The organism is Enteroscipio rubneri (assembly GCF_002899715.1).
Lineage (GTDB): Bacteria > Actinomycetota > Coriobacteriia > Coriobacteriales > Eggerthellaceae > Enteroscipio > Enteroscipio rubneri.
This window is the reverse complement of the sequence record NZ_PPEK01000001.1, coordinates 1-461373: the sequence shown is the minus strand read 5'-3', so window position 1 is coordinate 461373 and position 461373 is coordinate 1. Positions and strand designations below refer to the sequence as shown.

Here is a 461373-nt window from a genome sequence, read left to right as displayed (position 1 = left end):
CGTAGGCGTTCATGGCGTCGTCGAAGTCGATGAACGCGCGGCCCTCCCCCTCGAAACCGTCGCGAGCGGCCGTGAGGTAGTACAGGCCGATAATCATGTCCTGGGTGGGCACGGTCAGCGGACGGCCGTGTGCCGGCGACTTGATGTTGTTGGCGGACAGCATGAGTACGCGGGCCTCGGCCTGCGCCTCGGCGCCCAGCGGCACGTGCACGGCCATCTGGTCGCCGTCGAAGTCTGCGTTGAAGGCGGTGCACACGAGCGGGTGCAGCTTGATGGCCTTGCCCTCGACGAGCACCGGCTCGAAGGCCTGGATGCCCAGACGGTGCAGCGTGGGGGCGCGGTTCAGCAGCACAGGGTGCTCGGTGATGACCTCTTCCAGCACGTCCCACACGTAGCTGGCGCCGCGGTCGACGGCGCGCTTGGCGGCTTTGATGTTGGCGGCGTACTCAAGCTCCACCAGGCGCTTCATGACGAAGGGCTTGAACAGCTCGAGCGCCATCTGCGACGGCAGGCCGCACTGGTGCAGCTTGAGCTGCGGGCCGACGACGATGACCGATCGGCCGGAGTAGTCGACGCGCTTGCCCAGCAGGTTCTGGCGGAAGCGGCCCTGCTTGCCCTTGAGCATGTCGGAGAGCGACTTCAGCGGACGGTTGCCCGGACCCGTGACGGGACGGCCGCGGCGGCCGTTGTCGAACAGGCTGTCGACAGCCTCCTGCAGCATGCGCTTCTCGTTGTTGACGATGATCTCGGGCGCGCCCAGGTCCAGCAGGCGCTTGAGGCGGTTGTTGCGGTTGATGACGCGACGGTACAGGTCATTGAGGTCCGACGTTGCGAAGCGGCCGCCGTCGAGCTGCACCATGGGGCGCAGGTCGGGCGGGATCACCGGGATGACGTCGAGGATCATATCCGTGGGCTTGTTCGTGGACTTCAGGAACGCGTCGACCACCTTGAGGCGCTTGATGGCCTTGGCGCGCTTCTGGCCTTTGCCGTTGGCGATGACGTCGCGCAGCTCGTCGGCCGTCGCGGCCAGGTCCATGGCGTCCAGCAGATCGCGCACGGACTCGGCGCCCATGCCGCCCGTGAAGTAGTCGCGGTAGTTCAGGCGCATCTCGCGGTACAGGGCCTCGTCGGGCACGAGCTGCTTCGGCTCGATCTTCATAAAGGCGTCGAACGCGTCCTGGCGCAGGGCCTTGCGCTCGTTGAACTCCTCGTAGATGTCGGCGATCTCTTCGTCGACCTCCTCGGGGCTCATGCGCTCGTCCTCGTCCACGTCGTCGACGAAGTCGTCGTCCTCGGGCACGTAGTCCGCGGACAGCTTACGCGTGGCCTCGATGAGGCGGTCACGCTCGGCGTCCAGCTCCTCAAGGTCGGCGGCCAGCTCGTCGCGCAGCTCATCGGCATCCTCCTCGCGGGCCTCCTTGTCCACCGACGTGATGATGGAACTCGCGAAGTACAGGACTTTCTCCAGCTCCTTCGGCGGGATGTCCAGCAGGTAGCCCAGGCGCGAAGGCGAGCCCTTGAAGTACCAGATGTGGCTGACCGGCGCGGCCAGTTCGATGTGGCCCATGCGCTCGCGGCGCACCTTGCTGCGCGTGACCTCCACGCCGCAGCGCTCGCACACGATGCCCTTGAAGCGCACGCGCTTGTACTTGCCGCAGGCGCACTCCCAGTCCTTCGTCGGGCCGAAGATTTTTTCGCAGAACAGGCCGTCCTTCTCGGGCTTGAGCGTGCGGTAGTTGATGGTCTCGGGCTTCTTCACCTCGCCGCGCGACCAGCCGCGCACGTCCTCGGCGTTGGCGAGGGAGATGCGCAGGGCGTCGAAATTAGTGACGTCGAATTCCGTCGTCATTTACAGCTCCTCCCCTTCTCCGATGAGGTCGTTCGTTTCGTTCGTGGTATCGCCCATCAATTCTCCCAGCTCGGCGGCGATGTTGTCGAGCGCGTTCGCCGCGTCGTCTTCTTCGGTCTTGCGCGCGTCGGCGGCGATGGCCTCGAAGAGCGCCCGGTCGGCGTCCTCCTGCCCGTCGATCTCGCGCGTCACGTCGATCGCCTGATGATCGTGGCCCTCGAGCTCCACATTCAGGCAGAGCGACTTCATTTCCTTCACCAGCACCTTGAAGGACTCGGGCACCTCGGCGGCCGGGATGTTCTCGCCCTTGACGATGGACTCGTAGGACTTGACGCGGCCGGCGGTGTCGTCGGACTTCACGGTGAGTATCTCCTGCAGCACGTTGGAGGCGCCGTAGGCGTAGAGCGCCCACACCTCCATCTCGCCGAAGCGCTGGCCGCCGAACTGCGCCTTGCCGCCCAGCGGCTGCTGGGTGATCAGGCTGTAAGGACCGGTCGAGCGCGCGTGGATCTTGTCGTCCACCATGTGGCCGAGCTTCAGGATGTAGCTCTGGCCGACCGTGATGGGCTCGCGGAACTTCTCGCCCGTGCGGCCGTCGTAGAGCCACGTTTTGCCGGTGCGGGACAGCTGCGGCACGAACTCGTCGCGCGCCTTCTCGCCATACTTGTAGTGGTTGTAATTGATAAGATTACGGTTCGCCTTCTCGATGGCGTCGGAGATCTCCTTTTCCGTGGCGCCGTCGAACACGGGCGTGGCCACATGCATGGGGCCTTCGACAACCTCTTCCGTCTCCTCCTCGTCGGACCATCCCCACTTCGCGGCCCAGCCCAGGTGGTTCTCCAAAAGCTGTCCCACGTTCATACGGGACGGAACGCCGAGCGGGTTCAGGATGACGTCGATAGGGGTGCCGTCGGCGAGGTAGGGCATGTCCTCCACCGGCAGCACGCGGGAGATGACGCCCTTGTTACCGTGGCGTCCGGACAGCTTGTCGCCCTGCTGCACCTTGCGCTTCTGAGCCACGTAGATGCGCACGAGCTCGTTAACGCCCGGGGCCAACTCGTCGCCGGCATCGCGGCTGAAGCGGCTCATGCCGATGACGCGGCCGCCGGAGCCGTGGGGCACCTTGAGCGACGTGTCGCGCACCTCGCGGGCCTTCTCGCCGAAGATGGCGCGCAGCAGGCGCTCCTCGGCCGTGAGCTCCGTCTCGCCCTTCGGCGTGACCTTGCCCACCAGCACGTCGCCCGGGAACACCTCGGCGCCCACGCGGATGATGCCGTCGGCGTCGAGGTCGGAGATCATGTCGTCGGAGATGTTGGGGATCTCGCGGGTGATCTCTTCGGGCCCCAGCTTCGTGTCGCGCGCATCCACCTCGTACTCGGAGATGTGGATGGACGTGAGCAGGTCCTCGGCAACCACGCGCTCGGACACGATGATGGCGTCCTCGTAGTTGAAGCCCTCCCACGGCATGTAGGCGACCATGAGGTTCTGGCCCAGCGCAAGCTCGCCGCCGTCGCAGCTGGGGCCGTCGGCAAGCACGTCTCCGGCCTGCACTTCGTCGCCTTTGCGAACGATAGGACGATGGTTGATGCAGCCCGACTGGTTCGAACGCTGGAACTTCGGGATAAGATACTCGTCGTATTCGCCGTCGTCGTTCAAGATGATGATGGTCTGGCCGTCCACGTAGTCCACGATGCCCGAGTTCTGGGCGACGAGGATCTCGCCGGAGTCGACCGCGATGCGATGCTCGATGCCGGTGCCCACAAGCGGCGCGTTCGGCCGCAGCAGCGGCACGGCCTGACGCTGCATGTTCGAGCCCATGAGGGCGCGGTTCGCATCGTCGTGCTCGAGGAACGGGATGAGCGAAGTCGCGACCGACGTCATCTGGCGCGGGGAGACGTCCATGTAGTCCACCTGCACGGGCGGCACCTCGTCGGGTTCTCCGAATGTGCCGGATGCGTCCTTCGTGCGGCACAGCACGCGCGCCGCCTTGTGGAACTCGCCGTTCTCGTCGAACGTGCCGAACTCGCGCGTTTCGAGGTTGAACAGGTCGTTGGCCTGCGCGATCGTGTAGTTCTCCTCCTCGTCAGCGGTGAGGTAGTCGATCTCGTCGGTCACCTTGCCGTCCACGACGCGGCGGTACGGCGTCTCGATGAAGCCGTAGGGGTTGATGCGGGCGTAGGTTGCCAGCGAGCCGATGAGGCCGATGTTCGGACCTTCAGGCGTCTCAATGGGGCACATGCGGCCGTAGTGGGACGTGTGGACGTCTCGCACCTCGAAGCCGGCGCGCTCGCGGGACAGGCCGCCGGGGCCCAGAGCTGACAGGCGGCGCTTGTGCGTGATGCCAGCGGCGGGGTTCGTCTGGTCCATGAACTGGGACAGCTGCGAGGAGCCGAAGAACTCCTTGATGGCCGCCACGATGGGGCGGATGTTCACGAGGCTCTGCGGCGTGATCTCGTCGGGCTCCTGCATACTCATGCGCTCGCGCACGACGCGCTCCATGCGGGACAGGCCGATGCGGAACTGGTTCTGGATGAGCTCGCCCACCGTGCGGATGCGACGGTTGCCGAAGTGGTCGATGTCGTCGGTCTGGACGCCCTCGTCGCCTTCGTGAAGCGCAACGATGTACTGCATCGTGCGCACGATGTCCTCGTCGGTGAGCGTGGACGCCTCGTAATCCGGGTCGAAGCCGAGCTTCTTGTTGATCTTGTAGCGGCCAACCTTCGCCAGGTCGTAGCGCTGCGGGTTGAAGAACAGGCCCTCGAGCAGCGTCCGGGCGGAGTCGATGGTGGGCGGCTCGCCGGGACGGAAGCGCTTGTACAGCTCGATGAGCGACTCTTCCTTCGTGGTGGCCGGATCGCGGTCGAGCGTGCGCAGCACCATCTCGGAGTTGCCAAGGAGCTCGATGATCTCCTCACGCGTCTCGGCCAGGCCGAGGGCGCGCACGAGCAGCGTTGCCGGCTGCTTGCGCTTGCGGTCGATGCGCACCGACAGGATGTCGCGCTTGTCGGTTTCGAACTCGAGCCATGCGCCACGGCTGGGGATGACCTTGGCGTTGTACAGGGTCTTGTCGGACGCCTTGTCACGCTCGGAGGCGAAGTAGACGCCCGGCGAGCGCACGAGCTGGGAGACGACGACACGCTCCGTGCCGTTGATGATGAACGTGCCGCGCGGAGTCATGAGCGGGAAGTCGCCCATGAAGACGTCCTGCTCCTTGATCTCGCCCGTCTCGCGGTTGATGAAGCGTATCTCGACGAAAAGCGGCGCCTGGTAGGAGACGTCCTTCTCCTTGCATTCGTCCACCGTGTACTTCGGCTCGCCGAACTCGTGCTTGCCGAACTCCACGCACATGTCCTTGGTGTTGTTCTCGATGGGGCTGATGTCTTGGAACGCTTGCGCTAAACCTTCGCCCTTGAAGAACTCGAAGCTGTCCGTCTGGATGGCGATCAGGTTGGGGACGTCCATGACGTCCGGAATCTTCGCGAACGAGCGTCGATCCCTGTAAAGCCTGGTCTGATCAGTCGTTTTTCCTTGAGCCACGAGGCTTTTCCTCCTTCATGTGCACCCGCAAAATTGCGAAAAAGTCGCAAGTTCCGAAAATACACGCGGAGCGGAGCCAAGTCAAGAAAAATTTTTACGAACTGTGGGGATTTGCTGTTGATTCTTGTGTTTAGCTGGGACGATGAGGCGGAAAATTTTTGGTTGCGGAGGGGGTTTCGGACCTGCGGGACGGCCGTCGCACGCGCCGAAGGGTCCGGCGCTCTGCAGTCCTGCTCGCACGGAACGCCCGCTGGGCGTTCCGGCTCGTGCGGAACTCGCGCCGGACCCTTCGGCGCGTGCGACGGCCTCATGCTTGATGGAAAACCCGCGAATCGCATGCGGGGCCGATGCGCCGCCTTCGGCGGCGGGGCTTCGCCCGTCCGTCCCGGGGGGGGGCGGCATCGCTGCGCTCGCCTTTTGCGGAGCCGTGCTAACAGATGCAGAACGCCGCGTACAGCGGCACGCTCTTGATGCCCCCTTCGCAACCGAAGTGCCGCCCTCGCGAGTGAGGGAGTAGTTTTCGCTCGGATGCGTATCCATGGTGTAGAACACGTAGTCGCCATTATCCTGATACTGCTTGATGCGATCGCAGATGGCGTCTTGAAGTCCGATGGCGCGTTCGTTTCTACCCAGCGAACCGTCGACGAAGTCAACCTGGTAGTCCACAACCACCAGCACGTTCTTCACTTGCACCTGCGCATCTTCGATGGCAATCATGCGCGGTTCGACGTACGGCGTCAGCTGGGGTTGCCCCACATAGCCGCCGGAAGCACCGTCGGTCGCATCGCCCTCGGCAGCACCCGCCGACTGGCAGCCTGCAAGCCCGGCGACGCCCACCGCCGCCGCAGCCAGCGCCGCGCCCCGCATGAACCCCCGCCGCGTCAAGCTCTCCTCAAGTTTCGGCATCTCGTACATCGCATCTCCTTCGTTTGAAAGCTTCCGGTTCGAAATCATCGTAGCCGGCCGGCTTTTCGCCGTGCTTTCCGGAACGTTAAAGATGCGCGTCGATTCGTTTACCGAAGCGTTTCGCGCATGACGACATGCGCGTCGGCCAAGCTAGATGGCAAGCCCTCACGTTTCAGGCCAGTCGATCGTTTCGTATTCGAGATCGTGGGGCCGGTAGATATCCGCGAACTCCTGCGGGGCGAGCGCGGGAACGGGAGATTTCGCGAAATCCCGTTTGTTGCGCGTCACAATGAAGTCGACGCCGTGGCGATAGGCGGCCCAGGCGATGAGGTCGTCCTCGAAATCTCCCTTGCCCTTTTCATGCGCCAGCCGACAGTCCGTCGCAGTCACGTCGAGCAGCTCGAACATGTCCATGATCTTGCCGAACGCCGCATGGGCCTCCCGCTTCGACATGATCTTGCGCGCCGAGAGCAAATATACAATGGAAGGGGCCATGGGCGTGGTGATGCATGCCCCGAATCCGCGATGAAGCGCGATGTCAACCGCCTGAAACGAGCTTTCGAAATCCTCGGACGAATCCCACAGGTCGATGATGACGTTCGTATCGAAGAGGACGTTCATACGCGCACTCCTGGGCGATGTTTCCGAAGCAGGTGCTCGCGATAGGCGTTCCGCGTGTCATCGAACGCATCGTTACCCTCGAAGCTGCGGCCGAGGCAAACGAACTCGCGCAGGGCGGCGCGCTTGGCCTCAGCCTCACCTCGATCACACGCGCGCACGCGCGCGAAGTCGGGAAGCTGTTGGGTTTCCCCCAGCTCGCGAAACAGGTCGCGAATGAGCTCGGAGGCGCTCACGCCCTCCCGCTCGAGAACCTGCATGCCCCGCTCCTTGAGATCTTCGGGCAAGCGCACGTTCAATGTTGCCACCGCCGCCATGGCGCACCTCCTTGGCTCCACTGCTTCCTATTCGACACTGTACCAGGTTGCATTACGTAATGCAACCTGGTAATAAGAGCCGCTGAAAAGGGAAGCGCGCCGCCCGCAACCGCAGGATGCGAGCTTTCAGCACATCGCCCCCAGGTAGGCGGCGGCGTCGCGGTAGAGGGGCTCGCGGGCCTCCTTGGCCACGCGCTTCGCGAAGCGGGGCAGCCAGACGCGGGCGTGCTCCTGGAGGAACTCGTCGTAGGCCGCCTCGGGCGAGCCGCCGGGCAGATCGGCGTCGGCGGGCGCGCCCTCGGGAGGCTCGGCGCCAGCGACGCGCAGGGCCAGGTGCTCAAGCAGCTCGCACTCGGCATCCACGCGGTCGAGCGGGTCGTTCGTGCCTTCCGGCCGACCGAGCCCGCATGCGCGCATGAAGCGCTCGACGTCCATGGAATGCGGGTTCACGAACAAAAGCGGCTGAACCCCGTCGTCGACCGCGCGCCACACGCCCTCATAGGGCGATACCGCAGGCTCGGGCGCGCCCACGAACAGGCGCGTAGCCTCGACGCGCAGGTCGTGCAGAAGCGCCTCGGCCGAGGAGCGGGACGCGTCCCCGCGCCCGGCGCATCCGCCGGGCCCCTCTCCCCAGCCCTCCGGCAGGCGGAGGCTCAGAGCAGCGGCCACCTCCTCCGCGGCCTCGGCCCATTCGCCGGACGAGACGGCCTGGGCCAGGACCTCGTCCGGATAGCGGAACGTAAGCGCGAGCAGCTCCCAGGCCGTCGCGCGTGCGCCCCAGATTGCTTCGTTTCCCATGTCAAGGCCCCTTTCAGCCACTTCGAGCTTCAATTCGCGGACGGCGCACCCGTCGGCGGTGCGCTCAATCACGTTGTACGACAACGCCGGCAGCACGGGAAGATCGCCGATCGCCCCCAAGCCGTCAGGATGGAAGAGGAGGCTTCCGTCCTGCTCGTCCCGTTCGTAGGGCACCCCCAAGGCGACGAAGCGCTCGCCGACGCGTGCCGCGTCCCCATCGAACACCTTCGCGGCCTTGTAGAAGAAGTCCTCGCCATCCAGCTCGAACAGCCTCTCGTCGAGCCGCACGACGGCATTCTGCCGATACACCTGCCCGCGGTTCTTGTTCTCCAGCGAACAGTAATGCACCCCGAGCGACAGCCCCTCGTCGAGCGCGAACTCCAGCAGCTCGAGGCACAGAAGCTCGCTTCCCGCGATGGGCAGGCCGCCGGGATAGCTGTAGTCGTAGGCCACGGGGAACGGCGGATTGCGCACCTCGAACCCGCGGGAGCCGAATGCCTCCCAATCGTGCATCGGGTAGCCGAACTCGAGCAGGTTGATGCCGAACGCGCCGATCTCGTCGAGCCGTGCGAGCAGCCGCCGCATCGCGTCGTCGGTGCCGGGAATGGCAGGCATCTCAACCATCACGTCGGGGACGAAGCGCTTCGCCAGCGCGAGCTTTCCCACGGCGCCGTCGATGATCTCGACGGCGGATTCGAGATCGCGCACGTCCAGCTTCACGCTCATGCGAAGCTCCCGCAAGCCGGCATCGCGCAGCTCGGAGAGCACCTCCTCGTCCAGGAAATCGCCCGCCGTGTAGAGGCGCACATGCGCGCCCGGATGCCGCGTGTGGACGTAGCGCACGAACTTCACGGCTTCCCGGCGATGCAGCAAAGGCTCGCCGCCCGTCAGCCCGACGTGGGTGACGCCGCCGCACTCCTCGGCGAAGGCGTCCACCTCGTCGCGCCAGCCTCCCGTCGACGAACACGCCTGGTCGTCGGACCGCTGGTTCTTGTTGAAGCAGAAGTAGCAGTCGCGGTTGCACTGCAAGGACAGCGCGAACGTCTTGCTGCCGAGGTCGTTCGAGCACGCTTCGCACGCCGATGAGAGCCTGCCGGCCACGATGCTCGCGCCGCCGTTGCGAAACGTCGCGCCCTTGTCGCGCAGGCGGCGCCGCGCCGCCCGGACGCTCTCCTCGTCGGCGTAGGCCGGGGGGAAGTCGACGCCCGTCGCCCGCAACCCGTCGAGGTACTCGCGCTCGATCGCGCCGTACTCCTCGAGCCATGCCCGAAGCGTCGGGCGCTCCTCCAGCAACCTAGCCGCGTTCATCGGCCTCCCCCGCCTCTCGCGCTGCGCGAACCGCGCTCGCCTTGCCCCCTCGAAGGAAATTGTACAGCCATTTCCAGTGCGCCACCACGTGGACCAGCAGCAGCGCGAGAAGCACCTTCGCGGAGATCGCATGGAGAGGATCCCAGAAGTAGTATCCGTCGGCATACAGCCCCAGAGCCGGCAGCACCGCTCCCGACACGAGGATCCCCGAAACCGCCGTCGTCATCAAAGCGGCCAGCGTCAGCGCATCGAGAACGAGATTGCCCGTCCGCGCGGGCGACGGGCGCCGAACGAGGCCTGCGAAGGTCTCGACGACCCAATCGACGTGCATCGCGCAATGGACTATGAATACGACGAACAGCCCGAGGCTCGCCCATTCGTGCAGGCCGATCCCCGTCCAGGCGGGGTTCGCCACCAGGGCATACACGGCGAGGGCGACCACGTCGACGACAAGGCGCTTCCCGTCCATCTACTTCACCTTCTTCACAAGCAGCACGAGGCCGACCACCAGCGCCACGGGCAAAAGCAGCCACACGTTCATGCTGGCTTCTGAGGGCTGATAGTAGCGCGTGGTCAGCGTGTCCCAGGCATGGCATTCCACGCTCGCGCACGCTGCCTCGGGACACGTCATCTCATGGACGCCGTCCGGCTCGGGCACGTCGTCGAACCCGTGGCACGACCCCGAAGCGCAGCCTGCCGCCGGACAGGGGGAGCCGGCCTCGATGGGCTTCGGCAGGCCCGCCGACGGATCGGCAACGACGCCCGCGAGGAGCACGCACGCGCCCACGACCAGGAACGCGAGGACCGTCACAAGGGTTTTCTTCATCATGGCCTTCCTTCGCCGAGTCTTCGGAAAGGACGCCGGAGGGAGGGATCGGCGCCCTTTCGAAGAGGAAGCGCGCTAGTTGGCGCCCTGAACCGACGAGAGCGGCAGGAACTTCAGGCCCACGAGCACGAGGAGCACGCCGAGCGACAGCACGCCGAGAGCGAGCCCGACCTCGGGAAGCGTGGGCGCGTAGACCATGCCCTCGTAGGCGCCGGCCAGACCGACGCCCCAATCGCTCGTCACGGTGAAGGGGGTGACGAACGTGGCATAGTCGAGCGAGGGAACCTGGAAGCCGCCCACGACCAGCTGCATGCGCTTGCAGAACACGCCCGCGACCGTCAGCAGGCCGGCTGCAACGAGCAGCGGGCTCGTGCGCAGCTTCGGCACGAAGCACACCACGGCGGCCAGCGCGCAGCCGACGATCTGGATCCAGAAGAACGGCGCCAGCTGTCCCGCGACCAGCATGCCGACGATGCCCGCGCCGGAACCCCCCGGGAACCCTTCGGTGACAAGGTCGCACGCGAAGAAGAACAGGTCCACGCACACGAACGCCCCCAGAAGCTTCGCCAGCCTCGCGACATGCTCCTCGCGGACATCCACGTAGCCCGTGCGGCGCAGCGCGATGGCCAGCACCAGCACGAGGGCCGCGCCGCTCGCCAATGCCGAGGACACGAACCACGGCGCCAGCAGCGCCGTGTTCCACAGGGCGCGGCTCGGCATGAGGCCGAAGATCCAGCCGTCGACCGCGCACACGACGAGCGCCCACAAAAGCACGACCGCCGACACGATGCGCAGCGCCTTCGCGCTGGCCTGCCGCTTCTCGGCACGCAGCAGCGTCCACAGGTACACGACGGACAGGATCAGGTACACCGAGAGCACGATGATGTCCCACATGAGCGGCGAGCTGAGGTTGGAATAAGCGAACAGCTCCCACAGGCGCAGGGGCTGGCCGAGGTCCACCACGACGAAGCCGATGGCGAGCACCGTGCTGCAGATGGGAACCCATGCGGCCATCTTCGCGATGCCGCCGAAGCTCTCGAAGCCGAACGCGCGAGGCGAAGCGGCCACCACCATGCTGCCTACCGAGAGCCCCACGAAGAACATGAACAGGGCGATGTTGATGCCCCAGGGGGCGAAGTCCCGCATGGCGGTGTCCATGAAGCCGCCCGCCAGCTGCATGCCCCACAGCACGAGGCCGACAATGGTGACCGCTGCAGCCGCCGCGATGCCTATCGTGAGCCCTCTGCCCCCGAATGTGGCAGCAGGAGCCTTGGCGGCCTTCGCCGCCGTAACGTTTTCAGACATGATGTTCTCCTTCTTCGCCTAGACGAGGTAGTACACGCAGGGGCCGGTGCCCTCGTCGGCCAGCAGCTGCTTGTACGGGCGGTCGCGGATGAGCTTGGACACCTCGGAATCGGGGTCGTCGAAGTCGCCCCAATGCCGCGCCAGCGTCCGGCACACGTCGGCGCAGGCAGGCCGCTCGCCCTTGGCGATGCGGTGCCAGCACATGGTGCACTTCTCCACCACGCCCTTCTGGTGCTTCGGCGCATCGGCGCTGCCCACCGGGAAGTCGAGGAAGTACTTCGGCTCCTCCCAGTTGAACGTGCGCACGCCCGAGTAGGGGCAGGCCGCCATGCACATGCGGCACCCGATGCACTTGTCGAAGTCCTGGCGCACGATGCCCGTGTCGGCGTCTTTGTACGTGGCTCCCACCGGGCACGCCTTCACACAGGCCGGGTTGTCGCAGTGCTGACAGCCCACGGTCATGAACGCCATATGCAGATTGTCGGGCCATTCGCCCGAGGGCGTCTGCTCCACCTCGCCGCCGTCGGTGTAGGCACGGCTCCACCAAACATCCTCGGGAAGATTGTTCTCCACCTTGCATGCCATCGAGCAGAAGTTGCATCCCACGCAGCGCGTCGTGTCGATGACGAATCCATACCGCGTCATTATTCAGCACCTCCGTCGTACAACTCGACTTCGCAAAGGATCTCGTTGTAACAGCTGTTCCCCGAAAACCCGTCCATGTCGATGCGCGTGAGATCCGTTAGATGCCCGGCTACGAAGTCGTCAGTCTGCCAACCGTGCGGAAGAAGAATGCAGTCGGGTCGTATGCCCTTGGTGACGACCGCCTTGCACACCACGAAGCCGCGATCGTTATACGCCTTGATCAAATCGCCTTGCTTGATGCCACGTGCAGCTGCTGCATCTTCGTGAATCTCGATCTTGGGCTCAGGCCGCAGCTCATCAAGCCAGGGAACCTCGAGAAGGATGGATTGTGCGTGGTATATCTCGTGGATGCTAAAGGCAAATAGCGGATATTTCTGAAATGCCGGATTGTTTACGCTCGTCTCGAGCGGCTCCTCCCAGTATGGCCGGCTTTCGATCTCGCGATCGACCTCAGGCTCGTTCAAGTCGACCGACCGCGGGTTCTCGATATAGAACGAGTTGCGGATCTTCGGGGTCGCAGCCGCCGCGGCATTCGATGCCGCCGCTTCCATCTGGTCGGCGAACTTGACGATAAAGCCCTTTTCCTTGTAGTCGTCGTAGGTGAAGCCGTTTGCCTTGTTGAAGGGGGTATCGAGCGCTTCGCGCAGGTACTCCTCATCGGTCTTGTCGTATAGGTCGGGAAAGCCCATCTTGTCGGCGAGCATACGGAACACGTCCATGTCGGCCTTGCATTCTCCCGGCGGTTCGACGCCTTTCTCGAGCAGGGTGAAACCACCGGTAGCGTCTTCCTTCTCCCACATCATAGCGATGGGCAGCACGATATCGGCCCAACGCGCCGTGTCCGACATATAAGGATCGGCCACGACGAAGAGATCGAGCTTATCGATGGCCGCCTTGAGCTCGCGCGGCCCACAGTCGGCAGCCAGTGGATTCGCCTGGAAGCAATACACCACTTTGAGAAGAAGCTCCGTCGAACCCAGTTTTCCCTTTTCCATCACCTCATGAAGATACATGCCTGTCATATGCAGGGACTTCTTAGCACCATCAACTTGGATGAGCTTGCTTGTGTCGGTTGTTCCGCCTATGGCATCTCCGCCATCCTCGCCTTCGAGGAGATGCTGGCACACGATGAACGAACCAGGCTTATCGTAGTTTCCGGTCAGGCAGGCAAGGAGCATAAGGTCTTTGTAGTTGTGGCGCGAGTTATGCCGGTGGTCGAGGCCTTCCCACATATCGATGGTTGCGGGTTTTTCGGTTGCATACAGGCGCGCGACCTCCTCGATCTTCCACGCCGGGACGTCGCACACCTCGGCGGCCTTCTCGACTGTGTACTCCTTGATATTCTCGAGCACGTAATCGAGCACCGTGCGCACTTTGAGGCCGTTCGCTTCATAGGAGCCAAGCACGGCAGGGTGCGCAACCTTGTTGATGGAGCCAAACGTCATATTCTCCTCGTCGTACACCACCTCGGTGTCAAGGGTCGTCGACTTGCCCGTCTTAGGATCGACAGGGCCCTCTTCGGGGGCCATGCCCAGATCCGATAGCCGCAAGTACGTCCCGTCCTCTTTGCGCAGAATCGGGGCGACGGTGCTATCCCGAAGAAATTCCCAGTCCACCAGCTCGTGGTCGACAATCCAGTTGCACATGGCCAACGCCAAGAAGCCGTCAGTCGCCGGACGCACCGGCAGGTAGAGATCCGATTGCACCGCATTCAACCTGACCAAAGGATCGATAGTTACGATCTTGGATCCGTTCTCCTTCGCCTTGCGAAGAAAATTCTGATGGGAGCGAGATGCACCGGTAGGATTGGAACCCCAAATCATGATCGTCTGCGCTTTCACAAGTTCGCTCTGTGGCGCGAATTTGGCCAGCCCGGGAATGGAAGCCAACGCCCATTGCAACGTCTTATCAGCTGCGGGGGTCATTACCGTTGCTCCCGTTTTCTGGATGAACCGCTCGAGCGAGACGGACGAACCGGTGCGCGTACCCTCGGGAGTGCAGCTCGAGGTTGCAAAATTCAGGACGCTGCTCCCGCCGACATAACTGTGCCAAAACGCAACCGAAGAATCCCCATATTGCTCCTGGGATGATTTCATGGCATCGGCGATGGTGGTTATGGCTTCGTCCCACGAGATACGTTCCCACTGGCCTGCGCCGCGCTCTCCAACACGCTTCAAAGGGTAGAGATTGCGCTTCGGGCTGTAGAGGCGCTGCGGATTCGTCTGGCCCTTGACGCAGCCGGTTCTGAACGTTGGATGTTCAGGGTCGATGTCCGCAGGCTTGACCTGTACGAGCTTTCCCTCGCGCACGATGCCTTTCATGCGGCAGGTTGGACCGCCGCAGTTGCCTCCGCACGTGCTGTAGAACACCTGCTCCTCGGCTGCGTCGGCATCGGGCGTTTCAGCCAGCGCAGTGAGCGTTGGCGTCGTGCCCGCAACCGCCGCTGCGCCCGCGAGCGCGCCGGTCGTTTTCAGGAAGCCTCTGCGCGTGAGCCCCGTGCGCGGGCTCTTGGTTTCCGACATGTCTCCTCCTTCATTCCCGATACAAGAATGCCTTGGGCAATCCGAGCGAAGGCGACGGTTCCGCAAGCGGCCTTTCCCGTCGACAGCGCGGCGCAGAGCGCCGCTTGGTCGGGATTCCCCCTTATGTCAGAAATCGGCCGATTCCCTTCTCTGTCATAGTCTGCCATACGTCACTATGATTATCAAGTAAGAACTATGACAGAGTATGACAAGAGATTATTCTATTTTGGAGATAATATTGGTTAAACTGGGGATTCTATTTCTTTATCGCAAGCATTCACGTAAGACAGAAGCGATTATCGCCGGAGACAGAACGCCGCATACAGCGGCACGCTCTTGATTCCTCCTTCGAATCCGAAGTTCCTCGTGAACAAGCCCCCGTACGTGCCGAAAAATACAATGGACTACAATTTTTGGTTTCGAGCTCCACGTCGGGAAGGGCATCGCGACCTTTGCCGCCTCGACGGATCGGTGCGTCTTCGCGTCCTGAAGGCGTTGGACAAGATCGCAGCCAACCCGCGCCCGTCAAGCGGAAGCGAACCCGGCTACGGCAAGCCCCTCGGCAACAGCGGAGGAACCAATCTCACCGGCCTGTTCAAGGTGAAGCTCAAGCGCGACGGCGTGCGCATCGTCTACAAGCTCGAAGAGCGCGACGGCGTGATGCTGGTTATCGTCATCGGGATGCGAACCGACGATGAAGTGTACCGCGAAGCGGCGCGTCGCAAACGAGCGCACGGGATGTGATCAGTTACAATAATAGCAGGCAGGGCAGCGCTACTTCGCGCCGTGCGCGCTTGCTTGTTCCCCCGCTCCCGTCTCGGGCACGAAGCCCTCGCTGAAGGCGCTCGGCACCACGAGCGTGCCGCCCGACTGTTCCACGCTCTCGTAGGCCAAGTGCATGGTGCGCAGCTTCATGGCGTCCGCATCGCCGGCGTACACCTGCGCGGCATCCATGAGCATCTCGGAGATGTCCTTCTCGGCCTCGGCCAGCACCATGCGGGCGTTCTTCTTCCGCTCGGCAACGGCCTCTTGCGCCATGGCCTCCTGCAGCTCCTTCGGGATGACGATGTCGCGGATCTCAACATCGATAATCGTGATGCCCCAAGGGTTCAGCTTCTCCTCGATGGCCGCCTCCAGCTCCTCGTCGAGCTGATCGCGGCGCGTGGCCACCTCCACCGCCGTCGCTCGGCCGATGGCCTTGCGCATGGTCGTCTGTGCGATCCACGCCACGGCCGACGCGTAGTCCTCCACCTCCACGGCGGCGTTCTTCGCGTTCCATACCATCCAGAATAACACGGCGTCCACATTGATGGGCACGAGGTCGCTCGTGAGTGTCTCTTCGGCCCCAAAGTACGTGGTTGCCACGCGCTGGTCGATGCGTAGCGTGTAGAACTCGACGATCGGCCAAGTGAACACGATGCCCGGCCCTGCCACACGATTGAACTTGCCGAAGCGCAGCACAACGGCCTTCTCCCATTCGAGCACCACGTGCACCGAGGACGACGCCAGCCACCCCACGAGGGCCGCCGCGAGGAGCGCCGCCAGCCCGATGCCGCCGAAGGCCAGCTGCACCGCCGCCAGCACGAGGGCGAACGCGATCGCGAACACCACGACAGCGAACACCACGGCCCCGTTGCGCGATGCCCGGCGCCGGCCGGTGTCAAACCGGGCGTTGGCCGGAAACGACGCCGTCCGTCCTTCGCCGAAGGGCGCCGCCGCGCCCGCTGCCGCGTATCCCGCCTCCGACGCCCCGGCGCTTCCGTTCTTCTGGCGCTTCATCGCTCCTCCTCCGTCCTCGAAGCGGCGTCTCGGCCGCCCCCGTCCCGCTTGCGCCGCTCGGCTTGTATGCTGGCGGCGAACTGCTCTTCGATATTCTCAAGCGACATGCCTAGTTCGAAGCAGCGCTTGAGGTACTCCTGCGTCACGATCTCGGCCGTGGTCGCTATGCTCACGCCGGGCTTGCCGCTCACGTCCAGCACGAACGCGCCCTGGCGCCGCTTCGATTGGACGTAGCCGTCCTGCTCCAGGCTCATGTACACCTTGCTCACCGTGTTGTAGTTCACCTCGACGTCGGCGGCCAGGCCGCGCACCGTGGGCAGCTGATCGCCCGGCTTGTAGTACCCCGAGGTGATGAGGTAGATGAACCGGTTCTTCAGCTGCAGCCAGATGGGGATGCTGCTCTTCTCGTTGATCTCGAATAAGGCCACGTGTCCGCTCTCTCTAGTCCAATCGGAACGCCTGCGCGTTCGGCTCTTCAAGCGCAAGGTCGCGGTGCATGCCCGTCTCCACGACGGCGCTGCGCATGCTGAACCCGCCTACCAGCACGAGCGCCGCCGCCACGGCGAGCGCGGCCCGCACAACCTGCGCGTCGCGACGGCGCAGGAAGAGGGCCGCCTCCACCGCAAGCGGAATGACCAGCCCGCACAGCACGAACCCGCCCCACCACCAAGCCGCCAGATCGCCGCACGCCAGGCGCATGGCCGAAGCCGACTCGGCAGGATGCGCGCTCGCAAGCGCCAGGCCCGCGAAGAGCGCTGCGGCGGCGACCTCCAGCACGATGACGGCCGCGTCGATCCGCGCGAGCATGCGCGCCATGCGATCCACCCGCTCGTCCGGCTCCGCGAAGAATGCGGTGATCAGCAGGACGGCCGCACCGCACGAGAGCGACGACAGCGCGAACAGCACCGGGACGAGGGGCGAATGCCAGAACGCCACCCCGGCCGCATCCTGCAGCAGCAGGCCCGTGTACAGCATGACCACGATGCCCGCCAGCACCGTCAACGCTTCGACGGCGCGCACAACAGAGCGCGCGATGCTCGGCAGATACGCGAAACGCACCGCCGCCAAGAACGCCCCGAGAAGCGCCAAAGCCGCCAGTGCATAGGAACCGACCGTCAGATACGTTGCCGACGGACGCAGGAACAGCGCCTCCACCCGGTCGATGCGCCCCAGGTCGAACAGCAGGAACAGCGCGCCCAGCACGAGCGCGGCCAGACCTGCCAGCAGGCCGAACGAGATCGTGCGCTCCGCCGGCAAGGCTTCGTCCACCGAGGCGCGCGCCGACGCGCCGAAGGGCGTGCGCACCCAGGCGAGATCGAACAGCGAGGACATCGCCAAGGCGCCGGCTCCTACGCCGCCGAGGAACAGATATCCCACCACCAGCTCGCCGAACATGCCCTCTCCCCCTCGCCGCGCAGCCGTTACGCCCCAGACGCCGTGCACCGTTCCCGTCAGTATCCCACAAAACGCGGCCATTGCATATGACAACGTGTCATATGCAATAGAAGATCGGGGAAACCAGCTCCAACCTGAACGGGTCACGCTCAAGGCGCGCGAAGATGCGCGCCGGGAACCCGAGTGCAGGAAGGGCGAAGCGCCTCTGACGCGCATGGCGAGACGACTCATGCAGCGGCACGTTCGCGTCACCAGCCGCTAACAGCTGCGCAACGGAGGGCCGAGGAGCAGCTTGCGAGCCCCGGGCCCTATGCGAGACTCGATCGCACCTGCCTTCGCATCGGCTTCGGGCAACGGCGGGAACCGGATACGAGAGGAGCGCCGCGCCATGGCGAAGTGGCTGGATTTGAAGCACACGTACAACCTGAAGGGCAAGCTCCTGTTCTCGTGCCTGGGCATCGTGTGCATCGCGCTGGGCACGTCCATCTGCCGCGTGGGAGGGGTCGGCGTCGATCCGTTCACGGCCATGAACCTGGGGCTGAGCGCGCGCATCGGGATGGATTTCGGTACGTTCCAGCTCATCGTGAACCTGATCATCCTCGTAGCCGTGTTCAGGTTCGACAAATACCAGCTTGGATTGGGCACCATCATCAACATGGTGGCCGTCGGCTATCTGATCGAGTTCTTCACCTGGGCCTACCACCTGCTTCCCTGGCAACCCTCGGGGTTCGTGAGCGCAGGCGTATACCTCGTAGTCGGAACGCTTTTCTTCACGTTGGGCGTATCGTTGTACCTCAAGACGCGCATGGGCGTGGCGCCCATCGACGCCATCGCACCCGTCATCGTGGCGCGCACGCGCTTCATCTACACGCCCGTGCGCATGACGCAGGACATCACGGTGGCCGTCATCGCCATCATAGCCGGCGGGCCCATCGGCGTGTTCACCATCATCGCCGCGTTCTTCACGGGGCCGCTCATCACGATGTGGAACAAGGTGGCAACGCTGCGCCTATACCGGCGATTCAAGGTACTCGACAAGCAGGAGCTCGCGCAGGAGGCGTCATGACGGCGCAGAGGTCTGAGCAAGCGCTGTTCGCGGGAACGTACACGGACGGCAGGGCCGGCGGCATCTTCGAGCTCGCCTTCAACGAGGAGGCGGGCTCGCTGCGCATCGTGCGCGAGGCGGGGAAGGCGCCGAACCCCTCGTTCGTCGCACAGCGTGGACGGCATCTCTACGCCGCACACGAACTGGACGATCGGAGCTACCTTGCCGCCTATGCGATCGAAGGCGACGGATCGCTCGTCTGCCGCGGCGCGTGCTCTTCGCCGGCGGATGCCGGGACGTGCTTCGTCGCCGTCCACCCGGACGGGCGCTGCCTGTACGGTGCGAACTACCAGAGCGGATCGGTAGGCCTGTGCCTGCTCGCATCCGACGGGAATCCACGCGGAGGGCTGCCGTCCGTGCGCCATGCGGGCGGCGGGCCGAATCGCGAGCGGCAGAGCGCGCCGCACGTGCATTCCGCGAGCTTCGTCCCGGGAACGGACCTGCTCGCCGTCGTCGATCTGGGCTGCGACACCGTCACGCTCTACCGAGCGGGGACCGCGGGCGCGCTCGACATGCCCCCGGCCGAGGTCGTGAGGGTGCCCGGCGGTTCGGGGCCGCGCATGCTCGCGTTCCATCCGCGCCTTCCGGTGGCCGCCCTCGCGGACGAACTCGCGAACGACGTACTGCTGTTCCGGTTCGATCGGACTGGGCTGAACTGGGAGCGGATCGGTCGTCTGGAGCTGCCGACGGCGCGCGGCGACGCGTCGCGAAGCGGCCGCGCGGTTCTGGCGGCCCATCCTGCGTTCTCGCCAGACGGGAGCCGCCTGTACGTATCGGTGCGGGGCAGCGACCGGATCGCGCTGTTCGACATCGACGGGAGCGGGAGCGCATCGGCGCGGGCCGACTACCCATCGGGCGGGCGCGGGCCGCGCCACATCTCGCTTTCCCCCGCCGGCGATCGCTTGGCCGTGGCGAACCAGGACAGCGACGAGGTGGTCCTGTTCGCGCTCACTGCGAACGGCCGGCCGATCGAGGAGACGCGCATCGCCGTCCCTCGGCCCTCGTGCGTCGCATGGGAACGGTGATCCCCTGCACGTGCTCCCCGCGCGAGACGGGCGCGCAGCCGGAAACCGCGCGGATGCGGCATGCGCGCGGTCTGCGCCGTCGGGCGCCCCGGTGCGCACGTGCCGCGCCCGCCCGCACGCCGGGCCGCGCTGAGCCCCTAGCTCTTCTCGATCGTGAAATCGCCGCTCGCGATGAAGATGTCGAACGAGGCGGAACCGTCGCCTACGACGCCCCTGCCCGCGCCTTGCGACGATGGGAAATCGCTTCTGAATGACCCCGACGCCTTGTCGACGCGCGCCGTGAACCCGCTGTCTTCGGGCAGGGCCACGACGACCGATCCGCTGGCCACCTCGGTCACGAGATCCTGTGGGCACGCCCCCTCGCACGATACGCGTGCCTCCCCCGAAGCCGTCTTCAAGCGGACGCTTCGGCCGAACTCACCTGCTACGTTCATCCTTCCGCTCGCCACATCAACCGCAAGATCCTCGGCCCGCATGCCGCGCACATCCATCTCGCCCGAAGCCAGTTCCACGTCAAGCGTGCGGCAGCCGATGCCCTCCACCGAGAACGACCCCGACGCGCCCGAGAGCCGGACGGCGTCGAACCGCTCCGCCGCGCTCTTCGGTATGCGCACCTCGAGGTCCCGCCGCCCGAACAGCGCGCTGCACGAGAATCCCGAGCCCTGCTCCACATGCAGTGTGCCGCCCGAGACACCCCAGCGCATCTGCTGCCCGCGCGGTGCGCTGCCCACCAGCGTCTCCACCAGCTCGATGCGGCCGTTCGCATCGGCGTCGTCGACCACGACCACGCGCGCGTCGCCCGCCCCCCACCCGATGTCGAGGCTTTCCACCTCCTGAGCGTCGATGCTCGCACTCCCCTGCGCGGTCGCCGTTCCGAACCGTGCCCCGAACGCCGAGCAGCCGCTCCAGCCGCCAAGCCCCACAAGCCCGATCGCCAGCGCTCCGAGCACGATGATCAGCGCTATCTTCGTCGTCGATTCCCTTGTCAGCCTTGTCATGTCCGCCCCCGCCTTCCGTTAGCGCCGATCGGCCCGATAGTTCGGGTCGTTCTCGATGATGTGGGCGATCCAGTAGTACAGCGGAATGGTGAGGAACACGAGCCACGCTGGATGCCACACGCCGCACAGGAAGCCGAGCGCAAGGAATATGATGACGCACAGCACCGGATAGGGGAAGGTCGTCCACGGCCCGCGCTTTCGATGGCCGCCCGCGTCGTGCTCGGCGCCGGGCTGCTGCGCACGATACGGCTGCTGAGGCTGCGGTTGGACGGGCTGACCGGATGGCGGAGGTGGGCAGGCGGTCGCCGACATCTGCCCGGAGGACGTCGCCTGCTCGAGGGACTTCGTCTGCGCTTGCTCTGCCGTCGCACGCGCCTGGGCAGCAGCCACGGCAGCCTGGGCAGCCCGCACCGCCGCCTCGTTGGCGCGCACGGCCGCCTCTTGCGCCTGAATCTGCGCACCCCTCGTCGCTCCCGCTTCGACGGCATCTCGGTCGCGCTCCTCGAAGCGCACGTCGTCCTCGATGTCCTCCTCCACGCGCAGAAGCTCGTCCACGGTCACGCCGTAGAGCTTGGCAAGCGCCACAAGATTGCCCGTGTCGGGAGACGACTCGGCTCGCTCCCATTTCGAAATCGCCTGCCGCGACAGTCCCAACTGCGCTGCAAGCTCTTCTTGGCTATACCCCTTCTCGCGCCGCATCGTTGCGAGGCGCTGGGCGATCTCGACGTTCATGAACGATCCCTTTCTCGGTTTCTCTGTCATGCGTTCCTCTCTCCCCCAGGCTACGGTTGCATCGCCCGTTGCACCAGCATGTCCGGTATTCATTTTACGCAACCGACGGTTGCATCCACTTGCGAAGCATCGGATATCGTGTCGAATCGAAAACAGATGGGCCCGAAACCGGCGCATGCGGGCCCCTTCGAGAGCGATCGTGCGATACAATGGGCAAACCGCTCAAATAGAAGGGGGGGGGTATCGTGTATCGCAAAACGCTGCGTATCTGCCTGTTCGGCTGCGACGACCAAACCGCAGAAGCGATAGCGCGCATCAAGCCCCTCGACCGATTCGAGCACGAGGTGTTCCGTCGCGACGCGCTGGATGCCGCCGCATTCTGCTCCTGCTCCATCGCCGTTGTCGATGCACGCTCGCTTGCGCCCCATGAGGCGGAAAATGCCCCGCAGGCCTTCCGCCCAGCCGCAGATCTCAGCGCACTTCAAGAGCGGCGACGTGCCGAGCGTATGGATCGGTTCGGGACCGTCGCCGTCATCGCAGACGCCTCTGATGCGGCCGCGTGGACGTCCGAAGACTTCACCTTCATCGACGCACTATGGACAACCCCCCTCGACGAGGCCCGCTTGGCCTTTGAATTCGGACGCTTGCAGCAAGCCGCCGAAACCGCCGCGGATCTGAACCTCGCGCGCACCTACCTTGATACCGCCATCGACTCCATCCCCGATCTCGTGTGGTTCAAAGACGCCGCAGGATCGCATCTCAAGGTGAACGACGCCTTCTGCTCCGTCGTCGACAAGACGAAGCAGCAGGTCGAAGGTCGTGGCCACTACTACATTTGGGATATCAGCCCAGAAGAATACGCTACCGGAGAGTACGTGTGCCTGGAGTCGGAGGAAGAGACGATGCGCGCCGGGCGCACGTGCTTGTTCGACGAGCAGGTGAAAACGCCCCGGGGCATGCGCCAGTTCAAAACGTACAAGACCCCCCTTTTCGACGAGGATGGCACCGTCATGGGCACCGTGGGCATAGCCCACGACGTCACAGCTTTGGGCAACATCGCCAACGAGCTAGACATCGTGCTGAACGCCATCCCCTTTGCCGTGACCATCGAGGATGCCGACGGCATCGTCCTCAATGTGAACCGCGCCACCGAGGAGCAGTTCGGCATCCGCCCCGAACTCGTCGTGGGAAAACGCGTGGAATCCTGGCCGGTCGAACTGGTCGCGCGCGAGGATCCTTCCAACATCGCACGACCCGGCACGAGCGAATTCGCCGCGCGCATCGGCGGCAAGGTGCGCACATTCGTTTCTGCCGAATCGCCCATTGTGGACGTGTTCGGCAACAAGACCGGAAAGATGCGCATCGCGCGCGAGACCACCCTCGAGCGGAAACTGGAACGACGCGTGCTCGAAGCCGCTCGAACCGACTACATGACAGGCCTGTTCAATCGGCGCTTCTTCCATGAACAGTTCGCAGGGCGCGACATGGCGGGCATGCAGCGCACGCCGCTGGCGGTCGCGACGATCGACCTCGACGGGTTCAAAGAGGTTAACGACCGTTACGGTCACGACGCGGGAGATCGCACCCTGATGTTCGCAGCCGACTTGCTGAAAGATGCATTCGACGACGGCCAGGTCATTCGCTGGGGCGGCGACGAGTTCGCCGTGGTGCTGGCCGGGCCGGCAGCCGAGCATGCCCGCGAGCGGGTTGAGGAAGCGCTCGAACGGCTGCAGCTGGAATCCGCGCACAGCGAGATCACCGTCGCGCTTTCCGGCAGCGCGGGCATCGCGACGACGGATGACCCCCGCCTTCCCATTGACGAACTGGTCAAACGCAGCGACCGTGCGCTCTATCGCGCCAAACACAGCGGCAAAGCGCGCTGCTGCATGTACGGCGAGGACGATTAGGAGGTGTGTTGTGGCCGCAGAGAAGGTCGATCGTCGCGTGCGGTACACAAAGCGCGCACTCACCCAAGCGCTCGTTCGGCTCGTGCAGGAGCGTCCCGTCTCCAAGATCTCCGTCAAGGAGCTCTGCGAGCGAGCCGACGTGAACCGAAGCACCTTCTACGCCCACTTCCGCAACCCTCATGACCTGCTTCAGAGTATCGAGAACGATGCGCTTGCCGATCTGAAAGCGCATCTTCTGGCCGACGACAAGCCGCGTACGGCGAGCGTGGTCAAAGTGCTCGAGTACGCGCAAGACAACGCCGAGGTGTTCCTCATGCTCCTCGAGGAGAGCGACGGCGGATTCCAGCGGCAGATCATGGAGCTGGCGCACCTCGTCGACCTTCAGCCTTCGGATAGGCAGGGCGTGAGCACTCCCGACAGCTTGGAGTATATGTACCTGTTTGCCGTGTCGGGAGCGCTCGGCATGCTGTCGCACTGGCTGGAGAAAGGCACGCCGCAGTCGCCCGACGAGATGTCGGATCTGCTGCTGCGCATCATCCAGCACGGCATCGAAGAACGCGCCTAATACAATCCCGGCCGCCACGAACAATTCATGTCGATGAGGAAGCCTGCCGTCATACCAAGATTGGCATGGCGTAGAACAGCGCGTCACGACATCCTGCGTCAAATCAATGGTGGCTTACCAGCGGATGGAGAAGAACGCGGCACAAATATGGGCTTATGCAAAACTCATCTAACGTTAACTTCAGTTTTTCACAACTCCTGAAATTCTGACCTAGTGTTTTGCCGCCCACCCTCCTTTTCCTCTTGTCAATGAGCTTAGAAGAATTTGCATACCTTCGAATCTGTGCCACGAAATGACGCATCCGTTTTCGTGCCGCTCTGCATTGTCCAGCCAACCTCAGCTGGAAAGTAGATGCCGGAGCCTAAAGGGGCCCCAAATCGCCGCCGAACCAAGAAGACTATGCAAGCACACCCGACAGCGTCACTACACATCCAGCCTTACGGGTGCGGCTCAAGAAAATAGCGATATAGTGACCATATGAGTATACTTATAGGATATGAATCGGCACTCGACTACTGGCGCACCGTCGGACCAGAATTATTGCGCGACCACAAAGCATGACAAGAAGCGACGAGGCGAGCACAGCGCGTACTCGCAGCTCAAGAAAAGCCGCGCCTTCTCGGAGGGAACCGGCGCCCGGCTGGATGCTCGCTCCCCGTGCGAGCATTAGTGAAAGATAAAACGATTCTTACCATGCTCTTGTGCTTACCGTATAGCATAGGCGGCTACGGTTTACCGCATCCCATGTTCAACTACCGTGTCGACATACCGAACCGCTCACGAAGACTTGCCGACCGAACATACTGCTCATGCGATCTCTGCTGGCCATATGAGAATTTGGTCCTCGAATACGATAGCGCGCTGTATCACTCGGATCCGCAAACGACGTGAAAGCGATGCACGACGACGCAACACGCTCATCACGCTTGGGTTCACGGTCATGACCGTTTCCTCAGACCAACTTATGAACAGCGGCGCTTTCAACCGGCTTGCGCATCAGGTAGCGAAACGCCTGGGCAAACGATTGCGCTACAAAGACCCGCACTTCACGCATACGCATTGCGATCTGCGCGACGAGCTTTTCTCCGCCATCGGCATCCCTCGCGGAATGGAGGTAGAAGAAACGAGTGGAGCTGAATATGTCGCCAGATAAACGAGACGGATCGTGGAACCGATTCCCCCTCTTGATTATCCTTGAAAAAGCGCAATAAAGCGATCCCAGATCGAAAGCTCAGCCTCCGGCTCCTCTTCCGGCTCCGCCTCCGGCGCCTCGATGGGAGGCGTGGCCATGACGAATTGGACGGCGCTCACGTTCGGGTTCTCGCTCGATGCGAACGACACCGGATCGAATTCCGGGAAATCGTAGTCGGCCATCGCCTCCTCGATCTGCCGGCGCATGGTCTCAGGAAGGTCGATTGTGGCCTCGTTCAGCTCCGCCATGCCGCCGGCCACCTCGGAGGCTCCCCCCACAAGCCGGTCGGAGCCTCCGGCCAGCGATGAAGCACCCGACTGGAACTGCGCATACGCGCTCGAGAGTGTCGAAAGACCCGCTGCGTATCGGGCGAGGCCGTCGTGGAACGCGCCGTACTCGCCCGACAGCCGTTCGAGGCCGTCCGCCAGCTGAGCGAGCTGTTCGAACTGGGCCGGATCGAAGGAGCCTTCCATTTGGGAAGCGAGCGCGCGGAGGCGCGCGGCCTGCTGGGCCAGGGATCCCTCGACCGAAGCGTCGGCAGCCAGGGCACCCACCAGCTGCCCGGCGCCTGCGAACGCCGCACCATCGCCATAGGAAGCCTTGACAGCCTGCGCCGCGGCGTATGCCTCCGCGAGCTTGTCCACGGTGGCGACATCGGAGGCCGTCCCGCCAGACGAGGCGGCGCTTCGCAGGCTCGCAAGCTCGGCCTCGGTCACATCACCGGGGATGGCCGACACGGCCGAATCTAGCGCCGCGAGCGCCGCATCGTAGCCGCCCTTCAGACTGCTCGCGCTCACTTGCAGCGCGTCCAAGCCGTCGGCCAGCCCGCGTAGCACATCCGGCAGCATGCCCAGCTGGTCGAGCTGCGAGAAATCCGCATTGGAAAGACCGTTCGCAGCATCGGCCAGAGCATCCCCGATCGCACCCGAAGCCGTCACGATATCGGCCGACGACCCGTCGAGCGCCGTCAGCGCTGCGCCGATCTCGCCCGCGCCCGACGACAGGCCGCGAACGCCGCCCGAAAGCTCCTCGACGCCTGCCGCAAGCGATTCCGTGCCCTCCGACAGCCTGCTCACCGCATCCGAAAGGCCCTCCATATCCGACGCCATCCCCTCCGCGTCGGGCAGCTCCATTACCGAGGAGTACGGCAACGCGACGATCTGCACCCCGTCCATGGAGAAGCCGTCGACGTGCGCCGTCAATTCGAAGTCCCCGTCGTGGCCGGGAAGGACTGTGAACGCCACCGTCGTACTCTGGCCGGCGCGCGCGATCGTCGCGCCTTCAGCGGCCACGTCAAAGCACGACTCGTCCGGAAGCGTGAACGTGATCTGCAGCATGAAGCTGTCGTAGAATGCGGGGTCTGCCTCGTCGGCGCGCGCCGTGGACGCATGGATAGAAAGCTCGCCCGACGCACCGGCCAACTCTGCGGCCGGAACGGAGCGTCCGTCAAGCTCGTAGCTCAGCGAAACATTCCACGGAAGCGTCGTCTGGGCAGCGTTGCCCTGGTAGGCGAATGCGCCCTCCTCGGCTTCGAACGCCGTCCGTTCGCCCGTGCGCTCTAATTCGGCCTCAGCCGTCAGGTTCTGGACCGAGGAATAGTCCCCGTAGTCGACGATCATGCCGGGCGAGGATACGTCGAAGCGGTTGACGATATAGACCGCCTGCGGCGCGCCGTCCGTTGCCAGATTCGCGTACACCACCTCGGACTTCTCGAACGATGCAGCATATTCCGAGGCGTCACTCGCTTCCGAGACAGCATTCGCGTCGGAGGCGGCGTTCGCTCCCTCGGCGACGCCGTCGCGCGCGAGCGCGAACGCGCCAGGAATGCACGTGATCGAAAGAGCGGCGGTCAAACACGCGACGAGGGCGGTGCACGCAAAGCGACGATTCTTCATGAGGCATCTCCTTCACTCGAAGGCAGGGTAGGCGCCGCATCCGGCTTAAAGAAGCTCGCATGCCAGGTGGTGCGGCGGATGACGGGATCGAGGTAGATAAGCAACCCGGGCAGAAGGCACGTGACCAGAGCGAGCGACAATAAAGCCCCGCGTCCGAGCAGCAGCCCCAAGCTGGACACGGCCGAGATCGACGAAGAGAAGGCGAGCGCGAATCCCGCGGTGGCCAATATGCCGGCCGACACAAGCAGCGATGGGAACGTCTCGCCAAGCGCGCGCTTCACCGCCTCGCGTGCGGGCGCAACGCGGCGGTGGGAGAGATAATGCGTGGTCAGCAGAATACCGTAATCGATCGTGGCGCCCAGCTGCACCGTATTGATGACGAGGTATCCGATGAAGTTCACCTCGGTTCCCGTGAAATACGGGATAGCCAGATTGATCCAGATGCCGGCCTCGATGGCAAGCAGCAGCACGAAGGGCAGCGCAAGGGATTTGAATGTGATCATCACGACGAAGAAGATGGCCACGATGGCCACGAGGCTCACCACCACGTTGTCCACGGCCACGATGTTCTTCATATCGTAGAGGTTCGCGGATTGCCCTGCCGTGTAGAACTCGTCGTAGTGTTGGGCGGCAGCATGCTGGACAGCCTCGACGGTGCTGAAGGCCGTATCTCCCTCCACCTCGGTATCCACATAGGCGATGATGCGCGCGAAGTCCGTCGAATAGAACTGCTCGGTCACACTCGGATCGAGGAACCCTTCAGGCACGGCAGCGCCCACAACCGACACGTACGAGAGGACCGAGGTCACATGATCGAGTTGCGCAAGGTTGTCCGACAGAGCCGCTTCAGCCGCGACATCACCGCGTGGCACGAGCACGGCGATCGCGTTCTGCTTCCCGAAGACCTCGTTCACCGCCTGTACGTCGGCACCGGCGCGCAGGCTCGGATCGGGAACGCTGTTCTGATAGCTGAACACTGTGTGCGATTGTCCAAGGAACGCGGGTACGAGCAGTACGAGCACGACGAGCAAAGCCGGAATGCGCACTTTGCGCAGTCCGCGATCCACATTGCGAAACGACGGCAGCAAGGGCCGATGGGCCGTCTTGTCGATAATCCTGTAGAGCAGAAGCGTGAGCGCCGGCAGCAGGGCCATGACCGTGACGAAGCTGAGCACGATGCCCTTGACCAAGTTGATGCCCAGATCGGCGCCGATCTGGAACTGCATGAACGCGAGCGCTGCGAAGCCGAACAGCGTAGTGGTAGCGCTCGCCGCGATGGTGGGCATGGAAGCGCGCATGGCGCGCGCCATCGCCTCCGCGACATCGGAGGTGCGGCCCCTCTCGGCTGCGAACGCGTGCAGGAGGAAAATGGCGTAATCGAGCGACACTGCAAGCTGGAGGATGGGGCTCACCGAGAACGTGACGAAGGACACCTCGCCGAACGCGATATTCGTTCCCATGTTGATGAGGATGGATACGCCGATGGCTGCGATGAACAGGACCGGCTCGATCCACGACAACGTGGATAGCACCAGGAGCAGCACGATGACGGGCACGAGGATGGCCACGGCAACGAGCACCTGCTCGATCATGCTCGCGCGCATCTGCGCGGTATCGGCTGCATCGCCCGAAACGGCGTTGCCAGCGCCCTCCTCGTCGACGAGCGCGCGCAGTGCGGGAACGGCGTCGCTCTCGGCCCCCTCGGCAACCGTGACCTGGAATAGCGCATTGCCGTTCCGGTAGTAGGTTTCCACCGTGCTCGTATCGAGCATGGGGAGCGGCACGGCGACATCGGCCGCGTCATCGAGCCACAGGACGGATTCAACGCCCTCCATTGCGGCAATCTTGTCTTTCAGCGCGAGCGCGCGAGGCACGTCCACATCCCGCACGAGCACGTTCGCATTCGGCATGTCCTGCGCGAACTGCTCCTCCATGATGGCGACCGCTTTGGTAGACTGCGCGCTGGGAGGAAGGTAGTCCGCCATGTCGTAGTTGACCTTAACGAAGGGGATGAGAGCGGCGCAGCCTACCGCGGTGAGAAGAAAGAAGGCGACCACCGCTTTGCGCTTGGCTATGATGAAGTGGATGAATCGATCCATCGCCCGTTCGCACGCTCCGTCCAGCTCGGCCATGTCACACTGTGCGACTCTCACCTTCCGCATGATAACCAACACGGTGTTGTGGAACAACCGACAGTTCGGGACAAGCTGACCGTAACCCGACAGTTATTGCAGATGTGTCTGGAATTCACGAAACCGGCACGGGACCGCAACCCGCTCGTGGCCCGACCGGCTACGCCTCGTCGCGCAGCGCCTTCAGCTTGGCGAGCGTGTCCGCGTCGATGCGAGCGGCTACGGTGTTCTTCTCGGCCACCTTGGGCGTCTCGTCGAGACGCGCCTCCTCGTAGAGCATGGACACCTCGTGCGAGAACCCGTCCGCGCTCATGCGATCGACGCCGCCGCCGAACACGGTGTCCTGGACGGTGGCGTCGCTCGTGACGACGAGCGTCTCCACCTGGCGCTCACGTGCGTCGTGGGCGAGCTTCTCGATCACCTTGTCGGCCGACTGGCCGGACGGGCTGAACATGATGCGCACGCCGCCCACGCTCTCGGCCTCGCCGGTAGAGAATTCGTTGCGGCCGCCGTCGAACACAATGATGGCGCGCCAGTCGCGCCCCGCGTATCCGATCACGTCGTTGACGAGCGCCTCGCGGGCGGTATTGAACGAGTCGTCGGTGTAATCGGGTCCTGCTATGTCGCGATAGCGGCTGCCCGAGCGCAGCACGTTGTACCCGTCTACGATCAACAGCTTTTTTCGTTGCTTCGCCACGAGTTCAACCTACGAATTTTGCCGCAGCCACTCGTACATGCACGCCGTGGAGGCCTGGGCGACGTTGAGCGAGGCCACCTCGCCCTCCTGGGGCAGCTTCACCAGAAAGTCGCAGCTCTCCTTCACCACGCGGGACAGGCCTTCGGCCTCGTTGCCCATAACGAGCGCGATTTTACCTTTGAGGTTCGCCTGCCAGATGATGTCGTCGGCCTGCTCGCTCGCCCCGGCTATCCAAAAGCCGCGCTCCTTGAGGCGCGCCATGACCTGGATGAGGTTCGGCACGCGCGCGACCGGCATGTGCGCGATGGCGCCGGCAGAACTCTTGTACGTCGAAGCCTCCACGCGCGCGCTGCGCTTATTGGGAATGACCAGGCCGCAGGCGCCCACGGACTCGGCGCTGCGCGCGATGGCCCCCAGGTTGCCGGCGTCGGTGAGGTGATCGAGGATGACGACGAGCGCCCGACCGCCGTGCTCGTCGGCGTAGGATGCGGCCGCGCGCTCGATTTCGGTAATGTCCACATAGACGTAGGGCTTCGTCTCCGCCATAACGCCTTGGTGGCTACCGCGATCCGACACCTCGTCGAGCAGCTTGCGGGGCACGGTTTTTACCGGCACGTCGAAGCGCTTCGCCTTGCGCAGGATGTCCTCCACCAGGCTATCGCGCTTTGCATTGTCCGCCAGCAATACGCACTTGATGGGCACCTGCGTGCGCAGCGCTTCAATGATGGGGCGCTTGCCCTCTATGTAGTCTGCCATGTTGTCCTCGTGATTCGGCGGCCGCCGCACCGTGAGGGGGGGCGAGCCGGCAATGGTTTCGTCGTCGGGGTCATTATGGCAGATGCCGCGCTCGTCGGATGACGACGGCGCCCATCTTCAGCGATTCGCCATGCACGATGCGTGCGGTCAGGCCGGACGGCGAACGAGAACCGGACGAGAGCAATACTCGCACGATGTTCGCGATGTGCATGGGCCGCCCATGCGCATCGCGAACATCGCCGCAGTTGTGGAGTTTCGCGCACAAGCTGCGCCCTTTCGAGCGTTCTAGGCGACGCGGCCTCCGCCAACCTTCATACTGGATAACCGCTTCACGCGAAATTCTTTCTCGTTTCTCTTATGCGCGCCTATGACGCTTACGGATGGCAGAAAGCGGCTCGAGTCAAGCGCAAGCACGCCGCAGGAGCGGGTGCAACCACGAGGCATGCCGCAGAGGGCGGATGCCCGTCGAAGAGAAACGGAAACGAATATGACCGCATTCGCCGACCTCGGCTTGTCCAAAGACGCGCTTCTTGCCGTCGAGAAGCTGGGATACGACCAGCCCACCCCCGTGCAGGAGCAGTCCATCCCCCTGGTCTTGGAGGGCCGCGACCTCATCGCCGCCGCCAGCACCGGCACCGGCAAGACCGCTGCGTTCTTGCTGCCCACGCTGAGCACGCTGCCTCGCGTGCGCGGCCGCAACCGCGCTCCGCGCGTATTGGTGGTCAGCCCCACCCGCGAGCTTGCCCAGCAGATCGCCCGTACGGCCATGCAGATCTCCCGCAAGACCGGCCACTTTGTGACCACCGTGTTCGGCGGTACGCCCTACGGTCCGCAGATCAAGGAGATCCGCGGCGGCACCGATGTGCTCATCGCCACGCCCGGACGCTTGAACGACCTCATGGATCGCGGCGTTATCGATCTGGGCAGCGTGGAAACGCTCGTGCTGGACGAGGCCGACCGCATGCTTGACATGGGCTTTCTTCCCGATGTCACCACCATCGTAAACGCCACGCCGGAATGCCGCCAGACGCTGCTGTTCTCCGCCACCATCGACCGCTCCATCGAGAAGAACCTCGGTTCGCTGCTGCGCGACCCCGCCGTGGTGGAGATTGCGCACAAGGGCGAAACGGCCAAGACGGTCGAACAGTTCGTGATGCCCGTCTTGAACCACAAGAAGCCCGAGCTTCTGCAAGCCGTACTTGAAGAGAAGGGCTCGGAGCGTATCATTGTTTTCGCCCGCACCAAGTTCCGCACCGAGGAATGCGCAGAGACCTTGTGCCGTGCCGGCTACAAGGCCGAGTCCATCCACTCCGACAAGTCGCAGGGACAGCGCCGTCGTGCGCTCGAGAACTTCCGTCGCGGCAAGACGTCGGTGCTCGTGGCCACCGACGTGCTGGCGCGCGGCATCGACGTGCCGGAAGTCGACCACGTGATCAACTTCGATCTGCCCGACATGCCCGAGGACTACGTGCACCGCATCGGCCGTACGGGCCGTGCGGGCGAGCAGGGCTATGCCATTTCGTTCGTCACGCGCGAGTCGACGCGCACGCTCAAGGACATCGAGCGGCTCATCGGCAAGGACATACCATTCATGGATCTGGAGAACTACAAGCTGGACGCGTCGGTGCTGCAGAAGCCCAAAAAGGGTGGCAAGGGCGGCTACAAGGGCTCGAAGCCGAAGTACGGGAAGGGGCCGCGGAGCGACTCTGCGCGCGCCGGGCATACGGCTTCCGCCGGCAAGAGCACGGACAAGCGCTCGCAGGACAACCGACCCGGCCGCGGCAGCCGCGCCGAGGGACGTCGCTTCGAGAACGACAAGCGCGAGGGCGGTCGCAGCCGCAACGCTGAAAGCGCTAAGCTGCGCCTCGAGAGAAAGGGCGCCCAGCGCTCCAGCGCCCCCCGCAGCAAGAGCAACGGCGCGCAGCAGAAGAGCGTCGACGCCGGCAAGAAGACCGTTCGCCAAGGTGAGGGCTACGACTACAGCCGCTTTACCAAGTAAGCACAGGGCCGGCCGGTCCAACATGATCGAACAAACGACCCCGCACTTCACGAGGAGTGCGGGGTCGTTTACACTCCGCCGCATCGGAACTGCGACCGGGCTCGCTTTGCCGGGCCGGGCAGCTGCGAGGATCGCTCGAAGCCTACCCCGCTCAGAAAGCGATGCGCTCGGAATGGGAGTATACGTTGAACGAGCCGTTTTTGCCGAACCCGATGAGCGTAAGTCCGCCGCGCTCAGCGAGGGCTATGGAGAGGTCGGTCGGCGCGCCCGGTGACACGACGACCGGGCAGCCGAGCCGCACCGCTTTGACCACGATCTCCCGAGGAATGCGCCCGGAGAACAGCAGCACCTTATCCACCACATCCATCCGGTTAAGCAGGCACCATCCTGCCAATTTGTCAAAGGCGCTATGCCGCCCGATGTCCTCGAACCAGGCGATGATGCCGCGCTCGTCGGTGAGCACGGCGCTGTGGACGCCGCCCGTGCGCCGGAACAGCAGTGAGCGATCCTCCAACAGCTCGATGCGCCGGTTGACCTCAACAGGCGTTACCGTCATCGCCAATGCACGCCCTTGCCGTTCTGCAGGCTTCTCCGCTATGGCCCGATCGGGCGCGCCGAGCGAGCCTTGCGAGAGACGCACCGAAGCGACGCCAGCATCAATGTCAACCGCAACGCCGAGCACCTCTTCGGCGCCGTCGATCGTGCCGTCCGCGAACAGACCTCCCACCACCAGTTCCTTTATATCCCAAGGCGAGCACGTCGTCTCATGATGAAAAACGCCGTCCACCTGCACAGACAGGTAAGCTTCCTGAATAACGGCGTCGGAGCGGTCAATGAAACGACCGGTGCCTCCGTCGAACCTGCGAACCTGCATCTGCACGCATGCAGCCGCCTTCGAACCCGGCTCCACAACAGATGTGCACAGCATGGCGCGCCTCCTTCAACGAACGGGTTCGCTTCCCCACCGCAGAACGAGCAGCGAAGCACAATCTAGATGACGGCGGCCCGGGAGGCGGGCCGCCGTCGGGAGGGGGAAGTCTACTCGTTCACCTTGGCCGGCAGGTACCACACCGACGGGTTCGTACCCTCGTCAGGAAGCAGCTGAAAGCCATCTTCCGCTTCGGCCTGCTTGCGTAGCTCGTCCAAATCGCCGAACACGCGAGCCCCCGCCGGACAAGCAGCCACGCACGCTTGCGGCTCACCGTTGCCGGCATCAATACGCTCGACACAGAATGTGCACTTGTCGACAGTGCCCTGGGGCATCGAGGGGTACACCACCTGCTCGTACTCGTTGAGGTCGGATCCGAAGTAACCGTCCGCACTCTCGATGTAGTAGCGCGAGCCGTAGGGGCAGGCCGCGACGCAAGCCTTGCAGCCGATGCACTTCTCCTTATCGATGACCACAATGCCATCGTCGCGCTTGTACGTAGCGCCTTCCACCGCACACGCCTCGATGCACGGCGTGGTTTCGCAATGGTTGCAAAGCATGGGAACCGCCGTTTTGCGCACGTTGGGATACGTCCCCTCGAACTCGCGCTTCACATGCGAGCGCGTCACCGCAGGAGGAGTGCCGTGCGCCTCCTTGCACGCCACGGCGCATGCATGGCAGCCGATGCACTTCTTCAAGTTAATGAGCATTCCATAAGCCATAATTCACTCCCTCCTTACGCGATCTTCTCGATTTTGGCACGGATGAGCTGATCGAACGCAGAACAAACATGGTCAAGCCGCTCCGCCGTCGTTCCTGGAATCAAGCTCACGAGATTGACTCCCTTCCCTTGGGCGATAGTCATGGACTTGGACTTGCAATCCCAGGTGCCCACAACAGACGAGACGCACTCGGGGTGGATACCCTCGGTCACCACAAGCTTGCCCTCCACCTGATAGCCAGCTGTACTGGTGAGCCTCACCTCGTCGCCGCTCGCAAGGCCCTTGGCCGCAGCGGTGGCGGTATTCATCTCGATGCAGTAGGTGGCACCGTCGCCCTCGTTCACCTCATTGAGCCACGCGTTTTCGACGCTCCAGCTGTCGGTGTTCGAGGCGTTGGTGTAGTACACGGGAAAAACGTCGTAAGCTGGGTCGTCGGCATAGAAATCCACACCTGGCCTCCATTCAGGAAGCGGGATGTAGTCCTCCGTCTCCCAGGGAATGCCGAGTTCGGCAACCTTCGCCTCGACTTTATCCTTGGCCTCCAACATGAAGTCCCAGTAAAACGGTATACGGCCCGGAGTCTCCGAATCCCAAATATAGACCTCGTCAACAGCGCGGTCGCGGGTGTACACGCCGTGCTCGCGGAACCAATCGATGCCGTGTTCCTCATCAATGTAGGACTTGAAGATGCTGTCGATGAGCTTCTCGGGGTCGAGTTTCTGGTCCAAGGGCAGCGCATACTCCTCTTTCAGTCGATACATCCCGTTGAGCGTGCCGATGAACGCAGCATTGGACTCAGCACCGGCGCGATAGCACATCTCGCCGAAAATATCCATGTAACCAGGAGCGTCGTCTTTGGCTGGAACCACGGGCTGCCAGAATTCGATACCCCATGGCACATCAAGGCCGCCCGGCTGACGGTGGTTGAGCCACCATTGAGGCAGCACGTCATAACGCTCGAGATAGCACGCCTCCGGCAGCATGATGTCCGTGAACAGAGACATATCGTTGAGGTAGATATCGCAGCCAACGACGAAGTCCATCTTTTTGAAGACCTCGGCCTGTTCATCGGCGTTGCCCCACCATTTGATGGGGTTGCATGCGTACCAGAAGAGGTTCTTGATGGGCGTCGTGTGATAGCGATCGGGATCGCTCTGACAGACATGGACGAAATGGCCATCCTCGGACAAGGGCTGGAGCTCCATCAAGCCCATGGTCGTCGGCGTGTAATCGTTGTTGCGAATATGATCATAGAACGAAGACCGCGTTGCCGGATAGAAGCTCGTGCCCTCGATGAACCCATCTTCAGCCCAGATGCTCGGCGCGAACCCCGCCGTGGGGTTGCCCTCTTTCCAACCATGGTTGGCCGGCGCGTAGCCGAGGTGGCCGCCGACGGAGTTAGAGGATCCAACCAATACGTTAAGCATCAAGCAACTCCAGGTGCTTAAAATGGCATGTTTGTGACGGGAGATGCCGGAGAAGATATCGACGGCGGCGGGGCGGTGACGGAACGTCTTGCCATCGAGCTCGATCGTGTCGCCGCTTCTCGCAGCGTTGCCGAACTCCTCCGCTATCTGGCGCAGCGTTGCGGCGGGAACGGTGGTGATCTCCTCGGCCCATTCGGGCGTCATATCCTTGATATGCTCTTCGTACACGCTGAAGGCTGTGCGGCACGACACGCCGTCCACTTCGAAGTCCCCTTCGAGAACAGGCTTTTCACACTCGTCGTAAGGCTTTGCGGCGTTGGCCGCCTCATCCCAGAATAGCGCCTTGTTAGTATCCTTGGCGCGCAGGATGCGCTGAGTGGCAGGGTCGACCAATGCGGGAGCATTGGTGCGCTCGATTAGATAGTCGCGATCGATGAGGCCCTTTTCCACCAAGACGTTTGCCATGGCCAAGGCTGCAGCGGCATCCGAGCCGGGACGCACGGGAACCCATAGATCCGCCTTTTCGGCGCCGGCGCTCATGTGCGGATCGAAGCTTACCAAGCGCAGGCCCTCTTCCGAGCGCAGCTTGGCGAAGCGCTCTGCCGTCATATTGAAGCCGTGACGCGTCGCCGTCCCCGCCTGGGTGCCGAACTGGATCAGATAGCGGCAATACTGGTAGTCGGGCATGGCGTTTCCAGTCGCGGTAAACATGTTCTCGACCACATGGATGCCCGCCCCGCAAATATCCGAGAGGAACCCTTCGGAGGCCCCATAAGAGCATCCCATAGCCATGCCTCGCCAGGTGCTGCCGTTGAGGCTGGCGACCATTGAACTGCCGCCTATCGACTTCGGATCCGCTGCCGCAGCCTCTTTAAACTTTCCATCGATTTCGGTCCAGGCATCGTCCCAGCTGATCTCTTCCCAGCCCGGATCCTCGTCGAAGCCCTTCTTAGGATTGGTGCGCTTCATGGGCTTCGTGATTCGGTTGGGATCGTAGAGCGTCATGATGCCCGCAGCACCTTTGGCGCAGATATGCCCTCGACCGATGGGGCTATCGGGATTGCCCTTCAACTCCACCACCACGCCGTCGATCACATGAGCCAAGATGCTGCATGCATTGAAGCACATGTTGCAGACTGTGGGAATCCAGTCGCCCGCTTCTGGGTCGTAGGCGATCTGGCCTATGCCCGAAGCCTGCTCTTCCTCCTTCGATCCGCTGGGCGCGCATCCTGCAATGCTTCCAGCCAGGCCTGCGCCTATCGCGGCAGCTCCCGCCCCTGCCACGAAGCCTCTGCGTGTGATCGTTGTGCCGTCTGCGCTCATAGTGCTACCCCCTTTGCACTCGTCCGGCATCCGACGATATGCGGATGCCCCTCCGACACCGCACTAGTGTCTACTGTCAAGGTACACTATGGTAGTATAACAGTCAATCACTTCGATTGTTCTAACTTGAGCATGAAGAATGAGCACGCGATTCGCGCAAACCCTTGTTGCGTGGGAGGGAAACGATGTGCTCGGCCATTCGTCAGCCGGCGTGCGAAGCGCCACAGCCCGCGTGCTTGAACCGCGGCAATACATTACTTCAAAAAGCCCTCGATATTGTTAAACGCCTCGCCGAATGCACTCGGAGCTATCACAAGGCCGCCCTTCTCCTTCACGCTCTCGTAGATGAGATTCATCGTACGCAACTGCAGCGCCTTGTCGTTTCGATCATATACGGCCGCCGCATCCACGAACATCTCCGATATGTCCTTCTCTATTTCGGCCAACAGCAGACGAGCGTTGCGCTCGCGCTCAGCTTGAGCTTCTTTGGACAAGGCATCCTGCAAATCCTTCGGGATGGCAATATCGCGAATCTCCACGGACACCACGGTGATGCCCCATGATCGCGTCTTTTCGTCGAGTATCTCCTTGATCTCGTTGTCCAGCTGCTCGCGCCGTGTGGCTACCTCGGCCAGGTTGATGCGCCCAACGGCGTCGCGCAGCGCCGTTTGCGCGGCCCACCATACGGCGGATGCGTAATCCTCCACTTCCACGCAGGCGTCCTTGGGATTCCACACCAGCCAGAACAACACGGAGTCGATATCGAGCGGCACGAGGTCTGCCGTCAGCGCCTCCTCAGCCGAAAACGGCGTGGTGACCATGCGCTGATCCACATGCGAAGCCGCATGTTCGATAACCGGAATAACGAAGTAAGGCCCCGGGCCTGCGACACGGTGAAACCTGCCCAAGCGAAGGATGACGACGCGTTCCCACTGGGGCGCGATGCGGACGCTGAAGGCAACCAGGGCGCCGATAGCCAATGCGGCTATCACCAACCCCGAGGAGAGCACACTCCATCCTATCGCCAGCATGGTCCCAGCAACGATAAGAAACAGGGCCGCAGCGAACACGTACACGCTGTTGCGCGATGTCCTGCGCCCGGCCGACGCGGCTACGCTCTTGGGCGCGACCGCCTGATCGACCTGCTTCTGGCCCTCCCGCTTCGTTTTGCTGCGCACGGCAGCTCCCCTCGTCCTTCGACTGTCCTACGTCCGAGCATCGGCTCCCAGCAGCAGTATCTGCTCGCTCACCAGATCGTGAATGTCCTCCGACGTCATACCCCGAGCAAGCGCCTGCTGCACGAAGTCCGCCGCCAATGCCTCGACGTCCCCATCGACCGCTGAGAGCTCCACGCTCTTGAGATCCGACACGTATGTGCCACGTCCACGCTTCGTAAGTATGTACCCGTCACGCTCGAGGTCCTGATACACTTTGTTGATAGTGTTGTAATTCACGCCCAGGCGCACGGACAGTTCGCGTACCGAGGGCAGCCGCTCGCCACGCTCGTACTTCCCGGAGGCGATGAGGAACACGAGCCGCTTGCGGATCTGAATCCACAGGGGCACGCCGCTCTTCTCGTCCACCTGGAACGCTCCCATAGCGTCGGCCGCAACTTCTCTTTTTTCCAGTGATTGCTTTATCATAGTGATTGTCATAGTATCACATATCGCAATGACAGAAGTGCCTGAACACTACATCCAGTAGACGAGGGCGCTCATGTCTACGAGGCAGAGTCTCTGCGCGGCGAAAAGAAGGGCGAACCGAAGGCAGAGTCCGCCCACAAGAGTGCATGCCGCCCCCATCGCAAGCATCGGAGTCGAGGACGTACCTGCGACGATAATGTCCACCGAAAGCGGAACGACGAGTCCAGCGAGCACCACACCGAACCAGAAGAACAGCGAACATGAACCCGAAACGAGCTCGAAGACCGATCGGATCTGTGCGTCGCCCGCTTCCCAGGCGCATCCGATAAAAAGCGCGAGAACGATCGCTTCCACAGCCACCAGCGCGGCGTCGAGTTTGACCAAACTGCCTAGCCCGTCAGACACGTCATCGCGCGCCGAGCGGACGAATCCGATCGTGATAAGAACGGCGGCTCCCGTAGCCAGCGCCGAAGCGACGAAAAGCACGGGGATGAGCGGCGTGTTCAAAAACGGCACTGTCGGGTACAGAGACAGAAATATGCCAGCGTACACTATGACGAACGCCGAAAGCAGGGCGGAGATCACGCTGAGTGCAGCCTCGGCGGTTCTGATCACCTTGCCTCCGTCCACCGCACCAGCAAAAAGCGCCGCCACCGCCGTCAGGCAGAACAGCGCGATAGACCACGCACCAGCCGATAGCAGGCTGCCTGTGGGTGCAAGAAACACCTGGAAGGCCAACTGCGGCGACCCCAGATCGAGCATCAGGAACACCGCACTGATCGCCACGAGCACGGGACCGGCAAGCAGACCCGCATCGGTGATGGCGCTTGCCCGGCTCAGCCATGAGCCACTACGGAACCGAAGCAGAAGATCAACCGTCGCCCCGATAGCATAGGCGCCGCCGCCCGCCCCGGCCAGGAACAGGTACCAGGCAATGTAGGAACTCACCATACCGCGCACCCCCCAGTCGCACGCCCGATGCAGGCCATTGTACGCCATTCGAGCACCGCGCGCCCAACCTGCTATCCGGTAGGCCCTCGACCGCTTCCTTTATGCTCGGGTACAAAGGACCTCTGCTGCAAGCAAGTCCGCGAAATCGGGTCAGCGAAGCAGGGCCGCATGCTTTAGCCGACTAAAGCGCGATCGGACCCACTGCCAAAAAACAGGCCGGTTTGGCACAAATCGCCTGCGACAGTCCGAGACAGCAGCTGCCATCGAGAGAACTGACAGCTGTTTCCCCAGGTCACGAAAAAACTTAGCATCCAAAGCCCGCCGACGCTGGTGGAAACCGTGCCAAACCGGCCTGTTTTTTGGCAACGCACCCACAGAAAGGGAACTGGTGAGAGTTGTCTCGCATTGCACCAGGCACGCCATGGAGCGGAACGCAGTCGACCGCTACTTCGCCTCGACGTCGATGGGAGCGTCTTTCTCGGCCGCCTTCTCGCGCTTGCGGTCGCGCCACCAGCGCGAAAGGCTGTGCACGAGCCATTCAACCAGCGGAATGGTGAGGAACGCCACCCAAGCCGGGTGCGGGGCGTTCTCCACGAACGCCATCCAGCAGAACCAGGCCACCACCAGGATGGGATACGCTCCCGATACGAGCGGCGCAATGCGCTTGCGACCGATCGCATGGCCCACCATGTAGTACAACGGTATGGTGAGGAACAGGAAGAGCCCCATCGCCCATGCGCCGTTCAGGATGCCCAGCAAGAGATACACGACAATCACCACGAGCGGATACGGGAACTTCACCCATTCCTTCTCGAACGCACGCAGGTAATGCTTGCGCACGGGAATGGATGCGCCCACCTCGGGGCCGAACTTCGCTCTCGCCTCTTCGAGCGTGTCGAAACGCTCGCCGTTCACCGTGTAGCCGCACGGCTCGTTCCAGCGCTCCTCGTGGATATGGCCGTGACCGTAGCGCTCGTGCGCGTCGCGCCAGCTGTCGAAGCGCTCGCCGTTGACCACCACGCCGTCGCCGTCGATGACCACCTGGCTGCCCTCGTCGTCCTCGAGTGTGCACCGGCTGCCGGGCTTGCCATCCGCGTCGCCCTCGGCACCGTCCTCCTCGCGAGCGCCGTCTGCGCTCGCGCCGGCACCCTCCTTCACATGGATACCGTTCCACCCGACGTGGACCTCGTCGCCCTTCTTCGAATCCTTCACGTGCACGCCGTCGCGCCATGACACGTGCACGTAGTCGTCGCCATCGAGCACGTGGATGCCGCCCAAGCCGATGCGCACCTTCTGCGCTTTGCCGTCCATCGTGGCTGCATCCTCCGCACCGTCGGAAGCTTCCGGCACGGCGGCCGACGACGCGGGAGGGGACGTCGCGTTGCCCGAAGCGGGAGCTCCCGCTTCGGTCTCCCGGCCGGCAGCGCGGTCCGCGGCCTCGAACGCCATGTCGTCGCGCATCTCGTCGTCCACATACAACAGGTCGTCAAGCGACACTCCATACAGCTGCGCGAGCGCGATAAGATTGTCTGTGTCGGGAGACGATTCGGAGCGCTCCCACTTTGACACGGCTTGCCGCGACACTCCCAACCGTTCGGCCAGCGCCTCCTGGGATAGCCCTGCTTGCTTGCGGCGCGCCGATAGGCGCTGTGCGATCTCGACGTTCATGGTGCGAGCCCTTTCTCGTTCCGTTCATCATAGCCTACCCCAAAGACTACGGTTGCGAGAAACGAGCCGCGACCGCTTTCAGTTGGAATTTTCGGCAACTTTTGGTTGCGACGGATCGATCACAAGCATTTTCATATATCTGACCTGCTGTTATACCGAACTAAGCAGAACCGAGCTCGGATGCTATTTCCGTCGGTAGATATCCACAACCACCCATATGGACAGCACGGCGGCACCCAGATAGCCGAAGAACGCAAGGATAGGCACGCCAAGCAGGCGCGGCTCCATGGTCGACAACGAGAGCATGCTCGAGCCAATGAACAGACCGGCGATGATGATGCCCATTGTCAAACGGTTCATGATCATCCCGAGGCGCGACAACGGAGCGTCGGAACCGATCACTTCCATGTTCATTTTCAACTGACCGCGGGAGAGCATCTTGAGCGACTCGCCCGAATATTGGGCTGCCTCGAACGCGCCTTTCGATGACGAGCGCAGTGCAAGCGCAAGCTCCTCCATCGCCTCAACCAGCTTGTCCTGGGAGCTTTTCGAGTGACGGATATGCGCGTTGATGATGGACACGACATTTTCGTTGGGGATGAAGGGCGCGATGGTGCCCTCGAGGGTAACAATGCCGCGCGACACGCTCGTGATGGATGAAGGAAGCGTGACTTTGCTCGCACGCGTAAGCGTGAGCACATCGCTCAGAAACTGGCCGACATCAATGTCGGCGACGTCGCACGACCCGTAGTCTTTGAGCAGTAGATCCAGATCGGCTAAGAACCGCGGGTGGTCGATCGCACCGTTGTCGCGCGCGATAGCGAAAGACATAAGCGCGTCTTTGAGCTCTTTGGCGTTCTCCATGCCAACGGCCTGGATGATGTTTCCGAACCCCGCTCGGTCGCGAGGGGAGAGCCTGCCCATGATGCCGAGATCGATGTAGACGATCTTGCCGTTTCGGATCAGGAGATTCCCCGGGTGCGGGTCGGCATGGAAGAACCCGTGGTCGAGAATCTGGGTGGCGTAGTTGTCGAGGATCTTCGTGCCGATTTCCTCCAGATCGTAGCCGGCGGCGCGCAGACGATCGGCGGCGACGATAGGAATGCCATCGATGTACTCCATGACAAGCACGTACTCGCTGCACAGCTCCGGATAGACCTTGGGGCAGTCGATAAAGGCAACCTGTCCGTTGTTCTGGGCGAACTCCTGCAGGTTGGCCGCCTCGCGCGCGAAATCGGTCTCCTCGAGAAACGTCGCCCACAGCTCCTCCACCACATCGCGCATGTCGAGCATCTGCTCGTCCTTCATGTAGCGCGACGCGAGGCGCGCCACCATGCGCATGATGTCGATATCCTGCGCCATGGTCGCCTTGACGCCAGGGCGCTGTATCTTCACAGCCACTGTCTCGCCACTCGCGAGGCGCGCCTTGTGCACTTGCGCAAGCGAAGCGCTGCCAAGCGGCGTCGGATCGATGTACGAAAACAGCTCGTTGCGCGCATCGCCGTAAATGTCGTCGATGGCGGCCAGTATCTGGTCGAACGGAAGCGGATCGCATTCCATCTGAAGCTTCGCCAGCTCGTCGCAGTACGCCTTCGGCAGTATCTCGGAGCGCGTCGAAAGCGTCTGCCCGATCTTGACGAAGCTCGGGCCCAAGTCCTCCAGCATGGCGCGGAACTCCTCGGGCGTGAAGCCTTTGAGAAAGCGATGTTTCTGAAGGATGGAGTATATCTCCTTCAGCCGGCGCGTCCTCGTTCTGCGATTGAGGTGGAACCGATCCTCGGGATCGATATCCGCGCCGGAGCTGAAGAAGTATTTGAGCAGCGTGTTCTCCCCCATGAATGCCTGCTCTGCGTACGGCGCTAAACGCTATGCGCCAGTCGTCTGGGAATCGGCTGCGCTCGTCGGCGCTGCGGAGGAGCCATCGCCTTCGCCTGTGACCACGGGAGACGCATCGCCCACCTCGGCCTGCTCAGCCTGTTCTACATCCGTCTTCTTGGCAAGCTCGGCCGCCTTCGCCGCGAATTCGGCACGCTGCTCGGGCGTGAGCGTCGCCATGAACGCCTCGAGCGCGTTTTCGCGTGCCGTACCGAAGGCGTCCTCCGCCTTGTGCTTGAGCTCGCTATTGATCTCTTTTCCCTGATCGACCGTCAGCTCGCCTTTCGCAACGAGCTGATCCACCAGTTCCTTGGTCTTCTCGCCGGTAATGGCCATCGCTCCAATGCCGGCCAAGAAGATATTCTTGAAACCATCTCCGAAATTCGCCATGAGAGCCTCCTTTTGCCGAAGATAGCCGTCCGCGCTGCAGCCGGCCCTGGAACCATGATGCACTAAATCGGCGCAAAGGGCAATGCGCGCGGCATGATGTGGGCGAAAGAGAGACGACCCATGACCGGCTCGTCACAAAGCGCGGCAGCTCTTCCGTTTCAGAGCATTCGCAACCTGCGCTTCACCTGGCGCTGAAGCAGGAACTCGCGACTGCACGCGAAATGATGCCGATACTGGCTCGCGGCATGCCGACCGCTCTCCGCTACACGTTGCGGGTGGGGTGTTTTCCGACATCGGAGCGATAGAGCTCCCTGAGCAAACGGGCAACTTCGGAATCGTTCGATGCGGCTCGCGGAGAAGGCTGGGGCTCTTTCCTTGCTTGTGCCTTTTCTGGTATGCCGAGCTGTTCGAACATGGCGCTCGCTTCCTCGTCTGAGAGTCGACTGGAATCCAACACGGCGATCAACCTTCCGTTCAAGTGCGCTGAAGCGTGCGGATGCCATCATCCGCAGCAGCTGCGCGATTCTTGCTGGTGCTGCGTACGTAGTCCCTTACCGACCCTACTTTAAAAGACGAGCAGGCTGTTTCTCCTGAAGACCATGCAGCCGAGGCGTCATTTCCCGACGAACGGACACGAGCGTCGAAGCCCATCGATCGAGCGGCAGGAGCAGAGCGGCGAACGGAAACCACTCACGAGCACTTGAAGCCGTGCAGTAGGCTAGTGCACCAGCGCGGGGATTTCGGCGATATCCGCGCACATGAAGACGGGACGCTCGGCGTGCAATGCCGCAGGCGAGAACATGCCCCAAAGCGCTGCAGCCGTCGGACATCCCGCTCCGTTGCCCGCCTGCATATCAAAGGGACTGTCGCCCACGTAGAGGCACTCTTGCGGCGCACGCCCAAGGAGCTCGCAGCCATGCAGCACGGGACCGGGAGCGGGCTTGTACTCAGGCCAATCGTCTGGACTCACGACAAATTCGAAATACCCAGCCAAATCGAAGCGCTCAAGCGCCTGCATAGCGGCCTCGTGCCGCTTCGACGTGACCACCCCAAGCGGCACGCCCGCTTCTTTCAGGCGCCCGAGCGCAGGCGCGGTGCCGGGAAATATCTTGATGAGGTCATCGTGCACACGTGCGTTATGAGCGCGGTAGGACGCCATGAGCTCGTCATGCACAGCCTGGTCGGTGGTAAAATCCCACATCTGCACGACAAGGGGCTGACCTACCTTGCACATGAGCTCCTGATCGGGGATGACCTCATCCAGCACCGTCTTCGTCGCATGTCGGAACGAAGCCAAGATCAGATCGTAGGTGTCAACGAGCGTCCCATCCAAATCGAACAGGACAGCGTTGATGTCGCGCTGCACGAGGTTCTCTCCCCTTTCACCAGGTACCGGCTTGATGTCTTCCTATTCGAACAGCTGGCCGAACAGGCTCAGCTCGTTGCCCCAGGTTTTCGCGTTGCGCAGCGTGAAAGCGAGGCCGTCCCGCAGCGCGACGAGATCGATGTCGCGTCGAGCGCCGGTGCTGCGGCGCTTGATTTCCACCTTGCCCTCGGACAAGCTGCGCTTGCCGACGATCACCTGCAACGGCCAGCCGATCAGATCGGCGTCGGCGAACTTCACGCCCGCGCGCTCTTTGCGATCGTCGATGACCACTTCCAGACCCAGTTTCGACAGCTCCGCCGCCAGCTTCTCCGCAGCCGGATGCACGAAGTCGTCCCCTACGACGAGCGGCACGACGCACACGTGCGCCGGCGCGACGGGCAGCGGCCAGGAAATGCCGTTCTCGTCGTTGTGCTGTTCGACGATGGCAGCCATCGAACGCGAGATGCCCACACCGTAGCAGCCCATAAGGAACGGTCGCTCCTCGCCGTCCTCATCCATGAACGTGGCACCCATCGCGCGCGAGTACTTGTCGCCAAGTTGGAACACCTGCGAGACCTCGATACCACGAGCGCCTTCGAGCGGCAGCCCGCACTCCGGACAGCTGTCGCCCGGCTGGACGGTGCAGAGATCCGCCCACTCATCCACATCGAAATCCTCGCCCAGACGGGCGCCTACATAGTGGAATCCCTCCTCGTTGGCTCCGACCACCCACTTGGGAACCGCCTGCAAGCTGCGCGCAGCGATCACGCGAGCCTCCTGCGGCAGGCCCACGGGTCCCATCGAGCCCTTATGCAGCCCGAAGGCCTCCATGTCCTCATCCGTGAGCAGCTCGAAACCACCGGCTGCGCGAGCGGCTTTCAGCTCGTTGAGGTCGTGGTCGCCAGGAACGAACATGACGACGAGCTGGCCTTCGGCGTTCTTTCCGGACAGCGCTTTGACGGTGGACGACTCGGGAATGTCGAGGAATGCAGCCAGCTCGGCTATGGTGTGCACGTCAGGCGTGGCGATCTTCTCCATCTTCGACACATCGTAGACGGTCGGGCGCGCTAGGCAGTCGCCAGCCTCGGCATTGGCCGCATAGCCGCACGCGCAGTGCACAAGCTCCGCCTCGCCCGCTTCGGCGAGCGCCATGTACTCGCAGGTCACGCTGCCGCCAATCTGGCCCGAATCGGCTTCGACCGGACGGAAGTCAAGGCCCATGCGCTTGCAGATACGCTCGTAGGCGGCGCTCATGTCGTCGTAGGTCTTCTGGAGCGACTCCTGGTCGGCATGGAAGCTGTAGGCGTCCTTCATGATGAACTCGCGGCTGCGCAGAAGACCGAAGCGCGGGCGAATCTCGTCTCGGAACTTCACCTGAATCTGGTAGAGCGCAAGCGGCAGCTCCTTGTAAGAGCGCAGCTCGTTGCGCATCGTAGCGGTGAGCAGCTCCTCATGGGTGGGCCCGAGGCAGAATTCGTGGCCATGGCGATCGGCAAGGCGCATAAGCTCGGGCCCGTAGTCGTTCCAGCGACCCGACTCGTACCAAAGCTCCGCCGGCTGAAGCGCCGGCATCATGATCTCCTGCGCGCCGATGGCGTCCATCTCCTCGCGAACGATATTTTCCACCTTGGCGAGGACCCGTTTGCCGAGCGGCAGAAAGGTGTACACCCCCGACGCCGTCTTGCGGATCATGCCAGCGCGCAAAAGCAGACGGTGACTGGCAATCTCGGCATCGGCAGGATCCTCCTTGAGCGTGGGCACGTACAGCTCGCTCATGCGCATGATATTGGTCGCGTTCGTCATAGCCTTCCTATCTCCTCCATCAAAGCGTCCGCAATGGCGGTCTCCCCCACCTTGCGAACGACGGTTCCCTGCACAAACACCACGCCCGAACCCGCACCGCAAGCCACGCCTATATCGGCGTCGGCAGCCTCACCCGGGCCGTTAACCACACACCCCATCACCGCCACTTTGAGCGGCTTGTCGAGATGCGCGATGCGATCTTCCACCTCCCGGGCCAACCCGATGAGATCCACCTGGCAACGCCCGCACGTCGGACAGCTAACCAGTTCGGGGGCTCGTCGACGCAGGTCGAGCGACGCAAGCAGCGTCCAGCACGCGCGAATCTCCTGCACGGGATCGTCCGTGAGCGAGATGCGCAGCGTGTCGCCGATACCCTCCTCAAGCAGAATCCCAAGGCCGCAGGCGCTCTTGATGGCCCCCTGGAAGGCCGTGCCCGCCTCCGTGACGCCGATGTGCAAAGGCACGTGCGGCAGCTCCTCGGCGAGTAGGCGGTAGGTGCGCACCGTGGTCATGACGTCGTGCGCCTTCGCGCTCACGACAAGATCGCGGAAGCCTTCGTCCTCGCAGAAGCGCACGTAGTCGGCGGCCGACCGCGCCAGCTTCTGCGGTAGCGTCAGATCGTCGCGCGCGGCAAGCGCCCCATCGAGCGATCCGGCGTTCACGCCAATACGGATCGGAATGCCCGCCTCGCCCGCCGCATCGAGCACGGCGCGCGTCTTGTCGAGGCCTCCGATATTGCCGGGGTTAATACGCAGTTTCGCGGCCCCGCGGCGAGCAGCCTCCACGGCGATGTGCGCGTCGAAGTGGATATCGGCCACCACGGGCAAGGGCGACGCGGAACAGACCTGGGCGAAGACGTCGATATCACGCCGGTGCGGAATGGCCATGCGCACGATCTCGCAGCCTGCAGCGGCAAGCTCCTCAATCTGCGCGAGATTGGCAGCCGCATCGTCAGCGGGCGCATTGAGCATGGACTGCACGACAACAGGCGCGCCGCCTCCCAGCGGCACATCGCCCACCATGACCCGGCGAGTATGTTCGTTTGGCTTGCCCATTGCGGCTCCCCGTTCGGTTCGTCTGACATGCACTCGAAGCGCATGCCGGACTATTGTACCGCCGAAACGGCCCGCACCGAACTCTGTTCACGAAGTCTGCCCCAAAAACGTCCGAACGCGAGCTCGGGCAGAAGCGCGTCCGAACGGCGGCGCGGCGGAACGGCCCGCAGCGAACCTGCCGTCAGCTCGCCTAGAATGCAGCGGCTGCGGAATGCCGAAGCTTTACCAGTTGCCGAACACGAACCTTTGGATGTCCTGGTTGACCATGACGAGAAAGAAGCCGAGGAACAGCACCATGCCCGCCGCCGACAGATAGTTCAGCGCCCTCATGGACACCATCTTGCGCGACAGCTTCTGGAACACCTCGATGACGAAGCGCCCGCCGTCAAGCGGCGGGATGGGCAACAGATTCATGATGCCGAGCGACACCGAGATCATTGCTGTGAACAGTAGAAAGCTCTCGAAACCGAGCATGGCCGCATCCTTCGACATCACGGCGATGCCCACGATGGACGCTGAATTCGACACCGTCTCGGCCGCCGTGGCAGGATTGAACAGCCCCGCCACCGCCTGCACGACCATGCCAATGTACATGAAGCCCATCTCGACGGAACGCACAGGATCCAAAGCCATATGGGCAATCTCGCCCGTCTCCGGGTTCTGCACGTCGAAGCCAAGCACCGAGTACAGCACCACGAACACTAGGATGGCGAACAGAAGGTTCACGCCCACGCCCGCCACGAGAATGACCGAGCGCTTCCAGAACGGCAAGCTGCGGTACTGCTGCTTGTACTCGCTCTCGAACAGGGCATGCGGATCCGCTACGGAACGCGCCTGACCGAGCGCGTATGGTTCGGGCAAGGGCTCGCCCGCATCCTGCGCGGCCTTGATCTGCCTTCTGCTTGGCTGGAATGCTGGAGCCCGATACGTGTTGAACTGATCTTTCTTCGTGGGTCCTGTCGCGCTTCCCCACTCGACCAGCTCTTCGAGAGCCTCGTACGCCTCATCATCGGTGATGCCGCAGTCACGCGCTACGTCCTCCATATTCGCGGTGCCGCGTCGGTGCAGGGATGCGAGCGCCGCCTCGAGGTGCGGACTCATCTCGCCGGGCTCCATGCCGCACACCTTCGCATACCCGCCCAACAGAATGGGCGTCACGCCGAATTTGGTTCCCCACTTTGTGAAGCCGATGGACGGGCCGGGCAAACCGAGCATGAACTCGGTCACGCGCACGCCGAACGCACGCGACGCCAGGTAGTGGCCGCCCTCGTGGATGAACACGAGGAAGCCGAGCACCGCCGTAGCGCAGAGAATCATCAAAACGATATCCATATACTCGTATCCTTTCGAATGCGAGGAAAACATGTCCCGCACGCGTTCGCAGCGCGCATGGCGCCATTATACGGAAGGCCGTCAGGCGCGAACCGGCGTTCGGGAAAAACCTACAAGTGGGAGACGAAACCGCCACACTGAATCGTTGCGCCAAGGCCCCGCAGCCAAAGGGCGCGCTCCACAACGAAGGGCAGACGCGCCGACATACGCCCGGAGCCAACGCGCCTCAATGATCGGCAATCCAAGCGCGGGCGCATGAACGGGCCCAACCGTCGATCTGTTCAAGCTGGTCGAGGCTCTCCACGCGCTGAACGCCCTCGCGCTCATGCGCCTCCATGACGGCCTCCACGCATGCCGCGATACCCAGATAGCTGCCCTCTTCGGCAAGAAACGCCGCAACGGCAACCTCGTTTGCGGCGTTCATGACGCACGGCAGCGTCCCGCCTTCCGCACCCGCATGGCGTGCAAGCGCCAGACAGCGGAACGTATCCTCGTCCGGTGCAGCGAACTCGAGCGAACCGAGCGCACGGAAATCGAGGGGCGCAACCGGCGCGTCCCAACGCTCGGGGTAGCTGAGCGCATACTGGATGGGAATGCGCATATCGGTTGTGCCCAGGTGCGCTTTCACGCTGCCATCGGCGAACTCCACCATGGAGTGGATAGCGCTCTGCGGCTGCACGACCACAGTGATCTTGTCATAGGGCATGGCGAACAGATGGTGTGCCTCGATGACCTCGAGTCCCTTGTTCATCAACGTCGAGGAATCAATGGATATCTTCGCCCCCATGTTCCATGTCGGGTGTGCAAGCGCTTGGGCCGGCGTGATGTCCCGAAGATCGTCGCGTGTGCGCCCGCGGAACGGACCGCCGGAAGCGGTCACCCACAGGCGGCTCGCCTCCCGCGCATCTTCGCCGATCAGGCACTGGTAGATGGCCCCGTGCTCCGAATCAATAGGCATGAGGGCGCCGGCCGGGCCGGCATCGGGAGCAAAGCCAACCGCACGGCGCTGCGCATCGACCTGGGCGGCCAACGGCATGATGAGGTCGCCGCCCACCACGAGCGACTCCTTGTTCGCCAGCGCGAGCACCTTGCCCGCCGCGAGCGTCTCGTAGCTGGCACGGAGGCCGGCGGCGCCCACGAGCGCGTTCACCACGATGTCGGCCTCGGGGAGGCGCACGAGTCCGACCACCGCGTCGGCACCGAACCCGAGCGACCCCTCCCCGCCCGCGTTGCGACGCGCCACAGCCTGGGCCAGCGACGACGGCGCATCCGCAACCGGTGCCGCGCCGCTGCGCGCCTGCGCCAACAGGTCGTCGGCAATCGGCTCGCCCGCCAGGCGCGTATCGCCCACCGCGAGGTGGCGCACACCGAACGCCCGCGCCTGCGCCAACAGGTCGTCGGCCCGCGCGTTCACGGCGAGTCCCACCACCTTCAGCTTGTCGGAATGGCGGCGCGCCACGTCGAGCGTCTGCGTGCCGATGGAACCCGTGGAGCCCAACACAACGATGCGCCTCATGCGCGCCTCCTACATATACACACGTTCAACAAGTCGTCCTTACGTCGACGAGGACAGCCGCAGCAGCATCACATTCCGTCAGACCAGCGGAACCGGATACGGTATGCAGCCGAAGCCGAGCAGCAAGATGGCCGAGGTGACGGCCACCAAAAACAGCGAGTCGCAACGATCGAGCAGCCCGCCGTGACCCGGCATGATGGTGCCGGAGTCCTTGAAGCCCGAGTTGCGCTTGATGCGGCTTTCGGCCAAATCGCCGAGCACGCCCATAAGCCCGCTGATCAAACCGAACAGCAGCGCCTGCGGAATGGACATCGTCACGCCCGGGATGAGGGTCATCAGGCACCAGAACGCCGCCGACCCGACGAGCCCGGCGATGAAGCCCTCCCAGCTCTTCTTCGGACTCGTGCGCGGCGCCAGCTTATGCTTGCCGAACTTGCTGCCCACGAGATACGCGAACGAATCGTTCGCCCATACGCTGAAGAAGATGCCGAGCGCCAGCACCCCGCCCCACGGCTGGGGCAGCGCCGTGCGAACAACGACAAGGCCCGACAGCAGCATGCCGCAGTACGCGGCGCCGAAGAAGCTCACGCCCACGTCGGGGACGCGTGCCCGCATCCAGAACACGTACCACATGATGAGCGCCAGCAGCAGCGCGAGGCTCACGTACAGTGCGCCGTCCAGCCCTAAGAGGAACACGCTGAGCGGATACAGCATGGCCGCGATGATGCCGAGCATCTCGTTGGGCAGCTTCGCGTCGGACCGCAGCATGTAGTAGAACTCACCGGCCGTGATGCCGGCCGTAACCACGAGGAACGCCACCGTAGTCCAATCGCTGACAAGAATGCACAGCACCGACAGGGCAACGTACACGAAGCCCGTGCGAAAGCGCACCTGCAAGTCGGTGGCGTTCTTCAGCTTCTTAGGCGTTTTCTCGTAGGCGAAATCCTTGATGCGCCCCGTGCGCTTGGGATCATCGCCCGCAGCGGGATCCTCGACCGGCGCAGAGCGGGACCCTTCACCGCCGACCTGCGGCCTTCGCTTGGGATGACGTGAGGGCCGCTGAGCCACTTACTTCACCGCCCCGAACCGGCGGTCGCGCCCCTGGAACTCCAAGAGCGCTCGCAGGAGCTCGTAGCGGTCGAAGTCGGGCCACAGCACGTCGGTGCACACGAACTCGGAATAGGCGATCTGCCACAGCAGGAAGTTCGACACGCGCATCTCACCGCTCGTGCGGATGAGCAGGTCGGGGTCGGGAATGTCCGCGGTGTACAGGTGGCGGGCGAACGACTCCTCGGTCAGCTCCTCGGGCGCGCGGCCGGCACGCACCGCGGCATGGGCCTCGTCCATGAGCGAGCGCATGGCGTCCAGCATCTCCACGCGGCCGCCGTAGTTCACGGCCACCACGAGCGTCATGCCGTCGTTGTCCTTCGTCTTCTCCCATGCCTTCGCGAACGCGTCGCGCGTCTTCTTCGGCAGCTCGTCGGTGCGCCCGATGGTCATCACGCGCACGTGCTCCTCGTGCAGGCCGTCCACCTCGGCGAGCATCGTGGTGGCAAACAGGTTCATGAGGCCGATGACCTCGTCTTGGGGCCGCTTCCAGTTCTCGGACGAGAACGAGTAGATGGTCAGGTAGCGCACGCCCACGTCGGACGCGCACCGGATGGTCTCGCGCACCGCTTCAATGCCGGCCTTGTGGCCGAACAGGCGGTTCTTGCCGCGCTCTTTGGCCCAGCGACCGTTGCCATCCATGATGACGGCTACGTGCTCGGGCACCGCCGCAGGGTCGAGCCGCGTCGGATCAAGGCCGGCGGGAGGGTTCGGGAATATGTAGTCGAGCGGCTTGTTCAAGGAAGCACTGCTTTCAGGTCGCACGTCGAGCACCCAGGTTGATCTTGCAGTTGCAGGTCGGCGCAGTAAGTCAGCGAGAAGCGCCGCGGTGCCCCAGATCGCGGCGAAGGCGATGGCGAAGCGTACTTCGGTACGCGAGCTATCGCCTTCGCCGCGAGATGGGAAGCCCCGACGCTTCGCAGCGTCGAGCAATTCCGCGGGCCGGAGGCCCGCAGAACCCCTAGATCTCCATGACTTCGGCTTCCTTCTTCTTGAAAGCCTCGTCTATTTCGGCCACGTACTTGTCCGTGAGCTTCTGCACCTCGGACTGGGCACGACGCTCATCGTCCTCGGGAAGGCTGTCCTCTTTGACTGCGCGCTCGATGGCAGCATTAGCCTCCTGGCGCGCCTTGCGAACGGCGACGCGCGCCTCCTCGGCGTAGCCCTTGCACTGCTTTACTAGATCACGACGGCGTTCCTCGGTGAGCGTAGGGAACGGGAGACGAATGACGGATCCGTCGTTGGACGGCGTCACGCCCAAGTCGCTCGCAAGGATGGCCTGCTCGATTGCGCCGAGCACGCCCTTGTCCCACGGCTCGATGACCAGCATGTGCGCATCCGGCGTCTTGATGCCTGCCATCTGGTTCACTGGCGTGGGCACGCCGTAGTAATCCACTCTGATGCGATCGAGCACCATGGCGTTCGCACGTCCCGTGCGCACGGAAGAAAAGTTGTTGCCCAGCGAGTGGAGCGCGCCCTGCATGCGTTCTTCGGCCTGCAGCATAATATCGTCGATCATTCCGATTCCTTTCGCCCTAGACCCTGCCTTGCGCCCGCCCCGGGGACGCGAGCCGACGACCCTATTCTACCGTGGTTCCGACGTTTTCGCCCTTCAAAGCGCGTGAAATGTTGCCCTTCACGGTCAGATCGAACACGATCATAGGAACATTGTTGTCCATGCACAGCGATGTCGCAGTAGAGTCCATGACGTTAAGGCTCTTCGAAAGCACGTCCATGTAGCTGATGCGGTCGAACCGCTTGGCGTTCGGGTTCTTCTCGGGATCGCTGTCGTATACCCCGTCGACTTTCGTGGCCTTCATGAGCACGTCGACATCGAGTTCGCAGGCGCGCAGGGCGGCCGTCGTGTCGGTGGTGAAATAGGGGTTGCCGGTGCCGGCGGCCAGAATGACGACGCGCCCCTTCTCCATATGGCGGATAGCGCGACGCCGGATGTAGGGCTCGGACACTTCCTGCATGTTGATGGCACTCTGCACGCGGGAGAAGACGCCGTGGCGCTCGAAAGCGTCCTGAAGAGCCAGCGCATTCATAACAGTTGCCAGCATGCCGATGTAATCGGCCTGCGCACGATCCATGCCTTCGGCGCTTCCGGCCAGACCGCGGAAAATGTTGCCGCCGCCCACGACGACTGCCAGCTGCACGCCACCGCGCACGATCTCGGCAATCTGATCGGCCAGATCGTCGACCACCTTCGGATCGATGCCATAGCCCACATCACCCGCCAGCGCTTCTCCCGACAGCTTGAGCAGCACGCGCTTGTACCGGTAGTCTTCTGACATCCGACCAACCCCTTCGACGATCGCTTCGTTCTTGCGCCGATCATCTTACCCGAAAAATGGAAAAGGCGGCTCGCCCTCGGCCTCCCTTTTCGGTCATTCCACGCAATGACCAGACGCTGCGCTGCTCCATGCTCATGACGCCATCGATCGTGACGGATCCGAAGCGAACGAAGGCCCCGGACGCATGATCCAGGGCCTTCGCGTTGCGTGCTGAACCGATGCGGTCGCGCGCTTACGCCGCCTTATCGTTCGATGCTCCACCGCCGAACAGGCGCTCGAGCATCGACCCATTACCGCTGTTCTGCTGAGTGGAGGCGCTCTGCGCGCTCTCGTCGGAGCCGAGCGTGACCTCGACCTGCTTGGTCTCGCCGTTGCGGTTGACGTCGAGCGTCACCTTGTCGCCGGGGTTCTTGGAACGAACATCCAGCATGAGGTCGCTTGCGGATTCCACGTTCTGGCCGTCGAACTTCGTAATGATGTCGCCGACCTGGATGCCGGCCTGGGCTGCGCCGGAACCCTCGCTCACGGCTGCGACGTACGCGCCGCTGTCAGCGGCCAGGCCGTAGCGCTGGGCGTTCTGGGCGTTCACCGTGGACAGGGACACGCCGAGCTGCGCGTGGGTCGGTGTCTTGCCATCGATGATCTGCTGCGCGAGATTCACCGCGTAGTTCACCGGAATGGCGAAGCCGACGCCGGAGTAGTTGCCGGAGTAGGACGTGATCAGCGTGTTGATGCCGATGAGCTTGCCGTCTGCGTCGACGAGCGCACCGCCCGAGTTGCCGGGGTTGATGGCTGCGTCAGTCTGGATCATGTTCGGGTAGATAGTGGTCTCGCCGGAGCTCTGACCGTATTCGTCGGTGCCGGCATCCATGATCTGCGAGCGGCTCGTAGCCGACACGATGCCGGTGGCCACGGACTGCTCGAGGCCGAACGGGCTGCCGATGGTCATGACCCATTCTCCGATGACGAGGTCGTCGGAGTTGCCGATCTCGATGGCCTTGAGGCCGCTCGCATCCTTGGCCTTGATGACCGCGATGTCGGAGCTGGGATCGCTGCCTACAACCTCCGCGTCGTAGGTGTCGCCTTCGATAGTCACCTTGAAGGCGTCGCCGCCGGATATGACATGGTAGTTCGTGATGATGTAGCCGTCGTCGGTGAGCACGACGCCGCTGCCGAGCGACGATTGCGTAAGCGTGTCGGAGCCGGATCCGTTGCCTGCTCCGAAGCCGTACATGCCCGACATGCTGGACTGGTTCGCATACACGTCGATAGCGGCAACGGACGGCAGGGACTTGCTCGCCACCGCTTCGGCCAGCGTTTGATCGGCTTGAGCGTCTTTGGCGTCAATCGAACTCGACGTGGACGAGCCAAGCTGGGTGGATGATCCGCCCGAATCGTTGCCGCCGCCATTCGAGGCGCCTGACACAGACTGCCACACGGCGAAGCCGCCGAGACCGATCACGCACGCGAGCGCGGCGCCGCAGAACGCGAGCAGGAACGTGCGCAGCCCGTGCGATTTCTTCTGCACCGTGACGGCACCCGCCGGATGCGGCTGCTGATAGTACGGCTGCTGCCCGTACGTCTGTTGGTCCGGCTGCGTCGTATGCTGAGCATGCTCATCGCTCGGCGGGGGCACAGGACTGCCGCCGGGATTGGTTCCGTGCATATCGGTCATGTGGTTCACGCTCCTTGGAATCGTGGTGGTCTATGATCGGATCACTGCTCGAAATTGATGGCGCAACTGTATCACGGCGACTTTTGATCTGCTGGCCCTGTGCTCAATTGTCATCTTCGCGTCATGGAATTACACCGTTTGGTGTACGCGCATCCCTGCTCCGTACTCCCCGCGCACTCCGATCGCCTGCCGACCATGCCCGCACGTCGAAGCGCCGTCTGCTTTTACCGCGCGCTTTCACGTCGTCGGATCGTCGCAGCGCTATCATACTGCCGTTATCTCGTACGCAAGGAGCATGCCATGTCCGAACCTTCGACCCGCCCGCTCGGCGCAGCCCATCGCTTCCAAACGCTCTACGTGCGCGTACTCTTGCGCCTTCTTCCGCACTTGGTCAACCTGTTCAGACATGTGTCGCCGAGCATTCGGGCGGAGATCGGCTACGTAACCTCCGGCTGCACGTTCATGCTGGCCGTAAACGGCACGAATCTGGCGGCCTTCTGCGAACGAACCGCTCGCGGCACGTTCAGGCGCGTGCCGCCCGATATCGTAGCCTACGATGTGGAGCCGGGAGCGGGTTGACCACGTCGGGCGACGCCGTCACCATCGACTACGTCATCGCGTTCCGCTCCCTCGCGTATGCATTCGCGTGCTTCTCGGGCAACATGACGCTCAAAGATGCCCTCGCCCAGCGCGCGTTCTCCACGCGCGGCCCCAACGACATGGGCGTGGCCCTCACCTATCTGTTCACAGCGCTGCTGAAAATGTTCTTCGGCTGGCGCGCGGCGTACCGTCGCGGCGCCGTCGCCGCCCCGCGAAGCTGAGCCTTATCGAGAAAGGAACAACCCGGTGAACGCTTTCGAATTCTGCTGCCCCACCAAGATCGTCTGCGGAGCGCATGCGCTCGACAAGCTGCTCGACGAACTGGCGGACCGCGGCGTGGCACACCCGCTGGTCATGACGGACGCGGGCTTGGTGAAGCTGGACGTGGCCGCCAAGCTCACCGACGTGCTGGACGCGGCCGGCGTAGCCTACGAGGTGTTCGACCAGGTGCCGCCCGACTCGTCCATGGACGTGGTGAACGAGGTGGCGCGCCTCTACGCCGAGCGCGGCTGCGACGGGTTCGTGGCCATCGGCGGAGGCTCGGTCATCGACACCACGAAGGGCGCGGCCGCCTCGCTCGCCTGCGAGGGCGTGGACTTCGCCACGTTGCAGGGCTCGGAGATCCTGCACGCCGACCTGCCGCCGTTCATCGCCGTGCCAACTACCGCCGGCACCGGCAGCGAGGTAACGCTCGTGGCCGTGGTGGCCGACACGAAGAAGCATGCGAAGCTCTCGTTCACGTCCTACAAGCTGGTGCCGCACGCGGCCATCCTCGACCCGGCGCTCACGGCGTCGCTGCCGCCGAAGCTCACGGCCACCACCGGCATGGACGCGCTCACGCACGCCGTGGAGGCGTACACGTCCATCCAGAAGAACCCCGTGTCCGACGCGTTCGCGGTGAAGGCCATCGAGCTCATCGCGGCCAACCTGCCCACGGCCTGCCGCGACGGCGCGAACGTCGATGCGCGCACGAGCCTGGCACTCGGATCGCTCATGGCGGGGGCGGCGTTCAGCAACGCCATGGTGGGCATCGTGCACGCGCTCGGGCACTCGCTCGGCGGCCTCTGCCACATCCCGCACGGCCAGGCCATGATGATGCTCCTTCCCCACTGCGTGGCATTCAACGTGAAGCGCGGCATCCACAAAGGGCTCTACGGCGAGCTGCTGCCGCACCTCGCACCCGCCCGCGCGGCAGGCCTGAGTCCGGACGCATCTGACGAAGAGCGAGACCGCGCGTTCAGCGAGCACCTGTTCTCGCTGAACGACCTGTACCACGAGCGCTACGGCGTGCCGCTTACGCTGTCCGAGCTGGGCGTTGCGCGCGATCAGCTGCCCGCCGTGGCCAAGCAGGCCCGCTATGACGGCGCCGCGCTGTACAACGTAACCGAGATCACCCTGGAAGACGCCCTGGAAATACTGGATGCGGCGTTCGGCGCGTCTGCTCGGTAGCGCATGCGGACTGATAGAAAGGCGAGATCATGACCACCTCCTCCACCTTTGAAAGCGTCGCCGACGTCGAAGCCCAGGCGCAGCGCATGCGAGATTTCTTCGCGACGGGCGCCACGATGCAGATCGACTACCGCCGTCAGGCCCTCGTGAAGCTGAAGGCCTACCTCAAAGCGAACGAGCAGCGCGCGCTCGACGCACTCGCCGAAGATCTGGGAAAGTCGTCGTTCGAAGGCTACGCCACCGAACTCGGCCTCGTATACGAGGAGATCAATACGTGCCTGAAGCATCTCGGTCGATGGGCGCGCCCCCGTCGCGTACGCACGCCCATCGTGCATTTTTGCTCCACGTCGAAGGTCTACCCCAGCCCGCTCGGCGTGGCCCTCGTGCTCTCGCCGTGGAACTACCCCGTTCAGCTTGCGCTCGTGCCGATGGTGGATGCCATCGCCGCCGGCAACTGCGTCGCGCTCAAACCCTCGCGCACATCCGTTGCCACGAGCGGGTTCCTGCTGGAGATGGTAGCCAGCCTGTTTCCCCCCGAATACGTTTTCGGATTCCCCGGTTCGAGCGATATGAACGATTGGCTGCTCGACGTTCGCTGGGACAAGCTGTTCTTCACCGGCAGCCCGCGCGTCGGCCACGCCGTGATGCAGGCCGGCGCACGGTTCCTCACGCGCGTCACGCTGGAGTTGGGCGGGAAGAGCCCCTGCATCGTGGACGAGACCGCCAACGTGAAGCGCGCGGCGCAGCGCGTGGCCTGGGGCAAGGGCATCAACTCAGGGCAGACGTGCGTGGCTCCCGACTACTTCCTCGTGCATGAGAACGTCGTGGACGACTTCGTGTCGCAGCTCGACGCGTGCTTCCATCAGTACTACGGGCAGGACATCCTGGCGTGCGAGCAGTGGCCGCACATGATCTCGCAGCGCCACTTCGAGCGCGTTATGGGGCTCATCGAGAACCGTAACCCGGACGCGACAGTGGCGTTCGGCGGCCACGGCGACCCCGAGACGCTGCGCATCGAGCCCACGTGCCTGCGGGGCGTGACGCTCGACGATCCCGTCATGGGCGAGGAAATCTTCGGACCCGTGCTGCCCGTGCTCACGTACCGCTCGCTTGACCAGGCCTTCGACATCGTGCGCACCTTCGAGAAGCCGCTCGCCTGCTACGTGTTCTCCGACGACAAGCAGGTGCAGCACCGTGTGCTCACCCGTCTGCCCTTCGGCGGCGCCACGGTGAACGACGTGGTGATCCACCTGGCGAACAACCACATGGGCTTCGGCGGCGTGGGCAACTCCGGTATGGGCGCCTACCATGGCAAAGCGGGATTCGACTGCTTCACGCACTACAAATCGACGCTCAAGAAAGGCACCTGGCTGGAGCTGCCCATCCGCAACCCGCCCTTCGACGATACGAAGATGAGGCTGCTGAAGATGCTGATGAAATAGGAGGTAGGCACCCCGTCGGCACTACGGGTTCGGGATCCTCGAAGACTAGCTGATCGGGGGGCGACGCACCCCCCCCCGATCAGCCGCACGCTACCTCTTCTCCACCGGAACCTGGATCTCGGTGAGCCACTGGGACTCGTCGGCGCAGTTCCAGATGCCGTCGATGTAGCTCTCGCGGGCGAGGTCGGACGCACGGTAGCCGTTCTGCTCGATCCAGTTCATCGCGAACGCGTAGGCGCGCGGCAGATCGGCGTAGGGGCCGCGGTGCATCACGGACGCGACGGTGACGGCCGGCGCCTCCTCGAACACGATGCCGTCCGACTCCACGCCGTACTCCTCCACGGCCTCGCTGTACTTGATGGTGATGTCGCGCTCCTTGTACTCGCCGTCGAGGTAGGTGATGAAGCAGTATTCGGGCGTGGCGCATTTGAGGTTCGGGTTCGCCGCCTTCACGGCGCGGCCGAGGGCGGGGATCACCTCGAAGTACGCGGAGAAGTCGGGCACGGTCATGGTTTTGGAGAACACAATGCAGCTGGGCAGATCCTTGATGGTGGCTTGGTGGTTCATGGAAAACCCCTTTCCTTCGTCTGAGAGCATGAATGCGATGCGCGCGAGGCGTTCCTGGCGCGCGGTGAGTTCCCGTTCGACGAGCTCACGGCGCCGTGAGAGGATGGGACGCGGGTCGGCGCCGTCCTCGATGGCGGCTACCTCGTCCACCGATAGGCCCGCCTGCCGCAGCGCTTGGATGCGGTGCAGGTCGACGAGCTGGGACGTGGTGTACAGGCGGTAGCCCGTCGCGCCGTCCACGGCGGCGGGACGCAAAAGCCCGATGTGGTCGTAGTGGTGCAGCGTCTTGACGGTGGTCTTGCCCATCTTCGAGAACTCTCCTATGTAGAACATGGTTCTCACCTCCTTCTCATCGCATTCAACAGCCTCCTGCACGGGGAGGGTCAAGAGGGTTTCTCTGAAAAAATACGCGAACGTGAGTTTCGCTTGACAGCGCATGAGCGGGCACCGCCCGAACAGCAGCGGATCTCGCACGCGCATGCGACGATGCAAGCATTCGCCCGAGAAAGGTTTAAAACGCTTCCAAGCCTCTACCCCACATGCATCTCGCGCAGGGCGGCGATCTCCTCGGCAAAGCCGGACAGTTCGGGGTTGGGGGTTTCCAGGTAGAACGGCAAATCCCGCAACTTCGGGTGGTTCGTGACGGCGGCGAGCGCAGCCAGGCCTATCTCTCCCTCGCCGATGCGCGCGTGGCGGTCCTTATGCGAGCCGCGGGCGTTCTGGGAATCGTTGAGGTGGATGGCGCGCAGGCGTTCGAGGCCGATGACGCGGTCGAACTCCTCCACCACGCCGTCCAGGTCGCCTGCGATGTCGTAGCCCGCATCCCACACATGGCACGTGTCGAGGCACACGCCCACGTGGTCGGCCAGGTCAACCTGCGCGATGATGGCCACCAGCTCCTCGAACGTGCCTCCGATCTCGCTGCCCTTCCCCGCCATCGTCTCGAGCAGCAGCGTAGTGGTCTGGTGCGGCAGAAGCGACTGGTTGAGCGCGTCGGCGATCTTCGCGATGGCCGCTTCGTGCGTTTGGCCCGTGGCGCTGCCCGGATGCATGTTGTACAGCTGGTGCGGCGTCTCCTCCATGCGGCCGAGATCCTCGGCCAGCACCATGAGCGCGAAATCGCGCGTCTGCTGCTTGTCGGACGCGGGGTTCAGCGTGTAGGGCGCGTGCGCCAGGATGCGCGTGATGCCGTGCTCGGGCGCGTAGGCCGCATAGGCCGCCACGTCCTTCGGGTCGATGGCCTTCGCCCGCCCACCGCGCGGGTTGCGCGTGAAGAACTGGAACGTGTTGGCATCGATGGACACGGCCGTCTTCGCCATATGGAGGTAGCCCTTGGCGCTCGAAAGATGGCATCCGATGGTGAACATAGCCGCATCCTTTCCGGTGGTTTAATCGTGACACTTATAGTAGCATATGGAGCGGCGCGCTCAGGCCGAGGCGCGGGCCTTCTGGAACTTCTCTATGGCCTCGCCGTACTCCTTGAGCGTCGCGTCGGGCGCCTCCAGGTAGAACGGCACGTCGCGCAGTTTAGGATGGTTCGCGAGCGCCGCCAGGGCGTCGAAGCCGATCTCGCCCGCGCCGATAGGCGCATGGCGATCCTTGTGCGAACCGCGCGCGTCCACGCTGTCGTTGAGATGGACCGCCCCCAGCTTGTCGAGGCCGATCACGCGGTCGAACTCCTCCACCACGCCGTCGAGGTCGTCCACGATGTCGTAGCCAGCGCCCCACACCCGGCAGGCGTCGAAGAGCACGCCCGTGTGGTCGTCGAACTTAACCTGGTCGAGGATACGCGCCAGCTGCTCGAACGTGCTGCCCACCTGCGTGCCCTCGCCCGCCATGGTCTGCACGAGCACGGGCGTCTCCTGCGACGGCGTGATCACGTCGTTGAGCGCTGCGGCAACCCTTGCCAGTGCTTCGTCCACCGGCCTGCCGAGCGCGCTGCCAGGTTGCAGCGTGTACATCGCTTGCGGCGTCTCGGCCATGCGCGCGAGGTCTTCGGCCAGCACCATCATCGTGAAATCGTGCTCGCGCTGGTCGGCGCTGGCGGGGTTCGCCGTGTAGGGCGCATATCCCAGGATGACCTCGATGCCGTGTTCGGGCGCATAGTCCTCGAACGTGGCGATATCCTGCGGGTCGAGCGCCTTCTGCGCACCGCCGCGCGGGTTGCGCGTGAAGAACTGGAACGTGTTGGCCCCGATGGACACGGCGGCCTTGGCCATGCCAAGGTATCCGTCCTTGTCCGAGAGATGGCATCCGATGGTGAGCATGGCAGCGTCCTTTCCGATGGGGAGCATTGCCGTCCATGCTAGCCGTGCGCCCGCAGCCTGGGCGACGCGGAAGGCGCGCCGCCGCGCATCTGTCAGCAGCCCGTTGCGCCCCCGTGCAACCAGCCGGGCGACTGTAGCAGGCTATATGAGGAAAGGGGATTTCGGAGGCAGGCAGCGGCCAGGGCGGGCGCGCGTCTACGCCTCAGCGGCATCGTAGGCGTCGAGCGCGGCTCCAAGCGCCTCGATGGCGGTCATGCCGACGGCGGGCAGGCCCACGAGCACCGCGCTGCGCACCTCCTCGCGCGTGGCGCCCAGCTTCTTGAGCGAGGTCACGTGGAACCCGAGACCGCCCGTCATGCCGAGCGCGGAGAGCACGGCCAGGTAGGCCAGCTCCTGCGTCTTCTGGTCGAGCGCGCTCGACTTCGCCACCTGCATGACCATGCCGCCGTACGCCTTGCCGAGCTCCGGCTCCTCGTTCACGAACAGCTCGAATCCCTTCGCCATCGTAAGCCTCCTTCGCCGTTGGGCGCCGCGTGCGCCATGTGCCCGCTGGCTTGCCCTTGGAGCTTCCAGTATAGCCTCCAAGTCCGCGAGAAGAGGGCCGGCAATCCACCGGCCGACGAACCGTTACGATCCGGGCAGGGAAGGCAGCGCAATTGGAGGGCATCCGCCGACAAGCGACGATCCCGGCAAAAGGCTTCCACCGCGGACGCAGGCACACCCTTCTTGCAGCAGCATCGTCCCCACCACGGGGGCCGCAATGAGCGCGAGCGCGGCAGCGCGTCAGGCGTGGACGACTTCCGATATGGATCCAGCCTCCGCTTCCAGGACGCGCTTGAGTATCGGCGCAAGCGCATCGGGCAGCGCAGGGGCCAGGGCTTTCGCGATCTCCTCGACCGATACGCGCATACCCGTTTCGGCCCGATACGCCATGAGCCCGAGGATGCCGCTCGCCACGCATTCAAGCACGATGCGGGCGTCGCCTGCGAGCGCAGTTTCGGCGCCCACACCGAGTTCGGCCGCCCACAGCTCCATGACAGCCCCCTTCACCCGTCGGGCAACCAGCAAGGACGACGCATTCGTCAACAGCAGGCACAATCGGTTGATTATAGGCTGGAACGCGCGCAGAGCGAGGGTGACCTCATGGTCGTGGCCCGCCGGCGTCTGCCCGCCCGTGAAGTACCTCAGGAAAAACGATGGCAGCTGCTTGGGCAGGTTCCGGTCGATCACCGCGTCGGGCATCTTGTACATATCGTCGTATTAGTAGTAGAAGGTCCATCGACAACTACGACCATCCTATGTTCGAAGACGGCATCCAGCTCCGAGACATGGTGTACCTCCGCAAGGACGCCTGACCGCCGTTACAGCACGATCCCCAGCGTTACGGCGCAGGCGACCAGCGCGATCGCGACCGCCATCACGGCCACGTCGTAACCCGCAAACGGGTACTCCTTGTAGCCGCTCGCCACTCCGCGCAAGTTGAAGCCGCGCACCTCCGCGGCGATGGCGGCGCTGTTGGTCTTGCGGACCGACGACACGAGCAGCGGCACGCACAGCGGCACCATCAGGCGCACCTTCCGCACGATGCCGCCCGCGTCGAACTCCACGCCGCGCGCGGTCTGCGCCTCCATGATGCCCTTCATGTCGTTCATGAACAGGGGGATGAAATGGATCGTGGACGTGAACGTGAACGCGTACTTGTACGGCACGTGCAGCACCTTCACCACGGCGTTCGTGATGTCGTTCATCTTCGTGACGTAGAACACGAGGAACAGCGGGATGGCTGCGGCCACGAGGCGCACCACCGTGGTGAGAGCCGCCAACAGGCTGCCCGTGCCGATGTAGCCCCACGGCAGCTCCACCAGCACCGCCCCGCTCGACGTCGTGAGGATTTGGACGACGGCAAGGATCAGCGAGAACGCGAACACCGCCTTCGCGAGGCCGATGGCGGGCCTCATCATGCCGCATGTCGCGGCCAGCGCAAACCCAACCGCCAGCAGCACAGCCAAGAACACGAGGTTGCTCGAGCAGAAGCACGCGACGGCGAACAACGCGGCCGCCGCCAGCTTGGCCACGGGGTTCATGCGATGCAGCAGGCTGGTGCCGGGCACGTATTCGAGAAACGAGCTCATGCGCACACGCTCCTTTCGACATCCTGGGTTGTTCGAGCCTCTTCGGCGACGGCGGCCAGCATCTCGTCCACCGTGTTGGCGCGGGCGACGGCCGTCTCGGCGAGCTGTGGCATATCGCGCGCCAGCTCAAACGACAGGTCCACGATCTGCGGCGGAACGAGCGAGGCGCGCTCGAGCGTGTCGCGGTTGCGCAGCACGTCGAAGGTGGGGGCGTCGTCCACCACCGTGCCGTCGCTCATCACGATGCAGCGTGTCGCGTAGTCGGCCACCACCTCCATGTCGTGGCAGACCATGATCACCGTTGTGCCCCGCTCGTGGATACGCCGGACGATGTCCATCACCTTCGCGCATTCGCGGTAGTCGAGCCCGGTGGTGGGCTCGTCGAGCACCACCACCGGCGGCGCGAGCACCACGATGGAAGCCAGCGCCAGCAGCTGGCGCGCGCCGCGGTTCAGCAGGAACGGGTCGTCGTCGGCATCGAAGCCGAACTCCTCGATGATGGCGTCCACGCGCTCATCGGCCTCGGGACCCGCCTGTCCGAGCGCCTTGAACCCGAACAGCAGCTCCTCGCGCACCGTGTTGCAGCAGATCTGGCTGTCGGGATTCTGGAACAGGAAGCCCACGCGCCGCGCGAGCTCGCTCGTGCGCAGCTCGGTCGTGGGAACGCCGTCGATGAGCACCTGGCCGGCATCGGGCTTCAGCAAGCCGTTCACCAGGCGCATCGTAGTGGACTTTCCCGCGCCGTTCGTGCCCACGAACGCGACGAACTCGCCGTCGCGGATCGTGAAGCTGACGCCCTTCAAGATGGGCAGCGTTGCCTCGTAGGACGCGTGCACGTCGTCGAACTCGATCATGCGAGCACCTCTTTCAATGCCTCGCGCGCTTCGCGCACGTTGCGGACGGACGCGCCGCCGTACAGGCCCTCGGCGCGCAGACGGTTCATGAGCGTGGTCGAGCGCGGGCAGTTGACGCCGATCCGCTTGAGCTCGTCCGAATGCTCCAGCACCTTCGCGGGCTCGTCGGCGAAGCGGATGCGCCCCTCGTCGACGATGACCAACAGGTCGGCGTACTGGGACAAGAGCGCGATCTTCTGCTCCACCACCACGACGGTGGTGCCGTGCTCGCGCGCATAGCGCGCCAGCAGGTCGAACACCGCTTGCGAGCTGGCCGGATCGAGCTCGGCGGTGGGCTCGTCCAGCACGAGCACTCGCGGGTTGAGCGCCAGGATGGACGCGATGGCCACCTTCTGCTTCTGCCCGCCGGACAGCGACGAGATCACGCGATCGCGCAAATCGGAGATGCCCATGTCGGCCAGCGCCCGGCTCACGCGGCCCTCGATCTCATCGCGCGGCACGCCGAAGTTCTCGAGGCCGTAGAGCACCTCGTCCTCCACGATCGACGTGACGAACTGGCTGTCGACGTCTTGGCACACGCTGCCCACCACCTGCGACACGTCGGTGAGCACAACATCGCAGGTGTCGAGCCCGTCGATGACGACGGAGCCGTAGAAGTCGCCCGGATAGCAATGCGGGATGATGCCGTTCAGCGCGTAGGTCAGGGTCGATTTGCCCGAGCCGGCGGCCCCGGTGATGCCGACGAACGCGCCGTCCGGGATGGTGAGGTCGATGCCGCTCACCACCGGCTGATCGCTTTCGCGGTATTTGAATGAGAAGTTCGAGATTTCGATCATGTTGGGTCTTCCTCGTCGGTTCCTACCTGATGCTTTTCTTTCCTGTCGGCTCATCGCTTCTTCCCGTCGCCCACGTGCTCCCATTGTCACCGCAGCTCCCGTTGACCCGCTGCCCCCGTTGACCCGCGGCTCCCGCCCCCGCTCGCGCAGAGGGCTCTTTTGGCAGAGAATGCGGGGTATGTGACTTCGGGCGGGAGTCAACCAGCGCATTGCGGAATCGTCTTGTCATAATCCCAGGTCACTGGAATTGAAATGCCACGAGCGCCCTTCGTCCGCCGTCGGAATTTCACATACCTCCAATTCTCTGCCAAATACGAAGGGAAGCACGCTCGATTCCTGCACACACCCGCAGCGTCAGGCGGTTCCGGCGGCCTCCTTGCCGCCGGAGCACGATGCGCTAGCGCTTGAGAACCTTCTTCAGCGGCATGGCCAGAACCTGCACGAGGATGCAGTTGAATGTGGCCGTGCCGAAGACGATGGCCGCGTACGTCGCCAATGCCACCATGACGTCGCCGCCTGTGGACACGACGTTGATGTAGACGGACAGCAGCGCGAAGGTTCCGCCCGACACCACCGTGGAGATGAACGTGTTGACGAGCGGGTTGAGGTCGAACTTGCCGCCGATGCGCATCGGCACCTTGATGAGCAGGCCGCAGGCGAGCGCACCGAGAACCTCGGAGGGAATGTTCAAAAGCGGTGTGGCGTTGAGCAGGGGAATCTGGCAGATAAGCCCCGCCAACAGACCGATGATCAGCGCTTGGCCCAGCTTCGGCTTCGTCAGGATGATGGCCAGGCAGTACATGGCGATGATGAAGTTCGGCTTCATGCCCATCGACGAGAGCAGCGAGCCCACCGTCAGCTTGAGCACCGCCCCGGCCGCAAGCAGCACGGCGATGAGAATGAGATCCTGCGTGGAAAGCCCCGCCTTCTTGGGCGCCGCTGCCACGTCGCGTTTGCGCGGGGCGGCCGCCTCGCCCGTCGTCGCCGCTGCCGTTTGCGTTGCAACCTCGCGCTTGATCTGCTGTTCCATGTTCCTCAATCCTTTCTTGGCGGAGTTCCCGCCGGTCATTGCCCCTCCCGGGGCGTCTGGTTTGCCGGCACGAACTTCGCGGATGAGGAACCTTCTCGCTTCGCCTTCAAGGTATGCGCGGCTTTCGCCGCCGTTTTGCGCCGCAATAAAAAACACCTGTCCTTTGAGATAAAGGACAGGTGTTGTAACCTGCGGTGCCACCTTTATTGGCTCTGCGATGCAGAACCCTCTCACGAACATGCCAACACATGTTCTGCCCTTAACGCAGGCTCACGGTCCAGATACTCGGTCGGCTCGGCCCCGTGCGCGCCATGCCTTCCTTTCCCCTTTCCCTCGGCGAACCATTTACCATCCAGCTTACTGCGGGAATCCCAGCTGCGCCCGCTCTCTGTGAGTGCTCATGATGGCTTGACTTTCGCCTCATCGGTTTCAGCTATTAAGTTGTGGCGCATACTTTAGCATACCGGAGCGGGAAGCTGTCAAGAAGTTTTTTGCATTGGCCCTCCTACGACGCACCGGGACTTCTTGCTCGGCGCAGCGCTCGTTACAAGAAAGCCCGCTTCAAAGTCACAAAAATCGCCGCTGTGAAGCATCCGCATACTCGAAAGGCGGCATTCAGTAGCTCGGTGCAGGTAAAACCCCAGATCGCTCGTGACGCATGCTCGAATATTTGTACGCGATTGCTCCCTCAAGCACTCAAAACACTTCAAAGCGGCGATTTTCGTGACAATCGACGCCCAAATCGCGTATCGGGAGGCAACGTGCCGCTCAAGGCGGAGCGCAGAGCGCCAGCCAACGCGATGCCCGCTCTTCGCGTTTGTTAGTCACGCTTACGGTTATGAGTAGCGAAAACGCAGGCGAAGCCGAGCACGGCCATTGCCAGGAGAGCGCAGTCGCGATGCCCAAGGAGCCGCCGGAATCGGCTAGCGTCGCGGGACGCCTGCCGGCTGAGAATCCGAACCGGAACCGTCGTTTCGATACGCCGAGCGAGCATGGCGAAACGCAGGAGGTTTCCGCGCGAAGGGCGTCTTAGCCCGAAGCGGCATCCCCCGCAGAAAGGTACGTGACGATAAGACTGCGAGTTTCGGCCGCCGAGGGCTCTGCATCGCCGCACACGTGCAGCATGGAGCGCGTGCGCGCCAGACCGATGGCCGTGGATGACGCCACGAGCGCTTCCTCCTCGACCGGCTGGCCGACCAGCATGCGACGCTCGGGATGCGCGACGAGATACCTTTGCAGCGCGGCGGCGATGGAGTGCTGGACAGCCAGCAGGTCGCGCTGCCCTTGGAAGAACAGCTGGGGCATAGAACGAAGGGCCTCGCGGCGTAGATTGACGATGCTCTCGTCCACGCCCGACGCGAAGCTCGTGCCAACTACGCCTACGAGCACGTCGAGGTAGCACGCTTCGTCGTGCTCCTCGAGGATCTCGGCCAGGCGCCCGTCGTCAGGAAACGAATCCATGCGGCCCATGACGGCAGCCGCTTTTGACGAGAAGTAGTTGAAGAACGTCTTCTTGGAAATCTCAGCGCGGGCGCAGATGTCCTCCACCGTCACGCCGTCGAAGCCCCGTTCGATGACCAGTTCCAGCGCAGCCCGCTCCACTGCGAGCCGCGCCTTGAGCTTTTTGCGATACCGAAGACCTTCCGCCGAAGGCTGTGCCTGTTCCACGTTGCGCGCACCTTCCATCGCTGCCGATGTGCCGTTTCCGTGCAGGGTACCACAGCTTTTTCCTGCAGGACTTTTCATCTACCGAATATATATTTATACTGAGTGTAAATCGATTCATCCGCACGAAAACGGACGTCTTTGAAGTCGGGTTTGCGTCAAGCTCCCTTCGAAGGCGTTTTTGTTCGCAGCACTTTTGGAAGGAACCTGCATATGGGTTTATCGCGCAAGCAGATCGTCACGTTGGCAGTGCTCGTGTTCGGCACGTTCGTTACCGTCTTGAACCAGACCGTCGTCGCTCCTGTCATCCCTTCGGTCATGGCCGAGATGAACGTCGACGCCGCCACGGCTCAATGGCTGACCACGGGTTTCACCCTGGTGAACGCCATCATGATCCCCATCACGGCGTTCCTCACCGACCGGTTCACCACGCGACGGCTGTTCCTCGTGTCCATGGGCGTGTTCACTGTGGGCAGCGCGCTGGCAGGCTGGGGGCCCAATTTCGCCGTGCTGCTGATAGGCCGCCTCGTGCAGGCTGCGGGCGCGGGGATTCTCATGCCGCTCGTCATGACTGTGCTCATGTGGACGTTCCCGGTGGACAAGCGGGGAACGGCCATGGGGCTGTTCGGCATCGTCATCGCTTTCGGTCCCGCTATCGGTCCCACGGCGGCTGGTATCATCATCGATCGCGCCACCTGGCACGACATGTTCTACATCATCACCGCGCTCTCGATCATCGTTGTAGTCGTGGCCGTTTTCGTGCTCAAGCGCGGCGGCGAGACAAACAAGGACGTCACGCTCGACGTGCCCTCCGTCATTCTCTCCACCCTTGGCTTCGGCGGACTACTGTATGGCCTTTCGACCATCGGCTCGTACGGCCTGAGCATCGATGCGGCCGTCGGCACGGTTGTGGGCGTGGTTGCCCTCGTGCTGTTCTTCCGCCGTCAGCTGAAGATGGAGCATCCCATGCTCGAGGTGCGCGTGCTTGCGAACCGCAAATTCCTCGTTTCCACCATCATCGGCATGCTCGTGCAGGGAGCGCTCCTGGCGGCCGGTATCCTCGTGCCCATTTACCTGCAGTCGCTGTTGGGTTACACAGCCACCATATCGGGTCTCGTGCTACTGCCCGGCGCCATCATCATGGGCGTCATGGGTCCCATTGCCGGCCGTCTGTTCGACCGGCACGGGCCCCGTACCCTCAGCCTCATCGGCATGAGCGTGCTCACCATCACCACGTTCGCGTTCGCGTTTCTGGGTCCTGAAACCGGGCTCATCACCATCACGCTGCTCTATACGGTGCGCCTGTTCTCGCTTTCGCTGGTGAACATGCCCATCACCACCTGGGGCATGAACGCGCTCGACAACGAGCTGGTGAACCACGGCACGTCGGTGAACAACACGTTCCGCCAGGTAGCGGGCTCGCTTGGCACGGCTATCCTCGTGTCAGCCTCCACCATCGCCACGAACATGAGCACATCGGCGGGAACGGACGGCACGCTGGCAAGCATATTCGGCATCGATGTTGCGTTCGGACTCGCAGGCATGCTCTGCCTCATCGGCCTTATCATGGTGATTGCGCTCGTGAAGGATCGCCCCGGAGAGTCCGCGCTCAAGGACAAGGATAATTCGCGTCGAACGGTGCTCGAATCCATCATGAAGCGCGACGTGTACACCCTTCCGGCGCACGCAACCGTGGCCGAGGCTATGAAACTTCTGGTGGACAAGCACATCAGCGCCGCTCCGCTGGTGAACGCAGCTGGAGAAGCCGTGGGATTCGTCTCCGACGGCGACATCTTGCGCTACCTGTCGAAGCGCTCGCAGATGCTCATGGACCCCGTGGTCATGATCATGCAGACGGTGGACGCCGATGCGGATAACAAGGACTTCGCCCGCAAGCTGGACAACCTCATGCAGATGGACGTTCGTTCCATCGCCACGAAAGGCGTCATCGGCGTGGATGTGCACGCCGATCTGCCCGAAGTGTGTCGCGTACTGGGCGACAACCATCTGAAGAAAGTCGCCGTGCTGGACGAAGGGCATATCGTGGGCGTGATCAACCGCTCCGACATCACCCTCTACTCCATGGAGCAGTACCTGGCCGAGCGCGGCGAGGAGGCGCTTGCGCAGGATGGGGGCCCCGACGGACCCTCGAAGCTCGAGCGGGCCGAGCATGCGGCGGATCTTCCCGACGACGAAGCCGTGGCGTCTTCGATCTAGCTCCCGAGGGTCCGTACCTTTGGGAGTCTTCCGAGGGGGTTCCAGCCTCGCCTGCCCTCGGGTGTTTTTGCGCGCTCTCAAGCCTCTCACGTTCTTTCCCAGCTTAAGCCCATTCCGCCTTCATTTGAGAAGGCTGACGGAGGCGTTTTGCGAAAGCGGCAGCCGAATGACTGCCGCTTTCGCATTCTCTTCGTCCTATTTCGTAGACGGCGGAAGCGACTCCCTCCCCCATGCTAGCATTTCGGGATTGATTTCCCGAAAGGAGCCCCTATGAGGAAGCGCCTGCTCTCATCGGTTGCAGCACTGGTTCTTGCTTGCTCGCTCGTTCCGAGCGTCGCGCTCGCCGGCGAAGGAGACGAAACGACCATCCCGGTCACGATCGAAATCGGCGCCGGCGGCGCGCCGGCGGGCACATCGGGCGACGGGTGGACGTACGAGAACGACGTGCTCGTGCTCGAGGCGGGATACGCGTTCACGTTCGCAGGAGGCACATTCGACGCTTCCGGCGAGGATCGCGTCTGGAACAGCGGCATCATCGAAGACGGCACGTTCAACGACCGGGTGAAGAACGAGGGCAGCATCCAACGCGGCGAGTTCAACGGAACCGTGCAAAACGTGCCGAGCGACGTTGGCGCCGGCATCATTGCAGGCGGCACGTTCTCCTCCACCAGCACCGTTGCGAACAACGACGAGGACACCACCGACGACGACGGCACCATATCTGGTGGCACGTTCGCCGGCCCCGTGGCCAACGGCGACCCCGACCCCGACTGGAATGCGGCCGCCATCACCGGCGGCACGTTCGCAGGCGCCGTGACGAACTACGACGCCATCGGAGGCGGGGCGTTCTCCTCCATCGTGAGCAACAAAGAAGGCGGCACTGTCTCGAGCGGCATGCTCCTTGGCGACGTGACCAATCGGGGCGTCGTCGAGGGTGGCTTCTTCGCACGTCCCATCATCATCGGCGAAGGGGGGACGGTGAGCTCGTGCACCTTCCCGGTGAACGCGAGCCTGGCCGGGCTCTCCCTTGCGGGAACCGGTGCCGAGCAGCCGGTCGCAACGTACGAGAAGGACGGCGAGGAGAGCAACTGCCTCACGCTCACGGCCGACACCGGCTATACGCTGCCCAGCTCGGTGAGCGTGCGCCTGGGAAGCGCAGACGGCCGAGGGACTACACCTACAATGCGACCACCGGCGTCGTAGCCGTCAAGAAGGGCGCAGCCGCCAGTCCGCTATTCCTCGCTGCGAGCGGCGTTCCCGTAATCGCACCTGCATCCGAACCGACGCCCCCGACGCCCGACTCCCAGCCTTCTTCGTCAAGCGCCACGCTTCTCGCTGCAACAGGCGACAGCGTGCTGCCGACCGTCGTCGCCGACATCGTGCTCTTGGCTGCCGGGACACTCGCAGCAAGCGCAATAGCCTGTCGAAAGCGCCGCGCATCTCGACGGTGAGCGCTGCGCGGCAGCTCTTCGGCCACCGCGCAGAATCCTTCTGCATGATAGTGCTCGAGTACCATGCGCAGATAGGGTGCATATCGCCGCTTACGATGCCAGCGACCACCCGGCGGTTTCGGTTTGCAGCTCCACCATGCGACGGTACAAGCCGCCTTCGCGTGCCATGAGCTCGTCCGGCGAGCCTTCCTCCGCCACACGGCCCTCCTTCAGCACCACGACCTTGTCGGCGTTCGCTACGGTGCGCATGCGGTGCGCGATCACGAGCACGGTCTTGCCCGCCAGAAGCCGCGAGAGCGCCGTCTGCACCTGCGTCTCGTTCTCAACGTCGAGCGAGGCCGTGGCCTCATCCAACAGCACGATAGGCGCGTCCTTCAAGATGGCGCGGGCGATGGAGATGCGCTGGCGCTCGCCGCCCGAAAGACGGCTTCCGTTCTCGCCGATGGGGGTGTCGTAGCCCTGCGGCATGCGCAGCACGAACTCATCGCAGTTCGCGGCGCGAGCAGCGGCGAGAACCTCCTCGTCGGAAGCGCCGGCCCGGCCGAGCCGGATGTTGCCCATCACCGTATCGTCGAACAGCACCACGTCCTGGAACACCTCGGCGTAGTCTGCCAAGAGCGCCTCCGGCTCCACGCCAGCCACATCCACGCCTCCCACGCGCACCTGTCCCGCATCGGCATCCCAGAAGCGAGCAGCCAGCTTGGCCACGGTGGACTTACCTCCGCCGCTGGGTCCCACCAATGCCGTCACTTCGCCTTCGCGGGCGGTGAATGTCACGTCGCTCAGCACGCGCTCGCCCTCGCCGTAGGAGAACGACACGCCTTCGAAGGATAGGTCGTGACCCGCCGGCTTGAACTCGGTCGCACCTGCCTGCACAGGCTCGTCCTCGATAGCCTGCAGCCGAGCGATGTTCAGGCGCAAGTCCAGCAACTCGATGATGGTCTGCAGGATGACGTTCACCGGATCGTACACGCGCGTGACCGCCAGCAGGAAGCAGAAGAACACCATGAAGTCCACCTGCCCGTCCGCAATGAGCAGCGCGCCCGCCAACACCGTGGTGCCGATGCCGAGCCGCAGAAGCGCCTGGGCCGACGACGCGCTCACGCCGGCAGTCAGCTCCGCCCTGATCTTCGCATGCTCGAAGGCGTCTACCCGCTCTCCCACACGCCCGAGAAACGCCGGGACCTGGTTCGTGGCGCGGATCTCGCGGGCGCATTCCAGGTACTCCTGGATGCCGTCGGCAAGCTCGAGGTTCGCCTCGTTGCGGGCGCGTCCCGCCGCTTGCTGAAGACGCGTGGTGGACAGCAGCACCGCCACTGCCACCGGGATAGGCCACAGCGCCGCCAGCGCCAGACGCCAGTCGAATGCGAGCAGGCAAACGGCTACTACCGCCGTCGAAATGGCCGCACCGAACAGCTGCGGCATGACATGAGAGAACATGCGCTCGTGGTCGGCACAGTCCTTCATGACCGCGCTCGTGAGATCGGACAGATCACGCTGCCCGAAGAACGACAGCGGCAGCTGCCGCAGTTTCTCGGCCAGCCCGATGCGCTTGCGGGCGCTTTCGTTGTACACCACGTTGTAGGTGCTGTCGTACTCGAGATTCTGCGTGAGCAGCATGATGGCGAGCACCGCAACGATGGCCAGCAGGTACACTCCGAGCTCCGGCAACGGTTGCGACGGGTCGGTCAAGTGGGACACGAACGCGCCCGTAACCGTGAACAGCACGCCGATGGGCGCCATGAGCACGACGTTAGCCAACGCCGAGGCCCCCACGCCGCGCTTGAAATCGCGCGCGCCCTGTTCAGTCAGTGCGAACTTATCACGCAGCATGGGTACCGCTCCTTTCGATCCTCCACGTTACCGACGTGCGGTAATCGTTCCACATCTTCGCATACAGGCCGCCGGCCGCAACCAGCTCGTCGTGCCGGCCGCGCTCGACCACCCGGCCCCCGTCCAACACGCATATGACGTCTGCGCCCGTGACGGTGGATAGCCGGTGCGCGATCATGAGCACCGTCTTGCCCTCGCAGAGCCTCGCCAAGGCGCGTTGGATGAGCGCCTCGTTCTCCGGGTCGGCGAACGCCGTGGCCTCGTCGAGCACAACGATGGGGGCGTCCTTCAGGATGGCGCGGGCGAGCGCGATACGCTGGCACTCACCGCCCGAGAGGTACACGCCCTTCGCGCCTACCTGCGTGTCCAAACCGTCGGGGAACTTCGCCATGATGTCATCGCACTGCGCGGCGTGGGCTGCGGCCTCCACCTGTGCGCGCGTGGCGCCCGGACGCGCAGCGCGGATGTTCTCCAAAAGCGACGCCTTGAACAGGCGGTCGTTTTGGAACACGAAGGCCACCTGCGCCATGAGCTCGGAGGCGGGGATGTCGCGCACGTCCACCCCGCCTACGCTCACGCTGCCCGAATCCACGTCCCAGAAGCGGGGCACGAGGCTGGCGGCCGTCGTCTTGCCTCCACCCGAGGGTCCCACGAGCGCTACCGTGGAGCCGGCGGGCACCTCCAAGCTCATGTCCACCAGCGCGTCTCCCGAAGCGCCAGGGTACGCGAAGCCCACATGCTCGAAGGAGATCGAGCCATCGCGCGGATGCCCGGCCTGCACCGCCGACGGCTCCGCCAGCGGCCTTGTCGCGAGTATCTCGTCGATGCGGCGCACGGAGTCCTGCGCCATCATCACGGCCTCGCTCGCATACATCATCTTCGTCATCATGGTGGTAGTTATGGCCGAAAACACCGCATAGAACAGGAAGTCCGTCAGAAACGCTGCGAAATCGCCCGCGGCATGCGCCAGGAGGATGCCCGCAGGCACGAGCACGGCGAACGTGCCGTTGATGGCAACGAGCTGAACGACCTGAGGGCGCTGGCACGACTTCGAGTACTGGTAGGCCATGTCGCGGTAGCTCATGATAGCTTCGGAGAACGCGCGGAACGAATGTACTGTCTGCTGGAATACCTTCACCACGGGGATACCGCGCACGTATTCCACGGCCGCCTTGTTCATGCGGTTGAGCGCATCTTGGTAGAGCATCATGAACGGCATGCCATCGTTTTTCGTCCGACGCCCCATCATCCACCACATCATGAGCGCCGAGATGGCAATGGGAACGAGGCACACAAGTCCCATGATCCAGTCGAACGCGAACATGACCGCCACGAACGCCACCGGGGTGACGAGCGATCCCACGAAGTCGGGCAGCTTGTGCGCAAGCATGTCCTCGGTCTGGCCGGCGCAGCCGTCCACCACGCGCCGCAGATGCCCCGAGGCGTGGGAGTCGAAGTAGCCGAGCGGCACGCGTCCCAGGTGGCCGAGCGCCTGCTTGCGCATGTTCGCCGCCGTGCGGAACGCCGCCAGGTGGGTGCACATGAGCGCCGCGAAGTACACCAACAGGCCCGTTGCCGAGAACGCGAACGCAAGCCAGCCCCAAAAGGCGAGCCCCTCCGCAGCACTCCAGTTGGGAGCCACGGCCACGAGGTCGCGCAGCACGAACCACACGCACACCAGGGGCATGACCACGAAGACGCCGTTTACGCCCGCGAGCACGCACCCTAGGACCGCGAGCTTCTTGCGCGGGCCCGCGAATCCGAGCAGTCGTCCGACGGCCTCTTTGGGGTCAGGCGGCGCCACGGGCATCGCCCCGTCAGTCGCCGGCGCGCGTCCGCTCCCTGCCCCCGCCGCGGCGGGGGCTCCCGCCGGCGGAGTCGTCCCACCGGAGCTGGCGGTCCCATGTAGCGCGCCAGCTGCCGTTGCTGCTTCTGTCATGATGCTTCCTTCCTCTCTTCGAACGCAGCCTGCCGAGGCCGCGTCGGCTCACCTCGATGCGCCTAGGCACCCATCCGCGCGAAATGCTTCTTGAACACGCGCTCTCCTAAAAGACCGCCGACGATAGGACCCACCACGGCTGCTGCAAGCGCCACCAGGGCGAGCGGGCCGTACATGAAGTCGACGAGCTGCTGGCCGTACTCGGCCGTCATACCCGAGGCCACAACCATGTCCACGTACGCCTGGCCCGTGAGGTAGATAAGCGAGACATGCCCCGCCCAGAAGCACACGACGAAGGCGACGAACGCCGCCACACGGCGAAAGGCAGTGCGCTTGCCCGGCGCGCCCAACACGAGCTCGGCCACCACACCGCCGAGGGCGATGCCCAGAGGGCCTGTCCAGAACATGCCCATAACCAGGCCGAGAATCGCCACCAGCAGACACATGAGCGCCACCGCGCCGCGTTTTGGAACACGGGCCAGCACATACGTCCACACGATGCCGGCCGGAACAGCGCCCACCCCATGAGTGAACCAAGACGTGGTGGCACTGAGGGAACACACTATCGAGAAGGCCATGAACACCGCGAACAGAAGCACGCCGAATACGGCGAGCACCACGTAGTCGCGACCGGTAAGCCGGGTGACGCGGGCGAGCGTGCGCCCTTTCGTTGCTGTCGATTCCATACAAGAACTCCTTTCATCGGAAGTATTGCCGAAGTACGCGAGTTCATCACCCGTCGAAGCCGAGCATGCGGCGCACGGCGGGCAAGTTCGCTCGCGCAAGCGGCTCCTGGACGCTCACACGGCCATCCGCCACCACGGCCACCTCGTCACATGCGGCGACGATGAACTCGTAGTCGTGCGTGATCACCGTCACGCACGTGCCGCCGTCGCGCACGCGCGCAAGCTCTCTGGCGACGGCCTGCATGTTGGCGAAATCGAGCCCGCTCGTGGGTTCGTCTAGCACCAGAACGCGGGCCCCCTGCAGCACGCCAGCCGCAATGGCCAGTCGCTGGCGCTCGCCGCCCGAGAGCGACAGCGGATGCCGCTCGGCCAGATGCGCCAGGCCAAAACGGTCGAGTGCCTCACTGGCTGCCATCCGTGCCGCCTTGCCGCGGCCGAGGCGGCGAGCCGCGGCCGCTTCCAGCTCGCATGCGGCCGTATGGGCGAACAGCTGGTAGCCCGGTTCTTGCATCACCAGGAACGCCCGGCCGGCCCGTCTGCGATATGGCACCGATCGACCCCCGAACGCCACCTGTCCCGCGCGCTCGCGATGCAACCCGGCCAAGCAGCGCGCAAGCGTCGACTTCCCCGCGCCGTTGCCTCCCACCAAAGCCGCAATACGCCGAGGCGCGAACACGCCGGCGGCCCCGCGCAGCACATCGCCGCCGCGACGATAGCCCGCACGAAGGTCGCTGAACGAGAGCGCTGCAGCGGAGGCGGCGCCCGGAGCAGGCATGGGAGCGGAGGGATCCTGCTTGGCCGTCGGCACGTCTTCGGCGCAGGCATCCTCGATGCACCAGGCCCGCAGGCCCATCCGGTGAAGCTCGCGCATGGACAGGCGCTCGAATTCCGCAGCCACCCAGTCGTGGGCGATGCGCCCGTTCTCCATATGCACCACCCGATCGGCTATCCCCCGCAGCCACCACAGCCGGTGCTCGGAAACGATCACCGTACGCCCCAGCTCTTTCAGACGCCGAACGAGATGCGCAAGGGTGCGCATGGACGCCACATCAAGTGCGGCCGTGGGCTCGTCAAGAGCGAACACCTCCGGACCCAACGCATGCACCGACGCAAGGGCCACCATCTGGCGCTGTCCTCCAGAAAGCTTCCGGATGTCACGGTCGAGCAGATGGGAGATGTCCAGGTCGGCCGCGGCGCCACGAACGCGGAGGTGAATCTCATCGTGCGGCAGGCCCGCGTTCTCGCACCCGAAGGCGATCTCGGAGGTGGTGTCCAGGTTGAAGAACTGGCTGCGCGGATTCTGGAACACGGAGCCCACGCACAGCGAGAGCCCCTCGATGCCCAAGTCGGCCGCATCCTGCCCCAGCACGCGTACCGTACCGGAAAGCTCCCCGTCGTAGGCTTGGGGCGCCAGCCCGTTCACCAGGCGCATGAGCGTGGTCTTTCCGCAGCCAGAACAACCCGTCACCGCCACGCACTGCCCTCGCGCAACAGACAGGTTCACACCCTTCAACACCGGCTCGAACAGGTTTCCTTCCGCATCGGCATAGGAGAACGCCACTCCATGGAATTCCACGGCCACGCCATCGCGCAGCTTCTGCGACGCCGTCATGTCAGCACCCCCGCGCCCAGCGCCACAGACACGCCCGCAAGCGCGACGAAGTACGCAAGCAGCAGCGCATCGGCCGCACCGATATGCAGCTCGTAATAGCTCGTGCGCCGATTCGGCGCGTCGATGCCGCGCACGGCCGCCGCATTCGCCAGCTCATCGGCCACGATACCCACACGTCCCACCACTGGCACCAGCAGGTTCTCGACCACCTGCACAGGATGCCGCAAAACACGTGCCGGCGAGAGCGCGATACCGCGCACCTTCATGGCATCAAGTACCGCGCCGAACTCCTGGCCGAGCGTGGGAGCGAAGCGCAGCATCACGCACAGCGCCGCCGACACCCGCTTCGGCAGGCCGAGGCGCTGCAGGCTGTAGGCGAGCTCCCCGGTACGCGTGGTGCCCACCATGTTCGCAGCCATCATGAAGGCGCACAGCATGCGGCGCAGCATCGCCAACGAGGCGCCCACGGCCATGAGCACCACGCCCGAGTGCGCGCACAGCCAACAGAGGGCGAACAGCACCGCCCAGGCCGCAGTCCAGCGCAGGGCCGAGGAGGGCCGCCCGCTCCAGATTCCGGCGAGCACACACCCGCCCATCGCTGCCAACTCAACCGCCACCGATGCGGAAGCGAACGTGGACAGGCCGATCAACAGAATGCAAACCAATGAGACACGGGGATCAATCCGGTGCGCGGCCGGTACTGCCGCAGCCCTGCCGCAGGCCCGCTCCGGCGCTTTCGCGGCGTAGGCATCCCCGCCACCCGCATGCAACGACCTCGTTGCGCCCGCAGCTTTCAAAGTGGCGGCGCAGGCAAATGACGGTGCTGCGTTCGCGCCATGGGCAGACGGTTCCCCCGAGGCCCTGTTTGTAGTATTATTGTTATCCATGGTTAACTATGCTAGCGTCCATCGGGGAAGCGGGAAGGAGGAAGGCGCCTATGCGCAATCCCGCCGAAAACTTCAAGAATCGCGCCGAAACGGCCCGCGGGGCCGGCGGGGCCATCGACACGCTGTTCGAGCCGCAGGTACGGCAACTCGGCGGCGTGCTGGTCGACGCGGCCGCACACGAGCGGCAAGGACTCCTGTGGCTGATTGATCCGGCGATCGGCAAGGGCTTCTTCTGGTACTTTCCCATCGGCAACCGCCTAGCGGTGGGCGCGTTCGACTTTACGCTTCGCAAGGAGGGCGAATTCTTCTGCGACGCGGCCGATTGCTTCTACTTCGGCTCCTACAACCAGGGGATGCTCCCCTACTTGGGTATCGAGCCGACGCTGCCCGACCGCACCGTGGTAGGGCACGCCTGGAAGCATGCTCCCTACCATCAACGGGTGCAGGGTGGTGTGAGGTTGGGAGAGACGTTCGTCATGCTCTTGCCCGAGGCGCTGCGCGACGTCAGCCTGCGGCTGCACTGCGATCCCGTGGTGCTGAGCGCGGCTATCACCGCACTCGACGGCACGTCCTGCCCCGCCAGGCTGCCCTCCCTGCTCGACGACATGCGGCAAGCCCGACCGAGCGCCGTCGTGGCGGAGGCGTTTTACGAGAGCAAAGTAGTGGAAGCGTGCGCGCTCATCGTGGACTGGCGGCTTGCATGCGGCCGCGCGCCCATCGCGCTCTCGGCAGACGATGTCGCCGCAGTGGCGGTTGCCCAGCATCTCATCCAACAAGACCTCGCGCGCCCCGTCACCACCGAGGAGCTCTGCCGCGCGACTTGCGTGGGAACGAGCAAGCTCATCGAGTTGTTCAGGTTATCCTGCGGCATGACGCCGCAGGAGTATGCGCGCGATGTGCGCATACATCACGCCTGCGAGCTGCTCGAGACCACCGACCTGTCTCTGGCCGAAATCGCCGCTCGCGTGGGTTATTCCCGTCAGAGCAGCTTCTCCGAAGCGTTTCGTGCCCGATGTGGCCTCCCGCCCCGAGAGTGGCGTGCGAGCGCTCGAGCCCTCCGTCGGTGAGATTTCTGCAGGCTCTCTCCTTGCATTTTATACTATCAGTGATAGTATTTCCCTTGCCTACGAAAACCGAAGGGACCCAGAAAAATGGCCAGCCACTCGATCGAGATCATGATCCTGGGCGCGCTCATCGAACGGCCGATGAGCGCGTACGAGATGGACAAGACGTTGGAAGAACGCAACGTCCGCCGCTGGATACGCATCAGCTCGCCGTCGGTGTATCGCAACGTCATCCGCCTGTGCGAAGAAGGCTACGCCGACGGCACCGTCGTCAAGGAGGGCGAGATGCCCGAGAAGACGGTGTACACCATCACGGACAAGGGGCGCGAGCGCTTCGCCGAGCTCATGGACGAGGCCGCCGCGCTGCCCGCGCGCGTGGACTTCGGCTTCCTGCCCGTCTTGGCGAACATCAGCCTCGTAGACCAGAAGACCGGCCGCGCCCTCATCGACGAGCTCATCGAGACGCACCGAAGCACGGCAGAGCGCGTGGACGCGCTCATACCCGCATACGAACGCCTCGAGGCGCGAGCGACTATGGAGCTGTGTGCTGACACGTACCGCTTGGTCGCGAAGCACCTCGAGCAGTTCGAGAAGGATCTGTACGGCGAGGCTTGACATGCAAAACGCGAACGAATGTTTCACGTGAAACATATACGGCACACTCTTCTGCGACATATTTGACCGTTTGTTGCACCTGCGAATCCCTTATCGATCCAACAGTCTTTTTCGCAGGCGCAACAAGAGGGACGGAGGGCCTGTGAGAGCTGGGGGACGAGCGAGATTCGGACGAAAAAGGAGATCGAACCGAAGAGGTCGGATCGGAAAACCCAGTTGAGGGAAATCGAGCGACAGGGAGAAGGAGGAAGGGATGGCAAACGGAACGCAGGCAGAATGCCGATGATGCGCGGCGCAAGCAGGGCGCTGAATCTGCAATGAGCATAAAACCGGGTCGACCGGTTTCTTTTTTAAGCATTAACTATCATTGATAGTAGTATTGTAGATAGGAGAAATCATGGACGTGCAAGACCTGAGGGAACAGGCGCTCGGCGCGGGAGCGCGCGCATCGGCCGCAACCGCGCGCAAGAGGGCGCTCGAGGGCGCGGCGACCGGTGCAGCGCGACGCAACGGGCGGGCGCAGGCGGAGAGCAAGCCCTTCCCTACCGCCGCCGTGCTGGGAGGACTGGCGCTGAGCCTGTTCATGGCAGCGCTCGATGCCACCATCGTGAGCACTGCCATGCCGAAGATCGCCGCCGGCCTGGGCAGCTTCGACCACTATACTTGGCCGTTCACCTCGTACCTGCTCACCTGCACGCTGGCGACGCTCTTGTGCGGCGCATGCGCGACGCGCTTCGGCCACAAGTGGGTGTTCGCCTGCGGCATCAGCGTGTTCGCCGTCGCATCGGCCGGTTGCGCGCTTTCGAACAGCCTCGACGTGCTCACGGCATGGCGCGCCGTACAGGGCGTGGGAGGCGGGCTCGTGGAGGCCGGCATGTTCATCGCTATGGCCGAGCTGTTCGAGCCGCGCGTGCGCGGGAAGTACATGGGCATCCTCTCATCCATGTACGGCCTGGCCTCCATCGCAGGGCCGCTGGCAGGCGGGCTGATCGCCGACACGGTTGGCTGGCACTGGATATTCCTCGTCAACCTGCCATTGAGCATCGTGGCGCTCGTGCTGGTGGTGCGGTTCCTTCCCGGGAAGCAAGCCCATGCGGAGCGGTCGTTCGACCTGCCCGGCGCCGTGTGCGCAGCCGCCGCCATCGTGCCGCTCACGCTTGCGTTCAGCTTGACCGGCAGCGCCCTCTCCTGGTTCTCCGGACCGTTCTTCGGGCTCCTCGCGACGGCCGTCGTCATGATCGCGGTGCTCGTGCTGGTCGAACGACGCCGCGATCACGCCATCGTACCGGTTCGGCTCTTCCGCCGCACGCAAGTGAACGGGGCGGTGGCGATGGGGTTCTGCTCGCAGTTCGCCCTACTGGTCGGCGTGATGTTCGTGCCGCGGTTCGTGCAGGAAGGGCTCGGGCTCTCGTCGACCGCCTCGGCGCTGGCCACCATCCCCATGACGCTGGCGCTCGTGGTGGGCAGCACGTTGGCGGGGCGGGTGTTCGGCAGGAACGGGAGAATGCGCGCTATCAGCCGTATCGGGTTCCTCGTGCTGGGCATCGGAGCGCTGCTGCTGTGCCTCGTGGGCCCTGCAACCGGCATGGTGCAGCTCGCGTGCTCGTCGGCGGTGCTGGGATTCGGCATCGGCGTGAACATGCCCATGACCAACATCGCCGCCCAAACCGCCGTGGAGCCGCGCGACATGGGCAAGGTCACCTCCCTCGCGCTGTTCTTCCGCGGGCTGGGCGGCACCGTGGGATCGGCGGCATGCGGCGCGGTTGCCGGCGCATCGTATCCGAGCGCGGCGCTGCCCGTATTCGCGCTTTGCGTCGGCGCGGGCATCGCCGGGCTCGTGCTGTCGGGCACGCTTCCGCGGCTCATCGAGCGTCGCAGGTAGAGGGCGAGGCGACGGGCACGCGTTAGTCGGCGGCCCGCTCGAGCAGCTCGCGCGCATGGGCGAGCGACGTCTCCGTGGCGTCGCCCGACAGCATGCGCGCGATCTCGGCGGGTCGCTCGGCGCTGTCCAGCTGGCGCAGATCGGTCTCGGGCATGGCGCCCTCGTCCCCCGCCGCCTTCTGCACCACGTAGTGAGCCTGGCCGCGGACGGCCACCTGCGCGAGGTGCGTGACGACGATCACCTGGTGCGTGCGCGCAAGGTCGGCGAGCACGTCGGCCAAGGCCACGGCGGTCGAGCCGCCCACGCCGGCGTCCACCTCGTCGAACACGAGCGTGTCCACCTCGTCCGCCTCGCCGAGCACCACCTTCACCGCCAGCATGACGCGGCTGACCTCGCCTCCCGACGCGATGCGCGCGAGCGGGCGCGCCTGCATCCCGGCACCCGGGCGGAACAGGAACTCCACCGCTTGCGGCCCCACCTTCGTCCACTGGCCGCGCTCGAGCGGCGCGAGGTCGCACACGAGCTGCGCGCCGCCCATTTCCAGGCGGTCCATCTGCGCGCACACGGCCTCGGCGAACCGCGGCGCGGCCTCGGCGCGCGCCTCGGACAGCGCTGCCGCCGCCTGCGCAAGCGCCTCCTCGGCGCGATCGAGCCCCTGCTGCGCCGCGCGTTCGCGCTCGGCGGCGTCGTCCACGAGCGACACGAGGTCGGCTGCCTCGGCGCGACGCGCGAGCACGTCCTCCATGCGCGGGCCGTACATGCGCAAAAGCCCCTGCAGCGAGGCCATGCGCTCCTGCTGCTGAGCCAATACCTCGGGATCGAACTCCACGCCCTCGCGGTAGTCGCGCGTCTCGCGCGCCATGTCCTCCAAAACGTAGCCCGCCTCACGCAGCGCGTCGGCGAACTCGCCGAGCCTCGCATCGAAGCGAGCTGCACCGTCGAGCGCCGAGATGGCGCTGCCCAGCGCGTCGATGGCCCCTTGCTCGCCCGCAAGCGCCTCGTGCGCCGTATTCGCGGACACGGCCAGCGTCTCGGCGTGCTCGACGCGCGCGAGCTCCTCGAGCAGCTCGTCGTATTCGCCTTCGCGCGGATCCACCGCGTCGATGCGCTGCAGCACGAAGCGCGCCTCGTCGAGCTTGGCCGACGAGGCCTCGCCCGCCTCGCGCACGCGCGCCAGCTCGGCCGCAGCCGCGTTCGCCGTCGCGAACGCTTCCTCGTACGCAGCGTGCGCCTGCGCCACCGCTTCGCCCGCCCAAGCGTCGAGCATGCGCACATGCTGGGAGGTCTTCATGAGCTGCTGGTGCTCGTGCTGGCCGCACAGGTCGATGGTGGGAGCCACGGCGCGGGCAAGTTCGCCGACGCTGGCCATGCGGCCGTCGATGGATACGCGCGAGCGGCCGTCCGCCGTCACGCGGCGGGTGGCCACGAGTTCGCGGAGGTCATCGAAGTCGCCCGCAGCCAGGGCAGCATCGGCTTCGGTGCCGTCGGCGGAGGCGATGCCGTAGAACCGCCCCGACACGGCGAGGGACTCTTCGCCGTCGCGGACGGCGTCCTTGTCGGCGCGCGCGCCCATGAGCAGCTTCAACGCCGAGAGCAGCGCCGTCTTGCCGGCGCCCGTCTCGCCCGTGAGCACGGTCAGCCCGCGCGCCGGCACGAGCGTCGCCTCGCGGATCAACGCGAGGTTCTCAACCTGGATCTCATCGATCATCGCGCACCTCTTCACACCTTCGATCGTTCTGGAACCATCAAGTATACCAGCGCCGAAGAGTCGCTCTGAAGCAGAATCCCCCGGTCCGCAAACCCATCGCGATTCCCACGCCGCTTCCATGCAGCTCTCGCGTGGACCGCACGCAGCCCTCGCATTGATCTCACGCGGTTCACGCGCCGCCCTCGCACGGTGCTCAAGCGGTTCTCGCGCTGCTGTCGAAGGAGAGCGGCCACCCTACAGGGCGAAGCGATCCTTCACGCTCGCCGGCTTGGTCTGGGCGCGGTGCTGCTCCATGAGGTAGAGCACGCAGTCGGTGCGGTTGCAGGCGCGCAAAAGCTCGATCTGCCGGTCGAACGTGCGCTCGTCGACGAAACCGTCCCGCACAAGCGCCTCCACCATCGCCCGGTCGCCCTCCTGCGCCACGCGCTCCTGAGCCTCACGCTCGTGATCTCGCAGATACGCCACGAGCGCCGTGCGCGTCGCGTCCTCCAAGCGGTACGGCACGGTCAGCCGATGCAGCACCGCGCCCAGCTTGTCCGGCAGGTTCTTTCCCGAGCGCAACTGCTCGTCGTAGCGGCCGTAGTCGAACGGCACGCCGTCCGCCGCGTCCGTCAGAAAGCACGTGAGCAGCTGGTCGGCCGATACGTGCACGATCGTCCCCGTGTGCTCGAGGCGGCACACCGCGTACTCGAAGCTGCCCTCGCCGATGGAGCGCACGCTGGCCGGAACGGACACGGGCCCCTCGAGGATGCGCGAGCAGAAGCAGTGCGCGCCGATGACCTCGAGGCCCTCGGGAAGCGCGAGCCGCTTCGCGTTGCGGCATGCGTTGTCGCGCTCGACGACGCGCACGGTGTCGGCCACCACGAGCGATGCGGGAGCGTACGGCAGCGCGCGCACGCCCACGCGCACGAGCGGCCGGCCCTCCACCGCGCGCGGCAGCACGAGCACGTCTTCCGGCGCGACCGAATGCGCGGCCGAATGCGCCACCTGCCCCGGCGACGGCGCCTGCTCCACCGCGCTCTGCCCGCGCAGGGTCGCCGCGCGCACGGCTGCCGCCGCTGCGAACCGCTTCGACACCGAGGTGGGCGCGGGCGGCCCGGCCACCAGCACCGCCCCCGCGCCGTCGAAGTCGTACCAGCACCCGTCGAGCTCCACCGCCTGCAGACCCGCCAGCCGCACGCCGCGCGCCGCGAGCGGGCGGTGCGCCGGCGCCTCGGGCGGGCACAGCCACACGGCATCGTCCCAGCCCTTCGCGTCCACGCGCGCGAGCGTCGCCGGGCACGACACTACCGAAGGGGGCTCGCATCCGGCGGCGAACGCCGCCGCGCCGATGCACTCCACGCCCTTCGGCAATTCAATGCGCTCGTCGTACGGCGAGGCCAGGAACAAGAGCGTCGCCCCGCCATCGGCGAACAGGTTGCCGTCGCGCGAGCTGAACCGCTCGTTGCGCACGTCGACGGAATACTCGCGCCGCTTGAGGCGCGGCGACACGCCAGCGAGGTCGCACGGCTGCTCGCCCAGAATGCGCACGCCCGCGCCCACGTGTATATGCTGCACCGACAGCGCCAGAAACGCGTTCGCGCCGATGCGCTCCACCGTATCGGGAATCGCGAGCAAACGCACCCCCACACCCTGCACAAAACGACGAGCGAACGCCTCGGCCGCGATGCGCACCACCGGCACGCCGCCGAGGTACGCGGGAAGGTTCACCACGAGGCACTCGCTGCGCCCGACGGCCGACGCGAAACGCCGCAGGTCTACCGCGACGATGGCGTAACCGTCCTCGTCGCGACGCACGCGCAGCGCCCCGCGCAGGTCGACGGCCTCCAGCCGCGCGTCCTGCGCACGAGCCGCGTCCCCTCGCCGCTCCCGCTCGGTGGCCTGGGCGAGCAGCGCTTCGCGCTCCTCATCCGAAAGCCCCATGCCCAACGATCCCACCACCAGCAGGTCGCCGTCAGCACCCTTCTCACCGCCCTGCGCCGCCCACGCCCGGTACGGCGGCAGCTGCGGAGACCACACCTCGCCATCGATCGCGCGCGCTGCGTCCACCACGTCGACCTCGGAGGGCGCCAACGCCAGCTCATTTTCGTGCACTTGCACAATTAGTTCGTCGATAGGGGTTTCTATATCGTAGAACACCAGATCATCCGTAGGCATAGTTTCGTGCTACCTCCCAAAACTTATCGCTACGCTGCGTGTTTACCGCCCGCTTTTCCCATGCTACACTGCGCGTGGCAGCGATGGCAAGCGTTAAGCCGACGCGCGCCGCGCGCACATGCAACGAGCATGCCGCTCGCCGCAGCATGCAACGCCGTCGAAGGAGGCCCCATGGCGTCCGATGCCGCAGGTCCGCTTGCCCGCCAAGCCCTCGACCTCGCGAAAAACGCACTGCTCGTGAACCTGCGCTTCATGAACGCCGCGTTCGCGCGCCTGCATCCCTTCCCCGTCGCGGGCTCCACGCTCGCCACCGACGGCGCACACCTCCGCTACGATCCCGCCTCGCTCGCACGCCTTTACGCTGCCGAGCCGACCGAGCTCACCCGCGCCTACCTTCACATCGTGCTGCACAACGTGTTCCTCCACCTCTATCCCGGGCCGCATGTCGACGCGGCGCGCTGGGACGCGGCCTGCGACATCGTCGCGGAGCGCACCATCGCCGAGCTCGACCTGCCCGCCACCCGCACCGCGCGCGCCACGCGGCAGCAGGCCGCGCTCGCCCGCATCGACGCGGCATTGCCGTTGGCCACCGCCGAGACGGTGTACCGCTATTTGCAGGACGAGGGCCTGGACGCCTCCGAGCTGGCCGAGCTGCGCGCTCCCTTCTACGTGGACGACCACGATCCCTGGTACCGCCTGATGGCCGCCGAGGGCGAGGGCGACGTCTCCGAGGAGGGCCGGCGCGCCGAGGAGCAGGAGGACGGCTCGTCCACGGCGCCCGCGTCCGGGCCCGCCGAGAGCGGCACCGATGCCGAGCTGCCGCCGGACGCCGCCAGCGCCAAGCGCAGCCACGCCTCGCACCGCGGCATGGACCCGGACGACATAACGCAGAAGGAAGCGCCCGAGAACGCCAAGCCCTCCGTGGGCGAGCGGTTCGCCGACACCGTAAACCTCGACCGCTCGCGCGAACAATGGAAGAACGCCGCGCTCGAGATGGGCGTGCAGCTGGACGCCTACGCCAAGCTCTGGGGCGTCAAAGGCGCGAACCTCGCCATGAACCTGCGCGCCGTCACGCGCGAGAAGCAGGACTACCGCGAATTCCTGCGCAAGTTCGCCCGCATGGGCGAGCAGATCCGCGTGAACGACGACGAGTTCGACTACGTCTACTACTGTTACGGCTTGGAGCGCTACGGAAACCTGCCGCTCATCGAGCCGCTCGAGTACGTGGAGGAGAAGCGCATCCGCGACTTCGTCATCGCCATCGACACGTCGGCCTCAACGAAGGACGGCCTCGTGCGCCACTTCATCGAGAAGACGTATGCCATCCTCGAGCAGGAAACGAGCTTCTTCGCCGACATGAACGTGCTCATCATGCAGTGCGACGCCGCCATCACGGACGTCGCCCGCATCGCGAACCTGCGTGATCTGGACGACTACCTGGACGATCTCGAGATCAAGGGGCTGGGAGGCACCGACTTCCGCCCCGTGTTCGCCTACGTCGACGACGCCGTGGAGCGCGGCGACCTCACGAACCTGGGCGGCCTCATCTACTTCACCGACGGCCAGGGCACCTACCCGACCCGCAAGCCCGACTACGATACCGCGTTCGTCTTCGTCGACGACGCATCCGCCGCCGCCAGCCCGCACGTTCCCGCGTGGGCCATGAAGGTGGAGCTCGGCGAAACCGTCATCCTGAACGACTGAGGAACATGTCCCAAATGGGGACTGTCCCCATTTGGGACATTTTGGAAAGGAAGCACCGCATGGACATCCAGCAAGCCAAGCAGCAGATCAAAAACGCGATGGTCGCCTACTTCTCGAAGGACGAGTTCGGCACCTACCGCCTCCCCACCGAGCGACAGCGCCCCGTGTTCCTGCTGGGCGCGCCCGGCATCGGCAAGACGGCCATCATGGAGCAGATCGCGCAGGACCTCGACGTGGGGTTCGTGTCGTACTCGATGACGCACCACACGCGCCAAAGCGCGCTCGGCCTGCCCTTCATCGCGAAGAAGACCTACGACGGCGTGGAGTACGACGTGTCCGAGTACACGATGAGCGAGATCATCGCCGCCGTGTACGATTCCATGGAGGCCACCGGCAAGCGCGAGGGCATCCTGTTCCTCGACGAGATCAACTGCGTGTCGGAAACGCTGACGCCTGCGATGCTGCAGTTCTTGCAGTACAAGATCTTCGGACGCCATCGCGTGCCGGACGGCTGGATCGTGGTGACGGCCGGTAACCCGCCCGAGTACAACCGCACGGCGCACGATTTCGACATCGCCACATGGGACCGCCTCAAGCGCATCGACGTGGAGCCCGACTTCGCCGCCTGGCGCGACTTCGCCGTGGAGACGGGCGTGCATCCCGCCGTGCTCACCTACCTCGACATCGAGCGCGACCACTTCTACCGCGTGGAGACCACCGTGGACGGCAAGTCGTTCGTCACCGCGCGCGGCTGGGACGACCTGTCGGCCATGATGAAGCTGTACGAGGAACGGGGCATCCCCGTCGACGAGCTGCTGATCGGCCAATACGTGCAGAATGCTGAAATCGCGAAGCGCTTCAGCGTGTACTACGACCTGTTCACGAAGTACCGAGCGGACTACCAGATCGACCGCATCCTGGCCGGCGAAGCCGAGCCGGGCGTGCTCGACCGCGCCCGCGAGGCCGCCTTCGACGAGCGCGTCTCGCTCATGGGCCTCATCACCGACGCCCTCGGCAGCCGCCTGCGCGACACCGTGCTGGAGGAGCGCGCCGTAGAGTTCATGCATGGCAGGCTTGCCGCGCTGCGCGATGCGCTCGAAGGCGACGACGTGAACGTGCTGCCCCTGCTGCGCGAGGAAGCCGCCTCGCTGCAAGCGCGGCTGGCCACCGAGCGCAAGGCGGGGCTGCTGTCGGACGAGAAGTACGTGGCGTACGAGCGCACGCTCGCGCTGGTCGATCGCGCGCTGCGCTGCGACGCGGCGGGCGGCGGCGTGCCGTTCTCGCGCGTCAAGGAGCTGTTCGCCGAGCAGGTCGACGCGCTCGACGCGCGCATCGCAGACACCTCGAGCGCGCTCGACAGCGCTTTCCGGTTCGTCGAGGACGCGTTCGGCAGCGGCCAGGAGATGCTGCTGCTCGTCACCGACCTGTCCGTCAACCGCTACGGCATGTCCTTCATCAACGACCACGGCTGCGAGCGCTACTTCGCCCACAACGAGGACCTGCTGTTCTACGAGCGCGGCTCCGATCTGATCGACCGCATCAACCGTTTGGATTTGACGGAAGACGAGTAGCCTGCGTCCGCGCCCCGCCGCCGCGAACGGCGGAGGGACGCGGACCTTTTACGCGCAGTAGGCTCGGATGGCGTCGCGGAGGAATTCGGCGGCGCCGGGAGCGACAACTTCGTAGTAGGCCCTGAAGCGGTCGTCGGCCACGTACATTTCAGCGATACCCCGGTGCGCGGCCTTGGAGTACGTGCCGTCTTTCCAGAAGGCGCACAGCCACTGGCGGTGCAGGTCGGCCGCACGGAGCGCATCCTCGCCCGCCGGATCACCCGCCTCTATCGCCGCCTGCAGCGCATCCTTGACGCCCTGCTCCAGCTCCTGCGTTCGACGGTACTGCTCGACGCTCATGCCCATGAGCTTCGCGTTGCTCGCGTCGGCGGCGTCGTCGCCCCAACGCTCGCGCACCTCTTCGCCGTACCGGCGCTCGTTCTCGTCGACGAGGCCCTGCTTGAAAGCCTCGAATTTTTCCTGGTCTTCCATACTGGTGGAACCTTCCATACAGGCGAGCGTTTTCTCCACGCTCGCAATCAATCCGTCGAGGCGCTCCTTGCGCGCATGCAGCTCGCGCAGATGGCCGGCCAGCGCATCGCGCGCGTCGAACGCAGGGTCGTCCAGCAGTCGCCCGATGTCGGCCAGCGGCATATCGCATTCGCGATACAGCAGCACCTGCTGCAGCCGGTCAACCTCGGCGGGCCCGTAGCGACGGTATCCGTTCGCCGCGCGCTGCGCGCGCACCAGCCCCAGCTCGTCATAGTGGTGCAACGTGCGCACCGTGCACCCCGACAACGCGGCCAGTTCGTGCACCGTGTAGCCGTGTTCCGCCTGCTCGCGTTCCATGAGCTGCCTCCTTCCTTCGATCGCGATCATATTCGCACCTTACACCCTTCCGTTACGTGAGGGTCAAGCGCTCGGAAAAAGATTTTTGCGTGCGGGTGGAATTCGCTACAATGCTCGTACCGTTGAATGAAGGAGGGCGGAGTGCAAAGCGTAGGTACCGGCGCATCGAACGTGCTTGCCGAATTCGGCCCCGAGCTGGCGGCCGTCCTTCGCACTGCACAGAATAACGAAAAGTACGCCCAATCCGTTCGCAAAGCCTGGGCGGACAATCCCGAGGCGGCCGAATATCTGCTCGCCCATACGAACATCATGTTCTTCGAAAAAGACCAAGCACCCCGAAAAGGCCCTGGCAGCGACAAGGATCGATACAACCTGTGCGTGTACGTCGATGACTCACTCGCAAATTCCGAGTTGAACGCGCGCCGGGAGTTGCTGGTTTTGATGCTCGCCCAGGAAGGCATCCATTTTCAAAGTCTGGTCATCCGCTTCGCAACCAAGGATGCCAAAGAACGCCATCTCTTTCCAGAACTCGTTGAAAAGCTGCACTCGCATGCACGAAGCAACCGGAAGGAGATGCCTGCGCAGCGTGAGGCGACCAGTGACGAGGACATCGCTGCGCTTGCCAACAGGATCGACGATCCTCGCATCTCCGAGCGATTCAAAACCGCCATGACGGTGACCTCGGGCGATCCGTCGTCGCAGCCCGACCCTTCGAACAGCTGGATCGGGCGAGAGGGCACGGATTACCAGATCAAAGACGAGTCCAGACTGTTGGAAATTCTCAAGCGCGCGTTCTGCCAGGCGTTCGAGGATTACGAGCAGGCATGGGCCGTACTCGAACGAGTGGAAGGAGCCTCGCTCGACGAGATCTCGTTCAGCAAAACCGCCCGCAGCGGGACGGCCCGCTATCGCTGCCATCTCTATTCGAGCGATCCGAAAGAGCTACGCGAAATCGTAACGGCATACGGAGGAACCATCGCCTCCCGCGCCAGAACGCTTGGACTGACTTTGTCGGGAATCAGCGTCCACGAAAGCCTCGAACCGATCAGAGGCATGCATGCATTCCCGAAGAGCGGCCACCCGCTGCCGATGCGCGCCTACAAGCTTGCACAGATCGAACGCCTGCTCTAGCCGCAGGGAGAAGGCGCTCCGGCTCTCGTCGGCCATCGCCTTTCTCACAAAACGGACGCCAATCGGCGGAGCGGCAGAACGAGCGAACCGCGGCGCTGCGCGCGTCTTTTCGGACGCTACCTCCCCATCCGCAGCTTGAGCGCATCTTTCGGGCATGCATCAGCGCAGGCGGCGCACTGGATGCATTCGGCGTCGCCGATCGTCCCCGCTTGCAGCAGACACTCCACCGGCAAGCTCATCGGACAGGCAAGTTCGCACTTCCCGCAGCCGACACAACGATCCGGTTCGGTCTCGATTCTCAGCTGAGGCAGATGCAGCGCTGCACCCAGCTTCTCTCCCAAAACCATGAACGGCGCCATCCAGCAGATGCAATGACACATGGCTCGTCGTCCCAGAAACAAATTGGGCACGAAAAAGAGCGTCACGATGCCAAAATAGATAGGCAGACCGAGCGGGCTGTTCATCGACACGCCGCCCGGTATGCCGGCCAACGGGTCGACCATCGTGAACCCGCCCGCTATCCAGGCGCACGCGACGATAGAGCATACCCATGGGACCCAGATGACATACTTGATGCACGTACGCCACCCGAGGTTCGCCCGCTTGCTCACCGCATCGGCCTCAAATTCTTGCAGCGCGCCCGCCGCACACGCCCAGCCGCACCATGCCCGGCGCACGACCAAAGCCAGCAGAAATTGGATCGTGAACACGAGTGCGCTCGCCACCACGACGCCTTCGAGCGCCCCTTCGATGATGAGAACCGGCGAGAAATAGAAAATGGTTATCGGGAACAGCAGAAACGATACGAGCAACGCGAGGCGCCGCACGCGCTGACGTTTTCTGCCCCTCTCGCGACGCTCGCGCACCGTCTCCCGCGTCGTTGCTTCCTCGCGCCTCATGCGGAATACCCGTTCCGGACCATCAGATGGTTCGCCCTGGGCTTCTTTTTCGAAGCCGGCACTTGTTCTTCGGCCATCGTCCTCACCTCACCGACGCAAGCAGGCCATGAAACGCCTCGTCCATGCGCTCGCACAGCTCGTCATCGTCGAATTCGGCCCCTGTGGCCAGCATGGCAGCCATGCCATGCACATACACGATCATGTGCAGGTACAATTTCCGTGCCTCTTCGGGCGAAAGGCCGCCCAACTCTTCGACGCATCGTTGCACACCGTCGACAGCCACACTTTCGTATACGTCTTCGAAGCCCGCCGCCCCCATATGCGGCGACAGGTACAGGAAATGAAACAGCAACCGCTCCTCGCGCGCAAGTCGCAGATGCGAAAGGCCATGCGACTCGAAAGGGTTGCGCCCATCGCCCGCGTGCTCGCGATGAAACGTCTGTGCCCATGCGCGGGCGTGTTCGTAAAGCCGGCGCATGAGTTCGCCCATGTTGCCGAACAGGCTGTAGATGGGTTGTACCGAGCATCCCGCCCGCTGCGCCACCGCCCGCGCGCTCAGCGCTGCTTCGCCCTGCTCGCGTACGATGCCGAGCGCCGCGTCGAGCACCGCCTCCTTGGCAACCCGCTGCTCCCGCATACCGGCCCTCCCCTGTATAACACTCGTTATATTACAAGCGCACTATACAACGAGCAGATTGCCGAGACAAGCAGAGAGAGCCTTCGATGGGCGGAAGCGAACCTGCTTCTACGAAAGCGATAGGCACGCGCACGCGCCATCGCGACCGGCGCCTTATGTAAGTTTGTTCGCGTCCATGAACTCCTTGAGTTCGCGCTTGCGGGTGGAATCGAGCTCCTTCTTCGGAATACCTTGCACCGCTCCTTCGAGGCCATACAGCAGATGCAGGCATGCGCCAGGATCGATGGTCTGCACCTTCAGCCAGGCCCGTTCGGCACCGAGCGCCAGCAGATCCTCGGACGTTTCGATTCCCACCCGGACAAGCTGTTCGGCCGCGTAAGGGCCGATGTTAGGAAGATCGGTTAAGTTCGCCATGAAAGCCTCCTCAGGCCGTCTCCTCGACACGGGCCCGCAAGCAGGCGAGATCGTGGTCGTCGGGATGTTCGAGCGCTGCATCGAAATTCTCGATGAGCTGGCGCATACGCGGTTCCTGCGCGGGGTTGGTCTCTGCCTGCTGCTTGTAGCGTTCGCGAACGCTCGCCGGCATGCGGCCTTGGCACATGAACGTACCGATGATCCGCGCCGATTCGGGCACGTGCATGGCCACGCGGGCAACCACAGCTGCGAAGTACGTCGCATCGGCACCGAAGCCGCACGTGCCGAACAAGAAAACCTCCTTGCCGTCCAACGAGGACAACAGTTCGGCCGTGTCGTCGGTGCAGTCGCCGCGGTTCGTCCAGAAGCCGACATACACACGCTCGGCCGCAGCGACCGCTTCGACATCCGCTTCGCCGATGCGCCCGAACGCAAGCCTCCCTTTATCGGGCAACGCAGCGGCCACGGCGCGCGCAAGCGCTTCGGTATTGCCGGTTCTGCTGTCATACACGATGGCGTAGGTCATACATCGCTCCTCTCGGGTTGCTTCTGCTTCGTTATACGCCCCGCCCCGCTCGCTGTAAACCCCGGTATACTGGTGCACGATCGATCACACGGAGAAGGGAGTCTTCCATGCGGGCGGTGGTGCAGCGCGTAACGAGCGCGCAGGTGGACATCGACGGAGAGACCGTCGGCAGCATCGGGCGGGGAATCGTCATCCTCCTCGGCATCGGCCATGAGGATACTGAAGATCAGGCCGAACGCCTCTGGAGCAAAATCGGAAGACTGCGCATCTTCGAAGATGAAAGCGGCAAGACGAACCTATCGCTTGCAGACGTGGGAGGCGAGGTGCTCGTCGTCTCGCAGTTCACCCTATTCGCCAGCTGCAAGCGGGGAAACCGTCCTTCGTTCACCAACGCGGGCTCGCCCGACGACGCCAAGCTCCTTTACGAGTGGTTTGTCGAGCGCGCACGCCGCGATGCGCGCCACGTGGAAACAGGTCGCTTCGGCGCGTATATGGATGTGTCCCTGGTAAACGACGGCCCGTTCACACTGTGGCTCGACACCGTCGAACTGTAGGTTCGACAGTGTCGAGCGCTAGAGAAGCATCCGCTCCCACTCGACCTCTTTGAAGCCCACGAGCACGAAGTCCTCCCCCACCACAATCGGGCGCTTGACCAACATCCCGTTCTCCGCGAGCAACGCACAGGCCTCTTCGTCGCGCATCCCCGCATCGAGAAGTGCCTTTACGTTGCGTTCACGGTAGAGCACGCCGCTCGTATTGAAGAAACGGCGCACGGGAAGACCGCTCTTTTGGTGCCACGCCATCAGCTCCTCGGCAGTCGGGTTGTCCTCAACGATATGGCGACTCACGTACGCCACGTCGTGCGCATCGAGCCACATATTCGCCTTCTTGCACGTGGAGCACTTTGGATACTCCAAGAACAGCACGTCGTTCACGACAGCCTCCTTTCCCACGAACTCATACTAGCAAATCTCCAGAGCGGTCGTTTCTTTCGTAGAGCCGCGAATTGTAAAACCGCAGCACCGATATCGCCGCAAAAAAACATCCGGATTTCCCTTGACACAATGCTTATCGTGATTATAGTGTGCATATCGGGTATATACACCATGCACGGTAAAAGTGCATGGCCACCCGAATCAGAGGGGATGAGGAACGTGCTCGGCCCCTCTCGGTGCGAAGCGGGACGCCGCGACGTACCACCCGAGCACCGCGGGACGCCGCGATGCTCGCACACCGCGCCAACGCTGCAGGGACCGCACGGCGGGCACGTTCGACGCGAGCGGCGCCAGCAAGCAGCGATGGGTAGACCGAACAGGAGCACCGTTGGACATCATCATCTCGAACGCAAGCGATAAGCCCATCTACGAGCAGATAACCGCCCAGATGAAGAACCTCATCCTCAGCGGAACGCTCGCGGAGGGCGCCCAGCTTCCCTCGATGCGCGCGCTGGCGAACGACCTGCGCATCAGCGTCATCACCACGAAGCGTGCTTACGCCGACCTCGAGGCCCAAGGGTTCATCGAGACGGTGCAGGGCAAGGGAAGCTTCGTCGCCGGCGGCAACATGGAGCTTCTGCGCGAAGAGCGTCTGAAGCACATCGAGGAGCTGATGGCGCGCGCGCTGGACGAGGCCCGCAGCGCGGGCGTCGCGCCGAGCGAGCTTCACGACATGCTCGACCTCCTCATGGAGGACTGATCGGACATTCCGACCCGCCATGCCGGATATCCAGACCGTTCGACCACGGAAGAAAGTGACGACTGATGAGCGATCTTTTGCGCATACAGAATTTGGAAAAGCACTACGACGGCTTCGATCTCGAAGACGTGAACCTGAGCGTGCCGGCCGGCAGCGTCGTCGGTTTCATCGGCTCCAACGGCGCCGGCAAGACCACCACTATCAAAGCCGTCCTCGGCCTCATCGAGCCCGATGCCGGCACTGTCTCGCTATTCGGCGAGGAGACCGTCGGCGCCCCTCAGAAGCGCCTCGCAGAGCTGAAACAACGCATCGGCGTGGTATTCGACACGTGTTCGTTTCCCGAAGAGCTTACCGTGAAGACCGTGGGCAAACTCATGGCCCAGTGCTATGAGAATTGGAATCCCGGTTCGTTTCGCTCGTTCGCCAGAACATTCCAACTACCCGAGGACAAGGCGGTGAAGGATCTATCCCGCGGCATGGGCATGAAGCTTTCGCTGGCGTGCGCGCTGGCTCACGATCCTGACCTGCTCATCCTCGACGAGGCCACTGCCGGCCTCGACCCCATGGCCCGCGAAGAAGCACTGGATACACTGCGCATGTTCATGAACGAGGATGGGCGCGGCATTCTCATGTCCAGCCACATCACAAGCGATCTGGAGAAGATCGCCGACTACATCGTATGCATCGACGAGGGCAACATCGTGTTCTCGGTGGAAAAGGACGCTATCACCGACGTAGCAGGAGTGGCGCAGTGCCGCGCGGCCGAGTTCGACGCCATCGTCGACAGCGGCTTTTTCACACGAGGCACTCTGCATTTCGAACGCAGTGCCTACGGCACGGCCGTGCTCGTGCCCGATCGTCAAGCGTTCGCTGCACGCTTCCCGCAGGTGGCGATCGAGCGCAGCGAAATCGACACCTACATGTCGCTCATGCTGAAGGGAGAAACCCGATGAAAACCATGCTCATGTTCGACTTGCTCACCGGCAAGAAATACCTGCTTTCCCAGCTTGTCACCGGAATGATCGTAGCCGTACTCATCGGCACCTTCATGGGAAACGTGTATACTGCGCTCGTGCTGCTCACGGTGCTGATACCGTTCACGCTCGTGTTTACGATCATCAGTCTCGACGAGCGCAACAATTGGCAGTCGCTGCGCCTCACGCTGCCTTTGTCCCGCACCGACATCGTGCTCGGCCGCTACGCCAGCGCGCTTCTGTTCACCATCTGCGGCCTGGTGCTGGGGTTTGTGGCTGTCGGCATCGTGTTCGCCCTCTCGCTCGTGCTGCCCGAGGTCGTATCGTTCGAGGATATGATGGGCGACTTCGGCTGGCAGCCGCTCGTACTCGTATCCGTAGGCGGACTCGGCATGATGCTGATCATGCTGTCCATCATCCTGCCCATGACAACACGTTTCGGGATGACGAAAGCCGTGCGCTACGTTCCTCTGCTCTTCCTGCTGTTCATACCCCTGGGATACGTGGCCGACCTCACCGGCTTCGCATCGCAGCAATTCGTACTGGATTTCGTGAACTGGGTGAAATCGCCTGAAGGCTCGCTCCAGCTGACGGCGCTCGTCGCTGTGGCGACCTGTGCCATCTACGCAGTATCGGGCGCGATCTCGCTCAAGCTCTACGAGCATCGGGAGTTCTAAGGGTGCGTCTGCCCGCCGCGCTCCTTTTCCGCACCAGCTTTTGCCCTGTGCCGCCCGTGCTTCCGCCAGCGCGCCCGCTGTTTCCGGCCGAGCCTGCTGAAATTCCGACCGGATTCTCCTTCGCTTTTGCCCGGACATATGCGCGGGTGTTTCTTGCAGAATTGTAAGTTGCGGACAAGCGGCAGGTAAGGTTGCCTTAAGACACGTTTGCCATACTGGACAGCAGAGCAAACGCTTCGAGAAAGGCAATGCTATGGCACGCGCGACGACATCGCATCAAGGAGGCACGGCAAGGTTCATCGGAAGCTCGCGCCCCGCCCGCGTCATGCGGGCGGCTCCCGTCCGGCAGCGCCACCTCGATCCGGCGCGTGCGCTCAAACGCCTCTTGGCATTCGTGCTCGTCGGCCTGCTCCTCGTGTTGCTCGTGTTCGTAGCGCGCGGCTTCCTTTTGTACCACGATGCGCTCGCCGAGACGAGCCTCGAAGACATGGCCGCCGCCATCGAGGGAAGCGAGCTGTTCACACCGATCGGCGAACTGCCCGATCTGTACGTACAAGCCGTCGTATCCGTGGAAGATCATCGCTTCTACGCGCATCCCGGCATCGACCCTATAGCCTGCCTCCGCGCGCTCGTCCACGATATCCAGGCCGGATCGATCGTCGAAGGCGGCAGCACCATCACGCAGCAGCTTGCGAAAAACCAGTACTTCACCCAAGAACAAACCGTCGATCGGAAGATCGCCGAAATGTTCATGGCGTTGAGCATCGAGCAGCATTTCTCGAAGCGCGAAATCCTCGAGCTGTACGTGAACTCCATCTACTTCGGTGACGGCCTGTACGGCGTGGGTGCGGCGAGCGTCGGATACTTCGGAGAAGATGCGGCCGCACTCGACGCCTGTGAGTCCACGATGCTCGCCGGCATCCCGAACGCGCCGTCGGCCTATGCGCCGACGGCAGATGCAGACCTTGCTCGCGAACGGCAGCAGCAGGTTCTCGACAGGCTCGTGGCCTGCGATTATCTGGATGTCGCCGAAGCTCGTCGCATCGGCGGAACGTGCAGCGTATGAGGGATGGAGCCGCTCGAACGCCTGCCCCTATCCCGCAAGCAACACCAGCTGTATCTTTGAACACATCTGCACCGTCTCAAGCGGCGCGATGGTGATGTGGCCCAGGCGATACCGCTCATCACAAAGCCTGTGAGGGTTAAGCAAACAGCCTGTGAGGACTCGATCTTGCTAAATGTCGAAAGTTTTACGTTTTGTCGCCCGTTTGGTGTCGACTGATACTATTCTGTACGCATGGCCTTTCAAGAGAAGCTCCTGAACGCATACAACAAGGTACGCACGAGGGGGGGGGACGACCCCGCTCGCAAGAAACGCGTATACTGGGCGTGTTATACGCTCAGCTTTATTGTTGTCGCCTTCATCGTCCTTTTCGTGTACCCCTCAAACGGGCGATCCATCGTCTGGAGCGTCGACGGACTTGAGCAGTACTATCCGTATTTCGTCTACGAAGGGCAATGGCTGCGAGAGATATTCTCGAACCTGCTTTCCGGGCAGGGCTGGCAGGTGCCGCTCTGGTCCTACACGCTAGGCTACGGAAGCGACATCCTGGCAACGCTCGATGTCATCTTCGACCCGTTAAACCTGCTTTCAGGGCTCTGTCCCGAGCAATACTCTGAGTACCTCTTCCAGTTCCTCGTGGTGTTCAGGCTCTACCTCGCAGGAGCTGCGTTTTCGCTCTTCGCTTTCAGGTTCGGCACCGGACGCTTCCCCACCCTCCTTGCGGCCCTACTGTACGCGCTCTGCGGTACGGCACTTGCCGTGACGTTCTGGCCGGCGGGCGCTTGGCCGATGGTGCTATTCCCCTTGCTGTTGCTGGGCGTTGAGAAGATCTTGGCAGGCGAGCGGCCCTTCGTGTTCATCCTCAGCGCGGCTGCGCTGTTTATCATCTCGTATTATTTTTCGTATATGGCCTGCCTGTTCCTTGTCCCCTACTGCGCGGCGCGCGTGATCGTCGTGAAGGGGCGCATGGGCATCGGATGCTTTGCGCTGTGGGCGCTTCGGTTTATGGCTTTCTTATGCGTCGGCATCCTCATTGCAGGAATATCACTCGGACCTGCGCTCGTCGGCCTCTTCGGTAACGAGCGCTTTGTCGAGGGCGGCGTCACGGTGCCTGCACTGTATTCTCCGGATTTCTACTTTTCGACTATCGCGGGTTTTATGAGCACGACGGGCGTGGGAAGCGACTGCTACATTGGATTTGGCGGTTTGGCGTTCCTTGCCTGCGTACTGTTGTTCACGCAGCGCAAACAACACCGGTTGCTGAAATGGTGCTTCGTAGCTCTGGTTGTCGTACTGTTTCTGCCGGTGTGCGGAAGCGTGCTCAATGGCTTCAACTACGCAACAAACCGCTGGGTTTGGGCGTTTGCGCTGCTCGTCTGTTTTATCGTGGCCAAAATGCTTCCGAACTTGCTTGCGGTCGGTTCTCGCGAGGCGAAAGCGCTCGTGGTTGCATCGCTTGTCTTCGGCATATTCACCATCCTCGTGCCGCAAGCCCGGACGGAGCAGACCGTTGCCGCGTGCGTCGTACTGACGGCAACCTTGATGGTCGTCATCCAAAAGGGCTTGTCCGAGCAAACGCGCCAGATGGGCATCGTCGCGTGTCTCGTAGCCGGCCTGGCCTGCAACGCATTCTACTTGGTGTCTCCCGAAGAGGGCGGCATCGGGAAGTCCTCGACGCCTTTGGGAACTATGTACCAAAGATTGACTTCGCAATCGCCCAACATCCTGGTGGCCAACCTGGATGATCAGGGGACGTGGCGCTACGACGCAGATCCTTCGACGCTGGCGCGGCTGCGTAATGACAGCGCGGTTCTCGGTTTGTCCGGCATCGATTTCTACAACAGCTTCTACAATAGCTACATCGATGCATACCATACTGAACTGGGAGTTTCCGAAACTAATATCAATTTCTCCTACCGGGACACCGGAGCGCGGGCCATCTTGGACACGCTGGCGGGCGTAAAATACTTCCTCGTTCCCGCAGGAGTGCAGCCGCCTTATAGCTACGGCAACGACGAGCCCGTGGCAACCGGCAAGATCGTCGACAAAAACTACGAGGTGTACGAAGCGGAGCATGCCCTGCCGCTCGCCTTCGTCTATGACGCGCAGGTGCCCCGCTCGGTCTATGACGGACTCTCCCCCGCGCAGCGTCAGGAAAGCCTGCTTCAAGGCGTCGTGCTCGAAGACTCGACGCTTCCCGAAGCACAGCTCAATCTCGAATCGCGCGAACTCGAAACATCCTATACGCCCGGCTCGGGCGTCACGGTGGAGGATGGCGCCATTCGCGTGACATCACCGGGTGCAACGTTGCAGCTCACGTTCGAGGGACTCGCCGACAGCGAGACCTACCTGTATGCCGACGGCCTCAGCTACGAACCCGTCTCGCCTTTGGATTCAGTCAGCGCAGAAACATTTGCGGCCATGACCTGGCACCAGAAAGCAAAGCTGTACAAGCAAAACCTCGAGTGGACTGCGCCAACCGACTATTTCATCAAACTCGCATCCGACAAGGGAACCGCAACCCGCCAAATCATCAACTCCGTAGAAACGTGGCATATGTACGGCGGGAAAGATGAGTGGCTTGTGAATATGGGGTACTCAGACGAAGCGCAAAGCTCCATCACCCTGACATTCAACCAGGCGGGAATCTACCGGTTCGACACGTTGGGCGCCGTCTGCCAGCCCATGGCATCGCTCGACGACCACGTTTCAGAGCTCGAGACCACCCCCGTTGAGAACCTGCGGTTCGGCACGAACGAGATCACCTGCTCGGTAGATGCAGCCAAAGAAGAGGCGCTGTTTTTGAGCGTCCCCTTTTCTTCGGGGTGGAGTGCAACCGTCGACGGCCAGCCAGCCGAGCTCAAACGAGCGAACACCGGGTTCATGGCGCTTGAGCTTCAACCGGGACAGCACGAGGTGAAGCTGACGTTCATGACGCCCGGCCTGGAAGCGGGAGCTTTGGCTACGGGCGCAGGCGTGATAGCGCTCGGAGCTGTCGTCATCGGCTATCAGGTGCTCCGTCGCACAAGACAGCACCCCGACGCGAAGGCATCCATATGATCAGTTTCAACATACCCCCCTGTATCGACACCGCATTCGACTATCTGCGACAATGCGTCGACGAGCACAAGATATGCGGTGACGGCACCTTCACCCATTGCTGCAGCGCGTGGATGGAGCATCGATTCGGCGCGCAGAAAGTGCTGCTCACCACCAGCGGCACCGCCGCTCTTGAGATGGCGGCACGCCTCTGCAACCTGCACGAGGGCGATGAGGTCATCCTGCCCAGCTTCACGTTCTCATCCACGGCAGATGCCGTCATCATGGCCGGTGCGACCCCGGTGTTTGTCGATATCCGCCCCGACACGATGAACATCGACGAGACGAAAATTGAAGCCGCCATCACCCCCTCCACGCGCGCCTTGTTCGTCGTGCATTACGCGGGGGTCGCCTGCAACATGGATGTCATCATGGACATAGCGGCTCGCCACGATCTCTACGTGGTCGAAGATGCCGCCCAGGGCGTGATGAGCTCGTATAAGGGGCGCGCGTTGGGAACCATCGGCCACTTCGGCTGCTTCTCCTTCCATGAAACCAAGAACTATTCCATGGGCGAAGGCGGCGCGCTGCTCATCCGCGACGAACGCTTCAACGAAGCCGCTGAGATTCTGCGCGAGAAGGGCACGAATCGCTCGAAGTTCTTTCGCGGGCAGATCGATAAGTATACGTGGGTCGATTACGGAAGCAGCTATCTGCCGGCCGACCTGAACGCCGCCTACCTGTGGGCGCAACTGGAGCAGGCCGATGCCATCAACGACAACCGGCTCGCAACCTGGAACGCCTATTGGGAGGCGTTTGCCCCGCTCGCCCAGGCAGAGCGGGTTGAACTGCCCGTCGTGCCAGACGACTGCGTCCATAACGCCCATCTCTTCTTTCTCAAGTGCGCCAACCTGGCCGAGCGAACGGAGCTGATAGCGCACCTGCGAGCATGTGGCGTGCAGGCGGTGTTTCACTACGTCCCTTTGCATTCTGCGCCCGCCGGCTTGAAGTTCGGCCGCTTCTCCGGCATTGATCGGTTCACCACACGCGAAAGCGAGCGGCTCGTGCGCCTGCCGCTATACTACGGTCTGGAAGAAGCAGATCGTGCGCGTGTGATCGCCGCCATCAGAAGCTTTTACGCCGACCGAGGACGGTGCGACTGACGCCATGGCTGACTCCTTGGTTTCCTGCGTTATACCCTGTTACTGCTCTTCGGCAACCATCAGTGCGGTTATCGAAGAAATCGAGCGGGCGGCTGCGCTGCGCACCGACTATGATCTCGAAATCATACTCGTGAACGACGGCTCGCCCGATGACGGCGCCACAGCACGCGCCATCGCTACCCTGGCAGAGCAATCAGCGCGCATCGTGGCCATCAATCTGGCGCGAAACTTCGGCCAGCACGCCGCCATCATGGCAGGATTCGCCCAGGTGCATGGCGACATCGTGGTATGCCTCGACGATGACGGCCAGACGCCCGCTGACGAGATGTTCAAGCTTGTGGACAAGGTGGCCGAGGGATACGACATCGTGTACGCCAGCTACAGCGGCCACAAGCAGCACAACATCTTCCGCAACATGGGCAGCAAATTCAACTACTGGTGCAATCATGTCCTCATGGGCATCCCGCGCGATCTGGAGCAGACGAGCTATTTCGCCTGCAAGCGCTTCGTCGTGGATAGCGCGCTGCGCTACGAGAACCCGTATCCCTACATTGAGGGGCTGCTGTTCCAGGCGGTACAGTCATACTGCAACGTCCCGATCGTCCACCGTGCGCGCGAGGTGGGAGCATCGGGATACAGCCTGCACAAACTCGTGAGTCTGTGGGCAAATGGATTCACGGCGTTCTCCGTCGTGCCTCTGCGCATCGCCACCATCGCAGGCCTCCTGTTCGCCGTCGTTGGCTTTGTACTGACGGTGGTGCTGATCGTACAGAGACTGCTCGATCCCTCCACCAACGAGGGCTGGACCTCGCTCATGGCGGGACTTTTGGTCATAGGAGGCCTCATCATGTTGCTGTTGGGCGTGCTCGGAGAGTACGTCGGCCGTATCTACCTGAGCCTGAACAAGATCCCGCAGTATGTGGTGCGCGATGTTCACGATCGCCGCCCCGCAACCCATCGCGAAGGCGAGGAATAGTCGCGAGATGGCGCAACCGGGACGCATAAAGATGCTGCTGGGCCTCCACGTGTTGCTCGGCATTTACGCATTGAGCGATGTGTGCAGCAAGTATGCAGCCGGCGCTGGATTCCCCGATTTTACGTTCTTTCTGTTCTACGGCCTGATGCTCATGTTTCTGGGCATCTATGCGCTGGGATGGCAGCAGATCATCAAACGCATGTCCCTTTCCAGCGCCTTCGCCAACCGCGCCATCACCATCGTCTGGGGCATTTTTTGGGGAGCGGTGTTGTTCGGAGAAGCGGTAACGCCGGGCAAGCTTGTCGGCGCCGCCGTCATCATGGTCGGCATCGTACTGTTTGCGCGTGCCGATGCATCCAACGACGAAAACGACCAGCCGGGTATAACCGATGCTCCTTCGCTCCCGCATGCTGAAGAGCATGGCGAGGGCGATGGATCACGCGAGAAGTCCGGTGATGCCGCATGAGCCAGACCGAGCTTTTCTATGCTGGCATCATGCTCGTCAGCGTCTTCGTGGCATCGGTCAGCCAGGTGATGCTGAAGAAGTCCGCCGAGCGCCCACGGGAGAGCCGCATACAAGAGTATCTCAATCCGCTCGTCATTGCAGCCTACATCCTCTTCGTCGGCTGCACGCTTGTCACGGTCATTGCCTACCGGGGCATCCCGCTCTCGTTGGGACCGGTGCTTGAGGCCACCAGCTATGTATACGTGACCGCCTTCGGCGTGTGGATATTCAAAGAAAAGCTCGATCGCCGTAAGCTGGTTGCACTCGCACTTATCCTCGGCGGCATTTTCATTTATGCGTTTTTCGGATAGGAGACGAAACAATGACGGGCAAGCTTGCGATCATCGGCGCCTCGGACTTCCAGAATCCGCTTATTTTAAAAGCCCAGGAGAAGGGATTGGAAACTCATGTATTCGCTTGGGAAGCAGGCGATGTAGGCGAGCGCACGGCCGACGTATTCCACCCCATCAGCATCGTGGAGCATGAGGCCATTCTGGACGCATGCCGAAGCATCGGCGTCGACGGCATCTGCACCATCGGCTCCGATTTAGGCAGCATCGCCGTCAACTACGTTGCCTGCGCGCTCGGCCTCCCCGGCAATTCGATGGAATGCACCCGCGTCTCCACCAATAAATACCTCATGCGCGAACGCTTCGATGCGTGCGGCGTGCCGAGCCCTCGGCATGTGGTCGTGCATCGCGGTGAGACGCCCGATCTCTCCGCGATGGAATTTCCCCTTATGGTGAAGGCAACCGACCGCAGCGGCAGCCGCGGCATCAACCGTATCGATAGCATAGCCGAGCTGGATTGGGCGCTCGACGAAGCGTTTGAAGCAGGGTTCAACGGCACGGCCCTTGTCGAAGAGTACATGGAGGGCCGGGAGTTCTGCGTCGAGCACTTCAGCTGGCGGGGCGAACATCATTTCATGGCGCTGACCGAGAAGTGGACGACGGGGCACCCTCGCTTTATCGAGAGCGGACACCTGCAACCGGGACGGGTGAGCCCAGAGGTCTTAGACGAAATCAAGCGGGTGTGCTCGGCCGCGCTCGATGCCATGGGCATGACGCAGGGGGCGTCGTGCCCCGAGGTCATGGTCATGCCTGATGGCACCGTGAAGATGGTGGAAGTGGGAACACGCATGGCCGGTGATTATATGGGAAGCCATGCCGTACCGCTGTCCACCGGCATCGATTATGTCGGCGCCGTCGTGGATGCCGCACTCGGCATCGAACCCAACCTGAAGCCGGTCACGAAACCGCACCTGCATGCCATCATCAAGTTCGTCATCGACGAGCAGGATGCCGACATCGTGCGCGCTGTGCAGCGCGAACATCCCGAATGGGTAGCGCTTGCAACCGAGATCGGTCCCTTTGACCATGCGTGCACCGACTCTTCCACGCGATTCGGATGCCTGGTGTTGGGAACGGATGGAACCGAGGATCTGGAAGCCCTCCGACTGGGTGTGCAGTAGTAAAGCTCAACGCGATCGAGCGACATGCGGCTCTTTGTATTTGATGGAGGGGCGGCACGGTCCGAGCACGAGGCTGCGTTTTTGATAGCATGGGTTTTATGAAGTCCCGTTACCGCACGAATACCCGCTGCCCAACCCGCCCGTTGCGCAGAGCCTCGGGACGTCCCGCCCCCGTCCCACGACATCACACCGAGGCTACGCGACGAGTGTGGCGCCTGCCGGCTTTTGCGCCCTTTGCCCTTGCGGGCCTCATGCTGCTCGCCCTTATCGTTTTCCTGTCCACCTGTATGCATACCCCATCCGACCAGCCGAACGACGGGCCCTATGTAAGTCCCTACGACTGGAACGGCTTGACAGCCAACGGCGACCGGCTTGCCTATTACGAAGGGGGTGCGTTGTGCTCCGATCTTGGCGTGGACGTGTCGGATCATCAGGGTGACATCGATTGGCAGGCCGTCGCACGCGACGGCATCGATTTTGCCATCGTCCGTCTTGGCAACCGTGGCTACACCGAAGGCGCCCTGTACGCCGATGAACAGGCCGCCGCCAATTTGGACGGTGCCGCAGCCGCCGGCCTCGAAACGGGCGCATACTTCTTCTCGCAGGCCACAACGGAAGACGAAGCGCGCGAGGAAGCCGAGTTTGCGCTTGCGCTGCTTGACGGACGCTCGCTCCGCCTGCCCGTCGTTTTCGATCACGAGCCGGTGCCGGACGCAGCGGGACGAGCAAACCGCATAATGGGCGATGAGCTGACGGCGTGCGCTCGCGCATTCTGCGAGCGCATCGAGCAGGCGGGCTATGCAACCATGATCTACGGGAACAAGCAGGACATTGCACGCTTCGGCAGCAACGCGTTCGGCAATCGTCCGGTCTGGTTCGCCGAATACGACGTCGCCGTCCCCACGGGACAATTCGACTTTGACCTGTGGCAATACACGAACGGCGGCTCGGTGGCGGGTATTCTCACAGCCGTCGATCTCAACATTCGGTTCCTGGCTGGCTGAATTCGCCCTCCAAGCAGCCCCGTGCCCCGAGCACCCGTTCGCACCGAGGCATCGCAACGCACGGCGTGCCACATCGTGGAACACCGGTTCCGCATCGTGGCTCCACGCCGTTGTATCCGCCCCTGCGCCTTTCTATACTCCCTGATAACGCAAGCAAAAGAAGCGCTGCGAATCGTGAGGAAAGGGGCAATCATGGAAAACGCAAAGACGCAGGGACTGTCGCGCAGGAACTTCCTCGGAACAGCGGCCGCCGGTCTCGGTGCGCTTGCAGTCAGAGGGTTGGCCGGATGCGCACCGCAGGCAGCAGGCGGCGACAGCGCACGCAGCGGAGCATCCGCTGCCAACGTCAGCTGGGACGACGAATACGACGTCATCGTGTGCGGCGTGAGCCAGAAATGCTTTCGGCTGTCGCCGCATGGCATCCAATGAGCACGCCTCGCTCGCCCAAGAAGACAACACGAACTGACCTGCGGAATATCAAAGGTGACTGAGCATAGACGGGCGCCGGTTCTGGCCGTTTTTTCTGCACGGCAGCAGACGGCGCGCGAAGAGACGGGGGCCGGGCGTATGGACAGCGGGACAGCCGGGCGTATGGACAGAAATGGTAGGAAGAACGCGATTCTGTAATGCGAAACATGCGAAACGACGATGGTAAAGCGTGTTGCCGGTATATTCTTCGCCTGCAAAGCAAAAACAACTGTTCGCGCGTGAAGCACTCCAAATCGCACGTGAAACAGGTTACAGGATTGCGTCTTTTCTGCCATCTTCGCCCAATTTCGGCGGCAGCACACGCAACAACCGATCAAGCGAAGCGAGTCCCCCAGCCCCGCACGCCCCAAGGACTTCCTGCACGGCTTCCGCAACCCCGAGCCCCCTGAGGCGGAAAGGCCCGGCGCGATCCCGGGAGCAAAGCGACGGTCGCGCCGGGCCTTTCCGCCTCAGGGGAGTTCGCAGGTTGGGAGCTATTGATCCCGAAGCTGCACTTTTTACAGCGCTTCGTCAGGAAGCGCAAGGAGTACCGAACTCGCAGCACGCAGCAGCGGTTCGCTGCTGCTCTGCGCAACCGCCGCCGCAAAACGCTTGGCAAACACGATAAACCGTTCCTGGTAGAACGTCTCATACGAACCGGCGGGCACAATATCGGCATCCTTGTTGACAACGCCTGCGCAGTCCAGACACAGGTATTCGAGAAACTCGAGCTCTGATCCAATATGATCAAGCGGCTCGTTCGTCTGCTCAGGACGGTCCACGCCGCAGGCCTTCATGAAGCGCTCGACTGCCATGGACTCCTTATTCACGAACAGCACCGGCGTGACACCCACCTCTTCCGCATACCATATGCCCGCATAGGGGGACACGATTGCATGCGGCGCGCCCACGAACAACCGCGTGTATTCCACGCGCAGCGCATGAAACAGCTCTTCGACATCGGCCCCTTGATAGGCGGCCAGCGTCGCGCGCACATCGGACACAAGGCCCTCGTCAAGTCCGACCGCAGCCATCGCCTCGCACAGCACGTCGGCATACGCGCCGGTTGTAAGCACTTCAACCGTTTCTCTCTGATAGTAGAGATAAGCAAGCGAAAGCGTCTCGAACAGCTCCGCTTTATCAATCCAATGCTCTTGCATCATTGCGTAGCCTCCTTGGAAGTGCTGATCATGGCCGATGCCGCGCCGTACTCCGGCAGTCCGACCCGTCGGTCAAGTATGAAGCGTCTCGTTCTCAGTACCAGATATGCTGCAAAGATCACTACGTAAAACCCGAATCCGACAAGCAGATCGGTGGCCCCCGCCCTCAGGGGAACCAGCATATACCCAAGCAGGTGTACGAAAACGAGCAGGAAGAAGGGGTAAACGAGCCGCTGGATGCGCTTCCACGTTCGGGCGTCCATGCGAACGGACAGCGCCTTAATCGATGTCACGGCAAGCACGCCAAGCAGGAAGAGCAGCACAACAGCCAAAGCAAGCGACATCTGCACGCTCGGCTTGAGGGAGAATACCGCGCCCGCCATGGCGAGGTAATTCGCCAGATAGGGAACGGCGTGGGCCAGCATGAGGATGGCGCCGATAATGGACAGCTCTCCCCTCACGGGTCCCAGCGCCCGGCGCACAACCGATTTGCGATCAAAGACACCGACGAACATGACGAGAGCCAGCATCGAGAACCCCGGATGCCCCTTCTGAATAGCATAGGCAAGTGCACGCACCATGCCGCCCGGACTGGGGTTGAACGTGAAGTACATGCCGACGGCGGCCACGAGCGCCGCAAGGACATAGAACAGGACGGGGCGCTGTTTCACCGCACCCCTGAACACCACGGCGAAGACGACAACAAGGGTCGCCGAAACGATCTGGCTCATCGCGGATCACCTCTTATCAGGGGGCCGACCTGCACGGGAGGGTATCGCAGGTCGGCCCGGGGACAAACGCATGGCAGATGCATGCGCGGTCACGCTGTTACACGAGCAGGTACACGCTCGGCCCGGTGCCCGCGTCCAGCTGAAGCTGTTCGCACTCGCGGGAGGCAATCAGCTTCGAAAGGTCGGAGTCCGGATCATCCAAATCGCCGAACGTGCGTGCGCGGGCCGGGCACACTTCCACGCAGAAGGGCTGCTCGCCGTTCACCACGCGGTGATGGCAGAAGGTGCACTTCTCCACCGTGCCGGCGATATGCCCAGGCGCGCCCTCTCCGCCGAGAGCGAAATCGGTGTAATAGACCGGCTCGTCTTCCTGCAAGGTGCGCACCCCGTAGGGGCAGGCTTCAATGCACAGGTTGCAGCCGATGCACTTATCCAAATCCTGCATGACGATGCCGGTTTCCGCATCCCGATAGGTCGCCTCGGAAGGGCACACGCTCACGCAGGCTGGATTGATGCAGTGCTGGCAGGACAGGGTATAGGCGCTCATCTTGAGTTCGGGATAGGTACCCGACGGCGAATCCGGATTCTCTCCGCCTTCGTTGACCACGCGGTTCCACCACATGTTCTCGGGAAGGTTGTTCTCAACCTTGCAGCCGACGCAGCAGGTGTTGCAGGCGATGCAACGCTTCTTATCGATCGCCATTCCGTAATGGGTCATGGTTATTCAGCTCCTTCCCATGCGCGAATGTCGCAGAGCTCGTCCATGTAGCTTTGGTTCACCGCCACCGGGTCGTGCGACGAGGACGAAAGCTCGGACCAACCGCCTGCAAGGTGCTGATGGACCTGCCAGCTCTTCGGATATACGAGGGTGCCGGGCCGTACGGCCTCATTGAGCACCGCCATGGCCACCGCGTGGCCTCGATCGTTGTAGCATTCGACATGGTCGCCCGTCTTGATGCCCTTGGCGGCGGCATCGGCGGGGTTGATCTTCACCGTGGGCTCAGGGTCGAGTTCGCGAAGGATTCTGTTGTTGAACCACTGCCCGTGCACACGGAATCGCGGGCGCTCGGACAGCAGGACGAAGGGATACTTCTCGTGGAGAGGATTCTCGGGCCATGCCTCGGTCGGCGGGAAGAACCGCGGCAGGTGCTCGCGATTGACGTCGATCTGCTGGCCGTAGTAATCCATCGGAGTCGGCGCTTCGACGTAGAACTCCATTCGGCCGGACGGCGTCAGGAACTTCTTGTCCGTCCACCGCACAAGCGGATCGGGCGCCCACCGGATAGCCTTCTTCTCCTTCAACGCGTCGTAGCTGATGCCCAACGCCGCTGCAGCCTCCGTGTCCACGTATTTCTGCAGCCATTCGGAATCGCTCTCGGGGAACAGGTCGGCCATGCCCATCTTCTCTGCAAGCATGCGCATGATCTCCGTATCCGGCTTTGCTTCGAACGGAGGATCGATAGCCTTGTCGCAATGGACGACGTGGTTGTTGTTGCCGCTGCCCACGATATCCTCGTACTCGAAGAACTGGGCGCAAGGCAGCACCATATCCGAATAGCGAGCCGTATCGGTAAGCATGGAGTCGACGGTAACGATGAATTCGAACTTGTCAAACATCTTCTTTTTCGCATTGCTGTCGACGAACGTGCACAGCGGATTGCCCTGGTAAACCCAAAGCGCCTTGATGACGATGTCTTCGCCCATGTACGTGCCCGTCTCCATAACCTCGGGCATGATCAGGTTGGATATTGTCGGCGACGTTACCGGAGTCGCCGGAGCGCTCAGCGTTGCATCGAACCCGGTGAAACCGTTGATATCCGCGCATCCATAGATTTTGCCGGGCTCGCACATCTGTCCCGTAATGGCCGCAAGGGCAGCCCCTGCATGATGAGGATGGACGCCGTTGTCGTATGCCTGCGGTCCCCAACCGACGCGATGCGTGACCGGTCCATCGGCTGCAAGGTGCGCGAGTTCGACAATGGTGGCAGCTGGAACTTCGGTGATGCCCTCTGCCACGTCTGGCGGATATTGAGAAGCTTCTGCCTTCAACAGGCTGTACGCAGTATGGCACGCAACGCCCTCGACGGTGAATTCGCCTTCTATCTCAGGGGCGGCGCATTCGGCGGACGATGCGGACGCACCGGCCACGCCATCCCATACGACGGCCGGATCGATCTTGGTCGGCTCTCCGGTGAGTAGATTGACGGGCCCCTCCGCAGGTTGAACGCCCACATCGCTCATACGCAAGAACATGCCCGTATCGTCGCGGACGAGGAACGGGGCAACGGTGTATTTCTGCATGAACTCGCGATCTATGAGATCTTCCTCTATGACCACTTGCATCATCGAAAGGATGAGCGCCGCATCCGCCCCCGGCCTGATGGGAACGAACTTTTGCGCTTTCGCAGCCATATGTGTAAAGATCGGATCGACGACGATGACGTTCGAGCCCGCCTCGATAGCATCAGCCACGAAATGCCATTCATGGATTTGCGCATCGGTGATATTGTTACCCCAGATAAAGATGTTTTTCGCGTTCTTCAGGTCGCGCGGATCGTTGCCCATCCACGTTCCCGCCCATCCCACGACGCGGTTCAAACCGATGGCATTGCTCAAGTCAAGGCTCGGCGCCATGGTGGAAGCATTGATGGAGCTGAAGAACTTGCTCGTGAAACCGCCGTTGATCGAACCATAATTCCCACTCACCGCGCATTTCATGACGGCTTGGTCGCCAAACTCTTCGCGATAGCTCGTGAACTTCTCGGCAATCTCGGCTATCGCGTCTTCCCAGCTGATGCGCTCCCATTCGTTCGCACCGCGTTCCCCGACGCGTTTGAGCGGATACTGCACGCGATCGGGGTCGTAGATGTTGGTCACATGTGAAAGACCGCGCAGGCAAATACGGTTGAATTCCGGGTTCGGATACGGCGCGGCCGACGTTTTTACGACTTTGCCTTCTCGAACATGAACCTTGAGCTGGCACCCGTGGAAACAGTTCGGCTTGCACACGCCGTTGAACACCTGTTCCTCCGCTTGCGAAGATGAGCCTTCTCCCGAAAGAGAATCGCCCGAAGAGCAGCCGATAGCGGTTCCAAGCCATGTCCCGCCCGCTACGGCGATGCTCGCCTTGAGGAAATTGCGCCGCGTCAGATTCGCGGTCGATGCTGCGACTGCAGACATTGCTTCCCCCTCCTTTTTCTTCATGTGCGCAATGCGCACCTGAGAAGAAGGCATATCCCCCATGATGGCAGAAGCCTTCCCCGTTCTCGTCTTGAAGGATTGGCCAATCCGCTTTTCATATGAAAACATGTTTTCATATGAAAAGTCAAGCTCCACCGATGGGTCCGATTATTCTATTTTGAGATAGAAATGCGCGCGACGACGGACCGCCGAAACGCGTAGCACCCGCGCGCCCTCAGCATGGACGCACCGGCCTCAGCGACGCCGATTACCATGTCGGCTATTCGCCCGCGATGCCCTTGCCCACCTGTTCGCCGAAGGAATCGCCCCACGAGCTGGGAACGACGACCGCGCCCCTGCCCTCTTTGACCCCCTCGTAAAGCAGGTGCATCTGCCGCAGCTGCATAGCCTTGTCGTCCTGATCGTACGCCGAGGCGATGCCGCCCATCATCTCGGAGATATCCTGCTCCGCCTCCATGAGCACCACGCGAGCCTTGCGCTTCTGCTCGGCCTGGGCCTCCATGGACATGACATCTTGCAGCTCCTTGGGCATAAGGATATCGCGGATCTCCACGGAAAGCACCGTGACGCCCCACGGGGCGACCTTGTCTTCCAGCAAGCGCTTCAACTCGCGGTCAAGCTGCTCGCGACGCGACGTGACCTCGGCCACGTTCGCGCGGCCGATGGCATCGCGCAGGATGGTCTGAGACGACTGAAGCACCAACAGCTCGTAATCGTCGACCACGGTGCAGGCCTTCTCGGTATCGTGCACCATCCAAAACAGCACGGCATCGACGTCAAGCGGGACAAGATCGGCCGTCAGCGTTTCTTCGGCTCCGAACGCAGTTGACCGAATGCGCTGGTCAACGCGCATAGTGCAATAGTCAACCAGCGGTACCGTAAAGAAGATGCCCGGGCCTTTGACGCACTTGAACCGACCGAGGCGCATGACCACGACACGCTCCCACTGCTGGGCGACATGCGTGCACGAAACCAGCAGCAGCGCGACAACCGAAGCGACGGCGACAGCCACGAAGCCAACGCTGCCCGCAAGCAGGAAGAAGGCAAGGCAGACGAGTCCGAACGCAATGAAGAACAGCGCCATCTGGAAGAAGTAGATGCCATTGCGCGAGGCGCGTTGCAGCGCCACGTCCTGTCGCCCGCTCGGAGACGCCTCGAAATGCGATGCCGCACTGCTGATGCGACGCTCTTTCTTGCTCGATCCCATAGGTCAGCTCCTTGTCGGCGGCGTCTTGTCGGACACCTGGCTTTTCTCGGTCTTGCGAATCTGCTTTCGCATGGCGGCCGCCACATCCTGGAGGGAAAGTCCCAGATCCATACACGCGGCTATGCACTCGTCGAGCACTTGTTCGACCGCCTGCGCATGCTCCTGGCTCATATCGGAATCAAAGTCGTTGACGAAAGCGCCGCGCCCGCGGATGGAGGTGATGTACCCGTCGTTCGCAAGGTTGACGTACACCTTGTTCACCGTGTTGTAATTGATGGACAGCTCGGAAGCCATGGCGTGCACCGTGGGAAGCTGATCGCCCGGCTTGTAGTAACCGGAGTTGATGAGGTGGACGAGGCGGTTGCGCAGCTGTATCCACAGCGGCACACCGCTTTCGTTGTCCATCTCGAAGGGGAACATGTCACTCCTTGCTTCTTGCCGTTTCGCCACAGTATAACCTTGCTCGAACAATCAAGCTGCGAAGACGATGCAGATTCTCAAACACAGCCCCCCGATGAGAACGAGCACGGCGGGAATGCACGGGTGGACATCCAGCCCCACCTTCCAGCGCGAAGCAAGCTCCATCGCAAGCGGCACCACGAGTCCCATCGCCACGAGCCCCGTCCAGAAAAGCGCCGCAAGGTCCCCCGTCACCAACGTCTCAACCGCTTCAGGAGCGCTCTGCTGGGAGGATGCGATGAAGACGGTGAGCACGATCAATTCGACCCCGATGAGCACCCCGTCAACTAACAGCACGGTACGCGCAGCGTTCCAAAACGGTGCGAGCAGCCGAAACGCCATCATCGCCAGCACAACCAAAGCGATGCCGCACGAAAGCGACGAAAGAACAAACAGAACGACGATCAGCGGCGACTGCCAGAAGACCGCATGTGGAATGATGCCGAGCAGAAGACCGGTGTACGACATAACCACACAAGCCGCAACGATCGCAAGCGCTGAGACGATGCGACAGAGCATGATGTTCGGTCTGAAATGCGAAAGCCATATGATCGCGAGGGCGGCATTCAATGCGATGCAGAGGCCGAGCCCATAGGCGCCGATGGAAACGACCGATACGTTCGGATTGAAGATGAGGCCAAGAATCGCGTCGGGACGAGCCATATCGAACACGAGACACAGCGCCGCGACTATGCAGATTGCCAAAGAGACGCAGTACCCGAGGCCGTAAAGACGCGCATACGATCCCCACGGCTGCAGGCGGCCCGACCCGTCGAGATCGAGATCTCGCGACGGCGAGAAGAAGCTTACAGCCGACAGGACGAAGAGCATGCCCGCGCCGGCGCCGCCCAGGAAAAGGTACGCGATGATGAGCGAGCTCGACACTTCCCCTCCTTTGTCCGAAGTGAGATTGTAACCCCTTATCGTGCGACGGCGCAAACCGGGGCGCATGAACCCACTCCCTTGACAGCGTTCGCACGCATGGTACACTGATCGCCGTTTCGCCGTCTTCCAAGGAGCTCTGTCTCGATGTTTCATGCATTTCTGTAACCGGTGACGTCTGCGCGCATGCCTGCCCATGCGCAACGTCTCGTTGCGCCCGAATTGCCAACGAGAATGGCTGGCAGAGCAGCCGCCGCAACCTCACACTGAAATGCATGCCGCGCCCGATCGACGCGGCCGCCTTCCCCATCGAAACACAAGGAGTTCTCCATGACCGAATCTCCCACGCTCATGAGTGCCGCCGGGCGCCCGCTGCCGAAGCGCTGGCTGACCGTGATCGCCGTCATCTGGGGCGGCCAAGCCGTCTCCATGGTGACCAGCTACGCCGCCGGATACGCCGCGGTGTGGTACATCACCGAGTCCACCGGAAGCGCGCTGGCGCTTGCCGTCGCCACCATCTGCGCCTACCTGCCGCAGGGACTGCTGTCGCCCTTCGGCGGCGTCATCGCCGACAAGTACAACCGCAAAACCGTCATGATCGCGGCCGACCTGGGAATAGGACTGGTGTCACTTGCGCTGGGCATCGTCATCCTCATGGGGCACGTGACCTTCGGCCTCATCCTGATCATGGTCATCGTGCGCAGCGTGGGGCAGTCGTTCCACGGGCCGGCCATGATGGCCGCCATGCCCCTGCTCGTGCCCGAGAAGCACCTGCTGCGCATCAACACGATGGACCAGCTGCTCATGTCCATCGCAAGCATCGGCGCGCCGGCGTTCGGCATCTTCCTGTACACCACCCTGGGATTCCATTCGGTCATGTTCCTGGACTTCTTCGGCGCGCTGGTGGCCGTGGCGGGCCTTGCGCTGGCGAAGATCCCCACCGTGCACGACGCGGCCACCGACAACCAGCACGTGCTCGCCAACATGCTCGACGGCTGGCGAGCGCTCGCCGCCACCCGCGGCCTGGTGGTGCTCATCGTGGGCATCACCATCGGACTCATGGCGTTCGCGCCGTTGAGCGCCGTGTTCCCGCTCATGACCTACGACCATTTCAACGGCGACGGGTACATGGCGTCGCTCGTGGAGGCGACCTTCGGCATCGGCATGATCATCGGCTCGGTCATCCTCATGGCCTGGGGCGGCGGCAGGCGCCTGGCCGGACTCATGGCCGTGGCGGCGCTGATCGTGGGCGCGACCACGTCCGTCTGCGGGCTGCTCACGCCGCAGATGTTCCCCGCGTTCGCGGTGCTGTGCGCCGTCATGGCCATGGCGTGCGCCTGGTTCAACGGCCCGCTCATCACGCTGGTGCAGAAGAACGTGCCGCCCGAGAAAACGGGGCGCGCGCTGGGCTTCACCACGGCGGCCATCGGCTTGGCGTCGCCGGTGGGCGTCGCGCTGGGCGGCGTCCTGGCCGAGGGCATCGGCATCGCGCCCTTCTTCGTGGTGGACGGCCTGGTGTGCATTGTGCTGGGCGCGGTGATATACCTGCCGAAGAGCGTGCGCGCGCTCGATTGCGACAAGGCGGCCACCGTGCGCGACGGCGCCGACGAAACCGCCGCGGGCTGACGCCGACCGCGTGCGAAGGGAAGGAGGCATCGTGGACAACGAACGACCCTCCGCCATGAACCTGCTGGTCGAGGTCCATGCGGGGTTGGAGCGGCAGGGGCCCGGCAGCACCGAGACGACGCTCAAGGCGCTGGGCTTTATCGACGGCATCGAGCGCATATCGAAGGTTGCGGACCTGGGATGCGGGACCGGCCCCCAGACGATGGTCCTGGCGAGCCGGCTGGCCGCGACCGTCGTCGGACTGGATATGTTCCCCGCGTTCATCGACGTGCTGACCGCGAGCGCCCGGGCGCGCGGCGTCGCGGACCGCGTGAAGGGGGTCGTCGGCCTGATGGACGACCTGCCGTTCGACCGGGAGTCGCTCGACCTCATCTGGTCGGAAGGCGCCATAGACAGCATTGGCTTCAAGAGGGGGCTTGCGCATTGGCACGGCTTCCTCAAGCGCGGCGGCTACGTTGCGGCCACCTGCCCCTCGTGGCTCACGGACGAGCGGCCCGCCGTCATCGAGCGCTTCTGGCTGGACGCCGGCAGCAGGCTGGACCCCGTCGAGCGCAACATCGAGGCCATGCAGCAATGCGGCTACGCGTTCGTCGCCTCATTCGCGCTGTCGGAGGCTTGCTGGACAGACAACTACTTCGCCCCGCGAGAGGCCGCCCTCGAGGGGCTGCTGAAGAAGTACCCCGGCGACGGGGCGGTGGAGGCCTTCGTCGCGGAAAACCGGCGCGAGGTGGACCTGTACGCGCGCTACCGGCGGCACTACGGGTACGTCTTCTATATTGGCAGGAAGATCTGACAACGGCTTCGCGGAAGGCGGCAGTGCTCGATGCCGCCTTCCGCCTACACGCGCAGCTTCACCATCTGGTCGCAACCACCCTGGACATGATCAGCCTACGGCACGTTCAACACGGACGCGTTCGCAGCGAGCAGCTGGTCCGCGCGCTCGCGCGGCAGCGACCCTTCCTCGACAAGCCGCTCTATCAACGCGCCATACGAGTCGCCCGGCGTCTCGCCCCTGCGGTCAAGCGCCGCAGGGTCGGCCCCCGCCGCGAGCAACACACGTATCGCCCGCTCTTGCTCGGCGCAGGCCGCTTCCACGCTATCGGGTTCCCAAAATCGTATGTCGCTTCCCTCGCATACCAAATGGAGCGCCGTAGAGCCGTCCGCATCGAGCAAGCTGGAAACGTTCGGATCAGCCCCTGCATCGAGCAGCAGCGCCAACATACGGGACGAGCTGGAACCCTCGCCGGCCGCGCGGATAAGGGTGTACTCAGCGTTGTACGGTTCTCCGTCCATGGAGAACAGCTGCAGCGGCTCGTTCAGATCGATCGACTTCTCGGCCGCCTCGGCCTCGCGCAGCACAATCTCAGCGCACTCGACATCACCGTACTCGACCGCACAGGTCAAAAGCGCTTCGAGCGACTCGGCGCCCGTCTCATCGAATGCGAGGGCATGCGCTTCGAAGCACGCTTCCAACCCCGCCGGGTCATGGCGGGTTATGGCTTGGGAGAATTCATAATATTGATCCCCCTCCACGTCGGCGGCGAGCGGAATCACCCAGACGACCGCAAACCATACGAGCACGGGAATGCTCAGCGCATACAACACAAGGGGGATGGCAATGAGTCCCTTGAGCTTCTTTCCCTGTTCACGACGTGTTTTCGTACGGCACGCGAACACGATGCCCACGATGGTAGCCGCCACGAACATCGCCAGCGCAACAAACACGACGCCCAAGATGACAATCGCAAGCGTCCCCATCACCGACAGCATGACCAGCACCGATATGCCACCCATCGCGACCTCTCTTCGACCCCGTGCCTGCAGAAGCGTCTGCCAGCATTCTATCCCAAGCGCGAGGGTCGCCTCCCCTGAACAGGCGAGTGCCTGAAAAGAAGCGCGACGGTTACGCCGCAAGAAGCTCTCGCACGTCTGCGAGCGAGGCCTCGACAAGTTCGAGATATCCTCTCCAAAACGCCGTCTTGCCCTTCTGCGCCGCTTGCGCCACAAACGCGCCAAACCAAGGCAGGACCGAGGAATCGAGGAATGACGTCAAGGCGTCCGCAGCGCGCTCGTCGCCTTCGGCGATGCGACGGGCCATACGTCCGACGAATTCGAGCTCGATGCCGAAGTAGTCGTGCCGGTTACCCACCTTCCCGCTCGTACCGAAGCCCGCCATCACGTAGTGCTTATTGACAGCGCACATCTCCGCGATGCCCACGCCGTCGCTCGACAGCCATGCGCCAGCATAGGGCGGCTTCGGTCCCGTCTGACGGTTCATCCCGCGAAACAGCAGCGTCCAATCGACTGCCAGCTCCCGTGCCACTTGGCTCATCGGTACGTTCGCACATTCGTCCGCGTACTGTCGCATCGCCTCGCAGCCGCTTGTCCCCCCATCATCGGGAACCGCACGCACGGCTGCCAATAGTTCGGTGATCGACGCCTCGTCAGGAGTCGTATTGGCCGTTTGGGCCAGAAAGTCGAACGTCGTCGAAACCCCCTCCCATAAGGCTCGATTCTGTGTCATTTCCTCCGTCTTTGTCATCGCTTCTCCTTGCGAATTCGAATACAGCCGGCTTAACGCAATCGTATGACAGCTCATGGATGTCAATCAGTCAGCACGTGCGGGCCGGCGGCCAAGCAGAACCCACCCGTCGGCCCGCATCGACCTCAGGCTACTCACCCGCCGCTCCATCGCTCATGGATTTGTCGGCGGTCTTGTATAAGGCGTTTTTGATGAACAGGAATAAAAACACCCCAATGCCGATCGCGCCCGCCGTGATGGCAACTTCCACAGGCGTGGGAACATAGCTGAACTGCTGCGTGGCCTGCAGGGGTCCGATATGGTGCATCTGCACCCAGATCTCCGTTTCTCCTGCGCACAGAAGCCAGAGCTTCTCCGCTGCCAGGCCCACGACGCCGCACAAGGCCGCCAGCACAACGCGATTCGTCTTAACCAGGAGCGCAAAAGGCACAACAATGCCAATGACAAGCTGGAAATAGAAGTACGGGGCGAACGGGCCGGCAACCACCGACTGCATGGTACTGCGGGCCAAGTCCGTGCCAGCAACCAGGCTCGTGCCCACTTCAGCGAACGTCACCAGCGCGCTCGTCACCAAAGCGACCATGAACACCTTCTTGTGCTCAGGGGCGATCACGGCCAGAAGCGCGCTGCCGCCAAGAAACGCGCCGACCAGGAAAGACACGACCGACATGGGCGAAGCCCACAGATGATGCGACGTATTGTTTGCCAGCAGGATACCCTCGACCACGATGAGACCAACGCCAAGCACGGCGGCAATCGTACCCACGGCCTTCGTGGACATGCTGGCTCGCGCCATGATGAGGTACACGACGGCCGCAACCATCGTCAGCGTGAGAAACCAGAAATCAAGCACGGTAAACGACGTGAAGTTGAACGATCCTATGAGGTACAGAAACTGCGCGGGATTGCCCAGATCCATGATGATCAGCACCCCGCCCGTCGCCATGGCGGCGAGGGAGAACGCAATGCCCTGCGTGCGTTGCGTGTCATTCATGAAGCCGAGATACTCTGACAGCCCGCACAGCATGAGAAGACCGGCTCCGGCTGCGATGATCGCGAAGAACACCGCAATCGCAAGGCCCCAGATGATTGTATTGTCAAGCCCGGTCACCCGCATGCCCTGCATCAGTTGGCATACCCAGGCTCCGATGCCGACGACAGCCAGTACGGCGGCGGCGATCAGCACCGTCTTTTCTTTTTTCGATGTGTTGGCTAGCATGTCTTTCCCCCTATTTTGGCAGATAGTAGACGGACGGGTTGGTCCGTTCGTCAGGACGTGGCTGGTAAGCACCCTCTTTGACAAGCGCCTGCATTTCCTCGCTGTCCAAGTCGCCGAATATACGCGCGCCTGTGGGGCAGACGCGCGCGCACGCTGGGATGTCGCCTTCGTCAATCTTGTCGGCACACAGGATGCATTTGCTTACGGTGCCCTTGACGTGCTTATACGCCGTCGCGTCCTCATAGGCGTTGTTTCCCCGCTCCGGAAAGTAGCCTGTGCGGTCGCCGAAATCGAACGTGCGCGCCTCGTAGGGGCAGGCGGCCATGCAATAGCGGCAGCCGATGCACTTGTCCTTGTCAACCAGCACGATGCCGTCGTCCCGCTTGTAGCTTGCTCCCGTCGGGCATACATGCACGCACGTGGGATTCTCGCAATGATTGCACAGCGTGGGCATGATCTTCTTATATGCGTGCGGATAGGACCCTTCCTCGCTCACGCCCACCTTGCACCAGAACACTCCGGGAAGCGTGGCGTTCTTCTGTTTGCAGGCGATAGTGCAGGCGTTGCATCCGATGCAGCGCCCCAAGTCGATAATCATTCCGTAGCGCATAGCCTATTCCGCCTTCCGAATCTTCACGCGAGCAGCGATGGATATCGAGCCGCTTTCGGGGAAGTATTTGCCGTCGTCTGCCGACAAGAGCTGGTTGTACGTGGTGCCACGCCGAGCCGTGGGGTTCATGAAAGGTGCCACATGCCCGCCCTGCGCGGGAAAGCCGAGCGAGTTGCGCTGCATGAGGCCGGTCACCTTCAACACGCCTTCGGTCGAGCCACCGTGCTGCGATTCAACGATGACGCGGTCGCCGTCCCGCAGGCCCCGCTCTTCGGCAGCCGCCGGATTGATCTGGATGCGCAGATCGTCGAACTCGAGGTTCTCCACCACCTCGCGCAGCCATGGATTCTCGTCCTGGCCGCCCAGACCTAAAATGCGCGGGCTGATTTTCCAGTTCACCGCGAACAGATCGAACTCGTCCGAAGGATCGGTCAGGAAGTTGTCGTGCCACTCGGGCAGCGGCGTGTACTCGGCGTACACTTCTCCCATCCGGCCCTCCCACCCGGGTTGCTCCACGCCCCACTTCTCGCAGTTCGCCTTGAGGTGTCTCCCCACCATGAAGTCACGCCAGTTGTATACGGGCACGCGACCAACAGATTGGGCCACGTAGTCGTAGCATTCCTCGATGGGCACCTTATAGGTGTAAAAGCCGTGCTCACGGAACCAATCGATACCTTTCCCGTTGCCGGCGATGCTCTGCAGGTAGTTCTCGATGATCTCGGCATAGGTGTATTCTTTTGCAGGGTCGAGCGCGAACTCCGTCCCGACCAATTTGAAGAACCCACTGGTCATAGCGTTAAGCTTCGGACCATATCCCAGGTAATACGCCATCTCCATGATGATGTCCTCGTACTGGCAGGTGTCGTAAACATGCTCGACGGGCGACTCCTTGTAGTTCACGCCTGCCAGCGCGATGGTGTCGCGGCCCACGGTCATGGTTTCGTCGACCGGGCGGATCTGCTGACGCTCGAGGCTCGAGTGTTCGGGCAGTACGACATCGCAAAACATGGACGTCTCGTCCATGTTGTAGCCGACCGTCCAGGTGAAAGGAACCTTCTGGAATGCCGCCACACACAAGTCCCGGCTGGAATCGGCCATGAACGGGTTCGCCCCGATGGGGAACATGACGTCGATGTCGTAGTCCACGAAGTACTTCTGGGGGTCGACGATGGCGCCCATCGTCGTGGTCAGGATAGGGAACTTCGCCAGGGCGGAGAACTGCTTGCCCGTCAGGTCTTTGAAGGGAATGGAGAATCCGGCATCGTAGGCGGGAAGGAATGTTTCCGCCATGAGGACATCGTGGATCACGCCGTCCTCCACAACGAACTTCGGCCCATCCGCATGAATGACGGACCCTGGAACCCCGATTGCCCCCACCAGGGCGTTCACGAGGTCGGCGACGTAATAGGTGCGCATGCCCTGCATGGTGTTGGCGGCGCCGCGACCGGTCGCAATGCACACGGGCCGATAGGGAAGCTCCACGCCGTCGATGACGATGATGGATCCGATGCGCGCTTCCTCGGCGAACTCCGCTGTTATGCGACGGATGGTTTCAGCGGCGATGCCGGTCTTTTCGGCTGCCCACTCGGGCGTGGCATCCTTCACGCTGGCCTTGATTTTCTCGAATGCGGGTTCGACCGGTTGACCGTTGACGGTGTAGGAGCCGGTGAGCGCAAGCTCGCCCAACGTCTCGTCGTCATAGGTCTTGGCTCCGCCCGCCGAGACATCCCACACAAGCGGTTTTCCCGTACCGGCATCCCGCGCGTAGTCCAGATCGTCCTGGATCAGGTACGGGGCGTTCGTGCGATCGCGCAGATATACCGCATCATAGACGTCCAGCTCGTGCAAAAGCACGTTGGCCATGGACATGACGAATGCCATGTCGCCGCCGGGCGTGATGGGCAGCCATTCGCCATGGGACGCCTCCACGTTGGAGTGCGGATCCACCACAACGGTCTTCATGCCGCGCTTCCACGCATCGGCCATGGCGCGCGCAGGTCCACTCGCAAACGCCGCCTGGGCGCCCATGTTGCGGCCCAGCGTGATGAGGTAGTTGCAATACCCTACGTCAATGCGGTCAACGAACGTATTGTTAAACAGCTGCGGGGCATGGTGCACCTCGCACAAAGGACCAGCGCTCATCGCATAGTTCGGCGTTCCGAAAATGCCCGTGAACAGCTTGGTGAACGGACCTTCGTGCAGCGTATCGCCAAACCCGTACATGAACATAAGCCTTCGAGGGTCGGTGTCACGCACGGCCGCCATTTTCTCGAAGATGATGCCCTTGGCCTCGTCCCAGGATATTTCCTGCCAACCCGGATCCACATCAAGCCCCTTTTCTGGGTTCGTACGCTTCACCGGCGCCTTGAACCGGTACGGGTTGTACAGGTTCATCAGCTGGGCCGCGCCGCGCGGGCACATAGTGCCCTTGTTCGACGGGTGATCCTTGTTGCCGCGAACCTCCACGGCAACGCCGTCGATAACCTTCACCTCAAGCCCGCAGTTAGTCCAAATGCACGTGCCGCAGAACGATGTGACCCACGTTCCTCCCTCCTTGCCTCCCCCTTCGGATTCGGTGAGCGCTTCGGCTTTTCCCGGTGCGACATGGGCTCCGATGGCAAGCGCCGCAGCGAGCGCCGCGCCGCCCTTCAGGAACGTTCGCCGGGTGGTTGCTGGAACAACCTTCGCTGCATCCATACATCCTCCTTGTACGTCTCTCGCTTCATGCGCGCACCTCTGCACGCACTTTGCAGTGTGGAGCCATACGGGAGTCCTGGCCATAAACAGCTTATTCGAGCGTCGTAAAGCACAGCTTGACGCACGGGCGACGCCGCAGACAGACGGCAGAATCCAGCGTTTTGCCGTGCTGTGCTGAAACCTAGAGTTACTTTTGATACTGGGGGTAGCGATCGACGAAGAACCGCTTGATGGCGGCGATGAGGTCGAGGCTTTTGGCGGGCAGGTCCTCAGGATAGACGGCGACTATCCTGAGCAGCATCGGGTCTGAAATGGGAATGGAGATGGTTTCGTCCGAGGGAGGAAGGAGGCCGACCGACACCGCCACGGCGTCTTTGCGCACCTGGAGCATCGCACCGGTCGAACCCTTCAAAACGATGTGAGGCTCTCCGAATTCCCGTACCAGCTCCATGATGACCGACTCCATCACTGGCTCGTTGAAGCAAACCAGAGGCAGCGTCGATAGCTCTTGTTTCGTCAGATAGCGCTTGCCCGCAAGCGGCGATGAGCGATGGATCTTCGCGACGATAGGCATCTCAAGAAAGCAATCAGTGCAGAAGCCGACGAGATCGGCCAGCTCTCCCTCCCGGAAATCCGGGACGTTTGCGAGAGCCACGCAGTTGCCCCCCTCCATAAGGCTCGGGCACCGGGCGGGCACGTCGTCCAAATTCTTCTCGGACACCGAAAAGTCGACGGAGGAAAACGCGTGTTCGAGCTCATCCATTAAGGGTGCAAGCGCATCGCCTAAGATGATCAGCGGGGGCAGGTAGAGCGAGAACGCCTCTTTCCCCAGCTCCGTTCGAACGTCTGCCAGTTGGGCAACGTTGAGGTTGAACGTGTCAACCCGCGCGCACAGATCGATCGCCAACTCACGCAGCGCCGAACCCTTATCGTTGAGCACGAGCCCGTTCTTCGAACGCTCGAAGAACGTCATGCCGCATTCCTTCTCGAGAGCGGTTATCGCCTGACTCAGTCCCTGCGGCGAAATGAACAGATTGCTCGCTGACCTCGTAAGTGATTGCGTTTGGGCCACATCGATGAAATAGCGCAGCTGCTCGATTCTCATACTCGAATCGCCTCCCCTGCGATCGTGCAAGTTTGATGATTCTACCACGCGAGGCCGATTGAGCCCCTATGACCTTCGGCTGCTCCCGTAGGCAGCGTTCTTGCGGTTGCCGAAGGCGCTGCCCTTGCGGGCGCCCTTCTTCAGATCTTTCAGCACGTCCTCCTCGCTTGAACCCTCCACACTCGCGCGCAGCTTCACCACTTGGTCGCGCAGGCGGGCCGCCTCCTCGTAGTCCATGCTCTGGGACGCCGAGGCCATCTCGTCCTCCATGGAGGCTATGATGCGCAGCACCTCCTCGCGCGAGAGCGCGGCCAGCTCGGCGTTCACCTGCTCGGCCGTGGTGTTGCCCACCTCGTCGGTCACGTAGTCCATGATGTCGTTGATGGCCTTGCGGATGGTCTGCGGCTCTATGCCGTGGTCCTCGTTGTACTGCATCTGTATGGAGCGGCGGCGCTTCGTCTCGTCGATGGCAAGCGCCATGGAGTCGGTCATCTTGTCGGCGTACATGATGACCTGGCCCGACACGTTGCGGGCGGCGCGGCCGATGGTCTGGATGAGCGAGCGGTGGTTGCGCAGGAACCCCTCCTTGTCGGCATCGAGGATGGCCACGAGCGAGACCTCGGGCAAATCCAGGCCCTCGCGCAGCAGGTTGATGCCCACGAGCACGTCGAACTTGCCCTGGCGCAGCTCGCGCAGGATCTCCACGCGTTCGAGCGTGGCGATGTCCGAGTGCATGTAACGCGCCTTCACGCCCTGGTCAAGCAAGTGGTCGGTCAAATCCTCCGCCATCTTCTTCGTGAGGGTGGTAATGAGCACGCGCTCGTCGCGGGCGGCACGGTCCTTGGACTCGTCGATGATGTCGTCGATCTGGGAGGCGCTCCCGCGCACGATGATCTCGGGGTCCAGCAGGCCGGTCGGGCGGATGATCTGCTCCACCTGCTGCTGCGACACCTTCTGCTCGTAGTCGCCCGGCGTGGCCGACACGTACACGAACTGCGGAATGCGCTCTTCGAACTCGTCGAAGCGCAAAGGGCGGTTGTCCAGGCAGCTGGGCAGGCGGAACCCGTGCTCGGCCAGCGTGATCTTGCGCGAGCGGTCGCCCTCGTGCATGCCGCGGATCTGCGGCACCGTCACGTGGCTCTCGTCGATGATGCAGAGGAAGTCCTTCGGGAAGTAGTCGATGAGCGTGTAGGGCGGCTCGCCCGGCGAGCGCCCGTCGATGTGGCGCGAGTAGTTCTCGATGCCGGAGCAGAAGCCCATCGTCTCCATCATCTCCAGATCGTAGTTCGTGCGCATCTCCAAACGCTGCGCCTCGAGCAGCTTGCCCTCCTCCTTGAACTGCTGCAGGCGCTCGCGCAGCTCGTCGCGGATGGTGCCGAGCGCGCGGTCCATCTTCGGGCGCGTGGCCACGTAGTGCGACGCGGGCCAGATGGGCAGCGCCTCGAACTCGTTCACCACCTCGCCCGTGACGTTGTCCACTTCCGCAATGCGCTCTATCTCGTCGCCCCAGAACTCGATGCGCAACGGGTTGTCCGCATAGGGCGGGAACACGTCCAGGTTGTCGCCGCGCACGCGGAACGTGCCGCGCTTCAGCTCGTAGTCGTTGCGGTCGTACTGGATGTCGATGAGCTCGTGGATGACGTCGTCGCGGTCCATCTCCTTCTGCTTGTCCACGAACACCGCCATGCCGGCATAGTCCATGGGCGAGCCGATGCCGTAGATGCACGACACCGAGGCCACCACGATGCAGTCGCGCCGCGAGAGCAGGGCCGACGTGGCCGCATGGCGCAGCTTCTCCACTTCCTCGTTGATGGAGGCGTCCTTCTCGATGAACGTGTCGGACGAGGGCACGTAGGCCTCGGGCTGGTAGTAGTCGTAATACGACACGAAGTACACCACGGAGTTGTTCGGGAAGAACTCCTTCAGCTCGCTGGCCAGCTGGGCCGCGAGCGTCTTGTTCGGCGCCATGACCAGCGTGGGCTTCTGCACGGCCTCGATGGTCTTGGCCATGGTGAACGTCTTGCCCGAGCCCGTCACGCCCAGGAGCGTCTGGTAGCGCAGGCCGTCCTCGACCCCGCGGGCCAGCTTCTCGATGGCCTGCGGCTGGTCGCCCGACGGCTCGTAGGGCGACACCACCTTGAGAGGCGTCGTTGCCAGCCGCACCTCCGGCAGCTTGCCCTCCATTTCAAGACCATCGATGTTAGAGAGATGCGCCATGCTGCTCCTTCCCGCATAGGTAAGGGAACCAGTGTAGCACAGCCGACCTGACATGAACATATGTTCGTGATAAAACCGTAAGGAGCGGGAAGCTTCCGCGACAAGCCTGCACCGGTCCCATCGCTGATCCAACGTGAGTTGTCGCTCGCCCGACGTGCGCTCCATCTTAAATCGATATCGATTCTCCACCCTGTTCGAGGCGTACCGGCATGCCGTGGTATACTCGATCGCCGTCGGCGGCGGACAGACAAAAAGGAACCGGCATGAGCACAATCAAGAAGCACCTCCCCGGCGTGGTCGTATGCCTGGCCATAGCCCTGCCGTGCTGGTTCGCCGGGCAAGCGCTTCCCCTCATCGGCGGGCCCGTGTTCGCCATCGTGGCCGGCATGGCTCTGGCCGTGTTCTGGAAGCAGCCTACGCGCGGATCCGTGCAGCACGGCATCGCGTTCACCGGAAAGAAGGTGCTGCAGGCCGCCGTCGTGTTGCTAGGCTTCGGTCTGAACCTTGCTCAGATTGCCCAGGTGGGCATGATGTCGCTTCCCATCATCGGCGCCACGGTCGCCACGGCGCTCATCGTTGCGTTCGCGCTCCATTCAGTGCTGCACATGCCGTCGGAAACGTCGACGCTCATCGGCGTGGGATCGTCCATCTGCGGAGGCTCAGCCATCGCGGCCACCGCGCCGGTCATCAAGGCCGACGACAAAGACGTCGCTCAGGCCATTTCTGTCATCTTCCTGTTCAACGTGCTGGCAGCGCTCATCTTCCCCTCACTCGGAGGTGCGCTCGGTATGTCGAACGAAGGCTTCGGCCTGTTCGCCGGCACCGCGGTAAACGACACTTCTTCGGTCACAGCCGCTGCCGCCGCGTGGGACGGCATGCATCCGGGATCGAATGCGCTCGATCAGGCCACCATTGTGAAGCTCACGCGCACGCTCGCCATCATCCCCATCACGCTCGTACTCGGTATCTGGGTGGCACGACGCGAGCGTCGCGATCCAGCCGCACTCGAGGCGCAGCAGCACAATGTGGTCATGCCCTCGGGCAAACTTGGCGGGTTTAGTTTGCGCCGTGCGCTGCCAGCATTCATCGTGCTGTTCCTACTCGCATCCGTCATCACGACGCTCGCTGCAGCTGCCGGCGTCGACATGATGCTGTTCGAGCCGCTCAAGACGCTGTCGAAATTCTTCATAGTCATGGCCATGGCGGCCATCGGTCTGAACACCGATATTGTGCATCTGGTGAAAACCGGCGGCAAGCCCATCTTTATGGGGCTTTGCTGCTGGATCGCCATAGCCGCCGTCAGCCTGGGGATGCAGCACGTCCTCGGGCTGTGGTAGCCGGAACATCGAATATCGCCCGAGAAAACGAAGCCCGATTGCCGGGCTTCGTTCGCTTTACAGATCCTTCGAGTACTCGCTCCACCAGGCTAGCACCTTGTTGCGCATCTCCTCGGGGGTGCCGTCGTTGTTGAATACCACGTCGGCTGCCTCAATGCGCTCGGCATCGGTGATCTGGCGGGCAATACGGCGACGCACGTCGTCCTCGTCCCAGCCGCTCTTGACCGCGCGCTCAATGCGCATGTCGAGCGGAGCAAGCACCGCGATAACCACGTCAGCATCGTAGGCGATCGATGTCTGGCGGTTCTTGAACACGGAGTATTCGACAACCACGGCCTTGTGGCCCTCGTTCTCCAGATCCTTCAGACGGTCGGTGAACGACTCCTCAATACGGGGCATGGTGAGGCGATTGAGCTTGCGTGTATCTGCCGGGCTGACGAAGGCCTTGCGAGCAAGAGCGCCGCGATCGATCTCACCGTCGGAACCGATGATATCCTCCCCGAACGCTTCCACCAAGTCGCTTTTAACCGTATCCCACAGAAGGATATCGTGGCCGACCTTGTCGAGGTCGATGAAAGGCAGGCCCTGGTCTACCAGCGTCTTGCGCGCCGTCGACTTGCCCGCGCCCATACCGCCGATGATGAACAGCTTCCTCATGCTTGCTCTACCTCCTCGATCATGCCGCCTCCGAGCACCGTGTCACCCTCGTAGAGGACCGCATACTGCCCCGGCGCCGTTGTTGGCTGCGGGCTTCTCAGCGCGATGCGCGCGCCGCACGAACCTTCCGGTTTAATGATACACGGAACCGCTCGGCTGCGGTACCGCAGTTTCACGAACGCTGCGCGCGGCTCAGGAGGACGACTAACGGCTTGCCACTGCAGCCCGCGCACGCGTACTGCGCCGATCTGCGCATCTTCGGCAAAACCGACCACAAGCTCTCCCGTTTCGACATGCTTGCCCACCACATAGTACGGCTCCTCCGCCGCCACGCCGATGCCTTTGCGTTGCCCGACCGTATAATTCGCAAGTCCCCCGTGTCGGCCAAGCTCCCGCCCCGTACGATCCACGATAGCGCCCGGCGCATCCACGACGCCTCGCTCGCGGAGAAAATCCCGATAGTCGCCCTCAACGAAGCACACATCCTGGCTCTCGGGCTTCTCGGCCACTGGTAGATCCAGATCAGCCGCCGTCAAGCGCACGTCCACCTTCGTCGTGCCGCCGAGCGGCAACACGAGGCGCGCAAGCTGATCCTGCGAGAGCAGAGCGAGCATGTAGCTTTGGTCCTTGCGTATGTCGAGCGCCGTCTTCACAGCGAAGCGGCCACTCGCCCGCATGCGCACAATGCGCGCGTAATGCCCCGTAGCCACGCGATCGCATCCGCACGCATCGCCCGCTTCCAGGAGAGCGGGCACCTTGCACAGCGCGTTGCAGCCCACGCAAGGACTCGGCGTGAGGCCTTCAACGTAGGCCGAGACGAACGGGCAGATCACGACGCGCTCAAACATCTCGACGCAATCGCGCTCTATATGCTCGATGCCCAGGTGCGCGCAGACCGCTGCCGCATCAGCCGCTGCCTGCGCGTTCGCCGCGTCGTCTCGGAACCGGCACGTGACGCCGATCACCTCGTATCCGGCACGAAGCAGCAGCGCAGCCGAAACCGCACTGTCGACGCCCCCGCTCATGCCGAGCGCGATACGCCCGACGCTGCGCCTTTGAGACACCCGATTCCTCCTCCTGGAGAAAACGGGGCCGACGCTTACGCATCGGCCCCGCCAATCGAACAATCTAAACTAAGCAGATGCGTGCTATTCCGCTGCGGCCTCCTCGGCAGGAACTTCCTTCTTCTCGGCCTTCTTCTTGGCCGGACGCTCCTCAGCCTGGATGGTCTCGTCGACCTCGATCTCGTAGCCCAGCTCAGCCGCGGCGGCCTTCATGGACAGGGAGATGCGACGACGATCCGGGTTGATCTCCATGACCTTCACCTTCACCTCGTCGCCGGCCTTGACGACCTGGGCCGGGGTGTCGATGTGGCGCATGGCCATCTCGGAAATGTGCACGAGGCCCTCGATGGACTGGCCGAGCTCGATGAACGCGCCGAACGGCACAATCTTCGTCACCTTGCCGTCGACGATGGTGCCCACCGGGTAGCTCTCGACGAGCTTGATCCACGGATCCTCCGTCGTCTGCTTGAGGCCGAGCGAGATGCGCTCGCGCTGCAAGTCGACGTCCAAGACCTCGACCTCCACCTCGTCGCCCACCTTGACGACCTCGGAGGGATGATTGACATGGTTCCACGACAGCTCGGAGATATGCACCAGGCCGTCGATGCCGCCGAGGTCGACGAACGCGCCGAAGTCGACGATCGAGGAAACGGTTCCCTTGAGGCGCATGCCCTTGGAAAGCTTCGCGAGGATCTCGGCGCGCTCGTTCTTGCGGCCTTCCTCGAGCAGCACGCGACGGGACAGCACGACGTTGTTGCGGTTGCGGTCCATCTCGATGACGCGAGCTTCGATCTCGGTGCCCAAGTACATGTCGAGGTCCTTGACGCGACGGAGGTCGACCAGCGACGCCGGCAGGAAGCCGCGCAGACCGATGTCGAGGATGAGGCCGCCCTTGACGACTTCGATAACCTCGCCCGTGACCACTTCGCCGGCCTTGAACTTCTCTTCGACGCGAATCCAAGCACGCTCGTACTCGGCACGCTTCTTGGACAGGATTAGACGACCGTCCTTGTCCTCCTTCTGGAGCACGAGAGCTTCAATCTCGTCGCCCAGGTTCACGATGTCGGACGGATCAGCGTCCTTGCGGATGGACAGCTCGCGGGAGGGGATGACGCCCTCGCTCTTGAAGCCGATGTCCACGAGCACCTCGTCGTGCTCGATCTTGACGACCGTGCCGTCGACGAGATCGCCCTCGTCGAAATCGGTCAGCGTACCGTCGATCATCTCGTTCATTTGAGCGTCGGAGATGTCTTCGAAGTCGATGACGGACGTGTTTTTGATGTCGGTCAAAACGGACCCCTTTCAATTCCTACCAATCGGGGACCCTTCGTCATGATTACTTGCTACTTCACCATGTTCGCTTGTGCAAGAAACTTGCCCGTGCAGCGGCGTAACAAACATGTCTCGGGGGCCTACATTACAATGCGCTTACAGCTTGTGCGTTATAAGCCATAGTAGTATAGCACAGAGGTACCAGAGCTCCGCACTCTTTTTAACGAACCCTCACGATAATTCCGACCGTGCGTCATCGCATGATCGGCCGAATGCTCGGTGTTCGAATTCGTCCGGCGGCACCGGCCGAGAGAACAGGAAACCCTGGATCATGTCGCATCCCTCTTCGGCGAGAAAGCGACGCTGCGCCTCGGTCTCCACGCCCTCGGCAACCGTCTTCATGCCAAGGCGCTTCGCCAGCTCAATGACGACGGCGATGATGTCGGTTGCGCGCGCATCACCCGCCTCCGACGCGTCGAAGAACACCCGGTCGAGCTTGAGCACGTCCACCTCAAGGTTCTTCAGCACGTTGAGCGACGAGTACCCGCTGCCGAAATCGTCCATGGAACAGGTGTATCCCGCTTGATGGATGCGATCAATAACGCCGGACAGCATCTGTGGGTCCTCGAACACGAGCGTCTCGGTGAGCTCGAACTCGATGAGCGCAGCAGGAACGCCATGGGCGATGCGGATGGCTTCGAACCGATCGAGAAAGCGCGGATCGCGCAGATGCATGCGCGACAGGTTCACCGACACGGGAATCGGTCGCATGCCGGCATCGGCCCACGCGCGCTGCAACCCGCACACCTGTTCGAACACGTGCAGATCGAGGTCAACGACGAATCCGTTGCGCTCGAAGAGCGGAATGAAGTCGTTTGGCGGTACAAGGCCCTTCGAAGGATCCTGCCATCGCACGAGTGCCTCGGCGCCCACCACCTTGCCGCTGCGCAGATCGAGCTTCGGCTGAAGGTGCACGACGAACTCGCCCGCCCCGAGCGCTTCGCGCATACGATTCTCGATATCCTTCTCGTTCGCAAGGCGCACGCGGTCCTCGTTGCTGTACAGACGACACGAGCACAGGCGTCCCGCGCGCCGCGCGCCGGCTTTCTTGCGCGCCACGTTCGCGCGATCGCGAATGCGGATCATCGGCAGCGCAGGATCGTCCACCACGTACACGCCTGCGGTGGCGGTCAGCAGGTAGGTGTTCACGCCGTCGAACACGAGCGCGCGATTCGCCTCGGCGATCATCTCCTCGAGTCGCGCTTCGAGGCGCTGGGAAGCGTTCGTCTTGAGCAGCAGGTTGAACAGATCGGCGGAAATGCGCCCGACGAACTCGCCCGCGTCGAGCTGCCCCGCGATGCTGTCGTACAGCACCTTGAGCACCGCATCGCCCTGCTCAAGCCCGAATTGATCGTTGATCACCTTGAACTTGTCGACATCGAGGGAGACGAACGCGTACGCGCCCTCAGATGCACTTTTCAGCACGGAGGTCGCATCCGACTCGAAGCTCACGCGATTCCGCCCGCCGGTCACTGGATCCACGTATGCGAGCTCCCGCAGCTGGGCCATCGCCCGTTCCGTCAAGTGCCGCTGCTCGACAATCTCCGTCATGTCGAGATACAGCACGAGGTACACCGGATCGCCTTCGATGCGGTTGACGCATTCGGCGTAAATCTTGAATGCGGCGCGATTCCCTTGAACGCTCAACGCCTCCGCATCGAACGATACGGGCTCGCCGTTGCGCATACGCTCGTATTGAGCGCCAATTACCGCGTCGTTGATCTGGAGATTCTCTTGCAGCAGCGAGTTTGACGAAACGTCGCCGATCGGGCCGAAGAAATCGACGAATCGCTTGTTGCCGTACAGCAGCATGAGCCCGTCTCGCGCCACGCGATAACGCGCCACGAACCCGGGAATGTTGTCATAGGTTATGGAGCGCTCGCGTTCCATCTGCACCACGTCGTCAACGTTCACAAACGTGGCGTAGATGACCGGCGCGCCGTCGATAATCTCGTTCGTGAACATGCCTACCACGCGAATCCACGTGTACACGCCTCCTTTGCAGGGCATGTGCATGAGAAGCTCGTAACCCGGTTCCCCCGCCTCGTACGCTTCCACGACCGCCTTGCTCAAGGCGGTGTACTCGTCGGGCTCGCTCGCGAAATACGCGGCGCAGCAGTTGTCGAACAGGTCCTCGTACTCCTCACGCGTGTACCCGGTCATGGCGTAGTAGTAGTCGTTCGCCCACACCACCTCGAACCGCTCGGTGAACAGATGCTTGCTCACCGAGACATGCAGCGCGCTCATCAACATGTTGTACTCGCGCAACAACGCGCTCTCCCGCGCGCGCACGATATCGTCCTCAAGCGCTTCGCGCCCCAACCGATCCGCGTCTTCGTAAGGCAGCGCGTTCGCCAGCGCTCGTTCGGCATGGAACGAGCGCTTCTTCTCGTACATATCCTGATCGGCTGCGGTCAACAACGCCTCCACACTGCTGCAGTCCGGCGACCATCTCGCACCCACCGAGACGAAGAGGCCCGCTTCGCCTTCCTCGACCTTCAGTGTCTGCTCGAGGCGGTCCACCATAGCGACGAACACATCCTCCTCGACATCGACAGCGAGCGCCACGAACTCGTCGCCCCCAATGCGGTACAGGTCGGCTCCGCCAAGCGCCGCCCTCATCTTCGCCGCGCAAATGCGCAAGGCCTCGTCTCCGCGCCCGTGACCGTAGCGGTCGTTCACCAGTTTGAGGTCGTTGACATCCATGAACACAACACCGAGCGAGCCTTCGCGCGCGCCGAGGAAAGCGATATCGCTCATATAGCGGTTGCGGTTGTACAGTCCGGTCAGCGCATCGTGAAAGCTCAGCAGGGTGAGCTTCTTCTCGTTCTCGATGCGGTGCACCGTGCTCATGTAGAAGTAGCAGAGCGTTTGCAGCGAAGATCGGGTGTTCTTGATGAGGCTTTTCTGCGGGTTCTCGATCACAAGAAACCCCGAGACCCCGCTCAACCGCCCCAACGCAACGGCCGCCACCGCATCGATACCGTGGTCTTTCAGGAACGCGTACTCGACGGGCTGAGCTTCACGGAGCTCTTCGATATCGTCGATCACCACGCATTCGCCTCGCGAGAAGAAGCGCTCCCATCTGCGAAGCGTAGCTTCCTTGATGGTTTCGAGGTTGCGCAAGCGAGAAGGCCCTCCGATCGCACACCACTCGCGCACGCCGAAAATGCGGTCGCCCCGCACGCCGAACATGTGCGCACGATCGGCACGCAGAAAAGCCCCCAACCGGCGCAACATGCCGTCCGTCGCGCTGGCAAGTTCGTGCGCCGCATTCAGATCGCGAGCACACTGCAGCACCATGCTCTCGGCATCGAGCGCAATGCGGAAATCGGCCTGCCCGTTCGAGCTTGCCGTCATGTCGAACGCGACTTCGAGCCGCGCCGTGCGACCCTGCCAATCGATGAGTCGATCTTTCAGCAGGTAGCGATGGTTCGTCAGCGGGTTGATACGCTCCCACGTGTAGTTCTCCTCGTGCCGGAGCCGGGTGTTCGTGCAGAAACAACACGGAGTGTTGGATCCCTGCAGCACTGCGTGGCATGTGCGCCCCGCGATATCCTCCACGCCGAACAGGCGACGCCCGGAGTCGTTGAGGTACAGCAGCTCGTGAGTCTCAATATCGGCAACGTATACGATCTCGGATATATCATCCATGTATTCGAACACGCGGTACCTCGCCATCTCAATCGACTCATTCGGCGAACGCCGCTTTCGTCTATAGTAGCTTTTTCTTTCAGCGTTTGCTACCGCGGTTCCTCGGTATCGAAACGGGTTGAACCCCTAGTTCTCAGCGCTTTTCTTACAGCGTGCGCATACGCCTTCGAAGATGATCTCGTGGTGCTCGATGGTGAAGCCGTGAGCGTCGGAAACATGCGACGCGATGTCGTGTTGGTAGGGCATATCGATGTCGTACACGCCGCCGCACACGCGGCACTTCGCATGGTAATGCGGCTTGTTGTGGAAATCGTAGCGATCGGCGCCGTTGGGCACTTCGACACGAAGCACCTCGCCCCTCTGCGCTAGCACCCCGAGGTTGCGGTACACCGTCGCACGCGATATGTTCGGATGGCGCTCGCGCACGACGTCGTATACGTCGGCCGACGTTGGATGGTTGTGCAATGATCGCACTGCCTCCAGAACGAGCGTCCGCTGTATGGTGTTGCGCGTCGCCGCGCGGTCCTGCTTCGCCGTGGTCGCCATGTCGCATCCTATCCTGACACTAACTGTACTGCAAACCAAATAGTATTGTATATCATTAGCGTCAGACACGAAACACCCCCTGCAACCAAGTCCTGCGCGCCGCGGAATCCACACATCCTTCCGCTTGTCCGATCGCACAGCAAACCGTCTTCACGCGATCGGCTACCGCAGAACCCCTCTTGCGCGAGGGACAGAGCCGTGCGTGCGAGACCTCGTCAACCGAACCTCGCACGCAGCAGCTCTGACGACTCTGCATGGCGGTTTCCGCCAAGACCATTCTACACCGCAGCTTCCCCCGTCTCGCCGGTACGGATGCGGATGACCTCGTCCACCGGGAAGACAAATATCTTTCCGTCCCCCACCTCGCCGGTGCGCGCCGTGGCGCGGATGAGGTCGACGAGCGGGCCCGCCTCCGCGTCGTCCACCACGAGCTCGAACTTCACCTTGGGAATCGTGTTCAACATGACCTCGGTGCCGCGGTAGTATTCCTTCCACCCGTGTTGCTTGCCGCAGCCCTGCACCTGTGAGATGGTCATGCCCGACACCTGCGCAGCGAACAGCGCCTCCTTGAGCGGCTCAAGCTTCTCGGGCCGCACGATGGCCGTGATCTTCTTCATAACAGTGCTCCTTCCGTTAGTCGAGGTGCCGCCCGGGCGACACCTCGACAGCAATCGTCGTCAGTCGAGGCCCACGTAGGCTGGGTAGGCGCTCTCGCCGTGGGTGGCCACGTCGAGGCCCTGCGCTTCCTCGGCCTCGCTCACGCGCAAGCTGCCCCTGAAGCACGCCTTGATGATGAAGCCCAGCACCACGTCGAGCACGCCCACGAACACGACCGTCACGAGGATGCCGAGCACCTGCGCACCTAACAGCGTGGGATCGCCCGTGTAGAACAGGCCGCCGAAGTCGGTCCACGAGAGCTCGGGCACGCAGAACAGGCCGGTGAGGACGCCTCCTGTGACGCCGCCGACCGCATGGATGCCGAACGCGTCGAGCGCGTCGTCGTAGCCGAGCTTCCGCTTGAGGAACGACACGGCGACGTAGCACACGGGCGACACGATGAGGCCCATGACCACCGCGGCCCACGGCTCCACGAAGCCCGCCGCCGGCGTGATGACCACAAGACCCGCCACCAGCCCCGTCGCCGCGCCCACGAGCGTGGGCTTGCCCGCACGCACGCGCTCGATGAGCATCCACGACACGAGCGCCGCGCCCGACGCCACCACGGTGTTCACCAGCGCAAGCGCCGCTACACCGTCGGGAGCGAACTCGGAGCCCGCGTTGAAGCCGAACCAACCGAACCACAAAAGCGTGGCGCCCAACGCGACGAACGGCACGTTGTGGGGACGGTAGCTCACCAGGCCGAACCCGCGCCGCTTGCCGGCGATCAGGCAAAGGATGAGACCCGTGAGGCCGGACGAGATGTGCACCACGTCGCCGCCCGCGAAGTCGAGCGCCCCGATGGTGTCGCCCACGAGGCTGCCCTCGCCGCCCCACACCATGTGCGCGAGCGGCGGGTACACCACCACGGTCCACACGGCCACGAACGCGCACACCGCGCCGAACTTCACGCGACCGGCCACCGCGCCCGTGATGATGGCCGTGGTGATCATGCAGAACGCCAACTGAAACACCACGTCGGCCATCGTGGGATACGCGTCGTGACTCAGCGCTTCGGGCGCCTCGCTCGTGATGTTGGCCACGAGCCCTTGCAGGCCGATCTGATCGAAGCCCCCGAAGAACGGAATCGAGCCATCGCCACCGTACGCGAACGACCAGCCGCACACCGTCCACGTGATGCCGACGATGCCGAGCACCGCAAACGACATGACCATCGTGTTCACGACGTTCTTGCGGCGGCCCAAGCCCCCGTAAAAGAACGCCAGACCCGGCGTCATCAGCAGGACAAGCATCGCGCAAACGATCATGAAGCCCGTCGATCCTGTGTCGAACATACTGCATCTACCTCCTTCGATACGATTTCTTCCTGTGCTCGCAACCGATGATCGCACCCTTCCAACGGACGATCCGCGTGATCGACCAGTGTTTACGCGCTTGGAAAGGACTTTTAACATGCGGGAAACATCCGCCTTACCAGCAGAAAACCCGCGAGGTGAATGTGAAGGCGTCTCTTCTCGAAACGATCATCGATGTGCGGTACAGTATCGAACGATCCCCCGCACGAAAGGACTACCGTATGACCATTGAGTTCATTCCTGTAAAGACGTCCGAGGACCGCACCGCGCTGGCAGCGCTCGCCAGCGAAATCTGGCATGAATACTGGCCCGCTCTTATCGGCGAGGCGCAGACCGACTACATGGTGGAGCAGTTCCAGAGCCTTTCGGCTATCGAGCGCGATATAGCCGAGCACGCCTACGAGTACTGGTTTTTGCGCGCAGCAGACGACGACCGCATCGTGGGGTACACGGGCGGACATGTCGAGTCTGCGACTAACCGCTTCTTCATCTCAAAAATCTACCTGCGCGCCGAGGAGCGCGGACGCGGATTCGCCGGTCAGACCATCCGCTTCTATGAGGACCTGTGCCGCACCCGCGGCCTCACGGCCATGTACCTGACCGTGAACAAGCACAACGATCTGGCCATCCGAGCCTATCTGGCCAAGGGTTTCGAAACCATCGACTCGGTGGAGACCGACATTGGACAGGGCTTCGTCATGGACGACTACATCATGGAAAAGCGGGCGAACGAGGTCTGATCGGCACGCCTCCTAGAAGAACATCAGGAACAGGTGCGTGAACGCAAACGCCAGCAGGCCGCAGCCGGGAAACGTGAGCACCCAGGTGCCCACCATGCGGCCGGCAAGGCCCCATTTCACGTTGCGCAGGCTCTTCTCGGCGCCCACGCCCATGATGGCGGTGGTCTTGGTATGCGTGGTGGACACCGGCAGGCCCGTGAACGTGGCCAGGCCGATGCAGAAGCAGGCGGACAGGCAGGCGGCGAAGCCCTGGTACTGCTCCATCTTCACCATGTTCATGCCCACGGACTTAATGATCTTCTTGCCGCCCACGGCGGTGCCCAGCGCCATGACGGCCGACACCATGATGATGAGCCAGAACGGGAACGACACGTCACCGCCCGACTGGCCGCTCATGGCTAGCATGATGCCCAGCATGCACAGCGAGAGGAACTTCTGGCCGTCCTGCGCGCCGTGCAGCACGGCCACGCCGGCGCCCGACACGATCTGCGCCCACTTGAAGAACGAGTTCGCCTTGGAGCGCTCGGCGCCCCGGCACGCCTTCTTTATGAGGCGTGTGAACAGCCATCCGGTGCCGAACCCAAGCACCGTAGAAATGACCAGGCCATATACCACCTTCATCCACTCGCCACCATTCACGCCGCCCAGGCCCCCCTGCAGGGCGATGGCCGCGCCGGTGATGCCAGCAATGAGCGAATGGCTCTGCGACGTGGGTATGCCGAAGTACCATGCCGCCACGCCCCATACGATGATGGCCACCATGGCTGCCGCCAACGCGACGAGGGCGGCGTGGTTGTCGCCGCCGAAGTCAACCATTTTGAAGATGGTGGCGGCAACGGCCGACGAGACCATGGTGATGCCGGCAAGGCCGACGAAGTTGCACACGGCCGCCATGGCGATGGCGGGCGTGGGCTTCATGGCCTTCGTGCCCACGACGGTGGCGATGGCGTTGGGCGCGTCGGTCGCCCCGTTCACCACGGTGGCGCCCAGCGTGAGCACGATGATGAGCGCGAGGATCGGATCGCCCGATAACGCGGCGGCGACCGTTCCGAGATCGTAGTTCATGCAGGAGCCCTTTCGTCGCAGGAAGATGTCGGCCGATCGCGACCGCGTACATTCCCGCCCCTCGCAGACATGACGGAGCAAACGCGTCTATGATACGCGGACTCTGTCAGAACCAGGCAACGGCAAGATCAAGTTTTGGTAAAGTGAGCCGCTCAGAATGGATTGGACGAAGCGAGGCGACGCTCCACGGAAGCAGCGATGCCTTCAGCATCGAGGCCCAAGTCACACAGAAGATCATCCGACTTGCCTTGGGGAACGAAGCGGTCGGGAATGCCGAGCGTCAACGCGGGGGCTGAAAGTCCCTGACGCGCCAGCTCTCCGAGCACGCCTTCGCCCACGCCGCCTTCGATGACGCCGCCTTCGACCGTGACGAGTAGCTTCGTCTGCGCAGCACGCGCAATCTCGTGAGCATCGAGAGGCTTGGCCCACCGCATGTCCACGACACGCGCCTCGATGCCGCGTTCGGCTAGAAGCTCCGCCGCGCCGAGCGCCCGGGGCACCATCCGCCCGAACGCGAGAATAGCCGCATCGTCTCCTTCGCGCATGACGCGGGCCTTGCCCTCCTCCAGCACGCGCGGCTGCTCAGGGAGCGGAACACCTTCGGCCGCTCCGCGCGGGTAGCGGATGGCGAAGGGTCCTCCGAGCGCGAGTGCCGTGTGCAGCGCGTGCACGAGCTCGGCCTCGTCGGACGGCGCGAGCACGCGCATGTTCGGCACCATCCGCGTGTACACGAGATCGTACATGCCGTGGTGCGTCGGACCGTCCTCCCCCACGACGCCCGCACGATCGATGGCGAACACCACATCGAGATCGGCCAGCGCATTGTTGATGGCCATCTGGTCGATGGCGCGCTGCAGAAACGTCGAATAGATGGCCACAACCGGCTTTCTGCCACCGATAGCCAACCCCGAGGCCATACCCACTGCATGTTCCTCGGCAATGCCGGCGTCGACGAAACGGTCGGGGAACTCTTCGGCAAAGGGACTCAGGCCCGTGCCGTCCTTCATGGCAGCCGTGATGGCGACGATGCGCTCGTCGCGACGCGCCTCTTCCACGAGAGCCCGGCCGAACACGCTCGTGTACGAAGGCGCGCTGCACGGCTTCTTTTTCACTTCGCCTGTCGCAATGTCGAACGGCGCGATGCCGTGGAACTTCTCGGGGTTGCGAACCGCCGGCTCGTAGCCTGCGCCCTTGCGCGTGACCACGTGCATGAGCACCGGCCCATCCGTCTCGAGCACGGCGGCCAACGTCTCCCGCAGCGCTTTGATGTCGTGGCCGTCGATGGGGGCGGTGCACAGGATGCCCAGCTGCTCGAAAATCATCGAGCGCGGAATGATGAACTGTTTCATCGATTCCTTCACGTTGCGCCCGAAATTCGCGAGCGCGTTGCCCACGGCGCCGCTGCTCTCGAGCGCCTCCTGCAAGGAGTCGCGCGTCTGACGGTACTGCGTGGACGCCCGCATGTACCCAAGATGCTTCATGAGCGCGCCCACATTGCGCGATATGGACATCTCATTGTCGTTGAGGATGACGACGAGCGGCGTCTGCGCCTGGCCTATGTGGTTGAGCGCCTCGAAAGCCATCCCGCCCGACAGCGCCGCATCGCCGATGATGGCTACAACCCGCTGGTCGTCTCCGGTTAAGTCGCGCGCCTTAGCAAGGCCGAGGGCCACCGAGAGGGAGTCCGACGCATGACCAGACGGATGCACGTCGTAGGGGCTTTCCCCCGGCTTGGGGAAACCCGACAGCCCGCCGTAGGTGCGCAGCGTCCTGAACTCGTCCAGGCGACCCGTGACGAGCTTGTGAGCGTAGGCCTGGTGGCCCACATCGAACACGAGCTTATCATGCGGGCAATCGAGCACTGCATGGGCGGCCAGAATGATCTCCACAGCGCCGAGAGACGAGGCCACATGCCCGCCCGTCTGGGAGGTCGCCGTGACGATCTCCTCCCGAATCTCCTGCGCGAGGATGGAGAGCTCCTCATCGTCGAGCAGTTTGAGATCGGCCGGCGAGGACACGATGTCCAGAATACGAGAATCGTTCATGAGACGTCCTTTACAGGGCTACGCCGAAGCCGGCGTGCCCGTCTGGTATCCGGCGTCAAGCGCCGGCTCGGCCGCTGCCCCGTCGGCCGCTCCCTCGGCATCGTCGAACTGAGCGGAACCGGTCTTTCGACCGGAGTCGCATGCATCAACGCCAAGGGCTTCCGCATCGTCTGCGATCTCTTCATCGGCGTCCTGCAGCTCGATCCGCTCCTCCAGCAAATCGCCCGCGCGCAGGCCGAGCCCGACCGCCTCTTCGTAGAGGGCGAGGGCCTCGTCAAGCGACAACGAATCATCGCTCACCGCATCGACGATCTCGTCGAGCCGGCTTTTCACAGCCTCGAACGTGTCGTACGAATCAGACGCCACGCGCTTCGCCTCCTTCTTCGGAGTCGGAAGCAGCCGCGGCGTCCTCCAAACGCTTCGCGATGCGCCCCAGCACGCCGTTCACGAACCGCGGAGACTCATCTTCGCCGCCGAAATCCTTCGCCAGCTCGACCGCTTCGTTAATGGACACGGACACAGGCACGTCGTCGACATACATCATCTCGTAGGCAGCCAAGCGGAGAATGGATCGATCGACGATGGGCATGCGAACGAGCGACCAATTCTCGGATGTGACGACCAGCTGGTCGTCGATAGCGCATCGATGCGCTTCGATACCGCGCACGAGCGTAAGGGCGTAGTCGGGTAGCGGGCCGTCCTCGGCAAGACGGCCTTCGCCGGACTCGGCGATGGCCGTAGGCGAGGCCTCGGTGATCTCGCTCGTGTATAGAACCTGGAGCGCGGCGCGCCGAGCGCGCGTGCGCTCGTGTCGTTTAGCTGTCATATGCGTCTTTCCGGCCGTCGCCTAGCGGGCGAACTGCATGCCGTCGATGTACACGTCAACAGAGCCGACCTGCGCGCCCACCTGGCTGGAAACCGCATCGGCAACAGCCTGGCGCAGCTTGGCGGCAATGTCGGGCAGCGCGTAGCCATAGTACACATCGACGCGGATGGCCACATGCAGCTTGTCTTCGTCGTCCACCGTGATGTCGATGCCCTGCGTGGACGGCTTGGCAGCGAACACCGAGCGCAAACCGCCTGCCGCCGAGGAACCGACCGAGGCGACGCCTTCCACCTCGCCCACGGCGATGGATACGATCGTTTCGACGACGCCAGGCGCAAGCGCCATACCATCGACGTTCAAATCTGTCATAGCACATCTCCCATCTGGGTTTCAATGAAATCGGTTGTGGCCTCGCCTGCGCAGAACACCGCATTGTCGAGTACGCGGCGATGGAACGAGATGGTGGTGGCGATGCCCTCGATCACGAACTCGTCGAGCGCGCGTCGGCCGCGCGCGAGCGCCTCGTCGCGATCCTGGCCGTACACCACGAGCTTCGCCACCAGAGAATCGTAGTAGGGCGAGATGCGCGAACCCGTGCGCACATAGCTTTCCACGCGTACGCCGGGTCCCGCCGGAGTCTCGAACTTCGTGATAGTGCCGGGGCACGGGCGGAACCCGTGCGCGGGGTCCTCCGCATTGATGCGGAACTCCATCGCGTGGCCGAAGGGCGTGAACGGAGCGCGATCCGCGCAGCTCATGGGCTCGCCGGCGGCGATGCGCAGCTGCTCCTTGATGATGTCGGTACCGGTGATCTGCTCAGTCACCGGGTGCTCCACCTGCACGCGCGTGTTCATCTCCATGAAGTAGAAGTGCCCGCGCTCATCGAGGAGGAACTCGATGGTGCCGGCATTGCGGTAGTCCACCGCGCGGACGGCCTTGATGGCGGCCACGCCCATAGCACGGCGCAACTCCTCGTCGAGGGCCGGGGACGGCGCTTCCTCGATAAGCTTCTGATGACGGCGTTGCACGGAGCAGTCGCGCTCGCAGAGCGCGATGCTGTTGCCAAAGTCGTCAGCGAGCACCTGCACCTCCACATGACGCGGGCGCAGCACAAGTTTCTCCAGGTATACGCCGTCGTTGCCAAATGCAGCGCCCGCCTCGGTGCGCGCTGCTTGGTATTGCGACTCGAGGTCGGTCGGGTCGTGCACCTCGCGCATGCCCTTGCCGCCGCCACCCGCCGTGGCCTTGATGAGCACCGGATAGCCCACCGTGTCGGCGAACGCCTTGGCTTCGGACGCCGTATCGATGCAGCCGTCGGAACCGGGCACCGTCGGCACACCGCAAGCCTTCATGGTCTCTCGGGCCATACTCTTGTCGCCCATGCGCTCGATGCAGTCGGGGCTAGGCCCGATGAACACGAGGTCGTTGTCGGCGCAGGCGCGTGCGAACGCGGCGTTCTCCGCGAGGAAGCCGTAACCGGGATGGACGGCTTCCGCGCCGGTGGTCTTTGCCGCCGCGATGATATTGGACATGACAAGGTAGCTCTGGTTTGCCTGAGCGGGCCCAATGCACACCGCCTCGTCCGCATAGCGCACGGGATAGGTGTCGGCATCCTCAGTCGAGTAGACCGCAACCGTCTTCACGCCCAACTCCTTGGCCGCGCGCATGACGCGCAGCGCCACCTCGCCTCGGTTGGCAACCAGGATCTTGCTAAACATTATGCCGTCTCCGGCGCCGGGGCGGGTGCACCATGAGGCTCGATGTAGAACAGCACCGTGCCGAACTCAACGGGCGAAGCATCCTCGAGGCATACCTCGCGCACCGTACCCATCTCCTCGGCGGCTATCTCGTTCATGAGCTTCATGGCTTCCACGATACACAGCGTCTGGTTGGCGGCCACTTCGTCGCCCACCTGCACGAACGGCGGCTCGCCGGGTCCGGGGGACGTATAGAACGTACCCACCATGGGCGCGGTAACGGCATACCAGTTGGCCGGACGATCGGGTTCGTCGGCTGCAGGGGCCGAAGCCGGTGCGGCAGGCGCGGGCGCAATGGCGGCAACGGGGGCGGCCGCGGCGACAGCGTCCGACGACAGCGTGCCCGGCATGCGCACGGCGATGCGCGTGCCCTCCTCCTCGACTACGATCTCGCCGACGCCGCTCTCCTCGGCGACGCGAACCAGCTCGCGAATCTGATTGATGTCCACGTAATCGTCCTCCTTGGTATGGCTCGACTCCTGCTCCATGAGGAAGTCGACCTTCTCCGATGTGCGGTGCTTGCTCAGGTACGTGCGCGCCTCGTTCGGGAACAGGGCGTACATGAGCACGTCCTCCTCGCTCTTCGCGAGGTCGCCGATCTCGTCCTCCACCTGGGAGTACGTAGTGGTTACGAGCGAGCCGGGGGCCACGTCGGGCGGCAGCATCTCGGAGTTGCCCACCACCTTGGCTACGATGTCCTTGTCCATGCGGCCCGGCGCCTTGCCGTAGTAGCCGCAGATGTAGTCCTTCATCTCCTTGGACACGACGCTCCAGCGCTTGCCGGTGAGCACGTTGAACACGGCCTGGGTACCCACGATCTGCGACATGGGCGTGACGAGCGGCGGGTAGCCCACCTCGGCACGCACCTTCGGGATCTCCTGCATGACCTCGGGCAGGCGGTCGCCGGCGTTCTGTATCTCCAGCTGGGACACCAGGTTCGACATCATGCCGCCAGGCACCTGATGCGAGTACACCTTCATGTGCGTGAGCGAGGACACGCCGCGCTTGTAGTGGCCGCGCTTGCGCACCTCTTCCCAGTACTCGGCGATCTCGAACAGCAAGTCGAGGTCGAGCCCCGTGTCGTAGCGGCTCTCCTGGAGGGCGGCTACGATCATCTCCACCGCGGGGTGCGAGTTGCCGAAGGCGAGCGGCGCGTGGGCCGTGTCCGCGATGGCGGCACCGGCCTCGGCAGCCTTGATGATGTTGGCGGGCGCCATGCCGCCCACGTAGTGGCAGTGGATGTGCAGCGGCAGGCCGATCTCGGCGTTGAACGCCTTCACCATGCGCTCGGTGCGGTAGGGCGTCAGCATGCCGGCCATATCCTTGATGGCAATGGAGTCGGCGCCCAGGTCCTTCATCTTCTGGCCGTATTCCAAGTAGCTGTCCAGCGTGTGGACCGGAGACATGGTGTAGGAGATGGCGCCTTCGAAGTGGCCTCCGCATTCCTTGATGGCCTCGGCGTTGTCCACGACGTTGCGGATGTCGTTGAGGGCGTCGAACACCCGGAAAACGTGCACGCCGTTGCGCTTGGCCGCCTTGATGAAACGGTTGCAGATCTCGCGCGAATAGTGTTTGTACCCTACCAGGTTCTGCCCGCGGGACAGCATGGCGAGCGGCGTGTTCGGCGTCTGTGCTTTGATGGAGCGCAGGCGCTCCCAAGGATTCTCGTCGAGAAAGCGCAGGCAGGTGTCGAACGTTGCGCCGCCCCATGCCTCGATGGCCCAGTACCCAACGCGGTCCATTTTCGGCAGGATCGGCAGCATGTCGCCTATCTGCATGCGCGTGGCCCACAGGCTTTGCTGGCCGTCGCGGATGGTGGTATCCATGATCTGAAGCCTCGGCATGAACTCACACCCCCTTCGGTTTACAAGTAGTCAAAGATCGAAACACGAATTATAGATGAACGAGGGCGATGGTTGATCGATCCGAGCGAATTTCACCGACAAGCAACATATGGGAGCAGGTGGACGGAGGTCGGAGGACGAAAAGCGCCAGAACATACGAACGGCAGGCAGAACCTCGTTTCGGACGGACGCGGAACCTTGGCCGGAGCAAATCAACCTGTACGGCTCTACAATGAGAGCGATTTAGCTGCCACGAAGGAGGATGCCCATGCGCCGTCTCAACCCCGACCATGTCGAGCGCGTGATCGAGCTTGTCAACCAATCGCCGTACTTCGCGCTGATCAACACGAGGCTCGTCGAGATGCGCGAGGGCTACAGCCGAGCGGTGGCCGATCTCGACCGCAAGCACCAAAACGCATTCGGCGGCGTTCATGGGGGTGCCTATGCGTCATTCGTGGACTGCGCCGCCTACTGGGCGCTGTACTGCGAGCTCGAGGAAGACGCCGGGTTCATCACGCTCGACCTCACCATCAACAACCTGCGCGCCTCGTCCGGCGAGGGCGTAGTCACCATCGAAGGCGGCGTGGTCAAACGCGGCGGATCCATCTGCCTGACCGAAGCGGAAGCGCGCGACGAGCGGGGACGGCTGCTCGTGCACTGCCTGTCGAAGCAGTATCTCAGCCCCACGCTTCAGCCTATTTCCATGGCCGTGCGCGAGATGGGCTTCGATCCTCTCCCTCCGAAGTTCCTGGACGACTGAGCTTGGCAAGATGCCGCAGGGCGGCGGTTCGCGTCGATCCGCATCGTCGGGAGCCTCACATTGGGAATCGACCGTGACGGCGGAACATTCTTAGGCACGATAGGACAGCATGGCACGCGGGATAGCCATGGTCGTCCATTGAAAAGCGTCGGTTTGTATCCGCTCGGTTACAGCATTGCGTATCCGCGCCGTTACGCTATACAGCATGGGCGCGGAGAGCAAAATGGAACGCATGGCGCACGAGGATCCGCTCGTGCAGAAGCTTGCGCGAAAGCTGGGCGAAAACGTCCGCGCCCTGCGCAAGAGCCAGAACCTGACCCAAGAGCGCCTCGGCTACATGATCGGTACGAAGCATGCGCGCATCAGCGACATCGAACGGGGGCTGGTGGTGGCGCGGCTCTCAGACATCGTCAAGCTCGCCGATGCGTTCAACGTCAGGCTCGAGGACATCATCGACCTCAGCGCCTTCGATCCATCCGACTATCAAATCGCCAACCCCATCGACCACGCTCGACTTTAACGCCAACGTGCGAGGTTCAAGCAAGCGCCGTCGCGTTCGGCGCGAGCCTTCCGAGTATCCTGGCGGTCAGGCCTGTCCGAACGCATCGCCTGCGAACAAAAAAGACGCTGCGCCCCCGGCGGGACGCAGCGTCTTCGCACAGTATTCGATAGCGGCCCGAGCTACACGCGCTTGATGAAGCGGCCGTCGCGCGTATCGATCTGCAACACGTCGCCGGGCTCCACGAACATGGGAACCTGCACGGTCGCGCCGGTCTCCAGCGTTGCGGGCTTGGAGCCGCCCTGCACCGTATCGCCCTTGAAGCCGGGATCGGTCTCGGTCACTTCGAGCTCCACGAACATCTGAGGCTCGATGCTGATCAGTTCGTCGCCGGCGTACAGCAGGCTGGCCTCGTCGTTCTCCTTGAGCCACTTCGCGGCATCGCCCACGGTGTCGGCCGGAATGGCCATCTGCTCGAAGGTGTCGTTGTCCATGAAGTTGAAGTCGACGCCGTCGTTGTAGAGGTACTGCAACTTCTTCGTCTCCAAGCGCACGGAGTCGAACTTCGTGCCCGCGTTGAAGGTGTAGTCCACAACGCGGCCCGAGCGGATATCGCGCAGCTTCGTTCTGACGAACGCGCCGCCCTTGCCAGGCTTGACGTGCTGGAACTCGACGATCGTGCAGAGCTTGCCATTGTACTCGATGCACATGCCGTTCTTGAAATCGGCGGTGGAGATAGCCATGCTGGAAATTCCTTTCGTTCACGGGCCCTCTGCGTACTGCACGGTCCCGATCGGCGTTCAAACTGTTTCATTATACTCATCGAACGCATCCCTGAAAACAAGCCAAAGCGCTCACAGAAAAAAACCAGGGAGCGACGCGCTTGCGCTCTCCTGCATCGGCGAGGATGTTTCCCTAAAGGATCACCATGTCGTGAGTCGATTGCGTGAACACCTTGAATCCATCCTCGATGAGCACGCCGAAATCCTCCAGGCGCATGCCGAACGCGCCCGACAGATAGACGCCCGGCTCCACCGTGACCACGTTGCCGACGGCAAGCGCGCATTCGTTGCGAGGCGAGAGCGACGGCTCCTCGTGGACGTCCATGCCCACGCCGTGTCCCAGCCCGTGGCCCATCGCGCCCCCAAAACCGTGATCGGCGAGCACCTGCTCGGCCAGCTCGTGCATGGCCCTTCCGGTCACACCGGGCCTAAGCGCAGCTTCCACCTGCTCGTTCGCCGCTCGGATGGCCTCGTAGGCGGCGCGCATGCGCGCATCGGGCATACCCATGAACACCGTGCGCGTCATATCGGAGCAGTAGCCGAACGCACGGGCGCCGAAGTCGAGCACGACACATTGTCCCGCCTCGAGCCTCGTCTCGCCGGGGATGGCGTGAGGGCTGGCGCCGTTGGCGCCAGCGGCCACGATGGACGGGAATGCAAGACCCTCCGCACCATGGCGAAGCATGAAATCCTCAAGCTCGATCTGCACCGCACGCTCGGTCATGCCGGGACGCATGAATCCGACGATATGGGAATACGCTGCATCGGTAATGACTTGGGCGGCCTTCATGCGCGCGAGCTCGGAGGGCGATTTGACAGCGCGCAGCCCCAGCACGAGGCCCGTCGTCTCCGCAAGCCGGAAGGGCCGCGGCGCTTCCTCGGCCGCCCGCTCCAGCGCGCGGTAATCTCTGAGCGTCATCGTGTCCTCGATGCCCAGCACGACTTCCCCGCCGCAAACTGCCGGATCAGCCACACCTTCGGCTCCCCCTTCGCCCGCAACCGCCAGCCTCGCGCGACCGATCGGCGCGCCGACGGCGAACGCCGCAAAAGAGACGCGCGAATCGTCAACCGCCACCGGGCCGTCCACCGCCGCAGAGCGCGCCGCTTCGCTGTAGCGCGAATCGGTGTGGAGCAGCGCCTCATCGGGAGTGACGAGCAGCGCATGCGCTTCCTCATCGTCGAACACGTCGTCGAAGGCGGTCAAGTACGCGATGTTCGATGTGCCGCGCACGAGGAACGCATCCATGCCTTCCTCGGCGCACGCCGCGCGAACGTTCTCGATTCGATGCGAGGCCGCACCGAACTCGCTGATTTCCAGCCCGTCCAGATCCTGTTCGTCCATGGGCTCGTCTACTCCTTCGATCGTCTCCATGCATCAAGGTGCTCGAGAAGGATTTCGTCATCGACGTCCGAAACCTCCCATGAACCCACGTCGCGCGGCAGCACGAAGCGAATGCGTCCGCCGCGCGCCTTCTTGTCCCGCTTCATTGCATCCAGCATGTCCGCCGGTTCGGCCAACCAATCGAGCACTGGCAGCCCGAGCGCGTCGAGCAGATCGTCCTGCGCCCGCACAAAGTCAAGGGACGCTCCGACGAGCGCCGCAGCCAAGCGTGCCGCAAACCTCATGCCCTCCGCCACGGCTGCCCCATGCGAGAACGTGCCATAACCTGCCAGGGCCTCCACGGCATGGCCGAGCGTGTGGCCGTAGTTCAAGCACTCGCGCACCCCGTTGCTTTCGGCCTTGTCGGCGGCGACGACATCGGCCTTGAATACCACCGAACGCGCGATGGCCTCGGCCGTCACGTCTTCATCTCGTGCAGCAAGCCTCTCTGCGGCTTCGGCAAGCCAGAAGAAGAACTCGTCGGAGTCGATGACGGCAGACTTGGCTATCTCGGCGCAGCCGCAGGTCCATTCGCGATCGGGCAGCGTAGCCAGCGTCGCCGTGTCGGCGCAGACATAGGCTGGCTGCTTGAACGCGCCGACGAGATTCTTGCCCGCCGCCAGATTCACGCCGGTCTTCCCGCCGACAGAGGAGTCCACCATAGAGAGCAACGTGGTGGGAACCTGCACCACGGGCACGCCGCGCATGTAGGCGGCAGCGGCGAATCCAGCCAGATCACCCACAACGCCGCCGCCGAGAGCCGCCACGGCGCAGTCCCGCCCGAGGCCGATGCCGGCCATGGCTTCCCAGATCTCGCCAATCACGTCGAGGGACTTCGAACGTTCCCCCGGCGGGACCGCTATGTCGCTCACACGGAATCCCGCCTGCGCGAGCGAATCCTTCGCGTCGGCGCGGTAGAGCCGGGCCACCTCCTCGTCCGTCACCACAAGCACGCGCTCCACGTTTTCAAACGCGCTCATTGCGCGCAGATGGGAACCGAGACGCGCGAGCACACCCGACCCGATGCGCACGTCATAGGGCGCCTCACCCGGAATGTCGACGATCACCTTCGTTGGCACAGAACACCCTCTCGCTCAAGCGCGCGGCGCACTTCGCGTGCGACCGTCGGAATGTTCTTGCCCACCGTATCGACCATAACGTCGGCCACGTCCTCGTACATGGGCAGGCGCGCCTGGATGGTCTTGCGCGCCGTCGGCAGATCGCGGAAGTTCGGGCGCGTCGAGACGTCGCCGATGCGCTCGTAAGCCTGCTCAGCCGTCACCTGCAGATACACCACGAAGCCCTTGCTCTTGAGAATCTCGCGGTTCTCGGGGCGCAGTACGATGCCGCCACCGCACGATATGAGCATCGGGTCTTTTTCGGCGAACTCATCGAGTGCCGCAGTCTCCATCGCGCGAAAGCCGTCTTCGCCGATCTCGACGAACATCTGGTTGATGGGCTTGCCTTCGCGGCGCTCTATGAAGCCGTCGAGGTCGACCGATGCGACGCCGCAGCTGCGCGCGAGCCTGCGCGATACCGACGTCTTGCCGGCCACCATAAAGCCCACAAAGAATACCGGTCGGGCAAGCTCGTAGGTAGGCCGATCGGATTTCGGTATGAGCACTTCGTTCTCGGCCGCGGACGGCGAAGGCGCGGCAGCTTCCTCGACCGTGCGGCCCGACGCCTTGTCGGATTGTTCCATAGCTGGTCTCCTGTCGTCGTGTCAGCGCGCCATCGTTTTCAGGCGCTGGCGGTAGGCCTTCACCGCCGCTTTGATATCGGCCATGTTATCGCGCCCGAACTTCTGGAGATAGGCCTCGGCCAAGACGAACGCCACTTCGCTCTCGGCAACGACCGCGCAGGCGGGCACGGCGCAGACATCGCTGCGTTCCTTCGATGCCTTTTCCGCCTCAAGCGTATCGAGGTTCACCGTGCCGAGGGGGGCCATGAGCGTGGGGATGGGCTTCATGGCCGCCGTCACGATTAGCGGCATGCCCGTGGTCATGCCGCCTTCTAGGCCTCCGGCGTTATTGGACGAACGGACAAAACCTGCCTGCTCGTCGAGCACGATGGGATCATGCACCTGAGAACCGGGCCGCCGCGCGACCTCGAACCCAAGGCCGAACTCGACGCCCTTGACGGCGGGGATTGAGAACAGCGCTCCTCCCAAACGTGACGTCAGTCGATCGTCCGCCGTCGCATAGCCACCCACCCCGGGCAGCAGACCCGTCGCCACCACGCGGAACGTGCCGCCGAGACTCTCCCCGGCCTCTTTTGCGCGGTCGATAGCGGCCTTCATGGCCTCGGTGGCTTCCTCGTCGGGGCAGCGCACGTCGCTCATCTCAATGGCCAGCGGCTTATAGTCGGGGGCCGTCATAAAGGGATCCTCTTCCTCGAAACGCGCTTCTCCGATGGAGACGACGTACGAGAACACCTCGACGCCCAGATCTGCCAAAAATTCGCGTGCCACGCCCGCTGCAGCTACGCGGGCTGCGGTTTCGCGGGCACTTGCGCGCTCGAGGATGTTGCGACAGTCGTCGGTGTCGATCTTGAGCGCGCCCACGAGGTCGGCATGCCCCGGCCGCGGGGTCACCTCGCGCAAAAGGTCGGCGGGGGCGTCGCCGAAGGGCGCCATACGATCGGTCCAGTTCTGCCAGTCGCGGTTGCGCACAACGAGCGAAACCGGGGTGCCGAGCGTGCGTCCGAAGCGAACGCCGGAGGTCACCTCCACAGTATCGCGCTCGATGCGCTGGCGGCCGCCGCGGCCGTATCCCGCTTGCCGCCGCGCCAGATCGGCGTTGATCTGCGTGTCGGACAGCTTCAGCCCCGCAGGGACGCCGTCGACTATGGCCGTGAGGCACGGTCCATGGCTCTCGCCCGCTGTGATGTAGTGCATATCGTGCTGCTTTCTCGGGTTAGGTGATGCTGGCTATTGTACCTCACCGCTTTGGCGAGGTCGATGGGATTGCAGCCGGATGGCGGGGCTCATCGCGCCCGCTGCCCGATCGGCTAGCGCTCGTGCGCGAGGTCGCCTTCCGATGCAGGCTGCTGCGTCGCGTCCGCATGGGACGTGCAGCGGGGCGAAGATGCGCCGACGGGCCCCGACGGAAGCTCGGAGCCTTCGTCCTCGCGCATGGTCGTAGCGCCTTCCGGCTGGCGCTCGCCCATGATGGCGTGCTCGACGTTGCGCAGAAGCAGCGTGTGGGGCAAATCCTGTTCCACGAGCGGGGCCAGAAGATACGCCTTCATACCGAGCAGATGAGCACCCATCACGTCGGTCACCAACTGATCACCCACCACCACGGTCTCCGAGCGCTTCGCCTCGAGTTTTTTGAGCGCTATGAGAAACGCCGGCGGCAATGGCTTTACGGCCTTGGCTACGATGGGCAGAGAAAGGCGCCGCGCAAGGCGGTATACGCCTTCGTGCCAGTTGTTCGAAACGAGGCAGAACGCAATGCCGGCGTCGCGCGCTCGGGCAAGCCATGCCCCTACGTCGCGCGGCACTTCGTGCGTATCGCGGGTGAGGATGGTGTTGTCGACGTCGAGCAGCACGTATCGGTACCCCAGCGCCAACAGGTCGCGCTCGATGTCTATGCGCGAGATGCGCGCAAAGTAGCGGTCGGGTTCCAGGAATGGCATAGGCTCCTCAGGCGGCTCTCACTGCAGACGGCGTCATCATGAATGCGCAGCAACGGTGGCCAGATGGTCGTCGTAGGTCTTGTCGAAGAAGTAATCCGTGCCGCCACTTTCGTTAGGCCAGAACGAGAAGAAGTAGTAGTCTCCGAAATCCGGGACTGGAGCGCACACAGCCTGAAGGCACGAGAGGCTGGGCGAGCAGATGGGCGTGGGAGGAAGCCCGGGATTCTTGCGCGTGTTGTAGGGGCTGTCGGTATCCCAATCGTAATCGGAAGGATCTCCGCCTATCTCGTAGGCCGTCGTCGCATCGCTGCCAATCATGCCATAGGCAGGCTCGCCTTCGGTCGTCAAGCGGTTGTAGAACACAGCCGCTACCTTCTTGCGAATATCGTCCTCGCCGCTCGACTCCTTTTCCACGATGGAAGCCAGCTTCACGGCGTCGTACACGGAGAACCCGCGATCGGTCGCATACGCCCAATCGAGATTCGCAGTCTCGGCCTGGAACTGGCTCAGCATCATGCGGATGATCGAGTCTGCCGTGGCATCGTCATCGACCTCGTAAGTTTTCGGGAACAGGAAGCCTTCGAGGCTGTTCTGTCCCGCATCGGCCAGAAACGCAAAGTCCGCGGCATAGACGCTCGCATCGGAAGCGGCGGTCTGGAACGCCTCCGCCGTGATGCGGCCCCCGGTTGCTTCGGCAACGCTGGAAGCGATCTGGCCGAGCGTGAAACCTTCGGGGACGGTAAGCGTATGGCCGGCCGCAGGGCCGGCCTGCAAGGTGCGGATGATGTCGTCGAGGCTGGTGCCGCCCGAGAAGGTATAGGTACCCGGCTTAAGCCCGCCGTCAACTCCGAGCTCGTTCACGCGCTTCGTGAACTCAGCCGAAGTGGGAACGAGTCTCGCCTCGACAAGACGCTGGCCGATATCGCGCGCGCCTGCGCCTTCTTCCACCACCACCGTCGCCTCCTCGCCTTCTGCGAGAAGCTCCACCGAAGAAGACGAGCAGCTATTGAATAGGTAGAAGGCTCCGAAGCCCAAGCCACCGAGCACGACGATGGCCAGGATGACTGTGAATACGATGGGAGCTGCGCTGCGCTTGGGACGGATGTAGCTTGTATCGTACTTCCTGAACTGGCGCTCCCCGCGAGCATGCGCGGCACGTGCGGCATGGGTCGGCCGCCGCGAGTAGGTTACCTGCTTTCTGCGTGGAGGCATCGTCGAATCCTTCACCTTTCCCGCTCACGGCGCGCGTCGAGCCATGCCTGCAAAAACAAACTCGCCGCTATCATATCGATTTTGCCGCGCATGGCCTTCTCAGTCAGACCCTTTTCACGCAAACTCCGTTTAGCTTCCTGCGAGCTCAAGCGCTCATCAGCGAATTCGCATGGAATACCGCAGGCGTCGGAAATGGCCTTCGCCGCAGCTCGTATGCGTGCAGCCTGCGGCCCCTCCTCGCCCGCCAAGGTGATGGGCAGTCCGCAAAGCAAAAGCTCCGGCTCCCAATCCTCAAGCAGACGTTGAAACGGCTTCGCATGCGCGAGCACGTCAGCCGCGGGCAGAACCGACACCGGAGACGACACCCGCTCCCCAGGGTCGCTCACCGCAATCCCCACGCGCGTCTCGCCGATATCCAACGCCATGATTCGCATGATGAAAGCCTCCCCCGTAGAAAAAGGGCTTCTCCGATTCATGGAGAAGCCGTCGGCAAGGATCCCTCCCCCTGGTTGAAAGCGCCGCTCGCAGAGCCGGCGCAACCAGCGGCAGACGCGCCTCGGACCCGGGCGAAGGGGGTCCGAGGCGAGTTCCGCACGAGCCAAACAGCCCAGCGGGCTGTTTGTGCGAGCCAGGACTGTTTGAGCAGCGGACCCCCTTCGCCCGGGTCCAGCCGGCAACCCTACAGCAGCAGTTCGCGCGCAGCCTGAAGAGCGGCGTCGATGCCCGAGGCGTCCTTGCCGCCGGCCTGCGCCATGGCGGCCTTTCCGCCGCCGCCGCCCTTGATGTTCGGAGAGATCGCCTTGATGATGGCTCCGGCGTCGAAGCCCGCCTCCACCGCCTCCGGCGTGCCGGCAGCCAGCAGCGTGGGCTTGCCCTCCTTCTCGGTGGCCAGCACCGCGGCGCCCGGCTTGCCGAGGCGCGCGCGCAGCACGTCCCACGCGTTGCGCATCTGACCCGCGTCGGCCTCGGGCAGGCGTCCGAAGACCACCGGGTAGCCGGCCTTCGCGTCAATGGCGCTCTCCAGCAACGCGGTGATGCCGTCATCGGCGATGGTCTGGCGGTTGCGCTTCATCTTCGTCTGCAGCTCCTTGAGCTGCTTCACGTTCGCCTGGGTGCGCTCGCTCACGTCGAACAGCGGTACGCGCAGCTCCTCGGCCGCCTCCTTGAGCTCGGCTTCCACGCGGTTCATGTACGCCAGCGCGTCGAAGCTGGTCACCGCCTCCACGCGGCGCAGGTTCGCGCCGACGCTCGTCTCGGACGTGATCTTCACGAAGCCGATCTCGCTCGTGGCCGACACATGCGTGCCGCCGCACAGCTCCTGCGAGAATCCTTCGATGTCGAGCACGCGCACGAACTCGCCGTACTTCTCGCCGAACAGCGCCATGACGCCGGCTTCACGCGCCGACGCGAGCGACGTCTCGTAGGCGCGCACGGGATGGTTCTCCATGATCTTCTCGTTCGCCAGGCGCTCCACCTCGGCGATCTGCTCGGCCGTCATGGCCTCGAAGTGCGTGAAGTCGAAGCGCAGACGGTTGTCGGCAACGTAGCTGCCGGCCTGCTTCACGTGGTCACCCAGCACCTGGCGCAGCGCCCAATGCAGGATGTGCGTGGCCGTGTGGTTGCGGCGGATGCGCTCGCGGCGCGGCACGTCGATGGCGGCGTGCACGGTGTCGCCCACGCTCACGCGCCCGTTCTCCACCTGCACGGTATGGGCGATCAGGCCCTTCTCGGGTTCTTTCGTGTCCAGCACGCGCACGGCGGCGTCGTCCTTCGTCATGGCGCCCGTGTCGCCGATCTGGCCGCCCTTCTCGGCGTAGAACGGCGTGGTGTCCAGCACGATGCGGCCCTCGTCGCCGGCCTCCAGCGCGTCGACCTGCTGGCCGTCCTTCACAAGCGCCAGCACGCGCGCATCGGCGTCGTTCTTCGCGTAGCCGAGGAACTCGGTGGGGCCCACGGCCTCGAGGATCTCGTTCATCACGCCGCCGTACGTGGACCAGGCCGCCTCAGCGTCCTTCGTGTTGGCCGCGCGGGCGCGCTCGCGCTGCTCGTCCATGCAGCGGCCGAAGCCCTCCATGTCCACCTCGATGCCGCGCTCGTCGCACAGCTCGCGCGTGACTTCCACGGGAAAGCCGTACGTGTCGTGCAGCGTGAAGGCGCGGTCGCCCGGCAGCACGACGCCCTCGAGCTCGGCCAGCGCCTCGTCGAGGAAGGCGCGGCCCTGGCGCAGGTTAGCGCCGAAGCGCTCCTCCTCGGACAGGATGACGCGGCGCATGAGCTCGCGGTTCTCCACGATCTCGGGGTATACGTGGCCCATAAGGTTCACGATCTCGTCAACGTACTCGTTGAGGAACGGCTTGTCGAGGCCCAGCAGGTGGCCCTTCATCACGGCGCGGCGCAGCAGACGGCGCAGCACGTAGCCGCGGCCTTCGTTGGACGGCAGGATGCCGTCGGCGATCATGAACGCCACGGCGCGGCTGTGATCGGCCATGATGCGCAAGCTGAGATCGGTGGCCGGGTCGCTGCCGTACACGACGCCGCTCAGGCGCTCGCCCACCGCCACGAGGCTGCGCAGCACGTCGGTCTCATAGTTGGACTGGACGCCCTGCAGGATGGCGGCGATGCGCTCGAGGCCCATGCCGGTGTCGATGTTCTTCTTCGGCAGCGGCACGAACGAGCCGTCCTCCTGGCCGTCGTACTGGGTGAACACGAGGTTCCAGTACTCCAGGAAGCGGTCGCAGTCGCAGCCCGGCGCGCAGTCGGGGTTGCCGCAGCCGAAGCTCTCGCCCTGGTCGAAGTATATCTCCGAGCACGGGCCGCACGGGCCGGTGGGTCCGGCGCGCCAGAAGTTGTCCTCCTCGCCGAGACGCGAGATGTGGTCGTCGGGCACGCCGAGCTTCTTCCATATCTCGATGGTCTCGTCGTCGTCGAGGTACACGGTGAAGTACAGGCGCTCGGCCGGCAGGCCCAGCACTTCGGTGGAGAACTCGTACGCCCACGCGCACATCTCCTCCTTGAAGTACGCGCCGAAGCTGAAGTTGCCCAGCATCTCGAAGAAGCTCTGGTGCCGGCCCGTGGTGCCGATGATGTCGATGTCGTTCGTGCGCACACACTTCTGTACCGTCGTCGTGCCGATGTAGGGGGCATCGAGGTGCTTCTGCTGCAGGAAGTACGGCTTGAACTGCACCATGCCGGCGCTCGTGAGCAAAAGCGACGGATCGTCGGGGATGAGCGAGGACGAAGGCCAGCGCTTGCAGCCCTTCTCCTCGAAAAAGCTCAGGTACTTCTCGCGGATCTCCGCGCTGGTCATGTACTTCATAATCGTGTCTTTCTATCTCCTCGGGGGCCGCGCTGCACGGCCCGCTGCTCCACTATCGACAACGCGGACGCCCTCGGCATCCGCGCACCCCCACGCAGTTGCGACCGCCCGCAACCGCCGGCTGATCGGCCGGCAGGGCGATCAGCGCTTCTTGCGATGCCGCGCCCTGCGATCGGCCTCCGCCTTGCGCTCCTTGACTCGTTCGAACGCAGCCGATACGTCGGGATGAGGCGATGTCGCATCGGCTATGGGATCGGGCACGCCGCCGGAAGCGGGCGTCCCCTTGAAGAACACGCCATCGCCCGACACGAGCTGACGACCCGTACGCTTCTCGAAATAATACACGAAAACCGCCTTCGCCACGGCGACGGCGGGAATAGAGGCGAGCATGCCCACGAGCGAGCCAATGAATCCGCTCATTGCGCCGCCGATGGCGGAGCCGGCCATCAATGCAATGAGCGTGAGCGCCGGATGCACGTCGACAGAATTCGCCATGATCTTCGGCGACACGAACGTGTAGACAATCTGCTGGATGATGATCGTGCCCACGAGGGCGATGATGGCTATCCAGGGGCTCGCGAACACGCCAACCACCGCTGCGAGGGCGCCGCCGAGCCATGGGCCCACGATGGGGATGATGTTGAGCAGGCCGGCAATGCCTCCGAGTGCCGCCGAGTTGGGGATGCCGATGATGCCGAACAGCACGGCGCATCCGATGCCGATGACGGCGCACTGCAAAAGCGTGCCCTTGATGTAGCCTCCCATCACGCGCGTGAAGGTGACGTGGAGCATCTCCATATCTTCACGGCGCTTCGGACCGACGAGGCGCATGCATTCGCGGCCGAGCGCAGGCAGGTCCATGAGGATCCAAAATGCCACGACAAGCGCGAAGCCAATGGCAACGAAGCTGTTGAGAACGCCGGTGCCGAGCGCCACGACGCCGGCTGCACTCTCGCTCGCGAACGACGATGCCCACGTTCCGATGGCCGTCAGAGCGTCGTTGGTCCATTGTTGGACCGTATCGTTCTGGAGCACATCGGCGTATCGGTCGTACAGGGAGCCCGTCCAGCCCATAATTGTCTGCACGTAGCCGGGCACGCTCTCGATCAGGCTCGTGAACTGATCGCCGATGCCGAAAACCGGCGAGAACATGAGCAGGCCGATAAGGAGCAGCACCACGAACATGGCAAGATAGGCCACCGTCGTTCCCACAACGCGAGACACGCCGAGCTTCTCGAGCTTGTTGACAGGACCCCGCAAGCAGAAGACGATAATGGTGGCCCACAGCACGATGCCCACGGGCACGCTCAAAATGTTAACGAGGTAGATAAAAACGCCGGTGAGCAGAATGGCTCCGACGATCGTCCATACGGTCAGAAACCCGCGCCGTGCCTTTTCGGTTTTACCGGATTCGCGATTAGCCTCATCCACCGAGCTATGCCCCTTCGCGCTGCGCTTCGTTGTCGCGCGAATCGGGGGCGGACGCACTGCCCGCAGGCGCCGAAGGCTCGGAACCGTCGTAGGTGAAGTACTTCTGAGCGGCATCAGCATCAACGTTGGCCGCCGTCGTTACGGCATGGGCCATATGCGCCGCGGCTTCCGATGTTTTGTCCGCCGCCGCGCGCTTTGCCTCGGCTCGCTCCTCGCGCTCGACACGCTGCTCGGCGCGCTGCTCTCGCTGATCGGCCACGGCTTCCTGCGCCGCCTTCACCGAAGTCGAAACAGCTTCCTTGACCACCGTGGACACCGGCACCTCGGTGTTCTTCGACGCGGTTGCGGAACGGGGGGAATCGCAGGCGGGCGCAGAGGGGGATGCATGCTTGGGGCCGTTATCGGCGCTCACGGCAGGACGCGGCGCAGGCGCGACAGCGGAAGAACCCGCTTGCGCAGCCTCCTCCTCGGCCTTCGCCTGGCCGAGCGCAACCGACTCCTCGCTCGCACGGCGGGGCTTGAACGCGTTGCGCACCCTCGTCGATACGCTGCTCACCAGTTCGAGCGGCGCGTTGGTCACCGTGTCGACCGCTTCCACCGCCGACGAGACGGAATCGGTGATCTCGTTGACGTCCTCGAGTATCTGGTCGACGCGCATGATTTCGAGATTCGCCGCGTCAACGGTGAGCGACACGCGCTCGACGAGCGGATCCACCTTCGCAACCACCGGCTCGAGCGATGCGGTGATACGTTCCACGCTGGCGAGCGTCGGCTGCACCTGCTTCTGAAGATCATCGACCGTCTTGCGCGTCTTGCGCACCGTCATGACGAGCTCGATGACGAACCACACGAGAGCTGCGCCGACGATCACGTACACGATCGGCAGAGCGAGGCTGATGATTTCGTTGACATCCACGGCGTTTCCTCCTGTTTCGAGGGCATTACTATAGCACGATCACCTTGGATTCTATACACGCTGGCTCGTGTTTCCACCCTGCTTCCATAGGAGTAGGAAAGCGGTTACCTTTCCTGCGACGTGGGGTTTTCACCATCCTCCGAAGCCGTTGCTGAAGATGCGCGATCGCGCGCAAACGAGTCGGCACGATAGGCCTCCCAACCGCGATCGCTCGAGCGGTAGAAGCAGCCGCGCTCCAAGCCGTCGGGCAGGTAGCGCTGCTCCACCCAGCCGCTGGGATAGCTGTGGGGGTAGCGGTACGCACCGTAGTTCTCCGATCCGGGGCGATGCCGATCGCGCAGGTGGTCGGGAACGGCGCGGGCGGGTCCGTTGCGCACCTCGGCCAGCGCGGCGTCTATGCCGGCTTCCGCCGCGTTGCTCTTGGGCGCAAGCGCCAGGTAGACGGCAGCCTGTGCCAGGTTGATGCGGCATTCGGGATAGCCGATGACCTCGGCCGATTTGAAGGCGGCTTCGGCCACGAGCAGCGCCTGCGGATCGGCGTTGCCGATATCCTCCGACGCAGCGATGAACATGCGGCGCGCGATGAACTTCGGATCCTCTCCCCCGTCGATCATGCGGGCGAGCCAGTACAGCGCGGCATCGGGATCGCTACCGCGCATGGACTTGATAAACGCCGAGATGACGTCGTAGTGCATGTCCTTGTTCTTGTCGTACGGCAGCACGCGATGCGGCGTGGCGGCGCGCACGTCCTCTTCGGAGATGCGCGTGGGCTTCTGCGGCGTGCCGGGATCGACCATGCCCGCGGCTAGCTCGAGCGTGGTGAGGGCCGTGCGGCCATCGCCGCCCGCGAGCAGCACGATGGCGTCACGCGCCCCGTCGTCCAGCCCGTAGCGCCCGCCAAGGCCCCGCTCGTCGGAAAGCGCGCGGCCAACGAGCTCCCCGATCTCGCCATCGGACAGGCCGTGCAGCTCGACCACGCGGGAGCGGCTGATGAGGGCCGAGTTCACCTCGAAGAAAGGGTTTTCCGTAGTGGCGCCCACGAGTACGACCACGCGATCCTCCACCGCGTGCAAGAGCGTATCCTGCTGGCTGCGATTGAAGCGATGTATCTCGTCGACGAACAGGATGGTGCGCAAGCCGAACGCGGTCAGGCGCTTCTCGGCCGCGTCGATCTCGCGCCGCAGATCCGACACGGTACCGCCGATGGCGGACACCTCCACGAACGTGGCCCGAGTCGTCTCGGCGATCACGTGGGCGAGCGAGGTCTTGCCCGTGCCTGCCGGGCCGAACAGGATGACCGAGCTCAGCCGATCCTGCTCGATAGCGGTACGCAACCAGCTTCCAGGGCCTACGGCCTCGGCCTGGCCGACGACCTCCTCGAGCGAGCGCGGCCGCATGCGCACCGCAAGAGGCGCAACCTCCGATTTGCGCTCGTTTTCCATATCGGTGAATAATGAGTCCATGAAAGCCATAGTATCATGCGAACGCCTGTTTGCATAGCATCATTCACAGCACCTGCACCTTTGTGCGTGCAGGTGCTTACGTCGAGCATTCGGGCAAAGACGATCAGCGCCTCGGCATCGCGCTCATGCCAGCACGTCGTGGAACGCGTCCATGATGAGGCGAGCGCGCGCCACGTCCACTTGCCCCGGAGCCGAGGATGCCTCGAGCGCGCAGAACGTCAGGGCCGAGCCGAACAACTCGCCGGAAAGGCGCGATATGCTGCCCTGCGTTCCCATGGCCATTGTGAGAAGAGGCTTGTCCGTGTGGACGCGCGCCACTTCCTCGGTTGCGGCCAACAGCCGCAGGGTATCGGCTGCCGTGCGCGCCATGACGGCGATCTTGGGAATGTCGGCTCCCAGGTCGGCTATGTGGGTGAGCAGCGATACCATCCAGTCGGTCTGGGGAGTGCCTGCGAAGTTGTGGTACGAGACGACCGTTGCAACACCGTGCGCATGCGCGTGTGCGATCAGGTCGGATACCGCGGCATCGCCAATCCATGTTTCGATGTCCACCATATCGATGCAGCCCGTTTCGATGAGCGCTTCGTTGAGCGCCACGTATGCGTCTACGGGCAGATCCATTTGCCCGCCCTGGTCGACCGAGCGAAACGTGAACAGCAGGGGGTTGTGCGGCAGACAATCCGCCACCAGGCACGCATCCTCGATCATGTTTGGTATGTCGTGGACGTTGCGGCAGAAATCCCCGCGCCATTCGAAGCAATCGACGCCAGCCTGCCTGCCGCGCTTTGCCGTGGCGCATGCGTCTGCAGCTTCGGCGTGCATGAGCGAGATGATGATTTTGGGCCTTCCCTGCCCGATCGGCATGCCTTTGATGACGAGCGGTTCCATATGCATCCTCCCTCGCGTGGCTCCGGTTTCCTATCATAGCAGATGGAAGGATGGAGACGCGATTGTGTAAACCGCGCAACAACTTAGATGTCAAGACTTTATTTTGACAGCACGACCCATATACTCAAAGGAGGTCCTGCCCTCGAAGCCATACTTTGCGATGGACCGATGCTATGACATGAGGGAGCTCAAGATAGCGCGTGAAATGGAGATTCGCATCCGTTGATGCGAAAGCCAGGAAGCGGGCTGCGAGCACCCACCTTTTGAGGTGGGTTCATCCTTCTGGCCGGGGGCGGGGCTTTTCGTGAAAGCGGCCATGGGCCGCTTTCACGCTTTCAGCGCCCTTAAACGATGTCCGAACTCATCACGTGTGACACGTATGGCATTCGTACACCTCGTTGTGATGACAAGAGAGGCAGGTCGCCTTCGACGCTTGGTAGACGGCATCGGCCTCGATCGAGCCTTCACCATGCATCTTGTGGCAGGAAGCGCATCGCACGCCCTTCGCATGATCTTCGTGGATGGGAAGATCATGCGGATTCACCACCGTGCCTTTCGTGTCGGTCAATACGGTCTCGCCCGCGGTCGCCTCCGCAAGCACCGTCTGATCATGGCAGCCGGAAGCCAGGCACGACTCGTCGGCGACATCGGTCTTCTTCAATTTGGACGCGGGATCCTTCTCTTCGTAGCCCTCATGAGCCTTGGCCAGGCCCTGCTCGTCATCATGGCACGATAGGCAGGAGGAGCTCGCATGGACGGCATGCAGGCTCGTCGCATCGGCGGGCGCGGCTGCCTCCCGCGTATGGCAGCTTTCGCAGTCGGACGTAACGCTCCAGGAAATCTGAAGGGTATCGTCGCCGCCCTCGTTTCCGCCGCCCTGCGACAGCGAAGATTCTCGAGGCGCGCATCCTGTCGCGAACATGACGGCAAGCGCTGCGACAGCCGCAATCATGCCCGCCACGATGCGGGTCCGTACAATTCGGTTTCTCATCGTGTCGTTTCACGCCCTTTCGAGGGGGAGGGGGCGCCGCCGTCCGCCTTCGCGGGCGGCGGCGCGGGGAGGTTTTACGCCTCGAGGGGCGTCTCGGCGGCTGCATTTCGCCCGGCGATACGCCCGAAGTTGAAGCATTCGGCCAAGTTGGCACCGAAGATGCAGTACACCTGCGCGGCGGTATGCCCGAGCGTACCCGCTTCGTACAGGCGCGGGATAACCTCTCCGTGCGTGTCGAGGATCTGGACCTTCGCGTTCTTCACCGGACCGCCCTTCGTCGTGTTCATGCAGGGCATAAGCCGCAGCGCATAGTACGGCGGCGTGTCGAGCGGCACGAGGTTCGGCACGTCGTTCGCCACGGCCGGACGGCCGAACTGGGAGTCGATGCCAGCTGCGCAATCGGCGTTGTATACGTCGACGGTGGCCTGCAAGTCGGCCGGGTCCATGTGGTACCCCTCGTCCTTGCTGTTCTCGTTCATCTTCTGGACGATCTCCTCGATGGTGTCGCCCTTGAGGATCCAGCCCTTCTCGAGCTCCGCCTGATTGTCCTCGCTCCAGGGTTCGACCCCGCCCAACTCCTTGTCGATAAGGCCACATCCGGCGTTCTGATTGTTATCGTACAGCGGCGCGGCATCGAATTGCTTTTGGTCGATGAGCAGATAGAACGGGATGTCTCGATAGGAGGAGTCGTAGCCGAGCGGCAACGATCCGGGGATGTCGTCGAACAGCGAGAAGCGGTTCACACTTCGGTGCGCGAGCGGCGTGCCGATGTTCGAAGGATTCTCGCACATGAAGCGCTTGCCGGTGCGGTTGATCCACATGAAGCTTCCCGTCGCGCACGTAGCCCCGTTCAACCCGAAGCGGCCCGTGATGGCGCCCGGCTCCGTGAACGTAACGCCGTACGCATCGAGCATGTTCATATGCCACATATCGGCGCCGATCTCCTGCCCCATCCTGATGCCGTCGCCGGTGTTGAACATCCACCCTTCGCGCGCGAGCGGAGAGGGCACCAGGTAGTTGCCGATCATCTGATCGTTGCACTCGAAGCCGCCCGTGCACATGATGACGGCCTTCTTCGCACGAACCGCGATTTCGGAACCGTCGGAATGCCGCGCGCGGACGCCGACGACTTCCTTCGTCTCAGGGTCCTGCACCAGCTGGTACGCCTGCGAGTCGAACAGGATTTCGATGCCGTTGTCCTGCATGTAGGCCGTAGCCCAGTCGAACACCGCCGTGCCGCTGTTGACCCCGTCCTCGTCGGTGAATCCGACCGCACCGAACGCGTCGGAGCCGGGCCAGTTTTTGTAGTCGGAACCCAGCACGCTGCTGACGTCGGTATAGGTGAGCCCATGGTCGTCGAGCCAGTCGACGAGCGTCGCCCCCTCCTGCACGTACGCTTCAAACACTTCGTCGGGTGTGAGGCCCTTCACCTGATGATGCAGGTATTCGAGCGCGCCGTCGGGATCGAGCACGATGGAGGAATAGCCGGTCGAGATGCGCGTCGTGCCGCCGCCCTCCTTCGGGGCCTTTTCCAGAATGAGCACCTCGGCCCCTTCTTCGTGGGCGGCAGCGGCAGAAACCGCCCCCGCTCCCCCGAAGCCGAGCACGAGCACCTCGGTCTCGCGATCCCATGCAATCGAAGACGCGCTTTGCGCACCGGCCCCCGATCCCGAGCTCGCGCATCCGGCAAGCCCCACGGCGGCCACGGCCGTGGCCGCGACGCCTGTTCCCTTCAAGAAGTCCCTCCGGGATAGTCCCTCGCTTGAATTCGGCATCCCAATTCCTCCGTTCGTCGACGGTGGCCGCGCATTCTGTGCGACAGAGCGCCCTCGGGCCACCTTCCCCTGCAAGGGACCCAGCGTCCCTCCCTTCGATTGTAAGAAGCAAGCTCGAACGGGGGCAAATTATGAAGCATGATGGGACCCATCACGCTTATCTTTCAAGGAAAAACCCTGAACGACGTTTCTACCAGGGTTTTTGCTTATCAGTGAAGCATCCGCTCACAAGATGCAGGAGGCGTACATACGCATATGCAGCTCATTCGCCCGAGCCTTCACGGACGGGGACGCATCGGAAAACAGCTCTGCCGTGATATTCTCGAGCTCGGACGTGACAAGGGCGGCCACGACCCTGCCCTTGCCGGTGAGCGATACGCAGCGGCATCGACGATCGAGGCCGACTTCGACCACCGTGTATCCCGCATCCGCAAGTCGTGTGACGATGGGCGACACGGTGCTCCGGTCAAGCACGAGCTCGTCAGCGATGGCGGCGCACGATAGGGATCCGAGCCGATGTTCAAGCAGAGCCAGACAGCGGTATTCGGAGAAAGTCAGCCCGGCGAAACGCGCGGTGCGCGACTCCCACTGGCGCAACAGACCGGCGACGCACATGAGATAGGACGGCGTGAGCACGGGATGGCAACGGTGGTTGATCTCGACAGAATCGATGCCCAGCTTCGAAGCGACGCTCGCGAATTCGTGCATGGTCTCGTCGATATCGCGGCGCGCATGGTTCTTCCACACGGTGACGCACAGGCGCGCATAGATCGCTTCGAACCCGCTCTCGACGATGCGCGCGCCCCTTGGCGTCTCCGCGACTTCGAGAGCACGGCGGTCGTTCGCGCAGCGGCGCTTTTCAAGGTAGCCCTGCTTCGTCGCCTTCGCTGCCGCAACCGTAACCGTATTGGCGTTGGCAAGCGCATCGCGCGGGAACGCCGAAAGCGCCATACGGCCTCCGTGCGATCGCACCGAAGCAAGGAGGCAGAATGCAAGGTACGTCACGCCGAAGGCGCTTCTCAGCGCACGGCCGATCTCGCGGTGCAGAAGGTCGGCCACGGTCGCCCATTGCTGCGTGAACAGCACTTCGTCGTTCAACCTCAACTCCTCCCTTCAGCGCCTCTTCGTTCCTCGTTCGCATGCACTCGTTAGGCCCGCATTGCTGTTTGTGTCCTATAGGGCACAGATTATAGCGGATACAATCGTACTCTTTCCCTATGACTCAAGAAACCCGAAAAAGCATCGGCCAGCGCATTCGGTCATTGCGCGAGCAGCGCAACCTCACACAGGAGCAACTCGCGCTCATGACGGGCGTGGGACGATCCTACCTTGCCAAAGTCGAAGTCGGAACGCGCAATCCCACGGTGGATTTTCTCGAAAAGATAGCAATAAGCTTGGATACGACGCTGGGCAACTTGTTCGAAAATCTTTGAACCATCGGCTTTCCAACCGAAAGCCGATGAACGCGCAGTCCGTATGGCAGTAGCGCTCCTTAGCTCGCAGCAGGAAAACGCAGGATGAACGTGGTGCCCTGGCCCTCTTCGCCCTCCACTGCAATGGTGCCGCCATGATATATGACAGCATGCTTGACAATGGCCAGGCCCAGGCCCGTACCGCCCGTCTCCTTCGAGCGGCTCTTATCCACGCGGAAGAACCGCTCGAATACCTTGTCGCGCAGATCGGGCGAGATGCCGGGGCCCGTATCGCTCACGCGGACGACCGCCTCGTCTCCTTCGGGCTCCACGCGCATGACCACGCTCCCGCCCTCGTGGTTGTAGCGTACGCCGTTCTCGATGAGGTTGTACAGCATCTCCTCGGCCAGGGTGCGGCTCCCCGCTATGCAGGCGGGCGCGCCTTCCACCCGCACCTCCACACCCTGGTCGGACGCGAAGCTGGAAAGTCGGCCCGCCACACGCTCGGCGACGGAGAGAAGCTCGATGGCCGGCGCGCCCTCGTCGTCGAACGCCGACTCGTCAAGCTTCGACAACGTGAGCACGTCGTTGATGAGCGAACGCATGGTCTGCGCCTCGTCATAGATGAGCGCGGCGAACTTCTGCCGATCGGCGGGCTGCACCATATCGTTCTTCATGAGTTCGGCATAGCCGGATATCACCTGCAGGGGCGTCTTCATTTCGTGGCTTACGTTGCTCGAAAAGTCTCGGCGCATGTTCTCAGCCTCGGCCAGCTCGCGATTCTGCGCTTTCAGCTGCCGCTGCTGCTCGTCGATGCGAATGAGCAGCGGATCCATTTCCTCGTAGATCTCGTTGTCCAGCGGATTGGCGAAATCGAGCGCATCGATAGGCTTCATGATGCGATTGGTGAGCACCTTCGAGAGGACGAACACGAGCACAACGGCCACGAGGAGCGCCACGAGCACGGGCACGAGCATATCGCCGAGGAACGACAACAGCGAGTGGCGCGTTTCGGACAGGCGCACGATGCCGCCGTCGTCAAGCTTCACGGCTGCGTATACCGTATCGGTGCCAAGCGTATCGGAATAACGCAGAGTCACAGCCTCGCCCTCCTCGGCGGCCTCCTGCACCTCGGGACGGTCGGCGTGATTGTCCATGGTGCCGGTATCGGCCGCGCTGTCGAACAGCACCGTGCCGTCAGGAGCGATGAGCGTATAGCGTGTCAAACCGCTGAACTGGGATTTGAGCGCGGGTGCGTTCTCGGCCGAAGGTGTGGCGTTCAGGTAGCGTGCGGCGTCCTGGGCGCTCGCAGCCAGCTCCGCCTCGGCATCGCGCTCGTAGGACACATAGTATATGGTGGTCATCGCCACGGCCAGTAGCACGATGATGCCGAGCGTGAACACGAGCACGCTCGAGAATATCTTGCCGGCGAGACTTTTCACCCGGAAGTGCGTCGGGCTCATGGCCGCATCCTCCGACCGCAGTGCGAATGCCGTGCGCCGCCTCTTGTCGTCTGCGCTCTCATGCTGGCTGCTTCATGCAATAACCCACGCCGCGCACGGTGCGGATGCAAGAATCGGCGCCTTCGCATGCATTCGCAAGCTTCTGGCGCAGCGTTTGGATGTGGACATCCACCGTGCGCGTCTCGCCCACATAGGTCATGCCCCATACCTCTTCAAGTAGCTGGCGCCGCGAAAGCACATGCCCTTGGTTCTGCATGAGCGTACGCAGCAGATCGAACTCTTTGAGCGTCAATGCCACCGGACAGCCTCCCGCCTCGACGGTGTGCGCCGATGTCACAAGCGCGATGGGCCCGCATGAGAGTTCGTCGTCGGGCGCAAGGGCAGGCGCGGACGCGCGGCGCAGGAGCGCATTCACGCGACTGACCAACTCCATCATGCCAAAAGGCTTGGCCAGATAGTCGTCGGCACCGGCGTCGAGACCGCTTACGGTATCGAACTCGGTTCCCTTCGCGGTAAGCATCATGACGGGCAGATGTTTCGTGGCCGGGTCCTCGCGCAGCAGGTGCAGGATCTCGAGACCGTCGATTTCGGGAAGCATAATGTCGAGCAGCACAAGCTCGGGCAGGCGCTTCTTGCAAGCGTCCAAGAACCCGCTGGCCGCAGGAAAGCCCTGCGCCTCGAACCCGGCCTGACGCAATGCGTACACTGTCAGATCGCGAATGTTCGTGTCGTCTTCCACATAGTAGATCATGCTTGGCTCCGCTGTTCTCCGAGCGGCACACGGTTGGCGCTGCGACCGGCCAGGGCGCCCGATCTTACTCCTCGCACTGCCCTCGCGTACGGAAATGCGTCGGCAGCACGGCGGGGCATCCTCGGGCGCCAACTTCCGACGCCAACCCCGGACGGCCTGGCTCCTCTCGCCGGTCGATCATCAACCAATGCCACTCGGTTTCATACTGCACATCGTTTCGGATCATTGTAAAGCAGCCGCCGCAGACGTAGGGCAACGCGCCGATCAAATTTGCGTAAAGTGCGCGATGACTGTTGCCGGAAAGACCCATCGGACGAGGGAAGAACCGCAGGCCTCGCGGAAAAGGTCCTTTCGACGACCTGGCTCGTGCAACAGCGCGCACAAGCGCACTTCCGCTGCACGACAAGCGCACTTCCGCTGCACGGGTTCGCGCGGCCAGCTCGCAGTATCCTATCCGAATCTTCCGGCGACGTAGTCCGCGGTGCGCGGATCGGCGGGGCTCGTGAAGATATCGTCGGTGTCGCCGGCCTCCACCATCTCGCCCAGCAGGAAGAACGCGGTCTTGTCGGACACGCGCAGCGCCTGCAGCATGTTGTGCGTCACCATGATCACCGTGTACTTGCTCTTGAGCTCGCCCACGAGATCCTCGATCTTCGCGGTGGAGATGGGGTCGAGCGCACTCGTGGACTCGTCCATGAGCAGCACCTCGGGGCGCACGGCCAATGCGCGAGCGATGCACAGGCGCTGCTGCTGGCCACCGGACAGGCCCAGCGCGTTCTTCTTGAGACGGTCCTTCAGCTCGTCCCAGATGGCGGCGTCGCGCAGGCTCTGCTCCACGATGACGTCGAGGTCGGCGCGGTTCTTGATGCCGTGCGTGCGCGGGCCGAATGCCACGTTGTCGTACACGCTCATCGGGAAGGGATTGGGCTGCTGGAACACCATGCCCACCCGACGGCGCAGGCTGTTCGCGTCGAGTGAGCGGTAGGCGTCCTCGCCGTCGAGCGTGATCTCCCCTTCGACGCGGCAGCCCGCCACGAGGTCGTTCATGCGGTTGAGGCTTTTCAGCAGCGTGGACTTGCCGCAGCCCGACGGGCCGATGAGCGCCGTCACCTGGTTTTGAGGAAACTCCAGGTTGATACCCTTCAACGCGTGGAAGTCCTGGTAGAACAGGTCGAGGTTGCGCACGCCCATCTTCACAGGCGCATCGGCGGGAGCCTGCCGGCCGCTGCGCTCGACCGTGCGCACGCGAGCCTGCGGCAGGTAGGTGTGCGCGGTCGCGGGGACTGCGGCGCGCGTCGTGGTCTTCTCTACGGTAGCGTTAGTCATCTTGGTTTCCTTTGCTCATCTTCTTCGCGGCAAACGTGGCCAGGAGGTTCAGCAGCACCACCATGACCAGCAGCACCACCGCCGTTGCGTACGTTTCGTTCACATGCAGGCCTTCGCTGGCCAGCACGTACATGTGCACGGCCAGGGTGCGCGTCGAGTCGAACAGCGCCATGCCGCCCTGCTCGAGGAAGTTCGGGATCTGGGCGATGGAGCCCGCCGTGAAAATGAGGGCTGCCACCTCGCCCACGCAGCGGCCGAGCGCCAGGATGACGCCGCCCAGGATGCCGGGAACCGCCGAGGGCAGCACGCAGCGGAACACCGTGCGCAAACGGCCCGCGCCCAAGCCGAAACCGCCTTCGCGGTAGGCGTCGGGCACGGCGATGAGCGCTTCCTCGGTGGTGCGCATGACCACGGGCAGCACCATGATGGCCAGCGTGCACGCGCCCGCCATGAGCGACAGGTTCCAGTGCAGCGCCGTCACGAAGAACAGCATGCCGAACAGGCCGTAGATGATGGAGGGGATGCCCTGCAGCGTCTCGGTGGTGGTGCGCACGATCTGGACGAAACGGCTGCCGCGCGGTGCGTATTCAACCAGGTAGATGGCAGATCCCACGCCGACGGGCACCGCGAGGGCCAGCGAGAGCGCCGCCATGAGCAGCGTGTTGACGAGCGCCGGCATGAGCGAGACGTTGTCGGAGGTGTACTCCCAGGCGAACAGGCTCGGCGTGAGGTACGGCACGCCGTTGACCAGGATGTATCCCACAATAAACAGGAGCACCGCCGTGGTGATCAGCGCGCCCAGGTACACGAGCGATCGCAGCAGCGCCGACACGACGCGGCGCGTTTTGCGCTGGCGCGTTTCCGCAACGGCGAACAGGGCATCGATGCGGTCGTCGGAATCGGTAGGAGCCGCGGGGGCGGAACCGGCCTCGTAGGCTATGGTGAGCTTCGGACTCATTACTTCATCTCACCTCGCTTCTTGATGACGTTGAACAGCATGGTGATAAGCAGGATGAACACGAACAGCACCACGCCGGTGGCCACGAGGGCGCCGCGATGCAGGTCGGCCGCGTAGCCCATTTCCAGCACGATGTTCGCCGTCATGGTGCGCACGCCGTTGAAGATGCTCTCGGGGATGAGGGGCTGGTTGCCGGCCACCATGATGACGGCCATCGTCTCGCCGATGGCGCGGCCCACGCCCAGCACCACGCCGGCCATGATGCCGGAGGTGGCGGCGGGCACGATGACGCGGAACACCGAGCGCTCGTGGTCGGCTCCCAGCGCCAGCGCACCTTCGTAGTACTTCTTCGGCACAGCATCGAGCGCGCTCTGCGCCACGGTGATGATGGTGGGCAGGATCATGATGCCCAGCAGCACGGCTGCCGCCAGCAGCGACAGGCCGTTGCCCGGCATGTTCGCGCGGATGAACGGCACGATGAGCACGAGGCCGAAGAAGCCGTACACGACCGACGGGATGCCGGCCAACAGCTCGACGCCGGGCTTGAGCACGGCTGCGATCTTTCCGCTGGCGAATCGCGAGAGGAAGATAGCGCACAGAAGGCCCGTGGGCACGCCCACGACGATGGCGCCGCCCGTCACGTAGATGCTGCCGATGATCATGGGGAAGATGCCGTAGATGTCGTTGGCCGGCCGCCACGTGGTGCCGAAGAGGAACTCCGGCAGGCCGATCTGCGCGATGGCCGGCACGCCGTTGGCGAACAGGAAGACGCAGATGAGGGCGACCGCAATGATCGAAATCCCCGCGGCTCCCACGAACAGCGCCTTCGCGATGCCTTCCTTGATATGCGGGTGGGACATGAAAACTCCTTGGTTTGGCAAAGTCAGCGAGAGGCGCCGAAGAGGCCCCGAATCGCCCCGTTTCGCGCAGCGAAAAGGGGCGAGGCGGAGTGTATCGGCACCTCGCAGCGTCGAGCGCTTCCGGCGGCTGCTACGCAGACGGAACGATATCTTCCCAGGTGGTCAGTTCGCCGGTGTAGATGCCCTTCACTTGGTCGGACGTCAGGTTGTCCAGCGACGCGCCCGGGTTCACGATGACGGCGATGCCGTCCTGCGCAATGACCGTAGCCTTTACGCTGCTCTCGGAGTCCTTGAGCTCGCGAGAAACCATGCCGATGTCGCAGGTTCCCTCGGCGGCCATGTTCACGCCGGTGGTCGAGTCGGACTGGTTGACCTCGATGGTGACGTCGGGGTTGAGGGCCTGGTACGCCTCGGACAGCTTCTCCATGACCGGGGTCACCGACGAAGAACCGGCGATGACGATCTTGCCGGACTTGCCGGAAGCCGTGTAGGAGCCCGCGTTGTCAGCCACGGAGATGCAGCCGTTGTCCTCAACCACCTTCTGACCCTCGGCGCTCATGATGAAGTCGATGAAGTCCTGGGCCACGTCGGACACGCCGTCCTTCGTCACGATGTTGAACGGACGTGCCACCTTGTACTCGCCGCTCTTCACGTTCTCGGCCGTCGCCTCGGCGCCGTCGATGCTGAGCGCCTTCACCGTGTCGTTCAGCGAGCCGAGCGAGATGTAGCCGATGCCGTTCTCGTCGCCGGACACCGACGTCATCATGACCGACGTGGAATTCGTGATGGCCGCAGACGGGGTGGTCATATCCACCTTCTCGCCGCTCGCGTCCTTCTCCTCGATGCCGAACAGCTCGATGAACGCGCCGCGGGTGCCGGAGCCGTCTTCGCGCGAGTACACCGAGATTTGGCCCGAGGGAGCAGCAGCTGTTCCGCCCGACTCTCCGCCGCGCTCGTCGGCGGATCCCTCGTTCCCGCCGCCTGCGCAGCCCATGAGACCGAACACACCGAGCGCAAGCACGGCTCCCATCGCGATCATCGTCAAACGCTTCTTCATGCTCTTCCTTCCTCGCAGCCCCTCAGGGCGCTCCCATACATTCGACGCGCCCCTTCGAGCGGAAGGAGCACTGGAGAACATGATGGGCACCAAGCATCAAAGCGCCGTCGCAAGCCGGTCAAATTCGGGTAAAGTCTGCGAGATCGCCGAGTCGGCCTGATTTCAAGCGACGCGACTTGAAGCGGATGCGCTCCGCTCGCATTGCCGTCGACGCAAAGCGCTTCGCCCAAGAACCTGCGACCCCGCCATAACGGGCGACGCCCCCTCGGTCGAGGGGGCGTCGATTGGTTCGCCGGAGTGCCTAACGAGGCCACTGTCGCGTTCAGATCGGTTGAGCCGCCAAAAGCTCGGAGAGCTCCTCTTTGCCCTTGAAAGGCACGGCGCGCCTCGTCTTCACGTCCACGACCTCACCCTCCCACTTCTCGGCGTCGTCTTTGTCGAGCTTGTCCGTGCGCACGATGCGCTCGAACCTTACCGGACCTTGCGGTCTGACTTCAGCGGGCCCCTCGCTGGATGCAACATCTCCGTCGACGGCTTCAGGGCCGGCGGCCCCCACGGGTTCTCCCGTTGCACCGAGCGCATCGGATGACGGATCCTTGCGGTCGAACGTATACTTCAAGCCGGCAAGCGTATACTCGAGCGCGTCCGCGAGGGTGGTTCCCTCCTCGAACGCACCAAGGTTGACGAACCCAGCCTCGCTGTTGAACAGCACATCTGGCGCGAGATAGGTCGTGCGCACGCGGCGTCGGCGTTTGCTCTCAGCAGCATGGATGCCCACAGCCAGCGCCACGACCATCGCCCACCACGCCACGGCGAGCACCAAGTCGAGCGGCTCGTCGACGAAGTTAAAGCCCAAGTAGTACCACAGCCACAGGAAAAAGCCCGCAGCGACAGCCAGAACGGCCAGAATAGTCCAGTTGCTCTTCCTCATGCTAGGCCTCCTTGCCTTCAGCCGCGATCGGGGCCTGCGTCGGCTCGTTGGCCGGATCGTCTGCGACGCCAAGCACGTCGTCCTCGAAATCTTCGAGCTTACGCGTGAAGTTGATGCGCCGTACGAGCACGCCAACTCCGTAGATCACCGTGACAATGATGCCCAGGATCAGGTAGTAATGCACCCAACACTGCACCGTATCGAAACCTGCAAGCGGATTCTCGTTGTCGTCGATCGTCTCTTCCTGCGGGCCTGCGAGCGGTGTGACGGCGTCCTCGAGAGCCTCGACAACGGGTGTGATAATTGGAGCGAGCGGACCGTCGGGAACGGTGCCTATCGGCGTCGGAGGAGCTGTCGGCGTGCCGGGCGTCGGCGTGACCGGCGTAGGAGGAACTGCCGGGGCAGCCGTGATGGTGAACGTGCCGGGAACGACCGTTACCGCGTAGTTCGGATTGTCGGTGAAGGAGGCCGTGAGCACGTCGACATAGGTTCCGGGAGCCTCGTCGCCGTTCGAGCGGGCATAGGCAACCTGCCCGAGGTCTCCCTCGTCAACGAGGCCCGTCACCGTACCGGTGAACGTCGGATCAGCCGCGCCAGCCACCTTAGCCGCATCGGCCACGACGATCGTGGCAGCCGCCGCCATCACGGTCAGATCGCCGGGAACCACGTTGACGGTCCTGTAGTTGGCTGTCACATCCTCGCCCGCGGCGTTGCGGATAACGTAGCTCGCGAGGCTTGAGACGCTCGAGCCGGCATCGGTTTGCGAACCGCTGTACACCACCTCTGCGTAATCGCCATCGGCCAAACCGAATGGCGTGAAGCCCGTCGGCACCAACGGCGTGCCATCGTAGACCTTCGTGCCTCCGCCTACCACGAGAGAAACGGCATCGGCGGAAACGATGGCGAAGGAACCCGGGGCGACTTTGACCACGTAGTTCGGATCGCCCGAGATTGCGTTCTCGACGGCTATCGCGTACGTGCCGACCGACTCGCCCGCGACGCGCGTCACATTATACGAACCGGAGAAGGAGTCGCCCCCAACCAGGCCCGTCACCGATGCCGTCAACGTAGGATCAACCTGCCCGTACTTCTTGCTCGCATCGTTGGCCGAGATGAGCAGCGTCGCAGGCGCCACCGACAGCGAGCCGTCCACCACCGTCAACGTCACGTTGTAGTTCTTCGACCGCACCTCGAAACTGTCGGGTACGAGGCCCATGGGGTAGGTTCCGGCATCAACGCCCTCGGCGCGGGCGAGCACGCCGTCCCGCAGCGCGACTTCGGCCTTGCCGTCGGCGCCGTCGACAACGTAGCCTTCGGCGAGGTGGCTCGCGCCGTCATAGGCGGCTGCAGCCTGGTTGCCCGTCACCGTGACAGCCAACGGGACTTTCTCCACTTCGAGCGTGCCGAAGGTGCTCTTCACAATATAGTTTGCAGCCTTCGTACCCTCGTTAAAACGATAGGTGAAGGTGTTGGGCGTCGTGCCCGCATCGATCAGCGACGCGAAGTCGGAATACGTGGCGCCCTCGCCGGCAGCGAAATCGACGTCCCCGACGACGCGCTCGGCGAGCAGCGCGGTCCCATCGTACGACTTGACCGCGTCGGCGCTGGTCAGCGTCACCGCGCGCTTGTTGATGGTGACACTGGCGGTGCCGTACGCCGTCTCGTAGTTCGGGTGGGTCGCCTGGAACTCTACCGTTCGCGGACCGTCCGTCCAATCGAGGAACGTCGGCGAATCCTCCAGGTTGTACTCGCCCGTAACCGGATCGCGGTAGCGGATCGTCGCACCCTCCACCGAGGCCTCGGCCTTCACGCCGTAGCGGTTTCCGTCATAGACTTTTTCCACGTCGCTGGCCGAAACGGACATCTTCCCCGCTGGCTCGATGCGCAAAAAGCCGTCCACCACCGTCAACGTCACGTTGTAGTTCTTCGACCGCACCTCGAAACTGTCGGGCGCGAGGCCCATGGGATAGGTTCCGGCATCAACGCCCTCGGCATGAGCGGCCGCGCCGTCCTTGAGCGTGATTTCGGCTTTGCCTTCAATGAGGGGCTCGGCAGTGAAGTCGTCAACCGTGAACGTTTCGCCGGTGTAGGTTTTAACGGCGGAATTGCCCACGATCCTCACGCTGAGCGGAGCCGGCGTAACCTCGATCTGTCCGTCGATCCTCCTTATGTTCAGCCTGTCGGTCACATCGACGCCGGAAGCATTGCGGATGACCAATTTGTCGGCGGTCGCCGCGACAGGACTGGCCGTGACGTCGGTGGCCGAAGCGCTCGAAGCGGCAGTCTCTTTCCAGTAGCCTGCGGGCAAATCGGAAACCGTGACGTCGGCGCCATGAGGTTCGCCGTTGTAGGTGAAGATGCCGCCGACGGTGGTGACGACGATCGGCTTGTCGTACTCGGTCACCATCAGCGTGCCGATATCCGCTTCAACCTTATAGTTGGATTCCTTGGCGCTGCCGCTCCAGTCGATATCGTACGTGTTCTGCGTGCCTGTGGGCGCATTGACCTCGGTGGCCGTGCCGGTGGTGGTGAAAGCGGCGGTTTCACCGTTCACCAAGCCGGTCATCGTGCCGGAAGCCGTGAGAGGGGCACCGTCATAGGTCTTGGAGGCAGAGAACGTCGTCACCTTGAGAGTAGCAGGCTTGATTGTCAACGTGCCCTTGACGTACTTGACCACATAGCGGTCAGTCACGTCTTTTCCGGTCCTGTCCTCGAAAATTCTTATTTTGTCTTGGTTGTAGAACTCCACCGGATAGTCGCCTACATCCACTTCTGTCGTGCGCGCATCGACATTGGCGACGTTCACTCCTTCGTCGCCTTCGAACACCGTATTGCTCGCGGTTTTTTCGGTTCCATCGTAAACGAACTCGTCTGATTTCGAGATGATCACGAGCTCCTTCTTGGCAGCGAAATGGGCAGTGAACGTGGTGGACTCGAACGCCCCGTCATGCTTCGCGAAACGCTCGACAGCGGCACGGTCGAGCTCAGGCTCCCATGAAACGATCTCGGAAGAATCGCCCACGCTCCAACCTGCGAAGTAATAGCCAAGATCAGCATCCGTCTTCGGATCAGGCTGGGCATTCGAGCCTTTGGCCTCACCGCTGACCGCTCGCAGCGTCTCGCTTTCTCGCGACACGCTGCCGCCCTCGGTGGCTCGATAGGCAATCAAAGCCGTGTTCTCCTTGAAGTACACCTTGAGCACGAGCGAACCGTCGCCTTCGATGGCGCCCTCGAGCTTATTAGGAGCGGACTCGTCGAAGGTATATCCGGTCTTGGCGTAGTCGGCTGCGCTCACGGAAACTTTGGCATCGGTCGTGCCGACGCCCTGCTGGACATCAGGCTGACCATAGCTGCCGTCAACCTCGTAGTACACCTCGACTGCATACGGGGTATCGTCGTCAAGAGCCCACTGGGCGTACAGGACGTTCGCACTCCCTTCGAGGTCGACTCTCACAGCAGAGCCGCCGGCAAACGAGTCCCCCGTGCCGTTCGGCTCGGTGTTCCAGCCTGCGAAATGAACGCCGGGCCGAGGAGCCTCGAAGCCGAGCTCTTCCGCCGTTTTGAGCGTTACCTCGTCGTTGTTGGCAATAGAAGCGATGGTGGCGGTATCGCCCTTTCCGCCGTTGACATCGTAAGTCAGCGACGTGCGAGGAGCCGGCTGTCCCCATTGCGCATACAGCGTGATGTCCGATCCGCCAAGCTGCACCAAGTCGCCAGGGTAGTGCCTCACGCCGCTGCCATCGGCATGAATGCTCCATCCGAGGAACGCTTGACCGGCAGGCGGCGTCAGCTCGCTCTTCGCAACTTCGGCAAAGCTGCCCTGCGCATACTTGAGCTCGTCCGTCGGCACCGCGCCGACACCGCCGTTCGCATCGTAGCGCACCGAGCGGCTCTCGTTGTTAATGTAGTAAGGATAGAGCTCGATAGCGCCAAAGGCCCGGGATGAGAAGCTGAAGGGCAGATACGTGTAATCCCCGTCAGAGCCAGAGCGCGTCATCCACCCGATCCATTTGTAGCCCTCGGGAACGTCGGCGATCGAAGACGGTTCCTCAACCACCGATTCCCCATAATCAACATCGCTGGTAACGGCTTTTGCAGAGCCTTCCATGTTTTTGTAGAAGGTAACTTGGTAGGTCGGAAGCTTCCACTTCGCGTACAGAACCAGGTTCTGCGCCGGCATGGTAGCATCGTCGAAGTCGTACTTCGTCTCCTCCGAGTACATCGGCGACGTGTACCAGCCCTCGAACTTCGAGCCTTCCGGCATGCCGGCATCGGCAGCGCTCGGCTCCGCGCCCTCGCCTTCGATAGACCAACCGTATTTGATGGGTTTGCTCTGGCTTACCGAGCTACCGTTGTTGAACGTGATGGTGTACGATTTCCTTTGGAAGTACTGGCGGGCGACGTACTTCTGCCCATACTTGCCCCCCGGCTGGAAAAATCCGTATTCAAACGCAAGATCGGCCCCAACCCATTCGAATCCGTTGAGGGCGTTCGCGTAGTTGGACGGCTGCGCATGAACGCCATCCGCTTTGAACAAAATGGTGTTTTGAACCTCGAATATGGAAGGAACATCCTCTTCCCAAGCGTATCGATAGCCATCGTGGTAGCGAGAGTCATTAGGATTGGTTTTTAATATGGGCTTGGTATTGCCGACCTTCTCAACTTTGATCTCCAGATAATGCAGCTTGAAGCCATTCCGGACGTAGTAGAAAACCTTGTTTTGGGTCATCGTCTGGAAAGGAGCGATAACGGGATTGCCGTTCGTTCCAATATTCGCCAGCTTCTCAACCCAAACGCGATCTCCGTACTTAGCCTTAATCTCGTTCGATGCGCTACCCCACAACTTGGAGATATCAGCTCCGTAATTCGCCTTGATAGGGTAAGAGTCCGTATAGTCTGCCTTGGTGCCGACGACTTCCTTTTCCGTGCAACGCAGATCGATGGTGTATTCGGCGCGATTGAGGTATACGTTGGCAATCGCAGAGCCATCGCCCTTGACCGTCACCGCCGTATCGCTCGAAGCGTCAACTTCGTCGAGAATATGCTTCTGCGCAATTGCGAAGGTCCCAACAGCCTCCTTGATCTCCGTGGCAGTGGGAAGCGCGACGGACTCGTCCGTCTTGCCCTTGTAGTCGAGGGTGGTCACATAGTCGTACTGCACCGCATCAACCGTCGAATCGGCTCCCTCCAGCCACACGACGACGCGATAACCCGCTTCAGCCGGCTCCCACTTCGCATAGAGCGCTGTATCCCGTTGAAGCACGCCGCCGAATGAATAGGCTTCCCCTTCGCACGAATCGTTGTCGTACCAACCCGCAAAAACGTAACCCGCGCGAGTCGGCTCGGCAGGTTCGGTTGAAGTGCCCGCCACACCTACGAATTCCGGCTCCGTATACGACCCGCCCCTGGCATCGAAGGTCAACCATGTGCCTTTTTCAACCTTGGGATAAAGCGTGACGTTCGCATCTTTCAACTCGACGGAATCGACCTTGTGCGAGAGATCCGCATCGGCGTACCACCCCGTCACGCTTTCATCAGGACCAAGGGGAAGCGTGACGTCAACCGGCACCACGTCTCCGGAAGCCCCCGACTTGGTAGCAAAAACGCGTTCTCCCGATTCGTCCATAAAGTGCACGTAGAACGTTTCGGAAGCCTTTGCGTACAGGTTGTACGTAGCCGTTTCGCCAACCGTCTGCTCGCCGAAATCTTCGAATCTATCTGCCCATTCGGTACCGTTCTTTGCATACCAGCCGTGGAAGCTCTCGCCATCGGCAACGGAGGGAGGCTCGGGCTCGTACAGGGTGTCACCGGTCCTCACGATCTGTCGATCAACCAGCGTCGTGCCATCTGTGCCGTAGAAGTTGTAGGTGGCGAGTCGCGGCGACCCCTCGGCCGTCACGACATAGATGGAGAAGTGACTCACGTCGAAGCTTTGCGCGGCGGCATCGGCTTGGCGGGCCGAAACGAAGTCGACGCTCGAGCCGTCGTTGGCCACATGGTACACGCCCATGGTCTCGCCCTCGATGCCGGCATTGAAGAAGCAGACGTTCACGGCGGCATCCGGCTGAATGACGTTGCCCGTCGGACCGAGGAGCGTCACGTCGATGGCACGCGCGTCCTCAAGCGCCTTGCCCCGATCCTCGACCGTAGCCTCGACGGCATCAATCACGGCCGGACTGGTGATCTGGATCGCCTGCACCGTGGTTCCCTCGGGCAGCGCTCCTTCGGGAGCGGTCACTTTCACAAGCACGTCGCCCGCTTGAGCGTAGCCCTCGAACGCAGGGCGGCTCGCGTCGGCTTCGATGCCGGCGGCGTCATCGTGTTCGGAAGGCGCTTCGCCTTCGCTTTCGGCAGCTTCTTCGCTCTCGATCTTCGTGTCGGAGGTTATCGGCTCCGCAGCGGTGTCCTCGGGGGCGTCGAGTTCGGCTTCGACCGCCCTGCCCTCCACCTTGAGGGTGAGGTTGCTGGTCACCTGGTCGGCGGGAACCTTGTACTCGCCGGTCTGCTCGTCGGCGGCCAGCTCGGTTTCCACGCCGCTCACGACGGCCATCACAGCGCCCACCTCATAGCCCGTATCGGCGCCGGCTTTGAACGCCAGCTCCTTGCTCAGGGGGAAATTGAACGACTTCGTGGGCAGCATGATGTCCTGACCAGCGTACGTGATGTACGCATGCGCGAAGTCCAGGCTCACCACGGCCACGCCGGGTTCGGCGGTGGGAAGGTCGGCTGCAGGCTCGGACGTCGGCGGGACGGCCGTCTCGTTCTGCGCGGGAGGCTCGGAAGCCGTCGGCGCCTCAGCCGGGGCGGCCGCCTCGGACTCGGCCGCGGGGGCGGATTCGGGTGCCGGAGCTTCGGCGGACTCGCTCGACGAATTATCGACCTGAGCCTCAGAAGCCTCGGACGCCGCGCCGGTCTCAGCCGCATCGGCGGAGGAAGAAAGGTTGATGAAGGAGAATGCCATCACCAAGGACATGAAGACGGCCAGCGCCTTGCCCTCGAACGTGTTCCTCGCATCGCACAGTTTCTCCAGCATGCTCATACGTATCACCGAATCCTCAAAACGCTACTTCCGGGGCATCCTGTCACCCTTGCAGTCGCTACCATTAGACTGGCTCATACGTTTTCTGACATGCCGTTCTGCATCCTTGATGTGGTAGGCTCGACCATGCGAAAAAGCACGGTAAAGCTCATAGGGAATTTTACCACAAATACGCTAACATATCGAATGCCCGAAGCTCCTCGAGCATCCATTGGCAACGTTATTTCCATAATTGCTGCCCAAAAGCACGCAATTATGGAGATCAGGTCGACGAAACTCGCCTCCTCCACCCGTATGTCGAAGGGTGATTTACCGCTCACCCCCCTGTCGAATACCGCTCACGGGCGACGAGCGACCGTTCGCATCGCCGCACTCACCTTCGCAAGAGACAGCGCCGGGACGTTTGTGGACGTATGGAACGCGTGAAGGACCCGGTTTCGGACACGCTATAATGAACACATTCCAGGGTCCTGCCTGTCGCGCTGGGCCCTGCCGAACCCGAACACGAAGGATCGTCCGTGAAACGTCCCGGCGCATGCAGGATCCGCCCGGCGACGGCGTTGCGCCGCGCCTCTGCAGCCGCGCTCGCGTTTCTGCTCGCTGCCACGCTGTCCCCGCTGGCGGGATGCGACGGCTTCGATGGCGGCACGGTCTCGGGCAGCTCCGGCCCCGGCACGACCGCCGGCGAAACGGCGGAAGGCTCCACGAGCGGGCCCGCCTTCGAACGCCCCGAGCTCGCCGTTGCGCAGTTCGATGCCGATGCGGCAACGTCTAGCCACGACAGTCTGATCGATGTCTCGCATGCTTCGCAGGGCTACGTGGCTGCGTCCGCCCAGAATGCAAGCCGCCTCAAATTCCTTGTGGAAAAGGACGGCATGAAGTACCACTACGACCTTCCCGGCGACGGGACGCCGGTGGTGGCCCCTCTCAATCTGGGTGACGGCGCCTACGAGGTGCAGGTCATGCAGAACACAGAGGGAGACCGCTATGCATCCATCAACGCCATAGCCGTCGACGTGGCGCTCGACACCGAGTTCGAACCCTTCCTGCGCCCCAACGTATTCTGCGACTACGATGCGAACAGCGCCTGCGTGGCAAAGGCGAACGAGCTCGCCTCCGGCGCCCAGAACGAAGGCGACGTGCTGCGCGCCGTTTACACGTGGATCGCCGATAACGTGCGCTACGACACCGAGAAAGCCGAGCACCTGGCCGACGCGACGGGCTATGTGCCGGATCCGGACGCTACGCTGGCCGAGGGCACGGGCATCTGCTTCGACTACGTAAGCTTGGGCGCGGCCATGCTGCGCAGCCAGGGCATACCCACGAAGATCGTAACCGGATATGTTTCCCCAGATAATATTTACCATGCCTGGAATTTGGTATATCTTGATGGAAGCTGGAGGAGCGTACAGGTAAGCGTGGAGGCCGGCTCCTGGACGCGCATCGACCTGACATTCGCCGCTGCGGGGGGATCGGAGCGCTACGTGGGCGATGCAACAGAGTACACCGACCGGTTCATCTACTAGAAGCCGACGTGCACGGACGAACGACGACGATCGTACGCGCTTTGAGGACAAGGAGCGAATATGGCCACATCCGTGCTCGAGAGCAGCGCCGTGAGCGCGTTTTGCGAAAGCGTCGCCATCATGCTGGCCGCTGGCATCCAAACCGACGAGGCTGTAAGCCTGTTGGGCGACGACATGGAGGACGGCGCGTTTAAGCGCACATGCGATGCCGTGTACGCGCGGCTTGCCGGAGGCGAACCGCTCGCGGCCGCCCTGGAACGAACGGGCGCCTTCCCCCGCCATGCGGTGGACATGGTGCGGGCGGGCGAGGTATCGGGGCGCCTGGAGCCCACGCTGCGCACGCTGGCCATGTACTACGACGAAGAAGCACGCCTATTCGCAAAGATGCGCTCGAGCGTCGTCTATCCTGCCGCGCTCTTGTGCGTGATGTCGGTGATCCTCGCGTTCACGGTAGCCGTTATCCTGCCCGTGTTCGTAAACGTGTACGAAAGCCTGTCGGGCGAGCTTGCCACCGGATCGTTCGCCACGGTAGGCGCGGCCATCGGCATCGGCTGGGCGGCGCTTGCCGTCACGCTCGTATGCACGGCCGCGGTGCTCGTCATGGCGGCGGCCATGCGCAGCGAAGGCGGGCGGCGCGGTTTCATGCGACTGGCCGAGAAGCTGCCGTTCACGCGCAGCACCATGCGCCAGCTTGCCCTGAGTCGCTTCACCTCGGCGCTCGCCATCTACGTGGCCTCCGGCGTCGATACCGACACGGCCATGAAGGAGGCCGTGGCATTGGTCGACCACCGCTCTCTCAAAAGCCAGCTCGAAGAGGCTCGCGCGACGATGCTCGACGTGTCTGCGCCCAAGAGCTTGACCCAGGCCGTGTCGGCCAGCGGCGTGTTCGAACCCGTATACGCGCGCATGCTCACCATCGGTGCACGCTCCGGCAGCGTTGAAAGCGTGCTGGGACGCCTGTCGCTCACGTTCTTCGACGACGCCGTCGTCAAGATGGATCGCCTCGTGGACGGCGTAGAGCCCGCGCTTGCAGCGTTCCTCACCATTGCCGTGGGCGCCACGCTCGTGTCGGTCATGCTGCCGCTCATCGGCATCATGGGATCGATCGGCTAGGGAGGCGCATGTATCGCGAGCAGACGACATCGCAGCTGAAACGACGGCGCGGCAGGAGGATGGTCGCGCTCGTGTTGGCGCTCGCGCTTATCGCGGGCGGCTGGCTCACAGCGGGAGCTGTCGAGGCGAACCTGCGCGAGCAGGGCGCCGTCTCGGTACGCAACGCCATCCTCAACAGCGCGAAGCAATGCTGCGCCATCGAAGGCTCGTACCCCGCTTCGCTCGAACATCTGGAAAGCGACTACGGGCTGCGGGTGAACCGCGACGATTACGTGATCACCTACGAGGTGTTCGCCGAGAATATCCTGCCAAGCGTGGTGGTGGTGCCACGATGAGGGGCGGACAACCCGATGAACTGGACGAGGATGCGGTTATGGATGCTCTGACGAGCAGACGGATCGCGCGGCGCGCCGAAAGCGAGCACGGTTTCGGACGCCTATTCACCGCGCTTCTGTTCGCACTGTTCTTGATCGCGCTACTCATTGCCCTTTCGGCTGGCACGAATCTCTACCGCACGCTCGGCGATGTGCGCGACCAGGCCGATACGTCCCGCATAGCTACCGGGCTCATTGCGAACAGCGTGCGCGCCGCCGACGCGGTCGACGCCATCGGCACGGGTCAGGGGCCCGAAGGGCGCTCGCTCGTGCTGACAGAACGCCTGGACGGCGGCACGTTCGAGACGCGCATCTACTCGTACGAGGGCGCCATCGTGGAGGAGTACGCGCCCGCCGATGCAGCGTACACGCCGGAGAAGGCCGCACGTATCGTTGATTCCGTGCGCTTCTCGTTCTCCTACGAGAACGGGCTGCTCACCGTGTACACCGATGACGGCACGGTGCAGGTGGCGTTGCGCAGCGTGAGAGGAGGCGCTTAGCATGGCGGAGAGACGTGCGAACACCCTGCTCGCAGCGCGGCGCAGCGAGGACGCCGCCTGGCACGGCACCGCGTTCATCGTAGAGGCGCTTCTGCTGCTCGCCTTCCTGGCGTTCTCCCTCGCGGTGTTCATGCAGCTGTTCGGCTCGGCGCACGCGCGCAGCGTGGAGGAGCGCCAGCTGACGCAAGCCGTGCTCCTGGCGTCGAACGAAGCCGAACGGTTCGCCGCCGACCCCCAAGCCGGATACGGCGCTGCGCTGTACGATGCCGAGGGAAACGCGGTGGCAACCGGCGGCAGCGAGCAAGCGGATACGTTCGTCGTGGAACGGGAGACGGCCTCCGAACAGATGCCGGGGGGCACGCTGTACCGCGCGAGCATCATCGTGTCCTGCGACGGCGAGGCCATCTACGAGCTGGAGACGGCGCGCTACCTGAGCGACGGAGGCCGAGGAGGCGATGGCGCATGACCGCGCGCGGACGAGGATCGGTGCGCATCGGGCCCATCAGCCTGTTCACGCTCGTCATCATCGTATGCCTGGCCGTCATGGCCGTGCTCTCGGTGACGACGGCGCAGGCCACGTTTGCAGCCGCCGAGAAACAGGGGGCATTCACGGCTGATACGTACGCCAACGAACGCGCCGCCCAGGAGTTCACGGCCGAGGTGGACGCCGCACTCGCCCCCGTTCGCGCGGCGGGAGGCGGCCTGGACGAGGCGATCTCGGCGGTCGAGCGCGCGCTGCCAGAAGGCGGCGTCATCGACGGGACGAAGATCAAGGCAGAGTTCGCCTCGGACAACGGGCGCTCCCTCGCCATCGAATTGGAGATTCTCGACGATGCGACATACCGCGTGACCTCGTGGAAAACGACTACGAACTGGACGGAGAACGGCGCAGGCGAGACGCTGTGGTCGGGCACTGCGCAGACACGATAGGAGCAACGAAGATGAAACTTGAAGAACTGCTGCAGGAGATGGTCGATGCGAAGGCGTCCGACGTCTTCATCATCGCCGGGCTCCCCCTGGCGTACGAGGTGGGCGGTCGTCAGATCCGGCTGGAATCGGCGCCGTTCACGCCCGCCGATACCGAAATGTTCGTGCGCGCCATCTACGAGGTATCCGACCGCAGCATGGAGCGCTTCATTGCGAACGGCAACCATGACGACGATTTCTCGTTCGCCCTGCCCGGCATCGGCCGCTTCCGCGCGAACGTGTTCCGCCAGCGCGGCTCGTACGGTGCGGTCATCCGCGTGATCCCCTTTGGGCTGCCGAATCCGGCCGAGTTCAACATCCCTGACGAAGTGCTCCGGCTCGCCCAGTTCAAGAAGGGCCTCGTGTTGGTCACGGGTCCGGCAGGCTCGGGCAAATCCACGACGCTCGCCTGCATCATCGATCGCTTGAACCACCAGCGCACGGGCCATATTATCACCATGGAGGATCCGATCGAGTACATCCACAAGCATGGCAGCTGCATCGTGACGCAGCGCGAGGTGCCCACAGACATCGCCACCTACGGCGAAGCGCTGCGCTCGGCCATGCGCGAGAGCCCCGATGTGGTCCTGCTGGGCGAGATGCGCGACTACGATACCATCGGCACGGCCGTTACCGCCGCCGAGATGGCGCAACTGCTGTTCTCGACGCTGCACACGACGGGCGCCGCCGGAACCGTCGACCGCATCATCGACGCATTCCCCGCTTCGCAACAGCGCCAGATTCGCATCCAGCTCTCCATGGTGCTGCAGGCCATTGTGAGCCAGCAGCTGGTTCCTTCCCGCGACGGAGGCGTGGTGCCTGCCTTCGAAATCATGTTCGCGAACACGGCCATCCGCAACCTCATCCGGGAGGAGAAGACGCACCAGATCGACAGCGTCATCGCCTCCGGAAGCGCCGAGGGCATGCGCACGATGGACCAGAGTCTGTTCGAGCTCGTGAAGAGCGGCCGCGTAGCCAAGAACATGGCGATGCAGTACGCCATCCACCAGGAAGCGCTTGAGAAGCGCTTTGCAGCCGCAGGCCTGTAAGAATCCCGACGGCCACATGCCGCCGAAAGGCGGCGGGCCGTCGGAGCCTAATACACGTTGTGGACAACCTCGGCAAAGCCGAGCAGGTTCGTCACGGCGAACGGCTGATGGCCGTCCAGCACGACGGTGCCGTCGTACGTGCCGAACACCTGGTGCTGATCGGTGCGAACCAGTTTGTAGTCCATCCAATCGGACCGATCGAGGAGCGGCCTGAACGCGAGGTCGAGACGGCCCTCGTCGTCGGTTATGCGCCAGGGCTGCATAAGGTCGTAACGATCGCCCAGCTTCTTCGCATGCGCCGCGCCCGGCTTTTCGGGAATGCCGAAGCTCACGCGGTGCAGCTTGTGCGCAATACCGTCCACGAACGCCATGTTCTCCGAGGCTGCCGTCGTGTCACCGAAGCCGTAGCCCAGGTTGAGCCCGAAGCGCCGCGAGCCGCGCCCGGACTCGTCTCGCGGACCCTGCCAGCCTTGAGCGGCGGCCCAGTACCACGTGTTGTCGCGCGTCCACACGCCGCGCCCCCAGTCGAGCAGGCCGAACGAGTTCTGCGGATTGAACCCGTGCACCAGCACGCCTTTCTTGAAGCTCCCGCGAGCACGCATGGCGACGATCTTCTGGTTGTAGTAGAACGCGCTCTGATCCTCGCTCCACGGCGTCGCGATGACGAGGGAATCCCGCGGTTCGTCTTCGAGCACAGCCTCGAACGAGAGGTCGTCCTTGCCGTCGAAGCGCGCAACATGAGCTTTGAGGCTGCGGCGCCCCTGGGAAGCCTCGAAGCGAAACGAGGCGCGGCCGTTTTGGAACGACGACACGCCCGAATCCGAACTTGCGGGAAGACCGAACCGGCCGAGCGGCAGCGGCGTGACGACGCTGACCGTATGCGAGACGCCCTGCACCAGATCCATGATCGAAGCCGACACGAGGCCGACGTAGCCCAGGTCCGACAAAGTGAGCGCCACCGCGTACTCGTCGTCGTTCACCAGATAGTAGTCCCACTCTTTGATGCGATGGCGGGGCGCTTTGATGCGCGTGCGATCGTAGGAGCGCAGCAGCGACGTCGCCCATCCCCGCACCGCAAGCGCCCCGTCCAACCGATGCAGCGGTCCCGCTTCGACGATCCGCGTCTCGTTCGGCGACGCTGTAGCCGGGTTCGAGTCGGGACGCTCGGCAGTCGACGGTGCGGCGAGCGTATCCGCTGCCTGCGGTTCCGGGCCGAAACCGTGCAGTTCGGAACCACCGTTGGAGGCGTGTGCAGGCTTCGGCTCCTTTGAGGGGGCCTTCCCGGTTCCGGGCTCGATCAGCCGCTTCTCATGTTCGGGTGCCGACGTGCTCACGACTGCTCTCCTTCGTCTTTGCGCAGCGCTCGGGCCATGCGCCTCCGAAAGACCGAGGTCGCCTTCTGGCTCTGGGGAGCCTTGGGATCTGGCTTCGGCTTGGGCTTCGGCTTGGGCTTCGCTTGGCTGGAGCTATCGGCGGCGTCCTTGGCTTTCTGCTCGTCTCGCCGAGCCTCGTCCAAAACCTTCTCCGCCCTGTCCGGAGCATTCGACCTGGTCAGTGGTGCTACGGCGCGCAAAACGGCATCGGCCGCGCGCGATCCTGTGCGGCTATCGGCCATGCGAAAGACAATCGTTCCCTGGAAACCTCCATCGAGAATCTGGGAAAACGCCAGCGTCGGCTGCTTCGTCAACTTGCCCACCGCTCCCGCAGCCTCGGCGGCCGCATGTTCGATAGCCTTCGCGACCTCGTCGAGCTGCTCGCCCCCGGTCACCACGACAATAGGAACGCTCACCTGGTTCACCGGGGGAAGATGGACAAGGGCGGTCTTGTTGATGATGGAGTTGGGAATGACGACTTCCTCCCCCTTGCTGTTCCTGATGGTGGTATGGCGCCACGTGATATCCTTCACCACGCCGGACGACGACCCCACCTCTATGTTGTCGCCGGGTTTGATGATGCGCATGAGGCTAACCTGCAAGCCGCCGATCAAGTTGGAGATGGTGTCCTGGAACCCAAGCGAGATGGCGATGCCGCCTATGCCGAGTGCGGTGATTGCGGCGCTCACGTTCACATCGAAGCAGGTGGACAGCATGATGCACACGCCCAAGATCCACACGGACGCGCGGGCTATATTCACGAAGATGGAGCTTGACGGAAGGTTTTTCTCTTCGTTGAAATGCAGTAGCCGGCGCATGAAGCGCCGAACGAGCCGGGCGCAAACCGCCGTGACGACCAAGATGATCACGGCGGTGATGGCCGTCGTGATCCAGTCGCTGTGTACGAATGTCTCGATATTCTGCTCAAGTTGGCTCATACGGTTATCGTATCACGAATAGGCGCGAGAGAACTCAACAGGCTTGTTACCGACGAGGCCTGTCGAACGCGGTCGCGCCGCTGCGGGCATCGCTTCGCCGCGATCGGAGCACCAGGCCCTGCTCGCTTTACCAGGAAGGCGGTTTCTGCGGCAGGACCGTTCGAGACTCCCAAAGCACGATGCGGTCAGCACGGCGCGTGGCGGGAACATCGATCAAACGCTGGTTGGACGAACCGCGCCATGCAAGGTCGAACGCGTGGCGCGCCTGCACGAAGGGGCCGTCCACAAGCACGTCGGTGGCATCCAGCAAGCCGGCGGCGCCGGCAGGATCGACATGAGGCAGCATCGCCGCGATGTCGGCCGCAGATTGCGGGGCATGGCTCGCATCTGGCGCCCCGGGCTCGGACTGCGACGAACGCGCCGCCAACTGCTCATAGACGTAACCCGAGTACGTCCATACGCTCAAGCCGATCGCTTGGCAGCGGCGGGCGAGCTCGGCACACGCAGCCGCCTGTTCGAACGGTTCTCCGCCCGAGATAGTCACGCCCTGAGCGAGCTTGTTCGCCGCGATGTCGGCCGCTACGTCCTCAATCGTGCGCACCGTGCCGCCCGCGCATGGCTGGCTGTTGGGGTTGTGGCACCCGGGGCACGCATGCGAGCAGCCTTGCACGAACACGGCGTAGCGCAGCCCCGGCCCGTCGACGATGGAGTCCGGGGCCGTGCCGTAGAGGCGTATGGTGGTCGGTGTGGTCATGGGCAGCCTCGCATGCGCCCAAAAGGCGCATAATAATCGAACGGGTCGGCGTAGTGAGTCGGCGAGGGCGGCCGTGGCGCCCGAGATCGCGGGGAGAGCGAGGGCGAAGCGCACAACGGGTACGCGAGCCCTCGTCATCGCCGCGGGATCGGGTGCTGCGGCCGGCCGCAGCGTCGTCAGGTTCCGGTGGCCGGGAGGCCGACGAAACCGAAAGCTTAGTGCGTCTGCTGATCAGCCGACGCGATGAAATGCTTCACGCGGTCGGCCTCTTCGGCGCGCTTGGCGTCGTTGAAGCGGTCGAGGGTGCCCACCAGATACCCGGTGATGCGGCGGATGCGCTCGAAGGCCACGCCGTGCTCTTCCTCCGTGCGGCCGCACTTGGGGCACACATCGCCGATGATGCCGTTGTAGCCGCACACCGGGTCGCGATCCACCGGGTGATTCACCGAGCCGTAGCCGATGCCGCTCTCCTTCATGTGGCGGATAACGGCTTCGAACGCTTCAAGGTTCTCGGTCGGGTCGCCATCGAGCTCGACATAGGAGATATGGCCTGCGTTCGTGAGCGCATGGTACGGCGCCTCGATCTCGATCTTGTCGAACGCGTTGATATCGTAGTACACCGGCACATGGAAGCCGTTCGTGTAGTAGTCGCGGTCGGTCACGCCAGGGATAGAACCGTAGCGCGCACGGTCCATGCGCACGAAGCGGCCCGACAGGCCTTCGGCCGGCGTCGCGATCAGACCGTAGTTCATGCCGCGCTCGGCCGACAGGCGATCAAGATAGCCGCGCATATGCCCGATGATCTCAAGCCCCAGGTTCTGTGATGCCTTGGACTCCCCGTGATGCTGGCCGGTCAGCGCCACGAGCGTCTCCGCCAGACCGATGAATCCAAGCGAGAGCGTACCGTGCTTGAGCACTTCGCGCTGCTCGTCATTGGGAGCCAGCTGTTCCGAGTCGATCCACACGCCCTGGCCCATGAGGAAGGGGGCGTTGTACACCTTCTTACGCGCCTGTATCTCGAAGCGCTCGTCGAGCTGCCCCACCGTGAGCGCGAGCTTTGCGTCCAGCAGGTCGAAGAACAGGTCGAGGTCTCCCTTCGAGCGAATGGCCAGCCGCGGCAGATTGATGGATGTGAAGCTCAAGTTGCCGCGACCGGGCGTGACCTCGCGGTCAGGATCGTACACGTTGCCCATGACGCGCGTGCGGCAGCCCATGTAGGCGATCTCGGTCTCGGGCGTGCCCTTGTAGTACTGCACGTTAAACGGCGCGTCCAGAAAACTGAAATTGGGGAACAGGCGCTTCGCCGAGCAGTGCATGGCCAGCTTAAACAGGTCGTAGTTCGGATCCTCGGGATTGTAGTTCACGCCCTCCTTCACGCGGAAGATCTGCACGGGGAAGATGGGCGTTTCGCCGGAACCGAGGCCCTCCTCGGTGGCCAGCAGCATGTTCTTCACCACCATGCGGCCCTCGGGGCTCGTGTCCATGCCGTAGTTCACCGAGCTGAACGGCGTCTGCGCGCCAGCCCGAGAATGCATGGTGTTCAGATTGTGCACGAGCGCCTCCATGGACTGGAACGTCGTGCGGTCCGTATCGACGAAGGCGCATTTTACGGCATAGGCCAGCGACTTGTCGGCAATATCCCCCGGAATGCCGGCATCCGCCAACTCGGCGCGAAGATTCGCTTCGAAACCTTCGTCCAATTCGAGGCTCGCCCACGCGCCCGTGGCGTTCTCGACGCGCTCGAGCGTATCCTGGGCGAACGCGCGCGAATCATCGAGATCTGCGAGCAGGTCGAGCGCCTCGGCCAGATGTTTCTTGAACAGGCGACGGTACGTCTTGCGCACTCCCTCGGCCAGGCCGTAGTCGAAATCGCAGATAGATTGACCGCCGTGCTGGTCATTCTGGTTGCTCTGGATGGCGATGCACGCAAGCGCCGCGTAGCTGGCGATGTCGTTGGGTTCGCGCAGGACGCCGTGGCCCGTGGAGAAGCCGCCCTTGAACAGCTTGCGCAGCTCGATCTGGCAGCACGTGGTGGTGAGCGTATAGAAGTCCATGTCGTGGATGTGGATGTCGCCCTCGCGGTGGGCGCGGGCGAACTTCGGGTCGATGACGCACATCTCGTAGAACTGCTTGGCCGACTCGGAGCCGTACTTGAGCATGGTGCCCATGGCGGTGTCGGCGTCGATGTTGGCGTTCTCGCGCTTCATATCGGAGTCCGACGCCTTAGAGAACGTGATGTCCTTGAGCGTTTGGATGAGACGGCTGTTCACATCGCGGGCGCGGCTGCGCTCGGCGCGGTAGAGGATGTAGGCTTTGGCCGTCTGCACGAAGCCGGACTCGATGAGTGTTTCCTCCACCAGATCCTGCACGCCCTCGACCGTCGGGATGCCCTCGATGGCGCCGTCGTCGAGTTTCTGCACAACCTGCTGCGCAATGCCTTCAGCCGCGGCCCGATCCTGCATGGCGCCACACGCCTGGAACGCCTTTTCGACCGCCTCGGCGATTTTCTCCTGGTTGAATTCTGCTGTGCGGCCGTCGCGCTTGATGATGGTCGTGACCATGCGCCGTTCCTTCCTCGTGTGTGCTGGACGCTGTTCTTCGGTATGGCTTCGGTTTGTCTTTTATTGGCGTGAACAGTGGATTCACTCTCGTTATACCCAGATTTTCCACCGGCAGTACGCTGCATTTCCACAATATGTTGTGGTGTTCACCGCTCATAGCGTGAAGATATAGTACGCAGCAGAAAAAAAGAACGCAAGGGTTGAAATCGCGCCACACTTCGGTTTATTCGAGAAACGCCGCGCGCTTCATCGATACTCCACATGCCCGACAACGCGATGTTGGCGCGACGTCACGCTCGCGTTACGCGACCGCGCAGACCACGCAACCGCCTATTCTACCGTGCCGTAAACCTGGCCCCAGGCGTGACCGCCGATGGACGAATTCAGTTGATCGCACAACCGCTGGCGCGTGTAGGAACCGGGGGGCAGCAGCTTGACGATCTCCATCAAATCGTCGGGCATATCGCTGGCCTCGGCAGCCAGCACGACGTCCAGTCGGCGAACAGCCTTGACGTCAGCATCGGCGAACAGGGAGTCGACAACGCCCTGCATGGCTCCGTACTGGGGACTGCGCGTCGTGTTCGTATGCGAGGGGGCCATAGGCTATTCCCCGTCGCAGCGGATGACGTCCAGGCCTTCGCTCGCAATCGCCAGAGCACCAGCGTAGGCCGGCGTCGCCGCACCGGACGCCCGCAGAAACTGGACGCCCTCCGCGCGCAGCCGAACGCTCGCATCGACGAGGACGTCGGGGCAATAATAGGGATTCGCAGGGACAGGACGACCTTGTCTCGGGTCGTCCTTCGCCACGATCAGCTGGGCGAGCACGGGCAGTTCGCCCGCCTGGCAGGCTCTACGGGCAAGAAGGGCCGCCTGCTCAAGAGGCGCAGGGGTTGCGAAGCCGGCCACACTTGCGCCGCAATCGAGCATGACGTCGAGCGCATCCTCGAACGAATGGCGTCCGTCGGCCAGCCGCCCGTCCGCATCGACGTCGACCGAGGCGAACACGGGAACATCGCTCGCCTGGCGTATGCCCATCAGGGCGCATTTCAGATCGATCGGATTTCCGAACCCGTTGAGGAAGATCGCGTCGAGCTCCCGATCGGCGCAGAGCCGCGCAATGTGCGCGTACTGGCCGCGATGCTCGTTCAGGGAGTGCTTGCTGGAAGCATCGAGCGGCAGGCCGCATGGTCCGACCTCGACGAGAACGTGCTGCGGGGACGCCTGGCGCGCCGCAGCCAGAGCAGCATCCAGAAGCTCGGCAGAGCGATCCTCCATGCCCTGATGCGCAAGGCGCGCTTTTGTCATGCCTGACGTATTCGTCACCACGCACTGCACGCCCGCGAGCACGCTCAGGCGCAGCGCATCGCGTATGGTCTCGGGCTCGACGAGGCTCGCGAACTCCAAACCCTGCTCGAGGTCGAAGCCCTGCCGACGCAGAACCGGCTCGATGGGTGGGGACAGCACGAGCATATCCTTGTGGAAGCGCAGCGCGATATCGGGCATATCCAATCCTTTCCTCGGCTGACATCATACCAAAAGAACGAAGCAGCGCGCGCCCTTTCGACAAGAGCCCGCGAACCAAGCTCGGCATGGGTTCGAGAACCGCAATCGCGCTGCGCACCATCTCCAAGGCGGGGCTCATGCGCCGGCGGCGATTCCGCTCTCGCTCACCGACGGTTCGGCCCCGTTACACAAGACGCACATGGGGCGATCATAGGTTTTCCAACGTGAACTTCTATACTACAGCATGCAGTCGAACGACTCCCCCTCCCTTCGATTGCCTGCTGTACAAGCAGAAGCGACGCTTCGGCGTCGCACCCCCTCCTTGTGGCCCGGCGGAGTTCCCCTCTCCCCGGGCCGTTCTTTTATCTCCGCATATGCGATTCCGCATCCCCGCTGCGAGCTTGCGGGCGAACGCGCGCCTAAGCTTCTCGGCCGTTCCGCCGCGCAGCGGAACTGCCGGGTGTACTATGAGCGAATGACAGAGCAGCGTTGAGGAGGGTTTATGACGAACATACAGGAAGCCGTCTCCCGGCTGCCGCTGCCGGCGGTTCCGGCCACGCTCGGCCTGCTCGTGCTGAGCGGATATTACGACTCGCTCGGCTTCCCGCTCGTGCACGCAGTCGCCGCACTGGCTGCGGCCGTCGTCGCGTTGGCATACTGCCTGAAAATCGCGTTCCATCTGAAAAGCGTCGTGGCGGCCGAGTACGCAAACCCCATGCTCGCCGCGCTCTACCCCACCCTCCCTATGCTCGTTATGGTGCTGTGCGCCTACGGGGCGAGCATAGCACCCGGCGCCTGGACGGCGTTCAAGATCGTGTTCTTCGCGATGCTGGCGCTCCTGTTCGCCCATGTGGCGGTGTTCTTCGTGCGCTTCTTCGTGAAGCGCTTCGAATGGAAGACGTTCATGCCCAGCTGGTACGTCACCACGAACGGCGTCATGGTATCCACGGTTGCAGGGATGGCGTTCATGCCCGAACCGCTTGCAGCCGGAATCGTGGTCTGGGGCATCGGCATCTATCTGGCGGTGACGCCGTTCATGCTGTGGCGCATGAGACGCTGCGAAGTCGCTGAAGCTGCAATGCATTCGCAGGCCATCATGCTCGGGCCGTGCAGTATGTGCCTGGTCTCGTACGTGAACGCGTTCACAGAACCGTGTCTGCCGATCGTGGCAGCGCTGTTCGCCTGCGTCGCCGCATCGCTCGTGTACGTCGTGGCCAAGCTGCCGAAGTTTTTCTCAGTCGCGTTTCATCCGGGGTATGCGGGCATGACGTTCCCCATGGCCGTGGGGCTGCTGGCGACCGACCGGTTCGCGTCCGCTTTCGCCGCCGCCGGATACTCGGGCGCAGCCTGGGCGGCGCAGCAGCTCGCCGGCGTGCAGCTGCTGCTGGCAACCGCCATCATCTCCGTCGTCGTAGCGCGTTTCCTGGGTTTGCTTTGGGCGAGCGTCAAGCGGAACCGCGCAAGCGGCCGGCTTGCCCCCGAGCAGACGGCGGCACTTGGGGCGCTGCGCGCGTATCTGCGCAGAGGCGCACGCGATCTGGAGAATGCAGCGGCGGCAGAGGCGCATGTGCCCATAGCCGCAGGCATCGCGTGCGACGCGCCATGCGACGACGAACAGGCGCACGCAGGCGCTTCGTAGCCGCCGCCCTCATTCGGGCTGGAATCGCCGACCAACCATCGGATCGAGCGGGCGGTTTGAGCCGTTCGGCTTCCGAACCGTTGCATTATCGCAAATATGCATGCTACCGTGTACGCATGCGTGACAAAACGACATCAGGATTCTCTTCCAGGCGGGACATGCGAACCCCACATGCGAATATGCGCCGCCCGCGTCGGGTGCGCGGCGAGCTCCCACGTGTCTCGATGCGGCCGATGGGCGCCGCACCGGTATACATCGGTTCGCACCAGACGGCCTCCTTTTGGTCGCGCATACCTCGGCCCCTCGCGCTTGCTGCCGTCGGCGCGCTCGTCGTCGTATTGGGTGTCTTCGTCGTCCCAGGAGTCTTGCTCTCGGCAGAAAGCGCCGCGGCAGACCAAAGCGGCTTGGTCGGCCCGCTTTTCTCGAGCGAAGAGGAGGATGCGCAAAGCGAGCCCGCTTCGACTGCCGAATACGCGCCCTCTATCGAGAGCCTCGACGCCATTGCAGATCCCGGCACGAACATAACAGGATTCTCCCTTGCAGCCGAAGGCACGGGTCATACCCCTTCGCTTGAGCCCGGCCAGCATATCTCTCTCGAAGCGGCGCTCCTTCCCTTCTCCTACAATGAGCGCACCGTCGGGTTCTGCTTCTTCGATCTGCAAACAGGCAGCGGCTACGCGTACAATATCGATGCCGAACTGTACGGCGCCTCGTCGTTCAAGGGACCGTTCTTCATCTACGCATGCCAGGAGGTTCTCGAACCGGGAAACCGATCCATCTCCTCCATCGACCAGCTTGCCGCCGACACCATCACCTGGTCCGACAATACGTCGTATTATCGGCTCCGCCGGGCATGCGACGGATACGGCTCGGTCAGCCTCGAGCATTGGCTTTCGAACCTGAACGTCGATCCGAGCCTTGCCAACGACACCGCGTTTCCCCATTACACGCCGCGCGACTCGCTCAAACTCTGGATGAACGCGTACCAGTACCTCGAGTCAGGCGATCCTGAGATCGTGGAGTGGGCGCAGCAGCTCCTGGGCAGCACGGAGCGCTCCATGATTAGGGATGCCGTCGCGCCGAAGGAAGACGGGGCTGAAATTGCAATCTCGATCGACGAAAGCTCGCAGGGAGCAGAGCGCGTGCTCTCCGCAGCCGATAGCGCCTACGAAGCTTACAGCATCGCCATCGAAGAGCCGAGCGAGCCTATAACGGTGTATGACAAGGCCGGCTGGATCAGCGGAGAGGATACGAACGCCACCATCGATGCCGGCATCATCGTCGAGGGCGATCGGGCCTATCTGATGACCATCATGACCGACGTTCCCGAGAGCGAGACAAACGACGCCTTCGTGTCCGGCATCGCCAAGGCGCTGTGGAACGCCCGCGGTACGCTGGGCGCCTGAATGCCCGAATGCGCAAAGCCGCCACGCGCTCAACCCGTCCTGAAACGACGCCTCTTTTTTGAAAAGCACTGGCGCTTCGAAGGTTTGATGCCGCTCGCTTCTTTTGCCGATCCCGTCCTGGCTCCTTCCCGTTCACCGTGGATGTCGCGTTCAATCGACGGTGCCGATTGTTTCTATTTGCCCAATCGATCAGCGGCTTTGCAGTGATACCGGAATTTACCTATTTGTTACTTTCAAGCCCCGCAATTCACAAAACATGCATGGCTTGCACATATCATCTGCAATGTCAAGCTTTATACTGGCTACAGCAAACGAAAGAATCCCCTCCTTTCAGTTTGTTTCTGCTTACCCCTTAAAGCAGAAGCGGTGTTACGACACCGCACATCCCCTCCTTGTGGCCCGGTGGAGCTCCCCTCTCCCCGGGCCGATCTCATTTTCGGCGACGAATTCGCTCCCAGCCGGCAACTCGCCCTCCGCAGCTCGAACCGCGCACCGGACGCATGCTAGAATCTGGCTTCAAACGCCGATTCCGATGACAGGAGGCTCTATGAACATCGTCGTCCTCGAAGGATACGTGAACAATCCCGGCGACCTGAGCTGGGACGCGCTGAAGCGCTACGGGAACGTCACCGTGTACGATCGCACGCCGCGCGAAAAGCTTGCCGCTCGCGTGGTCGATGCCGACGTCGCCGTGTCGAGCAAGATCGCCTGGGACGCCGAAGCGCTCGCATGGGCGCCCCACCTCAAGATGATTGCGCTCACGTCCACCGGTTTCAACGTGGTCGACCTTGACGCGGCGCGTGAGCGAGGCATCGTGGTGTCCAACGTGCCCGCCTACTCCACTCCCGATGTGGCGCAGATGACATTTGCGCTCTTGCTGGAGCTGTGCCTGCACGTAGGCAAGCATTCCAGCCTCGTCATGGACGGCGCCTGGACGCGTGCGAAAGACTTCTCGTTCTGGGACACGCCGCTTGTGGAGCTGGCGGGCAGGACGTTCGGCATCGTCGGAATGGGCAGTATTGGACAAGCCGTATGTCGCATCGCGCGCGCGTTCGGCATGCCAGTGGTGTTCGAGAACCGCTCGCCCAAGCCTCAGCTGGAAGGCGACGACGTGCGCCAAGTGGACCTCGGTGAATTGCTGGCCGTGGCGGATGTGGTGTCGCTGCACGTACCCGCCACGCCCGATACAAAAGGCATGATGAACGCCGCGACGCTCGCGCGCATGAAGGACGGCGCCTTCCTGCTCAATACCGCACGCGGCACCCTCGTGGACGAGCAGGCGGTCGTGGACGCGCTGCGCTCGGGCAAGCTGGCCGGCTTCGGCGCCGACGTGGTGTCGGCGGAACCCATGCGCCCCGACAACCCGCTTCTGCAGGCGAAGGGCATGAACATCGTGATCACGCCCCATATCGCCTGGGCCACCCACGAGGCACGGGAGCGCCTGCTGGCCACCGTCGCCGCAAACGTGGGAGCCTTCGTCGAAGGAAAGCCGCAGAACGTGGTCGACTGAACCGCCGAGCGGCGCCGCGCCCCGTGCGCCGCATCGGATACGGCGCTCCGCAGATGCGCCCTCGAACGGGCGAGCCCGTTTCGAGGGCGCATCTTCTCGCGCCGCGAATTGTCTCAAATCGTAGCCTTGCGTCGCGCGGCGCGGAGCTTCGCCGTCCGGCCGGCGAAGCCTCAGTCGGCAGGAATGCTCTTCTTGGAAACGAGCGCGAGCGATCCGAATACAGCCACGAGAATCGCGCCCGCGATGCCGATGACAAACACATTCGAGAAACCGGCAGCGTCGACGACGAAGCCCCATACGCTTGCCGCAAACGCCCCTGCGAACGAGCCTACCATCGAAATGCGCGAATAGATGGTAGAGTACTCGCGCGTGCCGAAGATGGTGCGAACCACAAGCGGAGCGAGCACGGTTGCGCTTGCGTAGAATACGCCGAACACGAATCCGCCGGCCAGCATCGCCGGCACCGACCCCGGGACGAGCCACATGATCGCGAGGCCGATCACACCGCAGCCCGTGGACACGAACAGCCCGGCAAACACGCCGGCTTTGTCGTTGATGATGCCCAGCGCCACTTTGCCGATAGCCTGACCGAGCATGGCAGCCGACGCGAGCGTAGCCGAAATGGCAACGACGTCCGGGAACTGCGTAAGCGACGCCGCATACGAAGGAAGATACTGATAGAAGTTGATAGCAAGATTAATCAGACCCGCAAAGATGGCCACAAGAAAGAACGCCGCCGTCTTCATGGCCACCGATGCCGTCACGCCGAAGAGCGCGGCAGGCGCTGCGGAGCCGTCAGCGGCCTCTTCTGCTCCAACCGGATCGAGTCCCATATCGCTCGGATAGCTGCGCACGCAAAACAACGTGAACGGCAATGCCAGAACCAGGGCGATGACGCCGAATACCAAGTAGCCCATGCGCCAGCCATCGGGACCGCTCGCTATGAGGGCGCCTCCCACCAAGTTGAACACCACGCCGCCGATGCCGGTGAACGCCATGCACAGCCCGATAAAAAAGCCCACATTCTTCCTGAACCATCGATTGACGAGCGTCGGCACGGCGAGAATAAGCAGCACGGCAAGCCCGACTCCCATGAACGCCCCGGCAATGTAGAACTGCCACACCTGGTTGAAGAACGACATGCAGATAAGCGGCACGCCGATAAGGATTACCGCGGCCGAAAGCACCACGCGCAAATCCTTGCTTTCCATGAGCTTTCCTAAAAACGGCAGAGAGAACGTCGTCGAAAGCAGCATGATGGTGAGGTACAGCGCGAACACGCCCCTCCCCACACCCAGCGCCTCGCTAACCGGCGTGAAGTATATGCCCGCGCAGCTGAGCGCCAGAGCGCACGGCGCGAAACAGCCGACGATGCCGGTCGCCACGACCAGGTAAGGAAAAAAGCTCTTCTTCCCCTGAGTACCCATTCCAACCTCCTCTATACGATTGATGCGATCCCCTCGGCGCGCTTGGACGAAGGCGCAGAAGCCTCGCAGGCATCATGACTGCTCCGATGGCGTTTCCTTCTGCGCTTTCTTCCAGATCCTGAGTGCTTTCGGAACGCGCTTGCCGAAGGCCATGATCGCCGATCTGCTCTCCTTGATGACCGGCCAACCCTCCGCCACATCCTCAGGAGCCACCACCACGTCCATACGCATACTGCCCAAAGCCTTGCAATCCATAATCAGCTTTCCGTCCTCGAACCTCATGCTGTACACTTCGACGACCGGGCTTCCATCCTCTGTACGTGCCGTGATCGAAGGCTTCTTCTTCGGTTTTCCAGCCATGATCCAGATCCTCCTCAGGCGAGGCTCGCGCCGGGGGCGCCACAGAGGCGCCCCCGGCGGTGCGAGCCTATTTCACAATGTCGCGGAAATCGATGCCGTAATCTTCGAGCACCTTCTGAACGCCCGCGCGCGCACCGGCCGCGATGCCGCCGCCGGGATGGCTCGAGCTGCCCAGGAAGTACAGGTTCTCGATATCGCCATGGTACTGGTGTCCCTTGCCCACGATGGGACGCATATCGTACATCTGGCTGGGCTGCATGCCGATCTGGCCGATGTCGCCATGGAGGAACGCGGGGTTCCATTCCGTGTACTCAAGCGGCGTCTTGCCCCACTTTGCGATGATGTCGTCGTCGGTAATGTTGGTGGTCATGCTCTTGAAGAAATCCCACACCTGCTTCTTCAGCTCGTCGCCCTTCGTCTCCCAGTTGCGCCAATCGCCGTCGAGGTTCCACGGCGCATAGCTGTACACGTTCACCACACTGTGGCCTTCGGGGCAACGCGTCGGATCGGTGAGCGACGGGATAGTGATGAGGGGCAGCCTCGGGCTGAAGCAGCCGAGCGTGTACTTGCTGAACGTCTCGAGGTACTCGGCCTCCCAGGGGGCGGCTTCGATGCAGAACGTCCCGTACACCTCGGGGCCCGTCTTGAACTCCGGCACCTTACTCAGCGCGAAGGCCTGGTTGAGGGCCATGAAGTCGTTGTGCTTGAGGATCTTCACGTAGTGGGCGTCCTCGGCCGGGGCATCGTCGCCCAGCATGTCGAAGACGGACTTGATATTGATTGTGCTGACGATTGCGTTCTCGGCAATGTACTCGTCGCCGTTCTTGGTGCGAACGCTCTTGACTTCGCCGCCCGCCACTTTGATCTCGTCGACCCACGCATTCTCGAACAAGTCGGCCCCGTTGTCTTCGCAGCAGGCCTTGAGCGCGTTCACGAAGTTGATGCATCCTCCCTTGGGGAACGGTGCTCCGGGGTTTGAGGGATCGTGCAGAGCGGACGTGAAGTACAGCAGCGTAGCCGTGCCGATGGCGCGAGGATCGATCATCATCTCGGTGCACCACCGGGTGAACGTGACGCGCGCCTGCTCGCTTTCAAACCATTCCTCCACGATCTGCTGCGCGGAAGAATTGAGCACACGCTGGAACTCCCGCCCTTCGGGGCTCATGCTCATAACATTCATCATGGCGCCGTACTTCGGCGGCGGCGCTTGAGATCCGACGCCTGCGACGGCGAGCATGTTGCCCATGTACTGGCTGAACTTGCGATACGTCTCGGCGTCCTTTTCCGAGAACTTCGCAATGTTCTGGCACGATTGATCGAGATCCTTCGTCATGATCAGGTTCGTGTCATCGGGGAAGATGGAGCAGAACAGCGAATCGAGATAACAGTATTCCAAACCGTATTTGGAGAACAGCCCCAGCTCGTCACCGCGGACGATGGGAGTCTTCGAGATCATATTGTGCACCATGCCGCCCGTATCGGCGATGTAACCCGGCGCGATTTCTTCAGAGCGCGTGCCGCCGCCAAACTCGGCGTTCGCCTCCAAGCAGCACACTTTGAAACCCGCCTTCGCCAGATACGCAGTGGTCAGCAGGCCGTTATGACCGCCTCCGAGCACGACGAAATCGTACGTTCCTCCAGCCATGTCTCCTCCTCTGATCTAGATTGGACCTTGTTCCTCGAGGTAGCTGAAGTGTATGAATTTGTGCGGATGCATAAGAATAACCACATCGCGGGAACTGGGTTCAAGCTGAAGAAATCCATGACCAGAACCGAGATTATGGGTGGTACCGCAGGTATCAAGACCCACAATCAGGAAACTGGGTTGATAAAAAACGAATTGTTTTTTGTGCACCATTTTATAATGGGCGTACTAACCAATCCCGAAATCCGAACTGAACTCGATGCCCTTCGCAAGGAGTGATAGCATGAGTGTCAAAGGTACCCGAAGGCAGGAATTCGCCGACACGTTCATGCACCTGGTCACGGAAACGCCGTGCAATCATCGTGTGAGCGTCGTCGACATCACGAACGCCATCGGATGCGAGCGTAAGACGTTCTACTATTATTTCGAGAACGTCGACAACCTTGTCATCTGGATATTCCGTTCTGCGTTCAAGAAGATAATCGAAACGCAATTCGCCGAATATCCGCAGGTGAAACCTCATCCTGAACTGCAAGATCCCTACGATGACTGGCCGTTTTACGTGCGGATAGAAACGGAGGACCGGTTTCTTGCGCAGGGCCCGTACTTCAAGGCGATCACGTATCACTGGGTGGACAATCGGGTGTACTACGCGAACATGTTCCGAACCGACGCGAATTCGTATAACAATCTGTTCGAGTACCTGGTGAACCTATATGTTCCCACCATAAAGGACGACATTCTTTTTATGCTGGGGAACAGGCCCACCCCCCCCCGGACGTCCTCAATTTCCTTGCGGAGTACCATGTGATGGGTATTTTCGGAAGGCTTCAGTGGCACTTCGGCCACACGCGAAAGGACATCATGCAAGAGGCGCTCAATCCATACTGGAATTACGCGCACACCTGCATCAAGCACACGATCGACGGCCTGGGATCAGAACGGGACGCCCTCTAAATTCGGTACGAGGGCGTCCCGCGGCATCGGGCTTATCGCCGCTCGGCAGCGCGACGGAACAGAACGTTGTTCGTTTCGAGCCAGCTTTCCACCGTGCCCGTGTCGAAGCCGTCGGACGGGTCGATGACCAGCGCGTACATCTCCTCCTCGCGCAGTACGGCGTCAAGCGCGTCGGTCAGCTGGATCTCGCCGCCCACGCCGGGCTCCACGTCGGCCAGGAGCTCCATCACGCGCGGCGAGAGCAGGTAGCGGCCGAACACGGCCAAGTTCGACGGCGCGTCCTCGAGCGCCGGCTTCTCCACGAGCGCGTCGACTTTCCATACGTCCGGCTCGCCCTCCACAGCTGCGCCCGCGATGACGCCGAAGCGGCTCACCTGGTCGTCGGGCACCGGCATGACCGCAATCACGCTGGCGCCGCCGTGCGCGTCGGACACCTCCTGCATGCGCGGCAGCATCTTGTTGTCGGGCACCAGCACGTCGCCCAACAGCACGTAGAACGGCTCGTCGCCCGTCTTCTCGGCCGCGCAGCGCACGGCGTGGCCCAACCCCAGCGCCTCGTCCTGGTACACGTAGCTCACGTTGTAGTTGCCCACCCGCTCCACGAGGTCGGCGTACGCGTCCTTGCCGCGGGCGCGCAGCAGCTCCACCAGCTCCGAATTCGGCGAGAAGTGCTCCTCGATGGCCTTCTTCTCGCGGCTGTTGATAATGACCACCTCGTCGGCAGCCGACGCGAGGCCCTCCTCCACCACGTACTGGATGGCCGGGCGGTCGACGACGAGCAGCATCTCTTTGGGCTGCGCTTTCGTGGCGGGCAGGAAGCGCGTGCCGAGACCGGCAGCGGGAATGAGAGCCTTCATGGGCGATAACCTTTCTCTAAGCTGAGCGGACAGACGACATCTGAGTCGTCGCAGCACATTGTTCCACACGAACCAAGCGCTCGTGCTCGCAGTCAATACACGCGAAACACCGCGCAAACAGTGCTCCGACTTCGTTCGATGCGCTATTGTAGCACGCGCAGACTGACGGTCGCCGTCCCGCTAATCCGCACGCCTCTCAGCAACAGCCTCTTCCAATACCGCCATCTGCGCCTCGGCTTTTTTGTACCCCACCATGATGATGAGCACGTACACGAGCAAAGCAACCCACATGAGCACGTATGCTCCGATGATGAAGGGCATTGACGGGACGATGGTGCTGTATATCTCGGTGAGAATCGGATTCATGGTTTGATCTCCTTCTATCTCGTAGGTCGAACGTATGCGTCAGCAGGTTTCCCGCAGCGCTCCGAGATGCCATGATGTGCGGCCGAGCATGCTTTGTAGGCGATGCCAAGCGCACAGGCGGCAAGGCGACGCGCTGTGGGAAACCGCAGCGTCGAACCGCCCCTCCGTTCAGCACACGAAACGCCGTACTGCAGAGAGCGGCGGGACGCTCAGTCTTCCAGCTGCTCCTTCAGCACCTCAACGCGCTCGGTCAGCCGGACCTGCCGGAAACGCAGGCGGTACAGCGCAAACCCAATCATCGCGATGCCCGCAAGGCAGAACATGAGCGTGATGCCCATATCTCCCGACATGCCGCCCTCGCGCACGACCACCGGGTGGATACTCGACGGGATGAGGCGCGTCACCATGAAGCAGATCGGCACGTCGATGAGTGCGATGATGCTGAGCACCGCGCCGAATGTCGCACGACGCTCCGGCTCGTCGATGGCGTTGCGCAGAATGAAGTACGCGATGATGATGAGCATGAGGATGAGGTACGTGGTCAAACGCGGATCCCACGTCCACCACACGCCCCACTCGAAACGCGTCCACAGATCGCCCGTGATCATCGTGCATGCCACGAAAAGAAGTGCGATCTCCATCGCGATCTTCGAGCACGTGTCGAAACGGCGGTTCCGAGTCATAAGGAACCGCACCGCGTAATAACCTGCGAATCCGAGCGCCACGAACGACGTGATGGCCACCGGCATATGGAAGTAGAATATCTTCTGCGACAGTAGCACCACGTTGGTGACCATCTGGCCCCCGATCATCTCGGCGCCGTTCACCCCAGCGCCATTGACGGGCGAGGCCCACAAGAACGCCAGCAGAAAGCCGATCGTCGACAGCACGATACCCACGACGAGCACCGCCGGCGCGATCCGGTCGGGCCACTGGCCCGCCTCCGGCAGCTTGGGCGTCTTTTTCGTTACCTCGGTCATACGGCTCCTCTCCTAAGCGCTTATCACAAAATCGTACAGTACCCACGAGGCGAGGATCATGATCACATCGTAGCCTCCCGCGAGCGCCAGCGACGTCAACAGCACGTCCGCGTATCCCTCCGCTCCGACGATTGCCGCGCTGGTGGCCGACACGCACGCGTACAGTAGCGGGAACACGAGAGGGATGAACAGCACCGCCAGCATCACGTCCTTGCCACGCGTGTTCACGGTGATGGTGGATAAAAGCGTGCCGATTCCTGCCACCCCGACGGTGCCCACGACAAGCGGCACTGCGAGCAGCCAGAAACTTTCCGAGGGCGTGGTCGTGGTTAAAAAGAAGAAGTAGAACAGCGGCACGGCGATCACTTCCACCGCCAGCAAAAACAGGAGGTTCGACGTCGATTTTGCCAGGAACACCACCGAGCGATCCATCGGCACGAGCAGAATGCCCTCGAGGCATCCCTGCTCCTTCTCGTGAGCGAACGAGCGATTGAGGCCTAGAAGCGATGTGAACACGATAAGCGCCCACAAAAGGCCGCCGCTCATCTGCAGGATATCGAGCGTGCTCGAGGTCTGCGCGAGTGCAGCCCCGTACACGACGAGCACGAGCAGCGCATAGATACCCATGGAGGTAAGCATCTCTTTCGTGCGGAACTCCTGCTCCAGGTCCTTGCGCAACAGCGTCTTGTACTGCTGAAACGTTGAGGGCCTCTTGATGGCCACCCCTCCTGCCGTTCGGATGGCAGCCTCCTTCCGCGCCGCCATACTAGGCCACCCCCATACCGACTGTCGCGCGGTAGAGCCCCGCGAAATCATCGAAGTCGAATGCTTCCTTCTTGTCGAACGCGACCACCTTGCCCTTCGCCAGCACGAGCGCGTGCGTGCACATGGCAAAGCCCTTCTGCAGGTCGTGGCTCACCATGACGAACGTGCGGCCATCGCGCTGCTGCTCGATGAGCTCGTCGAAGATCTCGACCGCATGCGGGTCGAGCCCCGAATACGGCTCGTCCAGGAACACCACGTCCGGGTCGTGGATGAGCGCGCGGGCGATGGAGAGACGCTGCGTCATGCCGCGCGAGAACGTGCGAACCGCGTCGAGGCGGCGGTGCTTGAGCTCCACCGCCTCCAAGAGCTCCATGACGCGCTCCTCTGGATCGACCACCCCGTACAGGCGCGCGTAGATCATGAGGTTCTGCTCCGCCGTGAGGTCCGGGTAGAGCATCGAATTGTGCGAAATGAGCCCGATGTGTTCGCGCGCCCTGTCAGGCTCCTCCTTCAGGTCGACGCCCATGAGCGCGGCCTCGCCCGACGTGGCGCGCGACAGCGTGGATAGCACGCGCAGCAGGGTTGTCTTTCCTGCGCCGTTTGGCCCAAAGATAGACAAGAATGCGCCCTGCGGAACCTCGATGGACACCTTGTCCACCGCCTTGCGGTTCCCGAACACCTTCGAAAGGTTCTTCGTCCTGATCGCGGCCTCCACGCTGCCCACGTTAGCCCTTCTTCTCCTCGTCGGCCGGGGCATCGACGATGCGCGCAGCCTCCGCGACCACGACCTTCTCCTCCACCATAACCTTCTCGCCGTCGCTCACCGCAACAGCCTCGTAGGCGGCGGCCACCACGACGCCATCCTGCCGGCCCGCGTTCGGCGCAGGCGCATCCCCATGCCCGGCGACGTTCTTGCCGCCGTCCTGGCTCTCGTCGCCTACACGCTTACGACGAGCGCCGCGACGGCCGAACGTGGCCACCACGATGCCCGCCATGAGCAGAGCAAAGCCGATCCATACGAGCGAGATGAGCGGATTCACCCGCACGTCCATCGAGAAGTCACCCGCGTCGTTGACACCCCGATACACCACGAACAGGTCTTCCAAGGGGAACGAGATCACGCTCGCCACGAGCTTCTGCTGCTGCGTCGACTGCACCAGCTGGACGGTGGGATTCACCGAACCCACGTATTCGCCGTCTTTGTAGACGTCGAAGAACACGGTGTAGTCGATGTCGTCGCCATTATCCTGCTGCTCGATCGAGTTGCCGGTATAGGAGAGCGTGTAATCCTTGATGACAAAGTCCTCGGACGCGGTGTCCGTCTCGCTATCGTAGCCCACGTACCCCGTGACCTCGGTCACGTACATCGACGAACCGATAAGGCCGACAAGGATGATGGCCATGCTGAAGTGCGCCAGAAAACCCCCGAACGTCGACGCGCGATTTATCAGCATGCCGAAGGCGGCGGACACGATGCCGCCCCCCTTGCTCGCACGGTACGCGCGGATGCCCCGGCCCAGCATGAACAGCGAATTGAAGAACAGCGCGCTGGCCACGAGAAAGCCCACGACTGCCAAGCCGTTGTAATACCATGCCGGACCCTGTTCCAAGAGGCCCTCGGCCTCCGTTCCACCGGCAGCCACGATGGCCTCGTAGCCGGGCAGCAGATACGTGAAGAAATATACCATGAGCACGACAAACAGCACGAGGGCGCAGGCGCCCGGAACGCGAGCGCGCTTCCAGAACTGTGCGCCATCGGTCTTGCCCCATGAAAGCAGCGGGCAAACCGCCAAGATGGCAAGGTAGAGCACACCGAGGGGCCGCGCGATGGCGTTGTACGTACCGGCCGACACGGTCTGGCCGCTGAACAGCACGAAAGGAATCTCGGGCAGCGCCGACGAGATGGTGAGGTACGCCAACAAGAAGGCGAACACCACCATGATGACGTTGTTGAAGTAGTACGCAGCGTCCTTCGACGCCATGCTGTCGACGTCGTCGCCCCCGGCGGTTCCCGGACCGAAGCTCTTCCAGCGCGCGATCAAACCGACGATGCCCGCCGCGATCGGCACGACGATGAGAACCCCGAACAGCGCCACCGACACCGGATCGCCCTCGAACGCATGCACCGACTGCACAAGCCCCGAACGCGAGATGAACGTGCCCACGATGACGAACGCGAAGGTCAGGCACGCGCACATCACGCTCCAACGCTTGAATGCGCCGCGCTGGCGGTACACGGTGAAGCTATGAATGAGCGCCACGCCCACGAGCCATGAGAGCAAACTCGCGTTCTCGACGGGATCCCAGCCCCAGTACCCCCCCCAGCCGAGCACAACATAGGCCCAGACCGCGCCCAGACCGATGCCGACGCCCAAGAAGAACCATGCGAACAGTGCGTAGCGCTGCGAGCGCACGACCCATTCCTTCGACGGATCGTTCACGATAAGCGCCGCGATGGCATAGGCGAACGGGATGGTGAGGCCGGCATAGCCCACGAACAGCGTAGGGGGATGGATGGCCATGGCCCAGTGTTCCAACAGCGTGTTCATGCCGTACATCGACGCCGCGGCCGTCAGCGTTCCGTCTGAGGTGAAGTAGCTGGCAGGCGTCACCGTGAACGGCATGTTGTTCTCCGAGAACAACATGACTCCCACGAAGGCGGCCAGAACAAGCTGAGCGACAAGCAGCGCCATGGAGTCCAGCTTGGCCGTGCGCTTGAGGTTGCGCACCGCAACCAGCGAGTTGAACGCGGCAATGAGCCACGCCCAGAACAGGAGTGACCCTTGGCGCCCAGCCCACAATCCCGACAGCTTGTACAGCCAAGCCATATCGCCTGAAGCATCGCTATGCTGGTTGAGCACGTACTCGATGGTCATATCGCCCGTCATGAAGCAGTACACCAAGACGCCGCAGCATACCGTGAGACCCGCGAACGACAGCAACGACGCCACGTGTCCACCCCAGGTGAGCGTGTCCCCGGTGTCGCTGCGCCCCGCACGTGACACGAGCGCGCCGGCCACGAGGCACACCACGGACACGACCACGCCCGCAAACGCGACGAGCAGTCCGATCAAACCGAATGTTGACATGCGCTATCCTTCCGAGGCGGCGCGCCGCCCATCGACATATCTATCGAGCCCCAAGCGGCCCTACCCCTCCAGCGCCACGTCCGTCGCAGAGAACCTTCCCTGTTCGTCCAGCGAGCCGGTCAGGACGAGCGCAGAGCCGTCGGCTATCTCCTCGGAGAGTGCGCCGTCGAACAGCACGGCCAACTCGCTACCGGGATTCTCGGCATCGACAAGCGCGAACCGGTCTCCTCCGCCGGCCGCCGTCAGCGTGCCGTCCTTCACGACGCCCGCCACCTTCACGGTTGTACCGACGATGTCGCCGCCGTACCCCAGCAGCTGATCGATCGTGAGTGCGCTCGTCGCGTTCTCGTATTTGGACGGGCACTTCGTGACGAGCTCGGTGCAGTTGAGCACGCCGTCTTGACCCAGTTTGCCCGTGCAGATGGCGGTCACATCGTTGCCGAACGTCGCCGAGACCCCGCCTTCGTAACGAACCTGAAGGTGCTGGGCGGCATCGCCGTTCGCGTCGTAGATATCGAAGGTTAGCGTGTTGTCCTCGGTCTTGTACGAGTTCTCAACCACGTTGCCGGATACCTGGATCTTCTGGTCGGCGTAGTTTCCGGTCGTCAGGTCGGAGATGGCCACCGGCTTTGCCGAACCGGAACCGCCAACAACGGCCAAGACAACGACGAGCACCATGATGATGACGCCCGTCACCACGACCATGCGACGCTTCGTCTTCGTGTTCACGTTCGCCTCCTCAATTGTTTCTCTCTCGCGATCATTCTCACGTACCTCAAAGTTCCGAAGAGCGCAATGGCCTCAAAATCAGATATTCACCACGCATATTCGTCTCGGTGCCATCTTGTCCAAGCGAATCATCCATTCCGCTCTTCGGACCTTTGATAAAGGAGCCCGTCCAAGCGCTCTACGCTTGAGGCGGGCTCCCTCGTGCTATTCAGTTCCGCGCTTGCAAGCAAGCACACTGGCTAGGCTGCTACGCTGCCAGTTTGTTGGCTTCCTGAACCGTCAGCCAGCCTTCGGGCACTTCGGATTCGCTGTGGCACTGCGTGCAGTACATCACGGAAGCGCGGTGCGCCTTGTGGCAGTTGCTGCACGTGATCTCGCCGTGCTGGGCGACGTGCGGGTTGTACTCACCCATGTCGCTCGTGGCTTCGATCAGGTCGTCGCGCGTCAGGTTGTGGCAGGCCTCGTTCAAACAGAATTCGTCCGAGTCTTCCAGCCCACGCGCCTCGACGAGCTCGTCGAGATCGCGCTCCTCAAGCGGGTTGATGTAGTTGCCGGTGACCCAGTTCATGCCTTCGGTCAACTGCTCGCCGATCGTGGGAACGTGACAGCCCATGCACGTGGTGCCGGCGCCGCCCTCTTCCTTGGAAACGCGGTGCACGGCGGCCATCATGCCGCTGGCGTTCTCAACCTCGTTGCCCCACTTGTCCGTGGCCGGCTGACCCGGCTCCGCCTCGTAGGTGGGCAGATACGGATCCATCGGCGTGTGGCAAATGGCGTTGCAGAAACTCGGCTGCTCATGCCAAACATAGAAGCCGGCACCGGCTGCAATCAAAACAACCACAACGACGCCCACGACGATCGGCCACTTTTTCTTCCCCTTCTTTTTGGGAGCAGCCTCACTGGTCGTAGGTTCATCGGAAGCAGTTGCCTCGGCGTCGGCTTCCACTTTGGTTTCCTCTTCGCTCATGCTCTCTAACCTCCTTTCAAACATCTCGTCTTGAAAATCTTCGGCTTTTATTTCGCGCCGGTACCGAATTCGGCCCCATGCGGAAACACAAGCACTGTACCACATGCATACTAGCGCTGGGGGAACAAAAAACCTATCACCCATTTGGGGGGAATTAGCCCGGTTTCGCCCCCTTTTTCGTGTGAACAGAGCCCAAAACGGCTCGCAGGAGGCGTGCGGCCGTTGCGCTGCTCAGTTTTTGGCATTCGTGCACGAACCTGAGCACCGTCAAGCACGTCGTTTACACGTTCGCCGTAACCGCTCAGTGTTCGGGAGCGCTTGTCCTTCTGCTCGCAGGATACGCAACTGCATTCGCCGCAAACGCTCCAGAATCTCCTATGTTGCGAACGCGATGCCCTCCCGGCTCATCTGCAAACGATCACAATTGATTCAACAACAAAAAGATAGTATGTCCTTCGTTTTGATTACCGAAAACGTGACAGACGCTTTTCCGCTCCAACAAAGTCCCTCGACACAATAATTAGAGTCATACCCTCGTAGCTATCTTTCCAGATTACATCCCGAAGGTTGGCCTCGGTTTCTTCTTAGGATTATGGGGCATTGGAATCTTCGGGCGATATTTTGCTTCATTTTCGCTAAACCAAGACCCGATTACCTTCTCTCCAAAGTGTCCAAACGGGGGATTTCCCACATCGTGCAGTAAACAAGCGGCCATCAACGAGTAGCGTAACGAGGTGACGGCCTGCTCGGCATAAATGCAGGAACCAATGCTCTTTCCAACACCCGCTTCGCGGTCACGACGAGCTTTTCCTGCGTTATTTGGGTTCGAGACATTGCGAGACAGGATTTCTTTAAGAATGCTGCTTGCAGTCGTTGCAACCTCGAATGAATGAGATAATCGGGTGCAAACGTGGTGCTCTTGGTCAAGAGGGAAAACTTGGGTTTTGTCCTTCAGGCTTCAATGCTTGATACGACGCGTCTGTAGTCTTCAAGTGATCCGTTCCCAGTCTTATTTGATGATTCGTAGGCCTCTGGAACAAGCTGCTTATTCTCTTCTCCGTTCGGTTCGGGCATTGCTCTTATTGGCAGAATATGCCACCAAGAGGAACAGAATTTTTCCATCATACTCAGCCTCTTCACTGTAGGAATTAAAAATTACATTACCTTGCGACTTAGTATATTTCAAAGATCGCAGCATTCGCTCCTCTTCTTCCCATATGGAGACATAAACGATCTCTTAAGGACTGGCCTGTACTGCTATTCCTGGGAAGCAAGGCAGCATGCATAAAGTTCTATAAAGCCAACCTCTCAGGCGATCAGGAAGTTGTCATTCTGTCGGATATGAAATATCGAGCAGGAGATTGGTGAGGCTAGCCCAAAGGATACCCCGTGTAGAAACACAGAGAGGCTCTAGAAAAGGCGGCGGGCTTCACCCGCTGCAGGATGACCCTAGGTTCATCAACTCGTTTGCACCAGTATGTAAAACAGCTTGCACTAGCAGGCCCTTCATATGCAAATCGGACCGAAAGCGATAGCTTTCGGTCCGATTTAGTTTCCGTGGTGGAGATGATGGGATTCGAACCCACGACCCCCACGTTGCGAACGTGATGCTCTCCCAAAAGGTTCGTATACCATCACAATTACTTTAGTAACTAAATGGTGGTGTGTCCTTTGCTTTCGAATCCGCGCGCTTTCGCGGACAAGAAGAAACTCCGCCGCACTTGATAGTGGCATGACTATTGGGCATACTTCTTTTATCGGCATTCGAATGAGGCGATCTTGGAAAGCGATAGCGCCGAAATCAGCGGTGGAGCGAAGATGGCGAGCGGCACTGTTTTTGCTTCTTCTGGTTCTATTGATGTTAGAGCCTTATCCACGTCGCGAGAAACCAGCAGGTCATGCTCGATGGCTGACTTTTCTCTACGACGTAGAAACCAAGTTTTCAACCAGACGGTAAAGCGCAATGAAAGCTGTTTCCCCGATAGGTTCAGTTTTTAGCTTTCCTCTGAAGAGCACGAGCGTTTGAGTTCGATGGCTTTCTTTGTCCGACTAACCATTTCTAATTGCATCCAGTCGCTTTCTGTCAAGTAGCATCATCTGAATCAGTCTCCTAACAGCATCATCCAGTAAACAGCAAGCAAATTGGATGATCCAGTTTTTTCGACTATATTCCGTATAGTCAAACCAAAATCTTCCATCCATAAGCGTCGAAGCAAATTTTTCAATTATTTTTTCAAAAGCGAGAAAATCTCCATGAGCTATCTTGTTTCTTATCTTGCGAAGCAGGATTGCGCACTCTTCCCTTTCCTTTTTGGAATAGCTATCGCTAATAAATCTAGGTAACTTTGAGTCAAGTTCACTTTCCTTATTTTTCTCTAGAAATAATTGGCATAGAGAAAATGCTTTCAGTAAATGATACTCATTGTATTCATTATCTTGATGGATTGATTTCATAAGATAGTCAAGCAATAGATAGTCATTTGTATTGTGCAAGAAATCATCGAATAACTCACCCCATTTTTTTAAGCTTGCAATACACAGAGTTGTTTCGTAGCTACTCCAAAACATGCGGTGGGGGTACACTTCATCATGGTTTGATGAGTAAATCCATTGTGGTGTTGGCGCTGGAATAAACTCGTTTCTCTCTCTAGCCACGAAGTTGATAAAGTCAACAACTTTCTCGGCATAATCCCCTTCGCAAAACCTGCCATCAAAACAGTTCGTTGTCCAGTCAAACATCGGCATATCCGTGTCACTATAATCGAAGTATATGCAAATCATGCGATCTACGATACTTTGAATACATGTATTCTCGTCAATTTCCCCTGCCAAGTCTTGTTGAGGAAAATACTGTTCATATATACGGCGCAGTCTGTTTTGCTGCTCTACGCCGAGTTTTCGCGCGACTATTTCTGAATGCCGCAGACTTGCTTGCAATTCCGAACAAAGACCTTCATTCCAATTATTATGTTCATCGTTAGGAAGATTCGAAATATATAGTTTTAGTTTTTCCGAGATGCAGACTGGAGAAATATCTCCTTGTATATTCAGTACAATCATTGTCACGCCACCAGTTTTTTATCTATTAGAGGAAGCTTAATTCTAGCAGCCACAGCATGATTATAGGCCTATACCGGGTCGAGAATTACCTATACTTCCCAAGCGATTATCTTACTTATAGAATTCTTAAAATTCGACTCATTTGATTATTCAATTAAAAAATGGTCGATGACCTGTGATGATAATCGAAATTGGACACACTTTTCGGTGGACATGAGGGGATTCAAGCCCTCGACTCCCACGTTGCGGACGTGATGCTGTCCCAAAGGTACGTACACCATCACAATTATTTTAGTAACTAAAGTGCCGATGTGTCCTTCGCTTGTTATGCGAGACAAAACTTTCTTCGGCCGCCTGCAAACAAACATCTTTGAACTCAAAAACAGTGCGAATGAATCATGAATGAATCATAATAGTCAGATCAACATGATCCTTGCGAATCACAGTTCTATTGTTTCCAAAAAGATGCGCAAGACCGTCTACAAGGAGGCTTCCATGCCATTTATATCTATCCAGTCAGAATCATTTGCATATACAACCCCGCAAGAGATGTATCAAGACAATAAAATGAAGAGGATAAAAGGCCTTCTCGACTATCAATCGCGCATGATCGAACAGTACATGGGCGCAGAAGCATCTCGTTCAATTGCATTTGAATTGCCAACCGGAAGCGGAAAAACGCTAATCGGTATGCTCATTGGAGAATTTCGCAGGAGAAAAAACCAAGAGAGAGTTCTTTATCTTACTCCAACAAATCAATTGGCAAAACAAGTAGTCGATCAGGCAAATAATCAATATGGGTTGAACGCTACTGCATTTTGCGGGCCTCAGTGGAATTACAGCAGTCAAGATAAGAGCAAATTCCTTGCGTCGGAATCAGTGGGTGTTACCACATATAGCTCCTTTTTCGCTTCATACAGCTTTTTCGATGATGTAGACATTTTGATAATGGACGACGTTCATTCCAGCGAAGAGCCCATTCTTTCAAATTGGTCGATAGATATCCGCGAAGGAGAAATCGCATTTGATGTAATGCGAAGCATTTTGCAAGAATACCTAGATGAAACGAGCCTACATTATTTAACATCGAATTCTGGAGGGCACGCTGAAATAAGATGGTGCGATCTCCTTCCTGTGGCACTTGCATATGATATTTTGCCAATAATTCAAAAAGAACTGGATACGTGTTTGAGCAAAAACGACACTAGTTCTAGTAATTACTATTCTTTTCAAAGACTTAAAGCAAATCTTCACGCCTGCAATATATATCTGAGTAATCGAAGGATTGAAATAAGGCCGTGGATAGCGCCGACCGAAACATTCAAACCTTTCAGAAAAACCAAACAGCGTATCATGATGTCGGCCACCCTTGGCGCAAATGGAGAACTTGAAAGAATTACTGGTATCAAGAACATCAAACGACTTCCCGTTGTCGGCGACTGGGACAAAAAGGGATTGGGAAGAAGATTTGTATTACTCCCTGATCTCGCGCTTAGCAGCAAAGATCACGACAATATCCTGCTTGACCTGCATTCCGTATCAAAACGTAGCGTCGTATTAACTCCAACTGACAAAGAGGCTGGACGGGTAGCTGATCTCTTCCGCTCGAATATGCCTAATACTTCCATCTTTACCGCAAGCGATATAGTTGATTCAAAAAACTCTTTTACCTCAAACAGCGATGCCGTAATCACTCTCGCTAATCGCTTCGACGGTATAGACTTCCCTGACGATGAATGCAGGATGCTGTTTATCGTCGATTTTCCAAAAGTCGTCAATTTGCAAGAAAACTTCTTAGTTTCATGCATGAATGCCTCAATTCTCTACGAAGAACGAATTCGCACCCGCATTATCCAAGCTTTAGGAAGATGTACGAGAAATGGAAGCGATTTTTCAGCTGTATGTATCATGGGAACTTCAATTCTTAAGGACTTAACAAGCGAGGCACGAAGAGCGTCACTCAATCCAGAACTTCGTGCGGAACTTGAATACGGCGTTAGGAATTCTAAAGAATATTCGTCTATTGCCGAGATGTCATCTGACTTAGCTGCGTTCCTCAATAGAGACAAATCGTGGGAAATAGCAGAAGACGGAATTGTGACCTTAAGAGACTCCTGCAAAGAAAAAGAAGATGCAGCCACCAACCAAATAAAAGATATTATGCTTCACGCAGCGACAAATGAAGTGGATTACTTATACGCATTATGGAAAGGCGATTTTGAATCAGCTTTCAATATTGCCTCGAAGATTGCGGATGCACTTAACGCCCCTTCTCTTGCAGGATATCGATGCTACTGGAACGTCTGTGCGGGCAACATGGCTTCCATACTGGCGAAGCAAGGGGTCGACGGATACCAAAGTTCAGGTATCGATCGATACAAAAAGGCAGCTCAAAACAATAGCAATCTCCGTTGGCTTCCGCTTTTGCCACATCGAGTATTTGGCGATCAAAGTGCTGATATATCGGAAGATTTTTTCTGTGACACTATTGAAGCCATAGAAGAAATCATGACAAGCTGTTCTTCAATCACTAAATACGCTCAACTAATAGAGGGAATAAAACTGAAGCTAGCCTCTATTGATGGAAAAGATTTTGAAGCCGGGCACGAGAAGCTTGGCACTGTTCTAGGCTTCACATCAAAAAACTCTAGCGAAAATGGCGCTCCAGACCCGTATTGGATCATCAATCCCAAGCTATGCCTTGTTGCCGAAGATAAAATCTACTCAGAGAACACCGGTGGGAATGTTGAAAAATCAATTCCTCTTGATGATGTTCGACAAGCCATTCCTCATGCCGACTGGATTCGCAAAAACGAAAATGAATTGCTTCCGGAGGCAGAAATAGTAACTGTTTTTATTTCTAACTCGAAGCTTCTAGAAGCAAGTGCGAGCCATGCAACAGGTGGACTTTTCTACCTTAATAGAGAAAGTTTTAAAAAATGGGCCATTAAGGCACTCGATTGCCTCGTCGACGCTTATCCTAATTTCATCGAAAAGGGTGATGCGATATGGAGGCAAAACTTGCATCAAGCTATGACTACTGAAGGGGTTCTTCCAATAGATTATGTCAACATGATTCGCTCTAGCCCCTTATCTGCCCTAGTTAAAACCAACTAAAGTCCAGTATTAGACGAAAACGAGCCCTCATCTCATGATGAGGGCTCGTATAAATTTCCGTGGTGGAGATGATGGGATTCGAACCCACGACCCCCACGTTGCGAACGTGATGCTCTCCCAGCTGAGCTACATCCCCACGGGTTATATGCGCCTTCGCGCGAGGACTTATTTTGCCGGTATTGGTTCCGATTGTCAAATGATGGTTCAAAATGTCCATAGAATGATCGTCGAGCTATGGTTGCGACTAATCTCGATCAACCAGCAATAGCTTCACGCTTCGACTTTTAAGCGGAATCAGCTAAGACGCGCGGCCGTCTTTGCAATCGCCTTACTCCGTATCATCCCCCATGACAACATCATCTTCTTCGGGATCAAGCACGAATTCCAGAATATCGCCTGGCTGGCACTCAAGAACCTTGCAAATCATATACAGCGTTGAAAAACGAATCGCCCTGATTTTGCCCGTTTTGATACGAGACAGATTGACATTCGTGATGCCAACTTTATCAGCAAGCTCGTTGAGCGACATTTTTCGATCGGCCATAACCTGATCGAGTCGTAAAACAATAGGCATTTCCAATACCTACAGCGTGTCGTCTGTGAATTCTTGCAGAAGAGCTCCGTATCTGAAAACAAATGAAAGAACATATAACAAAGCTGCACCTAACACTGAGGCTAAGTTTATCGAAGGAGTATTACTTCCAGCAGACGAATCATAATAATTGACGATCACATTCTCCGTCTGAGCAACCGGAAGCACGCCGATTGAAAAAACCATTTCGACAACAGCTCCCAAGATGAGAATTATTGCAGCCCATTTGAACCTGCGCACTTGGGTATTAGTGAACGGAGTGCGATCCTTTGCAATGTCTTCAAAAACTCCATGCATGATTACAAGAAGGATGATAGTCGCCAATGCATAGAGAATGAGCGGCGTTGTCGAGATTACTGCCCGAATAGGATCTACTTGCTCATTTGCAACGATGACAAATATTGAGAACAAAAATAAAATCGAGAATAGCAAAATGGCCACTTTAAGTACATGACTTAACACTCTGCTGACCTTTTTCATCTTTATCAAAGAAGCTTCAACTTCGCTCAATTCTTTAATAAGCATAGAGCATCTCTCCTAATAGTAAGTATTTCTAATGATACCCTATGCTTTGATTATGTTTCACACATAAAAATAAGACGGCTTGCGAACGATCTAATCCACAAGCCGTCTCAACCGCAAGACAAGTATTTAGTATCCGAAACGTACGCAGAAAACTCCCGGGGCGCCCACTTCCATGCACCCGCCGCGCGGTTCGATGTCGCTATAGAACAGCATACTTTCACCTCCTTCGAGAATTCAACGAGGCCTTCATTGCTTCCCCCAGGTTGTCGTAAAACTCCTGGATCATCGCGCAGTAGGAGTCTTTTGACTCCACGTTGCCCGATGCGAACAGCGAGCGAGCTCGACAGCCTCCCCCGCAAATTCGTACATACCTGCAATCGGAGCAATCCTCAAACAAGGACGCATCGAGTTCCCGAAAACGACGCACAACGTCTCCCTGCATCGCCTCCTCAATTGCATCCGAGAACGCGTTGCCCATCGCATATTCCCCACGATGGAGCATATGACACGGATAGATGGTGCCATCGGCGCCGATACTGAGCGATTCGCATCCCGCGCCGCAGCGTCGTTTCACCGTCAAATTCAATCCGACAGGGGCATCCATCGCCAGGATGGGCTTGCCGTCGTCTAACGTAAGCATGCTTCTTCCAAGCCGACGCAGCGCTTCGTCGTCGGGCAACAGACCTCCGAGCACTTCATCGTTGGGCTCGCACGTCAACAGGCTAAAGTTGAGCGTGACCCCGAGGTCCTTCGACAGACGCACATAGTCTTTAAGCTCGTCAATGTTCTTCGCATGCACAGTGGGTATGATGTGCGCTTGTATGCCGGCAGCCTGCACGGCTCGCACGGAGGCCACCAACTCGTCGAAGCGTTGCTCTTCACGAATATAGGCCGGCGCCGAGGCCGAGCATCCATCGAACGACACCGACACGCAATCGACGTTCGGCGCGAGGCGCTGCAACGTCGCTTCGGACATACAGGTGCCGTTCGATAGCACCGTGACCGAGTCGATGCTGCGCACTCGCTTCGCATGCTCGACGATCTCGGGGAGATCCTCCCGCAAAAACGGCTCTCCGCCAGACACGACAAGCCGCATAACACCAGCAGAGGCCAGTTCGTCGACGGCATGCTTGATGGAAGAGAGCGGCGCGTCAGAAAGCGTGTTGCGCTGGTCGTCGAGTGAGTAGCACCCGGCGCAATGAAGATTGCAGCGCTGCGTCACATGCAGATATGCCGACAGCACGCGTCGATCCTTTTTCGCCGTCTCAAAGAATCCGCCTTTGATCAGATGCTCAAGCAGAGCCGGATCAACTGCGGCTATGTCTTCCTCGGGCACATCCTCCTTTTGGAGACGCTCGCAGACGGCTGCGCCCTCGCCCGTGAGGCCAATCGCATAGCCAGTGTCGAGGGAACCGACCATGGGTATGTCGGCGAAGTCGAACAGAACAACTTCATCAACAAATTGCATCGATGCTCCTTGCACGGTGCAGACGACGCTCTTTTCGCATAAGCAAGACGAGCGTATCTAGAGGGACAGGACAAGAGCTACCAATCACAAAAACCAATTGTACTTGAGCCTTGCGCTCAGTGCTAGACCGCACATGGTGTAATCATATGATTACAAATTGACGTTTTAATTGCTCACCTGGGAATTCTTCACGTAATTTAATGGGTCGTCTCATTTTCCAATTTATTGTTATATGATAAATTAAGAGATAAAGGATTCAAGAGACTGCCGCAGAGAAGGCGCCGCGCGATACATGCACGATTTGGGGCTTGCGAATGAGACACCCTATGGAAGGGACGGACGACATGAACATGAACATATCCACAGACAGCGAAATCAACGTGCGCCTTATCGATCTTTCTCGCATCGTCAGTTCGATGTTGGAAACTGCCGAAACGCCAAGCGATATCGCCTTCCTGCGCGACGAAATGCTTCATACGGTGGCCGAAAGCGCCGAGGCTGCTCGTCAGCGGATCATGCGATCACCAAGTTCGAACTAGCCCGCGGTAAAGCTCGCATCGGCCCCACCTGAAAAGCTTGGTACGTCCGTCAGCCCTTTGCACCGCTCCGTGGCCTATACTATCGCCATGAGAACCACTGAAGCATACGATGCCGTCCCGTTGGAAGGCGTGCACGAAACACACGGGCCCGATGCTAACGGCATGACGACACATACATTCTATGCGTTCAATACCGTGATTACGCTGCAGGCCGCAGGAGATGCCGATGCGCTCGAAGCCGCCTTTGATGATGCGCGCAAGGCATGCAGAACTTTCGAGCGCTTGTTCTCGCGCACGCTCCCCCATTCAGACATCTCACGGCTCAACTGCGCAGGCGGTAAGCCGGTTCCCATCTCCTCTGATACGGCGAAGCTCATTCGAGCGGCCTTGTGCTACTGCGAGGACAGCCAGGGGCGGTTCGATGTGACGATGGGCTCCGTCGTACGCTTGTGGGATTTCAATCGGAGGATAGTCCCCGAGCAGAGCCGTATCGACAAAGCACTCGCGCACGTCGATTGGAAGGCTGTGCACGTGTCGGAAGAGCAGCCGGAGGACTCGAGCGACGAACCAAGGGGCGTGCGCGCGAGACGCACCTGGGCGCAGCTGGACGACCCTGATGCCGCCGTGGATCTGGGAGGCATCGCAAAAGGATGGATTGCAGACCGATTGACGGAAATCGTCTGCGGCTACGGCATCGAATCGTTCATCGTCAACCTGGGCGGCAACGTCGTCGCCCATGGGAGAAAACCGGACGGAAGCCCGTGGCGCATCGGCCTCCAAGATCCGCGCTCAGAACATCGCATTGTCGGCGCTGTAGACGCAGTCAACGCATCGGCTGTGACGAGCGGCGTATACGAGCGGTGCTTCGAGCGCGACGGCATCCGCTATCACCATATTCTCGACCCAGACACCGGTTGGCCGGCCGAAACGGATGCTGCAGGCGTTACCGTCATCGCACAGCGATCCATCGATGCCGAAGGTTATTCCACGACCCTGCTTGCGCTGGGCATCGAGCGCGGCTCGGCATTCGCGCGCAGCCATCCAGCCATCCAACGCGCGTACTTCGTCGATCACCAGGGAAGCGTGCATCCATCCTGACTCGGGAGAGCGACTGGCCAACCACACCTTCTTCGATATCCAACAACAAGACGGGCGCCGCTCATTGCGGCGCCCGTCTTCGTTCGAGTAGCCTAGTCGAGCTAGGAGAGCATCTTCTCCTCTTCGAACTCCTCGATCAGGGAGCTACGATCCGTCAAAGGCGTTTCGGCATCCTGAGAGCCATCGGGAATGAACGGCTCGAACAACGGCTCGCCGTTCTGAGAAAGCTCAACCATACCAGTGAGCACATCGACGTATTGATAGGACTGACGGGCCGTACGGCCGCGCTTGCGGTCGACCTCCATAATGAACAACTGCGGATGCACCTGCATGAGCACGCCTTCGCTCTCGACGATCTTCGACCGTCCCATATTGGCGCGCACTTTCAGGCGTTGACCGACGAAATCATGTAACGTATCATGAATGGAGTCGACGATTTTGGCCTGCTTCGCTAAATCCATGCTCTCTCTTCCTTGCGTGTGTCCTCGGGTACAGTAATAACGAGGTATCATTTTATCACCTGTGTCAATGCTCTACAGAATCTGCACGGATTGTTCTTCATTTGGTAACATTAGTCAGTCTGCAGGCAAGATCCGCATCGGATCGGCAACGCCTCTCAGCACCTGCGACCAACCAGCGCCGTCAGATGCCTATGCGGAGGCGCTCCGCTCACCGCGCACAGCCTGCCTGCACTTCATCAGAGCTTTCCCCAGCCGGATAAACTCCGCCACATCGAGCGTTTCTCCTCGTCGCCTTGGATCAAGTTCGGCCAACTCGAACAGGCGCGGAAGCGTCTCGGCTACCGGGGCGTCCTGGGCGCCGCGCCCGGCAAAATACGTCTTGCACGAGTTCGCCAACGTCTTGCGGCGACTCGCGAACGCGGCATCGGCCATGGTGCACGTGGCCTCAAGCGTCGAACCGTCCACCGGATTGCCGGCGTCGTCGACGAGGGGTCGCCGGTTCAGCCTCAGCACGGCGCTCTCAACGCGCGGTGGTGGAAAGAAGTTGCCCGGCCCCACAGCGAAGCGTCCGTCTGGCTCGGCGAACAAACGCAGCTTCACGGTATAGGCTCCGTAGTTCTTCGAGCCCGGGCATGCCGCCATGCGGTCGGCAACCTCCTTCTGCACCATTACGGTAGCGCTTTCCAAAGAGGCGAACCGCTCGAAATAGTCGAGCACGACGGTGGCCGCAACGGCATACGGCAGGTTGGACACGAGCTTCGTGGGCAGAGGTTGGTCGCCGGGCAGATGCCCCGCAAACTGCGCGGATGCTCCGCGGATATCGTCAGCTTTCAGATCGAGCGCGTCTTTCTGCACGAGAGCGAACCGATCCGCCCACGGAGCGAGCGTCTCCTCGAGCACAGCGGGAAGATCGGGGTCGCGCTCTACGGACACGACGCGCCCCGCATGCTTGAGAAGCGCGATGCTCAACGTACCAATGCCGGGGCCCACTTCCAGCACGAAATCGTCGGGAGCGAGGTCGGCCAATGTGACGATCTTCTGCAGGATGGCATCGTTGATGAGGAAGTTCTGGCCGAGCGAGTACTTGGTCGACAGGCCGTGCGCTTCCAGAACGGCGCGTGTCTGCGAGACGCTTGCAAGCGGCGAAAGCCTAGCCACGACGCGAACCGTTCTTTTTCGGGCGGCTCGACTTGGAGCCCCCGCCTTGCGCAGATCGTGTCTGTTTGGAACCGCCGCCTTGCGCAGATCGAGCTTGGTTGCGACCGCCGCCTTGCGCGGATCTGTTCTTCTTGGTTGCCGGCTGGCCTGATCCGTGAGGATGGCCCGATCCGCCGGAGGCTTTCTTTGAGCCGCCGTCCGGCGTGAACGGTTCCGTTTCAGCAACGTGCAGGACAGGCCGTTCGCTTTTCACCTTGCATTCAGCCTGCGGCACGGAGCGCGGAGCATCGTTGGCAGGTCCGGGTGCCGACGATGCAGTATCCCCAGGCAGCGGGGGAAGCGGATGCTCGATGGCGTCGGCCGTGATCTCGCCGTCCGCATTGATTCTGCCAACCCAGTCAAGCACGCGTTCCAACCTGAAGCCTGCGCACGACAATGCTGAGCGCACCACGCCCACAAGGGGGTCGAAACCGTGCGGGTCTCCCCCCTCGCCCACCACATGAAGGATGGCCGGACGCTTGGAAAGCCGACGCGCGTCGGTCCAAAAGTACGGCTGCAAGCGATCGAGCAACGCCTTGAGCTGCGCCGGAGCACCGGCGAAATAGACAGGTGACACGACGATCAGCTCGTCGGCGGCATCGATAAGCGGATAGATCTCGGCCATGTCATCGTCGATGATACAGCGGATCGGGTCGCAGTCGTCGGCACCATCGCCCGCAGGCGCGCCCTCGATGGTCCTACCCCGTCGCTCTTCCAGTTCGCGACAGGCGTCGCAGCCTTCGCACGGGGCAATGGAAAGCGTCGAAACGGGAGCGAGCGCCGCCTCGTCGTCGGGACACTCGGCGATGCATGCCTCGAACAGGAGGTCGGCTAAAGCGGCACTGCGACCGTTCGGGCGCGGCGATCCGACAATGATCAGACGATTCATAAACGTGCCTCCTTCTGCCAGTCGGTAGCCGAACGATCCAGCAAGCCGCGTGCGTTCTGCATGAGCTGCTCGAGGAACGCCGCACGCTCTTCGCCCGGCTCGCATCCACGCACCTCGGCCAGCCGTTCGGCCGTAAAGACGACGTGCGCCGGGCCGCACGACGTACCACGCATGGGCTCCGGCGCCATATAGGGCGCATCCGTCTCGGTGAGCAGACGGTTCGCCGGCACCCGAGCAGCCGCCTCACGCGTACCTTCGCTCGCCTTGAACGTAAGTGCGCCGCCGAACGCCACGTAGCACCCCTCCGCTATCCACGGCTCAAGCGCGGGCCAATCCAGATTGAAGCAATGCAGCAGCGTGCCCGCTTCGGGAAAACCCTCGTCGCGCATGATGGCGAGGGCCTCGTCGTGCGCTTCGCGCAGATGCAGCGCAACCGGCAGACCGCACTCCTTCGCAAGGCGCAGCTGCCGTCGGAACGCAGCACGTTGATCGTCGCGCGGCGAGAAGTCGTAGTGGTAGTCCAGACCGATCTCACCGAGCGCCGCCACGCGCGGATCCGCCAACAGGCGCCGCAGCTCAGCCTCAAGCCCGTCATCATAATAGCGCGCATTGTGCGGATGGCACCCCACGGCGATCCTGACCCGCGGCACGCGCGGGAACGGATCGCCTCAAGTCCAGCCGACGAAGCGCTTCGCAGCGGCCGCCGATTCGAACTTCCACGAGTTCAGACGATCGAACGTCGTCGATCCATCCTCTAATACATCGACGATAGTGCACACGAATTCCACGCCGTGCACCGTGCAGCGCGCAAGCGCGAGAGCCGGATCGGGCAGCAGCTGCAAATGCGCATGCGTATCGGCAACCGGCCCCTCGAGCTTCGGCGCATCCACCACCCGGTACTTCCCGTGTTTGCGCTTCTGTCGAAAGAGCGCGTCGTCGAACACGGGCTCTTGTCGCTCGTCGACCACAGGCACCTACTCCATATCCAAATCGATTGCATCTGCGTCGAGACGCGGGAACAACGGGTCGCCCGTCTCCACCGCGTTGCCAGCGGGCAGCTGGCCCCAGGCGGTCGCCGCCTCGATGTCGGTCACGGCGGTGACGTCGCCCAGGCTCAGGCGGCGGAAGACCTCGGCCGACGTGTTCGGCATGAACGGCGCCAGGTACAGCGCGATGATGCGGATGGCCTCCAGCGCGTTGTAGATGACGGCCGCCAGCTGGTCGGCAGTCTCCTCGCTCTTCGCCAGGTTCCACGGCGCCGACTCCTCCACGTACAGGTTCACGCGGCCCGCAAGCTTCTGCACCGCGACGGCGGCGGCCGTGAAGTCGACGTCGCCGAGGGCGCGGTCGTACTCGGCGTACAGGTCGTCCGATATCTCGCGCAGCGGGTTGGCCTCCACCAGCCCGGCGGCGGATGCCGGCACCTCCGGCACCTGCCCGTCGAAGTACTTCTTCGTCATGTTGAACACGCGGCTGCAGAGGTTGCCCCAGGTGTTCGCCAGATCGGCGTTGTACACCTGCACCATGCGCTCCAGGGAGATAGAGCCGTCGGCGCCGAACTGCACGTCGCTCATGAAGTAGTAGCGGTACGCGTCCACGCCGAACACACGGCAGAGATCGGCCGGCATGAGCGCGTTACCCTTTGACTTCGACATTTTCTCGCCCTTGGTAAGCAGAAAGCCGTGGCCGAACACCGTGTGGGTGATGGGTAGCCCGGCCGCCATGAGCATGGCCGGCCAGATGACGCAGTGGAAGCGCGTGATGTCCTTGCCCACGAAGTGGTACTGCATGGGCCAGCGCTCGTCGAACTCGCCGGCGCGCTCGCCTTCATCGCCGTAGCCGATGCCGGTGAGGTAGGCCAGCAGCGCGTCGGCCCACACGTAGGCCACATGCCCCTCGTCGAACGGCAGCGGCACGCCCCAGTCGAACGTGGAGCGGCTGATGGAGAGATCCTTCAGGCCGCTCTTCACGAACGAGACGATCTCGTTCTTGCGCGTCTCGGGACGGATGAAGTCGGGGTTCTCCTCGTAGAACGCCAGCAGCTTGTCGCCGAACTCGGACAGCTTGAAGAACCAGTTCTCCTCGCCGCCCGCCTTCTGAACGGGGCGCTTGCAGTCGGGGCACACGAGCTGCCCCTCCTCGTTCTTCTCCAAGTCGCTCTCGGCGTAGTACGTCTCCTCGTGCACGCAGTACCAGCCCTCGTAGCTGCCTTTGTAGCACCAGCCCTTGTCGTAGAGGTCCTGCCAGAACTTCTTCACGCTTTTCGCGTGGCGCGGCTCGGTGGTGCGCACGAAGTCAGTATAGGTGATGCCCAGCATGTCCCACGCCTCGCGGAACGCGGGCTCCATGGAGTCGCACCAGTCCTGCGGGGTCATGCCCTTGGCGGCGGCCGTGTCGGCCACCTTCTGGCCGTGCTCGTCCATGCCCGTGACGAACGCGACGTCGTAGCCGTTCATGCGCTGGTAGCGCGCCACGGTGTCGGCGGCGATGGTGGTGTACGCCGTGCCGAGGTGCGGGGCCGCGTTGACGTAGTAGATGGGGGTGGTGAACGAGTAGGTTCCCTTTGACATGGTGCTTTCCTTTGTTCTCGGGGCGATCGGGGCGAATGGTGCTCCAGCCGCCGCATGGACCAGCGCAATAACCTGCCTATTCTAGCACGAGGGCCCGTGCGAAGAACCTCATCTCCTCCGAACCACCGCACCTTGACCAGGCACAGCGCGACAATGCAACTATTTCGCGTGACAGGTGTTGCTTCGCAATGCCTTGTCTTCTTCCTGGTCTTCTAAACGTTACAACACACATACTTGGCGAAACGGAGGAATGGGAGGCATCGAACCGAACCTTATATCAACCTTACATACGGCTTATGTTTTACTTGCATTGAGCAGATGGCGAGCTTCGGTGGAAGTTCCACCCCGTATACTGGGTGGAACGAACTTGCGAGCACCGAAGGAGGCCCGATGCATACGAATCCTGTTCGGCGGTGTTTGTCGGTGCTCGGATCCTTGCTCGCATGTTTTCTGATCATGTCGCTGATCATGGTGCAAGTGCGCTACCTTGGATACGAATCGGGCCTTATCGGCATGCCGCGCGCCGAGGCTGTCGGAATGAACTCCGCCCCTGCCTCCTCGCGCAGCACCATCACCGCCGAATACTGCAGCGAAGTGGTTTCGGCAAGCGATCCCACCAACCCCGCAGGCCGCACCTCCACGCAGCTGACGTTCGACGACGCTTGGTTCTATCGCGATTCACGCGTATACCAGCATGATCTTGCCACCGCGTGCGCTGTGCTGTCGGCGGTATGCAATTCCGAATCCCAGTACTACAGCGGCGTCCCCCGCTCCGTTCCCTACGCAGAGCAGACGCTCGGACTGCTCGGATTCGAAAACGTGCGCACCGAGTCGTATGCGCTGCGCAGCAGCATTCCCGACGAAGTGAGCTCGCTTCTGCTGGGATCGAGCGACGTCGCAGCCTACGCGCTGGCCAGCAAGCACCTTGCCTCGGACGGCGACGGGCAACCCATCACGCTCGTCTTCGTAGGCATCCGCGGCACGTATGGCGCCGAATGGCTCAGCAACTTCAACGTTCTCGGCCAAAGCGCTCAAAGTCCCGACCATCGCGGGTTCAAGGCAGCCGAGGAAGAAGTTGCGCAAGCCGTGCGCTCCTATGTGCAGGAATCGGGCCTCGATCCGGCGCATACGCGCATCCTCATCACCGGGCATAGCCGCGGCGGCGCTATCGCGAACCTGCTGGCCGCCGACCTCGACGATCCAGACGAAGGCGAACCGACGCTAGCCCCCTCGACGGGCATCTTCGCGTACACGTTCGCTGCGCCGTGCGTCACGCGCGCCGACAACCGGCACGACGCGGCTTTCGGCAACATCTTCAACGTGGCGAACGAAGCGGATATCGTCACTCAGCTACCGCTGGCTTCCTGGGGATACGATCGCTACGGCACCACTATCGAGCTGCCGCATACCGCCAGCGCGGGCTTCGACGGCTTTTACGCCGCCGCGCAGGTCGCCTACCGGCAAAACACCGGCTTCGCGTTGAGCAACGATCCCGGCGCGCTCGCCGCTTTGCATTCGTTCGGATCGAATGCCTCGGACCACGTGCCCAGGGCCGAAGACCTGACGAGCCCGATCGGTGTGCTCGGCGTCGCCCAGTCGCTCGTCGGCCTCGACCTGTCCTCCGCACTCGGAGCGCACTATCCCGACACCTATATCGCCTGGATGCAAGCACTCGATAGCGACCTGCCGGCTGCGTAAGGCCGTTCTGCGCCAGAGCTTGACGATGCAGCGATCGCGTCGCTCGCATGCACGCAGTTCCGCAGGCATCCTGAACGGCATACCGCAGTTCAGGATACCAAGCTCAACCTACGGCATGCCCGTTTTCGTTCAGGTTGTTTGGCGGACGTGCAGGTTGCCAGGCGACGAAGCGACCACGAAACAAAAGGCCGCGCATGCCTCTGGTATCATGGACGCCATGCATTCTCGAAACGACACCTTCCAACCGCGCAGACGGTGGCCGCGACGGCTCGCATGGGCCCTCGTGACTGTCGCCGTCATCCTGTTCGCAGGCGTAGCCGCGTTCGCCATATACGCAAGCGACTACTACCGAGACGCCGACACGACGCACAAAAACCTGGTCTCCTCCGCAGCGCTTCCCGTCGCGCAAGGCGACGGATACCTCGCGTTCGGCGACCCAAACGCCGCGACGGGCATTGTGCTTTATCCGGGTGCAAAGGTGGAGTACAGCGCGTACGCCCCGCTCATGCGGTTTGTGGCCGAGCATGGCTATCTGGCCGTAGCGGTGGAAATGCCGTTCAACTTCGCGTTCTTCGACATCGACGCCGCCGACCGCGTACGCGCGGCGTACCCCCAGGTGGATACATGGTGGATAGGCGGCCATTCGCTCGGAGGATCGATGGCGGCACAATACGCGGCCGACCATGCGGACGACGTCGCCATCGAAGGCCTTGTGCTGCTGGGCGCGTACACGGCAAGCGACCTCTCGGATGCAGATTTGGGCGCCGTCACCGTCTACGGCTCCAACGATCTGATTCTCGACCGCGACAAGCTCGCGGAGGGCGCCACGAAGCTGCCCGAAGGCGCCAAGACAGTCGTCATCGAGGGTGGGAACCACGCAGGGTTCGGCGATTACGGGCCGCAAAAGGGCGATGGGGAAGCGACTCTTCCCCCCGACGATCAGCAAAAACAGACCGCAGACGTACTCGCAGCCTCCATCGAAGACCGGGAGTCGCACGCAAAAGCTTCTTCTGCGGCCGCGTAAGCAGGCGGACTACCGCAGTTTCGCGCGGCGCCCGCGCCAATCGGGCATGAACGCGTCCATGAGCGCCTTGAAGCGCGGGCCGTGACCGCGTTCCAGCAGGTGGCACAGCTCGTGCACCACAACGTATTCGAGACATTCGGGCGGGTAGAGTGCGAGGCGCACATTGATGCAGATGCGCCCAGTCGCCGGCTGGCAGCTCCCCCAGCGACTCGTCATATTGCGGTAGGCAAGCTTGCCCGCCTTCACGCCCATGATGGGCTCCCATGCCTCCACGAGCACGGGCACGCGTGCTTCGACTACCGCACGCCATGAGGCCACCTCCTCGGGCGTCGCCTGAGCAGCCAGAGCAGCCGGCGACGTAGCCGCCTGCGCGAGCTTCGCGTCGATCCACGAGCGCTTCTCGCGCACGAACCGCTCCACGTCCGCTGTGCGCATGTAGGCCGGTGCCGACACCTCCACCAAGCCGCCGCCGCGAGGGACGCGCAGGTTGAGATTCTTGACGCGCTTGCGCGAGAGGCGCACGGTCAGACCGTCCACCTCAAACTCGACCGGTTGCATCGCCCGTCGCGCGCTCATGCCGACGCCTTCCATCCTCGTGCCAGCCGTGCGACGAACAGCGCCGTCATGAACAGCGATGCTGCCGACCGCATCACGCCCGACCACCTCACGCCTCGAGCGCGATGTCGTACGCCGCGTTGCGCGCGATGCCGAACTCGTCGGCGATCGCGCGGGCTATCTCTTTGTTGCGCAGCCCGGAGGCCTTGAGCTCGGCAGCTCGCGCGGCGGCGGCTTGTTGCGCGTCCTCGGCGGCGGTTGCGTCCTCGGCGGCGTTCGGTCCGTCCACTACAATGACGATCTCGCCCTTCACGCCACGCCCGCCCTCGGCCGCCCGGGAGGCGAACTCGTCGCGGACGGCGGCCACCGGGCCGCGCACCACTTCCTCGTGCAACTTCGTGAGCTCGCGGCATACGGCCACCTCGCGTTGCGGCAGCGCAGTAGCCAGCGCGCCGAGTGCGGCGGCAAGGCGGTTCGGACTTTCGTAGAACACGAGCGCCGCGTCGAGCGCGCGCAGGCTATCCAGCAGAGAGACGCGTTCGGCATCCTTGCGCGGGAAGAAGCCGCCGAAGTAGAAGCGGGGATTGTCGCAACCGCTTGCCACATAGGCTGTGGCCGCCGCCGTGGGCCCCGGCAGCACCTCCACGGCCACGCCCGCCTCGCGAGCCGCGCGCACGAGGCGCAGCCCCGGGTCCGACACGCCCGGCATGCCCGCGTCCGAGCAGTACGCGATCGTCTCCCCGGCGGCGACGCGCTCTACAAGCGACGCCGCGCGGTCGCCGATGAGCGCCTCGTCCAAACGTTCGAGCCGCTTCTCGATACCGAAAGCCGCCAATAAACGACCCGTCACCCGCGTGTCCTCGGCACACACGGCATCGGCCGCACGCAGCGCCTGGAGCGCGCGCTCGGTCATGTCGCCCAGATTGCCGAGCGGCGTGGGGCATATGACCAGCTTGCCGAATCCCATGTGCTCCCTCTTCCGTTTAGCTGCGTCGTTTTCCGTTGCCTGCCATTGTCGGCCATGACGCCCGAGAAGGCAAACGACGCAGCTGGCCTTGGAGCGGTTCATCTCGGTCACGGATTCCTCGATCCCGCATCCACGCGAAGGAGAAAACTCCCCTTCACTCCCCCTGAACGACCGTCCCTCGGGCCCTTTCCCCGAACCGGGCGGCACCGTGGAGGAACAGTAGCCGCTCGTCAACCGTTCCTTTGCCGCGAACGCGCTCTTGCGGTCGTCTTGGGCAGACTCGCCGCTCGCGCCGTCGCGCTAGACTCCGGCGATGCAAAGCCGGTCGAGGTTGTCGTAGGGTTTGGGAGGGGTCGAGGGGTTCGCCCGCAACGTCTGCGAGCAATTCTTCCCCCGCGCGTCGCGGACATGAACCCCCAGTACCGTTTTTATGCGCCACCGATCTTGCAACTTTTGGCCGTTTTTGACGGAAATTCGCCGCCTTTCAGGGTTTCTTCGGCACACAATATCCGGTACTGCGAGCCGATCTGGGGAAACACCGAAACCTCAACCGATGGTATCGCCAGGGATCGATCCAAAGGCTCCCGTTTGCGCGAATTTCCGCCAAAAACGGCCACAAACCGGAAATGTCTTGGCTTTGACGCCCCGATACCTGCGAGCTTATTCGGACAAACGCCCAATGCGAAGCTTCCGGATGTAAAAAAGCCGCCGCATCGGAATCGATGCGGCGGACGAGGCTTCCCGTTTGCATGCGCAACGTTACAGCAGCTCCTCCACCGCCGACGCGACGGCGTCGGGAATGCTGGTCGTGGGCTCGAAGCGGCGGACGACGTTGCCGTCGCGATCGACGAGAAACTTCGTGAAGTTCCACTTGATGTCGGGCTTACTCGCATAATCGGGATCGGCCCCCGCTAGCAGATCCTCGAGCACTTGCGTCAGATCGTGGCTCTCGTCGAAGCCCTCGAACCCCTTCTGCTGCTGCAGGTAGGCGAACAGCGGGTCGGCGCCTTCGCCGTTGACCTCGATTTTCGCGAACTGGGGAAACGTCACGCCGAAGCGGGACGTGCAGAACGCCGCGATCTCCTCGTCCGTGCCCGGCGCTTGGTGGCCGAACTGGTCGCACGGGAAATCGAGGACGTCGAACCCGCGATCGTGAAACGCACGGTACAGCTCCTCGAGTTGAGCATACGTGGGCGTGAAGCCGCACTCGGTGGCGGTATTCACCATGAGCAGCACGCGGCCACGGTAGTCGGCGAGCGAGACGTCCTCGCCCTGCTGGTCCTTGACGGTGAAATCGTAGATGCTGGAAGCCATGGGTCCTTCTTTCAAGAGGAGTCGTTCGTTGTTGATGATCCCATGATACCGCAATATGATACTTAATAGATAACATTTTGCGGAACGGTCGCATACGTTTTGCGAACGAGCTGCTCGGGTGCTTTTCTCCGCAACGCGCTGAGACCGTTTCATCGAATGCACGGCTCCGTCGGCTAGCTGCGGCGCTTTTCTACCTCCAGCGCACCGCAGCTTCCTCCTTCGGAGCGGTGCGGCGGTAGCGCACGGCAGGGTGGCCGATGACCAGGGCCGTGACCACCTTCTCGCCGCGCAGCAGCCCCAGCTCGCGACGCAGCGTGCGCGACATGGCCGCGGCCGTTGCGAAGTAGCCGCTGTATAGCACGCCCAGACCGCACGCCTGCGCCATAAGCTCCATGTTGGATGCCGCCAGGGCGCCGTCGATGTCGCTGCGCGCGATCACGACGATGGCTGCAGGCGCGCCTTTGAAGAAGAACCGGTCGTCGAAGCTCGTGCGGCGCGCCATCGAGTTCGCGAGTTTCACGAGGGGGAATACGCGCCTGAACAGACGAACCGCCCACGCTTCGAACCGCGCGATGTCGTCGCGCAGCACCACGTACGACACGTCTTGCGCGTTCTTGGCGGTGGGCGTCAAGCGTCCCGCCTCGATGATGCGCTCGATAACCTCATTCGCCACAGGCTCGTCGGTGAACCGGCGTATGCTGCGGCGCGCCCCGACAGCCTCGAGCAGCTGCTCCGCATCGAGCGTAGGCGGCGCGCCCGCAGTCAACTCGCGCGGCCCCTCCTTGAAGCCGCTCAGGGACACGGCCCCCTTCGGGCAGATTGCGACGCAGTGCCCGCAGAGGATGCAATCCCGGGCGATCACGCGCGCCCTCCCATCCTCGACCGCAAGGGCTGCTGCGGGGCAATCCCCCTCGCACAGGCCGCACCCGATGCACCGCGCCGCGTCGATCATCACATCGTGCTCATACCTCATGCGAGCTCCTCCGTCCACAGATCGTGGCGATGGCGATCGTGCGTCTTCGGCCCGTACTCGATGGCGCCGGTCGGACACCCAGCGATGCAGGCCATGCAATGCGTGCACGAGCCGTGCCACGCGAGTTTGCCGTCGGCCAGCGCGATATTGCCAAGCGGACAGCGCTCGACGCATCGACCGCACGCGATGCACGCATCCGAGGCGGCGAACTTCGCATCGTGCACGAGCGCCGGGTAGAACGCGACGTTCACCGGCCCGCTGCGGAACCGATCGCGCAAATCCACAGGGCGATCAGGAAACGGCTTGCCTTCGCCGACGAGGGCAGCCAGCTCGGCCACGCGCGGCTCGGCGCGCTCGACGATGGCGCGACACGCCTCGGCATCGGGTGTGTCGTAGAGCGCCAGGTAGTTCTCGGGCATGACGACCGGAGCGAGCCCGCGGAAGCGCAGCCCGACGCTCGAGCACAGCTTGCGCGCGTACGCCGCGGCATTCCCGCAGCTCCCCGCGCACGTGAGCACAAAATACGCATCGCGACTGCCCTCGAAGCGCGCGCTGCGGATCCACCGATCGACCACGCGGGGCATGCGCCACGCATACGTCGGCACGACGAACACGAGCGGCTGTTCCGAACTGCACGCCTCCGCCGCCCCTTCCTTCATAGAGCGGTTGATGGAGACGACGTCGTCGCCGAGCGCTTCGGCCAACCGCAGCGCCGCCCATTGGCTGTTTCCGGTGCCGCTGAAATACAAGATCATGGACGTCTCCCGTTACAATGGTATCATCTGATGTGATACATTTTGTATCAGGTATGCCGATGCGTCAATCCGCGCACCGGAGACAAAACGAGGTGATCTGTCTCATGGACAAGAGAAGGCAGGAAAACCAGCGAGTGAGAGACCAGCTGCTGGCCGCATTGATCGAATTCGCCGGACGCAAGGACTGGTCGAAGGTGACCGTCACCGAGCTGGTCGAGCAAGCGGGCGTCGCCCGTGCATCGTTCTACCGCAACTTCTCATCGGTCGAGGAAGTGGTCGAGTACGGCATCGAGCAGGTGACACAGCGCTACCACGAGGATATGCCCGACGGAGACTTCGACAGCCGCGCGCGCCTCGAGTTCGAGTTCCGCTTCTACCAGGAGCACGCCGATCTCGTGTTGGCGTTCCACCACGCGAAGGCGGGTACGTCGCTGCTCGACCTCATCACCGATTGCGAGATCGAGGCCCGAGGCGACATGCCGGCGAGCTCGCTTTCGCGCTACGAGCTGTACTTCAGCGCCGGCGCGTTCTACAACGTACTGCTCTGCTGGCTCGAAGCCGGCATGCCCGAGCCCCCCGACGTCATGGCTGAGGCGTTCGCCCGCATGGCGAACGGCGAGAAGCTCTAACCGAGATCCGTTTCAGCGTCTCGGCCTCCTCGCATCGGAGGTTCTTGGCGCGCAAGCGCTCCCTACGCTCGCTTCGTCTCGATCTCCAGCTCGCCGGCTTTCTCTTGGACAGCGTGGGGTCGCCCAGCGTTCACGAACCGATCGCGCGTCTTCTTCGCCTCGGCCTCCTTGTCGGCCAGGTTCGCCTTCGCCACCGAGATCATCAGCTTGATGCGGTTGAGCTGGTTCACCTCGGACGCGCCGGGGTCGTAGTCCACCGCCACGATGTTGCTGTCGGGGTAGCGGCGGCGCAGCTCCTTGATGACGGCCTTGCCCACCACGTGGTTCGGCAAGCACGCGAACGGCTGGGTGCACACCACGTTCGGCGCGCCGGTGCGGATGAGCTCCACCATCTCGGCCGTCAGCAGCCATCCCTCGCCCATCGAGTTGCACAGCGACAGGATCTCGCTGGCGTACGCGGCCAGCTCGTAGATGTCGGCAGGCGGCTCGAAGCGACTCGAAGCCTCGAGCGCCTTCGTGACGGGAGCGCGCAGCTTCGCGATGGCCCACAGGCCGATGCGCGAACCCACCGCGCCCTTCGCCGAGCGCCCGAGCGGATCCTTCTGGAAGATGCCGCCCGCGATGCCGAACAGGAAGAACTCGGCCAAACCCGGAACCACGGCCTCGCAGCCCTCGCGCTCGATGACGTCGACGATCTGGTTGTTCGCCGTCGGGTGGAACTTCACGAGGATCTCGCCCACCACGCCCACGCGCGGCTTCGTGCCCTCGCCGGCCAGCGGCAGCGTGTCGAAGTCCTCCACGATGCGGCGCACCGTGTCCTTGAACTCGCGGCGCTTGAGCCCTCGGCGCAGCTGCGCCTTGCACGTTGCCATCCAGTGGTCGAACAGGCGGTTCGCGCTGCCCGCCTCCACCTCGTAGGGACGCGTGCGGTACAGCGCCATCATGAGCAGGTCGCCGTAGAAGATGGCGTAGGCCGCCTGCAGCAGCATGGCGGGCGTCACCTTGAAGCCCGGGTTCTCCTCGCCGAGGTCCTTGAACGACAGGGCGATCACGGGTATGTGCGGCAGGCCCACGGCCGCCAGCGCCTTGCGGATGAGCGAGATGTAGTTCGTGGCGCGGCAGCCGCCGCCCGTCTGCGTGATGATGACGGCCAGCTTGTCGGTGTCGTAGCGACCCGACATGACCGCCTCCATGATCTGGCCGGTGACCAGGATGGACGGGTAGCAGATGTCGTTGTTCACGTACTTGAGGCCCGCGTCGACCGCGCCGTGGTCCACCGACGGCAGCAGCTCAAAGTTGTAGCCGTTGCGCTTGAAGATGTCCACGAGCAGGTCGAAGTGGATGGGCGCCATCTGCGGGCAGAGGATCGTGTAGCCTTCGTCCTTCATCTCCTGCGTGAACACCGCGCGCGGGAACTCGGTGGTGGCGCCTTCGCGCTGGCGGAAGCGCTCGGCAACCTCGGGCGCGGCCTTCTGGGTGAACGTCTCGGGGGTGGCGCCGGTCAGCTTCGCCGCAATGGCAGCTTCCGTCTGGCCCGTCTTCGCGTCGATGGCCGCTTCGGGCGTGAACTCGAACGTGTCGGGGTCGAAGCTGACGGCGGGGCAGCCGCGCGGCATGCGCTCGGCGTCGGCCTTCTCGTCGGCCTGGTCCTTGAGCGCCGCCAGCAGCGAGCGCACGCGGATGCGCGCCGCGCCCAGGTTCGACACCTCGTCGATCTTGAGCACGGTGTACACCTTGCCGGCCGCCTCGAGGATCTCCTGCACCTGGTCGGTGGTCAGCGCATCGAGGCCGCAGCCGAAGCTGTTGAGCTGGATGAGGTCGAGGTCGGCTCGCTCGGTGGCCACCTTCGCCGCCGCGTACAGGCGGGTGTGGTACATCCACTGGTCCACGAGGCGGATGGGGCGCTCGAGCGTGCCGAGGTGCGCGATGGAGTCCTCGGTGAGCACGGCCAAGCCGAAGCTGGTCAAGAGTTCGGGGATGGCGTGGTTGATCTCCGGGTCGTTATGGTAGGGGCGGCCCGCCAGCACGATGCCGTGCGTGCCCGTGGCCTCCATCCAAGCGAGCGTCTCCTCGCCCTTCGCGCGGATGTCGCGCTTGAAGGCCTCGTCCTCGGCCCATGCGGCTTCCACGGCAGCGTCCACCTCGACCTGCGTGGGAGCTGCGGCCGAGCCCATGAGCTCGGGGTGCGCCTCGACCAGCTCCACGAACAGGCGCTTCTTGAGGTGCTCCTTCTGGTCGTAGGGCAGCCACGGGGTGAGCAGCTTCACGTCGGACGTGCGCAGCTCGTCGATGTTGAGGCGCAGCGCCTCGGGGTAGCTGGCCACGATGGGGCAGTTGAAGTGGTTGCCCGCACCCTCGTCCTCCTGGCGCTCCCACTTGCTGCACGGGAACCAGATGAAGTCGGGGGCCTTGTCCAGCAGATTCATGATGTGACCGTGGCTGAGCTTCGCCGGATAGCACACCGATTCGGACGGCATGGACTCGATGCCCGCCTCGTAGGTCTTCTTCGTGGACGGGTCGGACAGCACCACGCGCCAGCCGAGCTTCGTGAAGAACGTGAACCAGAACGGGTAGTTCTCGTACTGGTTGAGCGCGCGCGGGATGCCCACGCTGCCGCGCGGGGCGTTCTCGGGCGCGAGGGGCTCGTAGTCGAACAGGCGGCTGCTCTTGTATTCGTAGAGGTTCGGCACGTTCTTGCTCTCGTCGAGCGTGCCCGCGCCCTTCTCGCAACGGTTGCCCGTGATGAAGCGGCGATGCTTGCCCGTGGTCTCGTCCACGCCGAAGTCGTTGACGGTGAGCAGGCAGTGGTTCGAGCACGCCTTGCAGCGCACGGTCTTGTGCGTGGGCGACAGCTCCGCCAGCTGCTCGAGCGTGAGCAGGGTCGAGCACACGGCGACGGGCGCGGCCAGCTCGTCGTTCTCGGAGCTCCACGCCGCTCCCGCCTCGGCCTTGCGCGCCTCGAGCGCCACGGCGGAGTGATAGCGGTCGCGCGCGAGCAGCGCGGCGCCGAACGCGCCCATGTTGCCGGCGATGTCGGGGCGCACGGCCTGGACCTCGGACAGCTGCTCGAACGCGCGCAGCACGGCGTCGTTCAGGAACGTGCCGCCCTGCACGATGACCTTCGTGCCCACGTCGTGCGGGTCGCGAATCTTGATGACCTTGAACAGCGCGTTCTTGATGACGGAGATGGCAAGGCCCGCGGCGATGTCGCCTACGGTGGCGCCTTCCTTCTGCGCCTGCTTCACGCGGCTGTTCATGAACACGGTGCAGCGGCTGCCCAAGTCGACGGGGCGCTCGGCGCGCACGGCGGTATCCGCGAACTCGGCCACGTCCAGGTTGAGGCCCGTGGCGAAGCTCTCGATGAAGCTGCCGCAACCCGAACTGCACGCCTCGTTGAGCATGATGTGGTCGATGACGCCGTCCTTGACGCGCAGGCACTTCATGTCCTGGCCGCCGATGTCGAGGATGAACTCGACGCCCGGCAGCATCTCCTGCGCGCCGCGCAGATGCGCCACCGTCTCGATCTCGCCGGAGTCCACGCGCAGCGCCTCCAGCAGCAGGTGCTCGCCGTAGCCCGTCACCGTGGCGTGGCCGATGCGCACGAGCGGCTCGCCCGTGTCGGCGTCCACCGGCATCTCGTTGTACAGGTTGGAAAGCGCCGTGCGGGCGCAGCCCAGCACGTCGCCCTTGTTGCTGGCGTAGTGCGACCACAGAAGCGCGCCGTCCTCGCCGATGAGCGCGGCCTTGAACGTGGTGGAGCCGGCGTCGATGCCGAGGTAGGCCGTGCCCTCGTAGTCCATGAGGTTGCCGCGACGCACGCATTCGCCGTCATGGCGGCTCTTGAACTGGGCGTACTCGTCCTCGCTGGCGAACAGCGGGGGCAGGCGCACCACTTCGGAGCCCTGGATGTCGCCGAGGTTCTTCAGGCGATCGAGCACGTCGTCCAAAAGCTCGGCCTTCACCGTCTCGCTGGCCGCGCCCGCGATGGCGCAGCCGCCGGCCACGAACAGATGGGCGTTGTCGGGAACGATGATATGCTCGTCGTCCAGATTGAGTGTTTCATAGAAGCGCTTGCGCAGCTCGGGAAGGTATTGCAGCGGGCCACCGAGGAACGCCACGTGGCCGCGGATGGGGCGGCCGCACGCCAGGCCGCTGATGGTCTGCGTGACCACGGACTGGAAGATGGATGCGGCGATGTCCTCCTTGCGCGCACCTTCGTTGATGAGGGGTTGCACGTCGGTCTTGGCGAACACGCCGCAGCGGCTGGCGATGGGGTAGATGGTCTGCGCATCCTGCGCGAGCACGTTCAGGCCGCCCGCATCGGTGTTCAACAGGGCGGCCATCTGGTCAATGAACGCGCCGGTACCGCCGGCGCACGTGCCGTTCATGCGCTGCTCGATGCCCTGGTCGAAGTAGATGATCTTCGCATCCTCGCCGCCCAGCTCGATGGCCACGTCGGTGGCGGGGATGAACGTTTCCACCGCCGTCTTGCTGGCGATGACCTCCTGCACGAACTCGATGCCCAGCCACTGCGCAAGCAGCAGGCCGCCCGAGCCCGTGATGGCGATGGTCATGCGCTTGTCGCCGAAGTCGGCTGCAGCCTCCGAGAGCACTTCCACGATGGTGGCGCGCACGTCGGCGTGGTGGCGACGATACACCGAGAATTTCACCTCGTTGGCCTCGTCGAGGATAGCCAGCTTGACCGTGGTGGAACCCACGTCGATGCCTATATGCAGGGGATTCTCAGGCACGTTCGCCATGACGTTCTCCTTCGCGTTCTGTTCTTTGTCGTTGGTCGTTTCCATTGCCTTCTCCCCTGCTTACAGTTTGATCGATTCGCCCGGCTTGATGAAGAACAGCCGCATGGCGATCAACGCCATCTCCTCCGAACTCTCCTGCATGCCCGTCTCGATCCACCGCTCGATCACGCCCAGGTACGCCGAAGCGAAGAACGCCACGTAGTAGCCGACGAACGGCGAGGGATCGTTGCGGTAACGCTCGTGCAGGATGGACTGTACCAGGTTCGTGCAGATGGAGTCGCGCAAGCGCGGCCCGAAGCGCACGTCGCCGCCGGGGCCGAGCACCGCGTGCAGGAAGTCGCCTTGCTCGCGCAGGTACTCGAACAGCTCCACGAGGAACGGCAGCGGCTTCTTGCGCGCCCGGTACGTCATAAGGCTGTGCACGGTGAGTTCCGCCATCTGACCTTGAAAACGCTCAAGATCGGCCATGATCTCGTCTTCGAGCGCAGCCAACAGCGATTCCTTGTCGCTGAAATGATTGTAGAACGTGCCGCGGTTGAGGTCGGCGCGAGCGCACAGGTCGTTCACGCTGAAGCCTTCGAAGCCTCGCTCCTCCATGAGCTTGATCAGCGCGTCACGCAGAGCGCGCTTCGAGCGGGTGATACGACGATCTTCGCAGATCGACGCGACAGCGTTCTGTTGCGCGACGACGGTCGCCATGCAGCCTCTTTCCTGTCGGCCACCGCCGATGCGCTGGCCCCTTTTGAACATTCCGATCAATATTGAACACATTGTTCATTAGTGGCAGTGTACCAGGCAATAGGCGTATCGGCAACTCGCAGAATGGCCTGCGGGGACACCTTGTCGCCATCGAACGGAAAAACGTCGAAAACCGCAGAACCGCGTGCGCATCCCGCATGCGATTTGCTATGCTGGTGGACTACGACCAGCGTCGAGAGGGAGACACACCGCCATGCAGATTACACCGGCAGAGATCGCCGAAACGCTTGCGATGGTGAGCAAGCAGCACCTTGACATCCGGACCATCACGCTCGGGCTGAACCTGCGAGGTTGCACGGACACCGACGTCAACACCATGGCGCGCAAAGTGTACGATCGCATGGCGACCGCCGCAGAGAAGCTTGTCCCCACGGCCGAGCAGCTTGAGCGCGAGTTCGGCATCCCTATCGTGAACAAGCGCATCTCCGTCACGCCCATCGCCGAAATTTGCGCGGCCACGCCCGACGCGGATCTCGCACGCATCGCCGTTGCCATGGACAAGGCCGGCAAAGAAGTGGGCGTCGACTTCGTGGGCGGTTATTCTGCGCTCGTGCAGAAGGGCGCGTCGGCGGCCGACCTCAAGCTCATGGAGTCCATTCCCAACGCGTTGTCCGCCACCGAGCGCGTATGCTCGAGCGTGAATGTAGGATCCACGCGCGCAGGCATCAATATGGACGCCGCCTTCAAGATGGCGGGTATCGTGAAAAAGACGGCCGAGGCCACGGCCGATCGTCAATGCATCGGTGCGGGCAAGCTCGTAGTGTTCTGCAACGCCGTGGAAGACAACCCCTTCATGGCCGGTGCATTCCACGGCTCGGGCGAGGCTGACGCAGTCGTGAACGTGGGCGTGTCGGGCCCCGGCGTGGTGCGAGCCGTGCTGGCCGACCTGCCGAAAGACGCCGACATCACGTCGGTTGCCGAGGCTATCAAGGCCACCGCGTTCAAAATTACCCGCGCCGGCGAGCTCATGGCCCGCGAGGCGTCCAGGCGCCTCGGCGTGCAGCAGGGCATCCTCGACCTATCGCTGGCGCCCACCCCGGCCGAGGGCGACTCGGTGGCCGAGATCATCGAGGCCATCGGCGTGGGACAGTGCGGCGGCCCCGGCACCACGGCCGCGCTCGCCATGCTCAACGACGCGGTGAAGAAGGGCGGCGTCATGGCATCATCGTCCGTCGGCGGCCTGTCCGGCGCGTTCATTCCCGTGTCCGAGGACGCCGGCATGATCCGCGCGGCCGAGGACGGCGCTCTCTCGCTGGAGAAGCTCGAGGCTATGACCTGCGTGTGCTCGGTGGGCCTCGACATGATCGCCGTGCCCGGCGACACGAGCGTGGAAACCATCTTCGGCATTATCACCGACGAATGCGCCATCGGCATGATCAACAACAAGACCACCGCCGTGCGCATCATCCCCGCCATCGGCAAGCAGGTGGGCGACAAGCTGGACTTCGGCGGCCTTCTGGGCTACGCGCCCGTCATGCCCGTGAACGGCCATGCCGGCACGGTGTTCGCCCATCGCGGCGGCCGTATGCCGGCCCCCATCAACTCGCTGAAGAACTAGAAGGCGCGCCATCCGGCCAACGCGCAGCGGGGCTTTCGGCTCCTTCGTACACGGCGCGCACGAGGTACTCCACGTTGCCCTCGGGCCCGGTGATGGGCGACTCCGCCACGCCGGTCGGCTCGAAGCCCGCGGCCTCGAGCGCCATGCGCACCTCCTCGACCGTGCGGGCGCGCACGGCTTCGTCGCGGACCACTCCGTGCTCCGTTTCGTCGGGACGCGACTCGAACTGCGGCTTCACCAGACCGATGAACACGCTGCCCACACGCGATAGCCGCGCAAACACGGGCGCGAGCGCCGCGAGGCCGATGAAGCTCAGATCGGCCACGAGCACGTCAAACGGCGCGCCGAGCTCGACCGGGTCTGCTAGCTTGATGTTCGTGCGCTCGAACACCGCCACGCGCGCGTCTTGGCGCAGTTTCCAGGCAAGCTGCCCGTAGTTCACGTCGACGCATGCAACGCTCGCCGCGCCTGCCTGCAAGAGGCAATCGGTGAAGCCGCCGGTGGAGGATCCGATGTCGATGCAGCGTAGACCTTGCACGTCCTGCGCGAAAGCGTCGAGCGCTCCCTGTAGCTTGCGCCCTCCGCGCGAGACGAAGCGCCGACGGTTCTTCACCTCCACATCGGCGTCTGGAGCCACGCGCACCGCCGCACTTGTTGCGTACACACCGTCCACCTTCACCTCGTGCGCAAGCACCGCGCGAAGCGCCTCCTCCTCATCGGCGAAATAGCCGCGCTCCACGAGCAACGTGTCAAGTCTGATTTTCTTCATGACCTCAGTATAGCAATGTTGGCCGCTCGCTGTTTCGAGCAATGCAGGCGTCAGAACGCCAGGCAGAAGACGAGGTCCCCATCGTCTCAACGGTCGCAAACCCGCCTCCATCGATGCAGCAGCGCAGGCGCACCCCAACCGCCTTAACACGTTTTTAAGGGGATGCGACCGCTTCTTACACCGTATTTATCGCCTCGTATCTAAGATCGACGACGACGAGAAAGGATGGTCCGATGGATGCTGTCGATTGTATTGCAACGATTCTTGCCGTGCTTATCTGCATCGCGACGGCGCTCTTCATGTTCGTGCTGTTGTTCGTTGACGTCACGGAAAACGGCTGGCACATCACATGCCCGTGGTAGCCAGTCCGCCCCGATCGCGCTCATTCCGCGTTCTCGTCCAGCAGCCGATAGAACTCCTCGGGAGGCACGGGACGCGAGAACACGAAGCCCTGCACCATGTCGCACGCCGTCGTGCGCAGGAACGCCAGCTGCTTCGGCGTTTCCACGCCCTCCATGACCGTGTCCATGCGCAGCTCCTTGGCCATGGTGATGACCGTGCGCACCACCGTTTCCTCCGTGCCGGGAAGTGATCCCTCCAGCAGGAAGTCGCGATCGAGCTTCAGCACGTCGGCAGGCAGGTCCTTCAGCACGTTAAGCGACGACTGGCCCGAGCCAAAGTCGTCGATAGCGCAGCGGAACCCGGCACGGCGCATGCCCTCCATGATGTCGAACATGCCGTGCAGGTCCTCGATGACGATGCTCTCCGTCAGCTCCAGCTCGCATAGCCCGTCGGGGATGCCGTGCTCGTCCTTGATGCGCACGTACGTGGACAGGAAGTCGGGGCGGTGCAGGTGCAGGCGGGACACGTTCACCGAGATCGGCACCACGGGCAGCCCGGCGTCCAAGCGTGCGCGCAGGTTGCGGCATACGCTCTCGAACACGAACTCGTCGAGCCGCAGGATGAACCCGTTCTGCTCGAACAGCGGGATGAACTCGTCGGGCCCCACGATGCCTTCGTCGGGACGGCTCCAGCGCACGAGCGCCTCTCCGCCCAGCACGCGCGTACCCGTCACGTCGTACTTCGGCTGCACGAGGTGGAAGAACTCGCCCTGCTCCAGCGCGCCCTCCATCGTGCGCTCCAGGTCGGCCCGGCGCAGCAGCGCGTCGCGCATGGGCTTGCTGTAGGCGCACGGGGTGGCGCCTTGCTTGCGTGCCTCCGTCTGGGCGATCCGCGCACGGTCCATGAGTTCGGTGACGTCGCGTGCATCGGGCGCGTCCTCCGAACAGCACAGGCCGACATGCAGGGCAAGCGGCTTGCCGTTGCCCATGATGGTGCGCGCCCGCTCAGCTATGCGCTTGCATGCGTTCAGCGCGTCCTCGCGGCGCGCGTACGGCAGCAGCAACAGGAAATAGTCTGCAGATAGGCGCGCCGCGATGCCGTCCTTCCCCGCTTCGTCGCGCAGGATGGCGGCGAATTCCCGCAGTACCTCGTCGCCGCGCAGGTAGCCGTCCACATCGTTGATGAGCTTGAAGTTGTCGATGTCGATGCACACCGCGGCCACGCCGCCCGCCGCGCCTCCGCCGGCGCCATCGGCCTTCGTGCGCTCCGCCAGCCGCGCATCGCCCTCCAGCGCAAACTTGTCTGCGCTGAACAACCCCGTGAGACCGTCGTAGAACGCCATATGCTCGATCTCCTTGCGATGCGCGCGGCTGCCACGCCAGTACACCGCCAGCACGACGCCCAACCCCGCGATGATGACCAGGCACAGAAGCAGCGTAGCGTTGATGATGGCGTTGGCCTGTTCCATGATCACGTCGTTCGGGATGATGGACACCACGTCCCAGCCGTCCGTGCCCTCCAGCGGCGAATAGCAGAACACGTACTCCTCTCCCCGGTACGAGAACAGCGCCACGCCGCGTGCGTTCTGCTTGAGCGCGGTGCGGAACGATTCCACATCCGCCTGATCGTTGCCCTCGAAGCCCACGATGTCGTAGATGTTGGCGAACGTGCGATTGCTATCGCGATGCTGCGATCGCATGACCACATCGCCTTCGTCGTTGACCACGTATGAGAAGCCGCTGTCGTTATAGAACGACAGCGAGAACCGCTCCTCCACATCGCCGAGTGGACGGGCCTTGCGCACGATGCCCGGCGTGCCGTCGGAGAACGTGAAGCGCTCGTACACCCCGATCATGTTGCCGCCCGTGCGCTCGTCCAAAAACGGCTCCAGCACGCCCCGATCGTCGGCCGCGGCGGTCGAGGCCATCTGCTCGTCGGTAAGCCTCGCCGCGTTGGCGTTGTCCGTGCGGTGCACCGTGCCCGTATCCAAGTCGACGCAGACGTACACCGTTCCGTCGTCGTCCATGCCGAACAGCGCCAGCTTCTCGATCAGACGGGCCTCGTCATCGTGACGCTGCACGGACAATTCGGCGGCGAACAGGTCGAGCGTGTCCAGATCCTTCTCGAAGTACGTGTCCAGCGCATGCTGGCCCTGCGCCGTCACTTCCAGCACGTCCGTCACGGACTTCTCCCACAGCGAGTCCTGCACAAAGCGCGAGAACAGCGCCGAACCGGCGATCACGGCCACGGACACCAGCGCCACGAGGATCGAGATGAGCGTCTTCCGCGACTTCATCAGGACGCATCCTCCCCCTCGGCCAACAGGTCGCGCAGCTGGTTCTCAGCTTGGTCAGCCGTCGCTCCCCCGAGCAGCGACACCACGCTTTCGCGCAGCGCGCCCCAGACGGGCAGCAGGATGTTGTCGTCCGCGCCCACGACCGCGCCCGCGGCGAACGCCCCGGACAACGGCAGCAGCGAGGCGTCGTCGGGGGCGGCGTTGCCCTCCAGCGGGCTGAACGAGCACTGGCTGTTCGCGAAGCGCTCGATGGCGGATGGCTGGGTGAGGAAGGCCGCGAACTCCTTGGCCTCTTCGAGATGGGCGCTGTTCGCGTTCACGCTCACCCGTGTGTCGACGTTGACCACGAGCACGGGCCGGTCTTCGAGGACCGGATAGGGATGCACCTCGTACGCCAGGTCCGGCGCCATATCGTGCACGCGCACCGAGGCCCAAGCGCCCGTGAGCATGAACGGGTAGCGGCCGGTGGCGAACTGGTCCAGGTCGTCGGAGGTCTTCTCCGTTTCCAGGGCCGTGCCCGCGTCCACGTAGCCGCGCTCCACGATCCGCTCCACCAGCTCCAAACCGGGGCGCAGCTGCGCGGCCAGCGCATCGGGATCGGCGCTCAGGGCGGCGACACGCTCACGCACGTTGTCGGCGGCGTACACCTCCGCCATGCCCCGTGCGATGGCGAGCGTCTTGAGCGAGATGTCGTTGTTCGCCACGAGCGGCGTGACGCCGTCGGCGAGGAACGCATCGCAGGCGCGCTCGAACTCCGCCAGCGTGCGCGGCGCCTCGATGCCATGCGCGGCCAGCAGGTCGGTGTTGCAGTACAGGCCGAACGCCGAGACGGACGTCGGCACGTACAGGATGGCTCCCTCGGCCTCCATCTGGTCCAAGGCAAGCTTGCTGAACGCGGGGATGGAGGGCAGGTCGGCCAGGTCGGCCAGGTAGCCCTTCTTCTCGAACGACAGCGCCGTATCGTGGTCGATCATGAACACGTCGTCGCCAGTGCCGGAATCCAGGCGCTTCACGAGCGCCTCGTAGTACGGCCGGCTCTTGATGCCCTCGTAGGATACGGACACGTTCGGATGGCAGTCCATGTAATCGCGCAGGATGTCCTCAATGGTCATGACGTTGATCGACTCGTACTTGAATCCGAAGAACGTGAGCCGGGTGTCGACCTCCACGTCGTCCGCCGCATCAACGACGATGTTCTTGCTGGTGGAGCAACCGGGAAGCGCGAAGGGGGCGAAGACTGTCGCCAGGCCGATCGCCGAGATAGCCAGGAAGCGGCGGCGCGTGAGCGGCGAGGCGGACCCGGCCGCAGCGGGCACTTCCGCACGAAGAGAGGCCCCCTGCGAGGCCAAGATCCCCTGGTCGTTGCTTGGTATATGCGCCAAATCCCCATCTTTCGCCATCCGGCATCTCCTTGACATGGTAGCGCAAAATAGCCCGCCGCGCACGCAGAACACGACTGCGCACGCGCGACAGCCGGGTCGGTTCGAGTCAAAGTTGAACGTCGCCAGCCTCGCGCGGAGCGACGATGCGGCCGAAGCGGAACCGAGCCGCACGGTGGGCCGATCCCGCTTGCAGGACGAGGGGCAAGCAGCCTTACGGCAGCAGCAGCTGGGCGATCTGCACGGCGTTGAGCGCGGCGCCCTTGCGGATCTGGTCGGCCACCACCCACATAGCCAGGCCGTGCTCCACCGTGTCGTCGCGGCGCAGGCGCCCGACGTAGGTATCGTCGGTGCCGGCCAAAAGGCCCGGCATGGGATAGGCGCTGGATGCCGGGTCGTCCATGACCGTGATGCCGTCGGTCGCCGCGAAAGCAGCGCGCGCGGCCTCCACGCTCACATCGCCGGCGAACTCCACGTTCACCGACTCCGCATGGCAGCGCAGCACGGGCACGCGCACACAGGTGGCGGCCACCTTGATGCCCTGATCGCCCATGATCTTCTTCGTCTCCACGACCATCTTCCACTCTTCCTTGGTGGAATCGTCGTCTAGGAACACGTCGATGTGCGGGATGCAGTTGAACGCGATGCGATGCTGGAACACCTCCACCGCCAGCTCGTCTTCCGGCGTGCCGTCGAGGAACGCCTTCGTCTGCTCGTACAGCTCGGCCATAGCCGGCGCGCCGCCGCCGCTGGCCGCCTGGTAGGTGGACACCACCACACGCGTGATGGGCGACAGGTCGTAGAGCGGCTTCAGCGCCACCACCATCTGGATGGTGGAGCAGTTCGGGTTCGCGATGACGCCGTTGTGCCAGGCAACGTCGCCCGGGTTCACCTCGGGCACCACCAGCGGCACGTCCTCGTCCATGCGGAACGCGCTGGAGTTGTCGATCATCACGGCACCTGCATCCACCACAGCCTGGCGCATCTGCTTCGACAGGCCGGCTCCGCAGGAGAACAGCGCGATGTCCACGCCCGCGAACGACTCCGGCGTCATTTCCTGCACCACAAGCTCGCCCGCCGGCACCTGGCCGCAGCCCGCGAAGGGCAGCCTCTTGCCCGCCGAGCGCGCCGACGCCAGTGCCCGCACCTCGCTCGCCGGGAAGTCCACGTCGTGCAGCACCTGCAGGAACTCAGCGCCCACTGCGCCCGTCGCACCCGCTATCGCCACCACCGGATTCGCCGGCATCTTCTTTGTCCAAGTCATAGCAGTTCTCCCTTTCCCCAGGTTGTTTCCAGGTTGGCGTAGTCAGTCAGCGAGAGGAGTCGGGGCGCCGAATTCGTGGGATCGCGGAGGCGAAGCGTACTTCGGTACGCGAGCCGCCGGGATCGCGCGAAGGCGGCGCGCGCCGGTCCTTCGCAGCGTCGAGCCGTTCCGCCGTTCGGCAGAACGGCGGAACGTCAACGTCCCTTGTTCATCTTCGCCGCGATCTCCTCGGCGGAGAGTTGCGTCTCCTCGAACACGCTGTCGCTATCCAGGTCGAACGCCGTATGCAGGCAGCGTACGGCCGCCGCGGCCTGCGCACCGTCCACCACCACCGACAGGCGGATGGGCGAGGTGGAGATGGCCAGGATGTTGATATGGTTTTCGCCGAGCGTCGAGAATGCGCGCGCCGCCACACCGGGCGACGACTTCATGCCCGTTCCCACGAGGCTCACCTTTGCAATGTCCTCGTCCACGTCGTAATCGCGCGCTTTAATGTCGGGCAGGATGCGCTCCACCGTTTCACGCGCTCGCTTCATGTCGGCACCGGGGCAGGTAAAGCTGATGTCCGTGATGCCGGCTTCCGAAATGTTCTGGATGATCATGTCGACGCTCACGGCGTTGCCCGCCAATGCCGAGAACACCTTCGCGGCCACGCCGGTCATGTCGGGCACGCCGCGGATGGTGAACTTCACCTCGGATGTGTCATGGGCGATGCCAGTGATGACGGCTTCCTCCATCATGTCGGTTTCCTCCTTGATATAGGTGCCTTCGGCATCCGAGAACGCCGAGCGCGAATGGATGACCACGTTGAACTTGCGCGCGAACTCCACAGCGCGCATCTGCAACACGCCCGCGCCCGAGCTGGAGAGCTCCAGCATGTCGTCATACCTGATGACATCGAGCTTCTTGGCACGTGGGCACACGCGCGGATCGGCTGTGTACACGCCGTCCACGTCGGAGTAGATCTCGCAGACGTCCGCCCCGATCCCCCAAGCAACCGCGACGGCCGTCGTATCCGATCCGCCGCGCCCGAGCGTGGTGATATCGCCGTTGGCGTCGATCCCCTGGAAGCCTGCGACAACCGCGATCATGCCCCTGTTAACGGCTTCCATGATACGCTCGTTGTGCACCTTCACGATTTTAGCTTTGGCGTGCATGCCGTCCGTCTCGATGCCGGCCTGGCGACCTGTAAAACTCATGGCCTTGTAGCCGCGCGCTTCGATGGCCATAGCCAGAAGCGTCATGGACACCTGCTCGCCGGTGGACAGCAGACGGTCCATCTCACGCGCCGGCGGGTTGTCGTTGAGCGCGCTTGCCAGCCCGACCAACTCATCGGTCGTCTTGCCCATAGCGGACACTACGGCGACGACATCATGGCCTGCCTGCTTGCGCGCGATGAGCCGCTTCGCAACCATCTGGATGCGCTCGGGCGAGGCGACGGACGTGCCTCCGAATTTGCATACGATTAGCGACATGGCTATCTTTCTTTTAACAGTGAACCCAATCGAGCGTTCACTATACCAAACAACCTGCAAGCCAATCGACTAAATGCCCCCGAGCAGGCGTTTATTCACAGCGAATGTGCATAGCGCGCCCGCGGCCGCGGGCGCGCAGGATGTGAAGGCTTCACCGGTCCGCGCGCTCGGCGTCTGCCTCCTGCAACCCCACTAAGCTGAGCAGTTCGTTTCGCGAATGGACATCGGTCTTCCGGTAGATGTGCTTGACGTGGACCCGGATGGTGCTCACCTCGATGCATAGCTCCTCCGCTATGCGGCTCGGCTTCTTCTTCTGCAGAAGGCACAGGAGTATCTGCTCTTCACGTGGCGTGAGTCCGCACTCCTGCGCAACCTCGTGGCATCGGATGCCCAGGTGCGTCTTGCTCAGTATGAGGTCGATGTCCTTGGACAGGGGGTTCTTTAGCACGACGCCCCAGGGGGAGTCGATCTGCTTTTCCGAAAAGAAGAACAGCGTGGTCAGCCCGATGAGGATGACGACGATAGCTGATGAAACGACCTGGGAGATCGTCGGGTCGAGAGGCGCCTGCCAGAGCAGCTGGCTCGTCATCGTGCCCGCGAGACCGAACAGCAGCCGCACGAAGCGCTCGATGGCGAAAAGCCACAAGGCGCATATGCCGTAGCGGTAGGACAGGTTGCCCAAGATGCACATGATCAGCGTGACGAACACAAGGCGCATATGCCGTAGCGGTAGGACAGGTTGCCCAAGATGCACATGATCAGCGTGACGAACAGAGTGTATCCGCCAGAAGCCAGCATGCCGGGCAGCACGTCGCCGAACGGCAGCAGGCCGCCCAGCGGCACGAGGGCCAGCAAGGTCGCGGGAAGCGCGAGCTTCCAGAGCAGGGACAGATCGAGATCGTCGCCCTTCGTCATCACCAGCCCGTAAACGACCAGCGCCGCCGCTACCACGCCGGGGTTCGAATCCACGCCGATCGTCTCGATGGTGAGGGGAAGCGTCATACCCAGCGCGAACGCGTAGAGTGCGACCACCAGCGCCGGCTTGAAGGGAAACGAGAACCTGCGCGAAGGAACCGGCGGACGATCCTCCTCGGGCAGGCTCGCGAAGGAGCGCCACAGGCACAGCATGGATGCGGCGGGTAAGAGCGCGTTGCACGTCCAGAGCCACTCAAATGCCAGACCCCTCATAAGCAGCACGCAAAAGAAGCTCAAGATGAGACTCATCGAATAGTACAAGGCGATTTTCAATGCGTTGAAGCAGCTGAAGAACTCGGCCCACAGCATGAGGGCGAACGCCACCCCCACCCCGCCCGTGAAGACGGCCGGCAGTGACAGGAAGGGCGCCGTGGAAGGGAGCAGGTGCGTGCAGAGGCTCAGGCAGTTGCTGGCCAGATGAAGCAGCACCGTGACGAGCAGCACGTGGCGGCGGCTCGATAGCGGAGCGATGCGGTTCGCCCCCAGTGCGAACGCCGCCAAGGCCACCGCGGTAGCGCCGTCGAACCAAAGCGACAGCGAGCCCGTTTGGAACGGGAAGGAGGCCTGCGGGCTCAAATACGGAACCTCGGCCCATGCACGCGCGAAGGCGAAGCCGAGAAAGCAGAACGGAGCCGCCGGCAGCTTCTTCCAAACCTTCTCCCAATCAATGCGCACGACCATCCCCCTCGCCCCCGCATTCACCCGCACCGCCGAAACGCCCGGCTCCTCCGCATCGCCAGACGCGCTCTTCGTCAGCTGACGCAGAGACGTTGCGGCGCAACTCGCAGGCGTCCTTCCCCCGAAGCGTTCTTCGCTCCTCATTCTAGAGAACGCACACACGTTTACCAATGGCGAAACGCATCGCAAAGCAAAGATACCCCTGTCTAAACTGGTTTTGGGGTAGGAGCTTTTCGAAGATACCTCAGTATCGAGCGCTTTTGGGAGAGGAGGATGTTGCGTGTTTCACGTAGCCTTCTCCCATGCCGGCCGAATCACGCGCCGGCATGGCGGAATCGCATGTTGGAACAAGGATGGAGAGGGGAAGCACTATGGATATATCGCGACGCAGTTTCATCAAGGGCGCCGGATTGGCAGGTACGGCCGCCTTGGGCGCCGCCGCTTTGGCGGGCTGCGCTTCGACGTCGTCCACCCAGTCGGCCGACGCGGCTGGCTCATCGGAGGCCGGACGCTGGAGCTGGTCGACAGCGCCGGAACCCATTCCCGACGACAAGATATCCGACACGTACGAATGCGAGCTGTGTATCGTCGGAGCCGGCGTGGCGGGAAATCCCGCCGCCCTGTACGCGGCGAAACACGGATACGACGTCATCGTCCTGCAGAAAGAGTCTACGCCCCAGGTGAACGGCCAGGGCTGCGGGTCGTGGAACACGAAGTTCGGCACGGAGAACGGCCTTGTCTGGAACATCTCGAACGACATTCAGAACTTCGCCGCGATTTCCAACGGCAAGCCCAACCTGCGCCTCGTACGAAACATCATGGAGCGTTCAGGGGCCGCCATCGAATGGATTGTCTCCGAAGTGCCCGACCCTGCCCCCAGCTGGGACATCGTGGAAGACACCCATACAGGATGCCAGTGGATCCTCAACGACGATTACGCCACTCGCTACACCGGGTTCAAGACGCTCCACAACAATATCGCCGCGAAGGCCGCTGAGTACGGGGCGCGCTACCTCTACGAGACGCCAGCGGTCCAGCTGGTGACCGACGGAGAGAACAACGTCGTCGGGGTCATCGGACAGACGGGCAGCTCCTACGTCCGGGTGAACGCATCGAAGGGCGTTATCCTGTGCACGGGCGATATCTCCGACGACGAGGAGATGTTGGAGGCGTACTGCCCCGTCATGCTGGACGTTCCTACGAACCATGCCGTGGCCACGAACACCGGCGACGGATTGAAGATGGGCTTATGGGTAGGTGCCGACATGGACGATCCCCCTTCGGGCATGCAGATGTTCATTACGCCGAGCGCGCTGCCGCAAGGCACCGCTCCCTGCGTCAGCCTTCCCTACCTGCATGTGAACACCGAAGGCAAGCGCTTTTTCAACGAGAACGGCGGCGACCAGTACCAGGGCACGTCCATCGCCCTACAGCCCGACCATCGCGCCTACCAGATTATGGACAGCCACGTGGTGGAGCACGGCAGCTGCACACAGGAAGAGTTGGACGAGGGCTTGAAACTGGGCAACACCTACCAATCCGACACCATCGAGGGGCTGGCCGACGCAGTGGGCATTCCCGCCGACGAGCTCGTGCGCACGGTCAAGCGCTACAACGAACTGGTCGACGGCGGGGATGACCTCGACTTCGGCGTCGACCCCGAAGTGCTTGCGAACAACGGCATCAAGGACGCCCCGTTCTACCTCATGGAGTACCAAGCGTCCAAGTTCGTTGCAGCACCCGGCCTCACGTGCAACGAATACCTGCAGGTTCTTTCGAAGGATCGCCAGGTGATCAAGGGCCTGTACGCAGCGGGCAACGTGCAGGGATCCTTCTTCGGGTACGACTATCCCGTCAACGGGTTCGGCGGGTTCTCGCTCGGTCGCTCCATGACGGGCGGCGTTCTGGCGGTCATGAGCGCGACCGGCACATTCGACGACGAGATAGCTTAGAGAATTTCACCTCGGTCTCGGCCCTCCATCCCAGGCCGAGACCGTATAATCCTGCGCGCGCGACCGCGAGCCGCTATGCCTCGAGCGGGTTCGTGTGCTCCAGGAACACGAGCCCCAGCAGGAAGACGAACTCGCGGTCGGGCGCGTCCGGCATACCCAGCACCGCCTTCGCCTTGCGCAGGCGGTAGCGCACCGTGTTCGGGTGCTGATGAAGGATTTCCGCAGCGTGGCGCACGTCGCCGTAGGCGCGCGCGAGGGCCTCGGCCGTTGCCGCAAGCTCTGCGCCGTTCGCGGCATCGTGCTCCTCGAGCAGGGCCCGATGGTAGGCAGCTGTGCGGGCGAACAGGCGGCTGGTGGAGGCCACGGCCCGAAACGCGTCGTGGTGCAAGTCGGTCCAACATGCGACGTCGGCGTCCTCGGTGCGCGCGGTCTTGAGCGCGGCCAGCGCCTCCTGCACGGTCAAATCGCCGTCGAAGAGCGGCCCCTCCTCTCCCACGCCCACGTGCACAAGCCCTGTCCTCTGGATGCGCGCGATAAGATCGGCCTCGGAGGCAGCGCGCACCGAGGCGGGAGGCTGGACGTAGGAGACGAAGGCCAACAGCATGCTGTGGTAGCGGCAGGCGTACGCGGTATCCACGCTGGCCCAGTCGCGCTTGAATTCGGCGAGCACCCCGGCGAGCGCATCGAGGACCGCATACAGCGAGCATTCGTCACCCGAGCGCGGAGCAACGGCGAAGCATTGGAGGGTGGAGCCCATCGCCCCGGTCAGCCCATAGATGGCCGCGCGCGTGACCTGCTCGTCGTGGTCGGCCAGAAGCCCGGCCACCATGCGCCCCTTATCCGATTCCTCCTCGTCGCGGCGGATGAGGTCGAGGGCCTGGTAGGCAACCACCTCGTGGTAGTCGCCCTCATACAGATACAGCGGCACGCCGCGAGCCTCGCTGGCCGCGCGCACGGCAGCGCCGATGGCGGGATGGTAGACGGTCTTCACGGCCACGGCCGCCACGTTGCGCGCGATGAGGGCCAGAAGCGACGCCTCCATGAGATCGGGATCGTTGCGCGCGAAGCCGAGGTTCGACACGATGAACTCGCCCGGCAGGTAGTCGGCGTAGGCCTGCTCGTCGGGCGCGAGATCGAGGATGCCCACGTTGCGCACGCCGCGAGCGCCGGCGCCGGGGCACGGCGCCGCAAGCTCGATGCGCTTGAACGCCGGCAATGCGATGATGTCCGCTACCGTTATCACATGAGACCCCTTCGATGAAGACTGCTCCATGATATACCAGATGCGGCATCGATGCCGAAAGGGCGAGCCGACAGCGGCGCGCAGGTTGCGTCGGCGGCAGTGCGCAAGCGGGCGCCGACCGCCGGTGGCGAAGCGAACTGCACCGGCGCCGACCAGCAGCAAAGCGGGCCGCGCCGGCAAGGTGCCGGCACAGACGTTAGCGGATCTGGTAGATGAACTCCAGGTTGCCGCCTTCTACGAGCGTGCACAGGGCGTCGCTCGCGTGCGCCGGGCTGATGCCCAGATGCTCGAAGCGCTTCGTCAGCTTCAGGCAGTACGACAGATCGCCGGGTTCAAGCGACAGTAGGGCGGACGCAGCTTGCTCGTTCAGTTTCTCTACCATGGGATGCTCCTCTCACTCGTTTTCACTACCAAGAGGGTACAGCCAGCCGTGTGCGCCGCATTTGTAGAGGCGAAAGAATCGAGGCGATGCGTTTTGTCCGATCGTACAAAGCCGCTTCGGTTCCCTAACCTCCAAAGCTTTCAAAGATGCCTCCTCGAAGCAAGAAGTAAAGGCAGCAACGGCAGTAGCAGGATGCTTCCTCAGGAGCGTCCAGGTCAATGCTTGGCGCCCGAGAAAGGGGCAGCCTGGCTTTCCCAAGCTGCCCCTTTAAGTAGAGGTTAGAATCGATAGGAGCTTTTCGTGTCGATCTGATTAGTCGTCCCAGGTGTATGTCTCAAGTACGCCTAAGGCGGATTTGGCAGCCACCCGGCCAAAACACATCGCACGTCCGCAGCTGATGCTGCCGATAGAGATGGAGCAGTCGTATCCGAAGCACATCCCAACGATGTTGCCCGCAGCGTATAGCCCTTCTATTATGTTGTTGTCGTTATCGAGCACCCGAAGCTCTGGAATGCAAACCAGCCCTCTAAGTGTTGCGAGGATTGCTGGCTGACGCTTTATTGCGTAGAACGGAGCGTTCTTGACTGGTGTGAGCACCAAGAGCGCTGGGTCTTTTCCGTAGTCTTCGTCTTTTCCGTAGTCTTCGTCTTTTCCGTAGTCTTCGTCTTTTCCTTTTCCACCATGGTTTGGTAACGTCTGCATGTTGCAACGAATTCATCAACAGGCACGCCCATGAGTTCTGCAAGTTCTTCGAGGGTGTCAGCTTGCAGGATTGCGCCATTGTCAAGACCTGTCTGCCATGTCTCTTCAGAGCTGGCGTTAACCGCGCTGCGGCGATATCCGGTACCAACGATTTTTTCCCAATTGTCGCGCAACAAACCATCGATGATTTGAAACATTACCTGCTTCGGTTGTCTTGAAACGGTGAGGACGTTGTATTGATAGCTCAGGTTCTCGTCCATGAACCGTTCGCTCTTTGCGTTAACAGAAAGGTAGGGATTTCCAGAGAACGGCGCATCTCCTTCGGGCAGGAGCGTGGGATCGTAGTGAACCATCTGTCCATGAGGAGGACGTTCCATTTGGTGGGGCATGAGCCCATCCACTAGAAAAGCCGAATGGCGGATGACCCTTCAAACGCTGCCCCGCATGACCCAAAAGGCGCCCGTCCCAAAAGGCGCCTGTTTTTGGGACATGTACGCACCCCCATAAGCGCGGCTCGAAAGACGAATTCTGCAGAAAAAACGAGGTAAGGGAACCGATCTCTACGTAAATCCTCGATGGCAGGAGGCGCAGTCGCGCAAGCTCCCGCATAACCCCAGGTCATTAAAAACGCATCGGAGAGCTCGGAAGCTGATAGCACCTTCAGAGTTCCCATACCTCGTTTTTTTAACAGAAAACGAGAGTTCGCCCGCGCTCGACGAAGAATTCCAGGGTTTGACACTGCTGCTGAGCGCGATCGGGCGCGCTATCCCTTGTTCTCCGGCATCCGCCACAGCAGCACGAAGCCCAGCACAAACAGCACGGCTATGGACAGCACGCCCATGGACGAGTTGCCGGTGATCTGAGTGAACACGCTCACCAGAAACGTGCCCATGACGGCGGCGTACTTGCCGAAGATGTCGAAGAAACCGTAGTACTCGTTCGCGTGCTCCTTGGGGATGAGCTTGCCGAACTCGCTGCGCGACAGCGCCTGGATGCCGCCTTGGAACAGGCCCACACAGATGGCGAGGATCCAGAACTCCACGGCCTCGCGCAGGAAGAACGCCGCGAACAGCGTAATGCAGAAGTACGCGCCGATGGCCACCAGCAGCATGCGCTTCGTGCCGAACCTCGTGGACAGCCGCCCGTAGGCGATGGCCGACGGGAACGCCACGAACTGCGTCACCAGCAGCGCTAGCACGAGCTGCGTCGCGTCGATGCCCAGGTCGGTACCGTAGCTCGTGGACATCTTGATAATGGTGTGCACGCCGTCGATGTAGCAGAAGAACGCCAGCATGAAGTAGCGCAGCCGCTTGTCCTTGAAGATGCGCTTGAGCGTGCGCGCCAGGCCGCCGAACGTGTCGCGGATCAGATGCGCGGGGCGCTCTTTGAAATGCGTCTGGTGCACGTTCCTGATGAGCGGGATGCTGAACGCCACCCACCACACAGCCGTGATGAGGAATGCCACCTTCATCCCCACGTCCATGGGGATGCCGATGGTCGGCCCGCCCAGCACCACGGCCAGGCACGCTATGAACGGTACGCACGAGCCGATGTAACCCCACGCATAGCCTTGCGACGACACCTCGTCGTAGCGCTCGTCGCAGGTGGCGTCCACGAGGAACGCGTCGTAGAACACCATCGAGCCGTTCAGCATGATGGACGCGATCACGTACAGCACGAGGAACGCCATCGCCGCCGTGGGGATGCCAAGCGCTGCAAGCGCGATGGCACCGGTGCCCACCGTGCCGATGAAGAACTTCTTCTTGTTGCCCTTGAGGTCGGCGAGGCTGCCCAGGACGGGCATGAGCAGGGCCAGTACGAGCGAAGCCGCCGTTTCGGCGTAGCCCCAGGCCACCACGACCGACGAACCGGGCTCGGCGATCGAGGCGAAGTACACGGGAATGAGCGCCGTGGCCAACAGCACGAACGCCGAATTGCCCACATCGTAGAGAATCCAGCTTTTCTCCTGCTTCGTCAGCTTGCCCGCCATGGCCGCGCCTCTCGTCTTTCGCATTCGGACTTGCATCGCCGTTTTCGCGCCGAAACCCCACCGACGCGTCTTCTCTGCTGCCGCTCGTCCGAGCGCGCGCAAAGGCCCCTCGCGCAGGGTGCCGACCATCCCCGCTCGGCAGTATGTTGAAAGCAAACCGATGGTTAACAACTCACCGCACATTGTATATGATGAGGGCCGTTGATACTCGTTAATTTACGGTAAGGAACGGAGCGTCATCGCATGCCGGCAATCATCACCCACGACTCTTTTGGACGCGACGTCTACGACCGGCTTTTCAGCCTGATCGGCGGCTCGCGCGACGAAGCCGAAGCGTTCCTCTTGGGCAACCAAGGGCCCGATCCGCTCTTCTACGCCGTGCTCAGCCCGCGGCTGCGCGCGCATAACCGTCTGGGCAGCACCATGCACGACAAGCGTCCGAACGAATTGCTGGCCGCCTTTAAAAGCTCGTTGTCGGTGCTGGACAGCGTAGAACGGCCCATCGGCCGCGCGTATGCACTCGGATTCCTGTGCCATTACGTGCTGGACTCGACAGCGCACCCCTTCGTATTCTTCAACGAGTACGAGGCGTGCGACGCCGGCGAGCCGGGTTTGACCCGAGCAGACGGATCCGAGGTGCATGCCGTCATCGAAAGCGAACTCGACGAACTCGTCCTGTTCAAAAAGCGCGAGACCACCGTCGCTGCGTTCAACCCCGCGGAGGAGATTCTCAAGGCGAGTGATCTGGTGCTGCGAGTCGTGTCGAAGATGTACGTCTACGTCGCGGTCACCGTGTACGGCGAGGCGATACCCGCCGATCTGTTCGCAACGGCCGTGAAGGACTTCCGCATCGCCCAGCAGGCGTTCCACTCCCCTCGCGGCTTGAAGCGCGCCGCCATCGGCCGTATCGAGCGATTGGCGCGCCCGCACTCGTTCTTCCGCGCAATGAGCCATCGACCCGTAAAGTTGACGGAGAGCGTTTTCGACAACCATGAGCATCGCACGTGGGAAGATCCCTTCACGGGAAAGGCTCGCACGGAGGGATTCTGGGATCTCTACGACGAAGCGCTTAGGAAGGCTCCTCCGAGCATATCAGCATTCGACCAGGAAGGATTCGACGTCGAAGCGGCGCGCCGCATCACCGGCGACTTGAACTTCTCAGGACAGCCCGTCGTCGCCCTGCTCGTCTCGGTTGAGGACAGTGAAGCCGACGACATTCCTGAAAACGCCTAGACTCCATGCTCGAGGTTGTCCTTACCATCCCCTTCTGGCTCGAACTCGCCGCCGTGCTCACCGGCGGTCTGTCCGGCGCCATGAGCGCCGTGCGAGCCCGCTACGACATCTTCGGCGTGGTCTGCATCGCCATCATCACCGGTCTGGCAGGCGGCATCATGCGTGACCTGCTGCTGCAGAACTACGGTATCTACGCGTTCCAGCGCCCCACGCTCATCGTGGCAGCGGCCGCTGCGGGCGTCATCGTGTTCTTCTTCGGCAAGCTGGCCACCTATCTTGATCCCGTCGTCGACCTGCTCGACAACCTCTCGGTCGCGCTCTGGGCCGTCATCAGCGTGGGAAAGGCCCTGTCAGCCGGCCTCGACATCGTTCCAGCCGTCATCCTGGGTACCATCACCGCCGTCGGCGGCGGCATTCTGCGCGACATCTGTATGAATCGCGAGCCGGAGGCATTCCAAGCCGGTGCTCTGTATGGGTCGGCGGCGCTCATCGGCTCGATCGCGTACGCCCTCATGGCGCAGAACCACATCCTTGACCAGTATGCGGCGCTAACCTGCGCCGTGCTCGTGCTGGGACTGCGTTACGCGTCGCTGTTCTTCGGATGGAGAACCAGCCCGCCGCGCGATTACTCGGATGTGGTGACGAGCGCCGTCGCCAAGCCGGTAAAATCCGTAGCGCGGCGAGTGCGCCCGCCCAAAGGCAAGGTGGAACGCGATAAGGAGCGGCGGGGCTACGAAAAGCTCCGCGCGTTCTGGGCGCGCATGAACGGCGAGGTCGTCCCGAAACGGAATGCGAAAAGCGGGCGCGAGCTCGAAGTACCCGATGGGCGAACAGCTCCAAGCGATGCTTCCGTTGAGCATGCGGCAGATCCGAGCGACCGCATCATCGTCGACCGCGAGGAGCTGCGCCGCATCATGGGCAGCGCAGGCGAGAACGACCAGCCCCCCGATCCATTCGAACCCCGTCGCTGATCACCGGCGCAGGCGGCCTTCGCATTTCAACGTTGCTCCACGGGCGCATCGTTCATGCCGCCCTGTGCGCGAAGCCCCGTGCTGCTCCATCGTCACGCGCTCGGTCCAATCCCGCTATGCGTTCTTGAGCAGAATGCCGCGCATCGTGTCAGCCACATGCTCGCATGCATCGCAGCATTGCTCCATCCGACCGAAAATCTGAGACCACACAAGCAAGTTCTTGCCTTCTTCCCCGCTGTCTCCGTACAGAGCGCGATTTACCTCGCGAAACAGCCGATCGGCTTCCTCTTCGTAGGTGTTCACGTCGATGATGAGACGCTTGAACTCTTTCGACTTCTTGAAATTGCGGAACTCGCCCATGGCCCGATCGAGCGCCTTGCAGCTTTTCTTGACGAGTCGGGCGAACGCACGCGCTTCGGCGTGCATGGCTTGCACGTCGTACATGTAGAAGCACAGCACCACATCTTCGATCCGGTCGATCAGGTCATCGAGTTCGCGCGTCATGTCGATGATATCGTCGCGCTCGATCGGCGTCATGAAGTCGCGAGCCAGACGCTTGTATACCTGATGGCAGTACTCGTCGCTGCGGTTCTCAAGCTCGTGCGCGCGCTCCATGTGCTCGTGCACGCTTTCAGGCGAAGCGTAGTCGTCGATCACCTTGACCAGCAGGCCCGCTACGGTGACGGCGGCCCCTGATTGCTTTTGAAACAGGTTGAAATAGTCCGCCGCACCGTCCGTGCCATGCTTGCCGTTCTTCATGCCCTTGCCCATGAGCGCGCCCTTACACGTTCTTGAGCAGTATGGTGTTCATCGTGTCGGCAGCATGCTCGCACGCGTCGCAGCACTTCTCCATGCGCTCGAAAATCTGCGTCCAAACCAGCACGCGCATAGGGTTCTCGCGATCGACGGTGTGCAGCTTGCGAATCGCGTTCATGAAATGCTGGTCGGCCTCTTCCTCATAGGTATTCACATCGATGATGAGCTGCTTGAACTTCTTCGACTTCTTGAAATTGCGGAAGTCCTCCATAGCCGTGTCGAGCGCCATACAGCTCTTCTTAATGAGGCAGGCGAATTCGCGGGCATCGTTATGCATGAAGTGGACGTCGTACATGTAGAAGCGCTGCATGACGTCTTCGATAAAGTCGACAATGTTGTCGAGCGCATGCGCGAGGCCGATGATATCCTCACGATCGATGGGTGTGATGAAATCGGTGGCCACCGTCTTGAGGATTGCGTGGTTGATCTCGTCTCCCTCATGCTCGATTGTATGGGCCAGCTCCATGATGTTCCCAAGCGCCTCGGCTTCGGTGAATCCATCAATCGCCTCTATCAGCAGATCGGCCTCTCGAACCGCAACTTCCGTTTGCTTCTCGAACGCAGCGAAATAGTCGAACTTGTTCTTCTTGCCCATGGGGCCTCCTTACGAGAACATCAAGAACAGATGGGCGAACACGAACCCGAGCAAACCGCAGCCCGGGAACGTGAGCACCCACGTTTTTACCATATCGACGGCAATCCCCCACTTTACCGCGCTCTTGCGCTTGGCCGCCCCCACGCCCATGATGGCCGTCGTGTTCGTGTGCGTCGTGGACACCGGCAGCCCGGCGAACGTGGATAGCATGAGACAGAAAAATGTCGCGCAGCTGGCGGCGAAGCCTTGGAAGGGCTCGAGCTTCACCATGTCGAGGCCGACGCTCTTGATGATGCGCTCGCCTCCCACAGCCGTTCCGAGTCCCATATTGAAAGCGCAAAAAACCATAAGCCATAGAGGCAGCGCCATGTTTTCGGCGCCGTCCGTGCCCGATGCCAGCATGATGGCCAGCACGAAGATGCTCATGAACTTCTGTCCGTCCTGCGCCCCGTGCATAAAGGCGACGCCTGCGCCCGAGACGATCTGCGCCCAACGGAAGACGGACGCCGTCTTATGACGATCCATGTTGGCGCACAGCCGTCCGATGATCTTTGAATTGAACCACCCGAGGAAAAAGCCGAGAAGCGTGGACAGCAGAATGCCGTACACCACTTTGATCCACTCCTCGCCGTTGATGGCGCCGAAACCGCCCTGCAGCGCGATGGCCGCTCCGGTGAGCCCGGCAATAAGCGAATGGCTTTGCGAAGTGGGAATGCCGAACCACCAGGCAGCGACCCCCCATACGATGATGGCAACCATAGCCGCCATGAGCGCGATGAGCGATTGACGGGCGTCGCCCCCAAAGTCGACCATGTTGAAAATGGTGTGCGCAACGGCTGCCGTAAACAACGATATAACCAAAAGTCCAAGAAAATTGCAGATGGCAGCCATGACGATGGCATGCTTCGGCTTCATCGCGCGCGTCGAAACCACTGTGGCAATCGCATTGGGGGCATCGGTCGCCCCGTTGACAACGATGACGCCGATATTCAGCAGGGTCACCGCCACCAGCACCGGGTTGGAGGCGAGCTCGGCAACAAACGCAGCCCACTCGATGGTCATGAACGCCCTCTCGACAAAACGAAGCAACGATTCGGCACATCATCAGTTTAACGTAAAACCGCGGAACCGAAAGACTTTCACCACGCCTTTTTATGAAGGCGTGCCGAGGGGTCGGCGAAAGATGCACGGAGCCGTTTGATCATGGTAGATTATGGGGATCGTCATGAGGGACGGGTGCCTGCGAGGAGATCGACCGGGGAGGGGAGGCGGACATGAGGGCGAGAATCCAGCTGCCGTTGCAGACGGCCGATTTGATCGCGGGGTTTATGGCCTGGGTCATCCTGTCGTCGCTGCTGCCCGCCATCAAGCAGGATATCGCCATACCCGAAAACCAGCTCGCGCTGCTCACGGCCGTGCCCGTGGTGTTGGGAAGCGTGCTTCGGGTGCCGTTCGGCTACCTCGCGGACCTGCTGGGAGCCCGCGTCATGTTCACGGCAAGCTTCGTGCTACTGCTGGCCCCGGTCTGGCTCATCAGCTCTGCGACAACCTGGCAGGAATTGCTCGTCGGCGGCGTGTTCCTCGGTTTGGGCGGCGCGGTATTCTCCATAGGCGTAACCTCGCTGCCTGCTTACTACCCGCAAGAGCGCCATGGTTTTGTAAACGGCGTGTACGGATTCGGCAACGTGGGCACAGCCCTCACCACATGGCTCGCTCCCGTGGCGGCGGCCGCCTTCGGCTGGCGTGCGGCCGCGCAACTCTACCTCATACTGCTGGCCGCATTCGCCGTGCTGAACTTTGCACTGGGCGACCGCAGCGAACCACGTGCGAAGACGCCCATTATGAGCCAGTTGCGCGCCATCTGGCGCGATAGCCGTTTGTGGAAGTTTTCGCTGTTCTATTTCGTCACGTTCGGAGCGTTCGTGGCACTCACCGTGTACCTGCCGAATTTCCTCACGTCGCACTACGGCTTGGACGGCGTCACGGCAGGTATCGCCACCTCAGCATTCATTGTGACGGCCGCCGTTGTTCGCGTGCTGGGCGGATGGCTGGCCGACCGCTTCGACTGCCATCGATTGCTCGCCGGGACGTTCGCCGCGCACATCGCAGGCGCGGTCGTGCTGGCCGCGGCGCCGGGGCTGTCCCTGTACCTGGCGGGCATCTACCTCATCGGCGCCGCGTGCGGCATCGGCAACGGCGTGGTGTTCAAGCTCGTGCCAAGCGCTTTCGGCAAGCAGGCCGGCTTGGCCAACGGCATTGTGTCCATGTGGGGCGGTCTGGGCGGATTCTTCCCACCGCTCGTCCTCTCGGCATCCTTGGCCGCATTCGGCTCCTACGTGCCGGGATTCGCCGCCTTTGCCTTGTTCGCCGCTGCGTGTCTAGCTATCGCCGCATCGATGGGCAAGCGCTTGGCGCCGCAAGAGCCGCCGGCCAGAGGCCGGCGGTAACCTCCTAGGCGTAGAACGCGAAGACCCGCCGACGCTCGTCGCCTATCCTGGTGAGCGCCTCGTGCCCAGGAAGAACGACGGTCTCGTCAGGCAGTGCAGCCAAACGCTTGAGCGATTTCCGCATAGCCTTCATGTCTCCGCCATGGAAGTCGGTGCGTCCGATGGAGCCGCAGAACAGCGTATCGCCCGAAACGAGCACGGGCGCACCTGCTGGATCGGTACCGAACTGCGGATCGAGGAAGAGGCAGATGCCGCCCTCGGTGTGCCCCGGCGTGAGAATCACCTTCCACGGCATGTTCCCGATCTTGACGATATCGCCATCGCTTACCGTGTGGTCGACCGGGCACGGCTCGAAGCGCATGTCATCGTGCGGCAGCTTCGTCCGGCCCGAGATGACGGGCGCATCGATAGCGGAAGCGATGACGATGGCCCCGGTCTTGTCGCGCAGTTCCTTGGCGGCTCCCACGTGGTCGGAGTGGCGGTGCGTCAAAACGATGGCATCGAGTTTGCGATCGCCGAGCGCGTCGAGTATCTCGTCAGCCTTGCACGTGGGATCCACCACGAAGGTGGCCTCATCATCCGAGACGATGAACACGTTGTTTGCGATCATGCCGAGCACGAGATACTCGACCGGCACGCAGGTGCCCTTTACCTTGTGAATCCGAGCCATAGGAGGCTCCTTCCTTCTCGATCGACACTGTATGTCGTCGTCGCGCGGGACGCGTCCGCGACGACCCTTATTTCTTCTTGCCGCTGCCTGCTTTAGGCACCATGCGACGCGCATCGAACACGCCTTCAACATCGCGCAGCCGGTTCAATACGATATCGATGTGCGCGATGTCGGACACCTGGAACAAAAAGCGCATCTCAACCATACCGTCGCGATGCGATGTGGTGGAGCAAGCCAGCACGTTCGCGCCCATTTCCGAGAGGATGATGGTCACATCGCGCAGCAGATTCATGCGATCAAGCGCCTCGATGAGCACTTCCACCTTGAACGAGGTGTTCTTCGGCAGGTCGTGCTCCCACGACACGTCGATGATGCGCTCGGGCGTCTGCTTCAGATCCTGCGCGTTCGGACAATCGGCGCGATGCACCGACACTCCGCGACCTCGCGTCACGAAACCGAGTATCTCATCGCCCGGCACCGGGTTGCAGCACTTCGACAGGCGCACGAGCACGTCGTCGATGCCCTTCACCACCACGCCGTTGGACGTGTGCGCCTCGTGCTTTTTGGGCCGCTTCACGCTGGTGAGCATGGGGGGCAGCTTGCCTGTGGACATGGTGCCCGAACCCAGGCCCGGCGCTTCGTCGGCCTCGGTGCCGCGATCAACGAGTATCTTCAGCAGGCGGTTCGCCACGTGCTGGGCGCCTTCTTTGCCCGTGCCGATGTTGACGAGCATGTCATCGGCATCGCGAAAGCCCATGTGCTCGGCCACCGCCTTCATAGCGCGCATGGACTGCGCGTTCGAAATGCCAAGGCCGTGCTTGCGCATCTCGCGGGTCAGCTTATCGCGGCCAGCCTGCAGATCATCGCCGCGGCTGATCTTGCTGAAGTACGAGCGTATTTTGCTGCGCGCGCTGGGCGTCTTCACGATGTTCAGCCAGTCGCGCGAAGGACTTGCGCTTTTCTGTGTGAGGATCTCCACACGGTCGCCCAGCTGCAGCTCGTAGGTAAGCGGCACGATGGCCCCGTTCACCTTTGCGCCCACGCAGTGATTGCCCACCTCGGTGTGGATGGCATAGGCGAAATCGACGGGAGTCGACCCCGAGCGCAGGCTCATGGCCTCGCCCTTGGGCGTGAACACGTACACCTCGGTGGGAGCGAGGTCGACCTTGAGGTCTTTGAGAAACTCCCGCGAATCCTGCGTCTCGCTCTGCCAATCGATCATCTGGCGCAACCAGGCGAGCTGCTGGTCGAGCGCATCACCGCTCTTGCCGCCCTTCTCCTTATAGCGCCAATGCGCTGCCACGCCGTACTCGCTTTGACGATGCATGTCCTCTGTGCGAATCTGCACTTCAAGCGGCCGACCCGCCGGGCCGATGACCGTGGTGTGCAAGCTCTGGTACATGTTGAACTTCGGCATGGCGATGTAGTCTTTGAAGCGGCCGGGCATAGGGTGCCACAAGGTGTGCACCGCGCCGAGCGCCGAATAGCAGTCCTTGACCGACTTCACGATGATGCGCACCGCGATGAGATCGTATATCTCGGAAAAGCCCTTGCCCTTCTTCGTCATCTTCTGGTAGATGGAGTAAAGGTGCTTCGGGCGCCCCATGATTTGGGCCTGGATACCAACTTTCTCCATTTCATCTCGCAGGATCTCGATGATCTGATCGAGATAGCCTTCGCGCTCCGCACGGCTTTCGGTGACCATGCGCGAAACCTGTTTGAACTTGTTCGGTTCCAAGTAGAAGAACGACAGGTCCTCAAGTTCCCACTTGATGTTGTTGATCCCCAGACGGTGCGCGATGGGCGCGTATATCTCCAGGGTCTCGCGCGCCTTGAAGATACGGCGATCCTCGCGCAGTGCGCCCAGGGTGCGCATGTTATGCAACCGGTCGGCCAATTTGATGACGATAACGCGGATGTCCTTGCTCATGGCCACGAGCATCTTGCGAATGGTGGCGGCCTGCTCGTCGGAAAGGCTCTCCACCTCGATGCGCGTGATCTTCGTCACGCCCTCCACCAGCTGTGCGATTTCAGGGCTGAACTCCTGCTCCACCAGCTCGCGCGTGACCGTTGTATCCTCGACGGTGTCGTGCAGCAAAGCTGCGGACAACGTCTCCACATCCATGCGCAGATCGGCCAGGATAATGGCCACCTCCACGGGATGCGCGATAAATGGCTCGCCGCTTTTGCGGCACTGGCCGGCATGCGCCTCGCTCGCGAACGCGAACGCCTTGGCCAGCACGGCTTCGTCCTCCTCGGAGAGGTACGTCGACGTCAGGCGCTGCAGCTCGGCGAAACGCTCTTCGGGCGTCCTTGACGCCTGGCTTTCCTTCTTAGCGTCGGGAGCGAACGACTTCTCGGCCACGCGCGGCCTCCCAAGCAGGTTGTCCTCCACGGTCTGGCGGTGCGAGCCGGGTTCGAGCGGCGTGCCCAGCAGCTCTTCATGACCGTCTTTGCCCATCGTCAACCTCCTCTCTTCCATCCTGCGCGCCCGCGCACGCATGCGGTTTTGTTCGCTCCGCCGGTGAACGGCCGATTGGGCGTTCGACCTCGATGCGAACCCCGCTTAGGCTTCGCTTGGCAGGATCGGCCGGGAAACCCGTCTATGCAGGCTATCAGAATCGCTCTTCATCGCCCAGTCCCTGAAGGCGTGGAATATCGCACGCTCCCCTAAACCTTCACGGTAGCGTACGCTATCCGTCAATTCAACTTTGGCGTTCGTCTCCACCACGTGGATGGAACGAGCCAGGCCGCCTTCGCCGAACGCGGTGCGCGTCTCGATGAGTCCGAGCTCGCGGAACACCGCCACGCCGCACGCCGCCGAAGCCGGACTGACCGGAAAGGCATCGGTACTGGCGGCATCCGCCACATCGGCGTTGCTCATCGCGAAGAAGGCGGTCGAGCTGTCGCGCTGGATGGCGCGCAGCGCGCGGTACACCTGCGCGAGGCAGTCATGATCGGGGGTCATATCGCGCAGGATGCGCTCGTTGATGCCGGCATCGGCGCGGCCGAACAGCAGATGGATGACGGCGTCTTGCCCGTCGCGTCCGGCGCGGCCGCTCATCTGGTTGAACTCGATCTCGTTGAACGGCAGGTGATACAGCACGACGTGACGGATGTTCGGGATGTCCACCCCTTCGCCAAAGGCCGATGTCGCCACGAGCACCGACAGCGCATCCGTGCGGAACAGTTCTTCGATACGCTTGCGCTCCTCGCGAGAAAGGCCTGCGTTATAGAATCCGACGAGCGGTGCAAGCTGCGGCACCCGCTTGCGCAGAGCACGAGCGACGGCCACCGACTGCTCGCGCGAATTCACGTAGACCACCGTCTTGCCGCCCGATGCGACGAGGCTTGCCAGATAGGTTTCGCGGTTGCGTAGGTTGCGCTGGTCGTCCACCTGGAGGTTCGGGCGGTTCGAGGGGTCGTACACGCAAGCATCGATAGGCAGCTCGCGCTTGATGGCCGCAGCTACTTCGTCATCGGCCGTGGCCGTGAGAGCAAGCACCGTCGGCGACGGATCGCCCAGCCGAGCGATCGAGGAGCCGATGGCGGCGTAGGCAACGCGCTGCCCTGCCTTCGCCATACCCACATGATGGGCTTCATCGACCACGACGAAGCCCACGCGCCCCGTGCATGTGAACTCATCGGCATGCCATGCCAAAAACTCCGGCGTGGTAAGCGCGATGTCGTAGGTTCCGTCAGCCAATCCCTTGAATGCTTGACGGCGTTCGTCGGGCGTGCTCTCCCCGGTGAGAGCGACGACCCCTATACCGAAAGCGTCAAGCGCTTCGCGCAGATGGAATGCCTGGTCGGCAATGAGCGCACGCAGCGGATACACGAACAGGCTCGCCTCTTTACGAGCGAGGGCCCGCATGGCCGCATGCACGTGAAACGTGAGCGACTTGCCGCGCCCCGTTGCCATGACGCCCAGGACGGAACGGCCTTCGCGCAGATGCTCGAGGATGGCGCGCTGCGCCTCATGCAGGGGTTTTTCGCCGATGATGGCGCGCACGATCTCCTCCGCGAGGCTCTCGGGATCCTCCGAGGCGCGCTGCTCCCAGAGCGCGCGGTTCTTTTCGCGCTCGGCCTCGTAGGCTTCCACATCCTCGGGGCGCGGCGGCGTGGTGGCGCATAGCTCGGCGTCGCTTGTGGCGTACAAATCGGCGACAAAGCTGAGATTCTCGGGATTGAGGCACGCCTCAAGGGCCGCGCACGTGCGCGCCGGCGCGATCGATTGCAGCATAGCCTTGACCGAACGGCGTCCGCGCCACTCGTCGATCTGCACTTCGAACGCCGCGTTGACCACGCTGTCGGTATGCATGAGCGATTCGATATCCGAGCAGTGGAACATGATGCCCGCCACCGTCGTCCGCCCGTCTGCAAGCACGCACGAGAAGTGGTTCTTCTCCGCGCCCACTGCGCGGCAGTTGACAAGCGTCACGTCGCGTGCAAGGTACACCGGCACGAGGTGCTCCTGCCCGAACGGCGCAAGCGCATCAAGCATGGCCACGTTATCGAGCGTGAGCTCGTCGAGATCAACGCACGCATCGATCTCGACGAGCGGATGGAACGCGTCCTCAGGAAGCTTATCCATAGAAGCGATGAGGCGGCGCTCGAACTCGGGAAGGTTTTCGGCCGGCAAGGTGACGCCCACGGCCGCCTCGTGGCCGCCGAAGCGCGTGAGCAGATCCGACGCCTCTTCCACAGCCTTGAACAGATTCACCTGGCCGACGCTGCGACCGCTCCCGCGCGCCTCGTCGCCGTCAATGGTGAACAGGAGGGCCGGCACGCCGTACGTGTTCACCAGACGGCTCGCCACGATGCCCTTCACTCCTTCGTGCCAGCTCTCGCCCGACACGACGAGCGCCCGCTGACCATGATACACCTCAGCGGCTTGCGCCTTGGCGATCTCCGAAAGCTCGGCCTCGATGGCACGGCGTCTATCGTTCACCTCTTCAAGACGGGCAGCTAGCTGATTTGCCTCTTCGAAATTGTCGGTGAGCAGCAAATCGAGCGCGAGTTGCGCGTCTCCCATGCGTCCGGCAGCGTTCAACCGCGGGATGACGGAGAAGCTGAGGTTCGTGGCGCTGAGCGGTTTATCGGCCGCGCCCGCCGTGCCGAGCAGCGCCGCAATGCACGGGCGGGGCGCGCGGTTCATGCGCATGATGCCGTCCGCAACGAGCGCGCGATTCTCACCGCGCATAGGCATCAGGTCGGCCACCGTGCCAAGGGTGGCGAAGTCGGTGTAATCGCGCCATGCATGCGGTTGTCCGAACCGGCCCCCGAGCGCCTGCACAAGCTTGAGGGCAACGCCCACGCCGGCCAGGATGGCGCTCTCGCAGCCGCTGCCGCACTTCGGATCAGCCACGGGCACGTCCTCAGGCACGAGATCGGCCGGCTCGTGATGGTCGGTGATAGCCACGCCGATGCCGGCCTCCACAAGCGCCGCGGCTTCAGCCTTGCAGGCGATGCCGCAGTCCACCGTCACGACGAAACCGGGATCGAGCGTGCGCAGGCGCGCGATGGAAGCCTCCGTAATTCCGTAGCCTTCCTCGAAGCGCCGCGGGATGAACGGCGTCGCCTTCGCGCCGAACGCACGCAGGCCGCGCGTAAGCACGGTGGTGGCCGAAATGCCGTCCAGATCGAAGTCGCCGAATACGATGATATGCTCGTCGCGCCTCATAGCTGCCTCGAGCGCATCGGCAACCGCTCCCAAACCCGGAATCGAATAGGGGTCGAGCCAATCGCGGTCGAGCGAGGGGGCAAGGAAACGCCGCGCTGCTGCGGGATCGGCGAATCCGCGCGCGACAAGCGTCGCCGCCACGAACCGGGGAAGGCTGAGTTCGGTCTGAAGCCGCGCGACGGAAGCCGGATCGGCCGCTTTGATGTTGAACTGGGCTGACATGAACGCTCGTACCTCGCATGCGTGAATTCGAATAGTCTGTGCGCTATTGTCCCACAATCGCCGTACAGTGTCACCGCCAAAGGCCCAACGGCTCTTGCGTCGCGCTGCCGCCGTTTGCCAAACGGCTCGGCGTGCAGCGCTACATCTGATCGACGAGGACGAGCAGCTCCTGCTTCTTGTGGATGTCGAGCTTCCCGTAGATGCGCTTCGAGTGCGTGCGCATGGTGTTCTCGGATATGAACAGCATCTCGGCGATGGCCGGGCCCGAATAGCCGCGCACGATCAGCTCCATGACTTCGGCCTCGCGGCTGGACAGGCCGTACAGCTCGCTCAGGCGCCTGCAACGCTTCGACACGCGGTCGACCGGCTGCGGCGCGGCGGACGCATCGGAGGACGACTCTCCGGCATCGCGGGCGCGCACCGCCTGCGTCACGGCGATCTCGGCCGACGTCTCCTTCTGCGGCGCCTTCGGCGTGAGCATGAGGAACTCGAGGCGGTTCGTGTGGAGCTTGCCCACCTTGCGCCCCACCAGCGCGATGAGCAGCATCACGTACAGCGCCACGAGCGCCACAAACGACAGCTGCTCCACGCCGAGCACTGCCGCGCTGCCCGACGCGTAGCCCACCAGGTAGCCGCACATCTGCATGAAGTAGGTGATGGTGCCGTAGAATGCGAATACGAGCACCGGGTTGATGCCGCTGTCGCGCGAGATCTGACCGCAGTGCATCATCATGAGTACGCAGGCCAGCATGAAGCACGCGTACGTCACGCCGCTTCCCACCGTGGTGAACGCGGATCCCGCGAACGGCAGCACGATGAGGCAGGTCGCCGCGATGGGAAACAGCACACGGAACACGCTCATGAGGTCCACGTGGATAGTGTGCCGCCGCCACGTCGCGTAGAACACGGATACCACGGCCAGCAGCGCGAACATCGAGAAGATGTTGATGGTGCTGAGCAGTTCCTGGTGCGTAACCGCGATGAACCGAATGGCGCCCGAGCAGAACCCGAGCGCGCCCACCGACAGCGCAGGCAGGAAGCTCTCGCGCAGCGCGTTTCGGTACACCACCGCGTGCTCGCGCGGGACGTCGTCGAACATGGGCTGCTGCGCATCCGTCTCGCGCGCGGCGATCCACAGGCACAGCCCGGCCAGCGGCACGAGCACAAGCGGGATGAGGTAGGCGGTGAGCGCCGTGGGGATGAAGCACAGGAAGAAGTACAGCAGCGCCGAGAACCCGGTGCCCTTGATGAGCGCAAGGTTGCCCCGCACGCTGTCGAGCGAGGCGAACACGCGCTGCCAGCTCATGAGGTAGCCAGCCGACCCCACGCCGACGAGCACCGCCGCGCCCACCACCAGCACGAGCGCGAGCGATTCCAGGTACATGGCGCCCACCAGCATGAGAGGTCCGAACGCAAGGGGCGCCGAGAACGCCAGAACGTGCGCGCCGCGCGCAAGTCCGGGCCGCGCCCACGTGAGGGCCATGGCCGCGCAGAACGCCAGCCAGAACGCGGCGATCTGCACCGTGTAGAATACGATGGTGGTGAGCGACGTCTGGCAGAACGCGGGCAGGTAGGGGTAGATGCCGCCCCAGATGGACGTTGCATTGATGGACAGAAACGTCGCGTACCCGAAGCTTGGCACATCCGGTTTCAATGCTGATGGAGCACGCATCTGCGAGAGTCCCCCTCTGTATCACCGTAGCGTCATTTTACCAGACGCGTTGAAGGCAGCCTGCGGACCGGGGGACAAGGCAAAGCTTTTGAACTGGGAAAATAGAAATATCACAACATTCTGGTGACAACAGGTCACGCGACGAGCGCCTATAGTCCTACCGCAGACAAGAGGCCGCGCCACCGCACGAGCGGCCTTGCACGAAACGAGAATGGAGGGGTTGCATGCCTACAGATCGCACCACGCTGACCCGCCGCACGTTCGTCGCATCGACCGGAGCGCTGGGAGCGCTGGCCGCCTGCGGCACCGCGGCAAGCGCGCTGTACGCGCCGACGTCGCGAGCGTTCGGCGACGAGAGCGGCGATGGCGAAAGCATCGTATGGACGCACTGCCACGTCAACTGCGGAGGGGCCTGCGTGCTGCAGTGCCACGTGCAGGACGGCGAGTTGAAGTACGTGGAATCGGACAACACCGGCGACGCGTCGTTCGGTGCCGTGGAGGCGCGCGCCTGCCTGCGCGGACGCTCCATCCGCCCGTGGCTGGGCAGCGCCGACCGTCTGAACTATCCCATGAAGCGCGTCGAGGGAACGAAGCGTGGCGATGGCCAGTACGAGCGCATCAGCTGGGACGAGGCGCTCGACACCATCGCCAGCGAGTTCAAACGCATCACCGAGAAGTACGGCAACGAAAGCGTGTTCATCCAGGAATGTTCGGGCGTGGAGCAGAACATCATGATGAACAATCCGTTCTTCCGCCTGTTCAACCTGCTTGGCGGCGAGGTCACCCGCTACGGCAGCTACTCGAGCGCCGCCATCAGCTTCGGCGCCGTGCCGTACACCTACGGCACGTCGTGGGGCAACCGCTCGCTCAAGACCATCCAGGAAGGCGAGCTGGTGGTGCTGTTCGGCTTCGCACCCAACGACATGCGCATGGCCGGCGACGGACCGGGCTACGACTTGAACGTGGTACGCGAGACGAAGAACGCCCGCGTCATCGTCATCGACCCGCGCCGCAACGAGACGTGCACGAACCAGGGCGCCGAATGGATCCCCATCGTGCCGGGCACCGACGCGGCGCTCGTGGCGGGCATCGCGCACGAACTGATCTCGCAGGACCTCGTGGACCTCGACTTCCTGCACACGTACTGCGTGGGCTTCGACGAGGAGAGCATGCCCGAGGACGCGCGCGGCAAGCATCTGTCGTACCGCGACTACATCATGGGCACCGGCTACGATCAGGTGGAGAAGACGCCCGCATGGGCCGCTTCCATCACGAAGATTCCGGCCGAGCGCATCGTGAAGCTGGCGCACGAGATCGCCGAGTCCGACCCGTGCTACATCTGCCAGGGCCTCGGGCCGCAACGCCACACCAACGGCGACAACGCCGCACGCGCCATCATGGTGCTGCCGCAGCTGGTGGGCCAGGTAGGCAAGCCCGGAACCACGTCGGGCGGCACCATCGGCAACGACGACATCGGCCTGAGCTCGCTTCCCACGGGAGACAACCCCATCAAGACGAAGTTCCCGAACTTCCTGTGGCCCGAAGCCATCCGCGACGGCGCGAAGCTCACCGCCACGAACGCCGGCATCCTCAATGCCGACGGCCTCAAGGTGGGCATCAAGTTCCTCGTGAACTACGGCAACAACATGATGGCCAACCAGAACGCCGACATCGGCTTCACCACCGACATCCTGCGCGACGAGAGCCTGTGCGAGTTCATCCTGCAGTACGACGTTGCGTGGACCGCCTCGTGCAACTGGGCCGACATTGTGCTGCCCGACCTCGCCCCGCAGGAAACGTACAGCCTGACGGCCGCCGGCGAGAGCAACGACGTGGAGGGCATCCGCTTCGGCCAGCCCCTCTACGAGCCGAAGTTCGAACGCCGCGAAGTGTACGAGGTGTGCGGCGAGCTGGCGCGCCGCCTGGGCGTGTACGACGAGTACTCCGAGGGCGGCATGACGCGCGAGGACTGGTGCCGCAAGCTCTACGACGAACTGCGCGAGGACAAGCCCGAGCTGCCCACGTACGACGAGGGCGTGAAGATGGGCGCGTTCACCTACGACATCGAGCCCTCGACCGAAGTCGACGACTTCATCTTGGATCCCGTGGCGAACCCGCTTGAGACCGCCACCGGCAAGATCCAGATCTATTCCCCTGAGCTCGCCGAGCTCACCGAGACATGGAAGCTGCAGGACGGCGACGTGATCTCCCCCATCCCCGTGTACTACCCGGGCTTCGACGGGCCCGATGCCGTCACCGACGAGTTCCCGTTCCAGATCGTGGACTTCCACCACAAGGGCACGACGCACTCGACGTACGCCGCCAACGAGGTGCTGCACAGGCTCTCGCCGTTCCAGGCGTGGATCAATCCGATCGACGCCGAACGCCAGGGCATCGCCGACCTCGATCCCGTGCGCCTCGTAAGCGCGCAGGGCGAGATTCGCACCACGGCGAAGGTGACAAACCGCGTGATCCCCGGCGTCATCATGTACCCGCAGGGCGCATGGCACGATGCCGACATGCAGGGCGACCGCGTGGACCATGGCGGATGCAGCAACACGTTGACGAGTCGCCATTGCTGCCCCGTGTCCAAGGGCACCGGGCAGCACAGCGTGATCGGCACGATCGAGAAGGTGGAGGGGTAAACCATGGCGCAGTACGGATTCTACTTCGACGCGACGCGCTGCACGGGCTGCAAGACATGCGAGGCCGCGTGCCGCGATTATCACGATCTGCCGCTCGAGCTGTCGTACCGGCACGTGTACGAGCTGGAAGGCGGCTCGTGGAGCCAGGCGGCCGACGGCACCTGGACCACGGATTCCTACACCTACTACACCTCGTTCGCATGCAGCCATTGCACGAACCCGGCCTGCACGCACGTGTGCCCCACCGGCGCCATGCACAAGGACGACGACGGCATCGTGTCGGTCGATTCGCACCGGTGCATCGGCTGCGGCTACTGCGAGCTGGCTTGCCCCTACGGCAACCCGCACGTCGACCGCGACAAGGGCCACAGCGTGAAGTGCGACGGCTGCGCCGAGCGCGTGGCCGAGGGCAAGGCCCCGGCGTGCGTGGAGGCGTGCTCGATGCGCGCCCTGTCGTTCGGCCCGATGGACAGCCTGCCGAGCGGCGGCGTGCCGGCCGCCGTGGCGCCGCTGCCCGACCCCAGCGTGACCACGCCGAACTTCCTCATCAAAGCCTGCGCCTCGTCGCAGCCGTGCGGCTCCACGTCGTGCGTCGTCGCCAACGCCGCGGAGGTGAAGTAACATGGGATCCGGATTCGAGCACACCGCGCTGGCGGTGTTCACCACCTTAGGCCCGATGGGTGCCGGAGCGTTCATCGCGCTGACGTACGCGTTCATCGCCGGTCAGCCCGACGAGGCCGCCGCGAAGCGCCTCGATCGCTGGACGGCCCTCCCGCTCGCGGTGTTGGCCGTGGGCTTCCTCGGCGCGTTCATGCACCTCGCGAGCCCCCTCAACGCCTTCGGCGTGTTCTCGGGCGTGGGCGCCTCCCCGCTGTCGAACGAGATCCTCGTCGGCGTGGCGTTTGCCGTGCTGGCCGTGGTGTACTGGGTGCTGGCGCTGGCCGGCAAGCTGCCGTTCGCGCTGCGCAAGACGTTGCTCGTGGTGCTTGCGGCGCTGGCCGTGGTGTTCGCCGCCTTCTGCGGACTGGCGTACATGATGTACACTATCCCCACGTGGAACACGCCGCTGTCCATCGTGCAGATGGTGGGCTATATGCTGGCGGGCGGCACCGTGCTGGGCTTCTGCACCGTGGGCTTCGCCCAGGTGGGCCTGCCGAAAGGCGCGAGCACCGTGGCGCTCGCGCTGACGCTGGCCGGCGTGGCGGTGGGCACGGTGGGCTTCGGCGTGCAGATCGCAGGGCTCGATGCCATCCGCAACATCTGGTCGTCGGCGGCCGAGCTCGTGCCGGCCATTTGGATGCTGCTGGGCGCGTTCGCGGTGTGCGGCCTCGTCGCCGCCGCGCTGACGTTCGTCGCAGCGAAAAAGGCGTTCGCGCCTGCGCTCCTGGTGGTGGCGTGCGTCGTCGTCGCCGCAGGCATCTTCGTGGCGCGCATCGGGTTCTACGGCTTATACATGGGCATCGCGCTGTAGACCTTCGCGCGGCTCAGCAATAGGCATGGGACCGCGACCGAACGGGCGAGCAGGTTCCCCCTGCCCGCCCGTTTTCTTTATACTGGGAGCGGCGAATCGCGTACGGAAAGGAAGCTGCCATCATGGAGACGGCGCTCACCGAGATCACGCTCGTGCTGTTCACGACCATCGCGCCGGCGGGCGTCGTCGGATACTTGATCATGGCCGCTTCCATCATGCGGTCCCGGGATGACGCGCGTGCGAACGCAATCGGGCGTTACCTGGTGGTTCCGCTCGTGCTGGCCATCACGGGCCTTATCGCATCGGCGACGCATCTGGGAACGCCCGCGAACGCGCTGTACGTGATCACGGGCATCGGCCGCTCTCCCCTGTCGAACGAGGTGGTTGCCGCTGTCGTATTCTTGGCGTTGGGCGGCATCTACTGGATCCTGTCGTTTCGCGACGACCTTCGACGCTCTTTCCGCATCGCATGGCTGTCGGCTACGGTGGCGGCGGGCTTGGCGTTCGTGGGATACATTGCAGCGGCGTATTCTGTGCCATCGGTTCCCACGTGGAACTTGCCCACCGCCCCGTTGACGCTGTGGCTGAACGCACTGTCGAGCGGGCCGTTCGTGGGACTGTTCGGGCTGCTCTTGGCACGTCAAGAGCCGAGCAAGAGCGTGGCCGTGGCGCTGGCGGCGCTGGCCGCGCTTGCCGCCGCGGGAAACGGCGTGGTGCTGGTAACGCAGTGGCAGGAGCTGCCCGGCATCGTGACCACCACCACGCGCGCCGTCGATCTTGTTCCTGCGATGCCGCTGGTCATCGGCGCGTACGTCGCGTTCGAGGCGGTTGCCGTCGCCTTGGGCGGCGCCGGTGCCCTCCTTCGCGGCATTGGAGCGAGCGACGACCCCTTCGCCGCTGCGCAACGCACGCGCGCGGTACGGCTGGCGCTGACGGCAACGAGCGCGGTGCTGGCGCTGGCCGCGTGCTTCGCCGTGCGCTTCACGTTCTACGCGCTGCACATGACGCTGGGCATATAGAGAGCGCCCTGCCGACGGCTTCGACAGGATTCCGACGAAAACACCGCCGTCTGTTCCAAACGTGGGACCGCCAAGCATATGCGCATGCGGTAGAATCGTCGAAACACGAGAAGGAGCGAGCATGAACGAGATCAAGTGCCCCCGATGCGGCGAGGCGTTCACCATCGACGAGGCCGGCTTCGCGGCCATCCTCAAGCAGGTGCGTGATGCCGAGTTCGATAAGGAAGTACGTCGCCATGAAGAGCTGCTGGCCGCCGACAAGCGGCAAGCCGTGCAGCTGGCCGTGTCCGAGGCGCTGGGCAAGGCGCACGACGACGCAGCCCAGAAGGAGGCGCGCATCGCCGAGCTGGAGGCGCGCCTCGTTGCCGAGGAGCGCGAGCGCGAGGCGCAGGAACGGCTGGCCCAGGTCGAGCGCGAGCGCGCGCTCGCCGATGCAGCCGCCGCCAAAGACGCGCGCATCGTGGAACTCGAACAGCGGCTTGCCGTGCAGGAAGGCGCGTTCGAAACGGAGAAGCTGCTGGCCGTCGAGCAGGCGCGCGCGGCGCTTGAGCGCGAGCGAGACGAGCTGGCCGCGCAGGTCAAGCTCAAGGAGGCCGAGAAGTGCCAGGCAACGAGCGCCCTCAGGGAGCAGCTGGCGATCGAACTCAAGGCCAAGGACGACATCATCGCCTACAAGGAGGGCGAGATCGAGCGCTACAAGGACATGAAAGCGCGCCTCTCCACCAAACTGGTGGGAGAATCGCTCGAGCAGCACTGCGAAGTCGAGTTCAACAAGCTGCGCGCCACCGCGTTCCCGCATGCGTACTTCGAGAAGGACAACGACGCCTCCGAAGGCAGCAAGGGCGACTTCATCTTTCGCGAGAGCGACGAGAACGGCAACGAGATCGTGTCCATCATGTTCGAGATGAAAAACGAGTCCGACGACTCGTCGCACCGCCACCGGAACGAGGACTTCTTCAAAAAGCTCGATGCCGACCGTACAAAGAAAGGATGCGAGTACGCCGTGCTGGTCACCTTGCTCGAGCCGGAGAGCGAGCTGTACAATCAGGGCATCGTGGACGTGTCGTACCGTTACGAGAAAATGTACGTCGTGCGTCCCCAGTTCTTCATCCCGATCATCTCTATCCTTCGCAACGCCGCGCTGAACTCGATGGCGTACAAGGCCGAGCTCGCCGTCGTGCGCAATCAGAACATCGATATCACGAATTTCGAGGAGTCCATGGAGACGTTCAAGGCGGGCTTCGCGCGCAACTTCGATCTGGCCAGCCGCAAGTTCCAAACGGCTGTAGACGAGATAGACAAGACCATCACGCACCTGCAGAAGACGAAAGAGGCGCTGCTGTCCTCCGAGAACAACCTGCGTCTGGCCAACAATAAGGCGCAGGACCTTACCATCAAGCGCCTGACCAGGAAGAACCCCACCATGAAAGCGGCGTTCGAAGCGCTGAGGCAAGGCGAGGATCCGGACGGCATGAGCACGGTGCGGCCCGCATGAGCACGGTCCTCGACGCCGAGCCCTCCGAAGGCATCGATCCCAAAACCGAGGCCGACCGCACCGATGAGCAGCACAAAGGGCTCAGCTGGCTGCTCATGGCGGGTCATTTGTGCACCGATCTCAATCAGGGGGCGCTCACGGCAGTGTTCCCCTTCTTGGTCGTCTCGAGTGGCTTCTCCTACACCGAAGTCGCGTTCCTCGTGTTCGCATCGAATGCGGTCTCGGCGGTCGTCCAGCCGCTGTTCGGCTGGCTGGGCGACCGCCACGCACGCCCCTGGCTCATGGCGCTCGGCATGTTCTTGGCAGGAGTCGGCCTTGCCGGAGTGGGCATCCTCGAAAGCTATCCGCTCATCATCGCATCCGCCATGCTGAGCGGCCTGGGCGTGGCCATGTTCCATCCTGAGGGAGGCCGTCTGGCAAACCTCGTGGCCGGCGAGCGGAAGGGCTCGGGCATGAGCATCTTCGCCGTGGGTGGCAATCTCGGCTTTGCGGTGGGACCGATGCTTGCAGTGGCCGGCATCGCCGCATTCGGACTGCCGGGCACGTTCGTGTTCCTGATCCCCGCAACGCTGTGCGCACTCGTGTTCCTGACGCAGAACCGCGTGTTCGCCGGATTCGGCCTGGTTGACAAACGAGCGGCGGACGGCCCTGGCCAGCGTGATCGATGGGGCTTGTTCGCACTCGTCATGGCCGTGCTCTCGTCCCGCTCCATCATCTACTACGCCCTCACCGCCTATGCGGCGCTGTTCATCGTCGCCGAACTGGGCCAAGCGGAGGCTGTCGGGTCGAGCATGATCACCGTGTTCGCCCTGTTCTCCGCCGTCGCCACGCTGCTCTCGGGACGTATCGCGGGGCGCGTGGGCGTGCTGCGTCTCATGCGGGGCACTTACCTCGTGCTTGCAGCTCTGCTCGTCTGCTTCGCCCTCTGCCGCATACTGCCGCTGTCGGTGCTTCTCCTCGCCCTCATCGGCCTTGCCCAAGCCGTATCCTACCCCTCGACCGTGGCGCTCGGCCAGAGCTTTGTGCCGCAGCATCTCGGAATGGCCTCGGGACTCTCGTTCGGCGTGGTCGTGTGCGTGGGTGGCATGGTTTCCCCCGTTCTGGGAGCTGTAGGCGACACCGTCGGGCTGACGGTCGCGCTGCTTGTCACCGCCGGACTCGCCCTGCTTGCAGCGGGCCTCAGCGCCCTCGTCGCACGCGTCGCCCCGCAGGCGAGCGTGCGGTGACGGTTCGCTCCGGCAACGCGCTGGCAACCGCGCCGCAACGAAATGGCACGCCAGGCGACGGTTCGGGTCAACCCCTTCCCCCGCTCTCAGCAAACGTCGATACTCTCTCCTAGACGGAGGGCGCCCGGCAAACCGGAAACCCTGAAACCGGGCTCCGGAATATCCGGGCGCCCTCTCGCAAAAGGAGCGGCATCATGTGGATTTCGGCACGCAACCGACTCGAAGGCACCATCACCACCATCGCTGAAGGAGGCGCGAACGGCATTGTGTCCATCGACCTCGGATTCGCAACCGTGAAGGCCGACATCCCCATGGAATCCGTCAACGAACTCATGCTCGAAGAAGGCAAGCGGGTGTTCGCCGTCATCAAGGCTACCGACATCATGATCGCCACCGGCTCTGAGCCCCTCGCAAACCTCTCGGCCCGCAACCAACTGCCCGGCGTCATCACGTATGTCAACAAGAGCCTTGTGAACGGCCATGTCTCGATGCAGCTTCCAAGCGGCGGCATGATGATGGCCTCCATCACGCGCGAGGCCATCGACGAACTCGGACTGGCCGAAGAGGATAACGCGATTGCCATCTTCAGCGAGACCGACGTGATGGTGGGCACGGAGGACTAGCGACCGCTCAACGAACCCCATGCGCCGGTTGCCGTGCCCTTTCGGCGGGAACGCACCCAGCCCTTCTCCGCCTCCGGCCACGGCGGTTCCCAACGAGGGCGGCTCAAAACGCAACGGAACCGGATCAAACGATCCGATTCCGTTGCGTTTTGAGCGTACAACGTTCTACGGAGACGACGACAAACAACGCCGCACACGGAACATGCTCACCGTGTAAACCATCGTGGCTCTCGGAAGCCCCGACGGTAAGAACCTACGCCGTCGCGCGCACCTTCAATGCACCGATCTTCTGGAAAACGGGGGCAGCGCCGCTCGTGATGTTCACCTCTCCCGATGGAGCAACTTCGAGCAGTGTCGGCGCCTGCATGATGCGGAAGCGCTGCGCGAGCTCCACGTTCTCCTCGGCCAGCAACTCCTCGAAGGAGATGCCAGCCGTCTTCATCTCCGCAGCGGCGAACTTGCAGTTCGGGCACGTGCGCGTGGCCACCAGATACAGCCCGGCAGGCAGCGTGCTCCCCTCAACAATCGAAGGATCGCCAGCAACCGAAGCTACGACCGAGGCCTCTGCGCTCGGCACCGTCACGTGGGTCCCCGCCTGACCGGCCTGCTCGGCGGCGGCCGTCACCTGCACGCCCGAGCGCGTCAGGTGCGAGTGGCTCAGGTCGTACTCCACGCGATCCGCGAACTCCTGGCTCTTGCCGTCGTTCCAGTTCTTCACCGGGCGGTAGTAGCCGGTGATGCGCGAGTACACCTCGGTTTCCTCGTGGCAGCACGGGCACTCGTACACCTCGCCGGCGATGTAGCCGTGGTTCTTGCACACGGAGTACGTGGGCGACATAGTGTAATACGGCAGCTTGTAGTTCTCGGCGATCTTGCGCACGAGCGTGGCCGTGCTCTGCCAGTCGGGCAGCTTCTCGCCCAAGAACGCATGGAAGACCGTCCCGGACGTGTAGAGCGTCTGCAACTCGTCCTGCACGTCGAGCGCGCTGAAGATGTCGTCGGTGTAGCCCACCGGCAGGTGCGACGAGTTCGTGTAATACGGCTTGCCCTGGTCGTTTGCCGAGATGATGTCCGGGAACTGCTCCTTGTCGTGCTTGGCGAAGCGGTACGTGGTGCTCTCGGCCGGCGTGGCCTCCAGGTTGTACAGGTCGCCGTATTCCTCCTGGTAGTCGGCCAGGCGCTCGCGCATGTGGTTCAGCACGTCCTTCGTGAACGCCTGCGCGGCCTCTTGCGTCATGTCGGCGCGCAGCCACTGCGCGTTCAGGCACGCCTCGTTCATGCCCACCAGCCCGATGGTGCTGAAGTGGTTCTCGAACGTGCCCAGATAGCGCTTCGTGTACGGGTACAGGCCCGCGTCGAGCAGCTTCGTGATAACCTGGCGCTTCGTGTGCAGCGAGCGCGCCGATACGTCCATGAGGTGGTCGAGGCGGCGATAGAAGTCGGCCTCGTCCACCGCCTGGTAGGCGATGCGCGGCATGTTGATGGTCACGACGCCGATGGAGCCCGTAGACTCGCCGCTGCCGAAGAACCCGCCGGACTTCTTGCGCAGCTCGCGCAGGTCGAGGCGCAGGCGGCAGCACATGGAGCGCACGTCTGAAGGCTCCATGTCGGAGTTGATGTAGTTCGAGAAGTAGGGCGTTCCGTACTTCGACGTCATCTCGAACAGCAGGCGGTTGTTCTCCGTGTCGCTCCAGTCGAAGTCGTTCGTGATGGAATAGGTGGGGATGGGATACTGGAAGCCGCGGCCATTCGCATCGCCCTCGATCATGATCTCGATGAACGCCTTGTTCACCATATCCATCTCGCGCTGGCAGTCGCCGTAAGTGAAGTCCATGTCCTTGCCGCCCACGATAGCCGGCTGGTCATGCAGGTCGGCCGGGCACACCCAGTCCAGCGTAATGTTGCTGAACGGAGCCTGCGTGCCCCAGCGGCTGGGTGTGTTCACGCCGAACACGAACGACTCAATGCACTGCTTCGTCTCCTCGTAGGTGAGATCGTCCACCTTCACGAACGGCGCGAGGTACGTGTCGAAGCTGCTGAAAGCCTGTGCGCCGGCCCATTCGTTCTGCATGATGCCCAGGAAGTTCACCATCTGGTTACACAGCGAGGACAGATGGCTGGCCGGCTTCGAGGTGATCTTGCCCGGCACGCCGCCCAGGCCCTCCTGGATGAGCTGCTTCAGCGACCAACCGGCGCAGTAGCCCGTTAGCATGGACAGGTCGTGCAGGTGGATGTCGGCATTACGGTGGGCCTTCGCCACCTCATCGTCGTAGATTTCCGAAAGCCAGTAGTTGGCCGTGATGGCACCGGAGTTTGAGAGTATCAGCCCGCCCACGGAGTACGTGACCGTGGAGTTCTCCTTCACGCGCCAGTCCTCCACCTTGACGTACTGGTCGACGAGGTCCTTGTAGTCGAGCAGCGTGGCGCCCGCGTTGCGTACCTTCTCGCGCTGCTTGCGATAGAGGATATACGCCTTCGCCACGTCGGCGTATCCGGCAGTGGAGAGCACCTCCTCCACGCTGTCCTGCACATCCTCGACGGTGATGACGCCATCCTTGATGCGGGGCTCGAAGTGCGCAGTGACGTTGAGGGCCAGAAGGTCAATGGTCGACGGATGGTACTGTTTCTCCAGCGCGTCGAACGCCTTGGCGATGGCGGCCGATATCTTGGCGATGTCGAATTCCGCAATCGTGCCGTCGCGCTTCTGAACCTCGTACATGCTTGCTCCTTTTTTCTTGCTGCTGCGTGTTCTTCAATCGGCCGATCGCATGCGGTAAGGCGCTCGCGGACGCCGATGAAGGCGGGCGATCAGTCGGGAATCGGTGCCTCACACCCTACCAGCGTCGTCATGCCTCGTCAATGTCTGTCACCCATATGTTGAAGATGGGAATTGCCGAACCAACTAGATATGGTATATTTTCCCATCAGGGGTTTTCCAGGGGGTTGAAGCGAGTCCTTCGAAAGGCGACCTGCGAGAATAGAACAGACCGCACGCGCGTCCCGGTTGCGGGACGCGAAAAACAACCACCTGCGACTATCCGTTTCTCGTGGAATTCGGTCGACGGGCAGATGCTCGGCGCGCGGCAGGTGGATGGGCACTCGAGTGCGGCCAGCGGATAAGCGTTCGCGCAGGGCTAGCGAAAGACGCTCGACGCGCGATGGAAGGTCGGCAGCCGACGGGAGGTTCGGCACGCTCCGAAGGTCGGTGCGCGATGGAGGGTTCGGCACGATCGGGCAAAGCAGCGCGACAACCCCGCTCGCCATTGCCCGCCCGCTTCCGGCGGACTATGATGGAGCCGGCGCAGCCTACGAATCGCGACCGACTGATGGGAGCCGCCCTGGATTACGCCCTCCGCTCCCGGCACGCCCTCGGTGCCCTCCGCCTGTTTGCCTCTCAACCAGGGAAAGGACTTGCTATGAACCATCTTTCCATGCGGCGTTCTGATCGTGCCATTCCTCGCGAGGATACGCTCGCTGTGCTCGATGCTGCCGCATTCGCCACCGTCGCAACCGTCGATGCGGACGGCATGCCCTACGGCGTGCCGCTGTCCTACGCACGACAAGGCGACATCTTGTATTTCCATGCCGCGAACGAAGGCGGCCTCAAAGCCGACTGCTTCCGCCGCGACGCGCGCGCTTGTGCGACGGCGGTCGTCGACGTCGAAGCGTTCTTCGAGAACGGCGACTTCTCTACAAGCTATCGCTCGGCCATCGCGTTCGGCCGCATGCGCCCGGTAGACGATCCTATCGAGTTCAAACATGCGCTCGTGAACCTCTGCATGAAGTATCTGCCTGCGCACAAGCATGCTATCGGAAAAGCGATGGAGATCGAAGGCCCGCATACGGCCGTGTGGGCGCTCGACATCGAAAAGCTCTCGGGCAAGGCGAACCCGTTTCCTGCGGGCGCGGACACAGCCGCACGTGCGAGCACGATCGAAAACGCGGGCGCGAACACGACGGGGGCGAGGTAGCTATGCGCGTCGCCGGCCTGCAGAAGCTCACGCTGCTCGACTTTCCCGGACGCACAGCGGCCACCGTGTTCACGCCGACCTGCAACTTCCGGTGCCCGTTCTGTCACAACGCCGACCTCGTGACCGGCTGCGACCAGGTGCACGATATGCTCGTCGAGGAGGTGCTCGGCTTTCTGCGCAAACGCCAAGGGCTGCTCGACGGCGTGTGCATAACGGGCGGCGAACCCCTCATGCAACCGGAACTCGCCGATTTCTGCGCAGAAGTGCGCAAGCTTGGTTACGCCGTGAAGCTGGACACCAACGGCAGCTTCCCCGACCGGTTGCGCGCGCTATTGGACGCGGGCCTCGTAGACTACGTAGCCATGGATGCGAAGAACGCACCCGCGCGCTATGCCGAGACGGCCGGCGTCGCAGGGCTCGACCTGGCCGACGTGCGCGCATCGGCAGACTTACTTATGGGCGGCGACGTGCCGTTCGAGTTCCGCACCACGGTCGTACGTGAACTGCACACGGCAGACGACCTGCACGCCCTCGCACGGTGGATCGAAGGCGCTCCGGCATGGTTTCTGCAAAGCTATCTCGATGCAGAAGGCGTGCTGGCCGGCCCTGGCCGTTTCCATGCTTGGAATCCTGACGAGCTGCGCGCGCTCCTGCCCGAGCTTCGGGCGTTCGTGCCGCGCGTTGCAGTACGAGGGGCGGACTGACGCGGACATTTACCGCGAAGCGAGCCCTGTTTTCGCGCTCCGCAATGCATGCCAAGCCTCCCGTACACCTCCACGACGCGGAGGAGAACTATCGGCCCTCAACTTTCGCATGAAGCAAGCCAAAGCGCGCGGAGGCAACCCCCAGCGGCCCCTATACTGGTTCGCGCCCGCATGCCAGCTGCGAAGGAGGGGTCGATGTACGGCCTGATAGCACAAGGGAAAGTACCGAGGACGCTCGCCGTGACGACACTGGCGCTGACCGCGCTCATCCTGCTCGCCGGGTGCGTTGCGTCAGCGGCGAATGAGGACTCCGAACCCGCAACCGAGTTCGACAACGTGGAGGACCCGCACCAGCCTCAGCCTCCCTCGACCGTTCCCGCACCGGCAGCGCCCAAGCCCGCGCTCACGCTCGACGAACGCGCTGCCGAGAAAGCGGCCGCGCTCACGCTCGAGCAGAAGGTCGCTCAGCTATTCGTGGTCACGCCCGAAGCCATAACCGAAGTGGGCACCGCCACGCAGGCGGGCGAGGCCACCAAGGAGGCGCTTGCCGCTTACCCGGTGGGCGGCCTCGTCTACTTCAAGAAGAACCTGCTCTCGGCCGATCAGACGCGCGAGATGATCGCGAACTCCCAGACCTATGCGCAAGATGCATGCGGGCTGCCGTTGCTCGTGGGCGTCGACGAAGAGGGCGGCACGGTGAGCCGCATCGGCGGAAACCCCGGTTTCGCCATCCCCAACGTGGGCAACATGGCCGACGTGGGCGCGACGAACGATCCGACGCAGGCTCAAGCGGTGGCCCAAACCATCGGCGGCTACCTGTGCGACCTGGGCTTCAACCTGAACTTCGCGCCCGATTCCGACATCTGCGGCAACCCGGCCACCGATGTCATGGCGCTTCGCTCGTTCGGAACCGACCCCGCGCTCGTGAGCGACATGGTGTCCGCGCAGGTAAAGGGCTTCGCGAACGCGGGCGTGCTCTGCTGCGCCAAGCACTTCCCCGGCATCGGCGGCATGACGGGCGACAGCCACGAGGGCGCCATCGTCACCCAGAATACGCTCGACGAGCTGCGCATAGGGGAGCTCGCGCCCTTCGAAGCAGCCATCGAGGCCGATGTGCCGATGGTCATGGTGGGCCACCTCACCGCCCCGAACGCGTTCGGCAACGACGTGCCCGCCTCGCTCAACCCCGCGGCCGTCACCGACCTCCTGCGCGGGGAGCTGGGCTTTCAAGGCCTCGTCATCACCGACTCGCTCTCCATGGGCGCAGTCGGCGACTTCTGCACGCCCGACCAGGCGGGGGTCATGGCGCTTCTGGCCGGCGCGGACCTCGTGCTCATGCCGGAGGACTTCGCCTCCGCCTATCGGGGAGTGCTCGACGCCGTGTGCGCGGGCACGCTCTCCGAGGACCGCATCGACCAGTCGGTCATGCGCATCGTGAAGGCGAAGCTCGCGCTGGACGAGAGCTGAGCTAGCGCATCCGTGCCTGCACGGACTCGACGGCCACCGGAAGCTCGACAGCCTCCGAAGGCTCGACGGCCACCGGAAGCGCTCCCGACTCAGAAACCTCAACGGCATCGACCGCCGTCCCTTCCGCCGTCAATCCACGCTTGAGCACGCGGTTCGTGAGCGCCGCGATGACGAGCGCGGCCGCGGCCGTGCCCAGCGCCACCGGCACCAGGTTGCCCCGAAGCGCGTCAAACAGCCCTCCGTACACCAGCTGCCCCACCGGCTGCGCGCAGTTCGCCAAGGACATGGCCAGCGCGATCACCTTCCCCACCAGGTGCGCGGGCGTTTCCAGCTGGATGAACGAGATGCCCTGGATGCTGAACATGGTAGCGCAGGCCATGCAGACGAACAGGCTTGCCACCAGCACCCCGTAGGCGACGAGCGGGTCCAACGGAGCGCCCAGCACCACGGCGATGGGCAGAAGCGCAACGGCCGCCACGAACAGGAACACGGGCGCTTGGCGCAAGGTCAGGCGCTTCGCCAGCACGCCTACCAGAATGCCGCCGGTCAGGCCGCCAAGCGCGAGCGCGCCTTCCGCGAAGCCCATGAACTGGTTCGGCAACCCGAGTATCTGCGTCACGGTGACCGGCGCGCCGATGATGATGAACGCCGACAGCGTCAGGTTGATGCCCGCCACCAGCAGGATGGTCTTGAGGATGACCGGCCGCTCGCCGCGCAGGAAGGCGAAGCTCTCGGCGATGTCGCCCGCCACCATGCGCAGGACGCCCTGGCTGCGCTCGGCGCGCTGGAAGGGGATGCGCACCACGCACACGATGAGCACGGCCGACACGGCGAAGGCCGCTCCCGCCACCGCCACCACCGGCTCGATGCCGAACAGCCCGAACACGAGCCCGCCTATCACGGGGCCCACCAAACCCGACAGCGCGCTGATCTGGCTCACGATGGCCGTGGCGCGCACGATGCCCTCGCGCGGCGCCACGAAGGGTACCGCCGCCTGCACCGTGGGCTGGTACACGCTCTGCGCGGCGTACAGCACGATGAGCGCGCAAATGCACATGCCCACGAGGTCGATCACGCCGTCGAGCGCGAGGAACGCCGCGCACGTGAGCGCGAGCAACGTGTCGAGCACGGCCATGATGCGCCGCTTGTTCACGCGGTCGGCTGCCACGCCCCCGATGGGCGTGAGCACGAGGTACGGCAGCCACGCCGCCGCGGAAACCGCCCCCATGAGCGCAGCTGATCCCGTCACGTTCAGCACGTAGAGCGGCAGCGCGAACCGCAGCACCGCATCGCCGAACAGCGAGGCGATCTGCACGATCACGATCGAGACGAACGACCGGTTCAAGAGCTTGTCCACAGGTTCTTTCTTTCTCTTTCATACCTACGGTTGGTATGTATCTTGGCTAAAAAAGATGCTGCGTCGAGGCAGCGATCCGACGATGACGAGGGACACGCGGCAGCGCACCACGGTGTGCAGCGGCGCGCAACGGCCGCGCGATAGGAAACTTCTCTATTCCGCACCTGCTTTTTCAGTACAAATGTTTCACATGAAACATCGAGGAGCGGACGAGATGCACCTGCGCTCGGGCGACGAGGCGCCACCGTAGCAGAGACGCACGACGCAACCGCAGCCGAAAAACAGAGCGCCGCAACCACCACGGCCGATCCAGCACTCAAACAATCATGCGCGCTCCCCCTTCTTCTGCAGATTACGCTCGTAGCCGTCGCGGAACTCCTCGAGCATGCCGGCGATGCGACCGGGCTGCACGTCGAGGCCCATGAGGTGCAGCAGCTCCACGTAGTAGTCCATGCGACGGCGCATCTGCTCGGCGTCGGTCATGCGGAACGCGGGGCTCACCCACAGGTTCGCCAGCATGAGGATGACCTCGGCCATCTCCTGCGGATATTCAGTTCGGATGGTGCCGTCGGCCATACCCTCGCGGATGATGGGCTCCACGAACTGCGGCGCAACCTCGTTGATGATCGATTGGTACTGCATGCCCAAAAAGCGGCTGTTGCGCACCGGGTCGGGCGCGATGGCCACCTCGGCGCTCAGGGGCAGCTGCGGGCCATCCATCGAGGCCTCGAACAGCGCCTGCATCTTCTCGAGGCCGGTCATGCGCGGATCGTCGCGGATCTGCACGAGCAGACGCATAAGCGGTTCGCTTTCGCGGTCGATAGCGGCGTTGAGGATGTCCTCCTTCGATTTGAAGTGGTGGTACACCGCCCCCTTCGTCACGTCGAGCTGGTCGACGATGTCTTGGATGGTGGTGTGCTCGTAACCCTTCTCCATGAACAGGCGCATAGCCGTGTCGAGAATGCGGTTCACCGTCTCCTCGGGATACTTGTTGCGAGCCATGGGCGCTCCTTCTCACGTTAATAGACCGCTGGTTGATAAAGCATCCGACTGCGCTCATGCCGCGTCAACCTGCGCGCTCGACTCGCGTGCCCGCCGCATGCGCGGCCCGTTCGCAACCTGCGCCTGGACCTGTCCTTCGTCTACGTGCTTTTGCCGCGCGTTCGACTCGCTCTCCTGCCTCTGGGCAAGATCGCGGACACTTTACGTACATACCAACGGTATGTATCTTACGCCATAACTCTAGCAGGAGCAAGCGCGACGTACCGGTTACGGTTATGTGCGATACTTGGATGACAGCATCGATCGAAGGAAAGCAGAAGCATGACGGGTAAGCAACGCAGCCGAAAGCGTCGTTGGGGAGCGAGGGCTTTGGCCATCGTGCTGCTCATGGCGGCCGGCGCTGCGGGCGGCTACCTCGCGGGGCGAACGATACATGCTGTCAGCGACTCGGGCGACCCGCTCGAAACCGTTGTTTGGCTCGTCGCAATCGTCGCGCTCATGGTCGTTGCCTACTTCGTGCAGATTATCGTGCACGAAGCGGGTCACCTCGTATTCGGGTTGGCAACCGGCTACCGATTCCGGTCGTTTCGAGTGGGCAGCTTCATGTTTGTCGAACAGGGCGACAGGTTGCGTCTCAAGCGGCTCTCGTTGCAGGGAACAGGCGGCCAGTGCCTCATGGGACCGCCCGATTTCGTGGACGGACGCATGCCCTACCGGCTCTACAACTTGGGCGGCGTGCTTGCGAACATGCTCGTCGCGCTGATCGCAGCCGCCTTCTTTTTCGTGCTGCAAACGGGGCTTGCGGCGACCTTTCTCGCGTTCGTCGCTCTTTTCGGCCTTGCGTTCGCGCTGGCGAACGGCCTGCCGCTCACCGTCGGCGGCGTGAACAACGACGGCAAGAACCTGCGCTCGGCCAGCGAGTCTCCGGAAGCGCTGCGGGCGTTCTGGACCATCCTCAAGGTGGGCGAGGCCCAGGCGGACGACCTGCGCGTGAAGGACATGCCCGCCGCCTGGTTCGCTGTGCCAGCCGATGCCGAGCGCCTACGCAACCCCCTCATCGCGTCTGTGGCGGTGCTGGCCTGCAACCGGCTTCTGGACGAAGGGCGCATCGCGGAGTCTGCAGACGCCATCCGCGACCTGCTAGGGCGCGAGACCGGCATGCTCGGCTTGTATTGCTCGCTGTTGAAGGTGGACCTCGCGTACTGCGAGCTCATGGGCGAGAACCGCGCAGAGGAAGTCGAGCGCGCCCTCGATGCCGACGCATGCAGGCTCATGAAAACCATGAAAAACTTTCCCTCCGTGTTGCGAACGCGCTATGCCCACGCACTTCTGGCCGACCACGACGAGAATGCCGCCCAGCGCATCCGCAGCGAGTTCAACCATACGGCGACACGCTACCCGTATCCAAGCGAGATCGAAGGCGAGCGGGAGCTGATGGACGCGGCTTTCACCCGTTTTCTGAAAGAAATGACCGTTGACAGCGGAACGGAGAAAGGAGCGCAGCGATGACTGCCGCGATCCCTGAGACGCCGAAGCGCGCCTTCCGTTCCGGAAGCGAGCAGCACGGCTGCGAATACATGAAAAGGACGCGGCACCGATTGCTGCGGCGCGCTATTCTCCCGGCAGTTTGCAGACGTGCACCCAAGTGCAAGGCGCGGCGTATCGCTCGAGTTCGTCAGGCGTCAGGCGAATAGCGCTGTTCGCGCTGCCGCAGGCGGGATACACCACGTCGAAGCGGCGCAGCGATTCATCCAGGAACACGTCGCATCCCTCGTTCACCGCGAAGGGGCACACGCCGCCGACGCCGTGGCCGATGAGTGGCTCAGCCTCGTCAGCGGAGAGCATTTTGGCCTTTGTGCCGAACTGCGCCTTGAATTTCTGATTGTGTATGCGAGCGTCTCCGGCGGCTACGACGAGCGCCACCCGATCGCCCACGTGAAACGAGAGCGTCTTGGCGATGCGCGCCGGCTCGCATCCCACGGCGGCAGCCGCAAGCTCCACCGTTGCGCTCGATACTTCGAATTCGAGCACCCGATCCCCGATGCCGCACTCTCGAAAATAAGTTTTCACCTTGTCGATCGCCATATCGCCCGCCCTTCCCGCATTTTTCGCCAGAACCCGTCAACCCCCTGAGGGCACGGCATACTGTTCGATATTGTACGACAGGCGTCCGCACCGCGCCCGCTTCTCCCGGTCTACGGCGCACAACGACGGTTGCCGCCAGATGCCGAAGTCCTCATACGGCGAAGGAGTTCGAAGGGGCTGCGATCGCGGCGTCAGCCAACGCAAGCTCCACGACCAGCACGTTTCCGTCCAGGCGCGCAGACAGGCGCATGCCCATGGCTGCGGCGAGGCTGGCGGACACGGCCAGGCCGAGGCCGCTCCCAACCTCGCTGCGGGCGGCGTCGGCCCGGTAGAAGCGCTCGAACAGGCGCTCGGGATCGAAGGCGGCAGGGTCGGGCACCTCGTTCGCGAACGCCACGCAGGCTCCGCGCTGCTCCACCGCAAGCGGCCCCGAACCATGGCGCAGCGCGTTGCCCACGAGGTTCTCGAAGATGCGCGCGAGGGCCTCAGCATCGGCATCCACGGAAAGCCCCTCGTCCTCGAAGTCCACGCGCGGCTCCCATCCGCGCCGCTCGAACGCGGGGAACTGCCCCACCAGCACATCGGCCAGCGCCGGCAGCACGGCCACGGGACGCAGGTCGAGCGCGAGGTCGGGGTCGTTCGCCTGCGCGTAGGCGAACAGCTGGTCGAGGAGCGCTCCCATGTCGTCGAGCCGCGCCTCGGCGGCGGCCAGCCGGCGGGCGCGCCCGGCGTCGTCGCCCTCGTCCTGCGCGAGGCGCAGGTACCCCTTCGCGCCCATGAGCGGCGTGCGGATGTCGTGCGAGAGGCTGGACAGGTCGCGCTGGAACTCCTGCTGGCGGCGCTGCCCCTCGAGCCGCTCCCGCTGCGCGGCGTCCAACTGGGCGTTCACCGCCTCGGCCAGCTCGGCGAACGCCCGCCCGGGCGCCTCCACCGTCATGCGCGCGTTGCTGCGCGCGTCGCGCCCGCGCAGGAAGCGCGCCATGCGGCGCAGCTCCCGGCGGAAGAGGAGCGCCGTCGCGCCCGCCCCGACGGCCAAGCACGCAAGCCCCACCAGCACATACGCCATCCGAACGCCCTCCTTGCCCTACACGTCCCTGCGCCGGCACGCCGTGAGCGACAGCGCCGCGCACACGGCTGCGATCGCTCCGAACACGATAAGCGCCTGCGCCGCCGCGGGAAGCCCGGCCACGGCGGACGCGCCCGCCTCGAACAGGCCCGTGCCTCCCGCCGCCAGCCGCTGCTGCACGGACAACGGCAGCCATTGCACTGCGTCGCCCACCAGCGGCATGGCCGGCGCGAGCACCGCGGCCGCCCCCAGCACCATCGATTCGAGGAAGCCCGTGGGCACGAGCGCCGCGAACACGACGCCGACCGTCTTGCTGCGCGTCGCCCACGCGATGAGCGCGCCGAGGAACGCGTACGCCGTCAGGACGAGCCACGACAGCACCGCCCAGCTCCCATACTCGCCCACCGTCTCCGTGCGCTCGTAGGAGAACCCGAGGACCGCGTACACCGCATCCGACAGGAGCATGCCCGCCAACAGGAAAACCCCGCACAAGACCGCGATCAGCACGAGCTTCTCCGCGAAGTACGCCCGACGGTCGCCGCGCCCCGCGAGCACGTTCTTCGCGAATCCCGTGTCGAAGTCGGACGAGGCCAGCAGCGCCGCCAGCACCGCGAGGATCAGCCCGAGGAATCCCACCATGAACGTGTTGCCGTAGGAGTAGGTGCGGCTGCCGATGACCTTCTCATTGAGCGCCTGCACCTCCTCGGCGTCGAGGTCGGCGCCGTTGGGCGTGGTGAGCGTGACGGTCGCGCCGCTCTGGCGCGCCTCCTCCTGCGCCTGCTCGCTCACCATCTGGGCGAACTCGGGCGTGGTGGCGAACCAGACGAGCCCGGCTGCCCCCACCACGACGAGCGCGAGGAAGGCCAGGCCCACCCACAGCATCTTGCCGTGCACGAGCCGGTAGACATCGGATTTCAACAGGTTAAACATGGCGCGCACCGCCTTCCTCGCCCGACGCGGCGCGCGCAGCCCCCTGCGCGCCGCCTTCCATGAGCTCCACGAAGTAGTCCTCGATATCCCGGCGCACCGGGCTCATCTCCAGCACCGTCTGGTCGGCGTCGTGGAGAAAGCGCGACACGGCCGTCGCGTCGTAGTCGCCCGCGACGGAGAGGGACCCATCGGGCAGTGCGCGCAGCGTTGCCTGGGGAAACGCCTCCTCCATCAACGCGAGCGCGCGGGCCGGGTCGGCCGTGCGCACGCGCAGGCTGTCGCCGCACTCGGCCTGCATCTGCTCGGCGGTCATCTCGCGCACCATGCGGCCTTCGGCGATGATGCCGAAGCGCGTAGCCACGCGGTCGAGCTGGTCCAGCACGTGCGAGCTGATGACCACGGTCACGCCGAGCGTCTGGTTCAGCCGCACGACGAGGTTTCGCATGGCGCGCGTGCCCTCGGGGTCCAGGCCGTTGAACGGCTCGTCGAGCAGCAGCAGGTCGGGCGAGCCCACGAGCGCGAGCGCCAGGCCCAGCCGCTGCTTCATGCCGAGCGAGAAGCCCTTCGCCTTCTTCCTGCCCACGCCCTCGAGGCCCACGAGCGCAAGCGCCTCGCGGCAGCGCGCCGACGCGTCGACCACGCCCAAGGCCAGGGCCTTCGCCATGAGGTTCTCGTAGGCCGTCAAGTTGGGAACGATGCCCGGCGCCTCGATGAGCGCGCCCACGCGCGACGTTCCCGCAGGCCGCGCGGCTTCGCCGCGAGCGTCGGCGCCGGCGCGCCCGCCGAACAGCTCGATCTCGCCCTCGGTGGGCGCTGCCAGCCCGCACACCATCTTCATGACGGTGGACTTCCCCGCCCCGTTCTTCCCGACGAACCCGTAGATGTCCCCCTGCGCCACATGCAGGTCGAGCCGGTCGACCGCGCGCTTGCCGCGGTAGGACTTCGTCAGCCCCCGCGTCTCAACGACGTTCATGAACGCCCCTTTCCCTTCGCCTTCTCAACATGCTTCCAGCTTACGGAACAGGGTTTCAGGAAGGATGAACCAACCTTTAAGAAAGCTTGAAGATGCGGGACGCTCCTTTCCGCGCAGGTCATGCGCCCTCGTCGACCGCCAGCTTGAACCCGAGGCCCCACACGGTGCGGAGGTAGCCGTCGGTGCCGGTGGGCTTGAGCTTGGCGCGGATGTTGGACACGTGCACGCTCACCGTGCTGTCCTCGGCGGCGTAGGGTTCGCCCCAGGCCAGCTCGAACAGCTCCTGCTTCGTGTACACCTTCTTCGGATGCAGCGCCAGAAGCTCCACGATGTTGAACTCGGTGCGCGTGAGGGGCACGTCCGCGCCGTCCACCGCGAGCGTGCGCGCGGCGCGGTCGACGGTCCATGCGCCCACGCGCAGCACGTCGCCGCCCGGCTGCGACGCGGGGACGCGGCCGCGGTGGCGCAGCTGCACCTCGATGCGCGCGAGCAGCTCGTCCAGGTCGAAGGGCTTGGCCAGGTAGTCGTCGGCGCCCAGCTTGAGGAGGTCCACCTTGTCGGTGGCGCTCGTGCGCGCCGAGGTCACGACGATGGGCGTATGGGCGTCGGCGGCGCGGACGAGGAGCACGATGTCCTCGCCGGGAAGGCCGGGCAGCATGAGGTCGCACACCACCACGTCGAACCGCTCGCCGCGCGCGTCCGCCGCCTCCAGCACGAGCCGCGCCTCCGTTCCCGAGAACGCCTGCGTGCACGCGTACCCCGCATGCCCCAGGTGGTCGGCCACGATGCCGCTGATGTGGGCGTCGTCCTCCACGAGGAGCACGGCAACCCCGGTCGTCGAGTCTCTCACGCTCGCCTCCCCTTCATTCGCTTTCGCGCCCCGGTTTTCACAGGCAGAATCCCATGTACAACGGCAAGTATGCACGATCGCCGTCGACTTTGAGTTGCTTGGGATGCAAAACGTACTGGGTCCCGACGCACTTGCCGAACTTCTCCTTGAATCGATCGAGCGATTTCGTGCCGTATTGTCGAGGCGACTTCACCTCCACAGGACAGACGCGAGGCTTCATGGCGGCATCGGCGTACGGGCGCACGATGAGGAAGTCGACCTCCATCCGCTCTTCGCCCTCCCTCTTTCCTGACTGCGAATAGAAGAACAGGCTATGCCCGTTCGCGTGGAGCATCTGGGCCACGACGTTCTCCGTGAGCATTCCCTCGTTCAACCCTATCTCGCCGCGAAGCACGGCGCGGTACACGCTTTCATCCGTATGCGCGTTGTCGGCGAAAGCAAGCGAGACGAGCAGTCCCGTGTCGGCCAGGTAGCACTTCAAAGAAGACTGCGTCATGTTGAGCGAGAGGCCCACGCCCGGATCCGAGCAGGCGAAGCAGATGTTGGCGATACGGGCGTCGGCCAACCAAAAGAAGGCCTCCTCGTAGCTTCTCATGCGTGCATTCTTGCTGATGGAGCTCAAGGTGAACTTCTTCTCATGCTTCGACAGCTGGCCGGGAATGCCGTCCAGCACCGAAACCACCTTGAATTCGTAGCCGCGGGCAAACCGCGCGACGTCGTTGCGATACAGGCTGAGGATCTGGCGCTTCGCCGTATCGACTGGCTCGAACTTGCGCTGCGCCACGTAGATGCTCACGGGACCGGGCATGCCGCCCACCAGGATATACTCCCTCAAAAGACCCATAGCGCGACGGTGCAGCCCGTTGGGCAAGGGCTTCAGTCCGTCGAACTGCCTGCGGATGAGGGTCGCCAGCTTCTCCTCGCCCATCCCCCAAAAGAATTCCTCGAAATCCAGCGGATTGAGCTCGAAGGATTCCTCCTCCGACGGAACCACAATGCCGTCCACGTTCTGCTTGATGGGCAGGAGTGATCCGGTTTCGATATAGTCGTAACGGCCGTCGGCCACCAAGTACTTGAGCAGGCCACGAGCAGTCGGGAACATCTGAACCTCATCGAAGACGATGAGCGTATCCCGTTCATGGAGGTCGACTCCGTAGTAGGTGGACAGGTAGAGAAACAGCGTGTCGAAATCGGTGCGGTAGTCTTCGAAGTATTGCTTCACCTCGGCGGGCGCTTGGAAGAAATCCACGATAAGGCAGGAAGCGTACTCGTTGCGCCCAAACTCCTCCACGAGCGTGCTTTTGCCCACACGGCGAGCCCCCTCGATAAGCAGCGCAGTCTTTCCATTGCGGTTTTTCTTCCATTCGAGAAGCCGGTCGTACGCCTTTCGCTTCAGCATGGCTCTACTCCTTGCACGATGCGCAAAACTTTACAACGCTTTCGCGACACGAAAGCCGGGAGACGCGCACCGATCAATCTTTACGGACAACTTTTCTCCCCGCTTCCGCGCTCATCTCCTTAAGCACGCTCCCGCCCCAGACGCACATGGCGTTCAGCACCGGAGTGAAGCTGCGGCCGCGCTCGGTGAGCGAGTACTCCGTCTTGGGCGGCACCTGATGGTACAGCTCGCGGTGGAGCATGCCGTCGGCTTCCAACTCGCGAAGCTGCTGGGTGAGCATCTTTGGCGTGGCCTGGGGCATGAGCCGCTGCAGCTCGCCGAAGCGCAGCACGCCGTGCTTGCTCAGGTGCCACAGGATGAGCACCTTATGCTTGCCTCCCACGATGTCGATGGTCGCTTCGACCGGGCAATGGTAGGCATCTGGGCAGGTTTTCATGGCAGCGCTCCTTTGCGGCGGGCCTTCGGCGGCAAACCCTTGCTTTCCTTTTCGGTAGTATATTCCAAAATAGTGCCTACTTGCTTGTCCGGTAGCGGCTTCTATCATGAAAGGAGAAACGAACCCGCACGAGAGAAGGAGCATCCCATGTCGTTCACCGACCTCGCCAAGAAGCGCTGCTCGATCCGCTCCTACGAAACCAAGCCTGTTGAGTCGGAGAAGATCGCCGCTATCGTGGAGGCAGCCCACGTCGCGCCGAGCGCCGCGAATCGCCAGCCCGTGCGCCTCATCCAGGTGGAAAGCGCGGAAGGACTCGCGAATCTCGGAAGGTACGCGAACCTTTACGGCGCGCCGCTCGCGTTCATCGTGTGCGCAGATGCCGAGCGCGCTTGGAAGCGCCCCGTCGACGGCATGGTCTCCACCGCCATCGACGCCTCCATCACCTGCGACCACATGATGATCGCGGCCACAGACCTGGGCCTCGGCAGCGTGTGGATCTGCGCGTTCGACCCCGTCGGCGTGCGCGAGGCGTTCAACCTGCCCGCCTCACTCGTGCCGGTGAACATACTGGCCGTGGGCCACGCCGCCGACGAATGGAAGAGCCCCGAACGTCACGCGGTCGAGCGCATCCCCGTGCAAGAGCTGGTGACGAAGGCGTAGGCTGCGCGCCATCCCCGTGCCCTGCACGTGCGCGAATTCCTGGTTGGATTGGCAATTTGGCGGTCATATGCACTCGTTATCGAACGCACTGGATAGCGCCATCAGGCGTTTCTTTCGGTGGGCCGGCCTCGCAGGCTTTCAGAAAGGCCGTTTCGGGTGCATATGCGTTCCGTTTTGCCACATCCCCCTATCTTTCCCGCAGCACACCGCGCGAGCGCGACCAGCGGCGCAGGTAGACGCCGCCGATGATTGCGGGGATCACGGGCGAGGCCGCCTGCGCCACGAAAATGCCCACGTAGCCGAAGTCAAGCGCGCCCGAGAGCAAAAACGCCAGGCCGAAACGCACGGCGAACGCGTCGATGAGCGAGTTCGCCAGCACGAGCCGCGGCGAGCCGGCCCCGAGAGCGAACGAGTCGAAGCTGTACATGGCCGCGTAGAACAGGCCGTTCACGCTGCACGTGATGCGCAGGTAGAGCACGGCGATGTCGAATGGCGCGCCCTGCGTGAGGCCGTAGAGCCCCACGATAGCCGGCGCGAGCAGCTGGATGAGCACCTGGATGCCCAGCGTGACGCCGATATTGAAGCGCGCTCCCAGCCGCGCGACGTCGCGGGCGCGCGCGAGCTCGCCGGCGCCGGCGCACTGCGCGGCCGCCGTGGTGATTGCCTGGCCGATGGCCCAGCAGGGCAGCCCCGCGATGGTGCTTATTTGCAGCCCCACGCCCGCCGCTGCGGCAACGTCCACGCCATAGCGGTTGAGCATGCCGGTGACCAGCGCGTACGACAGGTTCACCACCGCCATCTGCACGGCGGAGGGCACGCCGACCGAAAGCACCGCGCGCACGTCGGCAGCGAAGCCGCCCGCGAGAACGTTGCTCCCAAGCACGCGCCCCGCCGCAAAGCGCCGCCGCACCAGCGCGAGCGCGAGCAGCGCCGAGAGCCCCTGCGCCGCCACGGTGGCCACCGCCGCGCCCGGCACGCCCAGGCCGGCCGGGCCCACGAGCACCAGGTCGAGCGCCACGTTCACGAACGTCGCCGCACCCACCAGCAGAAGCGGCGTCCATGCGTCGCCCTGCGCCTTGAGGAACGCGGCTGCGGCGTTCATGAGGAACGGCCCGACCGCGCCGCAGCAGAGCACGGTCGTGTAGGCCACGGCTCCGTCGAGCGCCGCCGCGGGCACCGCGTTCGCCGTGAACGCCAGCCGCGCGAGCAGCGTGCCCGCCACAGCGATGCCGACGGACGCCAGCAGCGCCACCAGGAGCGTGGCCGCGTAGGCCCGTCGCTGCGCGCCCACGTCGCCCGCGCCCACCGCGCGCGCCACCACCACGCCGCCGCCGGCCGAAAGGCCGATGACGAACGCGTTCACCAAAAAGACGGCGTTCACCGCGTTGCTCATGGACACGAGCCCCACGTCGCCCACCACCTGGCCGACCACCGCCATGTCGACGGCCTGGTACACGTACTGCAAGACGTTCACCGCCATGAGCGGCAACGCGAAGGAAAGCAGCTGCCGGAACAGCGGCCCCTCGGAGAAGGAAATAGTCGATGCAGAAGAAGCCATAGGTTCACCTCTGAGGATCGGGATGCGGAAACGGAAGCCGCGCGAACCGCCCCGGGTCCGCGCATGAAAAAGCGCCGCGGACGAAGCCATCCGCGGCGCTCAAGGTTCCCGGCATCCCGGCATCGACGACAAGGCATGCCCTTAGGCGGCGCGCCTCCCGATGCCGATGACTATGTCCGTCCCTGCTCCGTGCGATGCTTCATCGGCGATCACGCACAGAGCGGCAGCCCTGCAAAGTATCATTGGTTCCCCCAACGAGATGGTTGCAACGCCGGCCAGCATACCGCGCCGCACCCGGCGCGTCAACCGCGCGAGCACTCCCCGTTGATGCAGTCGGCCGTGGTTAGATCGAAGGCGTACTCGTAGCTGATCAGCTGCCCGTTCTCGGTTCCGCGCCAACCGGGTTCGCCATGGGATCGCTCGCTCAGCTCGCTGCTTTTTTGAAAGGAGTTGACGAAGTCAGCGGTCTTCTGCAGAACGATCCTCTCCCTCTCCGAGAACCCGCCCAGGTCGGCTTCGCGCAAGGCGACGATCTTCTCGGCAGAGGTTTCCCCGATCTCATGCTCCTCGACTTCGAGCGACTCCCCGTCCACGAGCGCAGCCAAAAGCGCCTCATGCCCATGGACGATGGGACCGTTCGGAGCATGGGCATACCGCAAGCCGCTCATGGAACGGGAAGTTTCCGCGAACGCCGTGAAGTCGGCATAGAACATCGTCTTGAAGAACCGCAGCTTGAAGAAGTGCTTGCAACGAGATGCGAAGAACACCGCCATCTCGCGAGCGCGATCCACATCGAAAGCGCGAAAGCCGGTGAGCTCCGACGCATCTGCCGGGTTGAGCACGAGGGAGAAATCGCCTCGCACGACGGCATACTCGAAGCGAGACTCCCGACCTCGAGCGAGCTTCTCCCGCGCCCGTTGCTCGGCGCGTCCGCGCTGCGCCGCAGGTATCTCGGCTCCCTTCTCGACCAGAAGGTCGAGCATCGCATGAGGGTCGGATGCGGCGCGAATCGCCTGGTCGATCTGCCTGGTTTGCACGCCTCCGTTCTCGTACCTGCTCAGGGTCGCGCCGCCGAGCCCGAGCAGCTTCCCGAAAGAAGCCTGCGAAAGGCCGTAAGACTCGTAGGCATCTCGAATCTGGGAAGCGGAAAGAAGGCCCTGACCCTCCCGGTACGCCTCGTACGCGCGGCGCAGATTGGCGCTTTCGACCTGCTCGTCCCCGATGCGCCCTCCGCACTCGGGGCAGGTGAGCACCACCTGGTCGACATCGACCCAGGCATCGCGAACTTTCAGATGCTCGACCCTCGTCTCCCCGCACGCCGAAACCTCGCGCGCGCAGGTGGAGCAATAGGTTTCGAGAATCTCGTTCATGATCGACCCTCCTTTAGAGGATAGGAAAGCGGGTGCTCGCAAGGATGCATTGACACGCAGACGCAGCCCATGCCGTCGGCACGATAACCAAACGAGGTCTTAATGTACAACTCCAACTCCTCGCCTTCCAGCTCAACCGTTTTGCCGAACTTCCACACGTCCGAACGGCCAAGCTGCCTGTCGTCGCAACAGGGGCCATCAGAATAATCGTCGGCAACGAGGCTGGTCAAAATGTCCCGCACGTCTTCGATAAGCAAGCCGTAACGACGAAGAAAGTCGTAGTTCTTGTCAGGCCCCTGGGAGCGATGCGCCACTTCGAGCCAGTTGCCCGCATATGTTTTCATGAGCATAAGGTAACGGGCTACCTCTGCACGAGATGCTACCCTATGCACGATCAGCCTCCTCAAAGTGTTATCAAATGATAACACTTTGAGTGCGTTATTGACAGACATTTTCCTACCTGCTTTTCCAAAATCCGACCCCCGTCAACCAAGCACAGAAGACGAGGTACTTCCAAGCTAACAACTGTTTCGCCGAGCTTGTAAAGCTAACGATCGTTTGCTAAACTGCTTCCATTGGCTAACGTTCGTTAGCTTTACGAGAGAAAGAGAGCACCATGACGACGACGGCTCGGCAGGATCGAAGGCCGCATCCCCTCGCAAGGGTCTCGCGCGGGTTCGCGCTGTTCATGAACTGGTTCGACGGGATATGCTCCGTCGTGTGCGGAGGGTTCATGGCGCTGAGCGGGCTCGTCGCCATGCCCGTCAGCTGGAACGACGTCATGCCCATCGAGCTCCTAGGCGTCCTGCCCTTGCCCGAGCCGCTCATCGCCACGTGGTTCTGGCCGGGAGTGGCGCTCGCGCTGGTGAACGGCGCGCCGAACATCGTCGCGCTCACGTTGCGCTTCCGCAGGAGGCGGGCAGCATCCTACAGGTGGGGCATCGCGGCGGGCGTCCTGCTCATCGCCTGGACCGCGTTCGAGCTCGTCTTCATGCCGAACGGGATCTCCGCATTCTACCTGGCGCTCGGCGTGCTACAGACAGCCGCGAGCTGGCACGCGCTCCGCACCGGGGAGGACATCGCATGACGCCCCGCCGCAACACCAAGGAGGACATCCTGCAGGCGTCGCTACGCCTCTTCGCCCGCGCCGGGTTCGAATCGACCGGGATGCGCGAGATCGCAGCCGCCGTTGGCATCCAGCCGGCGTCGGTCTACAAGCACTTCGCCTGCAAACAGGCCATATTGGACGCACTCATCAGGCGCATGGACGAGCGTTACGAGCTGACAGCCGTCGCCATCGGGCTCCCGGAGGGCAGCGTCGACGAGCAGGTGCGCGACTACGCGGTTACCCCGTTCGCACGGATGGCGGACCTCGGCGAAGGGATGTTTCGCTACTGGACCGAGGACGAGTTCGCCACGTTGTTCCGGCAGATGCTCACCGTCGAGCAGTACCGCACGCCCGAGCTGGGCGCACTGTACCGCCGCTACTTCATCGAGGCGCCGCTCGCATGGCAGGAGACGCTGTTCGCATCCATGGTGGAATCGGGCGCGTTCCTGCGCGACGACCCGAAAATGCTAGCGCTGGAGTTCTTCGCGCCGCTCATGATGCTCATTCAAGCTGCCGACGGCGCGGGCGACGAGGCCGCCCGCGAGCGCCTGGTCGACCTCGCACGACAGCACGTGATCCGCTTCGGCGAGCGCCACGCATGTGCCGCAAGCGCAGAAGGACCCGAATAGGCGGCGAGCAATCGGTTCGGCAACGGAGGCGAGACGGTTGCCGGCGGAGGGCAGGACGGCTTCGCGTGCACGGCATACTGGAGGGCGCTGCCGTCCAGAAAGCTGATCGCCCATGCCGCTCGAAACCCTACTTCCCGTCCTCGCCGTCCTGGCCGTGTTCGCCGCCCTGCTGGGGGCGCTTTGGTTGATGAAGCGACGCGGTATCGGCTTCACGCCGCGCGTGTTCGCGGCGCTGGGGCTGGGCATCGCGCTGGGCGTGGGCATCCAGCTGGCGCTGGGCCGCGAGGGCGAGGCCGCCGCCGTGGCACTCGACTGGATGTCCGTCGTGGGCCAGGGCTACATCGCGCTGCTGAAGATGCTGGTGATACCGCTGGTGTTCGTGGCCATCGTGGGCGCGTTCACCCGCACGAAAATCTCGGAGAACCTGGGGCGCATCAGCGCCGTGGTGCTGGCCGTGCTGCTGGGCACCGTGGCCGTGGCCGCGCTCACCGGGTGGGCAGCAGTGGCGCTCTCCGGTCTGGCGGGCGCCAGCTTCACCGACGCGGGGGCGGACGCGGGCATGCAGGCGCTGCAAGCCGACCAGCAGCAGGTGGCGAATCTGTCGCTGCCGCAGATGATCCTGTCGTTCATCCCCGTGAACGTGTTCGCCGACTTGGCCGGAAGCCGCCCCACGTCCACCATCGCCGTCGTCATCTTCGCCGCCATCGTGGGCATAGCGTACCTGAAGCTGCGCGCCCGCGGGGAGGACACGGGCGAGGGCGCGGCCACGGGCGGCGAGGGCGGCGAAAGGGCCGCGTCCGTGAGCAGCGAGGCCGCCGCCAGTGGTGCCAGCGTCCCCACCACCCACGACGTCCCCGCCGCTCCCGCTAGCGCCGCCACCTCCGCGCGCACCCAGGCCGCGTTCTTCCGGCAGCTCATCGACAGCCTGTACGGCATCGTCATGCGCATCGTGTCCATGGTGCTCGCGCTCACGCCCTACGGCGTGCTGGCGCTCATCGCGCACGTCATGGCCACGAGCGACTATGCGGCCATCCTCGACCTGGGCAAGTTCGTGGCCGTGTCCTACGGGGCGCTCGCGTTCATGTTCCTGGTGCACTGCCTCATCCTGCTGGCGAACCGCGTGAGCCCTCTCTCCTACGCGCGCAAGGCGTTCCCCGTGCTCAGCTTCGCGTTCGTGGCGCGCTCGAGCGCGGGCGCCGTGCCGCTGAACATCGAGACGCAGACGCGCGCCCTTGGCGTGGACGAGGCCACGGCCAACTTCGCCGCCAGCTTCGGCATGTCCATCGGGCAGAACGGGTGCGCGGGCATCTACCCTGCCATGCTGGCCACCATCATCGCGCCCACGGTGGGCATCGACGTGTTCTCTCCCACGTTCGTCGCAGGGCTCGTGGCCGTGGTGGTGATCAGCTCGCTGGGCGTGGCGGGCGTGGGCGGCGGCGCGACGTTCGCCTCGCTTATCGTTCTGGGCACCATGGGGCTGCCCATCGAGATCGTGGGCCTTCTAGCCTCGGTGGAACCGCTCATCGACATGGGACGCACCGCGCTCAACGTGAGCGACTCCATGGTGGCAGGCGTCACCGCGTCGAACGCGGTGGGCGGCCTCGACCGCGCCATGCTGCGCGATCCCGAGGCACGCGTGAGCGGCGAGGGGCATACGGGACTCTAAGTGATTGCCCCTGCTTTCCGCCAGACTGCAGAATTTGGCAAAAATATCGAGGTAGGGTACGTGAAAATCGCCGTCGAAAAATCGGAACTGGGACTATGGCGGCGAAGGAACCAACGGTCTCTTCCAAATCGCCCGAATCTCTGCCCTAGGTCACATTTTCTGCCACATTCAACCGAACGAGACACGGCTTGCGACATCGGCAGTCCAACCTGGCAGCCTAGCCCAGCCCCTCCAGCACACGGCGCAGCTCGGCCTGCACGCCGTGGTCCACGTTCGTGCCGATGACCTTATCGGCTATCTGCTTTACGGCGTAGCGCGCGTTGCCCATGGCCACGCTCGTACCGGCCATGCGCAGTATCTCGTAGTCGTTCATGGAGTCGCCGAACGCCATCATCTCGTGGGCCCGGATGCCGTGGGCATCCAGCACCTGGCTCACGCCGGTGGCCTTGCTCACGCCGCGCTGCATGACGTCGATCCACTTGCGGCCGGACGGTGCGAACACGAAGTCGTCGTCCAGCTCGCGCGTGAGGATGTAGGCCATATCCATAACGTCCTCGTCGCAGTATACCGACGCCTTCAAGATGTTCACCTGGGGCGACGGCACCGCATACACGCGCACAGGGTTCGGCAGGTTCTTGTCCACCTCGCGCTCGAAGCGCGCCTCATCGTCCAGGAGGTAGCTGCGCGTCTCGTCGAACAGCGCCAGGTGCATGGTGTCAAACAGGTCCACCACGCGCGCCAGCCGCTTCACGGCCGCATGCGAGAATACCTCGAGGTCCACCAGCTCGCCCTCCACAATGACCTGCGCGCCGTTCGACGCCACGAAGTCCATGCAGTCCACGATGGGCTCGAACAGCTCGCACAGCGTGTCGAAGCGTCGCCCCGACGTGGCCGCGAACCGTATGCCCTCCTCTCGCAAGCGCAGGATGAGCTCGTACGTGCCGTCGGGCACGCACTCGTTCGCGTCGAGCATGGTGCCGTCCATATCGCTGGCGATGAGCTTGAGCATGGGAACCTCCTTCTGGGCGCGGGCGCGGGACGGCGGCAGGCCGCCGCCAGGGCGGGTTGTCTCCGGGGGTGGGCTGCCGTCGAAGCCGCGCCCGAAGCCCCGCCGCCGTCCGAGGCGCGCACCGCGTCACCTTCGCTTTCCCGGCCATTGTACGGCCCTCTTCTGCGCCACATCGTTTCTCCACCGAGACTTTGCAGGAATTTGAACAAGCCGACAACTGGGCGACCGCCCGCTACAGGGATCGCCTGCAGCCGAAGCGAGCGGCCGCATCTTGGGCGAGCAGCCGCATCTTGGGCTAACGGCCGCGTCCCTTTGCCGAGGCGAACGACCCCTTTCGCGCGTGTGGGACGTCAGACCCTCTCGAACCCCGCCAGCCCAAGTCCGCGGAAGGCGGCGTGCTGCTCGGCGAGGGCACGCACCTGGCGCTCATCGACGGCATCGTCCCACCAGTCCGCCTTCACCTCCAGGCCGACGCCCTTCTTCGTGCCGGTCCACGTACCCACCACCTGGCCGCAATACACGATGGCGCCCGGGTTGGCCACTGTGCGCCATATCCGGCGTTGCAGCGTCTTGTCCGGCTGCAGGACGGCGCGGTCGCGCTGGTCGAGGTAGGGGTCGTGCGCGGCCAGCAACAGCAGCTCGCGCTCGAGCGGCTGCGGCGCGAGCAGGCGCTCCCGGTCGGCGGACAGCACCTGCGTCTTCCTGCCCAGAAACGTCACCGGCTCCATCTCGTCGGCGGCCGCCTTCCACAGCCGCCGCGCCTGGGCGCCGGAGCATCCCAGCCACGCGGCCAGCCGGTCGGGAGTGGACGGCCCGTAGCAGTGGAGGAACTTCCGCACCAGCTTGCGGGCCGCGTCCGGGTCGGGCACCAGGGGACGGCCAAGCCAGGAGCGGTACGACGTGAACGTGGGGCTAGCCCCCTCGCGCGCGCCGAACACCACCAGGCCCTTGAAGGAGCAGGGCCGCAGCAGGAACGACACCGCCGCGCCGCCCACCGTCTGCTTGTCGGGGCTGCCGTACATCGACGGCTCGTTCCACAAGGAGCGCTTCCGCTCGGGCAGCAGCGGCTCTATCCATGCGGCCAGCGTTTGGTCGAGCGCCACCTTGCCGGCCACCGTCTGCCCATCCAGCTGCGGCATGACCTGCTCCAGCAAGGCCAGCAGCTCGTCGAACCCCACGCCCAGAAAGTCGAGCGCCAGCCCAATGCCCCGCGTGTAGATCCAGGGCTCGTCGCCCTCCGCCGCAAGCGCCGACAGGAACGCGGCGCTGTCAGCCGCCGGGAATACGACGGGCGCACCGCGAAAGCTCCATGCCTGCATGAGCGTCCGCTCCTCCAGCAGCAGGCGGTCGCGATCCGCCGCCCCGCACGCGGGCACGCGATTGAAGAGCGCGGCCTCCCACGCGCCCGGAGGCGAGTTCTGCATGCCGCAGGCGCTGATTGCTGCGATCACGTCGTCCTTGCCGTAGCACGCGTCCAGATGGTGCGCGTGCAATCGAAAATTCCGCACCTGCTCAGCACTTGTTTCTTCCATCGCAGCCGCTTCCTTGAGTGGTTATTGGAGCCCACCTTACCAAACGAAAGCCGCTCGCCGCAACGCGATGGCCCCGCAGCCCCCGCAGAAGTTCTCCGAAAACCAAAACACGACCCACACCCCGGGAAGCACTCATGAAATATTTGTGCCATAATAAGAATTTGGATCAAATAATGGAGAGGAGCGAACCATGCAGCACACCGGTTTTACTGGGAGCATCTTAAGAAAGCTGCCTGGAACGGCTTCCAAGGTGTGGCTCATTGCACTCGCGCTCCTGCTGTGCCTTCCCCTGGGAACCATGCCCGCGCGCGCCGATGCCGCAACCGACAACGGCGCTTTCGAGACGGACTCAGCTACTACGGCAAGCGAGAGCAACTCTTCCGAAAAGACCGCGAACAGGCAAAACACACCGTCTGTCGAGGATCCCGGAATAAGCTACCCCCCCCCGACGGCCTTGACACCGGCTCCAATTCGGTAATCAATCCTAAGGTCGCACAAGCGTTCGTGAGCAATCCCCTTTCCGCCCCCGGCCCGAAAGCGGGGTCGCGCGCAATGTCCCTCGACCTCGCCTGGGACGACACCACCAAGAACCTGCCCGGCACGACCGAATCGGATAGCGGCGCCACCTTGACGCGGTCGACGGGCTCGCCAAGCACCTTCGTGATGAAATACCGCCTGCACATCGCCCTCGATTCCGCCGCATACGATAAAGACGAGGTGGAGGTGCACCTCCCCATGGTGCTAGGCAACTATCGCGACGGAACCAGCGTGACGCTCCAGCCCACCAATATCGGCATCGGCCAGAACCCGGACGCAGCTACCCCCGATGTGCCCTTCTACTATCAGGTTGAAGGCAGCGACTGCGTCATCCGCAACGCTCGCGACCTCAATCAGGCGCTAAGCGTTTCCATCGAAGTAGCGTTCACGGTCGACCCCATCAAGATCGAGGACGGGAGCGCTGCTAACGTCACCGCCACCGGATCGTTCCCCGACGATGCCGGCACGACTCAAACCGTGAGCGCCCAACCGCTTACGTACATAACGGATACGCAAACGGTTCTGGATGACTTCTATTTCCCCGCCAATCAGACGAAGAGCGTCTTCGAATGGGGTTCAACGATGCCAGAGCCCACGGGCGGCTACACGCTTGATACGCTCCACTACCGTTATGTTATGTACACGACACTCGCATACGCACCCGATGCCGGTTACAACCAACCGTATTCGCTCAAGGTGCAGCTTGATTCCGTTGCAAGCGGTGGTACGTTAATCCATGCCTCTTCGTCGGGAATGACCTACGACCCAAGCAGCAAATCCCTGAGCTGCGACGTGACCGAGGACGAGACAAGGAATATATCGTACCTGAGCAAGTCGAAGAAGTACTACAAGTTCCTCGTCGCCTACCCTCGCAACGCAGGCGATCCCGACACGCTGTCCTATCCGGCAACGTTTACCTGCACGGTCACGCCAGCCGACGGTAAAGACCCAGCAACCTCAAAAACCGCTACCTCCACCTACACGTGGAAAGATTACCGTTTCGACTACATAAAGAACGGTGAGATGTTCGACCTTAGTAAAGGGGGAACAACCGGGCAGGCTGACGGATACGAAAAGGCGCTCTCCCTTCTGGATCAGGGCATAGATGCAGACAGCCTTCTATATACGGTGACCGGAAAAGGCAGATACTATCCCAAAACAGGGGACCCTCAGTATCCTGATACGGACGAGTCTAAGCGCATTGGCATGACGCTTGTCGACGATTTGATGTACCTGCATACGAGCGGCGCCGCCACCGGCGATATGGTTCGTCTCTCCCCCGACGACTGTAGCCTTAACAACGTTTCGGTAGCTCTCACCAATTATATAACCAACCGTTTGACAGGAAGCAAAACCTTTGTGAGCAATCTTGATGCCCAGTATCCGGGCATCAAGCTATCCGTATCGTACAAGACAAAGAGCGGGGGCGATGCATGGAGCGCTCCTACTGATTACTCGTTCAATCGCAAGAACTACGTCAACGACATCCCCATCCCGGAAGGAGCCTACGCCGTCAAGATAGATTTGCCGGCCGTCTTTCAAGACTCCATTGATGTAGAACTCAAGGTCAACTACTCACTGAAGCACGACTCACCAGCCTATACGAACCTGCGCAACCTGAACGATCCCGCACAGTCCGTCCTCGTCCTCAACAACTTCTGCGGACTGATACCCAGCGTATCAAGCGGTGCAGCCCTTGATACCTCTCTGACTGAAGCAAACTATGGCGGCGATTCCCAAAGTTTGGGGCTGCCGCAGTACGACTTTGCCACCTACGGGAAATACCTTCTCCGAGCAAATAAGATGTTCGACTTGAAATCACTCATCGGCGATGCCGTTTTTGGAAAATTCGCTACCGGCACTACCGACAGCATGAATGGGATTGCCTATACGGAATATCAGATGGATGCGGTCAGCGGCTACCGCTCCTCGTCCTCCCTCACCCAAGAGCAGTATGATCAGCTGGTGGAAAAGGGGTTGCCCTCGGCATCGCTCGACAACGTAGTGTTCTACGATCTGCTGCCGCGAGGTGCCTATCTGGCAACGGATTCTGCTCGCGCTCCCTCGGTTGGGCGGCTGCTTGACTACTCGGGCACCACAGCTCCGTGCGATGTGCAGGTATCCGTCATCGATAACTATCGGGGAACGGGCCGCCAAATGGTCAAGATCGAAGTCGATTCAGGACTCGCACCCGGAAAGAACGTTCAACAAAGTCTCAGGTGCTATCAAACGAAAGACTCCTACGTCGCCGTTTCGGGTAAGGTATCCGGCTTCACCGTCAAGTTGTGGATGGCTGTACCGTTCTCCGAAGCCGGACTGGTAAACGGCGCAAAGAACAACGCCGCCTTCCAGAAGGCTGAGGGCGCACTCGTCGGCGGTTACAGCGACCGATCTCGCGACGACATGCGCTGCCCCGATACCGGCGAGAACCCGGTGCTCGAAGATGTGCAGGACGCCCATGGTAACTCAGCGTTCTATAACCTTGCCGAAAAGCCCGCTGGCCCTGATGAAAACCTGCTCAACACGATGTATGCTGCCGACACCGTCACGCTTTCGCATTCAATATCATATGGCGATGGGCTCACCAACTTCGTCAAACCCGATACCTTTGTGGACGATGCCTTATTCTCCCAGAGCGCTTCCGTGCTCATTGGCCAGCCTTATATTTTCCGCATGAGTCTTATCAGCGGTTCCAAGCAAATTAGCAACGCTATTCTGTTCAACAACTTTGGAAAGGCAAGCGTCGACGGTAAACAATCCACCTGGACCGGAACGTTTGAAAGTATCGACCTAAGCAACGCCACCATCAGAGGTATTGCTCCTGTGGTCTATTACACCACCGAAGAGAACGCACCCTACTTCACCGCGGACGACACCAGAATGCGCGCCGTTCCTGCGGCATGGACCACGGTAAAACCTTCGAACCCCGCTGACATCAAGGGGCTTGCGGTAGATCTTTCACACGCAACCGATGGAAGCGAATATGCCATCCCCCTGCAACAGGCGATCGGAGTGTACGTGACCATGAGGGCGCCATCGACATTGCCCTCACCCGATGCCGAGGAATACAACCAGGCCGCGTACTACGCAAAGATAGACGGCGTCGCACATAACCCCAATGACTCGACGCTGAGCGCGCCTCCTGTTACGACACGCTTGATTGAACCGAAGCTCATCAAATCGAATGCGCCCGATTTCGACACCTGGGTCAAAGCGGGCGACACAATCACCTACACGCTTTCCTACACCAACGAAGCAACGGAAACTCATCCACTCGTGCTGGAAGACGCTGCACCCGCCGGAACAACGCTTGCGCCCGCCGGTGCAGGCGGTCTGGCTGGGAACCCGAATATCGAGGTGAACGGCGCGCCAGTAACAGATGCCGCCACCGTCGACACGGGGACCGGTTCTATCACCTGGAAAGCCAACGTTCCATCGGGCCAAACCGCCACGGCGACGTTCCAGGTGGTGGTGAAGGCCGATGCGAAAGGCCAGATAGAGAACCAAGGCGATGCAGCCGTGCGCGATGCAGCCACAAGCACCGACACCCCCTTTTCAAGCAACACGGTGCAAAACCGCATTCGCCCCGTGCTCAAGAAGGCCGTTACCGGCGGCACCCAAGGGACCGGCCAGCACGCCTATCCCGGCGATGTGCTCACCTACGAGCTGCGCTACACGAACGACACGTCACAGGATCAGAAGGTCAGCATCAGCGATGCCGCGCCGATGGGAACCACCCTAGCTAACAGCACAGGCAACCCTACCATCAACGTTGTGGGGACAGCAAGCACCGCTGGCAACACCGTGACGTGGGACATCCCCGTCCTTCAGCCGGGTAAAGAGGCTGTCGTTACGTTTCAGGTGGTCGTGAATGATGATGCAGTCGCTGGTAGCACGATTGCAAACACCGGCACGGTAGTCGTGGATGACGGCAGCGTGACTGTTGATTCCAACGAAGTTACCACCCCCGTTGACCCGAAGCCGGCCGTATCGAAGTCGGTGGCTGGGGGCACCGCAACCGCCGGACGGGCCTACCCGGGCGACGTGCTCACATACACGCTCGGCTACACCAACGAGTCCACGTCCGCTCAGAAGGTGGTCCTGCGCGATGCGGCCCCGACGGGCACGCATTTTGTCCCGGCCGAGGGCGGCGAGTTGAAGGGAGCGCCCACCGCAAAGCTTGACGGCGTCGAGGTGGCGGGCGCGGCATCGTTTGAGGGCGACGGCCTGGCATGGACGTTCGATTCCGTCGGAGCGGGCTCGATAGTCACGGCGACGTTCCAGGTGGTCGTGGACGATTCAGCAGCCGGAACCGACGTGACCAACGTCGGCGGCCTCTTCCTGAACGGCGGTACCGCCGAGGTCAAGACCAACGAGGTGACCACCCCGGTCGACCCGAAGCCGAAGCCCGATCCCGACCCGGATCCTCCAACCGAACCGGATCCCCCGGATGATCCGGCACCCCCCGACAACCCGAAGCCCAACCCCGAACCGGAGCCGACGCCGCCGACCGACGGCGGGCAAACCCCAGAACAGAACCCGGAGACCAAGCCGCTCGACACGACGAAGGCGACGCCGACAGCATCGCAGAGCGACCAGCCGCGCACCGGCGATCTACCGCCCTTCGTCTTCGCAGGACTGGCGGGCATAGCCGCCATCGCCGCGCCGACTGCCATCCTGGCGGCGCGCCGCAGCAAGCGGACGCAGCGCTAGTCAAACCGGTCATCACCGGGGGCGGGCAGAGCCCTTCCCCGGCGATGACCCTCCCGCGACGCCCCACGCCGCCGCAACAGTTTCTCATCTCCGTCGAAGCCTCGCAAAATACCAGGTCACAGCTTCCGCAACCTGAACGTGCGCAAAAAATCGCTAAACGCAACACCAGATTGGTGGAGCGCGCGCTCCTGCGCCTGCATCATACAAGCCGCCAAAGCATACAGGGGCTTCAATCGGACGCCCACACCGCTTTCGGGTATGATGCATTCACGGAATGAAAGGAACCTACCATGAGCTTCGCCGACAACCTCGTCTACCTGCGCCAGCATTACGGCGTGACGCAGGAGAGCCTTGCCGAGCAGTTGGGCGTGTCGCGCCAGACCGTCAGCAAATGGGAGGCCGGCACGAACTATCCCGAGATGGACAAGCTGCTGGCGCTCTGCGACCTGTTCCACACGAACCTCGACGACCTCATGCGCGGCAGCGTGCACGTGACGAAGGAGAACGACACCGAGCGCTACGACCGCCATATGAACCGCTTCGACCTATCGATAGCGCTCGGGGTGGCGTGCATTCTCATGGGCGTTGGCGTGCAGGTGCTCCTAGACGCCCTCGGATGGCCGAGCAACATCCAGACCGTCGCGTTCTTGTCGTTCGTGGTGGTGGGCGTGGTCGCCCTCATCGTGGGCAGCCTTAACCACGGCGAGTTCAAGCGCCGTAATCCCGCCATCGAGCCGCGCTACGCCGCCGATGTTCTCGAGCGGTTCAGCCGTCGCTTCCCCCTGCTCATCGCCGGCGGCGTGGGGCTCATCCTGCTCGACGTGATCATGCTCATCGGCCTCTCATCTGAGGACAGTTCACTCGATCTCGTGCGCGGCGTCCGTTTGGACGAACTGATCGTCGCGCCGTTCATGTTCGTCCTTGCCGTCGCCGTGGGCATCCTCATCTGGGCCGGCATGCAGAAGTCGAAGTACGAGCTGTCCGAGCTCACCTACATCGCCCACCGCCAGAACCTCGGCGCCGATCTGCCACCCACCGCCGTGGTGAAGTCACCCGAGCAGGTGCGCGCCGAACGCGTCATGGGCGTGATCTGCGGCTGTATCATGCTGCTCGCGCTGATCGTATTCCTTGTGTGGGGCTTCGTGCCGCTGTTCGATCAGGTGGGCGGCTGGGACGGTATCGACAAGCACGCCCTGAAGGACGCCATCCGCGCCGGTCAGGGCGGGTTCGCCATCAGCTGGATCGCGTTCGTGGTGGGCGGCATCCTCTGCGGCATCGTGTGGATGATCGGCAGTGTGCTGGGCAAGTCGCAGGACGACTGGATAGCCGAGGCGAAGCAGGAGGACGCCTGGCTGAAGTACGCGCAGAGCGATGCCAAGGAAGACCCCTGGGCGCGCGGTCCCGAGCAGCCGGAAAACTCCTCCGACCAGCCCACGTTGAAGTAGCGCAGCACTGAAGAGGCGCACGCCGTCCCAAGCGAGACGGCGTGCGATAGCCCACTCGCGGCGCTTGGGCGCTTTGCACGAACGGGCGCAGGCTCGGCGATCCGAGCGCCTTACTCTCCCAGCTTCTCGGCGGCTTCGAGCCACTCTTCCTCGAGGGCGTCCACTTGGGATTGCAAGTCGTTGATCTGCGCTTGGAAATCGCCAAGGGCAGTGAAGTCACTCGGATCGGCGGCGGCCATCTGGGCGCGCACGTCCTCTATCTTGCCGTTGAGCGTCTCCGTCTTGCGCTCGTTCGACTGCATGAGCTTGCGCAGCGTGCGAATCTCGCCGCCGGTGAGACGGGGCTCGGAGGCGGCTTCGACTTCGGAGTCACCCTGATCGGCGGCGCGCTGGGGGCTTTGGCCTGCGGCGCGGTCGGCCGCTCGAGAGGGAAGGGCGCCGGACGCGCGGCCGCTTTGGGTACCCTGGGAGGCACCGGCCGCGTGCTCCGTCAGCCGCAGGTACTCCTCCACGCCGCCGGGGAGGTGGCGCAGCTTGCCGTCCAGCAGGGCGAACTGGTGGTCGGTCACGCGTTCCATGAGGTAGCGGTCGTGCGTGACCAGCAGCAGCGTGCCCGGCCAGCCGTCCAGCAGGTCCTCCACCGAGGCCAGCATGTCGGTGTCCAGGTCGTTGCCTGGCTCGTCGAGGATGAGCACGTTCGGCTCGTCCAGCAGAATGAGCATGAGCGCCAGCCGGCGCTTCTGGCCGCCCGACAGATCGCTCACGGGCTCGTTCAGATCGGCGCGCGTGAAGCCCAGCTTCTCCAGCAGCTGGCCGGGCGTCATCTCCTTGCCATCCAGCATCGTGCGGCGGCTGTAGCGGCCCACCACCTGCCGCACGCGGTCGTCGCCGAAGCGCGCCAGGTCGTCCAAGTGCTGCGACAGCACGGCGAAGCGCACCGTTTTCCCTATCTTCACCAGGCCGGCGCTCGGCTTCTGCAAACCTTGGACCACCCGCAGAAGCGTTGTTTTGCCCGCACCGTTCTCGCCGACGATGCCGTAGCGGTCGCCGGGGCCGATGATCCAGTCCACGTCGTCCAGCACGGCGCGGCTGGAGCCCTCCCCGTCGTCGAAGCGTACGGTCACGTGCTCCAGGTCCACCACCTGCTTGCCCAGGCGCGCCATGGCCATGCGCTTGAGCTCCAGCTCGTTGCGCAGCGGCGGCACGTCGGCGATGAGCTCCTGGGCCAGGGCCACGTGGAACTTCGGCTTCGTCGCGCGCGCCCGCGCCCCGCGCGAGAGCCAGGCCAGCTCGCGGCGCAGGTCGTTCTGGCGCTTCTGTTCGGCCAGCGCCGCCAAACGGTCGCGCTCCACGCGCTGCATGATGTAGGCCGAGAAGCCGCCCTCGAACGGGTCGACCACGCGGTCGTGCACCTCCCACATGCGCGTGCACACCTCGTCGAGGAACCAGCGGTCGTGCGTCACCACCAGCAGTGCACCCTGCCCCGCGCGCCAACGCGTTTTCAGGTGTCCGGCCAGCCACGTGATGGCGCGCACGTCCAGGTGGTTCGTGGGTTCGTCGAGCGCCAGCACATCCCAGTCGCCGATGAGCAGCCGCACAAGGTCGACCCGGCGGCGCTGCCCACCGGACAGCGTGCCAACGCGTGCGTCCCACGGAATGTCGGAGGCCAGCCCCGCGATGATGTCGCGAATGCGCGCGTCGCCCGCCCACTGGTACTCCGGCAGGTCGCCCACCACGGCGCGCTCGACGGTGTCGTCGTCGGACAGCGCGTCGGCCTGGCCCAGCACCCCCACGTGCACCGTGCCGTTCTTCAGCACGCGCCCGTCGTCGGGATCCAACGTGCCGGCCAGCAAGTTCAGCAGCGTGGACTTCCCGTCGCCGTTGCGGCCCACGATGCCAATGCGGTCACCCTCCTCCACGCCCAGCGACACGCTGTCGAACACCGTCTTCGTGGGGAATTCCACCCGCACCTTCTCGCAACCCAGCAGAAACGCCATGTATCCATCCTTCGCATTCGCACGATCGCCTTTCATGATAGCCTACCGAAAGCGCAAGCGCGAACACAAGGACTGAGCGAAAGATGGGTTTCAGCTAGCAGGTTCTCCCGGGCGGACATCCCTCAGAACAGCACCATTACCGCCACAACGAACGCCACCGTTAGCACAAGCCCGCCGACGACGATGGCCCACACAGCTGGACGCGCGAAGTTGAGCGTCCAGCCCACGCCGAACCGCTCGGGCAGGAACAGGCTGGCGTCGTCGGGGTTGAAGTAGAACACGCCGAACTTCCAGTACCGATCGTCGTCCACGAGCAGTCGGTCGGACGTCTGCATGCGTTTGAACACGCGCGAACCGGCCTGGCCGTACACGACGCTCACTGCCATGCCGCCGATGCACAGCACGAGCGCGGCGATCATCACGAGCACGCCCGCCTGCCCCAAGTTGATCAGGTTCATGAACGACAGCGGCATGGCGATCATCGCCACCGCTATCACGAGGCCGCCCACCACGAGGTAGATGCTCTGCGCCCGGGCGAACAGGCCGTATGCGAGCGCCGATGTTGCCGGCGCGCCAGGCTCGGCCCACTTCTTCGAATGGGCGATGGTCCAGTGGGAGAATGCGAAACACAAGCCCATGAAGGCTTGGATGAGCACGGGCATCCACAGGATGATCGGGGTCTTCTCGGCGTAGCGGTTCACCGTGCCGTCGAAGTCCATGTGCATGGGGATCTGGTCGGGCATGTGCGCGTAGCCGATCGCGCCCACCGCGAATGTGATCAGCATGACGGGCAGGTACAGCAGGTTCCACTTCACCGAGACGGCGTGGGGCACGGGCTGTTCGCCCACCACCGCGACGGACTCCTGCGCATCGGCCTCCCAGCCGTGCTTGTTCTTGTACGCGGTCATCTTCGCCCGGTACGCCAGCATGAGCCCGTAGCCGCCCGCGGTCAGCCCGAGCGACCCGACGATCAGCACGCCCATCACGCCGTCCACGTTGCCCGCAGCCGCGCAGGCGAACCCCGCCAGGGTGAACGCAGCCGTAGCCGCGCCGACGACGACCGCGTAGCGGCGCTTGAGCGCCTTGACGTACGGGTCGTTCTGCTCGGACGTGGGAACGGTGACCGCGAACACCTCGCCGCGCCGCATGAGATAGGGGGTCGCGGCCATGAACGCGCCGATAATCGGAACGAGCAACGACGTGACCAGCATGATAGCCGTCAGATCGAATCCCTCCACTACCACGCACCTCCCCCGAGCACCGGCTCGCACGACACGGCGCCGTCGGCCCCCGCATCGTGCGCCTCGTTCGATGCGCGAGCGTCTGACACGTCCGACCGCGCGCCCGCCCCATAGGCGCGCGCGGCTTGGCGCTGCGCGCATTCCAGGAACTCACCCCAGCTGCCGCCGCGCGCGCGATGCGCCAGCGCCAACTCAAACAGGCCGTCCTCCATCTTCGCCAGCTCAATCTGCGCACGATCGGCCCGGTCGTCTTCGCACGGGTCGGCAATGTAGGCGCCCGAACGGCCGCGCATGAGCACGTATCCTTCGTCGCGCAACACAGCGTACGCCTTGTTCACCGTGTGCAGGTTGATTCCCAAGTCGCTGGCCAGCGCGCGCACGGAGGGCAATGCGGCTCCGGGCTCGAGCTCGCCGCGAGCGATGGCCGCGATGATCTGACCGCGCAATTGCAGATACAGCGGCTCTTCCGACTTCTGATCTATGCGGATGACCATGCAGACCCTCCTTCACCAGGATGTAAACGCACCGGCAACGCTTCATTGGTCACGCTCATGATACATCCTTTCCCTCGTCGAGCCGACGATCCTTACACCGAAAGCCCGCGCTTCACCGTGGCGCGATACAGCGCAAGCGAGCCCGCGCCCGCGACGAGGGCAATCAGCAACGACGCCGGCGCACCCAACAACGTCGCAGCTGCCATACCGACAAAGGCGAACCCCATGCCGGCGAACACCACGACGAACACGGGCATGCCGCGCTTGACCGGCTCGTACACGGTGGTCCAGTCATAGCGCGGACGACGTGCGTCGAGCGCGAGCCCCAGAAACGTCGCCAGCAGGCATGCCGCCAGCGGCACCGCGAACAACGCCACAATCGACAGCGCGTCGAGCGGCAACGACACGGCGATGAGCAGGGCGGACAGCACGAGAAACGGCACGCCGACAAGCAGGTTGACAGCCGCCTTCGCGCCAAGCACCGTGGAAGCGGGAACCGGCGCGGTCAGCATGAGCCAACGTGCCGAGCCTTCGAGCGACACCGATGCGGCCGTCGTGGACGAGATGCTGCAGAAGAACGCGAGCCCCCAGGGAGCAATCGCGCCCAAAAGAGGCGCAAGCTCGGGAGGCAGCAGGTCGAGCGACATTATGCCCGTCGCCGTGCCCACCGCGACGGCGACGGCCGCCACGAACACGAGCACGTAGCCGATGCAGGCGTTCATCAGGTAGATGGGCGTGGCCACCAGCAACCGGGCCTCCTTGATCACGAGGGCGCGCAGCGGCGTGCTCGATTTCGCGCTGGCGCCCTTATCGTCGAACGAGAAGGTCCCACGCGGGCGCGACGACATGAGCAGCGTGTTCACCGGCACGAACAGACGCACGACGAGCGTGAGCACCACGCCCGCCGCCACGAGGTTCACGACGGCGAAGGCGAGGAACTGCACGAGATCGCCCTCGACGATGCCCGCAGCAGCCCACATGGCAGGCGGGAACGCCGATGCCAGCTGGGTCGTCAGCTGAGTGCCCAACGCGGTCATAGCCGCCATATCGTCGGCCTGCGACGAGAACGCCAGCGAGCCGAACACGGCCGCCAACGTGGCCGCCAGGGTGAGCACAATCACCACGATGTTCGCGTGCTTGAAACGCGCCGACACCGCCGCGATCAGCACGGCCAGCACGATGGCCACCGCAAGCGGCAGCAGCGGCGCCAGCACCACGGATAGCGCCATGCAAACGACGCCCGTCGCAGTCACGCCTGCATGTGCTGCGTACACGGCGAAGGCCGGCACCATCGCCAACAGGCCGAACAGGAGGCTCATGGCGTACAGGGACGCGACGCGCGAAAGCACCACCGACGAGATGGGTACCGGCAGCGACATCACGAGGTCGTAGTCCTTGAAGCCGAACAGCACGCCGTTCGTTTTGAGGAACGCCGCCACCGCGCCGGCAACGGCGCCGACGAGCACCGCGACGAGTGGGATGGCCTCGGGCAGCCCCATCTGAACGAGCGCCTGCGCCACGCCCGACGAGTACATGGCGGCGAACAGCACCACGGCGATCACGACCAGCGCCGCGACGGCCAGCGTGCGCTTCGCTTTCGCCGGATCGGCGTGCAGCGTCTTGTTGATGCTGAACAATCCCAGCAGTTGGATTTTCAGCAGAAGCACGAAGGAACGCATGGCTATCGCCCCCCTACCGCGCGCCAACAGCGTCGGTAACGGAGGAGGGCGCAGCGCGGTCGATCATGTCTAGGAACACGTCTTCCAGGCTCTCGTCGCCGACGACCTCGGCCGTCGGGCCGCACGCGCGCAACGTGCCCTGCTTGATGATGGCCACTTTGTTGCACAACTTCTCCACCACCTCCAGCACATGGCTCGAGAAGAACACGGCCGACCCGCGACCGGCCAGCTCGCGCAGCATCTCCTTCACGTGGAAGGACGCCTCGGGATCGAGGCCGACGAACGGCTCGTCCAGCACGAGCAGCGTCGGCTCGTGCACGAGCGCGCCGATGAGCACGAGCTTCTGACGCATGCCGTGAGAGTACGAGGACACGAGATCGCCCAGCGCAGCAGTGAGGTTCAGCCGGTCCGCATGCTCGCGGATGCGGTGCTCGCGCACATCGATGGGCACCTCGAAGACGTCCGAGATGTAGTTAAGGTACTGGATGCCCGTGAGGAACTCGTAGATGTCGGGGTTGTCGGGCACGTAGGCCGTCATGCGCTTGCACGCGAGCGCGTCGGTCCTCACCGACTGGCCCGCGATGCGGATGTCGCCCTCGTCGAAGCCCGTTACGCTTACGATGGCGCGGATAAGCGTGGTTTTGCCGGCGCCGTTGTGGCCGATGAATCCGAAGATGTCACCCGGCATGACATCGAGCGTCACGTGGTCCACGGCGCGCTTCGCGCCGAACGTCTTGACCACGTGGTTGACTGAAAGCACCGGTGCCCTATGGTTGCTAGATGCGACGGCGCGGGTTATCGGAGTCGCATGGCTGCCGGGCACGACAGCGCAGGTTGCAGAAGCGGCCTTCTTCTCTTGCTCGTTCATACGAGATCCTTTCGCTATCCTTGAACCGTTCGCGGTCGTTGACCCCTCCGCGACTATTTGTTATATTTATGCTATAACAGATGGAACAAAGATGCAAGGGACGGAACGAACAAGTCGGGCCCGGATGCGCTGCACGGTTATAGTACTCGGCGAAGCCTCCGATTGACCCGTACCGATGTTTCACGTAAAACATCGGTACGCACGAACAAGGGTTTACGTAAAACGCATCTCGGTTGCGAAAGCGAGGAGGAACGATGAAGCGTACCACAGCCGCACAACGCGCGGCCGTGCGCTCCGAAAGCGAGGAGGAACAATGAAGCGCATCTTGATCTTTTTAGGAGTCACGTTTTTTCTGACGTGGGCGTACGAATTCGGAGTGGTATACCCGGTCTCGTCGGGAGCGCTCGTCGGCATCCCGCCGGTCGCGGCGCAGTTCGTCACCGGCGGGGCTATGGTCTTCCCCGCCATCGGCGTGCTGATCACGCGCCTCATCACGCGCGAGGGATTCAAAAATTGCGTCATCAAACCGCGCGGATTTAAGAAGTCGTTGCCATGGTTCCTCGTGGCATGGTTCGGCCCGCCGGCGCTGGCCGTCGTGGGCGCAGCCGTGTACTTCCTCGCATTCCCGCAGGACTTCGATCCCTCGATGTCGCTCATGCTGGGTACCGCGCAGCAACAGATGGAAGCTGCCGGAGCCGCGCAGATACCCGTTGATGCGCTGCGCTCGATGCTGCTCATGCAGCTGCCCTTCGCCGTGCTCTTGGCGCCCGCGCTCAACATCTTCACCACGTTCGGCGAGGAATGGGGCTGGCGAGGATACCTGGTGCCAAAGGTGTCCGCCAAGCTGCGCATCGTGCCGGCACTGCTGGTCACCGGCGTGATCTGGGGGCTTTGGCACGCGCCGCTGACGGTGATCGGGCACAACTACGGCGTGGACTATCCCGGTTGGCCGTTCGCAGGTATCGCCGCCATGTGTGCGTTCTGCATTGTGATGGGCATCTTCCTCACGTACGTCACCGTGCGCACAGGCAGCTGTCTGGCCGCCGCCATCGGGCACGGGGCCGTCAACGGCTTCCTGAACGCCGTCGTGCTCTTCTCGGCCACCGGCGGCAATCCCTTCGTAGGACCACTCTCCACCGGCATCGTCGGCGGCAGCGCTTTCATCGCAGTGGCAGCTCTGATGCTCTGGGACCTGCATCGTCGTGAGAAGGCCGGCACGCTGAACATGCCGCAAGCGGGCCTCCCCGACGGCATGACGAAGGCCGACCTCGCGCAGAACGCAGAACTTCGCCAGCAAACCAACTGAGCTGCGAAGCCGTGAAAGGCGCTGCTGCTCGAGCCGCGCTCCGCGCATCGCGTAGCGCGCCCACCGACGGCGAAGCGGAGACGACGGGTTCAGACAGAGCCGCGTTCCGCGCATAGCGTAGCGCGCCCACCTGTGGTTTTCCTCTTTAATTCGAGCGCTTTGAGGCTTTTTGGACAGCGGTGCCGCTGATCGAGCATCATACTGGCAAACATAGGCTTTACGGTTCCGTTCCCTTGACGCTCGTCCCGCATGCGGACGACAACGGCGCAGGTAAAGCCGCGGGCGCGCAGCAAGCGCGCAACGTCAGACGCATACGGTTCGGAGAACAGCGTGACCACATCGTTTCAAAACCTCGGCCTGACCGAGACGACTCTGCCCGCCATCGAAAAGCTGGGCTACACCGAGCCCACGCCAGTTCAGGAGCAGGCTATCCCGCTCGCCCTCGCCGGGCGCGACGTAGTGGCCGCTGCCAAGACGGGAACCGGCAAGACAGCGGCGTTTTCGCTCCCCATTATCGAGCGCATCGGCCGAGCCAAGCGGCCGGGCGCGCCCAAAGCCCTCATCGTCACTCCCACGCGCGAGCTTGCTCAGCAGATCGACGATGCGTGCGCCGCGCTCACGAAAAACTCGAAGCATCGGGTACTCACCATTGTGGGCGGCATGCCGTACAAGAATCAAATCGAGAAGCTCAAACGCGGAGTCGACATCCTCGTTGCGACGCCCGGCCGGCTTTTCGATCTCATGGAGCGGCGCGACGTGAAACTCGACGACGTCGAAATCCTCGTGCTCGACGAGGCCGATCGCATGCTCGACATGGGATTCTGGCCTACCATGAAAAAGATTGTTGCCGCTACGCCGAAAGAGCGCCAGACGCTGCTGTTCTCGGCCACCATCGACCGTGCGGTCATGCGCAGCGTGAGCTCCATCCTCAACGATCCCGCCTTTGTCGAGATCGCGCATCGCGGCGAAACTGCGGACACCATTGATCAATTCATCATGCCCATTACTCAAACGGGCAAGCCCGCCCTGCTGCGAGCGCTGCTCGAGGAAAAGGGCGCCCGTCGGGTCATCGTGTTCACCCGCACGAAAAGCCGCGCCGACATATGCACGCGGCAACTGCGCGAGGCGGGCTTCAAGGTAGAATCCATCCATTCCGACAAGACGCAGGCGAAGCGCCAGCAGGCGCTCGACCGGTTCACGAACGGCAAGCTGGAAGTGCTCGTGGCCACCGACGTGCTCGCGCGCGGCATCGACATCTCGCAGGTGGAGCGCGTGATCAACTACGATGTGCCGGAATCGCCCGAAGACTACGTCCACCGCATCGGTCGCACCGGTCGCGCCGGGGAAGCGGGTTTCGCCATCACGTTCGTCACGCCCGACGACAAGGCGTCGCTTCGCGATATCGAGAAGCTCATCGGCACCACGATCCCCCACCTGAAGATCGACAGCTACGACAACTCGCAAGCCGAAGATGCGCTCGAGAAGCGCTTCGTCGCAGCACCGAAGAACATGAGCGCCTCGGCGTTCTCCCGCTCCATCAAGTTCGGACGCGGGGGACGAGGCGGTCGAGGAGGCATGCGCCGCCGGTAACCAAGGGCACGCTCTCGGCAGTGCGCTCGTTCAGGCCAGCGCGCCCTCAACTTGGCGCAAGCTTCAGCCGAACGCCCGCTTGGTGCGCCGCTGCTCGACTCGCCCACGCCCCGCCATCGACGCTCGCTAGCGCACCTTCGCCACGATGAAACCGAATGTCGCCACGGCCATCAGCGCCGAGAAGCCGAACGCCAGCTGGTAGGCGAGCGCAGGATCAGCCGTGCCCGCCGCTGATGCGCCCGCCATCGTGATGATGAACACCATGACCGACGTGCCCAGCGAGGCGCATGCTTGGCGCGCTGCGATGCAGAACGACGAACCGTCCGACACGATAGGCCGCGGCAAGTCCGCAAGACACCATGACGTGAGTGGCCCCACCAGTCCCGACACCCCAATAGCGCGCACGGCTTGGCAGAGCGTCACCACATATAAGGGCGTGTCCGCTTCCAAAAACGACATGAGCACCGCCCCTGTCGCCAAAAACGCCCCCGAGACAAGCGCGACAGGACGCACGCCGATACGATCGGTCAGCACGCCAGCCAGCGGATTGAGCACGAGCGCCGCGACGGTGCCGGGAAGCAGCACGATACCCGCCTCGAGCGCCGTGCCGCCGCAGAGCCCTTCCACATACAGCGGCACCACAAGCGTGACACCCATGAAGGAGGCATTCAGGAGGTTCTGAGCGACGAAGCCGGCGCGATACTGCGCCGATTTGAATATGTTCATGCTGATGAGCGGATCGTCCACCCGATTTTGCCGACGCACGAACAACACGAGGAACAGCGTCCCCAATAGCATCGGCACCCAAATAAAGGGACTTGCAATGCCGAAACTGCTCGCATCTGAAAACGCTAGGAGCAGTCCGCCGAAGCCCAGCGTTGAAAGCGCGAGCGACACGACGTCGAGTCGGGCGGAGCGGTCAAGCGCAGCGGATGGCTTTATGGCACATGCCGATGCCGCGGCCAACACAGCCATGATGACGACCAGCAGAACGAAAAAGCTCCGCCAACCCCAAGCGAAACTCATCGCACCGCCAATGGTAGGGCCGATGTTGGGCGCAAAACCCATTGCGATACCAGCGATGCCCATGGCCGTAGCCTGACGTCCTGCGGGGAAGCGCGTCATGGCGATGGTCTGCATGAGCGGCATGAGCATGCCAGCGGAGACGGCCTGGCAGATGCGCCCGCCCAGCAGCACGCCGAAGTTCGGCGCGAACAGATCGGCCATCGCTCCTGCCAGAAAAAACCCGAGCGCGATGAACATGTGCTGGCGAACCGAGAAGCGCCGAGAAAGGTACGTGGCCACCGGCACCGTGACGCCGAGCACGAGCATATAGCTAGTCGTAAGCCACTGCCCCAGATCCACAGCCATGCCGAATTCGCCCATAATGTCGGAAAGCATGGCATTGACGGCCGTCTGGGACAGGTTTCCCGATGCCGACGCCAGCACAACGATGGCGAACAGCGCATACACCGCCCTGCGGTCGCTCTGTGCCGTTGTTTCCACGCGCGCCCCCTAGTTGAACACCTGCTGGGTTTTCTCTAACCCCGCGTCCACCAGTGAAAGCGCCGCCTGCGCACCACGATCAACCGCATAGGCAAAATCGTCGGAAGCATCCTTGCGCGGCCGCGACAGCACCCAGTCCACGACCGGCATCCGCCCTGGCGGGCGACCGATGCCCACGCGCACGCGTGCCCAATCTCGCGTTCCTAGCTTGTCGCAGATGGAGCGCAGGCCGTTGTGCCCCGCATGTCCTCCGCCGAACTTGACGCGCACGGTTCCCGGATCGATGTCGAGCTCGTCATGGATCACGATGAGTCGATCGGGCTCAACGCTATAGGCGTTCATGAGCTGTTTTACAGGCCCACCCGATGTATTCATAAAACTCTGTGGCTTCGCAAGCACGATGTCGTGATCACGCCAGACGCCTTTGGCCGTGAGCGACCCGCATTCCGTCTTCCAGTAGCGCGCACCCACTGCCTCGGCGATGACGTCCACCGCATCGAACCCGGCGTTATGCCGGGTGTGCTCGTATTCCTCGCCCGGATTTCCCAAACCTACGATCAAATACATAGTGCGCTACTCGAACAAACGTGCCACGGAACCGTTGGTATAGACATTGTTGATGGTCTGTGCGAACAGCGGGCCCACGGAGAGCACCTTTACCTTGCCCGTCTGGCGCTCGAGCGGCACGGGCACGGCGTTGGTCACCACCACCTCTTCGATGCACGAGTTCGCGATGCGGTCGTATGCCGGGCCGCTGAACAGGCCGTGCGTGGCGCAGGCGTACACCTCAGCGGCGCCTTTCGCCTTGAGCGTGTTAGCCGCCGCCACCAGCGAGCCGGCCGTGTCGATCATGTCGTCGTTGAGGATGCAGATCTTGTCGGTCACATCGCCGATAAGTGCCGTGATCTCGGCCTGGTTGTGCTTCGGGCGGTCCTTGTGCATGATGGCGATGTCGCAGTCGAGCATCGTCGAGAACTTCTTCGCGGCTTTCGCGCGACCTACGTCGGGAGACACCACGCACAGGCGCTCCTGCTCGAGCTGCTTGCTCTTGAAGTAGTCCACGAAGATGGGCATGGCCGTCATATGGTTCACCGGCAAATCGAAAAAACCTTGTATGGCGTCCTGGTGAAGGTCGATAGTGATCACGTTATCCACGCCGGCAGCCGCCAGAAGATCCGCCACGAGCTTGGCGGTAATCGGCTCGCGCGGGGCGGCCTTGCGGTCTTGACGCGCATAGCCATAGTGCGCAACGACCGCCGACACCGTACGGGCCGAGGCGCGCTTGGCCGCATCGGTCATGATGAGCAGCTCCATGAGCGCATCGTTTACGTCGTAGCCTGCGCCGCCGCACACCGACTGGATGAGGAACACGTCGGCGCCACGCACGCTCTCCTGATAGCGCGCGTATATCTCGCCGTTCGCGAACTTCTCGAGCTTGACATTGCCCAGCGCGACGTTGAGCTCCCGAGCGATCTCGTCGGCAAGTTCGGGATTCACCGAACCCGAGAATACCGCCATGCTCTTCTGCATCTCCGTCATGTGCATGCTCCTTCGTCCACCGCGGGCCGCCGCCGCGTCGACTGACTCCTCTTTCCAATGCGCCTATTGTATCCCCAGGCAGCGCGCTCGCGTAGAGGAAACCAGCGCTTTTACGCAGATTGACCGCAACGAGCGATAACCGACGCTCATTGTCGCCTTCCCTACGCTTGCTCCTGGCGTTCGCGCTTCTTGGCCGCCCAGCCTTCGATCGTGCGCTGCTCGGGGCGCGTGAGTCCCAGCGCATCGGCAGGCACGTCTTTCGTAATGCACGAACCCGCGCCGATGATACAGCCGGCGCCGATGTTTACCGGCGCAACCATCATGGTATCGCTTCCCACGAACGCGCCGTCGCCGATGGTGGTGGGCCACTTCTTCTTGCCGTCGTAGTTGCAGGTGATGGATCCCGCGCCGATGTTCACATCCTCGCCGATGGTCGTGTCGCCAATATAGCTGAGGTGCGGCACCTTCGACCCTTTGCCGACTGTCGACTTCTTGATCTCCACGTGCGTACCCGCCTTCGCCCCCTCGCATAGATGCGCCGCGGGGCGCAAGTAGGCCCGCGGCCCGCACGTGGCGCCATCGTCGATGCGCGCCTCGACGGCAACCGTCTCGTCAACCGTGCAGCCGCAACCCACCACGGTATCGGTCAGGCGCGAGTTCGGGCCGATCACGCTGTCCTCCCCCACGCGGGTTCTACCCATGAGAAACGTCTGCGGAAGCAGTTCGACATCCTGGCCGATGACCACGTCGGGACCGATCCACACCTGATCGGGATCGATCATGGTCACGCCCGCGGCCATGTGGGCGCGGTTGATACGCCGCTGCAGGTGTTTTCCGGCCTCAGCCAGCTGGATGCGCGAATTAACGCCAAGGCATTCGCTCGTGTCGTCGCAGGCGAGCGCCTGCACCGGCCGTCCGGCCGCGCGGCAGATCTCCAGCACGTCGGTGAGATAGAATTCGCCCTGGGCGTTGTCGTCGTCTACCTGCTGTAGCGCATCGAACAGCGCCCGTGCGTCGAAGCAGTAGAAGCCCGAGTTGCACTCCCGGATGGCCGCCTCCTCGGGCGATGCATCCTTCTGCTCGACGATACGCGCCACGGCACCGTCGCCGTCGCGCACGATACGCCCGTAACCGAACGGATCATCCAGCTCCATGGAGAGCACCACCGCAGCCGCTTGGGTGCGCTCGCGTTCCGCAATCAGCCGAGCGATGGTTTCGGCCGTGATGAGCGGGCAGTCGCCGGAAAGCACCACCAACGCGCCATCGAAGTCGCCAAGGGCTTCGGCGCACACCGCCACGGCGCCGGCCGTCCCGTTCTGCTCGTGCTGCACCACCGTTTGCGTATCGGCTTCCAGGAGCGGAACCACCTGCTCTCGGGCGTGGCCCACCACGGAAACCACCTGCTCGACGCCCGCCGCGCGCGCCGCGTCCACCACCCAGCGGACGAGCGGCTTGCCCAGCACCTCGTGAGCCACCTTCGGCTTCTTCGATTTCATGCGTGTTCCGGCCCCCGCGGCCAACACGATCGCTGCAGCTTCCACGGCGCTCCTCCTCTTCATCGATCCCTCTCGTCGATACTTTATCGCGGCATGTACCGCTCCGCAGGCGAGCAAGCATCCGACGTGCGGATTGACCGGCACCTCTTCTACCGCCGCTTCCCATCGTCGCCCGACATGCCCGTCGCATCGTCGGCTTCGCGTTCGAGCGCGTCTTTCAGAAGTTCCGGCCGCTCGCGTCGCAGCACCTCTTCGACGCTCGCAAGCGGCGGCTCACCCGCGTGTTCCCGAAATTCTTCCTGCGCCTTGTCGGCCAGATCGTCTCTGCCCTCTTCCCTCAAAACGCGGACTACCTCGTCGCGCACGGCCTCGCGCACGTCTCCAATGGAGCCGCCGCCCAAAAGACCGCTTTCGCCCAGGTCCACGACGATCTCGAACACCCCGCCGCGCTTCTTCGCGGCCTCGATCTCGCCGAGAACGGAAGGATCCTCGAGTTCGCGCAACAGCTCCTGCGTATCGCGCGCCGCCTCGCCGCCCGCCGTCTGGCGGGTCACATCATCGCTGCTGCCCGACAGGTAGGCCACACCCCGCTTCTGCGCAACTTTCGCCTGCGCCATGAGCAGCACGAATCCTAGCACACCCGCAAGCAGCGATGCCACCAAGATGCCCAGCTTGGCGGTGGAGACTAGCGCTTCGTCCGCAAACGCCAGATTCGCCACGAAGATGGACATCGTGAAGCCGACGCCACCCAATACCCCGGCGCCCAGCATGTGGAACCAGTTCACGTTCTCCGGCAGCGAGGCCACCTTCAGCTTCACCACGATAAAGCTCATCAGCATGATGCCCAGGGGCTTGCCTACCAGCAATCCCAGCAAGACGCCATAGAGCACAGGGCTGGCCAGCATGGCGCCCACATCGACGCCAGCGAAACTCACGTCGGCATTCGTCAGTGCAAACAGGGGCAGTATGCCGAAATACACCCACGGGTACAAACGGTGTTCGAGTCGTGTCGCGGGGGGCACCACCTGACGGGCGATGCGGCTGAGCGACCGAACGGTCTCGATGTATGCGCCCTGTGCGATGACGGGCGTCTCGGGCTCGTAGGTCTCGTGCGCCTCCCGCACCTTGGTGCCCGACCAATCGGTGAAGCTCTTCAAGTTCACGCGGGATCCCGACGGGATGACGAACGCCAGCAGCACGCCGGCGATGGTGGAATGCACGCCCGACATGAACACGCAGTACCACAGCACGAGTCCCACAGCCAGATACGGGATGAGGGAGTAGATATGGCTGCGATTCATGAGAACGAGCACCGCGAGCACGCCTGCTGCGCCAGCCAACCACAGAAGCGAGGGGCTGTGCCCGTAGAAAACCGCGATGACAAGGATGGCAATGATATCATCGGCCACGGCAAGCGTGCTGAGAAACACCCGAACGCCGCTGGGCACGCGGTTGCCGAGCAACGCCAGAATACCGAGGGCGAAGGCGATGTCGGTGGCCGTGGGTACGCCCCAGCCCTGCACCGACTCCGGGCTGGACGCGTTGAAAGCAAGGTAGAAGGCAATGGGCACCAGCACGCCGCCGATAGCCGCCATGATGGGCAGAATGGCCTGTCGGATGTTCGTCAGCTCGCCCACCGTGAGCTCGTACTTCACCTCGAGGCCGACCAGCAGGAAGAACACGGCCATGAAGATGTCGTTGATGACGTGCGCGAGCGACATGCCGGCGAACGCCTCGCCGAAGAAGAACCCCGCTTCGGTGTGCCAGAACTCCAGAAACGCCTCGTACGCACCGGAATTGGCCACGATAAGCGCGATAACGGCCGCCGCCAGCATTGCGCCGGCCGCCTTCGTCGAAGAGTGGGTGAACTGGATGAGCTTGCGATACCTCGCCTGATGGCCCTGCACTTCGGATATGAAGATGCGCGGAGAGCCGTCGTGATCCTTGTCCGTCATGTCGTCCTCGTCTGCGCGCAGCGGCCTTTCAGCCGCCCGATCGGAATACGGCCCGCCGAGGGGCGATGCGCGCGACGCCCCGGCGGCCACCCGTCCATTATCCTTCATGAGCGCGGCATGTTCGCCGGTTCGTTACGCGTTTTTAAATCGAATTCACAACGCGTTGTAAAATGCCCCGCCAAAATATCAGGAATTGCGCTATCCTGTTGTCATCAGCTTGACGGAAGGAGTCAGCTTGGAGCGCACGAAGAGCATTCGCTGCTTTCTCTGCACGACCAGGCATCGGCTTCATCACGAGCTGTTTTTTTATTCGCCACGAGGTAAGAGGTGATCGCTATGAGCGTTACCGTCACCGGACGCAAAATGCCTGTAACCGATGCACTGCGTCAGTATGCCGACGAGAAGATCGGCAATTCCATGAAAGTTATGGACATCGACCCGTTGGTGGCCGAAGTCGTGCTGTTCGTCGAGAAGAACCCCGCAAACCCCCGCCCCGCCTGCTGCGAAGTGACGCTGCGCACGAAGGGCCACATCATCCGCGTGGAAGAATGCGAAGAAGACATGTACGCGGCCATCGACGTAGCCGCTGCCAAGGTGCTGCGTCAGCTGCGCAAGTACAAGACCCGCGTGATCGACCGCAAGCTGCGCGCTGAAGGCGAGACCATCCGCGCACCCGAAACGGCTGCCAGCGGCGAGTTGGACGTAGACGGCCTTATGGACGAGTTGGCCGGCGAGGAGATCGTGCGCGAAAAGGTGATGGAGTTCGAGCCGCTGACCCGCGACGAGGCGCTCATCAAGATCGACTTGCTAGGCCATGACTTCTTCGCCTACACCGATCGCGACACCGGTATGGTAAACGTGCTGTATCGCCGCGACGATGGCGGCTACGGCCTGCTCAAGCAGAAGGAGGACTAGCATCGTGGCAACCATCGACACCGTGAAGAACATCCTCGAGGAGAATCTCGACATCGATCCCGCAACCGTCGAGGACGACTCCACCTTCGACTCGCTCGGCATCGATTCGCTCGACATGGTCGAACTCATATGCGACCTCGAAGAGGCCTGCGAAGTCGACTTCGGCGAGCCCGAGGGCCTGCAAACCGTCGGCGACCTCGTGAAGTACATCGACTCGCTGTAAAATTCGGCAGCGGCTGCCGCGACGGCCGATCGAGCCTCGCGCGCCGAACGTAGCAGATCGAAAAAGCGGACCCGCTTCGGCGGGTCCGCTTGCATCTTGAGGCAGTCGTTCCAGGCTAGCCGATTCCGCTGCTACGAGCGACGAGAACGTCGAACAGCCGCAGCGCCGACAGTGCAGGCGGCGATCAGGGTCACGCCTGCGGCGGCAAGCGCGAACACTGCGGTCGGATCGCTCGTCGCGAGCAGAGACCCTGCGGAATCCTTCCCGCCTGTGGCAGACGCGTTCGCTCCATCACCGAGCGGATCATCTGCGGAGTTTTGCCCACGAGATCCCGTCTGGCCGTCGACTCCGCCGGTTCCTCCCCCATCGGGCGAACCTCCTTGACCCTCGCCGCCGTTCGAGCCGTCGTCGCCGGAACCTCCACCGTTCCCACCCGGGTCGGTCGTACCGCCCGATCCTTCGACGGCGTACGCGAGCGAGTACGTGGAGAACGCGTCCGTCTCGATCGTGATTGTGGCAGGATCGTCGTCCTTGTCTTCAAGCACGGCTGTTTCCAACGTGCCATCGGGGTTTTCGTGAACGCGAACGACTGCGTACTTCGTAGGCGTTTGAGCATCCGCCGCCTCGTAGGGCGTCGCAATGGTCAATCGCAGAGGCGTGGAAAGCGTCGAGAGCGGCGTTTCGACGCCATCGACTTGCTTCGCCAGCGAAATGTCCAAATGCTGAACGAAGGTATACGAAGCAAGGCGAGCGATCTCAGCCAACAGGGACTGCTCATCGGAGGAGAGATCATGCGGTGCGACCTTGAGAGCAAACGTCACCGAGGAACCCCCGTCAAGAGCCGCCTGATCCTCCTCGGTCAGTAACGAAGACAGTGCGCCGTCCGGATCGGCCAGCGCGACTTCGGGCACCTCCCCCGCATCCGCCTCCGGGTCCACGACGATGCTGCCGCTTGCACGGCTGAAAAGCCATCGAGCGCTCTGCTCACGTTGCTCGAAGCCGATCTCGCGATCATCAAGGGCAAACCAGTCTGCATGGGCGTCGGGAGCAGGGCAGGTGACAAGCGCATCGCCGACGGCGAAGTTCGACGCGCGTATCATGGTGGGAACGCCGTTCCCCTTCGGTTGGAATGCGGGCACCACGAGCTCATGCGAGAGCTCGATGCGATCAACGCACGCCAAGAGAGCCGTCAGGCCCGCCCCCTCCTGAAAGCTCGCCCCGACCTGTGCGGTAGGAGCGAACGGGTCGTCGTCGACGGCCGACACAGCACCCCACAGGTTTTCAAGATTCAACCCGGAAAGCTGGACGTCCACCGCATCCTGCACGAGCGACGAGCTGCCGTCTTCAACAGTCTCTCCGGCCGCGAACAGGCTCAGCAGTCCAGCAACGTCCTGATTCCCATCGTTGAACATATATGCTGCGATGTTCGACAAGCGCACGGAGAGCGACTTCACTGTCGCCGAAGCGCCGCCCGAGGCGTCGCCCCCACCGTACAGGTTGCCAGCCATGCTTCCGCCTTCGATGGCAAGCGATGCCGAACCCGTCACATCGGCATGCGATCCCGCACCAGATGCGCTGCCGCCAACGTAGACGGCTTGGGCAACCCAGCTGCCCAGCTGCTTCTCGACCGGGCCCACCGAATCGTGAATCGAGATCGCGACAGAGCCCACGTCGGCGCTGCCCGCATTCGAAGCGCTGCCGCCGCCGATGGTGTAGCCGTACAGATTCGAGCACCCGTCGATGGTCACGTTCGCCGCACCTGCCACGTTCGCCGAGCCGCCGTCGGCGGTTCCTCCGCCGTACAGCATCATCATCTCTCCACCCGCCACCGTTGTGTCGACGGATGCGGCATCCGCCGTGGCTGCAGCTCCGTCGGCATAGCCTCCGCTGTACACCTCGCGCACATCGGGATCGGTCAATACGATCTCGATGGCGCCGAGCACGTCGGCATGGGCGGCGCCGGATCCCGAAGCGAAAGCCCATCCGCCGCCGCGCAGCACGTAAGTCGGACCGGATCCCTCCATCTGCACGCTACCCACCTGTGCGCTCGCCGAGTATGCAGAGCTCGTACGCGCATAGCCGCCACCATATACGGAGCTTCCCCCTTGATGATTGAAATTCTCGCACGAAATACGTACCGCGCCTGCGACGTTCGCCGAGGCGTCGCCCTTCGACGCTTCGGCAGAGCCTCCGCCATACACCTTGCTTTTCGTGCCGGTGCCAGCCAGATCGATGGAAACGCTCCCGCCGATATCGGCCGCACGCGAGCCGTCGGAGAAACCGCCCCCGTACACGGTGCCCGTCGATGCGTTTGCGACAGAGATGCGAGCATTGCCGGAAACGGCTCCGTTATACCCGCCGCCGAAAATGGATATATTCGATACCGCTTCGACTGAAATGCTCGTATTCCCGTCGATATCCACGCCGTTGCCGCCACCGTAGACCTTCGATCCTGAAGCAAGAGGGGTTTCGTCCAGCTTTACCGTACCCGCGCCATCGAAGATATATGCCTTCCCATCGGCATCCGGCTTTACGACGATCGGCACGCCGTTGGCGTATACCGTCGACCCCGAGCGTTCGATAGAGGCCGCAGACGAAAGCCCGTCGCCTTGCACGAGCGCGAGCACCGCCAAGATTCCCTCTTTGAGCGGTTTCTCGTCCGTAGTCTCCGCATCCTCGCCATCGGCTTCGCCCGCATCGCTCTCCGCCGAAGAAGAACCGCTCGGATCGGGCGCGAACTCCTCGTGCGGGGATTCTGCGTCCAGGTGCTCCTTCGGATCGACCGTCCCAGCAGCGCCTTCAGGCGCACCGTCGGACCCGCCATCCGCCACAGGATCGTCCGCTTCCGCACGGCCCGTTTCCGCATTCGCGCTCGCGGCCCACGACGACGAAGCGGGATCAGGCTTCGCGCTCTGGGCGAATGCCGGGGCGAAGCCGATGCCGCCCGTTGCCCAAACCAGGACGAGAGCCGTCCCGACGGCGACCAGTTTTCCTGCCATGTTCATACCGCTATACCTTTCAACAACGCGTTGAAACGCGTGTGGTGTTATTCCATTTTCAGCATAGCGCACTTTGCAATGAATATTCGATCAAGGTATGAAGCAGCCGAATCGTCAAATTGCGGGGCACGCGCCTCGAAGAAGAGCAAAGCGCGTGAGAAAACACCGCGCTCGATCCAGCGGCAACGCATACGGCAAAGCGCAGGATTTCCCGGACCCGGCAAGGGCGCTCGATCGGTCCTGTTCTTCCGTCGCCCTCTTCACCACGCGCTCATGCTCGATAAGGGCATGCCCTTGTACCCGTTTCGAGGACAAACGTCGGTATTGTCTCATGAACGAGAACGAATGCACCGGGCCGTCCTTTGCTCTGCGCCGCGCCGCCGCGAAGAATGGTGTCGACGGCGCGCGCACCCGCGCGCACGGCTCATCGGAGGGGAAGGAGCATCATGGATAGCGAGCGAAGCACTACCCGCACGGAAGGAACCGGCATATCGCGGCGCGCGTTTTTGGGCGGGAGCGCCGTCGCCTTCGGCACGATCATGCTTTCGGGGGCGCTCGGCACGGCGACAGGCTGCTCGACTGGAGGCGGCGCGGCAGGCGGCAGCGGCTCTTCGGGCGCGGAAAACGCATCTGCAACGGCGGCTTTCGAGCTCTACGACACCGAAATCCTCATCATCGGCGGCGGGCTTGCCGGATCGCACGCCGCCCTGCAGGCGCACAAGCAGGGCAAAGATGTGGCCGTCGTGGAGAAGGGACCCTTCCACTTCGGCGGCGCCTGCGGCTACAACTGGTGCAACTGGGTGAACTTCATCCAAACCGACACGCCCTGGGACCAGTCCGAGGACTTCGTCTTGAACGAACTCACGAACAAAAAGATCGCGAAAGCCACGCACGAGGCGTTCACCGTCGAGGAACGCAACCTGCTTCTGCGCTACGCGCAGGAGGGCAACAACCTGTTCGTGCGCGATGAGGACGGGACGTTTGCGCCCGGCCTCGATATGCCGGGCTATCCATTGTTCGGAACGTTCAACGGCTTTCCGCGCTACTTCACGGATTCGGTAGAGCGCACCGGCGCGCGCATCTTTGACCACACTATGATCACCGATGTGATCATAGAGGATGGGGCGTGCATCGGAGCCGTCGGATTGCACATCCCCACCGGCGTCGTACGCGTGTTCCGCGCGAAGGCCACAATATCCTGCACGGGAGCAAGCTCGTGGATATACGGCTGGAACACCGTCGCACCCACATCCATCAACTCGCCCGACAATACCGGCGACGTCGATGCCGCAGCCTACCGGCGCGGCGCGGCGCTGCAGGACTCGGAGTTCTTCCAGTTCGACCTCATCAGCATGTACCCCATGGGTCTTGCTGCCACGTTCGTGGGCGGCATCGGAGCCGACAATCTGTGCTGCGAGTATATCTGCGACGCCAACGACACCTATTTCTTCCGCGGCATGGACTACTCCACGCTTGACCGCATCACATTCACCCGCACCATTGCGAAGGCCATCCACGACGGGGGCGGATCGCCGAACGGAGGTGTATACGTCGATTTCTCGAACCCGGAAGCCTTCGCAGCCATGGGCGAAGTGTACCGCCGCAACGTCGAGCTGTGGCGGGAGGTCTTCGGCATCGACGTAGCCTCGACCAAACTGGAATGCGCCCTTGAAGCCTACGAGCACGGCGGAAATCCCCGTGTCGACGAGAACCTCATGGTCGAGGGCATGCCGGGTTTATTCTGCTCGCGAGGCGGAGGCGTGTACGGCGCCCAGGGCGGCTCGTCGGTGAACGTCGCTTATCGCGACGGCTCCTACGCGATGATGAAAGCCATCGAGTACGCCGAAGGCGAGGGGGCGAAACGCCCCGCATCCTTCGCATTCGATGCCATCGAGGAGGAGATCAACCGCCTGCACGAGCTGAGACTGCGCCAAGGCGGCGGTAAACGCCCGCAGGAAGTCACACGCATGATCCAAAAGGCGGCCTATCAAGCCTGCCAGCCCACGCGTGAAACCGAAGCGATGCAGCAGGCGGTCGATGAGCTTGCGCGCATCCGTTCTGAGGAACTGCCGAACATGACGCTCGGCGACGCCACGCTCACGTACAACACCGACTGGAAGGCGGCCATCGAAGCGTGCAACCTTCTCGACATCGCCGAAGCCAGCTCGCGTGCCGCGCTCATGCGCGAGGAAAGCCGCGGGCACAGCTATCGGCCCGAGTACCCCGAGGAGAATCCCGGGGCATGGACCTGCAATATCGTCGCCCGCAACGTTGACGGCGCCATGCAGCTGGAAACCGTGCCCGTCGTCGAGCTTGACTAGTCCGACGGATCGAGGCGTAAGGAGACATCATGAAAGTCACAGTACAGAAGTTCAACCCCTCGGTCGACGCGGAGCCATCGTTCTCCGAATACGATATCGAGCATTGGGAGCACATGACCCTGCTGGAGGCGCTCGTCCTCATCAACGATACCATCGAGCCCATCGCGTTCGACTACAGCTGCCGCGGGCGCGTCTGTGGGCGCTGCGCCATGACACTGAACGGCACGCCCTGTTTAGCCTGCGTCACCCTTGTGGACGAAGGCGGGAAGAACGAGGTCGGTCCCTTGACCGGATTCCCCGTCGTGCGCGATCTTATCGTCGACAAGACGAGGATCACCGACAAGGTGAGTAGAATCCTTGCACGTCAACGCGCCTTCGATCTTACGCTCGACGAGGTTAAGGCTCCGGTCGATCCCGACCTTTACAAGAAGCTCGAACCGCTCGAATACTGCGCGCGCTGCGGCGTATGCATGGCCGCCTGCCCGGTCGTCCAAATGAAGGGGACGAAGTCCTTCATCGGGCCGACTGGCATGATCGCCATCGCCAACCGCTTCTACGATCCCTACGATCAGGGCGACCGCGTGGTCGAAGCTGTGCAGAACGGCCTCTGGACCTGCACCGAATGCGGCATCTGCGACGAGGTCTGCAAAGCGCTCGAAATCGATCACCTTGCCACCTGGAAGGACCTACGCGCCGCCGCCGAGGCGGCCGGCTTGAAACCCGTCGACGCCTAGCGTCGCCGCCTGTTCCCGATACCGTCCGAAAGCGGCTGCCTCGAGGCATCGAGCTCGGGCGCCCCGCGACTGCGTTCGCGGGGCGCCCTGCGCGGCGGCGCGTGCAGCATCGGCGCACGCGGGCTATACTACTTGTAGGGGGGGTCCGCACGACGATGCGGAGGGAGGGGTTCATGGCACGGGAAGACTGGGAGCACAAGGGGCTTCTTGACAGCGAGGACGTGCAGATCAAACTGAGGATCATGCACGCGGTCGACCGCTCGCTCGACCATATCACCGTAGGCGAGCTCTGCGAGAGGGCCGGCATATCGCGACAGACGTTCTATCGGCATTTCGACAGCAAGTACAGCCTGCATTGGTGGTGGCCCATCCACGTCCACCAGTTCTACCTCATCGAAGTGGGCAGGACCATCGATTGGGAGACAGGCTATTTCCACCACATCCGGTTGCTCTCCCTGGAGAAAAGGTTCTTCGAGGCGGCCACCCAGTACACGCTCAACTCGCCTGCAGACCGTAACATCATGCCCCACTACCGCAAGCGCGTGCTCGTCGAGACGCTGCAGGACTACCGGAAGGCGGATATAGACGACGAGCTGATGTTCTGCATCGACACCTGGGTGAAGACGGAAACCGAGATCCTTACCGAATGGTACCGGCTCGGCACGGCACCGCCGCCGAAGGAGGCCGCTGCAAGGCTGGCCGTCGTCATTCCGCGTAGGCTCTACGATGCGCTCTCGATGGACTGATCGAATCGCCGAAGCGCCGCAGGTCAGTCTCGGTTCATAGCGGCGATCGCTCGCTTGGCTGCGCCGACGCTGTAAAGGCTCCCGAAAACGCACACGACACCGTCAGAACCGGCGAGTTCGCAGGCACGGCGCAGCGCGTCGTTCATATCCTGAGCGACCACAGGCTTCACGCACGCCGAACAACCGAGCAGATCCTGTCCGGCCCAGCGGATAGCCCTGGCCAAGCGATCGGCCGAAAGAGCGCGAGGGCTGTCGGGAGCTACCGCCACGAACGCGCTTCCGAGCGCGATCACGGCCTCCAGCATAGCCGGATAATCTTTGTCTTCGAGCACACCGATCACGAACACGGGTCTTGCGCCGGGAAACATGTCTTCCAACGACGAGGCCAATGCGTGCGCGCCTTGGGGGTTATGGCCGCCGTCAACGACGATCGTCGGTCGGTTGGGACCGCTATCGACCACTTCGAAGCGCCCGGGCCAGCGCGCCTGTGCGATCCCCGTGCGCAACGCCTCGTCGGAGATGCTCCATCCGCGCGTACGGAGCACCTCGATCGTCTCAATAGCAAGCGCGGCATTAGCCGGCTGATAGCCGCCCAACAAGTGCGTGCTCAAGTCGGCGAAGCGCTTGTAGGAGAACGGGCGGACGAGCGCGCCCTGCGTCGCGGCACCTGCAGACCTGGCAGAACCCACGCGAAGCTCCGAAAAGTCCGGCACCACAAGCGCATCGCCGCACGCTTCGGCGGCGCGCTCGATCACGGCCATCGCCTCGGGCTCCTGCGGCCATGAAACGACCGGAGCACCCGGCTTCACGATGCCCGCCTTCTCGGATGCAATGGCCGCAAGCGTGTTGCCCAGAAGCGCCGTATGGTCGCGCCCGATGCGCACGATAACCGACGCCTCCGGAGGCTCAATGACGTTCGTCGAGTCCAGCCGTCCACCCAACCCTACTTCAAGCACCACGATATCGCACGCCGCCTGCGCGAAGTGCACGAGCGCAACGGCCGTCATCAACTCGAATTCTGTAGGGTGATCGCCTGTCTCGGCCGCGAGAGCCTCGGCCTGCTCCTTGACGGCGCATGTCGCAGCGGTCAGCTCGTCGCGCGGAATATCGGCCCCGTCCACGCGGATGCGCTCTTCGAACCTTTCAATGAACGGGCTTGTGAACAAACCCGTCCGGTACCCCGCCATCTGCAGAACCGAGGCCAGGTAGGCGCAAACGGAACCCTTGCCGTTCGTGCCGGCAACGTGGACGAACCTCAGTCGATCCTGCGGCCGGTCAAGGCGCTCCAGCAGCACGCGGATGCGATCAAGCCCGAGGCGCGATTCCTGCCACCGGGGCTCATTGATATACGCAATCGGGTCGAACGACATGGGCGGCCTCCAAGCAGCGACGACGCGTCCCGACAGCCATTAAGCCGACGGGGCCAGATACTCGGCGATGCCCGCCGCTGCGCGCTTGCCGGCGCCCATGGCGAGAATAACCGTCGCCGCGCCGATCACGGCATCGCCCCCGGCGAATACGCCCGGTTTCGACGTGGCGCACGTACGTTCGTCGGCCACGATCAGGCTGCGCGTCGTCACGTCAAGCCCGGGCGTCGTGTTCGCGATGAGCGGATTCGTCTTCGATCCCGCAGCGATCACGAGCATGTCGATGTCGATGACGAACTCGCTGCCTTCGACAGGCTCGGGACGCCGCCGCCCGCTCGCATCCGGCTCGCCCAACTCCATACGCACGCACTCAACGCCCGACACCCATCCGTTCTCATCGCCAAGGATGCGCGTGGGATTCGTCAGCAGCTTGAACTCAATCCCCTCCTGCTCGGCATGGTGGATCTCCTCCGCACGGGCCGGCATCTCCTCGCGTCCGCGACGGTAGACCACGCACACGTCGGCGCCCAGACGCCTCGCCGTGCGTGCTGCGTCCATCGCCACGTTGCCGCCGCCCACCACGACGCACTTCTTTCCCGCGTACACGGGCGTATCATAGGCGGGGAACCGATAGGCTTTCATCAGGTTCACACGCGTGAGCAGCTCGCTCGCAACCGAAACGCCGTTCAGGCCCTCGCCCTCGATGTTCAGATAGCTGGGCAAGCCGGCGCCGGTGCCCACGAAGACAGCGTCGAATCCGCGCTCCTCCAAAAGCTCGTCTATATCGTAGAGTTTGCCCACGACGGAGTTCACCGCAAACGTGACGCCGAGATCCCCCAACTTGGACGTTTCGCGTGCCACAAGATCTTTCGGTAGGCGGAATTCGGGAATACCGTACGTCAATACGCCGCCCAGCTTGTGCAATGCTTCGAACATCGTGACGCTGCACCCGCGCTTGGCAAGCTCGCCTGCGCACGTCAGCGACGCTGGGCCCGATCCTACCACCGCAACGCTCTTGCCGGAAAGATCGACGTCAGGAAAGACGGCGTTCGCATCGTCCATCGCCGCATCGTCGGATGAGGACGCGCCTGCATCCGTCTGAAGGCTTGCATCGGCAGCGCCAGCAGCCCGTTGCTCGCGCAGCTCTTCAATGGCAATGGCAGCTTCTTCGGGATGCTCGAACGCCCAATCTGACGTGAAACGCTCCAAGCGCCCGATGCCCACCGGTTCGCCCTGCTTGCCGCGCGTGCACCTTTTCTCGCACTGCGACTCTTGAGGGCATACGCGCCCGCAGATGGCCGGCAGCGAGTTCGCGCTTTTCACGAGAGCGTAAGCGTGCGCAAAATTACCGAGCGCCACCTGCTCGATGAAACCGGGAATGGGAACGCCCACCGGGCAGCCTGCCATGCACGGCTTGCTGGGGCACTGGGTGCAGCGCCGCGCTTCGTTAACCGCCTCCTCGGCCGAGTAGCCGAGCGCGACCTCCTCGAACGTCTGCGCCCGCTCGACGGGGTCGAGTTCGGGCATGGGAGTCTTCTCCTTCTGTTTGTTCGGCTCGTAGCTCAAACGCGCCATGCTACGCCCCCTTCCGTTGCCCGGCGGCCACCTCAGACGCGGCCTTGCCGTCACAGGCGCGACCTTCGTCGATCGGCGCACCTGTCGCTGCCGCACGCGCTTCGTCCTCGAAGCTCCGATACATCACGCCGCGACGCAGGGCATCGTCGAAATCGACCAGATGGCCATCGAAGTCCGGGCCGTCCACGCAGGCGTGCAGATACTCGTCGCCCACCTTCACGCGACAGCCGCCGCACATGCCCGTGCCGTCGATCATGAGCGGATTCATGCTCACGAGCGTTCTGATGCCGTAGGGCCGCGTCGTAGCAGCTACGAACTTCATCATGACGACAGGTCCCACAGCCAGCACGAGATCGTAGTCCGCGCCCTCGTCGATGCGCTGCTGGAGCGCCTGGGTCACCAGTCCCTTGTTCCCGTTGGAACCGTCGTCGGTCATGACGATCTGCCGTGCAGAGCATGCCGCAATCTCATCCTCAAGTATGGAAAGGCTCGCCGTGCGGAAACCGGTGATCACGTCGACTTCGCAGCCGTGGTCGTACAGCCATTTGGCCTGCGGATATGCAATAGCAGTGCCCAGACCGCCTCCGATGACACACGCGCGGCGCACGCCTTCAAGCTCGGTCGGGTTGCCAAGCGGGCCCACGAAATCGTGCAGCGCTTCTCCCGGCTTCATCTGCGCGAGGCGCTTCGTCGTTGCGCCCACCGCCTGGAAGACGATCGTGACGGTGCCGGCATCGGGATCGCAATCGTTCATGGTGAGCGGGATGCGCTCGCCCCGCTCGTCTATGCGCAGCATGATGAACTGGCCCGGCTTGATCTTCCGCGCGATTTCGGGGGCGCGGACCACCATGCGCGTGACTTCCGCGTTGAGTTGCTCTGCCCGTTCGATGGGATACACGTTGCCTCATCCCTTCTCGCTCATCGCTCATAATAAAAAACAGCACCTGAAAAACGGTGCCGCACTCGGTAGCAAGTGTCGCGCATTATACCAACCGAACTTCAGCCGAAGTGTTTCCAATGTGTTTCGGACGGCCAAGGGCTGCAAACCAAGGCAGTACGGGGCAAAATCTCATGCAAGCGGTCCCGCGCACGTCGCAAGCGGTCGAACATCCAGCGCAAACGGCGTTCGGCCTCAGCAAACCGCCCCGCCCAACAAGTATGCGCTCGCACGCCATCAGCACAGCAAGACGAGCGCGACGGCAAGCCGCCCATCGGCCGGGCCGCATAAACCATGGCCGATCGACCCGAAACGATGACGGATCGGAGACCCATCCGCTTCAAAAGTAGGTTGAACTGCTTTGCCAGCTGCGACGATTCTACGACGTGAAGTACAATCCATACCCATGTTCAGCATCCAGCAGCTCACATATTTCGTCACCGTTTCGAAGCGAGGAAGCCTTTCGGCGGCAGCCAAGGAACTCGACGTCACTGTGCAGGCGGTCTCTCGCGGCCTCATCGAGTTCGAGCGGCAATTCCAGGAGGATCTCTTCGTGCGCCGATCGCACGGTGTCGAGCTCACCGCGTTCGGCTGCAAGCTGTACTACAAGGCGAAGGACGTGCTCGCTGGCGTTTCGGATCTCACGGCGTTTGCTTCCTCATCCGGCGACAAAGCGCAAGAGGAGCTCAGCCTCATGCTGTGCTCTCCGTCGTTCGCCACCAAGCATATCGTGAACAAGCACATCGTCTCGTTCGTTAAAAAATCGATCGACATCGAACCGCACGTGACCCTCGGCTCCCGCGACGCATGCATCAACGCGCTCTTCACGGGATCGATCGACGCGTTCATTACGCTTGGAACCACCGAGCTCCCGCTGCTCGATGTGCTACAGGTCGGCACCGTTTCTACCGGCGCCCTTCTGATGGAGTTCGCGGACCTCGCCAAGAAGAGCTCGGTGACCCTTGCCGATTTTGCCGACAGGCCTCTCTGCGTCTCTCCTCAATTCGACTTTTTCTTTCAAACGGTTCGCGACGAGCTGTCCGAACGCCATCCCGACGTCCGACTCGACATTTCCGAGCCCACGCTGCTCGATGTCTATCGGGTACTTGCGCGCGAGCGCGGCTGCTTCGTCGTGCCGGCCATTCCCGAATTCGGAGAGCTGTTCCCCGGCGCTGTCATCTGCCCGTTCGCGCCCGAAGACGCCGTCGACATTCCAATTTGCCTCGTGAGCAAGAAGGACGATAAGTCGCCCGCGTACGTGTCGCTGGAGCGCTCACTGGCGAAGATCATCCCGTCCATCAGGGGAATAGGCGACGAGCTGTTTCGATAGCCGGATGACGAAGCGCCAACGGATACCCGACAGATCCGCATCCGCGCAAACGCGCATGCTACCGTGATGCCGTCGGCTGCGCGCTCGCGCATGCCGCGTCCCCGCACCTCCGTCCGAAAGTGTGCGCCATGGCTCACAAGTACGTGCTCAAAGACCGCCTCGAAGCGGTTCCTGCCGACACCCCCGTCGCGGAAGGAACGCCCGTAGCAGAAGTGTTGACGTCCAAAGAATTCGTGGACCTGAGCTTTGGCACCCAGGATATGCAGCAATCGCTCCGAAACCTTGCTACCGTGGAAAACACCTACCTCGACGTTTTCCCCAGCTTCCTGATCGGATCGTTTGCCGTGCCGAACAAGAACCATGTGTTGGGAAGCCCCCTCTGTTTCGCATTCTACCTTGACAAAACGAACCTCATCTTCCTCGACGAGGAAGGCACCTCCGCGCGACTGCTCGATGCGATAGCATCAGGCGGCGTCATGAAGGAGCCGACTGTCGCGCACTGCCTTTTCGAATTCATGAAGCTGCTGATCAAGAACGATCTATCATACCTGGCGCAGATCGAGGACCGCATGGAAGACGTGGAGGAGGCCATTCTCGACCATAACACGGACGCCGAGAGCAAGAGCATGCTCGTGTTCCGACGCAAGCTGCTGCGCATCGACACGTACTACCAGCAGCTGGTGGACATGGCAAGCGGCATCGCGGAAAACGAGAACAAGCTGCTCACCCATGAGGAAAGCCGCTTGTTCCTCGTGCTCGTGCGTCAGGCAGAGCGGCTTTTGAAGCGCTCGCAGACGCTCAAGGAGTACAGTCTGCAGCTGCGCGAACTCTACCAGACGCAGATCGACATCAGACAGAACGACACCATGCAGTTCTTCACCGTCATCACAACACTGTTTGCACCGCTCACGCTTATCACCAGCTGGTTCGGCATGAACTTCGCGAACATGCCCGGTCTCGACTGGGAATGGGGCTATCCTGCCATCATCGTTGCATGCCTCGTTCTTGTGGCACTTGAACTGTTGTACTTCCGAAAGAAGAAATGGCTGTAAACGACACGGGAGCCTCGGCGAGATGGGACGGGGGGGACGGTTCTCTTGTCCGAACCCGAACCGATCGCACCCTGCTAACGAAAGAAACCTTTCGTTAGCGAGGCTCAGAATGCAGAAAGTAGCCTTCTACAGCAGCCGCGGCTGCTCGGGCTCGGGGGGTTCGCTCGGGTTCGGCTGCTCGGCGGCTGCGGCAACCTGCTCAACCTTCTCCACCGCCGCGTCGAGCGCTGCCTGCGCACGCTCCGCGTCACTCGCGCGTAGAAGCTCGCCGAGCGTGGCGAAGTCGTTCTCCAGGGCCTCGCGCTTGCTGCCGTCGTAGAGCGCGGCAGCCGGATGGAAGATGGGGAACACCTTGAACTTGCCCGCTCGCTGCACCGTGCCGTGCAGGCGCGTGATGCCGATCTCCGTCTTCAAAATGAACTTCGTAGAGAAGTTGCCCAGCGTGACGATGAACTCGGGGTCGATGGTGCGCGTCTGCTCGCGCAGGTACGGGGTGCACAGCTCGATCTCCTCGGGGCGCGGATCGCGATTCCCCGGCGGGCGGCACTTGAGCACGTTCGCGATGAACACGTCCTCGCGGCGCAGACCCGCGATGGCCAGCAGCTCGTTCAAGTACTTGCCGGCAGCGCCCACGAAAGGCTCGCCCTGCAGGTCCTCGTTCTTGCCGGGCGCCTCGCCGATGATCATGACGCGCGCCTCGGGGTTGCCGACGCCGAACACGGTCTGCGTGCGCCCGTCGGCGAGCGGACACGCACGGCAGGTCTCCACCTGCGCGCGAATATCCTCCAAGGGAATATGCGGCTTCGACATCCAAGGCCTCCTTTACACGTACACTTTGGTCATTCGCAGGCCGAACCCGCAAGCCACTTCGTAGTTGATCGTGCCCAGGGTGTTGGCCATGTCATCGAGGGTAATCACGGAATCGCCCCCGCGACCCACGAGCAGCACCTCATCGCCAATCTGCGGATCAAGGCGCCGGCGGTTGCCATATACTCGCAGATCGACCTCGAACATGCATTGATCCATGCAGATGTTGCCCACCTGGCGGCAGCGCTGGCCCTGCATGATGACGTCGGTTCGCCCGGACAGCCCGCGTCGAAGCCCGTCGGCGTAGCCCACGGGAACGGTGCACACCTTCACGCTGCCGGGGCTGCGGTAGTTCATCCCGTAACTCACGCCTTCGCTCATAGGCACCGTGCGCACGTCGGTGATACGAGCATGCACGCTCATGACAGGCTTGAGATCGATCATCGTACGAGTCGCCTGGGACGGATGCAGCCCGTACAAGCCTACGCCCAGTCGAACCATGTCGAAATGCACATCCGGATACCGGATGGCCGCCGCCGTGTTGGCCGCGTGCACGATGCCGGGATCCACGCCGGCTGCGCGCATGGCTGCAATCGCTTCGATGAAGCGCTTCGTCTGTATCTGGAAATCGAGCGTCTCGACCGAATCCGCCGTGGCGAAGTGGGTGAACGTGCCAACCAGATCAAGCGCGCGGTGGAAGCTCACCTGGCTCAGAAATTCGACGACCTCGTCGTGACGCACGCCGATGCGGTTCATGCCCGTATTCAAGGCCAAGTGATACGGCGCGCGCATCCCGTAGGCATCGGCCATCTCGCCGTAGCGGATGGCGAACTCGGGCGTGTAGACGCTCGGCATCACCTTGTACGCCAAAAGCAGCGGGATGGACGAGACGGGTGGCTCCGACAAGACGAGGACGGGCGCGTTCACCAAAGCCTCGCGCAGCTCGACAGCCTCGTCGACAGTAGCAACGCCCAGGTAATCCGCACCCGAGTTGAGAGCCGTCTTGGCGCAACGCACGGCGCCATGCCCATAGGCGTCGGCTTTGACGACGGCCATGAGGCGCACACCTGCGCCGACGCGCTGCTTGACAGCCTGTGCGTTGTGCCGCACCGCATTCAGGTCGATCTCGGTCCATGACCAGCGTCGATCGGTCGCGGGTATCATGCGCAACTTCTCGGGGTCGAACTGCATGCTCCCCGTGTCCGAACGCGCATGGTCGCGCGCATATTGAAACGCCCCCTGCGCGCCGCCTCCGAACGCGGCGGATGTCGCCTCGAAGGCGCTTTTGCCGGCCGCGGGCGGCTGTCCGCCCACATAGCGCGGCATGCCCATAGCCGAACTCGCGGGCACGAAGCCGTTGGGCTTGCGCCGCGAGAAGCCGGTAAATCCATTGGGAAGCTCTTCTGCCGTCATGTGCTTGTGCCTTTCGTATCCGAACGCGCTTCAGTATAGCACTCGGGGAAGCATGCGCAGATCCCACGTGCATCCGGTTTCGCACGCGCTCCGATGTCGCATGTCGTTTCGGTTTCGCATGCCGTTGTAGTTTCTCACGCGCTCCGGTTCCACGCTCGCTTATTTCGGTCTTTTTCATCTTCCGCTCCTCCTTGCGCCTCTCTGAGCTGCCTCGAATGGCCGCGCGCCCTGCACCGCCTTACGTTGCCGCGCATTCATTTCGCGTGGCTCAGAAGATTCTCGAACCTGAAACGCATCGGGGCAATCCTGCGTGGTAGGGTGTTTCGCCCTACTACCCCCTATGTGAGGATGCACGGCACCTGAGTGAGGCGCTTAAAACCAACCTCGCACCGAACAAAGGGTATTCTTGCGTCTTGTAACCGACTAAAACTTGCCGCGCTGCATCTTACGATCTTGGCTCGGCAGCTGAAAAGCCAAATTCTGTCAAGAAAACGAGGTATGGGAGGCCCGAAGCCGGCTTTTGGGCTTCTTGCGAGGGGCGTACGATTTTTTCGGCTGCATTTGCGCAGGTCGCGCGATGGAGTTGCGGATCCGAAGGCTTGCTAGCCCTCCCATACCTCGTTTTTCTCGCAGAATTCGCGAATTTTGCTGCCGAACCAAGATCGATAGATAGGCCGAAGGATGTCCGAGCGCAATGACCGAGGGGCGGAACCTTAGGAAGACATCCGGTGCCATGTCAATGGTGGTTTAGCAGTGGACGCAATCCATTCGGCATGTTTTTGCGCTTGTGCGAGCTGCTTAATGCAGCTAGCTTGCGCTTCGGCACTTCCGGCAATGCGTGATAAGGCACGACGCGGGCAAGATACACAGAATTGCAAGTTCCCCAAGGCGAACAGCTCGCAAATCTGGCGCAGTCGTATGAGCGCTGGCCGTTTGCTTCGGCCCTTCGTTTTCACCTGCCGAGTTTTTCCCGACCCCTAGATGAGGCACACTCTGAGGTCATACCTGCGAATCCGGCATTTGCGCCTAAGACAGCGTTTCCTATGAGGAACGTCCGACCATCACCCTGCACTCGACGAGTATGAGATGCGAGAGCTGCCCGCGCGCACAACCTACCCGTCCAGCTCGTGAAGCATGTCTAATAGCTCTTGGCGCTTGTGGATGTCGAGTTTCGTGTAGATGTGCTTGGCATGCGTGCGCACGGTGTTTTCGCTGATCACCAGTCGCTCTGCGATGGCGGCCATGCTGTTGCCGCGGGCGATGAGCTCCATAACCTCCGTCTCGCGGGAGGAGAGGCCGAATCGCTCCTGGAGCGCACGACACTGCTTCGACGTGCGGTCGCGGATGACGCCGGCATCCTCCGATGCCGACGGACGGTTGCGGCGCGCCTTCGGCAAGGGCCTCTCCGGGTCCGCCGCGCCGGTACCGCACCTGCCCTCCCGAACCCCACGCCTGCTTTCTGTCTCGGCGCCGCAACGCCTATCGCCCCCCGCGCTGCAACGCCCATCGGCTCCGACGCCGCGACGTGCGTCAGTCGTCCCTTCCCCGCGCTTTTCTGCGATGCGCCCGCCTCGCTCGCCTGCGTCCGTCAGCCACCGCGCCCTCGAGGCAGCCTCCTCGCCTGCATGCACGATAGCCGCTTCGCCTTCGCGCGCGAGCGGCAGAAACTCGATAGGATCGGCCGACACGGTGCCCTTCGACGCAAGCGGCTTGAACAACGTGCCGGACGCCGCAAGCAACGTGAGCCCCAGCACCCAGCTCGACACGACGGCCACGAAGAATAGCCACTCGCGTCCGCCCATCGAAACGAAATCGCTCACCCATCCGAGCAAAAACCCCATGCTTTGCATGATGTACGCAATTCCGCCGAAGAAGCCGTAGATGAACACGGGATTGATGCCACGGTCGCGCGACACCTGAGCGCATTGCATCATCATGAGCATCTGCACGAGCGAGAACACCATGTACATGAACGCCGCGAACAGGTTCAAGTATGCCCCACCCAAAAAAGGCAACAGCAGAAATCCTGTGATGACAAGCGGATACGTCACGCGGAATACCGAAGTCAGTCCAAATCTGAAGCTCATTCGGTACCACAGTACCAGCAACACCACGGCAGATACGAGCGAACCCACCATAGAAGCGCTGTTCACCACCGTGGCTATCTCTTCGTGCAGCAACGCGATACCACGGATGACGCCTCCCGCGAAAGCGAGCGATCCCACGCACAGAGCGCTGCGCCAGTAATCGGCGACAGCCTGGCGGTACACGCGCGGATGCTGGCGGGGAACGTCTTCGAACATGGGCTGGTCGGTGCGCATCTCGCGCACCGAGAGCGCAATGCACAGCCCGCACAAGGGCACGAACACGAGGGGAACGAGAAACGCCGTGAGCGCAATGGGGACAAGGTACAGCGAAAAGTAGACGAGCGGCGCAAGAGCCGTGCCCACGATCAGGCGCAGATTGCCCGGTTCCGGAGGCAGCGATGCGAAGTAACGCTGCCACAGCATGAACAGGCCTGCACAGCCGATGCCGAGCAGCACGCCGCCACCAGCCACAAGCAAAAGCGTTGCGGCCGTTACGTACATGGCGGCGATAAGGCATGCCGAACCCGAGAACACGAGCACCGCGCTCAGCGACACGAGCATCCTCCGCGCACCGTGGGGAAAACAGTATGCGCCCAACATACTTGCCACGAATGCCCCGCCGAAGGCGAGGGCTTGCGCAAGGAAGAACGTGAGCGTGACTTCCGCGGTCTGGAATTCAAGAGGCAAAAACGGGAAGATGCCTCCCCACGTGGAGGTGGCGTTCACCGTGAGGAAGCAAGCGTAGCCCCAACTCGACACATGCGCATGCCCCCATGCGCCTTCAGCCCGCCGCTCCATCGCCTCCTCCTTCACGTTCAACCCCGCGGCGCCATACCGGGCCGCGCATCGCCATACTACCTTATCCGACTGCTGCACTTTTCGGAAAACCGGTGACAATGCGATGCCACACTCAACCGACCTGGCCTTATTCTATTAAATCACATGTCAGGTGTGATTCCTGCCAACTTCGACTACGATATCGTTTGAAGGGCGAGAGGAACAACCGAATCGAAGGAGGGAACTATGCTCATGAACGAAACGACGCTTTCGCGCCGCACGTTCGTCAAAGGGTCGCTTGCGAGCCTTGCCGTAGCCGGCGCCGCCGGAACCGGCGCGCTGTACGGCTGCTCGCCCCAAAGCGAGGGAGGCGCAGGCGCAGGCGAAACCGCGACAACAGATCAGATCTCGTGGAGCCAGTGCAACGTCAACTGCGGCGGCAACTGCATTTTCCAATGGCATTCCCAGGACGGCAAAGTGTTGTACATGGAGTCCGACAACACAGGCGACGCCGACCTGCAGGCTCGCGCTTGCCTGCGCGGCCGCTCGATGCGCCGATGGCTAAACAGCCCCGACCGCCTGATGCACCCCATGAAGCGCGTAGGCAAGCGCGGAGAAGGCAAGTTTGAGCAGATCAGCTGGGATGAGGCCATCGACACCATCGCAAGCGAACTCAAACGCGTCATTGACACCTACGGCAACGACGCCATCTACGTGAACTACGCTACCGGCATGTACAGCTCCACCGGCAAGCAGCCCGGCCTGCGCCTGCTCAGCATGCTGGGCGGTTACATCAACCAGGGCTACGACTACTCCACCAACATGCTGCAGGCCATCATGCCGCATATGTACGGCAGCGCGGCGAACCTGGACGAAGACGGCAACCACGTCACGCTCAAAAAGCCCGCCACCGCGTTCAGCCCCTACGATGCCGTGAACGCGTCCTCGTTCTCCGAGGCCGAGCGCGCGTCCGATCTGGTCGTCATGTTCGGCAACAGCCCGGCCGAGACCCGCATGGGCGGCGCAAACGCCGTATGGGACTTCGCGAAGGTGCGCGAGGCCGTTGAAAGCCGCGGCGGCAGAGTCGTCAGCATCGACTACCGCCTGAACGAGACCGCATCAGGCCACCCGGACGAGTGGCTTCCCATCCGCCCCGGGACCGACGCGGCGCTGTGCTCGGCCATCGCGCACGAGTGGATCGCCAACGACCAGGTGGACAAGGAGTTCCTTGACAAGTACTGCGTGGGCTACGACGAGGACACCATGCCCGAGTCCGCCAAGGGCCAGAACAAGTCATACAAGGACTACATCATGGGCACCGGCTACGACATGGTCGAGAAGACGCCCGAATGGGCCGCCCCCATCACGCAGGTTCCCGCCGACACCATCCGCGCGCTTGCGGCCGAAATCGCGGCCGCCGAGGCTCCGTTCATTGTGCAGGGCTGGGGTCCGCAGCGTCACACCAACGGCGAGGACACCACGCGCGCCATTTGCATGCTGCCCATCCTTATCGGCAAGCTTGGCCTGCCCGGCACGAACACCGGCCAGCGCGAGGCCGAGCCGCCTACGTACCTGGTGGGAGGCATCCCGTTCTCCAACCCCATCACCAAGACCATCCCCGTCTACCAGTGGGTGAACGCGGTGGATCACGGCCACGAGATGACCGCCACCAACGCGGGTGTCATGGGCGCTGAAAAGCTGAACAACGACATCAAGTTCATCTGGAACTACGCCGGCAACTGCCTGACCAACCAGCATGGCGACATCAACTACACCCACGAGATCCTCGCCGACGAGAGCAAGTGCGAGTTCATCCTGGTGTGGGACACGGTGATGACCGACTCGGCCAAGTACGCCGACATCCTGCTGCCCGATGCCATGCGCTCCGAACAGCTAAACATGCAGACCCAGGGCTACTCTGAGTTCTACACCGCCGTCGTCGTGGGTGGCCCGGCTCAGGAGCCCCCTGCGGAGTGCCGCTCCAGCTACGACGTGTGCGCCGACATCGCCGACAAGTTCGGCATCAAGGACGACTTCACCGAGGGCCGCACGCATGACGAGTGGATTCAGTACCTCTACGAGCAGGGCGCCGAAGCCGATGGCAACATGCCCACGTGGGACGAGATAAAGGCGCAGGGCATGTACAAGCGCGCGCTCGAACCGGTCATCGGCCTCGAGGCATTCCGCACCGACCCAACCGCGAACCCACTGGCGACGCCTTCTGGCAAGATCGAAATCTACTCCGAAACGCTGGCCGAGATCGCGAACACATGGGAGCTTGCCGAGGACGAAGTCATCAACCCCATTCCGGTGTTCACGCCCGGCTTCCAGGGATATGGCAGCGTCAACGACGAGTATCCGCTGTACTGCACAGGCTTCCATCACAAGAGCCGCACGCACTCGTCTTTCGGCTTCATCCCCGAGCTCGAGCAGGTGGCGCGCCAGCAGCTTTGGATTAACCCTGCGGACGCAGAGCAACGTGGCATCGCCCAAGGCGACACCGTATCGGTGAAGAGCCCGGCTGGCGAAATCCGCATCGAGGCGAAGGTGACGCCGCGTATCGTTCCGGGCACCATCGCGATCCCCCAGGGAGCCTGGCACAAGGCCGACATGAACGGCGACCGGGTCGACGAGGGCGCATGCGTCAACACGCTCACGACCTACAAGCCCACACCCTACGCGAAGGGCAATGGACCTGCGCATTCCATGATCGCTCAAGTTGCCAAGGCTTAAAGAAAGGAGGACACCATGACCCAGTACGGATTCTACTTCGATAGCGCGCGCTGCACGGGCTGCCGCACCTGCGAAATGGCGTGCAAGGATTACAAGGACCTGCCCCAGACCATCGCGTTTCGCCGCGTGTACGACTACGAGGGCGGCACATGGACGGACGCCGGGGACGGCACGTACACGTCCGACACGTACGCCTACCATGTGTCGCTCGGCTGCAACCACTGCGCCATGCCGCAGTGCATGGCGAACTGCCCCTCCGGCGCCATTGAGAAGGACGCCGACACCGGCCTCGTCCACATCATCGACGAGAAATGCACCGGCGCGGGCATGTGCGTCGAGACCTGCCCCTACAACGTGCCCGTCCTCAACGAGGAGACGAAGCTCGGCATGAAGTGCGATGGCTGCGCCGACCGGGTTGCCGCAGGCCTGAGTCCCATCTGCGTGGAAGCCTGTCCGCTGCGCGCACTCGAGTTCGGCGATATCGAGGAGCTGCGCGCCGCACACGCCGATACCGTGGACGGCATCGCACCCATGCCCACAGGCGACGAGACCACGCCGTCCATCGCCATCAACGCCTGTCCGGCGGCGAAGGAACCCGGTGACACGACCGGCGCCATCGCCAACGAGAAAGAAGTGACCCTGGTCGCTGCCGGCGCCTAAAGCTTCGAATCGCGGTGTGGCGAGAGCAGCCTCGAAGCTCCCTCCATACCCGTTCTTCCGAGTGCCCGCGTCCTTGCGCGGGCACTCGGGTATACTGAGTTCGAACGAGACGAGAAATAGGTACCGCCCGCAACGAAAGCGAACCTGCGCATGCCCCGAGGATTCTTCTTCGACAATACGCGCTGCACGGGATGCAGAACCTGCATGCTCGCATGCAAGGATTACCGTGACCTTGATGCCGATCGGACATTTCGACGCGTCATCGACTACGAGGGCGGCTCATGCGAATTAGCGCCCGACAACACCGTAACCCAGGACGTCTTTGCCTACCACATCTCGCTGTCCTGCAACCACTGCAATCAACCCGCCTGCACAAAAGTGTGTCCGACGGGCGCCATGCACAAGGACGACCTAGGACTGGTCTGGCCCGATACAACCAAATGTATCGGATGCGGCTACTGCACCATGGCCTGCCCCTACCATGCCCCCCGCATCGACGAGGACCTCAAGCGCAGTTCCAAATGCGACGGGTGCCGCGAGCGCGTCGCTCGAGGTCTGACTCCCATCTGCGTCGAAGCATGCCCACTGCGTGCGCTCGATTTCGGAACGCCTTACGAACTGTCCGAACGCCACCCTGGAACCGTGCGCTCCATCGTGCCCATGCCCGACGAGAGCGCAACGAGCCCGAACCTGCTCATTTTGCCCTCAGCTGCAGCCGAGTGTGCTGCCGAAAAGGGCGGATCTATCGTGAACCGTGCGGAGGCAGGACTATGACAAGCGGTTTCGACGGGCTTTCGCTTGCCGTGTTCACCTCGCTCGCACCGGCCGGCGTCGTGGCGTTCCTTTCGCTCGCCATCGCGCGCCTGGGAGCGCACGACCATGCGGCAGCCGTCCGTATCGATCGCATGATCTCCTTGCCGTTCGCAGTCGTACTCGTCGGATTCATCGCGTCGGCGACGCACCTCGGCACGCCGGCGAACGCGCTGCACGTGTTCTCGGGGGTGGGCCGCTCACCGCTCTCCAACGAGGTGCTGGCCGCAGTCGTATTCCTGCTTCTTGTTGGATCGTATTGGATGATGGCCTTCAAGGAACGGTTTCCCGATGCAGTTGCAAAGCCGTGGCTCGTGCTGGCCTGCCTTGCGGGAATCGCGCTGATCGTGGGGACATCACTTGCCTACGACGTGACCACCGTGCCCACGTGGAGTACGCCGTACACACCCGCGAACCTCGCGCTTTCGGCGCTCTTGGCGGGACCGGTGCTCGGAGCGCTGTTCCTGCAGATCGCCCGCGTCCGAGCGCGATGGCTCGAGTGCGCTCTCGTCGTCGTGGCTGCAGCTGCTCTTGTCGCAGGTACGATCGTGCTCGCCCTGCACCAGGCAAGCCTCGCCTCGGTGGCGAACTACGAGTTCACCGCCACCGCTCTCGCGCCACGTTATCCCATGGCCATCGTCGCGCACTTCGCGCTCGGACTCGCCGGGATAGCCGCCGCCGGCTTATCGCTGCGCCGCGTGCAACCGGCCCGGTCGACACTCGCGCTGCGCATCGCGGCGAGCGCGCTCGTTCTGGCCGCCGTGTTCGTCACGCGCCTCGTCTTCTACAACCTGCACATGACGGTGGGATTCTAGGAATCGCAGTCCGCACAAGCGATCCGCCCCATCTTATCCGGGCGACCCGTCTGACACATTTATTTGCGTCTGTGCAGACTGTTCGATGAAGTTAACTTGCGAATATAGGTGCATCTGGCGAAACCTGAACAGGCATTATGCTTGTATCGTACGCGAAATCGCAAGGTACCCTCGGAAAACAGAACGCACAGACATAAAAGTGTGCAGAACGAGGCCGGAACGGCAACGATCAGTGACCTTCGCCGGCCATCATGCGAGCGGCATGCGGGAGCGCATCCACGATACCGCCCCAGTTCTCGCGGGCAGCTTTCTCGCTGCCGGGCAGGTTGACGACCAAATGCCGGCCGCGCTGCATGCACAACGCGCGCGAGAGCATGGCGTACGGCGTGATGGCCAGCGAGTGCGCGCGCATGGCCTCGGCGATGCCGGGCACATTGCGGTCGCACGCGTCCATCGTGGCCTCGGGCGTCACATCCCGCAGCGAAAGGCCGCTGCCCCCGCAGGTCAGCACGATGTCGGCGTCCACCTCGTCGCAGGCGTGCACAATGGCGGCGGCAATAGCGGCACGCTCGTCCTTCACCACCACGTGGCTTGCACATTCCCAACCGTGCTGACTGATGAGCGCCTCCAGCGCAGCACCGGCGGTATCCCGCTTCAGGTCGCGCGTGTCCGAGCAGGTGACAAGCGCAAAGCGGAGGGGGTTTTCGGACATCGATCCTTCCCTTCTACAGCACGATTTCTTCGGGCACGTCCAGCAGCACGCATTCGACGAGCGAACCCGCCGTGCAGCCTTCCAACCCTTCGGGCATGATGGCCATGCAATTGCTCCGCTGGATGACGCCGAACAGGCCCGAGCTTTGGTTCTGCGCCGGCTCCACCTCGTAGGCGCCCTCGGCGTTGCGGTAGAGCGTCGATCGCATAAAGATGCGGCGCGGATCCTTCTTTTTGACATCGCGGGTCAGCCTGGCCCGTACGTGCGGACGCTCGAAATGCGTATAGCCCTGCATTTTGCGCAGCGCCGGACGGATGATCATTTCGAACCCCACGTAGGCGGCCGCCGGATTACCGGGCAGGCCGAACACGGGAATGTCGTTCACGATGCCGAAGGTCTGCGCCTTGCCGGGCCGCATGTTCACCGTTGTCATGAGCAATGCGCCCAGCTCTTCCACCACAGGTTTAATGAAGTCGAAGTCGCCATTCGACGCGCCGCCGCTTGTGACGACGAAGTCGAAGTTGGCGACGGCGTGCAGCACCGCCGCAGCCAACGCCTCATGCGTGTCCTCGACGATAGGCAGTATGACGGGCAGCGCCCCGGCCGCCTTTGCGCATGCGGCCAGCGCGTAGCTGTTGGAATTGCGAATCTTGCCGCCCGCGGGCACCCGGTCGGGATCGACCAGCTCCGAGCCGATGGAAATGATGGCAACGCGCGGCCGTAAATAGGTTGGCATTTCAACGACGCCGCACCCCGCAAGAAAACCGACGCCCGCCGTACCCACCACCTCGCCGGCCTTCACGATGACCTCGCCGGCCTTGGCCTCTTCGCCCGCCTCGCGAACGTTGGAGCGCACCTTCGTGGGAGCGGTAAACGCCACGCGGCTGCCCGGCATGCCGTCTCCGGAGACCACGTCCACAATTTCGTATTTCACCACGGCGTCAGCCGCGTCGGGCAACGGCGCGCCCGTCATGATGCGCACGCATTGACCGGACGCCAGAGGACCTTCGTACGTATCCCCCGCGGCGATCTCGGCGATGACGTCAAGCTCAATGGGGGTTTCGGCGCTTGCAGCAGCAAGGTCGCCTGCCCGCACCGCGAAACCGTCCATAGCCGAATGGGCAAAGGGCGCGATGTCGATATCACTGGCAAGCGGGACCGCAGCAACGCGCCCAACGGCATCGAGAACGGGAACTGTTTCAACTGGCAGGGGCTCGACGTGTGCAAGCACGAGCGCGCGCGCTTCTTCGAGTGAGATCATTTCTGGCATGGCGATCCTCCCATGAAAGCACGGACCCGCACCGCCTTGAACGCCCGTCAAGCGGCCACCGCCCGCACCTGCTGTCCGATGCCGCTATTATAGCGCTTCGAGAATATTACCAACCCGGCGCATTCGTCCTTCCACCGGTCGAACATGATCGTTTTCCCACGTTCGCCCTCAGATGTGAGAAGCTTTCCGCTACAATCTTCTTACCAACGAGCAGTTGCACAACGTAAGTCCAGTTGCGCGGCCGCTTGCCTTTCTTCGCCTACCGCCGCGCGCCGGAGCAAGGAAAGGATCTTTTCTTCATGGTTCAATCGAACAGTATGTCCATGCTTGCCGTGCTGTACGGCAGTGCATTTGTAGCCGCATTCAACGAAAACATCGTCAATGTCGCCCTCGTCAGCATCATGGGCGAGTTCTCCATCGGTGCCGAAATGGCGCAGTGGCTGGTCACTGGATATATGATCGTCACCGCCATCGTCGTCACGGCAACCGCCTTCCTCTCGAAGCGCCTGCGCCTCCGCTCGCTGTTTTTTGGCGCTGCGGGGTTTCTGATCGTCGGATCACTCGCCTGCATGATTGCGCCCGTATTTCCCGTGCTGCTTGTCGCCCGTCTCGTGCAGGCCATCGGCACGGGGATTTTCATCCCGGCCATGATGAGCACCGTGCTGGCCGTCGCGCCACGCAAGCGGCTGGGAACCTACCTGTCCATCGGAAGCTGCATGATCACCTTCGGCCCGGCTTTCGCCCCCGTCGTGTCGGGCCTCATGGTGACGGCATTCGGATGGCGCAGCGTCTTTCTTCCCTCCGCCGTCATCGTGGTGTTGCTGGTGGTGTGCGGTGCGCTGCTGATTCGAAACATAGCTGAACCCGAGCAGGTCAAGCTCGACCTGATGTCGGTCGCGCTTTCGGCCCTCGGCCTGTTCGCACTCGTAAACGGCCTGTCCGTCGTCACCACGGCCCTGCCGGTTGCCTTGATCGCGATGGCCCTTGGTCTGGCGGGCATTGCCGGCTTCGTTTTTCGCCAGCGGCGTCTGACCCATCCGCTGCTCGACCTGAGCCCTCTGCGAAACCCTCGTTTTTCCCTCGCCTGCGTCCTCGTGGTCGTAGCCATGATGACCACGTTCTCTATGAGCGTGCTTCTGCCGCTGTACTTTGAGGGATCGCTCGGCATGACAGCATTCGCCTCGGGCGCCCTGCTGCTCGTGCCCATTCTCGTGAATGCAGGCACGGCGCTTGCAGGCGGTCGCACCATGGATCGGCGCGGCGCATGGCCGCTGCTCCCGGTGGGCTTCGCCCTCATCGCAGTCGGGCAGCTTGCCATCTGCCTCATCGCACCGAGTTTGTCGTGGGCTGCCGTGCTGGTCGGATCGATCGCCGTATACGCGGGCGTCGGGCTGATCTTCTCTCCGTCGCAAACTGCGGGGCTTCAAACGCTCGAACCTGAGCAGAACTCGCACGGCGTGGCCATCATCAACACCTTCATCCAGGTGGCAGCCTGCATCGGACCTTCGCTCTTTATCGGCATCCTCTCGACGACATCCGCCGGCGCAGCCGCCTCGGGCGCCGATGCCTCTTCCGCGCAGGCGTACGGCTTTTCATCGGCTGTCGCCACAGCTGCGGCCGTGGCCTTCGCGGGCCTGCTCGTCTCGTTCTTCTACGCGCAGAGCATGCGCGCCAAGGCGCCGCAGACGGCCACCGCCCCCACGCCGCTGCCTACAAAACCTGACGTGGGAACGATCATGAAACACGATGCCTTCACCGTGCCCAGCACGGCGACCGTGCACGAAGCCATGCACCTTCTTCTCGAGCACAAAACAAGCGGGCTGCCCGTCGTGGACGTGCGCAATAACGTGGTGGGGTTCATCTCGGACGGCGATATTATGAAGACGCTGGCCGTGCAGAAGCCCTCGGGCTACGACCTGGCGTATGGATTGGCGGTTTACCGCGACGACGATGAATTCAACGAACGGCTGAGCGAGGTCATGAAGCTGAACGTCATGGAGCTTGCAACTCCCACCGTCGTTGCGATCGATGCCAATGCGTCCATTGAAGACGTCTGCCGTATCCTCGGCGCCAAGCGCATCAAGAAAGCGCCCGTCGTAGAAGAAGGCGTACTGGTTGGCACGGTGAGCAGAACCGACGTGACGCGCCACCTCATGGGATCGTTCGTGGAGCGGCAGGAAGCGTAAAAGACTGCAACATCGTGCTCATTCGCCTGTCTTTTCAAGCAGCGCGATCAGCTCCTGGCGCGAATGCACATTGGTTTTCGCATAGATGCGATCGGTGTGGGTTTTCACGGTGCTATACGCCACGCACAGAGCATCAGCGATGGATTGGAGGCTTCGACCGCGCGCGAGCAGCGCGAGCACTTCGGTCTCCCGCGCAGACAGACCGTGCACGCGTGAAACCTCCGCGCAGCGCTCTTTGAGCATGGCGTCGAACACTTCGGACAAATCCATTTGGGCGGCTTCGGCAAGGGTTACCTTCTCGGGCGCCACAGCGGCGCCCGACGTTTCGTCGGGCCGTTCAAGGGACAGCGCGACGCCAATGCCGGGAGATGCAACGCTCTCCATAACGATGAACAGGTACACGATGAGCACCGACACGCCTACGAACAGCATGGACGAGCTGGAACCGAAGTTGAATCCGACGAACGTTCCTATGAGCAAACCCACGTTCATGCCCGATTTTCCGATACCGAATACAAATGCGTTGGGGGCTCCCACGTTTGACGCCATGTCGGTCAGCGACGCCCATACGTACATCTCGAATAGAATGTACCCTGACATGATGGCCACAGCGGCGAGCGCCTCCTGACCCGCGGCCAGAAACGGCAGCAGCAGCAAACCAGCCGCCATAAGCGGTACGACCAGCTTGTAGGCGAGGTCGATCTTCGTTCTCCCGAACAGGACGATACTGGCAACAGCAACGGCGATCATTACCACGGCAACACCCGCGAACATCGCCTCCCCGATGCCGCCCGTCGATGCGAAGGGCAGCGCCGACGTGTGCCCACGCATGAAACCCGGCGCCAGGCAATACACAGCCGTAAAGACGGCAAAGCGAACGGGGAGCGCGCTGCGCCATGAGCGACCGGGCCGATGCGCGCCATGGCGCGCCGCATCCTCCCCCTGCGACGGTTCGGGCGCCGTCCCAGCCTCTCGCGCCGTCTCATCCTCGTGGGCGGCCTCAGCCTCATCATCAGTCCGGACCATTCGCTGTGTCTGATACAGCATTGCAACGGATATCAGGGGCAGCAGCATCGTGGCGATAACGGCTGCGATGCCCGGCAGCATATTGATGAGCAGGTAATAGAACACGCCCATCACCATCGCGGCCGGTATAGTCCGCCGCTTCGCCAACGTCGGCGGTATGCTGCGGTACGCCTCCGCCCACAAGAGCAGCAGCCCGGCGGTACCCACCCCCGACGCGACCGAAGCGATATAGACGAGCATGTCAGACGAGGAACACCCGAGTGCCAGGCCCAGCGTGCCAGCAGCGGTAAACACCACCAGGATCGCTCCGAGTGCGCGGATCCTCCCAAGTGGTGCGAAGCGCAGCGAGAGGCAGCCAAACGCGACCATCGCGCATCCGTTCGTCAAAACGTTGATGAGCCAGGCGCTCAGGCTCAGCGCTTCGCCAGCGTCTCCCCATAACACCGTCGAGAAGAATGCGACATGCACCCAGCCCCAGCATGCCCCGAACCCCAAGCAATGGAGCACCAGCCACTCGGCCGAATACGGACTGCTCTTTGGTACGGATGCCGCATCCAAGCGATCGATCCGCCTGCAATCACCCGCTTTCGCATCGCTTGCATATTGTGCCGTTTTCCCTGCTCGACCAAGCACGATCGCACCCCATCCCCTGCAATAGCCGACACGCATTTCCCTTTTTCGCCCGAAAATCCACCGCGGAAGCGGATGGCTCGAACGCCTGCGTACGCCTATCGTATGCCCTGAGGCGCTTGAGGCTCGCGAACAAAAATCAAAAACGCAAGAAAGAGCGTCTTGGTGAACACAGGTCGGTACAAGGAGGGACATCATGAGGGAAACGAACGTCACGCGACGCAGGTTCTTGCAGGGAGCGGGCATGACCGCCGCTTCAATTGCTGCTGTGAGCATGCTGGGCGGATGCAGCGCCAAGGGCAATACGGAGGCGGATACTGCGGCGCAGAACCAGGTTGCAACGTATGAGCCAAGCGAAACCATGGATGTGGACATCGTAGTCGTGGGATCGGGTTCGTCGGGAGTGGCCGCCGCCGTTCAAGCCGCCGAGCTGGGAGCGAAGACGCTGCTTTTGGAGAAGAGCACGCAGACGGGCGGCAATGGGCGACTGACCGAGGGCATGTTTGCCATCAACTCGCAGATGCAGAAGCAGCTGGGCGTGGGCGACGGCGTGACCTTTACCGATATCATCGCAGCCGAGCAGGAGTTCTTCAACTATCGCATCAACAACCTGCTGTGGAAGGACATGGTGGATGCTTCCGGCGACAACATAGACTGGATGGCGTCGCACGGCGTGAAGTTCTCCGGCGTGGTGGACGACTACCACGGCTTAGGCAAGTTCGACTGCTTCCACTGGTTCGTGGACGGTCGCGGCAGCAACTACATCGATCCGATGCTGGAAAGCGCGCAGAATCTGGGCGCCACCGTCATGACCGAGACGCCCGCGCTCGACCTCGTCATCGAGGACGGTGCTGTTCGCGGCCTCTACGCCGAGAAGGAGGACGGCAGCATCCTGCAGGTGAACGCCAAAGCGGTCATCCTCACCTCCGGCGGCTACGCCCAGAACGCGGAGACCATGGCCGAACGCGGCTGGAACCTCACCTACTCCCACAACAACGGCGTGGAGGGCCACGACGGCGACGGCTTGCGCATGGCCGTCTCTGCCGGTGCGCACGACGTCTCGCGCGAGCGCTGCTTCTTGCGCGAGGCCTACTCCTACGGCATCGACTTCTTCGCCGACATGAGCCAGACCATCCACCGCGGCGGGCCGGTGCTGTGGGTCAACCAGGATGCCGAACGCTACACAAACGAGGGATGCGGCTCCTTCGTGCCGCAATGCGTCGGCAATGCCGTACACACGCAAGCCACGTCATATCTGGTAATGAGCAAAGACGTCATCGACGAGTTTGTCGCTCGCACCGGCTACGAAGGGCTGCAGGCCGATATGGACGAAGCCGTCGAGCAGTGCCCTGGTGAAAACGTGTACCGGGCCGACAGCATCAAAGAACTGGCCGAGCTGCAGGGCCTCGATGCCGCCGCGCTCGAAGAAACCGTCGAACGCTACAACGAGCTGTGCGGCAAGGCGGTCGACGAGGACTTCAACAAGACGGCTGAAGACCTTGTCGCGCTCAAGACCGCCCCGTTTTACATCTTTCGCCAGGATATGGCGTTCTGGACGTCCATCGGCGGCGTCGACACGAACCGCAAGATGGAAGTGATCACGGCTAAAGGAGAGCCCGTTCCCGGCCTATACGCAGCCGGTACCGACGGCTGCAACCTGTATCGCGAGACGTACACCATGAGCGTGCCCGCCTCGTGCAACGCCAACAACTGTAATTCCGGCCGCACCGCCGCCCGCAGCGCCTACGAAACCTGCGTGCAGTAAGGGCATACCGAGCCGCCTCGCCCTGCACTGCTTTCCCGAGCCCTCGCAAGCTTCGCGCTTGCGAGGGCTTCCCCTGCATGGTAGCGGGACGAGGAGCCCGTACCCGATCGAACCTGGCACCGTTGAAGAGCCTGAGTCGTCCCCTCCCGCCCGCCGAGACGCCGGCTACGGCTCGCACGAATGTCGAACCGCTGGATCGGGGCTGGTTAGCGCTTGATGTTGTAGAACGCGCCCGCACCGGCGTATTCGCCGGCAGCGTCAAGCTCTTCTTCGATGCGCAGCAGCTGGTTATACTTCGCCACGCGATCGCTGCGGCAGGGCGCGCCCGTCTTGATCTGGCCCGTGTTACACGCCACGGACAGGTCGGCGATGGTGGTGTCCTCGGTCTCGCCGGAACGGTGGCTCATGACGCAGGCGTACCCGGCCTGCTTCGCCATCTCGATGGCCTCGAGCGTCTCGGTGAGGCTGCCGATCTGGTTCACCTTGATGAGGATGGCGTTCGCGCAGCCCATCTCGATGCCCTTGGCCAGACGCTGGGAATTCGTGACGAACAGGTCGTCGCCCACCAGCTGCACGCGGTCGCCGATGCGCTCGGTGAGCGCCTTCCAGCCGTCCCAATCCTCTTCGGCCATGCCGTCCTCGATGGAGATGATGGGGTACTTGCCGACAAGCGCCTCCCAATAATCCACCATCTCGGCGCTCGTGAGCTCGCGACCTTCCCCGGCCAGCACGTACTTCTGCTTCTCGGCGTCGTAGAACTCGGTGGAAGCCGGGTCCATGGCGAACATGATGTCGCTGCCGGGTGCGTATCCGGCAGCCTCGCAGGCCTTCACGATGTACTCGAGGGGCTCCTCGTTCGTGGTGAAGTTTGGGGCGAAGCCGCCCTCGTCGCCCACGCCGCCGCCGAGGCCCGCGTCGTGCAGCACCTTCTTCAACGTGTGGTAGATCTCGGCGCACCAGCGCAGCGCCTCGGCGAACGTGGGGGCACCCACCGGCATGATCATGAACTCCTGGAAGTCCACGTTGTTGTCGGCATGCACGCCGCCGTTCAGGATGTTCATCATAGGCGTGGGCAGCAGGTGCGCATTCACACCGCCCACGTATTTGTACAGAGGAAGCTCGGCGGATTCGGCCGACGCCTTCGCGCATGCCAGCGAGACGCCCAAGATGGCGTTCGCGCCGAGCGCCCCCTTGTTGTCGGTTCCGTCCAGTGCCAGCATGATGTCGTCCACTGCACGCTGATCGTCAGCTTCGAGGCCGATGAGCGCGTCGGCAATCTCCTCGTTCACGTGAGCCACCGCATCAAGCGTGCCCTTACCCAAATAGCGGCCCTTATCGCAGTCGCGCAGCTCCACCGCTTCGAACGCGCCGGTCGAAGCGCCCGAAGGGACAGCTGCACGCCCGAACGACCCGTCTTCGAGCACGACTTCCACTTCAACGGTCGGGTTGCCGCGCGAGTCCAAAACCTCGCGGCCGAACACATCGATGATGACGCTCATGCATGCCTCCTTGTGATTTCAAGCAATCCGCCTCGCCGGACCGTTCCGGCGAAGTCTGACCCTATCGGCAATCATAGCACGTCGGAAGCGCAATCCCCCGCTTTGCGAGCGTTTCCCACAACACCGGCGATAAACGGTTGATCGTTGAGAGGAGTTGGGAAAGCTGAGAGATCTTGGCAGGAGTCGACAAGAGCCGAGGGAAGCTGGCAGGCGCTGGAGGGGCGACCTGCACAGCGGCCTCACGTGCCGAGCAGTCGCTCTGAATCATCGGGGGCGAGGCTTTCCCGCTCTCGTACGACATAATCGATGAGCTCCTGCTGGGAGTGCACGTCGAACTTGCGGTACACGGCACGCACGTGGGTTTTCACGGTATCGGGCGACACCATGAGCTCCTCGCAGATCGCACGCCGCGCCTTGCCCCGCACAAGCAGCACCATCACCTCGCTCTCGCGCTGCGTCAGACCATGCTCTATCGCGGAGAAGCGAGCTACGCCGGCAAGCTCGCCCATCTCCGGCCCTCCCTCCCCCGGCTGCACCGTCCCCCATCCATACTTCAAGTTGCTGCCGCTCGAAAGGAATAACGCCGCCGCAAGCAGAAAGCAGGCAACGAAGCTCCCAAGCACGAGCGCTTGGCCGAGCACCCGACCATCCAGCAGCAGAGCGGCAAGCAGCCCTCCGGCAACCACCCCGAAGAACAGCGCCGCGCCCGGGCAGCTGGCTATCCAGGTGGCCGGCAGGCCCATGTTCTTCATCAGGCACGCGCCCAAGCTCCACAACACGAGATCGAGATAGCAGAAGCCGGCCATGAGCACCATGACGCCGATCGTCTGGAACGCCGGAGCGGCGGCAAGCAGCACGAACCCTGCCGCCGCAAAAGGAAACGCCACCTTGTAGATGAGGCGATTGAAGTCCATGCGCAGAAACACGAGCGTGGCGAGCAGCAACGTCGCCGCCGCAAGCTGGCCGGCCAGTATCTCAACCGAGCCGAACACTATGCCCCCGCCGTAGAGGAACAGGCCCATGTACAGCATGCCGGCTGCGACGCCCTGCACGCCTGATGTGGCGACGAATGTAGCGGGAAACGGCAGCGGCACGTCCTTGCCATGCGCGAAGTACCGGCTGCGAGGAAACCCGCGAACCACATGGCGCAAAAGAGCTTGGGATGCGAACGGCAGGGCGAGCGCGAGCCCGTAGAGCGCCACGGGCGCCTGACCGGAGTCGCCCGCAGACGAGCAGAACACGAAGACCGCAATGGCCACCGCTGTTCCTATCATGCCCTGGTACAGTGTTTGCTGCGTGCCTATCCAACCGAATACCCGATCGATTTCCACGCGAAACAGCGCCGCTCCGATCCCAACGAGCACACTCATAGCAACGTAAAGCGCCATGTCGGCGCCCAGGGGCAGCGACCTATCAAGCGCCCAGACCAAGTGGAGCGCCGAGCCCAAGGTCATGACGGACGCGAGGGCCATGAGCCAGGAAGCTCCCTCGGGCACTTTCCTCGTACGCTTGAACCACAGCGCGATGATCAGGCTGGCCACAGCCATCACAGCCAACGGCCCCATCCATGCTGGCAGCCCCGCCCCCTCCGCGCCAAGGCCCGGCTCCTGCTGCACGGCCACGGCCGGGCCGGAGCAGCAGGCGACCATCCACACTGTGTAGCACGCCATCGTCAAGGCGATGCGTCCGCGTCCCGCGCCAGACTGCACGATACCCGCTACCACGCTACGACGCTCGTTCGGAGCGTTGAAAAGCGTGCGAACCTGATCGTTCGGCATGACCTCCCCTTCTCTCCTTTCGCATAGCATACCGCTCAACGTCTCACCCTGTAGGGTGAAAACAGGGAAAACGCCGTTTTCCCTGCCGCGGGGGGACGAAACGCATCGACGCGTCATGCTAGGGTGCCCCCATCGACCGGCGCGGAGGGCGTCGGTCGAGCGGCAAGTCCGAAGGACATGCCGCGAACACCGCAAGGGAGGAAGGGATTCGCAATGAAAGACAACGGCATTCTGAACATGGACCGGCGCAGCTTTTTGAAGGGTGCGCTCGCCACCGGTGCCGCAGGTGCGGTCGCCGTCACGGGCGTGGGCGCGCTTTCCGGCTGCGCTGCGCAGCCTCAGTCCGGCTCGGCAGGGTCGTCGGGTTCCGACAGCAAGGGCGGCGGCGCGTACGATTTCGAGGTCGCACCCGACCCCATTCCTGAAAGCGACATTACCGAAACCGTGGACGCCGACATCGTGGTCATCGGTGCCGGATTCTCGGGCCTGTGCTGCGCGCTCTCGGCGGCCGAGAACGGCGCGAATGTCGTCATGATCGAGCGCATGGACCACGTCATCGGTCGCGGCGGCTCCATCTACGCCATGAACTCGAAGCTGACGAAGGAGAAGGGCTACGCGTGCTCCGTCGAAGAAGTGGCCCAGCGCTACAAGCGCATGATGGGCTACCACTCCTACCGCGTGGACGGTCGCAAGTGGATGCTGCACTTCAACCGCTCGGGCGAGGCCATGGACTGGCTCATCGACCGCATGACCACGGCCAGTTCCGTGGGCGGCGACGACCTCACCCCCGTCATGGAGCATTGGTACGAGGACCCCGAGAACATCAACGGCGAGTTCCCCGGCACGCACGAGTTCCTCGACGGTCCCAACGGCAAGGGCCCCGACGACAACCCGCAGCAGGACGTGTGCGCGAACATGGCGCTGTACTGCGAGAAAGCCGGCGTCGACATCCGCTACTCCACCGAAGCGAAGCAGCTCGCGAAGGACGGCGACAAGGTGGTGGGCGTCATAGCGAAGAGCGGCGACGGCTACGTTCGCGTCAACGGCAAGAACGGCGTGGTTATCGCAACGGGCGACTTCGGCCAAGACAAGGACATGCTGGAAAAGTTCATCCCCTGGGCGGCGCATCAGACCGAGTTCGGCGGCATCTGGGACGGCTCGGGCCACAAGATGGCGTACTGGGCTGGCGCCGCGGTCGACAAGAGCGAGACGCCCGCGCCCATGATCTTCTGCTTCCAGTGGCGCTCCATCACGCGCCAGGTGCGCGCGTTCCAGGGCCTCATGGTGAACGAGGACGGCCGCCGCTACGACAACGAGGACAACGTCATCTCGCACGGCGGCCTGGCGCTCATGCACCAGAAAGGCAACCACGCGTTCGCCATCTGGGACGACGACTACGCGAACGAGCCGCAGTGGCAGAACCACCGCTACGTGGACGGCCCGAAGGTGTTCGACACGCCCGACGACGTGCGCGCCTACTGGCAGACCGTGGTGGACGGCCCCGGCACCATCAACATGAACGGCTCGGGCGACATCCCGGTGAAGATGATCAAGGCCGACACCGTGGAGGAGCTGGTGGAGAAGCTGGGCCTGCCGAAGGATGAGACGCTCAAGACCGTCGAGGCGTATAACGGCTACTGCGACGCGGGCGTCGACGAGGAATTCGGCAAGCGCAAAGAGCTGCTGCTGCCCATCAAGAAGGGCCCGTTCTACGGCATCGAGTGCACGCCGTGGTTCCTGTCCACCACCGGCGGCATCCGCTGCAACGACAACCTGCAGGTCATGAACGCCGACGACGAGGTCATCGAGGGCCTGTACTGCCTGGGCTCCACGGTGGGCGACATGTACAACAACTGCTACTCCACGCACTTCCCTGGTCACAACCTGGGCGGCACGTGCCTCACCTTCGGCTACGTGACCGGCCGTAAGCTGGCCGGCGCCGAGTAAGCGCCATCCTCTGCCGCCGCGGGCGCATACCCGCGGCGGTACCGCCTACCGAGCCCGGACGCCCCCTCCCCTTCGCGTCCGGGCTCTTGACATGCTCCGGCCGTCGATCGTCCAAGACGAAGCCGCGAAGCGGCGCGCCATCTGCATTCCCAAAGAGTAGTCCTCGGATGTTAGACTCGAATGAGGGGCGCCAGGCCGCATTCGAGATCGGCGCATTACAGAAGCGCGGCCAGCGCAGCGCAAACAGCCAAGCCGCCTGCAAGGACGGCAACCGAGCGCGGCGCGAACCGCCGATCCGCGAGCGATGTGCGCGCCACCTCAGGCGCACCGTAGCAGCGGGCATCCATGGCCGTGGCAAGCGCATCGGCGCGGCGAAACAGTCCGACGAACAGCGGGATGAGCACGGTTTGCCACGCGCGCAAACGTTCCCAAAGCGGGCCGTCGTCGAAGGCGGCGCCGCGCGCTTGTTGGGCATCATGCACTCGACCGAATTCTTCAGCCGTCACCGGGATAAACCGAAGTGCGAGCGAGAACACGGTCGCGATATCGTCGACAGGCAGGCGCAACCGCCGCAGCGGACGAAGAAAATCGCCGAGCGCCGCCGTCAGTTCAGTGGAGGTAGTGGTGTACGTCACCACGAGGCTGGCCACCACGAGCAGCACGATGCGCAGCGCAAAGAAGCATCCGCGCGCGAACCCGGCGGGCACGAAGCCGAACGAGCCGACGAGCGCGATAGGCGGCAGATCAGACAGCACCCCGGCGGATACGTTTCCCAAACCCGCAGGTGCACCGCTCGCAGTCGCCTGGGAGACGTCGAATGCGAACCCGTTGAAGAGTATGGTAAACCCCACGATGACGTACACGGGAACGAGCAGCGCGAAGTACCGTCGCAGCGGGATGCGAGAGACAGCGGCCACGACGAAGAACAGCAGCGCGCATGCCGCGAGCCCGGTCCATGTGCGCACGAAAAACAGCGTGATCGAGTACGCCGCAAGCAACACGATTTTTACGCGCGCATCGCACACATGGACAGGGGACGACCCGGAGATGTAGGAGCTGACGTTGATCCGCATATTGAAAAGTATGCCACAACTGCGAGCTTCCGTCGAAGCATGGGAATCGGACCGCCAAAGAGGCCCGCAGCTCGGCTGCGGGCCTCGGGGTGCCGGACGCGCTCGTTGCCAAGCGCGCCCGACGGCGACGGCGAAGGCGGCGACTGCGGTTCGCCGTCGTCGTCTGCGGACGAGCGTGCTGGCTAGCGGCCTTCGCGCATGTTCTCCACGCCCTGCTTCACGTTGTCCTTGGCATCTACAGCGGCCTCTTTGACCGCCTCACCCGCTTTGCCGAGCGACTCCTTGACGGAGTCGAGGAAGCCCTCGCCCTTCTCGTCCTTGCGCTGCTCGTGCTGCTGAGCGCGCATTGCCGCAGCAGGATCTCCGGTCTTCTGGGCGATGTCGTGTTCGCGCTTGGCGGCTTCGTCTTCAGCCTTGCGCTCGTTCACGCCCGCCTTCGCCTCATGGAAGGCATCCTTTACGTTGTTTTTGACATCGTGCGCCATGTCCTTCGCACCGTTCTTCATGTCGACGGATGCGTCGCCGGTCTTGTATGCTCGATCAACCATGGTCGTGCTCCTTTCGCCTGCGTATCACCACTGAAGCTTGCATTCTAGCCAAGCGGCGCGGCGCGTCGGATGCCGTGGGGTAACGGCGACCATACGGTTGCATGGAGACGGAAGTCGTGCGCCCGTGCGGGACGCACGGGCGCACGGATCCGCAGACGGCACGACGAACAACAGCGGTCGGCCGCCCCTGCACAACGCGCACGGGCGGCCGGTACCGACAATGGGGATGAAGCTCTTAGCTATCGCTTTCGATGCCTTCTTCGACATCGTCTTCGATGCTGGCGGTGATGCTCTCCGCCTTGTCGAAGTCGAACGCGGTGCCAGCCGCCTCGACCGAGCGTTTCTCGTCGCCTTCATCGTCGAAGTCCTCGACGGAGGCCTCGGCCTCCTGCTTGACCTCTTCCTCGATATGGCGGAGATCGTCGGCTGCCATGCGGGCCTGCTCGGCCTCGGCCGTCGAGTCGTCGAGCAAAGTTTCTTCCTCCAAAATATCGATATCCATCGATCGCTCCTTTCCTTCCGAGCGGCACGGGCCGCGCCCGCGCGTCTTGTCCGCATCATTCTACGCACGGCGCAGGGCGGACACGACCACCGGGGAGCTACGGTGCCGCAACGGCTGAACGACGCAAGAGGGAACAGCGGCGCGATGCGCTTGGGGTGCACTCGAAACTCCCATGCGTTACGCGTGCGCATGCCGAGCGTACCGCGCGCAGATGGAGCTGCATCGAAAACGATGCAGCTCCAGGTCGATGGCACGTTCGCTGTTCTTTTTCTGGCAGGTAGCCGACGATCGTCCTAACGCACTTCTTGTCCGGTGGCAACCTTCCCCGCAACACGGCCGTGCGTGATCGCCATGCCCACGGAATTGCCCGCTATCGGGGTTACGTACCCCGTGCCGAAGCGTCCGCCGAGGCAGTTCCCCGCCGCCCAGAGTCCTGGAATCTTCTTCCCGTCGCCGTCCAAGACCTGCAGATGGCCGTCGGTGAGCAGACCGGCGAAGCACACGAGGCCTATGCCGCTCCAGCGCTCGTTCTCGAAGAAGGAGCCGATGTAGGGAGGCTCGTCGATGGGAGACATGAACTTGTCATCTTTGTCGAAATCCGCATCGTGTCCCTGCTTGCAGAGCTCGTTGTAGCGTTCGACCGAAGCTGCCGCCTCCTTTGCCGCTTCGTCGGAAAATCCCATGAAACCGCACAGCTCCTCGATGGTATCTGCCTTGTACACGATATGCGGCTGGCGCTCGCACTCGACGCTGTCGCGGCATCTGCCTCCGTTAGGGTCTCCCACCGGCACGTTGTCGACGTCTTCCTTAAGCTCCGTTATGTACTCTTGCCTGCCGGCATTGGGGGCGCCGAGCTCGATGCCACCCCTCTTCAAGACATCGAACCACTTGCTGTCGGAAATGGTGCAGATCGGGCCGAGCGGCTGCCTGAGGCTGTTCGCCCAGGCATTGGTGACGGCGGCCTCGTTCATGAAGCGCTTCCCCTCACTATTGAGCCACAGATAGGGAACCGTGCCCCAAGGAGCGCCCGTCCAGTGGTAGTTGAGGATGGGCCTCGGAAGCGGCTCGATCTGGCCGCCAACCCAGCAGGCCATCTTATGGCCGTCGCCCTCGCAGAAGCTCTCGGCGCGGATGTCCTCCGGCCCCTTGCCCGCGCGCGCCGCGAACTCCGATATCTCGGCGAGCAGCGCCCAGGCCATATCGACGTTGCCGCCGAAGTCGCCCGCACAGAGGATGACGCCCTTCGACGCGTTGTAGCGCGTGTACGTTCCGTCCGCGTTCTCGGCGTACACCCCGACAACGGCGCCGGAATCGTCGGTGATGAGGCGGCGCGCACGCTGCTCGTAATGCCACTCGGCGCCCAGCTCCTGGCTCTTCAGGATGGAGAACTGCTGGATCTCGTCAAGGCGAGAGTAGTCGTTCGACTCGATGCCGGACTCATCGCCGATGACATGGCTGATCTCCCCTACCACGGAAGCTGTGGATGCCCACGTTTTAAACCCGCCCTGCATGACCGGGTATTCCACCGGCCCGTCCAGAACTCCTGCAGCCTGCGGAACGTACATCGAGCTGGGATCGATAGGGCTGACGTTCGGATCCGAGCGCTTGACCGGTTTGATCCGATCGTCCGGCCAGTTGACCAGACTGATCATATGGTCGAACGTCTCGCCCGAGTTGTAGACGAAGCGCTTGATAATCTCGGCGTTGTTCCTGCCCGCACACCTCATCATGAACTCGTTGACGATCTCGCCCTCGTCGTAGGGGCCGAAGCCCTGATCGATGAGCCACTGCGAATTGACGTGGCCCACGTCCCTGCCCTTGACCTTCCGGAACTTCTCAGACGAGGATTCGAGCACGTGAACCTTCGCCCCGCCCTCCGTTGCAGCCAAGGCGGCTTGGATTCCTGCGTTTCCTCCGCCGCAGACGACGATGTCTCCGTCGAAAGTCTCGGCGACATCGGCTTCGTCGATCTCGGGAGGCGCGCCCAACCAGTCTATGCCCGTTTGATAATAGTCGTTCGGATTACCCGAGGCGCCGCCCGTCGAAACGGCGTCGCTCGAATCCGCCTCGCCCGGCTTCGTCGATGAAGGAGTGCAACCCGGCAAAACGGCAGCGCCCGTAGCCAACCCGGCGCTTACGGCGAGACCAGCCCCTAAAACGGCTCCGCCTTTCAACAGGTCCCTTCTTGAAACGTCCATCTTTACCCCTTTCCCCGTTTTCGATGCAGCAATTCCATCGGGCTCCCCATTTATCCATCGTTCTATATATATAGAACTTCCCGATTGCTGCATCATAGACTCTCAATATTCCCCTGTCAACATGCTTTTACAATATCAAGAGCAGCGCTTGCCCTATGTAGTCTGCGCCCATGCCTACATGAAGGAAAAGAAAACGAAGGGCGCAATCGCCTACCACCGTAAGCATGGTGCCAATCGCAAGGATCCTCCACCCTGCTCTTCCCCTCAGGAACAGGCTCAATACCGATAAGATGAGCGGCGCGACGAGACCCCCCGCGATCACAAGCCCCCAGAACGGCAAAGAGCAGCTGCCGGACAGGAGCAACTCGGCCGAAACCTGAGCGGCGAATTGCTGGGAGGGCTGCGCGCCCGATCCGCCTTGCAGCATATTCGCCAAGTAGAAGAACAGCAGCGCGCTCTCGACGGCCACCACGCCGATAACGATGCCCGCGAAAAGCCGGCGCCGTGTGCGTGAAACCTTTCGAGCGCTACCTGTGAGAACCGCAAGCGAGGCAACAACGTTCAAGCCTGCTCCCAGCGCACTTGCAACGAACAGACACGGCAGAAGCCAGGAATTCCAGAAGGGAATGCCCGGGGCTGCCTTGAGCAGCATCCCCGTATACAACGCCATGAAAAACGCGAGGACGAGGCCGACCAGCGAAAAAACTGTTCGCAGCCTTTTGCGCAAACCAGGATGCTCTTCCCACACTCCGGAAAGCAATTCCGATGTGTTCCTCGTCGTAAGGAACGCGGTGACAGAAAAAACGACCAGAGCCGCAAGCGCCGCCCACGCGCCCAACGCCATCCATGAGGCAAGGTGGCTGAAGCTCTGCCACATGAGCAACGCCCTGCCGGGATGAACGACCTCGGAGAGTAGCGAAAGCAGCCCCGCCGCGATGCACGCGACGGCTATCCAGTAAGAAGCCGCAAGCGCCCGTCGATGCCGCTTGCGGCGCACGAATCCCAGCAAGGTTGCGGCGATGAACGTTCCCGCGCCCAGCCCCCCGAGAAAGAGGTAGAGCGCGACCTGCCATCCCCATGCCGTTTGCAGTTCGATCATGTGCGATCCTTGCCGGTTTCAGCCATCAGACGCCTTCATGAAAGGTCAAGTCAGATAGAACGAAGGCTCGGTAGGCGATTCGAGCAGCCCAACCTTCCCCACCGCCTCTTCTGCCCGCCGATGCAGGTCTTCGAGTTTTCCATACTGCAGCGCTTTCGCCGGACAAGCCTGTACACAGTATGGATCCTTACCGGGTTTTATACCGGCACCGAGGCAGCAGTCGCACTTGTCCATGCCGAGCGACGTGTAATGCGGCACCCCGAAAGGGCAAGACGCATGGCAGTACTTGCACCCGATGCACCGGCTCTGATCTACCTCCACAATTCCGTCTGCGCGCTTGGTTATGGCTCCAGCAGGGCAGGCGGCAACGCAGGCGGGCTGTGCGCAATGCATGCACGAAACCGAGACGAACCTCGACTCCCCTCGATCAAAAACGTACGAGATAATCCTTCTGCGCGCTTCGCAGTCATCGGGCGTGCTGTTTGCCTCGCGGCAGGCCGCCACACACGAAGCGCATCCGGCACAGACCCTTGAATCCATCCAGAAACCGTATTGGGCAAGCCCCTTCTTGGGAGCCTCGGAGGAAGCGGCCGAGCCGGAGGGAACGCAGGAGGAAAGCGCTGCTGTTGACGCCGCTGCGACGCACGCCGCCAATGCGGAACGCCGCGTGACCGAACGCGCCGGCTTCATACGATCCACTCCCACTCCTCCAATCGAGTGTCGTACATGCGCTTCTTGTAAAGATCCTTCGATTTCGCTCAGGATGGCAGCCGGGGGCGGCTGTTGATTGTTCGCAAGCAATAGAATACTATATCATCAACAGGCAAAAGAGAGGGTTGTCCATGAACCCGTTCGACTCCTTTTCGATCGACAAGAAGAGCGATATCCCAATCTGGGTGCAGCTGAAGCAACGCCTCGCATATCTCATCGCATCGGGCACGTACAAACCGGGCGATCAGCTTCCGACCGTACGAGAGCTGGCCGTTCAGCTGGACATCAACTACCACACCGTGAACAAGGTCTATCACGAGCTGGAAGGCAGCGGGCTTATCGAAGTGCAGGCCGGTCGGGGATCCCATGTCGCCGACCTCGACGATTCGCGCTTTATCGCATTCGAGGGCGAGCCGCATATGATAACGTCCGAATACGTCTCCAAGCTTCTCCAGCTGGGCATGACCGCCGAAGAGGTCGTGCGAATCGTGGCGGATTGCCTGGGCGTCTGCATTACGATCGACTCGAATTCAAAGAACGCTCCTATGGGGGAAAGGGCGCAGCGTGTCGGGTAAGAAGAGGAAGAACGCAAAGCGAAAGAGCAGATTGCCCGTCGCCGTGCGCTCCAAGAAACCCCTTTCTTCCCGTATGGGCGTTTGGCTTTTCGAGATTTTCACGTTCATCGTCTCCGCTCTTCCCTTAGGCCTCGTGTTGTATAACGGCTGGCACTTCGGGTTGGTGCTCATCGCCCTCGCTTATCTGGTTACCGCCTTATTGACGGTGCACGTCACGCAACAATGGGAGAAAGTAGTCGTGCTGCGCCTGGGACGCTTCAATCGAGTGAAAGGACCGGGCATCTTCTTCACCATCCCTTTCCTTGAATCGGCCGCACTGCGCGTTGACCAGCGTATCATCGTAACGCCGTTCTCTGCGGAAGAGGCGCTTACCGCCGATCTCGTGCCAACCGATATCGATGCCGTTCTTTTCTGGATGGTAGTGAACCCTCAAAAGGCATGGTGCGAAGTGGACAACTACCCCAACGCCGTTTCATGGTCGGCGCAAACGGCGTTGCGCGATGCCATTGGCAGAATCAACCTTGCCGATATTTCGACGCGACGTTCGCAGCTCGATTCCGAACTGCGGGAAACGCTGAGCGCGAAAACGAGTGATTGGGGCATCTCGATCCTATCCGTCGAAATCCGCAACATCCTCATTCCCGAGAATCTGCAGGATGCGATGTCGCGGGAGGCGCAGGCTCAACAGGAAAGCAATGCGCGCGTGATCCTCGCGGAGATCGAAAACCAAATCGCAGAGCTGTACGTGGAGGCGGCAGAGCTCTATCGCCAGGATGAGATCGCGCTCCAGATACGTATGGCAAGCATGGTGAACGAAAGCGTGAAAGAGGGCGGCGGCAACAATCTCATCGTGGTTCCCAGTTCCTTCAGCGAGGGATTTAATGCCGGAACCATGAAGGACCTCAAGGATCTCTTCGCGAAACAAGGATAATCGAAATGCGGAGAAACGCAGGGAGGAAACCGGAAGCGCCCGTCATGGCGGGTTTCGTATTCTGCCTGCTCGTTGCAACTGTTTTAATCGGCTGTCAATCGACATCTGCGGACAAAGCGTTGATGCCCGGAATCGTGGCGGTCGAACAGGTCTCCCTGCAAGAAGATTTTACTTGGAAACCGGAGCTCGAGTGCGCACCGTGCCATTCCCTCGAGGCGAAAACAGCAGCCGCCTCTGCTTGCACGGATTTTTCCGATGCGCCATCGAACTGCGTGAACTGCCATGATGACGCCCCGGAGCTGACAACCGTCCATACAGGCATCCGGAATGCCAAGCCCACCGCAGAGCTCATGCACACCGCAGTTGAGAACGACGCCTGCACGGGCTGCCACGACAAGGCCGACCTCGCCGATAGGACACGTGACAGCATCGCCCTCGTCGACAGCAACCAAACAACGATGAACCCCCATGCATTGCCGGAGAACAAAGGGCACTCGAAGATTGGCTGCACCGACTGCCATAGCGCACATGAATCCACCGACGTTCTGGAGAGAGCGCCTCAAGCATGCCAGAACTGCCACCATGCAGACATCTACGATTGTGAGACGTGCCACTAAATTCGCACATCGCCTCTTGAAAAGACCTGGACGGAGTCGCATCTTCCCATGCGCCTTCTCACGGCTGGAACAGGCGCGCATACCATCTGGAACGCATATGCTCACCTGCATGCGCACAACTGCTGCTTGCGGGAATGGGCGCGAAAGAAAAGGCGCGCAAGCCCTCGCAGCAGAAGAGCCGAAACCCGGCTGGGCTTCGGCTCTTTCACCTAGGGCTTTTGTTGCAGCCCGCTCGATGCATCGTTGCAGACTGAGCGAAGAACGGACTATTCGGCCTTGTCCTTCTCCTCCGCCTTGGCGGCTTCGGCATCCTCAGCAGCGGCTTCCTCGGCCTTGTCGGCCTCCTCAACCTGAGCCTCTGCCTCCCGAGCTTCCTCGGCTTCGACCTTCGGCTCCTCGGCCTCGGCAGCCTTCTCCTCAGCCGGCGTCTCGTCCGCAGCCTCGACCTTCTTCGGAGTGGCCTTCTTCGCTGCCTTCTTGGCAGCAGGCTTCTCCTCATCCTTGGCCTTCTTGGCTACGGGCTCGGTCACCAGCTCCATGATAACCATGGGGGCGTTGTCGCCCTTGCGGTTGCCCAGCTTCATAATGCGGGTATAGCCGCCCTGGCGATCGGCGAACATGCCCTGCGCAACCTTCTCGAAGATCTCGCGCACGATTTCCTTATCGCCGGTTGCCGCGATGGCAAGACGACGGGAATGCAGGTCGCCCTTCTTCGCCCACGTGATGATCTTGTCGACGTCAGGACGGATCTCCTTGGCGCGCGACTCGACCGTCTTGATGCGGTCGTTCAGGAACAGGGCGTTCACCAAGCTCTTCTTCATGGCCTTGGTGTGGCTGAAGTCAGTGCCCAGCTTGCGGCCCTTGTAGTTGTGTCTCATGATCTCGTGTCTCCTATAGCTTCAAATTGAGGTCCATGGAAATGAGTTTGTCCTTCACTTCCTCGATGGACTTCGCACCAAAGTTCCTGATGTTCAGCAGATCGTTCTCGGAGAACTCGACGAGCTGTCGGACGGAATGGATTCCGGCGCGCTTCAGGCAGTTGTACGAGCGCACCGACAAGTCCAGATCCTCGATCTGCTTATCGAGCTCTGCGTTGGACTCCTGCCCCTCCGGCGCGAAGATGGAGGGAACCTCGCCCTCTTCTTCGTCGATGACGTCGGACAGGCTCAGGAAGGCGCCCATATACTGGTTGATGATATTGGAAGCGCGGCACACGGCCTCGGAAGGCAGGATGCTGCCATCCGTCTCCACTTCCAGCACCAGCTTGTCGTAGTCCGTGCGCTGGCCGACGCGGGTATCCGTGACATTGAGCGTGCAACGGCGCACCGGCGAGAACAGCGAGTCGACATGGATGATGCCGATGGGGTCCTCGGTGCGCTTGTTGCGCTCGGCCGACACATAGCCGCGGCCCACGCCGATGCGGATCGTCATGTCCAGCTGACCGCCATCGGCAACCGTAGCGATAACATGCTCCGGGTTGACAAGCGTGAATTCGGTCGGGATGTCGAGATCGGCGCCCGTCACCGTGCAGGGTCCTTCCGCCGACACATGCGCCGTAGCCTCTTCGATATCGTCGTTGAGCGCGGAGAACACGAGCCCCTTGACGTTCAGGACGATATCGGTGATATCCTCGATAACGCCTTCGGCGGTCGTGAACTCATGCTGCACGCCATCGATCTGGATCGCGGTCGCTTTCGCGCCGTCCAGCGACGAGAGCAGCACACGGCGCATGCAGTTTCCCAGCGTATAGCCATAGCCGCGCTCCAGCGGTTCCACGATGAAACGCGCTACGGTCTCGTTAACTTCTTCCGTTGTTACTGTAGGCCTCATGAACTCTGTCATGCTGTATAAGCCTCCTTACTACGCCGCGATTACTTCGAGTAGAGTTCGACGATGAGCTGTTCGCGAATGTCCAGATCGATTTGATCGCGTTGCGGGAGAGCCAACACGCTGCCCTGCAGCTTCTCGATATCAACTTCGAGCCATGCCGGCACCTGGAAGCGCGCATTCGACACGAGTGCGCTCTTGATGACCAGCAGGTCCTTCGACTTGGGAGCGACGGCCACGACGTCGCCGGCCTTCACGCGCAACGACGGGATGTCGACGCGCTTGCCATTCACGGTAATGTGGCCGTGGGTCACGATCTGACGAGCCTCCTTGCGCGTGCGGGCGAACCCGAGGCGGAAGATAACGTTGTCGATACGGGACTCCAGGATGCGCATAAGGTTCTCGCCCGTGACGCCCGGCATGGACTTGGCCTTCTTGTAGTATCCGCGGAACTGCTTCTCGAGCACCCCGTAGATGAACTTGACCTTCTGCTTCTCGCGAAGCTGCATGCCGTATTCGCTTTCCTTGCGACGGCGCTTGGGCTCGCGGATGGAGGTCTTGCTGCTGCTGTAACCCAGCACCACCGGATCCAGGCCAAGCTGACGGCAGCGCTTTAGAACCGGAGTTCTATTGATTGCCATAGTTAATCGATCCTTTCAAACTACACGCGACGACGCTTGCGGGGACGGCAACCGTTGTGCGGGATGGGTGTGCAATCCTGAATGCTGGAGACTTCCAGGCCAGCGGCCTGAAGCGAGCGTATGGCCGTCTCGCGGCCCGAACCCGGGCCCTTGACGAACACGGCGACCTTCTTCAGGCCGTGCTCCATCGCCGTCTTCGCAGCGGCCTCGGCGGCCATCTGCGCCGCAAACGGCGTGGACTTGCGGGAGCCCTTGAAGCCAACCGTGCCAGCGGACTGCCATGAGATCACATTGCCCTGAGGATCGGTGATGCTCACGATGGTGTTGTTGAACGTAGACTTGATGTGCGCGGCACCCACGGCGATATTCTTGCGCTCGGAGCGCTTGATGCGGGTGCGCACGTTTTTCTTAGCTGCCACTTCTCGCTACCTCACTTCTTCTTTCCGCCGATTTGCTTACGAGGACCCTTGCGCGTGCGCGCGTTCGTGTGCGTGCGCTGACCGCGAACAGGCAGACCGCGACGATGACGCAGCCCTCGGTAGCAACCGATCTCCATGAGGCGCTTGACGTTCTGAGAAACCTCGCGGTGCAGGTCGCCCTCCACCTTGATGTTCGCCTGGATGTAGTCGCGCAGCTTCGTGAGATCATCCTCCGTGAGGTCCTTGACGCGGACGTCAGGATCGACGCCGGTCTCGGCGAGAATCTTCTTGGAGGTGGTCAGGCCAATGCCGTAGATGTAGGTCAAGCCGACTTCAATGCGCTTGTCGCGAGGAAGGTCGACACCAACAAGACGTGCCATAGGTTATTCTCCTCTTTCTTCCTAGCCCTGACGCTGCTTATGGCGCGGGTTCTCGCAAATGACGAGCACCTTGCCATGGCGTCGGATGATTTTGCACTTGTCGCACATTTTCTTGACCGAAGGGCGTACCTTCATAATTGCTTCCTTTCGGTTATGCGTTCTTATATCTATCTGTCACGTCCAGCCGCAGACGATGATTTTCCTCACTGTTTGCCCAACCCCATGCCCGACCGACCTGCACCCCTGCCGACACACTACGCTCCGACACCCGTCGAAACCTTTCGACGATCGTCCTTCTCATCACAGAATCTGCACACCGCATCCACGCGCCGCGCAGATACCGCCCTATTTGAACCGATAGGTGATGCGACCTCGATTGAGATCGTAGACGGAAAGCTCGACCGTCACTTTGTCACCCGGCAGGATCTTGATGTAGTGCATGCGCATCTTGCCGGAAATGTGGGCCAATATCTTGTGCCCGTTTTCGAGTTCCACCCTAAACATAGCGTTTGGCAACGCCTCGAGGACCGTTCCCTCGAGCTCGATGACATCTTCTTTGGTCAAAAGTGCTCCTTCAAGCAAATGGTCGTTAAGCAGCAGCTGCAAATGATACCAAATTATTGACAAGATGTGCAAGAGAAAATACGAGCGCACGATACCAACAAACCTGCTGGTTCGGAACATGCCTGCATGCCAGGCCTGCGGTCTGTGCCGCGCAGTCCTCGTCGCAGAAACGGGACCGCCAGGTATTTGCGCACTGCGCAGCCGCCTTGTCGGCTTCGACGTATCCGCAACGCTCGAACTAGCGGCGCGCGGCAGTCTTGCGAACGATTGCATCAATGATACGTGTTTTGGGCGCATGGTCAAGGGAGGATTTCAGAAACCGCGGTATCCTCAGATCGGAAGCAGCGATGCGAGAACATGGGATTGAGGAGGTTGCAGAGGATGTTGCCCCCCCCCGTTTGCGATAGCGGGGCCAATCAATCGACATACGAATTTCGGCGAAAGCTCGCATGAGACTACGATGGCTGGGCCACCAGGATTCGAACCTGGATAGCTGGTACCAAAAACCAGAGTCCTGCCGTTGGACGATGGCCCAGTGGAATCGAACCGCGAAACGTGCAGGGAGAAGAAAATGGTGGGCCGTGAGGGAATCGAACCCGCGACCTTGGGATTAAAAGTCCCCTGCTCTACCAACTGAGCTAACGGCCCACGTCCGCTGCATGCGCGAGTACCCATTTTAGCCGGGCGTGCGGAGCGGGTCAATGATTATATTCGGAGATGCAAACGGTGCATAATGCCAACAGAATCGCGGATCGGGGACGCGGGGCGTCCAGGAGGGCGAACGAGGCAGGGTGAAGGCAACCCGTCAGAATGAAGGCATCGTGGTGAAATCTTGAAGCAGAACAGGAAGCGTATAATGAAGGGGTTTCCTCATGCGCACCCCCTCGATGAAAGGCGTGACAGCTCTCATGTGGTGCTCCAAGATACTGGTCGCCTACGACGGATCAGCCCCTTCAGCCAAGGCCATTGACCTCGCGCGCGCCATTGCGGCGCAAGACGAACGTGTCGAACTTGTGCTCGTCCATGTGCTCAAGCTGTATGGCATGGGCACCGGTGCTGAAGCTGCGCTTTTCGACGAAGCCGACCGCATCCTGCATGATCTGCAGCGCACCGCAGACGAAGTGCCGAACAACGCGCATGCCAAGCTGCTGAAAGGAACCTCGCCCGCTGACCTCATCCTCAAATGCGCCCAGGATGAAGGCTGTGACCTCATTATCATGGGCAGCAGGGGACAGGGAGGCGTTAAAGGATATCTGGGCAGCGTGAGCTACGCCGTGGTGCAGGGGTCTCCGGTGGCAGTGCTCATCGCAAAGGACACGCCGGACAAGAAGCCGCTCAGCTAATATGGCCTCTTCGCACGCAAAGCTTTGGACGAAGGACTTTGTCCTGGGCACAGGAGTGAATTTTCTGCTCATGGTGAACTACTATGGGCTCATGGTGGTCGTCGCAAACTACGCCATGCGCCTCTACGACGCACCGGCTTCGTTGGCAGGCCTGGCTGCGAGCATCTTCATCATCGGCACGCTGATTGCGCGCATCGCAACCGGACGCATTCTGGATCGTATCGGCCGCAAGCGGATGCTCGTGATCGGAGCGGCGCTCGAGGTGGCATTCTCGGCGCTGTATTTGGCTGGCATGGACTTCGGCATGCTGTTCGTGCTGCGCTTCCTGCACGGCTTCGCCTTCGGTGCCTGCTCGACGTCAATCGGCACCATCGTAACGGCCCTTGTGCCCGACGATCGCAAGGGCGAAGGCGTGGGCTACTATATGTTGTCCGTCACGCTCGGAGCGGCTGTCGGCCCCTTTCTGGGAATGTACCTGACGCAGACTGCCGGCGCGGAAACGCTGTTCGTGGTGGCAGCCATCGCCGCTGCTTTGGGTCTGCTTGCCGCAACGCAGCTGAAGGTTCCCGAGCTGCGCGACGAGCGCATAGAAGCCGCCGCAGGCTCCACGCATGAAAGCGTGGAGCAGAAGGCACGCGAGATCGCTGAGGAGGAGCGCGACGAACGTGCAGGCGGATTCCGTGTTCCGCAGCCCCGTCTGTCCAATTATCTCGAGCGGAGCATTATTCCCATCAGTGCCGTCTGTGCGCTGCTCTTCTTCTGCTATTCGAGCCTGCTCGCGTTCCTTACGCCCTTCGCCGCCGAACGTGGGTTGGAGACTCCTGCGAGCTTCTTTTTCGTCGTGTACGCCATCGCAACGTTCGTCACCCGCCCCTTCACAGGCAAGCTGTTCGACCGGAAGGGAGACCGCGTGGTCATGGTGCCCGCGTTCATCGCGTTCATATGCGGCATGGCACTGCTTGCGACCGTCTACCGACCCGCCGCGATGCTCATCGCCGCCGCGTTGCTGGGCTTCGGTGTGGGAACCGTGCAGGCAAGCGGCCTCGCATTGGCGGTGCGCATCGCGCCTGACGATCGGCTGAGTCTGGCAAACTCGACCTTCTACGCGCTGCTCGACATCGGCGTAGGGGCCGGACCGTTTCTGCTCGGCATCATCCAGCCGCTCTGGGGCTACGACGGCCTGTTCACCGCCATGGCCGGCGTAGCCATCATCGCCCTTGCGGCCTACCTGTGGGTGAGCCGAGCGAACGGCACTATGCGGCGCAAGCTGAAAGAGCTCGACGAGTCGTAGGGCACTTGGCCCATGGGCATCGAGAGCGGGAAGCGCTCGCAGAGGCTTGCCTACCCTTCGATTGGGACGAACGTATCCTTGTCGGGAGCGAAGGACTGCATGGCCTCGATGGTACGGGCGAACAGTTCGTCCAGCTCCCAACCGAGCATCTCGGCTCCGGAACGGATGACGTCGCGGCTCACGCCGGCGGCGAAGCGCTTGTCCTTGAACTTCTTCTTGAGTGACTTCACCTCGAAGTCCATGACGCTCTTGCTCGGGCGCATGACGATGGCCGCGCCGATGAGGCCCGTCAGCTCCTCGGTGGCAAACAGGATCTTCTCCATCTGGAGTTCCGGCTTGGGAAGCTCGGTGTTGAAGTCCGACGTGTGGCTCTGAATGGCGCGGATAAGCTCGGACGTGCCGCCTGCTGCTTCGATGTCCTTGGCCGCATAGACGGTGTGCAGCTCGGGTTCGTCGTCGTGCTCCTCCCAATCCAGGTCGTGCAGCAGGCCCACGATGCCCCAGAACTCCTCATTGTCCGGATCGTACTCGCGCGCGAAGTACCGCATGGTCTGCTCCACCGTCTCCGCATGCTCAATGTGGAACGGATCCTTGTTATGCTCCTGCAACAACGCAAACGCCTCATCGCGCGTCATGCCGGCTTCAAGCGTGGCCATGTAATCTCCTCTCGACGTTGTTCGCTTATGCTACCGCAAATCGCACGCTCGCGGACAGCCCTTTTGCGAGCCCGGCTGAGCAACGCAGCTCGCACGGCATGCCCGCTCCGGCGAAGTCGTTCCCATCCCTTTCGACATACCCGGCGCAGCCGCGCGCTTCATGCTGGAAACCGTATGGGAGGCCCGCGCTGAAACGCTGCTGCGAGGCTCCCTGGCAGCTCCCGCGTCCTGCATGCGCATCGTCGCCGGGAGGCTCGGACGGCTAGAATACAACTCCGAGCGCATTCGCTATGAAGCCCCATACGACACCGGTGACGTACAGCACTGCGATGATGGCGACATTCTGCTTCCAGTGGCGGTTCGTGCGCACGAGCACAAGCAAGCCCACGCCTGCGCTCACAAGCAGGCCGGCGAGCATCGCGCCTGAACCGAGCACGCCGCTCACATAGAGCTGCGCGACAACGATGCTGGCGGCGCAGTTAGGCACGAGGCCCACAAGTGCCGCCCCGAAAACCGAAAGCGCCGGGTTCGCGCTCAGAAACTCTCCCAGCACGTCCTCGCCCACCACTTCCAAGACGCCGTTCAGGACAAGGGTGATGAGGAAGACGAACAGGGTGACCTGCAAGGTGTGCTTGATGGCGCTTTTTAGGATGCCGCCTTCGCCATCATGGCAGTGGCAGTGGTCGCGCTCGCATAGCTCGTGAATGTGCAGAGGCGAATCGATGCGACGTGCGATGCGCATGCCCGCATCAACCAAAAAGCCCATCACCATGCCGATGACGATCTTCGCAGCGAGGATCTTCAGGATGACGACCACCGGCACCTGCTCGGCGATGAAGATAGGCAGCATCTCATCGGACGTAGACAAAAAGACCGCGAACAGTGTGCCGAGCGTGATCACGCGTCCCGCCCACAGCGTTGCCGCCGCAGCCGAGAAGCCGCATTGCGGCACGACGCCCACAAGAGCGCCTACCGCGGGCCCCGCCGCGCCCGCGCGCTGCACGGCCGCCTCGGTCCTGCCGCTCGTCTTGTGTTCAAGCCACTCCATAACGAGGTAGGTGACGAAGAGGAACGGGATGATGTAGAGCGTGTCGGCGACCGAATGCTCGAGGACATGCCCAGCGATATGTGCGAATTCTTCCATAGCCCTGCTATTGTAGTCGAAGGATCCTGTCGCGGCTTCGGCGTAGCCGAACGGTCACTATTTTCCGAAAGCGCCGATCACGTGGTTGCCGGGACCGCACATGCCCGGAACGCTCGTCCGGGGAGCATGCCGCGCCCGACGCACAAAACGGGGCGGCCCCGACGGGACCGCCCTGCGTTTCCAAGTTTGAGGTGGTTTCGGTCCAACACGCGAACCGAAGCGCCCGCAAAGGGCGCTGGGCTGTTCCGCCGGCTGAAAGCCGGCGGAACCCAGATTACATCATGCCGCCCATACCGCCGGCAGCAGCCGCGGCCATGGCCGCCGGATCCGGATCCTTCGGGATGTCGTTGATGGTGGCCTCGGTGATGAGGATGAGGGCTGCAACGGAAGCTGCGGACTGCAGCGCGGTGCGGGTCACCTTCACCGGGTCGTTCACGCCCATCTGGATCATGTCGCCGTACTCGCCGTTGGCGCAGTTCAGGCCTTCGCCCTTGCCCATGCCCTTGACGTGCTCGACAACGACGCTGCCCTCGAAGCCCGCGTTCTGGGCGATAGCGCGCATCGGAGCTTCGAGCGCCTTGCGGATGATGTTCACGCCGACTTCCTCGTCCTTGTCGGTCGTGTCCAGCTTGTCGAGAGCGGGCAACGCGTCTACGAGCGCCACGCCGCCGCCGGCGACGATGCCCTCCTCGACAGCTGCACGGGTTGCCTGCAGAGCATCCTCGATGCGGGACTTCTTCTCCTTGAGCTCGGACTCGGTTGCTGCACCCACCTTGAGCACCGCCACGCCGCCGGACAACTTCGCCAGACGCTCCTGCAGCTTCTCGCGATCGAAATCGGAATCGACGCGCTCGAGCTCGGCCTTGATCTGATTGATGCGATCCTCGATGGCCGACTTCTCGCCAGCGCCGTCAACGATGAGAGCGGCGTCTTTGGTGACCTTGACCGTCTTAGCATGGCCGAGCATGTCGATGCGGGCGTCCGCCATGGTCATGCCGAAGTCCTTGTCGATGACCTGCGCGCCCGTGACAGCGGCAATGTCCTCGAGGATGCGCTTGCGGCGGTCGCCGAAGCCGGGAGCCTTGATGGCGACGCAGTTGAAGGTGCCGCGCAGCTTGTTCAGCAGGATGGTGGCAAGAGCCTCGCCCTCGACGTCCTCGGCGACGATGAACAGCGGACGACCGGAACGCATGATTTCCTCAAGCAGTCCGACCATGTCCTGAATGTTGGTGATCTTCTGGTCCGTGAGCAGAATGAAGGGATCCGTCAGCACGGCCTCCATCTTCTCCATATCGGTGGCCATGTACGGCGAGATGTACCCGCGGTCGTACTGCATGCCCTCGACGATGTCGAGCTCCAGGTCGAACGAAGCGGCGTTCTCCTCCACGGAGATAGCGCCGTCGTTGCCCACGGCGTCCATGGCCTCGGCAATCTTCTCGCCGATCTCAGCGTCGCCGGCGGAGATGGTGCCGACATTCGCGATCTGCTCCTTCGTGGAGACGGGCGTTGCATCGGCCTTGATGGCGTCGACGATGGCGTCGGTGGCCTTCTGGATGCCGCGGCGGATGCCGAGCGCATCGGCGCCGGCGGTCACGTTGCGCAGGCCCTCGGACACGATGACGTCGGCCAGCAGCGTGGCGGTGGTGGTGCCGTCGCCGGCCACGTCGTTCGTCTTCACAGCCACCTCGCGCACGAGCTGGGCGCCCATGTTCTCGACGGGATCCTCCAACTCCACTTCCTTGGCCACGGTCACGCCATCGTTGGTGATGGTGGGGGCGCCGTAGGACTTCTCGAGAGCGACGTAGCGGCCCTTGGGGCCAAGCGTCACCTTGACGGCATCCGACAGCTTGCTCACGCCTGCGGCAAGCGCACTGCGGGCATCTGCCTCGAACTTGATATCTTTAGCCATGATATGTGCTTCCTTTCGATGAATGTACCCGTTGGATCAACAAGGAATGAGACTTACTCGAACACCGCGTACAAGTCGTCTGCGCGCACGATGAGCACGTCTTCGCCGTCGACATGGATTTCCGTGCCGCCGTACTTGCCGTAGATGACCTTGTCGCCCACCTTCACCGGAACGGGAACCAGCGTGCCCTCCTTATCGAGCTTGCCTTCTCCCACAGCCAGCACAACGCCCGTCTGGGGCTTTTCCTTCGCCTCGGAGGCGAGATACAAGCCGGAAGCGGTCTTCTCTTCCGCCTCGTCCTGCTTGATGATGACGCGATCACCCAATGGTTTCAAGTTCATAACGTTGCCTTCCTTTCGTCCGTCTCATCCACGAAGCCGGTTGCCGCGTTGATACCCTATTTAACCACTCGGTTGTGGCGACTGCTAGCACTCCGCGGTAACGAGTGCTAAACACTGCGTTATCATAACACCCTTGATTCGGATTTCAAGAGAATTTGCAGAAAACCTCAGTCGCTTTGACTAAGGTTTAAACGAATCGTCAAATTTTCGCCACAACTGGTCGTGACCATTACGGCAGGGTCGGTCCGGGCTTGACGAGCCCTCCCTCGTAGGCGGCCACGACAAGCTGAGCGCGGTCATGCGCATCGAGCTTGGCCATGATGCGTGCAAGGTGGGTCTTCACCGTGGCAGGCGAAATGAAGAGGCGCGCGCCTATCTCGTCGTTCGACAGGCCCCGGGCCACGTACACAAGTATCTCGCGCTCGCGATCGGTCAGCGCACGCAGAGCGGCGGTTCTGCCAGCGGCTCCCGCGCTCGCGGGACGCGATGCGACGAACGCTTCGACAAGCCGCCGAGTGATGGAAGGCGCAATGAGCGCGTCGCCCTGGGAAACGACACGCACAGCCGAAGCGATCTCGTCGGGATCGGCGTCCTTGAGCAGGAAACCACTCGCCCCGGCCGCAAGCGCATCATACACGTATTCATCCAGGTCGAACGTGGTGAGAATGAGCACGTGCACCTCGTCCAGCGCAGTATCGTTTCTGATGGTGCGCGTGGCTTCGATCCCATCCATGTGCGGCATGCGAATATCCATGAGCACCACGTCAGGACGCAAACGTCGCGCCAGCTCGACCGCCTGCTCGCCGTCGCGCGCCTCACCCACCACCTCGATGCCGTCATAGGACAAAAGAATGAGCCGGAATCCGCTGCGCACCAAGTCTTGATCGTCGGCTACGAGCACGCGCAGCGGAACGTCCCGCGGCGAATCGGGGCCGATCCGTCCATTTCCAGAAGCCATCGCAGCTGTCCGCTCGTCTCTCATGCCTCGCGTCCTTCCGTTCCGGCGCCCGTCGGCAGCACCGCCGTCACGCGGAATCCGCCGGCTGGACGCGCATCTGCCTCGAGCGTGCCGCCAAGCAGTCGCGCGCGTTCGCGCATGCCCTCGATCCCATGTCCATGCTCCGAATCCGCCACGTCGAATCCACGTCCGTCGTCCTCGACGACGAGCCGTGCGCGGCCTCCTTCGAGCGCAAGAGACAGCACAGCAGTTTTGGCATGCGCATGGCGCACGATATTGGTGGCCGCCTCGCGCGCAATGCCGAAAAGGGCCACATCCACGTGGGCGGGCACGCGGCTGCGATCATACCCGGCATCGTCGAGGGACGCAACGATACCCGCCTTGCCCAGATAGACAACCAGATCATCAAGACGGTCCGTGCCCACCGTTGGAGCCATGTCGGCGGCCGCATCGCCATGCCGCAGCACGCCGATCATGCTGCGGATGTCGTCGAGCGCGCCCTTCGCGGTTGCACGCACCGCGGCTATAGCCTCCTTCGCCGCCGCAGGGTCGCGATCGACCAGGCGCTCGGCTGCTGCGGCCTGGACGCTGACCGCGGAAAGGGAATGCGCCGTGATGTCGTGCACCTCCCGGGCTATGCGCACACGCTCCTCTTCGACCCGACGAGCCGCTTCCTGTGCGCCTGCGCGTTCGGCCTCTTCGGCGCGCTGCTCCACCGCCTCCACGTAGGCGCGGTGCGTGCGATACGCATATCCGCCCAACGCTGCAGCCGCGACGAGCGCGATGTTGGTCGCGCGCGTGAAGAACGCAAGGCTCGCCGTGCGCGAAGGCGCTTCAGAGAACACGAGGCCGAGCACGGCGAGGGCGACGGCAATTGCCGCCTCAACGCGGCTGAGTTCGCAGGCGATGGTGTAGACGGCTACGACCGGGCCGATGATGGAAAGCGAGAAACCGCTGAACGCATTCTGCAACCCGATGAAGGCGACGAAGGTGAACAGGAACACCGGCCACGGAAACCGGCGGCGCACCGCAAGCGGCAACGTGGTGAGGGCAAGCGCCACGAACACCGAAGCGCTGGGCACGACATTCACGATGCCCAAATATTGCCGCATGGCCAAGTCGGGAATCACAATGGAAGACGCCGCCAGCATGAGCTGGCCGCACCCAATGAGAAACGCCATCACGGCCACGGCGGCGTCGACTCCCCAATCTTTCGGAGTCATCGCACGATTGTTCACAAGAAAGTTGTCCATGCCGTCATGGTACGCGCCCGACACCGCAAGCGCCATACATCAGCAGAGGTATTTCGAAAGCCCCCCGAAACCGCGAGCGCAGCGAGCGGTTCCCCCAAGGGCTCCCAGCCGTCCGAGGTCCGGCCGCGCGCCCGCAGTTCTGCTGGCATGCAACCGGAGGAGGGGGTCCTGAAAGGGCTCCGAAAGATCCTGCGAGCGCAGCGAGCGGTCTTTCGGAGCCCTTTCAGGACCCCCTCCCTCGCCCGATCGGATTAGCCCTGCACGTACTCCATGGCGGCGTTCGCGGCCTCGCGGCCCGAATTCACCTGGTTCCCGAACGCAGTGCCCGGCATGTTGATGGTGTACACGTTGCGGTAGAGCATGTTGCCGTCGTTGCCGATGGCATAGAGGCCTTCGATAGGGTTCATATCGCCGTCGAGCACGCGGCGCTTCTTGTCGGTGGCAATACCCCCGACGGAGAAGAAGTAGCTGTACGAAAGCTTCGCCATATAGAGCGGCGCGGTTTCGACGGGCACCATGAGGTCGGCCGCTTTGCCGAAATCGGTGTCGGCTCCTGCCTTGCACAGCTCGTTGTAATGATCGACCGTCGCCTTGAGCGCATCGGCGTCGAGATCGAATTTGCCAGCCAGGTCCTCAACCGTATCGGCTTGGAACAGGCTGTTACCGTCGTTGCTGGCCAAACCGTCCTGGAACATCTTCTTGGCGTCATCGTCTTTGCCGAAGAATTGATCGAAGATGGCCTGGTCGAACAATACGTAGTTGGCCTTGTTGTCCTTGCCGGGAATGCACTGGAGCACCAGGTTGTCGGCCGTGAGGTTCTCGCGACTGTAGCGCTCGCACGCCTCGTTCACCCACAGCACCGGACCGCCCGCAGCTATGCCGAAATACCCGTTGATGGGGTTCTCGGCCGCGTCGTGGAAGTCGATGGCCGGGAAGGCCTGGATGGCGTACAGGATGGATTGGGCCGAGCCCGCCATCATGTTCTTCCCGCCATTGTCCATGGCAAGGCGGTAGCCGTCGCCAGCGGCATTCGGCGATCCAACGATATGAACACCATCGGTGTCCCAACCCTGCTCGGCGATGACCTCGGCGTTGCCGCCGAACCCGCCCGTCGCGAACACGACCGCCTTCGCGTTGTACTGCACTGTGCCTTCGTCGCCGTCAGCATAGGCCCCGGCAACCTTCTTATCCTGCATGATCAGACCGTTCACCGTCGTATTGAGGTGCAGCTCGACGCCAAGCTCGTCCAGACGGTTCTTCATGGGCTCGACGTAGCCGACCGCCGCCTTGCCTTCTTTGAACCAATGGAACGTCGGGAACAGGCCACCGTAGTAGTCGTCCACCGTACCCGAATACTGCACGCCCTGCTCTTGACACCAAGAGATGTTGTCAGCCGAATTGTTTACCAGATCAAGCCAGTAATCGCCGTTCTGGCGATGCTGGCCGCGCGTCAGCTCGGCCTCGATGACGTCGGCGGGCTTGATATCGATCCCCTGCTCGCGCTGAAGCGAGGAGTTGACGGCGAACATGCCTTCGACAAAGCTCGCATTACCGCCTACCTGGCTGTTTCGATCCACCACGATGAAGTTCATGTTGTTAAGCGCCGCCTGCACCGCGCACGCAAGACCGCTGCCGCCGGCGCCGACGATAAGCAGATCGGTATCGTAGGTCTTGTCGATCGAGCTGGGAGCCGCATTGCCTGCCGCCCCGTCGCCGTTCGTGCCGCTGCCGGATCCGCCCTCGGTCCCCTGCCCGTCATTCTGGGGCGTGCCTGCACACGCCGTCAATCCGCCGACAGCCGCAAGCGCGCCTGCCGCGCATGCTCCCGTCAAAAACGACCGTCGCGATACCGTCCGCTTCGCAGCGCTTGTAAGTCCTGTGTTGTCCTCAGCCATGCTGACCTCCACTTCCTTGTCCATAGCGACGCTGGCGCCCATGCGCAATCGGCGCCGCTTTGGCGAGTACGTGCTGTCATTGTGTCATGAGGTCATCAAGAACCGGTTGCCGCCTTCTTGCAGGTCGGCAACCTCACGGCAACGCCGCAGAGCGAGGGCGGCGGGTCCGCAATCCTGCGAGCGAAGCGAGCAGCCGCTCGGATCCGCCGCCCTCCCGACCGCCCTGGCCCCTAGGCGTCGTCGCCTTCAAGCGAGGCAGCCACCGCTTCGCCCACCAGCATGCCCGATGCGCCGCTCGCCGCGATACCCGCCATGCCGATAGCCGCCGATGCGCCGCAGCAATAGATGCCCGAAATCGCCGCATCGAGCGATCCGAGCACACGCCCGTCTTCATCGGTTCGCACTCCGCCGCGCGTCTTGTAGCGAACGGGCATCTGCTTGATGGCGTAGTACGGCGGGTTGAGCTTCTGCAGGAAGGACGTGCGCCCAAAATCCTCATCTTTGCCGGCTTCGATGGCGGCATCGAAGCGAGCGAACGTGCCCTCCAGCGTTTCGGACGGAATGCCCGCCTGCGCGGCGAGCGCGGCAAGATCGTTGCAGGGTCCGACAACCCGCCGGGAGTTCCCGCTCGTCACCTGCGCCAAGCTGCGCGACTGGCCGCCGTTTACCAGCTCCTCGTCGAAGATCGTCCACCAATAGCCGCGTTCGTCGGCCGCGCAGGCGTTCGCCGCCGCATCGATACTGTCCTCGCGTGCGAACCGATTGCCAAGCGCATCGACGATGAGCGTCGGCCCGAACAGCCCCCATGCCGCAGCTTGGGGGATATCGCTCGTGAGCGGAGCCGCTACGTCCATGCCTTCGAGCTGACCGCCGACGGCCTCGCACAGCATTTGGCCCTCGCCCATCGATGCGGTCGTATAGCAGGCGATGCGCTCTTGGTCGGGCAGGTAGCTGTGAACGAGCGGCTGGCTGCTCGAGAAACCGCCCGCAGCCACAACGACGCGGCGGGCGCCTACATCGACCGTCGAAGTCCCCTTCGCTACAGAGAAGCGCACGCCGCGCACCACCGCTGCCTCCGAGAGGATGACTGCTGTCGCCCGGTAATCGGTATGGAATACGGCACCGGCATCGAGAAGTCCGTCGCGCAATGGAACCATGATGCTCTCCATGTCGCCCAAGCCGTTCTTCGGCAGCAGGATCAGGCCCTTCACGTCGTCCGACTCGACGATGGACGGATCGGAAAACTGCGCACCGTACTCGCTTGCAAGAAGATCGACCCATCGCGGAGCCGCCTCGAACAGACGCTGGGCGAGCGCAAGTTCGACGACGCCGACCTCGCTCAACTTCTTCTGAACAACCTGCCACGCCTCGTCGATCGAGCGATCGGCGCCCGCGGCGCGCTGCACGTCGCTCCCGGCGACGCATATGACGCCGTTCGATTCGTAGCTCTCCCCGCCCAGCAGCTCGAGCTTGTCCACGATCATTACCGACCGCCCCGCCTTGACGGGAGCTATTGCCGCGGACAGGCCCGCGACGCCGCTGCCCACGATCAGGACGTCAACCTCAGCAGAAAACGAGACCGCGGGCGAACCTGCGGGTGACAAGGATTCGGACGCGTCATCGGATTCCAAAGCGCCCATCAGGGGATTATCTTCAACAATCCCGGCGTCGCACGCGCCGAGCGCGCCGAGCGCAGCCAGCGACGCCGCCGAGATGCCCGCCAGTTTGAAGAACGCGCGTCGCTCCATTGCACTTACGCCCCTTTGCTCTATCCGTTTCCGATGGGCATCAGAGTATAGAGAGCGCGCCGAAAAGGCGAGGGCGGCGCGGCGCAGCGTCATGCAATCTTCGCAAAGTGTGCGGCATGCGCGCGCATCTGCAGCAGCCGGCCTCGTGCCGGCGCGGCCGCCGGATGCAGCACAGGAGGCCGTTTAGGCCCCGCTCCCGCCCCCGCTCGCTGCGCAGAAGTCCCGCCGCGCCCCGTCGGTTCAGCGGCGGAATCCGCGAATTCTGCGAGAAAAACGAGGTATGGGAGGGCCGGCGAGCCTTCGAACTCTAGACACCATCGCGCGACCTGCGCAAACGAAGCTGAAGGCTCGCCTGCTTTCTTCGCAGGCGGCCCGAAAACCGGCTTCGGGCTTCCCATACCTCGTTTTCTTGACGGAATTCGGTTTTTCAGCAGCCGAGCCGAGGTCGACGCGGCGCAAGGCCCTTCGACTGCGCGCTTCGCACGGGACGACGGGGGTGCTGCGCACTCCGATCAGGATGATGAAATGCAGGCGCGATTCCGCGCGGACCTGCGACGCGGGAGGCGAAGATTCGCAACATCATTTCGCACGAAGCCGCGTGCGCAGATCGTAGTGGCCCATGAAGGCTCCACGGAACATGCTCGGCCAACGCATCGACGCCATGCTTCAACTCACGCCTATCAGGAGCGCCAACGCAGATCAGTCGTAGAAGGGCGCGGAGGGGAACGGCGGCTCCAAAGCGCGCTTGAAAGCGTTCGCCGCCACCGTGGCTACGATGCGCTCCACGGTGGCGGCGTCGAAGCCTTCCGCGATGAGCTCTTCCGGCCCGAGACCGCGCTCCTTATGGGCGACGAGCAGCACGTCGAGCGTCGGATAGTCGATGCCCATGCTCTTCTCGTCCTCCTGATCGGGCGAGAGCTCGGCGCTCGGCGGCTTGACGAACACGTGCTCGGGGATAGGGGGAACGGCCCCTTCAGCCACCGCCGCCTCGTTGCGCCAGCGCGCGACTTCGTACACATCGATCTTGTATAAGCCTCCAAGAGGGGCGAACGCACCGGCGGTATCGCCGTAGAGCGTCGAGTAGCCCATCATGGATTCGCTTTTGTTGCCCGTGTTCACGAGCATCCAGCCGAAGCGGTTCGACAACGCCATGAGGCACACCGTGCGACAGCGAGCCTGCGTGTTCTCCGCGGCCAATCCCGCCAGTTCGCCGCCGCATGCACGCGCAAGCACCTGCTCGAAGGCCTCGAACGGCTCGCAAATCGAAACGACGCATGCGTCGATGCCGAGGGCATCGGCCAACTGCCGTGCATCGTCGAGCGAGTGCTCGGTTGAATACGGTCCGGGCAGCATCACGCCGTGCACATGGTCGGCCCCGAACGCATCCACGCTCATAACGGCAACGAGGCTTGAATCCATACCGCCCGACAGACCGATAACGACATCGGTGAAGCCCGCGCCGTCCGCATAGTCCTTCAGCGCGTCGACGCACGCGCGATACCGCTCTTCGGTGTTCATGGTCTTCCTTTCCTCAGCAGCTTCGACACACCCCAGTGTAGGCTCGGATTGTTTCGACTTTGGAACCGTTCGCGCATTCGGCTTCCACCGAGCTCGTTCTGTCGTTCGGCATCGTTCGAGTCCGCCGGTCGCTCGTGGATTTGCGCGTATCCGCTACAAGCTGGTTCGGCGTCGACCAGACGCGCACGCTGCCCGCGCATTCAGACGCCGATCGAGCACCTCCTACTGGATAGCGCGCACGCGTTCCGCCAGCCATTCAGCCCATGCCTCCACCCCGTCGCCCTTCGTGGCCGCGATGGGGAATATGGGCGCTTGCGGGTTGAGCTGCTTGACGGCGGATTCGAATGCCTCGCGATCGAAGTCGAACACGGGCATCGTGTCCACTTTGTTGAGTACCACCGCCTCGGCCGCCTGGAACACTCCAGGATACTTGAGCGGCTTGTCGTCGCCTTCAGGCACCGAAAGGATCATAACCTTCGCGTTCTCGCCCAAATCGAAATCGGTGGGGCACACGAGGTTTCCCACGTTTTCGACGATGATGAGGTCGAGGCGCTCGAGATCCAGCACATCGACGGCTCGCTTCAGCATAGCGCTTTCCAAATGACACGCGCCACCGGTGTTGATCTGCACCGCAGGTATACCCTGCGCCTTGATCTTCTCCGCATCGACGCTGCTGGCAATGTCGCCTTCGATGACGGCGATGTTGAACTCGTCGCGCAACGCGTCGATGGTGGCCAGGATGGTGGACGTCTTGCCCGATCCGGGACTGGCTAGAAGGTCGAGTACGAACACGCGATTCGTTGCGAACCGCTCGCGCAGCTCGGATGCCAGTTGGTCGTTTTTGTCGAGGATCGGTTGCTTCATATCAATCTGCATACTGACTCCTTTGGTCTGCCTTGCAGTTTAGTTCATCGAGCAAACAAAATCAGCGGAAAGCATCAACGTGTGCAAGATCGCCGAGCTGTTCGGCCCGACTGGCACATGCGGACAAGCGAAGCGCCGAGGGCGAAGCCGCGCTCTTCGTCATTGCGGGGTCATGGAGCCTCGATGCGCTCGAAAGGGCGCTACTCGTCCGGGATATCAACCTCGATCGAATCGATCTGCAATTCACGACCGGCAATGAGCTGGGTTGCGAAGCTGCCGCACTCCGGGCACAGCATATGGAATCTGTCGTGCTCGTACTCCGCGCCGCACTCCAAGCAGCGGCTCCGAGGTGCGACCATGGCTATCTCTAGCTCGGCGTTCGCACACAGCGCGTAGTCCGACTGCTCGGACAGGGCTTCGAAGGCAAACCTCAGCGCATCCTCGATCGCCTCGGTCATCTCGCCCACCGAAAGGCTGACTTTGAGAACGCTTGTCGCGCCCGCCTGCTTCGCTGAAGCACACACCGCATCCATGACGCCCGTCATGATTCCCAACTCGTGCATGACGCTCCTATCGACGATGGCTTTCGATGTTCGTTTTCAAACACCATAGTAGCCGATAGGCCCAGAGAAAGCGCACTGCGACACGCCGGCGGACACGAAATCGTCTACGAAGATCATTCCGGGCGAGATCGGCTCCTGCGCTTATCCGAGACGCACTGCATGTCTTCGCATGCAAGACGGCTTGCATGCGACCGTTGCGCACCGCCTCGAGGCGCCTGCGGGCGCACATCGAACCGGAGTTTTCGGCGTCGGGGCCATCTGCGGCGCACGACGGCTATGCAGGCCGATGGGGAGAAGCGCCATGCTTACTTCTTCGCCTTGAGCGCCTTCTTCTGCGCTGCCTGCTCGGCGGCAGCTTCTTCGGCCTCTTCCCGCTCCATGTCCTCGTTCTGTTGCTTGATGCGCTTCGAGAGCACGATACGCGAGATCAAAAGACTCGCCTCGTACAGCACCACGAGCGCTGCGAACATGAGCAGCATCGTGACCGGCGAGGCATCGGGCGTCACCATGGCCGAGATCACCATGAGCGCTATGTACACCGTCCGCCACGAGCCGCGCAGCTTCTTGTACGGAATCACGTCGAAGATAACCAGGTAGAAGATGACCAACGGGAGTTCGAAGGCGAAGCCGAAACCAATCTCGAACTTGACGATAGTATCGATGAACGAACTCGCCTGAGCCTGCACAGTAGCGAACCCGGCCGACTGGTCAGTGAGCCACTGGAACGCCGGATCAAGAATAATGAGGTAGCAGAACACCGTGCCGAAAATGAACAAGCCGACTGCGGCAGCGAACGTCGGGATGAACCACTTGCGCTCGCTCGGCTTCAGCGCCGGCAGAAAGAATGCAAGGATCTGCCACAGAATGACCGGCGAGCAAGCGACGACGGAGGCCCACAGCGACACTTTGAAGCGCACGCTGAAACCTTCGAACGGCGTGAGCGTGGTGAGCGCTCCCGACGGCAGGTACTCGGAGATCGGCATTATGAGGAAGTCGACGACCGTGGCCGAGGCAAGATAGAACACGACAACCGAAATGGCGAGGACTGCAAGGATGCGCACGAGGCGCATGCGCAACTCGCCCAAATGGTCGAACAGGGGCATACGTGCCGGTCCGATGGGCATGACTTACTCCCCCTTCTCGTTCGTCTCGGGCTTTGCGGCACCGCCTGCCGCAGCGGCCTTGTTCGCAGCCCGCGTCGCAGCGGCCTTCTTCGCGGCAGCCGAGCGAGCCGCCGCCTTTTCGGCTTCCGTCTTGGCGGCGGGCTTCGCTGCAGAAGCGGGCTTGGAATCCGCGGGCTGGGCGGCGGAATCTGTCGCAGGTTTTGCGGCAGCCGCCGCGGCGGAGGGCTTGGCACCAGCCGTTGAAGTCGGAGCGGCAGATGCAGCGCCGGATGTCGAGGAGGAGGCGGCCGGCTTCTTAGCAGGAGGCTTCGTGCCGTACAACTCATCGGCGCTCGGCTTCGGCTTCGCGCTCGATGCGGCAGCGGGCTTCTTCGCAGCGTCGGCCTTGGCATCGTCGCTGGCCTTCGCCGCGGCGCCTGCGGCCGCAGCGGCTGCTCCCGAAGCCTCGGCCTTCTTGGCCTCCGCTTCCTTCTTTGCAGCGCGCTCCTTGTCGTACTTGGCCTTGCGCTCGGAGAAGCTCTCCTGCTTGGCATCCTTTTTGTCGTCCGATCCTTCGGCGACCTTGGAGAGCGCCTCGAGGGGGTTCTTGAACGGCTCGTCGGAGTTCGGATCGTAGACCTCGGTCTTGATGACCTTGTTCATCTCCTCCTGAGCGCTTCTAAATTTATTGATCGCCTTCCCCAGCGTCTTGGCCATCGCGGGCAGCTTGTCGGGTCCGAATACGAGGAACCCGAACAGCAGAATGAGGAAAAGCTCGAATGAACCTATGCCAAACAACGTAGTCCCCTTTGTGCGGTTGAGGTTGAACTCATCTCTCGTTGCAAATGCAGCTCTCGTTGCCACGACATGCGCGGCAACGATTCATAGTATCACAAACGTATGAGAGCGAGCCGAACGAGTGACCACTTCAGAAAAAGCATGGTACGCACTCCCGCACGCGTCACGGCAGGGAGGGAAGGCGGGGCTTCGGGCCGAAGCCGGCGGTTCGCGTGGAGCAGCCGACGGTTCGCACCACCTTGCTACATGCTGAGGAACGAGAGTGCCACCGTGGGAATGCCGAGTGCGAGCACGAGGATCACGCACACGACGATGGTGAATATCCTCTTTGTGCGCTCGGCCGCCTCGCGGCGCTCTTTTTCGAGCCTCTCCCGTTCCTGCGCCGCCTTGACGCGTTCGCTTCTCTGCTTTGCGGTGAGCTTTTGATTCGTTGCCATAGCGCTACACCCTCAACTTGCCGCGGATCTCGATGACGCGGGCGATGCTCTTGGCGACCTCCACGCCCACGTTCCACTTGTTCTTCTCATACAAGGCCACGCCGTCCACCATGGTCATGAGGATGTCGGCGCCGCTGCACGTGTTCACGACGGCGGACACCGGATCGGTGGTGGGCGTCTGGTGCGAACTCGAAAGGTCGACCGCGATGATGTCGGCGCGCTTGCCGACATCGAGCGATCCGATCTTGTCGTCGAGCTTGAGCGCCCGCGCGCCGCCGATGGTGGCCATTTCGAGCATGGTCGCAGAATCGAGGAACTGACCGACGTTAACCGCGCGTTGCACGAGCATGCCGATGCGCATCTCCATGAGCATGTCGGTAGAATCGGTGGCCGCCGGCGAATCGGTTCCCAAGCCCAACCGCAAATCGGAGCGCATGAACTCGTCGAGAGGCGCCACGCCCATACCCAGCTGCGCGTTGCAGCGCGGGCAGACGGCAACCGCCACGTCGTATTCCCTCAACTTCTTCACGTCCGTGTCGTCCACGTGCACGCAATGGATGGCCAGCACGTTGTCCGATTCGAACGCGCCCCAGTTCAGTGCATAGCGAACGGGCGTGGTGCCCGTGGGAAGCCACGGTGGGATCTCCACGTAGCCGCGCTTCTGGTCCATCGTGTGCACGGAAAACGGCGACGAGCCGTATTTGATAAAGTTGTACTCCTCCCGGTTGCCTGCGAGGTGCATGGCCACGGGGAGCTCCTCGCGCCGGGCGAACTCCGAAACCTTGCCGTACACGGAGGGATGGCATGCGTACATGGCCGCCGGTGCAATGCCGATGGTGATGCGGCTCTCGTCCACCTCTTCGCGCCAGTGCATGATATCGTTCTCCGCCACGCGCATGGCGTAGTCGACGCGTCGTTTATCCATGGCGCCCACTTCGCGGTAGATGACGCTACGCATGCCGAGCTTCTGCGTAGCGGTGCAGGCCGCACCCGTCCCCGTGATATCGGCAACGCAGGTGATACCGCTTGAAAGGGCCTCGAGCCCGCCGAGAATGGCAGAGTCGTACCAATCGCTCACGTCCATCTTCGCGCTCTTCTCCACCACCGACATGATCCAGGTGGTGTAGGGCACGTCATGCACGACGCCGCGCATGACGGAGTTTTCCAGATGGGTATGCAGATCGACGAAGCCCGGCATGAGCGCTGCAAGGCCGAAGTCCTTGATCTCCTCGTCGGGATAGCGGAGCTTGAGCATGTCGACCGAGCCGATGTCACGAATAACACCGTCTCTGATGAGCACCGCACCATGCTGGAACGGCTCGGAGGTAATAGGAAGAACGTACTGTGCGCACAATAACATAGCTGCCTCGTCTATCTCCCGGTGCCGGGCACGATCGTGTGCACTGTATGATAGCATCCCCGGACCGCTCTCCCACGAAAACACAGAGGCCCTTCGGGAGGAGGCGGCGGCGAGACGGCGAGACGGCGCCGCGCAGTCGCAGAACCGCGCGGCGCCTTGCAACGGGCTGGAAGGGACATGGACCCGCTCCCTGAGAGCGTACAGATGCCTCCCGCTAGGCGGCAGGGTAGAACAAGGGCTCGAGCTGAGTGAAGTAATCAGAATTCGACACGTCGACGTCCTGGTCGAACAGCACCGCGCCTGTCTCATCGGCAATGGTCAGATGGATCGTCGAATCGAGCCCCGCGAACGTGCGGTACTCGGCCGCACAGCCGACCGCCTGCGTCACCACGGAGCTTGCGCCCTGCGCCATGCCGAAGGCGTCGCGTGCGAAATCGGCGCCGATCGACAGCGTTGCGAAGTCGTCCCCGATCTCGCACGACAACGGTGCAGCCGCCGCCTCCTGCGCGTTGCCGGCCTCGTCGGAGGAGGTGTAGGTCGCCTCTTGAGCCGCCTGTGCAGACGCGAACTCGAACACGTACGCCTTAAGCTCGTCCCACGTCCCCTCGGGAGCTTCGACCTTGGCCGTGCCGTCGCATGCAATACAAATGTTCTCGATGCCTTGGCTTTCCAGGTGCTTCGTTGCCACGCACTCCAAGGCCCCCGTGTACGCAGGATCCAAATTCGCTCGATCGATCACCGCGCGGAACGGATACGTCACCTGTTCGGTTGCAGCGGCAGGCTCCTGCTGCTCGCTCTGCTGGGGAGCCTCGGCGCTTTTCTCCTGCTGGCCGCTCGCACAGCCGGCTAAAAGCCCACCTGCCAGGACCGCGCTGAGTGCAAGCGCAGCCGCCAGGGTGCGCCTCGACGAGCGCGCGGTCGTTTGAGACGATACGTTCATGCAATACCCTCCTTGGTTCGTCGGATGCTATGAGCGTCCGCTCCGGCTGAGCCGATGCGCCGGAGGGCCGCTTCGGCCCGGCTTGCAGCGTGCCGGGCATGAAGGGTATTGTGCGCATCGCCGCGCCGACGATCAACGCGAACGTCGCAACAGGCTCCTCCGATGTCATGAATTGCGTCCCGCTACCGGGCGACCGGCCTGTTTTCGAGCGCGACCGTCGTGCGCCACACCCCTTTGCTCGCGCCCGCCTCGAAGCTCCCCCGGTACCGCTGCGCCAGATCCTGCAGGATAACAAGACCCCATCCGTGCTCGGGAACGATCGCGTCCGACTCGCCTTCGGCCGGCTCGGTCGAAGCCCGGCGCTCCCGCTGCAAAGCGCCGCCGTCGGGCGCAGCAGGCGGCGCAGCGCATCCGTTGCGCGCGTCGATGACGAGGTAGCCTCCGTCGAGGCGGGCGCGAAACTCGATGAACCGCATGTCGCCGGCAGCTGCGCGCGCCGCCTGCAGCGCATTGTCGAGCATGTTCGAGCATGCGGCGCACACATCGATGTCGGGAATGGCCGCCTCGGTCGGCAGCTCGACGGCGAAGACGACACGGACTCCCGCCTCCTCGCATGCCCGCCGCTTGAGCGCAAGCAGCGCATCGACGGCGGGATGCCCGCATATCCGCCTCTCGCCGCCGAGCGCATCGGAGGCCGCGTGCGAGCAGGCCAGGGCCTGCTCGCCCTGCGCCGCGCCCAACAGCCACTCCATCCGCCGCAGCGTTTCGGCCAGCGTCCGACGCTCGTCGCGCGCAGCCCTCGCCTCGCGCTCGGTTCGCTCCCGACACGCGCGCTGCGCCTCAAGCCGCTCAGCCGCGATGCGGGTCCGCTCGCGCGCGAGCTTCCGTCCCTCAGCCGCGCGCAGGACGCGCACGAGCGCCAGATCGGTCGCCGCGCAGGCGATGCCCGCACAGGCAACAGCGGCCGCGAGGGGCACGGGAAGGCTGTAGAACAGGACCGCCGCGGCCAGAAACGCCACGATGGCCAGTTGGCTCGCCGGAATCAGGATCGCGGCAACGCGGCTTTCCGCCGACGGCAGCCCCGGACGAAGCGCGTAGAATACAAACACGCCCGCCAGCGCCGCAAGCGGAAGCGCCATGAAGACCGCGCTCATCGCCGCGCCTCCCCTTCCCCCGACTCGCACGCCGCGCGCAGATCCGCCGCGAGCATGCGCGCCCGCCCGAATTCGCCCCGCTCCGTCAGCTCCTCGATGGTCTGCAGCTGATTGCGCGCGTCGTGACGGATGCACGCGATCTTCTCCAGCTCATCCATGGTCGCAGCGTAGCAGGCGCGCTGCTCATCGAGCCGCTTCTGCAGCAATGCGGCCCGACGTCCCTCGACGAGTGCCCGCTCCTGATGGCCCAGAAGGACGAGTACGATCGCGTCGACCGCCACGCATGCGAGAGCGAGGACGACGACCGCTCCATACCACCAGGCATCGAGATCAACCAGACAGCCGGGTATGGCGGCCAGGAGAAAAAGCCCCAGCTGGCTTGCCGCCAGCACGACGAACGGCCAGGCCTCCGCAGAACCCCACGAGCCGCACCGCCGCACCGCCGCCCGCAGCGCGCGCAGCAGGAGCAGCACGATGGCGGCGCGCACGAGCTGCACGGCCATCCACACGGGCACGTTCCGGCGCACCGTATCGAAATACTGTTCGAACCCTTCCGGCACCGGCCCAGCGAGGACGACGCCCCAGAGCGCCCACTCGACTGCTTCGGTCGCCGTGACGCAGATCAAAGCCGCTACCGCGACGACGATTCTGAGCGCGAGACCGCCCTCGGACAGCGCAACCGGCAGCGCGATATACGAGAGTAGAAGGAGGATGAAACCAACCTCGCCGCTCAGAATCCCGTACCCAAACGCGTTCACGAGCGCCGGCACCCCGGCGTAGACGACCGCGAACAGACCGGCATGGCGCACAGAGAGCAGCTTGACCATGCCCCACGCTGCGGCGATTCCCACGATGAGAAACGAAACCATCTCAAGCGCGGCGTTGGAAAGAAGGAGCTCCGTCGGCATGATGCGCGCCTCCCTTCACGCAAGCTGCTCGCGCAAAAATGCGATGTACGCCTCTTTCACATCCGCACGCCGATGGCGGCTGAGGGGCACCGACTCGCCCGTGCGCAGTTTCACCGTGCGCGCGCCAATCTCCTCGATGGCAGCCATATTCACGAGGAAGCTCTTGTGGCACTGGATGAACGAGGATGGGAACTGGGCCTTGAGCCCCGACAGTGTCGCATACGTCTCGATGCAAGGTCCCTCGCCGTGCACGAGCACCTTGCGCCGGTCGCTCTCCAGGTAGCGCACGCGACCCGGGACGAGGCCGATCAACCGACCGCCGGTTTGCACGGGAGTCGCCGCCGTGCGCCGCTCATCGAGGTTGGCCAGCACAGCGCGCAGAGCGTTGTCTAGCTCGGCCTGCCGCACGGGCTTCGTCAGAAAGTACACGTGCTCGGTCTCGTACACTGGCGTGCAGTATTCCGCATACCCGGTCACGTACACCACCTGCGTGCCGCACCCGCGCGGGAACCGGGAGCGCACAAGCTCGATGCCGCCTGCCACATCCGACGCGCCGTCGAGCCGGATGTCCGCGAACAGCGCATCAGGCCGCTCAACCGTATCGGCGCACAGCATGGAGACGTCCTGCGCGCATGCAAGCTCGAACCGCACGCCGAACCGCGAAGAGCCGATCATCCGAGCGAGCCGCTGCGCGTGCGCAGGCTCGTCATCGAGTATAAGCGCACGATACATTGAATACCCCCCCCCGGTATGCAGTCGACGGACGTGCGCGCTTCGCGCACGCGCTTACTGTAGCGCATGGCGTCCATCCGGCGCAACCGCCCGGCGCTGTGGCAGCTCCGAAGCACAACGCGAGGAACCAGGGGGCCGGCGAGGCGAGGCACCGGAAACCGCCGCGCAGTCGCAGTAAGTCGCAGGAAGGGAACACGCCTGCCGCCGACGCGCAGCTCGACCGACGCGTCCATTGGCGTATACTGGGGCTTCCGCCGACGCGCTCGTCCTACGAGCGTCCCACGACCGACCAGGAGCACCGCCTGTGAGCATCGACACCGCCACCGGGAAAGAAGCACCCGCCGAACTCTCCTCCGAGCGCGTCTACGAGATATTCTCGAACATCGCGAAGAAGTACGAGCGCTTCAACGCCGTCTCGAGCTTCGGCGCATACAAACTGTGGCTTGCAGGCATGATGCGCCAAGCCCCCATCGACCATACGAGCGACGTGCTGGACATCGCCGGCGGCACGGGAGATGTGGCATTCGCAGTAGCTCGCACGAAACGACCCGCCCACATCCAGCTCACAGATTTCGTGCCCGAGATGCTGGATGTGGCGCGCGCCCATTACAGCGAAGGAGCAAGCTGCGGCGTACCGGTGGACTTCGACGAGGTGGACGCCCAGAACATCCCCTACGACGACGCGTCCTACGACGTGATCACCATGGCCTACGGCATCCGCAACATGCCCGACCGCCCACGCGCGCTCGCCGAGATGTTCCGCGTGCTCAAGCCCGGCGGCGCGCTCGTGTGCCTGGAGTTCTCCACACCGCCGAACCGCGCATGGCGGGCGCTGTACGGATTCTACCTCAAGCATCTCATCCCGTTCTGGGGTGGGCTCATCACGGGCGATCGTGAGGGATTCGTCTATCTGGGAAATTCCATCCGCGCGTTCCCGAACCAGGAAAACCTCGCCCAGATGATGCGCGAAGCAGGATTTTGCGATGTGACGTGGAAGAACTACACAGGCGGCATCGCCGCCGTGCACGTGGCGGAAAAACCGCGCTAAACCGCAAGCTGCATCCATCTATTCGCCTTACCATCAGGATCGATAGACTTCTTCTATCGCTGAAGCTCATACGGGCAATAATCCTATTGGATTTACTTAACGCATGTGGTGGATAATGAGGCCGTGGCAACCGATCGACGGCAACCGAAGGAGACAACCATGGCAGAAAAACTGAGCATCTCTGGTCACACTAAAACGATCGCGCTCATCGGCAGCCCGGTCGAACATTCCATGTCGCCGGCTATGCACAACGCCGCGTTCGACAAGATGGGGCTCGATTACGCCTACGTGGTGTTCGATGTGCAGCCCGACGATGTCGAAGCGGTGGTCAAGGGGATGAAGGCCATGGGCTTCGCCGGGTACAACGTCACCATGCCGCTTAAAACCCTCGTGCTTCCCTATCTTGACGAGCTCTCCGATGCCGCCGCCCTCATGGGGGCCGTGAACACGGTGGTCGTCAAGGACGGCAAGGCCATCGGGCATAACACCGACGGCGCCGGCTTCATGCGCAACCTGAAGGAGAACGGCGTCGACATCGTCGGCAAGAAGATGACCATCGTCGGTGCAGGCGGCGCGGGATCGGCCGTGTTCACGCAGGCCGCGCTTGACGGCGTCAAGGAGATCGACGTCTACAACATCCGCGACAGCTTCTACGAGGCCACCGAGAAGCGCATCGGCGAGCTGGCAGCGAAGACGGGCTGCAACGTCACGCTGCACGACCTCGACGACAAGGACGACCTGCGCGCTTCGGTGGCCTCCTCGCAGCTGTTCGTGAACGCCACCCGCGTCGGCATGGCTCCGATGGAGGACGGCTGCACTCTGGACGAGGACATGCTGCACGACGGCCTGGCCGTGGCCGACACCGTCTACAATCCTCGCAAGACGAAGCTCCTCGCCATGGCGGAAGCCCACGGCAACAAGGCCGTGAACGGCCTGGGCATGCTGCTATGGCAGGCTGCCCTGGGCGAGAAGATCTGGACCGGCCAGGAGATGCCGGTGAGCTATATCGAGGAGAAATTCTACACCGACTAGCATCGCGGATCGCGGGCGGGCCGTTTGGTCCGAAGCATCGAACCGACCCGTCCGCGATCCTCCTACCCCTTCTCCGCTTCAACCGTTTCTGAAGAGGCCCGCTGCGCAGGTCTGATTGCGTGCACCCTGCAACCTTCCGATCGCCTGTCAATACGAGAAAGAGGTACCATCATGTCTATTCGCTTCGCCGTATTCGGATTGAACCAAGGATCCAAGATCGCCCGCGACGCGGTGGCGAACCCCGAGCTCGACCTTGTCGCCGTCGCCGGCTTCGGCCAGCAGGCCGAAGATGTGGCCGCCGAGCTTGACGTGCCGCTGTTCGAGGATTACAACGTGCTGCTGAAAGAAGTTCCCCTGGACGCCGTAGCCATCGCACTCCCGAACGGGCTGCACGTGCAGTCCACGCGCGCCTGCCTCGATGCGGGCATCCGCAATATCCTGTTGGAGAAGCCCATCGCGAACACGGTGGAAGATGCCGAGAAAATCATCGCCATGTGCGAGGAGGAAGGGGCCACCCTGCTCATCGGCCACCATCGCCGTTCGTCGACCAAGTATCTGTTCCTGCGCGAATTCATTGAGTCGGGCCGCTTGGGAGACCTTGTAGGCGTGCAGGGCACCTACGCCATCGCGAAGCCCCATGCGTACTACGACGTGGAGTGGCACACCAAGAAAGGCGGCGGCCCGCTGCTTATCAACGCCATCCACGACGTGGACGACCTCAATTACACCACGGGCTTGACCGTCAAGCGCGTCTACGCCGCCAGCCGCAACTCCATTCGCGGCAACGAGATCGAGGACTCGGTGTCGGTGCTCTACGAGTTTGCCGAGGGCCCGACGGCTACCTACTTCATCTCCGACGGCACGCCCGGCCCGTGGAACTACGACCTCTCCGCCTGCGAGAACCACTTTTTCAAGTGGAGTCCGGGCGAGAACAGCCTGCACTTCTTCGGCACGAAGGGCTCGCTGGGCTTTCCGAACATGGACTTCTACTCCTACGAGGAAGGCCATTTCGGATGGGGAGAGCCGTTGGTCAAGGAGCACTTCGAACTTGAAAAGAACGACCCGATGACCGCCGAGCTCGAGCACTTCGTCGATTTGTGCACCGGCCGGGAGAAAACCCCGCGGTGCACCGGCGAGGACGGCCTGGCCACACTCAAGGTGATCAACGCGATTCTCGAATCGGCAGAGAGGAAGCAAATCGTCGACATCGACTAGCAGTCGCATGTCTCTTTAACCGCCGTTCCCCGAGCGCTTCCGACCTCAGGCGACCCTCGCACCGTCGCCAACCCTTTCGGCGCTCGGACAAAAGCCCCCTTCCGGGGGCTTTTGTCGGTTTTCCCTTTTCCCGGTTTCCCCTATAATCAGGGCAGCCGCCGGATCGCCGACGCGCACGCCGCTCCGATCCACGGGACCATGCCGACAACCGTTCGATACGTGGGAGCGCCCATGAACCTGTCCCATCTGTACTACTTCCAGAAGCTCGCCGAAGTCAAGCACTTCACCCGGGCGGCACGCGAGCTCTACATCGCACAGCCCACACTCTCCGGGGCGGTCGCGCAACTCGAGAAGGAGCTGGGCACGCCCCTGTTCGTCAAGAGCTCGCATCAGGTCGAACTCACCGACGCGGGGCGCGATTTCTACGAATACGTGTGCCTTGCGCTCATCAACCTGGAGAAGGGGATCTCGCTCGTGCACGAGCGCGTTGAGCGCCAATACGGCGTGCTCAAGTTGGGCACCACATTCGCCATGCAGGGAAAGCAATGGTCGCAAGCCGTGCAGGAGTTCAAGCGCGAGCTTGGAGTAGATCTGCTCATCGACATCGAGCAGGGCTTCACCTACAACCTCGTCGACGAGTTGAAGAAGGGGAAGCTCGATGTGGTATTCGGCGGCAAGATACGCGAGGATCCCGACCTGTGCTACCTGCACTGCTGGTCGCAGGAGCTCGTGCTAGGCGTCCATCGCGACCACCCGTTGGCGAAGCGAACGAGCATCGGCCTCGACGAGTTGCGCGGCTACGATCTTGCCGGTTACGTCGCCGGCATCAATCCCGCCGGAGAGGAGATGCGTCCGCTCGTCGAGCAAGGCCTCACGATCGACCAGAGCTACAACGACGAGATCACGCTGTGCAGCCTCGTCTCGTCCGATCCCTCGCGCATGGCGCTGATCTGCTACTCATTCCTGGTCAAGTCGTTCGACGACGTAGCCATCCTCACTATTGACGGCCTTCCGAAAGACTTCCACAAAGTGTACCTGATCTACCGCAACGACAAGAACCGTCTCAAGATCGTCGACCGGTTCATCGACTTCATCGGTTCGTACACCTTCCCCGTCGTCTCGCCGAAACGCGCCTGAGCCGACCGGATCGTTTACAACGCCTCTTCGCGAGCATAGGACGCGATTGGGCCGGACGTACAAGCGCGCTCCAGGTGGAGCGGAATCCTCACTCCACCCGCATCATACGATAGCCGATACCGACGTGTGTTTGGATGTAGACGGGATTGGCGGGATCGGGCTCGATCTTCTTGCGGAGCGTCGCCATGAACACGCGCAACGATGAGCGGTCGGACGCAAGCGCGCTGCCCCACACTTCTTTCAGCAGGTAATTGTGCGTGAGTACCTTGCCGGTATTGCGCGCCAGCAGGCAGAGCAGCTTGTATTCCGACGGCGTGAGGTGCACTTCCTCGCCGTCGCGCGTCACGCAGCCTGCTGCGAAGTCAATGCGCAGTGCGCCGTTCTCGTAGACGGCCTCTTCGGCACCGCCCTGCAGCGCGCGCTCACGCTCGAGCCTACGCAGCGCTACGCGCACGCGCGCGAGCAACTCCTCCACGGAAAACGGCTTTACCAGATAGCCGTCGGCACCTGCATCAAGGGCCGCCACCTTGTCGGCGTCTTCCAGTCGCGCAGACAGCACGATCACCGGCAGAGACGACCATCCGCGCAGCGTGCGGATGACGTCCACGCCGTCGCCGTCGGGCAGGCCGAGGTCGAGCACGACCAGATCGGGCGGTTGCGACGACAGCTCGATCAGCGCCTGCGCGGCTGTTTTCGCCTCGCGCACCGCATACCTGTGCAAACCGAGCGTCGTCGCCACAAGGCGACGCACAGCCGCATCGTCCTCCACAACCAGTATTCGATAGCCTTTAGCCACTGGTCTCCTTCGCCAAATCTCCGACCACGTCCTTCACCTCAACGGCGGGAAGCGTGAACCAGAACTCGCTGCCCTGCGGCAACGCGTCCCGCACGCCGATCCTCCCGCCGTGCACCTCCACGATGGAGCGGCACAGCGAAAGGCCAAGGCCCATGCCACGTTTGAAGTCGCCACTCTTCTCGCCGCCTTCACCGGTGGACCCATTGTAGAACATGTCGAACAGATGGCTCTTATCTTCCTCGGAAACGCCGGGACCCTCGTCGGCCACGGCGATGCGCACGAACTCGCGCAACGATCCTTCCCTTCGCGCCGTGACGCGTATGCGTCCTGCCGCCGGCGTGTAGGACACCGCGTTGTTCACGAGGTTGACCACGACCTGCACGATCAGCCGCGCATCCGCATCGATCATGAGCAGCTCGTCCTCCAATTCCACGTCGACCTGACGATCCTCGATGCGGCGATCGGCGTGCTGCAGCGCCTCGTGCACGATGTCGCCCACAAGCTCTGGCTGGAAGGACATGCGCATGGTGCCGTTGTCGATGCGCGTGATGGAAAGCAGGTTTTCAACGAGCGCTATCAGCCAGCGAGCATCGTCGCGGATGTCGCGGTACATGTGCCGCCGCAGGTCGTGATCGAGCACGTCTTCGCTTTCCAGCAGCATCTCAGCATCTCCGGAAATGCTGGTGAGCGGCGTGCGCAGGTCGTGCGATATGCTGCGCAGCAGGTTTGAGCGCAGCGTCTCCTTCTCGACGCGCAGCTCCATGCGGCGGCGTTCCTCAGCAAAGGAGATTTGCTCGACCGCATGACCACATTCGTCCAGAATCATGAGCAGCAGATTCTTTTCGAAGACCCCGAAATCATCCTCGTCTGCGCCATCCATCGCAATGCCCGCCACACCGAACACCACCCCTTTGGATCGGATAGGCAGGTAGAGGCAGCGCGCATCGGCGAGCGTGTCGGTGGTCGCCCCCGCGCGCTCGTTGTTCGACGCCGCCCACGCGGCCACCGCGGCCTCCTCGGGAGAAACGCAGTCCGATGCCGAGGCGTCTCCGGCAGTTCCAGGCTCGTCGTGCACCTCCGGATCGGCAAGGCGCCCGTCGGCGCCCAAACGGTACATGGCCACAGGCCGGTTCAGCAGCTTAATGATCTGCTCGGCGGTCGTACGGAAGCACGCGTCGGCATCCTGCGCCCCCTGCAGCTTGCGGCTGGATTCCAGCAGCACTTCCATGCGATAAGCACGCCGAGCCGTGGCCTCGGCCTGGCGCTTCATGCGCACGGCCAGCGAAGAAGCCACGAGTGTCCCCACCAGCAAAAACCCGAAGATAAACGGGTAGTTGAAGCCGTAGGCGTTGAAGGTGAACCGCGGCACAGTGAAGAAGAAGTTGTACGCGAACGTGCTGGCCAGCGCGACGACAACCGCGTAGAAGAACCCGTCGGCGCGCGTGGCGACGAGCAGGGCGACAATCAGGTACAGCACGAGGATGACCGAACTGGAAAGCCCGAGTTCGTACACGGCCATGCCGACCGCCGTGGCGACAGCCACGGCCGCGAGCGCCCTCCAAACGTCGGCCATCGTGGGATGCAGGCCCTTCGCCTCGCGCAGGCGCCCGTACTGTGCCGGAAGGTCCTTAATGGGGACCACGTCGACCACGGCGCCGTGCACGAGCCGCATGAGCCGATTCGCCAACCCTTCGCGCCCGAGCGCGAGCGTACGCAAACCGGTCGCGTTCCCGACCACGATATGGGTGACGCCGGCCGCCTCGGCGTACTGCGCAATCTGCTGCGCGATGTCATCGCCGAACAGCGTGACCACATGGGCTCCCAGCTCCTCGGCCACGTCGATGTTGGCTTGCAGCTTTTTGCGCTGCTCGGCGTCAAGCCGTTTGCTTTGAGACGACTCCACCACGACAGCCGTGAACTCACCATGGTAGGACTCCGCCATGGTCGCCGCTGCACGGACCGCCTTCACGTTGCCAGCGTCGGGCGTCACGTACACAAGTACGTCCTCGCCGGCTTCCACCCGCTGACCGGTTGCAACGCACTCGGCTTTGCGCGAGAGCCGCTCGGCCATGCGGCGCAGCGCAATCTCGCGCAACGCGGCAAGGTTCGATCGCGAGAAGAAGTTGGCGAGCGCCGTCTGCGCTCGATCGGGCAGATAGACCTTTCCTGACTCGAGCCGTTCGATCAAATCGTCTGGCTCGATGTCCACAAGTTCGACCGACGTCGCCTCGTCGAATACGCGATCGGGGATGCGCTCGCCCACGGTGACATGCGTGATCGCGGCAATCTTGTCGTTGAGGCTCTCGAGGTGTTGCACGTTCACCGTGGTAAACACGTTGATGCCGGCACGCAACAGCTCCTCCACGTCCTGGTAGCGCTTGCGATGGCGACTGCCGGCAGCGTTCGTGTGCGCGAGTTCGTCCACCAGCACGATCTGAGGACGGCGTGCGAGCACGGCGTCGAGATCTAGCTCGTTGAGCGAAATGCCGCGATGGCGCACGGCGAGCGGTGGGATCTGCTCGAGACCCTCCACAAGCGCCATGGTGTCGGCACGCGTGTGCGGCTCGACGTAGCCCACCGCCACATCGAAGCCCTTCTCCTGCACGGCATGGGCTTCTTCGAGCATCGCGTACGTCTTGCCGACCCCCGCGGCATAGCCGAAGAATATCTTGAGCTTGCCGCGCGCATTGCCCTCCGCACCCTCGGCCTCCTCGATCTGCCGGAGGATAGCGTCGGGATCGCGCCGCAGCTCGCAGTTGTACGCAGAGTCGGTCATATCTGTCCCTTCAATACTGCGGCCATCATAGCATGGGAGCTTGCAGGCCGATATCGCATCGCCCGCGGCTGCGGCGCGATCCGCCGGCCGCGGGCACGAGGCACTAGAGAATTCCGTCGAGCATGAGGTTCACCTTGAGGACGTTCACGCGGGCATCGCCGAGAATGCCGAACTGGGGCTGCTCGGTGCACTGCTCGATGATGGCACGGATCTCGGAAGGGGTCTTGCCGGTGTTCTTCGCCAAGCGCTCCACTTGGTATTCGGCGGCAGCCGGGGAGATGTGGGGATCAAAGCCGCTGCCGGAGTTCGTCACGAGGTCACTGGGGATGGGCTCGTCGCCCTTCTCGGGATGGGCGGCACGGATCTCGTCGACGCGGGCCTGCACCGACTGCGCGAAGTCGTCGCTGGCGGGACTCAAATTCGACGGACCGTACCACAGCACGTCCTCGCCCTCGTCGTTCGTGAACGTGCCCGTGCTCGGGCTCATGAGACGGCCCCACATATGGTCGTCGTCGGTGAACTGCTGGGCTACGAGCTCGCTGCCGTATTTCGTGCCGTCAACCTCGATGATCGACGCATTGGCCTGGTAGGGAAAGATCGCTTGCGCGATACCCGTGACGACGACGGTGTACACGGCACCGCAGAGCACCGTGGTCACGAGGAAGAACAGCCCTGCGCTCGCCCACGTCTTCGCTTGCTTCATATGATCTCGCTTCCTTTCTTCGTATGCGACCGCCGACCAGCAGCCTCGCACGTTTTGAGACTTCGATTCGCTGCACGCAGGATGGCACATGCGGCTTATGCCACGCCGAGCGCCGTCAAGCCCATGTCAAGCAGCTTGATGGCGACGAACGGCAACACGATGCCACCCAGACCGTACACGAGCAGGTTGCGCGCGAGCAGGCTCTGCGAGGTGGCCTCGCGGTACTTCACGCCCCGAAGCGCCAGCGGGATGAGAGCCACAATGACCACGGCGTTGTAGACAACCGCCGCCAAGATAGCCGTGGCTGGACTCGTGAGATGCATGATGTTCAGCGCTTCGAGCTGCGGATACAGCGGCACGAACAACGCAGGCACGATGGCGAAGTACTTCGCCAGGTCGTTCGCAATAGAGAACGTAGTCAAACTTCCGCGCGTCATGAGGAGCTGCTTGCCGATGCGCACGATATCGATGAGCTTCGTCGGCGATGAATCGAGATCCACCATGTTGCCGGCCTCCTTGGCCGCCTGCGTGCCGCTGTTCATAGCCACGGCCACGTCGGCCTGCGCAAGCGCCGGCGCGTCATTCGTGCCGTCGCCCGTCATGGCCACCAAATGGCCTTCGGCCTGGTAGCGCCTGATGGCTGCAAGTTTCGACTCGGGGGTGGCCTCGGCCATGAAGTCGTCCACGCCCGCCTCTGCAGCTATGGCCGCCGCAGTCATAGGATTATCACCCGTGATCATGACCGTCTTGATGCCCATGGTGCGCAGGTCGGCGAAATTTTCTCTAATGCCCTGTTTGACGATATCCTTGAGATGCACGATGCCCAAAATACGATGATCGCGAGCAACGATCAGCGGGGTTCCGCCCGCGCGAGAAACCCGCTCGACGACACCGGCGCACTCGTCGCTGTACACACCGCCACACGACTCCACATAGTCTTTGACGGCGTCGGCCGCCCCCTTCCGAATCTCATGGCCTTCGAAATCGACGCCGCTCATGCGCGTCTGCGCCGTAAACGGAATGCTCGCCATGCCGGCGCCCGCAAGCTCACGGGCTCGAATTCCGAAGCGCTCCTTCGCCAGCACCACGATGCTGCGCCCTTCGGGCGTCTCGTCGGTGAGGCTGGCCAACTGGGCCGCGTCGGCCAGCTCACGCTCGCTTGCACCGTCCACCGGGATGAATTCGGCAGCCTGACGGTTTCCCAGCGTGATGGTACCCGTCTTGTCCAGCAAGAGCACGTCCACATCGCCCGCTGCCTCCACGGCACGGCCGCTCATGGCCAGCACATTCGCCCGGTTGAGGCGGCTCATGCCGGCGATGCCGATGGCTGAAAGCAGCGCTCCGATAGTGGTGGGCGCCAGGCACACGAACAGCGCGACGAGCGACGTGAGGGAGGTGGGGTTCGCCACGCCTTCCTGGCTTGCACCGAACCCGCTGAACGCATACAGCGACACCGCCACGATAAGGAACACGATAGTGAGCGCCACGAGCAGGATCTGGAGCGCGATTTCGTTCGGTGTTTTTTTGCGCGCGGCCGATTCCACCATGGCGATCATCTGGTCAAGGAAGCTGTTGCCCCTCTCGGCCGTTACGCGCACGACCAGCCAGTCTGACAGCACCGTCGTGCCGCCCGTGACGGCCGAGCGGTCACCGCCCGCTTCCCGAATGACCGGGGCCGACTCACCCGTGATGGCGCTCTCGTCCACGGAGGCCGCGCCCATCTCGATCTCTCCGTCGGCCGGAATCTGCTCTCCGGCCATCACGAAGAACAGATCCTTCTTTTTAAGGATTGCGGAATCCACCTCTTCCGATTGGATGCGGAAGAACTCCGCCGGGTCGTCCACATGGTGGCCCTTCGCCAGCAGGCCCTCGTTGAGCTTGTGCGCCTCGACATCGCGCTTGGCCTCGCGCAATGCATCGGCTTGAGCCTTGCCGCGGCCTTCGGCGAGCGCCTCCGCGAAGTTCGCGAACAGAACGGTGAGCCACAACACCGCCGAAACGGACAAGATGAACCCCGGAGCCGCGTCGGCGATACCGAACAGCGACAGCAAGAACAGGGCGAGCGTGAGCACGGCCGAAAGATACACCATGAGCATGACCGGGTTCTTCGCCTGCTCGCGGGGGCTGAGCTTTGCGAAGGCGTCGCGCACCGCACGCCGCGCAAGCGCGCCCATCGCGGAATCCTTCATCGCAATCGTCGTCATCGTTTTTCACACCTTTCTACAGCATCATCATGAGGTGCTCGGCCACCGGACCCAGCGCAAGCGCCGGAAACATCGTGAGCGCCCCCACCAGCAGCACCATCAGAATCAGCAGGAACACGAACAGGGCGTTCGAGGTGGACAAGGTACCGGCACCTACCGCCACCTTCTGACGGGTGCACATGCTGCCGGCCAGCACGAGCGCGGCTGCAATGGGAATGAAGCGGTTCGCCAGCATCTCCAGACCCAACACCACATTGATCATCTGCGTGTTCGCGTTGAAACCAGCAAAGGCAGATCCGTTGTTGCCTCCGGCGGACACGGTCGCATAGAGCACCTCGGAGAACCCGTGCGCACCGGAGTTGTTGAGGCTCGCTGCGGTTGCCGGATCGAGCGCGAGAACGGTCGCGCTCACCAGAATGAGCAGCGGCGTGGTGATGCAGAGGATCACCGCCATGCGCATTTCCTTGGGGCCGATCTTCTTGCCCAGGTACTCAGGCGTGCGACCCACCATAAGGCCCGCGATGAACACGGTAAGGATCACGAATCCGAGCATGCCGTACAGGCCGCTGCCCACGCCGCCGAACACTACTTCGCCGAGCGCCATGAGCACCATGGGCACCATGCCGCCAAGAGGAGTGAAACTGTCATGCATGGCGTTGACTGAGCCGTTCGAAGCGGCCGTGGTAAACGCGGCCCACAGCGACGAGTCGGTCACGCCGAAGCGCGTCTCCTTGCCCTCCATGTTGCCGCCGGATTGATCGAGCGTGCCCATGCACACCTGTCCATCAGCCGCAAGCTGCGGCGTTCCCGTCTGCTCGAACGCCGCGATGGCCACGAGCGCAACCAGAAGCAGGATGAACATGGCCGCGAACACGGCCCGCCCCTGCCTCCGATCGGCGACGAAGCGCCCGAAGCTGAATACGCATGCCACTGGAATGAGCAGGAGCGACAGGCACTGAACAAGGTTCGTGAGTGGCGTGGGATTCTCCAGCGCGCTTGCCGAGTTTACGCCGTTGAAGCCGCCGCCGTTCGTGCCCAACTGCTTGATGGCTACCTGGCTGGCCTGCGGGCCCATCGGCACCGTGGCCTGGTCGATCGTCTTCACGGCAGCCGGGTCATCAGCCTCCACGATGTTCCCGTCGGCGTCCACGCCCACCGGCTCGAGCAGCTGCACAGTTTCATACTCGTTGAAGTTTTGCGGCGAACCCTGCTGCACGTCGACGATGGCCACCACGAGCGACAGGGGCAGCAGCACGAACAGCACGGCGCGCGTCACGTCCACGAAAAAGTTGCCCAAGCCCCGGTCTCCCGTACTCACAAGGCCGCGGAACAGGGCAAAGAGAACGGCTAAGCCCACGGCAGGCGTCACGAAGTTCTGCACGGTCAGACCGATAGCCTGCGAGAAGTAACTGAGCGACGCTTCGCCGCTATAGGCCTGCCAGTTCGTGTTGGTAACGAAACTGACAGCCGTGTTGAAGGCGAGATCCCAGCTGAGGCCGGGCAAGCCCTCGGGATTAAGCGGCAGCACACCCTGCAGCATGAGGAGGGCGAACAACCCTACAAGGCAGAGCGCGGAGAACGCGAAGGCGCTCACGAGGTACTTCTTCCAACCCATGCTCTCGTTTTTGTCCACACGGATGACGCGGTAGACGGCGTTTTCCACTGGCACGAGCACGCGCGAAAGCACGGCCACCTTCTCGCCAGCCATCACCCTGTTCATATACGCGGACAGAGGGACGGCGAGTGCCACGAGCAACGCCAGGTAGATGCCGTATTCCAAAAGCTCGTCCATCATCGCTCATCGCCTCCTTTGAGGAGCACGGAGAACAAGTAGAGCGCGACGATCACGCTCAATCCTCCGACGATGCCGGTTACGATTCCCATCGGTTTCCTTTCTTCTCAACGTCGCCTCGGTGCGGGGCGTTCCTTGCGCGGCGGCGCGGCCTCGGCCGTCGTTGCCGTCCGCATCGAACGCCGTGGCGCGATGCGGACACCGCCACGTGCTCAGAATAGGAAGAAGTGCATGAGCGCGACGTTAAGACGGCCGCGCTGGCGTTAAGATGGGATTAAGATAGGATGCTTCCCCGCTTGTCAGGGGTTATGGCAGGGAATGCTCGTTGAACGAAAAGAGCTTTGGCCAGCTATCCACGACCTGGGGGTTGCGCTCGCCCTGGGATTCGCCCGAGGGCGCGCAGAGGGTGAGCGTTGACTCGTGATGACCGCCAGCGGAAGGGGCCTCTTCTACGATGCCGACCCTGCGAACAACGCCGTCCGGCCAAGATGCCCCCTGCCGCCAATCAGTAGGGCTCGTCGAGGTTGGCGTGGGCCTGAGCATCGGCATCGAGGCCGAAGAAGCGGCCTTGGCGATAGCGATCGAGGGCCACAAGCGCAATCATGCCGGCGTTATCGCCACACGCGCTGAAGGGAGGCAGCACAAGCCGCACGCCCATCTGCTCGCAGAGCGCCTGGTACGCGTCGCGCAACGCGGGATTCGCCGCCACGCCGCCGCCTAGGCAGAACGTGGGCGCGCCCGTCTGCTCGAGCGCCATGCGGGCCTTCTTCACCTGCACGTCCACAACAGCCTGCTGGAAGCTTGCACATACGTCCGCCACATCCACCTCGCGGCCGGCGGCACGCTCGTTGTTGAGATAGGTGACCACGGCGGTTTTCAATCCTGAGAGCGAGAAGCGCAGATCGCCCGAGTGCATCATCGCCCGCGGAAACGCGATGGCATCCGGGTCGCCCTCCTTGGCGTGGCGCGAGATGGCCGGACCACCGGGGTAGCCTAACCCCAGCGCCTTCGCCACCTTGTCGAACGCCTCGCCCACCGCATCGTCGATGGTGGCTCCGAGCGTCTCGTAATCGCCCCAGTCCTTCACATGCACGAGCAGGGTGTTGCCCCCCGACACGAGCGACACCACTGCCGGCGGCGCGAAGTCAGGCGCGCCGATCTTGTTGGCGTATAGGTGCCCTTCAAGGTGATGCACGCCGATGAACGGCTTGTCCGCCGCCCACGCAGCGCCCTTGGCAAATGCGACGCCCACCACGAGCGCTCCCACGAGGCCCGGCGCATATGTGACCGCAACGGCGTCGAGGTCTTCCCAAGTCAATTTCGGCACGGCGAGCGTGGTGGCAGCCACGTCAAAGCACTCGTCGCACACGCCGCAGATAGCCTCGATGTGCTTGCGGCTGGCTATCTCGGGCACCACGCCGCCGAAACGCGCGTGAAAATCCACCTGCGAAGCCACCACGTCGGCCAGGAGAGCGCCGTTGCCGTCCACGAGAGCCGCGGCCGTCTCGTCGCAGGACGACTCGATGGCCAGGATGAGCGGACGGCGTATCCCGGATGCCTGCGTTTCGCCGGACGCTTCGCGTGGAGCATCCGCCTGCTTCTCGCGCACCGCCCGGGCATCCTCGCTTGTCTCACCCACTTTGAGCTCCATACCGGCCACGTCGTGCTGCGCGAGCGGAAGCGGGCCTTCCAGGATGAGCGCATCCTCACCATCGGAGTAGTAGTGCGGGCGCGTGCCAAGTACGTGCAAACCGAGAGCCTCGTACAGCGCCTGCGCACCGGTATTGCGCACGCGCACTTCGAGCGAGCACGTCTGCGCGCCCAAATCGCGCGCGTCGGCCGCAACGCGGGCCAGCAGACCGCGCGCGATACCGCGACGACGAGCCGACGGATCGACCCCCACCTTGAGGATCTGCACCTGCCCGTCGACGATCCATCCCCCAGCGTAACCGAGCAGGATCTCATCCGAGCTCCCCGACAGAGGGCTCCCTTCGACGATCTCCTCGTTGCCGGACGCTTCCAGCGGTCGGCACGTCGTTGGAACCCCATAAGCCGCCCACCACGCACGATCTCCGCGCGGCAGCTCGTCGGCCACGAGCGCGGCGCTCCACGCATCGGAACCCATCACGCGTGCTTCGAGAGCAGCCACGTCGGCGACGTGCGCGGCGTCGAGCGGCTTGTACGTAATGCCCTGCGTATCGGGTCGAGCGTTCAGGATGGCCGTATCGTGCATGCTCGCGCGTTGATCCCGGCGTGGTGCTGCATCTTGCACCCCCGCTACGAGATTCTTCGGATCGTTCTTCGCCAGGCGAATGCGCTCGTTCTCCTCCGCGTCCGACAAGCGGGTGTACACGGGTAGCGCAAACGCCGGGTCATGGCGCTGCGCGTCGAGCGGATCGACCTCGCCCACGCGCCAGGCCGCTTGCAACGCCAGAAGCAGCCCGCGTCCCGTCGGCGTCCAAAGCTCGGGATTCAGCGCAGCGCCGCACCCGGCAAACAACTCCCCGTATTTCTTAAGAGCATCGCCGCAAAGAAGCCGCGCGGCATTCTGCTGCCGTGCGTAGCCGTGCAAGGAGTCGCCACCTCTCGCCAGTTCCCGTGCGGCATCCTCGGCCTTTACTACGCGATCGGAATCCAAACGTTCGACGCCCTCCTCGTCGAGCGCGTAGCGCACCGGATACACCTCCTTGCGCATGGCATCCGCCACGACAACGAGCGGGCCGCGCCCGCCGGCGGCCTGCACATTCCACGCCACCGCATCGAGCGACGATACGCCGATGAGCCCCACGCCAAGCGCGGACGCGCTACCCTTCGCCGTAGCCATGGCGATGCGCACACCCGTGAACGATCCCGGTCCGCGACCCACCGCCACACATGCGATATCCTCACGCCTTATCTCGTGCTCTGCGAGCACGGCATCGATGCGCGGGAGCAGCTGCGTGTTGGAGGCGCGTCGCGCCGCGACCTCGGAGGAGGCGACAAGCGCGATCGAGCGGCTTTCGGGGTTCATGATGCCGACGCCGATGGCGATGACTTCGTTGGCGGTATCGAACGCCAACACGTACATTTTGTTCACAGGTTCGTTCCTACTTCTTCATGAGGCGGGATTTTGAGTCCTTCGCCCAGACAAACAGCAGCTGCCGAGAGCGATCACCCAAGGCGTGCGCCTGCACAAGACGGTTTCCATCGACATCGACGCCGATGGAAACCTCAAGGTAGCCGTACGGAAGGGCTTCGGGAAACTTCTCGCCCCACTCGATGAACGTCGCGCCGTCCCCGTCGACCGTCTCGTAAAACCCCGTGTCCTCCAGCTCGTCGGAATGTTCGAGTCGGTACAAATCAAAATGGTACAACGGCAATGCGCCCTCAGGATAGGAGAGCAGGATATTGAACGTAGGACTCGTAACCGAAGCGCTCACGCCGAGACCTGCCGCCACGCCCTGTACGAACTGCGTCTTGCCCGCACCAAGGTCTCCCGACAGCACGACGACGTCTCCTGGCCGCAGGTAAGGAGCAAGTGTAAGCGCAAGCTGCTTGGTCGCCTCGGGCGACGTAGTCTTGCGCAGATATGTCAGTCCTGCTGCCATGACCGTATTCTACGCCATCGTGACCAGGCGAACCAGCCCTCCCAAATATCATCGCATTCGCGACGACGCGAACCTGATGCAGCGGACGACAAACTGGCCAACGAAGCATACAGCAGGCGAAACGCCTTCGGAAGCGACTTCTTACTCCGACCGCTCGGCCTGGGCCCTCTCCGCTGCCTCTACGGTGTGCGCCATGGTCATCGACGTCGTCACCGTGCCGATGCCGCCCGGCACCGGCGTGATGGCCCCGACGAGAGGCTCGACCTTATCGAAGTCGACATCTCCGCACAGCCTTCCATGCGTATCGAAGTTGATGCCTACGTCGAGCACCGTCTGGCCGGGGCTGAAGAATTCAGCGTCGAACGCACGGGCGCGCCCCGTCGCGCAGATGACGATATCGGCTTCGCGGCAGATCTCCTCAAGATGCTCGGTTCTACTATGGCAGATGGTCACGCTCGCGTTGCGACGCAGCAGCATCATGGACACGGGCTTTCCCACCACAAGGCTTCGCCCTACCACCACCACGTGCTTGCCGACGAGCGGCACGCTGTAATGATCGAGGATTTCGATGCAGGCGGCAGCAGTGCAGGGCGGAAACCCCGTGCGCCCGTCGGTGAACACGGAGCCGAGCGAAGCGAGGGTGATGCCGTCGATGTCCTTTTCCGGCACGAGCAGTTCGCAGACGCGAGACTCGCTCACGAACGACGGCAGCGGGCGGAACAGAAGGCAGCCGTGGACGCCGGCGTCGTGGGTGATGTCGTGCATCGCAGCTTCAACGACCGATTGGGGCGTGAATTCGTCGAGCGCGACGGAACGCACGGCGATGCCGAGCGATTCCGCGCGCTTCATAGCAGTGCGCTCGTAGGACAGGTCGTCGGGGCGCTCCCCCATGCGCACGATAGCGAGGGTGGGCACGATATCCGCGGCCTTGAGCCGCTCAACCCTTGGTGCGAGATTGCGCGCCAGACGTTCGACGACCGGCTTTCCAGCAAGCAGTGTGGCCATAGGATACTGGCTCCTTACGCAATCTCGTGCATGACGAAGTCGAACAGGCTGCAACACCGGACCCGCGCGGCTTCTACCAGAGCGAGCGCCTCGTCGCGAAGATTCGCTGCCCGCTCCTCGTCATCCATCGACGCCGCATTGATGAAGATATTGAGGCTGGCCCCTTCGATGGCAGCGCGCGCGAACGTCGCCGCTACGCCGGCATCCGATCGTGCTAGTTTGCTGCCGTTGCGCGCGAGAAAATCGATCTCGTCGACAACAGCCTCGACCGTCCGCATGATGGCGAGAGGCACCTCGCATGCAGCCACGAGCGCTTGCTGCAGCGCAGCGTTTTTGGCGGCCTGCTCCTCCGACGTCTCCTTTGGCATCCGGTAACATGCCGCCAACGGCTCGAACGCGCGGGCGTCCTCGTCGACGTACGCAACCAGGCGGGCGCGCAGCGCATCGAGGCGCACGAGGGAGGAGCGCACCTCGTCTTCCACGTCGGCGTAGCTCTTCTTGCCCACCGTGAGGTTGCCCACCATCGCGGCGAGCGCTGCTGCGAGCGCCCCCGCGTACGCGGACGCCCCGCCGCCGCCCGGTGTTGGCGCGGCGCTGGCAAGTTCGTCGATAAATGAGGTATCGTACATGGCGCCTCCCTTCGCGCAAGCATCGAGTCGATCGGAACTAGAACAATCCCGAAATCTTGCCGTTCTCGTCCACGTCGATCTTGAAGGCGGCGGGTGACTTGCCCAGGCCCGGCATCGTCATGATGGAGCCGGTGAGCGCCACCACGAAGCCGGCACCGGCCGACACCTTCACCTGGCGCACCGTCACGGTGAAGCCGCGCGGCGCGCCGAGCTTGGCCGCATCGTCGCTGAAGGAGTACTGCGTCTTGGCCATGCACACAGGCATGCCGCCGAAGCCGAGCGCCTCCAACTGGGCCAGCTCCTTCTTCGCGGCCGGCTCGAACACGACGCCGTCTGCGTGGTAGATGCGCTTCGCGATGGCCTCGATCTTCTCGGCCAGCGTCAGGTCGTCGCCGTAGGAGAACTCGAACGTCTCGGCGCTGCGGCCCTCGGCATCGCCCTCGGCGCACAGGCGCACCACCTCGGTCGCGAGCGCCTGGCCGCCTTCGCCGCCCTTGGCCCACACCTCGGACAGCGCAACGTTCACGCCCAGCTCGCGGCACTTGGCCTCCACGAGGTCCAGCTCGGCCTTCGTGTCGGTGGGGAACGCGTTGATGGCCACCACGCACGGCAGCTTGTACACCTGCGTGATGTTCTCCACGTGCTGCAGCAGGTTCGGCAGCCCCGCCTCCAGGGCCTCGAGGTTCTCCTCGTTGAGATCCGCCTTCGCGACGCCGCCGTGATTCTTCAAGGCGCGCACCGTGGCAACCACGACCACGGCGTCGGGCTTGAGCCCTGCGAGGCGGCACTTGATGTCCAGGAACTTCTCCGCTCCCAGGTCGGCGCCGAAGCCGGCCTCCGTCACGCAGTAGTCGCCCAGCGCCATGGCCATGCGCGTGGCCATGATGGAGTTGCAGCCGTGCGCGATGTTGGCGAAGGGGCCGCCGTGCACGAACGCCGGCGTGCCCTCGAGCGTCTGCACGAGGTTGGGCTTGAGCGCGTCCTTGAGCAGGGCCGTCATGGCACCTTCTGCGTGCAGGTCGTGCGCCGTGACCGGCTTGTCATCGTAGGTGTAGCCAACCACGATGCGGCCCAGGCGCTCCTTGAGGTCGGTGATGGATGTGGCCAGGCAGAAGATGGCCATGACCTCGGAAGCCACCGTGATGTCGAAGCCGTCCTCGCGCGGCACGCCATGGGCCTTGCCGCCCAGGCCGTCCACGATGTTGCGCAGCTGGCGGTCGTTCATGTCCACCACGCGCTTCCACGTGATCTTGCGCACGTCGATGCCCAGCTCGTTGCCGTTGTGGATGTGCGCGTCAAGCAGGGCCGCCAGCAGGTTGTTGGCCGCGCTGATAGCATGGAAATCGCCCGTGAAGTGCAGGTTGATGTCCTCCATGGGAACGACCTGGGCGTACCCGCCTCCGGCAGCGCCGCCCTTGATGCCGAACACGGGGCCGAGCGACGGCTCACGCAGCGCCACGACCACGTTCTTGCCCTGCTTGGCCAGCGCGTCGGCCAGGCCCACGGTCGTGGTGGTCTTGCCCTCGCCAGCCGGCGTGGGGTTGATAGCCGTGACTAGGATCAGTTTGCCCGGCGTGTGCTCCTCGTCCTTGAGCAGGTTATAGTCCACCTTCGCCTTGTTGGTGCCGTACATCTCCAAGTACGACTCCGGCACACCCGCCTTCTCGGCGATTTCGCTGATGTGCTGCGGAGTGGTAGCTTGGGCAATTTCAATGTCGGTCAACACGTCGGGCCCTCTCTTTCTGGTCGTTTTGCGACTGAGTCTTATCGACGCGACCATTCTACTCGGCGCGCATGAGGGGAATCGGCGCACGAGCGCCAAGGGCAGAAGTTTTCCGCAGAGGGCGCGGGACATCGACAAGCCAGGAGGTCGACCGGGTCGCGGCATCAGCCCTCGCGCGCATCGTAGACAAGCCGCAGGCCCTCGAGCGTCAACTCAGGATTGGTTGCGGTGATCGTCCGCGACAGCGCCGCCACGCGCGAGGCGAGGCCGCCGGTGGCCACGACCGGCGTTTCATACCCCAGCTGATCGAAGATGCGGCGCACGAGCCCATCCACGCGGTCGGCCTCGCCGTATACGATCCCCGATTGCATGGCCTGCTCGGTGTTGTGCCCGATGGCCGTTTTCGGGTCGACGAGGTCGATGGCCCCCAACTTGGTGGCGTGCGAGAACAGCGCCGTGGCCGACGTCTCCACACCCGGCGCGATGATACCGCCGACGAAACGCCCATCTTTGTCGACAACCTCGATGTTGGTAGCCGTGCCGAAATCCACCACGATCACCGGGGCGCCGTACAGCTCCTTGGCGGCCACGGCGTCGGCCACGCGGTCGGCCCCGATCTCGCGCGGGTTGGGGTAATCGGCCTCGAACAGCGCGCCAGCCGTCTCGGCCGTGCACACAAGCGCCTCCTTGCCGAGCAGGTAGTGGACCGCCGCGCTCCACGCCAGCGTGAGCTGGGGCACCACCGATGCAAGCGCCACGCCGCGCAGCCCCTCGACCGGAATGTTCTCGCAATCAAGCAGCTGACGCAGCCGGATACGCAGCTCGTCCGACGTATGGTGCTTGTTCGTGCCGATGCGCCAGCGGTACAGCAGGTCTTCGTTCCGGTAAACCCCCACTACTGTCTGGGTGTTTCCCACATCGATGGCAAGTAACATATTCTTGACAGTCTCCTTTAGGCACGAACCGAGTGCTTATAGTTGCTTTCGTCATTATACCAACCCGCCCCTTATGCATCTGTCAGGCAACGGTCACGGGACTTCATCTGATAGAAAGGCCACATATGAACGACACGCCTCATCGCATCCTCGTCGTCGACGACGAGCCCTCCATAACCGAATTCGTCAGCTACGCGCTCAAAAAAGAGGGCTTCTACACCGACGTGGTGGACAATGGCGAAGACGCGCTTGCGCTTGCCACGAAGAACCCGTACGATCTGTTCGTGCTCGACATCATGCTTCCCGGTATGGACGGCTACGAGCTGTGCCGCCGCCTTCGCTCGAAAACCGCCGTGCCCGTCCTGTTTCTGTCGGCACGCGATACCGAACTCGACAAAGTTGTCGGCCTGGAAATCGGCGGCGACGACTATCTGGCGAAGCCCTTCGGCGTCCGCGAGCTCATTGCGCGTGTGCGGGCACTGCTGCGCCGCGGTTCCGGCGGCGACTTCCCCGGCGCGAATCACGCGGTGACGGCGAGCGGCATCACGTTGGATGAGGACGCGCACACCGCCTCCGGCCAGAACGGAGAGATCGACCTGACGCCGCGCGAGTTCGAGCTGCTCGCCAGCCTCATGAAGAATGCCGGCAAGGTGGTCTCGCGCGAAGATCTGCTGCGCGATGCCTGGGGTTGGGAATACTTGACGGAAACAAAGACCGTCGACACCCACATCAAACGTCTCCGTGATAAGATTGAGTCCGCCGGGTACGATCCCGGCTTGGTGGAGACGGTCCGCGGGTACGGGTACAGGTTCAGACAATAAAGAGACTGCAAACATACTTTTCGCTGCTGGCTACGTTGCTCTCGTTGCTCGCCGGCGCGATTATCGTACTTATCAGCTTCCTCGCCTTCGACCTTACGCCGAAGGCGTTTCTGCTTCTCTTGCCTATCGGCTGTGTCGTATTTCCATTAAGCCTGATCATTGGTCATTTTATATCCGAACCGCTGCATCATCTCGCAAAAAAGGCGGCGGCATACCGCTCCGGGATCGACATGCCGTTTGAGCCTGACGGCCGTCTGCTTGAAGCCGATGAGCTTGCAGCCGATTTCAAGGTGCTCGCCCAGACGGCGAAGATCCAGCAGCACGACCTCGCCCTCAAAGAAAGCCGCCAAGCCGCTTTCATCAGCGATGTGGCGCATGAGCTCCGTACGCCGCTCACAGCGATCCGCGGGAACGCCGAGATGCTGGCCGATCCCGATCTGCCCCCCGAGCTGCACGAAAAGTTCTGCTCCATCATCATCAACGAAAGCGAGCGCTTGAGCAGGCTCACGCATGACCTGCTCGCGCTCCAGCGCATCGAGGACGACACGGCGCCCCTTGAGCTTGCACGGGTGAACTTGCGAGAACTCGCCTCAGGAGTGCTCGACGCGCTCGAGCCCATCCTCCGCGATCGGCAGGCGCACACCGAGATCGTGGGCGAAGCTCCCGACGTGCTGGGCAATCTCGACCGCCTCAAGCAGGCTGTTACAAACCTCGTCGAGAACGCGAGCCGCTTCATCGAGCCGGGCGGCCATATTACCATCGAGTTGTTCGGTTTGCGCGGAAACTCCATCCTCGCCGTGAAGGACGACGGCAGCGGCTTCGGCGATGTCGATCCGCACCTGCTGTTCGATCGCTTTTACCGCACCGACGCCTCGCGCAGTCGCGGCACGGGCGGAACCGGCTTGGGACTGGCCATCGTGAAGTCGGTTGTCGACGCGCACGACGGCACCGTCGAAGCTCTGAACATGCCCGAAGGAGGAGCGTGCTTCATCATCGCCCTGCCCTCCATTCCGCCCGAAGCCGCAGCGTAGGAACGCGCCAGGCGGCGGGCAAGCAACGGCGGCACGCTGCCGAAGCAGGCCAAGCGACGGGTCGTCGCAGATGCGGCACCGCGCAACCATGGGCGTGCGTGCCGGAGTCGCGCGGGACAGGATTTCGGCCTCGTTGCCCGTCGCTCCCACACCCATGGCAAGCCGGCCGCTCGCCTTCCAGGCTCCTCGAACCGCGTTACGATTCCTCGCGCAGCAGATTCTGGACCCGCATGAGAAGCTCTTCGCGCGTTTGCACCTGAAGCTTGCGATAGATGGCCTTCGTGTGGGCCTTCACGGTATTTTCCGACACGTACAGTTTCTCAGCTATGGAAGCAATGGTGCGCCCGCGCGTCAGAAGCACCAGCACCTCGTGCTCGCGCGAGCTCAGACCGAACCTGTCGCGTGCGACATCGCATTGCGTTTTGATGGCATCGAGCAGCGGCTGCGCATTGTCAACCGCGATCGCATCGACGGCGCATGCGGGCAACAGCCCAGAGGAGTCGGGCGCAAGATACTCGAATGAGTATTTCTTCTCGTCATAGGAGTTCACCCGAAAGATACTGTACGACCGATTGTAGAGCAGCGTGCATCCTGCGAAGAATATCACGTAGGTGGCGCCCATTGCCACCAAAGCCGCCGCCTGCTCGCCCAACCACGCGCCGAGCCCTCCCAACAGCGATCCCAGAAGCAGCCCGCCGACGTTGGCCAGCATTGCGCCCGAGAACAACCTGACCGGGTTCGCGTCGGTTGTGGCCACAAGCGGCCCGAGAGCCAAATACACCATAGCCAGAAAAAGATAATAGCCCGCATACAGAAAGCTGGGCACGATAAACGATGGCGAGACGTTCCCCATCAGATGCAGCACCATGGCAGCGCTCAGCAGAAATAGCACGGCGCTTGGCACCAGCAACACGCCCCGGCGCTCGGCAGCGTACTCGGCCAGCGCAACCGCGACCATCGCCACGATAACGACAGCCAGCACGCACGACCACGCCGCGGCATCGGCAAGAACCGCCTGCATGTCTTCGCTGCCGCGCAGACAGTTGTACGGGATGGAGAACACCGCGATGCACACGAAGAACAACGCCGGCGACTTCTCCATCGGCAGCTTCTCTTTGGCGCCCCACGCACTCGATGAATCGGCGAGCAACGTGCGGGAGCGCGCCAGACACGCGAGCGAGCCAATTGGCAGCGCAACGAATACGACCATGGCCAAGGCCAGCGGCAGATGGGTCTCGACGAAGTACGTCACCACCGAGCACACGATGGCCACGAGCGTGACGAGCAGCTGCTCGCCCTTGGGATTGAGGTACTTGTACATCTCGCCCCATGCGACGATGAGTGGAGTCGTGCCGAAAGCTATGAACACGCTTCCTGCGAATATGAGCGGACTCGATGCTCCCAGCAAACCGCCCGCCGCGAAGCACGCCGCACCCGCCCCCAGGCACGCCGCCGCAAACGGCACGGTGCGCCGGTCATCCAGCAGCGAGGATATGCGCCGCGATACGACGAACAATGCTAGGAACACGGCGAACGTGCATACCGAGTTGGCCACCCAAGCAACGCTCGACCCTGCATCGCCGCCTGCGCGCACCACCGTGCCGAAGAACGTGATGGAGTGCAGCGACGCCCACTGCAACGCCATGCCGGCAAGGGCAAGCAAGATGCCTGCAGCACGCTGCGTGCTGTAGATGGTCGCAGCACCGCCGGTGCGCGGGGCGGTATCCGACAGGCAGCGCATGTCGGATACCTCGGTGGATCCCTTCGCCATACTGATCACATCCCCTCGTTCCGCGTACGCGGCGAACATGCTCGACCGATCGCGCGCCTGCGCACCCCCTCCGCGGCTTCAGCGCCGCGCCCGCAGCGGCCTCTGCCACCGTCCACACGGATCCAGATCGGCCATGCTCGACGATACCACCCTCTGCTCGGTCTCCACCTTACCCGTTACGGGTAATTGCTCACGCCTGCATGGACGATTCTACCTCGAACGGGTACTTGCACACGCCACTGCCCGCTGGGAGAATCGCTTGCCGGGCCGACGGGCGAGCACCTGGGCGGCCTCATCGCGACATTCGGAAGAAAGGGAGAGGGAAATGGAACTGACCAGAAGGAGCTTCCTGGGCATCGCGGGCATGGCGGGCGTCGCGGCGGCGGGAGCGGGACTCGCGGGATGCGCGCCTGCTTCGACGGGCACATCGGCGCAGGACGCCTCGAACGACGGCGACGGCGCCAAAGGCGGCGTCACGCGTCAGGCCGTGGCCACCTACACCTGCGACGTCTGCATCTGCGGCGCGGGCAACTCGGGCCTTTCGGCCGCCGTCGAAGCCGCCCAGCAAGGGCTCGGCGTCGTCGTGTTGGAGAAGCACGGCGGCACGGGCGGAGGCGGTATCGGCACCGAGGGCGTGTTCGCCGTCAATTCGAAAATGCAGCAGGATGCAGGCATCGCGATCGAGCCGGCCGAAGTCATCGCCACGGAGATGAGCTACTCCCACAACCGCGCGAACGGCCTCAAGTGGCTTGATCTGATCGAAGCCTCAGGCGAGAACATCAGCTGGCTGCAGGACTGCGGCGTGAACTTCACCGGCGTGGTGGACGACTATCACGGCGGCCTGTTCGAAACGTTCCACTGGTTCGGCGAGAACCGCGCGCACGACGACTTCTCGCCCGCCATGACCGCCACGGCGCAAGAGCTGGGCGTGCAATTCCTCCTGAATTGTCCGGCCACCGACCTCGTCCTTGGCGAGGACGGCGCCGTCGCTGGCGTGTACGCGCAGAAGCTTAACGGCGACTATGTGCAGGTGAACGCAAAAGCAGTGGTGCTGGCAACCGGCGGTTTCGCCAACAATGACGAATACCTGCAGGAAGGCGGCTTCTCCGACACCACCAACGTGAAGCGCTTTTTGTATGGCTACGATGGCGACGGTGTGCGCATGGCCATCGAGGCCGGCGGCGCAAGCAACATCCCGCGCATGTCGGGCCTCATGCAGCTCACCGTGTCGGGCGCTCCGGGCGGCGAATACGGCACGTACGGGCGCGGGGACGGGCTCGTGGTGGCCGGCCACAACGCGTGCTCCCTGTGGATCAACGAGGACGGCGAGCGCTTCTGCGCCGAATCGGCGGGCGTGGAGAACTGGATGAGCGACATGATCCCCTCGCTCATGCACCAGAAGCTCTTCTCGATCTACGACGCCAAGATCTTCAAGGACGCCTACGACGGCATGATAGCCCCGCGCCTCGATTGGGCGGCCACCCAAGAAGAGCTTAAGCAGCGCATCGAGGAAAACCCGCATGACGACTTCTTCAGCGCCGACACACTTGAGGAGCTGGCGCAGAAGGCCAGCAGCGCCCTCGATCTCGACTACGACACGGTCATAGCGTCTATCACCACCTACAATGAGATGTGCGATGCGAAGCGCGACGCGTACTTCGGCAAGCCCGCCGAGTACCTGCAGAAGCTTGAGAACCCGCCGTTCTACTTCTGCTACATGCCCCAATCCTGCATGGTGACATTCGGCGGCATTCGCACAAACCGCAAGATGGAGGTCGTGGACAAGAACGGGCAGCCCGTGCCCGGCCTGTACTCCGCCGGCGTGGACTCGGCGGATCTGTGGCCCAACATCTACACCATCAACGTGCCGGGCGGCACAAACGCTAACAACATCAACTCAGGTCGCTTCGCGAGCAAATCCGCCGCCGAGTATATCGGATCGAGCAAGGCGGGATCGGTTTCGTCCGAAGGCGACACGAGCGAATCGGTGCCCGATGTCTCATGGAGCATGCCCGAGGGCGCGCTCAAGGACGGCGTCTATACCGATACCCAGTTCGGTATGTTCAGCGACATCACGGTGACTGTAACCGTCGAAGGCGGCAAGATAGCCGAGATCAGCCAGGAGAACGAACTGGAAACCACCTATGTGGGTCAGGCCGCCATGGAAAATACGCTCATCCCGGCGGTCATCGAACAGCAAACTCCGGCCGTCGACACGGTGTCGGGCGCCACGCGCACCTCCGACGCCTTCCGCACCGCCGTGCAGACGTGCTGCGAGCAAGCTGTCTCGTAAACACACGGATCGCGCAGCACGAACGGCCAGCGCAAACCGAGTTCCCCCAAGCGCTTCCCGAAGGCCGCATCCTTCGGGAAGCGCTTCTTTGCATGCAAGCGGATCGCGAAGCGGCTGTCGCGCCGCTCTCCCAGCCGAGCGCGCGGAAATGTGCGGCTTCTTCGACGACTGTGACAGCTTGCGAAAGGCCCGCGAACATGCGGCGCGATCTCCGCAGTATCTCGCAGGATCAAATCGGCGCCTTTCCGCAACCGCTTCGGCAGCAGCCGCTTGACAGGAGCGGTAGACTGGCACGATGGCATGTGCGCTACCCCCGAAATCCGCACCTGCGGCACGCTGCACTAAACCGCCCGCGTTCCCCGCGCGCTGACCCGTGAGCCGCCGAAGCCCCCGCGGCCCGACCGAGAAGGGCAGCGACGAGCAGCAAGCATGCCAGCCGCCTGAAATCCGCGATCCGCATGCCGCCGCGCAAACGAAGGAACGACCATGATCATCGGCATCACTACAACCTATGAAGAGGACCACGGCTACGAGCGAGCGAATGTGGAATACCTCGAGCGCATAGCGCAGGCCGGCGGCACACCCGTGTTGCTGCCTCCCGCGCCCGGCGGCGACGAGGCCGCCATCGCCGCAGCCCGCGAGGTGGCGACGCGCATCGATGGATTGGTGCTCTCCGGAGGAGGCGACATCGACCCCGCGCTCTACGAGGAAGCACGCCTGCCCGAAACCGTCAACGTCGTGCATACGCGCGATATTTACGAGATGGCGCTGGCGCGATACGCGCACGAGCTCGACCTGCCCGTCCTTGGCATCTGCCGCGGTATGCAGGTGATGAACGTCGCTTTGGGGGGTACCCTCTATCAGGATATGAACGCCTGCGGCCTCACTGCGGTCGACCACCAGCAGCAACCCCCGTACGATGCGACCGAGCAACGCGCAGACGTCGCCTCCGGCAGCCTTCTGGCGCGGCTTTTATGCGGACGTCCCGAAACGGGCATGGCTCCCGGCTGCCAGGCTGGCTGGCCTGCGGATCTCGAAACGGGAAGAGCGGGCACAGGCCCCTGCACGATTCGGATCAACACGATGCACCACCAGGCCCTCGCCTCCCTCGCACCCGTGCTGCGCGTGTCCGCCGTCAGCGACGACGGCATCGTGGAAGCCGTGGAGGATCCGACGCGGAGCTTTTTCTTGGGCGTGCAGTGGCATCCCGAGTACCTTCGAAGGGACGCGCCTCTGTTCGAAGCGCTCGTGGCCGCCGCGCGCTCCTGAAAGCGAGACCGCCCGTGGAGCATTCGCGTAGGATCGAGCACTGCGCCACGCGCTGACACGCAGGTGCTATAATCCTTTTAGTTTGATTATCAAAGTATTAGGATCGCAGCGCGCTGCGGCGCGACGATCGAGGATGGAGCGATATGGGTAGCACGATCATCGGCTGCGGAAAGTCCCTCCCGGCACTGGAGGTTGAGAACGACGAGTTGCAGGCGCTCGTCGACACGAACGACGAGTGGATCGCCACGCGCACCGGCATCAGAAGCCGCCATATCGCCCTGACGGAGAGCAACGCCGACCTCGGCGAGGCGGCCGCGCGGCGCGCCCTCGGCTGGGAGCCGAGCGGCTGGACGCAGCGAGCGATCGAAGCTGACGAGATCGATCTGCTCATCTGCGCAACCGTCACCTCCGACGTCGTGGTGCCCTCGGCAGCCGGTATGTTGAAGCGGCGGCTCGGGCTTGGGAACGCCATCGCGTTCGATGTGAACGCCGCCTGCTCCGGCTTCGTGTACGGCATGACGGTCGCCGAGACCATGATGGCCGCCAGCGCAGCAGGAACGGTCGGAGCAGTAGGTCGCAACCCCGTGCGCCGCGCGCTCGTCGTAGGCGTCGAGCGCCTCACGCGCCTTACGAACTGGTTCGATCGCAACACCTGCGTGCTGTTCGGAGACGGCGCGGGCGCGGTCGTCCTCGAATGGGACGAGGAGCGCGCGGGTATCATCGGCAGCTATCTGGTGAACGAGGACGACGTGACGAACGCCCTGACGTGCCCCTCCGCGTTCGACGCCCCGCAGCCGTTCGATCGGTCCGGCGTTTCGCTTGCCGAGCCGATTCCCGTCGATCGAGCCCAGGATCGTATCGATGAGGAACTTGCCACACTCGAATCCGTGCAGGCCGGAGAACCGCGCCAGGTTTTGCGCATGGACGGTCCGCGCGTGTTCAAGTTCGCGACGGCCGCTATGACCGAGGCCGTCCACCGCGTGCTCGATCGCTCGAACCTTACGCTCGACGACGTGAAGTGCATCGTGCCGCACCAGGCCAACGAGCGCATCATCAAGTACGCGGCCAAAAAACTCAACCGACCGCTCGACTTCTTCCAGGTGTCTATCGGCGATACCGGCAATTCGTCGGCCGCAAGCGTGCCGATGGCGCTTGCCGACGCCTATGCATCGGGTCGTATCAAGCAGGGCGACAAGGTGATCCTCACCGCCTTCGGAGGCGGGTTCACTTCAGGCGCCGTTCTGTTCGAAGCGTAAGACCCGAGGCTGCAAAGCGACGGGGCTGCGCGAGGCTTTACCTCCTCGGCACCGCACGCGCAACGGCACGCGCGCATACGACAGCCGCGACAGCCTTCAGCACATCGGGAATAGCGAAGGGGACCACGGTTACGGCGATGGATGCTGCGAGATCCACCCCGACCACCGCGGCATACTGAATGCATCCGCACACATACGAGACGGCGATGAATGTGAGGCAGGCGAGAAAATCGACTGCGAACGCGCGGGCGTTCGTCCTGCCTTCCCCCATCGCATGCCCAAGCCCTTTTCGAACGAGAAGCGCCGCGCCCACGCCCAGCAGATACCCCCACAAATACCCGCCCGTTGGACCGAGGAGCATGCCGATACCCCCGCGCATCCCCGAAAACAGAGGCAGCCCGATGGCGCCAAGCACAAGATAGCCTGTGATTGCGGCCATACATTCGCGCGGCTTGAGCACGAGAATGGCGAACGACACGGCGAACATCTGCAGCGTCAGTAGAATAGGCCCGAATGGGATAGCCACCCAGGCGGACACGCCCATGAGCGCTATCGACAACCCTACAAACGCGATCGGTCGCGCTCTTGAAGCGCTTCCCGCTTTCGTGCTCGCATCTTCCATACCGCGCTCCTTCTTCCTCATGTCGATGATCAACGAACGTCCGATGTCGGCAAATCTTCCGAAATCGCGTCGTTCTTGTCATTTTCAAACGAAGCCTTGAACTGGATATATGCTATATGATACCAGATCGAAGACTTCGCAGAAAACGCTTGGATTCGGAATCATGCATCACGTCGGCGCGATCCTCCCCCAAGCGCGGTCGACGCTCCCGGCGCACGCGCGGACATTAGAACTTCGCCTGAATCTCGCCCCGCTCAAGCTTTCGCAGTCGGCCCATTTCAAGAAGGATGAACACCGCCGTGGTGAAGATGGCCAGGAAGTCCGCCAAAGGCGTGGCGAAATACAGCGCATCCAAACTCGTGAACTGCGGAAACCATCCCGGCAATACGAGCGGCAGCACCAGGAACAACGGGATGAGGAACAGGATCTGGCGCGTGAGCGACAGAAAGATGGATTTCGCCGGCTGGCCTGTCGCCTGAAAGTAGTTCGATCCCACAATCTGGAATCCGACGAACGGCAGCATGGCCAGCTGCACTTTGAGGGCAAACACCGTGAAGCCGAGCAAGCTATCATCCTCGATGCCGAAGAACCCGACGATCTGCTCCGGGAACAGGTGGACAAGGCCCCATAGCACGACGCCGATGCCGGTCGCTCCGATGATGCCGCACAGTAACGTTTTCTTCACGCGCTCGAACAAGTGCGCACCGTAGTTGAACCCGAGCAACGGCTGAATGGCGATCGCCACGCCGATAAGCGGCAGTACCGTGAACATCGCCACCCGCTGCACGACGCCGATGGAGGCGAGCGCCCCCTCCGCTCCGATGGGGTTCATTGACCCGTAGAGATTCAACAGATTGTTGAGCACGAAGTTCACCACGGCCATGCCCGCCTGCACGGCAAAGCTAGCCAAGCCGAGCGAGAGGATGAGTCCGACCGTGCGCGCATGGAGCGGTAAGTGGCGCAGGCGCAGGCGCATGGGCACGTTCTTCGTGAACAGGAAGTACCACAGCACGCAGGCGCACGAGATAGCCTGGCCGAAAAGCGTAGCGAGCGCACTGCCCTGCACGCCCCACCCCAACACCATGACGAACAGAAAGTTGAAGATCGTGCACGCCACAGCGCCCACGATCATGGTCGAAAGCGCGCGATTCGGCGCACCGGCCGTCCTGATGAAGTTGTTCACGCCCATGCCGATGCACTGGAACACGAAGCCGAGCGAGATGATCTGGATAAACGAGCGGGCATAGTACCAGTCCTCCGCCGTGGCGCCCGAGATGCCCAGCACGCCGTCGATGCACGCCGGCACATGCGCTACCACGGCCACGACGGCAGCCAAGATGATGCTCAGGCACACCGTGTTGCCTAGGCTTCGCTCCGCCTCTTCACGATTGCCCTCGCCCATCCGCAATGCCGCAAGCGCATTGCCGCCGTTTCCTACGAGCATGGAGATAGCCATGAACACCGTCATGACAGGCATCGCGACCGTGGCCGTGGCCAGGCCGATCTCGCCCATGGCCTGGCCGAGAAAGATGGAATCGATAAGGTTGTAGGCGCCGTTCACGAGCATGCCGAGGATAGAGGGTATGGCAAACTCCACGATCAGGCGCGGAATGGAAGCCGTGCCCATGCGCGTGACTTTGTCCTCGCGGGCGGGCTGGGCGGGCTGCTCGTTCTCGTCGGATACGGGGTTCTTCGTCGCTACCATAGCTTCGGGGTTGCCTTTCGCGTCGATGCCTTTTGCGGGAACGACATATTGTACCCCCAAGATAGGAGTCATCCCAGCCGCCAGCGCATACACCATAAAGTGGACGGTTCCAGCGCTCGGCGCCCGGAAAAGGAAGGCCTCAAAATAGACAGGCTACGCCAAAGATGCAAGGTGGGCTTCGCCGGAAGCCACGGCGGTCTCGTCGCCGGACGCATCGCGCAGTACAAGACGACCCTGCTCGTCGACCCGCACAACACAGCCAGCGGCGAGGGTCGCTCCCCCTCGATCGACGACGACGACGGCACGGCCCGTCAGACTCGAATGCTCGTCGAACTCGGCAGCCAACGATGCGAACCCGGCGTGCGTCCACGCTTCGTACAGCGGCGCGAAGGCTGCTAGAAACGCATCAAGCACCTCGTCGACGGATACATCGGCAAAGTCGGCCACGTAGGCGGCGCGATTCTTGCCGCCCACCTCGGGACGCTCGGCTGGCGGCCGGACGTTCACGCCGACGCCCGCGCACACCCCGCCCCCATGTCCCTCAAGCGAAATGCCGCAGAGCTTGCCCGCTTCGGCCACCACGTCGTTAGGCCATTTGACGAGGATACGTGCGAGTTCCGCCTGAGAAGCGAGCCCTGCGAGTGCACGGCGCACAGCCAATCCCACGACCAGGCTCAACGTGGGCAGCAGCGTCGGCGCAACCTGCGGACGCAGCAACAGCGAACAGTACAGGCCGCCTTCCGGGCTCGTCCACCTGCGGCCTTGGCGGCCGTACCCGGCCGTCTGCCGCCTTGCGCGAACCACAAGACCCTCTGTCTCGCCGTCATCGAGAGCGCGCTTCACCATCTCATTCGTCGACGTGACCTCCTCGAAGGAGCGCACGCGAAACGGCAGAGAAACGCCTCCGTCCCCCTGTGCGACGGACGCCGGCAGCATGGTATCGCGGCTCACAGGCGCTCGGCCTTCCCCACCTTCACGGCATCCGCAGTCACCGTATTCCCGTCGGCCAGCACATGTCCGGGACGTAATTCGACGATCGGCTTGACCACGAAATCGCGCTCGAGGGCACGCGGATGCGGCAGCGTGAGCACGTCGGCATCCGACACGTACAGCTGGTAGTCGACGATATCGATGTCGCAGGTGCGGGGCCCGTTTTCAATTTCGCGCACACGGCCCAGGCTGTTTTCGATCGCATGCAGATAGCCCAAGAGCTCCTTGGGCGCGATGCCCGTGCGCAGCAGAACGGCCGCATTCACGAACGTGTCCTGATCCTCGTAGTACGCGGGCTCGCTTTCATAGAAACCAGATATGTCCACGATCTGCGTGTCGGGCAGCGCGCAAAGCTCGGTAATGGCTTGGTTGAGCATGGCCTTCTTGCCCTCGCGCTCTTCGCCCGGCTCGGCTACAAGGGCGACGTTGCAGCCCAGGCTCAAAAACACGTACGGCCGCAGGTCGCCGAGCGCCTTTACCGTCTCGGCTACGTTGTGCGTGCGCACTATGCTCGCGCCCAACTCGCACGCCATGAGCGCCTCAGCAGCCGACACCTGGTCGCGATCCGCAGGGCTCTCAATGCCATGGGCGAAACCCAGGTAGCTCTTGCGTGACAGCGCCGCCATCACCGGATAGCCAAGACGGGCGAACTCCTGGAAGTTGCGCACGAGGTCGAGCGTCTGCTGCGGCGTCTTGCCGAAGCCAGGACCCGGATCGATGCAGATGCGGTCGCGCGCGATGCCCGCCTCCTCAAGGGAAGCGGCCCGGTCGCGCAGCCAATTGCGCACGTCGGCCACCACGTCGTCGTAAGCGGGAGCATCCTGCATGGTCGCGGGTTCCCCTTGCATATGCATGACCACGAGACCGCAAGCCCGATCGCGCACGAGCCCCACCATAGCCGGGTCGCGAAAGCCCGACACGTCGTTGACGACGGCTGCGCCCGCGTCGAGGCACGCCTCTGCCACGGCCGCATGCCGCGTATCGATGCTCACGCATACGCCACGCTGCGCCAGCTCGCGCACCGCCGGCACCACGCGCGCAAGCTCATCGGCTTCGGTCACGGGCGCGGCACCCGGACGCGTCGACTCGCCACCCACGTCGATGATATGCGCCCCTTCGTCGAGCATGCGCTCGGCGTGCGCGATCGCCGCATCGAGCGAGTCGTGCGCTCCCCCGTCGGAAAAGGAGTCGGGGGTCACGTTGAGAATGCCCATCAAAATGGGCATTCTCGTGTCGAATTCGTAGGTTGAACAGCGCCAGATCATCGTTCGGTATCGTCGCCTTTCGCGTCGTCTTGAGCTGCAGGAGGCTCGCTGCGGCGCTGGGCTTCCGGCTGGCGGTGCTCGGAGTCCTTCGACTCCATGCGCGACGGCTCCTCACTCGCAACGGCATCTTGCCGACCTTGCGACATGGGCGCACCTTCTTCGTGTGGGACATCCTGCTCGCCGTCGCCAGGAGCCGGCTCGCGGAACGGCGGATTCGGGTCCTGATCGCCCGGTTCCACCGGCTCCTCTTTCCAGTCGGGATCGGCTAGCTGCGCATCCCGGGCGCGAGCCTCGGCCTCTTCGCGCTCTTTGCGGGCGATGATCTCGTCCTCGTGCTTGAGGTATTCGTCCCACGTATTGTCGAGCAGCGCCAGGCACGCCTCGCCTTCCACGGTCTCGCGCTCCAGCAGCACGCTGGCCATGAGGTCCATCTGCTCGCGATGGCTTACCAAGATCTCGTAGGCGCGGTCGTGCGCGTCCCTCATGATGCGGGCGACCTCGTCGTCGATGCGCTTGGCCGTCTCCTCCGAGTAGTCCTGCGTGTTGCCGTAGTCGCGGCCGAGGAACACCTCGTGGTTTGGCTGGCCGAACACCTGCGTGCCCAGTTCGGCACTCATGCCGTACTGCGTCACGATGGCGCGGGCCATCTTCGTGGCGCGCTCCAGATCGTTCGAGGCGCCCGTGGTGATATCGTCGCAGAAGATCTCCTCCGCCACACGGCCGCCCATGAACACGGCCAGCTCGTCGCGCATCTCGCCGAGCGAGTTGAGCACCTTGTCCTCCTTGGGGATGGACAGCGTGTAGCCGAGCGCCCGACCGCGCGAGATGATGCTGATCTTGTGCACGGGGTCAGCGTGCGGCAGCAGATGCCCAACGAGAGCATGACCGCTTTCGTGGTAGGCGATGGTGTGCTTCGTCTGCTCGTCGAGCACGCGGCCCTTGCGCTCCGGGCCGGCAATGACACGCTCCATGGACTCCGACACTTCCTGCTGCGTGATGATCTTCTTGCCGCGGCGAGCGGTGAGCAGCGCGGACTCGTTCATAAGGTTCGCCAGGTCGGCGCCTGTGAAGCCCGGCGTGAGCTTGGCCACCTTCGAGAGATCCACATCGCTGCCAAGCGGCTTGTCTTTCGCGTGCACCTGCAGAATCTTCTCGCGGCCCTTCACGTCGGGCGCATCCACCACGATCTGGCGGTCGAAGCGGCCGGGGCGCAGGAGCGCCGGGTCGAGTACGTCAGCACGGTTCGTCGCAGCGATGAGCACGACGGAGTCGTTGGCTTCGAAGCCGTCCATCTCCACGAGTAGCTGGTTGAGCGTCTGCTCGCGCTCATCGTGGCCGCCGCCGAGACCCGTTCCGCGCTGGCGGCCCACGGCGTCGATCTCGTCGATGAAGATGATGGCGGGCGATGCCTCTTTGGCCTGCTGGAACAGGTCGCGCACGCGAGACGCGCCCACGCCCACGAACATCTCGACGAAGTCGGAACCCGAGATGCTGAAGAAGGGCACGCCTGCCTCGCCGGCTACAGCCTTCGCGAGCAGTGTCTTGCCAGTACCCGGAGGACCCACCAGCAAGCAGCCGCGTGGAATCTTCGCACCCATGGACTGGTACTTAGCCGGGTTCGCCAGGAAGTCCTTGATCTCCTGCATCTCCTCGACGGCCTCGTCGACACCGGCGACGTCCGAGAACTTCACATCGGGGCGCTCCTCGGTCGATTTCTTGGCCTTCGCCTTGCCGAACGACATTTGCGAATTGTTCGCCTTCTGCATCGAATTGAAGAAGAAGAACAGGATGAGGCCGATCAAGGCGATGGGCAAAAGCATGCTCAGGATGTCCATCCACGGCGACGGCAGCTGCACCTCGTAGGATACGTTCGGATGCGCGGCCATAAGCTCGCTCAGCGAACCGTAATAGGTTGAGGTGAAGTTGCGCTCCGTGCCCAGTTCGGTCACCGCAATGGTGGTGGTCCCCACTCCGGCGAGACCCTTGCCCGTTTCGGGATTCTTGATGGTGGCCACGCGCGCGTTCATGGCCTGGAGGGCTTCGTTGAACGCCTCGGCTCCCGTCGCGCCCGCCGTGATGGCGGGATAGTAGGAACCGGAAACGGAGTAGTCCCCGGCGCTGTACTTGACGCTGGTCACGCGATCCTGCTCGACCGCCTGCACGAAGTCTGACGTGATGAGATTATCGGTGGGGGTCGCACCCGACGACGACATGTTCATGAACTGCTGGCCCACGAAAAACGCGACAAGCGTGAACAGGAGGACCGATATGATGGTGGTCCGAGGATTCGGCTGCTGGAATTGGGATTGTTTGTTTTGCTGTGCCATACATCCTTACTTTCTGCCTCAAGCGGCTCGCTGCGCGCGGGCGGCCGGACCGGCCCGTCGCCGTCCCCATCCGCTCGCCGTGCTCGGCGCGTCCGGCCCTCTATCGATCGGAGCCGAGGCCCGCCAAGGCCGCCGTGCTAGTACATCTCCGGCTTCAATACGCCGATATAGGGCAGATTGCGGTACCGCTCAGCGTAATCAAGCCCATAGCCCACGATGAACCGATCGGGGCATTCGAAGCCGATATATTTGCATTCGATCTTCGCCTGCGCCAGCGTCTTCTTGCGAAGGAGCGTGGCCACCTCGAGAGATGCGGGATGGCGCGACGCCAGGTTTTTCAACAGGTACTTCAGGGTAAGGCCGGAGTCGAGAATATCCTCGGCCACGACAACGTGACGGCCCTCGATCTCGGAGGCGAGATCCTTGAGGATTCGCACGACGCCGGAACTCTTCGCTCCGTCGCCATACGACGACACGGCCATATAGTCCATTTCGACCGGCAGCTCGATCCGCCGCGCTAGATCAGCCATGAAGATGGCCGCGCCGCGCAAAACCGAGACCAAGACGATGCCTTCGTCGGTAGCCTCTGCGTAATCGCGCGTAATCTGGGCTCCGATTTCGTCCACGCGCCGAGCGATCTCGTCTTCCGTGAACAAAACCTCAGCGATATCGTTATGCACCGTGCCTGGCCTTTTCGTCGCACTCCGCAGCACCAACGCTCAAAAACCGCATGCGATCTGCGCGATCAGTGAGCGAAGGCCTCACGCTTACCTTGAACCCGGTAAGTGTACCATTGTGGCTTCGGGAAAAGGAGACGATACGGTAACGCCGCCCGACATGCCATGATTTTTACATTTCGCCGAATAAGCTGGGCGTTTATGTTGTTCGCCCGACGGCGCAAGCGCGTGGAGAGCGCGACGCGCTCCACCGACAAGCCGTCGTGCCGAAGCCCGCGCATCGCGCGGAGACAGGCCGCCGCATGCCACGAGGACGCTTACTCCAACGACGGGCGCAGGTCGGGAAATTCGTCCAGCAAACGCTCGACCGGCAGGCCGATGACCGTATCGAGCGCGCCGTCCACGCGCTCGACGAGCTTCGCCCCTTCGCCCTGCACGGCATAGGCGCCCGCCTTGTCGAACGATTCCCCTTTGCGCAGGTAATCGGCTATCTCGTCGTCGTCAAGTTCGCGAAACGTCACGGCCGAAGCGTCGGCGAACGTGCGAAAGCCGATCGAAAGGCTCTCGGCCTCCGGAGCGGCGACCATCCAGACCGAAACGGCCGTCACCACCTCGTGCGTGCGCCCCGACAGTCGGCGCAGCATGCGTTTGGCATCGGAGAGGCTCGTGGGCTTGCCGAATATCTCGCCGTCGCACACCACCATCGTGTCGGCGCCAAGGACCATAGCCACACCCGTGTATTCCTCTGCGAGCACTTCCTGCACGACGGCGCCGGCCTTGCGTTCGGCCAGCTTTTTGGCGGCTTCAGGCGGGTCGTCCAGCAGATCGGGCTCAAGGCTTTCGTCAACCTCCGACGCCCTGACGATGAATTTGACGCCCGCCTGCTCGAGCAACTCCCGACGGCGCGGCGAGCCGCTGGCCAGAATCACGTCGAAAGCGGGGGCTTCTTGGGATGGGGTGTTCTGTTCGTTTTCCATGCGCGGTATTGTAGCATCTTCGGACGGGCGATACGGAAGAAGAGCGAACTGCGACTGGAACCGCGCTTCCTGCCGCCCTGCGCCTCACCGCCGCTTCCGGCGGGAGCGGAAGGCGGCCATCGGCTCGATGCGCACCCCGCGCTTGTTCGCACTGACGGCCAGGTCGCCTTGAATGTTCACCACGTACCCGCCGCGCGGGGCGCCTCCTTCGTCGAACGCATCGAGCAGCGCCTCGATCGATGCCGTCTCCACACGAGCCTCGGATCCCAACATGAGCCCGAGGACGCGCGCGACCACCCGACGCTGCAGTGGTCGGGCGAATCCGCCCAGCTCCGGCGCAAGCGTGCAGCCCGCGGCGCAGTCGGCGTCGGCGCCCTCGACCTGCTCGATCCACGACGCAAGCCGCACCGCAAGCTCGTCCGCCTGCGCATCGAGCATATCATCCTCATCGGCGATGAGATTCATAGTGCGGCACAGCACATCGAGCAGCTGCGGATTGCGCTCTTTGGCGCGTGGCACGATCTCGTGGCGCACGTATGCGCGGAACCGATCGGTATGCGCATTCGTGGCATCCTCGCGCCACAGCGCTCCCTGCTCGTCGCATGCCGTCGGCCGGCCCTCCCGCTCACGCTGCTCGATAAAAGAGCGCAGCTCCTCGCGGCTCGTATCGAGCAAAGGGCGCACCACCGGCCCGTTGCGGTAGCGCATGGAGCGAAAACCGCCCGGCCCGGTGCCCACGATAGAGCGCATATAGAAGCTCTCAACGCGATCGTCGGCCGTGTGCGCCGTAAAAATACGGCCCTCGGCCAGCGGTGCAGCAGCGTGAAGGCAAAGGCTTTCCAGCGCCTCGTTTGCCGCAAGGTAGCGCTCGCGGCGGCCGAGGGCCTCCACGTTCTCCCCCGTGCGCTCGGCCTCGCGCGCGATGTCGATCGTGCAGGAGAACAGCGGGATATCCAAAAGCTCGGCGAGCTGCGCCGCGAACCGGGCGTCGGCCTCGGCCTCCTCGCCGCGCAGGCAGTGGTTGACATGCAGCATGGCCAGATCGCCAACCTGGCCTGCATCGTGCAGCGAACGCGCCGCATACGCAAGCGCCGTCGAATCCGAACCGCCCGACACCATGAGCAGAACAGGCGCATCGGGAGCGCACAGCTCCCGTTCGGCGATAGTCGCCTTCATTCGCTCGATGACGGAGGGAGCTGATGCGGCCATGGCAGCCATCCTTTCGCAAGCGGTCCTTCTTCGCCCGATTATACGCCGGCGCGGCGCCCGACCGCGCAAACGAATAGCCTGGCACGGTCGGACGCAACGTTCGTCACTCGAACAGCGAGGTGGACAGGTAGCGCTCCCCGGTATCGACAGCGAACGTGACGATGACGGTGCCGCGCGCCTCGGGATGATCTTCCACAAGGCGGCGCACCGCTGCCGCATTCGCGCCGGACGAGATGCCCGCCAGCACGCCTTCGCGCGCGGCCAGCATGCGCCCGGCCTCACGTGCTTCTTCGGTACTCACCGAAAGAGCGCCGTCGAGCACATCGAGATCGAGCGTAGCTGGAATGAAGTTCGCTCCGATGCCTTGGATACCGTGAGGTGCGGGCACGAGTTTGGCCCCCGCGAGCGCCTGGGATACAAGAGGGCTCTCGGCGGGCTCAACCGCGAAGAAGCGCGTCGAAGCCCCCTGGGCGCGCAAATAGTGGGCAATCCCTGAAATGGTTCCGCCCGTGCCTGCGCCCGCCACCACATAATCGGGGAACCGGCCGAGCTGCCGGACAATCTCTGGCCCGGTGGTCTCCTCATGGGCACGCGGATTGTCGGGATTCGCGAACTGCCCGACAATCCACGCGCCCGGAAGCTTGCGGCTCAACTCCTCGGCGCGCGCCACTGAGCCCGCCATGCCCTCGGAACCCGGTGTCAGCTCGAGGCGCGCGCCGTACGCAGCCATGAGCATGCGCCGCTCGCGGCTCATGGAGTCAGGCATGACGATGACCACATCATAGCCGCGTGCGGCCCCGATCATGGCGATGGCGATGCCGGTGTTGCCGCTCGTCGGTTCCACGAGCACCGTTCTGCCGGGCTCGATCTCGCCCCGCTCCTCGGCGCGGTCGATCATCGACCGCGCTGCACGATCCTTGATGGACGCGCCGGGATTCGCTGCTTCGTATTTGGCGAATACCTGGGCGCCCACCTCCTTGGAAAGTGCGTCAAGCCCGATGAGGGGCGTATCTCCGATTGCCTGGGATAGAAGGTCTGCTGTCATGGCGGTCTCCTTACGTTAGGCGCGTTCTTCGGCCGGTTCTGAGTCGCAGCCGCCGGAACGCCGCTCCCCTTCAGCCAGGAACGCTTGCTCGAACTCCTCCGGCGGAACGGGCCTACCGAACAAAAACCCCTGAATGAAGTCGAGGCCCATCCCGTTGACGATTTCATATTCGTCGTCGGTTTCGACGCCCTCGAGACATACGAGGATGCCCACGTCGTGGCAGAGCGCCACGACGAAGCGAATGAACGTGGCATCGAAGGTACTCTTCTGAATATCGCGGATAAACGTTCGATCGATTTTCACGATATCGGCAGGAGAGGACTTCAGCACCCCGAGCGCCGAATACCCCGTGCCGAAATCGTCCATGGCAACCCGCACGCCCAGCTGTCTGATCTCGTCGAACAGCCGCTGCGCCGCGGCGTCCTCCTGCGCGAAGTAGCTTTCCGTCATCTCCACCACCAGATTGTCGGCCGGAAGCGCCACGTCGCCGAGTAGATCGTGGATATCCTGCACGAGGCTCTCCTCGTCAAGCTGGCGATACGACAGGTTCACGCTCATCACGAACGAAGGATCGAGGGCGCTCCACCGTTTGCACATGGCCACGGCTTCGCCCAACACCCATCGGCCCACCGGCACGATAAGCCCGCTCTGCTCAAGCAAGGGGATAAACTCGATCGGAGACAGATCGCCGTACGCATCGCAATGCCAGCGAGCAAGCGCTTCGGCCCCCACGATCTTGCCGGTCTTCGCGTCGACTTGCGGTTGATAGCACACGCTGAACCCGTCGAACCCATGCTCGACGCTCTCCCGCAGCAGCTCGTTGAGCTCAAGCGTGCGCGTGCGCTCCTTGAGGATGTCGAACGAGAAGTTCGTGCAGCGCTTCTTGCCATGGCCCTTCGCATACTCAAGCGCATAATTTGCACGCTTCACCAGGTCTTCGTAGGTGGCCGCGTCGCGCGGATAGCATGCGCACCCCGCCGAGAGCGTGCAGTAGAACTTCTTTCCCTCATGCTCGTGCTGCCTATCGAATGCCCCGTTCAGAGCGGCGTACATGCTGCGCAGCTCCTCGGCGCCACCGGGCGCGACCACGGCGAACTCGTCACCATCAAGGCGGAACACGCGCGCCGTCTCCGGCGCCGAGCTCTGAATGCGATGCGCGACGATGCGGATAACCTCGTCGCCGAACGCCCGATCGTACCGATCGTTGATATGGCGAAGATCGTCGATTCCCACCACCATGAGGCCTACCGGCTCGCCGGGAGCCTCCTCCAGCCCAAGGCGCACGACGTCTTCGAACTCGAACTTGTTAAACAGGCCGGTCAACGGGTCGACTTTGCTCTTCTTGCCGAGGTTCGCGATAAAGCCCGCGAACAGCGATGGCTTGCCTTTCTCGTCCAGAATGAGCCGGCCGCGGCAACGCAGTCGAACCCACTCGCCTTTGCGGTTCAGTGCGCGATACTCCACCCAATGGCGTGTCGCGCGCCCGTCCACGATCTCCTGGTTCGATTCAAGAAACGCTTGGCGATCATCCTCGTGCACCTTCGCGCCCCAGACGGCGGCGGCGTTCTCCACCACTTCGGAAGGCAGTCCGAACTCATCCACCATGGCGCGCGGATAGCGGAATACGCCCGTCTTCATGTTGCACACATATAAATAATCGTCCGTGCTTTCGACGAGAGCATCGTAGAGGCGGTCGCTTTCATAGGCAAACTCTTCGGAAGCCGATTCTTGCCGGAACGCCGTCTGCTCTTCAAGCGCCTCCAAGTTGTGGTCGATATGGAACCGGCGCTTCTCGACATACATGCGTTGGTCTGCTTGCGCCAACAGCTCGTAGAGTTCGAGAGGAGCCTCGGGATCCGCCTCGGCGATGCCGTAGCAGAACCCGAATTCATAGGGAGGGTCAACGCTCGGAACGAGCCCTGCCAGCGTAGCGCGGGCGCGCTCCATCTTCGTCCGCGCCGATCGCGATCCGCACGCGAACACACAAACGAACTCGTCGCCGCTCAGACGAAAACCGAAATCGCCTTCCTCGAACTCGCGCCGTACCGTCTGCGCGATCGTGCGAATAAGATGATCTCCCTCCGCATGGCCGTGCCGATCGTTCACATCCTTGAGTCGATTGATATCGAAAAGCGCTACGCTCAAAGGAGCGCTGCTTGCGCTTGCAGCCGCCAGCGCAAGTCCGAGCTGTTCCTTGCCGGCTCGTCGCGAGAGCAGGCCCGTCAGCTCATCGGTATTGGCGGATACGAGCGCCGTGACGTCAACCGATTGCTGCAAGTGGACACGGCGGCCGTCGATCCAGGTCACAAGGCTATCGTAGTTACGATAGGTACGACCCGTCACAGAGCTCTCCTCGTCCCACTGCACGAACGGGGTCTCCTCGGACGAGCGCAGCAGAGTTTCGACCGGGCAGAATTCGCAGCGCTCGTTCAGGCCGCTTTGAAGCACGCGCCAGCACACCTGGCCTTCGGGGTCCTCGATGCCGTAATCGTGCTTCATGAACCCATTCATGTACAGAATCTCATCGGTTTCTAGATCCGTCACGTAGATGCTCGTCCGCATGCTCTCGAGCACCGTATCGAACACAAAGCTGCGCAGATCGGCACCCTCGACATCACGCGAATCGGAAGGCTCGCCGCAACGAAGACGCGGCTCGTTGAGGGCGCCGTGCGGACGGAACCCCTCTTCCCGTCCTTGGGGCTCCTCGGTCATCCCATTCATACGAGCGCTCCTTCCTTCGCGACACAGGGCGGCCGCAGCTGACCTTCACCGCACTCGATGAGCGCGACCGTTTCTATATGGTCGGTATGAGGGAACATGTCGACCGGCTGGACAACGCGCACGGCAAACCCGTGCTTGGCCAAAAACGCAAGATCGCGCACCTGTGTGGCAGGATTGCACGAGATGTAGACGATGCGCGACGGCGCCAGCTGCACGGCCGCCGAAAGGAACTCCTCGCTAGCTCCCGCGCGCGGAGGATCCATGAGCAGCACATCGGAGCGCTGGCCCGACGCCGCAGCCGCTCGCATGAAGTCGCCGGCATCGCCCGCAACAAAGCGAGCGTTCTCGATGCCGTTGTGCTTGGCGTTCTCGCGCGCGTCGCGGATAGCCGACGCCACAGCATCCACGCCCGTCACGCGGGCGGCGCCGTGCTTGGCCGCCACGAGGCCGATGGTGCCCGTGCCGCAGTAGGCGTCGATGGCCGACTCCGCACCGGTGAAACCCGCAAGCTCGATGGCCGTGCGGTATAAAACCTCGGTCTGCACAGCGTTTACCTGGTAGAACGACTGCGATGAGACACGGAAGCTCAACCCGCAGAGCCGGTCGAGGATGAACCCCGGGCCGTACAGCGTTTGCTCGCGCTCGCCCAGGATGACATTCGTCCGGCGCTCGTTCACGTTCTGCACGATCGTGGTGATAGAGGGACAGCGCTTGACCAGCTCGCGACAGAACGCGCGCGAGCCTGGGAAGTCGCGCCCGTTCGTCACAAGCGTGACGAGCACCTCCCCGCTCGCATGCCCCACGCGCACCACGGCATGGCGCAGAAAACCGGTGCCCTTGTCTTCGTCGTACGGTTCGATGCCGAAGCGCGGCATGAGGTTGCGAATAGCGAGGATTGCGCGCTTTCCTTCCTCATGCTCGATGAGGCATTCGTCGGTGGCAACGATCCGATGCGTGCCTGCGGCGTACATGCCGCACAGGATCTCGCGCGTTGGGGAACCCGGCGCAGTGCGTCCGCGAGCCCCGCCTGCGCGTGCGCTGCGTGCGGCTCTCCCTTTCGCAGGCGGGCCGCCCGCCATGCCTGGCAGCTTTCGGCCCGGCGCATAGGGAGAGACCACTTTGTTGCGGTAGTGGTACGGTTCATCCATCCCCAGCAGGGGCCGCACTTCGACGTTGCCGAAGCGGGAGAATAAGTCGGCTACGCACGCGTTTTTGCGGGCAAGCTGCTCGGCATAGGGCTCGTTCACGTGCTGGCAGGCACCACACGCTCGAGCATGCGGGCAGCTATACGCGTCGGCTCCGCGGTATTCCGCTTGCTCCTTGCCGACGCGATCGACCCTCGTATTGCCACGCTCGCGATGCTCGAGCGCCCGCTTCTCGTTCGTCATTGACTCCCGCCCGTCATGATGCTTCCGTGGTGCCAATATAGCACATCGATCCGTCGGCCCCTCTGAGGCGCCGGGCATCAGAGGCACGCCGCGGATTCGCAGACGAGCGGAGCGTTGATCGTGCGCGAACGTACTCGCGCTCGTCCGCCGAACCCGAGCCTCCCGGTTCTTTTCGAACGCCGAAGGCCCGCTGCTCAGAAGTGCGCGCCGTCGCGCTAGGCGACAGATGACGATACGTTGACGTCGCGGGCAAATTGCCATGCTTTCTTGATCGGCTTCGGCATTAGGGATACGATGAGCGGCATCTGCGCAAACCATTCCGATGAAAGGACCGCTTCATGACCAAGTTCACGAACGTCATCGTCCGCCGCCCAGCCAAGAGTATGGTCGAGGGCATCACGTCGGCTCCTGAACTGGGCAAGCCCGACTACGAGCTGGCGCTCAAGCAGCATGACGACTACATCGCGGCCCTCAAGGAATGCGGCGTCGAAGTGACCGTGCTGCCGGCGCTCGAGCAGTACCCCGATTCCTGCTTCGTGGAGGACCCGGCCGTTATCACGCGCTGCGGCGCCATCATCACGAACCCGGGCGCGGCCAGCCGCAACGGCGAGAAGGACGAGATCGAGCCGGCCGTGCGCCAGTTCTTCGACAACGAGCACGTGAAGCACATCGTGGCGCCCGGCACGCTGGACGGTGGCGACGTGATGATGGTGGGCGACCACTTCTACGTGGGTCAGTCCGCCCGCACGAACGAGGAGGGCATCCGCCAGTTTTTCGAGATCCTGGAGGGCTGGGGCCTCGAGGGCTCCGAGGTGAAGCTGGAGAAGGTGCTGCACCTGAAGACCGGCGTGAACTACCTGGAAGATGGCAACATGCTGGTGTCCGGCGAGTTCGTGACGAAGCCCGACTTCGAGCAGTACCACCGCATCGAGATCCCCGAGGACGAGGCCTACGCCGCGAACTGCATCTGGGTGAACGGCACCGTCATCGTGCCCGAGGGCTACCCCACCGTGCTGAAGGCCGTGCAGGACGCCGGCTACGAGACCATCACCGTGGACACGAGCGAGTACCGCAAGCTCGACGGGGGCTTGAGCTGCCTGAGCCTGCGCTTTTAGCAAACGCATCGCGACACCGCGGTTTACGACACGCCGAAACCCCTGCAGGCTTCGGCGCGTCGAGGTCGGTGCACAGGCGCGCCCATGCAATGTTTTGCGTGCTTCTCCCGCTCCAACAAAAGCACAAAAGGCGTAACGGTCGTAAAAGAGCACAAGCATTCGATTGCGCGCGTCCCCGCCGCCGCGAGTTTCGCGAGAGGCGACGGTAACAGTTTCGCGACCGTTTCGCACGGCCTTGTTCTCCGTTGCCTATAGTGATGAGGCTAGAATCGTGGGGGCGAAAGGATCGTGCATGAACTTTATCATCCGCTGGCTTGTGACCGCCGTCGCTGTGGGCGTGGCCGTGTGGCTGGTGCCGGGCATCGAGGTGATCGGCGGCACCGAGGCGTGGGTAGCCATCGCCATCTTTGGGCTTATCCTGTCGCTCATCAACATCAGCATCAAACCCATCATGCAGGTGCTCAGCCTGCCCATCACCGTCATCACCTTGGGCATTTTCTACCTGGTGGTGAACACGCTCATGCTGTACGTGGCAGCGTGGCTGGCCAACGGCATCTTCCAGGCGGGCGTCGACATCGCCACGTTTGGCAGCGCCTTCGTGGCATCCATCGTTATCAGCATCGTGTCCGGCATCATGAACGCCATCGTTGGAAAAGACTAGGTGCACGCGGCAAGCCGCCACGGCTTCGACCGACGGTTGCACGAGGTTTGCGTTTGTGCGAGTTGTCAGTCCCAGGTACTACGTTTTTTGCGCACGTCCCTTGCATCGCACCTGGTTGCGTACGCTTCGGTTGACGCAGCGGTAAAGCGGGCTCCGGCAACAGCGCACACAAACGCAATTCCAAGACACCATCTCGCGAAATCAGCCTTCTCGAGTCACCCTTTTGGCCGCTCTGAAGCTCGCCCGGGCCCTCGACACGCAGATCGTCTTTCGCGACCTGGCCTAATGCTTTCAGCCTCCACTCAACGCAAGCCAGAAACTCACCCGACCGCTCCAAAACACTTCAGAGCGACCATTTCTGTGCACCGACGGTCCATCTTTACGTTTCGACGGTCCGCATCTGCATATCGGAACGTCGGGGCTTCGCGGCTGCGCAGCTTCGAACGGATTCGGCGACCGGCGACTCCTTCTACGGTATCGCTGCCTATAGAAGAAGCCGCCTCCCAAGCGCAATAGGTTTCTAAAATTCCAAACGGTTCCCCGAAATCCTATAGCGCAATCCTGTATATCGTGCGAGCGTCGCCCATGGTGAGCTTTTTAAAGCTGCCGAAGGGCTCGCCTTTGTTGGCCTTGAGCGTGGGAATGAGCTTCTCAATGTCGTCCTCGTCCACGCCCAACTCGGTCAACGCTGTCGGCATGCCAAGGGATGCGAAGAACGCACGCGTCTCGTCGATAGCGGAGAGCGCATCGGCCTCCAGGTCGCCGGTGGGGGCCAGGCCGAACACCTCGCGGCCGTAATAGGCGAAGCGCGCCGGATTCGCGTCGTAGACGAACTCCATCCACGCGGGAAACATGACGGCCAATCCCGCGCCGTGGGTGATCTCGGGATACAGCGCGCTCAGCTCGTGCTCAAGTCCATGCGTGGCCCAATCCTCGTGGCGCCCGACACCGGCCAGACCCTGATGACACAGCATGCCCGCCCACATGACGTTCGCGCGCGCATCGTAGTTCTCCGGCTCCACCAGCACACGAGGCGCCTCGGCGCGCACGGTCTTCATGAGCGACAGGTTGAGGTTGTCCGTGACGGGCACGGCTCCCACGTCGTCGAAGAAGCGTTCGAGCAGGTGGCAGAACATATCGGTGAGACCGGCAGCCGTCTGGAACGTCGGCAACGTGAAGGTGAGCTCGGGGTTCATGAACGCGAGCTTCGGACGTTGCGCGTTGTTCGCATAACCCGACTTCATCTGGAGCTCGTCGTTCGATACAACGGTGTTCTTCGACGCCTCACTTCCGGCGGCCGGAATGGTGAGCACAACCGCGATGGGCAGCACATCGTCGGTCTGCTGCTTCGTCTCGAAGAAATCCCACACGTCGCCGTCGTAACGCGCTCCCACGGCGATGGCCTTCGCCGAGTCGATGACCGATCCGCCGCCCACGGCGAGCACCCAATCGATGCCGTGCTCCTTGCAAAGCGCCACTCCCTCGCGCACCAGCGTTATCTCGGGATTCGGGCGCACGCCACCCAGCTCGACATGTTCGATTCCCACCGCGTCGAGCGATGCCTTCACGCGATCGACGAGACCACTCTTGATGGCACTCTGCCCACCGAAGTGCACGAGCACCGTGCGCGCACCACGTTCGGCAAGCTTCGTGCCTGCCTGCTCTTCCGCGCCCTCGCCGAACACGAACTGCGTCGGCGACACGAACTCGAAGTTCTCCATCTCCTCGACCGCCCTTCTTTCGAATTGGTAACAGCATGCAGGGTATCTTTGCATGATACCGTAGAATGACATCGTTGCTTCACGTTGCCGAATCGATCCTCCTTTGAAGGGAACTTGTCATGCAGGAATCAAACGCTCGTACTCTCCGCGGGGTCAGTATCGCCGTCGTCGTGCTGTCCGTACTCGCCATTGCGGCGTTCCTCATCGGCGCTGTCGCAGTCGGCGTATTCGGCGCCTTTGCAGCCGATCCCAGTTTGTATGGAAACGGCATCTCCCTTGAAGGCTACGATCACGGGCAGTACGATTCGCTGGGCCCTGAGGGCATAGCCAGCCTGGTCGGGCTCTCGATTGGCATTGCCATGGCGTTTTTGGTGTGGGGGCTGCTGTGCGGAGCCACTTCGCTCATTGCAGGCATCCTCGGTATTCGCAACTACAATAAGCCCGAGAAATTGGGGGCGATGTTCGGTTGGTCCATCGCCGGCGCCGTGGTCGCATTTCTCTCGGGACGGATCATTACCACGATCCTGCTCGTCATAGCTGCCGTCTACGCCCACAAGCTGCGCAATCCCCTACCGGCGGCGTATGCGCAGCCCCAACCGGTCTACGGACAGCCGTATCAACCTCAGCAGCCGTACGCCGCACCGCAGCCTCCCGCGGGGCAGCCGGCTCCTATCGCACAGCCGTACGCCGCACCGCAGGGTACAACGGACCAGCATCGGAATTCGTCCGACCAGCAGCAGCCCCCCGTCCGGTAGCTGGCGTCGGCGCGCCCCGCGCGCTTGCCTGCACGCTCGAGCACAGTCGCGACGACGCCGTCCGGGGATTCCTCGGACGGCGTCGTTCGTCAAGACGGTGCGGCATTCTACATGGACGACAAGACCATCGTGAAAGCCGGAGCGACATGCACTCTTGGCCTCGCGTTCTGCGCCCGTCGCGTACGCATTTCAGCTACGCTTCCCGCGCCTCGATGGTCGTTTCCCGCCAGCCGAGCAGTATCACCCCAAAGCGACGTCGAGAATCATCATCACAAGAAAGCCCGCCATAACCCCAAGCGTTCCCGCATTCGAATGCTCGCCCAGATGCGCTTCGGGAATAAGCTCCTCCACCACCACATACATCATGGCGCCGGCAGAGAACGCCAGCATCCACGGCATGTAGGGCGCAATGATTCCAGCGAACAGCACGACAAGGATGCCGAATACAGGCTCGGCCAAACCCGAAAGCGCACCCAAGCCGAACGACTTCACGGGGCTCATGCCCTCCTGGAGCATGGGCAACGCCACGGCAGCGCCTTCCGGCACGTTCTGGATGCCGATGCCGATGGCCAACGCCACGGCCATGCCGAACATGCCCGGATCTCCGCCGCTGTTCGCGGCCATCGCGAACAGCAGGCCCACGCTCATGCCCTCGGGTATGTTGTGCAACGTGACCGCCGTGAACAAGAGCGTCGGGCGATCCCACTTGCTGGGAAGCCCTTCGGGCTTGTCATCACCCGGATGCAGATGCGGCATTACCTGATGAAGCACCATGAGAAACGCCCCGCCCAGCGCGAATCCTCCCGCAGCGGGGAGCCAGCCCGCCTGGCCCGCTTCCTCGGCTTGCTCGATCGCGGGAATGAGCAGCGACCACACGGATGCCGCGATCATAACGCCGGCCGCAAAACCCAAAAATATCCGTTGGAGCAACATGCTGTTGCGCTTGCGAAACAAAAAGACCGAGGCCGCACCCAGCGTCGTCATGGAGAACGTGAACGCCGTGCCGCACGCGGCCCAGAGCAGTGCCTGTTGCATGGCCGTCCTTTCATATCACGGCGCGATGCACAGTGCCGTCGCGCCTTGTGCCGATGCACGTGAGAAAGCATCAGTGTACGCCTTTTGCGCGGCGAGCGTTCAGCCTTTCGCCAGGCGTTACCAAGTCCTCGACCGCGCGCTTGGCTCCATCTCCGGCCTATTCCGATCCCCTGCACCCTGCACAGCGCTCCCCTGTGCGCAACCGGCACGCAATGAGGCCGGGGACTCGTCCCCGGCCTCATCGAAAGGAATACCGACAGCATCGCTTGGCTTATCTTGATTGCCCGCGAGCCCACCGCTGTTCGCGATGTCGCAATAATACCGCACGAGACTGTTACTTGGCGAAGATAGTCTTAGTCGCTTGTATTGCGTTCGTACACTGTCGGACGAGGCGCATTGTACTCTCTTTCCCGAGTGAACAGAACCCCTCCCACCCCTTTTTGTGCAGGTGAACAATCAAATTGTTGCCCACCCGTGGCAGGGCCGTTGAAGGAAGCGGCACCTAAGTCCCTCTCGCTGCCGGAGCGCGCACTGGTCGCCCCGCGGCTGCGAGATCTACTCGGCTGCCGCTAGAGGGCTCGGAACGGAGTACACGCGCGCGGCGTTCTCCTGATCGAGGTCGTAGAGAGCTTTGGCGTCAGAGCCGAACAGCTTCATGCGGGTGATCATCTTGTCGGCGTTGTCCTCTTCCTCCTGCTGCTCCTCGATGAACCAGTCGAGGAATTTCATGGTGCGGTAGTCCCGCACGTCGGCCGCAGCGGCGTAGATATCGTTGATCAGGCCGGTGACGTACTTCTCATGCTCGAGGGCGGCTTCGAGCGGGGCGAGGAAGTCGGAAAACTCCTTGTCGGGCTGGTCGATGGCCAGAAGCTTCACCTTGCAGCCGTTCTCGTGCAGGTAGTTGCGAAAGATGATGGCGTGATCACGCTCCTCTTGCGCCTGAATCTCGTACCAGTTGGCGAAACCCTCGAGTCCCTCCTCCTCGTAGTAGTCGGCAAACGACAGGTACAGGTAGGCCGAGTAAAGCTCCTTGTTGATCTGATCGTTCAGCAGTTCGTACACACGTGCGTCCATAACGGGAACCTCCTTCTCGTGTGGCTTGAGGCGCCTGACGGCGCCCCGCTTCTGTCGCCTTCTACTATAGCGCTGATCAGGCTTTGCCCGGACGACCGGCGGTCCGGGCGTGAAAAATTAACATAGCGAAGCCGCCCGTTCTGCCCCTTCGACAGCGCGTGCAAGCGCATCGGCCGCCTGATCGGCGCAAGAGGGATCGCAGGACGCATCGTTCACGACGAATCGATGGCAGCTCGAAACGCGGGCCTCCTCGGTCGCGCAGTACGCTGCGAGCGGGACGACCTCCACGCCTTCGGCCCGCGCCGCGGCCGCAACATCCTCGTCGCGTGCGTCCGTTGCGATGCCGAGGACGAAATGCAGGCCCGCATCTGCCTCCTCCACGTCGAGCCGATCGCCAAGCGAACTTGCTTTGAGCGCGCTCACGAGCGCAGCCCGTACGGTGCGGCAGCGGTTCCGCGCACGGTTCACATGGCGCTCGTAGTCGCCGCGCTCCATGAACCGCGCAAGCGCGAGCTGATCGATGGCGCCCACCGTGCTCGCATAGAACCCGAGCCGCTCGCGGAACGCCCTGGCAAGATGCGACGGCAGCACGAGGTAGCCGATACGGAAGGCGCTTCCAAGGCTTTTCGTGAACGTGTTCACGTAGATGACCCGCTCGGATGCGTCGATGCTTTGCAGTGCAGGAAGGGGCCTGCCCGCCAGCCGGAACTCGCAATCGTAATCGTCTTCCACCAGATAGCGGCCGGGAGCATCAGACGCCCAGCTCAGAAGCTCGTAGCGACGACTCACCGGCACGGCGGCCCCCGTGGGGAATTGATGCGACGGCATGCAGTGCAGCACGTCGGCGCCGCTTTTCCGCAACGCGCGCATGGACACCCCCCGCCCATCGAGCTGAACGGGCACCACATCAACATCGTTCGCCCGGTAGATGCTTGCAAGGCGCGGATAACCGGGATCCTCCACGGCAAGGCGGCAGCTGCGACCCACGAGCTGGATGATGGTGTGATAGAGCGTCTGGGCGCCTGCGCCGATGACAACCTGCTCGGGATCGACGCGCATGCCTCTGAACCCGAGCAGATAGGAAGCGATAGCCTCTCGCAAGCGACGCGATCCGGCAGCGTCCGACGCAGCGGCTGCAAGCGAGCGCTCGGACTCCTCGGTCAGGACGGCTCGCACCGTGCGCGCCCACATCCGATAGGGGAACACGCCCTCGGGCCAGGCGCTGCCGGCGAAGCCGGCCGCAAGCGGCGGCCCGGGATGCGCGTCGCACGAAGGGCCCTCATCCGGCGGGCACCCCATTCCGCCGCGCGCATCGGACGAGTGCGCACTGCCGGCGGGCCGTGCGAGTCCGACGGCGGAACGCAGATCGCGAACCGATCCTGCGCTCTCGGACGTGTGCTCGAATCCCACGGGCATGCGCGCTGCTGCAGGCATGGCGAGATCGCATGCGAAGTATCCTTTGCGCTCCACCGCCTGCACGTAGCCTTCTGCCGCGAGCTGCGCGTAGGCGCCCTCCACCGTGGACAGGCTCACGCCAAGGTGCCGTGCGAGTGCGCGCTTGGACGGCAGTTTCTCACCGGCTTTGATAGCCCCTTGCTCGATGTCATTTCGGATGCAGCGGTACAAATATTCGTAGCGGTTCGCATCGCCGCGCTGTTCGAGCTCGTACGTCAGCATCGCGCACCCTCCTGGCCTTGAGCAGCTGGTCTTCTTCTGGTCTGGTCAAATTTATTCATTTTGAACATTTTATTATATCCAGATATGCAGTAGCGTTCTTCGTCGACCGAACGTAACCCGCACCGACGACAGGAGACGTTATGCATTCCACCGACAACGAAACCGCCACGGCCGCACCCGTACACAAAGCACATGGGAACCGCGTGGTGCTCAACCGACAGCTCGCCCAGATGCTCAAGGGCGGCGTCATCATGGACGTGACCACCCCCGAGCAGGCACGTATCGCCGAAGCCGCCGGCGCGTGCGCTGTCATGGCGCTCGAACGCATTCCGGCCGACATCCGTGCTGCCGGCGGAGTCTCGCGTATGAGCGATCCGAGCATGATCAAGGGCATCCAAGAGGCCGTGAGCATCCCCGTCATGGCGAAGTGCCGCATCGGGCACTTCGTGGAAGCCCAGGTGCTCGAGGCCATCGAGATCGACTACATCGACGAGAGCGAAGTGCTCTCCCCCGCCGACGACGTCTACCACATCGACAAGACCCGCTTCGCCGTACCGTTCGTTTGCGGCGCGCGCGACCTGGGCGAAGCCCTGCGCCGCATCGCCGAAGGCGCCACGATGATCCGCACCAAAGGCGAACCGGGCACGGGCGACGTCGTGCAGGCTGTGCGCCATATGCGGCGGATGCAGGCCGAGATGCGCGCCATTGCCTCGATGCGAGACGACGAGCTCTTCGAGGAGGCGAAGCGCCTGCAGGTTCCATACGATCTGGTACGGCACGTCCACGAGCACGGAGCGCTGCCCGTGGTGAACTTTGCCGCCGGCGGTGTGGCCACCCCCGCCGATGCGGCGCTCATGATGCAGCTGGGCGCCGAGGGAGTGTTCGTGGGGTCGGGCATTTTCAAATCGGGCGACCCCGCGAGGCGCGCGGCGGCCATCGTGCAAGCCGTGGCGAACTACGATGACGCACAGCTCATAGCCGATCTGTCCGAAGACCTCGGCGAAGCGATGGTAGGCGTCAACGAGCAGGAGATCGCGCTGCTCATGGCCGAGCGCGGAAAGTAGGGACGGTGGACACGCCCGCCCGCCAGACGGCGATTGAAAACGTCCGCGCGAAAGCCGGGAGCGACCGCTCGTCGATCGCAGCCGCATGCGGGCAGCGCGCAACGGTGCGGAAAAGAAAGCCGAACGTCGCCGTCCTAGCCGTGCAAGGTGCGTTTGTCGAGCACGAACGCCGCTTGGAGCAGCTCGGCTGCGATTGCACCGAACTGCGGCACGGGGCCGACCTCGCACGCCCCTTCGACGGACTCGTGCTCCCAGGCGGGGAAAGCACAGCTCAGGCGAAGCTCCTCCGCGACCTGGGCATGCTCGAACCTCTTCGAACGCGCATCGCATCCGGCATGCCGACCCTCGGCACCTGCGCCGGACTCATCCTTCTCGCTGAACGCGTGACTGCCGATGTCTCCACCCCATCCCTTGCGGGCAGCATGCAGGACGGAACGGCTTCCGAGGCGGCAGCCGAAGGCTCCATGACGCGCGGCGCCTTCGGCACCATGCCAATCACCGTCAGGCGCAACGCCTACGGACGGCAACTCGGAAGCTTCCGCACGCTCGCCCCCTTCGGAGACGAAGGAGAACCGCCCTGCGTCGTAGCTATGACGTTCATCCGGGCTCCGCGTATCGAATCCGTGCGCGATGGAACCCGCACGCTTGCCGTCGTGGACGACGTTCCCGTGGCCGTGCAGGCCGGAAACCAGATCGGATGCGCTTTCCATCCTGAGCTCGAAGACTCGAACGTCGTCTACGAACGCTTCCTCGCCCTCGTGGAAGGGGTGCGCACAGCCGACTAGGGGCACAGCCGTCGCGCATACTCCCTTTCGAAAACGAAGCTCGCCGGCCGCCGCATCCGCATGCGCGCGGCCAGGCGCTTCGCTGTTGCGCATTTCGCCTTCGACCACACTGGTGGGCTCGCGGCTCTCCAGGCGCGCTATACTGACGACCAGGCACAGCCGCCTCAAGCGGCCCCGCAGGATTGTCGGTTGCGAGAACGGAAGATTCATGAATAGAACCGCGTACCGCCCATTGCCCGCATGCGCGGCTCTGGCAATCGTGCTCGTCGCGCTTGCCCTCTCCTTGGTCGCGGCCACCCCGGCGGCAGCAGGCGAGCCCGAGCCGCGCACCGTGCGTGTCGGGTTCCCGCAAGCCGAAGGCTTCATGATGGTCGACGAGCAGGGGAACCGAACCGGCCTGGTCGTTGATTTTCTCAACGAGATCGCAAAGTACACGGGCTGGGACTACGAGTACGTCGACACCGACGGCGCGAACCTGCCAGCAGAATTGGCGAACGGCGACTTCGACCTATTGGGAGGCGTCTTCTACGCCGAGAGCATGGAACAGTACTTCTCCTACCCGCGCTACAGCACGGGCCATTCCCGCAGCGTGCTGCTGGCACGTTGGGACGACGACACCCTGTCCGGATACAACCTGAGCGACTTGAATGGAAAAACCATCGGGGTCAATGCGATCGCGACCGAGAACGTGCGCCGCCTGAAAGACTTCCTCTCGATGAACGGGCTGACATGCACGATCGAGCCGTTCCCTTCCGAGCAGATAGCAAACGAAGGCATGGCGAGCATTCTGGATCAGGGCAAAGCAGACCTTGTGCTGGGCAGCGCCAGCGACGACGTGGGCGCGTACCGCCCGGTCGCCTATTTCGACGCCCAGCCGCACTACATCGTGACAGCGCCCGGAAATACCAAGCTGCTGGAGCAACTCGACTGGGCCTTGGGCAAGATTTACGAAAGCGATCCGAAGTTCGCCGACGAGCTGGCCGACAAATACTTTGCGGACCGCGGCGTGCCGGTGTCGCTCAGCGAGGAGGAGCGTGCTTTCATCGAAGATCGCAAGACGGTGAAAGTCGTCGTGCCGACCGATCTGCATCCCTTCTACTGCGCCAACACCGAGAGCAGCGTCCATGACGGGATCGTTCCGGACCTCTTGAAGGAGATGAGCGCATTTTCGGGTTTGACGTTCGAGCTGGTCGAAGCCGACAGCTACGAGGAGGCGCTGGATGCAGTCCGCAACGGCGAAGCCGACATGGCCGGCTTCTTCATGGGAGGCGAGACCGACGCATCCGCCAGTGGCCTTTCGCTGTCTCGACCGTACATGACCATGAACAGTCTGGTGGTCCGAAACAAATCGGTAAGCTACCCATCCGAGGGCTTGAAGTTCGGCGTCGTTGCAGGAAGGGATCTTCCCGACAGCATCGACGCTGCGGACGTCCAGTACTTCCGCAGCATATTCGACGGTCTGGAGGCGGTGGATCGGGGGGAGATCGACTGTTTGTACGGTGCGACGAGCTGGATCGAGAACGAGATGCAGCAGCACGCGTTCCATAACGTGGTGGCAGTCTCGCTGCTCGGCGACATCAGTGTCAGCTTTGCTTTCGCAAAGCCGGCGGACACGAATCTGCTGACCATTGCCAACAAGACCGTCACCAATCTCTCCGACGAGCAGCTTGACGCCATCGTCGGGAGGAACACGGTATCGACAGGCACAGTGCCGTTGACGTTGCGCGACCTGCTGTACACCCATCCCGTACAGACGCTGGGAGCGATCGTCATTGTCCTCCTCTTCATTCTGACGACCGTCATCGCGACGATGCACTCGCGCGTCCGCACCGCCATCGCAAGCTCGAAGGTCGAAGAAGCCGAAGCGGCCAGCAGATCGAAAAGCGAGTTCCTGTCGCGCATGAGCCACGAAATGCGCACGCCTATGAACGCCATCGTGGGACTGGCTGAGCTGGCGGGAACAGCCGAAGGCGTGCCTGACGATGTGAAAGAGGATCTCGCCAAGCTGCGAACCTCCTCGCGCTATCTGCTCAACCTCATCAACGACGTGCTGGACATGAGCCGCATCGACAACGGCATGCTAGCCGTCGCAAGCGAGCCGTTCTCGCTCGTCGAGATGCTCAACGAGCTTGAGACCATGATGGATCACGAGGCCGAACGGCGGGGAATCGCCCTGACCTTTGCGTTCTCGGTGACCCATAGCGGCTTGACCGGCGACGTCGTCCGGCTTCGGCAGGTGCTCACAAACCTGCTTTCGAATGCCTTGAAGTTCACGCCAAAAGGCGGATCCGTGGAGCTGGCGGTACAGGAGAAGGCGTCGGATCACGACGGAGCCACCTTCCTGTTCCGCGTGACGGACGACGGAGCGGGCATCTCCCCGGAAGACCACGAGCGCATTTTCGGAGCCTTCGAACAGTCGGGAACCAGCTCGTCGCGCAGTGAGGGAACGGGTCTGGGCCTGCCCATCAGCAGGAGCATCGTCAGGCTCATGGGCGGCGATCTGGTGCTCGAAAGCGCACCGGGCGAGGGCAGCACGTTCTGGTTCGAGATCACGTTGCCGTACGGCACCCCCCAAGAAGGAGAAGCCCCGAACGAGCTCGACGAAACGCTGTCCGGCGCGCACCTGCTGCTTGTGGAGGACAACGATCTGAACGCCGAGATTGCAACGAGCCTCTTGGAGCTGCAGGGCGCGCAGGTGACGCGAGCGAGCAACGGGCTTGAGGCGGTGGAGCTGTTCTCCCAACATGGGCAAGGCGCGTTCCAAGCCGTGCTCATGGATATCCGCATGCCCGTCATGGACGGGCTCGAAGCCGCGCGCTCCATCCGCGCGCTCGACCGTCCCGACGCCGCAGTCGTGCCCATCGTGGCCATGACTGCGAACTCCTTCCAGGAAGACATCGACGGGGCGCTCGCCGCCGGCATGAACGGCTTTTTGAGCAAGCCGATTGACGTCGCCCGCCTGTACCGCACGCTGCACGAGCTGCTGCAGGAAGAATCCTGATAGAAGGCAGGGCGGCGCCGCGTCCGACCCAGCAGGCCGATTCGCCGCGCCGCCCAGGAAAACGGGGCTTTGTGTCAAGGACTACAGGTCGCCGAGCGCAGCCTCGCCGCCTTGGGCGCTGTCGCCGCCTTGCGGCCCTTGCGCTTCGGAGGAATCCTGCGAGCGTTCCGTGCCCATCCAATCATCTGCCACCGTGCCGCCCAGCTTGTGCTCTACCGCGTGGCGCGCGGCCCTGCTGCCGGCCCACATGCCCACGGTCTGACAGGTGCCGCCGCCGTACACCTCGCCATCCCAACCGCTCGTGCACACGCCAGCCGCGTAGAGGCCGTCGATCGCCTTGCCGCGCGCATCGGTGACCTGCGCATCGCGGTTGATACGGATGCCGCCGGACGTATTCAGCATGCCGGAGCAAATCTGGAACGCGTAGAAGGGGCCTTGCTCGATCTTCCACACGTACTTGGCGTCTTTGCCATAGGCGGCATCGGCACCCGCATCGGCGTACCCGTTGTATGCCGCAATCTCCGCCAGGAAATCCTCAACGGCGAACGTGTCCGCCTTCGCAGCGATAGCCTTGCCCAGCTCTTCGAGGGTGTCGGCCTTGAAGATATAGTCCACGCCTTCGTACTGCGCAAGCTCGCTCTGCAAATCGAGCGTTGCTCCCACGCATGCATCGGCGAATCCCGAGTAGTGGCGCTCGCAGCCGCCGGCTTCGTAGGCGGCGATGTTGGCCGAATCCATGATGGAGAACACGTAGCCCTGACTCTCCACGAGCTTACCGCTCTCCGCCGTGCCGAGCGCGCCGCCTCCCGACTCGTCGCAGAAGCGGATGCCGTACTCGTTCACGAAGCAGTTGCTGTACTGCATGGCGGCCGATACGCCAAGAGGCGAGTCGTAGGCGAGAGAGTCGGTGCCGTTGCCGACATTGTTGAATAGCGAATCCACCGTAAGATGGTTCGCACGCCCATGCGCGGTCTGCTCTGCCAAGAGGTGCCCATCGCCGTCCTGGCCCTCGCCCCAGCCGATGATCTTGTCCATGTCCTGACTGGAGTATTGGCCGAGCAGGTTTTTGTTCGTGCTCATGCCACCAGTGGCCAAAATGACGGCTTTCGCCGCGATGTGCACGACGTCGCCCTCGGCGTTCTCGTACTGCACGCCCGTGACGGTGTACTCGTCGTCGGTGAGCAATGCCGTGGCCCGCGCCTCGGTGCGGATATCGACGCCCTCTTCTTTGGCGATGGGAGTGAGCGTGGAGATGCACGAAGATCCGTTGCCGCCTTCGTAGAACACCACGCCGGCCCGGTACCAGCCCACACCGTGCTTCGCGAATAGCCAGTCGGCGTTGTCGCCCTGTTCCCTCATACGCTCGGCATGCAGGATGGAATTCGCGATGTAGCCCGTCTTAGCTGCGGCGTCGAGGCCCTTCAAGCGCGCCTCGGCTTCGTCGACATTGGTAGCCGGCCCGTTGCATTCGGCGTAGTTCGTGCTGCCGCCAAGCTTCGCGTTTTTCTCGAGCATGACCACCGTGGCTCCCGGCGCCTGCTCCTTGGCGATCATCGACGCCATGAACCCGCCGATACCAGAGCCCACCACGACGATGTCGGCTTCCTCGGTGCTGGCCGCGTCCACGACGACGCCGATACCCGAAGCTGTTTCGACCGCGTCCGACCCGCCTGTGCTCGGCTCGGCCGCCGGACTGCACGCGGCGAGCCCCGCCCCCATGGCAGCCGTCGCCCCGACAACGCCGACGCCCTTCAAAAAGGACCTTCTGCTGATGCCCTCCATACCGTATCCCTCCTCTATTCGTAGCTTCCTTCTCCTTTCCGCGCAGGCGGAAGGGGAATGCTGAGGAGTATACGCAGGAAGGGGGCTTTCGTCCGTCCCCGTACCGTGGTATTCCGCGTTCAGCTTGTCACCGGTTCGGGGTACTACGGCACGATACGCACGCTCGGGGGGAGCGTGCCTCCTGCTCCATGTTAATGGGGCGGCGGGCCTATGTAGCGCTCCTACTCGGCGCGCTCGACAAGTTCGAGCAGCTCGTCCTTCGCATGGACGCCGGTCTTCTCGTAGATGCGCTTGCAGTGGGTGCGCACGGTATCGGCCGATATGAACAGACGCTCGGCGATGTACTTCGCACCGTGCCCGCGCGCGAGGAAGCGCAGGATCTCCGTCTCGCGCGGGGAGAGCGCGTACTGCTCGGCGATCCGCGCGCAGGCAGTCTGGCGTCGATCGGACGGCTCGTCCGAGCCGCCCTCCCTCGACCGCTCCGCATCGAAGCGGTCGATGCGACCTGCGGCACTACGCACGGAAACGATCACGAGGCCCGCCAAGTACCCCGCCATGATGCACAGCGACACCACCTGCGCTCCCTGGCCGAGCACGCGAAACACCGCCATGCCTGCGCCCAGGGCCAGCGCGCAGGCCGCAAGGTATACCGCCGCCATGCGGGCGATCGAACGGGAGCTACGCGCAACCGCGCACAGGGGCAACGCAAGTCCAAGGACGTTGAACAGCGCGATGCCCACGTAGGTGATCGGCGAATAGAGCGGGATGGCGCTCGTATCGACGATGATGTCCACGAACGGGCTCGCCAGGACGATGGCGGCGGCTATGGGCAGCGCCATGTGGGAGAACGAGATCACGGCGCGCCGCTGGGACGGGATATGCAGCGCCGCGACGACCGCAGCAGCCAGCACGAGCAGGTACGAGACGGGCTTGCATGTCGCAGACGACGAAGACAGCCCCGCAGCAGCCGGCCAGAACGTAAGCCCCAGCGTGAAGAAGTTGAAGAGCAGACCGACGGCCGCTGCAATCGCAGGCGTGCGGAACGCGGCGCGCGCATCGACCGGGCTCGCTTCGTCCGACGGCGCAGCACCCTGCTCGCAGGATGCGTCCTCGTCGGACTTGCCGGACGCAGCAAGCGAGACGAGCAGCAGCAAGCCCCCGCATAGCGCGCACACGACCAGGCAGAAGCACGTGACCGGAAACGTCCCCACCTGCTTCAGAAGGTACCACAGCACGGAGGCGAGCAGAACCGACACGCTCATCGTCACAAGCAGCCGCGCCGGAGAAAGCGCGGCATATTGCGCCCACCACCGGCAAAGCATACACGAGAGTCCGAAGCCCAGCAGAGCGCCCGCGGCCAGCGCGCACCACAAGGAGGGCAGCGCATGCACGAAACCCGCAGCGGTCAAGCCGGCAACCCCGCTGGCAGTGCAAGCGCTGATCCAGGCCATTTGGCCGCGATTCGATCGCGTCGGCCTCCAAGCCGTAACGATGCAGCCAGCCAGAACTCCCGCAGAAAGCGACGTCAGGAACGCAGGCACGACACCGTGCAAATCGAGCATCATCATGAACGCGTTGTCGACGCGACAGCAGAAAGCGACGAGGACGAGTACGAAGGAGAGCGCAAGCTCTCTTGGCGCAATCAGGCGCAGTAGCGCATCTACCATATATCCCCTCCTCCCGAAGGCCCCATTATAGGCTATGCCACGAACACTGTACGAAATCGTTGCCTGGTCATCGCCTGGCCGGTGCAGCATGCGCCGCCAGCTGCCGGAGCTGGTTCGGTTAGGCGCCGAACGGCTCGTCGCGGGTATCGCGACCGCACATGTCCGAATCGGCTTCGCCGCCTCGGCTGCGAACGCCGCACAAGGATAGAGCGTCCCTCGGCACCAAGCGACCCGTGTTCGCGAGCACGGAACGCCTATGGACCAGCCTATCGTGACCCCGCGCACTGCAGCGCGCGCACTTTTTTCTCGCGGACGCGAGAAATACACCCGAAACCTCATCCCGGTCTATGTTTTCTCGCTCTCGATATGTATATGGTGGCATCAACGACGTATGCATCGCTTGGTTGACTTGCTTTCAAACGCGGATAGAAGGAGGCGCTATGCCTCGCACGTTTCAAACTCAACGCTTCGCCGCAGCCTGCATGGCGCTGGTATGCGCGCTTGCGCTTGCGGCGACGTTCTCACCCGATACCGCCAAACACGCCCATGCTGACGTGAAGCCGACGGGTACGATTCAAGGCGTGTCGCAACTTAGTTCGAACCCAACCTACGACAGGAAACCGCAGCGAGGATACGAAGGGACTCCCATCTGCAAGTACACGGACGGCAGCGGCGTCGAGCAAACGTACACGGGGCCGTTCATCGCGACCTACACGGGTACTGTCCATGAGAGCACACCCAACGATCATCCCTACGGCCCCACCACCGAGGCGCCCACGCAAGCCGGCAGCTACCAGGTAGAGCTCTCGCTGCCCGACAGCGCGCCCTGCACGGCAGCTCCCTCCGCAAGGAGCTTCACCATCGAGCGGGCCCCGCTCTCCGCCACCGTTTCTCCCAGCGATGAAAACGCCACAAGGCCCTACGACTACTCAGAAACGCCGACGTTCACGGATATCAAGCTGACAGCATTCACGGGTCTGGTGCCCGCCGACGAGGGCCAGGTGGACATAACCACAACCGGCGACGCGCTAGACGCAGGCGGGCACGTCCCCGATGGCAACGTCGCAACCAAGAACGGCACGCCTACAGGAAAGCCGTTCAAGGCCACAAGCGTGTCCTACAACAACCCGACCAGCTACAACTACGATCTGCAGACCTCTCCCGGCACATACAACGTAGTAGGTGAGGTCATGATAGTCAAAATGCCGATGCCGGATATCAACGAAGCGACCAAGCACGTGGTATGGAACGAGTACGGCGCCTCCTATAGTATGCCCGTGTATTCCATACCGAAGGGCAGCACGTCCGCCACGTACACGATCATCACGGACATGACGGAAACCCAGGGTCTGTATAAAGCCGAGATCGAGAACATAAACAACGAGGCCTATCTCAAGGTCTACGCCAACGGCAAGGGCGACGATGCCTACGATGCCGTGACGGTTCGGATGAGCGCGCTTGAAAACCACGGGGACTTCAACGTCACCTTGCACGTGCAGTACTTTAGGGAGACAGTGAAGGCTATCGAAGGCGTAACCCCGCTACCCTCGCCTGTCGAATACGACGGCCAACCCCATGCGGGCTTCGAGGGAACCCCGACAGCCTACTACCTCTACAATGGCAAACGCGTGGACTACGGCACTTTGCCGGGCGAAACGTTCGACACCACCTACACCGGCACGGCCACCGACGGCACGCGCTACGATTCCACCACGCCGCCCACAAACGCCGGCACCTACCAGGTGACGATAGCAATCTCGCCGGGCCACGTATGCATGGGCTCGACCGCGTTCGACTTCACCATCGACAAGCCGACGCTCACCTTCCGCGCGCTCAACGCCTCGATGACGGCGGGTAACCCCCCCCCC

At 62.8% G+C, this 461373-nt stretch carries 383 protein-coding genes and 3 tRNA genes (1 of these 386 only partly in view); 117 read left to right on the top strand and 269 right to left on the bottom strand.

The features are described from left to right. From C2L71_RS01945 to C2L71_RS01890, 11 genes are all read right to left on the bottom strand, one after another. Positions 1-1849 carry the 5' portion of a DNA-directed RNA polymerase subunit beta' gene (locus C2L71_RS01945; protein ID WP_103264086.1) on the bottom strand. Its footprint begins 2567 nt before the window's first position, so only the first 1849 of its 4416 coding nucleotides appear in the window; its start codon is at positions 1847-1849; the stop codon falls past the left edge of the window. After that, on the bottom strand, positions 1850-5386 hold the full coding sequence (gene rpoB, locus C2L71_RS01940; protein WP_103264085.1) for a DNA-directed RNA polymerase subunit beta: 3537 nt from the start codon (positions 5384-5386) through the stop codon (positions 1850-1852). Positions 5387-5467: 81 nt separating this feature from the next. Then, on the bottom strand, positions 5468-6301 hold the full coding sequence (locus C2L71_RS01935; RefSeq protein WP_103264084.1) for a twin-arginine translocation signal domain-containing protein: 834 nt from the start codon (positions 6299-6301) through the stop codon (positions 5468-5470). A 156-nt stretch (positions 6302-6457) separates the two neighbouring features. Then, positions 6458-6913: a type II toxin-antitoxin system VapC family toxin gene (locus C2L71_RS01930; protein WP_103264083.1), complete on the bottom strand. Its 456-nt coding sequence runs from the start codon at positions 6911-6913 to the stop codon at positions 6458-6460. Beyond that, a complete protein-coding gene (locus tag C2L71_RS01925) occupies positions 6910-7227 on the bottom strand; it encodes a type II toxin-antitoxin system RelB/DinJ family antitoxin (protein WP_103264082.1) in 318 nt (105 codons plus the stop codon). The genes C2L71_RS01930 and C2L71_RS01925 overlap by 4 nt, the downstream gene beginning before the upstream one ends. A gap of 126 nt (positions 7228-7353) precedes the next feature. Next, positions 7354-9333, bottom strand: coding sequence for a molecular chaperone TorD family protein (locus C2L71_RS01915; protein WP_239926224.1), 1980 nt, complete (start codon positions 9331-9333; stop codon positions 7354-7356). Further along, complete coding sequence (locus C2L71_RS01910; protein WP_103264081.1) at positions 9320-9802, bottom strand: DUF4405 domain-containing protein; 483 nt, start codon at positions 9800-9802, stop codon at positions 9320-9322. Before C2L71_RS01910 ends, C2L71_RS01915 begins: the two co-directional genes overlap by 14 nt. Continuing rightward, positions 9803-10162, bottom strand: coding sequence for a hypothetical protein (locus C2L71_RS01905; protein WP_103264080.1), 360 nt, complete (start codon positions 10160-10162; stop codon positions 9803-9805). It lies immediately after the preceding gene. Between the two features lie 72 nt (positions 10163-10234). After that, positions 10235-11464: an NrfD/PsrC family molybdoenzyme membrane anchor subunit gene (nrfD, locus tag C2L71_RS01900; RefSeq protein ID WP_103264079.1), complete on the bottom strand. Its 1230-nt coding sequence runs from the start codon at positions 11462-11464 to the stop codon at positions 10235-10237. An 18-nt stretch (positions 11465-11482) separates the two neighbouring features. After that, positions 11483-12109: a 4Fe-4S dicluster domain-containing protein gene (locus C2L71_RS01895; protein WP_103264078.1), complete on the bottom strand. Its 627-nt coding sequence runs from the start codon at positions 12107-12109 to the stop codon at positions 11483-11485. Beyond that, a complete protein-coding gene (locus C2L71_RS01890; RefSeq protein ID WP_103264077.1) occupies positions 12109-14631 on the bottom strand; it encodes a molybdopterin-containing oxidoreductase family protein in 2523 nt (840 codons plus the stop codon). Before C2L71_RS01890 ends, C2L71_RS01895 begins: the two co-directional genes overlap by 1 nt. A 495-nt stretch (positions 14632-15126) precedes the next feature. Here C2L71_RS01890 and C2L71_RS01885 point away from each other — a divergent pair, with 495 nt between their 5' ends. Continuing rightward, the gene (locus C2L71_RS01885) at positions 15127-15375 is read left to right on the top strand and encodes a type II toxin-antitoxin system RelE/ParE family toxin (protein WP_239926222.1); all 249 of its coding nucleotides are present in this window, start codon (positions 15127-15129) and stop codon (positions 15373-15375) included. A 30-nt stretch (positions 15376-15405) separates the two neighbouring features. Here C2L71_RS01885 and C2L71_RS01880 read toward each other — a convergent pair whose 3' ends face one another. From C2L71_RS01880 to nrfD (C2L71_RS01870), 3 genes are read right to left on the bottom strand one after another with little or no spacing between them, the layout of a single operon-like run. Beyond that, positions 15406-16410 (bottom strand): slipin family protein, encoded by a 1005-nt coding sequence (locus C2L71_RS01880; RefSeq protein WP_103264075.1) that lies wholly within the window; start codon positions 16408-16410, stop codon positions 15406-15408. Further along, entirely contained in the window at positions 16407-16838 is a 432-nt protein-coding gene (locus C2L71_RS01875) for a GntR family transcriptional regulator (RefSeq protein WP_103264074.1), read from the bottom strand. Before C2L71_RS01875 ends, C2L71_RS01880 begins: the two co-directional genes overlap by 4 nt. A gap of 13 nt (positions 16839-16851) precedes the next feature. Next, on the bottom strand, positions 16852-17805 hold the full coding sequence (gene nrfD / locus C2L71_RS01870; protein WP_103264073.1) for an NrfD/PsrC family molybdoenzyme membrane anchor subunit: 954 nt from the start codon (positions 17803-17805) through the stop codon (positions 16852-16854). A gap of 388 nt (positions 17806-18193) precedes the next feature. On the opposite strand from nrfD (C2L71_RS01870), the gene C2L71_RS01865 reads away from it, so the two are divergent. Together C2L71_RS01865 and C2L71_RS01860 are read left to right on the top strand one after the other, a co-directional pair. Continuing rightward, positions 18194-18871 (top strand): YczE/YyaS/YitT family protein, encoded by a 678-nt coding sequence (locus C2L71_RS01865; protein WP_103264251.1) that lies wholly within the window; start codon positions 18194-18196, stop codon positions 18869-18871. After that, entirely contained in the window at positions 18868-19935 is a 1068-nt protein-coding gene (locus tag C2L71_RS01860; RefSeq protein ID WP_103264072.1) for a lactonase family protein, read from the top strand. The genes C2L71_RS01865 and C2L71_RS01860 overlap by 4 nt, the downstream gene beginning before the upstream one ends. 137 nt (positions 19936-20072) lie before the next feature. On the opposite strand, the gene C2L71_RS01855 is transcribed toward C2L71_RS01860, so the two are convergent. After that, entirely contained in the window at positions 20073-20933 is an 861-nt protein-coding gene (locus C2L71_RS01855) for a DUF4097 family beta strand repeat-containing protein (RefSeq protein WP_103264071.1), read from the bottom strand. Between the two features lie 18 nt (positions 20934-20951). After that, positions 20952-21665: a helix-turn-helix domain-containing protein gene (locus C2L71_RS01850; protein WP_103264250.1), complete on the bottom strand. Its 714-nt coding sequence runs from the start codon at positions 21663-21665 to the stop codon at positions 20952-20954. 245 nt (positions 21666-21910) lie between these two features. Here C2L71_RS01850 and C2L71_RS01845 point away from each other — a divergent pair, with 245 nt between their 5' ends. From C2L71_RS01845 to C2L71_RS12105, 3 genes are all read left to right on the top strand, one after another. Beyond that, the gene (locus tag C2L71_RS01845) at positions 21911-23572 is read left to right on the top strand and encodes a sensor domain-containing diguanylate cyclase (RefSeq protein ID WP_103264070.1); all 1662 of its coding nucleotides are present in this window, start codon (positions 21911-21913) and stop codon (positions 23570-23572) included. Positions 23573-23582: 10 nt separating this feature from the next. Then, the gene (locus C2L71_RS01840) at positions 23583-24137 is read left to right on the top strand and encodes a TetR/AcrR family transcriptional regulator (protein ID WP_103264069.1); all 555 of its coding nucleotides are present in this window, start codon (positions 23583-23585) and stop codon (positions 24135-24137) included. A gap of 940 nt (positions 24138-25077) precedes the next feature. Beyond that, entirely contained in the window at positions 25078-25290 is a 213-nt protein-coding gene (locus C2L71_RS12105; protein ID WP_103264068.1) for a hypothetical protein, read from the top strand. A 35-nt stretch (positions 25291-25325) separates the two neighbouring features. On the opposite strand, the gene C2L71_RS01830 is transcribed toward C2L71_RS12105, so the two are convergent. The 4 genes from C2L71_RS01830 to rlmB form a co-directional block, all read right to left on the bottom strand. Continuing rightward, complete coding sequence (locus tag C2L71_RS01830) at positions 25326-27224, bottom strand: hypothetical protein (RefSeq protein WP_103264067.1); 1899 nt, start codon at positions 27222-27224, stop codon at positions 25326-25328. Next, positions 27221-29356: an efflux RND transporter permease subunit gene (locus tag C2L71_RS01825; RefSeq protein ID WP_239926220.1), complete on the bottom strand. Its 2136-nt coding sequence runs from the start codon at positions 29354-29356 to the stop codon at positions 27221-27223. Before C2L71_RS01825 ends, C2L71_RS01830 begins: the two co-directional genes overlap by 4 nt. A 160-nt stretch (positions 29357-29516) precedes the next feature. Then, on the bottom strand, positions 29517-30053 hold the full coding sequence (locus C2L71_RS01820; protein WP_103264066.1) for an NYN domain-containing protein: 537 nt from the start codon (positions 30051-30053) through the stop codon (positions 29517-29519). A gap of 9 nt (positions 30054-30062) precedes the next feature. After that, entirely contained in the window at positions 30063-30809 is a 747-nt protein-coding gene (gene rlmB, locus C2L71_RS01815) for a 23S rRNA (guanosine(2251)-2'-O)-methyltransferase RlmB (RefSeq protein ID WP_103264065.1), read from the bottom strand. 487 nt (positions 30810-31296) lie between these two features. Here rlmB and C2L71_RS01805 point away from each other — a divergent pair, with 487 nt between their 5' ends. After that, positions 31297-32808, top strand: coding sequence for a DEAD/DEAH box helicase (locus C2L71_RS01805; protein WP_103264063.1), 1512 nt, complete (start codon positions 31297-31299; stop codon positions 32806-32808). Positions 32809-32959: 151 nt separating this feature from the next. On the opposite strand, the gene fdhD is transcribed toward C2L71_RS01805, so the two are convergent. The 19 genes from fdhD to C2L71_RS01710 form a co-directional block, all read right to left on the bottom strand. After that, complete coding sequence (gene fdhD / locus C2L71_RS01800; protein WP_103264062.1) at positions 32960-33736, bottom strand: formate dehydrogenase accessory sulfurtransferase FdhD; 777 nt, start codon at positions 33734-33736, stop codon at positions 32960-32962. Between the two features lie 110 nt (positions 33737-33846). Next, on the bottom strand, positions 33847-34458 hold the full coding sequence (locus C2L71_RS01795) for a 4Fe-4S dicluster domain-containing protein (protein ID WP_103264061.1): 612 nt from the start codon (positions 34456-34458) through the stop codon (positions 33847-33849). A gap of 14 nt (positions 34459-34472) precedes the next feature. Next, positions 34473-37208 carry a molybdopterin-dependent oxidoreductase gene (locus C2L71_RS01790; RefSeq protein ID WP_103264060.1) on the bottom strand — a complete coding sequence of 912 codons (2736 nt, stop codon included), beginning with the start codon at positions 37206-37208 and terminating at the stop codon, positions 34473-34475. A gap of 254 nt (positions 37209-37462) precedes the next feature. Beyond that, positions 37463-38386: a slipin family protein gene (locus C2L71_RS01785; RefSeq protein ID WP_103264059.1), complete on the bottom strand. Its 924-nt coding sequence runs from the start codon at positions 38384-38386 to the stop codon at positions 37463-37465. A 27-nt stretch (positions 38387-38413) separates the two neighbouring features. After that, entirely contained in the window at positions 38414-38851 is a 438-nt protein-coding gene (locus C2L71_RS01780; RefSeq protein WP_239926218.1) for a GntR family transcriptional regulator, read from the bottom strand. Positions 38852-38899: 48 nt separating this feature from the next. Beyond that, positions 38900-39850 (bottom strand): NrfD/PsrC family molybdoenzyme membrane anchor subunit, encoded by a 951-nt coding sequence (gene nrfD, locus C2L71_RS01775; RefSeq protein ID WP_239926217.1) that lies wholly within the window; start codon positions 39848-39850, stop codon positions 38900-38902. Between the two features lie 396 nt (positions 39851-40246). After that, positions 40247-41470, bottom strand: a complete 1224-nt coding sequence (locus tag C2L71_RS01770) for a helix-turn-helix domain-containing protein (RefSeq protein WP_103264057.1) — start codon at positions 41468-41470, stop codon at positions 40247-40249. A gap of 183 nt (positions 41471-41653) precedes the next feature. Beyond that, positions 41654-43306, bottom strand: coding sequence for an ABC1 kinase family protein (locus C2L71_RS01765; protein ID WP_103264056.1), 1653 nt, complete (start codon positions 43304-43306; stop codon positions 41654-41656). A 30-nt stretch (positions 43307-43336) separates the two neighbouring features. After that, positions 43337-43735, bottom strand: a complete 399-nt coding sequence (locus C2L71_RS01760; protein WP_103264055.1) for a phasin family protein — start codon at positions 43733-43735, stop codon at positions 43337-43339. Between the two features lie 718 nt (positions 43736-44453). Continuing rightward, on the bottom strand, positions 44454-45101 hold the full coding sequence (locus C2L71_RS01755) for an HAD family hydrolase (protein ID WP_103264054.1): 648 nt from the start codon (positions 45099-45101) through the stop codon (positions 44454-44456). Positions 45102-45143: 42 nt separating this feature from the next. Beyond that, positions 45144-46904 (bottom strand): proline--tRNA ligase, encoded by a 1761-nt coding sequence (locus C2L71_RS01750; RefSeq protein ID WP_103264053.1) that lies wholly within the window; start codon positions 46902-46904, stop codon positions 45144-45146. After that, positions 46901-47959 (bottom strand): flavodoxin-dependent (E)-4-hydroxy-3-methylbut-2-enyl-diphosphate synthase, encoded by a 1059-nt coding sequence (gene ispG / locus C2L71_RS01745; protein ID WP_103264052.1) that lies wholly within the window; start codon positions 47957-47959, stop codon positions 46901-46903. The genes C2L71_RS01750 and ispG overlap by 4 nt, the downstream gene beginning before the upstream one ends. A 222-nt stretch (positions 47960-48181) precedes the next feature. Then, positions 48182-49291: a site-2 protease family protein gene (locus tag C2L71_RS01740; protein ID WP_103264051.1), complete on the bottom strand. Its 1110-nt coding sequence runs from the start codon at positions 49289-49291 to the stop codon at positions 48182-48184. Between the two features lie 226 nt (positions 49292-49517). Continuing rightward, positions 49518-50807: a 1-deoxy-D-xylulose-5-phosphate reductoisomerase gene (gene dxr / locus C2L71_RS01735; RefSeq protein WP_103264050.1), complete on the bottom strand. Its 1290-nt coding sequence runs from the start codon at positions 50805-50807 to the stop codon at positions 49518-49520. A gap of 78 nt (positions 50808-50885) precedes the next feature. Beyond that, on the bottom strand, positions 50886-51758 hold the full coding sequence (locus C2L71_RS01730; RefSeq protein WP_103264247.1) for a phosphatidate cytidylyltransferase: 873 nt from the start codon (positions 51756-51758) through the stop codon (positions 50886-50888). A 117-nt stretch (positions 51759-51875) separates the two neighbouring features. After that, positions 51876-52655, bottom strand: coding sequence for an isoprenyl transferase (locus C2L71_RS01725; RefSeq protein ID WP_103264246.1), 780 nt, complete (start codon positions 52653-52655; stop codon positions 51876-51878). Positions 52656-52875: 220 nt separating this feature from the next. After that, positions 52876-53433: a ribosome recycling factor gene (frr, locus tag C2L71_RS01720; protein WP_103264049.1), complete on the bottom strand. Its 558-nt coding sequence runs from the start codon at positions 53431-53433 to the stop codon at positions 52876-52878. Positions 53434-53494: 61 nt separating this feature from the next. Beyond that, the gene (gene pyrH / locus C2L71_RS01715) at positions 53495-54211 is read right to left on the bottom strand and encodes a UMP kinase (protein ID WP_103264048.1); all 717 of its coding nucleotides are present in this window, start codon (positions 54209-54211) and stop codon (positions 53495-53497) included. 232 nt (positions 54212-54443) lie between these two features. After that, positions 54444-55886 (bottom strand): S1C family serine protease, encoded by a 1443-nt coding sequence (locus C2L71_RS01710; protein ID WP_103264047.1) that lies wholly within the window; start codon positions 55884-55886, stop codon positions 54444-54446. 300 nt (positions 55887-56186) lie between these two features. Between C2L71_RS01710 and C2L71_RS12245 the strand changes: the two genes are divergently transcribed. The 4 genes from C2L71_RS12245 to C2L71_RS01695 are packed head-to-tail and all read left to right on the top strand — an operon-like array spanning position 56187 to position 59377. Continuing rightward, the gene (locus tag C2L71_RS12245) at positions 56187-56465 is read left to right on the top strand and encodes a hypothetical protein (RefSeq protein ID WP_239926216.1); all 279 of its coding nucleotides are present in this window, start codon (positions 56187-56189) and stop codon (positions 56463-56465) included. Next, the gene (locus tag C2L71_RS12240) at positions 56462-56707 is read left to right on the top strand and encodes a hypothetical protein (RefSeq protein ID WP_239926215.1); all 246 of its coding nucleotides are present in this window, start codon (positions 56462-56464) and stop codon (positions 56705-56707) included. The genes C2L71_RS12245 and C2L71_RS12240 overlap by 4 nt, the downstream gene beginning before the upstream one ends. A gap of 25 nt (positions 56708-56732) precedes the next feature. Next, a complete protein-coding gene (locus C2L71_RS01700) occupies positions 56733-57935 on the top strand; it encodes an iron-containing alcohol dehydrogenase (protein ID WP_103264046.1) in 1203 nt (400 codons plus the stop codon). Between the two features lie 29 nt (positions 57936-57964). After that, complete coding sequence (locus C2L71_RS01695; RefSeq protein WP_103264045.1) at positions 57965-59377, top strand: aldehyde dehydrogenase; 1413 nt, start codon at positions 57965-57967, stop codon at positions 59375-59377. A gap of 90 nt (positions 59378-59467) precedes the next feature. Here the strand turns inward: C2L71_RS01695 and C2L71_RS01690 are convergent, their stop codons facing one another. The 10 genes from C2L71_RS01690 to C2L71_RS01640 all read right to left on the bottom strand — a co-directional run bounded on the left by C2L71_RS01690 (position 59468) and on the right by C2L71_RS01640 (position 68731). Then, the gene (locus C2L71_RS01690; RefSeq protein WP_103264245.1) at positions 59468-60277 is read right to left on the bottom strand and encodes a MerR family transcriptional regulator; all 810 of its coding nucleotides are present in this window, start codon (positions 60275-60277) and stop codon (positions 59468-59470) included. Positions 60278-60474: 197 nt separating this feature from the next. Next, positions 60475-61311, bottom strand: a complete 837-nt coding sequence (locus C2L71_RS01685; protein ID WP_103264044.1) for a deoxyribonuclease IV — start codon at positions 61309-61311, stop codon at positions 60475-60477. A gap of 60 nt (positions 61312-61371) precedes the next feature. Then, positions 61372-62211, bottom strand: a complete 840-nt coding sequence (locus C2L71_RS01680; protein ID WP_103264244.1) for a deoxyribonuclease IV — start codon at positions 62209-62211, stop codon at positions 61372-61374. 195 nt (positions 62212-62406) lie between these two features. After that, the gene (locus tag C2L71_RS01675) at positions 62407-62715 is read right to left on the bottom strand and encodes a carboxymuconolactone decarboxylase family protein (protein WP_103264043.1); all 309 of its coding nucleotides are present in this window, start codon (positions 62713-62715) and stop codon (positions 62407-62409) included. A gap of 279 nt (positions 62716-62994) precedes the next feature. Next, a complete protein-coding gene (locus C2L71_RS11885; protein ID WP_170042394.1) occupies positions 62995-63453 on the bottom strand; it encodes a hypothetical protein in 459 nt (152 codons plus the stop codon). A 119-nt stretch (positions 63454-63572) separates the two neighbouring features. Then, positions 63573-64343, bottom strand: a complete 771-nt coding sequence (locus tag C2L71_RS01660; protein ID WP_103264041.1) for an energy-coupling factor transporter transmembrane component T family protein — start codon at positions 64341-64343, stop codon at positions 63573-63575. Then, the gene (locus tag C2L71_RS01655) at positions 64340-65197 is read right to left on the bottom strand and encodes an energy-coupling factor ABC transporter ATP-binding protein (RefSeq protein ID WP_103264040.1); all 858 of its coding nucleotides are present in this window, start codon (positions 65195-65197) and stop codon (positions 64340-64342) included. Before C2L71_RS01655 ends, C2L71_RS01660 begins: the two co-directional genes overlap by 4 nt. Beyond that, complete coding sequence (locus C2L71_RS01650) at positions 65194-66033, bottom strand: energy-coupling factor ABC transporter ATP-binding protein (protein WP_103264039.1); 840 nt, start codon at positions 66031-66033, stop codon at positions 65194-65196. The genes C2L71_RS01655 and C2L71_RS01650 overlap by 4 nt, the downstream gene beginning before the upstream one ends. 397 nt (positions 66034-66430) lie before the next feature. Beyond that, on the bottom strand, positions 66431-67063 hold the full coding sequence (locus C2L71_RS01645) for a tryptophan transporter (protein ID WP_103264038.1): 633 nt from the start codon (positions 67061-67063) through the stop codon (positions 66431-66433). 1029 nt (positions 67064-68092) lie between these two features. Then, on the bottom strand, positions 68093-68731 hold the full coding sequence (locus tag C2L71_RS01640) for a TetR/AcrR family transcriptional regulator (protein WP_103264243.1): 639 nt from the start codon (positions 68729-68731) through the stop codon (positions 68093-68095). Between the two features lie 210 nt (positions 68732-68941). Between C2L71_RS01640 and C2L71_RS01635 the strand changes: the two genes are divergently transcribed. Together C2L71_RS01635 and C2L71_RS01630 are read left to right on the top strand one after the other, a co-directional pair. Further along, a complete protein-coding gene (locus tag C2L71_RS01635; protein WP_103264037.1) occupies positions 68942-70945 on the top strand; it encodes an MDR family MFS transporter in 2004 nt (667 codons plus the stop codon). A gap of 270 nt (positions 70946-71215) precedes the next feature. Next, positions 71216-72148 carry a hypothetical protein gene (locus C2L71_RS01630; protein WP_239926214.1) on the top strand — a complete coding sequence of 311 codons (933 nt, stop codon included), beginning with the start codon at positions 71216-71218 and terminating at the stop codon, positions 72146-72148. Here the strand turns inward: C2L71_RS01630 and C2L71_RS12235 are convergent. The 6 genes from C2L71_RS12235 to C2L71_RS01605 form a co-directional block, all read right to left on the bottom strand. Beyond that, complete coding sequence (locus C2L71_RS12235; RefSeq protein ID WP_239926213.1) at positions 72123-72422, bottom strand: hypothetical protein; 300 nt, start codon at positions 72420-72422, stop codon at positions 72123-72125. The genes C2L71_RS01630 and C2L71_RS12235 overlap by 26 nt on opposite strands. A gap of 64 nt (positions 72423-72486) precedes the next feature. After that, entirely contained in the window at positions 72487-74229 is a 1743-nt protein-coding gene (locus C2L71_RS01625; RefSeq protein WP_103264036.1) for an ABC transporter ATP-binding protein, read from the bottom strand. Next, positions 74219-76039 carry an ABC transporter ATP-binding protein gene (locus C2L71_RS01620; protein WP_103264035.1) on the bottom strand — a complete coding sequence of 607 codons (1821 nt, stop codon included), beginning with the start codon at positions 76037-76039 and terminating at the stop codon, positions 74219-74221. Before C2L71_RS01620 ends, C2L71_RS01625 begins: the two co-directional genes overlap by 11 nt. A gap of 191 nt (positions 76040-76230) precedes the next feature. Then, the gene (locus C2L71_RS01615; RefSeq protein ID WP_103264034.1) at positions 76231-76854 is read right to left on the bottom strand and encodes an MptD family putative ECF transporter S component; all 624 of its coding nucleotides are present in this window, start codon (positions 76852-76854) and stop codon (positions 76231-76233) included. Positions 76855-76900: 46 nt separating this feature from the next. Next, complete coding sequence (locus tag C2L71_RS01610; RefSeq protein WP_103264033.1) at positions 76901-78466, bottom strand: ABC transporter ATP-binding protein; 1566 nt, start codon at positions 78464-78466, stop codon at positions 76901-76903. Next, positions 78463-79353, bottom strand: coding sequence for an energy-coupling factor transporter transmembrane component T family protein (locus C2L71_RS01605; protein WP_103264032.1), 891 nt, complete (start codon positions 79351-79353; stop codon positions 78463-78465). The genes C2L71_RS01610 and C2L71_RS01605 overlap by 4 nt, the downstream gene beginning before the upstream one ends. Before the next feature lie 50 nt (positions 79354-79403). Between C2L71_RS01605 and C2L71_RS01600 the strand changes: the two genes are divergently transcribed. The 3 genes from C2L71_RS01600 to C2L71_RS01590 all read left to right on the top strand — a co-directional run bounded on the left by C2L71_RS01600 (position 79404) and on the right by C2L71_RS01590 (position 82914). Beyond that, positions 79404-80420, top strand: a complete 1017-nt coding sequence (locus tag C2L71_RS01600; protein WP_157938915.1) for an AraC family transcriptional regulator — start codon at positions 79404-79406, stop codon at positions 80418-80420. Between the two features lie 84 nt (positions 80421-80504). After that, positions 80505-81032, top strand: a complete 528-nt coding sequence (locus C2L71_RS01595; RefSeq protein WP_103264030.1) for a PadR family transcriptional regulator — start codon at positions 80505-80507, stop codon at positions 81030-81032. A gap of 397 nt (positions 81033-81429) precedes the next feature. Then, positions 81430-82914 (top strand): MFS transporter, encoded by a 1485-nt coding sequence (locus C2L71_RS01590; RefSeq protein ID WP_103264029.1) that lies wholly within the window; start codon positions 81430-81432, stop codon positions 82912-82914. Between the two features lie 22 nt (positions 82915-82936). On the opposite strand, the gene recN is transcribed toward C2L71_RS01590, so the two are convergent. After that, complete coding sequence (gene recN / locus C2L71_RS01585) at positions 82937-84622, bottom strand: DNA repair protein RecN (protein ID WP_103264028.1); 1686 nt, start codon at positions 84620-84622, stop codon at positions 82937-82939. A gap of 234 nt (positions 84623-84856) precedes the next feature. Beyond that, entirely contained in the window at positions 84857-86779 is a 1923-nt protein-coding gene (locus tag C2L71_RS01580) for a leucine-rich repeat protein (RefSeq protein ID WP_103264027.1), read from the bottom strand. A gap of 171 nt (positions 86780-86950) precedes the next feature. Between C2L71_RS01580 and C2L71_RS01575 the strand changes: the two genes are divergently transcribed. Continuing rightward, on the top strand, positions 86951-88483 hold the full coding sequence (locus C2L71_RS01575; protein WP_103264026.1) for a vWA domain-containing protein: 1533 nt from the start codon (positions 86951-86953) through the stop codon (positions 88481-88483). A gap of 59 nt (positions 88484-88542) precedes the next feature. Then, entirely contained in the window at positions 88543-90054 is a 1512-nt protein-coding gene (locus tag C2L71_RS01570; protein ID WP_103264025.1) for an ATP-binding protein, read from the top strand. Positions 90055-90102: 48 nt separating this feature from the next. Here the strand turns inward: C2L71_RS01570 and C2L71_RS01565 are convergent, their stop codons facing one another. Continuing rightward, positions 90103-90882: a MerR family transcriptional regulator gene (locus C2L71_RS01565; RefSeq protein ID WP_103264024.1), complete on the bottom strand. Its 780-nt coding sequence runs from the start codon at positions 90880-90882 to the stop codon at positions 90103-90105. Positions 90883-91053: 171 nt separating this feature from the next. On the opposite strand from C2L71_RS01565, the gene C2L71_RS01560 reads away from it, so the two are divergent. Beyond that, positions 91054-92013 carry a hypothetical protein gene (locus C2L71_RS01560; RefSeq protein WP_129588459.1) on the top strand — a complete coding sequence of 320 codons (960 nt, stop codon included), beginning with the start codon at positions 91054-91056 and terminating at the stop codon, positions 92011-92013. 116 nt (positions 92014-92129) lie between these two features. Here C2L71_RS01560 and C2L71_RS01555 read toward each other — a convergent pair whose 3' ends face one another. The 4 genes from C2L71_RS01555 to bilS all read right to left on the bottom strand — a co-directional run bounded on the left by C2L71_RS01555 (position 92130) and on the right by bilS (position 94489). Further along, positions 92130-92912 carry a 4Fe-4S binding protein gene (locus tag C2L71_RS01555; protein WP_103264022.1) on the bottom strand — a complete coding sequence of 261 codons (783 nt, stop codon included), beginning with the start codon at positions 92910-92912 and terminating at the stop codon, positions 92130-92132. An 82-nt stretch (positions 92913-92994) separates the two neighbouring features. Then, positions 92995-93549, bottom strand: a complete 555-nt coding sequence (locus tag C2L71_RS01550; RefSeq protein ID WP_103264021.1) for a TetR/AcrR family transcriptional regulator — start codon at positions 93547-93549, stop codon at positions 92995-92997. 153 nt (positions 93550-93702) lie between these two features. Continuing rightward, a complete protein-coding gene (locus C2L71_RS01545) occupies positions 93703-93963 on the bottom strand; it encodes a TfoX/Sxy family protein (protein WP_103264020.1) in 261 nt (86 codons plus the stop codon). A 10-nt stretch (positions 93964-93973) separates the two neighbouring features. Further along, positions 93974-94489, bottom strand: coding sequence for a flavodoxin family protein BilS (bilS, locus tag C2L71_RS01540; RefSeq protein ID WP_103264019.1), 516 nt, complete (start codon positions 94487-94489; stop codon positions 93974-93976). Positions 94490-94596: 107 nt separating this feature from the next. Between bilS and dtd the strand changes: the two genes are divergently transcribed. Then, entirely contained in the window at positions 94597-95043 is a 447-nt protein-coding gene (gene dtd / locus C2L71_RS01535) for a D-aminoacyl-tRNA deacylase (protein WP_103264018.1), read from the top strand. Between the two features lie 18 nt (positions 95044-95061). Here the strand turns inward: dtd and C2L71_RS01530 are convergent, their stop codons facing one another. Beyond that, positions 95062-95424, bottom strand: coding sequence for an arsenate reductase family protein (locus C2L71_RS01530; RefSeq protein WP_103264017.1), 363 nt, complete (start codon positions 95422-95424; stop codon positions 95062-95064). 388 nt (positions 95425-95812) lie between these two features. Between C2L71_RS01530 and C2L71_RS01525 the strand changes: the two genes are divergently transcribed. The 12 genes from C2L71_RS01525 to C2L71_RS01470 all read left to right on the top strand — a co-directional run bounded on the left by C2L71_RS01525 (position 95813) and on the right by C2L71_RS01470 (position 107485). After that, positions 95813-96184 carry a GntR family transcriptional regulator gene (locus C2L71_RS01525; protein WP_103264016.1) on the top strand — a complete coding sequence of 124 codons (372 nt, stop codon included), beginning with the start codon at positions 95813-95815 and terminating at the stop codon, positions 96182-96184. Positions 96185-96249: 65 nt separating this feature from the next. Continuing rightward, a complete protein-coding gene (locus C2L71_RS01520) occupies positions 96250-97137 on the top strand; it encodes an ABC transporter ATP-binding protein (protein ID WP_103264015.1) in 888 nt (295 codons plus the stop codon). Continuing rightward, positions 97134-97835 (top strand): ABC-2 transporter permease, encoded by a 702-nt coding sequence (locus C2L71_RS01515; protein ID WP_103264014.1) that lies wholly within the window; start codon positions 97134-97136, stop codon positions 97833-97835. The genes C2L71_RS01520 and C2L71_RS01515 overlap by 4 nt, the downstream gene beginning before the upstream one ends. Before the next feature lie 253 nt (positions 97836-98088). Further along, a complete protein-coding gene (locus C2L71_RS01510) occupies positions 98089-98901 on the top strand; it encodes a transglycosylase domain-containing protein (RefSeq protein WP_239926210.1) in 813 nt (270 codons plus the stop codon). Positions 98902-99132: 231 nt separating this feature from the next. Then, positions 99133-101958: a YfhO family protein gene (locus C2L71_RS01505; protein WP_103264013.1), complete on the top strand. Its 2826-nt coding sequence runs from the start codon at positions 99133-99135 to the stop codon at positions 101956-101958. Further along, entirely contained in the window at positions 101955-103100 is a 1146-nt protein-coding gene (gene rffA, locus C2L71_RS01500; RefSeq protein WP_103264012.1) for a dTDP-4-amino-4,6-dideoxygalactose transaminase, read from the top strand. The genes C2L71_RS01505 and rffA overlap by 4 nt, the downstream gene beginning before the upstream one ends. Positions 103101-103104: 4 nt before the next feature. Continuing rightward, entirely contained in the window at positions 103105-104076 is a 972-nt protein-coding gene (locus C2L71_RS01495; RefSeq protein ID WP_103264011.1) for a glycosyltransferase family 2 protein, read from the top strand. A gap of 7 nt (positions 104077-104083) precedes the next feature. After that, on the top strand, positions 104084-104542 hold the full coding sequence (locus C2L71_RS01490; RefSeq protein ID WP_187143222.1) for a DMT family transporter: 459 nt from the start codon (positions 104084-104086) through the stop codon (positions 104540-104542). Then, a complete protein-coding gene (locus C2L71_RS01485; protein WP_103264010.1) occupies positions 104539-104892 on the top strand; it encodes an EamA family transporter in 354 nt (117 codons plus the stop codon). The genes C2L71_RS01490 and C2L71_RS01485 overlap by 4 nt, the downstream gene beginning before the upstream one ends. 11 nt (positions 104893-104903) lie before the next feature. After that, positions 104904-106052 (top strand): ATP-grasp domain-containing protein, encoded by a 1149-nt coding sequence (locus tag C2L71_RS01480; RefSeq protein WP_103264009.1) that lies wholly within the window; start codon positions 104904-104906, stop codon positions 106050-106052. A 206-nt stretch (positions 106053-106258) separates the two neighbouring features. Further along, positions 106259-107056, top strand: a complete 798-nt coding sequence (locus C2L71_RS01475) for a GH25 family lysozyme (RefSeq protein ID WP_239926208.1) — start codon at positions 106259-106261, stop codon at positions 107054-107056. A gap of 192 nt (positions 107057-107248) precedes the next feature. Continuing rightward, entirely contained in the window at positions 107249-107485 is a 237-nt protein-coding gene (locus C2L71_RS01470; RefSeq protein WP_103264008.1) for a hypothetical protein, read from the top strand. Positions 107486-108042: 557 nt separating this feature from the next. On the opposite strand, the gene C2L71_RS01465 is transcribed toward C2L71_RS01470, so the two are convergent. The 7 genes from C2L71_RS01465 to nrfD (C2L71_RS01435) all read right to left on the bottom strand — a co-directional run bounded on the left by C2L71_RS01465 (position 108043) and on the right by nrfD (C2L71_RS01435) (position 115167). Further along, complete coding sequence (locus tag C2L71_RS01465) at positions 108043-108687, bottom strand: TorD/DmsD family molecular chaperone (RefSeq protein WP_103264007.1); 645 nt, start codon at positions 108685-108687, stop codon at positions 108043-108045. Further along, positions 108684-109415, bottom strand: coding sequence for a ferric reductase-like transmembrane domain-containing protein (locus tag C2L71_RS01460; RefSeq protein ID WP_103264006.1), 732 nt, complete (start codon positions 109413-109415; stop codon positions 108684-108686). The genes C2L71_RS01465 and C2L71_RS01460 overlap by 4 nt, the downstream gene beginning before the upstream one ends. A 97-nt stretch (positions 109416-109512) precedes the next feature. Beyond that, complete coding sequence (locus C2L71_RS01455) at positions 109513-110133, bottom strand: 4Fe-4S dicluster domain-containing protein (protein ID WP_103264005.1); 621 nt, start codon at positions 110131-110133, stop codon at positions 109513-109515. A gap of 2 nt (positions 110134-110135) precedes the next feature. Continuing rightward, a complete protein-coding gene (locus tag C2L71_RS01450; RefSeq protein ID WP_170042404.1) occupies positions 110136-112595 on the bottom strand; it encodes a molybdopterin-dependent oxidoreductase in 2460 nt (819 codons plus the stop codon). Between the two features lie 280 nt (positions 112596-112875). Beyond that, positions 112876-113823 carry a slipin family protein gene (locus tag C2L71_RS01445; RefSeq protein ID WP_103264003.1) on the bottom strand — a complete coding sequence of 316 codons (948 nt, stop codon included), beginning with the start codon at positions 113821-113823 and terminating at the stop codon, positions 112876-112878. Between the two features lie 3 nt (positions 113824-113826). Then, positions 113827-114243, bottom strand: coding sequence for a GntR family transcriptional regulator (locus C2L71_RS01440; RefSeq protein ID WP_103264002.1), 417 nt, complete (start codon positions 114241-114243; stop codon positions 113827-113829). A 51-nt stretch (positions 114244-114294) separates the two neighbouring features. Then, on the bottom strand, positions 114295-115167 hold the full coding sequence (gene nrfD, locus C2L71_RS01435) for an NrfD/PsrC family molybdoenzyme membrane anchor subunit (protein ID WP_157938914.1): 873 nt from the start codon (positions 115165-115167) through the stop codon (positions 114295-114297). A gap of 327 nt (positions 115168-115494) precedes the next feature. On the opposite strand from nrfD (C2L71_RS01435), the gene C2L71_RS01430 reads away from it, so the two are divergent. After that, positions 115495-116790: an MFS transporter gene (locus C2L71_RS01430; RefSeq protein WP_103264000.1), complete on the top strand. Its 1296-nt coding sequence runs from the start codon at positions 115495-115497 to the stop codon at positions 116788-116790. 31 nt (positions 116791-116821) lie between these two features. After that, the gene (locus C2L71_RS01425) at positions 116822-117583 is read left to right on the top strand and encodes a class I SAM-dependent methyltransferase (RefSeq protein WP_204600441.1); all 762 of its coding nucleotides are present in this window, start codon (positions 116822-116824) and stop codon (positions 117581-117583) included. Between the two features lie 95 nt (positions 117584-117678). Here the strand turns inward: C2L71_RS01425 and C2L71_RS01420 are convergent, their stop codons facing one another. The 7 genes from C2L71_RS01420 to uvrB form a co-directional block, all read right to left on the bottom strand. Next, complete coding sequence (locus C2L71_RS01420; RefSeq protein ID WP_103263999.1) at positions 117679-118584, bottom strand: ankyrin repeat domain-containing protein; 906 nt, start codon at positions 118582-118584, stop codon at positions 117679-117681. A gap of 109 nt (positions 118585-118693) precedes the next feature. Further along, complete coding sequence (locus C2L71_RS01415; protein ID WP_157938913.1) at positions 118694-119332, bottom strand: TorD/DmsD family molecular chaperone; 639 nt, start codon at positions 119330-119332, stop codon at positions 118694-118696. A 130-nt stretch (positions 119333-119462) separates the two neighbouring features. After that, a complete protein-coding gene (gene nrfD, locus C2L71_RS01410; RefSeq protein ID WP_103263997.1) occupies positions 119463-120551 on the bottom strand; it encodes an NrfD/PsrC family molybdoenzyme membrane anchor subunit in 1089 nt (362 codons plus the stop codon). A 10-nt stretch (positions 120552-120561) separates the two neighbouring features. Continuing rightward, entirely contained in the window at positions 120562-121161 is a 600-nt protein-coding gene (locus tag C2L71_RS01405) for a 4Fe-4S dicluster domain-containing protein (protein WP_103263996.1), read from the bottom strand. A gap of 3 nt (positions 121162-121164) precedes the next feature. Then, entirely contained in the window at positions 121165-123858 is a 2694-nt protein-coding gene (locus C2L71_RS01400) for a molybdopterin-dependent oxidoreductase (RefSeq protein WP_103263995.1), read from the bottom strand. A 187-nt stretch (positions 123859-124045) separates the two neighbouring features. Further along, complete coding sequence (locus C2L71_RS01395) at positions 124046-124963, bottom strand: LysR family transcriptional regulator (RefSeq protein WP_103263994.1); 918 nt, start codon at positions 124961-124963, stop codon at positions 124046-124048. Positions 124964-125029: 66 nt separating this feature from the next. Further along, positions 125030-127180 (bottom strand): excinuclease ABC subunit UvrB, encoded by a 2151-nt coding sequence (gene uvrB / locus C2L71_RS01390; protein WP_103263993.1) that lies wholly within the window; start codon positions 127178-127180, stop codon positions 125030-125032. 263 nt (positions 127181-127443) lie between these two features. Between uvrB and C2L71_RS01385 the strand changes: the two genes are divergently transcribed. Further along, the gene (locus tag C2L71_RS01385; protein ID WP_103263992.1) at positions 127444-128517 is read left to right on the top strand and encodes a YeiH family protein; all 1074 of its coding nucleotides are present in this window, start codon (positions 127444-127446) and stop codon (positions 128515-128517) included. Between the two features lie 57 nt (positions 128518-128574). On the opposite strand, the gene coaE is transcribed toward C2L71_RS01385, so the two are convergent. The 7 genes from coaE to C2L71_RS01350 all read right to left on the bottom strand — a co-directional run bounded on the left by coaE (position 128575) and on the right by C2L71_RS01350 (position 137722). Next, entirely contained in the window at positions 128575-129174 is a 600-nt protein-coding gene (gene coaE / locus C2L71_RS01380; protein WP_103263991.1) for a dephospho-CoA kinase, read from the bottom strand. Further along, complete coding sequence (mnmA, locus tag C2L71_RS01375; protein WP_129588458.1) at positions 129171-130238, bottom strand: tRNA 2-thiouridine(34) synthase MnmA; 1068 nt, start codon at positions 130236-130238, stop codon at positions 129171-129173. Before mnmA ends, coaE begins: the two co-directional genes overlap by 4 nt. Before the next feature lie 84 nt (positions 130239-130322). After that, positions 130323-131528 carry a 30S ribosomal protein S1 gene (gene rpsA, locus C2L71_RS01370; protein WP_103263990.1) on the bottom strand — a complete coding sequence of 402 codons (1206 nt, stop codon included), beginning with the start codon at positions 131526-131528 and terminating at the stop codon, positions 130323-130325. Between the two features lie 213 nt (positions 131529-131741). Beyond that, positions 131742-135251 carry an EAL domain-containing protein gene (locus C2L71_RS01365; protein WP_103263989.1) on the bottom strand — a complete coding sequence of 1170 codons (3510 nt, stop codon included), beginning with the start codon at positions 135249-135251 and terminating at the stop codon, positions 131742-131744. A gap of 99 nt (positions 135252-135350) precedes the next feature. Beyond that, complete coding sequence (locus tag C2L71_RS01360) at positions 135351-135770, bottom strand: Fur family transcriptional regulator (RefSeq protein WP_103263988.1); 420 nt, start codon at positions 135768-135770, stop codon at positions 135351-135353. A gap of 278 nt (positions 135771-136048) precedes the next feature. Then, positions 136049-136387: a P-II family nitrogen regulator gene (locus tag C2L71_RS01355; RefSeq protein WP_103263987.1), complete on the bottom strand. Its 339-nt coding sequence runs from the start codon at positions 136385-136387 to the stop codon at positions 136049-136051. A gap of 60 nt (positions 136388-136447) precedes the next feature. Further along, a complete protein-coding gene (locus C2L71_RS01350) occupies positions 136448-137722 on the bottom strand; it encodes an ammonium transporter (RefSeq protein WP_103263986.1) in 1275 nt (424 codons plus the stop codon). Positions 137723-137964: 242 nt separating this feature from the next. Here C2L71_RS01350 and C2L71_RS01345 point away from each other — a divergent pair, with 242 nt between their 5' ends. Further along, positions 137965-138483 carry a GNAT family N-acetyltransferase gene (locus tag C2L71_RS01345; RefSeq protein WP_103263985.1) on the top strand — a complete coding sequence of 173 codons (519 nt, stop codon included), beginning with the start codon at positions 137965-137967 and terminating at the stop codon, positions 138481-138483. Between the two features lie 12 nt (positions 138484-138495). Here the strand turns inward: C2L71_RS01345 and C2L71_RS01340 are convergent, their stop codons facing one another. The 7 genes from C2L71_RS01340 to accB all read right to left on the bottom strand — a co-directional run bounded on the left by C2L71_RS01340 (position 138496) and on the right by accB (position 146020). Next, positions 138496-139548: an inorganic phosphate transporter gene (locus C2L71_RS01340; RefSeq protein WP_103263984.1), complete on the bottom strand. Its 1053-nt coding sequence runs from the start codon at positions 139546-139548 to the stop codon at positions 138496-138498. 152 nt (positions 139549-139700) lie between these two features. Further along, positions 139701-141593 (bottom strand): 1-deoxy-D-xylulose-5-phosphate synthase, encoded by a 1893-nt coding sequence (gene dxs, locus C2L71_RS01335; protein WP_103263983.1) that lies wholly within the window; start codon positions 141591-141593, stop codon positions 139701-139703. Positions 141594-141611: 18 nt separating this feature from the next. Then, positions 141612-141959, bottom strand: coding sequence for an exodeoxyribonuclease VII small subunit (locus tag C2L71_RS01330; RefSeq protein ID WP_103263982.1), 348 nt, complete (start codon positions 141957-141959; stop codon positions 141612-141614). Further along, the gene (gene nusB, locus C2L71_RS01325) at positions 141949-142419 is read right to left on the bottom strand and encodes a transcription antitermination factor NusB (RefSeq protein ID WP_103263981.1); all 471 of its coding nucleotides are present in this window, start codon (positions 142417-142419) and stop codon (positions 141949-141951) included. The genes C2L71_RS01330 and nusB overlap by 11 nt, the downstream gene beginning before the upstream one ends. Before the next feature lie 21 nt (positions 142420-142440). Continuing rightward, the gene (locus C2L71_RS01320) at positions 142441-142788 is read right to left on the bottom strand and encodes an Asp23/Gls24 family envelope stress response protein (protein ID WP_103263980.1); all 348 of its coding nucleotides are present in this window, start codon (positions 142786-142788) and stop codon (positions 142441-142443) included. Further along, a complete protein-coding gene (gene accC / locus C2L71_RS01315; RefSeq protein WP_103263979.1) occupies positions 142785-144137 on the bottom strand; it encodes an acetyl-CoA carboxylase biotin carboxylase subunit in 1353 nt (450 codons plus the stop codon). The genes C2L71_RS01320 and accC overlap by 4 nt, the downstream gene beginning before the upstream one ends. Next, positions 144137-146020, bottom strand: coding sequence for an acetyl-CoA carboxylase biotin carboxyl carrier protein (gene accB, locus C2L71_RS01310; RefSeq protein WP_103263978.1), 1884 nt, complete (start codon positions 146018-146020; stop codon positions 144137-144139). Before accB ends, accC begins: the two co-directional genes overlap by 1 nt. Before the next feature lie 268 nt (positions 146021-146288). Between accB and C2L71_RS01305 the strand changes: the two genes are divergently transcribed. Continuing rightward, positions 146289-146780 carry a PaaI family thioesterase gene (locus C2L71_RS01305; RefSeq protein WP_103263977.1) on the top strand — a complete coding sequence of 164 codons (492 nt, stop codon included), beginning with the start codon at positions 146289-146291 and terminating at the stop codon, positions 146778-146780. A gap of 223 nt (positions 146781-147003) precedes the next feature. Next, a complete protein-coding gene (locus tag C2L71_RS01300) occupies positions 147004-147300 on the top strand; it encodes a helix-turn-helix domain-containing protein (protein ID WP_157938912.1) in 297 nt (98 codons plus the stop codon). 161 nt (positions 147301-147461) lie between these two features. Here C2L71_RS01300 and efp read toward each other — a convergent pair whose 3' ends face one another. The 16 genes from efp to C2L71_RS01215 form a co-directional block, all read right to left on the bottom strand. Then, complete coding sequence (gene efp, locus C2L71_RS01295; RefSeq protein WP_103263975.1) at positions 147462-148022, bottom strand: elongation factor P; 561 nt, start codon at positions 148020-148022, stop codon at positions 147462-147464. Between the two features lie 172 nt (positions 148023-148194). Further along, positions 148195-149307, bottom strand: a complete 1113-nt coding sequence (locus tag C2L71_RS01290; RefSeq protein WP_420841317.1) for a M24 family metallopeptidase — start codon at positions 149305-149307, stop codon at positions 148195-148197. Positions 149308-149411: 104 nt separating this feature from the next. Beyond that, the gene (gene aroB / locus C2L71_RS01285) at positions 149412-150521 is read right to left on the bottom strand and encodes a 3-dehydroquinate synthase (protein WP_103263973.1); all 1110 of its coding nucleotides are present in this window, start codon (positions 150519-150521) and stop codon (positions 149412-149414) included. Beyond that, positions 150506-151144: a shikimate kinase gene (locus C2L71_RS01280; RefSeq protein WP_103263972.1), complete on the bottom strand. Its 639-nt coding sequence runs from the start codon at positions 151142-151144 to the stop codon at positions 150506-150508. The genes aroB and C2L71_RS01280 overlap by 16 nt, the downstream gene beginning before the upstream one ends. A 21-nt stretch (positions 151145-151165) precedes the next feature. Beyond that, positions 151166-152338, bottom strand: coding sequence for a chorismate synthase (gene aroC / locus C2L71_RS01275; RefSeq protein WP_103263971.1), 1173 nt, complete (start codon positions 152336-152338; stop codon positions 151166-151168). A 113-nt stretch (positions 152339-152451) separates the two neighbouring features. Beyond that, entirely contained in the window at positions 152452-153081 is a 630-nt protein-coding gene (locus tag C2L71_RS01270; protein WP_103263970.1) for a YqeG family HAD IIIA-type phosphatase, read from the bottom strand. Between the two features lie 36 nt (positions 153082-153117). Next, positions 153118-154293, bottom strand: a complete 1176-nt coding sequence (gene mltG / locus C2L71_RS01265) for an endolytic transglycosylase MltG (protein ID WP_103263969.1) — start codon at positions 154291-154293, stop codon at positions 153118-153120. An 11-nt stretch (positions 154294-154304) separates the two neighbouring features. Then, positions 154305-154727 carry a Holliday junction resolvase RuvX gene (gene ruvX / locus C2L71_RS01260; protein ID WP_103263968.1) on the bottom strand — a complete coding sequence of 141 codons (423 nt, stop codon included), beginning with the start codon at positions 154725-154727 and terminating at the stop codon, positions 154305-154307. Between the two features lie 245 nt (positions 154728-154972). Beyond that, positions 154973-157609, bottom strand: coding sequence for an alanine--tRNA ligase (gene alaS / locus C2L71_RS01255; protein WP_103263967.1), 2637 nt, complete (start codon positions 157607-157609; stop codon positions 154973-154975). A 141-nt stretch (positions 157610-157750) separates the two neighbouring features. Further along, on the bottom strand, positions 157751-159040 hold the full coding sequence (locus C2L71_RS01250) for an AI-2E family transporter (protein ID WP_103263966.1): 1290 nt from the start codon (positions 159038-159040) through the stop codon (positions 157751-157753). A gap of 4 nt (positions 159041-159044) precedes the next feature. After that, positions 159045-159956 (bottom strand): DUF948 domain-containing protein, encoded by a 912-nt coding sequence (locus C2L71_RS01245; protein WP_129588457.1) that lies wholly within the window; start codon positions 159954-159956, stop codon positions 159045-159047. Positions 159957-160060: 104 nt separating this feature from the next. Next, a complete protein-coding gene (locus C2L71_RS01240; protein ID WP_103264238.1) occupies positions 160061-161419 on the bottom strand; it encodes a replication-associated recombination protein A in 1359 nt (452 codons plus the stop codon). A gap of 123 nt (positions 161420-161542) precedes the next feature. After that, positions 161543-162307, bottom strand: a complete 765-nt coding sequence (gene aroD, locus C2L71_RS01235; protein ID WP_157938911.1) for a type I 3-dehydroquinate dehydratase — start codon at positions 162305-162307, stop codon at positions 161543-161545. Positions 162308-162671: 364 nt separating this feature from the next. Then, a complete protein-coding gene (locus tag C2L71_RS01225; RefSeq protein ID WP_129588456.1) occupies positions 162672-163298 on the bottom strand; it encodes a cytochrome c3 family protein in 627 nt (208 codons plus the stop codon). Between the two features lie 74 nt (positions 163299-163372). Continuing rightward, the gene (locus tag C2L71_RS01220) at positions 163373-165073 is read right to left on the bottom strand and encodes an FAD-dependent oxidoreductase (protein ID WP_103263963.1); all 1701 of its coding nucleotides are present in this window, start codon (positions 165071-165073) and stop codon (positions 163373-163375) included. A gap of 225 nt (positions 165074-165298) precedes the next feature. Continuing rightward, the gene (locus tag C2L71_RS01215; RefSeq protein ID WP_103263962.1) at positions 165299-166171 is read right to left on the bottom strand and encodes a MarR family transcriptional regulator; all 873 of its coding nucleotides are present in this window, start codon (positions 166169-166171) and stop codon (positions 165299-165301) included. A 119-nt stretch (positions 166172-166290) separates the two neighbouring features. Between C2L71_RS01215 and C2L71_RS01210 the strand changes: the two genes are divergently transcribed. Next, positions 166291-166506, top strand: coding sequence for a helix-turn-helix domain-containing protein (locus C2L71_RS01210; RefSeq protein WP_103263961.1), 216 nt, complete (start codon positions 166291-166293; stop codon positions 166504-166506). 59 nt (positions 166507-166565) lie between these two features. Here C2L71_RS01210 and C2L71_RS01205 read toward each other — a convergent pair whose 3' ends face one another. The 8 genes from C2L71_RS01205 to C2L71_RS01170 all read right to left on the bottom strand — a co-directional run bounded on the left by C2L71_RS01205 (position 166566) and on the right by C2L71_RS01170 (position 180870). Continuing rightward, complete coding sequence (locus C2L71_RS01205) at positions 166566-167948, bottom strand: sensor histidine kinase (RefSeq protein ID WP_103263960.1); 1383 nt, start codon at positions 167946-167948, stop codon at positions 166566-166568. 58 nt (positions 167949-168006) lie between these two features. After that, the gene (locus C2L71_RS01200) at positions 168007-168699 is read right to left on the bottom strand and encodes a response regulator transcription factor (protein WP_103263959.1); all 693 of its coding nucleotides are present in this window, start codon (positions 168697-168699) and stop codon (positions 168007-168009) included. Between the two features lie 450 nt (positions 168700-169149). Next, positions 169150-170025 (bottom strand): phosphate ABC transporter ATP-binding protein PstB, encoded by an 876-nt coding sequence (gene pstB, locus C2L71_RS01195; protein ID WP_103263958.1) that lies wholly within the window; start codon positions 170023-170025, stop codon positions 169150-169152. Continuing rightward, entirely contained in the window at positions 170018-170983 is a 966-nt protein-coding gene (gene pstA, locus C2L71_RS01190; RefSeq protein ID WP_103263957.1) for a phosphate ABC transporter permease PstA, read from the bottom strand. The genes pstB and pstA overlap by 8 nt, the downstream gene beginning before the upstream one ends. Next, a complete protein-coding gene (pstC, locus tag C2L71_RS01185; RefSeq protein WP_103263956.1) occupies positions 170983-171843 on the bottom strand; it encodes a phosphate ABC transporter permease subunit PstC in 861 nt (286 codons plus the stop codon). The genes pstA and pstC overlap by 1 nt, the downstream gene beginning before the upstream one ends. Before the next feature lie 130 nt (positions 171844-171973). After that, entirely contained in the window at positions 171974-172900 is a 927-nt protein-coding gene (locus C2L71_RS01180; protein WP_103263955.1) for a substrate-binding domain-containing protein, read from the bottom strand. Positions 172901-173222: 322 nt separating this feature from the next. Next, entirely contained in the window at positions 173223-173831 is a 609-nt protein-coding gene (locus tag C2L71_RS01175; protein WP_103263954.1) for a hypothetical protein, read from the bottom strand. A 1-nt stretch (position 173832) separates the two neighbouring features. After that, on the bottom strand, positions 173833-180870 hold the full coding sequence (locus C2L71_RS01170) for an InlB B-repeat-containing protein (protein WP_103263953.1): 7038 nt from the start codon (positions 180868-180870) through the stop codon (positions 173833-173835). A 518-nt stretch (positions 180871-181388) separates the two neighbouring features. Between C2L71_RS01170 and C2L71_RS01165 the strand changes: the two genes are divergently transcribed. Genes C2L71_RS01165 through C2L71_RS01135 form a run of 7 tightly spaced genes read left to right on the top strand, consistent with a single transcriptional unit; the run spans position 181389 to position 186398 of the window. Continuing rightward, on the top strand, positions 181389-182396 hold the full coding sequence (locus tag C2L71_RS01165; RefSeq protein WP_103263952.1) for a transglutaminase-like domain-containing protein: 1008 nt from the start codon (positions 181389-181391) through the stop codon (positions 182394-182396). Between the two features lie 60 nt (positions 182397-182456). Continuing rightward, on the top strand, positions 182457-183509 hold the full coding sequence (locus C2L71_RS01160; protein ID WP_103263951.1) for a type II secretion system F family protein: 1053 nt from the start codon (positions 182457-182459) through the stop codon (positions 183507-183509). A gap of 8 nt (positions 183510-183517) precedes the next feature. Continuing rightward, positions 183518-183844 (top strand): hypothetical protein, encoded by a 327-nt coding sequence (locus tag C2L71_RS01155; RefSeq protein WP_103263950.1) that lies wholly within the window; start codon positions 183518-183520, stop codon positions 183842-183844. Continuing rightward, positions 183841-184383, top strand: coding sequence for a DUF4860 domain-containing protein (locus tag C2L71_RS01150; protein ID WP_239926205.1), 543 nt, complete (start codon positions 183841-183843; stop codon positions 184381-184383). The genes C2L71_RS01155 and C2L71_RS01150 overlap by 4 nt, the downstream gene beginning before the upstream one ends. Before the next feature lies 1 nt (position 184384). Continuing rightward, complete coding sequence (locus C2L71_RS01145; protein ID WP_103263948.1) at positions 184385-184849, top strand: hypothetical protein; 465 nt, start codon at positions 184385-184387, stop codon at positions 184847-184849. Next, complete coding sequence (locus tag C2L71_RS01140) at positions 184846-185313, top strand: S4A5 electrogenic sodium bicarbonate cotransporter 4 (protein WP_103263947.1); 468 nt, start codon at positions 184846-184848, stop codon at positions 185311-185313. Before C2L71_RS01145 ends, C2L71_RS01140 begins: the two co-directional genes overlap by 4 nt. A gap of 11 nt (positions 185314-185324) precedes the next feature. Further along, on the top strand, positions 185325-186398 hold the full coding sequence (locus C2L71_RS01135; RefSeq protein WP_103263946.1) for a type IV pilus twitching motility protein PilT: 1074 nt from the start codon (positions 185325-185327) through the stop codon (positions 186396-186398). 47 nt (positions 186399-186445) lie between these two features. Here C2L71_RS01135 and C2L71_RS01130 read toward each other — a convergent pair whose 3' ends face one another. The 6 genes from C2L71_RS01130 to C2L71_RS01105 form a co-directional block, all read right to left on the bottom strand. Then, on the bottom strand, positions 186446-187732 hold the full coding sequence (locus C2L71_RS01130; RefSeq protein WP_239926202.1) for a DUF2804 domain-containing protein: 1287 nt from the start codon (positions 187730-187732) through the stop codon (positions 186446-186448). Next, the gene (locus C2L71_RS01125) at positions 187729-188709 is read right to left on the bottom strand and encodes a mechanosensitive ion channel family protein (RefSeq protein ID WP_103263945.1); all 981 of its coding nucleotides are present in this window, start codon (positions 188707-188709) and stop codon (positions 187729-187731) included. The genes C2L71_RS01130 and C2L71_RS01125 overlap by 4 nt, the downstream gene beginning before the upstream one ends. Positions 188710-188836: 127 nt before the next feature. Beyond that, positions 188837-189463 carry a 4Fe-4S single cluster domain-containing protein gene (locus C2L71_RS01120; RefSeq protein ID WP_103263944.1) on the bottom strand — a complete coding sequence of 209 codons (627 nt, stop codon included), beginning with the start codon at positions 189461-189463 and terminating at the stop codon, positions 188837-188839. A gap of 215 nt (positions 189464-189678) precedes the next feature. After that, positions 189679-192024: an anaerobic ribonucleoside triphosphate reductase gene (locus tag C2L71_RS01115; RefSeq protein WP_103263943.1), complete on the bottom strand. Its 2346-nt coding sequence runs from the start codon at positions 192022-192024 to the stop codon at positions 189679-189681. 330 nt (positions 192025-192354) lie between these two features. Next, complete coding sequence (locus C2L71_RS01110) at positions 192355-192624, bottom strand: hypothetical protein (RefSeq protein WP_103263942.1); 270 nt, start codon at positions 192622-192624, stop codon at positions 192355-192357. A gap of 3 nt (positions 192625-192627) precedes the next feature. Continuing rightward, positions 192628-193527: a homocysteine S-methyltransferase family protein gene (locus C2L71_RS01105; protein WP_103263941.1), complete on the bottom strand. Its 900-nt coding sequence runs from the start codon at positions 193525-193527 to the stop codon at positions 192628-192630. A gap of 502 nt (positions 193528-194029) precedes the next feature. Between C2L71_RS01105 and C2L71_RS01100 the strand changes: the two genes are divergently transcribed. The 3 genes from C2L71_RS01100 (at position 194030) to C2L71_RS01090 (ending at position 198082) form a co-directional block, all read left to right on the top strand. Further along, positions 194030-195166, top strand: coding sequence for an SLAC1 family transporter (locus C2L71_RS01100; protein WP_103263940.1), 1137 nt, complete (start codon positions 194030-194032; stop codon positions 195164-195166). Between the two features lie 224 nt (positions 195167-195390). Continuing rightward, on the top strand, positions 195391-196572 hold the full coding sequence (locus C2L71_RS01095) for a serine hydrolase (protein WP_170042402.1): 1182 nt from the start codon (positions 195391-195393) through the stop codon (positions 196570-196572). A 547-nt stretch (positions 196573-197119) separates the two neighbouring features. Next, a complete protein-coding gene (locus C2L71_RS01090) occupies positions 197120-198082 on the top strand; it encodes a D-2-hydroxyacid dehydrogenase (RefSeq protein WP_103263938.1) in 963 nt (320 codons plus the stop codon). 170 nt (positions 198083-198252) lie between these two features. Here C2L71_RS01090 and C2L71_RS01085 read toward each other — a convergent pair whose 3' ends face one another. The 3 genes from C2L71_RS01085 to C2L71_RS01075 all read right to left on the bottom strand — a co-directional run bounded on the left by C2L71_RS01085 (position 198253) and on the right by C2L71_RS01075 (position 201514). Continuing rightward, a complete protein-coding gene (locus tag C2L71_RS01085; RefSeq protein ID WP_103263937.1) occupies positions 198253-199509 on the bottom strand; it encodes an MFS transporter in 1257 nt (418 codons plus the stop codon). Positions 199510-199581: 72 nt separating this feature from the next. Continuing rightward, positions 199582-199869, bottom strand: coding sequence for a hypothetical protein (locus C2L71_RS01080; RefSeq protein WP_103263936.1), 288 nt, complete (start codon positions 199867-199869; stop codon positions 199582-199584). A gap of 67 nt (positions 199870-199936) precedes the next feature. Next, positions 199937-201514, bottom strand: a complete 1578-nt coding sequence (locus C2L71_RS01075; protein WP_103263935.1) for a phytoene desaturase family protein — start codon at positions 201512-201514, stop codon at positions 199937-199939. A 283-nt stretch (positions 201515-201797) separates the two neighbouring features. Here C2L71_RS01075 and C2L71_RS01065 point away from each other — a divergent pair, with 283 nt between their 5' ends. Beyond that, positions 201798-202325: a hypothetical protein gene (locus C2L71_RS01065; protein ID WP_103263933.1), complete on the top strand. Its 528-nt coding sequence runs from the start codon at positions 201798-201800 to the stop codon at positions 202323-202325. Then, positions 202325-202471: a hypothetical protein gene (locus C2L71_RS11980; protein WP_157938910.1), complete on the top strand. Its 147-nt coding sequence runs from the start codon at positions 202325-202327 to the stop codon at positions 202469-202471. Before C2L71_RS01065 ends, C2L71_RS11980 begins: the two co-directional genes overlap by 1 nt. 32 nt (positions 202472-202503) lie before the next feature. Here the strand turns inward: C2L71_RS11980 and C2L71_RS01060 are convergent, their stop codons facing one another. From C2L71_RS01060 to C2L71_RS01015, 9 genes are all read right to left on the bottom strand, one after another. Beyond that, positions 202504-203328: a UTP--glucose-1-phosphate uridylyltransferase gene (locus tag C2L71_RS01060; protein WP_103263932.1), complete on the bottom strand. Its 825-nt coding sequence runs from the start codon at positions 203326-203328 to the stop codon at positions 202504-202506. Positions 203329-203508: 180 nt separating this feature from the next. After that, complete coding sequence (locus C2L71_RS01055) at positions 203509-203694, bottom strand: hypothetical protein (protein WP_103263931.1); 186 nt, start codon at positions 203692-203694, stop codon at positions 203509-203511. Positions 203695-203903: 209 nt separating this feature from the next. Then, positions 203904-204674, bottom strand: a complete 771-nt coding sequence (locus C2L71_RS01050; RefSeq protein WP_103263930.1) for a cytochrome c biogenesis protein — start codon at positions 204672-204674, stop codon at positions 203904-203906. A 12-nt stretch (positions 204675-204686) separates the two neighbouring features. Then, positions 204687-205439 carry a heme exporter protein CcmB gene (locus C2L71_RS01045; protein ID WP_103263929.1) on the bottom strand — a complete coding sequence of 251 codons (753 nt, stop codon included), beginning with the start codon at positions 205437-205439 and terminating at the stop codon, positions 204687-204689. A 1-nt stretch (position 205440) separates the two neighbouring features. Then, entirely contained in the window at positions 205441-206196 is a 756-nt protein-coding gene (locus C2L71_RS01040) for an ABC transporter ATP-binding protein (protein WP_103263928.1), read from the bottom strand. Further along, entirely contained in the window at positions 206165-208528 is a 2364-nt protein-coding gene (locus C2L71_RS01035; protein ID WP_103263927.1) for a heme lyase CcmF/NrfE family subunit, read from the bottom strand. The genes C2L71_RS01040 and C2L71_RS01035 overlap by 32 nt, the downstream gene beginning before the upstream one ends. Before the next feature lie 60 nt (positions 208529-208588). Then, positions 208589-209257, bottom strand: a complete 669-nt coding sequence (locus C2L71_RS01030; protein WP_103263926.1) for a cytochrome c maturation protein CcmE domain-containing protein — start codon at positions 209255-209257, stop codon at positions 208589-208591. Positions 209258-209504: 247 nt separating this feature from the next. After that, positions 209505-210224 (bottom strand): cytochrome c-type protein Cgr1, encoded by a 720-nt coding sequence (cgr1, locus tag C2L71_RS01025; RefSeq protein ID WP_103263925.1) that lies wholly within the window; start codon positions 210222-210224, stop codon positions 209505-209507. Between the two features lie 2049 nt (positions 210225-212273). Beyond that, positions 212274-213290 (bottom strand): hypothetical protein, encoded by a 1017-nt coding sequence (locus tag C2L71_RS01015; RefSeq protein ID WP_147585036.1) that lies wholly within the window; start codon positions 213288-213290, stop codon positions 212274-212276. A gap of 489 nt (positions 213291-213779) precedes the next feature. On the opposite strand from C2L71_RS01015, the gene C2L71_RS01010 reads away from it, so the two are divergent. Beyond that, positions 213780-216401 carry a DEAD/DEAH box helicase gene (locus tag C2L71_RS01010; protein ID WP_170042400.1) on the top strand — a complete coding sequence of 874 codons (2622 nt, stop codon included), beginning with the start codon at positions 213780-213782 and terminating at the stop codon, positions 216399-216401. Between the two features lie 60 nt (positions 216402-216461). Here C2L71_RS01010 and C2L71_RS01005 read toward each other — a convergent pair. From C2L71_RS01005 to C2L71_RS00990, 4 genes are all read right to left on the bottom strand, one after another. Next, positions 216462-216537, bottom strand: a tRNA-Ala gene (locus C2L71_RS01005). A gap of 192 nt (positions 216538-216729) precedes the next feature. Next, positions 216730-216975, bottom strand: a complete 246-nt coding sequence (locus C2L71_RS01000) for a helix-turn-helix domain-containing protein (RefSeq protein ID WP_103263921.1) — start codon at positions 216973-216975, stop codon at positions 216730-216732. 9 nt (positions 216976-216984) lie between these two features. Next, the gene (locus tag C2L71_RS00995; protein ID WP_103263920.1) at positions 216985-217518 is read right to left on the bottom strand and encodes a hypothetical protein; all 534 of its coding nucleotides are present in this window, start codon (positions 217516-217518) and stop codon (positions 216985-216987) included. A 217-nt stretch (positions 217519-217735) separates the two neighbouring features. Then, positions 217736-218986: a radical SAM/SPASM domain-containing protein gene (locus C2L71_RS00990; RefSeq protein ID WP_103263919.1), complete on the bottom strand. Its 1251-nt coding sequence runs from the start codon at positions 218984-218986 to the stop codon at positions 217736-217738. 344 nt (positions 218987-219330) lie between these two features. On the opposite strand from C2L71_RS00990, the gene C2L71_RS00985 reads away from it, so the two are divergent. Both C2L71_RS00985 and C2L71_RS00980 read left to right on the top strand, forming a co-directional pair. Beyond that, positions 219331-219525, top strand: a complete 195-nt coding sequence (locus C2L71_RS00985) for a phenylalanyl-tRNA synthetase subunit alpha (RefSeq protein ID WP_129588454.1) — start codon at positions 219331-219333, stop codon at positions 219523-219525. A gap of 162 nt (positions 219526-219687) precedes the next feature. Then, positions 219688-220623, top strand: coding sequence for an FAD:protein FMN transferase (locus C2L71_RS00980; RefSeq protein WP_239926200.1), 936 nt, complete (start codon positions 219688-219690; stop codon positions 220621-220623). 101 nt (positions 220624-220724) lie between these two features. Here the strand turns inward: C2L71_RS00980 and C2L71_RS00975 are convergent, their stop codons facing one another. The 6 genes from C2L71_RS00975 to metG all read right to left on the bottom strand — a co-directional run bounded on the left by C2L71_RS00975 (position 220725) and on the right by metG (position 225740). Continuing rightward, on the bottom strand, positions 220725-221084 hold the full coding sequence (locus C2L71_RS00975) for a Veg family protein (protein WP_103263917.1): 360 nt from the start codon (positions 221082-221084) through the stop codon (positions 220725-220727). Positions 221085-221273: 189 nt separating this feature from the next. After that, positions 221274-222242 carry a 16S rRNA (adenine(1518)-N(6)/adenine(1519)-N(6))-dimethyltransferase RsmA gene (gene rsmA, locus C2L71_RS00970; protein ID WP_103263916.1) on the bottom strand — a complete coding sequence of 323 codons (969 nt, stop codon included), beginning with the start codon at positions 222240-222242 and terminating at the stop codon, positions 221274-221276. Then, on the bottom strand, positions 222235-223170 hold the full coding sequence (locus tag C2L71_RS00965; protein WP_103263915.1) for a flavodoxin family protein: 936 nt from the start codon (positions 223168-223170) through the stop codon (positions 222235-222237). The genes rsmA and C2L71_RS00965 overlap by 8 nt, the downstream gene beginning before the upstream one ends. Beyond that, a complete protein-coding gene (locus tag C2L71_RS00960; protein ID WP_103263914.1) occupies positions 223167-223820 on the bottom strand; it encodes a TatD family hydrolase in 654 nt (217 codons plus the stop codon). Before C2L71_RS00960 ends, C2L71_RS00965 begins: the two co-directional genes overlap by 4 nt. 18 nt (positions 223821-223838) lie before the next feature. Further along, positions 223839-224138, bottom strand: coding sequence for a nitrate ABC transporter substrate-binding protein (locus tag C2L71_RS00955; RefSeq protein ID WP_103263913.1), 300 nt, complete (start codon positions 224136-224138; stop codon positions 223839-223841). A 6-nt stretch (positions 224139-224144) separates the two neighbouring features. Next, entirely contained in the window at positions 224145-225740 is a 1596-nt protein-coding gene (gene metG, locus C2L71_RS00950) for a methionine--tRNA ligase (RefSeq protein ID WP_103263912.1), read from the bottom strand. A gap of 390 nt (positions 225741-226130) precedes the next feature. Between metG and C2L71_RS00945 the strand changes: the two genes are divergently transcribed. Both C2L71_RS00945 and C2L71_RS00940 read left to right on the top strand, forming a co-directional pair. Next, complete coding sequence (locus tag C2L71_RS00945) at positions 226131-227438, top strand: lipase family protein (protein ID WP_103263911.1); 1308 nt, start codon at positions 226131-226133, stop codon at positions 227436-227438. 283 nt (positions 227439-227721) lie between these two features. Continuing rightward, the gene (locus C2L71_RS00940; protein WP_239926198.1) at positions 227722-228462 is read left to right on the top strand and encodes an alpha/beta fold hydrolase; all 741 of its coding nucleotides are present in this window, start codon (positions 227722-227724) and stop codon (positions 228460-228462) included. A gap of 9 nt (positions 228463-228471) precedes the next feature. On the opposite strand, the gene C2L71_RS00935 is transcribed toward C2L71_RS00940, so the two are convergent. The 5 genes from C2L71_RS00935 to C2L71_RS00915 form a co-directional block, all read right to left on the bottom strand. Further along, positions 228472-229038: a M48 family metallopeptidase gene (locus C2L71_RS00935; protein ID WP_239926196.1), complete on the bottom strand. Its 567-nt coding sequence runs from the start codon at positions 229036-229038 to the stop codon at positions 228472-228474. An 88-nt stretch (positions 229039-229126) separates the two neighbouring features. Next, entirely contained in the window at positions 229127-229984 is an 858-nt protein-coding gene (gene rsmI / locus C2L71_RS00930) for a 16S rRNA (cytidine(1402)-2'-O)-methyltransferase (RefSeq protein ID WP_103263909.1), read from the bottom strand. A 759-nt stretch (positions 229985-230743) separates the two neighbouring features. Then, a complete protein-coding gene (locus C2L71_RS00925; protein ID WP_103263908.1) occupies positions 230744-231298 on the bottom strand; it encodes a glutathione peroxidase in 555 nt (184 codons plus the stop codon). Positions 231299-231488: 190 nt separating this feature from the next. Next, on the bottom strand, positions 231489-232271 hold the full coding sequence (locus C2L71_RS00920; protein ID WP_103263907.1) for a nitroreductase family protein: 783 nt from the start codon (positions 232269-232271) through the stop codon (positions 231489-231491). Continuing rightward, positions 232268-233026 carry an EFR1 family ferrodoxin gene (locus C2L71_RS00915; RefSeq protein WP_103263906.1) on the bottom strand — a complete coding sequence of 253 codons (759 nt, stop codon included), beginning with the start codon at positions 233024-233026 and terminating at the stop codon, positions 232268-232270. Before C2L71_RS00915 ends, C2L71_RS00920 begins: the two co-directional genes overlap by 4 nt. A 104-nt stretch (positions 233027-233130) precedes the next feature. On the opposite strand from C2L71_RS00915, the gene C2L71_RS00910 reads away from it, so the two are divergent. After that, positions 233131-233655, top strand: coding sequence for a TetR/AcrR family transcriptional regulator (locus C2L71_RS00910; RefSeq protein WP_103263905.1), 525 nt, complete (start codon positions 233131-233133; stop codon positions 233653-233655). A gap of 62 nt (positions 233656-233717) precedes the next feature. Here the strand turns inward: C2L71_RS00910 and C2L71_RS00905 are convergent, their stop codons facing one another. After that, positions 233718-238415 carry a 2-hydroxyacyl-CoA dehydratase gene (locus C2L71_RS00905; RefSeq protein WP_103264234.1) on the bottom strand — a complete coding sequence of 1566 codons (4698 nt, stop codon included), beginning with the start codon at positions 238413-238415 and terminating at the stop codon, positions 233718-233720. Positions 238416-238475: 60 nt separating this feature from the next. Beyond that, positions 238476-239114 carry a TetR/AcrR family transcriptional regulator gene (locus tag C2L71_RS00900; protein WP_103263904.1) on the bottom strand — a complete coding sequence of 213 codons (639 nt, stop codon included), beginning with the start codon at positions 239112-239114 and terminating at the stop codon, positions 238476-238478. A gap of 253 nt (positions 239115-239367) precedes the next feature. Here C2L71_RS00900 and C2L71_RS00895 point away from each other — a divergent pair, with 253 nt between their 5' ends. Beyond that, positions 239368-240732 (top strand): PFL family protein, encoded by a 1365-nt coding sequence (locus C2L71_RS00895; protein WP_103263903.1) that lies wholly within the window; start codon positions 239368-239370, stop codon positions 240730-240732. On the opposite strand, the gene C2L71_RS00890 is transcribed toward C2L71_RS00895, so the two are convergent. Then, positions 240713-241501, bottom strand: coding sequence for a TlyA family RNA methyltransferase (locus tag C2L71_RS00890; protein WP_103263902.1), 789 nt, complete (start codon positions 241499-241501; stop codon positions 240713-240715). The two genes, C2L71_RS00895 and C2L71_RS00890, sit on opposite strands and share 20 nt — an antisense overlap. Positions 241502-241734: 233 nt before the next feature. On the opposite strand from C2L71_RS00890, the gene C2L71_RS12385 reads away from it, so the two are divergent. Then, positions 241735-241863 (top strand): hypothetical protein, encoded by a 129-nt coding sequence (locus C2L71_RS12385; RefSeq protein ID WP_275664933.1) that lies wholly within the window; start codon positions 241735-241737, stop codon positions 241861-241863. A gap of 20 nt (positions 241864-241883) precedes the next feature. Here the strand turns inward: C2L71_RS12385 and C2L71_RS00885 are convergent, their stop codons facing one another. From C2L71_RS00885 to C2L71_RS00860, 6 genes are all read right to left on the bottom strand, one after another. After that, positions 241884-244139, bottom strand: a complete 2256-nt coding sequence (locus C2L71_RS00885; RefSeq protein WP_103263901.1) for a bifunctional diguanylate cyclase/phosphodiesterase — start codon at positions 244137-244139, stop codon at positions 241884-241886. After that, positions 244139-245539: an ABC transporter substrate-binding protein gene (locus C2L71_RS00880; RefSeq protein ID WP_103263900.1), complete on the bottom strand. Its 1401-nt coding sequence runs from the start codon at positions 245537-245539 to the stop codon at positions 244139-244141. The genes C2L71_RS00885 and C2L71_RS00880 overlap by 1 nt, the downstream gene beginning before the upstream one ends. Positions 245540-245732: 193 nt before the next feature. Next, positions 245733-246782 (bottom strand): aspartate-semialdehyde dehydrogenase, encoded by a 1050-nt coding sequence (locus tag C2L71_RS00875; protein ID WP_103263899.1) that lies wholly within the window; start codon positions 246780-246782, stop codon positions 245733-245735. A gap of 194 nt (positions 246783-246976) precedes the next feature. After that, positions 246977-248257 carry an aspartate kinase gene (locus C2L71_RS00870; RefSeq protein ID WP_103263898.1) on the bottom strand — a complete coding sequence of 427 codons (1281 nt, stop codon included), beginning with the start codon at positions 248255-248257 and terminating at the stop codon, positions 246977-246979. Between the two features lie 151 nt (positions 248258-248408). Further along, positions 248409-248975 (bottom strand): response regulator transcription factor, encoded by a 567-nt coding sequence (locus tag C2L71_RS00865; protein WP_103263897.1) that lies wholly within the window; start codon positions 248973-248975, stop codon positions 248409-248411. Further along, entirely contained in the window at positions 248951-249907 is a 957-nt protein-coding gene (locus C2L71_RS00860; protein WP_129588453.1) for a hypothetical protein, read from the bottom strand. Before C2L71_RS00860 ends, C2L71_RS00865 begins: the two co-directional genes overlap by 25 nt. 374 nt (positions 249908-250281) lie before the next feature. On the opposite strand from C2L71_RS00860, the gene C2L71_RS00855 reads away from it, so the two are divergent. Continuing rightward, positions 250282-251862, top strand: coding sequence for an FAD-dependent oxidoreductase (locus tag C2L71_RS00855; RefSeq protein WP_157938909.1), 1581 nt, complete (start codon positions 250282-250284; stop codon positions 251860-251862). A gap of 73 nt (positions 251863-251935) precedes the next feature. Here C2L71_RS00855 and C2L71_RS00850 read toward each other — a convergent pair whose 3' ends face one another. The 5 genes from C2L71_RS00850 to C2L71_RS00835 form a co-directional block, all read right to left on the bottom strand. Continuing rightward, on the bottom strand, positions 251936-253105 hold the full coding sequence (locus C2L71_RS00850; protein ID WP_103263894.1) for a PucR family transcriptional regulator: 1170 nt from the start codon (positions 253103-253105) through the stop codon (positions 251936-251938). Between the two features lie 196 nt (positions 253106-253301). Continuing rightward, positions 253302-253487, bottom strand: coding sequence for a hypothetical protein (locus C2L71_RS00845; RefSeq protein ID WP_103263893.1), 186 nt, complete (start codon positions 253485-253487; stop codon positions 253302-253304). 312 nt (positions 253488-253799) lie between these two features. Further along, positions 253800-254084, bottom strand: a complete 285-nt coding sequence (locus C2L71_RS12475) for an FAD-binding protein (RefSeq protein WP_420841316.1) — start codon at positions 254082-254084, stop codon at positions 253800-253802. Next, positions 254045-254449 carry a hypothetical protein gene (locus C2L71_RS12230; protein ID WP_103263892.1) on the bottom strand — a complete coding sequence of 135 codons (405 nt, stop codon included), beginning with the start codon at positions 254447-254449 and terminating at the stop codon, positions 254045-254047. Before C2L71_RS12230 ends, C2L71_RS12475 begins: the two co-directional genes overlap by 40 nt. A gap of 503 nt (positions 254450-254952) precedes the next feature. Beyond that, the gene (locus tag C2L71_RS00835; RefSeq protein ID WP_103263891.1) at positions 254953-256179 is read right to left on the bottom strand and encodes an MFS transporter; all 1227 of its coding nucleotides are present in this window, start codon (positions 256177-256179) and stop codon (positions 254953-254955) included. A gap of 243 nt (positions 256180-256422) precedes the next feature. Here C2L71_RS00835 and C2L71_RS00830 point away from each other — a divergent pair, with 243 nt between their 5' ends. Together C2L71_RS00830 and C2L71_RS00825 are read left to right on the top strand one after the other, a co-directional pair. After that, positions 256423-257412, top strand: a complete 990-nt coding sequence (locus tag C2L71_RS00830; RefSeq protein WP_103263890.1) for a zinc dependent phospholipase C family protein — start codon at positions 256423-256425, stop codon at positions 257410-257412. A 5-nt stretch (positions 257413-257417) separates the two neighbouring features. Beyond that, positions 257418-258383: a trimeric intracellular cation channel family protein gene (locus tag C2L71_RS00825; RefSeq protein ID WP_103263889.1), complete on the top strand. Its 966-nt coding sequence runs from the start codon at positions 257418-257420 to the stop codon at positions 258381-258383. Between the two features lie 114 nt (positions 258384-258497). Here C2L71_RS00825 and C2L71_RS00820 read toward each other — a convergent pair whose 3' ends face one another. Genes C2L71_RS00820 through C2L71_RS00810 form a run of 3 tightly spaced genes read right to left on the bottom strand, consistent with a single transcriptional unit; the run spans position 258498 to position 260856 of the window. Further along, positions 258498-259154, bottom strand: a complete 657-nt coding sequence (locus C2L71_RS00820; protein WP_239926193.1) for a DUF47 domain-containing protein — start codon at positions 259152-259154, stop codon at positions 258498-258500. A gap of 10 nt (positions 259155-259164) precedes the next feature. Then, positions 259165-259794, bottom strand: a complete 630-nt coding sequence (locus C2L71_RS00815) for a DUF47 domain-containing protein (RefSeq protein WP_103263888.1) — start codon at positions 259792-259794, stop codon at positions 259165-259167. Between the two features lie 9 nt (positions 259795-259803). Further along, on the bottom strand, positions 259804-260856 hold the full coding sequence (locus tag C2L71_RS00810; protein WP_103263887.1) for an inorganic phosphate transporter: 1053 nt from the start codon (positions 260854-260856) through the stop codon (positions 259804-259806). A gap of 212 nt (positions 260857-261068) precedes the next feature. Between C2L71_RS00810 and C2L71_RS00805 the strand changes: the two genes are divergently transcribed. Further along, entirely contained in the window at positions 261069-262241 is a 1173-nt protein-coding gene (locus tag C2L71_RS00805; protein ID WP_103263886.1) for an MFS transporter, read from the top strand. Between the two features lie 4 nt (positions 262242-262245). On the opposite strand, the gene C2L71_RS00800 is transcribed toward C2L71_RS00805, so the two are convergent. From C2L71_RS00800 to C2L71_RS00785, 4 genes are all read right to left on the bottom strand, one after another. Continuing rightward, the gene (locus C2L71_RS00800; RefSeq protein ID WP_103263885.1) at positions 262246-262911 is read right to left on the bottom strand and encodes an MBL fold metallo-hydrolase; all 666 of its coding nucleotides are present in this window, start codon (positions 262909-262911) and stop codon (positions 262246-262248) included. Between the two features lie 67 nt (positions 262912-262978). Next, complete coding sequence (locus C2L71_RS00795) at positions 262979-265372, bottom strand: RelA/SpoT family protein (RefSeq protein WP_103263884.1); 2394 nt, start codon at positions 265370-265372, stop codon at positions 262979-262981. Between the two features lie 105 nt (positions 265373-265477). After that, complete coding sequence (gene recJ, locus C2L71_RS00790; protein ID WP_103263883.1) at positions 265478-268816, bottom strand: single-stranded-DNA-specific exonuclease RecJ; 3339 nt, start codon at positions 268814-268816, stop codon at positions 265478-265480. Between the two features lie 139 nt (positions 268817-268955). After that, positions 268956-270488 (bottom strand): helix-turn-helix transcriptional regulator, encoded by a 1533-nt coding sequence (locus tag C2L71_RS00785; RefSeq protein WP_103263882.1) that lies wholly within the window; start codon positions 270486-270488, stop codon positions 268956-268958. 224 nt (positions 270489-270712) lie between these two features. Between C2L71_RS00785 and C2L71_RS00780 the strand changes: the two genes are divergently transcribed. The 7 genes from C2L71_RS00780 (at position 270713) to C2L71_RS00750 (ending at position 278967) form a co-directional block, all read left to right on the top strand. After that, positions 270713-273133, top strand: a complete 2421-nt coding sequence (locus C2L71_RS00780) for a DMSO/selenate family reductase complex A subunit (protein WP_103263881.1) — start codon at positions 270713-270715, stop codon at positions 273131-273133. A gap of 3 nt (positions 273134-273136) precedes the next feature. Further along, entirely contained in the window at positions 273137-273754 is a 618-nt protein-coding gene (locus C2L71_RS00775; protein ID WP_103263880.1) for a DMSO/selenate family reductase complex B subunit, read from the top strand. A 1-nt stretch (position 273755) separates the two neighbouring features. Continuing rightward, entirely contained in the window at positions 273756-274604 is an 849-nt protein-coding gene (locus C2L71_RS00770) for a dimethyl sulfoxide reductase anchor subunit family protein (protein WP_103263879.1), read from the top strand. A gap of 122 nt (positions 274605-274726) precedes the next feature. Continuing rightward, positions 274727-275623, top strand: coding sequence for a dimethyl sulfoxide reductase anchor subunit family protein (locus C2L71_RS00765; protein ID WP_103263878.1), 897 nt, complete (start codon positions 274727-274729; stop codon positions 275621-275623). A 121-nt stretch (positions 275624-275744) separates the two neighbouring features. Continuing rightward, on the top strand, positions 275745-277118 hold the full coding sequence (locus C2L71_RS00760; protein ID WP_103263877.1) for a DUF2130 domain-containing protein: 1374 nt from the start codon (positions 275745-275747) through the stop codon (positions 277116-277118). Continuing rightward, on the top strand, positions 277115-278344 hold the full coding sequence (locus C2L71_RS00755) for an MFS transporter (RefSeq protein ID WP_103263876.1): 1230 nt from the start codon (positions 277115-277117) through the stop codon (positions 278342-278344). Before C2L71_RS00760 ends, C2L71_RS00755 begins: the two co-directional genes overlap by 4 nt. A gap of 194 nt (positions 278345-278538) precedes the next feature. Then, positions 278539-278967, top strand: a complete 429-nt coding sequence (locus C2L71_RS00750) for a TOBE domain-containing protein (RefSeq protein ID WP_103263875.1) — start codon at positions 278539-278541, stop codon at positions 278965-278967. Positions 278968-279220: 253 nt separating this feature from the next. Here C2L71_RS00750 and C2L71_RS00740 read toward each other — a convergent pair whose 3' ends face one another. Next, positions 279221-281686 carry a ribonucleoside triphosphate reductase gene (locus C2L71_RS00740; RefSeq protein WP_103263873.1) on the bottom strand — a complete coding sequence of 822 codons (2466 nt, stop codon included), beginning with the start codon at positions 281684-281686 and terminating at the stop codon, positions 279221-279223. Between the two features lie 697 nt (positions 281687-282383). Here C2L71_RS00740 and C2L71_RS00735 point away from each other — a divergent pair. From C2L71_RS00735 to C2L71_RS00725, 3 genes are all read left to right on the top strand, one after another. Beyond that, positions 282384-282938 carry a pyridoxamine 5'-phosphate oxidase family protein gene (locus C2L71_RS00735; protein ID WP_103263872.1) on the top strand — a complete coding sequence of 185 codons (555 nt, stop codon included), beginning with the start codon at positions 282384-282386 and terminating at the stop codon, positions 282936-282938. A gap of 2 nt (positions 282939-282940) precedes the next feature. Continuing rightward, a complete protein-coding gene (locus C2L71_RS00730; RefSeq protein WP_103263871.1) occupies positions 282941-283642 on the top strand; it encodes an anaerobic ribonucleoside-triphosphate reductase activating protein in 702 nt (233 codons plus the stop codon). 240 nt (positions 283643-283882) lie between these two features. Then, positions 283883-285109: a glycoside hydrolase family 3 protein gene (locus C2L71_RS00725; RefSeq protein WP_239926191.1), complete on the top strand. Its 1227-nt coding sequence runs from the start codon at positions 283883-283885 to the stop codon at positions 285107-285109. A 1-nt stretch (position 285110) separates the two neighbouring features. On the opposite strand, the gene C2L71_RS00720 is transcribed toward C2L71_RS00725, so the two are convergent. Then, complete coding sequence (locus C2L71_RS00720; RefSeq protein ID WP_239926189.1) at positions 285111-286466, bottom strand: MFS transporter; 1356 nt, start codon at positions 286464-286466, stop codon at positions 285111-285113. A 324-nt stretch (positions 286467-286790) separates the two neighbouring features. Next, positions 286791-287468, bottom strand: a complete 678-nt coding sequence (locus C2L71_RS00715; RefSeq protein ID WP_103263869.1) for a TetR/AcrR family transcriptional regulator — start codon at positions 287466-287468, stop codon at positions 286791-286793. 321 nt (positions 287469-287789) lie between these two features. Between C2L71_RS00715 and C2L71_RS00710 the strand changes: the two genes are divergently transcribed. Beyond that, entirely contained in the window at positions 287790-288977 is a 1188-nt protein-coding gene (locus tag C2L71_RS00710; RefSeq protein WP_103263868.1) for a M50 family metallopeptidase, read from the top strand. Positions 288978-289079: 102 nt separating this feature from the next. Here the strand turns inward: C2L71_RS00710 and C2L71_RS00705 are convergent, their stop codons facing one another. The 7 genes from C2L71_RS00705 to C2L71_RS00675 form a co-directional block, all read right to left on the bottom strand. After that, the gene (locus C2L71_RS00705; RefSeq protein ID WP_103263867.1) at positions 289080-289553 is read right to left on the bottom strand and encodes a YbaK/EbsC family protein; all 474 of its coding nucleotides are present in this window, start codon (positions 289551-289553) and stop codon (positions 289080-289082) included. Between the two features lie 151 nt (positions 289554-289704). Beyond that, complete coding sequence (locus C2L71_RS00700) at positions 289705-290619, bottom strand: sensor histidine kinase (protein WP_103263866.1); 915 nt, start codon at positions 290617-290619, stop codon at positions 289705-289707. 18 nt (positions 290620-290637) lie between these two features. Next, complete coding sequence (locus tag C2L71_RS00695; RefSeq protein ID WP_129588451.1) at positions 290638-291549, bottom strand: ABC transporter permease subunit; 912 nt, start codon at positions 291547-291549, stop codon at positions 290638-290640. Then, complete coding sequence (locus C2L71_RS00690; RefSeq protein ID WP_103263864.1) at positions 291542-292522, bottom strand: ATP-binding cassette domain-containing protein; 981 nt, start codon at positions 292520-292522, stop codon at positions 291542-291544. Before C2L71_RS00690 ends, C2L71_RS00695 begins: the two co-directional genes overlap by 8 nt. Before the next feature lie 118 nt (positions 292523-292640). Further along, the gene (locus C2L71_RS00685) at positions 292641-293372 is read right to left on the bottom strand and encodes a response regulator transcription factor (RefSeq protein ID WP_103263863.1); all 732 of its coding nucleotides are present in this window, start codon (positions 293370-293372) and stop codon (positions 292641-292643) included. 37 nt (positions 293373-293409) lie between these two features. Beyond that, a complete protein-coding gene (locus C2L71_RS00680) occupies positions 293410-294771 on the bottom strand; it encodes an ATP-binding protein (protein WP_103263862.1) in 1362 nt (453 codons plus the stop codon). A gap of 73 nt (positions 294772-294844) precedes the next feature. Next, positions 294845-295207, bottom strand: a complete 363-nt coding sequence (locus C2L71_RS00675; RefSeq protein WP_103263861.1) for a winged helix-turn-helix transcriptional regulator — start codon at positions 295205-295207, stop codon at positions 294845-294847. A 147-nt stretch (positions 295208-295354) separates the two neighbouring features. Between C2L71_RS00675 and C2L71_RS00670 the strand changes: the two genes are divergently transcribed. Beyond that, positions 295355-295867, top strand: a complete 513-nt coding sequence (locus tag C2L71_RS00670) for a nitroreductase family protein (RefSeq protein WP_103263860.1) — start codon at positions 295355-295357, stop codon at positions 295865-295867. A gap of 187 nt (positions 295868-296054) precedes the next feature. On the opposite strand, the gene C2L71_RS00665 is transcribed toward C2L71_RS00670, so the two are convergent. The 3 genes from C2L71_RS00665 to C2L71_RS00655 all read right to left on the bottom strand — a co-directional run bounded on the left by C2L71_RS00665 (position 296055) and on the right by C2L71_RS00655 (position 299187). Next, positions 296055-297425, bottom strand: a complete 1371-nt coding sequence (locus C2L71_RS00665) for an MATE family efflux transporter (RefSeq protein WP_103263859.1) — start codon at positions 297423-297425, stop codon at positions 296055-296057. Positions 297426-297727: 302 nt separating this feature from the next. Further along, positions 297728-298795 carry a type II TA system antitoxin MqsA family protein gene (locus C2L71_RS00660; RefSeq protein ID WP_103263858.1) on the bottom strand — a complete coding sequence of 356 codons (1068 nt, stop codon included), beginning with the start codon at positions 298793-298795 and terminating at the stop codon, positions 297728-297730. Next, positions 298792-299187 carry a hypothetical protein gene (locus tag C2L71_RS00655; protein WP_129588450.1) on the bottom strand — a complete coding sequence of 132 codons (396 nt, stop codon included), beginning with the start codon at positions 299185-299187 and terminating at the stop codon, positions 298792-298794. Before C2L71_RS00655 ends, C2L71_RS00660 begins: the two co-directional genes overlap by 4 nt. Before the next feature lie 224 nt (positions 299188-299411). Here C2L71_RS00655 and C2L71_RS11975 point away from each other — a divergent pair, with 224 nt between their 5' ends. The 3 genes from C2L71_RS11975 to C2L71_RS12225 all read left to right on the top strand — a co-directional run bounded on the left by C2L71_RS11975 (position 299412) and on the right by C2L71_RS12225 (position 302198). After that, positions 299412-299882 (top strand): hypothetical protein, encoded by a 471-nt coding sequence (locus C2L71_RS11975; RefSeq protein WP_157938908.1) that lies wholly within the window; start codon positions 299412-299414, stop codon positions 299880-299882. Then, on the top strand, positions 299879-300532 hold the full coding sequence (locus tag C2L71_RS11970) for a TetR/AcrR family transcriptional regulator (protein WP_157938907.1): 654 nt from the start codon (positions 299879-299881) through the stop codon (positions 300530-300532). Before C2L71_RS11975 ends, C2L71_RS11970 begins: the two co-directional genes overlap by 4 nt. 112 nt (positions 300533-300644) lie before the next feature. After that, positions 300645-302198 carry an L-cystine transporter gene (locus C2L71_RS12225; protein WP_239926187.1) on the top strand — a complete coding sequence of 518 codons (1554 nt, stop codon included), beginning with the start codon at positions 300645-300647 and terminating at the stop codon, positions 302196-302198. A 217-nt stretch (positions 302199-302415) separates the two neighbouring features. Here the strand turns inward: C2L71_RS12225 and C2L71_RS00635 are convergent, their stop codons facing one another. Together C2L71_RS00635 and C2L71_RS00630 are read right to left on the bottom strand one after the other, a co-directional pair. Beyond that, positions 302416-303207 carry an HAD family hydrolase gene (locus C2L71_RS00635; RefSeq protein ID WP_103263855.1) on the bottom strand — a complete coding sequence of 264 codons (792 nt, stop codon included), beginning with the start codon at positions 303205-303207 and terminating at the stop codon, positions 302416-302418. 350 nt (positions 303208-303557) lie between these two features. Next, positions 303558-304739, bottom strand: a complete 1182-nt coding sequence (locus C2L71_RS00630) for a winged helix DNA-binding domain-containing protein (RefSeq protein WP_103263854.1) — start codon at positions 304737-304739, stop codon at positions 303558-303560. Positions 304740-305291: 552 nt separating this feature from the next. Between C2L71_RS00630 and C2L71_RS00620 the strand changes: the two genes are divergently transcribed. Then, the gene (locus C2L71_RS00620; RefSeq protein WP_103263852.1) at positions 305292-309989 is read left to right on the top strand and encodes an isopeptide-forming domain-containing fimbrial protein; all 4698 of its coding nucleotides are present in this window, start codon (positions 305292-305294) and stop codon (positions 309987-309989) included. Between the two features lie 290 nt (positions 309990-310279). Then, positions 310280-311434 carry a helix-turn-helix domain-containing protein gene (locus C2L71_RS00615; RefSeq protein WP_103263851.1) on the top strand — a complete coding sequence of 385 codons (1155 nt, stop codon included), beginning with the start codon at positions 310280-310282 and terminating at the stop codon, positions 311432-311434. 110 nt (positions 311435-311544) lie between these two features. Here the strand turns inward: C2L71_RS00615 and C2L71_RS00610 are convergent, their stop codons facing one another. The 5 genes from C2L71_RS00610 to C2L71_RS00590 all read right to left on the bottom strand — a co-directional run bounded on the left by C2L71_RS00610 (position 311545) and on the right by C2L71_RS00590 (position 317713). Then, the gene (locus C2L71_RS00610; protein WP_103263850.1) at positions 311545-313431 is read right to left on the bottom strand and encodes an ABC-F family ATP-binding cassette domain-containing protein; all 1887 of its coding nucleotides are present in this window, start codon (positions 313429-313431) and stop codon (positions 311545-311547) included. A gap of 122 nt (positions 313432-313553) precedes the next feature. Next, positions 313554-314669: a DUF1648 domain-containing protein gene (locus tag C2L71_RS00605; protein WP_103263849.1), complete on the bottom strand. Its 1116-nt coding sequence runs from the start codon at positions 314667-314669 to the stop codon at positions 313554-313556. Continuing rightward, positions 314669-315166 carry a GntR family transcriptional regulator gene (locus C2L71_RS00600; RefSeq protein WP_103263848.1) on the bottom strand — a complete coding sequence of 166 codons (498 nt, stop codon included), beginning with the start codon at positions 315164-315166 and terminating at the stop codon, positions 314669-314671. Before C2L71_RS00600 ends, C2L71_RS00605 begins: the two co-directional genes overlap by 1 nt. A 92-nt stretch (positions 315167-315258) precedes the next feature. Further along, positions 315259-316845, bottom strand: coding sequence for an ABC transporter permease (locus tag C2L71_RS00595; protein WP_103263847.1), 1587 nt, complete (start codon positions 316843-316845; stop codon positions 315259-315261). A gap of 13 nt (positions 316846-316858) precedes the next feature. Beyond that, positions 316859-317713 carry an ABC transporter ATP-binding protein gene (locus C2L71_RS00590; protein WP_239926185.1) on the bottom strand — a complete coding sequence of 285 codons (855 nt, stop codon included), beginning with the start codon at positions 317711-317713 and terminating at the stop codon, positions 316859-316861. A gap of 313 nt (positions 317714-318026) precedes the next feature. On the opposite strand from C2L71_RS00590, the gene C2L71_RS00585 reads away from it, so the two are divergent. Further along, entirely contained in the window at positions 318027-319019 is a 993-nt protein-coding gene (locus C2L71_RS00585) for a CPBP family intramembrane glutamic endopeptidase (protein WP_103263846.1), read from the top strand. A 330-nt stretch (positions 319020-319349) separates the two neighbouring features. Then, entirely contained in the window at positions 319350-320609 is a 1260-nt protein-coding gene (locus C2L71_RS00580) for a DEAD/DEAH box helicase (protein ID WP_239926183.1), read from the top strand. A 126-nt stretch (positions 320610-320735) separates the two neighbouring features. Here the strand turns inward: C2L71_RS00580 and C2L71_RS00575 are convergent, their stop codons facing one another. The 5 genes from C2L71_RS00575 to nhaA form a co-directional block, all read right to left on the bottom strand. Then, on the bottom strand, positions 320736-322115 hold the full coding sequence (locus C2L71_RS00575) for a DHA2 family efflux MFS transporter permease subunit (protein WP_103263844.1): 1380 nt from the start codon (positions 322113-322115) through the stop codon (positions 320736-320738). A gap of 9 nt (positions 322116-322124) precedes the next feature. Continuing rightward, the gene (pth, locus tag C2L71_RS00570) at positions 322125-322682 is read right to left on the bottom strand and encodes an aminoacyl-tRNA hydrolase (protein ID WP_103263843.1); all 558 of its coding nucleotides are present in this window, start codon (positions 322680-322682) and stop codon (positions 322125-322127) included. A gap of 6 nt (positions 322683-322688) precedes the next feature. Next, the gene (locus C2L71_RS00565; protein WP_103263842.1) at positions 322689-323654 is read right to left on the bottom strand and encodes a ribose-phosphate diphosphokinase; all 966 of its coding nucleotides are present in this window, start codon (positions 323652-323654) and stop codon (positions 322689-322691) included. 161 nt (positions 323655-323815) lie between these two features. Further along, complete coding sequence (glmU, locus tag C2L71_RS00560; protein ID WP_103263841.1) at positions 323816-325195, bottom strand: bifunctional UDP-N-acetylglucosamine diphosphorylase/glucosamine-1-phosphate N-acetyltransferase GlmU; 1380 nt, start codon at positions 325193-325195, stop codon at positions 323816-323818. A gap of 104 nt (positions 325196-325299) precedes the next feature. Continuing rightward, entirely contained in the window at positions 325300-327105 is a 1806-nt protein-coding gene (gene nhaA, locus C2L71_RS00555; protein WP_103264231.1) for a Na+/H+ antiporter NhaA, read from the bottom strand. A gap of 336 nt (positions 327106-327441) precedes the next feature. Here nhaA and hpf point away from each other — a divergent pair, with 336 nt between their 5' ends. Together hpf and C2L71_RS00545 are read left to right on the top strand one after the other, a co-directional pair. Continuing rightward, complete coding sequence (gene hpf, locus C2L71_RS00550; RefSeq protein WP_103263840.1) at positions 327442-328020, top strand: ribosome hibernation-promoting factor, HPF/YfiA family; 579 nt, start codon at positions 327442-327444, stop codon at positions 328018-328020. A 4-nt stretch (positions 328021-328024) separates the two neighbouring features. Further along, on the top strand, positions 328025-328243 hold the full coding sequence (locus C2L71_RS00545; RefSeq protein ID WP_103263839.1) for an acyl carrier protein: 219 nt from the start codon (positions 328025-328027) through the stop codon (positions 328241-328243). 131 nt (positions 328244-328374) lie between these two features. On the opposite strand, the gene C2L71_RS00540 is transcribed toward C2L71_RS00545, so the two are convergent. Continuing rightward, positions 328375-331248, bottom strand: a complete 2874-nt coding sequence (locus tag C2L71_RS00540) for an autotransporter outer membrane beta-barrel domain-containing protein (RefSeq protein WP_103263838.1) — start codon at positions 331246-331248, stop codon at positions 328375-328377. Positions 331249-331688: 440 nt separating this feature from the next. On the opposite strand from C2L71_RS00540, the gene C2L71_RS00535 reads away from it, so the two are divergent. The 3 genes from C2L71_RS00535 to C2L71_RS00525 all read left to right on the top strand — a co-directional run bounded on the left by C2L71_RS00535 (position 331689) and on the right by C2L71_RS00525 (position 335043). Beyond that, entirely contained in the window at positions 331689-333563 is a 1875-nt protein-coding gene (locus C2L71_RS00535) for an FAD-dependent oxidoreductase (RefSeq protein ID WP_103263837.1), read from the top strand. A gap of 29 nt (positions 333564-333592) precedes the next feature. Next, positions 333593-334297, top strand: a complete 705-nt coding sequence (locus C2L71_RS00530; RefSeq protein WP_103263836.1) for a succinate dehydrogenase/fumarate reductase iron-sulfur subunit — start codon at positions 333593-333595, stop codon at positions 334295-334297. Positions 334298-334470: 173 nt separating this feature from the next. Beyond that, positions 334471-335043: a TetR/AcrR family transcriptional regulator gene (locus tag C2L71_RS00525; RefSeq protein ID WP_103263835.1), complete on the top strand. Its 573-nt coding sequence runs from the start codon at positions 334471-334473 to the stop codon at positions 335041-335043. A 23-nt stretch (positions 335044-335066) separates the two neighbouring features. On the opposite strand, the gene C2L71_RS00520 is transcribed toward C2L71_RS00525, so the two are convergent. The 3 genes from C2L71_RS00520 to C2L71_RS00510 are packed head-to-tail and all read right to left on the bottom strand — an operon-like array spanning position 335067 to position 338883. Beyond that, a complete protein-coding gene (locus tag C2L71_RS00520; RefSeq protein ID WP_103263834.1) occupies positions 335067-336413 on the bottom strand; it encodes a bifunctional folylpolyglutamate synthase/dihydrofolate synthase in 1347 nt (448 codons plus the stop codon). A 39-nt stretch (positions 336414-336452) separates the two neighbouring features. Then, positions 336453-337985, bottom strand: coding sequence for an NADPH-dependent glutamate synthase (gene gltA, locus C2L71_RS00515; RefSeq protein WP_103263833.1), 1533 nt, complete (start codon positions 337983-337985; stop codon positions 336453-336455). A gap of 1 nt (position 337986) precedes the next feature. Then, positions 337987-338883: a sulfide/dihydroorotate dehydrogenase-like FAD/NAD-binding protein gene (locus tag C2L71_RS00510; protein WP_103263832.1), complete on the bottom strand. Its 897-nt coding sequence runs from the start codon at positions 338881-338883 to the stop codon at positions 337987-337989. Between the two features lie 445 nt (positions 338884-339328). On the opposite strand from C2L71_RS00510, the gene C2L71_RS00505 reads away from it, so the two are divergent. Together C2L71_RS00505 and C2L71_RS00500 are read left to right on the top strand one after the other, a co-directional pair. Further along, positions 339329-340252 carry a LysR family transcriptional regulator gene (locus C2L71_RS00505; protein WP_103263831.1) on the top strand — a complete coding sequence of 308 codons (924 nt, stop codon included), beginning with the start codon at positions 339329-339331 and terminating at the stop codon, positions 340250-340252. Positions 340253-340380: 128 nt separating this feature from the next. Then, positions 340381-341304 carry a magnesium transporter CorA family protein gene (locus C2L71_RS00500; RefSeq protein ID WP_103263830.1) on the top strand — a complete coding sequence of 308 codons (924 nt, stop codon included), beginning with the start codon at positions 340381-340383 and terminating at the stop codon, positions 341302-341304. A 126-nt stretch (positions 341305-341430) separates the two neighbouring features. On the opposite strand, the gene C2L71_RS00495 is transcribed toward C2L71_RS00500, so the two are convergent. The 3 genes from C2L71_RS00495 to C2L71_RS00485 all read right to left on the bottom strand — a co-directional run bounded on the left by C2L71_RS00495 (position 341431) and on the right by C2L71_RS00485 (position 346409). Further along, positions 341431-342114, bottom strand: coding sequence for a uracil-DNA glycosylase (locus tag C2L71_RS00495; protein WP_103263829.1), 684 nt, complete (start codon positions 342112-342114; stop codon positions 341431-341433). A gap of 12 nt (positions 342115-342126) precedes the next feature. Beyond that, entirely contained in the window at positions 342127-343524 is a 1398-nt protein-coding gene (gene alr, locus C2L71_RS00490) for an alanine racemase (protein ID WP_103263828.1), read from the bottom strand. A gap of 1112 nt (positions 343525-344636) precedes the next feature. Continuing rightward, positions 344637-346409 carry a LuxR C-terminal-related transcriptional regulator gene (locus C2L71_RS00485; RefSeq protein WP_103263827.1) on the bottom strand — a complete coding sequence of 591 codons (1773 nt, stop codon included), beginning with the start codon at positions 346407-346409 and terminating at the stop codon, positions 344637-344639. 225 nt (positions 346410-346634) lie between these two features. Here C2L71_RS00485 and C2L71_RS00480 point away from each other — a divergent pair, with 225 nt between their 5' ends. From C2L71_RS00480 to C2L71_RS00465, 4 genes are all read left to right on the top strand, one after another. Beyond that, the gene (locus C2L71_RS00480; RefSeq protein ID WP_103263826.1) at positions 346635-349121 is read left to right on the top strand and encodes a molybdopterin-dependent oxidoreductase; all 2487 of its coding nucleotides are present in this window, start codon (positions 346635-346637) and stop codon (positions 349119-349121) included. Positions 349122-349136: 15 nt separating this feature from the next. Further along, complete coding sequence (locus tag C2L71_RS00475; RefSeq protein ID WP_103263825.1) at positions 349137-349781, top strand: 4Fe-4S dicluster domain-containing protein; 645 nt, start codon at positions 349137-349139, stop codon at positions 349779-349781. A 150-nt stretch (positions 349782-349931) separates the two neighbouring features. Further along, positions 349932-350555 carry a DMSO/selenate family reductase complex B subunit gene (locus tag C2L71_RS00470; protein ID WP_103263824.1) on the top strand — a complete coding sequence of 208 codons (624 nt, stop codon included), beginning with the start codon at positions 349932-349934 and terminating at the stop codon, positions 350553-350555. Further along, a complete protein-coding gene (locus tag C2L71_RS00465; protein ID WP_103263823.1) occupies positions 350552-351406 on the top strand; it encodes a dimethyl sulfoxide reductase anchor subunit family protein in 855 nt (284 codons plus the stop codon). Before C2L71_RS00470 ends, C2L71_RS00465 begins: the two co-directional genes overlap by 4 nt. A 229-nt stretch (positions 351407-351635) precedes the next feature. Here C2L71_RS00465 and C2L71_RS00460 read toward each other — a convergent pair whose 3' ends face one another. Both C2L71_RS00460 and C2L71_RS00455 read right to left on the bottom strand, forming a co-directional pair. Further along, entirely contained in the window at positions 351636-352118 is a 483-nt protein-coding gene (locus C2L71_RS00460) for a MogA/MoaB family molybdenum cofactor biosynthesis protein (protein ID WP_103263822.1), read from the bottom strand. Positions 352119-352131: 13 nt separating this feature from the next. Continuing rightward, complete coding sequence (locus C2L71_RS00455) at positions 352132-353388, bottom strand: molybdopterin molybdotransferase MoeA (protein WP_103263821.1); 1257 nt, start codon at positions 353386-353388, stop codon at positions 352132-352134. Between the two features lie 299 nt (positions 353389-353687). Between C2L71_RS00455 and C2L71_RS00450 the strand changes: the two genes are divergently transcribed. Continuing rightward, positions 353688-355574 (top strand): MFS transporter, encoded by a 1887-nt coding sequence (locus tag C2L71_RS00450; RefSeq protein WP_103264230.1) that lies wholly within the window; start codon positions 353688-353690, stop codon positions 355572-355574. 18 nt (positions 355575-355592) lie between these two features. Here C2L71_RS00450 and C2L71_RS00445 read toward each other — a convergent pair whose 3' ends face one another. Then, positions 355593-357158 carry a helix-turn-helix transcriptional regulator gene (locus C2L71_RS00445; RefSeq protein ID WP_157938906.1) on the bottom strand — a complete coding sequence of 522 codons (1566 nt, stop codon included), beginning with the start codon at positions 357156-357158 and terminating at the stop codon, positions 355593-355595. A gap of 268 nt (positions 357159-357426) precedes the next feature. Between C2L71_RS00445 and C2L71_RS00440 the strand changes: the two genes are divergently transcribed. Continuing rightward, entirely contained in the window at positions 357427-358995 is a 1569-nt protein-coding gene (locus tag C2L71_RS00440) for an FAD-dependent oxidoreductase (protein ID WP_103263820.1), read from the top strand. Positions 358996-359201: 206 nt separating this feature from the next. Here C2L71_RS00440 and eno read toward each other — a convergent pair whose 3' ends face one another. After that, complete coding sequence (gene eno, locus C2L71_RS00435; RefSeq protein WP_103263819.1) at positions 359202-360494, bottom strand: phosphopyruvate hydratase; 1293 nt, start codon at positions 360492-360494, stop codon at positions 359202-359204. Positions 360495-360733: 239 nt separating this feature from the next. Further along, positions 360734-362272: a response regulator transcription factor gene (locus C2L71_RS00430; RefSeq protein WP_157938905.1), complete on the bottom strand. Its 1539-nt coding sequence runs from the start codon at positions 362270-362272 to the stop codon at positions 360734-360736. Positions 362273-362485: 213 nt separating this feature from the next. Between C2L71_RS00430 and C2L71_RS00425 the strand changes: the two genes are divergently transcribed. After that, positions 362486-364219, top strand: coding sequence for an FAD-dependent oxidoreductase (locus tag C2L71_RS00425; RefSeq protein ID WP_103263817.1), 1734 nt, complete (start codon positions 362486-362488; stop codon positions 364217-364219). A 215-nt stretch (positions 364220-364434) separates the two neighbouring features. Here C2L71_RS00425 and C2L71_RS00420 read toward each other — a convergent pair whose 3' ends face one another. From C2L71_RS00420 to C2L71_RS00395, 6 genes are all read right to left on the bottom strand, one after another. Continuing rightward, complete coding sequence (locus tag C2L71_RS00420; protein ID WP_103263816.1) at positions 364435-365292, bottom strand: energy-coupling factor transporter transmembrane component T family protein; 858 nt, start codon at positions 365290-365292, stop codon at positions 364435-364437. 182 nt (positions 365293-365474) lie between these two features. After that, a complete protein-coding gene (locus C2L71_RS00415) occupies positions 365475-365840 on the bottom strand; it encodes a hypothetical protein (RefSeq protein ID WP_103263815.1) in 366 nt (121 codons plus the stop codon). A 235-nt stretch (positions 365841-366075) separates the two neighbouring features. Continuing rightward, positions 366076-366342, bottom strand: a complete 267-nt coding sequence (locus tag C2L71_RS00410; protein WP_103263814.1) for a BAG1 BAG family molecular chaperone regulator 1 — start codon at positions 366340-366342, stop codon at positions 366076-366078. 293 nt (positions 366343-366635) lie between these two features. Continuing rightward, entirely contained in the window at positions 366636-368540 is a 1905-nt protein-coding gene (locus C2L71_RS00405; RefSeq protein ID WP_103263813.1) for an FAD-binding protein, read from the bottom strand. A 127-nt stretch (positions 368541-368667) separates the two neighbouring features. Further along, the gene (nrfD, locus tag C2L71_RS00400; protein ID WP_103263812.1) at positions 368668-369639 is read right to left on the bottom strand and encodes an NrfD/PsrC family molybdoenzyme membrane anchor subunit; all 972 of its coding nucleotides are present in this window, start codon (positions 369637-369639) and stop codon (positions 368668-368670) included. A gap of 45 nt (positions 369640-369684) precedes the next feature. Continuing rightward, complete coding sequence (locus C2L71_RS00395; RefSeq protein ID WP_204600444.1) at positions 369685-370179, bottom strand: 4Fe-4S dicluster domain-containing protein; 495 nt, start codon at positions 370177-370179, stop codon at positions 369685-369687. A gap of 302 nt (positions 370180-370481) precedes the next feature. On the opposite strand from C2L71_RS00395, the gene C2L71_RS00390 reads away from it, so the two are divergent. Genes C2L71_RS00390 through C2L71_RS00380 form a run of 3 tightly spaced genes read left to right on the top strand, consistent with a single transcriptional unit; the run spans position 370482 to position 372473 of the window. Further along, positions 370482-370925, top strand: a complete 444-nt coding sequence (locus C2L71_RS00390) for a GntR family transcriptional regulator (RefSeq protein ID WP_103263810.1) — start codon at positions 370482-370484, stop codon at positions 370923-370925. Positions 370926-370956: 31 nt separating this feature from the next. Then, complete coding sequence (locus tag C2L71_RS00385) at positions 370957-371856, top strand: slipin family protein (protein ID WP_239926181.1); 900 nt, start codon at positions 370957-370959, stop codon at positions 371854-371856. 5 nt (positions 371857-371861) lie between these two features. Further along, entirely contained in the window at positions 371862-372473 is a 612-nt protein-coding gene (locus C2L71_RS00380) for a cytochrome c3 family protein (RefSeq protein ID WP_103263808.1), read from the top strand. Positions 372474-372739: 266 nt separating this feature from the next. Here C2L71_RS00380 and rplQ read toward each other — a convergent pair whose 3' ends face one another. The 9 genes from rplQ to C2L71_RS00335 all read right to left on the bottom strand — a co-directional run bounded on the left by rplQ (position 372740) and on the right by C2L71_RS00335 (position 376952). Continuing rightward, entirely contained in the window at positions 372740-373351 is a 612-nt protein-coding gene (gene rplQ / locus C2L71_RS00375) for a 50S ribosomal protein L17 (RefSeq protein ID WP_103263807.1), read from the bottom strand. Between the two features lie 13 nt (positions 373352-373364). Next, positions 373365-374315, bottom strand: coding sequence for a DNA-directed RNA polymerase subunit alpha (locus tag C2L71_RS00370; protein WP_103263806.1), 951 nt, complete (start codon positions 374313-374315; stop codon positions 373365-373367). Positions 374316-374344: 29 nt separating this feature from the next. Then, positions 374345-374941 carry a 30S ribosomal protein S4 gene (gene rpsD, locus C2L71_RS00365; RefSeq protein WP_103263805.1) on the bottom strand — a complete coding sequence of 199 codons (597 nt, stop codon included), beginning with the start codon at positions 374939-374941 and terminating at the stop codon, positions 374345-374347. 20 nt (positions 374942-374961) lie between these two features. Continuing rightward, positions 374962-375360, bottom strand: coding sequence for a 30S ribosomal protein S11 (rpsK, locus tag C2L71_RS00360; RefSeq protein ID WP_013980867.1), 399 nt, complete (start codon positions 375358-375360; stop codon positions 374962-374964). Positions 375361-375371: 11 nt separating this feature from the next. Continuing rightward, positions 375372-375740, bottom strand: coding sequence for a 30S ribosomal protein S13 (gene rpsM, locus C2L71_RS00355; protein WP_103263804.1), 369 nt, complete (start codon positions 375738-375740; stop codon positions 375372-375374). 21 nt (positions 375741-375761) lie between these two features. After that, positions 375762-375875, bottom strand: coding sequence for a 50S ribosomal protein L36 (gene rpmJ, locus C2L71_RS00350; RefSeq protein WP_006363204.1), 114 nt, complete (start codon positions 375873-375875; stop codon positions 375762-375764). A gap of 210 nt (positions 375876-376085) precedes the next feature. Further along, complete coding sequence (gene infA, locus C2L71_RS00345) at positions 376086-376304, bottom strand: translation initiation factor IF-1 (RefSeq protein ID WP_009306918.1); 219 nt, start codon at positions 376302-376304, stop codon at positions 376086-376088. Positions 376305-376765: 461 nt separating this feature from the next. Then, positions 376766-376839: transfer RNA gene (locus tag C2L71_RS00340), tRNA-Gln, on the bottom strand. Positions 376840-376876: 37 nt separating this feature from the next. After that, positions 376877-376952: transfer RNA gene (locus C2L71_RS00335), tRNA-Lys, on the bottom strand. A 224-nt stretch (positions 376953-377176) separates the two neighbouring features. Between C2L71_RS00335 and C2L71_RS00330 the strand changes: the two genes are divergently transcribed. Both C2L71_RS00330 and C2L71_RS00325 read left to right on the top strand, forming a co-directional pair. Further along, positions 377177-377647, top strand: a complete 471-nt coding sequence (locus C2L71_RS00330) for a universal stress protein (RefSeq protein ID WP_239926179.1) — start codon at positions 377177-377179, stop codon at positions 377645-377647. 1 nt (position 377648) lies between these two features. After that, on the top strand, positions 377649-378938 hold the full coding sequence (locus C2L71_RS00325) for an MFS transporter (protein WP_103263803.1): 1290 nt from the start codon (positions 377649-377651) through the stop codon (positions 378936-378938). Positions 378939-378988: 50 nt separating this feature from the next. Here the strand turns inward: C2L71_RS00325 and C2L71_RS00320 are convergent, their stop codons facing one another. From C2L71_RS00320 to C2L71_RS00230, 19 genes are all read right to left on the bottom strand, one after another. Beyond that, complete coding sequence (locus C2L71_RS00320) at positions 378989-379594, bottom strand: HD domain-containing protein (protein ID WP_103263802.1); 606 nt, start codon at positions 379592-379594, stop codon at positions 378989-378991. Between the two features lie 262 nt (positions 379595-379856). Then, a complete protein-coding gene (locus tag C2L71_RS00315; RefSeq protein WP_103263801.1) occupies positions 379857-380738 on the bottom strand; it encodes a putative manganese transporter in 882 nt (293 codons plus the stop codon). Between the two features lie 274 nt (positions 380739-381012). Further along, positions 381013-382647, bottom strand: a complete 1635-nt coding sequence (gene groL / locus C2L71_RS00310) for a chaperonin GroEL (RefSeq protein ID WP_103263800.1) — start codon at positions 382645-382647, stop codon at positions 381013-381015. A 53-nt stretch (positions 382648-382700) separates the two neighbouring features. Next, positions 382701-382988, bottom strand: a complete 288-nt coding sequence (gene groES, locus C2L71_RS00305; RefSeq protein WP_103263799.1) for a co-chaperone GroES — start codon at positions 382986-382988, stop codon at positions 382701-382703. Between the two features lie 229 nt (positions 382989-383217). Beyond that, a complete protein-coding gene (locus C2L71_RS00300; RefSeq protein WP_239926177.1) occupies positions 383218-383970 on the bottom strand; it encodes a response regulator transcription factor in 753 nt (250 codons plus the stop codon). Beyond that, a complete protein-coding gene (locus C2L71_RS00295) occupies positions 383967-385223 on the bottom strand; it encodes a sensor histidine kinase (protein ID WP_239926175.1) in 1257 nt (418 codons plus the stop codon). Before C2L71_RS00295 ends, C2L71_RS00300 begins: the two co-directional genes overlap by 4 nt. 227 nt (positions 385224-385450) lie before the next feature. Then, positions 385451-387136, bottom strand: coding sequence for an FAD-dependent oxidoreductase (locus C2L71_RS00290; protein WP_239926173.1), 1686 nt, complete (start codon positions 387134-387136; stop codon positions 385451-385453). A gap of 188 nt (positions 387137-387324) precedes the next feature. Next, positions 387325-388842, bottom strand: a complete 1518-nt coding sequence (locus C2L71_RS00285) for an FAD-dependent oxidoreductase (RefSeq protein ID WP_103263798.1) — start codon at positions 388840-388842, stop codon at positions 387325-387327. A gap of 699 nt (positions 388843-389541) precedes the next feature. Continuing rightward, positions 389542-390360, bottom strand: a complete 819-nt coding sequence (nadE, locus tag C2L71_RS00280) for an NAD(+) synthase (RefSeq protein ID WP_103263797.1) — start codon at positions 390358-390360, stop codon at positions 389542-389544. 222 nt (positions 390361-390582) lie between these two features. Next, complete coding sequence (gene hypB, locus C2L71_RS00275; RefSeq protein ID WP_103263796.1) at positions 390583-391236, bottom strand: hydrogenase nickel incorporation protein HypB; 654 nt, start codon at positions 391234-391236, stop codon at positions 390583-390585. A 188-nt stretch (positions 391237-391424) separates the two neighbouring features. After that, on the bottom strand, positions 391425-391787 hold the full coding sequence (locus C2L71_RS00270) for a hydrogenase maturation nickel metallochaperone HypA/HybF (RefSeq protein ID WP_103263795.1): 363 nt from the start codon (positions 391785-391787) through the stop codon (positions 391425-391427). A 305-nt stretch (positions 391788-392092) separates the two neighbouring features. After that, positions 392093-392911, bottom strand: coding sequence for a twin-arginine translocase subunit TatC (tatC, locus tag C2L71_RS00265; RefSeq protein WP_103263794.1), 819 nt, complete (start codon positions 392909-392911; stop codon positions 392093-392095). Positions 392912-392914: 3 nt separating this feature from the next. After that, positions 392915-393688, bottom strand: a complete 774-nt coding sequence (locus C2L71_RS00260; RefSeq protein WP_103263793.1) for a twin-arginine translocase TatA/TatE family subunit — start codon at positions 393686-393688, stop codon at positions 392915-392917. Positions 393689-393930: 242 nt separating this feature from the next. Then, the gene (locus C2L71_RS00255; RefSeq protein WP_103263792.1) at positions 393931-394125 is read right to left on the bottom strand and encodes a CASC3 protein CASC3; all 195 of its coding nucleotides are present in this window, start codon (positions 394123-394125) and stop codon (positions 393931-393933) included. 4 nt (positions 394126-394129) lie between these two features. Next, a complete protein-coding gene (locus C2L71_RS00250) occupies positions 394130-395485 on the bottom strand; it encodes an amidohydrolase family protein (protein WP_103263791.1) in 1356 nt (451 codons plus the stop codon). A gap of 214 nt (positions 395486-395699) precedes the next feature. After that, positions 395700-396425 carry a hypothetical protein gene (locus C2L71_RS00245; protein WP_103263790.1) on the bottom strand — a complete coding sequence of 242 codons (726 nt, stop codon included), beginning with the start codon at positions 396423-396425 and terminating at the stop codon, positions 395700-395702. 182 nt (positions 396426-396607) lie between these two features. Next, positions 396608-397579: a GHKL domain-containing protein gene (locus C2L71_RS00240; RefSeq protein WP_103263789.1), complete on the bottom strand. Its 972-nt coding sequence runs from the start codon at positions 397577-397579 to the stop codon at positions 396608-396610. After that, positions 397576-398487 carry a hypothetical protein gene (locus C2L71_RS00235; protein ID WP_103263788.1) on the bottom strand — a complete coding sequence of 304 codons (912 nt, stop codon included), beginning with the start codon at positions 398485-398487 and terminating at the stop codon, positions 397576-397578. Before C2L71_RS00235 ends, C2L71_RS00240 begins: the two co-directional genes overlap by 4 nt. 15 nt (positions 398488-398502) lie before the next feature. Next, complete coding sequence (locus tag C2L71_RS00230) at positions 398503-399219, bottom strand: LytR/AlgR family response regulator transcription factor (RefSeq protein ID WP_103263787.1); 717 nt, start codon at positions 399217-399219, stop codon at positions 398503-398505. A gap of 304 nt (positions 399220-399523) precedes the next feature. On the opposite strand from C2L71_RS00230, the gene C2L71_RS00225 reads away from it, so the two are divergent. The 4 genes from C2L71_RS00225 (at position 399524) to C2L71_RS00210 (ending at position 403651) form a co-directional block, all read left to right on the top strand. Beyond that, positions 399524-400267, top strand: coding sequence for a class I SAM-dependent methyltransferase (locus C2L71_RS00225; protein WP_103263786.1), 744 nt, complete (start codon positions 399524-399526; stop codon positions 400265-400267). 159 nt (positions 400268-400426) lie between these two features. Beyond that, positions 400427-401299, top strand: a complete 873-nt coding sequence (aroE, locus tag C2L71_RS00220) for a shikimate dehydrogenase (RefSeq protein ID WP_103263785.1) — start codon at positions 400427-400429, stop codon at positions 401297-401299. A gap of 171 nt (positions 401300-401470) precedes the next feature. Beyond that, positions 401471-402514, top strand: a complete 1044-nt coding sequence (locus tag C2L71_RS00215; protein WP_103263784.1) for a Gfo/Idh/MocA family protein — start codon at positions 401471-401473, stop codon at positions 402512-402514. A gap of 231 nt (positions 402515-402745) precedes the next feature. Continuing rightward, positions 402746-403651, top strand: coding sequence for a LysR family transcriptional regulator (locus C2L71_RS00210; protein WP_170042398.1), 906 nt, complete (start codon positions 402746-402748; stop codon positions 403649-403651). Positions 403652-403739: 88 nt separating this feature from the next. On the opposite strand, the gene C2L71_RS00205 is transcribed toward C2L71_RS00210, so the two are convergent. The 11 genes from C2L71_RS00205 to C2L71_RS00155 all read right to left on the bottom strand — a co-directional run bounded on the left by C2L71_RS00205 (position 403740) and on the right by C2L71_RS00155 (position 419801). Continuing rightward, positions 403740-404447: a response regulator gene (locus C2L71_RS00205; RefSeq protein WP_103263782.1), complete on the bottom strand. Its 708-nt coding sequence runs from the start codon at positions 404445-404447 to the stop codon at positions 403740-403742. Continuing rightward, positions 404440-407223, bottom strand: coding sequence for a sensor histidine kinase (locus C2L71_RS00200; protein WP_103263781.1), 2784 nt, complete (start codon positions 407221-407223; stop codon positions 404440-404442). The genes C2L71_RS00205 and C2L71_RS00200 overlap by 8 nt, the downstream gene beginning before the upstream one ends. Positions 407224-407326: 103 nt before the next feature. Beyond that, on the bottom strand, positions 407327-407926 hold the full coding sequence (locus tag C2L71_RS00195; protein ID WP_103263780.1) for a potassium-transporting ATPase subunit C: 600 nt from the start codon (positions 407924-407926) through the stop codon (positions 407327-407329). 95 nt (positions 407927-408021) lie between these two features. Continuing rightward, entirely contained in the window at positions 408022-410130 is a 2109-nt protein-coding gene (gene kdpB, locus C2L71_RS00190) for a potassium-transporting ATPase subunit KdpB (protein ID WP_103263779.1), read from the bottom strand. A gap of 16 nt (positions 410131-410146) precedes the next feature. Further along, on the bottom strand, positions 410147-411925 hold the full coding sequence (gene kdpA, locus C2L71_RS00185) for a potassium-transporting ATPase subunit KdpA (RefSeq protein WP_103263778.1): 1779 nt from the start codon (positions 411923-411925) through the stop codon (positions 410147-410149). Between the two features lie 502 nt (positions 411926-412427). Beyond that, the gene (tsaD, locus tag C2L71_RS00180) at positions 412428-414989 is read right to left on the bottom strand and encodes a tRNA (adenosine(37)-N6)-threonylcarbamoyltransferase complex transferase subunit TsaD (RefSeq protein WP_103263777.1); all 2562 of its coding nucleotides are present in this window, start codon (positions 414987-414989) and stop codon (positions 412428-412430) included. 19 nt (positions 414990-415008) lie between these two features. Beyond that, positions 415009-415509, bottom strand: coding sequence for a tRNA (adenosine(37)-N6)-threonylcarbamoyltransferase complex ATPase subunit type 1 TsaE (gene tsaE, locus C2L71_RS00175; RefSeq protein ID WP_239926171.1), 501 nt, complete (start codon positions 415507-415509; stop codon positions 415009-415011). Between the two features lie 141 nt (positions 415510-415650). After that, positions 415651-416514: a bifunctional 5,10-methylenetetrahydrofolate dehydrogenase/5,10-methenyltetrahydrofolate cyclohydrolase gene (locus C2L71_RS00170; RefSeq protein WP_103263776.1), complete on the bottom strand. Its 864-nt coding sequence runs from the start codon at positions 416512-416514 to the stop codon at positions 415651-415653. A gap of 14 nt (positions 416515-416528) precedes the next feature. Continuing rightward, a complete protein-coding gene (locus tag C2L71_RS00165) occupies positions 416529-417143 on the bottom strand; it encodes a cyclodeaminase/cyclohydrolase family protein (RefSeq protein ID WP_103263775.1) in 615 nt (204 codons plus the stop codon). Between the two features lie 37 nt (positions 417144-417180). Continuing rightward, a complete protein-coding gene (locus C2L71_RS00160; protein ID WP_103263774.1) occupies positions 417181-418869 on the bottom strand; it encodes a formate--tetrahydrofolate ligase in 1689 nt (562 codons plus the stop codon). A 161-nt stretch (positions 418870-419030) separates the two neighbouring features. Beyond that, positions 419031-419801, bottom strand: a complete 771-nt coding sequence (locus tag C2L71_RS00155; RefSeq protein ID WP_103263773.1) for a type III pantothenate kinase — start codon at positions 419799-419801, stop codon at positions 419031-419033. A 125-nt stretch (positions 419802-419926) separates the two neighbouring features. On the opposite strand from C2L71_RS00155, the gene C2L71_RS00150 reads away from it, so the two are divergent. Together C2L71_RS00150 and C2L71_RS00145 are read left to right on the top strand one after the other, a co-directional pair. Then, positions 419927-420622 carry a response regulator transcription factor gene (locus C2L71_RS00150; RefSeq protein WP_103263772.1) on the top strand — a complete coding sequence of 232 codons (696 nt, stop codon included), beginning with the start codon at positions 419927-419929 and terminating at the stop codon, positions 420620-420622. 230 nt (positions 420623-420852) lie between these two features. Further along, positions 420853-421653: a sensor histidine kinase gene (locus C2L71_RS00145; protein ID WP_239926169.1), complete on the top strand. Its 801-nt coding sequence runs from the start codon at positions 420853-420855 to the stop codon at positions 421651-421653. Between the two features lie 196 nt (positions 421654-421849). Here the strand turns inward: C2L71_RS00145 and C2L71_RS00140 are convergent, their stop codons facing one another. Then, positions 421850-423424, bottom strand: coding sequence for a response regulator transcription factor (locus C2L71_RS00140; protein WP_157938903.1), 1575 nt, complete (start codon positions 423422-423424; stop codon positions 421850-421852). Positions 423425-423749: 325 nt separating this feature from the next. Here C2L71_RS00140 and C2L71_RS00135 point away from each other — a divergent pair, with 325 nt between their 5' ends. From C2L71_RS00135 to C2L71_RS00125, 3 genes are all read left to right on the top strand, one after another. Further along, positions 423750-425717: an FAD-dependent oxidoreductase gene (locus tag C2L71_RS00135; protein WP_170042396.1), complete on the top strand. Its 1968-nt coding sequence runs from the start codon at positions 423750-423752 to the stop codon at positions 425715-425717. Positions 425718-426203: 486 nt separating this feature from the next. Further along, positions 426204-426986 (top strand): gamma-glutamyl-gamma-aminobutyrate hydrolase family protein, encoded by a 783-nt coding sequence (locus C2L71_RS00130; protein WP_103263770.1) that lies wholly within the window; start codon positions 426204-426206, stop codon positions 426984-426986. A 143-nt stretch (positions 426987-427129) separates the two neighbouring features. Then, complete coding sequence (locus C2L71_RS00125; RefSeq protein WP_103263769.1) at positions 427130-428242, top strand: 3-oxoacyl-ACP synthase III family protein; 1113 nt, start codon at positions 427130-427132, stop codon at positions 428240-428242. 37 nt (positions 428243-428279) lie between these two features. On the opposite strand, the gene C2L71_RS00120 is transcribed toward C2L71_RS00125, so the two are convergent. From C2L71_RS00120 to rlmD, 11 genes are all read right to left on the bottom strand, one after another. Next, entirely contained in the window at positions 428280-428864 is a 585-nt protein-coding gene (locus C2L71_RS00120; RefSeq protein ID WP_103263768.1) for a biotin transporter BioY, read from the bottom strand. A 226-nt stretch (positions 428865-429090) separates the two neighbouring features. After that, positions 429091-430569: an MATE family efflux transporter gene (locus C2L71_RS00115; protein ID WP_103263767.1), complete on the bottom strand. Its 1479-nt coding sequence runs from the start codon at positions 430567-430569 to the stop codon at positions 429091-429093. Between the two features lie 153 nt (positions 430570-430722). Further along, positions 430723-431520: a biotin--[acetyl-CoA-carboxylase] ligase gene (locus C2L71_RS00110; protein ID WP_239926167.1), complete on the bottom strand. Its 798-nt coding sequence runs from the start codon at positions 431518-431520 to the stop codon at positions 430723-430725. Next, positions 431517-432824, bottom strand: coding sequence for a dihydropteroate synthase (gene folP / locus C2L71_RS00105; RefSeq protein WP_103263766.1), 1308 nt, complete (start codon positions 432822-432824; stop codon positions 431517-431519). The genes C2L71_RS00110 and folP overlap by 4 nt, the downstream gene beginning before the upstream one ends. Then, positions 432821-435151 (bottom strand): ATP-dependent zinc metalloprotease FtsH, encoded by a 2331-nt coding sequence (ftsH, locus tag C2L71_RS00100; protein WP_239926165.1) that lies wholly within the window; start codon positions 435149-435151, stop codon positions 432821-432823. The genes folP and ftsH overlap by 4 nt, the downstream gene beginning before the upstream one ends. Positions 435152-435288: 137 nt before the next feature. After that, positions 435289-435831, bottom strand: a complete 543-nt coding sequence (gene hpt / locus C2L71_RS00095; RefSeq protein WP_103263765.1) for a hypoxanthine phosphoribosyltransferase — start codon at positions 435829-435831, stop codon at positions 435289-435291. Between the two features lie 314 nt (positions 435832-436145). Further along, a complete protein-coding gene (locus tag C2L71_RS00090) occupies positions 436146-436805 on the bottom strand; it encodes a Maf family protein (RefSeq protein WP_103263764.1) in 660 nt (219 codons plus the stop codon). A gap of 84 nt (positions 436806-436889) precedes the next feature. Then, complete coding sequence (gene tilS, locus C2L71_RS00085) at positions 436890-437981, bottom strand: tRNA lysidine(34) synthetase TilS (protein WP_418762859.1); 1092 nt, start codon at positions 437979-437981, stop codon at positions 436890-436892. A 136-nt stretch (positions 437982-438117) separates the two neighbouring features. Continuing rightward, positions 438118-439059 (bottom strand): cysteine synthase A, encoded by a 942-nt coding sequence (gene cysK / locus C2L71_RS00080; RefSeq protein ID WP_103263762.1) that lies wholly within the window; start codon positions 439057-439059, stop codon positions 438118-438120. A gap of 15 nt (positions 439060-439074) precedes the next feature. Then, a complete protein-coding gene (locus tag C2L71_RS00075) occupies positions 439075-441780 on the bottom strand; it encodes a bifunctional diguanylate cyclase/phosphodiesterase (protein ID WP_239926163.1) in 2706 nt (901 codons plus the stop codon). Next, entirely contained in the window at positions 441777-443168 is a 1392-nt protein-coding gene (gene rlmD / locus C2L71_RS00070; protein ID WP_103263761.1) for a 23S rRNA (uracil(1939)-C(5))-methyltransferase RlmD, read from the bottom strand. Before rlmD ends, C2L71_RS00075 begins: the two co-directional genes overlap by 4 nt. 338 nt (positions 443169-443506) lie before the next feature. Between rlmD and C2L71_RS00065 the strand changes: the two genes are divergently transcribed. Together C2L71_RS00065 and C2L71_RS00060 are read left to right on the top strand one after the other, a co-directional pair. Continuing rightward, complete coding sequence (locus tag C2L71_RS00065; protein ID WP_103263760.1) at positions 443507-444283, top strand: dimethylarginine dimethylaminohydrolase family protein; 777 nt, start codon at positions 443507-443509, stop codon at positions 444281-444283. A 292-nt stretch (positions 444284-444575) separates the two neighbouring features. Next, entirely contained in the window at positions 444576-444944 is a 369-nt protein-coding gene (locus C2L71_RS00060; protein ID WP_103263759.1) for a phage holin family protein, read from the top strand. 548 nt (positions 444945-445492) lie between these two features. Here C2L71_RS00060 and C2L71_RS00055 read toward each other — a convergent pair. Then, on the bottom strand, positions 445493-446665 hold the full coding sequence (locus C2L71_RS00055; RefSeq protein WP_103264219.1) for an iron-containing alcohol dehydrogenase: 1173 nt from the start codon (positions 446663-446665) through the stop codon (positions 445493-445495). A 119-nt stretch (positions 446666-446784) separates the two neighbouring features. Between C2L71_RS00055 and C2L71_RS00050 the strand changes: the two genes are divergently transcribed. Beyond that, positions 446785-447420 (top strand): hypothetical protein, encoded by a 636-nt coding sequence (locus C2L71_RS00050; protein ID WP_103263758.1) that lies wholly within the window; start codon positions 446785-446787, stop codon positions 447418-447420. A gap of 240 nt (positions 447421-447660) precedes the next feature. On the opposite strand, the gene C2L71_RS00045 is transcribed toward C2L71_RS00050, so the two are convergent. The 3 genes from C2L71_RS00045 to pdxR form a co-directional block, all read right to left on the bottom strand. Then, positions 447661-448455, bottom strand: a complete 795-nt coding sequence (locus tag C2L71_RS00045; RefSeq protein ID WP_103263757.1) for a ZIP family metal transporter — start codon at positions 448453-448455, stop codon at positions 447661-447663. 555 nt (positions 448456-449010) lie between these two features. Continuing rightward, complete coding sequence (locus C2L71_RS00040; protein WP_103263756.1) at positions 449011-449529, bottom strand: ferritin; 519 nt, start codon at positions 449527-449529, stop codon at positions 449011-449013. Positions 449530-449646: 117 nt separating this feature from the next. Then, positions 449647-451206: a MocR-like pyridoxine biosynthesis transcription factor PdxR gene (gene pdxR, locus C2L71_RS00035; RefSeq protein ID WP_103263755.1), complete on the bottom strand. Its 1560-nt coding sequence runs from the start codon at positions 451204-451206 to the stop codon at positions 449647-449649. A gap of 140 nt (positions 451207-451346) precedes the next feature. Between pdxR and pdxS the strand changes: the two genes are divergently transcribed. The 3 genes from pdxS to C2L71_RS00020 all read left to right on the top strand — a co-directional run bounded on the left by pdxS (position 451347) and on the right by C2L71_RS00020 (position 456056). Continuing rightward, the gene (pdxS, locus tag C2L71_RS00030; RefSeq protein ID WP_103263754.1) at positions 451347-452270 is read left to right on the top strand and encodes a pyridoxal 5'-phosphate synthase lyase subunit PdxS; all 924 of its coding nucleotides are present in this window, start codon (positions 451347-451349) and stop codon (positions 452268-452270) included. 5 nt (positions 452271-452275) lie between these two features. Next, on the top strand, positions 452276-453055 hold the full coding sequence (locus tag C2L71_RS00025) for a pyridoxal 5'-phosphate synthase glutaminase subunit PdxT (protein WP_244946744.1): 780 nt from the start codon (positions 452276-452278) through the stop codon (positions 453053-453055). A gap of 208 nt (positions 453056-453263) precedes the next feature. Then, positions 453264-456056 carry an ATP-binding protein gene (locus C2L71_RS00020; RefSeq protein WP_103263753.1) on the top strand — a complete coding sequence of 931 codons (2793 nt, stop codon included), beginning with the start codon at positions 453264-453266 and terminating at the stop codon, positions 456054-456056. A gap of 81 nt (positions 456057-456137) precedes the next feature. On the opposite strand, the gene C2L71_RS00015 is transcribed toward C2L71_RS00020, so the two are convergent. Together C2L71_RS00015 and C2L71_RS00010 are read right to left on the bottom strand one after the other, a co-directional pair. Next, complete coding sequence (locus tag C2L71_RS00015; protein WP_103264217.1) at positions 456138-457838, bottom strand: FAD-binding protein; 1701 nt, start codon at positions 457836-457838, stop codon at positions 456138-456140. Positions 457839-458059: 221 nt separating this feature from the next. Continuing rightward, a complete protein-coding gene (locus C2L71_RS00010) occupies positions 458060-459505 on the bottom strand; it encodes a helix-turn-helix transcriptional regulator (protein WP_157938902.1) in 1446 nt (481 codons plus the stop codon). Positions 459506-459945: 440 nt separating this feature from the next. On the opposite strand from C2L71_RS00010, the gene C2L71_RS00005 reads away from it, so the two are divergent. Continuing rightward, the coding region (locus C2L71_RS00005) for a hypothetical protein (protein ID WP_129588449.1) at positions 459946-461373 on the top strand (1428 nt) is incomplete at its 3' end.

Coding starts and splice junctions, on each gene's coding strand:
- coaE (WP_103263991.1), bottom strand. CDS start 129,174: ATGAGGAAGCTGTTCATCATCGGCGGTATGGGCGCGGGCAAGTCGACG.
- C2L71_RS00825 (WP_103263889.1), top strand. CDS start 257,418: ATGCTCGAGGTTGTCCTTACCATCCCCTTCTGGCTCGAACTCGCCGCC.
- C2L71_RS00730 (WP_103263871.1), top strand. CDS start 282,941: ATGCGCGTCGCCGGCCTGCAGAAGCTCACGCTGCTCGACTTTCCCGGA.
- C2L71_RS01470 (WP_103264008.1), top strand. CDS start 107,249: ATGGAAAACGCAAAGACGCAGGGACTGTCGCGCAGGAACTTCCTCGGA.
- C2L71_RS01075 (WP_103263935.1), bottom strand. CDS start 201,514: ATGGCTGGAGGAACGTACGATTTCGTCGTGCTCGGAGGCGGTCATAAC.
- C2L71_RS01125 (WP_103263945.1), bottom strand. CDS start 188,709: ATGAGCCAACTTGAGCAGAATATCGAGACATTCGTACACAGCGACTGG.
- C2L71_RS00330 (WP_239926179.1), top strand. CDS start 377,177: ATGCGCACCCCCTCGATGAAAGGCGTGACAGCTCTCATGTGGTGCTCC.
- C2L71_RS01445 (WP_103264003.1), bottom strand. CDS start 113,823: ATGGGATCGAGCAAGAAAGAGCGTCGCATCAGCAGTGCGGCATCGCAT.
- C2L71_RS00865 (WP_103263897.1), bottom strand. CDS start 248,975: ATGCGCCTTGTGTTCGTCACGCTGATCATGTGCATCTTGGGCAACCTG.
- C2L71_RS00230 (WP_103263787.1), bottom strand. CDS start 399,219: ATGTATCGTGCGCTTATACTCGATGACGAGCCTGCGCACGCGCAGCGG.
- C2L71_RS01860 (WP_103264072.1), top strand. CDS start 18,868: ATGACGGCGCAGAGGTCTGAGCAAGCGCTGTTCGCGGGAACGTACACG.
- rlmD (WP_103263761.1), bottom strand. CDS start 443,168: ATGACGAACGAGAAGCGGGCGCTCGAGCATCGCGAGCGTGGCAATACG.
- C2L71_RS00910 (WP_103263905.1), top strand. CDS start 233,131: ATGGACAAGAGAAGGCAGGAAAACCAGCGAGTGAGAGACCAGCTGCTG.
- C2L71_RS00750 (WP_103263875.1), top strand. CDS start 278,539: ATGTGGATTTCGGCACGCAACCGACTCGAAGGCACCATCACCACCATC.
- C2L71_RS00690 (WP_103263864.1), bottom strand. CDS start 292,522: ATGAACGTCGTTGAGACGCGGGGGCTGACGAAGTCCTACCGCGGCAAG.
- C2L71_RS01600 (WP_157938915.1), top strand. CDS start 79,404: ATGCGCAATCCCGCCGAAAACTTCAAGAATCGCGCCGAAACGGCCCGC.
- C2L71_RS11975 (WP_157938908.1), top strand. CDS start 299,412: ATGACGACGACGGCTCGGCAGGATCGAAGGCCGCATCCCCTCGCAAGG.
- C2L71_RS01555 (WP_103264022.1), bottom strand. CDS start 92,912: ATGAGGCGCGAGGAAGCAACGACGCGGGAGACGGTGCGCGAGCGTCGC.
- C2L71_RS00270 (WP_103263795.1), bottom strand. CDS start 391,787: ATGCACGAGTTGGGAATCATGACGGGCGTCATGGATGCGGTGTGTGCT.
- C2L71_RS01450 (WP_170042404.1), bottom strand. CDS start 112,595: ATGTCTGCAGTCGCAGCATCGACCGCGAATCTGACGCGGCGCAATTTC.
- C2L71_RS01930 (WP_103264083.1), bottom strand. CDS start 6,913: ATGAACGTCCTCTTCGATACGAACGTCATCATCGACCTGTGGGATTCG.
- C2L71_RS00710 (WP_103263868.1), top strand. CDS start 287,790: ATGACGGGTAAGCAACGCAGCCGAAAGCGTCGTTGGGGAGCGAGGGCT.
- C2L71_RS01055 (WP_103263931.1), bottom strand. CDS start 203,694: ATGAATCCGATTCTCACCGAGATATACAGCACCATCGTCCCGTCAATG.
- ftsH (WP_239926165.1), bottom strand. CDS start 435,151: ATGGCACAGCAAAACAAACAATCCCAATTCCAGCAGCCGAATCCTCGG.
- C2L71_RS00475 (WP_103263825.1), top strand. CDS start 349,137: ATGACCCAGTACGGATTCTACTTCGATAGCGCGCGCTGCACGGGCTGC.
- C2L71_RS00565 (WP_103263842.1), bottom strand. CDS start 323,654: ATGACGGAGATGCAGAAGAGCATGGCGGTATTCTCGGGTTCGGTGAAT.
- C2L71_RS01220 (WP_103263963.1), bottom strand. CDS start 165,073: ATGCCGAATTCAAGCGAGGGACTATCCCGGAGGGACTTCTTGAAGGGA.
- C2L71_RS01610 (WP_103264033.1), bottom strand. CDS start 78,466: ATGACGGCGTCGCAGAAGCTGCGCGATGGCGTGGCCGTGGAATTCCAT.
- hypB (WP_103263796.1), bottom strand. CDS start 391,236: ATGCAGATTGATATGAAGCAACCGATCCTCGACAAAAACGACCAACTG.
- C2L71_RS01000 (WP_103263921.1), bottom strand. CDS start 216,975: ATGCCTATTGTTTTACGACTCGATCAGGTTATGGCCGATCGAAAAATG.
- C2L71_RS01140 (WP_103263947.1), top strand. CDS start 184,846: ATGACCGCGCGCGGACGAGGATCGGTGCGCATCGGGCCCATCAGCCTG.
- dtd (WP_103264018.1), top strand. CDS start 94,597: ATGCGGGCGGTGGTGCAGCGCGTAACGAGCGCGCAGGTGGACATCGAC.
- C2L71_RS01490 (WP_187143222.1), top strand. CDS start 104,084: ATGGCGCAACCGGGACGCATAAAGATGCTGCTGGGCCTCCACGTGTTG.
- C2L71_RS00145 (WP_239926169.1), top strand. CDS start 420,853: ATGCCGTTTGAGCCTGACGGCCGTCTGCTTGAAGCCGATGAGCTTGCA.
- C2L71_RS00600 (WP_103263848.1), bottom strand. CDS start 315,166: ATGGTCATCCGCATAGATCAGAAGTCGGAAGAGCCGCTGTATCTGCAA.
- folP (WP_103263766.1), bottom strand. CDS start 432,824: ATGATCTGGCGCTGTTCAACCTACGAATTCGACACGAGAATGCCCATT.
- C2L71_RS00430 (WP_157938905.1), bottom strand. CDS start 362,272: ATGCCGAACGATCAGGTTCGCACGCTTTTCAACGCTCCGAACGAGCGT.
- C2L71_RS01935 (WP_103264084.1), bottom strand. CDS start 6,301: ATGTACGAGATGCCGAAACTTGAGGAGAGCTTGACGCGGCGGGGGTTC.
- C2L71_RS00040 (WP_103263756.1), bottom strand. CDS start 449,529: ATGGACGCACGTGTGTACGAACTGCTGAACGATCAGATCAACAAGGAG.
- C2L71_RS12225 (WP_239926187.1), top strand. CDS start 300,645: ATGCCGCTCGAAACCCTACTTCCCGTCCTCGCCGTCCTGGCCGTGTTC.
- C2L71_RS00615 (WP_103263851.1), top strand. CDS start 310,280: ATGAGCTTCGCCGACAACCTCGTCTACCTGCGCCAGCATTACGGCGTG.
- C2L71_RS01405 (WP_103263996.1), bottom strand. CDS start 121,161: ATGCGCTACGGAATGATTATCGACTTGGGGCGCTGCATCGGATGCAAC.
- C2L71_RS01710 (WP_103264047.1), bottom strand. CDS start 55,886: ATGACCGATATGCACGGAACCAATCCCGGCGGCAGTCCTGTGCCCCCG.
- C2L71_RS00590 (WP_239926185.1), bottom strand. CDS start 317,713: ATGAACGAGCAAGAGAAGAAGGCCGCTTCTGCAACCTGCGCTGTCGTG.
- recJ (WP_103263883.1), bottom strand. CDS start 268,816: ATGTCAGCCCAGTTCAACATCAAAGCGGCCGATCCGGCTTCCGTCGCG.
- C2L71_RS00285 (WP_103263798.1), bottom strand. CDS start 388,842: ATGGAGCGACGCGCGTTCTTCAAACTGGCGGGCATCTCGGCGGCGTCG.
- C2L71_RS00045 (WP_103263757.1), bottom strand. CDS start 448,455: ATGCAACAGGCACTGCTCTGGGCCGCGTGCGGCACGGCGTTCACGTTC.
- C2L71_RS01690 (WP_103264245.1), bottom strand. CDS start 60,277: ATGTTCTACATAGGAGAGTTCTCGAAGATGGGCAAGACCACCGTCAAG.
- C2L71_RS00900 (WP_103263904.1), bottom strand. CDS start 239,114: ATGGCGACCGTCGTCGCGCAACAGAACGCTGTCGCGTCGATCTGCGAA.
- C2L71_RS01290 (WP_420841317.1), bottom strand. CDS start 149,307: ATGGATGCGTTCCTCGTGCGCGGCACATCGAACATCGCGTACTTGACC.
- C2L71_RS01350 (WP_103263986.1), bottom strand. CDS start 137,722: ATGTTCGACACAGGATCGACGGGCTTCATGATCGTTTGCGCGATGCTT.
- C2L71_RS00835 (WP_103263891.1), bottom strand. CDS start 256,179: ATGGCGGGCAAGCTGACGAAGCAGGAGAAAAGCTGGATTCTCTACGAT.
- rlmB (WP_103264065.1), bottom strand. CDS start 30,809: ATGGCAGACTACATAGAGGGCAAGCGCCCCATCATTGAAGCGCTGCGC.
- C2L71_RS01760 (WP_103264055.1), bottom strand. CDS start 43,735: ATGGCGAATTTCGGAGATGGTTTCAAGAATATCTTCTTGGCCGGCATT.
- C2L71_RS01550 (WP_103264021.1), bottom strand. CDS start 93,549: ATGCGGGAGCAGCGGGTTGCCAAGGAGGCGGTGCTCGACGCGGCGCTC.
- C2L71_RS00460 (WP_103263822.1), bottom strand. CDS start 352,118: ATGTCCGAAAACCCCCTCCGCTTTGCGCTTGTCACCTGCTCGGACACG.
- C2L71_RS12105 (WP_103264068.1), top strand. CDS start 25,078: ATGACCGTTTCCTCAGACCAACTTATGAACAGCGGCGCTTTCAACCGG.
- C2L71_RS01675 (WP_103264043.1), bottom strand. CDS start 62,715: ATGGCGAAGGGATTCGAGCTGTTCGTGAACGAGGAGCCGGAGCTCGGC.
- nrfD (WP_239926217.1), bottom strand. CDS start 39,850: ATGGCGTACAATGGCCTGCATCGGGCGTGCGACTGGGGGGTGCGCGGT.
- C2L71_RS00845 (WP_103263893.1), bottom strand. CDS start 253,487: ATGGTAGAGAAACTGAACGAGCAAGCTGCGTCCGCCCTACTGTCGCTT.
- C2L71_RS00670 (WP_103263860.1), top strand. CDS start 295,355: ATGTCGTTCACCGACCTCGCCAAGAAGCGCTGCTCGATCCGCTCCTAC.
- C2L71_RS01455 (WP_103264005.1), bottom strand. CDS start 110,133: ATGACCCATTACGGAATGGCGATCGATAAGAAGCGTTGCATCGCCTGC.
- ruvX (WP_103263968.1), bottom strand. CDS start 154,727: ATGCGAATCATGGCGTTGGATATCGGCGAGACGCGCGTGGGGATTGCG.
- C2L71_RS01355 (WP_103263987.1), bottom strand. CDS start 136,387: ATGAAGAAGATCACGGCCATCGTGCGGCCCGAGAAGCTTGAGCCGCTC.
- C2L71_RS01790 (WP_103264060.1), bottom strand. CDS start 37,208: ATGAGCGCAGACGGCACAACGATCACACGCAGAGGCTTCGTGGCAGGG.
- C2L71_RS00885 (WP_103263901.1), bottom strand. CDS start 244,139: ATGAAGTCGCGGAAGACGCTCATCTCGATCCTCGTGGCGCTGGTGTCC.
- C2L71_RS01145 (WP_103263948.1), top strand. CDS start 184,385: ATGGCGGAGAGACGTGCGAACACCCTGCTCGCAGCGCGGCGCAGCGAG.
- C2L71_RS00485 (WP_103263827.1), bottom strand. CDS start 346,409: ATGGAGCGGCGGGCTGAAGGCGCATGGGGGCATGCGCATGTGTCGAGT.
- C2L71_RS00060 (WP_103263759.1), top strand. CDS start 444,576: ATGAACTTTATCATCCGCTGGCTTGTGACCGCCGTCGCTGTGGGCGTG.
- C2L71_RS00440 (WP_103263820.1), top strand. CDS start 357,427: ATGAGGGAAACGAACGTCACGCGACGCAGGTTCTTGCAGGGAGCGGGC.
- rpsD (WP_103263805.1), bottom strand. CDS start 374,941: ATGGCAATCAATAGAACTCCGGTTCTAAAGCGCTGCCGTCAGCTTGGC.
- C2L71_RS00785 (WP_103263882.1), bottom strand. CDS start 270,488: ATGCGTGCTCCATCAGCATTGAAACCGGATGTGCCAAGCTTCGGGTAC.
- nrfD (WP_103264079.1), bottom strand. CDS start 11,464: ATGTCTGAAAACGTTACGGCGGCGAAGGCCGCCAAGGCTCCTGCTGCC.
- C2L71_RS00665 (WP_103263859.1), bottom strand. CDS start 297,425: ATGGCTTCTTCTGCATCGACTATTTCCTTCTCCGAGGGGCCGCTGTTC.
- C2L71_RS00290 (WP_239926173.1), bottom strand. CDS start 387,136: ATGGGCGCCAGCGTCGCTATGGACAAGGAAGTGGAGGTCAGCATGGCT.
- C2L71_RS01580 (WP_103264027.1), bottom strand. CDS start 86,779: ATGCCTACGGATGATCTGGTGTTCTACGATATAGAAACCCCTATCGAC.
- C2L71_RS00855 (WP_157938909.1), top strand. CDS start 250,282: ATGGATATATCGCGACGCAGTTTCATCAAGGGCGCCGGATTGGCAGGT.
- accB (WP_103263978.1), bottom strand. CDS start 146,020: ATGCCGAGGCTTCAGATCATGGATACCACCATCCGCGACGGCCAGCAA.
- C2L71_RS00525 (WP_103263835.1), top strand. CDS start 334,471: ATGGCACGGGAAGACTGGGAGCACAAGGGGCTTCTTGACAGCGAGGAC.
- C2L71_RS01320 (WP_103263980.1), bottom strand. CDS start 142,788: ATGACAGATTTGAACGTCGATGGTATGGCGCTTGCGCCTGGCGTCGTC.
- C2L71_RS00540 (WP_103263838.1), bottom strand. CDS start 331,248: ATGAACATGGCAGGAAAACTGGTCGCCGTCGGGACGGCTCTCGTCCTG.
- C2L71_RS00450 (WP_103264230.1), top strand. CDS start 353,688: ATGGTTCAATCGAACAGTATGTCCATGCTTGCCGTGCTGTACGGCAGT.
- frr (WP_103264049.1), bottom strand. CDS start 53,433: ATGATCGACGATATTATGCTGCAGGCCGAAGAACGCATGCAGGGCGCG.
- nadE (WP_103263797.1), bottom strand. CDS start 390,360: ATGAACACCGAAGAGCGGTATCGCGCGTGCGTCGACGCGCTGAAGGAC.
- C2L71_RS01620 (WP_103264035.1), bottom strand. CDS start 76,039: ATGCCCGTGGCGCCGCCTGACCCCAAAGAGGCCGTCGGACGACTGCTC.
- rsmI (WP_103263909.1), bottom strand. CDS start 229,984: ATGGGATTCGGCAAGCTGGTCATATGCCCCACGCCGCTCGGCAATCTG.
- C2L71_RS01480 (WP_103264009.1), top strand. CDS start 104,904: ATGACGGGCAAGCTTGCGATCATCGGCGCCTCGGACTTCCAGAATCCG.
- tatC (WP_103263794.1), bottom strand. CDS start 392,911: ATGCCCATCGGACCGGCACGTATGCCCCTGTTCGACCATTTGGGCGAG.
- C2L71_RS00420 (WP_103263816.1), bottom strand. CDS start 365,292: ATGCGGATCAACGTCAGCTCCTACATCTCCGGGTCGTCCCCTGTCCAT.
- C2L71_RS01680 (WP_103264244.1), bottom strand. CDS start 62,211: ATGCTCACCATCGGATGCCATCTCTCGGACAAGGACGGATACCTTGGC.
- C2L71_RS00890 (WP_103263902.1), bottom strand. CDS start 241,501: ATGAAGAAAATCAGACTTGACACGTTGCTCGTGGAGCGCGGCTATTTC.
- efp (WP_103263975.1), bottom strand. CDS start 148,022: ATGGCTATCTCCACCGCCGATTTCAAGAACGGCATGTGCATCGAGTAC.
- C2L71_RS00390 (WP_103263810.1), top strand. CDS start 370,482: ATGAACCCGTTCGACTCCTTTTCGATCGACAAGAAGAGCGATATCCCA.
- C2L71_RS01160 (WP_103263951.1), top strand. CDS start 182,457: ATGGCCACATCCGTGCTCGAGAGCAGCGCCGTGAGCGCGTTTTGCGAA.
- C2L71_RS01120 (WP_103263944.1), bottom strand. CDS start 189,463: ATGACCACACCGACCACCATACGCCTCTACGGCACGGCCCCGGACTCC.
- tilS (WP_418762859.1), bottom strand. CDS start 437,981: ATGAAGGCGACTATCGCCGAACGGGAGCTGTGCGCTCCCGATGCGCCT.
- C2L71_RS00380 (WP_103263808.1), top strand. CDS start 371,862: ATGCGGAGAAACGCAGGGAGGAAACCGGAAGCGCCCGTCATGGCGGGT.
- fdhD (WP_103264062.1), bottom strand. CDS start 33,736: ATGCTGTGCACATCTGTTGTGGAGCCGGGTTCGAAGGCGGCTGCATGC.
- C2L71_RS00740 (WP_103263873.1), bottom strand. CDS start 281,686: ATGTACGAGGTTCAGAAGCGCGACGGCACGATTGCGGAATTCGACATC.
- C2L71_RS01795 (WP_103264061.1), bottom strand. CDS start 34,458: ATGGCTTATGGAATGCTCATTAACTTGAAGAAGTGCATCGGCTGCCAT.
- C2L71_RS00010 (WP_157938902.1), bottom strand. CDS start 459,505: ATGGTAGATGCGCTACTGCGCCTGATTGCGCCAAGAGAGCTTGCGCTC.
- C2L71_RS01080 (WP_103263936.1), bottom strand. CDS start 199,869: ATGGCTGGAAAACCGAAGAAGAAGCCTTCGATCACGGCACGTACAGAG.
- C2L71_RS01575 (WP_103264026.1), top strand. CDS start 86,951: ATGGCGTCCGATGCCGCAGGTCCGCTTGCCCGCCAAGCCCTCGACCTC.
- C2L71_RS01175 (WP_103263954.1), bottom strand. CDS start 173,831: ATGAGGAAGAGCAACTGGACTATTCTGGCCGTTCTGGCTGTCGCTGCG.
- C2L71_RS01515 (WP_103264014.1), top strand. CDS start 97,134: ATGAAAACCATGCTCATGTTCGACTTGCTCACCGGCAAGAAATACCTG.
- pstC (WP_103263956.1), bottom strand. CDS start 171,843: ATGTCCCACCCGCATATCAAGGAAGGCATCGCGAAGGCGCTGTTCGTG.
- C2L71_RS00115 (WP_103263767.1), bottom strand. CDS start 430,569: ATGGTAGCGACGAAGAACCCCGTATCCGACGAGAACGAGCAGCCCGCC.
- C2L71_RS00215 (WP_103263784.1), top strand. CDS start 401,471: ATGTCTATTCGCTTCGCCGTATTCGGATTGAACCAAGGATCCAAGATC.
- C2L71_RS00680 (WP_103263862.1), bottom strand. CDS start 294,771: ATGCTGAAGCGAAAGGCGTACGACCGGCTTCTCGAATGGAAGAAAAAC.
- C2L71_RS00810 (WP_103263887.1), bottom strand. CDS start 260,856: ATGACCATCGAGTGGGCTGCGTTTGTTGCCGAGCTCGCCTCCAACCCG.
- groL (WP_103263800.1), bottom strand. CDS start 382,647: ATGGCTAAAGATATCAAGTTCGAGGCAGATGCCCGCAGTGCGCTTGCC.
- C2L71_RS01695 (WP_103264045.1), top strand. CDS start 57,965: ATGACCACCTCCTCCACCTTTGAAAGCGTCGCCGACGTCGAAGCCCAG.
- C2L71_RS01360 (WP_103263988.1), bottom strand. CDS start 135,770: ATGGCGACCACGGCGAAGCAGGACCGCGCGGCGACGCGCAACACCATA.
- C2L71_RS01520 (WP_103264015.1), top strand. CDS start 96,250: ATGAGCGATCTTTTGCGCATACAGAATTTGGAAAAGCACTACGACGGC.
- C2L71_RS00130 (WP_103263770.1), top strand. CDS start 426,204: ATGATCATCGGCATCACTACAACCTATGAAGAGGACCACGGCTACGAG.
- accC (WP_103263979.1), bottom strand. CDS start 144,137: ATGTTTAGCAAGATCCTGGTTGCCAACCGAGGCGAGGTGGCGCTGCGC.
- C2L71_RS01880 (WP_103264075.1), bottom strand. CDS start 16,410: ATGAAGCGCCAGAAGAACGGAAGCGCCGGGGCGTCGGAGGCGGGATAC.
- pdxS (WP_103263754.1), top strand. CDS start 451,347: ATGCATTCCACCGACAACGAAACCGCCACGGCCGCACCCGTACACAAA.
- C2L71_RS00405 (WP_103263813.1), bottom strand. CDS start 368,540: ATGGACGTTTCAAGAAGGGACCTGTTGAAAGGCGGAGCCGTTTTAGGG.
- C2L71_RS01240 (WP_103264238.1), bottom strand. CDS start 161,419: ATGGACTCATTATTCACCGATATGGAAAACGAGCGCAAATCGGAGGTT.
- nrfD (WP_103263812.1), bottom strand. CDS start 369,639: ATGATCGAACTGCAAACGGCATGGGGATGGCAGGTCGCGCTCTACCTC.
- pstA (WP_103263957.1), bottom strand. CDS start 170,983: ATGAGTCCGAAGCTCACCATAGCCTACGAGGCCGGTTCCGCCCCCGCG.
- C2L71_RS01420 (WP_103263999.1), bottom strand. CDS start 118,584: ATGGGTGGCATATCGGTGCTGGTCATGCTGTCGGTGATGGGGACGCTT.
- C2L71_RS01685 (WP_103264044.1), bottom strand. CDS start 61,311: ATGTTCACCATCGGATGCCATCTTTCGAGCGCCAAGGGCTACCTCCAT.
- C2L71_RS11970 (WP_157938907.1), top strand. CDS start 299,879: ATGACGCCCCGCCGCAACACCAAGGAGGACATCCTGCAGGCGTCGCTA.
- C2L71_RS12385 (WP_275664933.1), top strand. CDS start 241,735: ATGGATGCTGTCGATTGTATTGCAACGATTCTTGCCGTGCTTATCTGC.
- C2L71_RS00765 (WP_103263878.1), top strand. CDS start 274,727: ATGGAGACGGCGCTCACCGAGATCACGCTCGTGCTGTTCACGACCATC.
- C2L71_RS01105 (WP_103263941.1), bottom strand. CDS start 193,527: ATGCCCGATATCGCGCTGCGCTTCCACAAGGATATGCTCGTGCTGTCC.
- C2L71_RS12245 (WP_239926216.1), top strand. CDS start 56,187: ATGTCCGAACCTTCGACCCGCCCGCTCGGCGCAGCCCATCGCTTCCAA.
- C2L71_RS00980 (WP_239926200.1), top strand. CDS start 219,688: ATGACGACACATACATTCTATGCGTTCAATACCGTGATTACGCTGCAG.
- C2L71_RS11885 (WP_170042394.1), bottom strand. CDS start 63,453: ATGCCCGACGCGGTGATCGACCGGAACCTGCCCAAGCAGCTGCCATCG.
- C2L71_RS00320 (WP_103263802.1), bottom strand. CDS start 379,594: ATGGCCACGCTTGAAGCCGGCATGACGCGCGATGAGGCGTTTGCGTTG.
- C2L71_RS01090 (WP_103263938.1), top strand. CDS start 197,120: ATGAACATCGTCGTCCTCGAAGGATACGTGAACAATCCCGGCGACCTG.
- C2L71_RS00805 (WP_103263886.1), top strand. CDS start 261,069: ATGAGGGCGAGAATCCAGCTGCCGTTGCAGACGGCCGATTTGATCGCG.
- ispG (WP_103264052.1), bottom strand. CDS start 47,959: ATGGGCAAGCCAAACGAACATACTCGCCGGGTCATGGTGGGCGATGTG.
- kdpA (WP_103263778.1), bottom strand. CDS start 411,925: ATGATGGACGAGCTTTTGGAATACGGCATCTACCTGGCGTTGCTCGTG.
- C2L71_RS00465 (WP_103263823.1), top strand. CDS start 350,552: ATGACAAGCGGTTTCGACGGGCTTTCGCTTGCCGTGTTCACCTCGCTC.
- C2L71_RS00090 (WP_103263764.1), bottom strand. CDS start 436,805: ATGGAAAACGAACAGAACACCCCATCCCAAGAAGCCCCCGCTTTCGAC.
- C2L71_RS01395 (WP_103263994.1), bottom strand. CDS start 124,963: ATGAGAATCGAGCAGCTGCGCTATTTCATCGATGTGGCCCAAACGCAA.
- rpmJ (WP_006363204.1), bottom strand. CDS start 375,875: ATGAAGGTACGCCCTTCGGTCAAGAAAATGTGCGACAAGTGCAAAATC.
- C2L71_RS01340 (WP_103263984.1), bottom strand. CDS start 139,548: ATGAACTACGATCTCGGAACGGTCGCCGCCGCGTTATCGGGCGATCCG.
- C2L71_RS00245 (WP_103263790.1), bottom strand. CDS start 396,425: ATGAACGTATCGTCTCAAACGACCGCGCGCTCGTCGAGGCGCACCCTG.
- C2L71_RS00735 (WP_103263872.1), top strand. CDS start 282,384: ATGAACCATCTTTCCATGCGGCGTTCTGATCGTGCCATTCCTCGCGAG.
- C2L71_RS00695 (WP_129588451.1), bottom strand. CDS start 291,549: ATGTTTAACCTGTTGAAATCCGATGTCTACCGGCTCGTGCACGGCAAG.
- alr (WP_103263828.1), bottom strand. CDS start 343,524: ATGACGGCAGAAGAGCTTCCCAATGGATTTACCGGCTTCTCGCGGCGC.
- C2L71_RS01440 (WP_103264002.1), bottom strand. CDS start 114,243: ATGTTCCCCTTCGAGATGGACAACGAAAGCGGTGTGCCGCTGTGGATA.
- C2L71_RS01925 (WP_103264082.1), bottom strand. CDS start 7,227: ATGGCGGCGGTGGCAACATTGAACGTGCGCTTGCCCGAAGATCTCAAG.
- C2L71_RS01590 (WP_103264029.1), top strand. CDS start 81,430: ATGGACGTGCAAGACCTGAGGGAACAGGCGCTCGGCGCGGGAGCGCGC.
- tsaE (WP_239926171.1), bottom strand. CDS start 415,509: ATGGCAGCAGGACTGACATATCTGCGCAAGACTACGTCGCCCGAGGCG.
- C2L71_RS00715 (WP_103263869.1), bottom strand. CDS start 287,468: ATGGCTCGCAACAAGTATCCCGAGGAGACGGTGAACCGCATTCTCGAC.
- pstB (WP_103263958.1), bottom strand. CDS start 170,025: ATGACTAACGCTACCGTAGAGAAGACCACGACGCGCGCCGCAGTCCCC.
- C2L71_RS00125 (WP_103263769.1), top strand. CDS start 427,130: ATGGGTAGCACGATCATCGGCTGCGGAAAGTCCCTCCCGGCACTGGAG.
- C2L71_RS00135 (WP_170042396.1), top strand. CDS start 423,750: ATGGAACTGACCAGAAGGAGCTTCCTGGGCATCGCGGGCATGGCGGGC.
- nrfD (WP_103263997.1), bottom strand. CDS start 120,551: ATGCTAGCCAACACATCGAAAAAAGAAAAGACGGTGCTGATCGCCGCC.
- C2L71_RS01915 (WP_239926224.1), bottom strand. CDS start 9,333: ATGAACGCGGCTAGGTTGCTGGAGGAGCGCCCGACGCTTCGGGCATGG.
- C2L71_RS12230 (WP_103263892.1), bottom strand. CDS start 254,449: ATGGACGAGAACCTGAGCTATCAATACAACGTCCTCACCGTTTCAAGA.
- bilS (WP_103264019.1), bottom strand. CDS start 94,489: ATGACCTACGCCATCGTGTATGACAGCAGAACCGGCAATACCGAAGCG.
- C2L71_RS00505 (WP_103263831.1), top strand. CDS start 339,329: ATGTTCAGCATCCAGCAGCTCACATATTTCGTCACCGTTTCGAAGCGA.
- dxs (WP_103263983.1), bottom strand. CDS start 141,593: ATGAACGATTCTCGTATTCTGGACATCGTGTCCTCGCCGGCCGATCTC.
- C2L71_RS00620 (WP_103263852.1), top strand. CDS start 305,292: ATGTCCCTCGACCTCGCCTGGGACGACACCACCAAGAACCTGCCCGGC.
- C2L71_RS01225 (WP_129588456.1), bottom strand. CDS start 163,298: ATGAGAAACCGAATTGTACGGACCCGCATCGTGGCGGGCATGATTGCG.
- C2L71_RS01510 (WP_239926210.1), top strand. CDS start 98,089: ATGGCACGCGCGACGACATCGCATCAAGGAGGCACGGCAAGGTTCATC.
- C2L71_RS01180 (WP_103263955.1), bottom strand. CDS start 172,900: ATGAAGAAGCGTTTGACGATGATCGCGATGGGAGCCGTGCTTGCGCTC.
- C2L71_RS01300 (WP_157938912.1), top strand. CDS start 147,004: ATGGAACGCATGGCGCACGAGGATCCGCTCGTGCAGAAGCTTGCGCGA.
- C2L71_RS00990 (WP_103263919.1), bottom strand. CDS start 218,986: ATGCAATTTGTTGATGAAGTTGTTCTGTTCGACTTCGCCGACATACCC.
- C2L71_RS00470 (WP_103263824.1), top strand. CDS start 349,932: ATGCCCCGAGGATTCTTCTTCGACAATACGCGCTGCACGGGATGCAGA.
- C2L71_RS00585 (WP_103263846.1), top strand. CDS start 318,027: ATGAAGCGCATCTTGATCTTTTTAGGAGTCACGTTTTTTCTGACGTGG.
- C2L71_RS01495 (WP_103264011.1), top strand. CDS start 103,105: ATGGCTGACTCCTTGGTTTCCTGCGTTATACCCTGTTACTGCTCTTCG.
- C2L71_RS00200 (WP_103263781.1), bottom strand. CDS start 407,223: ATGACCGACTCTGCGTACAACTGCGAGCTGCGGCGCGATCCCGACGCT.
- C2L71_RS01065 (WP_103263933.1), top strand. CDS start 201,798: ATGAGTGTCAAAGGTACCCGAAGGCAGGAATTCGCCGACACGTTCATG.
- C2L71_RS01100 (WP_103263940.1), top strand. CDS start 194,030: ATGACGAACATACAGGAAGCCGTCTCCCGGCTGCCGCTGCCGGCGGTT.
- C2L71_RS01615 (WP_103264034.1), bottom strand. CDS start 76,854: ATGGAATCGACAGCAACGAAAGGGCGCACGCTCGCCCGCGTCACCCGG.
- C2L71_RS00370 (WP_103263806.1), bottom strand. CDS start 374,315: ATGACAGAGTTCATGAGGCCTACAGTAACAACGGAAGAAGTTAACGAG.
- uvrB (WP_103263993.1), bottom strand. CDS start 127,180: ATGGCGCATCTCTCTAACATCGATGGTCTTGAAATGGAGGGCAAGCTG.
- C2L71_RS00630 (WP_103263854.1), bottom strand. CDS start 304,739: ATGGAAGAAACAAGTGCTGAGCAGGTGCGGAATTTTCGATTGCACGCG.
- C2L71_RS01865 (WP_103264251.1), top strand. CDS start 18,194: ATGGCGAAGTGGCTGGATTTGAAGCACACGTACAACCTGAAGGGCAAG.
- C2L71_RS00925 (WP_103263908.1), bottom strand. CDS start 231,298: ATGGCTTCCAGCATCTACGATTTCACCGTCAAGGACCAGCAGGGCGAG.
- C2L71_RS00660 (WP_103263858.1), bottom strand. CDS start 298,795: ATGAACGAGATTCTCGAAACCTATTGCTCCACCTGCGCGCGCGAGGTT.
- nhaA (WP_103264231.1), bottom strand. CDS start 327,105: ATGACGGACAAGGATCACGACGGCTCTCCGCGCATCTTCATATCCGAA.
- mltG (WP_103263969.1), bottom strand. CDS start 154,293: ATGCCTCCACGCAGAAAGCAGGTAACCTACTCGCGGCGGCCGACCCAT.
- pyrH (WP_103264048.1), bottom strand. CDS start 54,211: ATGTCAGAAGACTACCGGTACAAGCGCGTGCTGCTCAAGCTGTCGGGA.
- C2L71_RS01085 (WP_103263937.1), bottom strand. CDS start 199,509: ATGGGTACTCAGGGGAAGAAGAGCTTTTTTCCTTACCTGGTCGTGGCG.
- C2L71_RS01505 (WP_103264013.1), top strand. CDS start 99,133: ATGGCCTTTCAAGAGAAGCTCCTGAACGCATACAACAAGGTACGCACG.
- tsaD (WP_103263777.1), bottom strand. CDS start 414,989: ATGTACGTGTTGGCGTTCGATACCGCCAACGAAGTCATCGCCATCGGC.
- C2L71_RS01385 (WP_103263992.1), top strand. CDS start 127,444: ATGAGCACAATCAAGAAGCACCTCCCCGGCGTGGTCGTATGCCTGGCC.
- cgr1 (WP_103263925.1), bottom strand. CDS start 210,224: ATGAGCGAAGAGGAAACCAAAGTGGAAGCCGACGCCGAGGCAACTGCT.
- C2L71_RS01095 (WP_170042402.1), top strand. CDS start 195,391: ATGCGGCCGATGGGCGCCGCACCGGTATACATCGGTTCGCACCAGACG.
- rpsM (WP_103263804.1), bottom strand. CDS start 375,740: ATGGCACGTCTTGTTGGTGTCGACCTTCCTCGCGACAAGCGCATTGAA.
- C2L71_RS01155 (WP_103263950.1), top strand. CDS start 183,518: ATGTATCGCGAGCAGACGACATCGCAGCTGAAACGACGGCGCGGCAGG.
- C2L71_RS00395 (WP_204600444.1), bottom strand. CDS start 370,179: ATGGATTCAAGGGTCTGTGCCGGATGCGCTTCGTGTGTGGCGGCCTGC.
- C2L71_RS01895 (WP_103264078.1), bottom strand. CDS start 12,109: ATGACGCGGTATGGATTCGTCATCGACACGACGCGCTGCGTGGGATGC.
- C2L71_RS01570 (WP_103264025.1), top strand. CDS start 88,543: ATGGACATCCAGCAAGCCAAGCAGCAGATCAAAAACGCGATGGTCGCC.
- C2L71_RS00705 (WP_103263867.1), bottom strand. CDS start 289,553: ATGGCGATCGACAAGGTGAAAACTTATTTTCGAGAGTGCGGCATCGGG.
- C2L71_RS00050 (WP_103263758.1), top strand. CDS start 446,785: ATGCAGGAATCAAACGCTCGTACTCTCCGCGGGGTCAGTATCGCCGTC.
- C2L71_RS00815 (WP_103263888.1), bottom strand. CDS start 259,794: ATGGGCAAGAAGAACAAGTTCGACTATTTCGCTGCGTTCGAGAAGCAA.
- C2L71_RS00610 (WP_103263850.1), bottom strand. CDS start 313,431: ATGGCGTTTCTGCTGGGTTGCGAGAAGGTGCGGGTGGAATTCCCCACG.
- C2L71_RS00480 (WP_103263826.1), top strand. CDS start 346,635: ATGCTCATGAACGAAACGACGCTTTCGCGCCGCACGTTCGTCAAAGGG.
- C2L71_RS01210 (WP_103263961.1), top strand. CDS start 166,291: ATGACTCAAGAAACCCGAAAAAGCATCGGCCAGCGCATTCGGTCATTG.
- C2L71_RS01850 (WP_103264250.1), bottom strand. CDS start 21,665: ATGAACGTCGAGATCGCCCAGCGCCTCGCAACGATGCGGCGCGAGAAG.
- C2L71_RS01650 (WP_103264039.1), bottom strand. CDS start 66,033: ATGATCGAAATCTCGAACTTCTCATTCAAATACCGCGAAAGCGATCAG.
- C2L71_RS01605 (WP_103264032.1), bottom strand. CDS start 79,353: ATGGATAACAATAATACTACAAACAGGGCCTCGGGGGAACCGTCTGCC.
- C2L71_RS00800 (WP_103263885.1), bottom strand. CDS start 262,911: ATGGCTCGGATTCACAAGGTAAAGGGCACCTGCGTGCCGGTCGAGTAT.
- C2L71_RS01060 (WP_103263932.1), bottom strand. CDS start 203,328: ATGAAGGCTCTCATTCCCGCTGCCGGTCTCGGCACGCGCTTCCTGCCC.
- C2L71_RS01010 (WP_170042400.1), top strand. CDS start 213,780: ATGCCATTTATATCTATCCAGTCAGAATCATTTGCATATACAACCCCG.
- C2L71_RS01655 (WP_103264040.1), bottom strand. CDS start 65,197: ATGATCGAGTTCGACGACGTGCACGCGTCCTACGAGGCAACGCTGCCC.
- C2L71_RS01765 (WP_103264056.1), bottom strand. CDS start 43,306: ATGGGGGAGAACACGCTGCTCAAATACTTCTTCAGCTCCGGCGCGGAT.
- C2L71_RS01035 (WP_103263927.1), bottom strand. CDS start 208,528: ATGTCAACATTCGGTTTGATCGGACTGCTCGTCGCGTTTGCGGGCGTG.
- aroC (WP_103263971.1), bottom strand. CDS start 152,338: ATGCACTACATCACAGCGGGCGAGAGCCATGGACCGTGCCTCACGGCC.
- C2L71_RS01750 (WP_103264053.1), bottom strand. CDS start 46,904: ATGACGAACGCGACCAATATCATGCGCATGAGCGAGCTGTACGTGCCC.
- C2L71_RS00155 (WP_103263773.1), bottom strand. CDS start 419,801: ATGTTACTTGCCATCGATGTGGGAAACACCCAGACAGTAGTGGGGGTT.
- C2L71_RS00535 (WP_103263837.1), top strand. CDS start 331,689: ATGGATAGCGAGCGAAGCACTACCCGCACGGAAGGAACCGGCATATCG.
- C2L71_RS00895 (WP_103263903.1), top strand. CDS start 239,368: ATGCAGATTACACCGGCAGAGATCGCCGAAACGCTTGCGATGGTGAGC.
- C2L71_RS01280 (WP_103263972.1), bottom strand. CDS start 151,144: ATGGAACAATCCGACAAGGCGTCGGGCCGCACGGTCGAGGAAGCTGCC.
- C2L71_RS01595 (WP_103264030.1), top strand. CDS start 80,505: ATGGCCAGCCACTCGATCGAGATCATGATCCTGGGCGCGCTCATCGAA.
- hpf (WP_103263840.1), top strand. CDS start 327,442: ATGAGCGTTACCGTCACCGGACGCAAAATGCCTGTAACCGATGCACTG.
- pdxR (WP_103263755.1), bottom strand. CDS start 451,206: ATGCTGACGTACGAGCTCGAACAGCGCGGCGATGCGAACCGCTACGAA.
- C2L71_RS01400 (WP_103263995.1), bottom strand. CDS start 123,858: ATGGATGCAGCGAAGGTTGTTCCAGCAACCACCCGGCGAACGTTCCTG.
- C2L71_RS01805 (WP_103264063.1), top strand. CDS start 31,297: ATGACCGCATTCGCCGACCTCGGCTTGTCCAAAGACGCGCTTCTTGCC.
- nusB (WP_103263981.1), bottom strand. CDS start 142,419: ATGACAGCTAAACGACACGAGCGCACGCGCGCTCGGCGCGCCGCGCTC.
- C2L71_RS01645 (WP_103264038.1), bottom strand. CDS start 67,063: ATGGAACAGCAGATCAAGCGCGAGGTTGCAACGCAAACGGCAGCGGCG.
- eno (WP_103263819.1), bottom strand. CDS start 360,494: ATGAGCGTCATCATCGATGTGTTCGGCCGCGAGGTTTTGGACTCGCGC.
- C2L71_RS01170 (WP_103263953.1), bottom strand. CDS start 180,870: ATGAGCATGCTGGAGAAACTGTGCGATGCGAGGAACACGTTCGAGGGC.
- C2L71_RS00795 (WP_103263884.1), bottom strand. CDS start 265,372: ATGGGCAAAGACGGTCATGAAGAGCTGCTGGGCACGCCGCTCGAACCC.
- C2L71_RS01430 (WP_103264000.1), top strand. CDS start 115,495: ATGACCGAATCTCCCACGCTCATGAGTGCCGCCGGGCGCCCGCTGCCG.
- C2L71_RS01345 (WP_103263985.1), top strand. CDS start 137,965: ATGACCATTGAGTTCATTCCTGTAAAGACGTCCGAGGACCGCACCGCG.
- aroE (WP_103263785.1), top strand. CDS start 400,427: ATGGCAGAAAAACTGAGCATCTCTGGTCACACTAAAACGATCGCGCTC.
- C2L71_RS01150 (WP_239926205.1), top strand. CDS start 183,841: ATGAGGGGCGGACAACCCGATGAACTGGACGAGGATGCGGTTATGGAT.
- C2L71_RS00325 (WP_103263803.1), top strand. CDS start 377,649: ATGGCCTCTTCGCACGCAAAGCTTTGGACGAAGGACTTTGTCCTGGGC.
- C2L71_RS00915 (WP_103263906.1), bottom strand. CDS start 233,026: ATGATCTTGTATTTCAGCGGCACCGGAAACAGCCAATGGGCGGCGCTG.
- C2L71_RS01855 (WP_103264071.1), bottom strand. CDS start 20,933: ATGACAAGGCTGACAAGGGAATCGACGACGAAGATAGCGCTGATCATC.
- C2L71_RS00945 (WP_103263911.1), top strand. CDS start 226,131: ATGCATACGAATCCTGTTCGGCGGTGTTTGTCGGTGCTCGGATCCTTG.
- C2L71_RS00455 (WP_103263821.1), bottom strand. CDS start 353,388: ATGCCAGAAATGATCTCACTCGAAGAAGCGCGCGCGCTCGTGCTTGCA.
- kdpB (WP_103263779.1), bottom strand. CDS start 410,130: ATGACGACGATTGCGATGAAGGATTCCGCGATGGGCGCGCTTGCGCGG.
- rplQ (WP_103263807.1), bottom strand. CDS start 373,351: ATGAGACACAACTACAAGGGCCGCAAGCTGGGCACTGACTTCAGCCAC.
- C2L71_RS01040 (WP_103263928.1), bottom strand. CDS start 206,196: ATGCCCCGGCCGACGAGGAGAAGAAGGGCTAACGTGGGCAGCGTGGAG.
- C2L71_RS00250 (WP_103263791.1), bottom strand. CDS start 395,485: ATGTTATTGTGCGCACAGTACGTTCTTCCTATTACCTCCGAGCCGTTC.
- C2L71_RS00870 (WP_103263898.1), bottom strand. CDS start 248,257: ATGTCGCTAATCGTATGCAAATTCGGAGGCACGTCCGTCGCCTCGCCC.
- C2L71_RS00975 (WP_103263917.1), bottom strand. CDS start 221,084: ATGGATTTAGCGAAGCAGGCCAAAATCGTCGACTCCATTCATGATACG.
- C2L71_RS00595 (WP_103263847.1), bottom strand. CDS start 316,845: ATGCGTTCCTTCGTGCTTCTGCTGAAAATCCAACTGCTGGGATTGTTC.
- C2L71_RS01485 (WP_103264010.1), top strand. CDS start 104,539: ATGAGCCAGACCGAGCTTTTCTATGCTGGCATCATGCTCGTCAGCGTC.
- C2L71_RS00150 (WP_103263772.1), top strand. CDS start 419,927: ATGAACGACACGCCTCATCGCATCCTCGTCGTCGACGACGAGCCCTCC.
- cysK (WP_103263762.1), bottom strand. CDS start 439,059: ATGACAGCAGACCTTCTATCCCAGGCAATCGGAGATACGCCCCTCATC.
- C2L71_RS00120 (WP_103263768.1), bottom strand. CDS start 428,864: ATGGAAGATGCGAGCACGAAAGCGGGAAGCGCTTCAAGAGCGCGACCG.
- C2L71_RS01660 (WP_103264041.1), bottom strand. CDS start 64,343: ATGAGCTCGTTTCTCGAATACGTGCCCGGCACCAGCCTGCTGCATCGC.
- C2L71_RS00780 (WP_103263881.1), top strand. CDS start 270,713: ATGCCTACAGATCGCACCACGCTGACCCGCCGCACGTTCGTCGCATCG.
- C2L71_RS00920 (WP_103263907.1), bottom strand. CDS start 232,271: ATGAGGTATGAGCACGATGTGATGATCGACGCGGCGCGGTGCATCGGG.
- C2L71_RS00240 (WP_103263789.1), bottom strand. CDS start 397,579: ATGAGCGCGGTCTTCATGGCGCTTCCGCTTGCGGCGCTGGCGGGCGTG.
- C2L71_RS00770 (WP_103263879.1), top strand. CDS start 273,756: ATGGGATCCGGATTCGAGCACACCGCGCTGGCGGTGTTCACCACCTTA.
- C2L71_RS00755 (WP_103263876.1), top strand. CDS start 277,115: ATGAGCACGGTCCTCGACGCCGAGCCCTCCGAAGGCATCGATCCCAAA.
- C2L71_RS00300 (WP_239926177.1), bottom strand. CDS start 383,970: ATGAGAGACGAGCGGACAGCTGCGATGGCTTCTGGAAATGGACGGATC.
- C2L71_RS00530 (WP_103263836.1), top strand. CDS start 333,593: ATGAAAGTCACAGTACAGAAGTTCAACCCCTCGGTCGACGCGGAGCCA.
- C2L71_RS00425 (WP_103263817.1), top strand. CDS start 362,486: ATGAAAGACAACGGCATTCTGAACATGGACCGGCGCAGCTTTTTGAAG.
- C2L71_RS00965 (WP_103263915.1), bottom strand. CDS start 223,170: ATGAATCGTCTGATCATTGTCGGATCGCCGCGCCCGAACGGTCGCAGT.
- recN (WP_103264028.1), bottom strand. CDS start 84,622: ATGATCGATGAGATCCAGGTTGAGAACCTCGCGTTGATCCGCGAGGCG.
- C2L71_RS00700 (WP_103263866.1), bottom strand. CDS start 290,619: ATGGCGTATGTGCTGGTGGGGCTTGCGTGCTTGGCCGTCGGGGCGGGC.
- C2L71_RS01910 (WP_103264081.1), bottom strand. CDS start 9,802: ATGGACGGGAAGCGCCTTGTCGTCGACGTGGTCGCCCTCGCCGTGTAT.
- C2L71_RS00820 (WP_239926193.1), bottom strand. CDS start 259,154: ATGGGCAAGGGCATGAAGAACGGCAAGCATGGCACGGACGGTGCGGCG.
- C2L71_RS00880 (WP_103263900.1), bottom strand. CDS start 245,539: ATGGCGAAAGATGGGGATTTGGCGCATATACCAAGCAACGACCAGGGG.
- C2L71_RS01630 (WP_239926214.1), top strand. CDS start 71,216: ATGAGGAAGCGCCTGCTCTCATCGGTTGCAGCACTGGTTCTTGCTTGC.
- C2L71_RS01270 (WP_103263970.1), bottom strand. CDS start 153,081: ATGCCATTCCTGGAACCCGACCGCTACTTTGCGCGCATCTCGCGCATA.
- C2L71_RS01740 (WP_103264051.1), bottom strand. CDS start 49,291: ATGGATATCGTTTTGATGATTCTCTGCGCTACGGCGGTGCTCGGCTTC.
- C2L71_RS01625 (WP_103264036.1), bottom strand. CDS start 74,229: ATGCTGCGTGATAAGTTCGCACTGACTGAACAGGGCGCGCGCGATTTC.
- pth (WP_103263843.1), bottom strand. CDS start 322,682: ATGTATTTGATCGTAGGTTTGGGAAATCCGGGCGAGGAATACGAGCAC.
- metG (WP_103263912.1), bottom strand. CDS start 225,740: ATGTCAAAGGGAACCTACTCGTTCACCACCCCCATCTACTACGTCAAC.
- C2L71_RS01770 (WP_103264057.1), bottom strand. CDS start 41,470: ATGAACGTCGAGATCGCACAGCGCCTATCGGCGCGCCGCAAGCAAGCA.
- rffA (WP_103264012.1), top strand. CDS start 101,955: ATGATCAGTTTCAACATACCCCCCTGTATCGACACCGCATTCGACTAT.
- C2L71_RS00415 (WP_103263815.1), bottom strand. CDS start 365,840: ATGGTTGATCGAGCATACAAGACCGGCGACGCATCCGTCGACATGAAG.
- C2L71_RS00210 (WP_170042398.1), top strand. CDS start 402,746: ATGAACCTGTCCCATCTGTACTACTTCCAGAAGCTCGCCGAAGTCAAG.
- C2L71_RS01565 (WP_103264024.1), bottom strand. CDS start 90,882: ATGGAACGCGAGCAGGCGGAACACGGCTACACGGTGCACGAACTGGCC.
- C2L71_RS00875 (WP_103263899.1), bottom strand. CDS start 246,782: ATGACTTGGACAAAGAAGATGCCGGCGAATCCGGTGGTGGCGATAGCG.
- C2L71_RS00935 (WP_239926196.1), bottom strand. CDS start 229,038: ATGAGCGCGCGACGGGCGATGCAACCGGTCGAGTTTGAGGTGGACGGT.
- C2L71_RS01460 (WP_103264006.1), bottom strand. CDS start 109,415: ATGAGCCAGATCGTTTCGGCGACCCTTGTTGTCGTCTTCGCCGTGGTG.
- gltA (WP_103263833.1), bottom strand. CDS start 337,985: ATGGCGCGTTTGAGCTACGAGCCGAACAAACAGAAGGAGAAGACTCCC.
- C2L71_RS01115 (WP_103263943.1), bottom strand. CDS start 192,024: ATGGTCACGACCATCATCAAGCGCGACGGCCGCACAGCAGAATTCAAC.
- C2L71_RS01635 (WP_103264037.1), top strand. CDS start 68,942: ATGGGTTTATCGCGCAAGCAGATCGTCACGTTGGCAGTGCTCGTGTTC.
- C2L71_RS01135 (WP_103263946.1), top strand. CDS start 185,325: ATGAAACTTGAAGAACTGCTGCAGGAGATGGTCGATGCGAAGGCGTCC.
- C2L71_RS01200 (WP_103263959.1), bottom strand. CDS start 168,699: ATGATCTACTATGTGGAAGACGACACGAACATTCGCGATCTGACAGTG.
- C2L71_RS00675 (WP_103263861.1), bottom strand. CDS start 295,207: ATGAAAACCTGCCCAGATGCCTACCATTGCCCGGTCGAAGCGACCATC.
- C2L71_RS01045 (WP_103263929.1), bottom strand. CDS start 205,439: ATGGCGGCGCGGAAGGAGGCTGCCATCCGAACGGCAGGAGGGGTGGCC.
- aroD (WP_157938911.1), bottom strand. CDS start 162,307: ATGGAACCGCTCGTCATCAAAGGCATGCCGATCGGGCAGGGAAGGCCC.
- C2L71_RS00315 (WP_103263801.1), bottom strand. CDS start 380,738: ATGGAAGAATTCGCACATATCGCTGGGCATGTCCTCGAGCATTCGGTC.
- C2L71_RS00015 (WP_103264217.1), bottom strand. CDS start 457,838: ATGGAGGGCATCAGCAGAAGGTCCTTTTTGAAGGGCGTCGGCGTTGTC.
- dxr (WP_103264050.1), bottom strand. CDS start 50,807: ATGAGGCGCATCGTTGTGTTGGGCTCCACGGGTTCCATCGGCACGCAG.
- C2L71_RS01305 (WP_103263977.1), top strand. CDS start 146,289: ATGCGCCGTCTCAACCCCGACCATGTCGAGCGCGTGATCGAGCTTGTC.
- C2L71_RS01905 (WP_103264080.1), bottom strand. CDS start 10,162: ATGATGAAGAAAACCCTTGTGACGGTCCTCGCGTTCCTGGTCGTGGGC.
- C2L71_RS00635 (WP_103263855.1), bottom strand. CDS start 303,207: ATGCTCAAGCTCATCGCCAGCGATATGGACGGCACCATGCTCGACGCG.
- C2L71_RS00140 (WP_157938903.1), bottom strand. CDS start 423,424: ATGGCGAAGGGATCCACCGAGGTATCCGACATGCGCTGCCTGTCGGAT.
- C2L71_RS00520 (WP_103263834.1), bottom strand. CDS start 336,413: ATGTCGTTCGACCCGATTGCGTATATCAATGAGCCCCGGTGGCAGGAA.
- C2L71_RS01830 (WP_103264067.1), bottom strand. CDS start 27,224: ATGAAGAATCGTCGCTTTGCGTGCACCGCCCTCGTCGCGTGTTTGACC.
- C2L71_RS00995 (WP_103263920.1), bottom strand. CDS start 217,518: ATGCTTATTAAAGAATTGAGCGAAGTTGAAGCTTCTTTGATAAAGATG.
- C2L71_RS01110 (WP_103263942.1), bottom strand. CDS start 192,624: ATGGCCCCCTCGCATACGAACACGACGCGCAGTCCCCAGTACGGAGCC.
- C2L71_RS01415 (WP_157938913.1), bottom strand. CDS start 119,332: ATGACAAAGACGGAGGAAATGACACAGAATCGAGCCTTATGGGAGGGG.
- nrfD (WP_103264073.1), bottom strand. CDS start 17,805: ATGTTCGGCGAGCTGGTGGTGGGATATCTGTTCCTCGGCGGCGTAGGA.
- C2L71_RS00495 (WP_103263829.1), bottom strand. CDS start 342,114: ATGTCGAAGCCGCATATTCCCTTGGAGGATATTCGCGCGCAGGTGGAG.
- C2L71_RS00830 (WP_103263890.1), top strand. CDS start 256,423: ATGCCGGCAATCATCACCCACGACTCTTTTGGACGCGACGTCTACGAC.
- C2L71_RS01545 (WP_103264020.1), bottom strand. CDS start 93,963: ATGGCGAACTTAACCGATCTTCCTAACATCGGCCCTTACGCGGCCGAA.
- C2L71_RS00195 (WP_103263780.1), bottom strand. CDS start 407,926: ATGAAGCAAGCGAAGACGTGGGCGAGCGCAGGGCTGTTCTTCCTCGTG.
- C2L71_RS01365 (WP_103263989.1), bottom strand. CDS start 135,251: ATGGCGAGGTACCGCGTGTTCGAATACATGGATGATATATCCGAGATC.
- C2L71_RS01465 (WP_103264007.1), bottom strand. CDS start 108,687: ATGATGCAAGAGCATTGGATTGATAAAGCGGAGCTGTTCGAGACGCTT.
- C2L71_RS00075 (WP_239926163.1), bottom strand. CDS start 441,780: ATGAATGGGATGACCGAGGAGCCCCAAGGACGGGAAGAGGGGTTCCGT.
- C2L71_RS00410 (WP_103263814.1), bottom strand. CDS start 366,342: ATGGATATCGATATTTTGGAGGAAGAAACTTTGCTCGACGACTCGACG.
- C2L71_RS00775 (WP_103263880.1), top strand. CDS start 273,137: ATGGCGCAGTACGGATTCTACTTCGACGCGACGCGCTGCACGGGCTGC.
- C2L71_RS11980 (WP_157938910.1), top strand. CDS start 202,325: ATGGGTATTTTCGGAAGGCTTCAGTGGCACTTCGGCCACACGCGAAAG.
- C2L71_RS01780 (WP_239926218.1), bottom strand. CDS start 38,851: ATGATAAAGCAATCACTGGAAAAAAGAGAAGTTGCGGCCGACGCTATG.
- C2L71_RS01050 (WP_103263930.1), bottom strand. CDS start 204,674: ATGACCGAGGTAACGAAAAAGACGCCCAAGCTGCCGGAGGCGGGCCAG.
- C2L71_RS00065 (WP_103263760.1), top strand. CDS start 443,507: ATGACCAAGTTCACGAACGTCATCGTCCGCCGCCCAGCCAAGAGTATG.
- C2L71_RS00165 (WP_103263775.1), bottom strand. CDS start 417,143: ATGTACGATACCTCATTTATCGACGAACTTGCCAGCGCCGCGCCAACA.
- C2L71_RS00255 (WP_103263792.1), bottom strand. CDS start 394,125: ATGGCAACGAATCAAAAGCTCACCGCAAAGCAGAGAAGCGAACGCGTC.
- C2L71_RS00905 (WP_103264234.1), bottom strand. CDS start 238,415: ATGGCGAACGTGCCTGAGAATCCCCTGCATATAGGCATCGACGTGGGT.
- C2L71_RS00235 (WP_103263788.1), bottom strand. CDS start 398,487: ATGCCGACGGAGCTCCTTCTTTCCAACGCCGCGCTTGAGATGGTTTCG.
- C2L71_RS00170 (WP_103263776.1), bottom strand. CDS start 416,514: ATGGCCACACTGCTTGCTGGAAAGCCGGTCGTCGAACGTCTGGCGCGC.
- groES (WP_103263799.1), bottom strand. CDS start 382,988: ATGAACTTGAAACCATTGGGTGATCGCGTCATCATCAAGCAGGACGAG.
- C2L71_RS00760 (WP_103263877.1), top strand. CDS start 275,745: ATGAACGAGATCAAGTGCCCCCGATGCGGCGAGGCGTTCACCATCGAC.
- C2L71_RS01825 (WP_239926220.1), bottom strand. CDS start 29,356: ATGGCCGAGCTGGACGGAGCGTGCGAACGGGCGATGGATCGATTCATC.
- alaS (WP_103263967.1), bottom strand. CDS start 157,609: ATGAAGTACATGACCAGCGCGGAGATCCGCGAGAAGTACCTGAGCTTT.
- C2L71_RS00055 (WP_103264219.1), bottom strand. CDS start 446,665: ATGGAGAACTTCGAGTTCGTGTCGCCGACGCAGTTCGTGTTCGGCGAG.
- C2L71_RS01890 (WP_103264077.1), bottom strand. CDS start 14,631: ATGTCGGAAACCAAGAGCCCGCGCACGGGGCTCACGCGCAGAGGCTTC.
- C2L71_RS00985 (WP_129588454.1), top strand. CDS start 219,331: ATGAACATGAACATATCCACAGACAGCGAAATCAACGTGCGCCTTATC.
- C2L71_RS01205 (WP_103263960.1), bottom strand. CDS start 167,948: ATGAGCCCGACGCACTTCCGGGTGAAAAGTCTCGCCGGCAAGATATTC.
- C2L71_RS00500 (WP_103263830.1), top strand. CDS start 340,381: ATGGCTCACAAGTACGTGCTCAAAGACCGCCTCGAAGCGGTTCCTGCC.
- C2L71_RS00020 (WP_103263753.1), top strand. CDS start 453,264: ATGAATAGAACCGCGTACCGCCCATTGCCCGCATGCGCGGCTCTGGCA.